Origin of the sequence: Alkalihalobacterium alkalinitrilicum (assembly GCF_002019605.1) — a bacterium.
Lineage (GTDB): Bacteria > Bacillota > Bacilli > Bacillales > Bacillaceae_F > Alkalihalobacterium > Alkalihalobacterium alkalinitrilicum.
Genome location: NZ_KV917368.1, coordinates 434464 through 895836 on the forward strand (window position 1 = coordinate 434464; position 461373 = coordinate 895836).

Below are 461373 nucleotides of genomic sequence, written 5' to 3' on the forward strand. Positions count from 1 at the left end.
TTTATAGGGCATGATTCACCTTTACATGCGGGAGCATCGGCTAAAGTCCTTCTAGCTCATATGGCCAAAAATGAAGTTGAGAGTTACTTCAGTAGTAATTCCTTTCAGAAGTTTAATGAAAAAACGATCGTAGATAAAGAGTTACTTTTCGAAGAGTTACGAAGCATCCAGGAGAAAGGATATGCCATTAGTTATGGGGAGCGGGTGAAGGGAGCATTCTCCATAAGCGTCCCCATTACTAATTCAATGAATCAAGTGATGGCTGGGCTCTCTATTGTAGTCCCATTACCAAGAGTTGAAGAGTTTGAAGTGGATGATTTAATTACTCTTCTTAAACAAGGGGCACAAGAGATTTCTACTCTTTTAGGAAATAGAGATAGTTTCTTTAATATGAAGGAAATGAATTAGTGTAATTGATAAAACACATAAGGATGAAGGAGTTTAAGGCTGGAGTAGTTCAGTTAACTCCTTTTATCCAAAAAGGAGGGATGACACAGTTGAACAAACAAGTAGAGTTTCAAAAGATAATAGAACTAGTGAGAGAGCATAATAGTCAGGTCATTCCTGAGTCGTTTTCTAAACAAATTTTTGAAAATGTAGGAATGCCAATTCCTAAGCAAGGCTTAGCTAAGAATGAAGAAGAAGCTGTTTATCTAGCTAAAACAATTGGGTTCCCAGTCGTCTTAAAAGTTCATTCTTTTGACATTGTTCATAAAAGTGATGCAAAAGGTGTACTCGTTGGTCTAAACTCTCCTGAGGATGTTAGGGAAGGGTTTCTAGAAATTATTAAAAATGCTCAGTCTTATCTTTTAGTAGATAAAGAGGTACAAGTAACTGTACAAGAAATGGCTCCCGTCGGCACTGAAGTGATTATTGGCATGAAACGTGATAAGGTCTTTGGACCAACGATCCTCTTTGGACTCGGAGGAGTTTGGGTTGAGGTATTAAAAGATGTTTCATTAAGAGTATCACCACTTACTGAGCAAGACGTCGATGACATGATCAATGAAATTAGAGGCCATGCTCTTTTAGGAGAATTTCGAGGTAACCGAGCGCGTGATCTTTCTTCTTTAAAAACGTTGATTTTCCAAATGGAGAAATTGGCATTAGAGTTTCCAGAGATTGATGAAATTGATCTAAACCCAGTGTTTCTCTATGAAAAGGATAAAGGCGCGATGGTTGTTGATGCAAGGATTGTTCTTACCAACGAAAGTCTAATTTCAGAGGGGACGGTTTAAAATGAACGATAAAAGAATGGAGGCAATTAATAAACTTTTATATCCTAAATCGGTTGCAGTCATTGGAGCCTCAAACAATGAGAAAAAAACAGGCGGACGATTGATGGCCTATTTAACAAAACATGACTTTCCGTATGAGATCTACCCTATAAACCCAAAAGAAACACAGATCCAAGGTCGTGCTTGCTATCAATCTATTCGAGATCTTCCGAATAATGTTGACGTAGCTTTAGTCGTTTTACCAGTAAAAATGATCTTTTCTGTCATGGAAGAATGTGCAGCAAAAGGAATAAAGTCGTTACTCATCTATTCTTCTGGTTTTGCCGAACTTGGTGAAGAAGGTGAAGAGTTACAAAAGAATTTAGTTAGAAAAGCAAGAGAGTTAGATGTTTATATTTGTGGCCCAAATGCCATTGGTGTAGCAAATACCCAACAGAATTTCTTTGGCAGTTTTAGTATGGCAATGGAAACCCCCAATATTCCTAAGCCAGGAAAGATCTCTTTTATCACTCAAAGTGGGGCCATTGGAGGCGGCTTGTTAAGTAGAGTTTGGTCTGAAGGAATAGGAACGAGTACATTTATTAGTTCCGGGAACGAAGCAGATTTGGACTCAGCAGATTATATTCGTTTTCTAGCTGATGATAACAATACAGAAGTTATTTGTGTTTATTTAGAAGGAATACGAGACGGACAAAAATTTATAGCTGCATTAAAAAAAGCTTACGAAAAAGGAAAACCTGTCATTGTTTATAAAAACGGTCGAACATCGCTCGGGAAAAAATCAGTTCAATCCCATACAGGTAGTCTAGCTGGGGATTTTCATGTTTATGAAGCGGTCTTTAAACAATATGGAGTCATCTCTGTTAACCATTTAGAAGAATTGTTTGAAGTGGCAAAAGCTCTATTAGTCATGAAAGAAATCAACGGTAAAAATGTAGGAGTACTATCAACTTCTGGAGGAGCATGTACCATCATCGCTGATTCTTGTATACAGACTGGGTTAAGCGTTCCAGCCTTTTCTCAAAAAACTCAAGCAAAATTAAGTGAACTTATTCCAGAATATGGGATAGTTCAAAATCCATTTGATACGACAGCAAATATCATTAATGACCCAAAAGCATTCCGGGTAGCAATGGATACTTTAATCAAAGACAATGAAATTGACTCTATTGTTCTAATGCTAACCACGGTAGGAGAACCAGTAGCTTCAGTTGTAGCTCAAGATATTATTAATCTTTCAAAAAATACAAATAAAAGCATTATTATAACTTGGCTTATTTCGGAAACATTGGCTGCAAATGCTTTTCAAATGTTAAGAAATAATGGCATTCCGATATTTTCAAGTCCTGAACGTGCAATCACTGTTTTAAATTATGTAACAAACTATCATTTAAATAAAACGAAACGATTAAAAGAAAGGGTGTAAGAAATGAGTGATTTACTTTTTAGCGTAAATAATGAAGGTGTAGCAACGATCAAACTAAATCGACCTGACCGGTTGAATGCATTTAGTTTAGAAATGATTAATCAATGGATTGAAGCTCTTGAAGAAGTTCGAGATTCTGAAGAAATCCGAGCATTAGTACTAACTGGTGAAGGTCGTGCATTTTGTGCAGGTGGAGATGTGAAATCCATGGTCGAAGGTGATGGCTTCCTTTACCAAAAAGAGGACGAACATATCGATTTTATGAGTACAGGAATGAAGCGGAAAAAAGTTCTCTGGAAGTATGTGCAGCGTATTCCGCTAATTATGAGTGAAATTGATAAACCTGTGATCGCAGCCATTAATGGTCCTGCCATTGGTGCGGGTTTAGATATGGCTCTTATGTGTGATATTCGCTTTGCGTCAAGAACAGCCAAAATGGGAGAAACCTATATCAAAGCAGGAATTGTTCCTGGTGATGGTGCGGCTTATTTTCTTCCTCGAATTGTTGGAATTGATAAAGCGTTGGAATTGTTATGGACGGGGAAAATCCTTACGGCTGAAGAAGCAAAGGAATATGGAATGGTTACGTATATAGCAGAGCCAGAAGAGCTACTAGATAAAGTGTATGATTTTGCCTCGACATTAGCAAAACAGCCATCTGCAACGGTACAGTTTATGAAGAGAACAGTCTACCAAGGGTTAAATAATGATTTGCGTACGTCACTTGATATGATTTCATCCGCGATGGGATTAGTTACCGAACTTCCAGAATATCGCGAACGTCTAGAAACGATACTGAAAAAAGACTAAGAAAAGGAAGTGGGATGGTGAGCGTTTTATATGAGCAAAAAGATAACATCGCCATTTTAAGCCTCTATCGTGAAAATGGTTATAATGCTCTCAACTACGAAACAGTTAGTCAATTATATAATCACCTAATTTCAATTTGGAATAATAAAGAGATAAATATCGTCATTATTACTGCAAAAGGAGAAAAAGTCTTTACAGCTGGTGCCGATTTAAAGGAACGTAGACAAATGAATAGTGAGCAAGTGAATTTATATTTGTCTAAAATTAGGGAAACCTATAAAGTTATTGAATCAATGCCTCAGGCTATCATCGCAGCTGTGAATGGAATATGTGTCGGTGGGGGGACTGAAATGATCCTGGCTTGTGACTTAAGAATTGCTGCAAGTCATGCCACATTTAGCCTTCCAGAAGTAAAGATCGGTATCATTCCAGGTGCTGGTGGAACACAACGATTAGTAAGAGTAGTCGGTTTAGGTAGAGCGAAAGAAATGATTTTAACTGGTAAACCTGTTACAGCACAAAAAGCAGAGAGAATCGGTCTTATAAATGAAATAATAGAAGACAAGAACGTAGTAGACCGTGCAATCGAAATTTCGAAGGTGATTAGCAAAAATGCTCCGTTATCGTTAAAGGAAGCTAAAGAAGCAATTCACTTTGCAGCTAATGTTCATAATGAAGAAGGCTTTTTATTTGAAAGCAAGTCCTATGAAAGGCTTGTTAGTACTCGTGACCGTCAAGAAGCCTTAGAAGCCTTCAATGAAAAAAGAGAACCAAAATACTTAGGAATTTAGCTAGTTAGATTTCGGAATTTTGTGAAATTGGGAAATGTAATAAATTTAAGTGTGGAGGGGTGTAATGTGTCAAAAGCATTAAAGCTACCAATCGTCGAATTGCCCGAGAATATCGATAAGTTAAGAGATGAAGTAAGAAGTTTTATTGCAGAAGAAAGATCGAAAGGAACATTCGAGCCACAATGCGATTCTTGGTTAGGTGGATTTTCAGCTGAATTTAGTCGTAAATTAGGTGAGCGAGGATGGATTGGAATGACATGGCCGAAGAAATACGGTGGTCATGAAAGAAGTTCACTCGAACGCTTTGTTGTTACAGAGGAATTATTAGCAGCTGGTGCACCAGTTGCAGCTCATTGGATTGCAGATCGCCAGTCAGGAACTTTACTTTTACGATACGGTACGGAGGAACAACGAAATTTTTATTTACCTAAAATCGCCAAAGGAGAAAGTTACTTTGTCATTGGTTTAAGTGAACCAAATTCTGGATCAGACCTAGCATCGTTATCATCGATGGCAACAAAAGCAGATGGTGGTTGGGTTTTAAACGGAAGTAAGCTATGGACGAGTGGTGCTCATCATTCTCACTATATGATTGCGCTCGTTCGAACGGCACCTCTAAACCCTGAAAACCGCCATCAAGGATTAAGTCAGTTTGTGGTAGACTTAGCGGCACCAGGAGTAACTGTAAGGCCCATTCGATTAATGACAGGGGAACATCATTTTAACGAAGTCATCTTTGAAGATGTATTTATTCCTGACGGGTCGCTTGTCGGTAAAGTTGGAGATGGATGGAAACAAGGGATGGCTGAATTAGCTTATGAACGAAGTGGTCCTGAACGATTTTTAAGTACGTTGCCTTTATTAACTGAGCTACTAAACACCATTCAATTAGATCCAGACCGCCACACTAAAATAGAAGTAGGCAAACTAGTTGCTCGTTTATGGACTTTACGGAAAATGTCTTTAGGTGTAGCTGGCTTGCTTGAAAAAGGTGTAACACCAAGCCTCATGGCGGCACTAGTTAAGGATTTGGGTACCCAATTTGAAAAGCAATTGGCTGAAACAGCACGTTTACTTGTGTCTTCAAACCCATCCGTTACATCTTCATCCGCGTTTGAAAGAAGATTAGCAGAAGCTATTTTGCATTCACCAGGGTTCACTCTTAGAGGTGGAACAACTGAGATCTTGCGAGGAATTATTGCAAAGGAGGTCGTTGCGAAATGAGTGAAATTCGTGAAATGCTCGTAGAGTCCGCTACAAAGATAATGAAAGACTTTTGTACGAAAGAGTTAATTAATGAGGCGGAAAGTGGTGTATGGGCAGAAGATTTATGGAATATCGTGGAGGAGTCAGGTTTAACGACAATCGCTGTACCTGAGGAAGCTGGTGGAACAGGTGGTAGCTATGGTGATGCCTTAAGTTTGTTGCGAATAGCAGGGAAGTATTCCGCACCGATCCCTCTGGCAGAAACGTTATTGGCCAACTGGTTACTAGCAGAAGTAGGTTTACCTATTTCGAGTAAGCCACTGACTCTTTCTCCAGTTGATAATAATGTTGTAACATTTAATGAAACAGAAGGTGGATGGGGAGTATCAGGAATAGTAAAACAAGTTCCGTGGGCAAGTTTGGTTGAAGGAATTGTAGTTGTTGGTAAGTTTAAAGATCAATATATGATTGCAAAAATAGATCCCAATAACTGTTTAATATCTCAAGGTTCCAATTTAGCGGGGGAGCCACGAAACAACATTGAAATTCAAAATCAATTTGTTCCTTCTAACGGTGTTGCCTTTGGAACTGACGGCCTGGTAAGTCGTTTTGCACATCTCGGGATACTTGTGAAGTCGGTTTTAATGGCGGGAGCTCTTGAAAGAGTCTTAGAATTAACAACAGCTTACACAAAAGAGCGTTCTCAATTTGGTCGCCCTATTCACCGTTTCCAGGCCATCCAACATCATTTAGCTAGCTTGTCAGGAGAAACTGCTGCTGCCAAAGTAGTTACTGACTATGGAATTGAAGCGATTGATATCAATCAATTTGAGACAGAAGCGATGATTGCAAAGATTCGTGTCGGCGAAGCTGCAAGTATTTCGGTTCCAATTGCTCATCAAGTACTTGGAGCGATTGGATTTACAGATGAGCATATACTCCAACATAGTACTCGTCGACTTTGGGCTTGGCGAGATGAAAATGGAACCGAAGTAGAATGGGCTGAAAAATTTGGGGAGCAAGTCATTAATGCTGGCCCAGAAGCTTTATGGCCATCTGTAACTGGAATAAATAAAAATCCGATTAGTTCTCACTAATTAACATGTAATCATGTAAGAGAATTACCTTGTTTAAACAAAGAAGGTCACGTGTATATTGTGATCTTTTTTATTTTCACTTCGTATCCTCTTAACAAAATTTCACATTAAAAGGAGTAAAATATGAGAGTAGCTTTAGTTCATGCGATGACAGGATCTGTACAACCGATTGAAGAAGCATTTAGGAAAGTTGCACCTAACATTACGCTTTTACATTTTATGGATACGGGTTTATTGGATATGTTAAAAAAACACGGTGAAATTACCCCAAATATTATTAGGAGGTTTTCGCAATTATTAAGTTTAGCAATTGAAGCGGAGGTTGATGTTATACAATTAACTTGTTCAGCATTCAATGATTTAACTTCAATCCTACAACCTCTATATAATAAGAAAATATTTCGATCTGATGAAGCAATGTTAGATGAGGCTCTTAATTATAACCTTATAGGGGTAATATCAACTGTTAATGCAACACCAATTGCCTTGCGAAACTATTTATTTGAGAAAAAGTCTAATATTCAAGTGAATGCATTGGTGAATGAGAATGCCTTAGAATTGTTACAGAAAGGGAACAAAACAGGGCATGACCTAATAATAAAAGAAATGATTCGTGACCTAGAGAAAAAAGTCGAAGTAATAGTATTATCCCAGTATAGTATGGCCCATGTTGCTAATCAAGTTAATGTATCAGTGCCTATCTTAACGGGCCCACTTTTAACTGCTAAAAGGTGCAATGAATATTTACAAAATACGTAGGAGTATTTTATCCCGTTTAACTGAGGCTAAGACTCCCACTTCAAGGCTTTGATACAACAATAAAGACTAAGTGGGAGATAAGCGCCAGTAACAACTGGATTGGTTCAACTATGATTCAGTGGGTGATGAAGAAAACCCCTACTGAATGAAGTTTCACTTTATTTCATAAAATTTTAGAATTAGAAAGAAGTGAAAATGTTTTATAGTATATGTATTGAAAAATCATTTTTTAAGTCAACCCTCTTAGTGAATAACTAGAGGGTGTTTTGTATTTAATTTTGAAAATAACCACAGAATGAAGCCTTCTTAGTTAGTTTTGCTTTTACTACGGAAACATCCATTAAATGACATACATGGATGGAAGGATTTAGTAAAAAATAAAATAGTGCTTTAATTTCATATAGCTAAGATATTCTACATGATACACATATATTCTCCAACGATTTCTTTTTAGAAGGAATATATGAAAATAAATATTAAGAATAGCTATCTTGTTAAAAAGGGGAAGACTCAATGGATGTAAATTTTAAATATAAAACCTTTGGTCTCACGCTTCTCAATTGGATATTTTGGGGAGGGGTTATTGGCTTTGTGGTTGGCACAACAACAGCTTTCCTTTTAACGACAAACGAATTTCTTGGTAATACAAGGAAGGACAACGCTTGGCTTATATATCTCCTACCACTTGGTGGTTTGTTGATAGGCTATATTTATATGAAGCTGGGTAGTCACTCGGGAAATGACGCTGCTAAAGGGAATAATCTAGTGATCGAAGGAGTACACGGAATTGCTAGGGTTCTGCGCCGAATGGGTCCAATTGTGTATTTAGGTACATTTATTACCGTGTTATTTGGAGGGTCGACAGGTAGAGAGGGTGCAGCCATCCAAATGGGCGGAAGTGTTGCGGAGTCAGTGAATCAGTTTTTTAAAGTAAACGTTATAGACATTAAGATTGTACTGATGAGCGGAATAAGTGCTGGGTTCGGTGCAGCTTTTGGTACCCCAATCACAGGAGCTATTTTCGGGATGGAAATGGTTGCTTTAGGGAAAATGAAATACGAAGCGTTTGTTGCTTGTCTTACAGCTAGTTTTGTCGGTCATTACATAACTGAGTACGCTTGGGGCGTTGAACACGAAACATTTATTATTCAAAGTGTACCTGAACATTCTGTGATGTCGTTTGCCAAAGTAATCTTTTTATCAATTATTTTCGGACTTGTTAGTGTGTTATATTGCCAAATGCGACATGGAATCCAGAGGGTTTCTGAAAAAATTTTTAATAAAAACCATATGAAAAGAGCCTTTGTTGGGGGAGTTATTATTATCATATTAACGTTGATTGTCGGTTCACAAGACTTTAATGGCCGTGGATTAGATATGCTGGAACAATCTTTTAAAGAAGAAGTACCACCGTATGCTTTTGTTGCGAAATTGGTTTTTACCGCGGTTACATTGGGGACGGGTTTTGTTGGCGGAGAAGCGATCCCGCTATTTTTTATGGGAGCAACTTTAGGCAATACGTTGTACCCCTTTATGAATATGCCGATGTCGTTTCTTGCAGCTTTAGGAATGATTGCTGCCTTTTGTGGCGGCGCGAATGTTCCAATTGCTGCGTTTCTGTTAAGTGTTGAGATGTTTGATGGAAAAGGGATGGAATACTTTTTTGTTGCCTGTCTTACGAGTTATCTTATTTCGGGACACCATGGACTTTGGCCTTCTCAATCCATTTATGACCCGAAGAGCAGATTGTTTACGATACCTAACGGTGAAACGATTGGAAATATTGAAAAAAATAATAAAGACTAAAGTTACTCTAATTAATGCGACTAGTTGAATTAAATGATTTTTTAGAAAGATAAAAGGCAAGAAGCCCAAATTTGTAATGAAAGTTGTCAGGCTTGAAAATTGGGCGGTAATTTAGTGACTTTTTATGAGCGATCATCGTCTTATAAATGAGGTGATCAAAATGAAAAACATCAAGAGTTTCATCGGTAAAGGGTTTGGGGTTTTGTTGGCAGTCAGTTTGTTGGTGTCTAGTCCTGTTTATGCTACAAGTGGAGAGAGTCATAGCGAGGTGACCTATGTGATAATAGAACGTGGTGACACACTATACAATATTTCTCAAAGATACAATACGAGTGTTGAGAAGTTAAAATCTTTAAACAATCTATCCTCAAATACAATTTATATCGGACAAAAGCTCATAGTACCTGAAAAAGAAGCAGATTTATATAAAGTTATAGCGGGTTCTTTTAAGCAAAAAGAAAATGCCCAAAAAAGAGCAGATTATATCAAGAGTAAAGGGGTAGATGTGTTTATAACAGAAAAGGTGATTGATAATGAGACGTATTACCGCGTTCAGGCAGGAGCTTTTCGTTATCATGTGAATGCCAAAATCATACTAGTAAAGGTTCAAAAAGCTGGGATATCAGACGCGTTCATTGATAAAAGCACACAGTAGATCGATTATTTTTAATAAGCTAAATAGATGAACCACAGTCCGATTAAATTGAAGAATCATCGTTTTTGTAACAAGATAAAAGAACTACGGTCCTATTAAAAATTGAAATCTTGTATAACAATAAAAAGAGAGGGGAAACCGATGTGGTATTTCCCTCAAAATGGTGTGTTTTTTAATACTGTTTTCCTCAGTCTGAACTACTCGCTTCTTTTATTAATTGGACAATACGGACATGCTGCCGTATTCGGTAATTCTTTATACAAACAACAGGTTACCCTTTGATAGTTGTTGGCAGCTTCTCCGAAGGTGAGACCACTGGTAAATCTTCGGAACATTGAAGTTGGTATTTCAGGTTGCCATACATGGTCTTGTAACAATGTGTGAAGGTCAATCTTAGCTTGTTCGGTGTCGGTTTGAGAGTACATCCATAGAACGTAACCCCAAATATTTTCCCACAAAACTAGTTTTGAAATTCTGGCTTTTTTCGCAAATGCTTCAACGACAGTATGTCCATATCTTTTTATTATTCGATCCAGGTCCTCTTCTTGAGCATCTCTTATTAAATTCGCCTCGATTTGAAAGGAAATCGTCTGGTCCGAATGAATTAAATAAATCTTATTTAACGGGCCTTCCCACATCTTGTTGTGAGCTTTTAAATTCAGCAATGCAGCGATGAAAAATCCATACCGACGCATGAAAACGGATGTCGCAACAGCTGGATTTGTGACCCCAGTCGAATTTTCTATGGATTTAACTAGTTCATGAAAATATTCATCCAAACATTCTTCAACAGTCATCCATCCAACTGCATGATCAACAAGGTGAACTTGAAAACGTTGAAGGGCTTCTATATTAAGATTAAGCATTTTTGGCTGTCTCACTGATATTGGGAAGTACACAACGACCGCGACCGAACGGGATGCAGTGAGGTGTCCCGAATATGGGGTCAGTGGCTACTTGGCATTCCATTCCAAATACAGTACGTATTAATTCACATGTAATAATTTGTTCAGGATTTCCTTGATTGTATACAGCGCCATCTTTGATCGCAATAATATTGTGAGCATAACGCGATGCTAAATTAATATCATGTAGTACCATTACGATCGTCCGATTATGTTTTTCATTTAATTCAAAAAGGAGATCTAATATTTCGATTTGATGGGTCATATCTAAATAAGTGGTCGGTTCATCTAATAAAATAACTTCCGTATCTTGGGCAAGAGTCATTGCAATCCAAGCACGTTGTCTTTGGCCACCTGAAAGCTCGTCTACAGGGCGGTCCTGCAAGTCAAAAACGCCTGTTGCCTTCAGCGCAGCTTCGACTTTCGCTGTATCGTCATCTGTCCAACGTTTTAACCACGATTTATGAGGGTAACGTCCTTGCTTTACAAGGTCATATACCGTCAATCCTTCTGGTGAAACAGGTGATTGAGGTAGTATCCCCATTTTTTTGGCCACATCACGTGAAGACATACGGTGTACATCTTTTCCATCTAATAAAACAGAACCATCAGTAGGTTTTAATAAACGTGCAATTGAACGAAGGAGTGTTGATTTACCACAACCGTTACTTCCGACAAAAACAGAAATTTCCCCGTGTGGGATCGTCATGTTTAAGTTTTCAAATAATGTTCGATCGTGATAGCCAATGGACAGTTTATTTGTCTGAATGGATGCCTTCATTCTAATTCCTCCAACCATATTATAAATAGTTTCTAAGTGAAATGATTTCTCATTAAACATATCATATCACAATTTTATATCTAAGTGAGAATGATTTTTATTATTGCTAATTAAAATAGTTCTTTACTTTTTCGGTCATTGAATTTATGATAAGTTTTGTACTGATAATGATTATCATGTTCGATAATAAACTACTAGAATTTATACACAAATTTGGAGGTTTTAAAATGAAACAGAAAATGATCATGGTATTAGCACTTTTTGTACTTGTATTTGCATTAGCTGCTTGCGGATCGAATAATGAAGAAGCTACTGCAACTGGAAATGAAGGCAATGAAGGAAATGAAACATCTGAAAATACAGCTGTTATCATTGAAGGTGTGAATGGAGAAGTAACTTTAGATGCTCCTGCTCAAAAAGTAGTGGCGCTTGAATGGACATATGCTGAGAACTTATTAGCTGTTGGTGTGCAACCAGCAGGTGTAGCTGATATCGAAATGTACGGTGACTATGTCAATATTGAACCTCAGTTTGATGATACTGTTGTTGATGTCGGAGGACGTCAAGAACCAAACTTAGAAGTTTTAGCATCTCTTGAACCAGACTTAATTATCGGTGTTAGCTTCCGTCATGATGCAATGCTCGCAGAATTAGAGTCTATTGCGCCAACGGTTATCTTCAATCCGTATCCAGAGGATGAGAGCATCAATCTTTATGAAGAAATGGAAACAACGTTTAATGAAATTGCAAAAGCGGTTGGCAAAGAAGCAGAAGCAGAGCAAGTATTGGCTAATTTAGATGTAAAATATGAAGAAGCACAAGCAAAAATCGATGCTGTTGATTTAGCAACTAAGGATGTAATTTTAACGCTAGCGTATTCAGGAGCTCAAGCACCAGAAATTCGTGTATTTACACCGAATTCAATGGCTTCGATTATCATCGAGAAAATGGGCTTAAATAATGTACACGTACCAGATCAATTTGAAATCTTTGGTTCAAGTACATTTAATGTTGAGGGACTAGTAAAATATGAAGACGCAAATTACCTATTTACAGTGCCAGATGCAGATAATATTTATGAAAATCAATTAAAAGGCAATAAAGTGTGGGAAAACTTAACATTTGTAAAAGAAGACCGTCTATATGACTTAGGAGAAGATACGTGGTTATACGGCGGGCCATTGTCAGCAGGAACATTACTTGATCAAATCACGAATACAATGGTGAATAAGTAATGATCAGGCAATCTATGAAGAAGTCCTTTGTCTTGCTGGCAGGGGGCTTCTTCTTGCTCATTATTTTATCGCTCATTCACATGACACAAGGACAAGCCGATTATACGGTGTCTGAGTTACTCGATCAAGTTTGGATCGAAGGTAGGGTACAAGATATCGTACTGTCACTTCGACTCCCTAGGCTTATTATTGGTATTTTAGCAGGTGGTGCACTGGCAGTATCAGGAGCTGCTTTACAAACATTAACGAAAAACCCACTAGCGGCACCAGGTACATTAGGGATTAACGCTGGAGCATTTTTCTTTGTGGTGGCGTCGACGATTTTCTTTCCAAGTTTCTTAGGGAACTTCCCTTTTATTACGGCATTACTTGGAGCCATTTTATCATCCGTTATGGTCGTAATGCTCGCTGGTCGGCAGATGGACCCTGTTCGCGTTGCGTTAACAGGGATGATCATCTCGTTATTATTTGCCTCGATCACTGGAGCGATGCAATTACTATTTGAAAATAAAACAAATGGCTTGTTCTTATGGGGCTCAGGTACACTTGTCCAGTTAAACTGGGATGGTGTGGCGTTTGCTGCCCCCGCTATCGCAATTGCTTTTATAGGTGCATTACTGTTAGCGAAGCCGCTCGATACTTTATCATTGGGTGAAGATGTAGCAACTTCCCTTGGACAAAAAGTGACGACTGTTAAATTAATTACATGGGCTGTTGCGATAGTGTTGGCTGCGGTGACGGTGAGTGTCGTTGGACCGATTGGTTTCATCGGTTTAATGGCCCCACATATTGTGCGAATGCTCGGTGTCAAAGGTCACTTTATGATTTTTGTCCACTCTTTTTTATGGGGTGGTATTATGATGATCGCAGCGGATGTACTCGGACGATTAATTCAACCTGGACAAGAAGTACCTGTTGGAGCGATGACAGCTTTAATTGGTGGACCTTGGTTATTATATTTAGCGTGGAGAGCAGCACGTTCACTTAAGCGAGGGGACCGTCCGATGGGTGGTACGATTTCTCCAGTTCGTTTACAAGTTATCGTCCCAATTATTACTTTATTAATTATTGCTAGTATGGTTGTTGCTTTTTCGTTTAATGGCCAAGCATGGACGTTTGAATGGACGAATACAGCTGTATGGAATTTTCGCATTCCTCGAGTCTTGACCGCCTTTATTGTTGGGATGATGCTTGCGGTTACGGGTGTTTTGTTACAGGGTGTTTTACGAAATCCACTAGCGGATGCTAGTGTTATCGGTGTTACTTCAATGGGTGGGGCAGGAGCGATGTTATTGCTTGTCATGTTTCCAGCAATTCCACCTTCATTTATGCCGCTAGGTGCCATTATCGGATCTGTCGTTGCCTTGCTTATTATCTTATTCTCGGGTTGGAAGAATAATTTCTCTCCAATGCTTATTGCGTTAATGGGAGTTGCAATTGCGGCATTTGGTTCAGCAGCAACACAAGTGTTTGTCGTTAAAGCGAAACTAGCAGTCGCGTCCGCACTCGTTTGGTTATCTGGTAGCACGTACGGAAAAAGTTGGGATGACGTGCAATTGGCACTTCTATTGTTTGCGATCTTCATTGGACCAGCGATTTATATGACTCGAAATTTAGATACTTTAACCTTTGGTGATGATGTAGCATCAGGACTTGGGTTATCTGTAAAATCAGCTAGAGTTTGGACGCTATTGATCGGAGTAGCATTAAGTACTGCAGCCGTATCACTCGTTGGTGTTATCGGTTTTATCGGTCTAGTTGCGCCACATATCGCACGAAGACTTGTAGGATTCCGTCATTTGCCACTTATTATCGTTTCTGGCTTACTAGGTGGATTATTATTAGTTGTCGCTGATTTTATCGGACGAATTGTCATCGCTCCGAAAGATATACCAAGCGGACTCATTGTCGCATTGGTCGGGACCCCTTATTTATTATATTTATTACGGAAGTTGAAATAAAAATACAAACATCATCTAGTCACTGAATTAAACTAATTTTTAATAATATTTTCGTTGAAAGCTAGAGTTGGATTATTTAGAATTACACTATAGTCGATGATAAGAGGGTTGCCTCAAAATAGTGTATAAAAGTATTGTAAGTAGTTATTTGATTAACAAGGTTGAGCTACTATTCAATTGTTGAAAGAGGGGTTTGAGGATGGAGAAAGTCAATTTTAGGAAAGACGCGATCACTTCAGAAGAAGAATTAAGGGAAATCGTAGGAACTCCTCATCAGTTCGTTAAAAACAAAATCGTAGAAATCATTGATGAACAATGTAAAACATTTATTTCTATGTCACCGTTGGTGTTTATGGCTACAGCGGATGCAGACGGTAATTGTGATGTTTCTCCGCGAGGCGATAAGCCTGGTTCCATTCAAATATTGAATGATAGACAGTTGGTCATAGCAGATCGTCCTGGTAACAAGCGTGTGGACTCTATTCTTAATCTTTTATCTAACCCTCACGTTGGATTGCTTTTTGTCATCCCTGGTATGGATGAGGTTTTACGTGTTAATGGTCGTGCAACCATTATTAAGAATAAAGACATTTTAGCGGAAATGAGTATAAACGACAAACCGCCTCTAATTGGTATCGGTGTAGATGTTGAACAATGCTTTATCCACTGTACGAGAGCATTACAAAAGTCAAAAGTATGGGGTGCAGAATCGTGGCCAAGTAAAGATGATATTCCATCAATGATGGACATCTACCGTTCACATTTAAAGATGAACGGCTTAGAATTAAAGGAGTAAGTGATTGTATTAAGATCACGAGTTAGGAAGAACTAACAACATTTAACCATTTCATATTAAGGCCGAAACGCAGATGTTTCGGCCTATTTGTATCCCGCTTCATTTGCACTAAACATCCACTGGAGTATTGTTTCACTTTATTGTGTTCTAATGTTGGCGCATGATTTCCCTATTGGTGAAGAATACTACAACTTGAAACTCAATTAAGGAGAAAAAGAGGTGATTAAGAAAAAAAACTCCACTAATTCATCTTATTATATCGTACTAGCTATCGTTCAAAGCTTGCTTTTGTTTTATTATGTTTTTTATAAAAAGAAGAACAGAAAAGCAATTTTTCTCACACTTATATCAATGGTTGGATTAGCGTTCCATTTTGAATATCCACTATATATTCTTAAAGCCTATCGCTACAAAACAAAGATACTGCAAAACAATGAACAAGATAATTCATTTGGGTCTGTTTTGTCCCAAGCTCTATATCTACCTTCTGCTGCCATTTTCATATCAACGTTTCAATTAGGCTGGAAGATAAAATGGTTGTTTACCGTGTATTTTGTGTTAATCGAAAGGTTATTTATAAAAATGAATATTTTCAAAAATATTTGGTGGTCTACACCTTATACTGCACTATCTATATTTATTTATTTTTTAGTAGGTGATACTTGGTATAGAGGGATTAGAAATGGGAACAAAATAATTTTGAAATTGACGCTCTACAATGCGATACATGTAACGTATATGAGTATATTATTTTTACTATCTGTTTTTAAAAGGTTTAGATTTGAACCCTTATTATTTACGGTCCAACCTTGGTATTATCACTATGCTTTTGTTAAGGTTTATTTAGTTGTCGAAACAGCGGTCATGACGTATTTATTAGAACAGAAGAATAAATGGTTAAAAATATTACCCATTCTTCTTATTTTAATGACTGACACGTTTTTAAAGAAATTCAACGTCTTAAAAGTGAGAGGGAGCTATTGGCTAAGTGTATTTCCAGCGAGACTTGTCCCTTATTTATTATCTTTCTCATTTCGGTGGTTGGTCAATCACTATAAAAATGAACGGGTTAGGTATGAATAACGTTCTGGTTTCTAATGAAGTATGGGTAAGGGTGACTATCTATAGGGTAGTCACCCTTTCGATGCATGGAGGTATATTATTTATATATGTCAACATTGAGAATGACAAAATGCGTTTTTCTTTTTATAATTATCCCTGCAAAAAAAGTATCTTTAAATAATGTTTTTTAAATTTTTAACAATACATTCGTATATTTATAAAGTTAATTTTCCTTGAAAATTAACTTTTTTAAGCTTACCATTGGGAAGGTGAATTGGAATTTATGTTCATAAAATTTTAGTAATATAATTTAGTGGTTTTTCAGTAATTCAATAACAGATCCAAATATTACTAATTCTATTATCAGACAAGTTTAAACATTATAAAAACATTGACATGTATAATCATTCAAAGGTATATTTTACATAGTGAAACTGTTTTTTCAGTATGTGAACAGGGGTGAGGCTTTGAACTATAGAAATAAAAGTCTAGAAAAAACGTTTGAAATCATAGAAGCTCTCAGTGTTTCACCAACAACACCTTCTAATTTAGCGAAGGATCTGGGGATAAATCGAAGTACATTACATCGATTTCTACAAAATTTAGAAGAATTACAGTATGTAGAAAAACTACCAGATCATCGAATTAGACTATCACATCGTTTTATAAGGATTGGACATCAAGCACAATCGCATTTTCATTTTATAACGGTTGCAAAACCAATCATGAAAACGTTTGCTGATCGAATTGGTGAATGTGTTTTCATTGCATCTTTTAATGGTAGGAAAGTTACCTATTTAGAGAAAGCAGAAAGCTCACAAACTGTACGGATTGTGATTGAGGCGGGAGGGCAATCTCCACCTTATGCTGTAGCCTCAGGCAAGTTATTTTTGTCAGAACTTTCCGAAAAGGACTTAAATCAATTTTTAAAGAGAACTGAGCTTAAACCCTATACTACCAATACCATTACTGAAAAAAACGACTTGAGAAGAGAGTTAAGAAGGATTAAGCAAAATGGATACTCACTCGATGACGAAGAGTATGAAATTGGATTGAAAGGTTTTGCTTGTCCAATACGTGATGTGAGCGGTAGTACTGTAGCTGCGTTTTGTGTCGCAGGTGTAGCATTGCGTTTTGATGAAAAAAAGGTTAACGAAACGATTGAATTACTTAAATATTACTCAAACGAAATATCGATGCAATTAGGTTATCCAGGGTATCACACTACTATTAGTGGTGATCAAAAATAAAAAAATATTAATAAGGGGGAAGGACCATGAAAAAGTTTTTCATGAAGTTCTTAATGGTTGGACTTGCTACCACACTTGTAGCTTGTGGAGGTAGCAACGAAACAGGAGGAGACGAAGCACAGGATCCAGGCTCAACAGGAGATGCTGAACAGCAAAGCTATGATTTGAAAATGTCTGTTACTGTTGGTAATTCTTCAACTTGGTTTATGGCAGCAGAAAAATTAGCAGAAGATATGGCAGAAGCGACAGATGGACGTATCCAAATTTCAGTATATCCAAATGAGCAATTATCAGGTGGAGATAGTGGTGCAGCAGTTGAACAACTTATGAATGGAACAATTGATTTAACGTACAATTCTACTATTATTTATTCTATTATGGATGAAAGATTAGGAGTTTTAAGTGCACCTTTCTTGTTTGCTAATCTAGAAGAAACGGATGTAGCATTAGCAGGTGAAGGCGGTGAAGCGATTAAGGAGATTATCCGTGAGAATGGGGTAGAAACTTTAGGCTTTGGACAAAATGGTTTCCGTCAATTAACAAACAGTAAACATGAAGTTACATCTCCAGAAGATCTTGTAAATATGAAAGTACGAATTCCTGGAATCAGCATGTACACAGATTTATGGAGAGAGTTTGGTGCAGATCCAACAACGATGACATTCTCTGAAGTATTTACAGCACTACAACAAGGAACAATTGATGGTCAAGAAAATCCAATCGATGTTATTCACTCTTCACAATTAGTTGAAGTTCAAGATTATATTACGATGTGGAACTACTCATACGACCCTCTAATCTTAGGGATCAACAAAGATTTATTTGACTCTATGAGTGCAGAAGATCAAGAACTCTTTAGAACACTAGGAGAAGAAGCCAATGCTTATCAAATTCAGTTAGCTCGTGAAAAAGAATCAGAGCAAATTGAAGAATTAAAAGCTGCGGGCATGCAGTTCTATGAGCCGACTGAAGCTGAATTAGAAGCATTCCGTCAAGCGGTTGAGGCAGTTTATGATAAGTATGAAAGCGTTTGGGGAGCAGAATTATTAAATTCTTTCCGTTAAAAAACGTTTGAAGTAAGGGTGACTCAATCGAGTGTCAAGCACCTTTAACACGATAAAGCAGGTGCTAATGGATTATTTTGCACTTGCTGTCGTCTGTTGCAGGGAATTGATACTGTTGAGTCACCTTTTTTTAAGTAACGTATGCAGACATAATTTGAAGGGAGTGTACACAAATGAGCCGTATCCTTACCTTTGTAGAATATACATTGGTTGTAATTGCTTTAGGGACGATGTCCGTCCTCACATTTGCTAATGTACTATCACGTTATTTTCTTAATTCTTCCATTTCATTCACAGAAGAGATCACAGTAAATTTATTTGTACTTTTAACCTTTGTTGGTGCTTCTATAGGGGTAAAGAGGGGTGCTCATTTAGGCTTTAGTTTAATTCATGACAGCATAACAGGAATTTTAAAGAACTTTATGACCATCCTTGTATCTATCATTATGATTTTATTCTTTAGCGCAGTTGTTTATTTCGGTTATGACATGGTGTTGTCACAAATCGCTAGAAACCGCATGACACCTGCATTAGGCTGGCCGCAATGGATTTTTACATCGATGATGCCACTCGGTGCATTTCTATGTATTATTCGAGTGATCGAAACAACAATCCTTTCATTTAAAAAAGACAATGTAAAAGCAGAGGGGGACACTACATCATGACAGCAATCCTCTTATTTGGTCTCTTTTTCATTCTCGTGTTCCTTAATGTTCCAGTTGCTATCTCATTAGGGTTAGCATCGATAACGATCTTATTTTTAGATAATGGTCTTAGTTCCTTAGGGTTATTACCGAGTATTATGTATGCTACCATTTCTTCTTTTACGCTATTAGCAATTCCATTCTTCATCTTAGCTGGTGTCATCATGGAGTATGCAGGGATTTCTAAACGGTTAATCGATTTTGCTAATGTTTGTGTTGGTCATAGAAAAAATGGAATCGTGTTAGTTACTGTTATCACTGCGTTGTTCTTTGCAGCTATTTCAGGGTCAGGACCTGCGACAGTAGCAGCGATTGGAGCGATTTTAATTCCAGCATTAGTAAAAAATGGTTATCCAAAAAATATGGCAGCTGGACTTATTGCTAGTTCTGGATCCATTGGTATCATTATTCCCCCAAGTATTGCCTTTATCGTATTTGCGGTCGTTGCGAATGATCTCGTACCGATTACGATTAGTCGTCTATTTATTGCTGGGATTATTCCAGGACTACTTCTAGCTGCAGCATTAGTAATTGCAGCTATGTTCGTGAAAAAAACAAATGTTTCTCAAGACAATGTGTCAATGGATTCAGAAGTAGCTGCTTCGCTCAATTTAGGAAAGAAAAGTACTGGAAAGGACATTGCTTCTGCGTTCTATAAAGCAATTTGGGGCTTGCTCATTCCGATCATTATTTTAGGTGGAATTTACGGTGGTATTTTTACGCCAACGGAAGCAGCGGCAGTAGCTGTATTCTACGCTCTCTTCGTTGGTCTATTCATCTATCGCGATTTAAAACCAAAACATTTATCAAATATACTTATTGACGCTTCAGTGCAAACCGCTGTTGTAATGCTTATTGTCGGTGCAGCTTCGATCTTTTCCTACATTATTACTACACAGCGAATCGCTCAAACAATATCTGAAGCGATGCTTGCGATCACTGAAAATAAGATTTTAATTCTATTAATGGTTACTGTCATTTTACTTATAATTGGTGCATTTATTGATGCGATTTCAGCATTCTACTTACTTGTTCCAATTTTATTACCGATCATGCTGCATATCGGTGTTGATCCTACGACGTTCGGTGTTTTCATGACAGTGAACCTAGCGATTGGGTTATTTACACCACCAGTCGGATTAAATTTATATGTTGCCAGTGGAATAGCCAGGATACCGCTTAAAGATATAACGAAAGGAATAATTCCGTTTCTTATTGCTTCAATCATCGTCCTACTACTCATTACGTATATACCTGCATTATCGAATTGGTTACCAGATCTACTAGGGATGTAATATCTATTTTAATAATATAAATTGAAGGGAGTTTTTATTATGAAAAGATTAGAAAGTCGAGTATCAATTGTCACAGGAGCTGCAAGGGGAATCGGTGCAGCTTCAGCGAAAGGTCTAGCAAGAGAAGGTTCTCATATTGTTTTAGTAGATGTACTAGAATGTGAGACAACGAAGCAAGAAATTCTTGAAATTAACCCAGAAGTCGAAGTGTTTATTCATAATATTGATATAAAAGAGAGAGCCCTCGTTGAAGGTGTAGTGAATCAAACCGTAGACCATTTCGGCAGACTTGATGTCGTCGTTAACAATGCAGGAACTTGCTCACGACTTGATTTGGAACATATGACAGATGAAATGTGGTTTAGAGACATCGATACGAATTTACGAGGTGCGTTTTTGTTTACTCAAGCTGCTATTTACCCACACATGAAAAAACAAGGCTCAGGAAAAATCATTAACATTAGCTCAATTTCTGGAATAATGGGTGGTCCGATTTCTGGTGAAAAAGCAGAAAACGGTGAAAGTGGTCGTTCGGGTCCTGCTTATGCAGCTTCAAAAGGTGGCGTAATTGCATTAACAAAATGGGTTGCAAAGGAAGTTGGAGAACTAGGTATTTGTTGTAATAGCATTGCACCTGGTCCGATTGAAACAGAAATTACAAAAGGAATGAATTATAAATTGGAACAACCGATTCAAAGAATGGGTGAACCAGAAGATATCGCCGAAGCGGTCGTTTACTTAGCTTCTCCAGGAGCTAACTATGTAACAGGACAGGTATTAAAAGTTTGTGGTGGTTCTGCGATCGGATAACACATTACTTTCATTAAGTACTAACACTCTCACTTAAAGACGGGTAAAACCGTCCTTAAAGTGAGAAGTTTGTGAAAGTTTCACATCAGTAAATCAACGAATAGGAGAGGATGAGTAATGGCACGGTCTAATCATTCGTTTATGACTAATGGAAAAACGATCTTCGGTTCATTAACAGCAGGTACTGACTTAATGGATGGCCTTCTTGCAGAATGTAAAAAACACCAAATTACTTCTGGAATGGTGACTTGTATCGGTTCATTAAAAGAAGTAGGGTACTTCTTGTTTGAAACAGAGAACAATCACCCAACTGGTTACGGTAAACAAATGACGATTAAGAAGCCAGTCGAATTAATTCAATGTACAGGGTTTATCTGTGAAGATGAGAATGGTGAATTAGATCTTCATTTACACGGTCTCGTCACTGAAGAGACGGGCAAACTAAGTGGTGGTCATTTTATAAGAGGGGTGAACCCAACACTGATTACGATTGAATTTACGATTTTTTGTGGAAATGAAATTAAAGCAGTGCGTGAGTATGATGAAGAATTGACGTTTAAAGTTATTAATTATAGCAAATAGTTGTTAGGAGGTTGAAAAATGGAAACTTTAGGGGCCTTAGCTCGAAAAACATTAGTACGCCATGGAGAAAAACCAGCAGTTAAAGATTCACGGGGAACGATAACATATGCTCAACTTAAAACAAATGTTTGTCAGCTTGCACATGCATTAATGAATGAAGGGTTAACGAAAGGTGATCGAGTTGCGATTCTCATGTCAAATCGACGTGAACATGTAGAATTAGACATCGCGATAGCTCTCACAGGATTAATTAAAGTTCCTATTAACTATCGTCTGCACCCAAAGGAATTTGATTATATTGTAGAAAGTTCAGGTTCGTCACTTTTGATTGGTGAAGCAAACTTATTAGAAAATGTAAGTGTGCCTGTAAAAAAACTAGATGTTGATAAAGAATATGATCTGTTTATTAGTGGTCATAGTGATGAATTTCCTAATATTGAAGTAGGAGAAGATGATTTATTTGCATTGATGTATACTTCTGGAACAACTGGTAAGCCAAAGGGTGGAATGCTAACGCACCGAAATATGATTTCAGGCGCTATTTCACTTAACATGGTTTGTGAAATTACGTATGACGATATTATTGGACACGTTGCGCCATTAACACATGGTAGTAATTTTCTATCTCAATGTGCGTTATTCTTTGGTTTGAAACAAGTGATTTTCAATAAGTTTGATCCAAAAGAATTTATTGACGATCTGGAAAGAGAAAAAATATCCGTCATCTTTTTAGTTCCGACTTTAGTAAATTTAATGATCCACGAAGAAAATTTTGATCCACATAAATTACGATATATTAAGTCTATCAACATGGCTGGTGCACCAATGGCTGTCGAAAAGTTAAATAAAGCTTTATCGTTATTAGGACCGAAGCTCGCTGAAACGTATGGCTTAGTGGAAGCGCCATTGACAATTACGATGATGCCTAAGGAAGAGTTAGCGAAAAAACCTGACTCTTGTGGAGCGATTGGACCGTTTGTTGAAGTTCGAGTGGTTGATGAGAATGGGAATGAAGTCCCTTACGGGGAAATTGGTGAAGTGACATGTAAAGGCTCTCTCGTCATGAAAGGGTACTGGGATAATGAGAAAGCAACCAACGAAACGCTAAAAGATGGCTGGTTATACACAGGAGATTTAGGATGGATTGATGAAAAAGGCTATTTACGCTTAGTCGACCGAGCAAAAGACATGATTATAACAGGTGGCTTAAATGTGTATCCTCGTGAGGTAGAAGAAGTGTTAAATCAACATCCTGATGTAAAAGAAACATGTGTATTTGGAGTTCCTGATGAAAAATGGGGTGAATCCATCTATGCCCATGTCGTATTAAGTGATGAAACGCAACAAGTGAATGAAGAAGAATTAATCGAGCTATGTAAAAATAATCTAGCAAGCTATAAAAAGCCCCGCAAGATTGAAATAGTCAAAGAATTACCGAAAAATAGCTACGGAAAAATTTTACGAAAAGCATTACGCGATCAATATCAATTACAGGGGTGAAGGCGATGTCAACAGTATCTGTAATCGGAAGAGGGATTACCAAGTTTGGAAAAAGTGACGAAACGATCAAGTCGATGGTCGTTAAGGCGTGTCGAGAAGCGATAGTAGAAGCAGGGAAGCCGAAAATTGATGCGGTGTTCGTCGGAAATTTTTCATCTGGTCCGCTGGCTAGTCAAGAAATTTTGGGATCAATCATCACAAATGAGCTAGGTCTAGGGAGTATTCCAGCCGTAAAAACAGAAGGAGCATGTGCATCAGGAGGGATTGCGTTTCGTCAAGCCTATCAGCTTGTTAAAGCAGGAGAATACGATACGGTTTTAGTGGCTGGTGTTGAGAAAATGACGGGATTGGATACGGAAACGGTGACCAGAGCCATTAACTTTGCGATGGATAGTGAATCGAATGAAGGTGCTTCAGGTTTGACGTTTCCAGGGTTCTTTGGTGTTTTAGCTCACCGATATATGTACGAATATGGAATGGAAAGAAAGCACCTTGCGATGGTTGCGTTAAAAAACCGCAACTATGCCATCAACAACCCGATTGCTCAATTTAAAAAAGAAACATCGCTCGAAGAAATAATGAATGCAAAACCGATCACAGATCCTCTTGGACTTTTTGATTGCTCACCGATTTCAGACGGAGCAGCAGCGGTTGTCATACAAAGAGGAGACGATGGGGTTCAAATTTTATCATCGGGTCAGGCATCAGGTACACCACTCATGCAGGAAGTTGATCAGCTTTTACATATCTCGGCGACGAATCAAGCGGCTAAACGAGCATATGAAGGAGCAGGACTTGGACCAGAGGATATTGATGTTGTTGAATTACATGATTGTTTTACGATGACCGAAATTATTGCGATTGAAGAGCTAGGCTTTTTTGACAAAGGAAAAGGCTGGGAAGCACTTGAACAAGGATTAACCCAGCATGGTGGAAAAGTTCCTGTAAATACAAGTGGGGGCTTATTGTCCAAAGGGCATCCGATTGGAGCAACAGGGATCGCACAAATTGTCCAAATCGTTGACCAGCTTAATGGTAGAGCGTGTAACCAAGTAGAAGGCGCAAAGATCGGTTTAGCGCAAAACTTAGGTGGGACAGGAGCATATTCTCTCGTTCACATTTTTAGCAAAAAAGGGGTGTAACTAATGAAGCTTCCAGTAAAGAAATGTAAACAGTGTGATTCAATTCTATACACGAGTAAATATCATTGTACGAACTGTTACTCAGATGAATTGGAGTTAACAGAAATCGATGGTAAAGGAAAGATTTACTCATACACGAAAATTCATGCGGCTCCAAAACAATTTGCCGATCAAGCTCCATATTATGTTATACTTGTTCATTTAGACCAAGGCCTTAAAGTAACGGGCCGTTTGAATGGAAACGACGTTCAAATTGATACGCCTGTCGAATTAGATGAAATTAAAGAACGCGCGTATTTTTTTAAAGCAAGATAAATGAGTACCAGGCACCTTTGTTACATTTCAATAATAAAGGTGTTTGGTATCTTTAGTAAGGGTGGGGAGATTATTAGATACATTAATTCGTTTATATCAGGAAATCTGCCATTATTAATTATTCTCATTGCCTTCATTACATATTTTTTACCGGTTCATTTACAAGTACCAAGTTGGGTTCCGAGTTTGTTGCTTGGGTTCGTGATTTTCTTTACTGGACTTTCAATGAATGTTGAAGCGATTAAGAAAATGAAGTCTAAATATGGCGTTTTAGGGTTAGCTACTGTTCTAAAATGGACGGTAACCGTTATTATTTCCGTCATTTTAGCTCATCTCTTTTTTGCATCACGTCCAGAAATAGCAGCAGGTGTTATATTGTCAGGTACTGTTCCCAATGCGACCGCTGCAACCTTATATACATTTATCGCAGGTGGGAATACATCACTCGTTATCGCGGCTTCTTTTTTGGATCTCATGATAAGTCCGTTCATCACACCATTAGCACTTCTAGGTATTGGTGGCGATACTGTAACGATTTCCTTTTTCAATTTACTTCAATCTTTTATATTAATCGTAATATTACCAATAACGATTGGATTGTTGTTACAAAGACAAGTGCCACAATTAGTTGCGAAGTCGGTTAATTATACGAAACTAGGTTCATCGATTACTTTATTATTAATCATTCATACTATTGTTGGGGATGCTAGTAGTACAATAGCTGCAGAATTAATTCTTATCCCAATGATTACAGTTGTAGCTTTTTTACAAGTCGTACTTCCGATGATCATTACTTATTTTATTTTACGATTGAAATGGATTCGAGTTGCAGAAGGAGATGTTAGAGCAATCATCTTTCATGTCGGGTTGTGTAATACCGCATTGGCTGCAATATTAGCAATTGAGTTTATTAGTGAGATAGCGGCCTTACCAGCAATTATTAATATGGTAATAAACTTGTCTTTAGGCTCATTATTAGCGAATTATTTATCTAAAAAAACGATTGAACCTGAATTGCTGGAACAGGCAAATTAGTGTCAGAATAACCGTAAAATGAAGTGTATTATATTTTTGTTATGTAAACTTAAAGAGGGTAGTCTCAGATGCGAGACTACCTTAAATAATTGGATTTAATATACTCACAAGATAGTAGGCACTAGGAAATGTATGAACTGGAATTACAAGAAACATGTATAAATAAATCTAACGGAAATACAATAGGAAGAAGGAGATCGACATTTGTTGTCGATATTTTGCGAACGAAAAGTGTAGTACACTTTTATGAAGTATGGAATTATAGAATAGTACGAAAAATCTGCATTTAACTTTAGTGGAGGGACATAAATTGCATAGTTTAATCAATAGTGAAGCTATTCTTAAAGTGTTCTTCGAAGGGTTTATACCTGTCATCATGATGATCTTAATTCCAATCCTTTTGTGGGTAGTGTTCCCTGGGTTAGTAGCACAACTCATTTTTAAAAAGAGAATTGCTTATAGTATTGGGGCGTTATTAGGTTTAATTGGATTTGGAATATTTAATTTTGTTCCATGATAACAAAGAATTACGGATAACGTAATACATAGGAATAGAAATTTGCGTTTCTACTAGTTTGTAGGAACGTTTTTTCTTGTCACAATGGAACCTCTTTAATAAAAAAATTCGAATAGTCTTATGCCCTATTACCATAATAAAATTGCAGAAATAGTCAATAAAATAGAAATCATCACAGTTAAAAGTAAATGTTTTTCCTTTTTTTGAATTGGAAATCATCTAAGTGTGAAAGGGTGTAAAAGAATATTTGTTTTTAAATTAAATTTGAGAAACTAAACAAGAGTAGTCGTAAGGAAATTGAGGTGATATTAGATGTTTGGGGAATTCAATGCAATGTATTAGATATTTTGTTTCAATCAAATATTTTTATATTGGAAACGCCTGCATCGTGCCCAGGAGAGGAAGAAACTAGGAGAAAGTGGTGACGAAAGCGCCTGCATCGTGCCCGAGAGAGGAAGAAACTAGGAGGAAATTGTGATGGAAGCGCCTGCATCGTGCCCGAGAGAGGAAGAAACTAGGAGAAAGTAGTGACGGAAGTGCATGCATCGTATTAATCGGGACAATTTTTATTATTTTTTTATTTCGTACGAGTTGGGATTATAAGAAACGGATAAAACGTATCGAGGAGAAAATGGTTACATTATAAAAATTTAGAAAAAAAACGATGAATAGCAATAGCTAATGGGAGGAAAAAAGATGTCATTACAACAATTTTTAAATGAGCAAAATGCAAAAGTGGACCAACTTTATAAAAACATCACAAAGGCGACCTGGATGGCACAAACGACAGGAGAAAAAGACTGGGCAGATAAAGTAGGGGAAGCACAGACGGAGTTTCGAACGTATTTTTCAAACCCCAACTTGTTTGAAAGTATTAAAACTTATTTGCAGGAAGATAAATTAACTGCTCTTGAAAAGAGGCAACTCAAAAGTTTACAAAATACAGCTAGAGAAAATCAACTTCCTAAGGAAAGTCTGAAGGAGTTATCTCAACTATCTGCAGAGTTAAATCACATGTTTAATACGTACGAGCCAGAAGTGAATGGGGAGAAGTTATCGGCAAATGACATCCGCAGTATTTTAATGAATAGTTTAGACGAACAAGAACGTATGAACGCATGGAAAGCGTCAAAAGAAGTTGGTCAAGTGGTCGAAGAGAAGCTGTTATCCCTTGTTCATAAAAGAAATCATGCAGCAAAAGCTGTTGGCTATAATAACTTTCACGAAATGTCGTTTGAAAATCAAGAATTGGATCGCGATGAAATTTTTACAATCTTCGAAAACCTAATTGAATTATCTGATACTACCTATCGTAAGTTAAAAAAAGAATTAGATCAGCAATTAGTTAAAAAGTTTGGGATCACGGAATTGGAATTAAGGCCATGGCATTATGTCGATCCTTTTTTCCAAGAGGCACCTGCAACAGAAGTAACTAATTTGGACAGATATTTTAAAAATGCAGATATCGAAAAATTAACAGCAGAAACATTTGCTGCAATGGATATTCCAATTGAAGATCTATATGCAAAAAGTGACTTAAATCCCCGTCCTGGAAAAAATCCAACAGCCTTTTGTATCGATATGGATCGTAGGGGAGACACCCGTGTTTTATGTAACAATCAACCAAATTCCTACTGGATGGGTACGATGTTGCATGAGTTCGGGCACGCGGCCTATTTTAAATACTTAGATTTGGAATTACCTGAACTTCTAAGAACACCTGCTCACATCTTAACAACAGAAGCGATCGCGATGCTGTTTGGTAAGATGACGGGCAACAAAGAATGGTTAGCAACCTTTGTAAAAATCGAGGAAGATGAGTTAGAAACATTGGCTCCAGCATTAGAAAAGTATGAACAATTAAAAATGCTCATTTCAGCAAGGTGGATTATTACGTTTGTATTTTTTGAAAGAGAGCTATATGAAAATCCACAACAAGACTTAAACGCCTTATGGTGGAAGCTAGTCAAAGAAATTCAATTGATCAATCCGCCTGAAGGACGTAATCAACCAGATTGGGCTGCGAAAATCCACTTTACATTAGCACCTGTTTATTATCAAAATTATCTACTAGGTGAGCTGACTTCTGCCCAACTTCATCAGTATATAAAATCTAAGTTATCAGTACCGTTTTTCACAACAAAAGTAGGTCAATTTTTAAAAGAACAGTTTTTTCAACCAGGATCAAAATATCATTGGAATAAGAAAATTGAAAAAGTAACTGGAGAACCGCTTAACCCTCAGTTTTTTGTGGATGCTTACTGTAAAACGGAACAAAAGTAATAAACAAATCCAGGGAGAAATAGTTGCTCACTGGATTTTTATAATTAGATCGCAAGAATGATGGATAATATGAGGATAAATGGATTAAATTAGATGGTATATTGGAAAAGGAATAGGGATAAACACTAAATATTAGATTAACGAGTTACTTTGGATTGGAACTAACTTGGTGGTATTTGTTCAAACAATGATCAAGTTCTTGGCTATATTTAAGGGTTTCGGAATGGTTAAGCCCATTCAGTTTACCATTAGTATTCATCTGGTTTCGCAACCATTCAATTTTATTTTCTAATTTTATAATTTCCTCTATATTTATACTCATAACTTAACTCCTATCAAAATGTAAATAAAGTTCTGTTCTATAAAATGAATACATATGTAATATAATGTATTTTATATAAAAATGTTAAGTAATTCGAAAGATTTTCTATCAAAATTTCTTTTAGCATATGAAATTTGAACTGCAGTTTCAGACAAAGTCTATGATGATTATGAAATATGATGTTCATCAGTCACACAAACATAAAGTGACAAGGAATTATTAAGTAACATTGTGCTATAATACAGCTTATACATAATAAGTGAGTCATATACTGTCAATTATTAAGATAAAAGTAAAGCGGGATACTATAGTGCAATCGAAAATCATCTGTTTATTTGAAATATAAAAGTCCGTTCTTCTATGCTAGAATAAAAGAAAGTATAGATATTCGTTCGACAGTTATTTACTAATACCTTTTCAGCAATGGATCAAACAAAAATTTAAGTTAAAATATCTGCCAATTTGGAGTGAACATATCCACTATGAATTTCAAAAAAGAACTTTCTATTTTATTTGCAACCATGTTTCTTGTTATGGTTGGCTTCGGTATCATTATTCCTGTTATGCCTTTTTACGCTGAAGAAATGGGAGCATCTCCTACTCAGTTAGGTTTACTCATGGCCACTTATTCCTTCATGCAGCTCATTTTTGCACCGATGTGGGGAAGAATTTCCGATCGTATCGGTCGAAAGCCTGTTATTATCATTGGGATATTAGGATTAGCTATGTCATTTTTATTTATGGCACTTTCCACCCAGCTATGGATGCTGTTTGCGGCCCGAATTATCGGTGGGTTTCTGTCAGCTGCTAATATGCCAACTATAATGGCGTATGTAGCCGATATAACTTCAGAAGAAAATCGTGGCAAAGGGATGGGGATTATTGGAGCAGCGGTTGGACTTGGATTCGTTTTTGGTCCTGCCATTGGAGGAGTGTTTTCACAATTCAGTTTGAGCATGCCGTTTTATGTAGCTACCATTGCCGCTTTCATTACAAGTTTACTCGTGTTTTTCCTATTAAAAGAGTCTCTTTCCCCTGAAAGTAGAGCTGAACGAGCTTCGAAGAAAACATCGTTACGTAACGAACTCAAAGGATCAAGATCAATTTTGTTTTACTTACAGTTGTTTGTTTCGTTATCATTAGCTGGACTTGAAGCAACATTTGCGTATTTTGCTGCGGAAAGAGCAGGGCTAGGACCTGTTCAATTAGGTTACATATTTATGATAATGGGGTTAGCAGGGGCAATTGTTCAAGGTGGACTCGTTGGAAGGTTAACAAAAAAATACGGTGAAGGTACTGTTATCCAAATTGGGATTACGGTTTCTGCAGTGGGCTTTGGGTTCATATTATTCATTGACAACTTTACTACAGCTGCCATATTTTTATCCATATTTGGAATTGGAAATGGTCTGATTCGTCCAAGTGTATCTTCCCTTATTACAAAACAATCAGCAACTGGTTACGGAAGTTCAACAGGATTGCTATCTTCTTTTGACTCCCTAGGTAGAATTTTAGGCCCGCCATTAGGTGGTTTCCTCTTTACGTTTGCAATAGGACTGCCTTATATTTCGGGAATTTTCTTATCTGTTGTCGCATTTATCTTATATCGATTTTATGTTGTACAATCGAAACGTGCTGTTGACGAACAATCATAAAATCTAAAGAACCTTAGATCATTCTGATGACGAACCCCAGTAATTCATGAAAGTATGTTTTCTTCTATAACTTAAAGATGAAAGAGTTGAAGTCAATAAATGACTTTCAGCTCTTTTTCTTGTGTGCCAGGCATGGCAACTATCTAGGTGGTGAAAGTCCACTGTGGGGGTACACATCGACCAACCACTAAGGAAGCGCAAGGTACTTATCGTGAGGTAAGGGCTAGAGGAAGCGTGGAATAAAATCTTGGCTCGACGAACAGAAATCTGATACCAAGGCTTTATAAAGGGATGAGGCTCCATGACAAGTCAAAGTCCAAAAGATGTGCGTAACTTTATAGAGTAAATCAGGCGAGTAAAAGAGGAAAGATAGTTGTCTTACCCTGGGAGATCTTGCGAATGTACATATGTACATTCGAAAAAGGTTAACCGCAAGAAGTCAGCAGAAGCCATAGTAATGAGTAATCTCATGAAGGGCTGAACAATTTATAGTGTTTCAACGCCACGAATGTGTAAGTGACGAACTCCGAATGTGTTAATGGTGAAAGAATGAGCGTATCTCAAAGGATAGCCAAAATGGAGCTATCACTTACTACGTGAGAGGAGAGGAGAAACGAGTGTGAAGCTTTTAGAGCAGATTTTAAGTAATCAAAACATGAACGAAGCTTACCTGCGTGTTTATAGAAATAAGGGTGCAAGTGGGGTCGACGGAGTAACAGTCGACGAACTAAAACAATATCTGAAAGAGAACAAGGATGAACTGCGCCAGCGCATCAGAACAAGAAAATACCAACCACAAGCTGCCTTAAGAGTGGAGATCCCAAAAGAAAATGGAAAGATGCGCAAATTGGGAATACCAACAGTAGTGGATAGGGTAGTTCAACAAGCAATTCACCAAGTACTTAGTCCGATATTCGAAAAGCAGTTCAGTGAATTCAGTTACGGCTTTAGACCAAAAAGAAGTTGTGAGATGGCAATTATAAAAAGCTTGGAATATCTGAATGATGGACACGATTGGATAGTGGACATTGACCTTGAAAGATTCTTCGATACAGTCCACCACGATAAACTCATGCGAATTATTGCCAACACAATAGATGATGGAGACGTTATCTCTCTAATAAGAAAATATCTTGTTAGTGGGGTCATGGTGAATGGGAAATATGAAGAAACACCAACCGGGACTCCGCAAGGAGGTAACCTCAGTCCATTATTGAGTAATATTATGTTGAATGAACTCGATAAGGAATTAGAAAGTAGAGGATTACGATTCATAAGATACGCTGATGACGCACTCATCTTTGTGAAAAGCGAAAAAGCCGCTGACAGAGTGATGAAATCAATCGTGAGATTTATAGAAGAGAAATTAGGATTGATAGTAAATGCCGAAAAGAGTAAAGTTTCTCGCCCAAAAGAGTTAAAATTCTTGGGATTTGGGTATTATTATGATCCTAATAACAAGAGATATCAAGTGCGGCCTCATCCAATTTCAGTACAGAAATTTCAAAGGAAGCTTCGACAATTGACAAAGCGAAATTGGAGTGTTCCGTTAGACTACCGAATACTGAAACTGAAACAAGTCATATTCGGATGGGTGAATTACTTTAGAATCGCAAATATGAAAACAGCAATGAGTCGAATAGATAAGAAATTACGCTCAAGATTAAGGGTAATCATCTGGAAACAATGGAAGGTAGCGAAAAAACAAATCAAGTCGCTAACTCAATTAGGGATACCTGAAGAAGAAGCGAAAGGATTAACGTTCTGCCGGAAAGGTTATCGGTATATCGGATTATCGAAAGTTGTTCAAAAAGCAATCTCAAACAAAAGACTAAAACAAAGGGGAGTACCCTCTGCTTTAGAACGTTACTTAAAAGTACACACTGTAATATAAATTGAAACGCCGTATACGAGACCCGTATGTACGGTGTTGTGAGAGGGGCGAAAATAGGTTAACTTATTTTCCCTCTACTCGATTTGCGGCTAAGCCATAGGGTGCCCTTTAGAACTCGATATGTTACCCTCATCAATGTAGGAATATTTTTTGTAAAAGCTTGTAAATTTCTATAAAACTAGACGTTTAACTAATAGAGGCATATAAGTTTGATAAAATAAGACCAACTAAGTTATAAGGAGAATTAATGTTGCTATTAAGGAAACCGATCATTGCTTTTGTTGTTTCTTCTGGAGTAATGTTAGGGGTAGGCTTATTCCTTTTCAACTTGATGTATAGTGCAGATTATAATTTTCCTTTTGGAACAAATGATGAACCTATTGAATTAAACGAAGAGGAGTTCGAGCAATTAAAGACTTACTTTGAGGCGTATAACAGGGCTTATATACTTGCTGAAAACATAAGAAATGATGTTGCTAAAACGCATAATTTAGACCTAAGTGGTTATGAGTTTATCCCAATGAAAGATAATAATTTAGGTAGTTCAATTGGCAGAAGGTACATTTCCTACCAAACTACTGGTGATCTATTGCCACATGTTTACTTTAACGAGGAGAAACAACAAGCGGTAACTTCATCGCCCCAAATCCGTCAATTTTGCAATCGATATCATGATCGCCCTCTACTAAACAGATACTTTTTACTTTTGTACCCATTTTAATGACAGATGAAGTTCCTTTTACTTTAAGATCTTTTATGACGGTAACACTATCACCATCGTTTAAGATATTTCCATTAGCGTCTTTTATCAACTTTTGCTCTTCGATATTTTCAGCGCCAGATTCTAAATCCACTCATGAGCGCACTCAGGGCAAACAAGGAGATTACCATCTTCGTACGTGTATTCAGAGTTACATTTTGGGCAATTTGGTAATGTCATTATATTTCCTCCAAGTAATATTAATAATTATATTATATCAGATTGATTTTTGCTCTTTCGATTTTAACGTCGTATTATGGAAAAATCTAATGTTTAGGTAGATGAAAAAAAGATCATTTTTCGGCGGGACATATAATAGTTAAATGTATCCTTTAAAGTTCGTTTATATCAGGCCATAGGTGATACGATCTTTATTGCTAGTTTTGTAATTTATTACTTTGCCCTTTCGTAGAGAAAGTTTAGGTTTTTAAAAATTTTACTGTTAAATGTAAATATATAGTCAGAGTATAGTATAATTAGTATAGTTAAAAAGTCATATATGGACTGATAAGAAGAATATCATATAGAGAGAAAAAGCAATCTCATTCAACAATTTATTTTGATCTTTTAGGGGATATATAGAAAAGTGGGGGGTTACGATGGATAACCAAGTGTTAGAAAGTTTAGGTAAAAATGAAGATTTATTTCAAATGATTCAATGATTGCCACATATTCAAGTGATATGATTACTGTACATGATGCAAAAGGGACCTACCTCTATGTCTCCCCAGCGGGTGAAGAAATATTACAGTATTCAAGTGATGAGGTAATTGGGAAAGATAGCTATACTTTTATCCACCCTGATGACCAAGAGATTTGTATGAAAAATCATCAAATTTTACTAGAGGAAAAATATGTCGTTTCTACTTATCGAATTCGTAGTAAAGATGGGGAATATATTTGGTTTGAATCATCTTTAAGATGTTTACCAGGTAGAGAACCTAATGAACCACAAATTATAGTTATCTCCCGAAATATTACGGAAAGAAAAAGGATGGAAAAAAAACTTCAAGAAATTGAAGAACTTTTTCAGATGATAACAGAGTACTCTAGTGATATGATTACGATACACAATGCTGCTGGAGAATACCTTTATATCTCTTTAGCAGTTAAAGAAATTTTACAATTTGATAATCATGAGCTAATAGGAAAAGATGGTTATTTCTTTATACACCCTGACGATCAAGCGTTAGTTGGACGAAACCATCAATATGTTATGAAGAAAGGTTTTGGCGTTGCCACATACCGAATTCAACGGAAAGATGGTCAGTATGTTTGGTTTGAATCAACGGTCAGATACTTACCTGGAAGAGACCCAGGAGAACCACAAATTCTTGTGATGTCACGTGATATAACAAAAAGAAAAATCGAGGAGCAAAAACTGCAAAAAGCCAATGAAAAACTACTTGATTTGACTAATAAAGATGGGTTAACAGGAATAGGGAACCGACGTTATTTTGATGAGACGTTAAAAAAGGAGTGGCAACGTGCCTTAGTTCATTCTCGTAACATTACACTAATCATGGCGGATATCGATTACTTTAAACCGTATAACGATACTTATGGTCATCATAGGGGAGATGAATGCTTAAAGCAAGTAGCTTCAGCTATTCAGAATACTTTAATGCGACAAGGAGATGTTGTCTGTCGTTATGGGGGAGAAGAATTTGCTGTAATTTTACCAGATACTAATGAAAAAGGTGCAAAACATGTATCCGAAAATATTAGAGAGTCTATAGTAGCATTGCAAATTCCACATGCGGGCTCAAAGATAAGCAACTATCTAACAATCAGTTTAGGTACAGCTACGTTAATACCTAAAGCTAAGGCTAATCCTAAAGTGCTTATTGAAGCTGCAGATAAGGTTCTTTACCAGGCTAAACAAGAGGGTAGGAATTGTGTTAGATCTTTGTAAAACAAAAGAGGCTAAAAAAGATGAATGACCAGTGATAAATGCTTAATAAGACGACTAATAGTGATGAGTTTTTTGTTCAAAAGGCAATTGGTTGGGTATTACGGGAATATGGGAAAACAAACCCAAAGAGTGTAGTATTATTTGTATCACAACATGCATTAAAACTGCTTAGCAAACGAGAGGCAATGAAACATCTTTCAAAAATGCAGTAAAAACAGTTGCTCAATAGCTATTTTCATTACAAAAGGACCCCAGTTCATTAAATTGGGGTCCTTTGTGATTATAGCATTATTCCATAGTAATATTGAACTCATATGCAAGAGTATATGGGACGCCTTCATCTGTCCAAAAGTCTTTAATTATGCGATATTGACCTGTAGGAAAATGATAATCTAAGTTCTTCGTCAGAATCTTCATTTCTTCAGAAACTCCTGGATGGATAAAGTAGCCGATGTCAATAAAGGCGACGTTATCTAAAAAAGGAATCTTATACCAACCGTCGTCTTGACGCTTTTCAATTTGATAATATTCACCGAAACCGACATTATCAGTACCAAGATTATTAATTTCTAGTAAGACTTCTTCGACATGAGTAGAAGAGGTGACCACTGTCGCGTTCATTTCTACCGAGAAATTTTCTATTTCTACATAACTAGGTATAACATCTTCGTATTCACTTTTTTCAGTTAAAGTAATTGATTGAGAATTACAACCGATCAAAATGAAGATGGTAAATAATAAAGTCAGGAACATCTTTCTGTTCATAATTTAGTCCTCCCAAAAACAGGTGCACATTTATTCACGTATCCTCTTAAAATAGTAGACGGTTTCTACTCTAACAAGTTGGATACTATAATACTAGAGTAAATAATATCCAACAACTTTTGAGAAAATTTTCTATCGAATTTTTGAAACATTGATTATACTAGAATGAGATTAATTATTTATGAGACTGGGGTACATAGTGGATATGCTTCTGGATATGAAAACAATTTTTATCATACTTGTCGTCGGACATATATTCTCTGTTATTTTGATCAGCGCTTATTGGCGTGATCATAGAAAAGAACAAACATTGAATTATTTCTTTATTGCAAAATGTTTTCAGGCAATGGCTTGGCTTTTTTTAGCACTACGAGGTGGTATTCCAGATATTTTTACAATATCTGTAGCGAATACTTTTTTATTCCTAGGTGTATCTATTGAAACGATAGCTTTATTAAAGTTACAACAAGTTTTTAATGACACGTTAAGAAAGTACTATATATATTTGACGTTCTTAAATATAGTTGGCTTTCATTTGATTATCCTTATACATAATGTAGAGAGCTTGAGAATCGCATTTGCTTCCTTTGCTACAGCAATAATCATCATTATTCCCGCTTATTGTTTTATTACAAAGAATAATGCTACCTTATTATCAAAATTTATGGGATCCCTATATCTCTTTGTTATCCTAACCTTAATCGCAAGAGGAGTAGCCGCCTTATTATCTAATCAAGAAATGGGGCTTTTCACTCCTGGTATCATGCAGTCTATTTCATTTCTCTCTCTTTTCCTTGTTATGTTCTTAGGGAATACTGGATTTATTTTCTTATTAAAGGAAAAAGCAGATGAAGAGCTAGTGCGAATGGCAAGCTTCGATGATTTGACATCCACTCTTAATCGTAGGACATTTATCTCACGTGCAACTCAAAGTTTAAATCGTTGTGCTAAAGTCAATAAGCCTGTTTCTTTAATCTTATTTGATATTGATTATTTTAAAAAGATAAATGATAAGAATGGGCACGATGTAGGTGATAAGGTACTGATCGATTTAAGTAATCGGATCACACGAATCCTTAGTTCAAATCATTTATTAGGTAGGTACGGCGGAGATGAATTTGCGATTCTACTCCCAGAGACTAGAGAGGATGAATCGACTAGACTTGCAGAGGCGATTCGTCTGGAAATAGAAGAGGCAAAAATCGAAGGGTTTACGCTATCATACACGCTCAGTTTAGGTGTCCTTACAATTGTTCCAGATGAACAAACACAACTTGATGTACTATATGTTACATGTGATAAAGCCCTATATTTAGCAAAACAAAAGGGGAGAAACTGTGTCTATCGAATTCCATGTGGAATGTCAAAAGAACTATTAGTAGAAAATGCATAAAATCTTATAGATAATGTGTAAGATGTAGAACTCTTTAACTAAAGTTTAATAAAAAATCTTGCTAACTTTATACGAAAAGGTACGATTTGCAATTAGTGTTAGCAATACTAATATTCTAAGATGAAATTTCTACAAAAAGGTTGAAGACTTTTTGAAAGCTATCTAAAACAAGCAAAGCAAGCTACCAAAAAAATAGCTTGCTTATTTTTTATACCGTTAATTCCGCTGTTTTTTGCGTTGAAGGTTTAATGTATTTAACTAAAAGCCAATGTGAAATGGGTCCAACAATAAGTAACTGCGATGGGAGCGCTACGATAATGTTTAGACATGTTGTACACTGACATAATAAGGACCATTCCAAAACACATAAAAAGTCCAAAAATAATTTCTTCTTTTTTATTACTAGGCAAATATAAACACCCTTTCTTTTTAAGAGCATAAACGAAGTATAGCTAACTAGAAATTTTTACATAAGTGACAGTTTTGTGAATTTATATTTAAGGATCATTAAAATCTCACAGTGGTTTGACGTAAAAAATAAAGTAGTACTTAATTCATGGGAATATATGTAAGGTGTTGTAAGAGTTATACTTCAACGAATGGATGAGTTCTACAATATAGTAGGATTCCTTTTAACTTCTTGGAAGTATAGTGAATGAAGAAAAGAACCAGATATTTATATACCGATCAAAAGTTTGTTGCACCGTTTTAGTTTTTTTGGTAATATCGTTTCATAGCTAACAATTATGAAAATTTAAAGGGGGTAGACGTTATTCATTCTTTTAATGAAGAGGGGGAATTACTCCCTGAAGAGAAAGATACCATCAACCTGTTAACTAAATTACCGATGGATTCACTTAACTTGGATGCAATTTCCGTTGTAACTAACATCTATCGAATTGCACAGGGGTTAAGAAATAAAATGGAGCGAGAAGTTTTATCTGAGTATGGACTCTCTTGGACATCATTTTCCCTACTTTATGATTTATGGATAGGTAATTCAATTGAAACAAAAAAATTAGCAGTATTATCTGGAGTAACAAAAGCAACAGTAAGTAATATTACTAAAACTTTAGAACGAAAAGAACTATGTTATCGAAAAGTTGATAACAGGGATAGAAGAATTACCTATGTTACGATAACAGATAAAGGAAGGAAAATTATGGAGGATTTATATCCAATGTTCCACAAGGGCGAAGTTGAAGTAGTTTCTAGTCTTTCTGTAGATGAACAAAAGAAAATTTCGTCATCTTTAAGAAAAGTAATAAAAGATAATCAGTTTTGACTTATTAATTAAATACAATAATAAGCATTGACGGGAAACAAAGTCAAGATGATCTTTTGGAGGAAGTGATTTCTTCCATAACGAATAACGGAATGCCGTCCATATCGGTATCGCCAACCTCTGGAAAGCTTCTCACCATGCTTATATCCATTTCAGGTGCAAAAAATATTCTAGAAATTGGGGCACTTGGAGGTTGTAGTGGAATTTGTCTTGCATGAGGCTTCGGGAAAGAAGGGAAATTAACTTCCCTGGAATTAGAGGACAAATATGCTAAGCTAGCACAAAACAATCTATCAAAAGCTGGCTTTGGCGAACAAGTATCCTATATGACAGGAGAGGCTTTGCAAAGCCTTGAAAAATTAGTTTTTGATCAAAAGAAATTTGATTTTTTCTTTATTGATGCTGACAAAGAAAATTATGAAAATTACTTGGAATATTGCATTAGGCTGGCTGAAGCAGATGCTTTAATAGTTTCCGATAATGTCCTTGCGGGTGGTAGTGTAGCGGATCCGACGATTAAACCAAGACGGTATACTGAATTAATGAAGAAATTCAATGAAACTGTAGCAAATCACCTTCAATTGGAATCCCTGCTAATACCAATCGGTGATGGAATCCCCATTTAAAAGTAAAAAAATAAGAATGACATTTGAGTGGTGTTTTTCCTTTTGGGTCAAAGCAGTTCTGTTAAAGGTTTGTTTTTTACATAATAATGAAACAACTAAATTAACTGGTTTTAGAATGAATACAATATTTTCAATCGAGGTATTAAATTGTTTTCTTTTGAATTCGTTTTTTTTTAATCAGTTGATATTTGAAATAGGTTAGGAATGATTGCAATGAACTGGGTTCCAAATCGAGCTGAAAGGAAGCCAATATATAAGCAAATCGCAGAATATATTGAAAATGAAATTTCTTTGGGGAACTATCCACCAAATAGTGTGTTACCTTCAGAAAGGGAATTAGCAAAGGGGTTTTCAGTTAATCGCAGTACAATTGTTGCAGCGTATGATGAGCTTGAGTCAGTTGGATTGGTGGTAAGGATCAAGGGTAGTGGAACAAAGGTTAGTGGTGATATTTGGGGATTATTAAATAAAAGGATACCAAATTGGAACAAGTATGTTGAAGAGGGTTCATTTCCGCCCAATTTCCCAATTGTCCAGCGTCTTCGCCAACAAACTCAAGAAAATGACCTTATTAATTTCGTTAGTGGTGAATTATCTTCTGATTTGTTTCCAACCGAAAAGCTACAACACATTATGACTTCGGTTCCCTTTAAGGAGCATTTGGGTTACGACCATCCACAAGGAAATGACGCATTAAGGAGTGCAATATCTTTACACGTAAAACAATATAAACAAATTAACGCAACTCCAACATCCATTCTTATCACTTCAGGTGCTCAGCAAGCATTACATCTTATTGTCCAAAGTTTACTTAAACCTGGAGATTCTATTGCAATTGAAGATCCATCATACTGCTATTCACTACCTTTATTTCATTCAGCAGGATTACATATTCATCATTTACCAGTAGACGAAAAGGGTATTAATCCAGAGGATTTAGTAGAGCTGCATCGTAAACACCGAATTCGAATGGTCTTCGTTAATCCAGATTACCAAAATCCAACAGGGACGGTTCTAAGTCAAAGTAGGAGGAAATACCTTCTTGAAGTATCAGCGAAATTTGGCATCCCTGTTGTAGAAGACGACCCTTATAGTTTAACTACTTTTAGTGGAAAGATAAATCCAACTCTTAAATCAATGGACTTAAACGGAAATGTACTGTATATTAGTTCTCTTACAAAGATTGTTGCTTCAGGTTTGCGAATTGGATGGATCATAGGACCTACTCCAGTCATACAAAGGCTTGCAGACGTTAAGCAACAAGTTGACTTTGGACATAGTGTATTTCCTCAATGGATAGCACGGAATTTCTTAGAATTTAGTGACTTCGATATTCATATACAAACCTTGCGTAGTAGGTTAGAGCAACGTAAAAACTTACTTGTAAATAGTTTCAATGAATTAGTAGGGGATAAAGTTGAGATGATCATTCCAAATGGTGGAATTCATATGTGGTGCAAAATTAATACATTGGTTGATGATAAATTATTGATTGAAGAAGCTTTAAAGAGAGGGGTAGCGTTTGCTCCTGGTAGTATATTTGGTACTAAACGAGAATACTTACGGTTCACTTTTGGCAGATGTGAATTAGATAAGATTGACGAAGGTATTTCAAGGTTCCAAGCAGCCTTAAAAGATGCAATGCAGTAGTTAGTTATTGTTAAAGGCCGAGTATTGTTTACTTGGTCTTTTATATATTAGGGAATGAAAGTGGTTGGTTAAATAACGTATCAAGTGGATGGCTTCTTTAACTAAAATATCAATTAAAATAAAGTAAGCATTTAATACACACCTTTATTAATAGGGTGAAAGGGGGGCTACCTATGATAGGTTCAATGATATTAGCCTTTATTATTAGTGTTGTTGCAATTGTACTAACATTAAGGGTCACTAAAACGGAAGACAAAGAATATAACAGTCAAAAAAGTGCAGGAAATCTATTTAAAATGTACTTGTTGTTATTTCCAGTTGTTATTGTAAGTTTGATCGTTTATTGGATCTTTTTTTAAGTTTAACTAAATTAAATAATGTTTTTCTAAACATTGGAGGAATTTTGTTTGAATCGAATAAGTTATTGCTTCTTAGTACTGATAACAACGGCATTAATGGGATCTGCTTTTGCAATAGGAAAAATCGGATTAAATTATTCATCACCTATTTTGTTAGTCGCATTACGTTTTACAATGGCTGGTATAATAATGGGGGCAATGGTTTGGGTTTTTAAAAGAGAACATCCCAAAAAAATAATGGATTGGTTGAAAATAGCTGTTATAGGCTTATTCCAAACTGCAGGTGTAATGGGGTGTATATTTGTCGGGTTAAGAACGATATCCGCTGGAGAATTATCCATACTAACATTTACCAATCCACTATTAGTCGTTGCTTTAGGGACCATCTTTTTGAAAATTAGGTATAATCCGCAACAATGGTTGGGTGTTTTTTTAGGTTTTATCGGAGTCTATATTACGCTTGGAGCAAACTTAGATTTTAAAATTGGAACTCTGTTAGGAATTTTATCTGCAGTTTCATGGGCGATCGGAACAATTTTAATTAAGATCTGGGGGCTTCGCTTTGACATATGGGTATTAACTGCCTATCAAATGTTTTTTGGAGGAATTATTTTATTTTTCTTAAGTTTACTGATTGAAAAACCTTATTTTATAGTAGAATTCAATTCTATTTTTATTTTGTTATGGCTTACCATCATGGCATCAATTATTCAATTTGCTGGCTGGTTTTATCTAATACAAAAAGGAGACTCAGGAAAAGTGAGTGCATTTTTATTTTTAGCGCCATTTTTCGGTGTCCTTTCTGGCTGGTTATTACTAAATGAACAATTAGATGTGAATGTATTAGCGGGAGGACTATTTATTTTTTCGGGGATATTTTTAGTTAATTGGCAAGTTACATTAAAAAAGACAAAGGATATAATGAAAATAGCATAAAAGGGATTTCCTTGAATGGGATCGAACAGGTATTGTTTTCCGTAATCTACCCGAAATAATCTTTAAAAGGTGGGAAAAAGCTAAGTATTACACTTCATAAGAGAGAACAATAAGTCTAAGGGCCAATATACTTGGTCCTTTTTTATTACTGTTGATAGCAACAACTTGACATGAAACGGGTTTCATCTTTTACACTCGTAACAATTAACAGAAGAGGAGGGTTCTTATGTTATTGTTTATAAAATTTTTATGGAAGCATTAGACTACTTGTATAAAAAAGGTCATCAAAAAATCGGTTATTGTATAGGTAGAAAATCAGGGAATAGTCAACTTCGTCAGCTTGATAGTGATTTATCAAACAAGGAATTAACTTTTTGTTTGATTGAAAGAGGAACAGTTTAATGTAAAATATACCATCTCAAATACAACGAGAAAGAAGGAATAATCGTGACAAAACAAAGCGTAATTTTCTTTGATATTGACGGAACATTACTTAATCATGATAAAAAATTACCAACTTCTACAAAAGAAGCCGTTTTCCAATTAAAAGAAAAAGGGCATATTGTAGCGATTGCAACAGGTCGTGCTCCTTTTATGTTTGAAGGGTTACGAAAAGAATTAGATATTCATACATTTGTGAGTTATAACGGGCAATACGTCGTGTTAAATGGCGAAGTATTGCATACAAATCCATTAAAAATTTCATCACTTGAAAAATTAACAGAAACAGCTCTTCAAAATGATCATCCAATTGTCTTTATGGACCATGAAGATATGAAAGCGAATGTCCCTGACCATCCTTATATTATGGAGAGCATTGGTACGTTAAAATTAGATCTTTTTCCTTCACATGATCCTAGTTATTATAAAGGGCGTGAATTGTATCAATCATTACTCTTTTGCCCAAAGGGAGAAGAAAAGCATTATGTACGGGAGTATCATGACTTTGATTTTGTCAGGTGGCATCCTGTTTCAGTTGATGTTCTTCCAAAGGGAGGTTCAAAAGCAATCGGAATTGAAAAGATTGTTCAAAAACTCGGATTACCAGAAGAGCGTCAGTATGCTTTTGGAGATGGGCTAAATGATATGGAAATGTTGTCGACTGTAAAAAATAGTGTGGCCATGGGAAATGCAGAAGAAAAAGTAAAGGAAGTCGCAAAATATATTACAAAGTCCGTCGAAGACGAAGGAATTTTACATGGTCTTAAAAAGGTAGGTTTGTTATAAGTTACATATTATTTATTAAGAGGTTTACTGGTTAAACTTCGAAAAAATGTATTTTACGGATTAGTCTTCCGATAGTAATAAATAACTAGTAAAATAGTGGTTACAATACTATTGATGGAGGTGAATTTACACATGGAAAATAAACCATTACATTACGATGGAAGTATTCAAAACAGTGAAAATAAAGAAAGTGATGCTAACAATGAAACATTTGTACTAACAGATGAAGTCCGAAAAAATTTAAGTGGAAATCCATTTATGAACAATTAAATGAAATCATTTCTAAAGGGTGGCTTTTAAAATAGCACATCCTTTTTTTTATAAGCAGTATCTTGAATTAAATATATCAATTCGAGATAAGGTATATATATTGATATTTGACACAGATTATAAAGAATAACCGGAAGAGAGGAAGTTAAAAATGGCAAAAGTATTGTACATCACAGCTCATCCACACGATGATACACAATCTTATAGTATGGCAGTAGGAAAGGCTTTTATTGATACTTACAAAGAAGCTAATCCAAATGATGAAATTGTGAATATTGACCTTTATAAGGAAAATATTCCGTATATTGATGTAGATGTTTTTAGTGGTTGGGGTAAGCTCCAGTCTGGGAAGGGATTTGAAGAACTTTCATCAGAGGAGCAAGTAAAAGTAGGTAGACTCTCAGAACTATGTGAGCAGTTTATATCAGCTGATAAATATGTATTTGTCACACCTTTATGGAATTTTTCTTTCCCACCCATATTAAAAGCCTATATTGATGCCGTGTCTGTGGCTGGTAAAACATTTAAATATACAGAACAAGGTCCAGTCGGTCTATTGACTGATAAAAAAGCATTACATATACAAGCGCGTGGTGGAATTTATTCAGAAGGACCTGCTGCTCAAATGGAAATGGGGCATCGTTATTTAAACATCATCATGCAATTCTATGGAGTACCTTCATTTGAAGGCTTATTTGTAGAAGGTCATGCTGCAATGCCAGATAAGGCACAAGAAATAAAAGATAACGCGATTGCAAGAGCTAAGGATTTAGCTCATACTTTTTAGACTAAGGAGCCAACACTTGTTGGCTTATTTGTATTATCTTCAACTAAAGGTAGTATTCCTGAAAAAGGTGAAATCCTACTCCCCCAGTTGGAGGCTGAAGTGTTAACTTGTTTAAAAACCCCCCTTGAGCATGTTGGTTATTATGTACATAGTTGTTTTAATTTTCAAAAATATTTATGATAATATAAGTATTTAATTTCAAGGGGGAAATTTATATGTTACTAAGTGTAGGAGATATAATAACGTTTGAACGGACTTTTACTGTAAGGGATGTTGAATTATTTACAGAAGTTTCGCGTGATGAAGGGGTTCACCATATAACCCCAGATGAACAGGGGAGACTTGTAGTTCAAGGGTTACTTACAGCAACTGTACTTCAGAGAAACTAAAGCCTTCGGTTTCAGAAGGCTTTAGTTTCTTTAACTTATTTTTTCTATTTTTTTATTTACTACTAGGAGCATCGGACCCCTTATCGTATATTAGTTATCGTCGTCTTTATTTTTCAATTGATGAACGTCTGGTTCTTCTGCAGCTTCCGTTTGTAAGTTAGCATGTGTCGGAGTAACCGCTGTATCTTCAAGTTCACCTATGAACACATACATTCCTAAATATTTATGGAAGAACCATTCACCTGCACCGATCCCAATAGCTGAAATAATGGAAATGCCTAATAGCGGTAAGGTAGAGAGCGTCCAACTGTAGATAAAAATAATAAAAAAAGCGACGGTCGTATCTATGAGACATGTGAGAATATTATTGATACGAGGCAACGCTAGTAGATCAATGAAAAAATAAGAAAGTAACGTATAAATAGTCGTGATGACAATTACGTGTCCAATCGGCATCGTAATTCCTAAGGTTAAAACGAAGAACAATAAAAGTGCGGTAACCAAAAATTTAATAAGTAACGGACGTAAATGCTTCATATGGGGAAAAATCCTTTCCAATGAATTTCTTACTTTCCTGTACTATGCCCCTGAATAATGTTGATTATTCAATTTACGATCAAAGCATAAACTGTTAGTTAGAAAACGATAAATTTATTATGTAAGCTAGAGGAATATTAACTATATTAATGTTATGTAAACTTATAATAAGGAAATAAAGTACAGCTTCCTACATACATTTTCATATGTTACAAATTTTCATAGACCAACTCGTTTCTCCACTGCAACAACTTCCGTATTATCCCCAAACCTATGGTAAACTGTAAATAAATTCTAAAGGTATTTATTAAAGTAAATAATTAAATGACGTAAAAGGGGTTATGAATATGGGCGTTCCTCTTTCTAATTACACTGTGTTAAAATATTTAGCTGACAGCGTGGAACCGAGTAAACGAAATCGAGAAAGTATTGCAATGGAATTAGCGATCGATTCTTTAAAGAACTACAGTGTATTTGCTTTTATTATTCATGATCTAGTTCTTCATAAAGACTTCCATGAACTTTTAGAAAAACAGTTTAGAAGCCTTCATAATTCTTCAGGGGAGCATTTAGTATTTTTTGGTTTAGTGGATTCACCTAAAAAACATTGTTTAGTAGGGAAAACCCCTTTTTATACGGATGTACGGGACATGGTTGAATTGTATGAGTCAGAAGAACAGGACGAAATAGATCCGAGTTATTCCGCGTTTGCGATTGCTAACAGTTTAAATATTCAACCTGACATGTTACCAGCGATCGTCGTCACTCATGATACACGTTTAAAGTCGTATCGTTGGTATAAGACTTGTCCTGATAAAATAGAAACACAAATGAGTAGGCTAACAAGTATCTCGTACGACATGTTCGCCTATAAGAACAAAGAACAGCTTTCTTTAGATGACAAACAAAACATTTTGTACAAATTGCTAGATGATGCGGACCTCGACCTCTGTAAAGGAATGGGTACAACTCAATTGACTGAAAGTATGGCAAGGGCGTTATCGGATTTATTAAGTTTTTTAATCGAACAAGATAAAGATAGTGCTTTTTTTAGAAGAGAAAGGCGAACACTGCAAATTTCAAATCAACAACAAAATTATTCATTAATCAAGTTGGTTGAAACATTGAAACATTTAAAATTAAAATTATCACAAGCTGAGTTAGATGATGTTGACAGTCATATGTTTTTCGCTCGTATTGAAGAGCTCAGTATTAAACTTGCTATTTATTTATCGTTATTGCATAAAAATAGCCATGTAGAGAAAATAAATGGAATTTCCTTTCAAAAGGATTGGTTAGAAACACATTCTTTTCATTTATACCAAACAGCTCTTGAAGTGAAAGAATTTCTTCATAGAAAAGATGAAACGGTTGACTATTCACCTAGTGCCATTTGTTTTGCGAAAATGTTTGAAAATGAGATTAATTATTCTTTGGTTCATTGGGTACGGCAACAATATTCGATCCAATTACCAGAATTTTTCAATAAAGTTCAACCAGGTGTACAAGCTGTTGTACCTGTAGGTGATCAAGGTTATTCTGTTGATTTAAACTGCAAGAGAAGAGGAGAATGGCTCCCACCTGAGATCGGAAAATCAAAAAATATCGCAAGGTTTTCTTTAAAAAAAGAGGATTGGGATACAATGGGCATACTAAACCCAAAATTATTTCTATCGGAATGGGATAAAATTCATAAACTCCGAAATAAAGCAGCACATCCCCATAAGGTGTCATATCCAGAATTAAGTGAAATGCAACAGTCTCTTTCCAATCTCGCTCGGAACCAAGTCTTTGAAAAGCTAGCGGACATAAAAAATAATTTTAAAAATATACCGCTTAATTCAAGGGACCGAACATTAAAATAATAGGGTATGCTATAGGCATAATAGTTGAATAATGAACGAGTATTCCTTAGAATTAATATACTCTTACAAATTGGAGGTTCGTCCTATGAATGAAAATTATCAATCATTGTTTGAAGGGTTTTCTTTTAAGCGTGGAGTCGACTTGAAAAATCGAATTGTGATGGCTCCGATGACTAACTTTGCATCTGAACCAAATGGAATGGTTAGTGAAGAAGAACTAGCTTATTATAGGGAACGCACGGGTGGAATAGGGGCTGTCATAACGGCAGTCGCTTATGTCACTCGTGATGGTAAAGGATTTACAAATGAAATTAGTGCAGATTCGGATGAGATGATCCCAGGTCTAAGACGGTTAGCAGATACACTTAAAGGTGAGGGAGCTAAAGCAATTTTACAAATTTTCCATGCAGGAAGAATGGCACCACCTGAACTTTTAGAGGATGGTCAATCCGTAAGTGCCAGTGCGGTAGCAGCATTACGACCTGGTTTAGTCACGCCTAGGGAATTAACGGAAGCTGAAATTGAAACGATCATTCAAGCATTTGGCGATGCCACACGGCGAGCCATTGAAGCCGGGTTTGATGGAATTGAAATTCATGGTGCGAATACGTATTTAATTCAACAGTTCTTTTCACCCCATTCGAACCGTCGTACCGATAAGTGGGGAGGAACACTTGAAAAACGAATGACCTTCCCACTTGCCGTTATTGATGAAGTTAAAAGTACGGTTAACAAACATGCCAAGGAACCGTTTATTATCGGTTATCGTATTTCTCCAGAAGAAATGGAGGAGCCAGGCATTACAATGGATGATACATTAGTATTTGTAGATAAATTGGCAGATCAAGATTTGGATTATCTCCATATTTCAGTTCAGGACTTCTGGCAAGGATCCATACGTAATGAGGCGGATAAAAAGTCACGCGTAACGATGATCCATGAACAAGTAGGCAATAGAGTTCCTGTTATAGGTGTAGGGTCACTTCATACTCCAGACGATGTGAAAAAGGCAATGGCTACAGACGTGCCACTCATTGCTTTAGGGCGAGAATTAATCGTGGAACCAAAGTGGGTTCAAAAAGTACAAGCTGGTGAGGAAGGAAACATTGCAACAACATTAACAAAGCATGATCAGGAAAAATTGGTAGTACCTGATATATTGTGGGATAAAATTATCAACATACCTGGTTGGTTTCCAGTAGTTGAAAAATAAAACCTTTCTAGAAAGAGATAACATCAGACTGAAAGTCCTATTAATGGTAATATCAATATTATTCTATCAGTGGAGACGAATTTGATTTCGTCTCCTTGTTCACGTCTTTATGAAATCATCCTAAATCTACACGTTAAAGAAATGGAGTATTGAATTAAAAGGAGAATATTTTCAATCTTTTTTTGTAGTAAAATAGAAAGGTTAGAGGAAAACCCTCACTGATGGAAGTTTCACTTTATCTCTTGCTAGTTTTAAGGAATAAATTTATCATTATTAAGAGTAAGACTTTCTTTTGTTTCATACTATGAAAAACTAAACAGGTGGAGGGATTGGATGGAATATCGCACGGTTGGTAAAACAGGAATTAAAGTATCAAGCCTATGTTTTGGAACAATGTCATTTGGTGGAAATGCAGATAAAGAAACGTCAAAGGCAATGTTTAAACGGACTCGTGAGGTAGGTATAAACTTTTTTGATACCGCTAATATGTATAGCGACGGTTTGTCAGAAGAGATATTAGGTGAATGTATCGCTGATTGTCGCGATGAAGTGGTTATTGCTTCAAAAGTATACTTTCCAACAGGAAAAGATGTTAATGCGCGTGGTCTATCCCGCCGTCATATCATGCTTGAGGTAGAAAATACATTAAGAAGATTAAAAACAGATCGCCTTGATTTTTATTTCGTACATAAATTTGATGATGAAACGCCAATGGAAGAAACGCTTCGGGCATTAGACGATTTACAAGCGCAAGGAAAAATCCTTTATCCTGCAGTAAGTAATTGGGCGGCATGGCAAATCGCCAAAGCTTTAGGCATTTCTGCTAAAGAGCAGTTAGCGAGATTTGAGTTAATTCAACCGATGTATAACTTGGTGAAACGCCAATCAGAAGTCGAAATTTTACCACTCGCCAAGTCCGAACAACTAGGAGTTATTACATACAGTCCATTAGGCGGAGGATTATTGACTGGCAAGTATGGTGTCAATAATAAGCCCGCACAAGGAAGATTAGTGGAGCAAGAAATGTACACAAAGCGCTATAATGACAAAATGAATTTTGAAGTGGCGGAACGGTTTACTGCGTATGCAAATGAACAAGGAATCCATCCTGCGACATTAGCCGTTTCATGGGTAATGGCTCACCCAGGTGTGACAGCACCAATTATTGGCGCAAGAAATGTAGAACAACTTGAATATTCATTGGCAGCTCTCGATATCAATATGACACAAGAATGGCGAGATGAAATTTCAAGCTTATCAATTACACCATCTCCTGCAACAGACCGTACAGAAGAAATAGGATAACACTATTGTTAGTGCAAGAATTTATCTTTGTGTTTGATGACATATCATATGAGTTTCGGTCACCCTGCTACTTGAATGTGGCAGGGTATTTTTAAAGTTAATACCATGACATGAAAAACCTCCACTTTTAATTGACAATGATTATCAATACAGATAGGATTGTACTATACGCAAAATCAAATTCACTTAAAAACGCAGTGATCAATTAATACATATTGTAATGGAACGGTAGGATCAGGGCGAAGGATTGTTGGTTTTTGGAGGTTAAAATGCGTGAAGTATTATTATCCATAGATGAGCAAAAAAAACTAGAAGAATATCGGATTTGTTTTAAAGAAGAGGCAACTAGTGAGCTAACCATCGAAGTGAACGATATGCTTGATAGGCAAAAACTTGTTACTTACTTAGAAGAAATAAAACAAGAACTCCAAGCTCCAGACTTAATGGTAGCTGCTTCAGCATTTTCGAAACGATATAGTTACATTATTATTGCACCTGCCATTTATTCTTTTTTAATGTTAAATAAACAATTAGAAATGGATGTTAGTAATTTAACGATTTTGCCGTCTGTTTCAAATGAAAAGTGGTTGCCACGCCTTTATTTAAAAAAGCAAAAAGCACGTATTCCCGATACGGAAGAAGAACGCGAAAGTTGCCGAAATCAATTGTTTAAAACGATTTTTCAGCACCATCTAAGTTCACTTTGGAACGAGGTATCTCACCTGTGTAAAATTCCAAAACAAATCTTATGGGAAAATACATCGATTTATACTTTTTGGATTTTTGAGTCGTTGTTACAACAAACAGACCTTTCACCTGAAATCAGGGATAAAATCCAGATTGATTTTGATTTCTTACTTTATGAAACACAAAACTTAATTTTTGAAAATAATACAACTAATCCAATAGCTGCCTATTACGGCGAAAAAACCAATCTTGATGGTAAGGCGGTTCGCATACGGAAAACGTGTTGTTTTTATTATGCTATTTCTAAAGAAGGTGCAGTATGTAAAGGCTGTCCTAGAAGGTCTTTGTCTGAATGTTTGCAAAGCTAGCTTTCACTATATAGAAAATTATCCGATTACTTTTAGATGGGCAGTCATAAATATAAAGAGAACATGCAGCATTACGCTTAGCTAACATCATGTCTTTACATGATGTTAGCATTGCTTTTAAAAAATGAATATTGGGGCAGGAGGGGAAAGATGTTACTAACAAAATTAAACTTAGAAAAAAAAGAATTAGAAATGTATGAATTTATAAATGAAACTTACCCTGAATTGAAACATACGTATTTGCAAGTCGTCTCAAGCGCTCGCTTTATGATCATGGAAAGAATGGTAAATGCCTTGTTACGAGAGGGGTTTATAAAAAGTGAGGAGATAGATCATCAACTTTCCCAATCAAAAAAAGTCGTACTTACATTTTCTAAAGGGAAAATGATAATTCCAATTGCGAGAAAGTATAGCTACAACCGATTTGAACTGGCAAAGAACATTTCGTTTATGGATAATGAATTCTGTACTTCTGAAATTTATCATCCTATTCATTTAATTGAACTTATCGTTGAGAACATGCAGGAACAAGGAATGACACACACGAACTTACATGGCTTTCAAACAGAACTAGCAAATAGTGTTGCGAATATGGGGTTAGGATTATTATTCCAGAAAACAAAACATCAGGATTTGAAAATAATGTGTGAACAGCAAAGCTGGGGAAGTTGTATGGAATTAGTAGATGGGTTAGCTGGTGTTGATGCTCTCTTTGATCGCTCCTTGTTTTTTGAACAATTATGTGTGACAGGTCATCAGCTTCATCCTTGTACAAAGTCTAAAATGGGCTTAAGTATCGAGGAAATTATCCAGTTCTCTAGTGAATTTGATCAAGTGGTATCACTCCACTTTGTTGCGATACATAAAGAAGTAGCTTACCATAATCCGAATATTGACTTGTCGCAAGTAAATACATTTTGGTATAAAGAATATCCAGAGCTTCATGATCGCTTTTATACTAGTTGTCTAGAAAAAGAAGTAGATCCAAATCAATATATTATCCTCCCTGTTCATCCATGGCAGAAGAAACAAATACTGCCAACACTGTACGGAAATGAGCTCGAAACAGGAGATATTATTATTATTGAAAACTTTACCCTTCAAACGAAGCCAACCTTATCCGTTCGAACAGTGGCACCAATAGCTGAAGAGAAAAAGTTTCATTTTAAATTACCACTCAACATTCAAATGACGAGTGCAGTTCGAACGATCTCACCAAACTCCGTTCATAATGGGCCTGAATTAACGAAAATCCTTAAAAAGATATTAAAAAAAGAAAACTACTTCAATGGAAAATTGACTATTATTGGTGAAGATATTGGAGTCCGTTTCCATTCGACAATTGAAAAGGATAACTATTCGTACCATCGAAACAAAAATTTGGCAGTGTTGATAAGAAGTAACCCAGAGTCATTAATAAAAGAAAACGAACAGGCCGTAGTTGCCTGTGCATTATATAACCTATCTCCTGTAACAAACCAATTACTAGTATACGAGATCATTGAAAATTTTCATGTGCGTTATCCGTCCAATTCACTAACTGAAAATGTTAAATCCTTTTTTAAAAAATATATTGACGTCGTCCTAACTGGGGTGATCCCGTTAATGACGCAGTACGGGATTGGGCTAGAAGGTCATTTGCAAAACACGCTTATCGTTTTTAAAGACTACGAACCTATTCAAGCAATCATACGTGACTTAGGTGGAGTTAGAGTTTATCAAGAGCGATTAGAAAAACAAGGAATCTACGGAAGTTACTTTCCTAACTCTGTAACAATTGGTGATAATGTTGCTGAAATGCAAAATAAAGTCATTCATACTGTTTTTCAAAGTCAGTTGGGTGAACTCACATATCAAGTAGCGAAACAATATAATATAGACGAACAGCAACTTTGGGAAATAGTGAGAAATAAGTGCATTGATATCTTTTCGAACTTGAAAAAACAAGAAAACTTAAAAACTGATGTAGATTTAGATATGGAGACATTATTAGGGCCAACCGTTGAAACAAAAGCGTTGACAGTCATGCGATTAAAGGATGATGTCACGGATTATGCTTATATTAAAGTGCCAAATCCATTATATAAAAGCTAGTGTCGAAGCTAGTAAAAAAGGAGTAGACTCATGAGAGGCTACTCCTTCTAACTCATTTTTACTCTAGGTTTTCTACCTTTGCTATCCAATAAGCAACGCCCTTTACCAAATGGGATACATAAAGGGGTGCCAAAAATCGGATCACTCGTTACTTGGCATTCCATTCGAAATACTTCTCTTACAAGGTCACATGTGATGACATCTTCTGGCTTTCCTTGTTCATAAATTTGTTTGTTTTGGACCGCTACAATATGATGTGCATATCGACAGGCTAAGTTTAAATCGTGGAGGACCATGACGATCGTACGATTTTCCTTTTCATTTAACTCAAATAATAAATCCAAAATTTCAATTTGATGTGTCATATCTAAATAAGTGGTTGGCTCATCTAAAAGGATCGTATCTGTATCTTGAGCAAGTGTCATCGCAATCCACGCTCGCTGCCGCTGCCCACCAGATAGAGAATCTACTTGTCGCTCAGCTAATTCAGTTAGGTGTGTGGCTCTTAATGCCTCATAAACTTTCTTTTCGTCCTCATCAGACCATTGTTTTAACCAATTTTGATACGGGTAACGGCCTTGTTTGACTAACTGTAATACCGAAAGTCCTTCAGGAGCTTCTGGTCCTTGGGGAAGAACAGCCAATTGTTTGGCGATTTCTTTCGTTTGCATCTGTTGTATGGAAGTACCGTCTAGGACGATCGAACCCGTTTTTGGTTTTAATAATCGTGCAAGCGAACGTAGTAATGTCGATTTACCACAACCATTTCCACCGATAAAAACCGTAATGTTCCCTTTAGGAATTTGTAGGTTTAAATCCTCGATGATTATTGTATCTCCATAGCCTAGTGTTAAAGATTCTGTTTCAAGTCCAAGCCTCATCACGACTACCGCCTTTCTTTTATAGGTTTCTATGTTTATATAATAAATAAATGAAATAAGGAGCTCCAATCAGAGCAGTAAAGACACCTGCGGGAATTTCTGTAGGACCGAATATGACCCTCCCGATCAGATCGGCAACAATGACCAAAAGGGCACCCACTAATGCGGCAACTGGGATTAGTGCACCAAATGAAGAACCGACTAACTTTCTTGCGATATGTGGAGCAATTAATCCGACAAAACTAATCCCACCTGCAAAAGCAACTGCTCCTGCAGCAAAACCTGTACTTAGTAATAGGAGGAGTATTCGGTATTTTCCTACAGAACTGCCAACACCAGTAGCGATGGAATCCCCTAATTCTTGTACATTTAAATGTCTTATAGCGAAAACGAGGACGAAGAGTAAACATAATGTCCATGGTAATAAGATGGAGACATTTTGCCAGCTAGCTCCATAAATAGAGCCTGTCAGCCAAATCGTTGCTTGGCTCGCTCGATAAATAGGGCCCAATATCATAAATAAAGTTGTTAATGCTTGAGTTAAAGCAGATAGCCCAATTCCAATTAATATAAGTCGGATAGGTGAAATTCCATTTTTCCATGAGAGTAAATAGATAAAAATCGCAATCATCATCGAACCTAGAAAAGCAGCCAAAGGTAACCAATGAATACTTACGGTTAACGCATTATTTTTATCACTAAAAATCACTAAAAAAGAAACGACCGCAACGGCTCCTCCCCCCGTAATTCCGAGAATGTCTGGAGAAGCTAACGGATTTCTAACCAATCCTTGTAAAATCGCACCAGAAATGGCAAGACCTATCCCGACGAGTAGGGCTGTAATAATTCTCGGCAGTCGAAAAGAGTTGACGACTAAAGTTTCCATATCTGAGGCAGTTCCAAACCATGCTTTTATTACATTGACTGGGCTGATTTTCATATCTCCCAGTCCAGCACTCAGTAAAGCGAACAAAAAAGTGAATCCTAAAAGGATAACAAAGGTTAATAAAGCTTTTTGGTCGATTAAAAAGGAAACTTTTTCTTTTCCTAGACGCAATGATTTATATTTTTGCAGTTTCACGATTTAGTCAACCCCTTACGTGCAATATAAATGAAAAATGGAGTTCCAATGATAGCTGTCATGACTCCTACAGGAACTTCTTGTGGCATGATGACGTACCTGGCGCTGATGTCAGCAAAAAGTAATAAAATCCCTCCAATAATCGCACAGTAAGGGATCACCCATCGATAGTCAATCCCAACGAGATAACGGGCAATATGAGGTACCATAATCCCAATAAATCCGATTGGGCCAGCAATAGCAACAGACCCACCAGCTAAAAATATAATAATGATTGCTAAAACGAGTTTAATAACGCCTGTACGCTGGCCGAGCCCTTTAGCAACATCTTCACCCATCGTTAACAGATTAATGTTACGTGCCATAACAAGAGCTCCAATCCAGGCGATCACCATGTAAGGAAGAACACTTTGTAAGTATTCTAGTTTTCTGCCTTGAACTGAACCAGCTAACCAAAAAAGTACTTCCTCTAGTGCTTTTTCATTTAAGACGAGCATTCCTTGTGTTAACGAGGAGAACAATGCCCATATTGCAGCACCAGCTAATGTGAATTTCATCGGTGTTAATCCATCTCTTCCTAACGAACCGATGAAGTAAACCGTGACTGCGGCAACCGCGGCTCCTGCAAAAGCAATCCAGACAAAAGTTCCCAATGAAGTGATTGAAAAATATGATACGGCAAATACGATAAAAAAACTGGCACCAGCGTTAATGCCAAATATTTTTGGGTCGGCAAGAGGGTTTTTCGTCATTGCTTGCATTAAAGCTCCCGCAATTCCGAGACTTGCTCCGACAGCCGCTGCAATTAAAGCCCTTGGTAGACGTACTGTTTGGATAATAAGGTGTTCATTCGAACCATCAAAATGGATAAATGAATTTATAACCATTTTCCAAGTCGTGTTCGTATAACCATAGACAATACTGACACAAGTAAACAATAAAAATATTATGATACCAAGAAATAATGCTAGAGTTTTAGAACGTGTAGTTTGTAATAACATTTGTAACCCCTTCTACATAAAAATCGTAATTTGCAACTTACTTATCAAGTCTTTATTAAATATGTAGATCCTCATTTGACTTTTTTAGTCTATTTCACATGAGAACTATTGTCAATGATTTTGAAATTCATTATCAATTAACTGTTGACAAGTTATTAAACAAATTTTAAGATATTAATTGCAAATGAAAGTTATTATCAATTACATATTTTGGAGGGGAATTTTATGAAAAACTTTAAAGCTATTCTTTTTGCACTTATATTCATGTTAATATTTGTGCTAGCCGCTTGCGGAAGTGAAGCGCAACAAGGGGAAGTGTCAGGTTCTGAAGGATCTGAGGATGAAGCTGAAATAGAAGTTGAGGAGACAACTACCTATACAGTTGAACATGCAATGGGGTCTACCCCTATTGAAGGAACACCTGAAAGAGTCGTTATATTAACGAATGAGGGAACAGAAGCACTATTATCATTAGGGGTAACACCTGTTGGGGCCGTTAAATCATGGACGGGTGACCCTTGGTACGAACATATTAGTGAGAAAATGGAAGGTGTTCAGGAAGTAGGTACCGAAAGTGAGCCGAATTTAGAGGCAATTGCTGCCCTACAACCCGATTTAATTATCGGAAACAAAATGCGTCAAGAAGCTGTATATGAACAACTAAATGCAATTGCACCAACTATATTTGCAGAAACACTTCGTGGAAATTGGAAAATTAACTTTGGGCTTTATGCTGAAGCGTTAAACAAACAGGAAGAAGGACAAAGAGTATTAGATAGCTACGCGGACCGTATTACTGCAATCCAAGAGGAAGCTGGAGAAAAATTAGACATGCAAGTTTCAATGGTTCGCTTTATGGGTGGAGATGTGCGAATCTATCAAAAGGACTCATTCTCAGGAGTAATTCTAGATGAAATCGGCTTTGCACGTCCTGAAGCTCAAAATGTCGATGAGTTTGCTATTATGGGAGCAACGAAAGAAATGACTCCACAAATGGACGGTGATATTCTTTTCTATTTCACATATGAAACAGGTGATGGGGAAGGTTCGAAAGTGGAAGAAGAATGGTTAAATGACCCGTTATTCCAACAGCTACCTGTTGTTGCAAATGGAAATGCCCATAAAGTAGATGATTCGATTTGGAATACAGCAGGCGGTGTAATTGCTGCAAATCTAATGATTGATGATTTAGAAAATAAAATATTAAAATAATTAGTTGTCTAAGATTAAAAGCTAAACTAGATTTTTAAAATCCATAAAATGTCCTTCACTGAATAGTAGTGAGGGATATTTTTCTTTTTATAGGAACGTGGTCTTACATAAGGTGAAACGTAAAAGTATAAACTTAAGAGGGTAAGTTTTAATAGGTGTGGTTTTGTTTTTGTAAAAAAAATTTTTCGCACCAGTGGCAAGGGGACAAGGTAATTAAGTACTTCTAGGCGAATAAAATATATTGTGAAGAGAGGAGGGGACCAATGGTTTTAAGTATATTTATGTTCATTGTATTTTTTGGTGTTTTTATTTTTTTATTAGCAGCATTTTTAGGTTCACGAAAACAGGGGGACGGGGGGCAAGAAGAAATGAAAGATTATTTGATAAAGAAAACGTACTATTATCTTATTTCATTTGTAACTTTGATGATGATTATAGGTGGAAGTGTTGCAACATTTATGGCGATCGCTGATTATGTCGTTCCTCCAAGCTATCATTATGATTATTATTATTATGAGGAACAAATGTATGAAAAAGAACATGGAAGTGAAAACCAACTTACTCCAGAAGAACGTGAAGAACGTCTAGAAAAAGCGAGGGAACAACAAAAACAGAATGCCAAAGAGATGGCGGTTAATAGTTTAATAAAAAGTTTAGGATGGATTGTCATCCCATTACCTATTTTTATTTATTTCCAAAGACAAATTAGAAGAAAAGAAACCGAATAAAAAATAACCAAAATACTAATGAATGCAAAACAATAATTCACAAAAGAAATCTCTAATTTTAGCAAACCCCAGTAATATTCACACGAAAAAAGGCATAGAGAGGTGTTCTCCATGCCTTTTTTCTTATTTGATTTTGGGTGGAATTAAGATTTTTGTTTTTTGATTATTATGGAAGATTTCTTTTTCCTTACAGACCTTCGCCTCTCGTCTCGATGAAGTGCTTATACCAGTGAAATGATAGCTTTTTCTTTCGGTTTAAATGATCATGATGATCCACGTAGATAAATCCGTATTGCTTTTTAAACCCATTCAACCAGCTTAATAGATCAATGGCTGACCATGCGTAATATCCTTTTAAATGAATTCCGTCTGAAATTGCTCGTTTAATAACTCTTAGATGTTCTTCAATATATTTAATGCGAGGAACATCTACTATTTCTCCTTCGATAATAGGATCTTCGTCACCAAGTCCGTTTTCGGTTACATACATTTTAATATCACCATAACGCTCTTTTAACATATGCAGGCCGTCTAAAAATCCTTGAGGTGAAATTTCCCACCCCCATTTTGTATAGGTTTTATCTTCCATTTTTACAGTCCGGAAGAAGTTATCAAAAGAAGGGTTGCCTGGTGCTAGAGTAGACGTTTCTCTTGAATGTTCCTTAGAAGAAACTAATTCGTGATTTTTTTCTACTCGAATAGGTTGGTAATAATTAAGACCAATAAAATCATTTTTACCCGCATTTCTTTTTAACATATTTAGTTCGTCTTCTGTCCAACTTGGGGTCCAGCCTTTCTCCTTTAATTGCTCAACCACATAAGTCGGATATTCCCCTTTTAGAATGGGGTCATAATACCAAAACGTTTCATATTCATTAGCGTGCCTAGCAGCTAATATATTCTCCTGTTTATCATCGACGCTGAAGGCAGGTAAAAATACATGGGTAATCCCAATTTCGCCATATTGCTTCAGTTGTTTATATATTTCTACGGCTTTGGCATGTGCATAAAACACGTAATGAGTTGCTTGAAAGTATTTTTTTTCATCATTTTGGATTCCAGGTGGATGCGCTCCTTTTAAATAACCTAAACCACAAAACATCACCGTTTCATTAAACGTAATCCAATGTTTAACGCGGTCTCCGAATGCGCGAAAACAAATGTCAGCATATTTGACGAAAGCTTCCGCTGTTCGTTTGTTCGTCCACCCTCCATCTTCTTCAAGCGTCAGAGGCAAATCCCAATGATAAAGAGTGACAAATGGAACAATACCATACTTCAAACATTCATTAATTACACTATTGTAAAATTGCAAACCTTTTTCATTGACTTCGCCATCGCCTGTTGGCAATATACGTGCCCATGAAATAGAAAAACGGTACGATTCAAGTCCCATTTCGGCCATTAATTGAATATCTTCTTCGTATCTATGGTAATGATCTATAGCTACATCTCCAGTTGTGCCCTCATAAGTTTTACCTGGAATTTTTGAAAACGCATCCCAATTCGTTTCGCCTTTTCCATCTTCATTCCAGGCTCCTTCTATTTGATAAGAAGCAGTTGCTGCTCCGAATAAAAAATCATGTGGAAATCGCAAGAAAAACCCTCCATTTTAGTAAATAGGATATAAAAAAATGTATTGAACTGAACTTATTTCAGTTTAGTGCATGTTAAATGTTTATACGGATTGTGTTCTTTTATTGTTTTCTGTTGAAGCTCTATTTATATGGAAAAACTCATTTTTTCTACACAAAAGTTTCAGCCCATTTGCACAATAATAGGAAAGCAGAAGACACAAAGGGTCTTCTGCTTTCCTATTATTAATGGTATTTTACGATTTTTTCCAAACTAAAGCGGTGATGAGGATAGCCTTCATCATCTGCTCGGCCAAAAGGAACCATTGCAGCAAATTTGACATGGTCGGCTAAGCCTAAAATTTCTTTTACTTTTTCATGTTCAAAACCTAACATTGGAACACTAGCGTAACCAGTTCCTTGAATGGTAACTAAAAGAAATCCGAGTGCAATATTCGTTTGAGTTAATGCCCATTGACCTCGTTCTTCTATGCTCATACCACCAAAGAAACCAGAAAGATTAGCGACTTCTTCTTGTTTACGTTCTTGAGATAAACCTGGATGGACGGTTTCTGCTAAATTTTTGATCGTGTCTTCCATATCGCTTGCAACGATAACTACAGCTGGAGCTGAAGTCACTTGCTGTTGACCATAGGCAGCATCCTGTAGTTTTTCTTTAAGTTGTGTATCGGTGATGAGGTGAAAGCGCCAAGGTTGTAAATTCCAGGCACTCGGTGCAAGACGAACAAGTTCAAATATTTGGTTCAGATCGTCTTGCGGAATGGCTTCTTGCTTAAATTTTCGGATACTATGACGAGATTCAATCGCTTCTTCAACTGAGCGTGTTTTTTCTGTTGTTTGTAACGTCAAAGTAATTCTCCCCTCTGTTGATACTGTGGTGTTTGTACAACATGAGTCCTTAATAGTGAACTCTTAAATAGGATGAGTTGAACGCTAAATTTTATTCTTTATTTATTATGACAAAAAGGGGAATGCTATTGAATAAAAAATGAATACTACTCCGTACGGTTAGACAATTTTTAAAAAAGTCCGATAGCCCGTCCATGTTCATCTACGTCCATTAACAACGCAGCTGGTGCCTTAGGAAGTCCAGGCATCGTCATCACATTACCAGAAAGTGCAACAAGGAATCCAGCCCCTATAGATGGTTTGAATTCACGAATGGTGATCGTAAAATCAGTAGGTCTTCCGAGTTTGGTTGGATCATCTGATAATGATACAGGAGTTTTAGCCATACAGATCGGTAATTGATCCCAGCCGAGTGCTTCGAATTGAGTGATTTGTTTTTGCGCCTTATCAGTAAAAACAACATCTTTGGCACCATAGACGATTTGTGCAATTTTACGGATTTTATTAGGAATGGAATCACTTACATCATATAAAGGCTTAAAGGATTGCTGATTATGATCTAATATATTTAATAATTTATGGGCTAATTCTAAACCACCGTCGCCGCCTTTTTCCCACACTTCTGTTAATGCTACAGGAAACCCGTTTTCTTCACAAAATTCTTGCAATGTCTCGATTTCTTGATTCGTATCTGTGACAAACCGGTTAATCGCTATAACAAATGGCAAGTTAAATGCTTGTATTGTTTCAACATGTTTATGCAAATTACTTAAACCAGCGCACAAGGCATCAACATTTTCCTGATGTAAATTCTGTTTCGCTACACCACCATGCATTTTTAACGCACGAATCGTTGCGACAATGACAACAACTTCAGGATTAAGATTAGCAAATCGCGATTTGATATTTAAGAACTTCTCCGCACCCAAATCAGCACCAAAGCCCGCTTCAGTAATGACGATATCACTCAATTTTTGAGCCATCTTTGTCGCGATGACACTATTACACCCGTGGGCAATGTTCACAAATGGACCTCCGTGAATCAAAGCAGGAGTGTGTTCAATGGTTTGAACAAGATTCGGTTTGAGGGCATCTTTTAATAAAAGGGTAAGCGCTCCTTCAACGCCCAAATTGGCTACAGTTACAGGTTGTTGATCGATGTTATACGCGACTACAATTCGAGCTAGACGTTTTTTCAAGTCCTGCAAATCTGTAGCTAAACAAAACACAGCCATAATTTCTGATGCAACCGTAATGTCAAAGCCATCTTCTCGTGGTACACCTTGAATAGGTCCGCCTAAGCCAACAACAACCTGGCGTAATGCACGATCATTTAAATCAACGACACGTTTCCATACAATTCGTCGTGTGTCGATTTGAAGTTCATTACCTTGGTGAATATGATTGTCTATAAATGCAGCTAATGCATTATTTGCTGTTGTAATCGCATGAATATCACCTGTAAAATGCAAATTGATTTCTTCCATCGGCAGAACTTGAGAATAACCGCCACCCGCAGCCCCTCCTTTAATACCCATAGTCGGCCCGAGTGAAGGCTCACGTAAAGCAATCATTGCTTTTTTCCCAAGCATATTTAATGCTTGTCCAAGGCCAACAGTTACTGTTGATTTTCCTTCACCTGCTGGAGTAGGGTTAATTGCGGTAACTAAAATTAATTTTCCATCAGGTTGGTCGGCTAGACGATTCATCATATCAAGTGATAATTTGGCTTTATAATGTCCGTGCGGCTCTAATTCCTCATGCCGAATATCATAATTTTTTTGAAACTCTTGAATAGGCTTTAATGTGGCGGCTTGCGCAATTTCAATATCGGATTTTATTTTGTGGTTCGTTTCCATAATTCATCCCTTCTCCAACTTGTACATGTAAAGTATCAAATCGTTGGAACCATCCCCGCAGCAACTGGCAGTAAAACCCTCACGGATGGAAGTTTCACTTTATATAAATGCTACTTAAATATAGCAAAATAAGGTAGCAAATTAAAGGTATTACGTGAATGGTCATATTATTGTTAGCATACTTTGAACCAACTTTTGAAAATAGTAAATTTTCTCTTAAGATATTGCTGGAATAACATATGAAAAAAATGATTTTTAAAGCGTTTTAATGTGGAGTGTTGGTTTGGAAAAGTAGATTAGATGTTTAAAAGATTTGTATAAGGGAAGGGGGGATAAAAGCCTTTGAAAACAATAGATATAAAGATCTATAGGACATTTGATTCATTTGAAAAAATTGAAGTGGCCCCTATAGGAGGAATAACATAAAGGAAGTCGTTATTCAAGGGCTTAAAGAGGCCAGATTAAACCCTTAATCCATCAATATGTAGGTTCATATACTTTTATGACTAAAGTAAATAGCCAGTTTGAAAAAATGGTTGAAATGTTTAAACGTTTACAATAATATTTTGGTAAAGGAGTGAGAATTTTGTCAGATAAACAGAAGTTGGATGGGATCGTTACTTATTTTGAAAGTGTTTTAAATAGAAGTGTCACAAAAAAAGAAATTGAGTTTTTAAAATGGCTCCAATCAAAAATAAACGACAAAAAGTAGTTTAATGTTTTTCTTCCATTTAGATTTGTCTTTTGTCTACTTCATGTTTCAAAATATTAATAAAGTCCTTTGATAAATTTAAATCCTTTGCCTTTTTATACGCCTCTAATAATTGTAGATCACTTAGCTTCCTTAACATTTTTATCGCTCCCTTGAATACGTTTCCAAGAAATAATGATAAATGCTGTTTAACAGTAAATCAATAGTTTTTTGAATGTTTGTTCAATTTTAATCCTTTTGTAATACTTCTATGATTATCATATATTATTTTTACTCGAATTTACTCTTTTATGTAGTGATTGACCTTGAATTCAATAAGGCCAATCTTTATTAACAGAAGTGTAATTCCTCTTTATTTCTTAGTCAGCACAATATTTATGCCGCGTTTTGGTCGAAGTGTTATGAGTGGTTGAGGCTTTACTTCATGATGATGAGGTGCGAGCGCTAAATTATATTTTTGACAAATACAAGCTAAAACAAGCACAGCTTCCATAATAGCAAAGTGATTACCGATGCAAACTCTTGGTCCACCACCAAACGGAAAGTAGGCATAAGGAGGAAGGGATTTGACCATTTCATTTTCAAATCGTTCTGGCATAAAAGACAGTGGCTGTTCAAAATAAGTTGGATCACGCTGTAAAACATATGAACTGATCAGGATCATTTCGCCTTTTTGAAAAAGATAGTCGCCAACCTCAACATCCTCATCGACTTGACGACCTATGACATAGGCAGGAGGGTACAACCGAAGCGTTTCCCAAATTATATTTTGTGTGTAATGCAATTTCATATAATCATCAGGGACGACGTTACGATCACCGATCACTAGATCTATTTCTTCATTTAACTTTTTCACCACATGAGGGTTTTGTGTGAGTAAGAAAAGACACCAGGTTAATGCATTCGCTGTTGTTTCATGGCCAGCTAAGAAAATGGTCATAAGTTCATCCTTTAGTTGTTTGTCGGACATACCTAAACCATCCACTTCGGAACGTGCCTCCATTAACATTCCAAGTAAATCATCAAGCTTTTCACCGCTTTTTTTTCTTTGTTCAATGATGTTACCTAACACTTGTTCCAATTTTAGAATGGATTTTTTATAGAGAAGATTGTTTTTTGTTGGTAACCATAGAGGGAGTGGTACAATGGATCGCATTCTTTTAATTGCAAGTTTCATAAACGATTCGATGGGAGTGCCAATCACATCAGAACCTTCTTGAAAGCTCATACTGAACATCGTTTTCGTAATAATACCAAGTGTAATGTTCATCATTTCCTGGGCCATTTGGTATTCGCGGTTTTCCTCCCAATGACTGATATAATCAGTTGTTACATCGATCATATCATGAGCGTAATTTGTAATATGTGATTTTTTAAAAGCAGGTTGTATAAGTCTTCTTTGCTTCATATGAAAATCTTTTTCGCTCGTCAACAGACCTTCCCCGACGACATCCTTAAGAACATTTAAATCTTTTGATTTCGTAAATTTATTTTGTTTAGTTACTAGGATTTCCTTAATTAAATTCGGATTCGAGACGTGATAGACCTTTTGAAAGGGTCCTAAACGAAACTTAGCAACTTCACCATACTCAATAGAAAGTTCGGTTAGAAAGTGTAAAGGATCTTGCTGGAAGTCATTAAGATTTCCTGTTAGCCATTTTCCTTTTGGTCCTTTGATTTGCTTCCAATTCTTTAATTTACTCAATTTGTTGCCTCCTCTCGTAAAGCTTGTTTGCTCAAATAGTGTATGAGGGGAGAACTAGATTAGTTTATCCAAACGTCTAGTACATTGAAATTAGGTGATTATTAAAGATACCTCAACATTCATTTTGGAGTTATGGATAACTATAGTGCCTAAAATAGTAAAAAATAGGCAAAGTAGAAAACCATATGAAAAGGCTATGAATAGGTTATATGTATAGTTCCTTTTATTAGTAATAGAAAAAGAGGACGTGATTACATTGGCTAAAAAAAAGGGTAAGAAAGAACAACATCAATTAGAAGTAATAAAATCAGTTACTCTTAAATCAGAAGAGTCGTTGAATAAACTAATTCATAAATTATTAGAAGACCCAGAAATCATGAACTTGATTAAATTAGGATCAAACAGACATGCTCATCTCATAAAAAAAGTTCGAGAATACTCTGAGATGCTGGCGTTGCAATTGAATATTCCTACAAAAAATGATGTGGCAAATGTGGCTCAATTAGTAAGGCAAATTGAAGAAAAATTAGACGCTATCGAAGAGAAATTGATTGATTTAACGCAAGAGGCAAAAAAACCAGAAAGTACAAAAAAAGAAACAGGAACAAGAAAGAAAAGAGATAAAAGTGAAGTGAAAGAAAAATTAATAAAAGATGTATTTTCTACCTCACCTAATAACTCTCTTGTAACAAGTCAGTTGCTTGAACGATTGTTAGAACGGAGGAAATCAAGTGAAAAAGAAACAAAATAAGGAGTGGTCAAAACATTTATCCACTATTATCACCGATCCCGATCTACAAATAGGGCAAACTCCTAGAAAACTAGTATGGAGGAAAAACAAAACAACCCTCTGGTACTATCCAACAAGGGAAAAGAAATTTCAAACTCCCTTGTTTCTTATTTATTCCTTAGTCAATAAATCTTATATTTTGGATTTATACCCTGGAATGAGTATGATTGAAGCATTCTTAAAAGAAGGGTATGACGTTTATTTACTTGATTTCGGTGAGCCAGGATATGAAGATAAAAATCTTACATTGGATGATTATATTTTAAAGTATATAGACAAAGGTGTTAAACGAGCGTTGCTTCATGCTAACGTGGAGGAAATGAGTGTAATCGGTTATTGTTTAGGTGGTACTTTAACAGCGATATATTTAGCGATTGCTAGTGCACCGATAAAGAATGTTGTTCTTTTTGCAGCACCAATTGATTTTGAAAATTTTCAGAACCATTGGAAAGAGTCGTTAAAGAATAATAATATGAACAGGAATATCCATGAGATTATTGATGCGTATGGTATTATTCCAGGAAAAGTGGTGGAAGGTGCACTTAGATTAGTGACATCACCGTTTTCGTATAGTTCCTATCTGTATCTCTTACAAAAATCAGCTGACGAAAAAGCCATATTAAAATGGCGGCTGTTAAATAAATGGTTAAAAGACCCAGTTCCTTTTCCAGGAGCAACACTGAAACAATTGATAGAGGATTTAGGGATAAGCAATAAATTGGTAAATAACAAGCTAGCAATCGACGGAAAGAAAGTCGATTTAACCAATATCGAAGCGAATACGTTAGTCATTGCGACAACCGATGATCAAATCGTTCCTGAACATTTGACAAAACCCATCATGGACCTCATATCCAGTAAGGATAAAACGTTTGCGCGAATTAAAGGGGGACATGTTTCCATTGCCATGACAGGAAAAATCCCCGAAGTCCTTCAGGAATGGCTATCCCAAAGATCAAACCAATTTAAAAAATAAAGTTAACACGCCCTGGATCCTATTAATATGATTGGAGCTGCATTGCGAAAATTAGCTTTGATATAGGAAATAACTGGAGCAACCTTTCAAGTTAGAGCCCGTATATTCCTGAAGTTAGGAATGATGGGCTCTAATTATGTTTTAGAAGTAGATTTTTCCTGAAGCTGGAAGAGTTGGGTAGTAATTTATGTTTTAGAGCTTAAATTTTCCTAGAACTGGGAATTTCGAGCTCTAATTTTCATTTTAGAGCTGTTTCCTTCCTGTAACTGGAAATATTGAGTTCTAATTATTGTTTTAGTGGTAATTTTTTCCCGAAGTTGGAAGAAGAAGGCTCTAAACTATTGTTTTAGATTAGAAATCTTCCTAAAGTTGGAAGAAATGTACGTTTTCTTTTGTATTAGGGCTTGAATATTCCATATTATAGTAGTAATGAAAATTAACAAGAGCTAATCTTCTTGAACAGGAAAACCTAAGCTCTACGAAACGAATCCTCCAGCTTATATTCTATTAGCAAACTAACAATATCGTCATAAAGTGAAACTTCCATCAGTGAGGGGGTTTTCCTCTTCCCCCACTGATGGTTAGTTGAGGCCCACACGATGTGGGTCACACAGACGTTGCCATAGGACGTGGCGCATTTAGTCTGTGTTCATTAAGCTTTTACTTGCAGTTAATCCCTCACTTATCCTTCTTTGTTTCCTCGAAGTCTTGAAGTGGGGGGATTACTGCCAGTTGTTGCGGGATAAAATTACAACCAAGGTCTTTCCGCCTAGTTCCTTCACGCTATAAAACTACTATGGTAAACTGTAAATAATTTCAGTTAATAGAGTTATTTCAATTGGAGGAAAATAAATGCAAAATATGATAAAAACGAGTACATTTCAATACCGTTTTATTGGAAAAGGGGCTACGGTAGAAGTAGAAGAGGACCAGTTTATTATTAGATATGGTCATAACGGTAAGGAACAACGTTTCTCGCTAGATTCAACTGTTATTTTAGATGTTGGTAATAAATTAACTTACGGTATTGTGGATCACCATCATTTGAAAAGCCCTATTAATGTGAATGGGAAAGAGGTTTGTAGTGCAACGGGTATTCTATCAGCTTATCCTTCCCTTTTAAGTAAAATTGACAGAAGTAAACCAATTACGATTTTTGTCCATGCGTTTCCAGACTTTGATTGTTATGCGAGTGTTTATTTAGCTTCGTTTTATATTCAACATGGTCATTTTCCACAAGATTATGAGTTATTAGTCGATTATGCAGAAAAAATAGATGCTGGGGAACAAGGGGTTGATTTTAATCAAATCTGTACCCCATATACGATCTCCCTCGTTATTGGAGATGTTATTGACAATCAATTCGATAATTCGATCTCATTTGCAAGAAAGAACGAACTCATGATGGAAAAAGGGCTATTACTTGTTGAATATATGATGAGCAAGTTAAATAGTTTTCAAGAAAGTGAAAAGTGTGTGGATCATCCGATTATTCTTGACGCTAACCATCCATTTCAAGATGAGCAAAACCTCCTAAACAAAGATTATGAAAAATATGAAGCAGACATTGAAGACGAAACCATCTGCGAAAAAAGATCGATGTACTTACTGAACGATAATAGAAGCCAAAAAGTGGTTGAAGTTGACGCGCTTTTTTGGAATCAAACTCCAAAATGTTCATTACATAAATTATGGGCTAGAGCAGATACTCGTTCTCCATCAAAGACTGGTTATGTTTTCACTTTTATCCCAGGTATAGTGGAAATGGATAACAATTTCAAATTGGAAACCAACAGAGTCACAATATCCGTTAACCCTCATTTTAATGTTACCCTCGGTGAATTAGGAAAAATATTAGAGTTTGCCGAACAAAAAAGAGAAAAAGAAGTATTTAAAAATGAAGATGATAGTCTAAAGCAATGGCGAGACCAAGGAAGGCAACGTTGGAAAGATGAGTGGTGTATCAATTATGACCCTTGGTATGATGGAAGAAGTCATGACTATACGATTATTGATTCGCCGAATATTGGTAGCTTACTTCAAATTGATGAAATTAAAGATATTACATTAAATTTCAGTAAGCCAAAAGTGAAAAATTATTACAATAAAGTTCTTTTCCCGATTACGTTTGAAGCCGATAAGTATAAAGAAATAGTAGCTAGTTTCGAAGACAATCATCATTTCTTAAGTGGTAAATTACTAGAAAATGAAACAGATATTAAATATTTTCGTCCGTACATTCAAGATTATTTATTTAATATTGATGGCGATACCGAAACGACAGAAAGCTATTGTAAAGTGTATACCATCAAATTAAAGATAAATGCGGGTATGAAAGATTCGACATTAGAAAACATCGTAAAAATAAATAAAGTCGACGTCATCTTATTTAAATACGGAATCGGATTTTTGGCTGTAGAAGTAGGTTTAAATCCATCATTTAGTCAAGTGAATACTTTATTATTTGAAGAAATATTAGACATTAATAAAAGGTTAAGCAGTGGAATAGAAAGAAAAGAGTTTCTTGCTTTTTTTAATGAACCGCTAAACAGTACGAAGTTGGACTTGAAAAACTGTGAAAAGGGTTTAATGTTTACACATCTAACATTAGATGGTCATACGGTTTTTGAAGGCCTGAAAAAAGAAATGGTCTACAAGTTTACGAATTTAATGGATTGGGGCCATCCAATTGAAATTGAAAAAGATTATATGCAAGAAAATATTAAAAAGATGTTTCTTGAAATCGATGATGATTATGTTTTTGGTTTTAGTAAAGAAGGAGCGGCTTTTCTAGAGTTTGACCAAGGAGTTTCGAATTTAATTGCTGAAAAACGTGACAAAAAAGTGGAGAAACGAGACTTAATTCAACACCAATTTTATAATACAGATTTTGTTATCTTTCTACTTGTCGTCCAGCAACGATATTCATTAATGGAATTTTCAAAGCAACTCTCTAGATATGGAACTCAAAAGCATAAAATAAGTCAATTAAGAGAAGTCATGTTGGAATTCATCACTCATGGATGGTTTAGCCAAATTACGAATGATGAAACAGGAATGCAAAAGTTTAAAAAGTGGAATCTCATTTTTGAAACAGAGCAGTTACATAATGAAGTAATCGACCAAGTTTCAACGATTGATGAGTTTCACCGAGGGAATAATTCGAAAAAAATTGAATTAATGTCTGCCGTGTTCTTTCCCGTTGTATTAGTTAATTTATTTGCAGGAATCGGCTATTTTGATTTTGTTGGGAGTTTACTTACCGTATCTGATGGAACTCGTATCGTTTTATGGATTATATTAACACTAATGATCGTTGGAGGCGGATTTTGGGTTAGCAAATTTATTAAATATGGAAAATCTTAACTAGCTTTGTAAAATGTCTTATATCAACTGGAATATTCAAAAAAATAGTATTCGAGAGAGCCAAACCTATAAAACTAGGTTTGGTTCTTTTCTACTAGTTTCTTCACCCTTTGACAACAATATGATAGACTGTAAATATCTACATAAAGTTCCAGTTTGTAATGGAGGAGACCAATGAATACGATCCAATCCGAAGATCTTATTGTACAAAAGCTTTTTAATGACTATTATACAGTTCCAAGTTATCAGCGTGAGTACGTGTGGCAACAAGATCAAGTAAATCGACTTTTAGAAGATATATTGGAAGCGAAAGGTGATTTTCCGAGAACAGATGAAGGAGATTATTTTATTGGTAGTATCGTTGTTTGTGAGTCTAAAATGCAAAATGAAGGCAGTGTCCTAGAGGTTATTGATGGACAACAACGATTAACAACGATGATCGTCATTTTATGTGCGATTCGCGATAGAATTACAGATATTAATCAACAAGCAGATATTTCAGCTATTAACAGCTTTATTTTAAACTCAAGCTTTGACTATATGGGAAATGCAGTTGAAAAGATGAAGCTGTCCCTACAGTATGAAGAAAGTGATGGTATCCTTGAAAAATTAGGTAAGAGAAAGGACGTTTCAAACGTCTCGACAAATTCAAAATCGGTTAACAACATTATTAATGCTTATCAATATACGAAAGAATTTTTAGCCCAAAATTATGGTGATGAGGAAAAGACAGTTAGAGAATTTTTTGGATATCTAATAAATAAAGTAAAAGTTATTCGTGTGCAAACGATTAGTGTTGCCCAAGCCCTGAAAATTTTCGAAACGATCAATGATCGAGGTGTCGGTTTAAACTCCATGGATTTGCTGAAGAACCTTATGTTCATGCATGTAAAACCACAAGAATTTGATAAGCTAAAGATGAAATGGAAAGAAATTGTTCAAGAACTTGAGAAACGAAAAGAAAAGCCATTACGGTTCCTGCGCTATTTTATTATGGGGAACTATGGTGTAGAAGAAATTACCGAAGAAAGGATATATGATTGGTTCCTCAATAATGAAGATAAGTGTGGTTATAAGTCTGATTCTTTCGGGTTTGTAGAATTGTTAACAAAAAATGTTAAAGCCTATGCTAATTATGTTTCGGGGAAAAATCCAGATGGAACGAACAACCGTTATTTAGATAATCTACGCTATTTTAGTGGATCTGCACGACAACATTTAATTTTACTATTAGCAGCCCGAAAGTTAGATAATCAATTGCTAGAAAAACTATCAAGACAAATTGAAAATCTATTTTTCTGTTATACGATCACCAGAGAACCAACAAAAACGTTTGAAAAGAAGTTTGCGAAGTGGTCATTAGATTTGATAAATGTTAAGGATGAAGAGGGATTAGATCAGTTCCTTCAAAAATATATTGAAGATGATAAAAGAAAGAAGAAAGAAAGTTTCGCCTATCATTTGTCAATATTAACGCAACAAAGTATACAACAATATCGAATTCGTTATATATTGGCCAAGCTATCCCAATCATTAGACGAGAAAGCATGGGGAAGTACACCCGTATACACTACTTTAAATACGTACATTAATAAAGATATTGAGCTTGAACACATCCTCCCGCGAAACCCAACAACTAGTGTGCGAGATGCGTTTGATAAACAAGATGAATACAAAGACTATGTTGTTAAATTAGGAAATCTAACGCTGTTAGAGAAGTCTATTAATTCATCAATCTCAAATGGTTCTTATGAAAATAAGCGTGTCGAATATGAGAAAAGTAACTTCGTTCTTACAAAAGCAATATCCAAAAAGCCACAAGTCGGTGTCAATACAAAAATCAATCGTGCCGTCAGTAAACTCCGAACCTATGATAAGTGGAATTCAGTGAGTATTGAAGATCGCCAACAACTATTAGTTGAACTTGCTTTTCATGCATGGGATATGGAAACTGCAGCGGTTACAACTTCATAGTGTAGGTTTCTTTTACATAACAAGGTGGAGGATGAATGGTGGAGACAAAGTTATCAACGAAACAAAGACTATTAAAAATTCAAGACCTACTAAAAAAATATACGGACGAACATCACCAGTTAACGATCAAGGAATTGGTAGATTTATTCTACACTAAAACTGAACAAACTGTAGGACATAAAGCGGTAAGAGATGATTTAAGAGAATTAGCAGAGTCGGGTCTTTTTGATGTAATTGAAAATCATGAAAAAAATGGGGTGGAGAAGTATTATAGTCATCAAACCCGTTTGTTTGAAATTCATGAATTACGTCTGTTAATCGATGCGGTTTCTTCTGCTAAATTTATAACAAAGGCGGAAACAGAAAACCTAGTCAAAAAATTGAAAAAGCTAACAAGTATTGAACTTGCGAAACAGCTAGAAAATCGTATTCTATTACCTGAAGGGACCAAATCGGGAAATAAAGAAGTTAGAAAAACGATTAATGTCTTACATGAAGCCATTTGGAAGAAGCAAGTTATTCAATTTCAATATGGTAAATATAATAATTCTAAAGATTTTCAATTAAGTAGAAACGGAGATGGTTATTCTGTAAAGCCGTATGCTCTCGTATGGAACAATGAATTTTACTATTTAATTGGTGAGTTTCAGCCTGAGGGGGATATCCGTCATTATCGTATTGATCGGATGAGAAACGTAGAAATTACGAATCGTACATTTCTAATTGACCCTCATTTTGATATTAGCCGTTATACACAAACGCTTTTTCATATGTATTCAGGGGAAGAGCGAAGTATTGAGATAGAATTTGTAAATCAATTACTTAATGTTGTTATCGATCGATTCGGATTAGACGTAAATATTCGTCCGCACACAGAGGAGACATTCAGAATAACGACCAATGCGGTCATTAGTGATGGTTTGGTGCGTTGGTTATTAACATGGGGAAGTGATGCAAAAGTTATTTCTCCACCTTCACTTGTAACTCGCATGAAAGCTGAGGCTGGAAAATTATTTAGACACTATGAGTAGTGATTGAAAAATGATATGATGAACAAAAAAATTCAAACGGAAAAACGGAGGGATTATGCCTTCGTTTTTTTTCATACGCAGGGGTGTTCTTCAAAGGTAGTGGGGTTTCGATTGAAAAAAATGAGAGGGTATTCGGTGTAGTCTAACTGTTATAAAATCTTTACATGGCTTTAAATATTAACGCTTATTTTATCCTCTTACTTACCTATCCCAAAAAAGGAAAAGGTAAGTTACGCTCATCGTGTAAACTAAGTTTAGTATTGAAAAAGTTTTAAGATTTAACCAAATAAATCAATTGATATTTTGTTTAACAAATTTAACCTTTAATAGAAAGGAAGACAGTACCATGAGATTACAAAGTACAAATAATGATTGTGAAAAACTTAGTATTACTCTTTATAACGGTGGTTTTGGATTAGTGAAAGAAGAGAGGAGTCTTCATAGTGAAGCACCTGTGGCAGAAATTCAATATATGGATGTAGCGGAAAAAATAGAGACGGATTCCATCATTGTGAGTGGAGTGAAAATTGAAGAATTTAATTTTGATTACGACCTCGTTAGTCAACAAAAACTGCTAGAAAAATATTTAGACCATGTTGTCACGATTTATGATAAAGAGCGTGGTGAAAAAACAGAATTGCGGTTGCTAAGTGTAGTAGATGGAATTATTGGTGAAAAAGTCGATACGAAAGAAATTGTCATGAACCCTGTTGGGGAATTAATATTACCGTCTTTACCTTCTGGGCTCATGGTAAAGCCAGCGTTAATTTGGAATATTAAACAGCAACTTCTAAACCAAAACATTAAAGTTTCATATTTAACTCAAGGGATAAAGTGGAATGGTAACTATGTTTTAGAGTTGCAACAAGATACGTTTCAACTCACAGGCTGGGTTCAAATCATGAACCAATCAGGAACAACCTATAATCAAGCCCAATTAAAGCTGATCGCAGGGGAAGTCAATCGTGTTGATGATATTCTTCAACCTGACTATGATGAACTTGTAGTTTATAGTCAAATAGATGTTAAGGAAGAGGAAGAGAGCTTTAGCGAAAAAAGTTTCGCAGACCAACATATGTATACGTTAAATCGCCCTGTACAATTAAAAAATCAACAAGAAAAGCAAATCAATTTTCTTAATATTGTAAACGGGAAGTATAAAAAATATTATCACGTTAATAGTTATTCAGAACAACCCACCATATTGATAGAAATAGAAAACTGCAAGGGTAACGGCATGGGGATCCCATTGCCGAAAGGGAAAATTAAAGTGTATCAAGAAGATGAAGTTGATCAAACATTAGAATTTACCGGTGAGGATGAGATTTCTCATATACCAAAAGATGAGTTGGTTAAGCTTACGATCGGGAAAGCTTTTGATATTGTAACGAAAAATCGAGAAAGACGAAGGTATAGGGCTTACGGAAAAGAATATGTTGATTATGTTTATGAAATCAAAAATAAAAAATCCGAAATGGCCATGATGAAAATTGATCATAGTATTTATGAAAAGAATTGGGAAATGAAAGAGAGTAGTCATACTTTTGAACAAGAAAGTTCACGGAATATCGTATTTTGGATTGACGTTCCAGCCAACGAAGAAACGGTTGTTTCATTTACGTATGAAATAAGCAACATTATTGAAATCGAAGTTCGTAAATAATATTCGGTGAATCTAGCAACTCCATTCACCAATGAACGAATAATGTCATCCCAACTATGACAACTTAGCTACAATGAAACTTGCATAAAATGGAAATATATGCTGGAATGAAATGGCTTTAAAAGTAGTACAAATGCTACGAGATGAAATCAAGCTGTATGAAAATCATTCAAATGATTATAGTTACGCATTTTATGGAATGAGAAAAAATAAACAAAGACATAGTCAAAAGAAGAGCTGGGGAATTTCCTAGTTCGGTTCAAAGGTAGAAAATCGAAAGTATCAAGTGATTAAAAAGGCGAATTCGTAAAGGAATTCGTCTGTTTAATTGGGCTGTTGTAGAAGAAATGAAACGATTGATATAAATATAAACGGTCCAAGATATTGATCCAGAATATAACGTAGAAGATTTATTATTGCTGACTTATATTGTTGTGACAGGTGATGTTCATTCTCGCAATATTTTTCGTTTATTAGATGTAGCATATGATTGGGAGAAATCAATTGTTGATGAAGTAAACATTAACACTAGACAATTCAAAGAGGACCCCCTTAATGATTTCTGAAAGAAAATGCTCGGTAAGATTTCCAACACTATCCCCAAGAACCATCGAAAACGATACGGAAACCAAATTTGAATAAAACAAAGAGATGTGTGAAATTAAGAAAAGACAACAATATGTAAGTGGATTGCAAGTTAATTGAACTTATACTACTTATAAATTTGTTAGGGAGTGAATACGGATGCGTATCAGTAATGAGGGAACATACCCTGATTGTCTAAATATTACTAGAACGGTAGAGCTTGGAGGACTTACGAAAGAGCAGCTTATCCAGAAATTGCAGGAATACTCTATCCTGATTAATGAGTATGGAAAGAGGCTATTAACTAATGAAAAATTTACTACTTCTGATATAAAGTACAGATTGCATACGGTTGAACTAACCGTTGGTAACCTTGGCTTTCTTGAAGGAGCTACAACTGCTCAGATCTTTAAAAAAGCGAGCGAACTTGGTTTGGAATTGTGTCCGCTTGAGTTGGGACCTTATCTAAGACTGAAGTATCTGGATCAGTCTGAAGGTGATTCGAGGACTTCTATACAGCAACATCAAGCTCCAACGGGATCTATCACAATAGCAACGGCGATACTAACTGAAGACGATGATTTTCCGAAAGGCTTTTATCTTAGACGAATTAACGGCGAGTTGTGGCTACGGGGCTACATTGCAGATGACTTGCACGTTTGGGATCCTTATGACCATTTTATCTTTTGTCTAAAAAAAGGCTTAAATAAGTGAGGATTTATCCGAGCATAAAAAACGTAGTTAACAGGAAAAACCATTATTGGTTCAGTTTATTGGTTGGTCAAATTTAGAGAAATCCCTGCTTAAAGATGCAAATAGTAAAAAAATTATTGTATTATATTAAGATGAAAATATAGTTTAATTTTGAGGGCCATATGAAAAAAATAATAAAAAGTATTAGTATTGCAATCGTATTATTGATTGCTGTAAGTTATTCATTAAATGAGTTATCTCAATCAAGAATGTTCCAATTTTTTGGTGGTTTAGTTAATAGTGTCGAAACAAACGAAAAAGTAGTAGCCTTAACATTTGATGATGGTCCTGGGGTAAATACACATGAAATATTAGATATTTTAAGAAAACATGATGTAAAAGGTACTTTCTACTTAACAGGATATGAAATCGAAAAATATTTTGAAGATGCGATTCAAATTGTGCAAGAAGGACACGAAATTGGAAATCACTCCTATTCACATCAAAGAATGGTTTTTAAATCTCCATCTTTTATTAAAGATGAAATAGATAAAACTGATGAGTTAATACGACAAATCGGTTATGAGGGAGAAATCACTTTCCGTCCACCTTACGGAAAAAGGTTAGTTTTGTTACCGTATTATCTATCTAAGGAAGATAGGAATACCATTTACATGAATATAGAACCTGATTCTTATCCAGAAATTGCTGCTGATGCAAATGAAATTGTAAATCATGTTGTAGAAAATATAAGACCGGGTTCAATAATTTTATTGCATGTCATGTATGAAAGTAGAAGAGAATCACTAAATTCAGTAGAAGGTATTATTACCTCATTAAAAGAACAAGGATTTACATTTGTAACAATTACGGAATTATTAGAATATGAAAATCAAGAATAATATTATTAAAAAGTTCTTCAACGGAGGGTATCTACAATAAATGGATACGCTTTTTCTTTTTCCTCTCCCAAATAAAAGGAAATCAATGTTAAGTTAAAAATGAAGTAAAAAGGGATATTTAACTGACTGAACCAACTCTATTTCATGCGATTTATTCTATCCTCTTTATCTATATAATGTTCTTTTGCAGTGCATTTGTGGGAAGGAAAATACAGTATTTTTTTATCGTTTATTACTAAATATTGGAGTATAGGATTATTTATATTAATACATAGGTATTTTTTTTCGGCACCAATTTTCTACCCAGCTAAATGTGAACTAGCACTAACAGATAAAGAGGAGATGATTGAAATGAAAGCGGTTGTATGCACAAAATATGGATCACCAGATGTTCTGGAACTAAAAGAGGTGAAAAAACCTACACCAAAGGAAGATGAAATATTGATAAGAATTTATGCCACACCTGTAAATTACGGGGACATTACAGCTCGGAATTTTAAAAACATCTCACCTCGAGAGTTCAACATGCCTTTTCTCTTCTGGCTCCTTGCTCGAATATCGTTTGGTATAAGAAAACCCAAAAAACAAATTCTAGGGTCTGAGTTTGCAGGGGAAATTGAATTAATAGGGAGAGATGTGACACGATTTAAAGTGGGTGACCAGGTATTCGGTTATCGTGGTCCTAGCTTTGGAGCTAATGCTGAGTATTTATGTATGCCTACAGATGGGTTAGTGGCAATAAAACCTGTCAATATGACCTATGAGGAAGCCGCAACCATTCCTTATGGGGCATTAACCGCGTTAAATATGTTTAGAAAAGTAGACATTCAGAGCGGACAAAAAGTCCTTATTAATGGCGCTTCTGGAGGGATAGGTTCAGCTGCGGTACAGCTAGCCAAGCATTTTGGAGCAGTGGTTACCGGGGTATGTAGTACTCAAAAATTAGAATTCGTGAAAGCTTTAGGAGCTGATAAGGTCATTGATTACACCAAAGAGGATTTTACCAAAAACGGTGAAAGCTATGATCTCATTTTTGACATATTAGGGAAGAGTTCATTTTCACGTTGTAAAAACTCGCTAAAACAAAACGGACGCTATCTTTTAGCCAGCTTTAAGATGAACCAGGTTATTCAAATGCTATGGACCTCAAAGATCGGCGGCAAAAAAGTAATCTGTGCGTTGTCACTCGAAAAGATTGATGATCTAATTTTAATTAAGGAGCTAATTGAGGCGGAGAAGATAAAATCTTTCATAGATAGTCGCTATCCCTTGGTGCAGACTTCCGAAGCGCATAGATATGTCGAAACAGGACATAAAAAGGGAAGTGTTGTCATAACGTTCTAATGGTTGGCGATACGTTCTTGATGGATGTCAAAAAGATAAAGTCTATCAACCAATATTTCAACAAAACGAAACGATAAGTGAGCTGAAAGAAAAAAATATCGAAAACGGAATATTAAAGCATGTTGTAACGAACCGTATGGCCACACTTTGGAACAAAAGAAGTAGTCAAATCAAAGGGTATATCTCACAAGTAAAAAACGTAAAACTAGTGCCTAACGCATAGTTTATTGGGTCCGTCAACCATCCATGTGAACTCGACTTGTCGGGGCTTGTAACGCACGCCAGGTTCTCAGTGGGGGTACGTTGACATTTCTGTTTTTAATGAAAGAACCACTATTTCGGGACGATTAAGTAGTCTTAAAGGAATGATACTATTTCCAAGGCCTCTGTTCACAATCATCGTCGTTTTATCTAACTCATGTTTACCAGAAGTATACTTTGGAAATAAACCTTGATTTGGAGCAACTACCCCCCCGATAAAAGGAATTCTAAATTGGCCACCGTGAGCGTGTCCTGTGAAAACAAGATCAAATTCATAATCAGCATAAAGAGAAAGCATTTCAGGTCGATGTGATAAGAGAATTTTAAAATTCACATCTTCTTCGAGTCCTTCTAGGGAATCTAGGATTGCTTTCTCTGAAATATGGCGTTCCTCATAATTCGCATTTCCTTTTGCTGGGTCGTCAATTCCTATGATATGAACTATATCGTTTCCACGAGTTAATACCCCTGCTGAATTTCTCAAGACTTGGACACCTATATCTATTAACTTTTCTTCTAACGAATCGAATTTTCCAGACCACCATTCGTGATTTCCAGTTACAAAATATACAGGAGCAATTTGAACCAACTCCGCCATCAATGTCAAACTAGCTTCTTCGTTATATTTTTCTGAATCTACTAAATCACCCGTAAAAACAATTAAATCTGGATTTACTTTGTTAACTTTTTGAACCAGGGTTCTTTGATGTTTTCCAAAAGTTTTGCTATGTAGGTCAGACAGTTGAACGATTTTATAATCTTCAAAACTTGGGGGTATATTTCTTGAAAAAAACGTCGTTTCAGTTGTTACAATGGTGTTATTTTGAAAATAAAAGAAGACGATTGATGAGAACAACAAAAACATGGCAATAAATAAAGATATTTTTGTTCTTTTTTTCAAAGTTTCACCTCATATTCGTTCTACCAAAACATTCTTATTGATTAAGATTAACATAATACATTACATAATCTTCAAGAATTAGTGTGATTTTGTTATCTTTTATTTTTCAAAATAAATGTGGGACGAGATAACCACTCCTAAAAAAGGAAAAGGTTTTGATATGCTATCGGGTAAAATAAGGAAGATGATGTGAGTAGATTTCATGTTCCGTTAAAGAACGTAGGAAAACGTATTGTTCTGGGAAAGAGGGTGTAGCGAATGATGAAAGAATTTCAGTGGAAAACCATTCTTAAGCTTAGTGGTGAAGGTGGGAGTATTACATTTTTAGGAAAGAAAAATGAAAGGGAACATTGGATATATAAGCGCAACATCAATGAAATCTTTTCACTTGAGGAAATGGATGATCATCCACCTAATGTTGAATACCAACCTTCCAAAACGATAAAAAAGCTTAAACCGACAGTTAGAAAATCAAATGAAGCTACTCATTGGGATTCTGCTCGAAAAATGATAGAAGAATATCCGTTAGAATATTTGAAGCCTGTTCATGTCCACCCTGAATTTGCTGAAAAAGTATGGGATATTATCTCAACTAAAAAGCTACCGAAACATCGATTAAAACTATGGGTGAAAGCATGCTTTCCAACGACTACGAACGAGATATTTGAACTTTTTTATGCATTAACAAAATCCAAACATACTGTCGTGTTAACGGGGGCAGGTATGAGCGTTGAAAGTGGCATCCCTGATTTTCGCTCACCGTCAGGGTGGTGGAAAAATATTGATCCACTAACAGTAGCAACAGTAGAAGCGTTAGAGGAGAATTATGATTTATTTTATGAGTTTTATTCTGTGAGGATAAATACGTTAAAAGGGTGTGAACCACATGAAGGATATCGTATTCTTGCTAAATGGGAACGAAGCGATCTCATTCATGAGGTGGCGACTCAAAATGTTGACGGTTTCCACTTTAAGGCTTTAAGCAATCATGTCGATGAACTGCATGGATCGATTTTGACGTACCGCTGCCATCAATGTGAAAACGAAGCGAGTAGGGACCAGTTTTTAAATAAAGAAAGTTGTAATTTTTGCAACGGCAAGCTTCGCCCGAATGTTGTTCTTTTTGGAGAGGCGCTGCTAGAAAAAGCTTGGAACAATGCCCTTAATCATATTCAACAAGCAGATCTAGTAATTGTGATCGGAACGAGCCTTCAAGTGTATCCTGTTAGTCAACTGCCAAAAATGACAAACGGTAAAACCGTGTATATAAATAAAGAGGTCAGTGAGTTTCAGTCGTTATTTGATGTAAAGATCGAAGGAAGCGCGAGGGATACTTTAATCGCAGTGGATCAACTCATTCGATCATAGGCTGGGGGGAACAGTGGCTGCGATTTATCCCGCATCAACTGGCAGTAATACCCCCACTTCAAGACTTAGAGGAAACAAAGAAGGATAAATCGGGATCAACTGCCCATAACAGCTAAATGAACACAGACGTTGCCACGTCTATGGCAACGTCTGTGTTCCTCACATCGTGTGGGCTCAACTAAACATCAGTGGGGAAGAGGAAAACCCTCACGGATGGAAGTTTCACTTTAAACTATAAAAAGGTAAGACCAAGGGAGGGAGTCAATTGGATATGATCGATATAGTTCATCTGCGAATGAAGAAAGCCACTCATAAGGTTGAACATTATATAAGAGAGTTCGAGGATGAGTATGAATATTGTTTGATTAAAGATTATGAAATGCTATTTAATGATTTTAAGAGTCAATCCATTCAAGTCTCAGATTGTTTTGTCACATTACTTGAATTAAGAAACAAAACAATACTAGTTTCAGTGCTTTTTCCAAAAGCCTTTGATGTAGATGAAATTGTTGAATGGATCGATACTCACACGATTTCATATAATGACCAAGATAACAGAGGCTACTTTGTTAAAAAAGCGGGATCTATAGTAGAAGCGGTAAAATTCAAAGGGCGACCCATTGTACTTGCAACACGAGGAAGTAAGAAAATTTACTATGATATACATCCACTAATAGAAATTACTAATTGTTATGTTCAGTATTCGCAAATTGTAAATACAGTTAATGCAAAATCGATAGAAATAGAATAAGATTAGGATTGTTTTCACGGATAAGCACTTCAGTATCAATAAGAAGAGGCAGGAACGAACAACTATATGGTATTAGTTGTTCGTCAAAGGCTAAACCAAGTCCTAGTTAACTTGATTGGAAATGCGATCAAGTTTACTGAAGAAGGGCATATTAGTTTTAAATATGTAATAATCAAAAAAAAGACATAAAATAGGTTAAAACTAAAACTCAAAAAAACTGTAATTAAACGAGAGACACGTATCAACAGGTATTGACATATGTCTCTCGTTTGCTGTTGTGTATTGTCATTTCCTGCGCTTCCCTGGGAAATTCGAAATATTCCCACAATTAATTCCTTTAGTCGAAGATTACTTGAACTCAATGGGAAGCCAGGTCTATAGCTATTTAAGCTAGTATGATTTCCATTATTTTTTTCATAAGTAATAAGACATCTTCAAATTGCATAAGGGTTAGTGATTCATAGAAAACGATAATGACAGTAATATTTTTAGCAAAACTTAATAATTGACGCGGCACCAGGCATGGCAACGTATAGTTTGTACAATCACTTTTTCTTTTCAGAATTCGGCCATTCTAATTAATACAAGGAACGATCTCCTACTTAAAGAAGGGTGGGGAATATACAGTGGAAAAGTTTATGAACGACAAATTCAACGAAAGGCACTATGAAGAAACAAGTATTCTATCGAGAGCGAAGAAAGAGTTAAAAGAAAAATTTGTTACTATTCAGTTAACGGAAGACATGCTGGGGTGGGTAGTGAACAAGAAAAAGATAAAAGGGATTACAAGTATTGCAGTACGTTTAATAGAAGATAAAATCGTAATAAGTGGAGCAATGAAAAAACTCCGATTAACCATTCCCTTTCGTATCGATTTGAAACCATTAGTAGCTAGAGATCGTGAGCTGTCATTTAAGGTAGTCAGTTTGAAGCCACTCAATCACCATTGGATCACAACTAAACTCCTCAATAAGTCACCTTTTTTACACTATCATAAAGGAATTATTCATATTGACTTAAATCAAATTGAAAAGGCGAAAGCGATACGAGTTGGCAATGTTAAACGTTTTGAGGTGAAAGACGAAAGACTATGGATTGGTATTGGATTATAAATTTCAAACTTAATCAAATTTTAGTGAGCGGAAAAGATCAGATCCGCTCTTTTTCTATTTTTATAAATTGAAACGTTAGCTAAAGATTAAAATGAAACTCTTAGAGGCAAGAATACTCCGTATTCCCCAAAATTAAGATTTGGAGAATAAAGTCTGACTTGATCCTCCGTCTTAAGACTTACTCGATCTCCAACTGGTTGTGTAAATTTTCCATAAAATCTATTTATTTTCAGTAAATTTATTCTAATTTCCAGAAAAATCATTATAATAAAAACGGTATTTAAAAAGCGAGGAGTTGAAGTAGATGTCTTTTTTACAGTTTTTATTAAAAAGGAAAATTGTCGTAGGACTGATGGTTGTATTAATCTTTTTTATGGGAATTTATTCAGTAACTAAGTTAAACAAGGAGTTATTTCCGCCAGTTTCCTTTGATATGGCTCTCGTACAAGTACAAGCAGGAGAGCTATCTGTACTCGATGTTGAACAACAAGTAACCAATCCAATCGAACAAGTGTTAAGTGGAATTGATGGAGTAGAGTCCTATGAGTCCTCTTCCTACATAGGTCAAAGTTCTATAACCATCTTTATAGAAGAAGGTAGAGGCGATGAAGTCTTTAAGGATGTAGAAGCTGCAGTGTTACCACTTCAGTCACAGTTATCAGCTGTTCATCAAATCAATGCTTTTCAGCTTTCAACAAACCAGCCTTTTGATTTTTTTATGGCTATTTCTAACGGCAACATGGATGATATGACTCAATTCGCCAACCATGTTGTGAAGCCGAGATTAGAAGCTTTACCCGCGGTTCGTGAGGTAAAGTTTGAAGGATTAGAAGAAAACGAAATTATTGTCCAATTTGAAAATGACAAAATAGAAGAATATAGTTTAGTAGTAAATGAAATTATTCCGTACATTCAACAATCGAACCTGATTACATCCTTAGGTGAATTTCAAGATGAAGTAAACGAACCAACGATTCGCTGGAATACTTCATTAGAGGAGATTGAACAAGTAAAAAGTTTGTTAATTCCGACAAACGATGGAGTGAAAAGATTAGATGATATAGCAAATGTCTTTTTAGAAAAAAGTGAGCTGAGTTCAGGGGTTTGGAAGGATGGCAATCAAGACATCATTTTTACCCAAATTGGTCGAGTCTCGAATGTAACCCAAATTGAAATGGCAGAAGCCGTTCGAAGTGAAGTGGCAAAAATAAGAGAAGAAGGTCTAGTCAATGGTTTTACCTTTGAAGACATTGTTTCGCAAGCGGATTATATCAGTGATTCGATTGAAGGTTTATCCAACAATATTTTAATCGGTGGAATACTTGCATTAGTTGTACTTATTCTTTTTCTTAGAAATATGAGAGCGACGATTATTATCGGAATTTCCATCCCTGCATCGATTTTACTTACTTTTTCAAGCATGTGGATATTTGGATTTAGCTTTAACGTTCTTAGCTTAACGGCATTAGGACTAGGAGTAGGGATGATGGTCGATGCGTCTATCGTTATTTTAGAATCAATTTATCGAAAGAAAGAACTTGGTTATCAGAAAACAGAGGCTGTTCTCTTAGGGACAAAAGAAGTAGCAAGTGCGGTCTTGGCGTCGATGCTAACAACGATTGTCGTGTTCTTACCGATTGGCTTACTTGGTGGCGAAACGGGCAAGTTCATGATTATCTTATCTGTTGTTGTTATTGTTACATTGGTGAGTTCGGTCGTTGTTTCTTTTACACTCATCCCTTCCTTAGCAGAAAACTTTTTGAAAATACGAGCCAAGCAAAAAGGGGAGCGCGAAGGTCGTTTGCTTCGTTCTTATGGAAACCTGCTTTTGTGGATGACCAAAAAGAAACGAAGACGCTATGGGATTATTAGCTTGTTTATCATCTGTTTTGTAGGTTCCCTTTTTTTAACAACAAAAGTCCCCATGACGGTCATGCCTGATGTGTTTAACCGATACGCTGAAATAATGGTGACGCTTGAAAATGGAGTTACACCTGAAGAAAAAGCGGATATTGTTCAAGAAATTGATAACAAATTACGGCAGATTCCTGATATTAAAGAAAATTTTGTTCTGGATAATATTGAAGCTTTGTTTATTTTAATCAATATGACAACTGGAGAAAACATCACTGTTGAACAAAAAGAAGTCAATGAGCAAATTTTTAGCTCTTTACGTGAATTAGAAGATTCATATCCAGTAACAGGTGTGTTTTCTTCGTTAGAAGGTGTGGGTGGCGGATATCCAATTCAGCTTGAGGTAACAGGAGATCATATAGAAGAACTAACAACTATCTCTAAAGGATTAATCGATGAATTAGGAGCAGTTGAAGGTATAGTTGGAGCAACAGTCACTTCGAATAAGCAGCAAGAAGAACAACTGATTGTATTAAAAGATGCTAGAATGAAAGAAGATGGCTTAACGCCTATGTATATTTTTAGTCGTATTCACGCTCAAGCAGCTTCAAAGCAACCCATTGGTGAACTACTGAATTCCGAAGCAACAGCGATTTATGTGAAAACCGATAATACAATCACTAGAAAGGACGACTTACTCAAACTTGAAATCAATACTCCACAGGGGGAGAAGGAATTATCGAACTATATTGAATTAAAATCCGTGATGGCCCCGACACAAATCGATCGAAAAGATGGTCAAAGAGTAGTAAAGGTGTTGGCTGACATTGCAGAGCGCGACTTAGGGTCAGTAAATCGTGATGTGCAAAATGTCGTGCAACAATTCAAGACACCAGACGGTTATATGGTTTCTGTTAGTGGTGATTTAGAGGCACAACAGGAAGCTATTCAAGATATGCTTATGATTTTAGCGATTGCGATTTTCTTAGTGTATGTTGTAATGGCGGTTCAATTTAATCATCTCATTCATCCAGTTATTGTTATGACGATTATCCCCATGACGATAACAGGGGTCATATTAGGTTTATTCATCACTCAAAAAGAGTTAAGCATTATGTCTGGAATGGGCGTGATTATGCTGATCGGTATTGTACTCAATAATGCTATTCTCCTAATTGATCGAACAAAGCAGTTACGACTTGAAGAAAAGACCGTTCATGAAGCGCTTGTAGAAGCAGGGATGAATCGAATGCGTCCGATCTTCTTAACAACATTTACGACAATTGCCGGAATGCTCCCGCTCGCAATATCAACAGGGGTTGCAAGCAACTATCAGTCCCCATTAGCAACTGTCGTTATTGCTGGGCTCTTGTTTTCAACCTTTATAACACTTTTAATGATCCCAGCGGTTTACATGTTATTTGATGATATTGGAACTGGGATCAAGCGATTATTTTATAAAAAATCAAAGCAGGCTAAAATAGAAACACCCTATAATTAAGAACCGATTAATTCAAGATGATAATTTTGAAAGGGGAGATCCCAATGAACATTGAACAATTCCCGCGCAACCGCTATACACCATTCTACACACCAATCGAGAAAGCGAGTCGTCTTTCTGAAGCGATAAAAGGACCTAATATCTACATTAAAAGAGATGATTTACTGGGGTTGACTGAAGGTGGAAATAAGACGAGAAAATTAGAGTTCCTCATCGCTGATGCTCAAGCAAAAGGAGCGGATACGATTATTACAGCTGGAGGAATTCAATCAAACCACTGTCGCTTAACATTAGCTGCCTGTGTAAAAGAAAATTTAAAATGTATTTTAGTTTTAGAAGAAAACAAAGAAGATGCATTTGATTTAAAGACCAATGGCAACTATCTACTATACCAACTGTTAGGGACGGAATCGATAAAAATTGTCCCAAACGGCACAGATGTCTATCTAGAGATGGAACAGCTAGCTGAAGAAGTAATGGAAAAAGGGGGGGCACCTTATGTAATTCCAGTAGGGGGTTCGAATGTAACTGGGATAACAGGCTATGTAGCTTGTGCAGAAGAAATCTACCAACAATCTACTGAACTTGGTATACAGTTTGATTATGTTATTTGTGTAAGTGGCAGTGGAGGTATGCATTCGGGGTTAGTCACAGGATTTTTCGGTTTGAAAAGCAAGACTGAAGTGATCGGAATTAATGTAAGCCGCGGAAAAATGGAACAAGAAAAGAAAGTTCACATACTTACAAATGAAACGGCTGCTTATATTGGCTTAGAAGGTAAAATCCCAAGTGAGAGGGTTACTTGTTTTGACGAATACGTTGGCCCAGCTTATGCGGTACCAACCGATGGAATGATCGATGCTGTAAAACTTATAGCGAGAACAGAAGCGCTTTTACTTGATCCAGTTTATACTGGTAAGGCAATGGATGGTTTAATAGATCTCGTTCATAAAGGGTATTTTAAGTCGAGCGATAATGTTTTATTTGTACATTCAGGTGGGACACCTGCTGTTTATGCGTATTCACCGATATTCCATGAAAAATAGCAAATATTTTTCGCATTGTACCGCTTATATATTCGTTTAACAAAAAAAAGGACTTCAACCTGGCAGAAATATGTCAACGTTGTTGTCCTTTTATGTGTATTTTTAAATGTTAGTAGATGTTATAAAAACACATAGAGTCTTAGATATCGAAGCTACATTAAGCCTTTAATTTAAGTGTGTAACCATTGTTAGAGTAGGGAAATATCAAATTGATAGCATATTGATATCGTACTGATATCATATAGATATAAAACAAATAAACGTCGCTTTGTTATGGATTTCAAGTATAATGAACGATAGTCAGATTTTGCATAGTGATATTTCTTTTTGAGAAATCTATAGATAAGTCGGATAATACAAATGAATGAGGTTAGTACATGAGCGAAAAAACGTTTGAAGGTTTTCAATTAAGCACTGAAATAAAAAGAGCAATTTCTGTTTTGAAATATGAAACTCCCACAGAGGTTCAACGTGAAGTTATCCCAGTCGCTATGGAAAACAAGGACCTAGTCGTAAAATCTCAAACTGGTAGCGGAAAGACAGCTGCGTTTGGTATACCTGTTTGCGAAATGGTGGAATGGGAGGGAAGAAAGCCCCAGGCATTAATTCTCACACCTACTCGTGAGCTTGCTGTCCAAGTTAGAGAAGACATTACTAATATTGGAAGGTTCAAGCGAATAAAAGCGATGGCGGTTTATGGAAAAGAACCTTTTGCGAAACAAAAAGAAGAATTAAGACAAAAAACTCATGTTGTCGTTGGGACACCAGGGCGTGTAATGGATCATATTGAAAGAGAAACTCTCAGTTTAGACGAAATAAAATATCTTATTATAGATGAAGCGGATGAAATGTTGAATATGGGCTTTATTGACGATGTGGAAGCGATCTTAAATGAACTTCCTGAACAAAGGGTAACGATGGTTTTTTCTGCGACGATGCCAAAAGATGTTGAAAACCTTTGTCACCAATATATGAAAGAGCCAATAAATATTGAGATTGCCGCTAAAGGGATCACGGCGAGTATGATTGAGCATCGTTTACTTCATGTAGAAGAAGATGAAAAAATTGCACAACTCAAGGATGTAACCGTCGTCGAGAATCCAGACAGTTGTATCATCTTTTGTAATACAAAGGAACATGTCGAAACGGTATTTGCACAATTGGAAGAAGCCGATTATTCTTGTGAAAAACTCCATGGAGGGTTAGAGCAAGAAGACCGGTTTGCGGTGATGGATGGTTTTAAGATGGGGAATTTCCGTTATCTGGTTGCAACTGATGTTGCCGCAAGAGGAATTGACGTAGACAATGTAACACTTATCATCAACTATGATGTACCAATGGAAAAAGAGGGCTATGTTCACCGAACAGGAAGAACAGGCCGTGCAGGTCAAAAAGGGAAAGCGATTACGTTAGCAACTTCGTATGAAGAAAAGTTCCTGAGAGCCATTCAGAGGTACATTGGCTTTGAGATTGAGACGATGGAAGCTCCAACAGCACAACAAGTGTATCAAGGAAAAGTCGCTTTTTTAGAAAAAATCAGTGGTCGCCGTGTTGTTAGAAATAACAAAACCGCACGAATAAACAAGGATATCATGAAACTTCATTTCACTGGTGGAAAAAAGAAGAAGCTACGGGCTGTAGATTTCGTAGGAACGATCGCCAATATACCTGGCGTTACTGCGGATGATATTGGCATTATAACGATCCAGGATAACTTAACCTATGTTGATATCCTTAATGGAAAAGGCTCGATTGTCTTACAAGCGATGGAAGAAACAAAGGTTAAAGGAAAGAAGCTAAAAGTGAGCAAGGCGATTAAGTAATGAATTCGTTTTTAGTTCGTATACTAAAAGCAAATATTTTAAAGGCTTGGACGACAAAATTATAGAAATTCTTAGCAAAGTTCAATGGGAAATGTTCAATTAGATACTTGAAATATCGATAAACATTTCCCTTTTAAATTGTTAAAATATAAAATGATTTGCTTTTTCGAATCATTTTTGTTATGATGAATAAGAATTATTTTTGTTCGGTCGATAAGAAAAGATAAGTTTTAAACTTTTCGCCTTTGATATCTAACTTGAGCAATAATAGTAATAAAAAGTGGAATAATAATATCCACACAGGAGGAAACAAACATGCAACAAGGTACAGTAAAATGGTTTAACGCAGAAAAAGGATTTGGATTTATTGAAATCGAAGGTGGAGAAGATGTATTCGTACATTTCTCAGCTATCCAAGGCGAAGGATTTAAATCACTAGACGAAGGCCAAAAAGTATCATTTGACACAGAGCAAGGTCAACGTGGACTTCAAGCTACTAACGTTAAAAAATCATACTAATCAAACATTAGTATATTGAGGAAAAAGGACTCTTTTTTAGAGTCCTTTTTTTGATGGTCATTTTCTCTATTAGCACAATAAATTCAACAAATTTGACGATGCACCGTTTTGATCTAATCTTATAGCGACACTTTTCTCCCTTCTTTTGCTGATGATCGAATAGCATCGAGAATAATTTGGACGTCATGTCCGCTTTTAAACGTCGGAACGTGTGGATGAAGGGTGTTTTCATGGATTGTTTGCGACACCGCATCTAACATCGGGTAAAAAGCTTGGTAATATGCTAACGCTCTATTGGAAAGATTCGTTGGTTCTTCTATTTTAGCAGCTAGTTCAACGGCCTTCAGTTCGTCGTCCCCAATTCCAACTTCAACACGCTGGTCATCTGTCATGACGAGTGTTCCGTTTGAACCGACTACTTCTAAACGCCATTGATTTGTCTTATGACGATTAGCGGACGTTAACTCAACAGAAAATGTTGTACCCGTTTCGAATGTACCGATCGCTTGAAATGAGTCTTCTGCGGTGCGCACTTCTAATTCGCAATCTTTGGTGACTGAAGGAATATGAATAGGAAGTTGACCATAAACGTCTTTTACTTGCTCTCCCGTCCACCATAACAGCGAGTCAAACATATGAGAACCGATTGCACCAAGCATCCCACCTCCAAAATGTTGTTGACCGAGCCAGCCGCGTTTATTATTGGTTAAAGACTGATAACTATTGAAACTCGCTTTATAATGAATGTGCATGATTTCACCGAGTTTTCCACTTGCTAAAATTTCTTTTACCTTTTGTCTCGCAGGTAAAAAGCGAAACTCAAAATTGATGAAGCCATATACTCCTGCATTATTTTGGGCATCCAGCATGGCCTTCGTTTCCTCGGCATCAAAAGCCATTGGTTTTTCACAGTAAATATGTAAGTTGCGTTTCAAGCCTGCCATAACCATATCGTAATGAAGGTATGGAGCAGAAGCGATAGAAAGAAGATCTAGAGATTCGTTATCGAGCATCTTCTTCCAATCATCATACACCGCAGCTACACCGGTTGCTTGTTTTACTTCAGCAAGGCTTCCACGATGAACACTCGAAATGGCAACCACTTCAAAATCGGGATGGTTTTGCATGATGGGAGCATGGACCTTTGCTCCAAAACCTGTTCCAATAATTCCAACTCTAATCTTAGGATGTTTCATATTAAATCCACCTCTTATTTTCTATAAGTCTTACCTTTAATATATTACTCCTTCTCCCTTAGTTATAAAAGGCAAACGATGATTGGAATTTGAGCATTGCGATTTAAAAACAATAAAAACTAACTTGACGTAACTCCATTGTAATAATATAATTACTTACATAAAGTAACTAACTTACAAAAGTTATCAGAATGTTATTTAAAATAAAGAATGAAGAGGTACACCCTTTTGCACTGAAATGATTGATATTGCCTTAAAAATTAGCTCAAAAGGAAATCTTAATATAGAGGTCCAATAGAAACAAACATAATGGCTACAATTAGGAGGAAACGAATATGAATTTTCATCGCGAACCAAATACATTTGTAGGACAAGTAATTTTAAAGGTACAAGATCTAGATCGTTCGTTAATGTTTTATCAAGAGGTCATCGGCTTTAAAATTTTAGACAGAACTAACAGAAAAGCGAATCTGACTGCGGATGGAAAAACGACTTTATTATCCATTGAACAACCTGACAATGTTATACCAAAGCAGGGACGGACAACGGGGCTATATCACTTTGCGCTTCTTTTGCCAGAACGGCAAGATTTAGCTAATATTGTAAACCATTTTATTGAAAAAAGAGTCCCAATTGGTTCATCAGACCATCTTGTAAGTGAAGCTCTTTATTTATCTGATCCTGATGGGAATGGAATTGAAATCTATATAGACCGCGATCCGTCCGAATGGAATTGGAATAACGGTGAAGTGGCAATGGCAGTTGACCCTTTGGATTTTGAAAATTTGCTTACGAGTATGGAAAAGAAAGCATGGAAAGGGTTACCAGCTGGAACAGTCATGGGTCATATCCATTTGCATGTATCCGAATTAACAAAGACAGAAGAATTTTATAATAAAGGACTTGGCTTCGAAGTCGTTAACCGATTTGGGACTCAAGCACTTTTCATTTCTACTGGGAAATACCATCATCATATTGGATTAAATACTTGGAATGGGGTAGGTGCACCGCCACCACCTGTTAATAGCGTAGGACTTGAATCCTATACTTTAATCTTGCCAAATGAAGAGACGAGAGAGGAAATTATTGAACAGTTGAAAAGGATCGGATCATCTGTTGCTGAAGAACAAGATTACTTTGTTACTACGGACCCTTCTGGAAATCGTATTCACTTACGAGTGTAATTCAATGGTACGGTAGAAGAGGAGGCATGAGTTTCATCTTCATAATCAGTAAAAAAGAGCTGTCTCATGTCGGTAATTAAATAACCGTTATGAGACAGCTCTTCGAGTTTTAGGGGGAGTGTTCATCTATAGTTTTAAGCTGTTTTTAACTTATCATCAGAAACGTAATTATTTTCTTGTTTATTAAAGATCAATTGTTTTACATACGGTAGTACGAAGCGATCTCCACCAAATCGACCTGCATTCGCTCCAGCTGCTAAAATAAACATGGAAATTAAGATCATCCAAGGATTTGTAGATACAGTCCCAGCAAACATAAACGAGAAGTTCATCATTACACCGAAGAATGCTGCTGCACTAGTAAAAACGCCAAGAATTAAACCTAAACCAACGAGTACTTCACCCCATGCAACCATAATGCTAAACATCTCAGCATTTGGAAGAGCGAACCTCTCTAAAAACGCGACATAAGTCTCCTTGTAGTACAGGATTTGCAATCGATCCATTTAAATAACCGCCTGCATTAAAGTCACCTGTCACTTTACCCCAACCCGCTGAAAGCCACATCCAGCCTAAATATACTCTTAAAAATGTTAATACACCTGCTACTATTTTATTATTGCGTAAAAATTCTCCGAACATTTGAAGTCCTCCTTGTATAATTATTGTTAGTATTTGTAGATGTTCATTAGTCGCGACAAGTAAGGAATTATTTTGTGAACTGTTTCACAAACTTATTATAAAACGTATTTTTATTTCTGTCTATATACTTCACAAACTAGTCACAGATAAAAGAAAAGCAACAGAAATCACAAAATTTTTAAAAAGAAGTTGAAGGTTGCTTAAGAGTTTGATAGAATAAGAATAAATCTAATGGCTATGTGTAACTGGCGAAACACGGAGAACCGTGAGGGAGCACATAGTGTCGTAGCCGTTCGCCTGGGCAGAGGTAAGGGGAATTCTTCTCTTGCCTCTTTCTGTTTTCTAGGAGGGGATATATTCAAGGAGAGAAATCACTTTATATTTGGTCAGTTTTTTTGAAATTGCATTCATTAGTGAAAAGAACCTTGAGTTTAGTGTCCTACCGAAAGAAAATTGTAAACTATCATATGTAAAAGAGGAGAAATGAAAATGAACACAATTGTAGCAGACAAACTAAAGACAATCAAAACGTTAAATAATATTGCGGAAAGCGGATTGAATGTTTTCAATAAAGAAAACTTTACAATCGATAACGAAAGTGAAAATCCAGATGCTATTGTGGCACGTAGCTATAATATGCATGCAATGGAATTCGGTGCCAAATTAAAGGCAATCGCTCGTGCTGGAGCAGGTGTAAATAATATCCCTGTCGACAAATGTACAGAGCAAGGGATCGTTGTATTCAATACTCCAGGTGCGAATGCGAACGCGGTAAAAGAGATGGTTCTCACATCTTTAATGGCTTCATCTCGTAACCTTTTTGCGGGTATAGCTTGGACTAAGTCTTTAGAAAATGAAGGCGATCAAATTCCCAAACTTGTAGAAGCAGGTAAAAAGCAATTTGTCGGAAAAGAAATCAAAGGAAAAACTCTTGGTGTTATTGGATTAGGTGCAATCGGTGCGCTTGTAGCAAACGATGCCCTTGATTTAGATATGGATGTTATCGGATTTGACCCGTTCATCTCTGTTGACACAGCTTGGAACTTATCTCGTAACGTTCAGCGTGCAATGAGCATTGAACAGTTGTTCGCAAACTCAGATTATATTACAGTACATGTTCCGTTAACGGATGATACAAGAGGAATGTTTAACGAAAAAACATTTGGTATTATGAAGCCTGGCGTGCATATTTTAAACTTCTCACGCGGTGAGCTTGTAAATGAAACAGAAATGGCAGCTGCTCTTGAGAGCGGAGTCGTTGGTAAGTATATTACAGATTTCCCGAATGAAAATGTTTTGAAAATGAAAAATACAGTTCCTATTCCTCACCTTGGTGCTTCTACGAAAGAGTCAGAAGAAAATTGTGCAATTATGGCATCTCGTCAAGTGAAGGAATTCTTAGAAACAGGAAACATTAAGCATTCTGTGAACTTTCCAAACGCTTCACTTCCTTATACAGGAAAGAAACGTCTAGCAGCTTTCCACCAAAATGTTCCGAATATGGTGGGACAATTGACAATGGCTGTTTCAAGCTATAACTTAAATATCGCTGACATGGTGAACCGTAGCCGAGGGGATTACGCGTATACAATGATTGATATTGATACTGAAGTAAACGGCGATGTTATTCCTGGTCTAGAAGCAAAAATTAAAGGGATCGAAGGAATCGTTACAGCACGTATTATTTAATAAGGACAAAATTGTTCAGATATAAGTTATGTAAAAAGGTTGCTGTTTTCAAACAGCAGCCTTTTCGTATAAATGTTGAGCGGTATCATGGTAAAGTAGTAAATTATAATATAACGGATTTGTTGTCCTACTAAAAATAAACTTCCAATGGAACCACACGAGTTTCGTAAGCAAGAAAACTGGCCCAGGGAATTGTTCTCTTTGCCAGTTTTTCTTATGAAGACACTTCGAATTTCAGTGGGGAAAGCTTCTTTGTCATTTTAGTTCCATGGAGCTCTTTTAGCAACGCAAGCATATAAGTTTGTTTCTCGGATTCTTCCTGATACTATGAAATTGAAGGATATTCCCTCAAGAAAGGACAAATTTACATGTCAAATATACAAATACCGTTATCGGTCTTGAATTTAGCACCTATTCGTGAAGGACAGGAAGCAAAAGAAGCAATAGATGCAATGGTCGATTTGGCGCAAGCAACTGAGAAGATGGGCTATACTCGATATTGGATTGCTGAACACCATAACACGCCAACACTAGTCAGTTCAGCTACTTCGATTTTAATTAAACATACGTTAGAACATACAGAACATATTCGTGTTGGTTCTGGCGGAATTATGTTACCGAATCATTCGCCATTAGTTGTAGCCGAACAATTCGGTACAATGACAACCATCTATCCTAATCGCCTGGATTTAGGACTTGGCCGGGCGCCAGGGACAGATATGATGACAGCAAGTGCATTAAGACGATCGAAAAATGATTCTGTCTATACATTTCCTAATGATATTAATGATTTACTTACGTATTTTGGACCAAAGGAAAATCAAGGGTATGTAAAAGCTCATCCTGGTGTTGGTACGAACATCCCAATTTACATTCTCGGGTCTTCAACGGAATCAGCTGTTTTAGCTGCGAAATTAGGGTTGCCATACGCATTTGCTTCACATTTTGCACCACGATATATGGACGAAGCGATCTCGATTTATCGAAGTCAATTTCAACCATCGGAATACTTGGATTCACCTTATATGATCGTTTGTCTTAACGTCATTGCAGCCGAAAGTGATGAAGAAGCAAAAGTGGAATTGACCACGATGCAACAATTTTTCTTAAATGTTGTACGCGGTACAAAAACATTGTTACAGCCTCCTGTTGAAAATATGGATCACATTTGGAGCTTACCTGAAAAACAAATGGCTACATCGATGTCGAGTGTGACTCTGTTAGGCGGAAAAGATTCGATACGAAAACAATTGATGAGTTTTCAAGAAAAGTACAACGTAGATGAACTTATGGGGGTTTCGTATATTTACGATCCTGACAAACAAAAACGCTCGTATGAAATTTTAAAGGAAGTCGTGGACGGAAACTAAAAATGTAATGAAACAAGAAGCAAACTTTGTCGATAGGATAAAGTTTGCTTTTTTTCTATACAGTACATGAATTATGGCTACATTAAACATATTAACAGAAAGAGATAGATGGCCGTTTTTTTATACATATTAGGTCTAAGGTGAAGCTTGTCATTAAGTAAAAGTGGTAATAAAAGAGGTGATATTTGTGTTAAGCGAGATTGATTTAAAGAAGAAGGCTGTCGGTGAAAAAGCGGTTGAATATATTGAAGACGGAATGACTATTGGATTAGGGTCTGGTTCAACAGTATTTTGGATGATGAAAAAGTTAGGTGAGTTGATTGAAAAAGGTCTTCAAGTTAGAGGAGTCCCTTCTTCTTTGAGAACAGAAGGATGGGCCAAAGATTTTGGAATTCCATTGGTTTATTTTTCAGAAGTAGCTCAATTGGATTTAGCCATTGATGGAGCCGATGAAGTAGATGGAAATTTCCAACTTTCAAAAGGTGGCGGTGGTTCTTTATTAAGAGAAAAGGTAGTCGATGGTGCAGCAGATCAGCTCATTATCGTAGTGGACGATAGTAAGCTCGTTCAAAACTTGGGAAGTTTTCCTTTGCCAGTAGAAGTCGTTCCTTTCGGATGGGAGCTTACCGCACAAAAAATAGCGTCATTAGGTTGTACTCCGAAGTTAAGAAGCATAAACGATGAAATTTACGTCACAAATAACGGAAACTACATATTAGATTGTAAATTCCAGACGATACCAGACCCTGAGCAACTCCACGAAAAATTAAAGCTTCTTCTAGGCGTTGTGGAAACAGGACTATTTATCAATATGACGGATATTGTAATCGTTGGTGAGGAAAGTGGCATTAGTATTTTAAATGTTCAAGATAACTTAGGAAAAGAAAAGCGTAAAGGTTGGTCATAATGAAAAAACTAGATGTTGTTACGTTTGGAGAAACAATGGTGCTTTTTCAACCAGAACAAATGCAACCGTTAGAATATGTATACGAATTCCCAAAACGAATTGGTGGCGCTGAATCGAATGTCGCAATAGGGTTATCGAGACTTGGTCATACTGTCGGTTGGTTCAGTAAACTAGGCGACGATCCTTTTGGAAGATACATTCTTAAATCGATCCGAGGAGAAGGAGTAGAAACATCGTCCTGTCTTTTTACTAAAGAAGCACCTACAGGGTTAATTTTTAAAGAGAGATTATCACCAGAAGATGTGAATGTTTACTATTATCGAAAAGGATCTGCGGCAAGTTTGCTAGAAACAACCGACTTAGATGAAGAATACATTGCGAATGCAAAAATTCTCCACCTAACAGGAATAACACCTGCGTTAAGTGATACGTGCTATCAAGCGGTGATGAAATCGATAGAAATTGCGAAAAAAAACAAGATGAAAATTGTGTTTGATCCGAATTTACGGTTAAAGCTTTGGTCTTTAGAAAAAGCGAAACAAGTGTTAAATGAAATCGCTAGTCACTCAGATGTGATCTTACCAGGTCTTGATGAAGGTCAATTTATGACAGGTAAGACCGAAATAGAAGAGGTTGCCGAGGCTTTAATGGGTGGAGAAGATAAAACTATTATTATGAAGCTGGGAAGTAAAGGAGCTTATTTGCATACAAAGGATGAACAAGAGACGATTGAAGGGTATCCCGTAACACAGATCGTTGATCCAGTTGGAGCAGGTGATGGCTTCGCGGCAGGCATATTAAGTGGACTTCTTCGAGAAGAACCATTACCGATAGTTGTGAAGAGAGCTAATGCGATCGGTGCAATGGTCGTCGGAATGACTGGAGATATTGAAGGCTTACCAACTTTAGCCGCTGTTGAACAATTTATGCAACCAAATACAGGTGCAAGAGATGTAAATCGGTAAAACTCGCAAAAAAAGTGAAGGACTAAAGGAGTGCAATTATGAGTGAATTTAAAGTCGTTGTAACGGATTATGAATACGATTCGTTTGTACCAGAAGAAACAGTTTTAAATAAAATTGGAATCGAGCTAACGTTTGCACAATGTAAAACAGAAGATGAAGTCATTGCTGCATGTAAAGACGCAGATGGTTTAATCAATCAATACGCTCCGATATCTCGCAAAGTCATTGAAAACCTTGAAAATTGTAAGGTTATCTCTCGGTACGGTGTTGGCTTTAATACAGTTGATATCGAAGCGGCGACCGAGAAAGGAATTATTGTTGGAAACGTGACGGATTATTGTTTAGATGAGGTATCAGATCATGCGATGGCTCTTCTTCTTACTTGTGCGCGAAAAGTAACAACATTAAATAATGAAGTGAAAAGTGGGACATGGGATTTCAAAGTAGCTATTCCGATTTTCCGTATTAGAGGACGTACGTTAGGGCTTGCTGGATTCGGAAACATTCCCCAGACACTAGCAAGGAAGGCACAAGCTTTTGGTCTTAATGTCATTGCTTATGACCCATTTATTCCCGAAGCAGTTGCTAAAGATATGAATGTTGGACTTGTTACACTAGACGAGCTATGTCAACAATCGGATTATATTTCCGTTCACCTTCCCTTAAATAAACAAACCGAAGGAATTTTTAGTGATAATGAGTTCAACCAAATGAAACAAGAAACGTTTATCATTAATACAGCCCGCGGTCCTGTTATTGATGAAAAGGCATTGATTAAAGCTTTAGAAGAAAAGAAAATAGCAGGTGCAGGGCTAGATGTGCTAGAAGTGGAGCCTGTGGACCCGCAAAATCCATTACTGAAAATGGATAACGTCCTGATCAATCCACACTCCGCGTTTTATTCCGTTGAAGCAGAACAAGAATTAAAACGAAAAACAGCTGAAAATGTAGCAGACGTTCTCTCAGGGTACTATCCAACGTATTTAGTGAACAAAGATGTTAAGCAAAAATTACATTTAAAAGATAAAGGGTAGTTAGTTGGTGGTTTAACCAATCAAAATCTAACCCGTAAAGAAAAATCATGTGGAGTATGAATTGTACACTAATTCGTACTCCTTTTTTATCTGATGATGAATGTAGACTAGGGGACAATGTATCTAATTAGTGCGAAGTATACCTCATATATAGGTATATTGTATTAGGTGATGGTAAACCTATAATAAAATATTGAAATTTGGAGTGGGTAATTCATGAGTTCTCCAGAAAGTGTAAAACTTACATCGTCAGAAATGGCTTCCTTGTGGACGGAATATATCACTCATACTCATAATAGTTGTGTATTAGAATACTTTTTAGCCAAAGTAGAAGATCTTGAAGTGTTAGATGTTTTGAAAAAGACAAAATTATTTATTGAAAATTCGCTGAGTAAAACGAAACAGTTGCTCGAGTCAGCTGGCGTACCTTTACCAACGGGATTTGATAGTAGCGATGTAGATACGAATGCCCCTCGACTTTTTTCGGACTCCTTTTTTCTACTGTATACAAAAAATTTATCAAGAGTGATGGTAGCATCATGTAGCTTAATGTTTACAATGTCTACTCGGAAAGATATTAGAGGGCATTTTAAAGAATGCTTATTAGGTGCAACAACTGTCTTTGATAATATAAGTGATGTATTACTGGATAAAGGTTTATACACAAGGCCTCCATTTATCGAATCACCTCAAAGGTCCGACTTTATTGAAGATAAGGAATATTTAAAAGGGAATAACTTGCTAGGAGAACAAAGACCTTTAAATGCAGTTGAAATTTCTCATGTATTTGGAAATGTTGAGGCTAATGTAATTGGCAGTGCGTTAACGAAAGGATTTCAACAAACCGCGGATTTAAAAGAAGTTCGTGAATTTATGGAAGATGCAAATCAGCTATCAAAAAAAATTGTCAATTTACTCACTGACTTTTTAACGGGAAGTCAGTTACCGACTCCTATGCCATCTGAAACACAAGTTTTTAGTTCGACTCACCCTCCATTTTCAGATCGATTAATGATGTATCAAATTTCTATTTTAACAGCAGCAGGGCTTTCTGATTATGCAACGTCATTAGCTACAAGTCAGAGGAATGATTTGAAAAAACAGTATTCGGATTTGTTAGCATCTACTGCAAAATTAGCGAAAGAAGTTGAGAACTTAATGATTGAAAATAGCTGGAAAGAACAACCACCTCAACAAGATAAAGTAAAATCATAAAGCACTTTTTTTTGTTCAGGTGCAAAATGGTATAGGACAAACGAACAACAGTGAAAAGTACAATAAAGGCATAGAGTATTTTCTCTATGCCTTGTTAGTAGTTATGCGCCACTTCAAAACATCAATCTTATCTATCGAAACTGTGATAATGGCAATAAGTACTTTTACCGTTCACTTTTGCTTTGTACATCGCAGTATCCGCTTTCTTCATGAGGGTACGAAGTTCGTTGCCGTCTTGTGGAAACTGGACAATCCCAATACTTGCTGAAACTTGAATGGGATATTCAAAGTTTTGCCATTCAGAGAGTTGTTTTACAAGGTTCTCGCCCAAGTTTTCAATCAAGTGAAGATTACTTTGATTAGGGAAGAGAAGAACAAATTCATCACCGCCTAAACGAACTGCCAAATCACGAGAACTGATCATTTGTTTGATTCGATTACTGATTTCTATTAAGACAAGGTCACCTACATCGTGTCCAAAGTTGTCGTTCACTTGTTTAAATCCGTCTAAATCGAGAAGCATCAGTGTGCCGTGGTCAGCAATAAATTCAAAATTATCATGTAGATAACTTCGATTGTATAAATTTGTTAATGAATCTATTTTCATTTGTTTCTCTAGTTCGATGACATATGTGAAAATATTAGAGAACTTCACTAGCGTTTCTACATCTTTCTGCGTATACGTGGAAGTATTACAGTCTAATGCACATAGAGTGCCGAACATCTCCCCGTCTTTATAAAAAATGGGAACCCCAATGTATGATTGAATATTTAAATCATTCGTAATGGATAACATACTCGTAAACGGATGGTTTCGTGCATCATTAATAATAAGCGGTTCACGATTACCCAAAAATATTTGTTGACAGTACGATTCGGTTAACTTTAACGTTTGACCTTCAAATAGGTTAATACCTGTGTTATTGTCTAATGTTTTAATAATTGAAAACGTATCATTTGTTGTTCGTCCTAAGAACAACATCTTCCCTTCAATGACTGAATTCACTAACTCAAGTAAGTCTTTAGCCGCCTTGTGCGTCATAACATCCCTCTTTATATAAAAATTCTCTGTATGAATATTGTAATTAAAGCTGTGTTTATTATAGATATCAGTATTTCATAAAAAATTATAACAAATGTCGAATGCACTGTCGTCCTATTTTCCTATAAAGCAGGTTATTATATTAATTTGTAGAATAATAATCTATGCGAGTAACGATCTTTTGGAAAAATCAAAAAATCTTGATGTTATAGAATATAATCTCCGTAAAATTGGAAAGCCAGCTATGCGATCAATCGCGTCTGCTGGATTTGTGCAACTTGAAAAGTTTGCGAAAGTAAGTGAGGCAGAACTTTTTATGCACATGTCGTCAACCCGAAAGCGATAAAACTAATACACCAGACCCTAGCTGACAATGGACTTGCGCTTGCTGATGAATCGCGACTTCCTGATCAAGAGAATCGTAGATTTGAGTTAAATAGAGCCGTGGTGTACCATAAAAAACAACCTGTCGATATTGCGGATAACTGGATTCAAAGTAAATAAAAATAGAGGCATCGAGTAGGACAGGATAGTTATTGTAAAATGGAAGGTCACCAAAGGTGATTCTTTTTAGCGCAAGCGCCATTTCTTTTTTGAAGATGTTAAACCGAGTGTGTGCAACCTCTTGGCTGAATTCACCACTATCTACATAAGCTTTTCCTACTAAATGTAAACGACCTTCCTGATTTTTTTCCATTCTGCGAGTATTTCATCGCGCATTTGACAATCGATTGCGGCATAGTTGTACACATAGCCAATATCTAAAAATAATTCACCTGTATCGTCAGAATGCGTAAGGGTATATTTTCGTGTTTCAACTGGTTGAACGGTGGAAGCAGGTGGGTTGAAATTTACGGATAATTTTTGTGGGTCAAAACTAGACATATATGTCCTCCTGTAAATAAAATGAAATATGATCATTCCTTGTTGTGAAGTCTATTAATATGAAACGGATGAATAGGACTGGGCAATTAAAGAAGTTGTATTACTATATGTAGGTGAATGACAGCAGGACTAGATATATACCTAGGAGGAAGGAATTAATTACCATTCATCATTTTATTGCAGCGAGCACACCGATATTTAAAACTGCATCTTCTTGGCTTTCAAGACAATCTTAAAGATTCAGCTTTTTTTGTTTATATTTATTTCGCTTCGTCTTTTTCACCCTTAACCTTTGATAGGTCTATCTGCAAGACCTTTTATCGAAACTATTTTTGCCTGAGCAAAAAACGCCCCCGTTGGAAGTTCACGGGACAGTTATAAGGAGGTAAGGGATCAATTTTTAGGGGAATTTAAGTTAAATGAAAAGCGACTTTTGGAGGAACTTAGTGAGCGTTTTTTCTTTAGGAAAGGCAAATGTTTTAGTAACCGAAGTAACCATATTTCTAACTAGAGTCAATTTAGGAGGCAATCAATGAACCGCATAAACATCATCACACTTGGGACAAAGAATATCGTAAGGTCACACGCCTTTTTCAAATCATTAGGATTCGATACGTCCATAAGGGGAACAGAAGCCAATCCTGATATTATATTCTTTAAAAATGAAGGAACAAGAATTGCGCTTTATCCAATAGAAGAATTAGCTAAAGATGTCAATCAAGATCATCCTCCCGAAATAGCAAATGGCTTTTCAGGAATCACGTTAGCTTATAATGCCAAATCAAAAGAAGAAGTAGATCAAATCATTAAAAGGGCAGAATTAGCAGGAGCAGTCATTCAAAAGCATCCTCAAGCAACTGATTGGGGCGGTTACGGAGGTTACTTTACAGACTTAGATGGCTACTATTGGGAAATTGCCTACGGTGAACTCTGGGAATTTGATCATAACAATATGTTGGTAATTGAAGATGAGGATTATTAATCTTTATTTTGTTTGTAGCCATTGTTGTCACAAGCAGTAGAATTAAATAATATTTTTGAAAAATACACCAAATTGGCAAATAAAGTATTATAATCAATTTAGGTAGACAAGGAAGAGGATTCATGAATATTATGCTATTGACAGTTGATATAATTACACTTTTAGCAGTGCTTAAAAAGATAATAACAATCGAAAACATAAATGCTAATTCAATGAGCAAAGAAATAAAGAAAAACACGCTGATTATGTTATGGGGACTTTTACTTGCCTCTTGCATTCTTGTTTTTCCTTATCTATTATGGAGATTAACAGGAAGTTCAAATGATTGGAATGGAGTTTATATTATAGGAGCATCAGTGATAGGGATAGTAATAATATGTTTCACATTCTATTCTAAATTTAAGAAAAAGAACAACACTAGCATAACGAATTAACGGTGCGATGCTTGAATAAATAGAGCATCGCTTTCTGTGTTCTTCAACTATTTATTGTTATGGATATAATATTTATTAAACTATCGGATATTTAAGAGTTGCTACGGCAGCTCTTTTTTTCTTGCTCGGCAAATCAATCAGGATAGAAAAACGTTACAACTATAATTATCTCTAGCACTAATGGGAAAGGTATACAATGTACACTTATGAAGAAGTTTCCAATATCGAAATTAAAACACGGGGTTAAAAAGACAGATAGATCAAAATTGCCCACGATAAGAAAGTGGGTGTAATCCAAAGTTTAAACATGTCAGCCCAACTTTATTGGGTGGTAATTTTATTTAACTGACCTAATTTTCGATAGGATAGGAAATAATATTTATAATGTGAGCGCTGAATAAAAGCTGCAACAACTAACTAGAGCACCAATAGTACCAGAGAAGATTAATCCTAATAACCTCTTACCTTTTTTGGTTAAAATAACAACAACAACTAGGATGAGTTATCATGCTTTTCCTGCAACAACTAAATGAACACAGACTAGATACAGGCGCCACGTCCTATGGCAACGTCTTTGAGACCTACATTGTGTGGGCCTCAACTAATTATCAGTACGGGAAGAGGAAAACTCTCACTGATGGAAGTTTCACTTTAGTTATCCGTATAACCTTCAAAGAGGTGTTAACATGAAGAAACCAAGAACCGAAAAGCTTTTGAAAGGGTTGCTTAGTTCAAGTGTGGCATTAATGGGACTGACGGCTTGTGCGCCTGCGCTACCAGATGAATTGTTTTCCACACCAGCAGAGCCAGAGCCGAATGTCGAGCCTGACCCGAATTTACTGCCTTCGCCAGAAGAGGCGGATTGTGATACGTGGACGTGGGATGAGGAAGCCGAGGGCTATCAATGTGTAGAAGAGGGCAATGAAAACTATGGCCATTATTACTATGGCGGTATGTGGTTCCCGACCATGGCTGCGTTCTTGGTGGGGAGAGCCTCGGCTGGTGGGGGTACGCGCACGAGACAGCCTGCGGTCACGCCACCGCGAACAGATGGAAATGTTAGTCAACCGAATCAACCAAGAAATCCACAAGTGACCAATCCTCGCTCAGGTATGGGTGAAGGAGGACGCTTTGGTGGATAAGCGAGACGCCTTTTATTCAACCATTCCGTCGTTTTGGGATCGTTTGTACGGGGAGGAGTACGCTTTGTACGATTGTTTCCCGATTGAGCCGAAAGAAGTCTGTTCAATTCGAAAAGCAACCAACGAGGTTTATCGAATTTATAAAAAATTTACTCAAATGCTAAGGCATGCTCCTGATGAGACGTTCATCGATCTCGGTTTTCCCGAAAAAGCACTGCCGTTTCTCAAGCTGTCGCTTCTTCCGTATGAAACCGTGATCGGGCGATTTGATTTTGTTCAAACAGAAGAAGGCTTAAAAATGATTGAGTTTAACTCAGATACGCCAACCTTTATCCGCGAGCTTTTTGAGGTGAATGGACTTGTTGCTGAGCAGTTTGGCATGGACGACCCGAATGATGAGGAAGCGAAGTATTTAGGCAAAGCACTACGGAACAGTATTTTTCATTGTGCGAAACAAATTGGGGTAACGGGCCACCCGTATGTAGTATTTACGGCCCATGAAGAGGATATCGAAGATCGCGAAACAATGAAGTTTTTGATGAAAACGGCGCAGATTAAAGGAGCAGCCTTTGTTCCGCTGCATCAACTCAAAGTAGATGCAGGAAGAGGTGTGTATGACGGAGCAGGAAATCAAATTGATATTCTCTACCGCCACACCTATCCATTAGAAGCGTTATTGGAGGATGTGGCTATTGACCATTTTCCGATTGGAATCGAGTGCATGAATTTGGTGAACGAGAGAAAAGTGGGAATGTTAAACCCTGCATCGGCGTTTTTAATGCAGAGTAAGGCGGTTATGGCAGGGATTTGGGGATTGCATGAGCAGGAGCACCTTTTTTTTACAGCAGACGAACATGAGACGATTGATCGTTATTTTCTGCCGACATATTTAGATGAAGAACCTTTTATTGAAAAGAACCAACGCTATGTCGAAAAGCCCGCTTTTGGCCGCGAAGGTGATACGATCGTCGTGAGAGAAAACGGCAAGACCCTTCATTCTTCCAAGCAAACGACCTACAATCACTATATAAAAATCTATCAAAAGTACGCCTGTCTTCCGAAGACCTTGATTGCAACAGAAGCTGGCAAAAAAGAAGCTCACCTCTTAATTGGAAGTTTTATTATTAATGAAAAAGCAAGTGCATTTGGCTACCGAGCGGGTGCGCAAATTACGGACAACCTATCCTATTTCTTACCTTGCGGGGTGAAAGGAGAACGCGAATGGATCTAACCTATTATCTACAAACCTTGGATCATTTTTTGATTTACTTAGCGGTATCTCTCGTGTTATTTGTCATAGGAACTTATATTTTTAAAATGATCACACCATACTCGGAACGGGATCAAATTCGGAGCGGTAATGCGGCAGTGGCCTTAAAGCTGTTAGGGAAAATGGCAGGGCTCGTCGTCGTGTTGCAATCAGCTGTTATTCACTCGATCAACTTGGTTGATTTAGTGATTTGGGCTTTTATTGCGATTATTGTTCAAATTGTATTACATATCGTCATCGAATGTGTGTTTACGCGAAATACAAGTTTAGCGAAAGAAGTGGAAAATGGCAATGTGGCTGTAGGTCTGTTTCTAGGCGGTGTTTCGGTGTTAGTCGGCCTGATTGTCGCTGCCAATATTAGCTTTTAAAAAGGAGGATCTAGATGCTTCCATACAAATCATTAACCGAACCATTTGAACCTAGTGCTTACTTAAAAAGGTGGGAAGAGCTCGAGCGGAAAGTAGCGGCGAAAGGCTTTACTTGGGCTAGTCTATATGAAAACTATGAGGATAACCAGTACATGAGTGATTCATTACTCATTGTTCCACCATCACTTGTTCGCGAGTTAGAGAACGCATCAAGAGCCGTCCATGATATTTTTCGAAAAACCTACGAACAGATGTCAAAGGACCGTTCGATTGTTCATAAAACAGGTATCTCTGTTTTTCTTTGGGATCTTTTATTTAAAGGGGGAAAATCGGCGTTTTCTTATTTTACAAGATATGATTTCATTGCTTCCGCAGGTGGCTTAAAGGTCATAGAGGGCAACACCGATACCCCCGTCGGGATCGTGGAAGCAGCGATTGCACAGGACATCATTTGTAAGGAGCACAAAAGTGTAAATCCGAATGAACGAATTGCAGCTAACATCAAAAATGCCTGGGATCAAATCATTCGCGATTATAACATCGCCAGCTCGGATACCCTTTATTTCACCTGCGCAGACTGGCACGATGAGGATAAAGCGACCGCTCACTATTTAATGAGTCTCTACCCACAACAAGCAGAGTACATACCACTTGAGAAAATAGTCGTTGAAAAAGAAGACGTCCGAACACCAAGGGGAGAACGAATTGACTTTTTGTACCGCCTATATCCTCTTGAATATTTTCTAGAAGAGGAAGGACCAACAGGAGAACAAATTGGCGAGCAGCTCCTTGTCCACATCATGAACGATAAAATCAAAGTGATTAATCCCCCATCCAGTTTACTGATGCAGTCAAAAGCGATCCTTGCTTTCATAACGGAAAAGAAAAAAGAGTGGTATACAAGTTCCGAACAAGCGGTGATTGAGAAATACTTTTTACCAACTTACGAGACAGCCCATTCGATGCAATCTTATGTGAAAAAACCAGTGCTTGGCCGTGAAGGCGGCGGCATCCAGATTGTCTCTGAAGGTCAAGTGCTAGACGAGGACGTCGAGTATTACCAAGATCAGCGCGTCGTCTTTCAACAATACTTCCCAATGCCCAACCAAACCATTGATACATGGGACGGACCTTACAGTGGAAAATTATTAATCGGCTCCCATGTGATTAACGGCGAACCGAGCGGCCTTTTTTTCCGAGTCGGCGGCTTGATTACGGGAAACCTCTCCATGTTTGTTGCGTATACAACTGGCTGAGGAGGGGAAGAGACAGCAACTATATGAACTATAATGGGAAACCGCTTATATCTAAGAAAGTAAAACTCTAAGATATAAGCGGTTTTTAAATAGGTTAAGCTGATTTATTATACCTTCTAACAATCTAGAGCTAGGATACATACTTAATATTTTCCCATGAGAGTGGCAGTCTTACGTATAATATGCTAATCCCCACCCTAACATTTCTAAAAGTTATATCAACTCTAGGTTTTCTGGATGGATATTAGGTTAAACGTTTAATCAGGATATCGGTCTTCGCTAGAAGAAGTAGATTTTGTCGCGCGGTGATTTTTCTCATCTTTTACCTTTTCATTTAATTCTTCTACTGGGATTGGATCAACCGTTTGCATTTTTTCATCAGCATCGAAAATACTTTCCTTTTCCGTAGCTATTAAATCAGGATTGTCGAGTCTACGGCCTTTTAAATCTTTTCGTTTTTTTTTCTCGGATTGTTTCTTTGTCATAATGATCACTCCCTTTAATTTATGTTAGTTACTATTTATCCTTTTTTATCGATGTTAAACATAATAGTTATTTTAAAGAGAAATTGACTTCATATTAACATGGTGGTACTCATCCATTGAAGGGGTTTCTAATCTTAATTCAAACCATCAAATATACTTATAAAAATTTTAGTTCCTCTCGTTAATAAAAACCATATATATAGGGTAAAAGTCTAACAGGAGTAGATATCATTGGACAGACAAAACACCCGATTTCGATGGATTGTATTTGCTTCTGTATTGTTTACTTATTTATTAATGTCGAGCCAACGAACTGCACCAGGTTTGATTACCGACCAAATTATGTTCGATTTTAATGTGACAGCAACAACCATTGGGTTACTGACAAGCATTCAATTTTTTGTGTACACTGGGCTGCAAATTCCGATGGGATTTTTGGCAGATCGTTATGGACCTAATTTTTTTTTAATTATGGGTGCCATGCTGACTGGTATAGGCACCATTATTTATAGTCTTGGTACGCATGAATATATCCTATTTATTGCCAGAATTTTAATAGGCGTTGGGGATGCAACCATCTGGGTCAATATGGTGTTAATATTGAGCCATTGGTTTAATGCGAAGGAATTCACAAGGTTAATTGGGGTTACAGCTATGACAGGAAGTCTAGGCTTTCTTTTAGCAACAGTTCCATTCGCATTTTGGATTGACTTACTTGGTTGGCGGCCTGCATTCTTTTCTGCGGGGCTTCTACTCTGCTTATGTGGCATTCTACTTTATTTTGTACTCATAAAAAAACCAAAACAAGCGGTATTTATAAAAAAAGAAAGACAACGGGAAAAAACGTGGGTGCTACTACGGAGAATATTTTCAAATCGTCAGGCATGGGCCTTGTTCTTATGTCACTTTGGAATTGTCGGAACGTATGTTGGATTTATCAGTTCGTGGGGAGTTCCTTTTGGAATGAATGTGTACGGAATGACACTACAGGATGCCAGTCAGCTTATGATGATTGGTCTAATCGGAGCGTTGATTGGTGCTCCATTAGCTGGATGGATTTCTAGTCGGTTAAACGCTATCAAAAGGCCATATATTGTTGTACACCTCATTCTAGTATTGAGCTGGTCGATTTTTCTTTTCTTTCACGGGAATCCGCCATCTGTCTTGTTAACAGCCCTGTTCTTTACGATTGGCCTTGCATATGGGGCAAATGCATTAACATTTGCTGCCGTTCGTCAATCTTTTCCAATAAAAGAATCAGGCATTGTCTCTGGGTTTGCGAATACAGGTGGGTTTTTAAGTGCTGTATTGCTGCCGAGTATTTTTGGAAAAGTATTGGATCATTTTCAGGCGATTTCGGGTAGTGTCATTGATGGATATTACTACGGTTTCATCACTCCAGTTGTTTTTTCTATGATAGGTTTGATCGGTGTAATTTTAATTAAGGAAAAAATCAGTTACAGAAGTAAAGTGAATGAGGAATAGTGTGCACAAATGTCTGAAGTGGTTCTTCAAAGTTGTTCTAGAAGAACATCAAGATAAAAAAAACTTTCACAATTTTAAGTATCGATGAACTAAAGGTGAATAGTGAAGTGAACGAAGCTATGGTGGATAAACAATATTACTACTATCTCATTGGTTATCAAGAGAGCAATTTCAAGGGATGTTGAGACTTTTACGACTATTAGGTAATTTTTTCAAAAATAGGGCGTTTACCACATGAGATTGGAGCAATTGTACCATAATAACTGTGTTCAAAAGGTATCAAAATGAAGAAGAGGGGTTATTACTCATGGTACAATCCATTAAAGGAAAAACAGCATTGATTACTGGGAGCGGTAAAGGAATTGGCAAAGCAGTTGCTATCGCCCTTGCTAAAGAAGGGGTGAATGTCGGTCTTTTTGCTCGAACAGAGGCTGACTTAAAAAGGGTTGCAGCAGAAATGGAGGGGCTAGGAGTAAAAGTGGCTTACGCGACTGGAGATGTTGCTTCATTAGAGGAAGTGGAAAGAGCAGTTGAAGCCCTCGCGAGTGAACTGGGTTCTTTTGATATATTGATTAACAATGCAGGAACAGGAAAGTTCGGAGGCTTTCTCGATCTTTCCCCAGATGAATGGAAAAATATGATAGATGTTAACTTAATGGGCGCTTACTACGTTACGAGGACGGTTCTTCCGCAGCTTATTGAAAAAAATGGCGGAGATATTATTAATATCGCTTCCACTGCTGGTCAAAAAGGGGCACCTGTAACAAGTGCATACAGCGCCTCAAAATTCGGGCTTCTTGGCTTAACGGAGTCACTAGCACTCGAAATTCGTAAACATAATATCCGCGTTTCTGCTTTAACACCTAGTACAGTTGCAACAGAGCTTGCTTTTAAAGAGAACTTAACGGACGGTAACCCTGAAAAAGTGATGCAACCCGAGGACTTAGCTGAATTTATCGTTGCTCAGTTGAAGCTCCATCCACGTGTATTCATTAAATCAGCTGGATTGTGGTCGACCAATCCATAACAATTAATAAATCAATCGATAAAAACAAAGGGGGTCTAGGGAAAATCCTAGGATCACCCTTTTATTTTGTTATTAAAAAGGGTTTAAGAACTTCAGAGTCCTAAGCTTGATGCCTCCTTGTTAGAGCTTTTAACTTATAAAGCAGGAAAAATTCGCATAAAAAAGGAAGTAGTATTTTAGGTACCTTTATAATAATAAACAAAATATTGTGCTTGAAAAATCATTCCTGTTAATCTTGCTACCAAGTTGGACACTTTCAAGTAATAATTAAAGGAAAACCAATAGAAAAAATAGGCTTTGATTATTAGATCATCACTCCATTTCACCATATTCGTACAAACTACTTGTGGGTGAAAGTAATATTTTTCTTCGAGGAGGGTATAAACAAATGAGTGAAAAGGTGTTTGTTTGTTCGGAAAAAGAGTTGAAAGATCAAGGCGTAAAGGTGGTAAAAGGGGGAAAGCATGGGATTGCCGTTATCTATCATGATAACAGTATATACGCAGTAGATAACCGTTGTCCGCACCTCGGATTTCCATTACATATGGGGAGCAGCTGTGATGGGATTCTCACGTGCCATTGGCATCACGCACGTTTTGACTTAAAAAGCGGGGGAACGTTAGACCCTTGGGCGGACGATGTTCCTACTTATCCCGTTGAAATAAAAGAGGGGGACGTATGGATCACTCCTGAACCTATAAACAAGCAAACGATAGTCAAACTGAAGAAGAGACTTAAAGATGGTTTAGAGCAAAATATTCGCCTTGTGATTGCAAAAGCTGTGGTCGGTTTAGTAGAAGCTGGAGTAGACCCTAAAGAAATAGCAAAAATCGGAGTTGAATTTGGTACAAAACACCGTTGGAATGGCTGGGGATCAGGTCTTACGATTTTAACGGCGATGATCAATATTCTACCGTACCTCGATAAGACAGGAAAAATCCTTGCCTTATATCAAGGGCTAGTGCATGTAGCGAGAGAAAGTACAGGGATGGGGACACGATTTTTATTAGGCCCGTTACCTTTAAACGAAGATAACGAACTTCCAAAAATGTCTCAGTTAGCCACATGGTATAGAAATAATATTGAGGTTCGTGATATCCAAGGGGCGGAAAGGGTCTTGTTAACAGCTATAAAGTTAGGGGCAACGACAGAACAGCTATCCGACATGATGATGACGGCTATTACTGATCATTTTTATATGAATGTTGGTCACACCTTAGATTTCCATAACAAAGCCTTCGAAATGCTGTCGCAGTTGCAAGACGAGAAACAAGAATATATTCTCACTTCCTTATTACCAGAATTAAGGAATGCTAGTCGAAGTGAGGAATTTCATAGCTGGCAGGCCCCGGTTAATTTGGTGAAACCGTTACAGAAAGCGTTCAAGGCGTTAGAAAATCTAGAAATAAATGCACATGATCAATCAGGCTTTGAGAATGAGGAACAAATCCTAGAACAGTTATTGAGCGATGATCCTGTAAGAACAGTAGAGATGTTAATGGATGTATTACAAAAAGGGATATCACCTGTTCGTCTTGCCCGATTAGTAACGCTAGCAGCGGCGGAAAGGGTGGCCCGCTTTCATGTTCAAAACGAATTCAGAGATTGGGACACGGTGCTTCATACGTTTACGCATGCGCATGCTGTTCACCAAGCATTAAGGAGGTCAACAACAACTGAACTCACCCGCGCTATTTTTCACGGGGCGATGAGTATCTATTTAGATCGTTTTCTTAATATTCCATCGGCACGAATACCTGCAGCGGATCCATCATCGGGGAAAAAGGAAGACCCTAATGTATTTCTAGACCTCTTAGATCAACAACAACAAACAGATGAGGCCGCGAAATGGGTCGTGAATTTCTTAAACAATGGTGGAGATGTGAAGGATTTCTTTAACATCCTCGGCCATGCCTTATTAAGGGAAAATGCGGAATTCCATACGTTCCAAATGTATGAAGGGGCAGTAGTAGAGCACCGTCTTTGGGAAGAGGAAGACTCTGTGATTTCAAAGCGGGCACAGCAAACATTGATCATTGCCGCAACTCGTTATTTAGCAGCTCACGCACCAACATCGCGGGATACGTCCCATACAGCGAAAATTGCGATCAGGCTTCACCGTGGAGAAAAATTGTTTGAAGAATAATTGATATAGAAATACAGTCTTAAGCTGATCCACATGTTTATTACTAAAGAAATGAAGAGAAATGGTTTTTTAAAAGTAGAAAAGGGCCATCTTTTTTAGAATGGCTCTTTTATCAGTTGGGATGAGGGAACTATCCAAAATTGATTATTAATCAAATTCTAGGAAAATACCATCTTTTGAAGGAGGACAGAGCTTTTTGTTTTTGTGACAAACATCGATACAGACGGTTTTAAACATGTTACATAATCTTTTAAAGTAAAATTCAATTTCATGATTTCTTCGAATGCTAAATGTTTGAAAATGAATAGGAAATCTTTTGTCGACATGACGGTACGAGATATTAAGGAGTGGGATAGTTGTAGGTGGAAAATGAGGAACTATATCGTTGGTGTTTACGACTCGAATACTATGATCAATGACTTGATTATAAGCCTTAACAAATTCAGGATTTCCCACTCTAGGTGATGCATAAGTGTAAACAAGAGGTTGTGTAAAAGGTGTATTAGAGGCAATATCTAATGCAGCAAGTGTAGCAATGGCACCGCCTAGGCTATGTCCTGTAATATATAATCTTTTATCTGAAGATAAGTTTCTCAGCGTTTTGATCACATCTTTTCGTATGCTTTGATAGTTTCTCGTGAACCCCCGTTCCGTCATCCCAGCCTTGTCAACGAACGGGTACGGAACTCGAATCCAATCTAAATCAGCGATCACATCAATCGGTTCTTCTGTTCCTCTAAAAGCAACAATAATCTCATGAGGCGATTCTATAATAAACCCTGCTAAAGGATACTCATCACTAGCTAATGAAGACACTTCATGAAAACCATGAGGAGTTGTATATTTACCGCGACGGTGAATTCTCATATTAGCTTGGTAGGAAACCGCAGCCAGTAAAATTAAATTCCTTTCTAGATTCATTTTTTTCCCTTCCTTTAGTCTAATTTTTTGCTTGTTTTCTACTAGTATTCTATGAAGACAAACTATAAATGGTTCTAGGAAACGTTTCAGCGGTAAAGTGATCCAAGTTATAATGGTAACTAAAAATTTAGAAATGGAAGAGGTATCGCACAGATGAGATCCACAAAAAATTAGATAGACAGTCTCCTCTAAGTAGGGAAAGTGAATGGTCCTTTAGAGGAGATTGCTAGGGATTTGGAGAAAAGAAAGGAGGGCGTATTCTGTACAGAAAAAAAATACGAGTAGGTGCTAACGGCCTCATTGACTTAGCGGTGAAAGAACATATTAAAAAAACTATAATTACTAAAATCAACTAAACTAATATAAAGTTAATGTTATTTTACTTAATCTCATATTATTCAATAGATTAAAGATGGTTTTTCATAAAATGGCGGGCGGGGATGAGATTTATATATGAAGAAAAATATTTTTATATTGTTTATTGTCGTCATACTAGCGATTAGTTTTGTATGGATTTTTGAGTATGTAAGTCATGAAGGAGAGTTTACAAAGTGGAGTCATACTACCTTAGGAAAAAATCATTTTATAGAAGGTAAAACATTTTACCTTGATTATCTTATTAGATGGGAAGGTATTGGTAATCCGACACTTGAAAAGATAGAATTTATTAAAGAAGATGGAACAATTGTTGCGAAAGAAGATGACCAATTACGAATTGAACCATTTATAAATTTAGGAGGCTATGGACAAGTTGATGAAGAATTTGCTATTAAAGAAGGGATCATTGAGGAACTAATTCCTGTTAAAGGGTTTAAAGTTATTGATGATTTTTATTTAGTTTTACGAGTGGAGTTAACAGATAGTAATTTTGATAAAGATATTAGCGAAGTAAGAATGACTTATAAAAAGTTTGGTAGAACACAATTTCAATACATTTCATTCGAAGATGGATTAATTACGGAGGAATAATTGTTTTATTGGTACAATAGTATAGCACGAATTTCAACTTTTTACTGAATCAAAAAAGATGTGTCTATGAAACACATCTTTTTGATTTATGCTATTAGGATGTTTTGCTCCTACGAACAAATAGGGCAAGGATAACTGTCGCTAACGCCATGTAAAAACCAGTCGCAAAACTTTGCTGGGAGCCAAAGGTGAGTGCAGCAATCGCCTCTTCTGCAGTTGGGTTAATAATCCCATTGTTATTAAAATAACTTTGTTGACCAGTTTCCATGACGGAAATAAACAACGCAGCTCCAATCGCACCAGACACTTGCATTAAAGTATTAAAAATAGCAGTGCCATGTGGATATAGTTTTGGAGGAAGCTGGTTCAATCCATTTGTATTCGCAGGCATCATAATCATTGCAACTGCAACCATAAGGATGGCTTGTTGGATAACAACTACCCATACTGGAATTCCAGGTACAGTATAGCGGTACGTAAAAACAATTGCGGCAAGGATGATGGTTCCAGGGATCAATAGCGGGCGGGGCCCAAATTTATCAAATAGCCGTCCCATTATTGGTGACATCGCACCGTTCAATAATCCACCTGGCAATAATACGAGCCCTGCTGTTACAGCACTGAATAATAGAGCTCCTTGCATATAAATTGGCATGACCAGCATCATGGCAAACATCGTCATCATGATGAGCATGACCATCAAGACACCAATTAAAAACATCGGATAACGGAACACTCGAATGTCCAATAAGGGTGTTTCCACCTTTAATTGGCGCCAACAAAATAAACCAAGTGAAACAAAACCAACTAGTAAAAATGAAAATACTAGCGGATCGGCAAAACTTGCGTCCCCTTTTCCAGCGGCGCTAAAGCCGTAAACGATACCGCCAAAACCGAGCGTTGATAAGAGAAAGGAAAGCACATCAAGTTTCGGTTTAGATGTCTCAGTAATATTCGTCAACACTTTCATTCCAAATAATAAGGAAGCAAGCGAAATAGGAAGAATAAAATAAAATAGCCAACGCCAAGTAAAGTTTTCTACAATTAGACCAGACACTGTCGGACCAATCGCTGGGGCAAACATGATCACAAGCCCAACCATCCCCATTGCTGCCCCGCGGCGTTCGATAGGTATAACGGCGAGAATAGTGTTAATCAATAGTGGAATCATAATTGCGGTACCGACTGCCTGTGTTAAACGACCAACTAAAAGTATCGCAAATATCGGGCTAACCCCCGAGATCAGCGTTCCTAATGTAAATAATGACATCGCTGTAATAAACAGTTGGCGCGTCGTAAAGCGTTGCATAAAATAAGCCGAAATCGGAATTAATGTACCAATTACAAGCATATATCCAGTGACCAGCCATTGTGCGGTACTTGATGCCACGCCAAAATCAGCCATAATGGCATTCAAGGCAACATTTAAAATTGTTTCGCTTAAAATGGCGACAAATGCGCCTGAAAGAAGCACAGCAACGATTGGAATCGGGTTTACCTCGGGTTTCTTCGTTTCTGTAGCTTCTACGTTATCTTGGGCTGTAATAGCCATACCGTTATCCTCCAATCTAGCCATATATACGAAACGCGATCGTTCCGCTAAATAATAGTACCATCATCAAATACGAAACGCAACAGTATCGTATTTGAATTCATACTGAAAACGATGCTAAAATAAACAATAAGGATGAAAGCGATTTAACGGGATGAAAGGTAGTGTGCCCCTATGTCGATACAGAATGAGGAACAAGAAGAGAGCAAGCGCGGGAGACCACTGGATTTGTCCCGCAGTAAAGTGATTTTAACAGCCACTCTGGAATTGTTGGCGGATAATGGTTATGATTCGTTAACTATTGACGCTGTAGCAGCAAAGGCAAAAGTGGGAAAGGCAACGATATATCGACGTTGGGCATCGAAAACCGAACTAGTCTTGGATGCGGCTAGATCAATAAGTCCATTTGAAAAGCTGGAAGAGAAGCTGAACAAAGACCAAGGATTGCGTGGTCAATTGGTGGATATGCTTTCTTTCATTTTTCAATGTGACAATAATAAATACCAAAAGGCTATGACAGCCATTCACTCCGCTGCTTCTTCTCATGAGAAGTTAGAAAAAACACTTAAAAAAGATTTCTACAGGCGCCACCGAAATGCTATCGAATCGGTTGTAAAGCCTTTTTTAAGGAAAAATTACACCCTCAAAGAATGTGAACTAGACCTTTTGGCTGACATCGGGCCAGCATTAATCACGTATCGAAATTTGTTGATTGGAAAACCATTTAACCGTGCTTATGTAGAGCAAATCGTTGATACGTTAATGATGCCAATGATGAAAACAGCGTTAATGGACGATGAAAGCCACCTTAAGGAAAACAAATAAAAGGTAAGGGGAGGGAAGATTTGTAAGAGGTATTGGGCTTGTTGTTGGGAACTTTAGGTTTGTTTTATCCTTTGCTTATCGCTTCGGTCATTCTTTTTGTATGTGCCCTTATCATGCGTTCTTGGATTTGGATGTTGGTCAGTGCCATTTTACTTTATCCCGAGGTATGGTTTTTGAGTAAGCATCCTCCATTCCCTTGGGCAATCTACGTACCATTAATCCTAGCAATATTTTCGATATTCTTGTATTTTATGAAAGAAGAAAGGTGAAAGTAACTTAATTTTATGGGATCAAGGTCCCCATATATATACCTCTAAACGATCGCCTATTTATTTAGGGACAAGATGTTTTGGGTATTTACCAGCATAGGATGATATTGACCTATATGATAAATACCTAATTAGAGGGAGGCTTTCATTTGAATCAATATAATTATCACCAAGATTGTTCATGTGGAATAAGCGGATATGAAAATGTTTCATATCCAACTTATGGTGAACAGTGGCAAGATCACAACATGACTGAGGATTTTGATCAACAAAGACAGTTTCAAATATGGGGACCCTTTGTAGGAGGAGTTACTGGACTTTTTGGCCCCCCTGGACGACCGCCAGGACCGCCTTTCACGCCGCCAGGACCCCCAGGACTAGGAGGACCACCAACTGCACCACCACCAGCATATACTCCAGCCGCACCAGAAATTGGTTTGTTTGCAGTCGATCCAGGTGCTATACGTGGGTGCTTGTTCCGCTTCACCTATGTATGGTTAACTAATAGACAACAGTTTTGGTTTTACCCAGTCTTTGTAGGACGAACGTCTGTTTCAGGTTGGCGTTGGACTGGATTTAATTGGGTATATTTCGGTATTGATCTTAGACGAATTTCTTCATTCCAATGTTTTTAAACACATTTGTTAAGTCATAGAAATAGATTAACCTATAAAAGGGTGCCTGTTATGTGATACCAGGAACCCTTTTATTTTTCCAATTATTAAATAACAAAGAAATGGGATGAAATGATGCGTAATCGTCAGTATTACAGATATTTTTCTTTACTAGAGGGGGGTAGGATTGTATTAATAACTGTACTTTAAGTGACTAGCAGGTTAATAAAAAAAGGTTGTAGTTTATCAGGAGATAACTACATGTATTTACTTAGGTGGTGTAAGGCAATGAAAATAAAAACAACGATTCTATTAATTTTATAAATAGAGTCAGTGTTTCTTTGTTTTTAATTATTTTTTCCGCAAAATCTTCTCCATCGCTTTTCCTTTTGCTAACTCATCGATAAGCTTATCTAAATAGCGAATTTCTTGCATAGTTGGTTCTTCGATGTCTTCTACTCGGACACCGCAGACCACACCTTTAATCAAAGCCCTCGAAGGATTCAGTTGGGGAGATTCCGCAAAGAAGGTCTCAAAGTCTGTCTGCTTTTCCAATTGCGCTTCTAACTCTTCCTGGCTATATCCTGTCAACCAACGGATGATTTCATCGACTTCTGGTTTTGTACGTCCTTTTTTCTCCGCCTTCGTAACATAATGTGGATAGACACTTGCGAAACTCATTGTATAGATACGATGTTTGGTCATGATACACCCTTCCTTATATGGTTTTCTTTATTATAGTACGAAAAATAGTCGGGTTCAAACGAAGTAACGGTCAGTGTCTCCGTCATGTTTCGTTTGCATAAATGAACTTATTGCTTATCAACAATTACAAGGTGTATCAGCTGGAACAATTGATCCTGTAGGAAAGCTTATATTTAGGGTGAGAAACGAACTGTGGGAAGGATGGCAATCTTGGGTGAACGATAAGTCCCTTTGGCCACAAAAAACAGGAATTTTTAAAGTTCCTATATCTGGTTTTTACTCTTCTCAAATCTATAAAACAGGGACCAACCCTATGGATCGGTTCCTGTTTTATTACTATAATGATAATCAACATATGTACCTATTTGAAGTGGAATGCCACAGAAGTAGATGTCGGATTAAATCGATTTAGAGGGCTTAAGGATAGCCAAGATCGTCTCTTTAAAACTTTCATAAACATACAACCAAAGAGTGGGATCTTCTACATATCTTTTTGTTAACGAAGCAAAAATTTCTTTTTGTTTTGTGGCAAAAGAAGGATCGTCTTTAGGTGGTAGTGACGCTCGAACTTCATCAACGATTTGTTGCGCTTGGGGAGCACGAGGGCCCCACTTTCCGATTAATTGTCCTTCATCATTTAAAATTAAAATGATCGGTATGGCACGACCGCCATTGGTTAAGTGACGATCAATCAGATCGGTGTCTGCATCTCGTAACGCAACTCGCATATCAATTGATGCCGCCTCCGCCACTTTCCGAAGGACAGGGTTAATCATCATTGCATCGCCACACCAGTCCTCGGTAATTATTAAGAAATGAAGTTGATGCTGCTGAAGTTCTTCAACGAATCCATCAGCAGGGAGATGGAATTGCTGATATACAGTCAAACTCTCATCTTTTAACTTACTCATTTCATCCATATATTGTTGAATCGATGTTCCTTCTACAAAGTATTGTTCTTCAGATTTCATCTCAACACCTCTTTCTTCTTTCTTATTATCTTAATACTCCTTGAGAACGAAAAGCAAAAAGTAAGCTTGTTAAATTTGAATTGTACTCAAAGTACTTTCAGTGGGAAGAGGAAAACATTACTGATGGAAGTTTTACTTTATTTTTAACAAAATATTTTCTGACATCTTATTGGTTTATATGACAATTTACTTCATAATAGTTATTGAAAGAAGTTTACTACTAGAAAGGATGAAGGATGGATGAAACTTACATATACTGGTAAGACGAAAGATGTTTATAGCTTAGAGGATGGCAATTATTTATTAAAATTTAAAGATGATGTAACAGGTGAAAACGGGGTATTTGACCCTGGTGCTAACACAGTTGGACTTTCAATCGAAGGTGCAGGGAAAGCGGGTCTTCGATTAACAGCTTTCTTTTTTGAAGCATTAAAAGAAAAAGGAATTCCAACACACTATATTGATGCAAACATTGAAGAAGGAACAATGACAGTAAAACCAGCTGAGGTGTTTGGTAAAGGGCTTGAAGTTATTTGTCGTTATCGAGCAGTGGGAAGCTTCTTGCGTCGCTTCAGTATGTATGCTGAGGAAGGACAAGAATTAGATGCATTTGTAGAAGTGACGTTAAAAGACGACGAGCGTCAAGACCCACCGATTTCGGAAGATGCTCTTCATATGTTAGGTATTCTTTCAAAAGATGAATACAAGGTGTTAAAAGACTTAACACAGCAAATTGGAAATGTCGTAAAGGAAGAATTAGCGAAAAAAGAAATAGAATTATATGATATAAAATTCGAATTTGGCCGTGTTGGGGACAGTAGAGAAATTGTTTTGATCGATGAAATCTCAGGTGGTAATATGAGAGCTTATAAAGCAGGAAAATATATTGAGCCGTTACAACTAGAAAAATTAATGTTAGAAAATTAATTGAGAAAAATTTAAATGGGTAAAGCCGTTCATATGAACGTTGGGGCATTATGTGATGAAGCTCTAAGCCAAGATGTAGTCAGGGAGATTGATTTTAGACATAGGTTTTTAAAGGTTTTGGAATGTAAAAGTCTTGTCTTGCGATTGGGATAAGAAATGATAAAATCCAGTAGCTTTTACGCTTCTGGATTTCAGCTTTTTGAAGAAAAGTGATTGTTTCTACTAGGTGTAGGAAAGTTGGTTAGTGATTCGTTGTTGTTCCACTGATTATCATTAGTATATAAATTTTGGAAGTCAGACCATTTCATTTTTCTCTTCAGATAGTCACGAAAGGAAAAGCAGCTTGTTGTTTGTGGTTGATTGTACAATGGAGTAATAAACATCTGTAAACGAGCTTGAATCATGAAATAATAGCGATGACTGCGTCCAACGACAGGAATATCAACAACTTTAACCTTCTGGCCCACGACATTTTGGAACTCTACTGTTTTATACAACAAACGATCAGCCTCTTTTTATACGTTTGCTCTATTATACCATAAAAAACCAGATTCTGTTTAGAATCTGGTTTTATCTTGCTTTGTATATACTTCCTTTTGACGAATTAATGAATCTCTTAAGCGAGTCTCATTTTAAAATCTTGGTAGCCAAATTCACGTACAACTCTACAATCGTCATTTTTACCTTTTACCGCAATTGCTGGTAATGGCATGCCGTTAAACGTCGTCGTTTTAACCATCGTATAAATGGCCATATCGCCAAATACTAAGCGATCGCCGCTTTTCAAAGGTTGATCGAACGAGTAATCGCCGATGACGTCACCTGCTAAACATGTTTGCCCACCAAGTCTGTATGTAAATGGCTTTTCACCAGCTTCTCCGGAACCGAATAGGGGAGGGCGGTATGGCATTTCCAATACATCTGGCATATGGCAAGTTGCGGACGTGTCAAGAATTGCAATGTCCATTCCGTTTTGATGGGTATCAAGTACGGATGTAATGAAGTAGCCTGCATTTAAGGCAACGGCTTCTCCTGGCTCTAAATATACTTTTAAGCCATAGTTTTCTTGCATTCTTTTAATACTAGCTTCGAGTAATGGAATGTCATAGTCTTCTCTCGTGATATGGTGGCCACCACCGAAGTTAATCCATTCCATTTGCGGAAGCCATTCAGCGAATTTTTCCTCTACAGCTCGAAGCGTTGTATCTAAATCGTCCGAGTTTTGCTGACAAAGAGTGTGGAAGTGTAACCCAGTCACACCTTCTAGTAAGTCAGGACGAAACTGCTCTGTTGAAGCACCGAACCTTGAACCAGGAGAACAAGGGTCATAAATCGCATGGCCAACTTGAGTAGAACATTGCGGGTTAATGCGTAAGCCGACTTTTTTTCCTGCTTCAAGTGCTTTATGCTTGAATTTTTCAAGCTGTGAGAAAGAATTGAAGATAATATGATCGCAAAGCGAAACAATTTCATCGATTTCATCGTCACGGTAGGCAGGGGCAAAGACATGATTTTCTTTGCCCATTTCTTCGTGCCCTAGACGCGCTTCGTATAGGCCGCTAGCTGTCGTACCACTTAAATACTCTCCAATGAGAGGGTAGAAGTGAGACATGGAAAATGCTTTTTGTGCTAAAACAATTTTACATCCTGTGCGTTGCATGACCCCATTTAAGATTTGTAAATTTCTTTCAAGAAGTGCTTCATCTACTACATAGCATGGTGTCGGTAGTTCTTCAAATTTCATCTAACGAACAAACTCCAGCTCTTTTTGTTTTGCAGGCTTCCCATCTACTAGCTCAGGATCAAAGCTTTCTTTCCATGGAAGTCCCCATTTGTTTAATGCTTCCATAAATGGATCTGGATCAAATTCTTCAATGTTGTATACGCCTGGTTTGTTCCATTTACCTGTCATTAGCATCATCGCACCAATCATGGCAGGTACGCCAGTTGTATAAGAAACCGCTTGTGAGCCGACTTCTTTAAAGCACGCTTCGTGGTCACAAACATTATATACATAATAAGTTTTGTCCTTACCATCCTTTTTCCCTTGGAATATACAACCGATGTTTGTTTTTCCTTTTGTACGTGGCCCAAGAGTAGCTGGATCTGGTAACAACGCTTTTAAGAACTGAAGCGGTACGATTTGTTTGCCTTCGTATTCAATTGGCTCGATGGACGTTAAACCGACATTTTCAAGGCATTTTAAGTGAGTTAAATAGCTTTCACCAAATGTCATGAAAAAGCGGATACGTTTTAAGCCAGGAATGTTTTCTACAAGAGATTCAAGTTCTTCATGATACAATAAGTACATATCTTTCTCGCCAACTTCAGGGAAGTTGTAGACACGCTTGATTTCCATCGGTTTCGTTTCTACCCATTCACCATTTTCCCAATAACGACCATTCGCAGAAACTTCACGAATGTTGATTTCTGGATTGAAGTTAGTAGCAAACGGATACCCATGGTCTCCAGCATTACAGTCAAGAATATCGATATATTCGATTTCGTCAAAATAATGTTTGAGAGCATAAGCAGAGAAGACTCCAGTTACACCAGGGTCAAATCCACTTCCTAATAGGGCAGTAATCCCAGCTTTTTCAAAACGCTCACGGTATTCCCATTGCCATTTATATTCAAATTTCGCCGTATCTTCTGGCTCGTAATTTGCTGTATCTAAGTAGTTTGTTTTCGTTGCAAGACAAGCATCCATAATCGTTAAGTCTTGATATGGTAGTGCTAAGTTCATTACGACATCGGGTTTAACTTCTTCAATTAAAGCAATAAGCTCATCAACATTATCTGCATCAACTTGTGCAGTAGTAATCTTTGTTTTTCCACCATCTAATTTCGCTTTAAGGTCGTCACATTTTGATTTTGTACGACTTGCGATACAAATTTCTTCAAATACTTCACTGTTTTGTACACATTTGTGGATCGCTACTGATGCTACGCCACCACAACCAATAATAAGTGCTTTTCCCATTCTACAAAACTCCTTACTAAACGAATTTTCAAATTAAAGAGGGGATGTCACAACACACAAGAGTGTATGACTACTTGAGACGTACCCCTAAAGTAACTTTTTGAAACAAAAAAACAAGTGTAACACGCAACACTTGCGCACAACACTTGCTTAAGACATTATCAATCATATTAAAAAGCATAAGTATACTATGATATAGACATATGTATACATCTATCATAAAAGTCCAAAAACAGTATAATAGAAAGCTCTTAATATTCAAAATATATCATAATAGGCTCAGAGTCTATATAGCAAATAATTACTTTTAGCACTCTTATTGACCGTTTCACAAGTTGTTGTGCAAATGCACTGGTTATAAAGTAACCAACTTATAAAATTTGAGCTTTTAACTCAATCAATAAGGCAACTAAGTTGCCAGTCGGCATTAGACCCGGCTGTCCGTATGGCCTTGACTTCCAAATGGAAGTGGTCAGTATTATCTGCATGGAAAGAAGTGATATATGGAATATTTTGCTTTCCAATAATGCTTTTATAGAGTAACAACTAATTTTATAAATTTCAATAGGTAAAATAAAAAAATTTAAAAAAATTTAATGATGGAAAAATTTTTCAGTTTTCACCTTTACTTGTTTTGATGGAGTGAAGAAATTTCTGAATATTTTCATTGTTTTTTGGGTCTGAGTGTTTATTTCTGTCGATGGTTAGCTACTCACTTCTACGTAAGAGTTTTTACAAAACCTGATTAAGTTGTCCCTTTAACACTCCATTTCCGCTATAGTATAGCCAGTTAATTCTTGAATGTCAATGAAAGAAAATCTTTTTAAAATCATCTGTTTTGCTACTTTTCAATCCCTATGTAAAGCCTTTTCCCTCCATGAAGTCATTAGTTTCACAATATGACTCACTCCATCTTTTAGAATGCGTTAAATATACTTATTTAACAGGAGTTTTTTTAGCTGTTTGTGAAAGTTTGAAATGATAATATTGGAGAGAAATACCAATTAATTGTTTGGGAATAACTAAAGAAGTAACCCAAAACGTTTTTACACTTGCAGAAGAATTGCATGTAATTTAACATTATTTTTGAATGATTTCTTATGAGGGGGCGATGGGAAGATGAACGATGAGATTGATAAGGAAAGAATGCCAATGGGTGAACAAAAAGTTATCGTTCAACCAGAGTTTGAATCACAAAAAAATACACCTGAATTAGAGTTGAAGTTAGAGCCACAGCTTGTCGATTACGATACCGTAAAATGTTTTCTCCCTGAAAAGTGGGAAATGCCAAGAAAGGGGAAACTTCTTTATCATGATGAGGAGGTACAAAGTGTATTGAAGTTGCTCACCTTTCAATTAGGTGTTGAAAAGTCACTTGACCAAATTCCTCGCTCTCTTATCGAAGAATATTTATCGCAAAGTAAATCTAATGCGAACAATCAACTGTCTCAAGTTGTTGCTTCACTATCAATTCCAGAAAATGAAGTGATTAATAGTAATTTGAATGAAGAAGATACACCTGATCTCCTTAATGAAGTGTTAACTATTGCGCAAGCGAAGATGTCGAAACCTAGCTTTGAAACATGGTTGGCTAACCTTAAGGGATACAAAGAAATGGATAAAGATACATTAATAATATTAGCAGACAACGAGTTCCAACGTGATTGGGTAGAAACTAGATACAGCAATTTTATTAAAGATATACTTGAAGGAATTACAGGACGAAGATTTACTCTTACGGTTGATGTGAAATCAGCAAATGGTGTGGGTGTATTTAAGTAGGAAAAACATCATAATAATACGTGGATGAGGGGGCTATTCCTACAGTTAGGGACAGGCCCCAATTAGCTCCGAATTTGTTTTTTTATTCGTTCAATATCCATGTCATGTCGACTCGATTGTTCGCGCAAATAATCAATATCATATGAAACATTTGTTATTTTTTTGTCAACTACTTTTAACATCCCAAACACTTCTTGTTGCTGTGCTTCTTCAATACGATCGAGTTGACCTTTCATAGCACTAATATCATTCTTCATGTCTTTAATGTCTTGATTTACATTATTAATATCCTGTTTTAGTTCCTGATGTACATTATTAATATCATGTTTCAGTTCTTGATGTACATTATTAATATCGTGCTTTAGTTCTTTAATCTGTTCCATGAATAAACGAAACATTTCTTCAGTTTTCATTTAAATCACCTCCTCACTTATTATAGCATATTCCTTTTCTGTAACCTCACAAGACTATTAATTTTTACAACATTAGCGCAAGAAAGCCCTTTAATTTATTGATGGTGATGAATTGCGCCCTCTATGAATATACTAAAAAAACATTAAACTGTAGTAATTCATTAGATAATAAACTAATGATATGGTATAATTAGGTATAGTTTAATAGAGGTGATTATGTTGAGTGGATATATTCATAAAGATGGTATCGTTTATAAAAATCAGTATCATATCGTATTTTGTCCTAAGTATAGACGTAAGGTTTTGACAGAAGAAATTGCCTTCGAGTTGAAGAAAGTGTTATACGAAGTAGCGAAAGAAAAAGATGTAACCATTAAATACATAGAAGTTATGCCAGACCATATTCATCTTTTTATCGAATTTGACCCTAGACTATTGCTTCATAAGATCATTAAAGATTTTAAAGGTAGAAGTAGCCGAGTTTTAAGAGAAAAGTTCCCCAAACTAAAGAGCCGACTTCCTTCTCTTTGGACAAGAAGTTATTTCTGTTGTACCGTTGGTCCTATTTCAGAGGACACGATAGAACGTTATATTGAAAATCAGAAAAATGTGTAAAGGTGGTGATTGTATGGCTAAACAATCGTATATTTTAAACCTTCCACTAAAAACGGAAGCATGGCAAGAACATAGGTTGTTTAAACGATTAGAGATGGCTCGAAATATCTATAATGGATGTTTAGGCGAAGTCTTGAAACGTTATAAACGATTAAAACAAGACAAAGGCTTTAAGTATTGGATAAAACAAACGAAGTCAAAAGAACGTACTCAGGCACTTAAACAGTTAAATAAGGGGTACGAATTAAGTGAGTACTCCCTTCATGCGTTTGTGAAGCCGATGCAACATCACTTTAAGAAAAATATAGATGCTCATACTTCTCAAAAAATTGCGACTAGAGCTTGGAAAACATTTGAGAAGTTCATGTATGACAAAAATGCTAAGAAGGTTCATTTTAAACGAAAAGGTGAGCTAGAGTCGGTTGAAGGAAAAACGAACAAAAGTGGTATCCGTTATATGGATGAACATATCCATTGGAATGGTTTAATCATTCCTGTTGTTATTAAAGATCATGATGAATACGCCCATATTGCACTACTTGATAAAATCAAATATTGCCGAATGGTCCGTAAAGTCATCCGTGGAAAAGATCGTTATTTTGTTCAGTTCGTCCTTGATGGTGTTCCGCCTAAGAAAATGGATAAAGCGACGGGTCCATTCAAACAACCACATAACGAAGGGAAAGTTGGGCTAGACATAGGCACTCAAACCATAGCTGTCGTTAGTAAAGATGAAGCCAAACTCCTTGAACTCGCTCCGAATATCAATAACATTGAACGTGAAAAGCGTATTCTTCTCCGAAAATTAGACCGACAACGACGAGCGAATAACCCTCATAAATACAATCCTGATGGAACCATCAAGAGAACGAAGGAAAAATGGATGATCAGTAACAACTACCTCAATACGAAACGTCAGTTAGCAGAACGACAACGTAAAATCGCTGATATTCGTAAGCAAGACCATAACCGTATGGCAAATTGGATATTGTCTTTAGGTGACGATATTAAGGTTGAGACCATGAACTACAAAGGACTTCAAGCAAGGGCAAAACAAACCACCGTAAATAAAAAAACAGGTCGTATCCATCGTAAAAAGCGTTTCGGAAAGTCATTAGCGAATAAGGCTCCTAGTATGTTGTTGACCATTCTTGATAACAAATTAAAGTACGAAGGAAAAGAGCTTCAAGAGATTGACACGTACAAAGTAAAAGCAAGTCAATATAACCATTTTGATCATTCGTATGTGAAAAAGCCTGTGAGCAAGCGTTGGAATGAATTTGAGTGTGGGAAAGTTCAAAGAGATTTGTATAGTGGGTACCTCATTATGAACGTGAAGGACAATTTGAAAGAGATTGATCGAGAGCGATGTGTGGAGTATTGGGCGATATTCAAGGAATTGCACAATAAAGAAATCGAACGCTTAAAGCAAACGAAAACCCTAGCAAGCATGGGCTTGTAGGGCATTCAGTTCAAATAAACGGTTTTGAAACGAGCCGACAGGACGTTAAGGTAGTTCATTAGAACAAGCCTTGTCCATGAAAGTCTAAGGGAACGGAATGAGTATCTATATCAAGCTTTCATAGGTATAGAAGAAGTACCTCAAGTACCTAGAACCCACCGAATTTATTCGTGTGGAGTTTCAGATAAACATTACATTCGTTGTATACCTTATCATGACAAATGAAAATGATAACACAAAAGGTGATACGCTTTTACCTTTTCCTGACAGGTGCTTTCTTCTCATTTATGCTAAAATAATGAAGTCTAATCATCATTTAAGAAATAAAGGAGTACGAAAATGAGTGTAAGTCGTAATGAACCATGTCCATGTGGTAGTGGAAAAAAGTATAAAAAGTGCTGTATGAACAATCAAAATGTCATTCAAATGCATGAAGTGGTGGAAGAACGCTTTAGGCAACAAAAACACAATCTAGTGAAAAAATTAGAAGCATTTGTTGATAAAAACATACCCTATCAAGAGCTGGTTCGTTTGGAATCAGAGTTTAATAAACGTAGTAACTATCAAATCGATCCGAAGGTTAAGCATTCAACTTTTCGATTCTGGTTGTATTTCTTCCATAGATGTGAAAATGGACTGCGGACAATTGAGTGGTTTTCCAATGAAAGTACAACAGCTGATTCCCAAATGGCCAAAACTTGGGTAGAGTTGCAACCGAAGTTACTTCAAGCGGTGGAGTGGAAAGAGAACGTTGTTATGTTTGAAGATATGTTAACGAAGGAACAATACCCAGTTTCTGCGCATTCTGAAAATATTTCAACACCAATACCGTGGTACGGTACATTCGGATTACTTGAATTATTTAATCATACATATTATTTCAACGGAGTGAAAATATTCGTTGGCCCACGACAGGTAAGTCAAGTGGCGACGAAAATACAAGAACTTTCCAAGCAAACAAATCTCTCGCCTCAAGAAGTGATGATGTCGTATTATCCTGAACTGCTAGGTGAATTGCTCTCAGCTCAAAACCAAACAGGCGAGATGCAGGAAAAAGAACTCACTGAATATAAGGTCCTTTATCAAATTGAAAGTACGGCAGACGAAGTCATTTCGTATTTATCGAAACACTTTGAGTTAGATCATCATAAACAAAATGAATATCAATTTAGTTGGATTGGGGAATGGCAACTTTACGAAGATAGTGAATTAGCTATGCCCCTTCGTCTTGGAAAGGTCTACGGAATGATCTCAGTGAAAAATAGAAAGTTACGCTTCGAAAGTATATTAGGAGACCGAGTTTCTGAATTTCAAACGTTACTTGAGAAGAAAGTAGCCGTCAAGCTTTTGAAAGTGGAGGAAAACAAGATAAAGATACCGTTCCATGCCGAAGTTTTAAACATGGTCGTATCGATGGACAAAAGTATTCCACGCTACTTCTCACTGTATGCACAAAATCGGGTGTTGTTAGATGTTAATGCACCAATTCCAATGTATGATCATCATTCTCTACGGTCTTTGATGAAAACAGGTCAGGAAGATGTAGCTGATGTTTGGTTAAAGCAATCAGAATATGATTTGTATAAAAATGTGTACCGCCAGATAGGTGAGGTAGAAGTAACAGCTGATTTTAATACGGTTAGAAAAGAACTCAATTTACCTTTATCACCATTTGTGACGGGGGGCGCTAGCAGAAGCTCAGCCCTTAAAAACGTTAATAACCTTGTTCGAGAAGAAGACATTCCATTTTTAGAAGAGCTTGGTTTCACGCCAACTAGCGTAAACAGCTTTTTTGCCAACGACTTTCTCGAGTTTTATAAAGAAAAAACGGTAGGTAAAAGTGAAGCGACGGTGCGAAAATATCGAGGTAGCTTATTTGATTTACAGTATTTATTAGAACAATCGTCTGTCACGAGCTGGAAAGAATGTAGTCCTACTTTTTGGGAGCATATGATATCCGTACAGTATGTGGACTTATATGAAACGATGAGTAAAACCCAAGTAAAAGATCTATTTAGCTCGTTAAAAGCATTCGCGAAATGGTTAAATGAGCGTTATGAATTCCATCCAGGACAAAATATCTTGAAAGCTATTCAAAGCAAAGAACCAGAGGATCTGTTAGCTGTCGGAGCTAGTCGCTCCTAATAATAGGGACGGTTCCCGATGAATAAAGAGTCGTGGCACCGAAGCTGTCTTTTTTTTCGACCAACGCCCGAATGAGTTAAGACAAGACAAAGACACGATAAGGAACGTAAATTAATAGCATTTTTTACAGCGATACTTAAAATGAAGCATAAAAAGAAAGAGGCTGGGACATAACCAAAAAGCTCAATTTAAAAGCGAATAATAGCAGGTTAAAGAAGCCTATAAATACAAAAATCCGAACTAATTCAAATTCTAACCGAAGAATTTCGAATCGTAGTTCGGATTTTTCTTTGACTAAAGCACTTTTATCCTAGCCTCATTCTCATCCTTTAGTAAGAATAATCGGGGAAAAAGAAAGGAAAGATGATCAAGCAACAATGTTAAATATCTCTTTTTCCTTAATCCAGATTTCTCCACCTTTATTCTAATACTTTAACGTCTTTCCGAAAGAAGTCTCCCTCTTCAAGCGTGTGAAGGGCGTAGCCCAACGGTAAGGGGGAGATGAATTTCGGTTGGGCTTTTTTCTTTTGTCTTTTTTCTCGTTATGTTATAATCAGTCTTATAAAGAATAAGGATTGATATAACAATGAAGTTAGATAGTAATAACCATTCAGTATTCTTGATGTATTATCACCTTGTATTAGTTGTGAAGTATCGAAGAAAGGTCATTGATGATACTATTTCAAACTATGCAAGAGATAAATTCGTGTCGTTGAGTGAGAAATACAATATTACATTAGTCGAGTGGAACCATGATATTGACCATGTACATATTCTTTTCAAAGCACAACCTAATAGTGAATTGTCCAAATTTATCAACGCCTACAAAAGTGCAAGTTCAAGACTCATCAAGAAGGATTTTCCTCATGTTCGTAAAAAGTTGTGGAAAGAAATGTTTTGGTCAAGAAGCTTTTGTTTATTGACTACTGGTGGTTCGCCTATTGAAATGGTGAAAAATTATATTGAAAATCAAGGAATGAAGTGAGGTGATTTGATATGGCTAAACAAAACAAGGCTTATAAGTTTCGACTGTATCCAACAGATGAACAGGCTTTGATGATACGCAAAACTTTTGGTTGCGTTCGTTTTGTCTACAATAAAATGTTAGCCGAACGAAAAGAAACGTACGAAAACCTGAAAGATGATAAAGAAGCATTGGAAAAGGTGAAGCATCCGACTCCTGCTAAATATAAAAAGGAGTTTGCATGGTTAAAAGAAGTAGACTCATTAGCCCTAGCAAATGCACAACTAAACTTGAATAAGGCATACAAAGCATTCTTCAAAGGTAATGCAAAGTTTCCAAAATTCAAAAGTAAGCGACATAACCAAAGCTACACAACGAATGTCGTAAATGGGAATATTCAGTTGTTGGATGGTCATATCAAATTACCGAAACTAAAAATGGTGAAAATCAAACAACATCGAAACATTCCTTCTGACCATACAATCAAATCTTGTACAGTTTCTATGACTTCATCAGGAAAATACTATATTTCCATTCTCACAGAGTACGAAAAAGAGATTAAGAGTAAGGACATTGAAAATGTTGTAGGTTTAGATTTTGAGATGAATGGGTTATTTGTTGATAGTGAAACAGGTAAGAAAGCCAATTACCCACGTTTCTATCGACAAATGATTGATAAATTAGCAATTGAACAACGTAAACTTTCTCGCAAAAAGAAGGGGTCTTCAAATTGGAACAAACAACGTATTCGAGTGGCTAAAATCCAAGAAAAAGTCGCCAATCAACGAAAAAACTACTTACATCATCAATCGAAAGCATTAGTTATATCTTATGATGCGGTTATTATCGAGGACTTGGATATGAAAGGGATGTCACAAGCTCTAAAATTCGGGAAAAGTGTCGCTGATAACGGTTGGGGAATGTTCACTTCTTTCTTACACTACAAGCTAAAAGAACAAGGGAAACAACTTGTCAAAATAGATAAATGGTTCCCATCTACTAAAACTTGTTCGAGTTGTGGTTCGATAAGAGAAATACGATTATCGGAACGTACCTATCAGTGCGATTGTGGGCTAAATCTTGATAGAGATTACAATTCGGCGCTAAATATCAAAAAAGAAGGCATACGCTTATTAGCAACTGCCTAATGCAAATATAAACTCTTGGAACAAGAGGGTTAGCTTGGTCAAATTCGTCAGCTACCAAAAGTGGCGATTACCCAAGAAGCCCCCACTTCAAACAACCCGTAAGGGTGGTAAGTGGTGGGTAGTTCACTATCACATAAGAGCACACAAAACATAAACTGTACAGAAGGGGGGGATTTATGTTGTTCGGAAGATACGGAAATAATGAAAAACTATATCAACAATCTCCAAATTCTGAACCTTCATACTCTAAAAATCCACCTATTACAGAATGTTCGATCCAGGATTTGTTCAAAGGGAAAAACTTAGATCTAATCGCAGCTGCTTTACTATTAACGGGTAAACTAAAGGTCGATTCGGTTGAGCTATTTCGCGGCTCGCCAGTTGTAGTTGTAACTTTACTTGGAAAATACTTAACGACTGGAAATGATAAATCTAATGCTTTAGCTGATTTTCTCGAAGAAAATGGAGATATGACACTTGATGATGTATTTGATGCTTTTCAGAAGAGAATGGAAAAAGGGAGATAAATAATGAGCAGAAAAAAATAAATGATTATGGTAATGAATATAAGGGAAAAGGTTTTGACGGAATAGGTTTAACAGGTGGAATCTTTCTCGCAATTTTTCTCTTTTTATTAGTTTTTGGCTCCACTGACATAGATGATTTAACAGATGCCCCTGGTTAAAGGAGCTTTTACCTGAGTATTATAAATGAGGCGTGTATACTTACGTCAACTTATGCATGTTCGTAGAGGGTGAAGGGTATTTTCTTCCTTTTACTAGACTAAACAATTAGTGCTTACCTTGACTTGGTAAGCACCGTATTCATGTACACTTATCTTTCAATTTCTAGCTTCGTACCATTGTCAAATTTTACTTGTAGCTCAATTTCTTGTTTGCATCGAGGCATTGTCAGTTGTTGTTCGTAGATTAGCGGTAGGAACAGTTGAACGTTCTTCTGTTTGAACAACAGTTTAATTAGATTATTTACCACAATAAATTTGCACAAAAAAATATTTATTTAGGGCATCTCTTTTCATTTGAGGTGTCTTTTATTTTATCGGGTAACAACTGCCAGTAACAACTAAATGAACACAGACTAAAGGCGCCACATTCTGTGGCAACGTATGTGTGACCCACATCTTGTAGGCCTCAACTAACCATCAGTGGGGGAAGAGGAAAACCCACTCACTGATGGATGTTTCACTTTATTCGATTAATTTTGACTTAAGGCAAAAAAATATAATGAATGAAAGTTATTTTACTCGTGTTATATAACTTGTCACCCCGCAAAAACGTTGCTGTAGACCCACTCGATATTGGTCTGATAGTATAAAAAAGCATAAAAAGAGGAATAGTTCATTAATTTTGTGGTGGTGTATATAGATGGATGATCGTTTTAAACAAGCAGAGGTTGCAACATGGATAGGAATAGTTGTAAATGGAGTTTTAGCAATAATGAAAGGGTTTATCGGTTGGTTGTCGGGAAGTCGAGCTTTAATAGCAGATGCCGCTCATTCAGCTTCTGATGTAGTAGGCTCAATTGCCGTTCTTGCAGGATTACGTACGGCTAAAAAGCCTCCAGATAAAGATCATCCGTATGGGCATGGAAAAGCCGAAAATATTGCGACGATCATTGTCGCTATTCTATTAATCGTTATTGGTGTAGAAATAGCGATATCTTCATTAAAAATAATTTTTGGTGAAATACCTCCTGCTCCCAAAGGGATAGCATTAGGCGCTATTATTATTTCGATACTCGTAAAGGAAGTGCTGTTTCAATATAAGTATCGTCTTGCAAAAAAAATTAACAGTTCAGCGTTACTAGCAGAGGCATGGCACCACCGTTCAGATGCATTATCATCAATTGCAGCTTTTGTAGGTGTACTGGGTGCCATCTTAGGTCAACAGTATAACTATCCTATATTCATTTATTTAGATCCATTAGCAGGATTGGTCGTATCCATCTTGGTTATTAAAGTAGGATTCTCACTGGCAAAGGAATCAAGCCTCATTATGATGGAGCAAGTTCTTGGTCCTGAAAAAACGAAACCTTACATTAAGACGGTAACTAATATCGAAGGTGTGAAAAGAGTTGACGAGTTGTTGGCTAGAACACATGGACACTACATTGTCATCGATATTAAAGTGAGTGTAGATCCTCATATAAGTGTAGAGGAGGGGCATTTTATTTCAAAGAAAGTCAAACAGGGTCTATTAGCTAACCATAGGGATATAAAAAAAGTATTTGTTCACATTAACCCGTATCGGATAGAAAGTAACTATAACAATGTACGTAATACAGTTAAAGTATAGGGAGTAAGATATCGAAAATAAACTAGGGGGTCATACATATGAAATTAGATGGAAAAGTAGCTATTGCAGGAGCAGCATTTGGTGCATCTAAGCATGCGGTGGTTGATTGCTGAAAATAAATAATACAAGATAGTTGAACAAATTTGACTTGTATTTAGTATGGTTTTAGTGATTTAATATATGATTCATAAATCTGGGTGGTACCGCGGTCCAATCGTCCCTTTTTAGAGGCGATTGGATTTTTTTATAGTAGTATAGCAGTCATTTTCTCAGTAAGTGCCCGATTGGTTCAAACTAACAATTAATAAGTACAAATAAGAGGAATTATTGACTTAATTATCGAAAGGGAAGATATACTTTAACACCATGTAAGAGAAGTCTGTTGAATAAGCCACTTTTCTGAACGCTTTAGGTGTAATTTAACTACAGTGTACAAACAAAAGTAATTCCAAATAATGGATATATTTTATTTGTACAGGGAGGAAACATGAAAATGAATAAACTTGTAAATTTCAATAAGGCAAAAAGCTTTCTTCAAACGGATCAATCTAATAAATTACTACTTCTATCAGTAATTCTTATATGGGGGTATGCATGGGTAACAATGAAAATGTCATTGGAATATACAGGCCCATTTACCTTCTCAGCTTTTCGGTTTCTTATAGGTGCTCTAACGTTACTGCTCATCCTATTTTGGAAAAGAGTACCTAGGCCGAAAAAAAAACTTTGGGGACCGCTTATTTTACTTGGAATATTTCAAACTACCTTAGTTTATATTTTTGTAATGACAGGAATGAGATTTGTAGATGCAGGAAAATCATCAGTTATTCTATATTCTATGCCACTTTGGAGTGCCATTCTTGCTAGCAAGTTTTTAAACGAAAAAGTTTCATGGATAAGAGGTGTCGGAGTAGGGTTAGGTGTAGTGGGGCTTTCTTTTGTTATTGGTATAGACGTTTGGAAAAATCAAAATATGATGGTTCTAATGGGTGAAGGATTCATTGTATTAGCAGCAGTCATTTGGGCTGCCGCTAACATCTACCATAAAAAGGTTTTTGCTGGTGAAAATCAGTTAACAGTTACAACGTATCAAATGTTGTTTGGTATGGTCGGGTTATTTTTGGCAGCTTTATTAATGGAAAGAAATGAACCAATTATTGTGAATGTAACAAGCATATCCTTACTTCTTTTTACTGGGATATTAGCTTCAGCATTTTGTTTTTCCGTTTGGTTTTATTTGTTAGAAAAGCTAGATACAAATACATTAACGAATGCTTCCTTGCTTGTTCCGATTGCCGGTATAGTTGCTAGCTATTTTTCTCTCCAAGAACCAGTTACATTAGAGATGTTCTTTGGAGCTATGTTGATACTTATTGGGATCATGGTAAATAAAAATGATCAACTAATTTATAAAAAATTAAAGTTAAAAACGGGACACAATGAGAATATATGATGACTACATAATAAACGACACTTTTTTTTATCATTAGCAAAAATTTTATCCCGCAACAACTGGCAGTAATACAACCACTTCAAGACTTTGAGGAATCAAAGGAGGATTAGTGGGGGATAAACTGCCAGTACAAGCTTAATGAACACAGACTAAGTGCGCCAGGTCCTGTGGCAACGTCTGTGTGAGCCACATCGTGTGGGCCTCAACTAACCAACAGTGGGGGAAGAGGCAAACCCTCACCGATGGAAGTTTCACTTGATTATAACAATTGCCAGGGAAGGTATTTCTAAAGGACCAAGGATAAGACGGTTAACACATCATGAGGTTTTCCGGATGAAGAGAAGCGTTAAAAAAATGGTATAAGAAACCCTTCAATTTCTAAAAATGAAAATGGAGGTGTCCACTATGACATACAACCATGATGTAGATTACGACCGAGACGGTGATCGTGAAGATCAAATTTCAAAAGATCAAAGAGAAGAGATCTTAAAGGAAAATCTTAAACAAGAGGAAGAAATGATGAAATCGTATCTCATTTTAGCTGAACGGACTCACGATGATGACGTATTAAAAAATCGCCTAATGAATTTTGCTGAAGGAAATGCCAAACGCTCAAGACAATTAGAGGATGAGATTAATCAAATTCCAGAAGACGCGCAGTAAGGTTGAATTCATTTTATCCCGCAACAACTAGCTGTAATACCCCCACTTCAAGACTTCGAGGAATCAAAGAAGGATAAGTGGGGATAAACTGCCAGTACAAGCTTAATGAACACAGACTAAATGCGCCACGTCCTGTGGCAACGTCTGTGTGACCGACAGACATCGTGTGGGCCTCAACTAACCATCAGTGGGGGAAGAGGAACCCCCTCACTGATTGAAGTTTCACTTTATTATGAAAAAAGTGTCATTGTATTAGGCGGTGTAAACAATAAAAAATCTGTATAAGAACAACTTTATTTTTCTAAAAAATGAAAATGGAAGTGTCCAATATGGCATCCTCTTTTGGCGTAACAGTGTTTAGTTGATAAAAATCAACTCATTAAGGGGTAATCTTCCATCTAAGTATGTTAACGAAAACTGTTTTTTCTGTGCTCACGAAGTCTTTTTTAACTTCAATTGTTTCTTCTTTTCAAATACAGGGATGAGTCGAGAGGAGATCCATGCGACAATAGGAATCGTTAAAATAATCGCAATACTCCCAGCAATTCCTTGAATAATCTCGATGCTTATAAGGTCCATGTTCATTAATTGATGGTAAGGTACATTTAAAGAATAAAGCACTAAGATTGAATTTAAAGATGTTCCTGTAAAGGCAAGGATCAACGTATTTGCACTCGTTCCCATCATATCTCGGCCCACATTCATTCCAGATTGAAACAGCATTTTATTAGTTATTTTGCGGTTGTTGGAATGAATTTCTTGAGCGGACGAGGCGATTGACATCGCAATATCCATGATCGCTCCTAAACTAGCAATAAGTATTCCCGCAAATAGCAGCCCGCTAATTTGCATATTCGTTTCTCGCGCAACTAAGATTAACGTTTCTGCTTCGTAGGTGTTAAATCCTGTTACACGGGCAAAGTGTCCAGATAAAATAGAAATCACCCCAGCGATAATTACGCCAATCGTCGTCCCAACGATAGCTGATATTGTCTTTGCGCTCCATCCATTCAGTAGAAATAGCGTCACACAGGTGGCAAGGACTACAATTAATACGGATGAAAAGATCGGTGAATAGCCTTTATACAACATCGGTATAAATAAAAATATGATGATCGCAACGGTAAAAATAATTCCCGCAATCGTTTTCAGTCCTTTTTGTCCGCCAACAATCCCCATAATGGTGATAAAAGCAAAAATTAAACCGTAAAGGATAGGTGCTCGGTAATGATTATAAACTGAGACAATGTACAGCTGTGAGCTGGCGGTATCTACAGAGACGATAATACGAGAGCCCGGCTCAACATAAACATTATACAGCGTACTGAGGTAATTTTTGATTGTATGGATTTCTCCTTTATATTCTCCTGTTAAAACTGCTACTTCAATTTCTTGCGATCCTAGATATAAGCCACTAATCGTATCATCTTTAGTTATATCCTCACTAATAATATCGATGACCTTCGCTTTTTCAAAATGGACGTAAGCTGATCCACTTTGTTCATTAAAAATGACTTTTTCTCCTGTATTAAACCAATACAATATGAGACCTAAAACGAGTAATGAACTTAATAATAAGAAATATTGTTTTACACATTTCAACATGCATCCTATCCTTTCCGAGTCTAGCACGATTATTAAGTTATTGTACAAGCAGACTGTTAAGGAGCACTAATTGTTGTGTAAATTTTTACTAAAGTTCCTGTAAATAAACGTTTTTGTCCTTTCAGGAGTATTGAACTAGCCTTTTCGTCTATAATGAATTCAAAAGGCTTAAAAGGTAAAGGGGTAAAAGTGAAAAAAGATATATTTTTTCTATAAGTCTACTAAAGTGATGCTAGTTATATTGTGATAGATTCGGGCTAGAAACCTTATCGTTAAGCTAGTTCTTCGTCGATTTGAAAATGTAAAATTTTTAATTTATTAATTTACACACTATTCATTAAATTTACATTCTTTCATACAAAATTTACTGAAACTCTATTATTTATCGAATGGAATTGCCGTAGTATTACAGATGTGCATGTATTATACCGCGGTAATAGATGCCACAATATAAGAGGAGGGAAGTAATATGATGCAAAATAAGAGTTCAGTCGCTTTCTTTTTATCTTTCATCATGATCTTTTCATTAATGTTTAGTAGTTTTGGTGTTGCTTTTGCTAATGAGATGGTAAGTGTGGATCAGGAACAAATGGAGAAACAAGATGTATTGATTCAAAGTACAGATGTTGTAAATGCATCTACTTATTCTATTTCAGGTATTGCGATCAACCCTGGTAGAAATGAATCAGAGCTTTATTTTGCTTGGTACTCACCCCGAGGACCTACAGGAACCGTTGTTCAATTTGCGGAAAAATCGGACATGGTAGGAAATGAATTCCCAATTGAGCAAGCAACGACATTTGAAGGTACAGCTACTAACGCTGTGACAGGTTTCTCTTCTAATAAAGTCGTTGTAACAGGCCTTGTGCCAAGGAACGAATATGTTTACCGACTAGGTGACGGAAATGATGCGCATTGGAGTCCTGTATATGAATTCAAGACGCAAGCAACTGATGAATATAGTTTTTTAATGTATGGTGATCCACAAATCGGAGTAGGGGGTAATGTTACTTCGAATGCACAAGGGTGGGTCAATACGGTTAATAATTCGTTAAACCAATTTCCAGATGTAAACTTTTTAGTTTCTGTTGGTGATCAAGTTGAAACCGCAACAAGTGAGGCGCATTATGATGGCTATTTCGCTCCAGAACAATTAAAAAACTTTGCTATGAGTACAGTTCAAGGAAATCATGATAATCAAATCAACTATCAATATCACTTCAATACCCCGAATCATTCGCCAGAATATATTTCAACCAATGCAGGTGGTAATCACTACTATACGTATGGCAACACACTTTTTATGGTGTTAAATACGAATGCTCGAAGTGGTGCAGGTCATAAGGCATTTATGCAAGAAGCAATTGCTAACCATCCTGATGTTGAATGGAAAGTTGTCATTAACCACCAATCTCTTTATAGTTCGGCTAATCATTCAACAAGTAGTACAACGGCAGATTTAAGAGCCAACCTTTTTCCTGTCTTCGATGAGCTTGAAATCGATGTTGTTTTAGCTGGGCATGACCATTCTTATACAAGATCTTATCATATGCTAGGAGATCAACCTCAACTTCAACAAACCGTGGATCCATATGGTAGAGTCGTAAATCCAACAGGAACATTGTATATTACGAACAACTCAGCTAGTGGAAGTAAATACTATAATTTAAGAGCTCCAGCTCCACATGAAGCTGTAGTTTCACAACCGAGAGTCCCAACGTTTTCACATGTAGAAGTCACAGATAATAGTTTTACGATTACTGCTTATATTACTGATACGATGGAGATTGTTGATACGTATACGATCGTAAAAGATCCTTCCATCGCACCACCAGAACTGTCTGAACTAATGCTTTCAACTGAAGAACAAACACTCGCTACAACGCCGTCTACTGTTGTGCCGAATGAAATTACATTAAGCTTGCGAGGCGTAAGCGAGAACGGCTTCAACGTACCTGTTTCTTCAGAAAGCTTACAATACAAGACGAGTCCAGAAGACGTCCTAAACATTAACTCTGATGGCTTAGTTACGATCGCAAATCGAGCTTATAATGGACAAGTAGAAGTTTGGGCTGAAGTGACACAAGATGGACAGGCTGTTACGAGTAACAAAGTCATTTTAAAAGTACAGCATATTAAGGATACTATTCTATTAAAACGTGGTAGTGAATGGAAATATCTTGATAACGGTTCAGATCAAGGCATCGCTTGGAGAACTGCAGATTTTGGAGATAGTGCTTGGTCTACTGGGGCGGCCCCTCTAGGATACCCAATTAGTGAATCTCGTCCGACGTTTGGAAGTGTAAACACACTTATTGATTTCGGACCCAATTCCAGTAGTAAATACGCGACCTATTATTTTAGAACTGAATTTACTATTGATGATTTATCGAAAATTGGCGATCGTGGAATGGTGGGGTTTGGCATTGATGATGGTGTCGTTCTTTACTTAAATGGTCAAGAAATTGGTCGATTTAATCATCCAGAAGGTGAAGTACCTTACAATAAGTACTTACAAGATTTCAGCGGTTTTGGAGTCGCTAATGAAAATCAGTTTGAAACTTTTGTGTTAGATGAGACGCATATGGCTTATTTAGTAGAAGGTGTGAACATATTAGCTGCTGAAGTTAGACAAGATCGACCAAACAGCTCCGATATTTATTGGGATATGGAGTTTACTGCGGCACAAACATTTACCCCAGACATGTCTGAATTAGCTAACTTAGAGGTCGAAGGTGGAGAGTTAACGAGCGCATTTCAACACAATAGCTATGAATATTTTGTGAAAAGAAGTAAAGAAGAGCCGTTAAAACTCATTCCAACGGTATTTACTGAAGACACAACGATTACAGTAAACGGGGAAGTTGTCGCCAATCGCAAACCATCCAATGAAATTCCTTTGAATAATGGCAAGGCGGTTATTAAAGTAGCAGATTCTAACGGAAATGAAACGACTTACACCTTAACAATTTTTACAGAAGAGGCATTTGTAGCAAAAGGAAGTGAATGGAAGTATTTGGATGACGGTTCAAATCAATATACGTCGCTTGATCAAATGACTGACTGGAGACATCCTGATTATGACGATCGTCAATGGAAGTCAGGTCCAGCCTTACTTGGTTACGGTGGATATAATGGGGAAAAGACAACTGTCGGATTCGGCCCTAGCTCTAGTAATAAATACCCTACAACATATTTTAGAAAGACAATTGAAATCGAAAATCCTGACGCGGTGTTTGATTTAAACTTAAGCATTTTGAGGGATGATGGGGCTGTTGTTTATTTAAATGGGGTCGAAGTATTTAGAAATAATATGCCTGAGGGTGAAATTGGTTACTTAACATTAGCAGCTAGCACAATAGGAAAAGATTATAACTACTATTCAACGGAAGTAGTTCCTACTCTTTTAAGAAAAGGTGAAAATGTACTGGCGGTTTCAATTCACCAAGATCGAAGAAGTAGTTCAGACATTGTATTTGATCTGGAAATGGTGGGGAAAACTTCAGCGAAACAGCAACCGATTGAGGCTGTAAATCTAGAAATAGTAACAGCACCAAACTTAGTGACGTATATTGAAGGTGAAGACTTAGAGGTAGATGGTGCTGTCGTGAGAGTAACGTTTAGTGACGGAAGCACGAAAGATGTGGAAGTAACAGCTGAAATGGTTAGTGGATATGACAAATCAACTTTAGGCACTCAAACGATAACAGTCTCAGTAGAAGGCGTTGCTACTGAATTTCAGGTGACAGTTATTGCCAAACAGGTTACTAGTATAGCCTTTATTTCAGATCCAAAAATCTTCGTTTATGAAAAAGGCGCAGAAGAACTATCAATTGAAGGAGTGACTATACTAGCAACGTACAATGATGGTACAGAAGAGACGGTAGCTATCACTCAAGAAATGATTAGTGGTTTTGACAGCAGTGCACTGGGCGAGCAAGAGATAACTATAACCTATGAAAACGATGTGTTAACATTCGTCATCCTCATTGTAGAAAACATTAAGGAAAGTCCTGCTGCACCAGCAGTTGCTACTAGTATTTTAAAAGAAAACAACTTACCTAATGTGATAGGCACTGGAAAATCACGCGTTAATATCGTATCAGAAGTGGCGCAACAAATGGGAAAAGGTGCAGATTTTAACGGTATCAGCAAAGAGGATAGATGGAACTATTATCTAGAAGTAAAGAAATACCTAAAGGACACTTATGATTTAAACTTAAAGTAACAGTAGAAATAACATGTAATTAACTAACAAAACGCTCAGAGATGAATGCTCTGAGCGTTTTATTAATGCGTCTATTCAATTGAAGTATCCGTAAGCTTACTAAAGATTTATTGCTTCTCTTTTTCTTGTAACCATTCTTTGTATTCAGGTAGAGTGTATTCGTCAGTTTTTACAACCGTCCATTGACTATCAATCTGTTTTAAGAATATTTTTAATAAATATTCACCGCCCGATTCTTCAAAATCATTTCTTAAATAACCAATGCTTCCGTGAACAAAAACAATTACTTCATCCTCATTGATTGATTTCACTTTGATTCGATCGTAACTTTCAATATTGTAATTAGCATCTAGCAAATCAAATCCTTCATTTAAGGGTTTCAGTTCATACTTCTCTATATTGACTCCTTGCTCAAGGTCTATATTATGTTTTAACTCTGGATACTTTTGCCATAGAATTTGAATATCATTATTTATTACAGCTTGAGTTCTATGATACATATATTCTCTAATAGGCTTAATATAATCTACCCAGTTTGATGGTTCTGGTTCGACAAAACCTCGTATTATCTCCTTTTGTGTATTAAAATCATCTGATGAAGTTGAGTTATGGTGACATCCTAATAAAGATAATAAAAAAACAACTATTATACTTCCTAAAAGAAAATTCTTCATAGTCAATACCCCTTATTATGTATGACAAATATTTTTTTGAAATTTTGTATTAAGACTAACTTTCATGACATTTCGTTACTATATCGGTTTGCAAACGTGTATTTAAATCTCTTAATCAATCACCTTCGTAACATGGATGTCTTATTTTTTTCTGAAAAACATTAAATCAGAAAAAGTTAACCCAATAGATAAACCGAAAGGAGTAGCAAAATTCCAAATAGTCAATTCTGATGGTTTGAAAAAATAATAATAAAGAAAGTATACAACGCTTAAAATTGTGAACAAAATAATAAACTTAAACACTCTTTTTCTAATTTGAATCCAAGTCAAATTTCTAATATTTATAAGGGCTTGAACAATTAAATGCAAACTATATAAAAGAAGAAAGATTGCGTATCCAATAATAAATTTAGTAGCAAGTGGTGAATGAATATCTTTATAGATTATAAATATCGTGATTATCGTTCCTGCTAAAAATACAATAAATAAAATTAGGTTTAAGTAAATTCCCTTCTTCATCTTCCCATCCTTACATCAACTCTTTTTGTGTAACAAGCCAAGTTTCGTTACCTTGTTAGTTGCTAGTATAAGAACATCACTTCACAAACTTCTTCTTCATTTTAACATATAATTACAATTCACCTTATCTTTTGAAAAATAGTATTTCAAAAGATTTAGGATGTTATTTACGCGCGTCAACAATAACGAGTCTCGTTCAATTCACTTGAAAAGTAGTTGCTTTAATAGAGATTTCAGTTTAAATTAAAATAAAAACGATACTGGAGTTTTTTTCCTATATTCGGTTTGGTTAAAATAAAAATTCATCGAGCATAAAAGGGGAGTAACATGGGGAAAAGAATATTGTTGATGATCTTCATCATGTTGCTTCTTCCATTTTATACGGTGACGGCAAGCAACATATCTAATTATTTACCTAGTAATATCTCTATCTATGATGGAGAAGGGACGATTGAACAAATCAGTAAAGAAGTGAATTGGAAGCCTTTACGTACAAATCACCCCAACACTGATAACTTCATATGGTTAAAAGTTGACGCTCCGACAGATAGCCATAAAGATCCGTACTTATATTTGAATACCGCACCGGCATTTTTTGAAGTTTATCAAAATCAAAATCTTATTTATTCGTATGGTGAAAAAGAATCTGATCCAAGAATTCAAAATTACCGACGGTGGGATCTAATCTCAATTGATGAGAATGAACCCGTGTTTATACAACTAAAGGGGAATTTTCCAGAAACCGTATCAATTGGTGCAAAGCATCAGTTTTTAGAACAAATGCTTTATGCGGATCTTATCCGGATTATTGGAAATATCGGGCTCATAGTAATGGCATTCTTTTCAATGATTTTTTATTTGTTTAATAGAAAACAAACGCTACCCCTTATTTTTGCAGGTTTTGCCTTATCCTTAGCGATTGGTGGATTGTTAAGGTTAGAAACTAAACAAATTCTGTTGGATGAGGCACTTCTATTTTTTTATCTAAATGCATTCATATCTATGATTGGCCCGATTTTTTTCTTTTTGTTTTTTTCAAAATTATTGGATATACGGTACAAAAAACTGGTAGCTTGGTCGTGGAAGCTTTATGGAGCCTTCTGTTTGTTCGCTCTTTTTGTTCTAACTTTATGGCCACAATTTCTTGTTGCGGTTATGGTCGGATTGAATGTTCTCCTAATGGTTAGTATGCTTTCAATCTCAATATTCATGGTTTTGTCTTATGTGAAGACAAAAAGGAAAGTGCTTTTATATTCCATTCTGGGTGTCACTGGCTTTATCATGATATATATCATCGGCCTTATTGGACAAATAGCCGAACTCAGAATTGAGGTTGGACTAATTGCAAACTATGTATTAGTAACAGCTTGTATTAGTATTTTTATCAGTCAATATGTAGAGCTTAACCGAAAGATCCAAAGATACTCAGAGGAACTAGAAATTAAAGTTGAGGAAAGAACGAATGAATTAAAGGAAACTCACCATCAGTTTGTAAAATCAATCCAAGAAAGTGCCACAGCGATGGCGGAAATTGCAGCGTTAGAGGAGCGGAACCGAATCACCCAAGAAATACATGATAATGTCGGTCATACACTTACAGCAACGATTTTACAAATTGAAGCAAGCAAACGCTTAATGGATAAAGATCTAATGTTAGCGAAAGACAAAATGGATCTCGCTCAAACCCTTGTTCGTAAAGGCATTGATGATATTCGCAGTTCAGTACGAATGCTAAAGGCTAATGATTGGAGCTTTGATTTAAAAACATCGTTACAAGAACTGATCCAAGAAACGTGTAAATATACAGACGTCCACATTGATACGGAGTTGTCAGCCATTCCCAACCTGACGCATCAACAAAAAAGTACGCTTGTTTTAGCATTAAAAGAAGGATTGACGAATGGCATAAAACATGGAAAGTGTAAGAGGTTTCATTTTAGGTTAAGTGTTGAAAAGGATAAGGTTAGATTTCTCCTTAAAAATGATGGACAACCGTTGGAGTTGCAGAAATATGGTTTTGGACTTTCGGCGATGAATGAGCGAATTCAACAATTAGGTGGAACTCTACACCTCTATCCTGAAAAAGAGTGGGGTTGTGTGTTACAAATATCCATCCCGATATAAATGATAAGTAATTTTATGAGCTTAATAGAGTATGGAGAAATAGTAAAAAAAGCTGTCATTTTCGATGGTCGCTTAATTTTTTCAATAATGTCGTTGAACCACGTCTTTTTAAGGAACTGAAGTAATTCAAGGCGAAAAAAAATTCTGCAATTCTAGTAAGTTGTCAGTGGATCAGGTATATACGGTATGGGCTCAATAAACAATAAATATGGTTCTTCAATAATCAGGCTCTAACCTTATAGAGTTAGCTCCTATATTCTCATTACCTTAAGGCCGATAAGTGGTGGGTAGTTCAAGTGAAAAAACGCTGGCTTCCAACACTCGAGAAACGCGAGCAATGATTGATGCAGCTATCCAGAATAATGTATTATTAATGGAGGCGATGAAATCAACGCTTCACCCTAATTTCAAGAGGAAGAAGAAAACCTTGACATAATTGGAAAAGTTCGCCGATATAATGCGAGCTATTGTACATATCCTCACGCTATTTAAAATGGGCCTTCTATCGTTAATTGTCTGTCATCATGACATTCGTGTCTGAGCGATTATGTGAGGAGTTTTAAATACGTATGGGTTGAAAAACTTATCTGTACGACCTAATTTTTAATTTTTAGGAGAGAACAACATGGAAGTTTTTACAGAATATTTAGCGAGTATTGATAACCCGCAACATCAGGCCCAAACGGAAGAAGTTTTGTTTTGGGTAACTAAGAAATTTCTTAGTTTAATGCCAAAAATTGCGTGGAACCAGCCCATGTTTACTGATCACGGCACATATATTATTGGCTTTAGCGTAGCCAAACATCATTTGGCTGTTGCCCCTGAAAGGGTAGGGATTAATCATTTTTCAAATGAAATTGTACAGGCGGGCTATGGTCACACCAAGGAGTTGGTACGGATCAAGTGGAATAGTCCAGTTGATTTCTCATTACTAGAGAAAATGATCGAGTTTAATATTTTGGATAAGGCAGAGTGTTCAACTTTTTGGCGGAAATAGAAAAAATAAGATATCCTTTAGAGGCTTTTACTTGCGTATTCAGACCTTTTGGGTTCGTTAAATGAAAAAGTGTTCTGTCGACGGTAAACCGAACTAGAAGCTCTTAGAAACCCTGTAACGGGTTTATTTCAGAGGTGAAAACACGCTATTACGAGGTTAATTGAAGAATAAAGGGAACCCACTATAATGAGGTTCCCTAAAATTATGCAATAAGATTAATATCTTTATTCTCTAAAGCTTTACATAAAATAGATTCTTAATTGGACAAGATCTATGATACTACCGTCTACTGCACTATGGGAATAAACCCATATTTCGCCACCGCGAGTGGTCGGTGGTTGGTCGAAGGGAACCGTTCCAGAAAAATAACCGTATGCAGGTGGGCCATCCAATGCGGTTGTAAAACGTTCATTTGAAATAATCACATTGTTATCATCGCGAATTTGCATCAGCACGTTGGCTTCAAATACTCTTGCAAACCCTTCAATACGTACCCCGCTTTGAATAATATCCCCTGGTAAAGGACGAATAGTTACAATATTTTGAGAGGACGGAAGAGGAAGAAGGAGACGAAAACCAACGTAAATTAAATCAAGTGAGAAGCCAGGCCTTCCGTCGTTTGCCGCTATTAAATTGGCAACAGGGATTTGAAATCGTCTTGAAATGCTAGTTAATGTATCGCCTACTTCAATTTCGTAGACAAATGCTGGAACCCACAACGGTTGCCCTATAAAAATCAGGTTCTGATTTTGAAGGCGGTTAACTCCTGTGAGTAGATCGATATGAGTAGAAAATTGCTGGGCAATCCGATAAAGCGCATCTTGGGGCTTAACTATATAAATGGTCCGAAATGGGCGTTCGGCAGGGACAGGTATTACGAGAGTCCAACCAGGATAAATTAAGTTTGAATCCGTTATCGGCGGAATTAGTTGATTGGCTCTTTGAATCCCTGAGACCGTACTGCCAAACCGTGCAGCGATTGAAAATAACGTATCACCAGGCTGAATGGTATAAATAACATGTGTCTCTCTTACGACAGGCATGGTAATATCACTCTCCTTCATGTTTTTTAATGAGTTGCCTAAATAGGGGATCTATAAAAGAAGAAACGTAAAAGATATTGAGGAAAAACACCAACACTAAAAAAACAAAATGGTTTTTCAATATTTGGCGCTAACCTCATGGAGTTAGCGCCTGTATTTTTCATTACGACCCGATTTGAAGAATATATTATGTATGACGGAGTGTTTTTAAAAAATGAAAAGAAAAGAGGAGCGTTCAATAAGTGGTAACCGTTAGATCACAGATTTCCATATAGGTCCAGCTGGTATTGCTTCAGCTTTTAATAATTATGATCCAAGCAGGTTGTACAAGAACATCTATGTGCTAAAAGCAGCAAACCATTTTATTGGGAGTGTAAGAGAAAAACAGAGTTCAATGAGCCAACTATAAGTAACATCGACCTTACAGGGGGACTTAATGAAGACTCGGGGACTTAGCGGATATAAGCTATAAACCTGCCTTTCTTTTAGAATTGAGAAGGCTATTAGTATAAAAAAATCTGACGGTGAAGCGGCGGAATACCTATTTATCAAAGGCAGATGATTTTGATCTTTTGAACTTCACGGATTTGAGGTAAAAAGAAGAAAAACGAATTAAACGTTTGAATGAACAAGACTAAGGATTCCAAGCCTGTGGAACTCCTGTGTAACATCATCGTGTGGCCCGTAACTAATATACAGTGAGGGATGAAAAATGTATCTATAAAGGAGTAAAAACAAAACGTGATGATATGGCTTTCTTACCTTATACGTCTGGTACAACAGGTAACCCAAAAGCTGTGGTACACACTCATGGATGGGCATTTGCACATTTACAAACTGTTTCAAAGAATTGGTTAGGAGTTAAGGAAGGTGATAAGGTTTGGGCAACAGCAGCTCCTTGTTGGCAAAAGTGGATTTGGAGTCCTTTCCTTTCTACAATCGGTTTAGGGGCAACAGCTTTTGTATACCATGGAAATTTTGATCCTAACAAATACTTAAAATTATTACAAGACCACCAGATTTCAGTTTTATGCTGTACACCAACTGAATACCGCCTAATGGCAAAGGTGGACAATATTGAAAAATATTCATTAACCGCACTTCGAAGCTTAGTCTCTGCAGGTGAACCACTGAACCGTCAAGTTATAGAAACATTTAAAAAATATTTTAATATAGATATCCGTGATGGATATGGACAAACAGAAAATACACTCTTAGTCGGAACAATGATGGGAATGGAGATTAAACCAGGATCAATGGGTAGACCGACTCCAGGTAACGAAGTAAATATTATCAACGAAGAGGGGAATCCTGTAAAACCTGGTGAGGTAGGGGATATTGCTGTCCATAGAAGTACACCTGCATTATTTGTAGAATATTACAAGGATCCAGAACGAACTGCAAAAGCATTTCGTGGAGATTGGTATATTACAGGAGATCAAGCAACTAAAGATCAGGATGGTTACTTTTGGTTTGAAGGCCGAAGTGATGATATTATTATTAGTTCTGGCTATACAATCGGGCCTTTTGAGGTAGAAGATGCATTAACTAAGCATTCTGCAGTTCAAGAGTGTGCTGTAGTTGCAAGTCGAGATGAGATACGTGGTAGCGTGGTAAAAGCATTTGTTGTGTTACGAAATTCTGAAGATGCAAATAAAGAAAATATTATTGCAGAATTTCAAGAACATGTAAAAAAGCTAACTGCACCATACAAATACCCTAGACGAATAGAATTTGTATCTGAATTACCCAAAACTACTTCAGGAAAAATCCGTCGGGCGGAATTACGACAGCAAGAAATTTATCGTAAATAGAAAAATAAAATTTATCTGAGGTAGTCTCTAGAACAATTGATCTTCAAAAAAGTTTGCCAAGGAGTTAATCGAATTGAACACTACTCCAGATGCTCCCGAGGACGTGGTGAAATTGTTTACTTCGTCCATTCCAATGGGTAGTTATGGAGCTCCAGAAGAAATTGCTAATGTGGCATCCTTCTGATTATCCGATGAATAGTCGTATGTAACGGCATAGATTTACATGATTGACAGCGGGGGATCATCAACAAAAACGGGACTTGGGGACATGTTCAGTATCCTGCCAAAGCTGGTGCATTGTCCGACTCAGCATTAAGTATTGGTATTGCGGTTATTTTCAAGCTCATTTAGTTTGTTGTTGATTCATCGATTATGTTCTTGACTCAATGGGTCGGTGGCGAATACATTAGGAATTTCAAAAATTCAAAATAAGGGTGAGTGAGGAAAAATGGAAACGAATGGTTTGTATCAAAAATCAAATATTCGCAGATTATCAGAATTATCAAAGCTTTCCCCAGAAACATTTAAAGCATTTTTTGAATTTGATAAGTTAGCTCTATCTGACGGGCTGATTCCGAGGAAAACGAAAGAGTTAATTGCTGTGGCGGTTGCACATGTTACAGGCTGTCCTTATTGTATTGATGCCCACGTAACTGCTGCAAAAAAGGTAGAAGCGTCAAAAGAAGAAATGGCTGAAGCGATTATGGTTGCGACCGCATTAAAAGCGGGTTCTGCCATCGCTCATGGGTTGAATGCATTACCAGCATTTGATGGCGACAATGAAGGCGATCTTTATCAAAAATCTAATATGTCCCGGTTCAAGGAATTTAATGAATTAAGTCCTGAAGCCTTTCGTGCGTTTAATAGATTTGATATGGAAGCAATGAAGCCAGGGCTCCTAAGCGAAAGAGAGAAGGAATTAATCGCGATTGCGATTGCCCATGTAACAGGTTGTCCGTATTGCATTGAAGTCCATACAAAAAGTGCAAAGAAATTAGGGGTTTCACGTGAAGAGCTGGCAGAGACTATTTTTGTAGCGACTGCCTTAAAAGCTGGCTCGGCTTTAGCACATAGTGTGAATGCATTAAATGCTTATGACTTTTAAGAGATATGTAAACGTAATCTTAAGGGATCAGGACAAATTTCTGTTGACCCGTAAACAATGAAGTATTAAAGAAGATGTTGTCGCTTTTTCACTAATATACCGTGATCCATGAAAGGATAAGCTGATGATTCCGCGTAAACAGGAGGAGTCGGTTTATCCTTTTTACTGATTAGGGATTCTTAGCTTTAATTTGAGAAAAATAGAGGAATAATAGACATGCTTATTATCAATCTATTTAAAGATTAATAATGAGCATGTCTAGTAAAGTACAAGCATGGAAATACTAACAGCAAGATTACTAAGAAGGAGAAGAGAAAAATGAAACAAGAGAACAAACCATTAATCCATATCGTCCAAGAGGACCGTTTTGAATTAAAATTTTATCTGGCTCATTTGTCTAGCCATTATAAAGCTTGTTTTAAAAATGAGAAAAGAAGAATAAATGGGTACGAAAAAATGAATATCGGGCAATCTTCTAGAAGACCTTACCATCTTTTGGAGATGGGTAGGGTCTTTTTTGTGTGGTGGGTACCTGACAATGAAAAACCGCCCAGCTCCGTAGGAGGTAAAAGGGTGACTTTCATAAATAAATAGATGCATGGACAACTACCACTCTTAAGGTAGCAGTTGCAGGGTGAAGTGTTACCAGTACTTCTCTTTTTAATAATAATCTACTTATACATACATGAAGTATACCTTTACCAATTCACAATAATCGCCAATGATAGAATTCCCGGGTAAGGTATTTTTGAATTGGCGATGAATTCAATATGAATCTCACTTGGTCTATAACAGAAAAGAGTATTTGTTACTGATGGGGTAATAATTTTTTCCATATGGCAAACGATTGGACATAAAGGTTATATTAACTAAGTTAATCCATGTTGCTCAACATACAGAAGCTTTTATTCGCAGAAGTTTACTACTATACTTGAGCGCTGAATGTGTTCAAGGCGGTGGTGCGGTATTCAGTTGGAGTTACCTTGAAACGGCGCTTGAAAGTGCGACTAAAGTGGGCAGCATCATTGAAGCCCCATTGAAAAGCAATATCTGTAACGGTACGTTGAATTTGTTTAGGGTCACCGAGGTCTCGGCGACATTTGTCCAAGCGTCGGTCACGGATAAAAGCGGCTACCGATTGTCCTTCAGGTTCGAATAACTTGTGAAGGTATCGGATAGAAATTCCTAGGCTGGAGGCTATCAAGGAAAGCGTGAGTTCTGGGTCGGCCAAGTGGGCAGAGATAAACGATCGGACACGCTCCCGATGAAAGTTGGTCATGGAGTAAACCTCGTTAAGCTTAACACTGGAGACAGTGCTAAATGCAGTCGCCAGTAAATCCATAGTACATTCTGCTACTCTTATCCTGGCGAGGGGGTCGAGATCAAGATAAGAGGTTGCCAAATTTCTTAAGAATGTCGATACCATGGAGTTAACTGGATGTTGTGTCCCAGGCATCTTTACTGATGTAACCAGCTTCGTTTGACCATAGCGGGCATGAAGCAACGAGCGAGGGAACTTGAGAATAAGTTGTTTATACGGTTGCTCACCATGAAATACATAAGGTCTGGTACAGTCAAACAGGATAAAATCACCTGGCTGAAGTCTGGCCATACGTTGATCCTGCTCGGTATAACTTATGCCTTCAGTTTGTAAAAGTATGAGAAAATTATCTTCCTCACACTGACGCTGCGAATGAACAGCATGGTATGGGGACGAAGTTAATTCAGAAATTTGTACATCTTCTATATATCCACTTTCAATTTGACCTGAAAACGTCTGAGAGGATAGTTGAAACATATCTTGCCTTACAATATTACCAACTATATCATGCCAATATTCGAAACGTTCCCGTTCCTCTACTTGTTTAGTAGTCAATATTGTTTTCAATCTAATCCCTCCAGTTAAGTTGTAAATTCTAAAGTTTAACTAGTGTATAATTTTAAGATGCATTATTATTTAGAAGAAGCAGTGTGTGATATTATCTCATGCAAAAAAATGTATTTGTAAGAAAAAGCCAGTGGAAACATAACAAAAGTGAGCCGCTTAAATTACCATATATACCAAATTATGAATCACTTGTGGTTGGGTTTCTTGTAACAGGGAGCGTAAGAATCCTAAGAAATTCCCACAATTATATTGGATTAATTGTTAGTGTAAGGATGTATGCTCCAGCAATATTAACAAAAGTCGAATTGTTAAATTCCCGAAAGCCTTGATTGTTTGGACCTGTTATCAGAAGACTCTATCTACACTTTGATGTTGTAATCCAACCGTTTATCTCCACCTCCTAACTTTCATGTTGTAAAACCCCGTCTTATTATTTTTGCTATTTAGTAATTACAATAATATATTTGAGTCCCAACGTCAAATAAATTTCAGAAAATTCAACCTTATCTGCTTTTGGGGGTTATTAGGAATATTATACTTTGTGAAAGGATGAGCAAGACAGAATATTATAGGATTCGCGAATTTATTTGAGCATGAGAGGTTGTATTGAGTTCCTAGTAAATTATCATCTTTTTTCTCTCTTCAGGTGATGGTTTGGTACCTTTCCATCGTAGGAGAGGATATAACAAAGTGAAATTATGCGGTGCATTTCATATGTGAGTACCCGCTTCGAAGGCTAATATCAAACATAAACAAAGTTCCATAGTTTGCAAAGGAAAGATACTCTCTCCGTTAAAGATTGTAAAAAAATGTAAGGTATCTTATCGTCTTACGAGTAAGTGTGCACTAATGGACAAGTTGAAGTTCGCTTATGGTCAAGATACTGATACCAAGGTTTAATAAAATAATACCTAAGATAATATAACTATTGAAAAGTCCATAAAGGTTATAAAAACTTCCTCGATTTTTATAGGGAATAGTAATCTTTATAAAAGGGTAACAAGAAGCTTTAAAAAATAAGAAGTAGATTTGAGGAGGTGATGGATGTTTAAAAACAGTTATTATCGGAGATCAACAACAATGATTGTCTATAGTAAAACTTAACAATCTACCTACTTGCTGAAGGAGGCTAATCAATGGCTATTAAAAGACCAACTATTGAACAGTTAAAGAAAATTGCAGAAGGATTTAATCTTAACCTCACAAATGATGACTTATCTTCATATCAAAAATTAATAGAGGGTACCCTTGAATCCTACAACCGTTTAAATCAAATCGTAGAACCTAATCTTCCAGTAAAATATCCACGAACTTCAGGACATCGACCTAGTAGTGAAGAAAATCCATACAATGCATGGTATTGGAAAACTAGTGTAAAAGGGAACAGTACTGGAAAATTAGTAGGCAAAAAAATTGTTTTAAAAGATAATGTAAGTCTTGCAGGTGTACCTATGATGAATGGCTCAGCTATTTTAGAAGGTTTTGTTCCTGATGAGGATGCTACTATTGTCAGTAGAATACTAGATGCAGGTGGAGAAATCGTTGGTAAAGCTGTTTGTGAAGATTTTTGCCTATCTGGCGCTAGTCACACTTCTGCCACGGGACCAGTCTTAAATCCATACGATATAACAAGATCAACGGCAGGTTCTTCTAGTGGAAGTGCAGCATTGGTTGCTACGGGTGAAGTTGACATGGCAATAGGTGGTGACCAGGGAGGATCTATTCGATTACCAAGCTCCTGGTGTGGTGTTTATGGTCTCAAACCTACATTTGGATTAGTTCCTTATACTGGAATTGCTCCTATTGAAATGACGATTGATCATGCTGGTCCTATCGCTAGAACGGTTGAGGATGTGGCTTTGTTGCTTGAAGTGATAGCAGGTGATGATGGGTTAGATCCAAGGCAATCAGGCCTAGAAATAAAAACATATACAGATTCACTTATTGGTAATACAGAAAATATTAAAATTGGAATCGTCAAGGAAGGGTTTGGTTGGGACGGGCTTTCTGAAGAAGATGTAGATCGTTTAGTAAGAGACGCTGCCTTTTCTTTAGAAAATACTGGGGCAATTGTACAAGATATATCTATCCCAATGCATAGGGACGGTGTTCATGTATGGAATGGAATTGGTATAGAAGGTCTTACTTCCTTAATGGTAAAAGAAAATAGTATGGGGAACAATTGGAAGGGCCATTATAGCACTAAATATCTAGATGCTGTTGGTAAAGCACGTAAAACGAGAGCAGATGAATTTTCAGAAACAACTAAGATGACAATCTTGCTCGGACAATATATGCATGAACAATATAACGGAAAGTATTATGCTAAAGCACAAAATATAGCTAGAAAATTAAAACAAGCTTATGATGATGCTCTCAAAAATTATGATGTGCTAATCATGCCTACTGTACCGATGAAGGCAACAAAAATTCCTTCTTCAGATGCACCAAGAGAAGAGATTATTACCAAGGCATTAGAAATGATCAATAATACTGCACCATTTAATATTACGGGGCATCCAGCAATGAATGTCCCTTGTGGAAAATCTGAGGGGTTACCTGTTGGGATGATGATTGTGGGAAGAGTTGGTGAAGATGACATAGTTTTACGTGTTGCCCATGCCTTTCAGACAATTAGCAAGCTCACTGCTACAAATGTGTAACCTTGAGGCAAATTGATAATCCTAAAATTTTAGTTTGTTTCAATTAAAAATAAACTTGGAATAATTTAGGGGGTATTTAAATGGATGGTATCCATGATTTGGGTGGCAAGGACGGATTCGGAAAAGTTGTTCGTTTGGAAAATGAGCGTCTTTTCTATGAGGATTGGGAGAGGACTGCTTTTGGGCTTTTGTTTGTAACTGTAGGACAAGGAATGTATAACCTTGATGAATTTAGGCATGGTATTGAACGAATGAGACCGGTAGACTATCTGGCTTCAGGATATTATGGTCACTGGATTGCGACAATCGCAGAAAACTTAGTAGAAAAAGGAGTGCTGGATGCCGAAGAACTTGAATCCCGGACACAAACTTTCCTCAATGATCCCGATACTAAAATACCAAGCAGAAATAATCCCGAATTAGTGAAGCTAGTGGAACAAGTGGCTTTACACGGAGGATCTTACGAACGTGAGGTAGCGCTTCCTGCTCGATTTAAAGTAGGAGACAGAGTAAAGACAAGAGACTTGCATACCTCTGGTCATACAAGATTGGCCGGTTATGTACGTAATAAGTATGGAGTAATCGATGAGGTATACGGAGCCCATGTTTTTCCGGATGATAGCGCTCATGGAAGAGGAGAAAATCCGCAATATCTCTATCGAGTACGTTTTGAGGCAGAAGAATTATGGGGTATAAAGGAAAAAAATGTGTGCAATATCGATCTTTGGGAAGGTTATTTAGAAGCTGCATCAAACTAATCATAGAAAATAGGAGGATTTTACTATGGGTCATAATCATAATGGACATCACCATCCACATCCAGAGACGTTTTGGTCGGCGCGGGCAAAAGCTGTTGAATCACTACTATTAGAGAAAGGACTACTTTCCACTGATGCGATTAGTAGTGTAGTAGAGTACTATGAACATGGGCTTGGCCCAATGAATGGAGCGAAGGTAGTAGCTAAGGCTTGGACAGATCCTGTTTTCAAACAAAGATTAATGGAAGAACCAGAAACTGTATTGGGTGAACTTGGATACTTAGGGTTGCAGGGAGAATATGTACGGGTAGTAGAGAACACAGATACTGTACACAATGTAGTAGTCTGCACACTATGTTCGTGCTATCCGTGGACCTTGCTTGGCTTACCTCCTGCATGGTACAAAGAACCGGCTTATCGTTCTCGGATTGTAAAGGAGCCAAGGGAGGTCCTTAAAGAATTTGGACTAGAATTAGCGGATGATGTTGAAATTCGAATATGGGACAGTAGTTCTGAAATGAGATTTTTAGTATTACCACAAAGACCTGAGGGAACGGAAGGCATGACGGAAGAAGAACTTGCAGAAATCGTTAATCGAGATTCTATGATTGGTGTTGCTTTAGTAGAGCCAACAAAATCCAAAGTGAGATAGGGTGATAATAATGGAAAAAAAATGCGAAAATAATGGACCTGAGTCAGTAATTTCATCTATGTCCGAGGAAGTCGCACCACCTAGAAAAAACGGGGAATTACAGTTCCAAGAGCCTTGGGAAAACCGCTCGTTTGGTATGGCTATTGCCTTATACCAGGAAAAGCGTTATTCAACATGGGAGGATTTCCGAAGTCGATTAATTGAGGAGATCCAAGCGTGGGAGAAAAGTGAAAAGAAGGAAGATACTGAGTGGAATTACTATGAACATTGGCTATCCGCTTTGGAGCGACTTGTGTTGGAAACTGGACTATTAAACAAGCATGATGTCGATACACGTACCAATGAATTTCTTACTGGAAAAAGAGATGAGGTATTTTATTAATCAATAAGGCTGTATAAATGGGACAACATTGAGTTGTCCCATTTATACAATAAAATATACTTTTTTCCTGAAAAGAAAAATCTAAATTAAAAACCTATTGTAATATAAAATATTTATAAGTTTAGTTTCGTTCTTTTACAACGACAACGATAACTTTGTTAGAATGAGAACTTAGTTAGTAAGGGGAAGTTTATCATAAAAAAGGAGAGATACTCATGGCAACTTGGAACTTTGAACATTTAAAACATCATATTCTTATTTGTAACGGTTCTACTTGTATGAGAAACGGAGCCGAGGAAATAACGCAAAGTATCCGAAAGGAAATTAGTCAAAGGGAACTTGATAATATGATCCATACAACGAGAACAAAGTGTAATGGTCGATGTCAAGATACCTGTGTCGTAGTGCAGTATCCAGAGGGGAGATGGTATAAACAATTTCAACCTGATGATGCTCCAGCTTTTGTAAAATCTTTGTATGAAGGAGTGTCATATGAACCAAAAGTTAGTCACTTTTATGGAACTGAAAAATTTGAAAGAACAAATAATACAGTGGAAGGAGTATTAAAAAAATAAACGATTTCTAATTATTCTTTGAGGAAAACTATCACTTTTTAGAAATATTTATGGCTCAATTCTATCATCGGTGTGTAAATAAAAATTTAGAGATTGGATTTTAAAATGAGGATATTATTTAATTTTAACTTTGGGAAACAAATCCTTATTCATGTTATATTAAGAAGTTAAGATTCTAGATTAAAATGGTTCTTTATTAATTAATTATTTAATTAATTATCCTGTCTTGCCTTTTGAATCTTTAGGGCTTTCTTAAATAACCCTTAACCCCTCAAATATGCTCCTTCTAAGATATAAAATTTTGAATTTTAAAAATGTACTTGCTAACGTATCTCATCCAGCTATCATTTTAGTTGATAATATCGTCAGTTACGAGAAAAAATTCAATGGTTTAGTGAAGTCGGAATCGAGACCTCAATTTCATAATAAGATCCACGATAAGTTGCCAAGTATAGGTGCTATAGGTCTGTTCCTATACTTGGACTTGAAGGAAGAGTTCGAGATTTATGGCGAGTATATTCCAACATGGTTTTGATAAAAAATCTTGTGATAATGTAAGATAAAAAATCTAAGTCGAATCGTAATGATTGCGTTTTTTGAGGGGAGGGGGAATGAAATGAAAGTAGAGGTAAAGTGTTACACTTCTTTAACGATACCACGTGAAAAGAACAAACTAGGGGTTTCACAGTTCATTTTTGTACTTATTTTATCTTTTGTCCTTATCGTTTCAATGACAGTTGCAGTTATGCTCGGACCTGTGTCGATTTCGCCAATAACCGTATGGAAAATTGCTTTAGCAAAAATACCATACATAAGTGATTTCATCGTCAATGACTGGTCACAAGCGCAAGAGCAGATCATTTGGGAAATTCGGTTTCCGAGAGTTTTATTAGGAGCCATTGTCGGTGCTGGTTTAGCAGTTGTCGGTGTAGCGATCCAAGCATTAGTACGTAATTCATTAGCAGACCCGTTTATTCTCGGGGTTTCATCTGGAGCATCCGTAGGTGCCACGCTCGTCATTATTTTTGGTGCTTTTAAACTGTTTGGTCAATATGCTTTGTCAACCGCTGCTTTTTTAGGAGCCTTAGTTTCCGTCTTACTTGTTTTTATGCTTGCGCAAGTGCGTGGGAGAATTTCAACTGTTCGTTTATTACTAGCTGGAATTGCTGTTTCGATGATATTATCGGCTGTTACAAGTTATATTGTCATTTCAGCACCACGAGAAGAAGGAATGCGTGATGCGATGTTTTGGATGATGGGCAGTCTAGCAGGGGCAAAGTGGGAGCAGTTACTCATACCTTTTCTTTGTTTATTAGTCGGTGTGGTCGTTTTAATTCTGTCATATCGTCCACTGAATTTACTTTTAATGGGAGACGCTACCGCAACAACATTGGGGATGAATATTGATGTATTTAAGAAATTTCTAATTTTACTCACTGCTTTATTAACAGGAGTGATGGTGGCTGTTAGTGGAGCGATTGGGTTTATTGGACTCATGGTTCCGCATATTGTCCGCTTAATGGTTGGGTCTGACCACCGAAGAGTATTAATCGTAAGTAGTTTAATAGGTGCTATCTTTTTAGTCTGGGCAGACGTTGCTGCTAGAACAGTTGTCGCTCCTCAGGAGTTGCCGATAGGAATTGTAACAGCTATATGTGGTGGACCATTTTTTATCTGGTTGTTGCGAAGAAGTAACTATTCTTTTGGAACAGGGGATGGTGATAAGTAATGGAGTTAACAGTTCAAAGCGTCATTACGAAAATTGAGCAAAAACAAATTATCGAAGACATTAATTTTTCAGTAAATGATGGTGAGTTTGTAGGCGTGATTGGACCGAATGGTAGTGGTAAATCTACTTTATTAAAAACCATTTATCGTATTTATACACCTTATACTGGTCAAATTCTAATTAACCAATCGAATACAAGTGAATGGAAAAATCGTAAGTTTGCTCAAAAAGTGGCAGTAGTTGGTCAGGAAAGTTCCGTTCCGCTTGATTTTACAGTAGAAGATATTGTGCAAATGGGTAGGCATCCACATAAAAAATTTTTAGAAAAAGACAATAGCCATGATGAAGAAGTGGTCACTCGTTCATTAAAAGAAGTAGGGATTGAACACTATAGATATAAAAACTTCTCTGATTTATCCGGTGGTGAAAAACAACGAGTTTTAATTGCTAGAGCTCTAGCTCAACAACCAAAATTGTTTATTTTAGATGAACCTACTAATCACCTTGATATCCACCACCAATTACATCTTCTTGATGTAGTGAAAGGATTAAGGTTAACGTCTTTAGCTGCTCTCCATGATCTAAACTTAGCAGCAGCTTATTGTGACAAATTACTGGTCATTAACGAAGGGAAAATTGTTGCACAAGGACCTCCAGAAGAAATACTAACTGAACAATTGCTAGCAGACGTTTTTCATGTAGATGGGACAATCATTAGGCATCCACTCACAGGAAAAATCCATGTTTTATTTCATTCAAAGACGTATAACTCATCCAAAGCAGTAAGCCTACAACCTTTAGCTTCAAGCCATTAGGAGGGATGGAATGGGAGAGTTTAAATGTAATTTTTGTAGCTTTCAATATGAAGAGTCAAATGGGGATACCAAAAACGGAATTCCTAAAGGAACTCCCTTTGAACAATTAGCAGGTACCCTTTGTAATCGATGCGCTATGCAAGGAGAAAGGCATGAAAGGCAAAATTCTCAACCATACATTAGTCATGAAGCAGAGTATTTCGATCTGTTTACTGGTAAAAGTGGAATGGATTTTTATAAAAACTGGCTCGCTGCTTTTACGAATGTTAGTGTATTAGAATTTGGTGTGGGTACGGGAAGAATTGCTTTTGAAATAGCAAGTTTAGGAATAGATATAACAGGTATTGATACTAGTGAAGAGATGTTATCTATTGCAGAGAAAAGAAGGAAAAGATTAAGTGAGAGTTCTAAGCTTCAGTTATTACAAGATAATGCTTTAAGTTTTTCGAGTTCTGAGCAGTTTACTCACGTTCTTTTAACAGAAGGTTTCTTACAACATTTTGTTCTACCAGAAGAACAGGTGAAAATAATTCAAAACGTGAAAAAACATTTAGTTAATGAAGGATTTATAGCAATCGATATTATCCTCCCACCTAATGAAAATAAGTGGGATTTTCATCAATGTAAACAATGGGGGAAGAAACGAATTTATCAAACGATTCATGGGAAAACATTTTTATCTAGACAAATTTTCGAAACGACGATGACGTATGAAACGTATGAGCGAAACATGAAACAATCAGAATTTAAAGTAGACCGAGAGTACAGTTTAATTCTTCCTCGAGAATTAAGTTATTTATTAAAGATAGAAGGGTTTGAAGTACTCGGAATGCATGAAAATTTTCAAACGACAAACCCAAATACTATGGTCACTAGCTTAATGCCCCACTTAGTTAAAAACACTGCTCAATTAAAAAGAGATGAAACACTTGAGGAAGAATTAAATTATCCAACACGAAATTTACGTGCTTATGAATCTAATGTATGGACAAATGGCGGGTATCCATTGCCTATACAAGGAGATATAACAAACCAACAGCAAAGTAGCCATTGGACAATTATTGCAAAATATACGATTAGGGAGAATGAAGATGAAAAAAATAAATAAAATGAAGACGATATTATTAGGCCTAGTAACAGCAACCTTATTAGTTGGATGTGGACAAGAGGCGAGTTCAAACCAAGAAGCAGAAGGAACAACAGGGTCTCTATCGGAAGAAACGTCAAATGAGGAAACTCAAGAAAGTGTATATGAAACAGTTGAAATTGAAAATAATGAGGAACTATTAGTCTTTACAGAGCCACCTCAGCGTGCGGTCACGTTAAATCAACACGTTACAGAAGTGATGTTAGCGTTAGGGTTAGAAGAATTTATGGTTGGTACGGCATACCTTGATGATGAAGTATTACCTGACTTTAAAGAAGCGTATGAGGCGATCCCAGTATTATCCGATCAATATCCATCACAAGAAGTCTTTTTAGCAGAAGAACCAGATTTTGCTTATGCAGGCTGGGCAAGTGCATTTCGTGAAGACAATATTGGGACAGTACAGCAATTAAAAGAGTTTGGTATTAACGCCTATTTACACGAGTCTTCAACAAAAATCGGTCCATCCATTGATGATATTTATACAGATATTCGCAATATTGCCCGTATTTTCAATGTGGAAGAAAGAGGAGAACAATTAATTGCTTCAATGGAAGAAGAGTTGGAAGAAATTCAGAAAAACATCCCAGAAGTAACAGAAAAAAAGAAAGTGTTTGTCTTTGATAGTGGAGATACAGCACCGTTTACTGTTGCACAAAATTTCTTGAATTCATTAATTACGTTAGCTGGTGCGGAAAATATTTTTAGTGAGATTGATAAAAACTGGGCTGAAGTTAGTTGGGAAGAAGTAGTTGATCGTGACCCTGAAGTAATCATCATTGTAGATTATGGTGAAACAACTGCTGAAGAGAAAAAAGAGACGTTGCTTCAACACCCAGCGCTTGAAAATGTCACTGCTATTGAGAATGAAGAGTTTATCGTCATTCCATTGTCAGCCGCTGCAGAAGGGGTTAGAGTACCGTATGCCCTAGATATATTAGTTAATGGTTTGTATAAATAAAATTCAATTGTTATTCTGGACCTATGTCAAGAAAGTGGACACCTAAATAACGAATTTTAGTTTTGTCATATTACAAAAACAGTAGGCCCTTCTTCATTTTTTAAAAGCATAGATGATGCCGTGGATGCATCAAGCCCAAACCGCTTGACCCAACCACTCTATCATCTGGTAGATGGTTAGGTGAAGAAGGAACCTCACTGCCTAACCTAGTGCGTAAGATCAAGCTGATTGTCCGGTAAATTGTTTTGCGTATTGAACTGGTGGCACATATCCAATAGACCCGTGAATCCTTTTTCTATTGTAGAAAAACTCGATATACTGATAAATTTCGTTATACGCTTGTTGCTTGGTTTTAAATCGACGACCTCGTACGAGCTCTTTCTTTAAAATACTGAAAAATGATTCTGCACAAGCGTTGTCATAACAGTTTCCAGTCCGACTCATGCTTGCCTCCATACCATAGCTTTCAAGTCTTTGGCGATAGTCATTAGACGTATATTGTGTTCCACGATCTAAATGGTGAATTAATCCTTTTTCTGGCTTTTTAGACTCATATGCATCACCCAGCGCTTCCAAAACGAGCTCATTTGCCATGTGACTTTTCAGACTCCAGCCTACAATTTCACGAGTACAAAGATCTAAAACAGTGGCCAAATATAACTTCCCTTCACGACAAGGAATGTAAGTGATATCTGATGCCCAGACTCTGTTAGGAGTAGCTATGTTAAATTCCTGGTTTAACTTATTTGGAGCGATTGGATTCGTATGGTTAGAATCAGTTGTTACTACCTTAAATTTCTTTGAAACGCAAGAACGCAATCCAAGCTCATTCATGTATTTGCCGACTGTACGCTCACTAATAGTGTAGTTTTCATTTAATAACTTTTGAGTGATTTTAGGACTACCGTAACACTCGTCATTATCGTAAAAATGGTATTTGATGCGCTCTTGAACCTTTATTTTACGTTGTTCTTGGTTACTGACCTCATGTTTTAGCCACTTGAAAAAGCCGCACCGAGATACTTCTAGCACTTTACACATCTTCATCACCGAGAATTCGAAGCGATGCTTCTCAATGAACTCAAACCTCATGGCCGTGGTCTGCTGAAGATGTGCACCGCCTTTTTTACAATAGCTAATTCTTCTTTTGTGGCGGCTATCTCTTGGTCTTTTTCTTTTAATTGGCGATCTTTATCACGTAGCTGTTGCTCTAACTGACGAAGCCGCTCTTCACTTGTTAGTGATTCATTATCAAACTCGCGATATTGAGTCATCCACTGATGTAGGCAACTAAGCGGAATATCTAATTCCTGTGCAATATCTCTCATCGTTTTCTTTTGCTTTTGTTCTTGTGCAAATTTAACTGTTTGTCGTTTAAATTCTTCATTATACCTTTGCCGATGTTCACCCATGGGGAACCCCTCCTTGTTATTATCATCATATCCAATAATGATGTTCGTTAAAGGGGTGTCCACTTTTTATTCTAGCAGCACAGAAGACCTTATTTGATGAAAATTATGAGAAAAGAACTCAAACAATACTCAATAGCGGTATCTCAGTCCGTTTACATCTTAGTTTCACTATTTTCTCACTTACGCATTTAACGGTAAATTTTACTTCCTTGTTTTTTGAATTCTTCTGACTTCCTATCCATTTCTTCTATTAATAATGTTTGTTTATCGATGCCTTTTTCTTTTGCGGTTTGACGGAGATCGTGTGAAATTTTCATACTACAAAATTTAGGGCCGCACATTGAACAGAAATGAGCAGTTTTAGCACCTTCTGCTGGTAATGTTTCATCGTGGAAGCTCATTGCCTTTTCAGGATCGAGTGATAAGTTGAATTGGTCGCGCCAGCGAAATTCAAAGCGCGCCTTCGATAACGCATCGTCACGCTTCTGTGCATTTGGATGACCTTTTGCTAAGTCAGCCGCATGGGCAGCAAGTTTATAAGTGACAACACCTTCATGGACATCATCTTTATTCGGTAAGCCTAAATGTTCTTTCGGTGTGACATAGCAAAGCATCGCAGTACCGTATGAGGGGATCATTGCAGCACCGATTGCTGAAGTTATGTGGTCATATCCAGGTGCGATATCCGTCGTTAATGGACCAAGTGTATAGAAGGGTGCCTCGTTACAAATTTCAAGTTGTTTATCCATATTTTCTTTAATTTTGTGCATTGGAACATGGCCTGGTCCTTCGATCATCACTTGAACGTCATGCTCCCAAGCAATTTTGGTTAATTCGCCTAATGTTTCTAGCTCAGCAAATTGAGATTCATCATTAGCATCAGCAATCGAACCTGGTCGTAAACCATCACCTAATGAAAAAGCGATATCATATGTTTTCATGATTTCACAAATTTCAGCGAAGTGAGTATTGAGAAAGTTTTCTTGATGGTGAGCAAGTCACCATGCGGCCATGATGGAACCTCCTCTAGAAACAATACCCGTTAAGCGATGAGCTGTTAGTGGAACATAGCGTAGTAAAACCCCCGCATGAATTGTGAAGTAATCAACGCCTGGCTCAGCTTGTTCAATTAATGTATCTCGATAAACTTCCCATGTTAAGTCTTCAGCTACTCCATTTACTTTTTCGAGTGCTTGGTAAATAGGCACTGTCCCCACTGGAACTGGACTGTTTCGACTAATCCACTCTCTTGTAGTATGTATATGCTTCCCAGTTGATAAGTCCATAATCGTATCAGCGCCCCAACGAATTGCCCAAGTCATCTTCTCAACTTCTTCTTCAATAGATGAGCTAACGGCAGAGTTACCAATATTAGCATTAATTTTCACATGGAAGTTACGACCGATAATCATCGGTTCACTTTCGGGATGGTTGATGTTTGACGGGATAATCGCTCTTCCAATAGCCACTTCAGATCTCACAAATTCAGGGTCTAACCCTTCACGGATGGCGATAAATTCCATTTCTGGAGTTATGATTCCTTTTTTAGCATAGTGGAGTTGTGTTACATTTTTTCCTTGTCTTGCTCGTAGTGGTTCTTTATTTGATGTATCAAAGATTTCTACAGCCTTTGTTTTATCTATATCAATAAAACCTTTCTTACTGTTTGGAAATGGGTTAAGCATTGACATAAAAAAATCCTCCTAAGATTGATTTAGTTCATGTTGCTTGAACCGATCATGGAGGAGGGGAAATTAAAATATGAAAGAATAGTTAGTAATCCATATTTATTTTTGCAGCTGGCCATGTTAACTCGACTGTCATCAGTCATAGTCACTATGAATGGAGCTGTGCAAATAAAAAGACCGCCAAAAAGCGGTCGAATGGACATATGTATTCTACAAAATCCCTCCGCTAGCATTACCTAGATCAGGTTCACGGTCGACAACAGTACTAGTTGTCCTCTCAGCCCCTTACTATGGAGCTCCCGTTTTCTTCAGTTGTATTATTAAACTATCACATATTCTATAGGTTTAGAATTGTTCTTTTGTAGGAAAAGGTATTTCGGCTGAAATGTAGTACAGTAGAATTATAATAATAGTTATGAGGTGAAACCAATGAAAGTTTTAATCGCACCTGATTCTTTAAAGGTAGTTTGTCAGCCCTCGATGTTTCACACTGTATGAAGAAGGGAGTTCAACAATCGTTACCAGGAGCAACTATCGATTGTTAACCTTTAGCAGATGGAGGGGAAGGAACGATCGACGAATTAATTTCAAATACGAATGGCCAGATTTATACAGAACATGTGCAAGGTCCTCTTGGAGAAGTTGTTACTGCAAAGTGGGGAATGTTGGGTGATGGAATGACGGCAATTATTGAAATGGCTGAAGCTCCAGGTATCACATTGTTGCCATCTCATAAACTTAATCCGTTGAAAACATCTACTTATGGGACTGGACAGTTAATAAAAAGTGCAATGGATAAGGGATGTAAAAAAATAACAATCGGAATTGGCGGTAGTGCGACGAATGATGGTGGTGCTGGAATGGCTTCGGCACTAGGGGTTAAATTTTTTGATAAAAATGAGGTTGAATTAGAACCTGGTGGAGGGAGCCTTGCGGTAATGTACCAAGGGGAAATTGTAGAGACCTTCACTCATTGGGAACGTGAGCAACTTAAGCATCCCTATTCACAATTACTCTTTGATACAATGAATAAAGGACAAAAGATTCATAGGGGATGGCCGATTGTATCGAAAAGTACCTTGTCAATGTGACAAATACTATATTTCTGTTCGATTAGGAGAATCGGGAGAGATGCATTGCTTTGTCATAATCGCCACTAAATAATACAATTGTTGTTTTTTCTTTATGTCATAGTTGTTCCTCCTCTTAATGACAAAGTATATGTTTCTCCTGTTCAAGCACTCATACCTGGAATTACATTAATCACATTAACATTTACTCTATTAAAAGGGCTATATTGATCGGCAAGAAAAATTTTTATCTAACACAATATGAACATCGCGTTGTAAATTTCTCTATTTTATCAAGTAACAAAGCATAAAGCTAAATGAACTGAAAATTGAAGGAAATTGAATTATGCCAACACATTCTCATACTCTTGCGCAAGCCGACTCGAAGCGCTAGAAAGCACTTGCTTTGTTATATAATTGAATGAGGAAACACTTTTAACGTGAAAACAAGCCATTCTCAAGAAAAACACATCTAGACATAAATGAAGAATTAACATAGGTGTTTTATGGGGGATAGATGAATAAGTCGGTTTAAAACAACCATTCAAAATTTTCACAGTATACTAAATGGGTCATTATTGGTATAATATTATCATTATTGATAATGATAATATTATACCAGTGGCCCATATAGGAGGTAATTTATGATGAATAGAAGAGAAGAACGAATTAAAATCGAAGAAAAAGCCTTGTTAGGTGCAACAATATCGTTTCCCGAATCGACTGAACAAAAGGTTCCAGCAGTTTTATTAATTGCTGGGTCGGGTGCAGGTGACCGGGATGGGAACATGCCTAAATTACAACTTAATCTTTATAAAATGATTGCAGATGGATTAGCTGAAGCAGGATTTATTTCCCTCCGCTATGATAAAAGAGGTGTTGGAGAAAGTGAAGGGGAATTAAACAAAGTTGGATTATGGGATTTAGTTGATGATGCTGAAAGTGCATTACAGTTTTTAAGAAATCTTACTAACGTTGATCAAGAGCAGGTATATGTGTTAGGTCATAGTGAAGGAACAATATTAGCGACGGCTCTTAATGAGAGAGCATCACTAGCGGGGTTAATTCTTATCGCAGGAGCTGCTGATACAATAGAAGAAGCGACTAAATATCAGCGAGAATTAGCTTATGAAGAATTAAATAATGAGTCAGGAATCAAAGGTTGGTTAATAAAAAAATTAAAAATTACAAATAAAGCAGAAAAGAAAACTCAAAAGATTTTCGCTAAAATGTCTAAGAGTGACAAAGATGAAATTCGAGTTCAACTTTTTGCCAAGCTACCAGCTAAATGGTTTAGAGAGCATTTCCAATTTGACCTTTATGGTTCAATGGAAAATATCACTTGTCCTGTCCTTGCGATCAATGGTACAAAAGATATACAAACGAAAGTTGAAAATGTCTATAAAGTACCTGAACTTGTTAATGGACCATCGGAAGTACATGTGATTGAAGGAATGAATCATATTTTAAGGTATCAAGAAGGTGATGTTTCCATTCAAAAAGTAAAAAGCGTATATCAAGCGCAAGCGAGTAAACGATTACATCCCGACCTAATGCATATCATTACGAATTGGCTAGAGAGAAATCATGCAGGGAGGTAAAAAAGTGTCAAAGGGAGATGTTATCTTACATCCAGTTAGAATGCGAATTATTCAATCATTATTAAAACGATCACTAACAGTTCAAGAACTAATGGAGTGGCTTCCTGATATTCCACAAGCTACATTATATAGGCAATTAAAGGTGTTAACAGATAGCCATGTGATATACATTTCAAATGAGAGGAAGGTTAGAGGTACATTTGAACGAACATATTCATTAAACAGAGACTCTGCTACTTTTTCTACTTCGGAAGCCCATGAATTGAGTAAGGAAGAACATATGAAATATTTTATGACTTATTTCACCAATCTCATGCAAGGTGTTGAAGAGTATTTAGAGGGTGATGAGTTAGATATGGAGAAAGATGGGTTTGGTTATCGTCACATTGATTTATTTTTAGATGATGATGAGTTTTCTAATTTAAAGAAGGACCTCGTTGCTGTGGTAAAAAGATATTCAGATAACGAACCAAACCATAAGAGGCGTAGAAGGACAATTGCTACAGTTTTTATTCCTGAAAGGAAAAAATAATGGGATAGTTGGATTCGACCCATCTAGACCTCACTAATAATGGTTTGATCTAGGAATACCAAAGTTTTTAGTATTTTAACATTCGAATAGGTTTCGGTGATTTTAATTATTTTCTAGTATTTTATAACTTTGTTGATTCAGGCCCTCTTCATGGCACTCTTATATAAAGGTGGTAACATTCATGAGTAACTATGGCAGTCTCCATGAAAAAGAAGAAAGAAACGTTTTGGTTTTTGAACGTAAATATCCATTTAGTCCTGTAAAAGTATTTCGTTCTATAACGGATCCTGATCATTTCACTCAGTGGTATCCATTTGCAACTGGAGATATAGATCTTTGTGTTGGTGGAAAGATAAAGTTCGATGATGGTGAAGGGTCAATCTATGAGGCAGTTATTACCGAATTAAATCCTCCATATTCTTTTTGTTTTCGGGAAGTTGATGATTTGTTAGACATGAGCATACATGTAGCGGATCAAGGGTGCACCATGACGTTTTGCCATACGTTTGATGATCAAGCAATGGCGATATATATAGCTGCAGGATGGCACAGATGCTTAGATGTCCTTGGTCAATTAATCCATGGTCGACCAATAGAATGGGAAGATAATGCACTAGAATTACGTGAATACTACAAAAGAAAGTTTGTATAAAAATTAAACAATTTTAGTTAACTTACATATATGTTGGATAAGTAATACGAACAACAATAGTTGGTCGTTTATTTGATGTTGGAATTCACGTATGAATGCTGTGCTTTTTGTATAGAAAAATGGCCCAGTATAATAAACTGGACCATTACTTGCATTTATATCCAAAGTAATGAGTCCATCTTTTATACCCTCTCATGTTATGAATTGCTTCCCTTACAATCTTCTACAAAACAGTAGGATCTGCCATTACAACAGTGCTGCCACTAACAACTTTAATTATAAAATTCAACAATCACCGAATTTGCAGATTAGCCAAATCATTTATAATTAATCCACATTAAATATCAACATTTCAATTGCAAATAAATTTTCTATTCTGGCTTGTAATTCAATAACTTTTCTACTTTCTTTTCCAATTCTTCAATTCTGGTTTCCTGTTGAATAAAGACTGTAAATATAACTGCTAATAGGAATGCAAGTAAAATAGTAATATACCAAATATTGCTTAGGATAAGACCAGCAAAGAATTTAACATTATTCCAAGTATGACTTCTTCACTAAACTGCTTAGTTCGTGTAAGAACATTTCCTCACAATCTCTATATGCATTTTAACATAAATATCCAATCATCGTCATTCGTAATGTGCAGTTAAAATAAACATTACCTATCTGTTTGATAAAAATTGCTTAAGCATGGTATAAGTGTAAAAGAAGCAGGGACATTTTGGTTTTAATTTCGGGATAAGGATTTGGCCTGGTATCCCTAAATGAGAGGATTTGAATTTGAATATGAAAGATAATTTTTGGCGTGATTTACCACGACCTTTTTTTATACTGGCACCAATGGAAGAAGTGACGGATGTTGTTTTTCGCCATGTAGTAAGCGCGGCAGCCAGACCTGATGTGTTCTTTACAGAGTTTGCAAACAGTGAGAGTTATTGTCATCCAGAGGGAAACCAAAGTGTACGCGGACGTTTGACTTTTACAGAGGATGAACAACCAATTGTAGCCCATATATGGGGAGATAAGCCTGAATACTTTCGGCAAATGAGTATTGGTATGGCGAAACTTGGGTTTAGGGGGGTGGATATCAATATGGGCTGTCCTGTACCTAATGTGGCACGGTATGGGAAGGGAAGTGGCCTTATCCGTCGTCCAGAAGTTGCAGCAGATTTAATACAAGCAGCAAAAGCAGGAGGATTGCCTGTAAGTGTAAAAACAAGGCTTGGTTTCACGGATGTAGACGAATGGCACGAATGGCTGACGCACATATTGAAACAAGATATTGTTAATCTTTCCATTCATCTGCGGACAAGAGAGGAAATGAGCAAAGTAGATGCTCATTGGGAGCTCATCCCTGAAATTAAGAAACTTCGTGACCAGGTAGCACCAGATACACTCTTGACGATCAATGGGGATATTCCTGATCGTCAAACTGGCTTGAAACTCGTAGATCAATATGGTGTTGATGGGGTTATGATTGGCCGTGGTATTTTCAATAATCCATTTGCCTTTGAAAAAGAGCCGAAAGATCATAGCAGTAAGGAATTACTTGATCTTTTACGAATACATCTGGATCTCCTTGATAAATATTCAGAATTAGAGCTACGTCCGTTTAAGGCTCTTCATCGCTTTTTTAAGATATATGTCAAAGGAATTCAAGGAGCAAGTAAATTAAGAAATCAACTAATGATCACGGAGTCAACAGATGAAGTGCGTGAATTGCTCGATAACTTTGAATCAAAGAATCTTGATGGAATGGGGGAACAGTAGAAGTGTCCCCATTCAAGGGAAAAGCGAAGTAGGACGTTAGACGGGTGTGCTCCCAAAAAGTTAGAGTTTTACTAAGCAGTTAATTGGCTGGTGTGAAGGCAGTATTAAACTGGACTCATCCCACCAATTTTTGCTTTATACGTTTGTTTTTTTTAAATCTATATAAGGTTATATGGTCTTGCTATAGAAGTTTCTAGTTAAACTAGAGGGAGCTTATGTTAAAGAAGAACCTCACTTGCTGCGCAGTGCAATGATACTGGTAATTGATTAAACATCTTAGAGGCGATCACTTATATGGGTGGTCGTCTTTCGTTTTTAAATCTTACAGTGAAACAAAGGTATTTAATTTTTAACCGACTTTGTTTAAAGCTTTACAGAAAGTAACGAGGATAAGTTTTACAGTGGACTAATAATTTATTTATAATTGACTAAAAAACTATATTTACTAAGGGAGAAATTTAATGACAAAGAAATCAACATTAGATAATTTTGAAGAATACGATAACCCCGTATTGTATGATCAAGAGAATGAAGTATATAAAGAAGATGTAAAATTCATAGATAAATGGGCATCTAAGACAGAGGGTTTAATAATTGATTTAGCTTGTGGAACAGGAAGAGCAACTATTCCTTTGGCAAGTAAGGGATATAACTTGATAGGAGTTGACCTTCATAAAGGAATGTTAAATGAAGCAAAAAGGAAAACATCTAATCTTGATTTACAAATAGAGTGGATAGAACAAGATTGTTCCAAATTAGATTTGAATGTAAAAAGTAATCTGATTTATTGCGTAGGGAATTCATTTCAACATTTCCTTACAAACGAAGCTCAAGATGGGTTGTTATTTTCTGTAAATAAGCATTTAGAAACGGGTGGAACTTTTATATTTGGAACAAGGTTTCCAAATACAGAGGAATTATTACAGCCAAGTTCAGAGGAATATTGGAAAACTTACATAGATAGTGAGACTCAAAATAAAGTTGATGTATATACGATTAGTCAATATGACTCCATAAATCAAGTGCAACACAACACAACAATAAGAAAATTTATAAATAATGATGAAGAAGTAGTCGATGAAGTAAGAACAAATATAAGTTTACGATACGTCTTTCCAAAAGAAATGGAACGTATTTTATTTGGAAATGGATTTGAAATAGTAAGTGTTTACAAAGATTGGAATGAAACCCCTATATCAGATGATAGTTATCAAATGGTTTATGTTTGTAAAAAGATTAGATAGTAAGCACTTGTCTTATTATTTTCTTATTCAGCTAAGCCCTCCTGTAATCAAAATAGTATTACATGTAAATTAATACTTCACTTAATATCCCATTCAGGTCTTACATACAATGGAGTGAAGGCTTGATTCACCCACTGAAATCCCATCAAGAGTAGAGTTGTCTCAATACTCAATAATGTTATCCGATAGGACAATGTTTTATTTCTTCTCTGAAACACCTTTTTTAAGCCGTGCATTTAAAAGTTGCATATTAAAAAACAGGGGAGAGATCATGCTTAACAAACAGGGAGGTTATCGAGATGAGGAACTGGTTGCGCTGGATAATGATTATAGGTTGTTTTGTCATTTTAGGCGCTTGCGTACAGGATGTGGAACAACAACCCCATCATGAAGATGAAGGGGAAATCAACATCCCATTAGAAGAAGAAGTTCCTGCACGAGAAGGTGTTTCAGAGGAGGAGGAAAATGGTCGAGATGAAGAAGAGCAATTGAGTGACGAACCATCTCTTGATGAGTCGACATTGGTGCCAACACCTGATGAAAAGAGTGAAACCCATCAAGTGATATTATACTTCTCAGACCATGATTTAATGGGCACTTATCGGATTGAAACAGAAATAGATGTTAGAACAGGAGAGAATGTTGCAAAGACTGCACTTGAAGCTTGGTTAAAAGGTCCTGATCACGAAGAATTAACAGGATTAATTGATTCGGAAGTGATCATTGAATATGTTGAAGACGTTGACGGGGTTGCTCATGTTAGTTTTTCAAAAGCGATTCAGGAAAGTAATCTCGGTTCAACGGGAGAACTCATGATTGCTGAACAGCTGTCGATGATCATGCAGCAATTTGGCTTTGATCGAACGCAGATCCTAGTAGAAGGTAGAGTCGGTGAAACGTTGCTCGGTCATCTTTTTACGGGTGATCCAATCGTTGCAGGCGATCCAAACAGCTACCTATGGATTGATGAAAAAAAGTCACCTGAAATTGTATTGGAAAACGTTGCTTTCAAAATTTATGAACCTGCTCCAAACACGGAAGTAAAAGACCGTTTTGTTGTACGAGGATTAGCGAGGGTATATGAAGCAACGGTTTTATACGAATTTGAAGACGGACATTTTATTCTCGATGAAGGATTTACGACAGCTACTGAAGGTGCGCCTGGTTGGGGAGAATTCGAGATTATCATTGAATTTGATGAAGTCGCAAATCAATCAGGTAGAGTGATCCTTTTTGAAGAAAGTGCAAAAGACGGATCGAGAATCAATGAATTGCAAATCCCTGTTAAAGTGACGAATTAGCAATGCTTCTGCCACTTTCATAAGTTTTTAGAAAAAATGCTTCAAACAACGGTTCATCGCACTAGAGTATAAGATACAAGCGTTTAAGAAAAATTCTTTACTCTTCATTAGAATGTCATGAAGTTCATGGCATTCTTTTTGCGTTTAGTAACTTCTAGCTTTAATAAGCTAGAAGTTAATGTTCTTAGGATTAAAACAGCTAGTTGAAACGGGTAAAATTAATAATCAGTAGGAAAGTTCAAGAAAAGGGCAAAGTTGCATATTTGAATTTTATTATTCAATTGAATTTGCAAAATATTTTAGTAATACTTATAATGATAGTAATACTAAAAATAAAGTAAGGGGTGAAGTTGAAATGGAATTAGTTAGCGGGAAGATGACGAGTAAAGGACAAATAACAATACCAAAAGAACTTAGAGAAAAGTTAGGTTTAAGTGAGGGTGACCAATTTAAATTTTTAATAGAAAACGATGAAGTAAGAATAGAACCGGTTAAGAAAAAATTATTAAGTCAAGCAATTGGCAGAATTACTTCTAAAGAGGAAATTGACCTTGAAAAAATGAGAGAAGTTGCTCACGAAGAAGCGTCTAAACATATTCTATCAGAGGGATTCGAACATGAATAAATTTCTAGTTGATACAAATGTTCTTATACGACTGCTAGTTAAAGATGATCCAATTAAATTTAATACTATAGTGAAGCTTGTAGAGAAGGTTGAAAAAAATGAATTAACTTTAGTAATCCCTACTGTCGTAATTGCTGAAAGTTGTTGGTTGCTAAAGTCTTTCTATAAATTGGATAAACCAAAAATAACTGAGTATTTATTAGATGTAATTGAATCTGAAAATGTTGAAGTAGAGGAAGATAATGTAATCATTGCACTGAAAATGTATTCGGATAAGAATGTTGATTTTGCTGATGCTTTAATATCGAGCAAATCTAACAGTAAACTTCCTGTATTAACATGGGATAAAAAAGATTTTAATAAGTTGGAATGCGAATACTATACTCCTAAAGAATTATTGTAGTTGCACAGTACGAGTCTATTGTGTTTTAATCCATGTAATGTACCCATCGGATTGTGCAACCTTTCATCGGCATTCATTTCAATTACAACCTTTAAAAATGCCAATCTAATACAGCAAAATTTGAATTCATGATGTTTGAAGTTTCTCTTTATCATTAGTTGTTTTGGATATGATCAGAGATTACTGTCATTTCAAATAATCTTCTAATCGCTAACTTGACTGAATGTATAGGTTTAATTTCATGTTGGATTTTTTTCAATAATATCTTCGAAAAGTTGCAAAGCTTTTTGAAACAACGTTTGTTTATCCTTTTAGGCAAGAAGACTCCATCTGATTTGTGTTAAGGGCGTTAGCCTAACAAATCAGGTGGAGATGAATTGCCGTCAACCGTTAGTGGGGGTACCTTGACCACCAAATGTATCATATATACTTCTAGTTCTCTTTAAGTTTGCTATGATCCATTTTTCAAATTTTTTATAACGGTTGGCATGTTCTTTTCTTCCTTCGTGTTCTTTTTCTCGGGGGTGGTTTGTTTAGGATTACCTGAGTTAAACCGAGCCTGGCCCATTCCGTCCATAATATTTGTCATCGATTTTCACTCCTTTTCGGTTAGTATCACCTTTTTTTATCAAAATAAAATTTATTATTTGGTGAAACAATAAGGTGTGTATGGATAGAAAGGAGAATAATGGATGGAAAACAAAGATTTTATTGGAGAAATGAAAAGCAATGAATCGCATTCAAAAAATTTTACTAAGGTAAAGCAAACTGGCAACGTGGTAAACTCTAATAGCAAAAATAATGCAGTTCCAACCGATTATATCAACATTTATTGGGATGAATGGAAGAGTTAATTAAAGGATTTTTCCAAGTAAAGATTAAATAAAACAAACACTCTCTTTACATTTGGTAGAGAGAATGTTTGTGTTTTTTTATATGCGTGGTTTAAGCTATGTGGGTTAATGTTGGTAAACTCTAGTGTGAAGCTATCTACGTTCCAGTATTTTGAGAGATAGGAGGATCGGTTAATTTTACTGAGCTTTTCCCGTGGATAACATAATAGACAAAGGCGCAAGCAACAACAATAATCGACAACGAAAAATACATATTCTGGTAACCGATAAGCGGAATTAAAAATCCCAGAAGAAAAGGTCCGATTCCTATACCGATATCATTAAAGACAAAGTAAGTGGAAGCTGCAAGTCCCGCTCGATGTCGAGGGGATCTTTTTACTGCGATCGCTTGAATAGAAGATTGTAAATTTCCATATCCGAGCCCTGCTAATATACTGGCTAGAATTAAAAGATACCCATTACTGACATGACCAAGAACTAGTAAGCTCGCCGCAAAAAGAAATAGCGCTGGGTACATCACAATATTATCGCCTTTTGTATCCAACATTTTGCCTGTGATTGGTCTAGAAATGAAGATGCAGACAGAATAGACAATGAAAAAGAAGCTAGCAACATACGTTAAATTCATTTCCATGGAATAAGAAGCGAGAAACGTGATAATACCTGAGAAAGTTAAAGCTAAAACCGTCATTAATAACGACATAGAAATGGCATTCTTTTCAAAAAATTGATTAAGATGAAAGCCTTTCATTTCTTCGCGTTGTTCCTTGGTGATCTCTACTTTAGGAAATGTCGTAAATAAGGTTAATAATATACCAATTCCAGCCAAAACCGTACAACCAATAAAAATCAACTGCATAGTTGCAAACTGAGTCAATAGCAGCCCAAGAAAAGGACCAATAGCTGTAGCTAGAATAAAACTTAAAGTATAATAACTGATTCCTTCTCCTTGTCGTTGAATAGGAATGATATCGATAACCGCAATTTGCATAACTGTCAGCACGACCCCAACTAAAGCACCGTGGAGAAAACGGATAAGAATAAATAAATATAAGCTTTCAATTGGGGAGTAGAGCATTGTACAAAATAAACTTAAAATCAGCGCAATATAAAGCAGCTTTTTCCGACCAATGATGTCCAAATATTTACCTGTCAGGATACGAAACGTAAGGACACCAATAACAAAAACACTTGCGGCAAGCCCAGCCATTCCTTCGGAGGCATTAAAAGAGTCCATCGCATAGCCAGCTGTTGTTGTTATCGTCAAAAAATAGGTAAGAGCAGTGAAAAAAGTGATCAATGACAAGATGATAAAATTTCTAGTCCATAATCTTGGTTTTGTTGTTTCCATGTGTTTGACCTCTTAACGGTTTATTTTAGAATGGTAAAAATACAAATTCATGTTACAAGCTCTAAAGATAATCTACAAATCTAGGAAACTGATTTGAAATCAGTTTATCCTGGTTAAGTTATTAGGGTAAAGACCCCCATCTCTTAGCGTAGCGTAAGTGGGAAGTTCTAATCACGTGGAGTCGAAACTCCATCTAATTCCCCGATGTTCCAGCTGTTGGAACGAGTTCGCTTTCTGAACTTTTTCTGAATATTTTAATTTTACCACATTGTAAACAAAATTTCATTTTTCGAACTTTAGGTTAAAATAGGAGTTAGGGGTGCTCTTATAAAATTAAATGGTTGAAATATGTAACTGGCCAAGTGATTATTGATTGAGTTAGCACCTGAATGATGTAGGAAATAATCTCCAACTTAATAGAGGGCGGGCTTTTCGTTATAATAAATCGTGGATAAAAGTTAAATTTGGTTTTAAAATTAGAAAACCAATATGTATTGGAGGCATATTCATGGCAAATGACTGTCCTTTTTGCAAGTCAGAGAACATCTTATTAGCTAATGAATTAGCTTTTGCGATTTTTGATAAATATCCAGTAAATCAAGGCCATATACTCGTTATCCCGAAACGACATGTGAGTGACTTCTTTTATACAACTAGTGCTGAGCGCGAAGCCATCAATGAACTGCTTGAAGATGGACGAGTATTATTAGAAGAAAAGTTTCAACCCGATGGCTACAATATTGGCATCAATTGTGGCGAAACGGCGGGACAAACGATTTTTCATGTCCATGTTCATCTCATTCCTCGCTACGATGGAGATATGGACAATCCTCGTGGTGGCGTACGCGGGGTGGTTCCAGAAAAGAGAATGTATGAATAAAAGGTAAAATTAAAGCCACATCGCACAGATCATATGTTGCGTTGTGTTTTTTTTGTGCCATCTCATCGGTTCCATTAACGATATAAGGAGGAAGTGACAAACTTCTATTTATTTGGCAACCAATTGGCCGTAATCCCCTCACTGATGGAAGTTTCACTTCATGTGCTTACGACTTCACTTTCGACAAATGTAAACAAAAGTTGATCTTAAGTTTATATTCATAGATTAAGATAAAAAACGAATGACATGAAGGGGGTTTATTTGTGAAAAAACTGTTATATCCAATTACCGATTGGGTTTCAACAAAACGTGGAATGTGGATTACGATCATCGCTTGGTTTGTGCTGATGCTTGCTTTAAGTGCTGGCCCCATGCTAGGCGATTATAAGGTCACAAATTTCCAAGCGCTTCCCGATGAAGCTCAATCGATGATCGCTGAGAAAAAGACGGAAGAACTATTTCCGAATGAGCAAGGAACACCAGGTATTCTTGTTTTCCATAAAGAAACGGGAGACATCAATACCAAAGGTGTTGAGCAAATTTTGAACGGGATCAAAGCGGAAGAGATCGAAGGAATCGAAACGATTTTAGATATTAGTAAACTTTCACCTCAGGCTTTAGCTTCCTTTATTTCTGAAGATGGTTCAACGATGATTGTCCCGATGGAATTAGAAATGGATCTAGGAAACAGTGAATATGCTGAGATCAATGACAGGGTGTTTGAGATTGGAACAGAGATTGCTGATTCGCTTGAAAGTACAGCCTTTTATATTACGGGGCCTGCAGGGGTTGCAGGTGATACGGTCAAGCTGTTTGAGCAAGCCGATTTTGTTCTTCTTTTTGCAACGATTGTTATTATTTTACTATTACTGATCGTTATTTATCGCTCACCGTTACTCGCATTCATACCACTGCTTGCGACGGTGATTGTATACCAAGTCGTCATTCAAAGTGTGGTGTTACTTGGCGCAGGTGGTTTAGAAATCAACAATTCAACCACTTCTATCATGAGCATTTTACTTTTTGCGGCTGTCATCGATTATTCACTATTTGTGTTTTCCCGTTATCGTGAAGAACTTAACAAATGTGAAAGCAAATATGATGCGATGAAACATGCGATGCGAGCTACTGGCGAACCGGTCTTTTTTGCTGGAGGAACCGTTTTAGCCGCGATGCTTATTTTATTCTTTGCGAATTTCCGTGAATATCAAAACTTTGCACCGATCTTTGGTGTGGCGTTATTCTTTATTATGTTAGCATCAATCACGTTAGTTCCTGCGTTATTTACGTTATTTGGTCGTAAAGCATTTTGGCCGAAAATTCCGAAATACGGCGAGGAACAAGAAGTGAAACACGGAATCTGGGGTCCAATTGCACGGTTTGTTGTTAACAAGCCTGGGTTCTCTGGAGGAATCGTTGCGATTTTTCTATTGATTACCGCTTTGAATGTGTTTAATCTCGATTTTGAATATGACACGGTTAAAAAATTCCCTGAGGATTTACCATCTCGTGTCGGATACGAAATTGTGGAGGCCAGATATGACAAAGGGGAACTGGCACCGACGACAATGCTCATTGTAAGTGATAAAGCGTTAACTGAAAACAACACGTCAGATATCATCAAGGAATGGACTGCTTTTGACGAAGTCGCATCGGTTCGAATGTCTGCGCAAACCGAGGATGCAAAGGCATTGAAGCTGAGTGTTGCGTTATCAATCAATCCATATTCGAATGAAGCGATTCAATTTATGGATCAATTACGTGAAAAGTCACCAGTGCTATTAGAGCAGCTTTCGATAGCTGGAGAAGCTCATTATAGTGGCGTGACAGCCAAGCTTGTTGATGAGCGTGATGTGAATAATCGAGATATCATTCTTATTGTGATCTTAGAAACGATCCTCATTTTAGCTCTGTTATTTGCGCTTACTCGTTCGCTTAAGATGTCTAGTTATATGATGGGGACGATTTTGGTTTCGTATGTATCGGCTCTAGGTCTAGGGATTTTCCTAGTAGATGTCTTGTTTGGATTTGAGGCATTGAGTACCCGTGTACCTTTGTATGCCTTCATTTTCTTAGTAGCATTAGGAGTCGATTACAATATCATCCTCGTGTCGCGATTTATAGAAGAGAGGAAAACAAAGCGAGTAAAAGAAGCTCTTGAAGTTGCGATCCGCAATACTGGTGGGGTGATTTCATCCGCTGGTGTGATCTTAGCGGCAACTTTTGCTGTGTTAACAACGATGCCGATCGCTGATTTGTTCGTATTCGGATTTATCGTGTCGATCGGGATTCTCATCGATACATTCCTAGTGCGCGGCATGCTTCTTCCATCTTTGATCTTATTATTTGAAAAAGAAAAGCAAACCTCTCATAATCAATAATAATTCGACTACAAAGGAATTTCCTTTGTAGTCTACCTGTTTAGGAGGTTAGACCATGAGAATTCTCGTTGTAGATGACGATGTGTATATACAACAACTTGTTTCAATCCATTTAAGTCGAGAAGGCTATCAAGTATTTACAGCTAATCACGGGGAAGAAGCGTTATCTCTTTTGGAAGATAAAACCGTCGACATAGCGATAGTGGATGTGATGATGCCCAAGATGGACGGTTTTGAATTGACGAAAATCTTATCAGTGGACTTTGAAATCCCCGTTATTCTGCTAACGGCAAAGGGCCAGCTCGAAGACAAAGAACGTGGCTTTTTATCGGGTTCCGAGGATTATATCGTCAAGCCCTTCGAGGTGAAGGAACTTCTATTTCGAGTCGCGGTCGTTCTACGCCGTTTTAAACGAGCGATGGATACCGTCATTAAAGTCGGAAACCTCATGATTAATCGAAAAAATTTCGAAGTGATTATCAATGATAAAAACATTCTGTTACCTTTAAAGGAGTTTGAAATTCTAAGTTTGTTAGCCAATCGCATAAATAAAATTACACAAAGAGCCGAACTCATCGAACAAGTGTGGGGCGTCGATTATGAAGGAAGCGAACAAACATTAAATACGCATATTAACCGTATTCGCGAACGGTTAAAAAAATACGCGGCTTCAGTCGAAATTCAAACGGTTCGGGGCATCGGTTATAAGTTAGAGGTCACAAAATGAAAACTCTATACCAAAAATTCATAGTGGCGACACTATTGATTTTAACAATTAGTATTACGATCGGATTTATTCTAGCGAATGCAATCTACATGACTTCGACGAAGCAAAAAATTGATCAACAAAATGTAGAGATTGCGACAGAAATTGCTTCTAACCTTGTCAGCTTGCATGCTCATAGTTCTTCTTTTGAACATTACTTAGAATCAATTGGAAATCTAGGCTATCAAATTTATGTGCTCAATAAAGCAGGAGAAGAATTTTATTTCGGCGAGCCTTTTAAGAAAACAGAAGTTCCCGATGAAGCGATGAAGGTACTAGAGGATCAGGAAATTTATCATGGAATGAATGAGTTCGCAGATGAGATGCTGATGATGGGGCATTTCTCCAATGATGTTAAAAATACAGTTGGGGTGCCCTTTACGATGAATGGACAACAATACGGATTATTTTTGCGTCCAGATAATAAGTTGCTATTTTCCGATATTCATATCATTTTCGCTTGTTTTATTGTCGCGATTACCATCGTGAGTGTGAGTGGTGTGATTTGGTTTACCAAACGTCTCATCCAACCGATTACGAAGTTAACCGAGGCGACCCAAGAAATTACCCGAGAGAATTTCAATTACTCATTAAAGGTGGAACGTCATGATGAAATCGGACAATTAGTTGAAAGCTTCAACACGATGCAGAAGCAATTACAGCATAATGACGAAGCACGTAAATCGTTCATTAGCAATGTATCTCATGATTTTCAATCGCCCCTGATGAATATACAAGGCTACGCAGAGCTTTTAAGGGCGGATGGAGTATCGGAGCAAGATCGCCGCGAATACTTAGAAATCATCGATTATGAATCGAAACGGCTATCGAATTTAACGAAGCAGCTCATGCTTTTAACATCGCTTGATCAAAAGGCGTATCCGATGAAATTTTCTGATGTCAGGCTCGATGAACAAATGAAACAAACAATCCGAAGATATCAATGGCGACTTGAAGAAAAGGAAATTGAAGTATCTTATCAGTTACCACCGATACAGATGAAGGCGGATGCTGAACTAATGAGCAACGTTTGGGACAATTTATTAACCAATGCAATCAAGTACAATGAGCATGGAGGAAGCATTTGGATTAGCTTAACAAAATCTGAAGCCGAACTAACGATCATTTTCAAAGATACGGGAATCGGTTTGACCGAAGAAGACACCACTCAAATTTTCGACCGATTTTTCCGTGTCGATTCGTCAAGAAAAAAAGACGGGACAGGACTCGGTTTAGCGATTGTCAAACAAATTATTGAATTGCACGGTGGAGAAATTAAAGTGGATAGTCAGGTAGGAGAAGGCACGACATTCACGATTATATTTCCAAATATAAATTGAAAAGTGGGGGAATGAAAAATGGAACAAATTTGGAGTATACGTTTAATACGATTTGCAGCGATCTTCGGTATTATCGGTACCTTTATCGGCTCGCAAATGTCAGGCAGTATGGATTATTCGATGCGACCGATTCATGCTCATAGTTTATTAGTAGGCTGGCTTTCTGTGTTTGCTTGGGGAATCTTCTATAAAGTATTTCAAGTGAAATACAAAAAACTCGTACCAATCCATAGTATCTTTGGGATGGCAGGGGCTGTCGGATTGACATTAGGAATGTGGATGTACTATTTCAACCCATTAGGTTTGAACCAGACGTTTGTTATGGTCTTTTATATCGTCGGTGGAACGTTCTTGTTACTAGCGTTTTTACTATTCGTGTTCATTACGTTTATGATTGAAAAGCAGGGAAGTAGGTAATCAGAGGGAATTGGGCATTGAAGTGTGCAGAATAATAGTTTGATGTTAATGAAGTTAAGATTTAACGGTGAGGCGATGTAAAATCGAATAAGTTAGGGACCTGTCCCTCACCTTGTTAAAGCATTAACTCGGTGGGGGACAGGTCCCTTTTCCAAAAGAAATACCAAGCGTTAAAATTAAAATTTCTAATATAAAAAAATAAATTTCATTTTACTCGACCTCTCTACCATCACTTTTTGTTGCAAATGCAACAAAGTTAGGCTAAATTTAATACACGTCATTTTTATTGTATATGCAACTAAAAATATGTACTAAGGAGTTAATATGAAGGAAATTCTTCGTGAAATTGGAATGATAGCAAGAGCATTAGATTCTATAAGTAATATAGAATTTAAAGAATATGACCTTACAAAAGGGCAGTATTTGTACCTTGTGCGAATATGTGAAAACCCAGGAATCATTCAAGAAAAGTTAGCTGAGGTGATAAAAGTAGACCGAACAACAACGGCCCGTGCTATAAAAAAACTTGAAATGAATGGCTTTATTGAAAAGAAAGAAGATCAACATAACAAAAAAATTAAAAAACTCTTTCCAACATACAAAGGGAAACATGTTTATCCTTTAATAAAAAGAGAAAATGATTATTCGAATCGTGTCGCATTAGCGGGATTTTCTGAAAGTGAAGCAGAAAGCCTTTTCCATCATCTTCAAAGAGTTAGAAAAAATATCGAAAAAGACTGGGAGTTAGTAAAAAAAGGGAACAAGAGAAACTATTAATCATATAAAGGAGCGAACAGATTAAAATGACTATAACTATAAAAAAGTGCACATTTGAAGATTTACGTAAACTACAAGAAATTAGTTGTGAAACATTTAATGATACATTTAAAGATCAGAATTCACCTGAGAATATGAAAGCCTATCTGGAAAGAGCATTTAACATAAAACAGCTGGAAAAGGAATTATCTAATAGTTCTTCGGAATTCTTTTTTGTTTATCTTAAAAATGAAGTCGCTGGATATTTTAAGGTCAATACCAATGATGCTCAGTCTGAACCAATGGGCGAGGAAACACTTGAAATTGAGAGGATTTATATAAAGAACAACTTTCAAAAACATGGGCTTGGTAAATATTTGCTAAATAAAGCAATGGAAATTGCAATGGAACAAAGTAAAAAGAAAGTCTGGCTTGGTGTGTGGGAAAATAATGAAAATGCTATTGTGTTTTATAAGAAAATGGGGTTTGTTCACACTGGGTCCCACTCTTTTTATATGGGTGATGAAGAACAAATGGACCTTATAATGACCAAAACACTCTTATAATTTTATTGAAAGGTGGATTAGTATGTATATTCCTTCACATTTTAAAATCACAGATGAATCAATTGCTTACAACATTATGAAAGAACATAGTTTTGCGACTCTTTTTTCTGGGCACAATGGAATGCCATTTGCAACTCATTTACCGCTAATTTTGAATAAGGAGAATACATATTTATATGGACACTTTGCTCGTCCTAATCCGCAGTGGAAAGATATCAAAAATCAAACCGTTCTAGCTGTTTTCCATGGTCCTCATTGTTATATCTCCCCATCTTGGTATGAGACCAATAAAGCGGTACCAACATGGAATTACGTGACAGTTCATGTTTATGGAGAAGTCGAGCTTTTAGAGGACGAAAATGAGTTAATGGATTCCTTACAAGAAATGGTATGGAAATATGAAGCTTCTGACAGTTCATACAGATTGCAGGATGTAGATGCTGAGTTTCTCGCTGGTATGAACAAAGGAGTTCAAGGTTTTAAAATAAAAATTAATAAGATAGAAGGAAAAGCTAAGTTAAGTCAAAACCATTCATTACAGCGACAAGAGCTAGTTATTAACAAACTAGAACAATTTTCAAATACAGATGAGCAACAGATTTCTTCATTAATGAAGGCAAATTTAGAAAAGTAATGGTTTTAGGTTACGAACAGAGAGCATTCGCCTAACTGAGGATATAGCTATTAAATGTCAAATGATTGATAAGATTTTTACAAAAAAATCAATTAAAAGGTAGTGGAGAATTTGAAAGAAAATAAAGTGAAAAAGGTAGCAGTTTGCTGGAGTGGTGGGAAAGACTGTTGTCTTGCTTTGTATCGCGTACTAAAAGAAAACCATGATATTATTTGTTTATTATCCATGGTTTCCGAAAAAGATGCTCGAAATCACGCACATGGTATACAATTAGAAATTTTAAAATTACAAGCTGACGCATTGGGATTACCTCTAATTTTAGTAGATTCAGCAGGTGAATATGAGTTGTCATTAAAAAGGTCACTTGCACTTTTAAAAGAGAAATCTGGAGTAGAAGCAATTGTATTTGGGAGTTTGTACTCGAAAGAAGATAGAAAGTGGAATGAGGAAGTAGCATATGAAATTGGAATTGAGCCTATGTTCCCTGTATGGATTTCGCAAAAACACTCTTCCAAACTTCTTTATGAATTTATATCATTAGGTTTTCATTCTGTAGTTTGTAGGGCGTCTAATAAGTATTTTGACCAAAAATGGGCTGGTAGATATCTTGATTTGAGCTTTTATGATGAGATCCATCAAACAGGTAGTTGCGTTATGGGAGAATTAGGAGAGTACCATACTTTTGTTTTAGACGGTCCGATTTTTCATAAAAAAATCGATATAACTAAATCAAGTGTTGTTTTAAATTCTGGATTATGGTCTTTGGATATTATAACATGCGAATTAGTGAACAAAACAATATAGGTTTAATCATTACCTTATATTGACTGTAATATTGAATAACTTCTTGAAATTAACGAAGGCTCGTTAGTTTAGAAGCTGTTGTAATCACGTCCTTCTGTTATTGAAGTAACGGAGGATAGTTGAACAAAGCGAAATGAGGAGAGTATTGATTTGAAATCTAAAAAAACATGGAGGAATAATTAGTGAAGTACAAAATGAAAAAGAAGGACTTAATAACTAAAGAGGTAAGCTAATTAAGGATTGGGGGAATTCGGATGGAATATATTTGGTTAGCTATGGGTATTGCCATAGCAGGATATTTAATTGGGGATGGATTAAAAAATTTTAAAAATCCAAATTCAAAAAATATATTAGATTCGTTAGATGAAAGTGATGACCACGAATTAATTAAAGAGAATGAGGTTCATCATTTTATAGGTATTTCTAAGGAAGATGCAAAAAATATGGTTAGTGAACACCCAAATATTCCACACATTATAATAAACAATAAGATATATTACCCAAAAGCTAAATTGCGTGAATGGTTAATGAAAATAGGAAATTAATTCTTTTCTCAAAGAGATTAGTAGTTTCCACTAACGTGTAGCATTAGATTAGCAATTGTCACAACGCCAGCTCCAACTGATGTTGATGTAACGAGGTTAATTTAACAACTAGGAATTACTTTATTATAAAATTATACATAGATTAATTGGTTAAAGGAGAAAATAATGGACATTAGAATTTTAAATTCAATAGAAGATGCAGAAAAATATCGTAGTATTAGACTTGAAGCTCTAAAAAATACACCTGAAGCATTCGCTTCCAGTTATGAAGAAGAAAAAGACTTTTCAATTGAAGAATTTAAGAACAAGTTTCAATCGAAAGCCTCTTTTACCTACGGAGCTTTTGATAACGGAGAACTTGTAGGAATTATAACTTTATATCAAGAAAATTTAAATAAACTACGACATAGAGCACATATTGGAGCAATGTACGTTTCTCCCTTCAAAAGGGATTTAGGAATTGGGAAGGCTTTAATGGAAGAAGCAATAGAGAAAGCAAAAAGTATAGAGGATTTGGAACAGGTATATTTAGCGGTGGTTTCAACAAATAAATCAGCAAAAAAACTGTATTCATTATTGGGATTTGAAGTTTTTGGTACAGAAAAGAAAGGTTTAAAGTTAGAAAAAAATATTTATTATGATGTAGACTTCATGATTTTATATTTATAAGTGTTATTAAACAAAAGTGTGATAGCTTAATAGAGGTTATCGTTTTTTCTTTATTGAAGTAAAGAGCAGAAGAGTTGAATACCAATAAATATTGTTATAAATGAAGGGTCTGTCCCCTTACCATTAAAGCATTAACTTAATGGGGGGACAGGCCTTATTTTTTGTTTTTCAATTTTAATGATTATTCGGGTGTTTTAGCTTGGATTTGCTACCACGTCTGGAATTGTACTCAGTGCCTTTATTATTATCTCCAGTAGCAACCTCTTGACCAAACTCGGTGTCTAACTTTCCATGGCGACTTGGTGAGCTCTGATTTTGACTGCCGCCTTTATTATTCCGCTTTGTCATCCTTTCCACCTCCTATAGTTTCTTCATTATTATCATTCCAATGATTGCTGGTTTCATTACAGGTTTGTAAAAAAGATGGTTAGTTGTGTGTAAAATGGAAATGACCTATGTTACGGACAAGAAACCGATCAGCGCATGTTCCTTCCGCATTTTTTAAGTTCCTCAACTAGCAGTTGCAAAGCCAGTGGAGTTGTTTTGCATCCGCAAAGCTCGGTACAATTGTTTCTTTTCCTAATCATTAAGTAAATTGAAATTGAAGAAGTGATGAGGGGTAGACAGGTGTCTCCATAAACTGTCTATTTCAAGATGAACAGGTGTCTATTTTGTAAACAGTATTTAATTTAAGCTAAGCAAAAATAGGTTAGAATGGTGTTTTTTATTTTTGGCACGGTATTTGCAAATGTAGAAGTGTAAGGAAAATTCCTTAATAATTATAGTGAAGTTTATTAACTATTATTTTAAAAATATTCTTTTATGGAAAGTTTGAGGAGGACAAAATGGAATTTACACAAGAAGTAGAAATGTTGAGAAAAACTGTTGCTAGTTTTGTAAAAAAAGAAATTGAACCAATTGCTGAACAAATTGACAGAACAGATGAGTTTCCACAAGAAATGTGGCGAAAGTTAGGAGATTTAGGAGTTCTAGGAATAACCATACCTGAAGAGTATGGCGGTGCTAGTATGGGACCAGTCGAACAAGCGGTAGTGACTGAGGAAATAGCCAAGTATAGTGCGGCAATTGCCGTTTCATATGTTGCTCATTCCAACTTATGTGCACATAACCTCTATCATAATGCGAATGAACAACAAAGACAAAAATATATAACAGGGCTTTGTTCTGGTGAGTTAATTGGAGCATTAGGATTAACAGAACCTGGTTCAGGGTCTGATGCAGTCAACATGAAGACCACCGCTAGAAAAGAAGGAGATCATTATATTCTAAATGGGAGTAAAACCTTTATCACAAATGGTCCAATTGCCGATGTATTATTAGTTTACGCAAAAACAGATCCACAAAAAGGAGCTCATGGTATTTCTGCTTTTATAGTTGAAAAAGATTCTCCTGGCTTCTCTGTTTCAAAAAAACTAGAAAAAATGGGAAATAGAGGATCTTCTACTGGCGAATTGATTTTTGATGAATGTAAAGTTCCAAAGGAGAACTTACTCGGTAATGAAAATGCAGGAGTAAAAATTATGATGTCGGGTCTGGATATCGAGAGAGTAATGGTTTCAGCATTATCCCTTGGAATAGGAGAGGGTTCCTTCCGAGAAGCATTGAAATATTCACAAGAAAGAAAACAATTTGGTAAAGAAATAGCCAACTTTCAATTAATACAAGCAAAGCTAGCAGATATGTATACATTGCTAGAAGCGTCAAGGTTAATGACCTATGATGCAGCGATTGAAGCCGCGACGAACAAAAGAATTACTAAAAAGGCAGCAGCTGCAATACTATTCACTGCTGAAACGGCAACAAAAGTTGCATTAGAGGCTGTTCAAATCCATGGAGGTTATGGATATATGTTAGATTACCCAGTCAATAGATATTTACGTGATGCGAAACTATATGAAATTGGTGCAGGAACATCAGAAGTTAGGAGATTAATTATTGCAAGAGAACTTTTAAATGTAAAAACTTTCTAATGTATACCATATGTAACGAAAAGGAAAAATTTGTATTTAACTATTAACAATAAATCAAACGAAGCGTTAAGGATGAAAAGGATAAAGAACGATATAAAATGACTGAAAAATCGCAATATTTTTAAAAGTAATTCAATTATCTAAATAAATGCCGGAGGTTTATTCATGAACTTTCAAAAAATCTTAATCGCTAACAGAGGAGAAATTGCAATTCGAATAATTCGTACATGTAAAAAAATGAGTATTAAAACAGTTGCGATATATTCTGAAGCGGATAAAGACATGCCGTATGTATATGAAGCCGATGAAGCTGTTTTGATTGGGCCGCCACAAGTTAGTTTAAGTTATTTGAACTCCAAAGAAATTCTTTCAGTTGCCAAAAGATTAAAGGTGGATGCGATTCATCCAGGATATGGATTTTTATCTGAAAATGCAGAGTTTAGAAATCTTTGTGAGGAAGAAGGAATTTCATTTATCGGACCGACGAGTGATGTTATTACTTCGATGGGAAGCAAAATTGAAGCAAGAAGAAGAATGAGTGAAGCGAGTGTTCCTGTTGTTCCAGGGTGGAATGAACCAATTCAATCTATGGAAGAAGCTTTAGAAATTGCACAACAAATTGGATATCCTTTAATGCTAAAGGCAAGTGCTGGCGGTGGCGGGATTGGGATGAGTTTAATTCATTCCAAAGAACAGTTGGAAAAAGCATTTGAAACGACCCGAAATCGTTCACAAAATTATTTTGGTAACTCAGAAGTATTTTTAGAAAAATACATTAATAATCCAAGACATATTGAGGTACAAATTGCTGCAGATCATTATAACAATATCGTTCATTTATATGAACGTGAGTGTTCTGTTCAAAGAAGAAATCAAAAAGTAATTGAAGAAAGCCCATCTCCTTTCTTAAATGATGCGCAACGGGAACAGCTTATGAGTGCTGCTATAAAAGGGGCAAAAGCAATTGGTTATCGTAATTTAGGAACGATGGAATTTATCTTTGATGAAGACGGTTCATTTTATTTCTTAGAAATGAACACTCGATTACAGGTAGAGCATCCTGTTACTGAAATGAACACGAAATTAGATTTAGTGGAATGGCAAATCCGAATCGCTCAGGGAGAGAAGCTGCCTTGTTTACAAAGTGAAATTAATAGTTCAGGGCATTCGATAGAATGTAGGGTTTATGCAGAAGATCCAGTTAATTTCTATCCTTCTCCAGGAACGATATCGAAGCTGAATTGGCCTAATAATTTAAGAATTGATACATCTATAATAGAAGGTTCAACAATAACACCATACTATGATCCGATGATAGCCAAAGTAATTGTGCACGCGGAGCAGCGGGAACAATCGATAAAAGACATGGAAAATGGGTTATTAACTACAAAAATAGAAGGAATAAAAACAAACATTCCATTATTAATAGATGTTTTGCGTAATGATGAATTTAAAAAAGGTGAATATACAACTAAGTTAATAGAAGAAATGAAAGTTAATAGTTAAAAATAAAATCTTAATTATAAGGAGAGTTCTAAAATGATCGTTAAAGCAAATATGGGTGGGAACTTATGGAAGTTACTAGTTTCAAAGGGAGACCAAGTAGAAGCTGGGCAAGAAGTAGCAATCTTAGAATCAATGAAAATGGAGATTCCTATTACATCAAGTTATTCAGGAACAGTAGTCGATGTGGTAAAAAATGAAGGTGAGTTTGTTCAAGAAGATGAAGGACTAATCGTATTAAAATAGGAGGAATGGATAATGACAAATCATGAAAAAGAAAAAAGTATGTTGGATGTTAGGGAAAGAATTGAAAATGGTGGTGGAGAAAAGTACCGAAACCGTGTGAAATCTCAAAATAAAATGTTAGTTCGTGAACGTTTAGACCTACTATTTGACGAGGGTTCCCTTAAAGAGGAATGGATCTTTGCTAAATGTCTGGACCCTAGTCTTGCTGCTGATGCAATCATTACAGGTTTAGGGAAAATTAATGGTCGTAAGGTTGCCTTTTTAGCTGCGGATCCTACCGTTAAAGCAGGTTCATGGGGAGAGAAGTCAGTTGAAAAAATGATAAGAACTCAAGAACTAGCCATGAAATTAAAAATTCCTATGTTATATATGATTGATTCAGCAGGTGGTCGAATTACAGATCAAATCAAAATTTTCCCAGGATACAGACACAGTGGAAAGATTTTTTATAACATGATTAAAATGTCTGGTATGGTTCCGCAAATTTGCATCAATTTCGGACCTTCTCCAGCTGGATCGGCCTATATCCCATCATTCGCAGATTTTGTAGTTATGGTTGATAAAAATGCTAGTGCATATTTAGGTTCCACGCGAATGGTTGAAATGGTAATCGGAGAAAAAGTAACCATGGAGGAAATGGGTGGAGCTAGGTTGCATTGTTCGACTAGTGGTTTAGGAGATGTATTAGCAAAGGATGAGCGAGATGCTATAGAAATCACGAAAAAGTACCTTTCTTATATGCCACAAAATTACAAGGAAAAGGTTGAAGGTGCCGAACCTGCATTACCTAAAATGGGTCCTTCAATAAAGGAAATCATTCCTAAAGATATGAACCGGCCATTTGATATGGTTCATTTAATTGAAAGAGTTGTAGATGAAAATAGTTGGTTTGAAATAAAAGAACTGTTTGCACAAGAGTTAGTTGTTGGCTTTGGAAGGATGGACGGGAAAACCGTAGGTATTGTTGCCAATCAACCGAAAGTTAAAGGTGGGACATTATTTGTAGATTCCGCGGATAAGGGTGCTAGATTTGTAACTTTATGTAATGCATTTAATATTCCATTACTATTCTTAGCGGATGTACCTGGTTACATGGTAGGTTCTGCTGTTGAAAAGAAAGGAATTATACGACATGGAGCTAAGATGTTAACTGCTGTTTCTGAAGCAACGGTTCCAAAAATGACAGTAATTGTACGGAAATGTTACGGTGCTGGTTTATATGCAATGTGTGGTCCAGCTTACGACCCAGAAACCGTTATTGCCCTTCCGTCAGCTTCCATTGCAATTATGGGACCTGAAGCCGCTATTAATGCAGTTTATTATAACAAAATTCAGGAACTACCAGAAGAAGAACGCCAAGAGTATATCCTTCAGAAAAGGGAGGAATATTCAGAGGATATTAATATTTATGCATTGGGCTCAGAAATGATCATTAATGAAATTATTCCATTTGATCAACTAAGAGACGAAGTAATTGAACGGTTTGATTATTATTCTACAAAAGATATAACATTCGGTGAGAAAAAATGTCCGGTTCATCCGGTATAAAGGAGAGAGTGTGCGGTGGAAGTATTTTCAAAGTCCTTATTAAGTGAAAAAGTTGCAATAGTTACTGGTGGTGGTACGGGAATAGGAAAGGAAATAGCTAAACATCTTGGAACGACTGGGGCAAAGGTAGTCATAACAGGTCGTAGAGAACATGTATTACAAGAAACAGCAGAAGAATTTCGTCATTTAGGAATTGAAGTATCTACTATTTCAACAGATATACGCGATCCTGAGCAAGTCAAAAATTTAGTAGAGCATACGGTTGAATGCTTTGGCAGAGTTGATATATTAATCAACAATGCAGGCGGGCAATTTCCAAAAAAAGCAGAAGAACTGTCACCAAATGGGTGGAATGCAGTGATTAATAATAATTTAAATGGGACGTTTTATGTCACTCAAGAAGTTTCTAAACAATTTATGAAACAAGGGACGGGTGGGAGTATCACCAATATATTAGTTAACTTTCTTCATCGTGGGGCTCCTGGAATTGCCCATTCTGTTGCCGCTCGAAGTGGGATTTATGGAATGATGAAAACGCTCGCATTAGAGTGGGCAAAGCATAATATACGAATTAACTCGATTGGACCTGGTTTATTTGTCACCGAGGGAATGAGCGAAGAAATGGCAAGCTTTGCGGGGTCTGATTTTATAAGTAATGTTACGGAGGATGTCCCTTTAAAGCGTACAGGGAAATTGGAAGAATTAGGCTGGTTAGTAACCTATATATCTAGTCCAGCCGCAGAATACATTACAGGCGAATATATCATTATCGACGGAGGTAACTCGCTAGGGAGAGGTATTACTTTTCTTCCATACTAATAATTAGGTAGTAAAGTGGTGGGAACATGTGGTCTGAGACATTAATAGAGCAACTTTCTAATCGTAATAAGAAACCAGTCCGAATTCTGTTTCCTGAAGGTGATGATATACGAGTTCAAAAAGCGTGCCAAGTCATTTTAAATAAAAAGCTAGCACAGCCGATCTTATTTACCAACTCTAATATCCAAGGAATAGAAACCGTTTGGGAAACAGGTTGGGAAACTGGGAATAAGAAACTAGAAATAGCAGCAGAGTGGTTGAAAGAAGGTAGAGTAGATGGTGTGATTTCTGGAGCATGCTATGAGAGTGGCGAAGTGATCCGTGTAGGTCTGAAGAAAATAGGTTTAAAGAATGGTAGAAAACGAATTACAGGGATATTTGTTGTAGATACAGGGTTACGAACTGTGGGCAACGATGGTGTCTTATTATTTACAGATCCCATCGTTATCCCACAGCCAACAACTGAGGATCTGATGGAAATAATTAAAGGGGCGACAGAGCTATGGGAATTAATATTTTCAGACGTTGATCCCAAAGTAGCCTTACTTGATTTTATGACTTGTAATGGTCACTTTGAAAAGGTTAATAAACAATCTGTAATGGATTTAAAGAAAACTTTTCCAGGAATCCATTTTGATGGACCATTGCAAGTGGATGCAGCCATTGTTCCTGAAGTGGCGTTAACCAAAGCCCCAAAAAGTGATATTGCGGGGAGAGCTAATATATTAATATTCCCTGATCTTAAATCAGGAAATATAGGATATAAACTTGTTGAGAGGTTAGGTGGGGCCAAAGCTTTTTCCTATTTAACAGGTTTTGAAAAGAGTTGGAATGATTTATCGAGAGGTTGTCGCTGGGAAGATGTTGTCGTATCGTCATGTCTTTCAATATTAGAAATTAATAGTAAGAAAACATCATTGTAAGATGTGAAAGGATTAAAGGAGGAAAATGTCTATGAGAGTGTTGTTAAAGGATATCGCACAGTCAAGATCTGGAGACAAGGGCAATACTGCAGATATATCATTATTTGCAAATAATGAAGAGTTATTTAATGTAATAAAAAAAGAAGTAACATCCGAAAGAGTAAAAGAACACTTTAATGGAATATGTCTTGGAAAGGTAGAACGCTTTGAAGTAGCAAATGTTCTAGCATTGAAATTTATCCTTCACGAAGCATTAGGTGGAGGTGGTCCACGTTCTTTAAGAATAGATAATTTAGGAAAATCTTTAAGTGCAGCTTTATTGAGAATGGAAATTGAAGTACCAAATGAAATAATGAAAAACGTGGAAATTAAGCAACCCCCGAAACAATTTAAATCATTCGTATAAATTTTAAATAATGCAATTTGATTAGTAAATCTGTGAAGAAATAAATTTATAGGAAGAGGTTGTTCAAATGGAAAATATTGTTCGCTATGAAGTAGAAGATCATGTAGCGATTATTACGATGAATTTACCCGATCGGAGAAATCCTCTATCAGTAGATATGTGCTGGGCTTTGATTGAGCAAATTAAACAAGCGGAAGTTGATGATGATGTTCATGTCGTACTGTTAACTGGAGAGGGACAGTCGTTTTGTGCAGGGGGGGACCTTAAAGAGTTTAAGAAATACCAAGATAAAGGTGCTAGTAAAGTACACAAAGAAGGCGAAAGTACAACAGAATTATTTAAAACGTTATCCAACCTAAAAAAACCAATCATTGGTGCAATAAATGGTCATGCATTAGGAGGAGGCTTCGGCCTTGTAGCTTCTTGCCATTATTCGATAGCATCTTCTGAAGCAAAGTTTGGAACAACAGAAATTAAGTTAGGGCTATTCCCGTTAGTTATTTTACCAGCCGTCATGGATGCAGTTGGTCCAAAGAAAGCATTGGAATTGGGATTTACTGGTGAAATCTTTTCAGCATCTAAAGCAGTTGACCTTGGTTTGGTAAATAAAGTAGTTCCACCAAATGAAGTAGTTGACGAGGCCAAACAATTTGCTAAGCAATTAGCAGAAGCCAGTCCATTAGCATTGAGAATTGGTTTAGATTGTTATGTAAAGACGAGAGATATGGAGTGGAATAAAAAACTAGATTATGCCAATACATTAAGAGTTATCTCATTTTTAAGTGATGATGTGAAAGAAGGGGCAGATGCCTTTTTAGAAAAACGAAAGCCACAATGGACTGGACAGTAGAATAAAAGATATAAAGGTGGAGTGATAGATATGGGTAAAACTGTAAGAATTGGTGCAGGTATGGGCTTTTATGGAGATACGATTTTACCAGCCCTTGAAATCGCAAAAAAGGGCAATGTGCAATATATTTGCTTTGATGATTTGGCAGAATTGACGATGGCAATTCTGGAAAAAGATAGGAAGAGAGACCCTAATTTAGGATATACCAAAGATATTACGAAAACAATGAGGACTCTTTTACCTGAATGTTACAAACGTGGAATCAAATTGATAACAAATGCGGGTGGGATCAATCCACATGGTGCAGCAAAAGAAGTAAAAAAAATCGCAGAAGAACTTGGTTTTCACGGGATAAAAATTGGTGTTGTCACTGGAGATAATATATATGACAAAATTGACGAATTAGAAAACCAAGGAGTAGCTTTTACTTCCATGGATGGCAGTGAAACGATCCATGATTTTCGTGAAAAGATTTTATTTTCGTCGGTGTATTTAGGTGCACAACCTATTGTTGAAGCATTAGATCAAGGAGCCGATATTGTAATAACGGGAAGGACTACAGATTCTGCACAGTTTGCTGCACCTTTGATCTATGAGTTTGGTTGGTCACCAACGGACTGGGATAAAATTGCTTCAGGTGTACTAATAGGTCATCTATTCGAATGCTCGGGTCAGGCAACAGGTGGGAATTTTAGTGGTCCTTGGTGGGATATTGATAACCTTGAGACTATAGGGTATCCGATCGGTGAAGTATCTGAAGATGGTTCCTTTATTGTTTCCAAAGTTGAAGGTTCTGGCGGTGAAGTATCCATTGATACCTTAAAAGAACAATTTCTCTATGAAGTCCACGACCCAACACACTATATAACACCAGATGTTATTGTTGACTTTACAACCGCTAAATTTGAGGAACTAGGACCAAATCAAGTACGGATTTCAAATGTGAAAGGAAAAGCCGCTCCTAATACACTTAAAGTATTATTTGGATATGAAAATGGATGGTCTGGTGAGGGTATGATGGGCTATTCTTGGCCACACGCACTTGAAAAGGCTAGAAAAGCAGAGGACATTATTAGAAAACAATTGGACATACAGCAGGTTGAATATGAAGAAATTCATGCAAGTTTTTTAGGGTATAATTCCTTACACGGGCCTCTAGTGAAAGAATTAGAATCTGATGATTATAGCGAAATTTATTTACGTGTTGCTATTCGTACACAAACAAAACAAGAAGCTGCGAAACTTGGTCGACTATTACCACCACTTGCCGTAAACGGTCCTGCTTTTGGTGGTGGAGGTCTAGGTGGGATGCAACGACCTCGGCAGTTACTAGGATTGTTTTCAAGTTTAATAGAACGAGATTTGATTGAAAGGAATGTCAATATTGAATTAATTGAAGTTTAAGGATATGTGGTGACATTAATTAATATGGTTGTGTTTGTTCCTTCGGTGAAATTTGAGAAAATAAGATAAACAAATAAAGTGAATTCAAGGATAGTTAATTATCGAAATATTATGTAAATTAATGCAAAAATAGGAAACTATAACCGTTAGAGTGTTTCTATTTATACAAAAACAAAAGGCTTCTTTATTAAGAGGTGCACTCCAAAAGGCGAAAAGTTGCTACTGAGATTTTTGGAAACTATATAATGAGGGGCGGATAATAATGAACATTGATGTAACTTCTCTTTACAATAGAAGAAAAGTTAATAGATGGGAAAGAGTTAGCGTTGGCGATATGTTAGAAAGGTTAACTTATAGTTTTCCAGATAAAGAAGCTATAGTAGGGTGGGAGGGAACTTATGCTCACCCAGACAATGCTAGACTTACCTATCAGCAGGCGAATGATAAAGCAAATCAATTTGCTAATGCACTTTTGAAAAAAGGATTAAATCGAGGCGATCGTATTCTGTTCTTTTGTGACAACTCAGTGGAAGCATTTCTAGCAAAAATTGCAGTCGCAAAGGCAGGAATGGTTGCGGTACCTATAAATACAATGATGGCACCTGATGTCATTTCTTACCTAATTAATCTAGTTGAACCAAAGTTTTTTATCGTTGATTCTGAACACTGGTCGAAAATCTCTCCTGTTTTTGAAAATCATAATATCAAACTCGATATCACGATCCCAATTAAAGGGGATGTTATCTTTGGGAGTCAATCGTTTGAAGAGTTTCTATCGAATCAAGCCATAGATGAACCAGATGTTGAAATCCATGGTGATGATATTTGGCAAATGCTGTTTACTTCGGGTACTACAAGTATGCCAAAATGCGTAATGATCTCCCACACAAATACGTATTTTGCAGCCTTTAACTTTTCTTTGTCACTCACAAGAGGGGTTAGATTAGAAGGTGATTTGAAGGTTTGTAGCTTTTTACCCATGATCTATCATGTTGGAGATCAAGTCTTTTCATTCTCTGCTTTTCTTGCAGGAGGGACCTTTGTCATTGGACGTACATTTGATTTTCCTTCTATAGCACAAGCCATTACGGATGAAAAGGTGACTGCCCTATGGTCAGGTTCACCAGCGTTTTTAACGGCTTTGACAGATACCTTCATGAAGAATGAGGAAAAATATAACCCTACGAGTTTAACAACCATTGTCTATGGATGGGCTTCATTAAATCCTGAGTATCATAAAAAACTAAAAGCGATTTGTGGGAATGATTTAGTATTATTTGAGATATTTGGACAGACGGAATCAATAGCCTGTTACCGCTTTTGGCACGATAAATGGCCAGAAACATATGAAAAGAACGCTCCTGCCGAAAACTATGTTGGTGTACCAAGTCCACTGTTATCATCAGTGATTATGGATAATCAAGGGAATATTATAACTGAACCGAGAGTGCCAGGTGAGGCAGTTTACCGTTCACCTACAATAATGTCTGGTTATTATAAAGATGAAGAAGCTACCCGAAAAGCATTTGAACATGGATGGTTTCATTCTGGCGATAGTTGTATGTATGATGAGGACGGTTTGGCCATCATGGTTGATAGATACAAGGATGTAATAAAATCAGGAGGAGAGAATGTCTCTAGTATAAGGGTAGAAACGATTCTCCGTTTACATTCAAGTGTAGAAAAGGTTGCAGTGATAGCTTTGCCGCATGAAAAATGGGGTGAAATGGTAACAGGTGTAGTAGTTATGAAAGAAGGAGAACGTACCAATGAAGAGGAGCTGATTAATTTCTGTCGAGAAAGATTAGCTGGTTTTGAAACACCGAAACAAATCATCTTTGTCGATAGTTTACCTGAAACAGTTGGAGGAAAAGTTTTAAAGTATAAATTGAGAGAACAACTTCAGTAAGCGCTTACAAATCCCTATAAACATTTAACTATATCATAAGGGAGGTGGGCTGATGGTCAAGCTGGAGTAAAAATAAAATGAGAGATCATTTTATAAGCTGCTTTTGAAAATGGGGAAGACACAATCGGTTTGAAAAAACTTAATATTAAAGTTATTAATGGGAGGATAAACATGAAAATAAATTTTCGTCTATTTGTAGGCGCTTCCTTGTTGATGAGTGTATTATTTTTCCTTGCAGCGTGCGGGGGGAGTAGCTCATCGAGTTCAACTACAAAAACCGACTCTGATAACAATTCTGAAAGCGAAGTGAGCGAAGTAAGCAATGAAACTGAAATAGAGGAAACACATTTTAGAGCTACTATGGGACTTCCTTCAACACATCTTTGGTATGCTAGTTTTGCTGAACCTGTGATGCAAGAAATAGAAGCAATAACAGATAATGTAGTTACATTTGATTCATTTGTTGCAGGAGAGTTAATTCCTCTTGGAACAGAGTATGATGCGCTCCGTCAAGGCTCAATAGAAATTGCTTTCTCCTTAGCACTACCATATGACCCTGCTAGGTTCCCTTATACTGAAGTATCATTGCTTCCATTACTTGAATCGGATCCAGAAATTATCGCAATTGCGGCAAAAAACATGATGGAAAGTGATAGAATAATTGCGGATGGAAAAACCTACTATGAACTGGAGTTTGAAGATAACGGGATAATTGGATTTGTAAATCCTCCAACACCACCATATGTCATTGCAACTAGGGAAAATTCCTTGAATTCAATTGAAGAATTTTCCGAAATGCTTAAGATGCGGAGCCCAAGTCGTGTCCATGATATTTTATCTCGAGAATTATCAGTCACAGCGTTGCAAATGACTAGTTCAGATGCTTATGACGCATTAAGTCGAGGTGCTTTAGATGGTGTGTATCTTAGTATAGCCGACTGGGACTCAATTGGACTAACAGAACTCTTTAATTATGGCATTGATGGAGTTAATTTTGGACATTTCGTAGGACATACTGCAATGACGATAGAAAAATGGGAAAGTCTCCCTAAAGAACTTCAGCATATCTTCACAACAACTCTTGAAGACACCCTATTTACAGGTGTTAAAGATTGGGATGACGGTACAAATAGAGCTTTAGAAAATTTTAAAGGGAATGGTGGAGAGCTAATTAACTTCGAAGAATTAGATCCAGCAGTCCAAGATCATATTACGAATGCGATGGTACAAACTTGGTATACATGGATTGATAATTTAGAAGATGCAGGTCATGCAGGTAAAGAAATAGCCATGCTTTGGCGGGATATGGTAGTTGAAGCGGGTGGAAAAGTACCTGAAGAAATTATGGACTTACAATAAAAATAAATTTCAATCTATCTTTATGAAATTCATAACGAAACATATTAGGAGCTATACTACTAGCTCCTAATATGTTTGTATACAGGGATAGTCTAAGACATTTTAAATCTCGTATCTAAGATACAAGTGAGAAAGGGGAAGCAAATGAGTAATGAATTAATGTATGAAAAAAAGACGGATAAAGCCATAATTACGATTAACCGTCCAGAGGTTTATAATTGTATTTCTCCAGCTGGATGGAAGGAATTGGGGGATATGTTCCAAATAGCAGAAAATGATAAGGATGTACGAGTTGTCATTATAACAGGTGCAGGTGATAAGGCTTTTTGTTCAGGAGCTGACTTAAAGAAAACCATTCCTTTATTATTAGGAAACCAACGTAATGACGAATTAGAAGGAAATATAAATCACGCAATGATGAAATTTAATCCTATCTCGAAGCCTATTATTGCAGCTATAAACGGAGTTTGTTTAGCAGGTGGAACGGAATTATTACTCGCTACTGATATTCGATTAGCAAGTGATCATGCTGTATTTGGTCTACCAGAACCTAATTGGTCAATTATGGCAGCTGGAGGGTCATTAGCTAGATTAATACGGCAAATACCCTATTGCCTAGCAATGGAGGTTTTAATTACGGGAAGAAAGTTAACCGCTTTAGAAGCCGAAAGTATGGGATTAATTAATAAGGTTGTCCCGAGAGAAGAATTAATGACGGAAGTAGAGAAATATGCAAATCTAATCATAAGTAACGGACCAATTGCTGTTCAGGCAACGAAGAGTGCAGTAATTGAGTTACAAAATGTTCCACTGAATGAAGCGTATGAGAAAGAATGGGAATTTTCAGCACTGGCATTTAGAAGTGATGATGCATTGGAGGGGATTAATGCATTTAAAGAAAAAAGGAAACCAAAATTTCAAGGGTTATAGCTAAAAACCTATTTTTGTTTATCCCGCATCAACTGGCAGTAATACCCCCATTTCAAGACTTCGAGGAATTAAAGAGGGATAAGTGGGGGATAAACTGTCAGTAAAGACTATAAATGAACATAGACTAAATGCGCGACGTCCTGTGGCAACGTCTGTGTGATCCACATCGTGTGGGCCTCAACTAACCATCAGCGGGGGAAGAGGAAAACCCCCTTACTGATGGAAGTTTCACTTTATTCGTTAGTAAGGATTTAAATCATAAATATATCCGTTTGTAACGGGCGTAATTCAAATTAATAGATACAAGATTTTGTGTTCGGTATAGTAAACAGTAATCTTGCCCGTTACTTGGATAAATGTAAGAACTACTATTTTTAATAGTTAGCGGTGTGTTATAATAAATATTGAATTTTAAAAATTTTCAGTAATTTTAACTATTTAAGTAAGAAAGGAGGAATTTACTTAACAATGCAAATTCGCGATTATTGTACTCAAGATATGATTAAATTGTATCCTGAAAGTAAAATCTCCCAAGTTCTTGAAGCGTTTTTAAAGCATCGAATTGATATAGCCTGCATTATAGATCAATCAGGTATGTTATACGGAATATTAAGTAAAAGTACTATTTTTCAAGCGTTACTCAATGGTGCTAATATCGAATCAACAGTTGAATCTTATATTATTAAAAACGTTGTTACCTTTAAAGACAGTGATGGTTTTGAATTTGTACGAACAGAAATGATAAAACAAAATGTTGCACATGGTGTTATTCTGGATGAAAAAGGCTATTTATTTGGAGTCATTAGTAAATCAGATATAATTAGAGGTTTTTTACACGAAACAACACTATTAGTCAAACAACAAAGTGACTTGATTGAGAACTTACAAAATGGTGTTATTGCAGTTGACGCTAATGGTATAATTTTAAATTTTAATAGAGTTAGTGAGAGGTTATTTGGTATAAAAAAGTCTAAGGTGATGGGGAAATGTATAGAAAAAACGTTCCCCGAAGTATCAGAACAATTAAAATCTACATTAAGGACTTCTACAATAAAAGAACTCGAAAATATTCAAATAAATCAGAATTCAATTATTGCAAACTTTATCCCGATTACGCATAGAAATAAAGTCAATGGAGCGATGGCTGTACTACAGGACATTACTCAATTAGAAAATATTGCGAAAGAATTAGAAACTACTAAAAATCTCCAACACACGATTCATCATGCATTAACTTTATCTTATGATGCTGTTGCTATCACAGATGAGAAGGGTTTAATAGTTGATGCTAATAATACATTTTTAGATCTATTTGATATTCCTGAGGAAGATTTGTTATTTCAACATTGGTCTAAAAGTGTTCCTGAATTACACTTAAACATAGATAGAGAGGAATTTAGAAATCCAGACGGTCAAGGTGAAATCATTGTAATTAATAATAAGACCTGTTTTATTATAAAGGAGTATATATGTCGTTCAGGGAAATTCCTTGGTGTAATTGTAAAGATTATATATCGTCAGCTCGAACAATGGAAAGAGATGTTTCAAAGAATTGAAGAATTAGAAAGTGAACTATATTATTATAAAGATAAATTGCATAAATCCACCCAAAGCTCTACTGCGTTTGATCAAATTATTAGTGCAAATAAACAAGTTGAAATCATAAAAAAACAAGCGCTACTTTCTTCAAAAAGTACATCAACGGTACTAATTACTGGGGAAAGTGGTACGGGTAAGGAACTCTTTGCTGAAGCGATTCATAAAGAATCTGGAAGACCAGGAAACTTTGTTAAAGTCAATTGTGCAGCCATTCCAAGTGAATTGTTAGAGTCTGAATTTTTCGGATATGCAGAAGGTGCTTTTACAGGTGCAAAAAAAGGTGGAAAGAAAGGAAGGTTTGAACTAGCCAATGAAGGTACTCTTTTTCTTGATGAGATAGGGGACATGCCGTTATCATTACAGGCTAAATTATTACGTGTTTTACAAGAACAAACATTCGAACCAGTTGGTGGGACAAAATCAAAAAATGTTAATGTCCGGATCATAACCGCAACGAATAAAGATTTAAAGCGAATGGTTAAGGATGGAGAGTTTCGTGAAGATTTATATTATCGTATTGATGTTGTACATTTAGAGTTACCTTCTCTTAAAGATAGAACAAATGACTTGCCATTATTATGTGATCATTTAATAAAAAAACTAAATAAAAAATTAAATAAAAATATTATAGGTATTACACCCAGCACTTTATCATTACTCCAAGCATATGACTGGCCAGGAAATATTAGACAATTAGAGAATGTGTTAGAACGTGCCATGAATATGGGAATTACGAGTTGGATTGAAACTCATCATTTGCCAGATGAAATACAACAACATAAGGCTGACTTTGAAGTAGAGAACAGAGTTGAAATTGTTAATGATAAAGAAGAGATAGAAATTCAATTTAATAGTAAGAGGATTGAAAATAATAGTCTATCTTTGGAAGAAGTAGAAAAAAGGATGATTATCGATACCCTTAGAGAAACTGAAAATAATCGGTCTGAAGCTGCAAAAGTTTTAGGAATTAGTCGGTCGGGTTTGTATAAAAAAATCCAGAAATATAAAATTAATCATGAAATACACCTTTACTACAGTGTAGAAAAGTAGATGACATGGTTAAATATCCCAACAAAATGAAGCCTAATGTTCCAAGGATCTAATAACTCAAAATAATTCACTTAGCTTTTGGGATTATAACAATAAATACATTTTTGTAAATGAATTTACTAGTCTTATTCTCCTTATTAGAATAACAATAATGCATAATGGAGTTTGTTTTTCCTTACTTAGAACAAATATGGTCATCATGTAACATACAAACATAATAAATATGAATTTGAATTCATCTATGAGTTTATGTTCATGTAAAGGCCGGATCATTGTATACAAAAAACACAACTGTCTTTTATTTTGGGTAAAAAGTGGACACTCATAATTAATGTGTAGATGATTATTATGAAATGAAGAAGTATTTACGCATATCAAAGGGTAAGAGAGATGTTTTTTAGGTTATTTACGCTTAAATTCAGCAATTTATCCTTAATTGTAGTCTCATCATTTTTACACAGTGATTCTCCAAATTGGTACGAAAATTGCAAAAGGTAGTGGGAGAGAGCAATTGAATTATAAGTAGATTGTAATGAGAGGAGAATGATGTAAATGAATGTTGAAAACAACCTTATTCATCGAGTGAATGTGGGGGATATTTTAAAAAGGAGTATGGAAAGGTATCCCAATAAAACAGCAATAGTAGAAGGGGATCAAAGGTATTCATATACCGAATTTAATGCAATGGTTAACAAAGCAGCTAATGTTTTACTATCACTTGGGTTAGGTAGAGGGGATAAAATTGCATTACTCTCGAGTAATTCAATTGAATTTTTGCAAATTTATTTTGCTTGCGCTAAAGCTGGCGTGACTATTGTACCGATAAATCTTGCCTTGGTGACTCAAGAAATAAATTATATTTTAAACGATTCTAAAGCGAAATTAATTATTGCAGAAGATACTTATTTAGATAAACTCCCTGAACATTCATTAATACCCTCATTAAAGTATACTATTGTTATTCAAAATAAAGAAACAGAGGCAATAAATAATAATTTATATATCTGGAATTCCCTTTGGGAAAACGAAAGCGATCAAGAGGTCCAAGTAGAAGTGGATGATCGGGATTTAATGCAATGTCTATATACAAGTGGAACGACCTCCAACCCAAAAGGAGTAATGAGTAGCCATGTGGCCGTTTACCTTCAAACATTAGGAACTGCTTTCGATTTAAAATTTACCGAAAATGATATCTCAGTAGCTATGATGCCACTCTATCATACCGCACAATTGAATGCGCTTACAACTCCAGTGATTATTGCTGGGGGCACTACAATAATAATGAAAGCTTTTGAACCTAAGGAACTACTTCGTTTAATAGATAAGGAACGTGTTACACAAATTTTTGGATTACCTATGATGTACCGTTCTCTTATGGACCACCCTGACTTATCAAAGACTGACTTATCATCTTTAAGATTAAGTGTCTATGCTATGACACCGATGCCGAATAATGAATTAAAACGAGCGATTGAAACTTTTGGTTGTGATTTTACACTTCTTTTTGGACAAACAGAAATGGCACCTGTTACAACGGTCTTTCGTCCAGAGCACCAATTAACTAAAACGGGAGCAGTTGGAACTGCTGGGGTAAATGTCGATGTTAGTATTATGGATGATGACGGCAATATCTTACCAAATGGCGAAATTGGAGAGATTGTCTATCGAAGTCCACAGACGATGGAGGGCTACCTAAATGATAAAGATAAAACAAAAGATGCTTTCAAATCCGGTTGGTTTCATAGTGGGGACTATGGTTATTTAGACGAAGATAAGATCTTATGGTTTGTTGATAGGAAGAAAGATATAGTGAAATCGGGTGGAGTCAATGTTTCTTCGATTGAGGTAGAAAAAGTGTTGCTGCAAAATGAAGGAGTTGAAAATGCAGTTGTTGTGGGATTACCCCATAGGTACTGGATTGAGGCATTAACTGCCTTCATTATTCCGAAACAAGGTGTAGAAATTGATGAAGCTATGATCATTAAATATTGTAAAACTAACCTAGGAAAGTTTAAAGTGCCGAAAAAAGTAGTAGTAGTAGACGAATTTCCATTAACATCAACTGGAAAGATACAAAAACATATCATAAGGGAAAAATATAAGTCTTTATTTGAAGGTGTTGAAAGTAAATAAATAGGATGCTTCTTGTAAGAATCGTTGCTATATGCCAACGATTTTTTTTTCGGTTAATTACCTAAACCGTAAGAGTAATATTCCTTACTGTCAAAATCTAGTCGTTTCCAAATGGAGAATTCAGATGGGTTAAAACTAAGAACCATAAATTCTTTAACTTGTCAAAAAAGGAAACAAGTGACCATTAATGAATAAACACTCGTATACTTTTTATTCGTTTTCACTAGAATAATAAGAAAATCAATTGTTAATAAAATGGCATGAAACTTGCAATGAAAAAGTGAAAGTTCATTTATTAATGGATGATGATTATGCAAAGATTACCTTTTCTGGTCTATAGCAATAAAATAAATCAGTAAGTCTATCCTTTAGTAGGGTAATCGATTAGTTGAGAATGACTTAAGTTTATTTTTTTTAGGGTTACAATATTTAGCGTTTCAAAAAATGAAGTAATCTAAGAAAGGGAGGTGTATAAAAGTAGAGTAATATAAATAAATTGAGAAACTGGCTGTATAGGTATTTATGAAAAATGTTTTGTGAAAAATTAAATAACATTGGGGGAAAAATATGAAAAAATTAAAACCACTAGCTAGTCTTTTCTTTTTGTTATTAATAATAACATTTGTATCAGCTTGTGCGGATAACGAAGAAACATCAACGTCACCTTCAAATGCAGATGAAAACAATAATGAAACTGCAATAGATAATGAAGCTGATACTATAACTCTGCGGGCATCATCTGGAATTACTTCCGAACACACGTGGCATATAGGTTTTTTCCAACCTTTTGCTGATACCATAGAAAGTGAGACAAATGGAATGATTGATTTTGAGATATTTACAGCTGGAGAACTAGTCCCACTTGGTACTGAATTTGATGCTCTACGTCAAGGCATAATTGATATTTCATTTACCTTAATGCCACCATATGACCCACAAAGATTTCCTTATACTGAAGTAACGACATTACCTTTATTAGTCTCAGATTCTAAGATTGCTACAAAAGCGATGCATAATATGATGCATAGTGATCGTATAATAGCAGATGGTAAGACCTATTATGAGCTTGAATTTGCTGACAAGGGGTTAGTTGCCTTTAGCAATCCACCATCAGAACCATATGTCCTAACTACAACTAATCAAAAATTTGAAGAAGTGGATGATTTTAATGAAAGCATTAGACTTCGAAGCCCTTCAAGAGTACATGAAATTCTAGCTGGAAATTTAGGAATTACTCCATTATCAATGCCTGTAACCGATGCCTATGATGCGTTAAGTCGTAATGCGCTAGATGGAATGTTTCTTAGTATTACAGATGGGGTAGCTTTTGGGGTGAATGAGCTCTTAAAACATACAATTGAAGGAGCGAATTTAGGACATTTTGTAGGGATGACAGCCATGACACAAGAAACCTGGGATCAATTACCACAAGAAGTTCAAGAAATGATGACAAAAGCGGCAGATGAAATCATTTATGAGGGTGCAAATGTTTGGATGGAAGGTACAGTAATAGGAAAAGAAGATAATATTGAAAAAGGTGGAGAATATACTCACCTGAATGATTTGAATGAGAAAGTTAAAGATCATATAAATCAAGCCATTGTGGATACATGGTTTGAGTGGATTGATAATTTAGAAAGTCAAGGTCATGCAGGAATAGAAATGGCTAAACTTTGGAGAGATTTATTAGTAGATGCTGGTGCCAGTGTTCCACAGGAAATCATGGAAATAGAATAGAGTGCATTGAAGTGGAGTTTACGATTTCTATGAGAAATGTACGGAAAACAGTCAATGGATGGTGTATTAATCATTTAGATATCGATAAAATCAATAGAAATCAAATTTATTAATCAATCATTAAATTATGAAAGAACTTTTTCTCAAGAAAAAGTTCTTTTTTTGTTGTATAGGAAATTATAAAATTCTTAATCTGTGGATAAGTGTGTTGTAAAATAGAATTAAAAAAATCGGGAAGGAAACGGTACAGTGAAGAAGCAAGGTATTGTTAAACAAATTTTGAAGGATCACTTTGATGGATTTTGGAAGCTACACAATAACTTATTTCCAGAAACACTACAAAAGGATATTCAAGAAACAGTGGAAAAAGCAATGCGTTGTGGATCTAGTGATACGGGATATGCAAAGTACGAGTGTTTAGGGTGTGAAGGGAATCCAGCCCCTGTTTTCGTATGTTTTACATGTAAGAGTCGTTTTTGTCACAGGTGTGGAAAGAAATATACAGATGAATGGACCGAAAAACAAGTGGAATGTATATTAGATGTCCCTCATCGTCATATGGTGTTCACTGTACCAAAAGAGCTTCGCCAGGTGTTCTTTAAAGATCGTAAAAAATTAAATGAGTTAGCTAAAGAAGTAGCACAAGTATTTGATTTTTGGTATAAGAAGAAAAATAAGAAAAGACAGTTAGAAGTTGGTGTCATAACTGGTATTCACACATTCGGAAGAGACCTGAAATTTAACCCACATATTCATGCATTGGTTACTGAGGGCGCAATTGATAAGGAGAAGGAATGGGTTCCAATTGATTTCATTCCTTATAATTATTTGAGAAAGTCTTGGCAAAAATTATTGATGGATTTAATGATGAAATGGTTTCCAAATCGAGCCGATGTTAAACAGTTAGTTGATCAGCTATACATACGGTACCCTCATGGCTTTTATGTGAATGCAGAAAAAAAGATGAAGAATGCGAAAGGAGCTGCCAAATATATCGGGAGATATTTAGCTAGACCAGCGATTGCCGAATATCGAATTGAAAAGTATGACTATAACTCTGTTCACTTTTGGTACGAAGATCATCAGACTGGCAAAAAGATCGATAAAAAAGTGTCTGTTTATCGGTTTATTTATGAGCTCATTCAACATATACCACCAAAACATTTTCGAATGGTAGGACGGTTTGGTCTGTACAGCCGTCGAAAAAATACGCAGTCAAAAAAGATTATAAATGTGTGGAACTTTATGCGTACGAAACAGATTGAATTTCTCTTTGAACAAAAGAGAAGAAAGAAAACATACCGTCAACGAATGATGGAAGCTTTTGAAACTGATCCTCTTCAATGTCCGCACTGTAAAGGGAAAATGGATCTAGTAGGAATATGGCATTCGGAGTATGGCTGGGTCTATCATTATATGGACGAAATTGAAATGATCAAACATTGGAGGAGAAGAAGTGATGAGCGAGAAAAAGCAGGATAAACAAAAGCTAGAAGAAGATGACTTATTTAAGGACATTGGAGACTGGCTTGACTTAAGTGAAAAAGAAGAGTTCATAATATTTAAGTGTATTGATTGTGGCTGTATCGATCAGGTTCCTGCGTTTATTATTGGTGAATTTTCCTATGATTTAGAAGAAGGGGAAGAAGTAGAATTAGAGTGTCCAGAATGTAACGGCACATTACGAGTAGCGAGTGAAAGTCCCGAAGTTAATGAGTAACTTCGGGACGTGATTAAGTCGCGTTAGCGATTTTGTTCGTGCGCCTAAAATGGGAAATCAAAAGTGAATGAAAAAAAGTTCATTAATATTAGGTGTGTGGGAGTAACGAATAACTTTAACTTATATCCATACATTAATTAGCGCTTATAAGAGGAAGTATTTGGCCATTTTTGTTTGTTCTTTCATTAGTTTATGCGATTTCTTCTTTAGTAAAAGATGATACCGCATCAATAAAACCTGCCATAGTGGCTTCTGTATCACTTTTAATAATTTTCGCTCGAATCACTTCTCCTACATTTAATTAATTACTTGTAAGGAGGAGCCCAATGTTTTTAACAGCCATGTACTTTGCTGGTTTAAAGAAGTGTTTTATTGTCAGTCGGTGGAAAATGCTATTGGGGCGGTTCTCTCGTTATGGGAAAGTCGATATTTATGGGGTGGAAAGAAATTATACTGATTTGAGTAGAAACTCGATTACTGGTATTTATCCCGCAACAACTGGCAGTAATACCCCCACTGAATGAGTTTCACTTTATCTTTTTTCTTTCCTTTTCTCCTAAGTCATATAAAATGAATATATTGAGATTTTTCTAATGGAGACAAGGAGTTTATGATGAAGGCGTTGATAATCATGAGCTTCTTCTTAATTTTGATCTATAAATTATGTTAGGAGGTGCGGTTTATGATAACTGAGGGTGAAGAAAGAAGTAGAGCAAAACAACAGCCAGCTTGGCTGCAAGAATATATTGATTCACCTGATAAACAAAAACAACTCTATAAAAAAACATTAATCATTGTGATCATTTCACAAATCTTTGGTGGAGCAGGACTCGCTGCAGGTGTTACGGTAGGTGCTCTTCTTGCACAAGATATGCTTGGGACGGAAAGTGCAGCAGGGCTTCCAGTTGCTCTTCTTACTTTAGGATCTGCTGGTGCTGCACTGCTTGTTGGCAGGCTTTCGCAGCGTTTTGGGCGCAGATCAGGACTTGCGGGTGGATTTTTTGCAGGTGGGTTGGGTGCGATTGGCGTTATCATCGCTGCCCTAATCAACAGTGTTGTCCTTTTATTTGCTTCCCTGCTTCTTTATGGAGCTGGAACCGCTACTAATTTGCTCGCACGCTACGCTGGTACAGACCTCGCAACGGCGAAACAACGAGCAACGGCTGTGAGCTTGGCCATGGTTTCGACAACGCTTGGTGCTGTAGCAGGCCCTAACTTAGTTGATGTGATGGGAAGATTTGCGAATTCGATTGGGGTCCCAACTTTGGCTGGTCCTTTTATCTTAGCAGCCGCTGCTTTTATTCTTGCTGGAGTGGTTCTCTTTATTTTTCTTCGTCCAGATCCTTTGATTGTGTCTACCGCGATAGCGAATGCAAAAGAGAAAAACGGTACAGGCCAGGCAGAACCAAATTTGGAGAGTTCTCCAATCAACAAAAATGGTATTGTCGTAGGTGCGACAATTATGGTCTTAACTCAATTTGTAATGGTGGCGATTATGACCATGACACCGATACACATGGAACACCATGGCCATAGTTTGAGAGAAGTGGGATTAGTCATAGGGTTTCATATCGGCGCGATGTTCTTACCTTCGCTTTTTACAGGTCTTTTGGTAGATAAATTCGGTCGTACCACGATGGCTATTGCTTCAGGTGTAACGCTGCTTGCCTCTGGTATGATGGCAGCTTTTGCGCCAGGGGACTCGATGTTCATGCTGATCAGCGCACTTGTTCTGCTAGGTCTCGGCTGGAATTTTGGCTTAATAAGTGGAACGGCTTTAATTGTAGATGCAACTCATCCATCTGTTCGTGCAAAAACACAAGGATCAGTTGATGTTTTTCTTGCATTATCAGGTGCTTCTGGAGGTGCGTTATCAGGAATGGTCGTCGCTCATTCTAGTTATGCAGCACTTTCACTTGCTGGAGCTACTCTGTCACTCTTGCTTATTCCTGTAGTCATTTGGTCTCGTAAAACTCCTAGTAAACAACTTTCTTAAAGATATTGTAATCATAAATTTATATCTAGTAATATACTTTATTAAGTTACGAATAAAGGCAGCTAACGGTAAAAACCTAAAAGCTGCCTTTTTCTTTTTAAAGCGGGTGAGTGAACTCTTTTCACATCACTCAAAACACTCTCATTATTTTAACCTTTAACATTAAAAGTCTCTGTTGATATGAGCATTAGTTCGACAACTTGCTTGGCCATATAATGAGAGGATGTCGGGAAATCTTCTTCAATCCATCTAATAATTAAGCCCGCAATTCCATGAGCTCGATAAATATACAACCACTTCAAGCTAATTTGTGACCCTTCTGCTAACTCATACTCATATTCAGTTTCAAATAATTCTTCAATGGCTTTGGCTATCTGAAAACGAAAATCCATACGAATATGATCACTTAATAATAATCGATAAAGTTTGGCATTGTCTTTTAGATACTCAAACAATGTTATGTCTCCAATTTGCATCTCTTTCAAATTCACTTTTTTTACCGACTGATAGGGTTTACGAATTTGCAAAATCATTTCCTTTAAAACATCTTGAATGATTTCATTTAATAAATCTTCCTTAGAGTTGAAATTAGCATAAAATGTTCCACGATTATAATTTGCTGTTCGCACGATCTCAGTAATTGAAATCGAGTCAAACTTTTTTTCGTAAAGTAATGTTAAACAGGATTCTTTTAAAGCTGCTTTTGAACGTTGAATTCGTTTATCTAAATAAAAGGTCATTCTCTCTCACCTCGATTCTAGTATGTTGGAAACAAGTCTATTCTGCAAATTTTACTGTACAAAATATACAAATTTGTTCAGTAATCAACACTTCCAGAATGACTGATGATTGTCGATATGTTTTCTTCTTTAATATAGTTAAAGTATGGGGAGAAGTTATTTAATGTAATTACTAAATTCAATAGGAGGAATTGATATGACATTTCCAGTTTTAGATGGTAAAGTAGCAATCATTACAGGTGCAGCAATGGGTATGGGGGAAGCAACAGCGAAGCTATTTGCAGAAGCAAAGGCAAAAGTTGTTATTGCTGATTTCAATGAAGAAAAGGGACGTGCAGTTACCGAAGTTATTAATGAAAATGGTGGTGAAGCTGCCTTCGTTAAAGTCGATGTTTCTAATTCGGAAGATGTACAAGCCATGGTTAAATTTACTGTCGAAACATTTGGTAAGTTAGACGTAGCAGTAAATAACGCTGCTTTAACTCCAGATGATAAACCAGTAACTGAGTTTGATGAAGATTACTGGGATCGTTTATTAGCCGTTGATTTAAAAGGTGTAGCTCTTTGTATGAAATACGAATTACAACAAATGCAAAAACAAGGAAATGGCGGATCAATTATTAACATTTCTTCTGTGAGCGGTTTCCGTCCACAACCACATAATATTGCTTATGTCGCAGCAAAACATGGTGTCGTTGGGATGACAAAAGTTGCAGCATTAGAGAACGGATCTCATAATATCCGTGTGAACTCCGTAGCACCAGGTGCAATTGATACACCGATGCTTCGTGGTGCTTTAGAGCAATTTGGCTTAACCGAAGAAGGATATGCTCCTCAATTAAGCTTACTTAATCGTTTTGGTCAACCAAATGAAATTGCTCAAGCAAGTCTTTGGTTAGCTTCAGACGCATCTTCTTATCTTACAGGTACTACTATTCATGCTGATGCTGGTTATACTTCACGCTAATATGTTATGAAGGAGCTGTCTCAAAAGCACCTAAAATAAGAGGCTGGGACATAACCAAAGGAAGTTAGTGCCCTGTCCCTCACTTTGTTAAAACATTAACTCATTGGGGGACAGACCCAGTAGCCTTGCATCGATGTAGTTATTTTGAATATATGTATTATTTTTACATCTTGTTTTATGGATAAAATGAAAAACAGAGAACAGGGTATTACATTGACCTTGTTCCCTTTTTTTTCCTTTTTAATAATTACCTAGTTTTCTCTCATTTTTTCTTTTACTTTTCTTGGGTTTATCTTTCACCAAAGCAACGTTTCCAAACGACGGTGTTTTCTTCTCAATTGGAATAGGGACTTTCTGTCTCCCTCTCGATTTTCGCTTCTTTTTTAATCGTAATGCCTTTTTAAACGAACTGACCGTTTTATAAAGGTAGGTTTGTAGTATCCGAAAGAATTCCCATGGCGTCTTTTTAGAATCAGCCTCTAGCTTCACAATGAGTGAAAGTCCATATGCTATAAGAGCTAAAAACATCTGATTCCAGATACCCTGCGGCTTCGTACTCCAGATCTTTGTTAATTTAAGATGCTGCTTAATCCATTTGAAAAATAATTCAATGACCCAACGATATCGATAAATGTCCATTACTTGTTGGGCGGTAAGATCAAATCTGGTGGTTAGGATTCGATAGGTTCTTTCTTTTTCATCCACAAACTCAATATACCTTACTGGTATTTTAGATATACCGTATAATACTTTGGCATCCTGAATGACCGATGGGTGAGATGGTTTATAATCTTCTAATGTATATAAACGAAGAGCCTTAGTGATCCGAACTACGAATGATATTCCTTTCTCTTGCCAATCCATTAAATTGTGCTTTGAAGGATAGCCCCGGTCCATTACGTGAGTGGTATCTAATTCCTCTATTAAGATATCTGAGCTTTCAAAATCACTTACGGTTCCTGTTGAGGGAACGATTTTATCTGGAAATGCGATGTCTGGTGAAACAACTTTTAATCTTGTATGCATTTTGACGGCATTATGACCTTTTGAAATAAATGCCCAGTCACATAATTGTTCTGGCAATCTAATTTCCGTAGAATCAACGATACTTAAAAGTCCAATTCCGTCTGGTAATCCTTGATTCGATTGGGTTAGCTGGTTGAGCTTCTGAACCACTTTAATAAAAAGTTTCTGAACTAATTCTGTTGGAAGGTCATTGATCCGTCGGCTAAGCTGAGAGCCACTGATTTCAGAAACACCAATCTCTTTTTGTAGCTTCGGATATGCAGCTAGTTTTTCTTCCGTGTGAGCATATGAACTCCATTGATCTAACTGTGCAGCTACAAAAATTTTTAATAGCGATTTTGTAGAAAGCTTATACTTCCCGTAATCTAGTAAAGGACATTCAAAATCCTCTAACGGAAGAAGGGATAAGCATTGACAAATGAGCATTTCTCGACCTATACTTTTATTACTCATTGTTAAAACTCCTTTGTAGAAGACTTGTTTGTTTAAGGGAACAAAACAAGGTCTATAACTTCTACAATAGGAGTTTTTTCTTTGCCTGTAAATACTATAATATTACTTTTCTGTAATTTTTTTAAAGTCATGCAAGGCTACTGGGACAGACCCTTCTACGTATGGGCACGAATGTATCTCTTTTGTTCCTGCTTTCTCCTAATTTTTACCTCGTATGAGAACGAATGCATCTCTTTTGTTCCTGCTTTCTCCTAATTTTTACCTCGTATGAGAACGAATGCATCTCTTTTGTTCCTGCTTTCTCCTAATTCTTACCTCGTATGAGAACGAAAGCATCTCATTCGTTCCTGCTTTCTCCTAATTTTTACCTCGTATGGGCACGAAAGCATCCCTTACGTTCCTGCCTTCTCCTAATTTTTAACTCATTTGGGCACGAAAGCATCTCATTTGTTCCTGCTTTTTCCTAATTTTTACCTCGTATGGGCACGAATGCATCCCTTACGTTCCTGTCTTCTCCTAATTTTTAACTCATTTGGGCACGAATGCATCTCATTCGTTCCTGGTTTCTCCTAATTTTTATCTTTTATGGGCATGAAAGCATCTAGTTATAATGACCAAACACCTGATTGAAAAAGGTAGCTGTGGAGATGTTTACAGATATGCTGGCAGAAGTGAGAAAATACGGTGAAGGCTTAATCATTACTGACCAAATCCCTAATAAACTAGCAATCGAAGTGTTGAAAAATACGAACACGAAAATCATTCATCGACTGTTTGCTAAAGACGATAAAGAAGTCATTGGTGATACGATGTTGATGGATGAAAAACAAAAACAATTTCTATCTAGTTTACATGTCGGTGAAGCGATTAAATTCAAAGAAGGTCTTCATAAGCCGATGCATATTCATGTTCAACGAAGAACAGACACGGTTAACAATGAGTTAGAAGATGAAACGCTTTGGCAGATTGGCCAAAAGCAAATGAACGACTATAAAACAAGCTTCCATCCACTTGGCTCAAGATTAGGATTAGCGATACCCCAATGTAAGCGATTAGACGAGCTCTACGACAAGCTTAGCGATACATTATCAAAAGTGCGAGTCAATAAGTTAGCAGACGAAGAATGGCTTGCTTTTAACGATGAAATCACTTCGTTTGCCCATTCGTTAAATCTTTCTTCTGAGGGGTTATGGAAAGAGCTCATTCGTCAATATAGTTTGGACAATGGATTTTTACGCGAGAACGATTTTAATGAACCATTAATTATTTATAGAGCCGATTAAAAAGAATAAACAAAAAATTTGCTATAATTCTTTTTGTTTATTCTTTATTTGCTGGAATAGCTGTTACAGGAATTTACTATGTGTTTGTTTTCAATATTGGCTAACTTAAGGAGGATGAATTTTGGTTAAGTACCAGAGACAAAGAAATATACTTTTAGATTTAGCAGTTACTTTAGATGGATTTATCGAAGGACCAAAAGGGGAAGTAGACTGGTGCATAATGGATTCCGATATGGACTTCAATAATTTCTTAAATCAAATAGATACTATTTTATATGGAAGAAAAAGTTATGATTTATGGGGGCAATATAAACCTGACACTAAAGTTTCTGATACAGAAAAAGAAATTTGGGGATTGGTCCAAAGTAAAGAGAAATACGTGTTTTCAAAAACACAAAAAAAGTCCGAAGATAACGTTACATTTATAAATGAAAATATTGAGGAAGAAATAATCAAATTAAAGAATAAGCCTGGTAAAGACATTTGGCTCTTTGGTGGGGCAAGTCTTATTATAACCTTAATAAATTTAGGGCTTGTAGATGAATTTAGATTATCTGTTCACCCTATTATTTTGGGAGAAGGAAAACCCCTGTTTATTGACATTAAGCATAGGGTGAATCTAAAACTGGTTGAAACAAAAAGGTTTTCCTCTGGTGTAGTTCAACTATGTTATCAGCTTAATGAGAAGTGAAAATAAATCTGATTGTGAAATGATGTCCTTCAACTAACAGAGAGCGTTTCTTTATAAGGCAGGAACGCTTTTTTACGAACGAGCAGGTTACTTTAATTAGACACAACAGAAGTATTTCGATTGTACATAAGGAAAATATATCAATAAAGAACCATTAAATTTATGTAAGTAGGTGAAAGAGTGGAAAGTGATATTTATATAAAAGATACACCAGCGTTAATCTTTTTTGGCTTGGTTTTTACTATCATTTTCGGACTATGGTTAAAACGAAGGGCAAAATCGTTTGATTTTAATAACAGAAGCAAATTCTACTTCCTTTTTGATAATTATGAATTAGTCGGTGGATTACTTATTGGTGTAGGATTATTATTTATTGCTATTTTTCTATAAGAATTTATTAAAGTAACGAACCTACTTCTTATAGTTAAAGAATGAATAAAAGAGGTGAGTGGAAATGAGTTTAGCTAGTTATATTGGTTGTAATATAGCATTACCTATTACCGCTGATGAATATTCCGATGATTCTTTATATATTGGAGGGTGTTTTGCGGGCGATGAAGAATTGCAAAATGTAAAGAAATATCAGTTTACTACTTCCTATGTTTATGAAGTATCAAGTCATTGGGGCATTAAGATTTCTGATTATACCACTCCAGAAATTTGTGATGAATCGAAAAAGAAGCTACTAGAACTATGTAAAAGAATGGATGGTTATCTTAAACAGGGTGATTATTTTGAGTTGTATAGTTGTTGGGTAGGAGAAGAAGATGAAAAGCGAGAGGGTGAACTAATATTACAAATGAAGAGCTTTGATATAGACCAGATTGAAATACCCGAAAAAACGTTAGTTAGATTTGAAAAATGAATTTCTTTCTTGAACAAACGGATGCGTTTCTGGAACAAGCAGGAACGTTTTTTTGATTAAAGGGGAGGATACTTCAATGGATTTTGATATATGCAGAAAAATATAACTGATAGGGAGGGTTTGAATTGAAGAAAATAGTTTTTATCTTAATTCTACTTTTAATTATTACAAGTATCTATACTTTTAAGAACTATGATGAATTAAGATATATTAATCTAACTGGGGGGACCTCTTTCATAAAAATGATAGCGGATGGTTAAATATCTTTCGAGAAGGTGTTGCGTCTATCCAACGATCTATAGAAAGTTTGGATCTGATGTCAAAGTTTCGAATTCATAAGGCATTTTCAGGACATGGAGCCCAAATAGAGCATCCAATGGTTGCCATTGATGCGGCTAGAACACGGTATGAAAAGTATCTTGAAACGCCAGAAAAAATTTCATGGCATGCTGTTAAGAGAATTTTTGTATTCACGTTAATCATTTAAAATGGATTAGCAAAAGAAGAAGTTGATAATTACCTTACTAAGTTGTGGTTGGTTCCAAGATTTTGCACGCTACTCTTTCCAACTTCAGCCAGAAGAATTTATTCAAGTTCTGCTCGCTGAAATGCTTCGTTCAGGAGCAGCAAGCTGGCACAGGTGTAATACTTTAAATCTTATACCCAATCATCGCCATATTGGGGGCTATTTTGCATGCATTAATCATACATGAGTAAATGTCAATTTCAGTTCCAGTCGTATTAGTCTTTTTTATCCAAAGGAGTGCTTCTGCAATCTTGCAGGAGCACTTTTTAAATAGATGGGGCCAGGGATCCAAATGCATTACTTACTTTTAACGTTGAATTTCTCTTTTTCAATAACATCCTTCTTTTCAATAAATTAATAAATAAACAGTTGAAAAGTTTTACGGTTCATAATCTTAATTAAACTCAATTGGTGATCACCACCATATTTGGTTCCTTTTTTAAATTGAGAAAATGCAAAAGATCGAAGAAAATAGGTAGCAGTGTGTCATTATTGATTTAGAAGGGCGTTGATTGCGTGGTACAAAAGATATAAAAGAAGTGTATTGGCTCCGGATCATTGCTTGTTTGAGTGTTGTGCTAACTCATGCTGCTAGTAGGGTCATATCAGATTTCTCTCTAACTGGAGATATACGTGTTGTCTATCGGACGCTTCAAATGATCTTGTTGTACGGAACGCCAATGTTTGTGTTGATTTCGACTATTGTTATGACCCATGCATATAAAGAAAACATTCCGAAGGGTTTTCTATACAAGAGAATCAAATATATTTTAGTCCCGTATTTCATCATGGCGGCATTTTATGCTGGTGATAAGTTCTATCGCTTTAACTGGACATTTAATGATTTTGCCAAGGAGCTTGGTTACAACTTGATTGGGCAATGGCATGGGTATTTTATTTTAATTATTTTTCAGTTTTATTTATTACATTTACTATTTGTCAAATATTTAAGTAGATTCAATGCTACGCATGTATTAATGATTAGTTTTGTCATTAGCGTAGGGTATTGGGCAAGTTTTTACTTTTATTTTATAGATTACGTGAATCATTCTAGTTATTTAACGCTTTTCTTTTCAAGGATTTTGTTTGTCGGCTGGCTGTTTTATTATGTTGTTGCTTATTATTGTGGCAGAAACTATGAACGTTTTGTTGAAGTGCTGAATAGAAATTGGTTATTTATTATGCTCGGTACTATTCTATCGCTTGGGCTCGTCCAAGCTATTTATCATTCTTCTTTGTAGTGTGGGTAATGGAGAGGTTTATCTAATGCAATATTTATACGCGAGTCAGTTTGCTACTTTTCATTATCCGTTTAATAATATACAAGATATTCACGCTTTTCCTCCTTGTCACATAGGGGCGCTTTATTAATTGCAAAAAAATAAAACTAGGTAATTATTAAAAAGGAAAAAAGGGAACAACGTCGTTGTAATACGCTGTTCACTTTTTTTATTTCACCTACAAAATAAAATGTAAAAGTAATACATATATTAAAAATAACTACATCAATGGAGGGCTACTGAGACAGGCCCTGTTTTCTCTAGTTAAATAATAAATTCCAATATTCCTTCAATAAACAGATTTTCATAACAATCATTTTAATAGACTTTTATAGAGAAGTTGGTATAATTTTGAAGAATACTATTTTGGGGAGGGTACTAAAATGAGTAAATTAATTAAACAACAATTTACGAGAACAAGACGTGTTTTATCCGAAACATTAGAAGGGCTTTCACCTGAAGTGACTAATATTGTACCAGAAGGATTTAATAACAATATCAAATGGCAGGTAGGTCATATCTTAGTCGTTGCGGACCTGTTCTTGTTTAAAGGCCAAAACCAACTTCCAGCGAATTATATCGACATTTTTAAAGCTGGATCAAAACCAGCTGATTGGACAGGAGATGTTCCTGAAGTAAAAACATTGCTTGAACAATTAAATGATCAATTGGTACGGATTAATGATATTCCTGAAGAGACGTTTAATCAAGCATTACCAAAACCGTTTCTAGGTAATGAAACATTTGGAGAATTAGCGGCAATGGGTGCTTTTCATGAAGCTTTGCATTTAGGGCAAATTCAAACACTTAAGCGACTGATTGAAACTATTCAAGCTAAATAAGGTCAAGTAACGATAAATAACCACCATTACCTACTAGGTATTAGGTGGTTATTTTTTGCGCGCTAAAACAATGTTAACTCAGTGGGGGACAGACCCTGTTTCCTGTTTCCTGTTCAAGGATTAACCAATAAATCGTGAAACAACGCTGTGAAACAAGAATTTTCGGGTAGTCACACAGTGAATTGCGCCCCTCTTAGTTGACAGGTATAAATTCGGGAACTTTTGACTATCACTAGGGTAAAAGGAGCGAATTTGAATGTCTACTAATAAAACTAATAACAGGTATTCACCCGAACTAAAACTTGAGGCTGTTACAAGAGTCCTAGCCGGTGAAAGTGTTAAGACTGTTGCGAAAGACTATGATGTTAAAGATCCTGACTATATCTATATATGGATTGAAAAATATGAAACTTATGGCGAAGCAGGCTTAAATAGAAAAATTAGAACCTATCGCAAAATCGATAAAGATCAACAAATTAAAGAGCTGAAAATGGAGAATGAATTGCTAAAAAAGTACCTACAACTTCAAAGAAGGGAGGCAAAAGGTTAAAGTTCGAAGCTATATATTTATTAAGGTCAAAATACCCCATCTCAAAAATGTGTGAAAATTTGGGGGTTACTAGAGCTGGCTACTATAAATATGTGAAAACTAAAAGAAAAAAGAAAAAGGAATCTCCCAAAGATAAACAGTTAAAGGAATATATTGGTATAAGTTATCATGACCATGATAAAAACTATGGGTATAGAAAAATACACGCAGAACTACGAGATAAGTATAATATCGATGTAAGTGAGAAAGTAGTAAGAAGATTAATGCGAGAGTTAGGCTATAAAAGCCAAGCACGCAAAGAAAAAAGGAAATCTATTAGTGGGAAAAACACATTAGGCGCTGGTCATATTTATGAAAATCTCTTAAAAAGAGACTTCTCAACTACCAAATTAAGCGAAAAATGGGTGACTGACGTGACTGAATTTCCAATAGGTAATAAGAAATTATATTTATCTGCCGTAATGGATCTTCACGACAATTATATAGTAGGATATCAATTATCTGATGTAAATGACGTTCAGCTTGTAGAAGATTCACTTTTATATGCACTGGAAATTAGAGTAATTGATGAAAAACTAATCATTCATTCTGACCGTGGAATGCAATACCGATCTAATAGATGGAAAGAATTAATGGGAACTTATACGATTAATCCGAGCATGTCTAGGAAGGCTAATTGCATTGATAATGCATGTATTGAGAGCTTTTTCTCCTTTATAAAAGCAGAACGTAAAGTACTAAAAACAATAAAAGATTTAGAAGAAGCTAAAAAAATCATTCATGATTATATCCACTATTATAATCATAATCGAATCCAAGGAGTTTTAGATTATAGAACACCCGCTCAATATGTCAAAGCGAGTTAACCACAGGGCATACATGCCACATTTTCTCCTTCTCATCTTGACAACTTCCGCCTATCTGAGACACTTCATGATGATGAGAAGAAAAAGGAACCAAGCCTTGTCAAACCTGGTCTCCTAAATAAAATCCGAATTTATATTGTCTACTTTTGGGATCGCAACGCACAGTGACACATGGATCTAACCTAATTTTCGTAGTATCGTATTTTGCACGAGTTTTCTAGAAGAAAAACGCTTTTCTTTAAAATATGTAAATAAGTAACAACCAGTAATCACAATGACACTCCCGGTGATTTGTATCAACGTCATTCGTTCTCCTAGTAAAAGAAAAGCTAAAATCACTGTAAAAATTGGGTTAAAATTAAGAAAAAGTCCAGCTGTTGTTGCTCCTAGTTTTTTCACGCCAATATTCCATAATACAATGCACACGACAGTTGAAATGGCACCCGTGTATAAGATCGAATAAACGAAGGTCGCATTAATATTAGTCACCGTAAAATCTGAAAGGTTAAACGGAAATAAAATCAGTAGACCGAAAATTCCAGAGTACAATGTAGCCATCATCGGTGATGTATAGTTCATGGCCCACTTACTAAGGACCACATAAATCCCCCATATACAAACAGCGCCAATCATGAAAACGTCCCCCAAATTAAATTGAAGAGCAAACAAAAGTTGACCATTGCCATTCGTTAATACAACCAATACACCAAATAGCGAAAGGAACATCGCTGCAATCTGAAAAAAGGTTAGTTTTTCTCTTAGAAATACAAAAGAAAAAAAGGCAATGGATAGGGCAATTAAGGTGGAGATTAACCCTACATTTGATGCAGACGTATGCTCTAGCGCCATAAACTGTAAAAGATTAAAGAGCACAACTCCTGTCAGTCCCATTAATAGCAATGGCAGGACTGCCTTTCGTGAAGGTAAAAGCTTCTTCTCAACACTCCATACAATCGGAAGTAAACACAGAACAGCAATAAGCCACCGTAACGTTGTTAACGTCATGGGAGAAGCATGCCCGACAAGCCATTTTCCTACGATAAAATTCCCCGCCCACAAAAAGCTCGTCAAAAGTAATAATCCAAAATAAAAATATCGCATCTCAAACTCCCCCACATGTAATCATCAGCCTCTTAATCTATTAATAACTGTAACATTTATGGTTAAAATTCAAAACGATGTTTTGTATAATAGAGATTAATCGAAATATTTTAAAGTTTGATTGGTTATTTTATTTATTTTCTTCTGTTTTCAACGAAGAAAACGGCTAGTTTTAGAATAAATTAAAGGGGGACTCTCAATGGAATCCATCATCAGTAAAGTGCTCGATAAAGTGGATATTCAAATTTTAGACATTCTGCAAAAACAGGCCCACGTAAGCAATGCCGAAATTGCTAGGCGAGTCAATTTGTCGTCGCCAGCTGTCCACACTAGAATTAAACGTTTAGAACAGGAAGGGTATATCAGTCGACAAGTGGCGATCTTAAATCCTGAGAAATTAGGTTTTGATTTACTTTGCTTTGTTTTTATAAGTTCAAATATGCATCATGCAGAGAAGTTAGATATTTTAGAAGAGGCGTTTCGCCAAATGCCAGAGGTTTTAGAATGTCATTGCTTAACAGGGGAGTACGACTATTTATTAAAGGTTGCGAATAAAGACCGAAAAGACTTACAAACTTTTATTCGAAAATTAAATAAGCTGGGGATCACAAAAATCCAAACGAGCTTAGGGCTAAGGGAAATTAAGTATTCGACTGTATTACCTATTTTGGAAGATCATAAAGAAGAAATTTAAGGTTATGTAGTAAAGTGCTAGAGTTGGTGTATGGGATTATTATAACGGTATTTTGATATTATGAATTATGATGATGGTGTTATTTATAAACTTATCGGTGAAGATTTAAAAATAGTGTCATAGTGATAGCAAGCGAACGGAATTCTATGTTTCATTAACGGTTAGCGATAGCTTAATAATGGCTATTGCTGTTTTGCTAACGAAGCAGTTTACTCGATAAAACGGAGATAGTTATCCTAAATCCAATTATATTAATAAAGTCTATTTTGGGGAAGTAGGTTATGAGCGCTATTTTAAATAAAATAGGAACAGTTTTTATTCCTGTTCGTGATATTGAAGAATCTAAAAATTGGTACTGTGAGATTTTGGGGTTAAATGCAGAGGTTGAGATTTTATATGAGCATTTATTTATTTACCAACAACGAATGGAACTGGAATTGTCTTAGATAGTAAAGTTTATTCAGAGAAAAATATTTTCAAAACTCCACCATTTCACTTTGATACCCACAATATCGAAGAAGCCTATGAATTTTTAAAAAGTAAGAATGTTGAATTAACAACAGATATTGAGCATTGCTATTTGTCTTATTGAAGTACGAGCAGGTTAGTGAAATAAAGCCGCCTCAGAAAACTAGCTAATTCCAAGGGGCTTTTCATTTTTAGAAATTTTGCTAGTCCTTGAAGAAGAATCTTTACTCAAAGCCAATAATAAAATCATTAAAAGAATACAAGTTGTACCAAACCATTGAAAAGTTCCAAAGGGTTCTTTTAACCAAAAGATGGTAGTGAACACGGCCGCTAATGGCTCAGTACTTCCAAGAAGGCTGGATTCTTTAGCTACTAGACTTTGCAAACTTTCTATATAAAACCAAAATGCAATCATTGTACCAAAAATAATCACGAATACTAAGTATAAATAAGCTTCAACTGTTAAGGATTTAAAGTCCATTTGCCAAGGTGGATGAACAAAACTTAGCGCAAAACTACCGATAATCATAGCCCAACCAACAATCACAAGGGAAGCGTATTGTTTTAATAAAGGGATGGCATATAAAGTATAAAATGCTAAAGCTACTCCAGATAAAACACCCCAAATGATGGCGGGAGCAGGTACAGATAATTGAGAGATGGAGCCGTTTGTTAATAAGAAAAAGCACCCAACTAAAGCAAGAGAAACAGTCAACAAATCTTTTCGTTTGAGAACCGCCTGTTTTCGGAAAATCAAGTAAACAATAATCATGACAGGTGCTAAATATTGTAATAGCGTGGCCACAGCTGCATTACCATGTTGAATAGAAGCCATATACGTGTATTGAACCGCGAGCATACCGAGCAACCCGAAAATGATCAATTGAATAGCTACTCCTTTAGTTTTCCAAACACCAAGTATTTGGGAACGGTCTTTTCTGAAAAATTGAATGGTTAAGAGCAGTAAACCAGCGATGAGCAATCTTGTCGTTACAAGTCAATCTACACTGATTTCAAACTCCTGAAAAAGCTTTTTTGAAACCGTACCACCAATTCCCCAAAATAATGCTCCAGTGATAACTAGAAATATTCCTTTTTGTCTACTCATGATTGTTTCTCCCTTAAAATATAAAGATAGTGTTACAATATCTCATATGATAAAGGGAAAATCCATGAAATAATACCAAAATGGAATGGGAAAATATAAGTATATTGAGGTGGTCATATGCAAATCAAAGATTTTATGATTGACCAAAGTCTAAAAGAATTAACTGAGCACCGTACAGTTGTGTTACCGATTGCATGTTACGAAACAACGATTAACGAGAACATTCATGGCTATATACCACTTCATTGGCATGACGAATTACAGTTTGTTCTCGTACGAAAAGGGGAAGCGTCTTTTCAAATAAATGAAGATAAAATTACTGTTCGAGAAGGTGAAGGGCTATTTATAAATAGTGGCTGTTTACACATGGCGAAAGATAAGAATAATAATTCAGGCTGTGTCTATATTTGTTTAAATGTTTCTCCAAGTTTCGTTTTATCTCAAGAACTTTATACAACCTTTGTAAACCCTTATATTCAAGCGACTAATATCTCGTATTTACACTTGGTTTCAAAAGAGTTTTGGGCAAATAATATTTTGGACTCTATTATGAAAGTCAATCAGTTAATAATAGAAAATCAACCATACTTTGAAATCGACATCAGCATACATCTAACATTAATTTGGAAGAACCTAATTATGAATGGTGTTCAATTAGAGCACGAACAGAAGGAAATGTTAAAAAATAAACGAATGAAGCAAATGTTAAATTGGTTACACACACATTATGCTGAGAAAATTTTGTTAGACGATATTGCACGAGCTGGGGGATTAAGCCGTTCGGAATGCTGTCGATATTTCAAACGAATTTTAAAGAAAACACCCTTGAATTACCTAACGGATTATCGAATTCAAAAAAGCCTACTTTTACTACAACAACCAGAATCCAATGTCACTGATGTTGCCTATCAAGTTGGATTTAATAGCACAAGTTATTTCATTGATAAATTCCGAAAGTCAATGAACATGACCCCATTAGTATACAAAAAATATAAAAATAGCCACTCGCCTTTTGTGAACAATTCCACTTAAAATAACGGGAAGCGATCCTTGAATAAGTAGGGATTGTTTTTTGTCTTATAGAAGTAACGAACCGATACTTCTATAAGTTAATTTAAGAACTTGTGGTAAAATTAGGATAAATTAAGGTGAGGGGAAGTAATGAATGGAAAATATTATACAATATCAAAAAATTAAATCTTTAATCAAGATACTATTACTAGTCTTAACATTCATAATGATGGGCTTTGTAGCATGGGCAGGGTTTAGTGGTAGAGAGTCTCTATTTCCAATTTTACTAAGTCTAACATTGTTTATATCAATCTGTAATTTACAACTTGTTAATGAAAATCCAGAGAGAAAGAAATGGTATAAGGTATTATTTATTGTGACATGTCTGTCCGTTATATTATCACTTGTAAAATTAATTGTTGGATAGTTAGTACATAACACATCTTCAATTAACGGAGGCAATTATCTTAATAAAACTTCTACATATGAAATAGATTTGAGAGGTGGGAAAAAATGTCTGAAATAACATTTTTAGCGTCATCCAGACCTTTTATAATACCAGAGGAAATTCAGGGAGTTAGAGGGAGTTAGGGTCCCTCACCTCATTAAAGCAATAACTCGGTGGGGGACAGGCCCTTTTCACCTCTTTTCACCTATAACGGCATTTTTTGAAAAGTTGTAGTTGGCGCAGATGCTGTGAATATAATACACGCAATGATTTTTTAAGTTTCCAGTCTAACTACTCCAACAATATGGAACTATTGTTGGAGTAATTTTCTCTGGACAATTAATAGAAGCTTATGTTTCGAAATCCAAAATCGTGTATAGCCAATCGACTCACTTGCCTGCGCTAGTTTCAAGGATCAAATAGTGCCTGTTGCGCCCAGGAGTATGGGGGATTGGTCCAAAATGCTAAGCTTCATGAAAATATCCTTTCTTTTCGTATTAAAATCAACGATACCGCTCTTCTTTAAATGGATTCGCCGTCATAGAATAGCCCAACTCCTCCCAAAATCCCGCTTCATCTTCCTTCATGAATTGAATGCCAGTCGCCCATTTCGATCCCTTCCATAGGTAAAAGGAGGCAGGGGGGATAAACCTTAATGGATAGCCATGCTTTGGTGTTATCTCCGACCATTGTTCCTGATTTACATCCTTATAGCGGTACACGAACAACGCATCATCCCCCAATAAATCCTTCAACGGTAAATTGGCTGAGTAACCAAATGGATCCCCGTTATAATAGCCGAATATTTTCACATAATGGACGTCTGGATGAAGCCTTACTTTGTTTACTAACTCTCGCAACGTAATCCCTTCAAACACCGTTCCAAATTTGGACCATGTCGTCACACAGTGCATGTCAATCGTAGAAATCGTTTTTGGTAAATCCATCACTTCAGAGTAAGTGAACGTTTTCTCTTCTTCCACTTGGCCAAACAGTTTAAATCTCCATGTTTCTTCGTTAAACTCATACACTTCCCCTTGATGTAAAACAGGCCATTTCTCTGTTTCGAATTGTCCTGGAGGTAATTTTGCCATGATTTTTTTCCTTTCTATGTAAAAAATAGTATTTGTATGCTTATCTTAGTAAAAATGATACCGATTTCGGGAATTTTTCGCAACTAACTGAAATGCTATTAGTGTGTTTGATAATAGGGAAGGATTCTGAATCAAAACAACGGTATCAATTCGGCAGTCTAAATCGAGATGTTTTCCAAAAAGTAGTGTGCGAACGTACGCCTTCAACTAAGTCATTTCATTTTAAATCATCTATTCTACCTGTTACGATAAAAACAAATTGTTATTTAATAACTTTTTGTATGGGGGCGCATAAATACGATACAAATCAAACATATCCAAGCTCCATCCAAATAGTAAATTAAAAAGAAAGAAGTGGATATTCCATGCCAATAACTAGACCAACAAAATCCATCAAAGAAATACCCTTTTCCGTCCTTGACCTTGCACCCATCGTGCAAGGGGGGACACCTAGCCAATCCTTCCAACATTCGATAGAGTTAGCCCAGTTAACGGAAAAACTAGGCTATAAACGGTACTGGTTAGCGGAGCACCATAATATGCCTGGCATCGCAAGCTCTGCAACATCCTTAGTAATTGGCCATGTAGCGGCACATACTTCTACTATTCGTGTAGGATCCGGTGGAGTCATGCTTCCAAACCATTCGCCGCTGGTTATCGCGGAGCAATTCGGAACACTCGAAGCGATGTTTCCAGGCCGAATTGATTTAGGGTTAGGGCGTGCACCAGGAACGGACCAACGAACAGCCCATGCCCTTCGTGGGGCAAACTACACCAATGGCGATGATTTCCCAGAACAATTAGAACAACTGCAAGCCTATTTCCAAGGTTCGGAAGCGGTACGAGCAATCCCTGGTGAAGGAGCAAATATCCCTATTTGGTTGTTAGGTTCTAGTGGGTTTAGTGCCCGATTATCTGCACAACTCGGGATGCCGTTTGCTTTCGCCAGTCATTTTTCACCTGAAAACACATTACCAGCTCTGGAATTGTATTACGAGAACTTCCAACCGTCGGAGGAGTATAAGGAGCCTTACGCCATGGTAGCGGTAAATATAATCGCGGCAGATACGGATGAGGAAGCGGAACTATTGGCTACTTCCATCAAACAAAGCTTCCTAAACTTAATGAGGAACACACCATCTCAGTTACAGCCACCGGTAAAGAATATGGATGAACTAATGAGCCCGTATGAAAAGGCAGTTTTAGAAAAACAATTAGGTTCCACGATCATCGGAAGTCCTACTACCGTAAAGAAAAAGCTACAATCTTTCTTAGATGAGACGAAGGCAGATGAGATAATGGTGAGCACTATGGTCTATGACCACAAGGCCCGACTCTACTCCCACCAACTTGTTGCAGAAATAATTGGATTATAGGAAAAGGCCACTGAAAAAGTGGTCCTCTTCCCATTTTTCAGTGCATTTACTCTAAAATATGCACCAGTCCGAAATGCAATGAGATGATCCGTTGCCTGCTCTTAAAAGCTTGATTTGGCGGATTTTTCATATCTTATAATTCAAATTCTGACTTAAATTATGAATATGGTAATTTTCTAAGATTACTTCGAACTAGTGTTTCAAATGAACATAAGAATGCATACATGAACATTAAAGAAAAAAAATAGGGTTGGTTTTTAATATATAGTTGTTTTATAGGAGGTGCTTTAATGAAAATCCTTGAAAAGGTTATAACAGCAATACTTTCTGGAATAGTGTTGTCATTAGGTTTAGCTTTCTTGAACGGTTCAATGGAATATTTTATAGTTTACTTGATGTTTTCTTCAGCTATTTTTTTAACTGGTGGTATTCTCTTTTCAATATTTGCCGATGTTATCTTAAAAAAGATTAAAGCAAACAGGTATCTACTTTCTCTTGTAATATATGGTATTGGTGGGGTTATCGTTAATATTTTCTTTTATATAGTGCTTTATAATGAAGGGTTTGTAGTTGAAACTCTTAGTATGTTGTTACTTGGTATAGTAGCCGCTTTATTATTTTTACACATATCGCTATTTACCAAGAAGGTTTTAAAGAATGTGGTTGGTTAAAAGTAATATCGTTGCTAATTGCGTTAACGGGCAGAAAAGTTTATTTTATCAGTTCGACTGGACAGGAATTATTTCACATCAGTAAACAGTTATAGTAGACTCTGGGTGTTAAGAAGCAGTAGGAGGGGATTAGTTTGAAATTTTTTAGTATTATTGCTGTGGGAACCATACTTCTTGTAGGTTGTAACGGGGATACATCTAGTGAAAAAGAGGTCGATCTACCTTTTAATAGTGAAGAAACTGAAGTTATCGAAGATGAAATAGAAAACGTCGATGAAGTCGTTATGACTGAAGAAGATAAAATAAATTTCCTAAACAAGTTCAAGCCTGGACCAGAAGATGAAAAACCGTACAACATTTATGCGTTATACGACTTTCATGTAACTGCTACAGATGAAGAGTTGTATTCAGAAGGCGAACGCCAACTTCAAGTAAATAGGAATTTAGATGATGCTATTTACGAAGTCGGTTGGAACAACTTCAATTTCAACAACATTCCTTTCACTGGAGCTGCAACAGGCTCTGAGGAAGCTGTAGTATTGGAATTGATGAATTTCCTGCTTTTGTGGTATTAGATGAAGATGGAATTGCTTATATTACATACGAAGTTGATGATGTCCTTGAATACGTTGGATACGTAGAACCGAACTAAAGAATAGACAAATTAGTGACTACTTACCTTAATCTCAAGAATGTGAAGAAATATCGTAAAACAAAAGGAGCGATTGCTGAACAAGGGTAGTCGCTTTTTCACGAACGGGGCAGAATAGTTTAATAATCATATTCTTTTTATATATTATTGTTAGTAAAATCTGTTTTGGAGGTTATGTTAGTGAAAAGATTACAATTTTCGAGTTTATTAATAGTCTGTTTTATAATAATGACTGCTTGTTCTTCCGAAAATATTGAGAAAATAACAATTTATGAAATGGAAAATTTTTCAGCCGTTAAAGAAGAAACTGCGACTGATTTTAATATGAAAGAAGAAATAGAGGTATTTCAAAAGGCTTTTAATAGTGCAGTTAAGCAATCAGGGATTGTTAATATGGCTGACCCTAATTACAAAGTTAATTTAGGGGAAAAATCATATTTTATATGGATTAGTGAAGGTTCAGGTACAATTATGAACACAAAGGATACTCATACTATTTATTCTCTTACTAATAAATCAGCAGAAGAAGTATATGAACTAATAGTAAATCGCTATGTTAATTAATTTCACTAACGGGGCAACTTTAACAACTTTAATTAGACACAACAGTAGTGTTGTGATTGTACATAATAGGAAAATATTTCAATAAAGAACCATTAAAATTTATGTAAGTAGGTGAAAGAGTGGAAAGTGATATTTATATAAAAGATACACCAGCTTTAATCTTTTTCGGGTTGGTTTTTACTCTCATTTTCGGACTATGGTTAAAACGAAGGACAAAATCGTTTGATTTTAATAATAGAAGCAAATTCTACTTTCTATTTGATAATTATGAATTAGTCGGTGGATTACTTATTGGTGTAGGATTATTATTTATTGCTATTTTTCTATAAAAAATTATTAAATAACCAACCTACTTCTTATTATAGTTAAAAAAATTAATAGAGGAGTTGTCGTTTCGACAGCTCCTATTGCTTATTGCGCTAACGAAGCGGTAATGTTGAATAAGAAACTACTTATTTTTAGTATAGAGATATGAGTTTAGGACAGGAGAAAATAAACGATAAGGAGGCAACTTATTATGAAGTACTTATCGCTTGTTATATGTTTGCTGGCAATTGTGGGTATGACCTTATTTGGTTGTGGTACTAATAATGAGACGAATAACACCGAAGATATTATAGAAGGTGAAGAAATACAGAATACTCTTGATGGGGAAAAGAAAAGTGTGAGTTCTGATGGGGTTTCCGTGCATAATACTGATGCTAAAAACGATGAGGAAAAGCATTATAGTAGTGAAATAGAGGAAGTAAGAGTTAAGGGAAGGAAAGAACTAGATATAGAAAGAATCTTTATACCAGAAATGAAAGAATTTAAAATGGCTAATGCTTTTGTTTCATATAGTGGAAACGAACCGATGACATTGGATGTACAATATCATGTGGAGCGAGGAGAAAAACAAAAACAATTTAATAATGAAATCGTTATTGAAGAACATAAAGAAAAGCTTGGGATGAAATATCTTATTCCTCCTTATACAAATAATGGGGATATGCATTTTTGGTTTATTTATAGCAAATTTGATGTTCCAGAAATGATTAACGATGAAAACGATGGCATTGAGGAAGAATGGATACAAATAGAGGGAAGTAAAGTGTTGTTTACAAATAATGGTACTGATTATAGATTTTACTTAGATGATGAAAAAGGTCATTATATGTTCGGATACACTATTGACCATTATTCTAAAGATGAAGCCAAAGATATAACGAGTAACTTTATCGAAAAAATCAAAACAGGGGAATATAAATAAGCATGATAGTATTCATTATTAAATCAACGGGTAGCGTTTCTGAAATAAACAGGGACGCATTTTCTTTTTGTGACTCACTGAAGGAAATTAATGTTAAAATCTAATAACCATTATTTAAGTAACTTAGCAGTGTTGTACTTAAAGTAACTGATATGATTACAATTGATAGTGAAATACAAGAACTTGCTGTTGATGTTTCTCCAGAAGATCTCAATGAAAGATTAAAGGATTGGAGTCCTCCAGAGCAAAGTTTAAGGGAAATCTTAGCTAAGTATGCTCGGTCAGTTTCATCAGCTTCAAAAGGAGCAATAACCGATTAATAATAAGCAAGCAGATATAAGCGGGTAGAAAAAGAACCTACCGCTATCGAAATGACCCCATATGAGGAATGAAGAAATAAAATTCTAGCGAGCTTTTATGCTCGCTTTTTCTACTATAGATCAAAATGTTTGAATTTAGATAATATTCATGCAATTCCTAAAAAAACAGGTAGTTAGAACATGCTATGACAGATTAAATGACCTATTTTCGCGTTCAAATTAACGATCTGTTTAATTGTGTGCTAGCTCATGTTATAATGATAAACTTAGGATAATTACGACTTTTGCTCATAATTGAACGGATGCTAAGATAAGCTTCCGCCTAGAGATAAATTACAGAGGTGTGAGAGAATGAATAAACGATGGACAATCGGTAAAATTAAAGAATTTGTTGAGAACAATTCGGAAAGCAAGTTGCTAACGACGGAATATCTCGGTTTTTCTCAAAAGTTACTATTTAAATGTGCATGTGGTAGCAATTTTGAAAAAACATTTACTAAATTTAAAAATAATAACCAACGTAAATGTGACGTGTGCCAACCAATAAAAGCGTCACGCTAAACGTATAAAGAAATTTATATATGTTATAGAAGAAGTAGGCTCAATAGAAACACTCGAATGATCCTGTGAATTTGATATTCATTTTTATATGATAAATTAGATTGGATTTTGGTGGGTGTATAGTTTTATCCGAATTAATAAAAATGAATCTAACAAAAGCCGAGCAGCTCTCGTTAGATTCATTTCAATTATGATATATCACTATCCCTATCTCATAAACTTCTCAAGAAATCTTGTTGGATACTCACTAGGAAGTTTACTTATTTCATCTAGTTTATTCCATTGTTTTTCACTTATGCTCCAGCCAACACTTCCCATATTTTCTTCAAATTGTTCTAGACTACTCGCACCAAAAAAGGGATGTAATTTCTTCTTTGGAATAACCCTCTAAAGAGACGATTGCTTTCAAAGTGGTCGTCTCGTCGCATTTGACTAAATACTGCGTAGCAAGAGTCTTAACTTTTAAATGGCTTTGTGAAAGAATGTCATTAAGCAAACGAAGCAGTATTTTTGAATAAGACTAGTACAAGAAGATCGTCAATGTAGACAAATAGATACCGAAATCCCAATGAAAGAGGGAAGGCATTGTCTGTTAAACTGCCTTCCTTTTTCCTTTGGGGACTAATTGTTTTTTTACTGAGAAAAATCCGTTTTACTTAAATAATTTGCTCAAATTAATTAGTTACTGGGCATAAACTTTTTCTCGGACTGCTTCACACTAAGTACGGTAATCGTAACTAGGATGAGCACCATTCCAAGAAGTTGAATGATAGTCAAATGATCTCCGATAAGCAGAACGCCAAATAATGAAGCTGTCACCGGCTCTACCATTGCGACCATCGAAGCAGTTGTTAGGGCAGTCCATCGAATGCCAATCAAATAAAAAATAAATGAAATTCCAGCACCCACGATCCCTAATAGAAGAAACCATCCTATGTCGCTTGACATCAACACACTAGCTGCTTCATCTTTGTCCGTAAAAAGAAAAAGGATGAGACAAAGTGAAAAAAAAGCGATAGTTAAGGTGGTCTGCGGCTTTTCGATAGAAGAGGCATTTTTAAACCCGAATATAAATAAAGCATAGGCAAGTCCAGAAGCAAGCCCCGCTATCGTCCCTAGAAAACTTACTGACATCGATTCAGTATTGTAGGCACCTGTAAGCAGGATAATCCCAATAAGTACACCAGAAATGCATCCCCATTTAAACCAAGTCGAACGTTCTATTCGTAATAAAAAGGAGATTAAAAGGACGAACAAAGGTGCGGTGTACATTAAAGTAGCGGCAACAGCAATGCTTGAGGCTTGGATACTTACAAAATAAAAAGTGAAATTTCCAGCAACACCAAAACCCGCCAAGAGGGACCATATGTATAACCGAGTAGAGAAGATCCAATTTTGTCTAAAGCCAAAGAGAAACCACGCGAAAAAACATATAAATCCAACAGCCCCTCGGTAAAGTGAGATCACAATAGGATCCCAGCCCTTGTTCATTAAAATAGTGGCAATTCCCCCACTAAAGCCCCAGCATATAGCGGCTAGCATAACCAAGCCTACACCTGAAAATCTCATCGTGTACCTCCTAAAGATAAGTAAGGGTACGAATTTTGATCTAAAAATTTTATTTTATATTGGATACATTATTTTAGTAATTAGGGGTTTATGCTTAATCATTAAAGTTATTAAAAATAAGTTCAATTAACTTTAGTTTTCTTATTGCATTAAAGGGGACTTATTTTAAAGAAGACAACAAACAAAAACAAATTGGTTTGCAGCGTAGTACAAATGTACTGCGCATTCAAACAACATCTATTTGTATTAATAGTCTTAACATTCATAATGAAGGCCTTTGAACTATGGGCACAAAAGAAGGTTAAAAGACCCAGAACCAATCTTAATCAATGTTGGTAGTTTAACTGATCAGAATAAAAAAGGGACCTATCAATTAAATCCTAAAAAGTGGGTGGAAGAATTAAGTCGCAAAAATTAATTAACCGAATATGGTGTCACAACAATTGTAAAATATTAGGTGGATAACAATCATAAGGTAATCTCTTTTGTGACTTTAACAGATATACATCTTCCACTAAAAGGTGCTCAGTGGGATTACTATTTTCCATATATGATCATGTTAGAGGAACAGTTTAATTAGCTATGGACATCGCAATTAAACGTTGATGACGATCATTACGCTTATTTCATTCACTGCGAGCCTAAATATGCGTTTTGGGACTCTTCATTTTCAGTTAGATTGACTGCTTTTATAATAGCATCATACAGTTTTTATATCGAGCAAATAGCTAGAACCATGCGTTCCCGCGAGAGAAGAAATAGAATAGAAACAAAGTGCATTCCTTGTTTCATTTGAAACCTTTTGTCAATTAAACACGTATTTGTATATGAATCTATAAAAATAGAAAGGGGTCGAGAATGTGGAAGCGATGATTTCAGTGAACAAGATCGGAAAATATTTTAAGGACAAGAAAGTTCTTCATGAAATTTCGTTTGATGTACATAAAGGAGAGATTATGGCGATCCTTGGGCCAAATGGTGCAGGAAAATCAACGACGATTCGAAATATTATGGGGATTATGTATCCAGATGAGGGGGATATTTCCTTTCGACAGCATCAGGGTATTCCACGGAATAAAATTGGTTATTTACCTGAAGAACGTGGATTATATAAAAATGTAAAGGTCATGGATATCCTTTTATATTTGGCCGACCTGAAAGATTATCCAGTAAAAAAAGCCAAGCAGCGCGCATTAGAATACTTAAAAAAATTTGATCTTGAAGGAAAAGAGAATGTGTTAGTAGAAGAGCTTTCAAAAGGGATGGGGCAAAAGGTACAATTTATTGCTTCGATCCTTCATGAGCCTGAACTATTAATTTTAGATGAACCATTTTCAGGGTTAGACCCAGTAAGTCAGGAGTTATTTAAAGACGAAATTCGTCAATTAGCGAAACAAGGAACAGCGATTTTATTATCATCCCATCAAATGAATTTAGTAGAAGAAATGGCCGATCGGTTGTTTATGATTTATAAAGGGCAAAAAGTCATCTATGGCACGATGGATGAGGTGAAAATGGAGTATGCCAACTTTAAATGTACGATTAGAGGTCATAATGAGCGCTCGGTGTTAGAAGGGCTACCAGATGTGGAACGGATTAAGCAAAGTGATAATACGTCGATTCTCTATTTATCTAAACGTGTTCATCCAGCAACGTGGCTAAAAAGCTTACCCGATGATGTGTCTATTCAAGAATTAGTCTTTGATCGAATCACACTTCATGAAATATTTATTGATGTGGCAAATGGAAAAAATTTAATGATGGAGGCAGGTGAGGTGGATGCATAACACGTGGAAGGTTGCTAGATGGGAGATTAAAAGAAATATGAAAAATAAAACCTATTTAATTGGGTTATTATCTACTCCGATTATTTTTATTGCCTTTATGTTTTTAGGTAGCTTGTTTGGTAGTTCAAGTACATATGATGAAAGAATGACTCACGTTTTGGTCAATGATCAAGTAGGAATTTTCACTGAACTAGAAGCAGCAGCAAATGAAAGTGATTTAAATTGGGACATGGCTCAGACGGACGTGACAGAAGCAGAGGTGTTAGCGGAATTAACCACTAAAGAAGACACGGCCTTTTTATTTATTAATGAACGAGGAATCAATGAAGGTTTGGTTTCTGTTTATACGAGTGAAGAAATCGATGTATTCTTTCATAATCAGCTTCAAGTTTTAGCAGCGCCAATTCAAGCAATGCAATTGCAAAAGCTTGATTTGTCTGTAGAAGAGTTAGCACCTTTTTTACGTGGTGTTACATTTATGGATGAAACGATTGCGGAAGAAGAAATCGGAGCAACGGAAGGCGAAGAACTAGAAGCCTCAGATAGTGGGAATTTCATTGAACGGCTCGTGCCTGGAGCATTTGCTGGATTTATCATGATTTCCATTGTATTTACGGGTATGGCGATTTTCCAAAGTGCCTCACAGGAGAAGAAGGATAAACTGGCAGAAATTATTTTATCCTCTATAACACCTTCTGAATTAATGCAAGGAAAAATTGTCGGCTATTTTGTCTTAGGTGTGATTCAGTCAATCGTTTCGATTATTATTGTCCTACCATTCTTAATAGGAAGATATGATTTACCAATAATAGAATATTTATTCGTACCAGAATTAGTGGTGTTACTTACGATTTCGGTCCTTGGCTTCTTGTTATTTGCGGCCATTTTTGTAGGAATTGGAGCGACGATGGAAGACATTGGGACAGCTGGGAATTTCCAAGGGATGGTTATGATGCTGCCATTTTCACCAGCGATCTTTATTGCTCCGATTCTAAATGACCCGAGTGGCTTATTTGCTCAAATTGGTAGCTACATTCCTTTTACTAGCCCTGGGGTGCTAATTCTGCGCCTGACTTTATTAGAAGAGTGGCCATGGATGGAAGTAATCATCGCCATCGCAATTTTAATTTTGAGTGTTTGGTTTTTTATGAAGCTAGCAGGAAAAATCTTCAAGGTCGGTATTTTATTGTACGGGAAAAACGCAACACCAGGCGAAATTATTAAATGGCTGCGCGTGTAGTGTTAAATAATAGCTTCAAAGCGATGAGGAAAAGGAACTGTCAAAACAACAGTTCCTCCTTTCCACGCACTAGAGGTCAGGCACCATTATTGCTGTTTCATTTGTTCTTCTCTTTTCATTGAATAAGACAAGAGGAGGTCAATCTATGGAAAGTCGACAAGTAGAAAAACTTGAAACCCTACTTAAAGAACTTAGGAACACTGTTGATGAGCAGGTTACCAAAAAACTTGAATTGGAAATGTGTCATAGAATCGTTGAAAAGGTGAGTTCCTTTTCATCTACGTGTGAAAAATGTGATCAACACTTGATGGATTTGGAAAAACATTTAATCCAACTAAAAGGTGAGCAAGCGCAGCTTGGAGAAAACGATTTTAAACTTCATAAACAAAAGATAGAAATCATTCGATCTCATCTTATGAAACAACACAAGTTAGTGACCAGTGGGCATTATTTGAGTATCTATATGTCTATAGGTACAAGTTTAGGTTTGGTATTTGGACTCGTTATATTTGATAATATTGGACTAGGATTACCACTCGGAATCGGAATTGGTGTAGCGATCGGCGCAGGTTTAGATGCAGATGCAAAGAAAAAAGATATGGTCTTGTAACTTATGAGGATGTTAACACCATATCATGCATGGAGTTCATTAACTCATTTTCGTCCTTTAAAAGTTCGATTTCCTCAAAAACATGAACGGTTATGTAATTCCATGTTGGTACTGCTTTATTCGTCTCATACCAAGATGGAGATATATAACAGAGGGCTATGAAAAACAGCTAAAACCGTTTGGTCTGTAATATCGTTCCATTGAGGATTTGCCTTGGCAAAATGTCCATATAAGTATGTGTTCTCTTTGTTTAAAGTTAATGTAAATGAGTTGTAAATGGCATTCCGTTGTGTTGAAAAAAAGGTAGCAAAACTATACTTTTTTATAATGTCGTAAAGTAAGTGCTGAATTGATAACATCAAAATGTGTCGGAATATACATGAGATGTTTCTACTCTCAAAATTTTTCTTCTTATTACTCTACTAAAGTACAAATTCTCTCTAAGATCCCTCAATAACCTTCTTAAAATATTCAGGGGAATGCACTTTTGCTTATTGAAGTAAAGGAGCAAGATAGTGGGAGAGTCCAGAATAACCTTTATTCATCTATCGGGACACTTATCATTTGATTACAATACAAGGAGGTTTTAACATGGACTTTGTCTGGGCGATTGCACCTCTCGTAATCGTGGGAGGAATTGTAATATTTGTAATTTGAAGGCTTCATCACAAATATAAACAAGGTACCTTAGGTAAGAAAAAATCAGAAGATGCTCAATTTATATTAGATAGTTTAATACCACTAGGAATGCTTTCCGGTTGTTCTATCGGAATCATGTTGAGCATGTTTTTTTCCATTCCTCCACTAACTTCCATTAGTTTAGGAGCTGGAATCGGTTATTTATTTGGCTATTTTACTTATGAAATTTATGGGAAGAAAGCAAACAATTATTAACTGGGAGCGATCGTTGAGTAAATGCACGTTTCTATTTCAACTAAAGCGTTAGTTCAATAAGAAATTAAATAAAGGACCAAACATAATATACATCTAAAAAATGTTGAGGGCAAAGTAAGAAATATTATGATAATGAAATACTCACCGTAGACGAGGCCATCCCTTTTTTGGAAAAACTGATTAGGGAAAATTATTAATTTGTCTATTAACAGAAAGAAGGTAATGAAATGGAACTACTATTTTTAATTTTGATTTTTGCTGGGATTTATGGAGTATATGATGCCATAAGAAAACTTAACAATAATGTCCTTGAACAGACAGAGGAGCTTAAAAAAATACGGGAAGAACTGAAAGAAACTAGAAACAAGTAGGTTTTATTGTTGAACAACCGTTTTAACTGCGAACCTTATTAGAGGAGAAAGAAAAAAATCTTAGCATTAGTACAGGAGTGATCATCCATGCAAGTTCAAGACTTAACCATTCAATTTAAAATAATGGAGAATAAGGAAAAAGCAAAAGGAATGTCTGCTTATATGAAAAATCATTTTGAATTTTTGGGAATTCAGACTCCAGAAAGAAGAAAGATTACTGCCCAATTATTCAAAGAGTGGCAAGTCGGTAAGAATCCTATTAACTGGAAGCTAATTTTTGATCTTTGGGAGCAGTCCGAGAGGGAGTATCAATATGTTGCGGTTGATTATTTAAAGAAATCCCAGAAACACTTATCTTCTAGTGACTTAACACAGGTCAAGGAATTAATAACTTCAAAGTCATGGTGGGATACAGTCGATTTAATTGCAAGTAATGTGGTTGGGTATATTGTTATGAAATTTCCTGAACAAGTTAAAGTAATGGACCAGTGGATTGAAGATGATAACATGTGGGTAAAAAGGACAGCCATCTTGCATCAACTTTCCTTTAAGGAAAATACGGATGAAGAACGATTGTTTTATTATTGTGAAAAGCATGCAAGTGAGACAGAATTTTTTATCGCAAAAGCTATTGGTTGGGCATTAAGACAGTATGGGAAAACCAATCCACAAGCGGTCATTACTTTTGTTGAAAAAACACCGCTGCAAAACCTTAGCAAACGTGAAGCACTTAAACATTTGAGTTAAGTAGTTGAGGGGGTAATGTTATTGATTATAAACAGTAGTAAGTGGTTTGTTTTAGTAGTAATGTCTGTTGTTGCTCTAGGGATTAGTTATTTCTTATTCTATGGAAATTCTCAAATGACAAAAAGTATTGGTATGGGAGGAATGATTATAGAAGAAAAACACCACTATATTGAGCCAGGACAATATTTTGAAATGTGGATTATTGGATATAACGCTTATGAAAAGGAAGAGACTCGTGAGCGTTATAAAATATTCATCGAGGAATCAATGGTTTATAACTTAATTGAAGAGGGCGAAGAATACATGGTTTCCGCTACATCATTTAGAGAAGATGACGAATTTGGTTATGTTTATAAATTGGAGCAAATAAGTAATCAAGAGGAGTATCAGTTGGCAGGTAAGGGACGTATAAAGGAAGTGCATTAGAATGCTGTTAAACAAACGATGCTTCAAGAAATAATACAAGTAACGTAAATGAATACAAATTAATCAGATTTAATGAAAATTTTGAAGAACTAATAAAGACACTGCAAGAAAAATGATGATGTGGGAGAATAACCTTTAATTGAGATTGTTGCTGAATGTCAAACGCCTTTTCTTATTAAAGTAAAAGAAGCGTTCCTGGAATAATGAACGCTTTTGCTATGTCAATAAAAAGGAAATTAATGTTAAACTAAAGATGAAGTTTAGCGAAAAGTCCTTATTTTACGAATTGCTTAACTTTGGAAATTGCTTTCTCCTACTTATGTAATGAGCAAATAAGTAAATGCCAATTTGTATGGGTACAGAATAGCTATATTTCCATTTTAATGTTTGATAAATTTGAATCCATTCAAAAAAGGGTTCAGCTAAATATGAAGTGATTAATGCAAACGAGATTGCTTTAATCACTGGGCTAAATCTTGGCTTGATTTGTAACAAGATTATTATTGCAACTGGCATTAGGCAAATATCCCAAGGGACATAGGTAGGAAGGATAGGAATTACACTAAATCTGTAATGCCAGAAGCCTAGTTGGTCTCCTAAAACGTCAAGCATAACAGAAATAACCATAACAGTAACCCCAGCATATAATAAGCGGTCACTACTTTTCTTATCCCTCACAATAAACCAAATAATCCAAGGAACAATGCTTAATCCAATTCCTAACCACCAAAGACCAGAGAAAAGTACATAGTCTAACCAAATTTGTATTTTTTGTTGAATCAGTTCATGAATTTGATTAACATTTTCATCAATGGCTTTAATAACTATTTCTTTCTCTTCTATTTCTACCACAACAACTACACCCTCATAATGTACTTTGGAAATTTTCAATTCCTAGTGTGCTTTACCCTCGTTTAATAATCTAGGGTTAGTATATATAAGAATCTTTGGTATTAGTCACATTTACCTAATAAACTTCAACTAAATGGTGTTCTGAAATAAAACAGGGATGCATTTTCTTTTTGTGACTCAAAGAAGGAAATTAATGTTAAAATCTAGATAACCATTATTTAAGTAACTGAGCAGGAAAGTTAATGTTAAGTATTTTTTCAAATATCTAGCAGGATAAAAAGGTGAAATAGATAATTAGGAGGCTAACACTGGAAGTTTTATATTATTGAATATGCAGAACAGATGGAGGTGGAAAAAGAAAAGTTGCTTAATGAACACGAGAAAATGAAAGAAGATATCCAAAGACTATCTTTTGAGGTAGATGAATTGAAATCAAAAAATGATTAGATCCTTCTAGTGCTAACGAGCAGTTTACTTCAATAACAACTATATTTCATTTGTTAAGCTATCGGTTTTGGTGTGGGTGAAGGTATACGCTCTTTGCTAAGGGGAAGAGAGTTTGGTTTAATACAAAAAGTGTTTTGTTATGGTAGCTAAATATGTCTGTGACCGCTTAAATAAATGGATTATTTTATTATTTCTGGACACTTTAAAAAATAATAAAACAACACTAATCGAGGGTAGAGTTCACTTATGGCATCAAGACGGCACGTATTATTCAATCTAACTATAATTGTTATTCTATGGTTATCAATATTATTTTTAGGTAAGCGTAATATCAAACGATATTCTTTAGCAAGTATTATTATAGGTATTTTTGAAATTATAAATCATATATATGGTCACCTACGGAAGTGGTGGAGTTTTTATGACAAGCCAAAATCATTTACCAGGGATAAACTTCCTTTTGACATTAGTCCTTACATGCCCCTTTCGAGTGGATACTAAAATTTTCGTATGGAAACTTTAAAAAATTTGTATTACTTAATGCTTTTGCTAATGGATTTTTTGCGTTTCTTTTCATGCCTTATCTGAAAAAGATTAAAATCGTTCGATTAAATCGATTAAATTATTTTCAATACTTTATATATATACACTATAAAGCGTATTTTTTATATGGAGTACAGTATTTGTTAGAAAAGGTACGGTATACTGATAATGGATTAAAAGCCTACACAACTAATGGAGAGCGATAGCGTAATGCAGTTATCGCTTGTTCTGCTAACGAAGGAGTCTTCAATAACGCGAATATTAATGAAATATCTACAAATGCTGTTATATAGGTGATGTTTTGTGTGGTTGAATATATGGAGTGGGCTTATTATACCAGTAGTTTTGGGAATGCGGTTGTTTAAAAGAAATAAGGAATTAGTTTTGAAAATATTTCCCTTCGTGTGGGCTTTATCAACCCTTGTTAATTTATGGGGTAATCATAATAGACTTTGGATGGTGAAACCCAAATTAAAAAAGAGGCAATACCTAACAAAAATACCTTTTATTCTAGGATTATATCCGACTTTAAGCGTTTTAATGGTCTATTTAATAAAAAAAAGAAAGAATAAACTTTGGATTATAACTTTTTCCCTAACAACGTTTGCTGAATTTTGTATGTTGGTCTTTCGATGGGTAAGGTACGAGAATGGTTGGAACATAACAAAGACATTTTTCTCATATCTAATACCTTATTATTTAGCTTATAGATATTATGCTTGGGTAGGTTCTGATGTGTAATTCTTGATAAACTTCTGGAGCGATTGTTATATCTTGTGAAAGGTAATCTTCGACTAATGGGTGCGTTTCTGAAATAGGGAACGCTTTTGTTATGTAAAAAAAGATTAATCTAAAGCTAAAGATCAGGTTGTTAAATGAGCTTATGTAAAATAATCAATTATCAACGTATACGGCTATCTTTTATTTAATGGCTACAGATAGAGATACCTATCTGCAATTTTAGGGATTATTATTGGTAGCGGAAGTATAAATAGGCTATATAAACTCAAAACAAATACATAGTTATTTGGTCAGTTTAACGGCGAGCAACATCAAAAATTTCTAACGATGAACTTGGTTACTTATTTAACTAAGTCCTTTTACTAGACTCAAAATAATATCTGTGTGTATTGGTTGATAATGTTAAAATTTACGTATCCAGTAACGAATTTGAAGAAGTATTAAAGTTATTTCATAAAAATGAGGGGGACTTTTAATTAAATGAATAAATTGAAATGGTTCTTGTATTTGAGTGGAGCCTCGTTAATTGTCATTCCAACATCTGTAGTTCTAATGTCTGAAGATGTTACATTCAGTGCAACTTTAAGTAATACAGTAATAAGCTCAGCAATTATATTAGTCATACTTGGGAAAATGATTACAATATTAGAAAAGAGAAAAGTAAACAAAAGTTTTGTACCAGATATCGGAGCAGTTATCGGATTATTTATCGTATTAGTCCTCAGGCTTATTTAACGAAAAAAAAGGTTGTTTCATAATATCTTTTTAACGGACGGGGGGCGTTTGTATAGGAGCTGTTTCAAAGGCAGTTTCTTGTCTTCTTATTTGTTAAATGTGCAAACACAAGAAGAACCTGGGTACCAGAAGTTGGAAGGGATGTTACTTTATCCAACTGTGCAGCAGAATGTAACTTTATCATATAACTTTCATGGGCACCCATTGAGTATTAAGACGATTAATTTAAATCAAGACTGGGAGCTGATTCATCGAGATTTGTTGTTAATGATTGAATGAATCTCGGGATATAGAAAAAGGTCCTACAAGTAGGGAATGATAAAAGCAGTAGAATTTGAGCGTAAGAAGGAGTGCACCATGCTAATTCCTGTAAATATTAATCAACACGGTATACATGATAGTGAGTCCGAATTAAAAAAATTAACCTTTAAAGAACTGGGGATTAAGGAAAACGATATCGAAAATTTTTTGAAGCACAACTTAGATTTATTAGTGGGTGATGAGGAAAGTCTTTTAATTGTAGGCCAGCAAGTTCGAAACAAGCAAAATGGTAGAAGTGACTTAGTGGCGGTAGATGAAAAAGGAAATCTGGTGTTAATTGAAATTAAAAGAGACGTTGAAGACATACGTAATCGAAAAGAACCGTTCGAAATTCAAGCCATTCGATATGCAGCGAATTACGCTAAAATTCAATCAAAGGATCAATTAGTCAATGATGTTTTTGTTCCTTATTTAGAAAAGCAAAAGGGAACGAGTGACTCGGTGTTAACGACGTCAGAAAGAGCGAGAAGAATTTTAACCAATTTTCTCGTGCAAAACGAAGCTGGTCAGGCTTTTAACCGTAAACAACGAATGATCCTCGTAGCATCTGAATTTGATGAACAAACTTTGTCGGCATGTGCGTGGTTAATAAGCAACGGGGTTGATATAAGTTGTTTTACGATTGAGCCTGTAAAGTTAAATGAGCAGTATTTATTAGATATCACAAAAGTACTACCAGTACCACACCTCGAAGATTTCTATGTGGAAGTTCAAGAAAACCATAAAGTCAGAAAATCAACGAACTCAATGTCAACAAACACCCCAAAACAATTCCTACCACGGATGAATAAGTTGTTTGATTGGGGTTTACTTCGTGCAGGTGATGAAATCATTATCAAAAATTTTGAAGATTCTTCTGCCATTGCGCTAAATGAAAAGGAAGTCGAATATCAAGGAAAAACAATGTCCTATAACCAATGGGGACAAACCGTTACGAGCTGGAGCTCAATCAACATCTATGAATGGACCATCCCAGTCGGTCAGACGAAAACGTTACATGATTTGAGATTAGAGAAGATGAGGACGGAAGAAGAAGAGATATAATAAACTAGGTATTATGTTTCGAAATTTTTTATATACTGGCGAAGCTATTAAGCGAACTCGTTCCAGCAAACTGGAACATCGGGGAAATTTGAAGAAGGTTGAACCTTGTTAAAAGAAAAGTATAATCCTGATGGCTACAATATCGGAATCAATTGTGGAGAAACTGCGGGATATAGGACTTTCCATGTACATGTTTACTAAATTCCTTGCTATGATGGAGATATGGAAAATCCACGTGATGGAGTTCGAGGGGTTATTCCAGAAAAGAGGGTTTATTAAAAGAAAGCTTTTACATAGTAAAAATTTGTAGGACTGTCCATTTATTCGAGTTTTAGTGTTTTTGAATCCCAAACATATTCTGCATATCCTCATCATTAGAAATAGTGCCTTCTAAGTCAACTTCCCCAAATCGACAAGTCACAGTGACTTGTCTGGTTTAGGTACTTTTTGAATTCTAACAGTGACAAATATGACCGTACATCATAAGAAGTAATCTTTAAGTCTATGAGCAATTCTCATTATTAAAATTTGTATGTATTCTATTGAATGGGTATCGTAGGTGAAACGCGCTTAACTTCTATGTATGGTGAGTCTAATTGAATTATATTAGCTAGTTCGTTCAAAATTGTTTTTGTAGTTTCATTATTTATGTCGATGTGGTTAAAACTCAAATCGGCAACTTTAAGGTACTTACATTCTGTTAGAACAGAAATGTCAGAAATTTGGTTATTACATACTTTAACCCACTCTAGTTTTGGGAAGTTTTTTAGTGGACGGATATCTGTTAACTTATTGCTGCAAATGAAAAGGTGTTTCAATTCGCCTAGATCTTGTAGTGGTTCAATGGAATCAATGCTGTAATTAAAGCCAATGGCTAATCTGTTTAATTTTTTTAGGTTTTTTAATGGCCTGATATCTTTGATGGGATTGTTTCCGAGTTCTAGTCTCTCAAGAGTAATCAACTCAGCTAATGGTGAGAGATCATCAATAAGGTTATCATGCAAATATAATTCTTTCACATTTTTTAGCTGTTGAATTCCTTCCAAGCTATTAATGGCTAAATGGCCTGCATGAACTACCTCTAGTTCGTGCAAGTTATTAATGGTTAATGGTACATTCTCTATTAAACCTATTTGCTGACGTATCGCCTGTTCAAGGTGATAATCTTTAAATAAGACATTACTCATATGAAACTCACTCATATTTCCACGACCTTTCATTAATTAAAAAAATTCCTATGATATGGTCTATTATACTATTATATGGTAATATTTAATAGGAAATAAATACTATCAAGGAGAGTTGAGCCCGTATGACAAAAAACAGCGCAAAATCGAATGTAGGTAAAAAACAGTTCGGAAATTCTGTAGACTCTTATTTTGAAAACTTAAAAAGAAAAGCAAACAACCAGAATAAGCAACTAAAATCAAAGTCTATGAACCAAGCAGATAGCTTTGGTCAATGGCGAGAAGCTGACGCATTTTAATATGGATCAAGTGAAGATGAAAGAAAGTTTTCTTTCATCTTTACTTTTTTGCAGAAAATATAATATTTCAAAGCTGTCTAGCTCCAGCGGCCAGCGTCTAGCGCTTTTCTTAACTCAACTAATTCCTGAAAACAACATAAATGAAATTATATAAGGAGAATTTTTATGCAAGCATTACTACCTAGAGCTGTTCATTTACAACAAATCTACTTTATTATTACACGAACATGTAATTTATTTTGTTCTCATTGTATTCGTTCTTCTGGACCCGATGTAAAAGATACAGTGACTCAAGAAAATGCATTTATTGCAATAGATAAATTAGCACCACACGGTCAAAAAGCGTTGATGTTTATTTCAGGAGGGGAGCCGACATTGCACCCCAACTTTCAAGAGATTGTGACAAAGGCCTGTCAATCCTTCCCCAATGTGATGGTGAATACGAACGGACTTAATCTCCACGCCTTAAAAGAAGCTTGTAGAAGAAACCCAAGCTTAAAATTACAAATCTCGATCGATGGCTCGATGGAAAGTCACAACATTATTCGAGGTAAAGGAACCTTCCAAAAAACAATGGGAAACATCCGAATCTTAAGTGAACTCGGTGTAAAAATTACAGTAGCTACGACTGCTGGGCGAACCAATGTTGACAGTTTTACTGTTCTTGACCAACAGTTAATCAATATACCTTTTCATACTTGGACGATCAAAAGAGAAGTCATTTACGGTCGGGCCTCTCAGCAGAACTCACTTTCAACCGATGACTGGAATGCTTTTGTTGACAGTGTACAGGAAACCTTCACAAATAAGAATAGAATCTTTATACAACCGATGTTTCATCTTTCTTCTTTTAGTGATAATGCACAACATCAACAGTTTTATCCCGATCAACGAAACTGTGGAACAGGTCGGTCGAAGCTCTATATTAATCCTGATTTAACCGTTTTCCCATGTGCTTGTCTTGAAGAGCTAAATATAGCAGATTTAAAAACGGATGATGCTCAAACGGTTCTTAATCAGATTGGTTTACTACCGATAGAACCTCAAGAAATGTCACCATGTCAATCGTGTCCTGTCAAACAACAATGTATGGGTGGCTGCCCAGGAACATCATTTCATACTTATGGAGAATTTGGTATTGGGGATACACGTTGTACAGCAATTTCTGATTTAGTAGGAGAATCATTATGTTAACAAAATGGTTAAACGGAATAAAAGCAGAAGATTTTTTTGAAGGATATTGGGGAAGCGAATCCTTTCTTTATCAGCTAAATGAAGAAATGCGGGTACCGTTTACGGTAGAAAAATTTGAAAGCATCCTTTTTTCAGGTCAGCTCCATTATCCCCAATTAAAAGTATTTGATGATGGCGGTGTCGTCGATCTCCGACTTTTTACAGAGTCTAATTCTAAAGAAATCAAGGCCAAAGTTAGTGAGGAAAAATTAGTTAAAAACGGGCTATTAACAGGAAAAACGTTAGTGTTAAATAATCTGCAAACGCTTGACGTGGAAATGATGGCCTTTGCAAACGAACTGCAGCAAATGTTTGGATGTAAAGTAAACATTAATGCTTACTTTACGAACGGTCCTGCAAGGGGCGCCAATGCCCATTATGACTTGCACCATATTTTTGCTGTCCAGCTTTTTGGAGAAAAGAAGTGGGGCATCGGTTCGCAAATTGTGGAATCACCAAACGCGGAGTACACACCCCAACCTCATGAAGATGTTTCTTTTGAACAAAGTCTGGTCTTAAAGGAAAACGAAATTTTATACATGCCACCAGGAATGTGGCATACGGTCGAAACCGAGAATGTTTCGTTACATTTAGCGATCGGACTCCAGCCACCAAACTGGTATGCTTATTTACAAGATCTGCTCCGTCATGCGATGAAGGAACATCCTATATTACGATCTGATCTTCCTTTTACGATCGAACAAGACCGCTGTAATTTTCAGCAAGACGTTGGTGAAGAACTTGATATACTTGTTGATATCATCCAAACCGAAATTCCTTCTTACTTAAGTAAGCAACAATCGAGTATCAACCCGATTCAGTTTTTACCAAAAGGGCAGATTAACGGGAATCCAAATTGTCAATTTGAAAATAAAACGATCACCCAAGCATTAAGTGATATATGGTCGATCGTTTCTGAGCCTATGTCCATGTATATCCGTGGAAGTGTAACGAAGCCAAATAGAACGCATGAACCATGGGATCTAGACATTATTGTTATTCATACTGGAACTTTGAAGTATACGAAAGACCAAATCCGAGAGTATATTCATGAAAAATATCAAAAAATCCCTACGATTGATTTAACGGTGATTCCTCTAAAGGAAATGAATGATGAAAAATGGCTCATGATTCGGATGTTAATTTTACAGCAATCTCTTCATTATTACGGGGAGCCCATAAAAGAACAACTAGAAAAGCCAGTTGTTACAGAAAAGACACTGGGTTTTGTCAAACAACATTTCCAAAAAACAATTTATTCGAAAATCGATAAGCTTGAAAAAATAGGTCCAACGATCTCAGAAGAGGAAAGGTGGACACGAACAAGAACGATCGCCAAATCAGCTTTAAGATGTATTGGTGTTCATACTTTGAAAGAGCAAAATGAATTACTTCGAGATCCTATAGAATGCCATACGTTGATTCACGAACACTTTCCCGAATTGATCAAGCCATCGAATACGATGTTAGAATGTATAAAAGGTCGGACAGTTCCATTAGATGAATTTCTACAGGATGCTAGAAGTTTAAGCAAGAGGTTGTTGCAATATGACAGTTGAAGGAAAGAAGCTTCCTATTTATTATTATCCAGGCAGATTAACGAGTCAGATTGCTGATTACATAGGGAAACATGTGAATGGGACGTCTCAGATAATTGAAATGAACGACTTATTAAATAAAGAAAATGAATCACAAGCGGACGCTAGCATACTTATTTTCCCCATCCTAGGTGATGTAAGGATACCTGATGTAATTGAAAGATGTATTGGTAGAAATAAGCTCCCAAAACGAGTGGAAGTTTGTGTGATAGGGGATTATGATAAGGAACCGATCTCTTGTGAAGTAGCCAATGAAACTATTAGAATCCTAGCTCAAGAAGGTTATCAAACCCTTATTCCACCTTTGTTACTCGATTCACCTTATATCAATTATGAAAAAATAGCTCCATGGTTAGACCAAGCCATCAATCATGAAAAACTAGCTACTTGGAAACCTCAACAACAAGACCAAGCCATGCCTGAGATAAGGCACCCTGCATTCGATAGGATCATTGACTTATTGCCTGTTATGCCCAGATATAAAGTAAATCAAGCAGGCAAGTGCATGATGTTATCACTGGAAACCTGTGCAGAATATCCGAGAAGCATATATGATCAGCTTACTCGAAATGAATTGCAAAAACTAGAAAGGTATATAAATGATCTTCATGAATTAAGAGAGCTTAGGATTCCCTACGCTAACATACAGGAATGGCCATTTAAGGCCAATTCCTTTCAACAAATCCAGGCTTTAGATTTAAGAGGAAGTCGTATGGGGAATTATCGATTTCTCGAAAATTTTAAACAATTAGTAAAAATTAATTTAGGAGCAAATGATTTAAAGGAAATCCCTCTACCCATTTTAGAATTACAGAAACTACAAATTTTATTTATCTATAAAAATGCAATTCAACACGTTACGAAAGAGATTCAAAAGCTTCCGCAATTACGCTGGTTATCAATGTATCGTAATCGAATTACTACGTTACCAAGAGAACTTGTAAATTGTTCAAAGCTAGAAACTTTAAATGTCGGGGCAAATCCCATAAGGTACTTACCAAGCTTTCCGCAGGTTAAGTCATTAACCCTTCGAAATTGTCAGTTACGTAGATTACCTATAAATTATAACGAATGGCATTCTCTTGAACAGGTTGATCTAGCTAAAAATGATATCCAAGAAAAATCAAATATTCTCCAAACCTTAAGACTCGAGCGTTAATAAATAGTACATTGCGTATCAATTTCTTTACTGCTCGTATTATGTTTTGAGCTTAAAAAAGACAAACGGTAGGCAAGTAAACCCTTGAATTAGGTGATTTCTGTTAAAAAACACTAGTCAAGTAACAAGCTGTTAGGAATTAAACCTTAGACAAATTTAGTATAAGATCTATTTCTAGATGCAAAAGTTGAGTATTGAATTACTAAATAACTATCCATTGTAAATGGGGTGTATCATTGATTGATGAAATTAGGAATTGGAAAAAACGTGAAGGTTCGATAAAGGAATCAGTATGGCTATCAGAAGGTGTTCAATTCTTTCGAAGATTAGTGGATGAAAATCCCAAAAACAAAGAATACAAGACGGAACTCGCAAGGCTTTTAATACGGAGTGGTACCGATGAAAAATTGAAGTATGTTAACTTAATGAATGCTAAGCATTTATTTGAAGAAGTTTTAGAGCTTTTCCCTAACAATGGAGAAGCATTTTATCGATTAGGACACATCTTTTATGAAAATGATGAATTTGAAAAATCGATCACATATTTTACAAATGCAGTCAGTCAATCTTTGTCTGAAATACGATTATTTCGAGCATATTGTGCCATTTCTAAAGCCTATTATCACCTTGGTGAAGATGAAAAATCCAATAACTATTTACAAAAGGCGATTGAGGTGGATAAAGAAAATAATTTCACCAGTGAAATTAATGAGGTTAGAAGTTTAATTACGCAATGTGGTCATCTCAGAAGACTTGTTCGATATTCAGATGGAATCAATCAATTTCTTCCAGTAGAAGAGGCAGAAAAGTTACGCATTGATGCCGATTCCGATGGAGAAGCCGTATTAGATTTAAGTCATTTTCACCCCTCATTTATTGGTCCGATAGATGTAGTTCCATTAGAAAGAAAAGAAGCAGAACTACTAAGTTACTTAATTGAGCGGGATTATAAATTTGTTAGCAAGGAAGAGCTTTTCAATGTGTGGGAAGAGGACGAGCAACCAGCAATAAAAACAATTGTGAGCTATATTTCGACAATTAAGCGAAAGGTAATGCCCTGTCTACCAGTAAATAGTAACGAAATGATTACATCCAAGAGAGGGATGGGCTATCGTTGGACGTGTTCTATTCCGACTAAGATAATAAAACAATTATAAATTAAGTCATTTGAAGGTTGGGGGAATCCCAACCTTTTCTATTTATAATCAAGTTAACAAAATTGAAGGAGTGATAAATGATGATCAACGTCTTTGTTTATGGAACGTTGCGTAAAGGAGAAGCAAATGCCAAACTTTTAAAAAGTGCGACATGCATCGCGGAGCAGTGCTGGACAAATGGATTATTATATGACACAGGATATGGCTATCCAGCTATGAAACAAGCACCATTTTCTCGAGTATTTGGTGAACTGTACGCATTATCAGAAGCCGATTTAACAAGACTTGACCAACTAGAAGGGTATACAGAAGGTGGTACTAATAACTTATATGAAAGAATTGAGCAAACCGTTTACACAGACAAAGGCACTACGATTGCTTACATGTATGTGGCTAGTAAAGCTGATTTATTACAAAGGAAAATATTAAATGGCGATTGGAAGGAGCACAATCTTTTGTTAAAGCAAAGTGGTACTGTACTTTATTTTGCCTATGGAAGCTGCATGGATCAAAAACGAATCGGTGACGCAGGGGTCGCTCATCATTTCCGAAACATGCTTGGAGTAGGTCTATTAACGAACTATACTCTCAGGTTTACTAGGAAATCAACAAAAGATAGAATGGGGCGCGCTGATATCGTTGAAGAAGGTGGATATGTTGAAGGAAAAGTTTATAACCTTCCTATTAGAGTTTTAGAAGAATACTTGTATGGCCGTGAAGGCGCACCAAAAGCATACCGCCCTACATTTGTAGAAATTGAGATAAACGTAAAGAAAGTTCAGGCGCTAACCTTTGTCGTAACAAAAAAAGAGGAGGAAACGGCCCCTCCTCAATGGTATAAAGAGGAAATTCTTCGAGGTGCAGAGGGTTATTTAACAGTAGACTATATTTCAAAAATACAAAACCATATAAATTCTTTAAAAAAATCTAAGCTAAAAATTGGAGGAATGTAAAAATGGCTACTTTTACTTGTCAAATTCTTATTGGGCAGAAGCATTCGTATGACAGTGGAATCATAAATATATCCCATACTCTTTATTTATCAGAAAATAGCAGGCCCGCATGGATACTATCACCAACAGAAAAAGGAGATACGAACGAGCAAATTCAACAAAAAACAACGTGGATTCCGACACTAGAAAACATGTTAGAAGATGCATTAGTCATGATTGGACTGTATGTATTAAAAGATAAGCAGCTTATTGCGTTGGCAAAACAGTATGTTCAGCACCCGAATAAGGACTTTATTGAATTGTATAATGATGTTAATTCTGTAGGTTTACAAGAACTGTATAAACAAGCTAGGAAAATAGAAAGTTCTCATAAAATTATGATATCTGTATTTCAAGGTTCATCCATATTACAGCAACTCTCAGTGTTGAAAAATTATCAAAATGATATCGAAGTATGTCAATCTATTTTCACGAAAGAGTTCTCACTTTGGACTAGAAAATTTGAGGAAACCGGAAGCTTAAATGAAATTTAGTGGTAGTGACCTGGCATCGGTTTACCATTCTGACAAGGTCCACAGAGAATAACTTTTGGCAGCTGACCATCTATCGGTTCAATAATGAAAGGGAGGTGAGGGGGTTCTACGCAAAGCATTAACTCTTTGCGAAACAGCCCCTAGTTTTTTTTGTCCAGTGGTAAAAAACAGTAAATTTTAATGAAAACTAAATACAAAATTAATATATTAAGATCTCTAACAGTGTTATTATCAAAATAGATTCTTGAATAAATAGAAATTAAAAGAAGGTGTTATGAATAATGGAGAAAACTTTTGCTGCTCACGACAATGAAGGTTTCTTTGTGATAGTCAAAGCAAGTTCGAAAGGAGAAGCTTTTGAACATATTATTAAGTTAAAAACTAAAGATGAAATTTTGATAGATCATATAACCGAATTTATAGTAAATGGCAGTTTATTAGAAAATTTTTATATGGATGAAAAAGGTTATTTTCTAGATGACGACACTGGTGAATTTGTAGAAAGATTAAATCATATGAGCGAGCAGGATCTAGAAGAATACATAGATAATTGCATTGAAACAAATGTAAGAACGTTTTGGGAGGACAAACAAGAATTCGCAGAAGAATACTTAGACGAACTAAAGAAATCTAAGGGATACGAAACTTATGTTGGTAACTTCTCGGATGATTTTATGTTTGATGCTGTCAGAAGAGTTCTGATTAATACAAATTGGATGAATGATATTGAGATTGTTGAAGTGGATTTTACTGAAAAAAAAATTCAAATTATCTCTCAATCGTAAACCTCATTAAACTATGAAGCTTCGATTAATGTAGATACGTAATGACAATATTTATGATAGGATATTTATAGAATATCCATTTATAAGGTTGTGGAAAATTTGAAAGAAGACCAATTAAAAAAAGTAGCTATTTGCTGGAGTGGTGGGAAAGATAGTTGTCTTGCATTATTTCGTGTACTAAAAGAAAACTATGAGGTTACGTGTTTAGTATCTATGGTTTCAGAAAAAGATGCTCGAAATCACGCACATGGCATCCAGTTAGAAATTTTAAAATTACAAGCTAATGCATTGGGATTGCCTCTACTTTTGGTTGACTCTGCAGGGAAATATGAGCTTTCGCTAAAAAGGACCCTTTCCCGCTTAAAAGAGAAATATGGAGTAGAAGCTATTGTATTTGGGAGTTTATATTCAAAAGAAGATAGGAAGTGGAATGAGCAAGTGGCAGTTAAATCAGGAATTGAGCCTCTTTTCCCTGTATGGATTTCACCAACACAATCTTCGAAACTTCTTTATGATTTTATATCCCTCGGTTTTCAATCTGTAGTTTGTCGTGCTTCTACTAAGTTTTTTGACCGATCATGGGCAGGAAGATACCTTGATTGGAATTTTTATGACGAGATCCATCAAACCGATAATTGTGTTATGGGTGAATTAGGGGAATATCATACTTTTGTTTTGGACGGACCAATTTTTCATAAGAAAATTGAAATAACTAAATCAGATGTTGTTTTGAATTCTGGATTGTGGTCATTAGATATCCAAACGTGTCAATTATTGGACAAAGCTTAGTTGTATTCTAAAATATTACTCTTAGGAGTGATCAAATATTAAGACTGTTACAAGCAATGATAGCATAACTTTGAAGCAAAGGGACGGTTCTTACAGGGGACAATCGGAAGTTGTGCCTTCTCCACAGACACTGTTTATCTCGACAAATTTCGAATTGTCACAGTGACATTTATGCTATAAAAATCTATTATAATCATTGTAGAGGTGATAATATGGACAAGCAAATTCTTGATTTACTCACAGAAATGAGTAAAGAAATGAAAAGTATGAAATCAGGCATTTTTGATTTTAAAACAGAAATGAAAAGTATAAAATCAGACATTTATAATTTTAAATCAGAAATGCATAATCGATTTGATACTATTGAAGCAAAACTAGAAGGTGTTGGTGGACAGTTTGAATTAACCAATGAATCAAGAATAATTGACGTTGATTTTATCGCCGACAAGGTTAGTAAACTGGAGAGAGAACTTTACATTCTAAAAAATAAAAATAATAACTAAGAGTGCTTTATGCACTCTTTTTTGTTACACACTGAGGGGGGGTAGGTTCCAGGCTCTTTTCACCGTGAAACATCGCTCTGGAACAAAAAAATTCGAGTAGTCACTGTGACAATATTATTAAAGGTTAATAGTGTGTATCATACCAGTTTCTTTTTAATGGTCATAGCTTTTATTTAGTTATATTGAATAGAATACTTTAAAGAGTAGATTATATAAATACATTAGTTTAGTTGAGCGTGGCTTAAATTTATTTTTCATAAAAATATCTTTGGCTGGGTGGGGTATGAGTGTATCAGCATTTACATCTAAATTCAAATGAGCAGTTGTATTCGTGATAAGGATATTGTTGCACGGCAGGCTGGAGATGAGTTTATTATATTATCAACCCAAAATAAATCTTTCTTCTGGATTTGTAATAGGTGTTGAGGTATTGTTACGATGGAATCATCCTATTTTTGGTTTGATTTCACCAGATGAATTCATCCCGATTGCAGAAGAAACTGGATTAATTATACCATTAGGAGAATGGGTGATCCAAACAGCTTATCAACAACACAAAAAATGGGAAAAATTAGGATTTGCTCCAAATAACTTATGTATCAATATATCGACTCGCCAATTTGCAGGACCAAATAATAAAGAATATTTCCGATATTTTGAAACAGTTAGATTTTAATCCTCAATATTTAGACTTAGAGATAACAGAAAGCGTTGCAATGTATAATATGGAAGAGGCTGTAACAAAGCTACATAAATTAAGAGGAATTGGGATTAAGTTGGCATTAGATGACTTTGGTACTGGATATTCTTCATTAAACTATTTAAGAAAATTTCCAATTGACCAATTAAAGATTGACCGTTCATTTATAAATGATCTACTAAAAAATAAACAAAATGAAATTATTGTAAAATCGATAATATCCATTGCTCAAAGTCTAGGAATGTTGGTTATTGCAGAAGGAGTTGAAACGAAAGAACAGGTAGAATTTTTACGCTCTCAAAATTGTGATATCGCACAAGGGTATTATTTTAGCCCTCCTGTTCCTATTAATGAAATTGAAAAAATCTTAAAAAATAGTTTGTGAAGCACTTTTTAAAATGGACATCGGCTAAAAAATAAAAGTTTTGTAATAAATACAGAAGTCCTAAAATTTATTTAAAGTCCAGGGAGTGTTAGCCTGGACTTTACGTGAAATATCAATTATTTATAAATTCTCAAAAAATGTAAGGAGATTTAGTTTAATGAATAACAATACATCCAAATTTCGAAGTTCTGTTTTTAATGATATAAACCGTGCCCCAAATCGTGCAATGATACGGGCAATGGGGATTAAAGATGAAGATTTTAATAAACCTTTTGTAGGAATTGCTAGTACATGGAGCGAGGTTACCCCATGTAATATGCATATTGATGAATTAGCTAGAAAAGCAAAAAAAGGTGCTTTAGATGCAGGCGGAACTCCTTTTATTTTTAATACGATTACAGTTTCAGATGGTATCTCTATGGGGACAGAGGGGATGCGGTTTTCCTTACCAAGCCGTGAAGTCATTGCAGATTCTATAGAAACAGTTGTCGGCGCTCAGAACTACGATGGGGTAGTTGCAATTGGGGGATGCGATAAAAATATGCCAGGGTGCATGATTGCAATAGGGCGTTTGAATTTACCTGCCGTTTTTGTTTATGGGGGAACTATTCGACCAGGGAATGTAGATGGGAAAGACATTGATATTGTTTCTGCTTTTGAAGCAGTAGGAAAATACAATAACGGAGATATTGACCGTGATGAACTTCATAAAATTGAATGTCATGCTTGCCCAGGAGCTGGTTCATGTGGGGGGATGTACACAGCGAATACAATGGCATCGGCGATCGAAGCTATGGGGATGAGTTTACCTGGAAGCTCATCAAACCCAGCAGAGACCGAAGAAAAATTAGAAGATTGTATAAAAGCAGGAAAAGCTGTTATGAATTTATTAAATAAGGGAATTACTCCTAAAGATATAATGACGAAGAAAGCGTTTGAAAATGCTATAACTGTTGTAATGGCTCTTGGAGGGTCAACCAATGCTGTCCTTCATTTATTAGCATTGGCTCATACAGTTGATGTAGACCTTAATTTAGATGATTTTGAACGTATCCGTAAAAAAGTTCCTCATATAGCAGACCTAAAACCAAGTGGTCGTTATGTAATGGAAAATCTATCTGAAATTGGTGGAGTACCTGCCGTAATGAAGTTACTTCTTGATAAAGGTCTACTTCATGGAGATTGTTTAACAGTAACCAGTAACACAATAGAGCAAAATCTATCTGAAATTCAACCTTTAAAAGAGGGGCAAGAAATCATCTCCTTTGAAAATCCAAAACGTGAGACAGGACCATTAGTTATTCTAAAGGGTAATTTAGCTCCTGATGGTGCATTAGCAAAAATGTCTGGTTTGAAAATTAAAAAAATAACAGGGCCTGCTCGTGTTTTTGATTCAGAGACAGATGCAACCAATGCTGTTCTAAATAATGAGGTCAATCCAGGAGATGTCATTGTCATTCGATACGTTGGACCTAAGGGTGGACCTGGAATGGCTGAGATGTTATCAATTACAGCGATTGTGGTCGGTAAGGGTTTTGGAGAAAAAGTAGGTTTAATTACAGATGGTCGATTCTCTGGAGGAACACATGGATTAGTAGTTGGTCATATCTCCCCTGAAGCACAGGTTGGTGGCCCAATAGCATTAATTAAAGAGGGAGATATGATTACAATTGATAGTGAATTACAAGAACTTGCTGTTGATGTTTCTCCAGAAGATCTCAATGAAAGATTGAAGGATTGGAGTCCTCCAGCGCAAAATTTAAGGGGGATCTTAGCTAAGTATGCTCGGTCAGTTTCATCAGCTTCAAAAGGAGCAATAACTGATTAAGGAAGCAAGCAGTTATAAGTATGTAGAAAAAGAACCTATCTCTGTCGTAATTACCCCATATGAGGAATGAAGAAATAAGATACTAGCGAGCTTTTATGCTCGCTTTTTCTACTATAGATCAAAATGTTTGATTTTAGATAATTTGTCTTTCAATATAGGTATAAAGTTGTTGCATAGCACAACGATTTCATGCAATTCCTAAAAAAAAACAGGTAGTTAGAACATGCTATGACAGATTAAATGACCTATTTACGCGTTCAAAATAATGATCTGTTTAATTGTGTGCTAGCTCATGTTATAATGAGAGACTTAGGATAATTACGACTTTTGCTCATAATTGAACGGATGCTAAGATAAGCTTCCGCCTAGAGATAAATTACAGAGGTGTAAGAGATTGAATAAACGATGGACAATCGGTAAAATTAAAGAATTTGTTGAGAACAATTCGGAAAGCAAGTTGCTAACGACGGAATATCTCGGTTTTTCTCAAAAGTTATTATTTAAATGTGCATGTGGTAGCAATTTTGAAAAAACATTTACTAAATTTAAAAATAATAACCAACGTAAATGTGACGTGTGCCAACCAATAAAAGCGTCACGCTAAACGTATAGCAAATAAACGAAGTGCTAGTTTCTATTAAATAGAAGTTGGAGCTACTTTTTTAAAGGAGTATCTAACGGGGAGCGGCTCAATTGAAACACTCGAATGATCCTGTGAATTTGATATTCATTTTTATATGATAAATTAGACTGGATTTTGGTGGGTGTATAGTTTTATCTGAATTAATAAAAATGAATCTAAACAAAAGCCGAGCAGCTCTCGTTAGATTCATTTTCAATTATGATATATCACTATCTCTATCTCTTAAACTTCTCAAGAAATCTTGTTGGATACTCACTAGGAAGTTTACTTATTTCATCTAGTTTATTCCATTGTTTTTCACTTAAGCTCCAGCCAACACTTCCCATATTTTCTTCAAATTGTTCTAGACTACTCGCACCAAAAATAGGGGATGTAATTTCTTCTTTGTTTAACAGCCAATTTAGAGCGACTTGGACAGGGGTTTTATCGATCTCATGAGCTACTTCTTGTACAGCTCGTAAAATCTCGAAATTTTTATTATTTGCTCGGTATTGCCAGCTGGATTCACCTACGCCATGAGACAATCTTCCAGCGGTAGGTGTTTCTCCTTGTTTATATTTCCCCGTTAAAAATCCACCACCAATAGGAGCCCAAGGGATGACCCCAACGTTTTCTTCTTTACAAAGTGGCAAAATTTCTCGATCCATTTCACGAGTGATAAGACTATACTGAGGTTGAATCGAAATAAACCGAACAAGATTATTATAATCGCTATATGATAAGGCTTTCATCATTTGCCAAGCTAAAAAGTTAGAACAACCTATGTATCGAACTTTTCCAGAACTGACTAAATCGTCTAACGTTCTGATCGTTTCTTCGATAGGAGTAATATTATCCCATACATGCAATTGATAAAGATCAATATAATCTGTATTCAATCGCTTTAAACTTTGATCTACTCCTTCCAGGATCCGTCGACGAGAATAACCAAAATCATTCGGATGTGGACCTACTCGCATCCGTACCTTGGTTGCTACTACAACCTCAGAACGCCGGTCTTTAATTGCTTTTCCAACAATATTCTCAGATTCCCCGCCAACATATACATCGGCAGTATCGATGAAATTACCTCCTAGATCAAGGAAGTGATGAATCATATTAATGGAATCTGCTTCATTCACCTCTTTACCAAAGGTCATTGCTCCTAAGCAAAGCTCAGATACTAACAAACCACTTTTTCCTAACGTCTTGTATTGCATCTTCTCTCTCCCATCATTTTTAATAATCCCAACCTCTTTATTTATTCGGTACTTTAGCAAGTTATTCCTTTAAATCAACAAAGGGAATTGGTGCCCAAACATGAGAGTGTTTTTTGTGGAGTATTGAAACAAACAGTTAAGGCTCATTCAATCATTCACATTCAAATATTGTTATTAACAATCATAACGGGTGACTGACAGGCACCAAGCCCTCAAAAATGTCCCATAGAATGATAGATTGATTATGACTAAAATCCTTCTAGTGATAAAAGATATAAAACCATAGTTTTGAGAATCAAAAATGTTATAAAATTTGATTGATTATCAATAATATCAGTCTTACGCAAATGGGGAGATTGTGGAGTAACTCTGTATTACGTTAGTAGACGGATACTGCGCAACAAATAATTTCGTTTATGAAAGAATGTACTTTATTAAAGAGGTTTTATTCGTATCAGGCTTCGGCGGTTTGCTTTTGAATAAATAAATGACAACAGCAATTAAAAACACCCCAAGGAACAAATTCAAAATCTCTTGTTCCCCGTAATGATCCAAGACGAAAAAAGCACCGATATGTCCAAACAGCGATGCCGACAAAATGACTAGTAATGAGCGCCAGTGAATGTGTTTAAACAATTGTAACGCGATGCAAAGTGACAGCATAAGTGCCAGCGAGAAGCGTACTTTCCTTTACCATAAACAATAATGGTAAAAAGCTCATAGCGATTAGTCCAAAACCAAAGCCGCTAATCCCTTGGACAAAACTTCCAAAAAATAGTACTAAAAATATGATGGCTAACTCGATTACTATAAAATAGAGAACCTTTCATTATTAAAGTAATACGTATCATAGGTCGGTCTATCCAGTAGTTATAGGTTCTATTCCCTGAATGATTAGTTAACATGACGAGATAGAACCTGTTTATATTTTTAGCTCGGAATTGTAGCAGTCTCTCTTTCTTCTTTTTTTGCGACTACTGTTTTACTCGTTTGCGAGCCTAAGATAACCCCAGTGCCGATGAAGAGAAACCCGATAATTTGCAGCAGTAGGATTGGTTCATTCAATACAAATACGGAAGTAATCGCTGCAACGAGTGGAATTCCGTTCATGAAAATCGCACATTGACCAGGCCCAAGGATACTAATCCCGCGATTCCAAAGCATGTTCCCGACTCCAGTTGGAAAAACGCCGACATAGAGCAGCATCAGCCAGAGTAATATACTTGTTGGCAGCTCACTCCAACCTGCCAGTGTTTGTTCCCATACGACTAATGGTAAGTAGCAGATAGAGGAAAGGGCATAGGCGTATAAGCTGATGATTGCCGGCGGGAACTTGATGTCCGTCGCCTTTTTTATAAAGATGAAACTGAGACTAAATGTCAACAACGCTCCGACAATATACAAATCACCGATGTTAAAGGATAGAAGAATTAAGTTTTGGATAGACCCTTTCAATACGACGAGGGCAACTCCAAAAAAGCCGAGACTAATTCCAAGCATTTGTTTCCAGTGTAAAGGTGCACTAAAGACCAAATACGAGATTAACGCAGTTGCTAAAGGGGTTAAACCCATAATCAGTGAAGCATTAGTCGCTAACGTATATTTAAGCCCTACTTGGAATAATGCGTTGTTAATGATAACACCAATCACAGATGCACCTAAAACATAAAGCCATGTTTGTTTATTTCTAGGCACAATATGAAGAAACTTTCGAACAATCCACACTAAAACAAGCGCAGCAAAAAGGTTTCGAAAGAATAATAGAGTCCAAAAAGGGAAGCTCTCAAGCAATATTTTTGTAATGACGAAATTACTGCCCCACATCATAATGACGAGTAACAGTATCCATTTTATCCGTGTATCATTCAAGTCATCATCTTCTTTCAAATTAGTAGTTTAGAAATTGTAGCTTAGTAGCGAATAAAAGTATTTTAACACAATGTTAAAGTATTTCGTACTACGAAATACATGGAAAGAAAAATATGGTTGAAATGTATACGGTATAGGTCTTGTATTCGCTTAAGAAATTTCCCCTTCGGGGTGGTCGGGGCTGGTTTTCAAAGGTGTAACCTCATTCGAAAAAGATGTTTAATTCTAACCGTTTTCAACAGAGTTGTTTAACAGCGCTTTAATTTTAATGTTTTAGCCTTCTTTAAGTAATGGGAAATACTAATAATATTCAATAATGTCAATTATTAGATAAATAAATAAAGGAAGTCTGGTGGTGAAAAAATGGACAAAAATTTCAAACCCAGCGGTTACAATTCTTTATCGCCTTATTTTGTAGTCAACGGTGCTCAAAAAATGGTGGACTTATTAACCAAATTATTTAATGGCAAGGAGCTGCGACGCCACGATATGCCTGACGGATCGATTATGCATGTAGAAATTCAAATTGATGATTCCGTCATCATGATTGGGGACGCTTCGGAGCAATTCCCCCCTAATACCCATCTCATTCATATTTATGTGCCTGACGTAGACGCAGTATTTGAAAAAGCCATGACATTAGGGTGTTTTTGTATGGAGTTACCAAATGTAAGAAAAGGTGATCCTGACAGAAGGGGAACGTTTAAAGATTTTGCGGGTAATATATGGTCAGTTGCAACTCAGCTTTAAAAGATAACCTACTTTAATATAGAAAAGAAACAACAGTGCCATTTGCTACGCAGTACAACGATACTTGTAAAAGAATATCCTTTTAAGAGACGATTGCATTTTAAAGTGATCGTCTTTTCTTCGCATTTGCCCATGACTGTGCAACAATTAACTTCAAGTTTAGGACACTTTTGCTGTTGAATTTAACGTATTATTTTAAGTAAAATAATGGTATAATAATTTCAGTGAAAGGAGTTGATATTATGCCAAATATTAAACCTGTTTCAGATTTAAGAAATTACAATGAAGTTTTAAAGGACATTGCAGTAGGTGATCCAGTTTTTTTAACGAAAAATGGACGAGGTAGATATGCCATTGTTGATATTGAAGAATATGAGAAAAACCAAGCTACGATTAAACTGCTTTCAAAGCTTATGGAAGCTGAAAAGGCAATAAAAACTGGAGATGAGTGGCTAACTGAAGAACAAGTTGAGAATGATCTTGGAGTCTAATAATTATGTATAAGTTGAGAATAAACCCTGTTGCTAAACAAGACTTGTATGATATTAAGGAATATATTACTAAAGAACTTGATAATCCGACGGCTGCTGTAAGTGTAGTTTCAAATATCATTGAGAGTTACAAAAAGCTAAAAGATTACCCAATGTTAGGCCTAGAGTTATCATCAAAGATTAGTATTGAAACAGATTACCGGTATCTAGTCAGTGGGAACTACATTGTTTTTTATAAATTTGATGATGTTTACGTATCGATCTATCGAATTTTATATTCTAGAAGAGATTATGTAAAGTTATTATTTAACGAAGAAATGTATACAAATAATGAACAGTGATGCCCCCTAAAATACAAGAATTTGACGCGACACTCTAAATCTGGGTGTCTTTTTTGTGCAAAAATACCTTGAACTGGCACACCTACTCAAAGTGTTTTCAGAGTTAACGTACATAAGAAGTTATTTATATACTTGTTTTCAACAACAAATTCGAACTATTGCTGAAAAAATTCTCTGTTTATTAAGCAAACGGCGTAGGGATGGTGGGGGCCTGTACCCCAATAGAGTAAAGCATTACCATAGCGGGGGACAGGCCCCGCTTTTGACCCTGAATATCGAGAGACGGTTGAAGAACAGCTGAAAGATATAAACATAGAAGATTTAGGGATGGAAATATTAAAGACCTTAGTAGAAAAAAGTCATTATTATAAATATGGTGATATTTATTCCAAACATCGTTTGAGAATAACTAATGTTCTAACCTATTTATTTAGTCATTATATTAAAAAGCCATTAAAAATTGATGAAGAAGGTGTATTGTACCTCCATCAATTGGCAAAGCAACATTTGAATTTTGAGCTTTCTAAAACCGTGCGTTCCATTGAAGCGCGTATAAGAGATGTGGAAAGTCTAATTCTAGTGGACCGAGCGACATTTCAATATTTTGATAGAGAGAACTTTGACCCTGCCATCATGTCAAAGATCGAATCTTATATAGATGACCAGTTTAAGCAAAAAAAGGAAATTATAAATGTAGAAGAAGTTTATGAAAAGTTCCAAGACCGACTCGTACACCTTAATATCCATAACAAAATTCATTTATATTCTCTAATCCGTTTTTATTTGGACGAAAAGTATACGATTGGCCAAGGGAACACGCTCAACATTTATAAAAATAAAAAATCAAGACAAAGTGTTGAGGAACGGCTTGTAGCCTATATGAAAAAGCATGGTGGAATTTGTTCTAAGGAACAACTCCTTGAGGTGGTAAGCCCACTGTTTAAAGTAGATCTGGCGATAAATTCTTCCGATAAAATTATTAGCTGGGGAAGTAAGAATGCCATCCTCGTAAATAAGTTAAACATTAAGGCTAATGAAAAGGCTGTTCTATTAGAGTTTATTGACCAATCGTTCAAAAATGGATATGCGACCGCTAATTCCATGTATAAAGAGATGATGTTTAATCGGAAGTTGTCTTCGATTGTAAGAGATAAGAACATTGATGATGCGAGTAAGCTACCAGCTATTATTAAGCTGCTAAAGCCTACAGTGAAAGGTCATACCAACTATTTATATGTAGATGGGTTTGAACTTGATAGTTTCGAGAAATTAATAGAAGCTCATTTCACTGGTGAAACATCGCGGCAAGAAATCAAAGAGTTTATTTATGAGCATGGATATAAAGAAATGATGGTTACGAACTTTCTTAAGCGGGTCCTAGATAATGAAGTATTCATTGAAATCGATATAGATCAGTTATATCCTGCGAAATTATTAAAAGTAAATGAAGCTGAGCTTTCTGAAATTGAAACTTACGTGAGAGAGAAGATCGGCGATGGGGAATATCTCTCACTTAGTCATTTAAAAGGCTATCGTCGCAAACTACCTGACATCGGTTTTCGCTGGAATCCTCACCTGTTGCAAAGTGTCCTTCAACGCTGTGGGTTTCGCCAAATTAAAAAGACATTCAATGACTATCGATATGACAAGGTCATTGTCGTTAGAGAAGAAAGTTCAATTCAGTCATTTGAGGATTTGATCCTTAATGTGCTCGAAAATGAATACGAGGGGAACCTTCATGAAATTGCGATCTATGAATTTCTGATGGAAAAAGGAATCGTGCGTGAACAGGAATATATGCACAAAAAAGTCTTACCGTATGAAATCAAGACGAGCGAACGACTACACTTTGATGAACTAGGGATTGTTACAGTAAAGAAGGGATAACGAATGTCGTTTAAAAATTTAGAACTGAAATTTAAGTACCGTTCGGATGTTGATCAAATTCATGCTGACTTTTACAGTAAGGTGTTAGAAAAGTCCATCAGATATGACCGAGCAGTGGGTTACTTTACAAGCGGGAGTCTTGCTGTTATTGCGAGGGGACTTGAGAAGTTTTTAGGCTCAGAAGGGAAAATCCGTTTGATTGCCAATCCCCACTTAACAAAAGAAGACATCGAAGCGGTTCAGCTTGGATATGAAGCGAAATACGATGTTGTGGCTAGAAGCCTTCTACGAGAAATTGAAATTTGTGAAGAGACGATCCGTGAAGACACACTTAATATTTTAGCTTGGTTGATCTATGAAGATAAATTGGAGCTAAAGATTGCTTTTACGAATAACAATAGCCTTTATCATGAGAAGTTTGGCATCTTCTATGACGGTTTCGGAAATCAACTATCATTTTCTGGATCTGCAAATGAAACCGTCGGTGGAATCAGAGACAATTTTGAAAAGATTGATGTGTTTTGGAAAGAACATGACCACGCGCGAATCACGGACATGGTGAAAGACTTTGAAAGCCTGTGGAACAACACGACAAACGGCCTAACGATAATAGAGATGCCAGACATTTTAAAGGAAAAATTAAAAGGGTACAAAAAGGAGCGAAAACCTATCAAACCTACTGAAATTAAACCACGTCCATACCAAAAGGAGGCCATGGAGGCAGTTATAGGAAATAACTGGACTGGTATTTTAGAAATGGCTACAGGAACTGGTAAGACGATCACAAGTCTCATGATTGCCAATGAGTTTTATAAGCAACATGGACGGATCTTTCTCGTTATCATCGTTCCGTTTACACATCTGGTAGAACAGTGGGAAGATAACTGTCAACTCCTTGGTTTTAGTAGTTTTACGTCATGTTACGGGAATAAGAAAGTATGGGCAGGTAAACTTCACACGGATGTGAGAGACTTTAATATTAGCATGATCAAAAAGCATGTTGTAATCACGACCTACCGAAGTGCAGCTTCGGAAGAATTTAATGAATTAATCGATAAGTTAAAAGGGAAAAGCTTCTTAATTGCCGACGAATGCCACTATTTCGGTGTAAATAGTTTAAGAAATCATAAGTTCACAGGAATGGAAGCTAAGCTAGGACTATCTGCAACCCCAGATCGCTGGTGGGATGAGGATGGAACGCGCTTTATCACCGACTTTTTTGGAGACACCGTCTATGAATACGATATGAAAACAGCGATTCAGAATGGAGCCCTAACGGAATACACGTATCATCCTTATATAACGAATTTAACGGACGATGAAATGGATAAGTACGAGCGTTTAACAAAGAGACTCATTCACTTATATGGATCTGATCAACCCGATCATGAGGAAATTAGTGAGATCAATCGAAAACGGGCCCTTATATTAAGTAAAGCAGAGAATAAAAAAGCAAAATTATTTTCTATATTTAGAGAAAAAGAGCGGGCAAGTGTCTCGCACACACTCGTTTATTGTGCGCCAGGTGAAGTAGAAATGATTACGAACCAATTGTCCCAGCTCGGTTATCGTGTGCACCGATTTGACTCAAAGGTAAGTCTAGAAGATCGTATGCAAATATTGAAGTCATTTGCTGAAGGAAAGATCCAGATCCTTGTAGCTATTAAATGTCTTGACGAAGGTGTAGATGTGCCAAGTACGAAGACAGCTTATTTCTTAGCGAGTACCTCGAATCCGCGTGAATTTGTTCAACGTCGTGGCCGTATTTTACGTACGTTTCCTGGTAAGAATATTGCTGAAATTTATGACTTTATCGTTTTACCAACAGGTACTAGCGATCAAATGTACAAGTCTATTGCTTCAAAAGAAATTCCGAGGTTTGCTGAGTTTTCTAGATTTGCAATCAACAATTACAACGCCAGAGAAATTGTAGGACGAGAATTACAAACTTACTCTCTTGAGTATTTAATGGATAAATTACCTTGGGAAGTGTATAGAGAATTTCAAGAGAACATGGGGGCTATATAAATGAGTATAAATAAAGATCTAGAGAAAAAAATAAATCAATTTCCAGGAGAACTAAGTGATATTGCTAAGCTATTATTACGAGATCTTGAGGCTGGAAGGAAGTCACATACAAGTATTGAAGAAATGATTCGTGAGGAAATTAGGGAGTTGGTTTTAGAGGAGGAAGGTAAATGCAGCTGAACAAGATCATTCTAAAGAATTTCCGACAATTTTACGGTGAACAAACGATCGAGTTTGCTAGTGGGAATGAGAATATCACGATCATCTTTGGAGAGAACGGAAAAGGAAAAACGGGGATCTTTCGTGCATTAATGTTTGGTTTATACGGGAGCACACATATCCAACAGGATAACCCGAAGGAAAAAATACATCTCGTCAATTTTCTAGCTCTAGAGGAAAATCCAAACATGCCGATTGATACAGCCGTTTACCTTGAATTCGAGCACCGCGGCAAAGATTACGAGATTAGAAGATATGCAAGCGGGTATAAGACGGGCCAGACGATTACGGAAAGAATCCTCGATACAGAGTTGTATATTAAAGAAGCTGGCAATTTCCCAGCGGAGCCAATAACAGATGAAAAAGAAATAAAAGAGATTATCAATGGCATTCTGGATGAAAACATTAAAGATTTCTTTTTATTTGATGCTGAAAAAATTGAAACTCTGGCGAAAACTGATGTAAAAGTGAAAGAAGAAGTAAAGAACGGTATCGTTAAACTTCTACAAATAGACAAGCTAGAAGCGGCGATTTCGATTTTAAAAAAGCTTCATTCATCAGAGAAACGAAGAGTGCTCGCTTCTTCACATAACTTAGATTTAACGAGAAAACAAAATGAAATTGATGCAATTGCAAACGAAATTACTGATATGCAAGAAAGGGTCCGTTTGAAGTTAGAAAATAAGACATCATGCTCACTTGAAATTGAGCGTATTGAAAGTCAACTTGCTGAAAATGAAGAGGTAAAACTCATACAAGAAAAAATGGAAGCGGAAAAAGAAAAGAAGAACATTCACCTTCGTTTTGCTAAAGATAAAAAGAATGAGATTAAAGGAGAACTCGTCACGAATGGTTATCATTTAATTATGAAGGATACGTACCAATCGGTGAAAAATTACTTAGATCAAATCCTTGTGGATCAAAAGGATTTAATTCCGATCGAAGTCATTGAAAAGTCGCTTCAAGATTTAGTATGTGCATGCTGCGGTAACGACTTAAAGGAAAATAAAGATCATTTAACGCAAATCGAGTTGCTCAAAAACAATTTTAAGCGATCCGAACTTACACCATTAATCTCTCAAATCACATCTAGTATCCACGATTATTCGATGAGTGAAGAAGAGATCGTTCATTCTATTGAACGAAAACTTCGCGAGTTTCGAGAACTGAAAGATGAAATTGAGCAAATTGACAAAGAAATTGATAAATACAGTGGCAACATCCAACTCAAAGCTCAAGAACAGGAGAACTTGAAGAATCTAGAGGCATCATTAAAGGATAAGAAAGAATTTCTAGTCAGCGTAGAGGGAGAAATTCGAGATCTTAATTTTCAAATCAATGAAAAAGAAAAGCAGAAGGATGCGTTAGACAAGGAATTTTCAAGGTTATTAAGAGAAAATGAAAGTCTACGAATTGACTCGAAAATCTTACAATATATCGAAACATTAAAAGATCATTTTGACGCTGTTTTTAAAGAGTATAGTGATGAAATGCGAGCGAAACTTACTACTGAGACGACACAAATCTTTAAAACACTAATCGATCGCAAAGATAAAGATTTAGTAAGACGTATCGATATTAACGAGAAATATGAAATCGATATTATGAACTGGGAAAATATTAACATCACCCAAGATGTCTCTCAAGGACAACGACAAGTAGTTGCCTTATCGTTTATCACCGCTCTTGCAAAAATTGCAGCTGGCGGATCCGATGATATTAACTTCCCATTGTTCATGGATACTCCGTTCGGTCGGATAAGCGGAAATAACCGAGATCATTTAATCGATAATATCCCGAACCTAACGTCACAGTGGGTGCTTCTTTTAACCGATACGGAGCTTTCAAGAACCGAAGAAATTCGATTTAAGAGTACGGGTAAGCTTGGAAAATGGTATAAACTTGAACAAATCAAACCAGGACACTCTAACATAGAGCCAATTGAAGTCACTGAATCAATGGCAACAAGGGGGTAAACAATGGACTTTCTAGCAGATCAAGCATTGCTATATACCAGTAAAAAATATGAAGAAATCTACTTTTATTTCAATACAAAGTTTGAAGTAAAGTATCAAGACCTATTCTTACTGTGTGCCAGTTTAGGTTTTAAAAAAGACCAAAAGGATAGTATCGGTGACCGAGGACGTGAATTTAGAACCAACTACTTAAATACGCGTCAGAAAGCCACAGCGTATTCAATTATATTAAGCGACTCCGAACTAGGAAGAAATATTGAAGCCTTTAGCGATAAAGAATTTCCGAAAAAAGCTAGGAAACGTCTAGAAGAGTATGCAGAAGGTGGAATGCAAATCCTTGTAGAAGAAGTATTCGGCAAACGCTGGGATGGCAATACCCTTGACCCAGCATACAAAGAGTATGAGGTAGACCTACTTAGTTATATTTACGGTGACTCAAAAGAAATACCTTTTTAATTTCTATTCAATTACACCACCTAAAGAATCAATCGATTACAATTGATCCTTTAGGTGGTTTTTTAATTCTCACAAATAATATAGAAGCGTAGGGGAAAACGAATGATTAAAAGACAAGCAGCTATCAATACAGCATGAAGGGCAAAACCTTTCTTACCCCTACATATCTAACAAAGTAATGGTTCTTTTTCACTACTCCCTTCACGCTCCTAAACCACTATGGTAAAATGGAAAATAATACATAAAAAGGAATGTTGTCTTATGCCAATTTACAATAAACTCGTTCGTGATAAAATACCTGAAATTATTCAAGCAGCAGGGAAGGGTTACCGCACTAGACAATTGGATGATATGGAATACATAAAAGAATTAAAAATTAAATTAACTGAAGAGATGGCTGAATACCAAGAAGCGCAAACCGATGGACAAGCGATAGAGGAGCTTGCTGATGTGTTGGAAATCATACATAGTCTTGCTGTAGTTCATGGCTCTAGCATGGAGGAAGTGGAGTCAATACGTAAAAAGAAAGCAGACGATAGAGGAGGCTTTCAGGAGAAGATTTTCCTGATTGATGTGGATGATGAGTAGGATCATCTTCTTTTTATAATTGGCGGTCTGGTCAGGAGGGGTGTAATGAGTCATAAATTAAAGGTTGGTGAGTTAAAAGAGCTTTATTTAACAGACGAAGAAATTTGGAGAATATTTACGGTTGTTTTATCGAGTAAGTCGGCAAAGTCAGCTACTTACAAGTATGCTTTTTTAAAATCAATCATTGAAAACTTATATCAAGTGAATGAAGAGTTTGAGCTAATGTATGACCAGTTAGCATTTTCATTTGCAAAAATATATTGGAATTTAATTGTTCGTCATAATTTGTTAAACCATAATACTGGTAGTACAGCTAGAGTTGTAAAAATTATAAAAGATGAGCAAGAAAAGAATGATGTACCATCTGAAATGATTTTTGATAATATAAATGACTCAATACAAATTAAACTAGTAAGTAAAGTAAAAACGACTATGAAAATCAATGTTTTTGGTGCACTTTATGGTGATACAAGGGGAAGTTTTTATGCGTTCGATCATAAACGAGAAGTATTTAAAATAAACCCAGCTGTTCATCGTTTTATGATGAAATATCAAAGAATAATAGTAAACCTTACTAATTACCACATGGCTGCAATGATTGAATTACTAAATGAGGTACCTAATATTAATTATCTCCTTGAAAAGGTAGAAAGCATTGCACGGCGGTCATCATTACGTCCTTTTGAAAAAGTATTACTACATTATTTTAATGCCAACTGTTTTTATTGTAATAAGTCTCTTACTGGAGCGAAGAGAGAAACACATGTGGATCACTTTATTCCATGGTCATTTGTTCAGTCGGACCATATCTGGAACCTTGTTTTATCCTGTAACAAATGTAACAGTTCCAAAAGTGATAAGTTACCAAAGAGGAATTACCTTGAGTACATCATCGAACGAAATGACGATTTAAATGATAAAAAAGAGGACGCTAATATCACGAATTTAATGAAAAACTACAAGCATAAAAAGATTATTATGCTCTATGATTATTCGATTAAAAATGGGTTTGATACGATTTGGACACCGTGATGCTGTATAAGGAAATTAGAACTTTTCAATTTCTATAATTAATAACATAAAAGGGGAAAGTGAACTTGCAATTATCTAATAAACAATTTGAAGTTTTTGATCGTGATGATTTTACATATCGAGTAAGTAGATCAGATGCAGTTCAAGTAAGTAAAGATTATAGAACGACATGGAATCAGTGGAAGGAACTCGTTACTGAGTTATATAGTAAATATAAAACTAATGGGTTAGAGGTAGAAGGTACAGAAAATTGGCAGAATAGCGGAAGTCTTTCAAAACGTTTTTGGTCGAGGCTCAAGTTTAATACACGTTTAGATTCATCTTCATGCATTGCTGCAATGATCAACTTTAAAAACTTTAAATTGTACCTTGAATGGCATAATTATAGGACAAAAGAATCCTCGAATTCAATTCATGATCATAACCAGTGGATGAATTATATAGAAGAATGGATTACGAATTTTAATATTGATCCTGAGAATTACAAGGTGTGGACCTCATATGATGGAGATCATGATTTATACTATAGTTTAAAGGATTATTTGAGTACACCACAAATAAGAGAAGACATATTAAATCTCTTAAAAGAAGATCCGAAAGAGTGGGTACGTATTGGAACAGTAATTCCTAAAGAAAAAGCACTTAAAATAGATGACATTGTTGAATTCACAGAAAGTTACCTAGAAGAGTTGCTTTGGTTATATAGAAAAACGGAACAAAAAACATCGGTAATTAATGATTATAAAGATGAGTATGACAGTAAAGAACAAAACTACTGGTGGCTCAATTCCAATCCTGAAATTTGGGATCTTCAAAATGTGGACTTAGGTGTGAAGGAAACTTACACTTCTTATAATGCTAACGGAAATAAACGGAGAGTATACAAACATTTCGAGTCCGTTCAACCAGGTGATCTCGTCATTGGCTACGTATCTTCTCCCGTAAAGGAAGTCACTGCGATTTGTGAAATTACGCAAGGTCTTCATGAACGGGAAGAAGAGGAAGTGATTGAGTTTAAAAAGATCGAACAGTTAAAAAATCCAATTCCATTAAGTCAATTAAAAAGTGTTCAAGAGCTTGAAAATAGTGAGCCGATGGTCAACAATCAAGGCAGTTTATTTAAATTAACGAAAGAAGATTTTGAAACGATTCGAGCAATCATTGATGAGGCGAATGATGCTCCATCGAGTGATCCTGTTTTACCACCGTATACGATCAATGATGCGATGGAAGACCTTTTCATGGATGAAGACACTTTTTATGAAATGACAAAGATATTAGATTATAAGAAAAATATAATTTTACAAGGACCCCCAGGCGTTGGAAAAACCTTTGTCGCTAAACGCATTGCTTACTTCAATATGGGAGTCAAAGATGAAGAACGTATTCAAATGGTTCAGTTTCATCAAGCCTATTCGTACGAGGATTTCATCCAAGGTTACCGTCCAAAAACAAATGGTGGGTTTTACCTGAAAGATGGTGTATTTTATCAATTTTGTAAGAAGGCTCAGCGCGATCCAGAACATGATTATTTTTTTATCATTGACGAAATCAATCGTGGGAACTTAAGTAAAATCTTTGGAGAACTAATGGTCCTGATTGAAGGTACGAAAAGAGGAGAGGAACACGCAATAAACTTAACGTACTCTGAAGATTTATCAGATAAATTTTACATTCCTGACAATCTCTATATTATCGGAACAATGAATACTGCCGATCGTTCACTTGCCATTGTGGATTATGCTTTACGTAGAAGGTTTGGGTTTATTACACTTGAAACACAATTGGAGAGTGAGAAATTCAGGGAATTCTTACATGAAAGGCTATCAGACGAAGATCTCACAGAAAAAATTATTCGAAAGTTTAAAGACCTTAATCGAGTAATTCGAGAAGAGGAGAAGGATTTGGCTAAGGGCTTTGAAATTGGTCATAGTTACTTTGTCCCAACAGATAATGCAACAAAATTAAATGAAGAATGGTATAAAAGAGTGATTCATACTGAAATCGTACCACTTCTTGAAGAATATTGGTTTGATGATCAAGAAAAAATTCACCAATTCAAGCAAAGGCTATTAGATTAAAAGGTGTATCAAATGGAAATTCCAATTCAGAATATCTATTATATGCTCTGCTACTCCTGGGACAAGCTTAAGGAAAAGGATGTTGTCGATGTTAGCGGTTTAAATAGTACGAAACTAGTCAACCTTTTTGCTAAAGTATTATTAGAAGGGGTCAAACATCAGTTGAAACGAGGTTTGGATCGCGGTTATGTCACACAACATGATGAAATAAGAGGGATCAAAGGCAAAATTGATTTTACGAGTTCTATCCAAAGCCTTTCGTTTCAACAAGCAAAGGCGTTTTGTACATATGATGAGCTAGAATATAATGTCCTTCATAATCAAATCATAAAAACAACATTACATTTGTTAACAAGGACTAAGGGGCTAGATGCTATACTTAAAGATGAGATGATAGGCCTTTATCGCCTTCTACGTGAAATAGAAACGATTTCAATAACAAAACATCACTTCAACCAAGTAGTGATCCATCGAAATAATCGTTTTTACGAGTTTTTAATCCTTGTATGCGAAATTATATATGATCATCTTCTACCTGATGAAGAACCAGGAAAGATGAAGTTTAAAGATTTTTTGCAGGACGAAAAAATGATGCCTTATGTATTTGAGAATTTCATTCGAAACTTTTACAAACATGAACAAACGGATTATAAGGTGTTACGGGAAAATATAAAATGGAATGCTGAAGCAGAACAACAAGAAGATCTGGATTATCTTCCCCAAATGCAAACCGACATTACTCTTAGGTCACCTACTCGTAACCTGATTATTGATACTAAGTTTTATAAAAACACATTTCTTTATAATTTTGGTAAACCAAAAATTCATTCTAAGGATCTCTATCAACTTTCTTCTTATTTGTCAAATGTGCAAACACAAGAAGAACCTGGGTACCCGAAGTGGGAAGGAATGTTACTTTATCCAACTGTGCAGCAGAGTGTTACTTTATCATATAACTTTCATAGGCACCCATTGTGTATTAAGACAATTAATTTAAATCAAGACTGGGAGTTGATTCATCGAGATTTGTTGTTAATGATTGCATAATCTCGGGATATTAAAGAAAGTCCTACAAGTAGGGAATGATAAAAGCGGTAGAATTAGAATTATAGAAGGAGTGCACCATGCTAATTCCTGTAAATATTAATCATCACGGAATTCAAGATAGTGAGGCTGAATTAATAAGATTGACTTTTAAAGAACTGGGGATCAAGGAAAACGATATCGAAAACTATTTGAAGCACAACTTAGATCTTTTAGTGGGTGATGAGGAAAGTCTTCTTATTGTAGGCCAGCAAGTTCGAAACAAGCAAAATGGTAGAAGTGATTTAGTAGCGGTAGATGAAAAAGGAAATCTGGTGTTAATTGAAATTAAAAGAGACGTTGAAGACATACGAAATCGAAAAGAACCGTTCGAAATTCAAGCCATTCGTTATGCAGCGAATTACGCTAAAATTCAATCAAAGGATCAATTAGTCAATGATGTTTTTGTTCCTTATTTAGAAAAGCAAAAAGGAACGAGTGACTCGGTGTTAACGACGTCAGAAAGAGCGAGAAGAATTTTAACCAATTTTCTCGTGCAAAATGAAGCTGGTCAAGCTTTTAACCGTAAACAACGAATGATCCTCGTAGCATCTGAGTTTGATGAACAAACTTTGTCCGCTTGTGCTTGGTTAATAAGCAATGGGGTAGATATAAGTTGTTTTACGATTGAGCCTGTAAAGTTAAATGAGCAGTATTTATTAGATATCACAAAAGTACTACCAGTACCACACCTCGAAGATTTCTATGTGGAAGTTCAAGAAAACCATAAAGTCCGTAAATCATCTAATACAGTTCCAACAAACACTTCAAAACAATTTCTACCACGTATGAATAAGCTGTTTGATTGGGGACTGCTACGCTCAGGTGACGAAATCATCATTAAGAACTTTGAAGACTCTACTGCCATTGCGTTAAATGAAAAAGAAGTCGAATATCAAGGTAAAACAATGTCCTATAACCAGTGGGGACAAACCGTCACTAGCTGGAGCTCAATTAACATCTATGAATGGACCATTGCAGTGGGCCAGACGAAAACGTTACATGATTTGAGGTTAGAGAAGATGAGGATGGAAGAAGAAGAAGTGTAGTAATATTGTGGTGAAGGAATAACTCAAATAGCTGACCTTTGTCTACTTGAAAGGGTAACCTTTTTCGAAACTTTACATAATATAAGTTACTGTTGCCTAAAGATTTACTTATCGAACTAAAGTTAATAATATTGCTTTAAAGTGATACATAATTAGTAACTTTAATTAAATTCGGTACCTATTTAACTTATCAATAAATAGGTACCTTTTTCTATTTTAATCTACATTTTTTAACAAATTTGGTATAATAGGCATATAGTCACAGAAGAGATAAGTGATAATGTGGTACTACTGTCCCTAAATCCATCCGAACGAATTCTAACGCAGTGAACGAATTTTATTTCAAACACTGAAAAACTAATTGCCAAATGATTATATTATCTACTACAACCAGAAAACAAAGGGTTTCAACCAGATTTGCTCATGTGTTTCTGTACTAATGCTATTATTCTATTAAACTCGGAAGGTTGATCCAAGTGGAGTTTTTAATTCCTATAATAATTCTAACCATCATATTTGCAATGTTCAAACCACAAATTAAAGGATTTATCGGTGAGAAAACCATCGCAACTTTTCTATCACAACTAGATAAAGAAAAATATATAGTCATTAATGATGTTGTTCTTAATGTTGCTGGTAAAACCTCACAAATTGATCATGTGATCGTTTCAAACTATGGTGTTTTCGTCATTGAAACAAAAAATTATAAAGGTTGGATCTATGGAGGGGAAAAGAATCAATATTGGACTCAAGTTATTTATAAAAGAAAAGAACGATTTTATAACCCTCTTTGGCAAAACTATGGTCATGTAAAAGCATTACAAAATGCGCTGATTAATTTTGGTGATATTCCCTATATCCCGATCGTTGTTTTCTCGATTAATGCGACGTTGAAGAAAGTAGAGGTAACGTCAGATGTCGTTTACAGTGTGAATTTACTGAAAACGATTAAAAAATATGATCAAGAAACTCTCTCCCAATCAAAAAAGGAGCAAATCATAAACCAGTTAAAAGTGTTGAACCATCAAAAAGATGGACAGCTTAAGAAACAACATGTTCAGACTATAAAACAAAATCAAAAAACGGCAAAAGAGAAAGTTCAACAAAACATTTGTCCCAAGTGTGGTAATGCTCTAGTTATTAGAAATGGAAAAGGTGGAACATTTAAAGGCTGTAGTTCCTTTCCGAAGTGTAGATTTACGGCAAATACATAGTTTAGGAGTGAAAGTATGAGTAGTAAAAAAGATTTAGAAAAATGGATACTAGAAGCTATACATAATAAAAATGGTAGCGCTACACTGATTGAAATTTGTAAATATGTTTGGGAGTACCATGAAGATGATTTACGCAATTCAGGTGATTTATTTTACACTTGGCAATATGATATTAGATGGGCAGCAACTCACTAAAATCCAAGGTGCTTTTTTATAAAGGACGGAATGAAGTTGATATCATTTATTCCTACGGGAACAATTACATAAGTCCGTCTAGCCAATCGACCAATATGGATATATCTTTTTTCTGGATTTACTTCAAGTGAATATTCTAATACTGAATTGCCATACTGAAAAGCTTGGCATAGTAACACATCAACTAATTTTTAATACAAATATCGTGAATAACTAGTAGCTAGTAAACTTCGAATTAAACTAATTCGTAAAAATGTTTTAACTTGTGATCTAGAAACTTAGACATACTCCTTATTCCGCTTCAATATAATGGTTGAGTAGTATAAACAATAGAATAGGAGAGATGTTTAGTGAGAAAGTCATTTCAGATGGTAATATTATTAATTATCTTCACGTTGTTATTCTCTAGTGGTGCAATCGCAAAAAGTGATAACGCGAAGAAATCACTTGTGGCATTAGGTGACTCGATCCCATATGGTTATAATCTTGGGAGTAATGAAGAACCTTCAAGACTAGCGTTTCCTTATTTGATAGGTGAAGAAGCAAATTTAAGGGTTCGAAATTTAGCTGTCCCTGGGTGGAAAACGGAAGATATGTTAAACGCACTACAAAACGATCAGAAATATCGACAGGCAGTTAGGCATGCAGATTATATTACTTTGAACATTGGAAGTAATGATTTATTATTAGCTTTACAAATTGCTAGTAGTCAATGTGTTGATCAGATCCAGTTTCAACAGTGTTTATTTGAAATAATTGGAGATAGTGCTTTTTTTACTAATCTTAATAAAATTTTACATGAAATTAATTTACTGTCAGATGCACAAATTGTAGTTTATAATATTTATTATCCTTTTAGAAGTGATGATCCAATACGAGGTCATCTAAATCACGTTGGTTTACAGGTACTACCTAGTATAAATGATCAAATTGCTAGTATTTCATTTAATAAGGCGAGTATAGCAGATGCTTTTAACGCTTTTGTTATTGGTTCGGATAATCCAGGGGCTAATGTAATATTGGGCGATATCCACCCTTCGATTGAAGGGCATCAAGTACTTGCAGATATAGGATTAGAAGGTTTAGGTTTTAAATAATTTTGTTAGAGGCGCTCACAATGAGCGCCATTTTATTTATAAGCATAAATATAAATTTCTGTAAATTATATAGGCACCTTGAAAAGAAATTCCCCAGTTATTCCACGTATTAAACTAGTTTAGAATTGAAACGATTGTTAAATGCCGTTTAGAGAGCATAAATACCTTTTATACAATTAATGTAAAAGGGATAACAGCTTATCCTTGCCCATATATCAGAATGAGACACATACTCCATTTAACATTCACATAAGAACAATAGATAAAAAGAATGTCAGAGAGAAATTCAACTATAGCTTTAAAGAGAATTTATTGGACCTAATTAATTTAGTATAGGAATAAAAGAAAAGTAAAACATTTAAATAGGCATATAGAAACTATTCTTTTTTTTAGAAATCAGGTGTCCCCAAACATCAAAGGCAAATCTGAAGCAATTATTTGTCAGACAAGAGGAGATTAGTTCTTCTGAAAAATAAATCCTTTAAAGATGGGCTTGTGGCGGAAATGTTAGGCGCACACGACTCAAAATCGTGTTCCTTCTGGAGTGTCGGTTCGCCCCCGACCACCGGTACCATTTCTACATATGAACACTTGATTTTGTAAGGCTTCCTGCCAATTTGGAAGTCTTTTTATTGTTTCTACTGCACAAGACTTTTTTAGGCAAAGTCATATTCCTATGGTCATATGTACCCTTTCATAAATATTACCAATTTATAATTGAAAGGGAGTTATACAAATGAGAAGAAATAATCAATTATCAATTAATGAGATTGACTTTATTATGGACAATGTGACAAAGGAAGAAATAGACTTTGAAGAAGCATTAAAATTATTCCTTGAGGATTGTGAAATTAGGAATTTAAGGGCACATACAACCAAGTATTACAAGAATGAATTGAGTGCCTTTTATAAAATTTTAAGGGAACAGGAGATTGACCCTGCCCCACACAAGATTAGAAATGAACATATTAAAAGAAATGTTATTCTTTATTTAAAGGATATAAAAGGTCTAAAGATTGTTTCAATTAATACTAAGCTAAGAGCAATAAGAAGTTTCTTTAATTTTCTTCATAGGGAAAAGCATATTACTAACAATCCTGTTGAAAACATTAAATTATTGAAAGATAGGAAAAGTGCTATGCCTACTTTCTCAAAAGAACAACTATCTGACTTGTTTAAGCAACCTGATTTAAGAACATTCACAGGTATTAGGGATTACACAATTATGTCACTGTTACTTGAAACAGGTGTAAGGGCAAATGAGTGTGTAGGCATTTCATTAGGTGATGTAAACTATAATGAATGTACAGTATTAATTAGAAATGCTAAAGGATATAAAGAAAGACTTGTGCCTATTCAATCCACCATGAAAAATCTTTTAAAGAAATACATTGCAATTAGGGGCACTGTTAAAACAGATGCCTTGTTTGTAACAATAGATGGAACACCATTAACCAAAAGACAATTACAAAACAGAGTAACTTACTATGGTAATAAAGCCAAGATAAAAGATGTAAGATGTTCTTGTCACACTTTTAGACATACCTTTGCAAAGCTATCAGTTAAGGGTGGGGCAGATATATTTACTTTACAAAGTATTCTAGGTCATACAAGCATGGAAATGGTAAGAACTTATGTGAATTTGTTTAGTGATGATGTGATGGAGAAGCATAAAGAATTTTCACCATTAAAAAATTTAAAGAGCAGACTTTAATTGTACACAGTGTTTAATAATTCATATTTCTTGAAGATATATTTGTTAATATCAATGGTTTAACAAAATAAATTAGTAATTCAACAGAGTTTATAAATGAATTGGAAGGGGAAACTCTTCCTTTTTTATATTTGAGCAAACAAAGATAGTATTATTTGGTAAAATATGCTTATGTAATAGTTTTAAGGGGGGATGTAGTTGAATTTAAGCAATATACAATCCATTCTAAAAGAGATAGAGCAAGAAAGGTACTATATTCATAACTTTGTTGTTAAAGCACTGAGAATAGCCAAAAGTAGAAATGATGTTAAAGAGGTTATGTTATTCACAATTAACAAAACTAGCCTTAATGATACTAGCATAAAGAAAGTATATGGGGAAATGAAAGAATATGCTCTAAATATAGGTTTTTCTGAAGAAGAGCTAAAAATTAAGTTTGCTGAAGTCTGGAATGATGTTTTAGAAATAAGAAAATGTAATTGGTATGACATAAATTCAAAAAAGCTACAAAATGGCTATACATTAAATATGTCTGTAAGTGAAATGACAGATTATTTAAATCATATCACCAATTTATTAGAAGGTAATAAGTTACCAGGTGGTTTAGCTCCTTTAGACTTATATTTTGAAAATGAAAAAAAGCAACATATTGATAGTGTATATCTTAATCATAAATCAGCTTTGCAGTCAATTCTAAACAAAATTAGAGACTATATAATTGACTATTTAGTTAGAGTGGAAAGTTATTTAATACAAGTTAAGGAGAGAGAAAATATGAATGTACATGATGAGCTTTTAACATTAATTGAAAAAGGCTTTGAAATAAAAGAAAAATGCACTGTTAAAAACCAATATGGACTTGATTACATTAAAGGTTCAGATTATGTAGCATGGATTGAACAATGCAAAATGTTCATAAAAAAGAATGTTAATGATAATGAAATATATAAAACCTTTTCAGAAATAGGAAAAAGAGCAAATGGACAAGCAGAGAATTTTTTTGAAGAAATGATGGGGAAATTACAAGCCCTATTAAATTATGATTTTACAGAGGAAAATATGGGGGTAGTAGAAGAACCGAAAGTTAGTAAAATTTTTATTAGTCATGCTTCCAAAGATGTTAAGTATGTTGATCTAGTTGTCCAACTTTTAAATGATATTGGAATTAAAAAAAGTGACCAACATATATTTTGTAGTTCATTAGCTGGGTATGGTATTCCATATGGAGAAAATATTTATGAATATCTTAAAAGTGAATTAAAAAATAGTAATATAATGGTTCTCTTTATTTTATCTCACAATTACTATCAAAGTGCACCTTGTTTAAATGAAATGGGTGCAGCATGGATTTCTTCTAAGAATTATAATTCAATACTTACTCCTAATTTTGACTTCAAGCAAATTAGTGGTGCTATTGACCCTTCAAAAATAAGTTTTTACATGAATGACAATGATGGTTTAAATAAATTTAAAGATAAAATCACAGAAATCTTTGAATTGAAAGAGGTTGACTACAAAATATGGGAGGAAGATAGAAATAAATTCATTGAGAAAGTTAATGAGATAGCAGAAGAAGAAGCATCCAATTTAAATACTCAGGTACAAATAGAAAGAATAAAAAAACTTAATGAAAATGAATTAGAATTACAATTGAGATTTGTTAATGTAACTGAACAAGATATAGAATTTAAGTTTATTGATTTTGAACTAATTGATAGTAGAGGAAATAAATTAAAAATTTCTGCTGAGGATGATTATTTAGAGGAGTTTAGGCTATTTAATAAGGAAAATAAAGTTGTAAAATGGGTTTTTAAACTTGATGAGGCTCCAGAATACAACCCTAGAAGAGATGAAGGTAGTCTTTCAAAAGTTTCATTTGAAATTTACCATTAAAAAACAAAAAAGATAATTAGCAAATAAAAGGCTTTCTTTTTTATACCTCTTTTAAAGGGGTATTTTTTATGGATTGGTAATATTTACTATTGTAACTTTCTGTTATAAAATATGTTTTATAAGGAAATGTAAGGGGAGATGAGAAATGGCTAAAATAGAGTTAGAATTTATTAAGCAGATGTATAATAAATTTAAGAATACAAATGAAGAGAATATAAAGTTTCATGTTGTTACAAAATTTTTAGAGATGGTAGGATATGACCCATTAGAATTTTATTATGAACATTCTAAGTACCATAAAGATGGAAGAGCAGATATTGCAGTTAAAATAGATGAAGTAACATATTTATATGTTGAGGTTAAGCCAACAAACAATAAGTTAAATGAAAAAGAACAAAGTCAGTTGGCTCAATATTTATTTGATAGAGGGCTATCCTGGGGTATTTTAACAAATGGAAAAAACTTTATTTTGTTTAACTCTAGTATAAGTGTACTCCCCAATCCAAATAGACCTTTAATGATTGATAAAGTTGTATTTAATATAGATATCTTTAATAAAAAACATAAAGAGTTAATAGGTTACTTTAGTAAAGAAAGTATATATGAGAACCAAATATCAAACTATTTTAGGGATATAGCAAAATACAAAGCAATTAAATACCCTGATGGTGGTGGGAGTTGGAATGTTTACAAAGGTACTCTATATAATTTCTTTAAGTATTATGCACACCAACAGAAAAAATATAGAGAATTAGAACAGATAAGAATAGATGAATTTGAGGATTTTTTAAATTATGATATGGAAGTTAAGAGCAATAAAGGGAGTGGTAGAGAAATTTCTTCTATTGATACTTTTGAAAATAAGTATTCTCATATCAGGTCATTCTTTCAAATATTAAAGGAATACAATATAATAAGGTCTCATCACTTTGAAGAACAAAGAGAAAAACTGATTAAAAAGATAGATATAAATGGAAAAGATAATGAGGTAAAAGATATACTGAATGAAGATAATATTAATTTAATTCTTGAATTTTATGATAATAGAAAAGATGCCTTAAGAAACAAGACTATATTCTTGTTAAGTTTATGTTTTGGTTTGGAGAGGTCAACACTTCTAAATATAACTGAGAATTCAGTTGATAAAGGTAAATTACATATTGGTAATAGAGAACTTTTGCTCCCACCTAGATTAAAAAAACTAATAGAGCAATTAATTAAGGAAAAGAAACAAAAGAAAATAAAAATAAAGGGAGACTACTTGTTTCCTGCAAAATACAGAGACCAATACAGAGCCCTTTCAACTCATGGTATAAATTATATATTTGAAATTTTAGAAGGAATTGATAAAAGTAACCCTAATTGGAGCATATTATCACCTTCATATATAAGGGGATATCTTATTAAAAAACTATTTGAAAACAATTATTCAATTGAAGAAATAGTTTATTTAACAGGGGCAGATTTATCAAGTATTTCCAAGCTAATTCCTACAAATCATATAATGGAAAAAGTTAAATCAAGAAGTAAAAAAGACATTAAAGTTCATCCTTTCTATCAATTTTTACAATAGGGGGAAAAGCATTGTTATTAAGTGGAAAATATCCAAAAGGGGCAGGAATATATATGGTGAAAAACCTATTGAATGGAAAGTTTTATATAGGGGCTTCTAATTGTGTTTATCAAGCAGTTTTAAATCATAAGTCTGAATTAAATAGGGGCAGGTCAAGAAGTCAATCAATGCAAAGTGAATGGAACAAATATGGAGAACAGGCTTTTGCATTTATTACTTTGGAAACTTGCCACATTAGTATGTTAAAGGTAAGAGAAGAAGAATGGTTGAAAAAAGCAAAAGTAGAAAAATCAGAGGTTGCCTATAACAAATCATATAGAGGATACAATTACAATACTAGAATGATGAAGCAATTAGGTTATAAGTGATTTATCCTCGTATTTTTGTTTCATTAGTCATCCCCACCTTTAATAATATTTGTAATCGTTTAAACATTGGACCACCTTTTTCGTTGTTATTTAGAGTTAACAAACTCTATAAAGAGAGATTAATTGAAAGTAAGGGTGGTGTCGAATTGATCAGGGGGCTGGAGCAAATAAAAAAAGTTCCCCAATTACCAGGGGAACTTAACTAATCATTATTGGGGGTCTAGAGATAAATTAATGTCACGTAGTCTCGTCCATGACCTAATTGTTCTGCTACTAGTTTTCGTGCTGATTGCCTCGAAAAGCCCTGTTTTATATATTCCTTATATTTAGCTCGAGCAAAAGCAAGCCTGATCCCGTGATACGTTAGTTTGGTTCGTATTACTAAGGTTGGTGTTATCCTGGTGGTCCAATTGCTCTTCCATAACGCTAAGAGCTCCTGAAAATCTACCTCTATTATTAGCAATCCAATTTTGAATACTCTTTTTTGCCTGTTGGTGATTACGACCATGAGTAACAAAAATTCTTTCTGATGAAGTTTCTTGCAAGATTTTGGAGAGCGCCATTTTTGCACTTGAATCAAGGGAAATATCTCGTTTTATACCATTCTTGGTATTGTACAAGCTTAAATACGAGTTAGCTAGTGCTTCGATAATTTGAGTCTTTGTCAAAGCAGTCCCTTCTTCCATTCTAACACCACAATTTCTAGCTAATAACAAGGCCCAGATTATATCATCACGCTTCATAACTTATGCAACCGTTATAGCATTTTCAAGTTCAGTGTCAGTCCAAGCACGATCTACAATTTGCTTCTTTCTATCTTCCACTCCTAATACTTCGTTATTAACTGTAAGTTTATAACGAGTTTTCCTTGTCAAAGTGTGCAATTTTCTAATCGCAGCAAGATCTGTTTTTAAAGTCGTTACAGAAACTCTGGACGACTTCGATTCTTCAATAAAACTTATAAGGTGCTTATCCTGTATATTTCTAAAGTTGGAGGAATGATAGTATATAGCAAGGTGGATACAAAATGCCCTAAGAGCTTCTCGGTAACGTTCTATGCCTCTTTTTCCCTGTTGGTGGGAACGAAAATCAAAAATAGCAATAACTTGATTCCAAAGGTTTTTAAAAATTTTTTCTTCTTTTTTGGTTAACGTCCACTCACGCTTTCTGGTCATGATCTGTCTCCTTTCTCATTTACAAAGGATGCAAATTTTTCTAAGTTCACTTGAAGTTCCTTCATCTCATTTAAGATAGTCTCTGTTTCGCACCTGCTAATTAATTCTTGAAGTTCACCAAGGTATTTTTCGCCAACCTTGCCGACTTCTTTCTTTAAATTATTCCAGTACTGCTTATCCGCATCATCCTTTTTCATATCCAATGCATCTATATCTGTCACTGTAATTTTGTTAAGAGATTTTAGAGACTCGTAGTTTTTTTGTTGTTCCTCAATCCCTCGCTTTCCCAAGATTTCAGCTGCTATCCTTGTGATTTTTCCTTCTCTTAATTTATCTTGAAGTGGACTAATTAATTTAGAGAAAGCAAGGAGTCTATGGAACATGGATTTACTAATTGCCATTTGATCTGCACCATTTCTAATAGAAAGTGTCCCAATTTGGGACAGTTTCACAGCTTGTTCAATTTGGCAAAATAAATCGTTACCGTACGGCGAATAAGGTTTTCAGAAATCATTATACATACATGGTCATCCGTAGAACCTTCAACATAAATACAAGGAATTGCATCGAGTTTTAATTCCATTGATACTTTCCAGCGGTTATGACCGCAGATGATAACATTATCTTTTGTAATTTGAAGCGGAGTGTGTATACCATTCGCTTCGATATTTTATCTCTAAGACTACTGTATACGCTAGGTTTTAATTCCGAAAACAACTTGTAATTATCAGGATGTGCCTTTAAACTATTTGGATTTAATTGTACAATCTTCATTTATATATTCCTCACTTTACTATTAGTTTTTTAAATTTGGACATACTTATCCCACTTGCAAATAGAGCTGTTTCATGTCTAACTCATAATCTAAAAGTTAACTGAAACCTTGGTAGATAAGGCATGGTTAAAACCTATCTCAGTCTTTAATTTTAAGTGAGTAAGTACGAACGTCGCCCCTCGTATTGAACGAGTGAATGATATGTTAACCATTCATTGACATAGCAAATCTAAATATGAACCTGTAATTACAGGTGACTGTCGTCTTTGCTAAGTGCAAGGCTGTATCGGTGAGTGCACCACCCAGTACACCGACCCTGATATTTTTAAACCGCTCCAGGAAGCGATTGGCTCTAAATTTTAAATGGCTGCCTGCGACTCCATTGACCTTTTGATCCCGACCATCCAGTTAAGGTCATCATAGATTATTGGGAACGTAATACAACAAAGAGAATGACTATTTGCCATTCTCGTAACTCCCGATAAGGTTATTTATTAAAACTCACTTTTTTAGAAAATCAAAAAAGGCCTGCAAAAGACATAAGTAAACACACTCATATATTGAATGAGTACGTTACACTAGTCTTTTGCAGGCCATTATGGCTATTAGTAGACTTTTGTGAAGTACAGAACTTCGTAATTCACACTTGTACAGTTAAAAACTTTTTAAACCATTGTTGGGCATACTTTGCCCTTGGTTTACAGACATGAACAAAAGGTTCATAGTTTTTACTGCATACCTGAATATGCAGTAACGATTTATCCTATCGTGTGATAGATCGGAGCCATTGATGTCTATAAACGACTAGCATCATTCTGTTTGAATGTAGCCTTAATGGAATTATCTATAAGTTTTAAATACTAGAAAATAACTGTATATAGTAGATGTGCTAAAATTGAAAAGTAGGAAAAAGTTCTCAACACCATAACAAAAAAAGTGAGACACCCTCATTTAAGAAACTTGTATCCAATTTCCTTTCATTGAAAAAGGGTAATAAGGAGTTTGACCATAATGTATTTAAAGTTAGAAAAGTTTGTTGGACAAGATAAAATAAAGGAATTATCTATAAAGTTATTAAACGCAAAAACTGATACTATAGCTTATAATATAATAAAAGATATAACATCAATTGGTGAACTAAGAAAAATAAAAATATTCGTTAAATGTCAAAAAAGAGATATCGGAAATAACTTTTCTGCGTTGGCAATATATATATCCACTATTGCTATATTGTTACCGGCTATTGAGAGGTTATTTGATACGCCCTATGTTTACATAATTTTTAGCATAGCGTTAGCTTCAGGGTTGTGTATGGCTATATTCAGAGATGGTGTTCCTTTTATTAATAAAAATAATGAACACAATGCTAAAGTTGAATATATAGCATGGCTAATAGATGAGGAAATAACAAGAAGAAATCCAAGTTAGAAAAGGAGGGTTTTCATGTTGAATAGTTGTATATTTTGTAATGATGATAAACTAGAGGTTGCTTTAGAGAACGATTATTCTTTTGTTATATTTGACAAATATCCTGTAACTAAAGGACATTTACTTATTATTCCGAAACGCCATGTTAGTGACTTTTTCGAGTGTACAATGGAAGAAAGGGAATCTTTCAACCAGCTTTTGGAGCAAGGGAAGGAATTATTGGATTTAAAATTTAATCCAAGTGGATATAATATCGGTATTAATTGTGGGGAGGCGGCTGGCCAAACGGTTTTTCACGTCCACATACACTTGATTCCAAGATACCGTGGAGATATGGATAATCCACGTGGGGGAGTCCGAGGGGTAATTCCTCACAAACAAAAATATTAAAACCTTATGAGAGAGTTTCATAAGGTTTTTTTAGCTAATTTATTTATGATGGTATAAAAGAAAGATACAACACATAAAAGGATGGTTAATTTGCCTATATACAATAAACTTGTTCGAGATAAAATTCCAGAAATAATTGGAGATTCAGGAAGAGCGTATAATATTAGAACACTAATTGAAGCGGAATACGTAAAAGAACTAAAATTAAAATTAGGAGAAGAAGTAGAAGAGTATTTACGAGCTACTCAAGATAGACAATCTCTTGAAGAATTAGCAGATATTATTGAAATTATTCATTCTCTAGTAAAGGTACATGGTGAAACTATTTTTCAGGTAGAGGAAATTCGGAAAGAGAAAGTCATGGAAAGAGGAGGGTTTAGTGACTGGATATTCCTAGTTGATGTGGAAGACTAAAATCATAAGATAAAGGGGATTAGAACTATGTCTTTGTTTATGGAAGAACATCCTTCTTTAGAGTCATATTGGCGCTCTGTTATTTTATTTGGGAGAAATGTTGCCACTTATAAATTTGCACTTGCTAAATCATTAATTGAGTTGGCTCCAAAAGAAGATAGTTTTGTTACACTGGAAGAATTGTCAGAACCCTTTTCTAAAAAAATTATTGAACATTTAAAACAAAATGATAAACAAATTACATCAAAATCTAGTACTTTTCTTAATGCATGTAGAGACGCAATAAATAATGAAATTTCCAGAGACGAATTGATATCGACTACCAAAAAGTATGGCTTTAATAATGTCTTAGATGCATTTCATATTGTGAACCAAAATGAAATATCTGTGAAGTTCTTCGAAAAAGAAACAAGAGGAAGAACTAAAGGAATTGTTATCACAGATAGCCTATATTTGTTAAGAGATAGCAAACAGTTTCAGAACTTTGAGCAGGAAGTTGAAGCAAGGTGGAGGCTGGTGGAAACTGCATGGTCTATGAATGTGTCTCCTTCTTTATTGGAAGTTAACTATGATGATGAAACCAATATCTTTTATATTGAAGAGAATAATATTCGAAGAACCGATGTGACTTCCGCGAGAGATGCTTTAAATGGTTACCAAAAAGGTAAATGTTTTTATTGTTTTGATGATATTAGTATTAACTCTCTTTCAGCAGATTTAGGAGATGTTGATCATTTCTTTCCATACGTGCTTCAATCACAGGTACAATTAAACCTTAATGGTGTATGGAATTTAGTATTAGCATGTAAGAACTGTAACCGAGGACTGAGTGGGAAATTCGCAAAGGTACCTTCAATAAAGTTATTAGAGAGACTACATAAGAGAAATACATTTTTTATCGAGAGCCATCATCCTCTGAGGGAGACATTAATTAACCAGACAGGAAAAAGAGAAACAGATAGAATATCATTCCTAAAGAGCATGGATTCAATAGCCATAAATTATTTAATTCATCGTTGGGAACCGAATAACGAATTTGCTCCTGTATTCTAATAATTTTAAGTTGTTTATGAAGGGAAAAAAAGTTTGGACCGCTATACGGTGGAAGTAGGCTTGCAGGCTTGCAACTACTTTAGAGATGTGTTGATTTGAATTCAAAAAACTGGGCTCAGATGAACAACAACGAAACCATTACGATTGCAGAAGTGCTGAAGAACTAAATGATAGTGATGTGATAGGGGATGCATATTAGTTCCTAATTGGCCAATTTCCTCAGAAAACAAATAAGAAAGCTGGAATATTTTATAAACCTCATTAATATCTGACATGATGCTCGTATTGCTGCAATTGGGCTAGAAGATAAAAAATTGTTTAGCATATTTGATATAATTGTTGAAGTAATCATTGAGAAATTTGATACAATCTAATTATCCCCAATGTTGCTGTGCATAGGGGTACACACGAATTTTCTTAAACCGCAAAGACATGAAACTATAGGAGGATTATCATGAATAAACAACAGCTTGCCAAAAGAATCTGGGGATCAGCAAATAAAATGCGCTCCAAAATTGAGGCGAATGAATATAAAGATTACATTTTAGGCTTCATATTTTATAAGTATCTTTCTGACTGGGAATTAAAGTTTCTGAAAGAAAACAGCTTTACCCAGGAAGACATCGAGGCTCTTGATGAAGACGATGCCGAAACAGTAAAGTATGTTCGTGAAAGTATCGGATATTTTATTGCCTACAAGGACTTGTTCTCAACTTGGCTCAAACTAGGCAAAGATTTTGATGTGTCTAATGTCACGGATGCCTTGTCAGCATTCAACCGTCTGATTGATCCCTCTCATAAGAAGGTATTCGAGGGTATATTTAATACCCTGCAGACTGGTTTAAGTAAGCTCGGTGATAGTTCAGCATCACGAACAAAAGCTATCAGCGATTTGATTCATCTGATTAAAGATATTCCTATGGATGGGAAGCAGGATTACGATGTTCTTGGCTTCATATATGAATATCTAATTGGTATGTTCGCTGCAAATGCCGGAAAAAAAGCAGGCGAGTTTTATACCCCGTACGAAGTGTCTTTTCTTATGTCCGAAATTGTTGCAGACCATTTGAAGGACAGAACGGAAATTAGTATTTATGACCCGACGAGTGGTTCGGGCTCACTCTTAATAAACATCGGTCGTTCTGTTGCAAAGCATATTGATGATGAAGACAACATCAAATACTATGCACAGGAACTGAAGCAGAATACATACAATCTTACTCGTATGAATTTAGTTATGCGTGGAATAATCCCGGCTAATATACAAACCCGTAATGGTGACACTTTGGAAGAAGATTGGCCGTACTTTGATGAAGCAAATCCAGTTGATACGTATAATCCACTTTACGTGGATGCAGTTGTTTCCAATCCTCCGTATTCTCAGCATTGGGACCCGAGTAATAAGGAAACAGACCCTCGCTATTCGCGTTTCGGCCTTGCTCCGAAATCAAAAGCTGATTATGCATTCCTGCTTCATGACTTATTTCATCTTAAGCCGGACGGTATTATGACGATAGTTCTTCCACACGGTGTTTTATTCCGTGGCGGTGAAGAGGGTGAGATTCGCAAAAATCTGATTGAAAGCAATCACATTGATACTATCATTGGACTTCCCGCCAATATTTTCTTTGGTACAGAAATTCCGACAGTCATCATGGTTTTGAAGCAAAAGCGTGAGAATACCGATGTTTTGATTGTTGATGCATCCAAGGGTTTTATTAAAGTTGGCAAGCACAATAAGCTCAGAGCTTCTGATATTAAAAAGATCGTTGATGTCGTAACAGATAGAGCCGATATTCACAAATTTTCAAGGAAAGTTAGCCGTGAAGAAATTCGCCAAAAAGAATATAAGTTGAATATTCAGAGATATGTTGATTCCTCTGATGATGCAGAAAAATGGGACATATACGCTTCTATGTTCGGCGGTATTCCCATGAGTGAAATTACTGAACTTAGCGAGTACTGGAGTGCTTTCCCTAAATTAAAAGAGGTTTTGTTTACAAAAGGTGAAGGTCCTTATGCTGAGTTGGCTGTTGACAATATTGAGCAGGCGGTCAATGAACATCCCGCTGTAAAAGCTTTTGTTTCCAATTTTATGGAATCTTTCGTAGACTTTCACGGTTTCTTGAAAAGCGAGCTAATAACGAACATGGAGAGTCTCAATATATCAAAAGAAAAGGTTGTTTTGGGTGCTGACATTTTTGCCCGCCTTTCTGCCATTCCGCTTATTAACAGATATGAAGCATATCAATTGCTTGATGATGAGTGGGCAAAAACATCTGTTGACCTTGAAGTAATTCAGACAGAGGGTTTCACCGCTGTTAAAAAAGTTGAACCCAACATGGTTATTAAGAAGAAGGACGGCAAAGAGGAGGAGGTACAGGAAGGTTGGGTCGGTCATGTTATTCCGTTTGATCTTGTGCAGCGGACATTGCTTTTGGATGAATATGAAGCACTCAAGCAAAAAGAGGGGCGTATTTCCGAAATCTCCTCTAAATATGATGAAATACTCGACTCACTTTCTGAAGAAGAAAAGAACTCAAGCGTTACAAACGATTCCAACGATGCGTTTGTTTCAAAAGAAGTTGGTGAAAAACTCAAAGAAATCTATGCTGATGTGGACACTCAGGAAATTAGGGCTTTGAAAGCTTATACTGCACTTTCCAGCAAAGCAGACAAACTTGACTTTATCAGTACTCACAACGATGTAGTGTGGTCAAATATGGAAACAAACAAAGATGGTACTTATGGTAAAAAAGCAGTAAATGCTTATTTAACAGAGCTTCAATCCGCTTTTGAATTCCCTGAAGAATCTTTTGAAGCAAAAATTGTAAAAGTAAGCAATCTGATGACCGAAGAAAAAGAAATAAAAGCGCAGGTAAAAGCGGATGCTGCAGCATTGCATATGAAAACAAAGGAAACCATTGAATCGCTTACCGATGAACAGGCGCTAGAATTACTTGAGCAAAAATGGATTCTTCCGCTTACGGAGAGTATCAATCAGCTTCCCCATGCGATTATTCATTCTCTGGTAGGTAAAGTCATAGCCCTTTCGGAAAAATACGCTGTCACATACTCTGCGGTTGAAACGGAGATAAAGGGAAGGGAATCTGCTCTCACAGCACTCGTTGATGAACTCGTCGGTAACGAGTATGATATGAAAGGTCTCAGCGAGTTCAAGGCGCTGTTAAAGGGTGAACGAAATGGCTGAAAAAGATAAAAACCCAGAGATTCGATTCACTGGATTTACCGATGTTTGGGAACAGCGTATGCTATCTGATATATCAGACAAAGTTTTAGAAAAGAACGCAAATCGACAATATACAGAGACTTTTACAAACTCTGCAGAGTTCGGGATTATAAGCCAACGAGATTTTTTTGACCATGACATATCAAATATTGAAAACTTGGACGGCTATTATGTAGTTAAAAATGAGGATTTTGTTTACAATCCTCGAATTTCAAATTTTGCTCCTGTCGGACCAATTAACCGTAACAAACTGGGCAGAAATGGTGTAATGTCGCCACTTTATACTGTTTTTAGAACTCACGACATAGATAATACTTTTCTTGAACAGTATTTTAAAAGCAGATATTGGCATTCTTTTATGAAGCTGAATGGTGATACAGGTGCTCGTTCAGACCGATTTTCAATTAGGGACTCTGTGTTTATAGAAATGCCAATACCCTATCCGGATTTGAAAGAGCAATTAAAAATTGGAGAATTCTTGACGAATATCGACAACCTTATCACACTTTATAAGCGTAAGTATGACAATCTGGTAATTGTTAAAAAATCCATGCTCCAAAAAATGTTTCCGAAGGATGGGGACAATAGTCCAGAGATTCGATTCACTGGATTTACTGATGCTTGGGAACATCGAAAGTTGGGAGATGTAACATTTCCTTCAGGTGTGAAAAACAGCGATAATATATCTTATGAAAGCTATTCTATTTCCAATGAGAAGGGGTTTGTCCCTCAAAATGAACAATTTGAACACGGTGGAACAATGAAAGATGCTGACAAAAGTATGTATTACATTGTTTCTCCTCAATCTTTCGCATATAATCCAGCAAGAATAAATGTTGGTTCTATTGGCTATCAAAATCTAAGCAAAAGCGTGATAGTAAGCTCACTCTATGAAGTTTTTAAGACAACAAATGAGTGCGATGATGTCTTTCTTTGGTATTGGATTAAAACAGATTATTTCCAAAAAATAATTGAACGATACCAAGAAGGTGGCGTTCGCCTGTACTTTTATTACGATAATTTTTGCAAAGGAACTATACCATTACCTAGTGTAGAGGAACAACATAAAATCGGATTGTATTTCACTCATCTCGATAACCTTATCACTCTTCATCAGCGTAAGTTAGAAAAGTTAAAAAACATCAAAAAATCAATGCTCGAAAAAATGTTTGTGTAGGAGGTGTAACCCACGATGGTATTTGACAAAGAATCTGATTTTGAAGAAGCCTTGATTCAGGCACTTACTCATAAAGGATGGGAATCTAATATCCTGAAACATTCCTCTGAAGAAGATCTGCTTAAAAACTGGGCGGATATTCTCTTTGAAAACAACAGAGGAATCGACCGTTTGAATAATTACCCTCTGACAAGTGGCGAGATGCAACAGATTATGGAGCAGATCACAACGTTGCGCACACCTTTGAAATTAAATGGCTTTATAAACGGGAGAACTGTAGCCATCACCCGTGATAATCCCGATGATCCTCTGCACTTCGGGAAAGAGGTCAGTCTAAAGATATATGACCGCCGTGAGATAGCTGCCGGACAAAGCCGTTATCAAATCGTAAAGCAGCCAAAATTTAAGAGCAAGTCCAAAATATTAAATGATCGTCGCGGCGATTTGTTGCTTTTGATCAACGGGATGCCGGTAATTCATATTGAGCTGAAGCGTAGCGGCGTTTCAGTTAGCCAGGCATATAACCAGATTGAAAAATACTCCGCTGAAGGGATTTTTACCGGTATATTTTCGCTGATTCAGATTTTTGTTGCTATGGAACCAGCAGATACAGTTTATTTCGCCAATCCTGGAATGGACGGAAAATTCAATAAGGATTTCTATTTTCACTGGGCAGATTTTAATAATGAGCATATCAATGACTGGAAAGATATAGCTTCTTCGCTGCTTTCCATTCCGATGGCTCACCAGCTTATTGGCTTTTACACCGTCCCAGATGATACAGATGGTGTACTAAAGGTCATGCGTAGCTATCAATACTATGCAGCAAACGCCATTTCTGACCGCGTTTCCAAAACCAACTGGAATGGTCGCGACAGGCTTGGCGGATACATTTGGCATACCACAGGCTCCGGCAAGACGATGACAAGCTTTAAATCGGCGCAGCTTATTGCAAACTCTAAAGATGCCGATAAGGTTATCTTCTTGATGGACAGAATTGAACTTGGAACGCAGTCCTTGAAAGAGTATCAAGGTTTTGCAGATGAAAATGACTCTGTTCAGGCAACGGAAAACACAATTACTTTAATTCTAAAGCTTAAAAGCGAAGACCCGGCAAATACGCTTATTGTCACCTCTATTCAGAAAATGAGCAATATTAGAGACGAAGAGGGCGGCTTAAATGCTCATGATATTGAGATGATGCGTTCCAAGAGAATCGTCTTTATTGTCGATGAAGCGCATCGCTCTACATTCGGAAATATGCTCAGGGATATAAAGGACTCTTTTCCATCTGCAATGTTCTTTGGATTTACAGGAACGCCAATTCAGGATGAAAACCAAAAGAAAATGAACACCACATCGACCATCTTCGGTGACGAGCTGCACAGATATAGCATAGCCGATGGTATTCGTGATAAGAATGTCCTTGGGTTTGACCCCTACAAAGTGTTGACCTTCAGAGATAGGGATGTTCGGCAGGCTGTTGCTTTGTTGCAGGCAAAAGCGGATTCAGTTGAAGAAGCCATTGACGATCCTAAAAAGAAGGAAGTCTTTTACAAATACATGGATTCTTCTCAAGTAAAAATGGCGGGCTATATAGGTGATGACGGAAAGTATGTCAAAGGTATAGAGGACTATTTGCCGAAATCCCAATATCAAACTGAAGAACATAAGAACATGGTTGTTAAGGACATTGCTGACAACTGGGTGAGATTAAGTCATAATAGCAAGTTCCATGCAATATTTGCTACAAGTAGCATCCCCGAAGCAATCGGTTATTATCGGAAGATAAAAAAAGCAATGCCCAGCTTAAAGGTTACCTGCTTGTTTGACCCAAACATCGACAATAACGGGGGGGTTGCCTTTAAGGAGGATGGTCTAGTTGAAATAATCGAGGATTACAACGCTAGATATGGGCAGAAATTTAGTCTGAAGAGTTTCGATAAGCTGAAAAAAGACATTGCTTCACGGCTTGCTCACAAAGATCTATATAAATTTCTAGAAAGAACGCCGGAAAAGCAGCTCGATTTGCTGATTGTAGTCGACCAGATGCTTACAGGCTTTGATTCCAAGTGGGTTAATACGCTTTATATGGATAAGAAGCTTTGGTATGAAAATATCATCCAAGCATTCTCTCGTACAAATCGTCTCTTTGGCCCAGAAAAGCGTTTTGGAACTATACGATACTACAGGTATCCGCATACGATGGAGCAAAACATCGAAAAAGCTGTGAAGCTCTATTCTGGTGATAAACCTATTGGATTATTTGTAGAAAAGCTTGAGTACAATCTAAACAAACTGAATGCAATTTTTGATGACATTGGCGAGCTATTCAACAGTTCTGGCATTCCGAACTTCGAAAAGCTGCCGGATGACCGTTCGGAGCGTGGGAAATTTGCATCACTCTTCAAATCATTTAACGACTATCTGGAAGCTGTAAAAATTCAAGGCTTTACATGGAGTCAGTCAACGTATGAGTTCAGCCATGGCCGTGGAAAGCCAAAGACTAAAGTCGAAATGAAACTAGATGAAAACACCTATTTGGTTTTGGCGATGCGTTATAAAGAGCTGTTTGGTGGCAACGACGGTGGTGGAGGCGACGATGTCCCTTTTGAGATTGTTGGTTACCTAACTGAGATTGATACTGGCAAAATCGACTCGGACTATATGAACTCGCGCTTTGAAAAATTTCTGAAAATCCTAACATATGATGATGTAGATGTAGATGAAAAACGAAAGACACTTGATGATTTGCATAAATCATTCGCTATATTGACGCAGGAAGAACAAAAGTATGCAAACATCTTCCTTCACGACGTAGAAAGCGGAAATGCCAGAATGGAAAGTGGTAAAACTTTCAGGGATTATATCATTGAATATCAATTTAGGGCAAAGAATGAACAGATCCAAAGTATATCACGAATTTTGGGAGTGGATGAAAAAAAACTCCGCAATCTTTTGGTTGCAAATGTAAATGAGGCAAACATCAATGAGTATGGTCGCTTTGATGATTTGAAGGCTTCCGTAGACAAAGTCAAGGCAAGAGAATACTTTGAAAAATTGGAAAAGGTAAAAATACCACCATTTAAGATCAACATAAGAGTACACAATTTACTTCAGAAGTTCATTCTTAAAGGTGGGTTCGATATGGAAGAGCCGAAAGAATAATGGGGCGGGATCGCAAGTAATACTCCAATAACTATTTAATAGAATAAACTATAAACACTATCAACTCCTCAGATGAGGCGTTCGGAACAAAAGAAGCAGGTGAAACCTTTCACCTGAATTACACCCAAAATCCTTTTACACAAATTTTACACATCACCCTAACAGAAACGTATAATATCAATGCTTAACGATCAATCTCGACCCCGACCACCAGTATCGAATAGTATTTTAGAGTGTCTGGTTACTGACAGACACTCTATACTTTAAAATTCAGCCAAGTACGAAATTACATCTAAAAACGATGGCATAGGTGATAAAAATTCTATTCATTTTGAAAATGACTGAAAAACAGTGACCTATCCTCAACTCCTCATCTCATTAACACATCAACCACTGCCACCACTTCGTCATCTCAGCAATCAGCTTTTTTCTCAACCCTAAGCAAGTTCGCCACCGTCCATAAAAATCGGCATGAAACTGATTTGGATCTTCTTTTGTTTATACCGATAAACGCTTTGTTTGAATGTATGGACGATCGTTGGAAGGAATGAATCGATCGATCGAAGTTTGTGCTGGGAATTTAGCCGATCGATAAGCGATTTGCGCGCGAATCCGTAGTCCGCAATTTCTGTTGCTGGATTGAAAAATTGTTTGAACGTTTTTCACGAATTGTAAAGGCACGAAATCACTAAAAACGAAAGGGCCAGCTCGTTTATATTGACTTGATCAATCTTTAGTTACTTGTTCTTGACGAGATCTTTATCTTTTATTGTTTTAGTTTCAACTAAGATTAGTTCCCTGTCTATTTTTGTGTGTATTTGTCGTTGGTAGTTCAGTTTTGGCTACCGTCAATTTTTCGCTGTGTATGTAGCCCCAGTTTCGTTACTTTAGTTGTAGGTCAGATAAGGTGTAAAGCGTGTGATACAGTAGGATGTGCGTTGCAGTTGTCTTTCCATTGTGTGGTAGGACACGTGCAGTAATAGCTCTTTCTCGTCTTTGAAGGTGATGATCGTATGGGTTGGCGTGTCGGGATGGCGTTGAATCGTCTTGATGTGGTGATAGAAGAGCCAGTGGCATTCATGAAGTTTCGGCGAGTGAGTTGGGAAAGCGTAGATTTGCTCTTGTGGAATCAAAGGAATGGGAACTTTGATTGAAACGCCTGTTTTGTAAGTGACAGCAGCCTTCCTACCGTTATAATCGGCACCGCCTTCTAAGCAGGCTTCTTTTATGAGCTCATGTGGTGTCTTTTTTACGTGAAAGCGTCGTTCTTTTTCCCAGACAGTTGTTTGATAATCGGTGTGATAAGCTGGGAGAAGGGCAGCGGTGTTTTTGTTGATTTCGTAATGATCAAGGATCATGTTAGTCATTTTAGTTGGCTCCTTTATAGGGAATTTGCTCGAATGAAAAAGAATTTTCAATAGGGCTGTTTGGGAAGTGGAGGACTTTTGATCACAAAACATTTCATCCGTCTCCTATTTTTAAAAATAAACACTTCAATAGAAATAGAAAATGAGAGAGAGTAGAGGGTATCTCTACTCCTCGTTATTTATCCATCCATAGCTCTCGTTTTTACTTCTTCCCAAATGACAGAAGGAAGCGTACCGAGTGCACTTGCTAGACTATAGGTTACATCTATAGTAGGGTTTCTTTTTCCGTTTTCAATATCAATAATGTATCTCTCCGAAAGATCAGCATTCTGTGCTAATTCAATTTGTGTCATTCCTCTACTTTCTCTTATTAATTTAATAACTTTTCCGAATGTATTATACAGAATAGGTTTTTTCTTCACGTGAAAACTCCTTTTTAAATAAATTATTGTATTTGTTTATGAGAACCTAACGTACGATCGTTTACATAGAGGGAGAAAATGTAAAAATCCTACAAATGGTTCCAAAGTATTAAATCTATTTACCTTTATTATTATGTAACAATTTATTCCTGAATGGAATGAACTATTGTTCATGTTTTTTTAAAGAAATTGTAAATTTTATCACAATCTACTTTGAATGTTATCCTTTTCTTGTGGAAGAAAGTAAAAGAAAAGACATTGAATTTCGCTATGACTTACGATTAATCGTGGTTAGAAGGAACAGATGGTGTATTTTCACAAGAAATATATGAGTACTTATTAAAACTTGAAATTTACAAACTTTCATTGTTAATTAAGCACTAAGTAAAAGTTGAAATTGCTCTCTTACTATTTCTACATGCAGTGTATTTGTGGTATATACATGTCCTTTTATCCAGATTGCCAACTAGCACCATTTCAAATTAATCCCTATTATTGTCACTTTTTTGGGAGTATACTATTAGTATTATAGTTATCTATTAGAAAAAAGGGTGATAGATGGTGTTCAGCTTATTTGAAGAATTTTTTGGAAGTATTAAAGATATAGGATTATCTGGATTTACGAATATGTATTTATTTTTTCAGCTTTTATTATTTGTCTTAATGGTTGGAATTACGGCATATTTTATGGTTAGAGAAATGAACGTAATGAAAAAGATCAAGAAGCAAATTGAGCCACTTCATCGACTTTCTAATGAAGAAGCTGCTGCTTTAGATAAGCAGATGAATGATATATTTGCGAATATACGTAAGTCAAGATATAAAGAGCAGTGGAACCGTTATTATGAGCGTGTGAGTGAGAAAAGTGAAGATGAACGGATAAAGGTAGAGCCTTTCTTCGGATTTGATATTCTTTTACATCGTATGGGTTATCGCTCATTTATGGATGTGGGCGCTGGAGTTTGTGTCAGTATTGGGGTACTTGGAACATTTATAGGTCTTTCTACTGGATTAACCGATTTGAATACTGGAAATACCGATGAATTAAGAACGGGAATTGATGGATTATTAGCAGGGATGAAAGTGGCTTTCTATACGTCAGTCTTCGGGGTTGTTCTTTCTATTTTATGGATTACTTTTGACCGTATTTTTAGCAGTCGAATGGAAGCACATATTGATTGGCATACAGAACGAATGGACTATCTCTTAAGTACTGATGATGAAGAATTATTTTTAAATCGTTTAGAAAAAATTTCAAAGAGTCAAGCCGATCATTTAAAAACGTTACTTACGGACGCATTAGAAAAAGCAATGCAACCTGTAGTTAGTACGATACAGCAATCGAATGGTCATGTAAAAGATGCCTTTGGTGAATTGAATCATCAATTTGGTCACTTACAAGATGGGATTTCTACACAAACGAAACTTTTAGAATCACAACTGGAACTAACGAAACAAAGTGGAAGTGATATTGCGAATCAATTAGTAGAGCAAGTTACTGGAGGTACTGAAAAATCAATCAATGAGTTTAGTAGTCTGATTCAAGATACTAAATCGATGCAAGAGCAAATGATGACAACCATTGAGCATATGGTAACGAATTTTTCAGCTACTGAAGAGCGACAACAGGAAACAGCGAAACAAACGGAAAAAATGTTTGCTCATTTTGAAAAAGTCAGTTCAGAATTAGATGAAATGAGAGAAAGTTATCAAGCAACATCTAATCATATGAATCAATTAGGGTCAACGATCCAAACGATTCAACAGTTATCACAAGATCAGCTTCCTATTCATCAAGAAGTTATGAATAGCAACAAAATGCTAGCAGAGAAGTATGAGAAAATTTCAGAAGGATTTAATCAATTTAATGAAAAGGTTGAAAAACGTCATGAAGATATGCTAAATCAGTTGGTTCAATTTTCAACTGAGATGGCATCTACCTACCGTGAAATGACAGCGAAATTCTCAGAGTCTCTCGATAAGCAAGTCCATTCACTTCATGAGTCGGATCGTTTACTTGAAAGTGTAAAAGAGGTTGTTCGAACGCTAACTCCAATTGCTCCAGGTTTAACAGAAGTGGTTGGAAATATTGATCATCTGAAAGAGCAGCTGTATCACATGACCTCTACACAAAAAGAGTTACTTCCTGAATTAGTCGAGTTAAAATCAGGGACAACGAAAACGATTACAGATGCATTAGAAACAACAAGAATGTATATGGGCAATATGAATGAACAAATCGGACAAATGGAACGTCATTGGTCTACAACGAAAGAGCAATTTGCTGCTACTCGTGAATCATTAGATGTTTCTTTAAAAGGATTCTCAGAAAATATTGATACAGGGTTAACAAAAACGTATGAACACTTTGATAAAACATTAACGGATGCGGTATCTGAGGTCAGTAACTTGATCAATCATTATCGTGAAATTCAAGAAGATCTAGTGGACGGTCTAGAAGAGTTAGGTGATATTTTAGCTAATAAAAGTGAAGTGAGTAGATCATGAGAAATAAAAAGCGTGGAGAAACGAACTATTGGATGTCATATGCCGATTTAATGAGTGCCATGCTGATGGTTTTTGCTCTTTTACTTACGTTGGTTATTTTAGATTACAGAGAATTACTAGAGGCTAAAGAAAAGCAAATTGAAGAAATTATTAGCATTAAGACAGAAATTATTAAATCTTTAACAGATGCCTTTCAAGAGTCGGATTTGCAAATATCGATTGATCAAGAAACAGGAGCTATTCGCTTCCCTGGTAATATCCTATTTGAAACGAACTCGGCAACCATTTCATCAGAAGGGGAAAAGTTTCTCAAAGAGTTTATTCCTCAGTATTTAGGAATATTATTGAAGGACAGGTTTCAAGAGGAAATTGCGACGATTATTATTGAAGGACATACGGATAAGAAAGGGACCTATATGTATAATATGGACCTTTCGCAATCACGGGCTTACTCTGTTCTTCAATATATTTATGATGACGAATTCCCTGAGTTTGCTGAAAAAGAAACGGCTCAACGGTTTCTTACAGTGAATGGACGTAGCTTCAGTCAACCGCTGTATGATAATGCAGGTAAGTATGATCCAGATGCATCAAGGCGTGTAGAATTTTTATTCCGCTTAAAGGATGATGAAGCGATTAGAGAAATTGAGAGGCTGGTGACGGAAGATTGAGATATGAATATCAGCCGTTTCAACTACAGTCCTGGATTAAACAAGAAAAGCTAAAAAATATTCAATTAAGAGATCGACGATGGGATCAGAAAAAATTTGAAGGGCGCCTTGAGAAAATCAAGAGAAACTTTCAAGCACTACAACAAGCTGAAGGCAATTTTCAAGAATGGGTCGGTACATTAACAAAAAAAGAAAAAATGCTATTACCATATTCTTACGAAAATGAACTGGAGGAGAAGTGGAGATCGCATTTATTAAGACATGTATATGGCATTGCGAAAGATGAACGTCGAATATTTCGTGTAATGGTAGATGTATTATACAGAACGTGTGACCTCGATAGCATTCAACCGACAATCAAATTTTCGTATGATCATCACCGGGAACGTCTTGAACGAAAGATGACGCCAGAACAAAAAAGACTTTGGAGAGATTTTCTTTTAAGTAAACAACCGAAACAGCAAATGGCTAATGAAGCTAATCGACAAGATCAAAGTATTGTGAAATTTTTAGAAAACTATTATTTAACAGAAAATCAACCATTTTTTAAAGAGGTATTACTTGAAATTTTAAAAGATGCCAATGAAGACTTTTTTATTAAGGAAAAAGAAATTTATAAGAAGTTTTTCAATGAGGGAACGAGTAAAGACAGGCAGTGGATGGTAGACCGTTTAATTCATCAGTGCAGATTGAACTATGTTAAAGATCTCGGTTTATTGATCTATGAAAAAATGAAAACATACCGAAGAAAGCCGATGTTATGGAAAGAAGTCGGTGATGAGGAAAAGCGTCGCTTTAGGCAGTGGATATTACAAAGAGAAATTAAGGATTTCTTTGGAAACGTGAATCAAAACCATGAACGCTTCAAGTATTGGAGCAAGTTTCTTTTTCTATTAGAGGATGTCGTGATTACAGATAATCGAAAAACATTGATTATGTATTTCCCTGATGTAGTCGTTATGGAAGTTTTGGGAGCGGGTGCTGTATATGTTTATTCTCCTTCTACTTTTGAAAGGCATTTTCAGCCCATGATTGATAAAATGTTGGCCGAAAAAGAAAAATATGAAAATTCCTGGATTGAACCGAAAGAAGTGAAGCGTTCATTATTAATGGATAAGAATCTAATTATTCGAGGTGGATGGCTTAGCCATAACGCTGGTTGGCAATTTAAATTTGATGCTTGGTTAAAAACAAATCTAGGATGGGAGGTTAATCGACGTGTTCTTTCTCAAAAAGAAGCAGAAAGAGATGAGGGTCAACTTGACTCCTAAGGAAGAAGGAGTCAAGATATCTTTTCAATTAGTAGAGGGGAAGAAGGAAACAGAGTTGTCCATTCCACTTTCAAGGGAAGAAATTGAGCAACTCTATAAAGTACCTGGCTTCCTAAGTTATGTAAAATGGGAAGAATTATTTGAAGCAGATTTCATTGACAACGAACTGATTCCATACGATCTCTACTATGAACTATTACAAGATGATGATGGAAGTGACTTACTTTCCTCACTTGGCTTACCAATAGAAGAAATGAAAATGAATGGTGAACTGAAACTGAATTCTTTACCAGATGAAGGGGACCTCTCTCTTCATTTAAAGACTGAAACCGGACAAAATTTCAATCGAGTCGCAAATGGTGCAGGGGCTTTATTTGAAATGGATGGAGAGCTGAATCTTCTTCCGCAACGTGTATACAAAGTTAAAAAAGCACTGAACGAAGACTTTGAAAATGGCTATCAAAAAATAGCGATCTGTCAAAAGTTAGCTGAAGAAGCAAATTTGAATATGGAAGACTTTTTACAAAAAGAATCGTTTCATGTGTTAGATACGTATGGGCTAGATGTAAAGGTACATCATCCAGCACATATTGAATTAGTTGCGTCAGGAGAAAGTGAAAAAGAAACCATCGCATTAAACGCTCCATCTTCAATCACGAGCTTTAAAGAGGGAATGGAGCGCGAACGTTTTGCCAGGACAACAAAAGTAAGTAACGATTTAAGTAAAATATCAGAAAAGCGTCATATTACTGGAGAAGAAGTTCCATTATTTTTTGAAAATCCATTGGCCGTTCTTCCTGAGCATGATTATCAATTTGATGTTGAACAATTTTCGGAACGAGTTCGTGGATTGATTCCAATTGAAAAAGTTCGGCCAACTTATAAAGAAGGGTCTGGTTATTCTTGGTTTGATGAAGAAACAGGCAAATCTTATCCTTATGATGAAGAGTTTTTAAAAGATTTAATGCTACAACATCCAGATCAACAGTATGTCCAACATGAGGGAAAGTGGATTTATTTAGATCCTACTCTACGCAAAGCATTGCTTGAAGTGGAAGAAGATGAAGAAAACAAAATTAAACAACAGTATGCCTTAGATATTAAAGACAATGAACAAGAATTAGATTATGAATTAAAGTCTGAAAATAGATTACAATTAATTGAAGCTGAGTTACCCGAAACATTGCAAGCGGATCTCTTTCCACACCAAGAAGAGGGGTACCGTTGGATTTGTACGTTAGAAGCACAAAAACGTGGTGGCTTGTTAGCCGATGATATGGGACTTGGAAAGACGATTCAAGTGATAACATATTTACTTAAGAAGCATAAATTACAGCAACTCACTCCAACCTTAATTGTTCTACCCATCGCATTAATTGAGAACTGGGTAGAAGAAATTCGGAAATTTGCCCCGAGTTTAACGAAGGAAATTTATATCCATAAAGGCAGTGGGCGCTTAAAATCAGCGGAACATATTTCTTCTTACGGCCTTGTATTTACGAGCTATGATACATTGAAAATCGATCAATTAGTGTTAGGTAAAGTTAAATTTAAGGCCATTATTTGTGATGAGGCTCAAAATGTGAAATCACACTCAAGTCAACGATCACGAGCATTACGAGCGATGCAAGCCGATTTTCGACTAGCGATGACGGGAACTCCTGTTGAAAATAGCTTGGATGAGCTTTGGTCGATTATGGACTTTGTTCAGCCAGGATACTTAGAATCTTTGAAAGATTTCAGAATGCAGTTTGTGGAGTCAGGAAATTATGATGGATTGCTAGAAAAGCTGCAAGCCTTTTATTTACGACGAACGAAAGAGGAAGTATTAAAAGGAAAGTTACCTGATAAGTACATTAAAGAACCTGAGTTAGTAGAAGCATCTTCTATTCAAAAAGATATTGCTCGTTCGATGATCATGACAAAGGAAATGGGCCAAGTTGCTATACTCAATATGCTCATGCGCTTAAGGCAATTATATGGTCATCCAGGCGCGGCAGTTCCCCAATACGAGGAGGCACCTACAGACCAAGTTCCTAAACTTCAGAAAGTACTTGAAATTCTGGATGATGTAAAAAGTAAAAATGAAAAGGTCATTATCTTTACGGAGTTCCGAAAAATACACTCTATCTTAAAAAGGACATTTATGCAGCGATATGGGATATCTGTTCCAATTATTGATGGGGACACAAAAAATCGGCAAAATGTCGTGAAACTATTTAATGAATCCTCGGGTTTTGGTGTGATGCTCCTTTCTCCAAAAGCAGCAGGTGTTGGGTTAACTATTACAAGCGCTAACCATGTGATCCATTATACTCGCTGGTGGAACCCAGCAGTAGAAAATCAAGCAACCGACAGGGCTTATAGAATTGGACAACAAAAGGACGTCTATGTCTATCATATTATTACCCAAGATTCGGAGAACTTCCCACAAGGCACAGTCGAACAACTTATGCATCAGTTATTAGAAGACAAGCGAGAACTAGCGGAAAATGTCATTGTGCCATTTAATGAAAATGAGTTGAAAAAGTTAGTGGTTGAGCAGATGAAAGGGAATATGACTAAATGAAACAATAGAAGATGATGGAGATATTGCTGCTCACTCTTATTATGACCGCTTGTACAAATCAAGTTTATAATGCACATGTATACGTTTGAGTGGATGTTCTATTTGAACAAAGGTCTGACGATGCCATTGCATCATTTAATAGAACGTAAGAAAAAGCGAAACATCTTTTAAAGTAACTGAGGAAGGTGCCTGACCCCGACACAATAAAGCTCTACTGTGGTGGGGGAAGGCTACTTTAAGAGGTGAGTGTAATAATCACAAAAAGAAACAGTTTCAACAAGCTTCATTAGTCTTATATGAACAAAAGTAAATGAAAATTAAAGGAAAAAGGAATAAATTTATATTGTAAAAGGAGAGAAGGACACCTCTTATTTGATGGGTAAGTACGATCTTTGTAATGAGGTGAATTATTGGGAGCTGACTAGGCAGGTGCTCGATTTCAAATTATGGTAAAGGCGCCCACGAGGCACCAATCACATAAGCCGTAATATCCAACCAGATATCCATGTTCACCAAGATAATAGAGACAATGAATAATTCTGCTAAGTCTTCTAATAAATCTTTCCAAACAGTAAAATCATCTGGCTCTTCTAGGTCAAATTTGTCCTTCTTTCCACTTAACACATCAGGAAATACAGTATAAAAATCCCCCTTGTACTGAGTAAAAAAATGAATAATCTCCTTTTCTATTTCTTGGGCGCAATCTCCTATGACCACCCGAATAATGTCGAAAAAAGCAAATAAAGGATAAGTCCCTATATAACCTTTTGCTGTTAACTTATATATACAATTACTCGAAATTTCAACAAATCGATAGGCAAACTTCGCTAGGGAAGTGGTCTGTCCCTGTCCCTCACGTTATTAAAGCATTAACGTGTTGGGGAACAGACCCAGTAGCCTTGCATGACTTTAAAAAAGTTACAGAAAAGTAATATTATAGTATTTACAGACAAAGAAAAAAACTCCTATTGTAGAAGTTGGTAACCTTGTTTTGTTCCCTTAAACAAACAAGTCTTCTACAAAGGAGTTTTCACATTGAGTAATAAAAGTATAGGTCGCGAAATACTCATTTGTCAATGTTTATCTTTACTTCCGATGGAGGATTTCGAATGTCCTCTGATAGATTACGGGAAGTATAAGCTTTCTACAAAATCTTTATTAAAGATTTTTGTAGCTGCACAGTTAGATCAATGGAGTTCGTATTCTCACATGGAAGAAAAACTAGCTGCTTATCCGAAGCTAAGGGGAAAGAGATTGGTGTTTCTGAAATCAGTGGCTCTCAGCTTAGCAGACGTATCAATGATCTTCCAACAGAATTTGTTCAGAAACTTTTTATTAAAGTGGTTCAGAAGATCAAGCAACTAACCCAATCGAATAAAGGATTACCAGACGGAATTGGACGATTAAGTATCGTTGATTCTACGGAAATTCGATTGCCAGAACAATTATGTGACTGGGCATTTATTTCAAAAGGTCATAATGCCGTGAAAATGCATACAAGATTAAAAGTTGTCTCACCAGACATCGCATTTCCAGATAAAATCGTTCGACCAACAAGTAATGGACATTTTCGATATCGTTGGGTCATTGAATTATTTTTAAAATGGATTAAGCAACATCTTACATTAACAAAGATCTGGAGTACGAAGCCGCAGGGTATCTGGAATAAGATGTTTCTAGCCCTTATAGCATATTGGCTTTCACTCATTGTTAAGCTAGAGGCTAATTTTGAAAAGACGCCATGGGAATTCTTTCGAATACTACAAACCTACCTTTATAAAACTGTCAGTTCATTTAAAAAGGCATTACGATTAAAAAAGAAGAGAAAATCGAAAGGGAGACAGAAAGTCCCTATCCCAATCGAGAAAAAAACACCATCGTTTGGAAATGTTGCTTTGATAAAAGAAAAAACCAATAAAAGTAAGAGAAAAAATGAGAGAAAACTAGGGAATTATTAAAATAAGGAAAAAAAAGGGAACAAGGTCTTATTGATACCCTGTTCACCGTTTTTCATTTTACTCGTCAAACTAATTATAAAAATAATACATATATTCAAAATAACTACATCGATGCAAGGCTACTGGAACAGACCACTTTTCATACTTACCTTATTAATTGGTAAGAATTTGTTTGAAAAACCGACTGAAAAAACAGCAATAATGGAAATAAAGGACAGTATCAATGCAAGTTTTGTTCGATGTCTTTTCAGTTATAAAAATTGCTACCTAAAAGAAGCCACCCTTATATATCCTTATTGTTCCAAAACACTCGAGAAGATCAAAGTCATTATCGTTATTCAAGCTACAAGTAAATGTCATCATACAAATAATTTTACGGTGAAAACTTTTACTTATGGTAAGACTATGTTTAGTAAGTTCAACTACTTCCAGCTTTCATTAGCATACCATCAAGCTCATGTCCAATTTCGACTTCTAACCATTGAGCAATCTCTATCAATTTATCTAAATTGGTTCCAGTTTCTATACCCATTTGGTGAAACATGTTTACCATATCTTCAGTACATACATTACCAACTGCTTTGGGAGCAAACGGACATCCTCCTAATCCACCTACCGATGAATCGAAATGCCTAACACCAGCCTGATATCCAGCCAAAGTATTCGCAAGACCTAATCCTCTAGTATTATGGAAATGAAGTGCTAGTGTTATTTCTTTTCCAAAAGTAGTATAAAATTCATCGACCAGCTCACTAACTTGATTAGGATTCGCCATACCTGTAGTGTCAGCAAAAGTTATTTCTTTACAACCTACTTCTAAGAATTTCTCAGCAATTTTTAATACTTTATTTTGAGAAACTCTTCCTTCGTATGGACACCCGAATGAAGTACCTACAACCCCGATCATTTTAATTCCTGAAGTTACACCATCATGTATAACTTTTGATAACTCTTTGAGGGAATCCTCAACTGTCCTTTTTGAATTCTTTAAATTAAAAGTATCACTTGAGGCCATAGCAACATTTAAAAAGTCGACTTCTGTCTTTAATGCTCGTTCTACCCCTGATTGACTGAGGACTAGCCCGCCATAAGATACACTCGGATCTCTTTCAATTTGTTTTAAAACATCTTCGGCATCGGCCATTTGTTTAACAATTTTAGGATTTACAAAAGAAACACATTCAACTTTTTTAATACCCGCATTAACTAGTTGGTTAATTAGTTTTACTTTTGTCTCGATAGGTAAAATTTTTTTTTCATTTTGTAAACCATCACGTGGTCCAACCTCACTAATATGGATCATTTAATTTATCACCCTCCTAAAAAATGTTAACACTAAGAGTATACGGAAAATTCTATATATTTAAACCTACTTAAAATTGTATACAATATTCAATTTGTTGTAAAGGGGTTTATTTTATTTTTTAAAATTTATGCTGTTAAATAGCGTAAATACTAATTTGTAGATTTTTAGATTATTAAAAATGTATACAATTTTAGGTGTGATAAAAGATTAAAAAAATAGACCTAACTAAGTAATAGGTCTATTTTAAGTAAACTTTCTGGTTGTGGTGTAAAACATAATCGCGCCCGTGATATAAATGTGTTGCCATAAGTACTTGGGCTTGGTAAGGATCGCCATTTTTAATTGCCTTTAAAATTTGATTGTGATGAAGGTTAGATGTTAATAACTCCTCTTTTTCAAACCGATGAAAGCCCCGAAAAATAACTGGGATTGCAACTAAGGAATGCAGTATTTTTTTAATATAGCTGTTTTGAGACATAGTGATGATTGTATCGTGGAATTCTTGATTTGCTTTTACTATTAATTCTGTTTCTTTTTCGCCGCTGTTAAATCTAGATTCTATAGCATTTTGGTAATTTTCATTGGCTCTTTCAAGAGCGCTCAGTAGTTCATGTCTCTTTGGATTGCTCGCCGCTAAAGAAGCTGCATGTCCTTCGATTAAGGCGCGAAGATTGTAAGTGTCTCGAACATCCTCAATTGTATAACTCCTTACTGTAACACCTCGATTAGGACTGTATAAAAGTAGTCCTTCAACTGTTAATTTTCTGATAGCTTCACGAATAGGTGTACGACTAATATTTAATTTTTTTGCTAGCATTTCTTCTCGGAGTCTTTCGCCAGGTTTGAGGTCGCCATTTAGTATTTCCATTCTAATAATAGAATAAGCATCCATACTGCTCATCTCCTATACTGTGTTGTTTTAGTTCTCTTAAAATTTTAATTTTTATGAATTAAGTAGTTACTAAACAAAGTTACATCAATATAAAACAAAAAACAACACAAAAATAATGTATCAGAAAATAAAGTAGATTGTATACAATCATTACAAATAGAATGTAATTTATTGTTTTTAAAGTATCGAAAAAAAGTATTGACCTCTTACTTATCGTGTGTAATACTACAAATAACAAATTAATTAACAATTCAAAATATTTACTAAAAAATCAACATTGTATACAATATATTAAGGAGGTAGCTTTTATGGGTGCATTAAGTGATATTCGTGTTTTAGAGCTTGGTTCATTACTTGCAGGACCTTTTACAGGTAGGTTACTCGGAGATTTTGGAGCAGAAGTTATAAAAATTGAAACACCAGATAGAGAAGATCCTATGAGAAAATGGGGACAGCAAGTGAATGGGGAAGGGTTGTTATGGCCAATTCAATCTAGAAATAAAAAGTCTATTACCCTAAATTTAAGAGAAAAAGAAGGGCAACAAGTCTTTTTAGATCTAGTAGCAAATGCTGATATTGTATTAGAGAATTTTAGAGCTGGTACAATGGAAAAGTGGGGGTTAGGTTACGATACATTAAAAAAGGTTAATCCTAAAATTATTTTTCTAAGAACAACTGGTTTTGGTCAAACTGGTCCTTATAGTGATAGAGCAGGGTTTGGAAGTGTTTGTGAAGCAATGGGAGGATTAAGGTACGTAACTGGTTTTCCAGATCGACCTCCAACTAGGATTGGTATTAGCATTGGAGATTCATTAGCTGCGGTTTATGCAACAATAGGATGTTTGGCAGCGTTACATGAAAGAGAGAGGTCTGGTATTGGGCAAGTAGTTGATACGGCAATATATGAAGCAGTTTTTGCAATGATGGAAGGGTTGATCCCAGAGTATGAATTAACTGGATATGTTAGAGAAAGAACAGGTAATATATTACCTGGTGTAGCCCCAGCAAATATATATGATACAAAAGATGGTGGATATGTTGTAATCGGAGCTAATGCCGATACAGTTTTTAGAAGGTTGGCAATGGCGATGGGCAAACCAGAACTTGCAGATGATGAAAAGTTTTCTACCCATACTGGTAGAGGTAATAACATGGAGGAGTTAGATGGTATTATTAATGATTGGACAAAATCATTGAATGCAAAGGATCTGTTAGAGTTACTTGCCGATAGTGGTGTACCAGCTGGGAAAATTTACAGTGCAAAAGACATTGTGAATGACCCACAGTATGCAGCTCGAAAAATGATAGAAACTGTAAACCATCCTACTTTAGGTGAATTTAAAATGCCTGGAATTGTTCCAAAGCTTAGTAGAACACCAGGTGAAATAAAAGAAGCGGGTCCAACGAAAATGGGTCAACATAATGAAGAGGTTTATGAAAACTTGCTAAACTATTCTAAAGGGCAAATTACAAAGTTAAAGGAAATCGGAATAATTTAAAGAAAAAATATTAAACTATATTTCTATTTTCTAGTAGATAAGGGCATTTGTTCGCAAAGTAGACGCTAGTATGTTCGAGACAACTTACTAACTTAAACTAATTAGTGGATAAATGCCCGCCAGAAATAAAGTATCATGTTAAACTTATGTGTTATTAGTTTTATAATCTAATTGTAAGCGCTATCAAGTCAATCGAAAAATTTTATTCATCAAATAGATGAATATTGAAAAATAATTATGATAATAAGGAGGTAGAAATATGAAAAAAAATATAGGATTATTAACGTTAGTTCTCCTGCTAGTTTTAACAGCTGCTTGTTCATCCTCAGGTTCGTCAACAAATTCATCATCAAACTCCTCAACAGATTCCTCAACGAGTTCTTCTGAAAGCTCAGAGGAGGCAAATGAAGAGGGAGAAGCTGCATGGCCAACAGATACGGTAAGATTAATTTTGCCTTTTAGTGCAGGTGGATCTACTGACCGAATGGCTAGATCATTAGCTTCTCACTGGGAAAAACAATTAGATGGTCACTCTATGATTGTGGAAAATTACGGTGGGAGTGGTGGAATTTTAGGTGCGACACAATTTTTAAATGCAAAGGATGATGGAAATACCATATTTATGGGAGTTCAACCGACTATAAGTATGAATATACTAGCTCAAGGTGCTGACTTCTCGCTAGATGACTTTATTGTTATTAATATAGAACAAAGTGATTATGCAGACATATTAGTAAAAGCTGATTCACCATATGAAACATTAGAAGAATTAATTGAAGATGCTAGAAATAACCCAGGTAAACTTTCTATTGGTACAGCTCCTGGGTCTGGGACACAACTCTTTGGATTAGCGTTTATTGATGCATTTGATGTTGATATTAATGTTGTAACATATGATGGTGGTGGAGATGTAAGAACAGCTCTGTTAGGTGGTCATATTGACCTAGCAACGGGTTCGGCGTTCGGTGATATGTCTCTTGGTGATGAAGTACGAGTTCTTGCTGTGGCATCAAGTGAGCCCTTCCAAGGTTGGCCAGATGCTATTCCTGTTAATGACGCTCTAGATAATGGAGCTATTCCAAATATTGGTGACAATCGTTTTATAGCAGTTCATCGAACCTTTGCGGAAAACAATCCAAAAGCTTTCGAAAAGTTAGTAGAAACATATCGTCTTACTTTTGAAAGTGAAGAATACCAAGAACATATGAAATCTACTGGTTCAGATATTATTTCTCAATATTTAGGGCAAGAGGGCTCTAAAAAAGTAATGGATGAACTTCATGAGGTTGTTGATCAATATAAAGATTTACTAAAAGGTAATTAATAGAAAAAGAGAGTTGTAGGATGACACATTAGAATTACATTCCCTTAAGCAGCAATAACCTATAGCAGTTATTAGTATTAGGAAAGCTGAATATTAGATGTGGGTTTGTCTATCACTTTTGTGTTATCCCCTTTTACTCTAGTGGCTGTAAGATTTTCTATTAAGGAGGAATCTGAAAATGCCCAAACTCAAAAAGGTTGATTGGATAGTACCGGCAATATTATTAGCGTATGGATGTTTTTATTATTTTTACCAACTTGGTCCGATTAGCCATGTGGAATCTAATATCCTATTAATCAAACCGGTTTTCTACCTATTGGTCTTAGCGACGGTAACGTATATAGGATTACAAATTTTTAATATTGCTATTAAGAAAAAAACCGTTTCAGATGATGCGCCAGTAGGAGATGAACCTATACATTTTTCAAGAACGATAGGTTTTGCTATTTCTACCATTATATATGTATTCCTCTTAGAGTATATTGGGTTTATCATCATGACTTTCCTGTACATGGTATATTTGATGCTCTTTTTAGGGGTAAGATCCTATAAAGTTTTAATATTTGTACCAATAATAATAATTTTCTTATTGTATGTGAGTAGTGAGTTGTGGTTAAATATTAGACTTCCAAAAGGAGTATTTAATATCTTCTAGAAGAGGAGGGGAAGCATGTTTGATGTAAATGGAATTATGAGCGGTGTATCTCTTCTGCTACAATGGCAGATTCTATTAGTAATTGTACTAGGACTTCTATATGGCATAATTACAGGTGCAATACCAGGATTCAGTACTGCATTATCCATTAGTGTGATGCTCCCAGTCACATATACAATGTCTCCTCTGGTCGCTATTGTATTTTTAACAGCTGTTTATGCAGGCGGGAATTTTGGAAGTTCAATTTCGGCTATATTATTAAATATTCCTGGATCCCCACAAGCAATTGTAACTACGCTGGACGGATACCCTATGACAAAGCAAGGAAAAGGTAATGAAGCATTAGGTGTAGCTGTAGCTGCTTCTTCAATCGGAAATATGATTGGATCATTTTTCCTTATTTTAGTTATGCCTTTTATTGTGGTATTAGCATTAAAATTTGGTCCGCCAGAATTATTTATGGTAGCTGTTTTAGGGTTAACAGTCATTGCTTCACTTCATCGTAGTTTTTTACGTTCGGTTATTGCGGGGTTATTTGGCGTATTAATTGGTACAATTGGAATGACGCCAACAGGAGCAGTTAGAGGAACCTACGGGTTTTATGAATTAATGGATGGAATTCCTATAATTCCAGCATTAATCGGTTTAGTCGGTTTTTCAGAATTAATATACATGATTCAAAAAGATTATGTTACTAAAAATAATATTAGTGTTAAATCAGGAAGTTGGAATAGTCTAATTAAGGGTTTTAAAGATGGTGTTAAGTATCGATTGTCTCTTTTTCGTTCTAGTACTATAGGTGTAATCATAGGAGCACTGCCTGGAGCGGGTGCAACTATAGCAAGTGTCGTTAGCTATAATGAAGGCAAGCGCTTCTCAAAAAAACCAGAGGAATTTGGTAAAGGGTCACGAGATGGTATTGTTTGCTCCGAATCGGCTAATAATGCTTCCGAAGGTGGTGCTTTAGCAACAATGTTATCACTTGGGATACCAGGTGGAACTGCAACTGCTGTTTTAATTGGAGCATTAATGATACAAGGGTTAGTTCCTGGTCCTATGCTATTTGTTCAAAATGAAGCTTTGGTATATGGGATTATGTTATCACAATTTATAACCTCTGCTCTCATGCTTATCGTTGGATTAGTCGTTTGTTACTATGCAGCTCGTGTTATCAATATCCCTACGAAAATTCTAATTCCAATTATTGCTGTTTTTTCTATTTTTGGTACGTATGCAATAAATAAATCAATGTTTGATGTAAAGTTAATGCTTGTTTTTGGTGTACTAGGAGTAATATTACGTAAGTATGACTATCCAATTATATCTGTGATATTAGGCATAATACTTGGACCGTTATTAGATAATGAATTATTAAGAATATATCAAAGATTTGGAGATGATTTTTCAATATTCTTATCAAGGCCGATTAGTCTTGTTTTAGTCATTATATTCTTTATTAGTTTAATCCCACCTATTGTCAAGGTGTATAAGAAAAGAAAGGCAACGTAATTATTATATAATATCGGGAAAAGAGGAGGTTTTTTTTTGAAAGCAAAGACATTATATGAGAAAATCTGGGACTTTCATGAAGTAATACGAGAAAATGATAAACCGTCTATTCTTTACATAGACCTTCACTTATTGCATGAGGTTTCTTCTCCTATGGCATTTTCAGGATTAAGAAAAGCGAATAGAACTGTTCGTCGGCCAGAATTAACGGTTGGAACAATGGATCACATTGTTCCAACTTCAGGTAGACAAAATCCTTATCTCGATCCAAATACAACAAAGCAGATTCAGGCATTGGAGGAAAATTGTAAAGAATTTGGTATTAAATTATATAATTTAGAAAGTGCCAACCAGGGGATCGTTCATGTTATTGCACCTGAACTTGGTCTATCGCTTCCAGGACAAACGATTGTATGTGGTGATAGTCACACATCAACTCATGGTGCATTTGGTGCATTAGCATTTGGGATTGGTACAAGTGAGGTTGAACATGTCTTAGCGACACAATGTTTGCAACAATATAAGTCAAAAACATTAGAAATCCGATTTAATGGACGATTGGCTCAAGGAGTGACAGCAAAAGACCTTATTCTTTCCACTATAGGTACACTTGGTACAGATTTTGCTACTGGTTATGTTATTGAATATACAGGAGAAGTAATTAAACAACTCTCAATGGAAGAACGAATGACAGTCTGTAATATGTCAATAGAACTAGGTGCGAGAGCAGGACTTATTGCACCAGATGAGACTACTTTTGCTTATATAAAAGATAAAAGATATGCTCCAAAAGGGGAAGTATTTGATAAAGCGTTAGAATATTGGAAAAAGTTTTATACTGATGAAGACGCATCGTATGACAAGACCGTTGAAATTGATGCATCAATAATAGAGCCTCAAGTTACATGGGGGACTAACCCTGGTATGGTAGTAAATGTTTCTTCTAATGTGCCTGACCCCATGGATATGATTAATAAAGAAGAAAGATATTACGCTGAAAAAGCCTTGGAGTATATGGGATTAAACGCAAATACTCCAATTAAAAATATTAAAATTAACAAAGTATTTATAGGTTCATGTACAAATAGTCGCTTAGAAGATTTAAGATTAGCTGCAAAAATGGTAAAAGGTTATAAAGTATCACCGGATGTAAAAGCTCTAGTTGTTCCTGGATCACAACTAGTCAAGAAAGAAGCTGAAGTCGAAGGCTTGGACAAAATATTTATTGAAGCAGGATTTGAGTGGCGTGACTCTGGTTGCAGTATGTGTGTTGGGATGAATCCAGATATTGTAGAGCCAGGTGAAAGGTGCGCCTCTACATCTAACCGAAACTTTGAAGGACGACAAGGTCGTAATGCTAGGACCCATTTAGTCAGTCCACCGATGGCAGCAGTTGCAGCTCTTGCAGGACAGTTTATTGATATACGCGAGTGGGTCATTCACGAATAAGGAGATGAAATCTATGAAACCATTGAAAAAAGTGACCAGTGTTGTCGTACCTTTGGATCGGGCAAATGTCGATACGGATGCTATAGTACCAAAAGAATTTTTAACTATAATAGAACGAGATGGCTTAGGTGATATATTATTTTATAACTGGAGATACGACGATTCAGGAAAGCTAAATCAAAATTTTATTTTGAACCGAGCTCATTATCAAGATGCATCAATACTATTAACTCGGAAAAATTTTGGTAGTGGATCATCCAGGGAGCATGCCCCGTGGGCGTTAAGTGATTTTGGATTTAAAGTATTACTCGCCCCGTCCTTTGCTGATATTTTTTATAATAACTGTTTTAAAAATGGGATACTACCTATAACCTTACCAGAGAAGATAATAGATTACTTTTTTGAAAGAATAGATAAGGTTGGTCAGTACCGATTAACAGTTGATTTAAAATTAAATAAAATTTATGATGAGTCAGGATTAGAAATATCATATGAGATTATCCCACATCGTAAAGAAATGCTTTTAAATGGACTTGATGATATAGGTTACACCATGCAGTATACTGAATGTATTGACAACTTTGAACAAACGCACAGTATCTTTTATGAAAAACAAAAGTATTGATGAGTAAAAGGAGCAAAAAAACTTATTTGCTCCTTTTATTCGTTTATTGAGTTTAAATGGTAGATGTGTTAAATCCTAACACTTTTTAAATTTAATAAGAAAAATGGTCAAAAGCGTTGAGGGGCATTTACATGCAGGCATTCTGTATATTGATTTTTAAGTTATTACTAAGTTTCTTGGTTTTGTTTTCAATTATAGAGATTTGGTTTCAAACGATGTGGTTAAATGTATTTTTATCGTTAATAAGTATTATAACTCTTATTTTTTCCATTGTATTATTAACTTTACGTCAAGCCGCATTACCTTTGTCTTTGTGTTTAATGGGATTAACTATTTATTTTTCTACCGTAAAAAATATCGATATAGAAGTTTTATTAAATGGTATTAGTGAAATGCGTGTTATGGTATTTGTATTGGTAGTTGTTCCGATTGTTCGTTGGGTTTTAAATTCAAAGAAATACATTCAAAGTGTGATGGTTTGTAGTAATAAGTATTTAAGGTCAAGTATCAGTTTTTACGCTGGTATGATGGCGGTTACTCAGGTGGTTTCTTTTTTTTTATTAGTTGCAGCTGTACCAGTTACTTATCAGTTTGTAAGTCGTTATCAAATAGAAAAAAATAAAGCCCTTTGGGAATACCTTAAAAACACAGCAATCATCAGGGGTTTTGCATTAACAAGTATTTGGTCTATCAGTATCCCTAGTTTTGTCTATGCTATAGAGGCTTTAGGGGCATCTGTTAAAATAACAATTTTTCATGGATTTATATTATCTATTGTAGGAATTATGATTGGAACAATTCTTTTTGCTATAACCAATTGGAAAAATACAAGTGCTTTAACAGTAGAAATAAGAAAAACAGTAAATTATTCTTTTAATAGTAACGAAGAAAAAGTATTAAAAAGATTACTTTTGGAGTTTTTCCTCCTTCTAGTTAGTCTAATTTTTAGTATTCTTATATTTAATTTTTATTTTTCATGGGGTTTATTAAAGGTCATACCAATTGTAGTGATTATTTGGACAGTAACATATTTTATAATTCAAAAAAAGCTAAAATTTCTACTTACAGAAGTAACAAAATATTTTAAAACGGATATTCCTTTAAAAGCTAAAGAGGTTTCAATTTTTTTATCAGCTGGACTATTAATTTCTTCAATTAATGAATCTAGAGCTGGACAAATTCTTATAGAGGAAATCTATCATTTAATAATTAATTATAACTTTATTAATTTTCTAGTCATACTACCTTTTCTAATAGTCTTATTTGCGTTTTTTGGACTACCAGCATCAGCCTCGATGGTTCTTGTTGGGGGAATATTACAAGGAGTTCTACTACCTTACTCTCCAGAAGCTATTGTACTTTCGTTAACTTTAGGAAATGTTATAGGGGTACTCATTTCTCCTTTTATGATACCAGGGGTATTACTCAGTAGTGTAAATATGAGTGTTCCTTATCGTTATACTTTTGCATCAAATAAACTTTATGCATTATGTTTTATTATTGTTGCCATAATTTACATTCTTGTGTTCATGGCGCCTTAGTAATTTGAAATTAGGGTTTTATATTGAATTCACAATAAAGTGGTAAAATTTGACCTGACGTTTAGTCTATTACAGCGAAAATGATTGTTTAAAAACATAGAGACAGTTCTCATGTTACATTCTAAGTACGCACTGGGGTCAGGAACCTATTTCTTTAGAGTGTCAAACATATGTAATAATTGCTAACGACTTTGATGAAGAGAAACTACTTTCCACGTTTATGATGATAAGATCTTCCAATCATTTTAAACAAGCTGAGAACTGGAGCTCAATAAAAAGAATTGTTGTTGCATCTCTTTTTATAATTCCATTAATGAAGCAGTTTGATATAGGTATCATGATGAAGTTATGGTACTATCAGATTTACAAATTCATATTTCATACTAGGGGAAAGACCCTAAATTAAAGTATAGGAGTATTTGTTATGTCATTTGTTAATGGAGATATTGGATTATTAGTTACTATTTTAGTTATTCTATTTTTTTTAATGTTTGTGATTGCTTTGGTTGTCAACGTAATTAAGTTTGTAGGAAAACAATCCAGCCAAGAAAAAGACTTGAAAATCGAAGAATTACACAAAGAAATTGTAGAGTTGAAAAAAGAAATTGAAGGACTGAAAGAAGATAGAAATGTATGAGTTTAAAAGAGATCAATTATAGGGCATCATATTGGGGAAAGTCGGGACCAATTAGAATATTATAAAATTGCTAAAATTGATGCTGACTATTGAATACCAATAACACTTTTTAATGAACGGGAGCGTTTCTGCGATGTGGCAGGGACGCTTTTTCAATACGAGCCAAGGTGAATTCAATTTGTGAAACTTTTTTATTTTAAAGCGTATTAAGATCATACAAAATGAATTGAGTTTACTAATAACGGAACAGAATTTTAATGAGGTGATCTTTTTATGAGAAAAATGTTAACGATCTTTTTCGCCACATCCATCATTTTTGGATTGACGATGTTTATCACCCAACGTGATTTTTCAACCAGTATCACTTCCAGTTTATCTTTTGGTATTTTTATGACGATCATTTTAGGGGCTATGAACTACCTTTAAGTCAAACGAGTAGGAGGTAAAGCTGAAAGTAGTATAAGACAAGAAAAAGAATCGAACTTTATCTGCCTTATAAAAACTCCTTTGAGCTGTGCAAAAACTCTAACTCTTGTCTTAACGGTACGAAAATCGCTCATGAAGATTTAGAAAAAGGGATCATTCATGCAAAGACAGGAGTGAACATGAAAACATGGGGAGATAAATTAGAATTTCATATACAAAAAGTCGATGAAGAAGTTTCTAAAGTATGGGTTCAAAGCTGGCCTATCGTTCCAACCACTTTAGTTGATTACGGGTAAAATTTATACAACATTAAACGGATTTCTAACTATTTAGAGGAAAACTGCTAAAGGACTACTTAATAGAAATATTGGGGTCAGACCACCATTATGTTAACGCGTTAACGCATCGGGGTCTGACCCCATTTTTTATGGCACCTCCTCAAATTTCTAATAGATTTCTATGTGTAAAAATCTTACAACATTCCAGACACCTATGGTCTATCGTGATTAATATAATAGGGAACATAGAAAAAAGAGGAGGTTCCATATGCGAGATTGGTTTAAGAAGTCTATTAATATCGTTAGTAGTTTAGTATTGACACTCATTCTATTAGGGGTTCCTTTAGAGGCAACTGCCAATGCAGCGGCAAATAAAGGTTTAGCTAATGCTAGTCCTGTAGCCCAAAGTATTCTTTCAGTTGAAATTAAAGAAGCCTCGATATCCGAATTGCAGCGTGAAATGCAAAGGGGAAGGTTAACTTCTGAACAATTGGTAGAGTTTTACTTGGAACGTATTGCTACATATGATGATCAACTTAACTCTTTTATTTGGATTAACGAAAATGCTATTGCTGAAGCACGTGAGCTTGATAAACAACGAAGAGGTGGGAAAGCTAATGGTGCGCTGCATGGTATCCCTGTTATTTTGAAAGATAACTATGATACGTATGACATGCCAACAACAGCAGGTGCATTAGCATTAAAAGATTCCATTCCTTTAAAAGATGCTTATCAAACAAAGAGATTAAGAGAAGAAGGTGCTATCATCCTTGGTAAGGCAAATCTTCATGAATTTGCATTTGGTTTCCAAACGATTAGTTCTCTAGGTGGACAAAGTTATAATCCATATGATTTAACTAGGTTTCCTGGTGGTTCGAGCGGTGGGACAGCAGCAGCTGTTGCTGCTAATTTAGTTACTGTTGGATTAGGGACAGATACGGGTGGTTCAATCCGAATTCCTTCTTCGTTTAATAGTCTAGTGGGTATTCGCCCGACGATGGGACTAGCAAGCCGTGATGGAATTATTCCACTAGCACTAACACAGGATGTTGGGGGACCGATGGCACGTACGGTGGAAGACGCAGCAGTTGTACTTGATGTGATTGCAGGGTACGACCCTAATGATCCAGTGACTGAAGCAAGTATCGGTAATATACCAAGGACCTATACACATTATTTAAAAAAGAATGGCTTAAAAAATGCTAAAATTGGTGTTGTACCCGCTTTATTTGGTAACAATGCTCAAATAAATAAAGTCATGGAACAAGCGATTGCTGACATGGAAGCACAAGGAGCTGAAGTGTTTGAGGTAGCCATTCCAAACTTAAATCAAATTTTAGCTTACCCGAGCTTAAGTGGTTATGAATTTAAGTTTCAGTTGAATGATTATTTAGAGTCACTCGGTCCAGATGCTCCTATGAAATCGTTAAGCGATATTATTGACAGTGGTCTATACGATCCAAGCTTAAGAAGTGCATTGATCACTAGAAATAATCGAGAGTCATTAGAAGACGATCCAACTTATCAAGAAATTATCACAACTCGTCCGAAACTGACAAGAGAAAGCTTAATATCCGTCTTTGATGAGTATGAGCTTGATGCAATTGTTTATCCGACTTCTAATGCTTTACCAGCAGTAGTTGGAGGAGGTCAAGGTGCTGGAAATGCCAATCGCTTAAGTCCGTATTCAGGATTTCCTGCAATATCGGTTCCAGCAGGTTTCAGCGACAATGGTTTACCAATCGGAATGGAGATGCTAGGGCAAGAATTTGATGAGCCTACTTTAATTAAACTGGCCTATTCCTACCAAGAAGCAACAAAACACCGTAAAGCACCTGGATTATATTAAGAAATAGAATATTTTAGGTCTTGACCTCCATTGTGATAACGCGTTAACGCAACGGGGGTCAGCGTCAGTAGCCTTGCATCGATGTAGTTATTTTGAATATATGTATTATTTTTACATTTTGTTTTATGGATAAAATGAAAAACAGAGAACAGGGTATTACATTGACCTTGTTCCCTTTTTTTTTCCTTTTTAATAATTACCTAGTTTTCTCTCATTTTTTCTTTTACTTTTCTTGGGTTTATCTTTCACTAAAGCAACGTTTCCAAACGACGGTGTTTTCTTCTCAATTGGAATAGGGACTTTCTGTCTCCCTCTCGATTTTCGCTTCTTTTTTAATCGTAATGCCTTTTTAAACGAACTGACCGTTTTATAAAGGTAGGTTTGTAGTATCCGAAAGAATTCCCATGGCGTCTTTTTAGAATCAGCCTCTAGCTTCACAATGAGTGAAAGTCCATATGCTATAAGAGCTAAAAACATCTGATTCCAGATACCCTGCGGCTTCGTACTCCAAATCTTTGTTAATTTAAGATGCTGCTTAATCCATTTGAAAAATAATTCAATGACCCAACGATATCGATAAATGTCCATTACTTGTTGGGCGGTAAGATCAAATCTGGTGGTTAGGATTCGATAGGTTCTTTCTTTTTCATCCACAAACTCAATATACCTTACTGGTATTTTAGATATACCGTATAATACTTTGGCATCCTGAATGACCGATGGGTGAGATGGTTTATAATCTTCTAATGTATATAAACGAAGAGCCTTAGTGATCCGAACTACGAATGATATTCCTTTCTCTTGCCAATCCATTAAATTGTGCTTTGAAGGATAGCCCCGGTCCATTACGTGAGTGGTATCTAATTCCTCTATTAAGATATCTGAGCTTTCAAAATCACTTACGGTTCCTGTTGAGGGAACGATTTTATCTGGAAATGCGATGTCTGGTGAAACAACTTTTAATCTTGTATGCATTTTGACGGAATTATGACCTTTTGAAATAAATGCCCAGTCACATAATTGTTCTGGCAATCTAATTTCCGTAGAATCAACGATACTTAAAAGTCCAATTCCGTCTGGTAATCCTTGATTCGATTGGGTTAGCTGGTTGAGCTTCTGAACCACTTTAATAAAAAGTTTCTGAACTAATTCTGTTGGAAGGTCATTGATCCGTCGGCTAAGCTGAGAGCCACTGATTTCAGAAACACCAATCTCTTTTTGTAGCTTCGGATATGCAGCTAGTTTTTCTTCCATGTGAGCATATGAACTCCATTGATCTAACTGTGCAGCTACAAAAATTTTTAATAGCGATTTTGTAGAAAGCTTATACTTCCCGTAATCTAGTAAAGGACATTCAAAATCCTCTAACGGAAGAAGGGATAAGCATTGACAAATGAGCATTTCTCGGCCTATACTTTTATTACTCATTGTTAAAACTCCTTTGTAGAAGACTTGTTTGTTTAAGGGAACAAAACAAGGTCTATAACTTCTACAATAGGAGTTTTTTCTTTGCCTGTAAATACTATAATATTACTTTTCTGTAATTTTTTTAAAGTCATGCAAGGCTACTGGGTCAGCGTATAATGGTAAATAAGTCAAGTGGTTATTTTCTCTAAAAAGGACCGACCTTAAGTAAAACTCTATTTTCCTATTATATGGTAATAGAATTCATCTACCTACAGAACTTTATAATAAAACTCCTCTAGAACGTGAAAGGATCTTGCTTTTTCATCCTACAGAGGATACCACCTAGCAAATATAAACTTAGATTTTTTCACGTATTATTCGTACTTGTAGGACAAGATCCATACTGCTGACCCACGAGGTCTTTTGCCTCAGACACCAATAACAATGTGATCTAACGTCCTAGGGGAGTTTTATTTTGACAAAGATAATGTCTTACAAAAATCGCTATAAAGGACCTCAGTTATACCTACGAGAATTTAACATATCCAACGTTAATACATTCAAGTTGAGTATTAATACTTTTTTTAAGCAGATTGAGTAAGTCCTGGTGAGACAAAGTTTTCAAAGAATTTTTCTACATTGGGACTTCGCAGTTTATTTCTTATGACTTCTACTAACACATAGTTTTCTTGATCAGTACGGTATAATGACTGATGTCGAATCATTGAAAAGGCTAGACGTATCATACGGTTTCCTAAAGCAACGTAAGCTTGGCGAGTGTGTTTCCCACGCTCTTTCAGGGCCAAATATCTCTGTCTCATCTCAGGGTTATTGACAGCTAAAGATTTTCCTACCTGGTACACAATGTTTCTGAACGGGCGCCTTCCTTGTTTAGAAATGCCGTAATAACTAGGTTTATGGCCTCCAGATTGTTTGACTATCGGATTTGTACCAGCTAGCTTTATTAGTTGTCCTGCATGGTCAAAATCGGTGATATCCCCCATTTCTGCATAGAATTCAGCACCCGTAACAACTCCTATTCCAGGTACAGCTAAAATAATAGCGCCAGGGGTCTCGATAAACAGGTCTTCAATTTTCTTCTCTAACCGTTTAATTTGATTATCTAATAATTCTAACCGGTCTAATTTTTGAGCAAGAAGATAGATATCAACCTCTACATTCTCCTTAGGCTGAGAAATAGAGCTTTGTGCAAAATCTAGTAAACATTCAATCGTACTATCACGCAGTTTCAAATTTTCACGAATAGATAACTCACGTAACCCTTCTTTACCCAGTTCTAGAATATCGTTAGGGTGTGGGTAATGTCTCATCATATAGCGCGGGGCTTTACCAAACAATTTAGAGAAGGGTTGGACATGTTTTCGCTTTCCATTATCCCAAATACTTTTTCCTTGGAATTCACGAAATACATGGTCTATATGCATCCGAATTAAGTTCTGTGTAGAAGTCCGGTCATCAACTAATTCACGGCGTGCGCGAGTTAATTTTTGTAAAGAACCTATACTGCCTGAACGTAGCTCACTAGATGTTCCTCTCCCGTGGATCAATGACTGTATAATAGCCATGAGATCAATATTATCTGTTTTAGACCAATTTAAGAGAGCTTGCCTTTCTTGGTCCGTTGTCGCTGCATTTATGATTCGGACACGGTATCCTTCTTTATGACATCGACGAACAAGATCTTCGTAATAATGCCCAGTGGTTTCAATTCCTACCACAACCTCTTTCATACCATACTTTTCTCTTTCCTCCCGAATATGCTTTTTAACTATGTCTAACCCTGTTAGAGACGCATCAAACTCAAACGGTTTAACTAATATATCCCCATAGAACGTACAAATCATTGCTTTATGTGTATACTTAGCCGCATCAATTGCCACCATTAATAGGTTTTCAGTCCCAGTTTCTCTTATAAACTTTGCCCACTGACTTCCGTTTTTCCCTTGAATATGGTTCAATAATGTATAAGTCATCGTTTTCATCTCCTTTAGTAAAGGTGTTGTAACTGGAAGTACTGTGGTAGGTCCTTCTATTTTACAATGAAAACGGTGGCCTTTTTTATTTCCTTGAACTATTTTCTATACTAGACCCCGTTTTTATGGATATGGTTTTAAGTAGTTGGAGAAACGGTAATGAGAAAAAAAAACAAAAAGATGCTGCACTTATTATTAATGATACACCAACAGAAAGTCTTCCTGATGTCTTCAGGGGATAGTAAATAAAAACATCATCAAAACATCATCAAAACATCATCAAAACATCTTGAATCTTTAGCTAGAACGTTTCGATTTATATAGCGTGTTCTAAAAGCAAAAGGCATGGAGAACCGTTCTCCTTGCTTTTTTCAATGTAAATAAATCTTTGATTTGGCTACGATTTACTGTTTTACTTTTCATTCACATATGAAGAACTTTTCCCTTGCATTTTTGGTCTGGTTTGTCCTTCTTTATGAAGGACTTTCCTTAATTTTGCTGCTTTGGTTTGTCCTTCATCAGTTTTACGGAAGGCATTTGCTTTGACTATCCTGCCCAGATAGTGAAGAAGCGACTGGTCTTGGTAAACATGCGCTCCCATTAATTAAAAAGACAATAAAATAACTTTTATAGTAAAATATTAGTATTTGAAAAAGGAGGCTCATTCTTATGAATATTTTAATTTTAGGTGCAACAGGACGAGTTGGAAGTCAAATAGTTACTTATGCCCTTCATGACAGACATCATGTTACTGTATTAGTTCGTACTCCAGAGAAGATTGAAATAAATAATGAAAATTTAACCATTATTCAAGGGAATGTTTTAAATAAAGATGATATCGTACGAGCAATGCATGGGATTGATATAGTTATTAGTGCGCTAAATACTGATGGCACCACCACTCTATCAGAAAGTATGCCACTTATTATCGAAGCAATGGAAAATGAAGGTATAAAACGAATAATAACTATAGGAACTGCAGGTATCCTGCAAAGTAGAACCACGCCAAATTATCTACGTTATCAATCAAGTGAATCAAAGCGTAAGTCAACCCGTGCAGCGAAAGAACATCATAAAGTTTACGATATGCTCAAACAATCAACCCTCGAATGGACGATTGTCTGTCCTACCTACTTGCCAGATGGAGAAAGGATAGGCAAATATCGTATAGAACGAAATTTTTTGCCTGAGGATGGAGTAGAAATATCCGTACCAGACACAGCAGAATTTGCATTTAGTCAGATAAAAACAAGTGATTATATAAAATCACGTGTAGGTATCGCCTACTAAATAATATTCTTATACTACCTTCATATTGGATTAACTCGTTTGTTGAAATAGAAAATGAGTACGGCAACAATCCCCGTTCTTCACTAAAGCTTCCCATTCTGAAATATCCAAAATTTGAATTAGAGCCTAAAACTCAAAAGGAATTATAAGTAAAGGAGATGTTGTAAAATTAACATCTCTTTTTTTACTAAACTGTTTTCTTTACTTCAAAAGTATTCAGCTTTTTTTTACACGTTAAATAAAGTGAAAATTCAATGAGTGAGGGGGATTCTTTCATCCCCCACTGAATGTAGTGGGGGACCACACAAGGTGGGTCATCAGACGTTGTCACAGGACGTTACGTTCTTAGACTGTGTTCATTTAAGCATTTACTTCACATTTCTTGTTGCCTCAAGGGAGTCTTAGCGACAGTTAAATAATTCAATTTTTAGCACTGTAGCAGAAAACAACTAGCGTATGTATATTGTCGCTGTAGGGAAAGAATTTTTCTGAATTAGGAGAGTGATAGGATGAAACGAAGTAAAGTATGCAGTCATCAATATTAAATCAATGTTTTTTGGTGGTTGTCGAAGTTAACACAACTTCTCTTGTAAAATTATGCTCTCTAATTTTTACAACAAGTATTAAAAATTCCTTGTTTTATAAGGCCTCTTAAGTAGTTTCCTAAATATTACTGGGCCTTCATTTTTCCTTGAATGGACCCAATAATTATATTTTATTTCTAATAAGCAAATGAGCTAGATTGTGTAGTAACTTTTAATACGTAGTAGACCTATACTACGCAACAAGTAAAGCGAGATTTGGAATAATCTTTTGCGCTCATCTCTTATCACCTCCTTCACACTATAAATACCGTTTTGTTGGGAAATGGGTGGGGAATAGAGAATATTTTAAAAAATTACATTTAAAACTATCGCCATTGTTAGGATATAAATAGGAAGGGGGAAGTTGGTAGAAAAAGCTATTAAATGCGTTAATCGTAAAATTGTAGATTGCTTATCAAACCTTAGTTGAACGAGTGAAGCTATGGATATAGAATTCTTTTTTAGGATATACAGTCATATTGCAACTCTCTTACATACGATACAGCAGAAGTATAACTTTAGTACTATAGGAGGGTGTAACATGAAACCTAAATATCCGCGGGATCATTCTCAGGAAAATAATAAAAGTCCAAATTTTCTTATTATCCTTGTCGATGAGGAACGGTTTCCAACCGCCTATGAAAACGAAGCTCTAAAGGAATGGCGTAAAAATCATTTGAAAACACAGGAGCTTCTACGAGAAAACGGTATGACATTCTTAAATCATTATATTGGAAGTACAGCTTGTTCACCTAGTAGAACAACACTTTACACTGGCCAGTATCCTTCCCTACATGGGGTCACTCAAACAACAGGTGCAGCGAAAGGAGCTTTTGATCTAGATGTATACTGGCTTGATCACAATACAGTCCCTACTCTAGGTGACTATTTTCGTTCTGCAGGTTATCGAACGTTTTGGTAAGGGAAATGGCATGCTTCTGATGAGGACGTAATCGTTCCAGCAAGTCATAATGCAATGTTAAGTTATAACCCAACAACTGGGGTCCCGGATCCCAAAAAGCAACAGCTTTATTTACATGCAAATCGGCTAGATTCCTATGGCTTTGATGGGTGGATTGGACCTGAACCACACGGATCAAACCCTCGAAATTCAGCTTCATCCGCTGCGATTGGGTTAAGTGGCCGTGATGTCGTTTATTCGGAAGAGGTTGTTCGATTAATTAAATCCCTAGAAGATGAAGTTGCGGAGAATCACAAGCCTTGGTTAATTGTTTCATCATTTGTAAACCCGCATGATATTACCCTATTTGGGTTATTCACGCAATTACTACCAACATATAATTTTTCAATAGATCCTTCAGTTCCTTTTATCCCACCAGCCCCGACAGCAAACGAGGACCTTCTTACTAAGCCCACTGCCCAACGTAATTACCGAGACGTTTATCAACAGGCATTACAACCTACATTAGATACACCTTTCTATAGACAGCTATACTATTCACTTCATAAGCAGGTTGATGATGAAATGTATAAAGTATTTACCGCTCTAAAGCAGTCTATTTTCTATGAAAATACAATTGTGGTATTTACTGCAGACCATGGCAGTTTAGTTGGGGCCCATGGAGGATTGTTTCAAAAATGGCATAATGCCTATGAGGAAGCACTTCATGTTCCACTCGTTATTCACAGTCCTAAATACTTTGCTGACTGTAAAGAAACGGATATGCTAACAAGTCATGTGGACATTGTTCCTACTTTATTGGGACTAGCGGACATTGATGTTCAAGAAATCCAAGAAAAAATGAAAAAAGATCATACAGAGGTCCATCCCTTAGTAGGTCGTGACCTAACTTCGTTAATTAATGGAAATTCAGATTTTACTCGAGGTGATGAGGCTCTTTACTTTATGACAGATGATGAATTTTCCAAAGGTTTAAATCAATACACTCTAACTGGCCAACGATATGAAGCAGTTAGACAGCCTAATCATTTGGAAACTGTCATCGTCAAACTACCAACAGGAGAAAATAACTTAAAGGAAATTTGGAAGTTCACTCGGTATTTCGATCATCCACAATTTTGGAGTGATCCAAGCGTTGAAGATGTTGAAACTACCCAGAAGAAAGCTACAGATATTTCTGAAGATCTTCAGGTTGCTATTTGTGTCACGACCACTAAATCTCAGCCAGTCCCTGATCAATTCGAGTTATACAATATAACGCGGGATCCGGTTGAGGAAATAAACCTTGCACACCCTATACATGAAACAACTGAATCAAAAGTGATTCAAAAACTTCTAACAGGTATTCTTCAAGAACAACGTAAACAAAAAAGACTCACTCCTTCAAGTGGTTAATTACATGGGAAATGTGCTTGACCCTGTGCACGGTAGTGAATTACTTCATCGGGGGGCAGGAACCTTTTTCCACAGCCGTTCGATATTTACAAAGTAGAGAAGGTATTGTTATAAATCAAGTAGGACTTTTAGGTCATAGTCAAGGGGGGGAATAGATTTAGTTGCTGCTCAAAATCCACAGGATATAGCCTTCATTCTTAACATTGCTGGACCATCAGTTTCTGTAAAACAACAAATAATTGATGATTATACGAACGAAGCAGTATAATTTAAGTGTAATTATTCACAATCTGTATTTTTGAAATGTCCTTTTCCTCCACACAAAAAGACTCCCAACACATGAAAAAAAGGAGAAAAATTCATTATGAAGTCATCCCCTAAAATAGTTGACAATGCTTATTCTGATATTAGTCATCATTGACTTGCTAAACGTTTTTCAAAATCCGCCTTAAACACCAGAATAGCATCAATATTTACAGCAAAATCGTGGTCACTAATATTAAAATTAGTTATAAACTCGTCAGATCTCTCACGAACCATAATTGTCGGACGGATATTGTCTCCAATAGCGTCCTGAGTTACAGTACTTCCATAGAAATACCAGTTAGTTTCAGTAGGCGCATTTGCTGCATTCTTAGATAAGTCATTTTTTATTATTGCGCATAAATTATCCATAAAATCTTCATTAAGCTTAATGTTTTTTCCATACTCACCATCAACAGATATATCAGCATATCCATACCAAATATTCCTACTTGTTCGCTTTCCGTCATTTGAAGTGAATGTTTCATCAAACAAAATCTTCATTTTCATTACCCTCCGTTAATTTAAAATTTCATCACACTATTATACTCCAATTAGAAATTTATTATAGCTTACTGTTAGTTGTATTTGTTTTTTTTAAAACGTAACGCTTTTATTATTGCTAAAGGGTGCGAATATTGAATAGGAGTTGCAGATGATACTGCAGCTCCTGTTGCTTATTTTACTAACGAAGCAGAAGAGTTGAAGAAGAAATTCCATAATGGAGATGTAAAATATATAAAATGTTAATGAAAATGCGGTGAAATTATGAATATTAAAGATAAATTAGAGTTTTTGATAAGAGAGACTGTCTTGGATTTTGTAAAAGGTGATTTCATTAAAATTAAAACAAAACTAATAGAAGAAATAACAATCGATGATATTAAGGAAGAACTAAATCATTGGGGGACACTAACGTATCCGCCTGATGAAGCTTATGAAAAAATCAACTATATCGAATATAACGATGGGTCAGGATATGCGATGGAATTTGAACTCTGGTTCGATAATCAACTAAGTGATTTAACATTATCTTGCGAAGCAATAATAGACCAAGAAGAACGTGTTTTATCTTTTACAATCGAAAATTTACACGTTTTATAAACGTTCTTATTGCGCTAACGGTAGCAACAGAATGGAATAAGGAGTTTTAAAAATGGACCAACACTATATTGAAAATGAGGGATTTATGTGAATGAAGAGTTCGTTAAATCATTATACAAATCAATAGTAAAAGAGAATATGGAACTATCCAAAAAATTATTTGAAACAACGACTGTTAATAAGATAACGGATGATTATTGGAGAGAAACTTTTGAATTTTATAATTCCTTAGATAAAGAACATAAAGAGATTTTATTCAAAATTATTGAACAAACAATGATTGATACAATATCAAATATGCTTGGGGTAATTGACGGAAGCTCTACACTAATAGCTGCACAATAGAGCCGAAATTACTTCTCGATTCCAATGAATTCATAGAAACGAATAACTTAAATAAATAGTTTTTGCAAATTGAACCATTATTAAGCTAACGAATGAGCAATCCTTTAATAAGCAGGGAATGCCCTTTTGCTTATTGAAGTAAAGAAGCGAAAAATACAACAGAGCAATGCTTAAACTGCGTTGCTCTGTTTCCTTGTCAAAAGTATTTTCTGTAAAGTTCTTGGCGCAACCTACCGCTTAATTGTTCATATATTCTTGTCGTTTCACTTTTTTCATGCCCAAGTAAACTCTGAATGACATCGAGTGGTGCTCCGTTATTTAGCAAGTGAGTTGCGTAACTGTGTCTAAGCTGGTGAGGGTGTATCGTTTTATCAATTCCAGCGCGGTTTGATATCCGTTTAATGATGTATCTCATTTGAGCAATGCTTATGCGATGTGGGGAGCGTTCCGTAACAAAGATGGCTGAATCTTTATCTGTAAGAAGATGTATGTATCTTTTTAACCAAATGTCGCAACGAATATTAAAGTAAACCTCTCGTTCTTTCTCTCCTTTTTCTCTGACGATAGTGGAACGGTTTGACCAATTTATACAGTTTTTATTAAGAGAAACGATTTCGCCAATCCGACAACCTGTTGAAAACATAAACTCAAACAGCGCTTTTTCCATTGGGGTCTTACATGCTTCCTTTAGATGTTCAATCTCTCTTTCAGTCAGAAATTTTGGGATGCGTTTACCTACCTTTGGTTCTTTTATTTTTGCTGCTGGATTTTTGGCTATATGCCCTTCTTCATGACACCAACGAAATAAAGAACGCATAAATCTAACCCTATGGGCTAGGCTTGAAGGTTTTAAATGTTCACTGGATTTTGCCAAATAATCCTTTAATTGATTAGTTGTCAAAGTATCTAGTGCAACATCGTCAAAATGACGGATAAGGAGTTTTGATTGAAGCCTGTAAGCCTTCAAAGTTTGACTTGAGAATCCTTCAATTCTTTTATTCAGATTCATAGGTTTTCCATGCTTGTGAAAGTAACATATAAATCCCTCCAAAACTAAGTCTAATAAAAGGAATTATTGACCGAATTATAGAAAGGGATAACTTGTGACGATTTTTTACTAACGAGGCAGTTATAGAAGGAAATTATTGTATTAATCCGAAACTATATGGGCGGAAATTCGTCTAATTATTAGAATTAAATATTTAGGAGGTAATGATGAAAAAAATAACTCACTTTGTTTTTATTTCTCTTTTAATATTGGCATTTGCTTTAACAGGTTGTTCAACAGAAAAGACAGATACCAACGCAAAAGAAGAAACTTGGCAAGTAAGTCCTGCCTTTACGATTTCTAAGCCAGGTCCAGATGGAAAAGATGTACCTTATGGTCTTAAAGGGATTGACGGTAAACTAGCTATTGTTGATGGTCCAGTTATTGCAGGGACAAATAATAAGCAGCTATTTCATTTTTGGGGAGGAACACCAGAAAAAACGGAACAACTATTTAAAAAACAAGTGAAAGTGATAGGAACGAGTAAAGAAAACGGAAAAACAGTTACAGCTTTTGAAAGTTCGATTGGTGTCCCGAATGAAGAAATAATAAAGCCACCACATCATTACGCTGAATCAGTAGGATATTTGAATTTACCATCAAAAGGAATTTGGAAACTGGATGCTTACATTGAAGATGAATTGTTTGGTAGCATTATAGTTGATGTCCAATAAAAATAGCCGTAATTACTTAACTAACGGGCAGATTAGGTGAAGAAATAGATATAGTATTGGAGATGAAATTAATGAACAAAGAATTAGACAAAGCAATTGATTTACGGAAAAGGGGAAATCACAAAGAATCAAACGAATTACTAATGAAATTAGCAGAGGAGTTTCCTGAGGATGCTTCAATTAACTACCAATGTGCCTGGAGTTTTGACATATTAGGAGAAGAAGCTAAAGCAGTACCTTTTTATGAAAATGCTATTAAGTTTGGGTTGCCTCCAACGGATTTGGAAGGAGCCTTATTGGGATTAGGTAGTACATATAGAACATTAGGAGAATATGATAAGTCAAAAAGTACGTTTCTAAAAGGGATTGAACTATTTCCTGATAATAGAGCAATGCAAACGTTCTATTCAATGACCTTATATAATCTAAATGAACATAGTAAAGCTATGGAGCTATTATTAAAATGCTTAATAGATACAACGAAAGACCCTGAAATTTCCATTTATAAAAAGGCAATTGAATTCTATTCGGATAAATTAGATGAAATATGGAAGTAGCTTGTGAAAAAATATACTTACACTAACGGGGGCATTTGTTCAATAAGAACAGTCGCTTTTCTTAACGACGTGGGTTGGCACAAGAAGACATAGGTTTTTATTGGAGGATAACAACATGATAGAAGAAAATTATGGACACTGGCATTTAGATTTTTATTGTGATGAATCGGATTTCTATACAAGTGCGACTGGTTTTTGGAATGAAGAAGGTAGTTGGGATGTGTTTTTCAATGAATATAGTAACGATGAATTATACAAGTTATTTGGTGGTTTTAATTACGAAATTGATGAAGATTTTGGTGTCTTAATTTTCAAGGCAAAGGATTATGATGAGGCACATGATAAGTTTGTAAAGTGGGTCAATGATGTGTTATTACCATTGTTAAAGAAGAAATAAAAATTATGTTTTTGGAACTAACGGAGTGCGATAGCTGATTAAGGGTTATCGCCTTTCCTTGTTGAAGTAACGTGTGCAGGATAGTGGAAGTAGAAAGCATCAGATAATAGGAGGAAAAGATGATTATAAGGGAAATGATTGCAGAAGATATATCTCAACTTGAGAAATTATATAAACAGTTTTGGGATGAACCATCTAGTATTGAAACTATGAGGAAGCAGTTTAATAAACTCCACAAAAACAATTCCCACATATTTATTAGTGCCATTGAAAATAACAAACTCCTCGGTTCTGTTATGGGAGTAATATGTGAAGAATTGTATGGAGATTGCAAGCCTTTTTTAGTCCTTGAAAACATGATAGTTGATAAAAATTATAGGAACAAAGGAGTAGGAAAAGCATTAGTATCAGAGCTTGAGAAAATTGCCACCCAAAGAGGTTGCTCCCAAGTAATTTTTGTAACAGAACGGGATAGGGGTGATGCTGTAAAGTTCTATGAGTCGGCAGGGTATAGTTCTCAAACTCATATAGGGTTTAAAAAGAAACTCAATTAAGCTAACCAGTAGCATTAGTTGAATGAAAGACATTAAATCCACAACTTGGTACGAGTCTAATTCTGTACGTAATTATTTCCCCAATCTTGATGGAGAGTTTAGTACTAGCAAAACACAGAGTGTCCTTTCTTCTGATGATACCTTTAAATGTGGTATCACAATTTTTGAAAGGGAACTCCCAATACAGTAACCTTCTTACTTCCGTAGAAGAAACGATTAAGCAAAATACTTAAATACTCAACTTTTTCGGGTATTCACAGTGACACATATTAATATTATTTATAATTAGGGGATATAGCGTATTCCACCTATTATTTTTTGTGAATAAGATACAATACTTCATTATGTTGAACATCTCAGGAATTTGAATAGAGTGAAATTAATATTAATATACAGGTTTTAGCTTACTCAAAGGTGGTTACAAGGACATGGAGAAATTACCCCAAGCAATAAAAGGTATTCCTTTAGGTGAAATGGAAAAAAACGATTATGATGTGCTCATTGTAGGAACTGGTGCTGGAGGAGGAGCTGTTCTTTGGAGACTATGTGAACAATGTAAAATAAATGGGGTGCGAATAGGTGTCATTGAAGCAGGCGACCTATTGTTTCCAACAAATTTCTGGAACTTAACTAAATTTTCTATGGAAAAATATAAAGAGATGGCGCATCAAACTGGGAGAGATCTGCCGAATTTTTCAGGTGCAACTCAAGTTTTTGCCCTAGGGGGCAAAACATTATTCTGGGGAGGGGTGACTCCTCGTTTCCATGTATCGGAATTAAAGAAGTGGCCTATTGCTTTAAAGGATCTGAATTCATACTATAGTATTGCCGAACAGATCATGCATGTAACTCACCCGCACACTAAGAATTTACCGATAAAGCCAACGATTCTTAGTCGCCTTAGGGAAAATGACTTTCCTGAAGCTACCAATATTCCACGTGCATTAGAAAATGTTACCTCAAAGAATAAGGAAACCCCTAAATTGTTTAGTTCGATTCATTTCCTCACAGTTGCACTAAGCTATCGACCATTCGATTTGGCTTTAAAGGCTCGTGCGGTTCAAATATTTGTCGAAAAGAAAAAAATGTTTGGAGTAAAGGTGATATCAGCACAAAAAAGAGAATATTTTATTAAAGCAAAAACCGTTGTTTTATCTACGGGCACTCTTGAAACTCCACGTCTTTTATTACACTCAGGAATCCAAGGTGATGCAATCGGTCACTATTTGACCCATCATTCTTCTGTAAGGGCACAAGGAAAATTTAGTAGTGGAATTACAGGTCGAGAAAGTATTTTGATCCCACAAATAAAAGGCAATCCCTATCAGCTTCAGCTTTACACAGGAAAAAATAAGGTAAATTTCGTTGGATATGGAAAAGTCGGATCACGTTATGAAAATAAAATAACACTCGATTCAAAACGGATAGATGAAAACGGAGTACCGCACATACAAGTGGATTTCTCATACACTGAAAGTGATAAAAAAGTCATTAAACGTATGTGTAGTGCTATAGAACTTGCTTCTTCTACTATGGGTGCAGTATTGACTCCAATAGAGGGGGAATCCCTTTTTCTTTTAAGACCACCAGGAGATGAGAACCATGAAGCTGGAACTTGCAGGATGGGTGACCAACCGTCTACTTCAGCGACGGATCTCTATGGTCAGATTCACTCTATACCTGATCTCTATATTGCTGACAATAGCGTCTTACCCTCAATTGGTGCTGCCAACCCCGTACTTACTACAGTTGCTTTAGCCATTCGAACAGCAGATCATATTATCGAACAATTAAAATAAAATGCAGCTCTCCTAAGCTATAAGGATAAGCCATAATATGCAATATCACATTCAAATGACTGCATATTATGGCTTATTTCTTATGCAAAAATTTATACTGCCATTAATAGCATTTCTTTATTATATTGTATTAGATTAAAAGTATAAGGAAAAATAGAAAGCTATTCTATTGTCTTAGTGATATTTTCCAAAAGGTGGACGGTTTATGTATATTCCTTCGTATTTTGAAATACAGATGAAACAATAAGGCATGGAGAACAGTTCTCCATGCCTTATTCAATGAAAATAACGCTGTGATTTGGCTACGATTTACTGTTTTACTTTTCATTCACAGGTAAATTCGTTAGCTATCCATGAATAGATTTTCCAAAGTCGGTTTTAAAGGTCTTGCTTTACGTGATTCTTTCATAGCACAACGTATAGTGACGAAGTCAAATGCCGAACTTTTTTGTCATAAATAGTACAGCTTTATTCTGACTCTTATTTTCCGATAAACATTTGTGTCCAGTAGTTTCCTTCAGCTACGTGGCCAACCCCGATGTGTGTGAAGCTGCTGCTTAAAATGTTTTTGCGGTGGCCATCACTGTTCATCCATGCATTAACCACTTCTTCTGGTGACCGTTGTCCCATGGCTATGTTTTCTCCAGCACTTCGGTAATTTACTCCGAATTGTTGCATCATATCAAACGGAGAACCATAGGTTGGACTTTGGTGAGAAAAATAGTTGTTTTGCTTCATATCGAGTGACTTTTGACGGGCTACTTGACTTAATTGCTCATCCATCGATAGTGGAGCTAGTCCATGCTTAGCGCGTTCAGCATTGGTTAGTTCAACTACTTTTATTTCATATTGACTAAGTGATGATTGCGCTTGCTGTGACTCTGGTTGCTTTGGTTGTTCAGTTTGTTGAGCAGGTTGCTGCTGAACAGGCTGTTGCTGACTAGGTTGTTGTATTTGTTGCTTAGGCTGCTGATTTCTTTCAGGTTGTTGTGTCTGGAACTTCGTCTGATACTTTTGTTCAAACATTTTTATATATTGCTGTGCGTGTTTCTCGAAATCTTCCTGAGAAAAATTTGATCCAGGAACAACATATTGTTGGTGATAGACTTTAAAATGTGTATCTGTTTTTTCTGAATTTGCAAGACTATCATTTGGGTTTGTCATAAGTAGAGCAGTAGCTGCAGCAATTGTTAATATTACTTTTTTCTTCATAGTAGATTTCCCTCCAAGATAGATTATTAATCTTGTTGCTTACAAAACGATCATACCACACCATTTTTGTAACATTTGTGGATGGAATTACCAACTTTACTCTATGTATTAATTTTAAAATATTATTTAACCCTACTATCTATTAAAAAACCCTTATAGAATTACAAAGTTTATCAACTAGTTTGATAGTTAAAATACATATTACATTTTTACCGTTTTTTGGTTCCGAATTTAATAATTACCACTTTTTTGAGGTTGACAACCTTTAAAAAGGAGTTGTTTTGTTACGAATATTTCTTTTTTATTAAAAACTATGAAAAAATATGGGGTGGTGGGAGTCCGTCTTCCTTTAAGCAAGAAATGTCCCTATGCCTCTTCCGAAATGAAGTGCCTGAGCCCTAGTGTAGTTTAACGCTTTACTGGGCTAGGGGTCAGGAACCATTATTAAAACACTACTGTTTTGAAAAGCAACGGATTATCAAATTGTCTACTTCATAATAATAAACAATGATTATCTTGGGAAATTAGCCAGGGGGTAGGGGAAAAGGTATTGGTTCTTGAGGTAGAGGTAGGGCTTAATGTACATAGTAGAAGAAGGGCTTTCATTTAAAGAATAGATAATCTATAATATGTGCGTACTATACTTAACTAAACGGGTTAGAGTTTCTATAATAGGGAACTGCATAATTTTTATTTTGGGAGGGAATAAAATGGAAGTTTTTTCTGAATTTTTAGCGGGGATTGATGACCAATTCCACCGAGAAAGAACGGAAGAAGTATTTACTTGGATAAAAAAGAAATATCCAAATTTAAAAACAGAAATTAAATGGAAACAACCGATGTTCACGGATCATGGTACATTTATTATTGGCTTTAGTGTATCTAAAAAACATTTAGCTGTTGCCCCTGAAAGTGTGACGATCACTCATGTAGAGGATGATATTGTGAAGGCTGGATATGACTACACAAAGGAGATTATACGTATCCCTTGGAATGGTCCAGTTAATTACCCACTTCTTGAGAAAATGATTGAGTTTAATATAAGGGACAAGACAAACTGTTCTACTTTTTGGAGGAAATAGAAAAATTAGCTAGCCATTAGTAGGCATGTGAGGGCTACACCTTACATAAGAACGTGGTAAATACTTTATTGTAGGACCGAAGTCAATGATATCCATTTCAATTTATTTACAAAATAATAGTATTTCAAAACGGAATATTAAAAAGGGCTCCTTTTTTGGATATTAACAACTTCGGGGCAGGTCCAATAATATGTACGATCACTGCCTAATTCACTTCCATCTAGTCTTGAAAAAATTTAACGTTTTGTTTCAAATCCGATATGTTTTGCGATATTTCGTTCGTTTATCGATTCAACAAAAAAACACCGACTTTATAAGCGGAATCGGTGTTTCTTCATTTTTCATTATTTCCGCAAAATCTTCTCTAGTGCTTTTCCAGTTGTGCTTGGAACTCTTCTTGACTATATCCTGTCAACCAACGGATGATTTCATCGACTTCTGACTTCGTACGTCCTTTTCTCTCCGCGTTCGTAACATAATGGGGATAGACACTTGCGAAACTCATTGTATAGATCTAATGTTTAGCTATGATACATCATCCCTTATATGGTTTTCTTTCTAATAGTACGAAATATATTCGACTTCCAACGAAGTAATCGTCATTTAACTTTCACTTGCAAGCATGTGTGCAGCTGCCTCATGCATGTCTTTCAATCCTGAAACTTGAGCGTATTCGGCAACAGTGATGCCGCTCGTTGTAAGAAGTTCAACAATATGCTCAGCCATTCTTGACCAAGTTTTACCTCCGGCATTATCATAAGCGTCGATTAACTTATTCAGTCCATCTTTACCGAAAAGTAGATGATGCGACATGAAATCTACTGACACATCAGCTATCCCTACTTCTGTCCAATCAATTAAACCAGTTACATGATTGTTCTTATCAATAAGGATATGACCCGGATGTAGGTCTCCATGTTTTACCCCGATATGAGACGGCCAAAGAGAGTCTTCAGCTAACCATGCTTGCCAGCGGTCCCATAAATTTTGATTGACATCATATTTTTCTTTCACACGTTCCATTCGCAGTTTCATGGAGGCTCTTAACTCATTCGCACTAAGAATTTCAACACCAATATTCTTGAATTTTTGCTGAGGTAATGAGTGCAATTCTGCTAGAGCTTTTCCTAAGGATTGATAATATTCAGTTGGTACATTGCTTTCATCCAGAATCCATACATAGCCTTGCTGTTCAACGTCAATAGTAGCGGCAGGAACTCCACTTAGTTGCTTATAGGCAATTAGTTCGTCTGAGAAGATAGACCAATTGGGAACCTGGAAGCTTGCATAAATATTAATGATATCTAACGCTTTTTTCTCTTGTAGGGCATGTCTCATCGATTCTGGTCTACGTGGAAATCTTAGTATCCATTTATCTCCATTTTGATCTTTAGCATGTGCGACTCGAAAATCAACACCAGACTCATTGATTTTTATCGTGTCTTCTAAGAGATCTAGTCCTTTATTTTTTGCTAATTGTTTAACTTTAAGTGTATTCATGTTCATTTCCTCCAAATGTTATTTTATTGTTGTCATCGAAAGGCAAAAAAGCCGCCATTATAATCAGTTTTAATCTTTTTTCTTGTATCTCAATATGATCTGTCAAACTTTGAATATCTCAAGGTCATGGTAACTTATAATACGATACCTCATCATTCAAAAGAAATGATTCCAAAGTATTTCATTTTGTGGGTTTAAAGGGATGTAATCATAAAAAAACCTCAGACTGGCTACTGTCTGTGGTGAGAGTAAACTATGGCTTACAAATAAACGTCTACCTTTGTATGAAAAAAAGACATACAAAAAAGACAGATGTATATCTGCCTATCTTCACGTAAAAAAGTGTATATTTTCCCGTTGAAGGTTATTAAAAATGTGCAGACTACTCCCGTTTACTCTGTTTTATGAAAACAGAGCCTTTGAACATATTAAGTTACTTGTTGTCCAAAGTTTGCTGGCGTAATCTTCCTGCATGCATCATTTTTAATAACCCTCCTTTCAATAATGTACAATACTATACTTTATTTTTAAGTGAATATCAATAAAGAATCACATAAAAGTAATATCCAAAAAAAATACATATTAATGAAGGTTAGCATGGTTATTGAGGGTTAAATTTTGCTGAAAAAAGTTAACCAGTCCACTTAAGTAATTCAGTTTTGGAGTACAATTTTCAAATTCGTACCTCTTGATTGAACTACTTTTCTCGTTTGAATTCGCATTTAAAGTCACATTTTAATTCATAAGTGATATCACACATTTTTTTCAAATAAAACTATAATTACATTTAGCAATATAATGAACAATAGTTTCATATTATTCAGTTAATTTGCAAAATATTTTAGTAATACTTATAATGATAGTAATACTAGAAATAAAGTAAGAGGTGAAGTTGAAATGGAATTAGTTAGTGGGAAGATGACGAGTAAAGGACAAATAACAATACCAAAAGAACTTAGAGAAAAATTAGGTTTAAGTGAGGGTGACCAATTTAAATTTTTAATAGAAAACGATGAAGTAAGGATAGAACCGGTTAAGAAAAAATTATTAAGTCAAGCAATTGGCAGAATTACTTATAAAGAGGAAATTGATATTGAAAAAATGAGAAAAGTTGCTCACGAAGAAGCGTCTAAACATATTCTATCAGAGGGATTTGAACATGAATAAATTTCTAGTTGATACAAATGTTCTTATACGAATGCTAGTTAATGATGATCCAATTAAATTTGATACGATCGTGAAGCTTGTAGAGAAGGTTGAAAAAAGTGAATTAATTTTAGTAATCCCTACTGTCGTAATCGCTGAATCTTGTTGGTTGCTAAAGTCTTTCTATAAATTGGATAAACCAAAGATAACTGAATATTTATTAGATATAATTGAATCTGAAAATGTTGAAGTAGAAGAAGATAATGTAATTATTGCACTTAAAATGTATTCGGAAAAGAATGTTGATTTTGCTGATGCCTTACTATCGAGAAAAACTAATAGTAAACTTGCTGTTTTAACTTGGGAAAAAAAAGATTTTAAAAAGTTGGAATGCGAATATTATATTCCAGAAGAATTATTGTAGTTGCAAAGTACAACGATACTGGTAAAAGAATATCAGTGCATAAATAGGCATGAAAATATTAACTGCTGCCAACGCCGTAGCATTTACATAACGTGCTACAAAAATGCCATCCACCATCGTGTATGTGGATATAAAAATCATGACGCTAATGGTTGGCGCAGCGTAGGCCAGCAAAGATTTCATTGTATGTTCTTTTTCGATTTCTTTTGAAAAATCCATATGAGACCCTCTACTATAAATGTAACTTCAATACCCGTATCTTAAAGTATGGAGTTACTCTAGAGTCAAGGGTGAATAACAAAAATATGATGTTGAACTATTTACTCAAAAAAGCAATGCTCATATTAAAGCATCGCCTAGGTTATTTGGAGCGTAAATTGAAAATCGGTATTATCTAGTTAAGAATAAAAGGTAGCAAGATAACCTCCAAATGAAAAATGCTGATGACTATGCGTTTTTTGGAGAAGACTACAATATTAATTGGGAACAAGAATAACTCGGCGCAATACTAAAGTATATTAAAAAACACACAATGAGTGCTGTTACAAGATGTAATTGTATTTCTTTTTAAAGTATAGATGTTAATGTGTATTAAGAAAAATCTTGCTACGCAGTACCACAATACTGGCAATACATAACCACTAAGAGACGATTGTGCTAAAAGTAATCGTCTTTTTCTGACTCAAAGGCTAAAGGCTATAGAAAATAACGAAAATCCCCAAATTCATTTGTATTTTGGGTATCTGAATGGGTAATCCATAGGTAACCAATAAAAACTAAGAAGTGTTATTGATCAAACTCGCCGGAAAGGATTCGATTACATGAATTTTCAACCTGTTATTGACAATGTTCCAGATTACAAAGAGTTTCTCACTGTGGAAGAAATGGATAAAAGTTGCTGGAAACTTGCAGAGGAGTATCCAGATATTGTTAGCGTTTTTGAAGCAGGTAAATCACGAGAGGGCCATGCCATTCTGTGTATGAAAATTGGTGATGGGCCGAAAGATGCACTGTGCTTTGCCTGTCCACACCCTAATGAACCAATTGGTGCGATGACACTGGAATATTTTTCTCGAATTTTAGCAGAGAATGATGAACTTCGAGAAGGATTAGGCTTTACTTGGTACATGATTAAATGTATTGATCCAGATGGTGTTCGTTTAAATGAAGATTGGTTCAAAGGACCATTTAATTTGTATAATTACTCGAGAAATTATTTTCGGCCAATCGGCTATGAACAGGTGGAATGGACATTTCCCATTGATTATAAAGAACTTCATTTTCATAAACCCCTCCCTGAAACGGAAACGTTAATGAAGTTAATCCAAGATACAAAACCAGACTTTATGTATTCTCTTCATAATGCAGGATTTGGGGGAACGTATTGGTACTTAACCCATGACCTTCCAGAGCTGTATGAGGAGTTACGGAAGGTGGCTATTAAACAAGACATCCCATTAAACTTAGGGGAGCCAGAGGAGCCGTTTATCACGAAATTTTCACCAGCTATCTTTAAAAATATGACGATAGGTGACGCGTATGACTTCACAGAGAAATACACAGGGGAGATACCAAACTTTAAAAATGGTACCTCCAGTTCCGACTATGCATCGAGGGTAACAGACTGCGTTACCTTGCTTACTGAGCTTCCTTATTTTTTTGATCCGCGAATTGAAGATTTGGGTGAAGGTGAAATGACGCGGAAAGAAGCAATTATGCAAAATATTAAACAGTCACGAGAGCACTTTGCACGTTTAGATAAAATTCTTGCGGAAGTTCGGTCTTATATTAGTGAACAGAATCCATTTGTCAAACTTGTAGACGAAGTGATCCAGTATCATAAAGATGGTAGTGAAGCCAAAATCAAGTGGGCGGATAGTAATCCTGAATTTGAAAAACGCGCTACTTACGCAGAGATTTTTGATAATTTACAAGTATCTAAGTTTTACAATGGCTTGTACTTAGGTTTGACTGTTCGAACGCTTGAATATGAAATGGAAAGGTTTCAGAGACAAACAAATAGAGAGGAACCTGTAGCAGTAAAAATCCTTAAGGATACCTACGAAAAAGAGGAACAGTTTTTAAAGGATTACTGCGAAAACCTTGAAAGTGAGCTTAACTACACGTGGATTCCAATACAAAAGCTCGTCCGTATTCAAGTAGAGAGTGGTTTGCTGGTGGCAAATTACATTCGTGAGAATCGATAAAAAAGCTTGGGATTTATTTTTTCCTTAGTTAAGTAATTCCTACTTCATAGACTTATCTTTAGTAACTTCCTGTTTTTTACTTATGCTCCCATAAGCTTCTAATATATAAAAGTTTGATTTAGCTATGAAAGGAGGATATGAAAAATAAAAGAAATGTTAGGGAGTGAGAGTAATGTCCTTCGACATTTTCATTATTGTGGTTTTTTTCATTACAATTCATTTGTTAGCAAATAAAATCATTCCTTCTGAACAATTTAAACGTTTACGATGGTTGTCTTTCAATTAGAGCATTTTATCATCTAGATAAATATTTAAAAGAACGAAAACGTGAACAGAATAAAAAATAGCTAATCAAGTAAACACGTTTCAACGAAGCGAAGGAATATGATTGGTCTGCAACATTTATTAGAGAGCATGAGGCTTTAGGGTTTTCCACCAATACATCGTATAATTCAAATTCTGACTTAAATTATGAATTTGGTAATTTTCTCAAATTACTTCAAACTAGTATTTCAAATGAACATAAGAATGCATACATGAACATTAAAGATAAAAAAATAGAAGAAATAGAAATATTAGGAGTAGTTGTTTATGGAACTAGGGATCAAATATTGGAGATAATGAACGCACCAATAATTAAATCTGCTTCCTTAGGGGGAATTATTGATAACTATTAGACTCTAGTTATGCATTAACGGGGGGCGTTAGTGCATAAGCCAAATCAAAAAAATCGGTTCCTAACCGTTGTAAGGAACCGATTTTTTCTATGTTGTAATTTGTGTAACGTTGTAAATCCGCATTTTCCTGACTTTACCCCTTTTAGTCATGACTTTATAGATGTTGAAGATTAATCGTATATTATAGCTTTTCCTTGTTCACGTAATTTTTTTAAAGATGTAAGCATATGATTTATTTCTTCATCGGAATGTCTTTCCCATGAACTTAGTTCAGCTATTATTTTCAAAGGTGATTTAGACCTATAAGAACGTGTTGGGTTTCCAGGAAATTTTTTGTCAGTTAAGTTCGGATCATTTTCAAAATCACCTAATGGTTCTACAATGTATATTCTTTCTTTGGATTTAGATGTTGCTAATTCAGCACCCCATTTAGCCGCATCTAATGTTGCAGTGAAATATATATAGTTCGATTTTTTGTCTTGGTAATTTGATAAGTGTTGCGGTTCTAAAAGATCTCCAATTTTTAGTTCTGCTTTAGTACCATGAAAGAAAGGGCCATTATCTAAGACATCTTGTTTGTCATTCATACTTATACACCTCTTACACTTTTAGATTTGTATATAACAGTATAGGATAGGAGCTTTAGAAAGTATAGTCTATAAACAATTACAATTAGTAGTATAATGGAAGTAGAAGTAGAGAGCATGATATCGAACGAAAATTACCAATTCAAACTTTTTGAATGCTGTGGTTTTATTGACTGATTCTGTTTTGTTTTAAAAAATGTTATTAAACAAACGTGGGTTTAGTTCAACAAACAAATTTGATAATTATAAGCCCGAGGAAACCTTCTTCGGGCTTTTAATTCATTCTTATTTGCTATAGATAGAACGGATCTGAGACCTGATTTCACGTCCATTTGTAGTTTGAAGAGCGAGAAACTTCGGTGGGGCGGGAATGGAGAAACTGACGTGAGAATGTGACATCTCCATCAGAAGTGTACCGATTTCTTCGTGCTGTCTATTTTTTATTGTAAGCCAAAATACTCTCTTTTCGTTCGATGGTGTGCCCCACTGTTCATTTTCAAGGGAATGGCGGAACAGTAGAAAACCAGCAATCACGAAGTCATCCTCTTTTACTTCGGCTGCTGAATGGAAACCGGCATCCTCAACTTGCTGCCAGAAGGGTACGAGCAGCTTTTCTGCGTAAATACCGTACGTTGCATCTTCGTATTCTGGAAACAAGGTTTCAAACTCCTCACGGTTGTCTTCAAGAATTTCCTTCCAGTTTGATACAACATATGCATTCAGTGTTTTCTCAAGTTCAGATATGGTCATGTTCTGGTTAAATAAAGTCATTGGCTTGTCCCCTTTCTTTTTTTATTCACCCTTATCGTACAACCTTAAAGCAAATTTGAAAGTTTGATATAATAAATTCAGAAATTAAGAGTGATTCACAGGGCGAACTTTGCAATGTAAGTGAAGGAGGAAAAGAAAATGGATAAGCTGAGACCTGCCGACATTGCGGCGAAACTGAATGTGAGTACAAATACACTTCGTAACTATGAAGCAAAAGGACTTGTACCTTCGCCAATACGGACAGCAAGTGGATACCGTGTTTACTCGGACATTCATCTTGTCTATTTTTCATGCATTAAATCGTTATCCAATGGTTTTGGAATGGATGTAGCAGTGAAAGTTATGGAAAACATTAGGCATAAGAAAATTGATGAAGCGCTTTGGATTCTTAACGACGAGCTGATTCGTAGAGGAGAGGAAAAGAAATTCGTGATGGAAGCCTTCGAACTAATTGCATACTCGGATAAAAAATCTTGTATCTGGTCGCTAGGGAAAGCCGCAGAAAGAATGAACGTTTCCCGAACAGCCATCAGGTACTGGGATAAAGAAGGGTACATACGGGCTTTCCGGGATCCGGAAAGTGGCTATCGTAATTTAGACAATCTACAATTGGCCAAAATCAGTCTCCTTAAAGCGATGAACCATCGGTTGTATACGGATGAAAATGCCCGGATGAAGGACAGGTTCGAGGGGACAGCGGGAACAGCCGCATGCCATAAACTTGCTGAGGAGGTTCTAACCCTGCTAGGTACCCGAAATAGAAGACAGCTAAAAGCGATGGCCGCTGTAGAAAAACTTTTGGAGGTAATTGAATATGAATAAGTAGATTGCATTGCTCCTAATGAGACGTTTCGTTCTAAGTGATCGTCTTTTCATATTTGACCATTACTGCGCAACCTTGATTTTCGCAAAGGTTCCAGAGCTTGCAGGCTTGCAAACAACGAAGTTAAACACGAAGCAATTCTTGACCGAAGCAAGGGAGGGATGGAGTTATCTCATGGGACAGTCAGCCTTCAAATGGCTATTATTCTTTTCTGCATTTATAAATTTCCTACTTGGGTTCATTAATGTATTACTCCAACCGTTGATCATCGGATTATCATCTGAACAGACACTGGGAGTAGTTTTATCGGTGACTGGGATTGGGATGTTATTTGGAGGCATATTATTTGTCATAGTAACAGCGGCCATCTATCTACAGCCTAAAGTAAGAATATGGAAAAAGACATTCCTGATGCAATAGTAGAGAAAGAAGAACAGACAGTGGAAAAAGAATTGTTAACGGAAACGGTTTAATAACGGGGGATACTTGGGACAGGTTATGAATCATTCGTATTTCGAATGATTCATAACCTGTCCCACTGCTTCCATAAAGGTAATAAAACAATCCGAACATAAGGACAATTTCTAAGAACATAAAATGAAATATGAATCTATGAAGGATGTTATTTTTTTCGATTGCCGGCGGCACCTCCATTGTAATTGATTTCGTAACGTTGGAATCATTGCAGACAAAAACAAACATTAACGAAAGAGAATCAAAGAAAAAATATATTAAGGTTAATTAATTGTTGAGTAGACGTTAAAGTAAATAATGATAACAGAAATATGCATATAAAACTAGTTATTATGGATGAACATGTTTCAGCTTTAGGATTCTATGATTTTTCTTGTTTTGCAGAAAAACATAGCGATGAATTATTAGTCTTTATTCATGATAAAAGCTGGAGTTTAAGTGGACAGAAGAATTTAATTCTATGTGGAATGATACAATTAGGTTTCGCGCCTATAATATTCCAGGGGCATTAATATAATTAAAAAAGGTACCCGTTAAAGAGTACCAAATAAACCGTTTTATCTTTCAATTTCAAGCTTTTGTCCAGTATCAAATTTAACCTCAAGTTCATAATCTGAAACATTGCTTGGGTATACTTTTAACAAAGACAGAGTTTGTGCTTTCAGTGCATTTTTATCAACATCTGGTGTAATACTTAGTTGACTTAATATCTTGTCCACTTCAACTTTAGCGTCTTGTCCATATAACACAGGTTTACCAGGAACTTGGTATTTTGCTTCAAACGTGTTCCCTTTAACTTCATACTCAATATCAAACTTAGTATTGTCCTTTAACTCCACTTCTAACTCAAAGTCCACAATGGTTGGTGCTGCTTGTACCATTCCTATTCCTATGTAAGTAGAAAAAAGAAAAGCAACGATAAATGGTAGTAAGATGGATTTTTTCATGAATATCCCTCCAGTTTTTCATTTTCCAAGTTAATTTCCCCACGTATTTTTAATCTATTCGACTTTTAGAAAGAATGGTGAGGAAAAATGATAGAGACGTTATGGAAAATAATTAGAAGTAGTGAAAATGTTCACACAGCCAATGAAAATATCAGTTCCGTTCGAACAGGATATTCCAAAGAACGAGAACATCTACATATGCAAATTGTAAAAAACTTACATTTCCATGCGCAACTTCAAACCAGCCCATTGCAATACTAATTGGAGGTGGTACAGCTACGGGAAAAACAAAAATGAGGAAAACTTTCATAATGAAAGAAATCAAAAAATTTCCAGATGAGTTTTGTATCGTGGATGCAGATGAAATAAAAGCAGAAATACCAGAGTACCACATGTATCTTAAATCAGACAAAGCGAATGCTGCTTCCCTTGTTCATAAGGAAACTGATTTGAAGTTATCTTTGCCAGGTGATGCATAGGAATGGCTGTGCAATGAGACTCGTATAGGTTAATAATTATGGTTTGTCCCTCTGCATCATTTTGGTCAAAAACTTCGTTGTATAACATAGATTAGCAGTAAAATAAGTCGTGTAAATGGGGGAAGATTGTTTGAGTAGATTATTACTTGATTTTCTTAGAAAAGGTGGATTGATAATCTATGCTAGGCATGGGGAAGCAACCGTTGGAAGAGATTTACCTAATTTAACCTTTCAAAACTGTTTAACCCAAAGAAATCTTTCTGAGAAGGGACGTAGGCAGGCTATTTACTATGGAGAAATTCTTCGATACATACAAATACCAATTAATTTCCCTGTTGCCGCAAGTCCACTTTGTAGAACCATTGAAACAGCACAGCTAGCATTCGGGAGTGGGAATGTTCAAGTAGATCTCTTTTGGGTTGAGGTATATAAGTTAAGTGAAAGTTTACCAAGTGGAGAAAGACAAAGGATACTTAACCGTCTTCAGTCGGCAATTGAATGACCATTTGCCAACACAATTGTATAAAGTATAATATGAGGATAGAAAAATACAGCAAAAGGAAGAACTCTTGTTTATTTTTAAAACAAGGCTGTGTTAAAGATTAGTGTTGATTTTTAGGTACTTCTAGCTGGTGATTGGAACCCAAGTCGTAGACTCCTGCGGGAGAAGCGGGAAACGGAAGACCCCACAGGCGAAACCGAGGAGGCATCCGGCCCGCCCGGCGGCGAAGAACAGGACGTTCAAGTGTCGAGCATGCGACAGGACTTCGCGTTTTGCTCGACCAAGCGGAGACTTGCGCGGAAATCAACAGCGGAGTTTAACAGAGCCAAAAACAAAAGTTACCAGTCCTTTTATAGTTGAAAAGATTAAGTTAAGTAGTAAGTCGAACTTCTTAACAGGAGGACAAAGATGAAAATTTATGTGGATGCAGATGCTTGTCCTGTGAAAGATATTATTATTTCTGAAGCAAGGAAGTTTGAAATTCCGGTAATCCTTGTTACAAGCTTTTCTCATTTTTCTAATGCAGAACAGCCATCAGGAGTCGAAACCATTTATGTTGATTCTGGAGCAGATGCTGCAGATTATCGGATTGTGAAGTTAGTGGAAAAAGGAGATATTATCGTGACGCAAGATTATGGTCTTGCGTCTCTAGGTTTAGCAAAAGGAATTATCGTCCTTCACCATAAAGGATTTAGCTATACAAATGAAAATATTGACCAATTATTACAAACACGTTATTTAAGTGCAATGGCTAGAAAAAGCGGACAGCGAACAAAGGGACCAAAGCCTTTCACAGCAGAAGACCAGGAGCAATTTAGGGATCTTTTTAAACAGGTTATTTCTCGTGAAAAACTAGGCTAAACTTAAGATGCAAAAAGGAGATAAATATTTTGAAGTATATCAAATCGCAAATGCAACAACTAATTAAGGAAAATAAAGAACTGCATACACGCTTTAAAGAACTGAAGGCGGAGCATGGTCTAGAAAAAAACAATGCCCTCAAGGCCTTGTACCATTCAGAAGTTGCGGACGGAGGAAAGTATCAGGCAGCTTATCAAGCACTTAATCAGCCTAAAAAGTAGACGCTTATCTCTTATATATACTTACTAAAATTCGGTGATGGATTAAATTAGTACCCAAAAGATGAAGTAGGTTGCTACACAGTACAACAATACTGTAATGGAATATCACTTTTAAAGGCGGTCACTTCAAAAGTGATCGTCTTTTCATATTTGACCATTACTGCGCAACAAAGTTCTTCATTTTTAAAGGGCTTTGTGAAAGAATATACTTAAGTTAACGACCAGAAGAGTTGAAGAAGGTATCTAAAGACCTCGGAGAATAAATAACATAATCTCATTGGTATTATTTGTATTTTATTGGAGTGGTAAAATTGATCGAATTCCAACCAATTACTCATGAACAATTTGAATCAATGAGGAAAATTGTTAATTCAAATCATGAGTTTAACACATTATCAGAGGGTCATCCCGAACTAACTGATGAAGAGATTCTGAAAATGTACGAATCTGCGAAAAAACAAGGTACGCTTATGAACTTTATTATGGATGGTGGACGTCCCGTTGGAATTATTGATTACCTCATGGAGAATCCATCAGACAAGATGCCATGGCTTGGTTTGCTCATGATACATAGAGACTATCAAGGACAAGGGTATGCCGTTGAAGCACTTAAACAATATGAATGCTTAATGCAGGACCAGGGTAAAAAGAGAGTACGGCTTGGTGTTATCAAGGGGAATAATCGTGCGTTAAATTTTTGGACTAAGCGAGGATTTATTTTTTATGAGGAAAAGCAAGGAAAGAACTGGACAGTGCTGTGTTTTGAAAAAACATTGTAAGCAATCTCTCACATAAGCTTAGCCATACTTCCAGAAGGAGTACGGCTATTCCTTCTTCAACTCCCTCAGTTAGATATTAATTGCTCTCAAATGCTAACGGAGAGCAGTACTTCAATAGACAAACAACATTTCATCGCAAAAGTTATTCTCAATAAAAAGAAAATGGCACTATAATTTTTCTGTATTAAGTTCAATCATTGAAACAATTTCTTCGAATGTATAATTAGGATTTACAATATCAACAGTAAAGTCTTGTTCTTTTTCAATTCCATTGTCCATTTATAATGATTGATTTATTTTCAAGAAAATAATGAAGATCTTGCTTCATTGATCGCTTATTGGTATCCAACGTGGGACCATCAGCACTGCACACTTTTGTTTAATATCATCTTCCAGTTATCGAGAAAGAGTTAGAAGAAAGAGGAATTTCGATTAGACATAGTAATCGTTTATCCCTTGAAGAAGTGATAGAGCATATGATTAGTAGTGGTTAAAGTAAATGAAACTTTATGATGATTGAAACGTAAATGATTATATATCGAAAAACCCGAGGGTGAAGATTATGTATTTTCCATCTAAAAAAGACTTATGGTTAACGTTAATTATTTGGGGAGCGATTCTAGCGATGGTAGTTCCAGCGATTATCGACCAAGAAGTCGTTGGGCTATTCATTGCATTGCCGATTGCATTCTTTATGGGATGGTTATGGTTTGCTACAGGCTACACAATAGAAGATGGTTTTATCAAAATTAAATTTGGCCCATTTCGAAAAACGGTTCACATACAAGATATAAGTAAAATCAACAAAACAAAGAACCCCATTTCTTCACCAGCCTTATCACTTGATCGAATTGAGATTATCTACGGAAAATTTTCGGATATAGTGTTTATTTCTCCAAGAAATGAATGTGAATTTGTTCAATTATTATTACAGGAAAATCCAAATAGCGTTTTGGATGAAAAACTAAAAGATAGGCTAGGGAAGTGAAGCGATGTATAGTCACGTGGCCTGAGGACTTTATTAAAATTACTTTGAAAAAAGCTGCTTTTTTTATGGGGGAAAGATGAATAAATCGGTTTAAAAAATACACAAAATTTTACAGAATACTAAATGACTCATTTTGTATAATGTTATTATTATTGATAATGATAATGTTATATAATGTTGCCCATTAAGGAGGTAATTTATGATGAATAGAAGAGAAGAACGAATTAAGATCGAAGGAAAAGCCTTGTTAGGTGCAACAATATCCTTTCCAGAATCGACTGAACAAAAGGTTCCAGCCGCTTTAATAATTGCAGGGTCTGGCGCAGGTGACCGAGATGGGAACATGCCTAAACTACCACTTAATCTTTATAAAATGATATCAGATGGATTAGCTGAAGCAGGATTTATTTCCCTCCGCTATGATAAAAGAGGTGTCGGAGAAAGTGAAGGGGAATTAAACGTAGCTGGATTATGGGATTTAGTTGATGATGCTGAAAGTGCATTACAGTTTTTAAGAAATAATACTAACGTTGATCAAGAGCAGGTATATGTGTTAGGTCATAGTGAAGGAACAATAATAGCTACGGCTCTTAATGAGAGAGCATCATTAGCAGGGTTAATTCTTATCGCAGGAGCTGCTGATACAGTAGGTGAAGCTACTAGATATCAGCGAGAATTAGCTTATGAAGAATTAAATAATGAGTCAGGAATCAAAGGGTGGCTAATTAAAAAATTAAAAATTACAGATAAAGCGGAAAAGAAAACTCAAAAGATTTTCGATAAGATGTCTACGAGTGACAAAGATGAAATTCGAGTTCAACTTTTTGCCAAGCTACCAGCTAAATGGTTTAGAGAGCATTTCCAATTTGACCTTTATGGTTCAATGGAAAAAATCACTTGTCCTGTCCTTGCAATCAATGGCACTAAAGATATACAAACGAAAGTTGAAAATGTCTATAAAGTACCTGAACTTGTTAATGGGCCATCGGAAATACATGAGGTTGAAGGGATGAATCATATTTTAAGGTATCAAGAAGGTGATGTTTCCATTCAAAAAGTAAAAAGTGCATATCAAGCGCAAGCGAGTGATCCATTACATCCATACTTAATGCAGATCATTACGAATTGGCTCGAGAGTAATCAGGTAGGGAGGTAACAAAGTGGGGAAAGGAGATGTTATCTTACATCCAGTTAGAATGCGAATTATTCAATCATTATTAAAACGGTCATTGACAGTTCAAGAGCTAATGGAGTGGCTTCCTGATATTCCACAAGCTACATTATATAGGCAATTAAAGGTGTTAACAGATAACAATGTGATAAACATTTCAAAGGAGAGGAAGGTTAGAGGTACATTTGAACGAACATATTCATTAAACAGAGATTCTGCTACTTTTTCTACGTCAGAAGCCCATGAATTGAGTAAGGAAGAACATATGAAATATTTCATTACCTATTTTACCAGTCTGATGCAAGGTGTTGAAGAGTATTTAGAGAGTGATGAGTTAGATTTGGAGAAAGATGGGTTTGGTTATTGTCACATTGATTTATTTTTAGATGATGATGAGTTTACAAATTTAAAAAAGGACTTAGTTGCTGTGGTAAAAAGATATTCAGATAACGAACCAAATCGTACAAGGCGTAGAAGGACAGTTGCTACAGTTTTTATTCCTGAAAGGGAAAAATAATGAGATAGTTGGATTGATGCCCGTGCATCTAGACCTCACTAATAATGGTTAGATCTAGGAATACCAATGCTTTTGTATTTTTACATTCGAATAGGTTTCGGTGAAGATTGTACTTAAGCCAATAATAAAGCAGTTAGTAAGGAATGAATATTACGCTCGAAAAATATAAAGAGACGATGGCATGCTCGTTAAAAGGTCTATTAAAATGACAATAGTTAAAACACCGTGCACTGTCCTCATTCCCTCATCTCATAAACAATCACTCTAAACCATCAACCACTGCCCCCACTGCGTCCCCTCATTAACCATCTTCCTTTTCTCAACCGTAAGTAAATTCGCCACTGTCCCATAAAAATATGGCATAAAACTCGTTTGGATCTTCTTCTGTTTATACTGGTAAACGGTTTGTTTGAAAGCATGGACGATCGTTGGGAGAACGGAATCGATCGAAGTTTGTGGTGGGAATTTGGCCGAGCGATAGGCCATTTCGACGCGATCCCATAGTCCGCAAATTTCTGTTGCTCGATTGAAAAAGGGTTTGACGGTCTTTACGAATTGTGATGGCACGTAATCAGGGATAAACGAATGGTCCAGTTCGTTTATGTTAACATGGTCAATTTTTGTTACCTGTTCTTGACGAAGATCTTTATCTTTTAATGTTTTAGTTTCAACTAAAGAAGTTTCCTGTGGCTTTTTTGGCGCATTAGCCTTTGATGGATGCGGGTTTTGGCTGTTTGTAGGCTCCGTCAATTTTTCGTCGTTGGGCGTGTCAAAACGGTTAAAAATATAAACATTATGTGCATATCCACCCGTTTCTCTTACCGTATGGATAATCGTGATGATCCCTAATGATTTTGCTTTCCTGAGCATTCGTTCAAACGTAGAGCGAGAAATACCGCCTTTGATCTCTTGGCAGGCTTGTACTAATTTACAAATTCGAGCATTACAAACACCAAGTACTTTTACACTAAAACGAGTGAGTACATCAAATGCAATTCGTTCACCTTTTGTAAAGTGGTGTCCGTGGATTTCAAGTGCATTTTTATTAGAATGATTAAATTCTTCTAAACTAGCAAACTGGCTATATTGTTTAAATTGTTCAATTTTTCCTGACTTCATTTTATAACCCCCTTAAATGTATCGTTCCTTCAAAATGTATATATAGGGGTGAAGGCGAAAACGTGAGGGCAAATGGAATCTTTTTTATACTATCGAAAAAATTATAAAAATTATCGGAAGAACGTATAAGAAAAAACTGAGGCTTCCACTATAGGACCTGGCGACAAGCCAAGTTTTTTTAATATAAATTCGGCTTGTGATCTCGAGAGTTTTTCTTTTCAAAAAGAGGTGTTCGTATGCGAACTGATTATTGTTATTAAAAGGAAATACACAATGATCGTTTCACCTACTTTAGTCCTTTTCAATTAGTAAAAATAAAAGACTACTGGGAGAGCTTCCATCTACTATTCTGATTTATTTAATCAATTGGTTTTGGAGACGGTTACTAGCGTTGAATAAAACGAATTTTTTATAGTCGATTTCTTTTTGAAATCGTTTTTTTTTGTAGTGAAAATCTAGTGAAAAGGACAAGACTTTTTATTTTTAAGATGCAATTTCTTAGGTTTGGGCGGATAGGCAAGTTACCAAAACGGGCTTTAGGCAATAAGTTAGTGTATAAGCTGAAGGGAGTGAGAAAATGGGTAGGCGAATAAAACATACTGAAAGTGACGTGGAGCATTTAGCAAGACTCATGCTGGCAGAGGCGATTGGTGAGGGAGCCGAAGGGATGGACTTGGTCGGGACGGTTGTGGCCAATCGGGTTGAGGCAGACTGTGAACCAGACTTCAGAAATTTACGCACTATCAGACATGCTATCTATCAAACGATACCAGGAACTGGAATTCCTCACTTCGAGCCTGTTTTAAATGGGGCATTGTATACACAGCGTCCCACAGAGGCAGACCTCCAGAGGGCTAGGAATTTGTTGCAGGGTCATAGGAATCCTCGAGCCCGTATGAATTTGTGGTTTTTTAATCCGAGTCCAGGGCAAGCATACCGTGAGCCTTGTACCGCCACGATGCCTAGATCGCCCATGACACAGTTCGATTTTGCACACAAGAATCATTGCTTCTATGTCGGTGTACCGGGCTACTGCCCAGAGTTTTATAGATGAATTAATTAATATAAGGAGATGAACTTATCATGACTTTTGGAAATTCTAGTTATTATCCAATGAACAATTTTCCTAGTTTTAATCAACCTACCATGATGCCAAGCGGTGCCGCACAACAACCAACCAGCTTCCCAGCGGGTATGCCTTCTGGACCCGCGTATTCTGTGCCAGTGGTTCCGATGGGAACTGGGCAGCTGCTACCGATAGGAAGGGTAGAAGAATCATTTATCGAAAATATCCTGCGTTTCAACAAAGGCAAGGTTGGTACATTCTACTTTACTTACCAAGGGAACACTGAATGGAATGCAATGGTATACCGCGGGCGCGTTGAAACGGCTGGCCGTGACCATATTATCATCAGCGATCCTGCCAGCGGTAAACGCTACCTGCTGTTGATGGCAAATCTCGACTGGGTAGAATTCGATGAACGAATTAACTATCCTCGCATGGAAATAAGTCCAGATGTAACCTTGGACGTATCCGAGTAATGTTTTAGAACGCAAAACCCGCTACCTTCAAAAAGAGGCCACTGAAAAAGTACCTGAAATAATAAAAGATATAGCACCTCAATTATTTGAGAGTGCTATATCTTTTTTGCTGTATAATTAAAATATCAAATTTGAGTGGGTGGATACGATGATTCAACATCAACAAGTAAACTTAAGTCCTTATATGGCGATTTATGACATAGTAGTACCGAAGGATAATGTTTTAAGAAAAATCAATGACTTAGTCGATTTTTCTTTTGTATATGAAGAATTAGTAGATAAATATTGCCTAGATAATGGACGTAATGCGATCCATCCTATTCGCATGTTCAAATACTTATTATTAAAATGTATCCACAACGTATCAGATATTGATATTGTCGAACGCTCAAAATATGATATGTCATTCAAATATTTTTTAGATATGGCGCCAGAAGATCCAGTGATTGATCCAAGTTCCTTAACGAAGTTTCGAAAACTGCGATTAAAGGATGTAAATTTATTAGACATGCTAATCAATAAAACTGTTGAGATCGCAATCGAAAAAGAAATTATAAAAAGTAAATCTATCATTGTAGATGCTACCCATACTAAGTCTCGTTACAACCAAAAATCAGCTAAAGAAGTGCTGATTGATCGCTCTAAAAATCTAAGAAAGACCATTTATCAAATAGATGAAACAATGAAAAGTAAATTCCCAACCAAAACAACATCAGATGTATTAGAAGATCAAATTGAGTATTGTGAAAAGCTAATTAAAGTCATTGAAAAAGAAGAGACTATCTGTGAATTCCCCAAGGTGAAAGAAACATTAAACCTACTTAAAGAAACGATAGCTGATGATATTGAACATCTACAATTATCCAAAGATGAAGATGCTAAAACAGGACATAAAACATCGGACTCAGCATTTTTTGGTTATAAAACACACATTTCCTTAAGTGAAGAAAGAATTATTACTGCAGCAGTTATCACAACAGGAGAAAAGAATGACGGAAAGCAACTAGAAACCTTAATTGAAAAAAGTATGGAAGCAGGTATGGAAGTTGATACTGTGATTGGTGATGCAGCTTATTCGGAAAAAGGAAATATTGAATATACAAAAACAAACGAAATGAAGTTAGTAGCTAAACTCAACCCTGTTGTCACTCAAGGTAATCGAAAAAAAGAAGATGAATTTGAGTTTAATAAAGATGCTGGTATGTATGTTTGTAAGGCTGGACACATGGCTATCAGGAAAGCACGAACTGGAAAAAAAGGTGTAGCGAAAAACCAAAAACACACATATTACTTTGATATAGAAAAATGTAAGGTGTGTCCATTAAAAGATGGCTGTTATAAGGAAGGAGCAAAAGCCAAAACATATTCTGTTACAATTAAATCGGATGTACACACAGAACAAATAGCTTTTCAAGAAAGTGATTACTTTAAAGAAAAATCCTCAGAGCGTTATAAAATAGAAGCAAAAAATAGTGAATTAAAACACCGGCACGGGTATGATGTAGCGTCATCTTCGGGTCTCGTTGGCATGGAGATTCAGGGAGCCATGGCTATGTTTACGGTGAATTTGAAAAGAATTCTGAAGTTAATTGGATAACTATAGTATGGGATTGACTTAAATTATAAGCAAAAAGAGACACCCTTATCCATTTAATGGATATAGGAACGTCTCTTTTTTGTGTGTTTATTCTTTCATCTTGAAAAACGGAAGTTTTTCAGTGGCCTCCTTCAAAAATGAGCGGGTTTTTAGTTTTGAGCATATATAGATTCCAAAATCAGCAATTCATTGAAACGAATGTTTTTTCCTTTCAGGTTGCAAAAGATAATGACTTGGTAGTGGCTAAAGAGTGTGAAGGAATAGCCTTAAAATATCTAATGCTTATGTTCAAAAAGAAAGGAAAAAAAAAAGCAGCGCCATTTGTTGTGCAGTACAACGATACTCGTAAAGTATTAACCATCTAAGTGACGATTGTATTCAAACTAATCGTCTTTTCGTATTTGACGGATCTGTGCAACAAATAACTTCTTATAGTAAAGAAGTAACTTTATATTTATAGTCGTTTGTTTTTAACAAACAGGCCAGATTGTCGAATAGGCTATGGGATATTATGATAAAATTATAGGATCAATTCTTAGAAATGTACTCATCCTAATGTGATAAAACAATTAATAAATTTGATAAATGAGGTATAATCATGTCAGTAATAAGCCTGTTAGCTTCTCAGTTAGGTCAGAGTGATGAAGTGCCGAATATTGAGCTAGCGCATAAGTTGGCTAAAGAAAAAAATCATGCAGGCATTGAAGAAATAATTGAAAACCTCTCTTGCAAGGATAAAAAGATTCAACACGATTGTATTAAGGTAGCGTATGAAATTGGACAAGTTAAACCAGAACTTATAGGTATGTATGCACTCAATTTTATAGAGTTACTAAAAGTCCACAATAACCGCTTGGTTTGGGGTGGAATGATGGCATTATCTACGATAGCTGAGGTTGGTATGTCAACACTAAATCAAACAATTTTTTTAGGGGCTAAGTTTCGATAACTTGCTGGACTTTGATACCCCAGGGCACTGTGCGAACGGATGTTATTGTACCAATTGATATAATCAAACAGTTCAAGTTCTAGGTGGTTAAGGGAATGGAACTGCTCCCCATTAATTAGTTCTGTTTTTAGAATCTTAAATGTCGCTTCTGCCACTGCATTATCATAAGGGTTTCCTTTATCGCTCAATGAACGTTCAATCTCATTTTCACTTAATAATTCATCAATAGCTACGTTTTTAAACTCAGATCCGCGATCTGTATGAAAGAGTTTTACATTCTCTAATGGCCGATTAACCGTTGCGAAGGCGCGTTGAACTAAAGCTGCGTCTTTGCGTTTTCCAACGCTATAACCAACTATTTCTCTATTATATAAATCAATTAAAAAACAGACGTAGCTCCAATAATGTCCTACTTTGACGTACGTTAAATCACTAACCAGTACGGACATTTCTTCATTCACTTGGAATTCCTGATCTAATATGTTTCGAACGGATTCTTCATTTGGCTGAGAGCTCATTGGTTTGTAGGAAGGTTGTGCATACTTCGATTGGATTCCGAGCTCTTTCATCAACCTTCCTATGCGACGTCTGGAAACCTTGTGACCCGCTTTTAAAAGCTCTCGTTTTATTTTACGAGTTCCATATACTTTACGGTTTTCATTAAAGATTTTTAGTATTTTTTCTTTTAATTCTTGTTCTTCTGTAGCCTTTTCCTTTTCTTTTTGAGCAGCTACTTCTGTTTCATAATAAAAGGTGCTTCGAGCTATTTGTAGGACTTTGCACATTGCTGATACCGAATAGAAGTGCCGATTTTTCTCAATGACTTCTATTTTCGCCCCATGATCAGCGCGGCTTGCTTTAAAATATCGACTTCCATTTCTAGCTGTTTATTTCTTTTTCTTAACTCAATCAATTCTTGTTCCTCTGGACTTCGATTGTCTTTCTCTTTGAAGGAACCAGACTGTTGAAACTGAGTAATCCACCTGTCTAAAGCAGACGGAGTTAATTCATATTCACGGACAATATCTTGACGACTTTTTCCACCTTCATATAAAGCAACCACTTGCTTCTTGAATTCTGTGGTAAACGTTCTTCTTTTTTTGGACATAGTAGATTCGCTCCTCACTCGTTATATGTTATTCTACTAGCCCTTATTTTTATTGTCCAACTAAGTGTAGCCTATCCAGGTAGCATCAGAAACCATTATGGAGCATCTTGACACATTAAAAAGTGCCATGAAAATAGGGTCGGTTATTACCATTGATAAAGGTGTCCTAACTCTTGCGAAGTTAGCAGCCGTTAGTAAGGAAAACAATGATGCGATTTTTCCATTCTTGCTCAATCATCTTGAGAATTGCAGAACAAAGGAAATTCCTCAGCACTCTGAAACCACGCTTTTAGCTGTAACTGATGAAAATAAAGAGGAATTTTTGAATGTGTTACGAAAAAGAGAAACATACCTAACAGCCCCTCAACTAAAAAGAGTGAAAAAAATCTATAATACATTAAAAGCTTAATTGAATTATTTTTGAGGTGATAATATAAAAGAATATATAAATTGGAGAGGTGAAAATAGTCATTACAAGGAGAATGGCTGAGCAAATGCTAGCAGAACTTGGGACGAACATAAAAGAACAATTTCCTGCAGCACCAAAAATGTGCTCATGGAGCTGAAAAAAATAAATCACCTCTTTTTAAAAGGGGTGATTTCCAATTGTTTGACATGCTCTTACATATAAAATTAAATGCCTATACATTGGTTTCATCAAACAGATATTAAGGGACTTTTCTTAACAACAGTTCAAGACTGGCCCAAATCAACCAAACAACAAAATAGATAGATGAAAAGTACCAGAGAACATGTGAAAATGGTATTGAAATAAACGGTTCCCACATTGTTAGGAAAAAATTTAATGCAACCGCTGCAGCTACTACAAGAGTCACCCAAGAAAAGGCTTTAGAAAATCCGTTGGATCGTAAAGAGCCTAATCCTGTTGTAATTAGCCAACCTGCAAAAAATGATAAACTTGCCATATTGAGAACAAAAATCATATCAAATGTTAAACGAGAAAACTGATGAGAAACCTCTTGATCCCAAACGACAGCATTTTGATAAATATGAAACCATTCTGCAACGACCCCAAAAATAATTAATAATATTGTCATCCACCCAAAACGTACACTTAACGAAGCTAACTGTGGTGTACTTTCTTTCAAGCGATCTTTAATTCCTTGCAATAGTACACCATAAAACAAAACAGCTAAAATCATTAATGGAGAAAAGAATAAGAGAAATTGATGATCAATCGCCCATTGAACGAGAGAAGCTGGGGATAAATCAGTAAGTCCTTTTACCCAAATTAATTGCACAATAAGGATTAATATTAAAGTCGCACTTGCTATTAAACCAAAAATAGCACCTGTTTTTTGTACATTACTTTTATGAGGTATTTTGCTCTCCAATTTACAAAGCCTCCTTTCATCTACATTTTTTTATTTTTGTAAGATCTCCTTTCCTTTTTTATACAATGATAATTTATTATGAAATTTCTATCTTTAGAACTACATTCATAGCTCTTAAATTCTTTTCTGGAGGGGCCAATAGCAATAGACTAATCCAAGAAGGGAAAATACTCTTTTATTAAAGATAAGAAAAAATAAAATTTTTTTCCATGCTAGCTGTCAAGCTCAAGTGCCTACTCGCTCGAGGTCAAGGAGCTTGCGCTTTTCTTATAGGATTATGGGGAGAAGCAAGGGGACGGGAAGGATCTCTTGCTTCTTTAGGTGCGCTAAACAAGAATGAAGTACAAGAACCGACCCTGTGCACTTCACAGACACCGTCCATCTCGACAAAATTCGGGTTGTCACAGTGATGACTTTTAAAAAACACTCATAAACGTTGATTTATCAACATTTATGAGTGTTTTTTGTTTTTTGAGAAAAAGTTTGAAAATGTAGGTCTTCAAATCATTTTACACATTTTTTACACAGCGATTCTGTTATGGAAATGGTTATTTCTGGGGGTTATATGATAAATAAGTAGTTCAAATTAGCTAGTTTTTTGTGTAATCGGGCTAGGTTTGAGAAGACACTTATAAAGAATTTATTAAAGTATAATATAAAATGTGAAGAAATGTACTTAAAGTAACGATCAAAATGTGGATAAGAATATTGTCACTCCTTAATACGTAGTAGACGATTACTGTGCAGCAAGCAATTTCGTTTATGAAAGAATGTACTTTATTAAAGAGGTTTTATTTATCGGAGGTAGGTATTCAACAATTGCACCCATATTGTGGAGCAACAAACCTTTAAAGAAAATGGATACCTATGTTTCAGTTTATCAGAGTATGTAGATCCATTTACAGGACAATAAATGAAAAGAAAGAGAAAGAAAAAATAAAGAAGAGGCATTTGAGGTCTGGCTAGTAAAAATGGCGAACCATTCAGAAGCCTTCAGGGTTTGGTCAGTAACAAAGGCTTCCAACCACAAAACAAACCATCCGTTATCGCGGGTGGTTTTGATTTTAAAAGAGATTTAGACATGAGTGATAAAGCGGTGAAGCAATTTTTATAAAAAGAATCGTGAAACTTTAATCATACAAATTCGACTAAAATATATTGAAAAGAATGAGATCCTATGGTAAATTATATAAGTATGTATTGTTTATTTTAATTTTAAGCGTAGTATTCCTATCAAAACTATACACCACTATCTGTTTGTTAGTCAACCTTTTTATCAAATTTTTTTATGAGGAGTGCTTGCCATGAATTCGAAGCTTCAGCACGAGCAAAAAAGAGTAGACTATGTAATGGAAACAATTACAGAGGAAATCCACAGATTGGAAGAAGAAACTTTCAGGCGAAAGAAAGAAGTGGTTCAGATCCGCAAACACTTTTGGAATGAAGTCAAGGTGAATACGGATACCTTTGATGATTACCTTGAGACCATTATTGGCTTGCGACAAGAAGCTCAAGCTCTCTCAGTAAGCCAGAGCACCCATAGATATGCATCTAACCGTTTATCTAGGCTGCGCAGAATGCAAGAGGTTCCTTACTTTGGACGGATAGATTTTGTCGAGGAAGGTGATTCAAATGAGGAGAAATTCTATATTGGTATCTCCTCACTTAAGGATGCTAGTGGAGAAAATTTCTTGATCTACGACTGGAGGGCTCCTGTCTCGAGTGTCTACTACGATTATCAGCCTGGGGCCGGCAAAGTATGAAACACCGAGAGGTACAATTGAAGGTTTATTGGATAAAAAGTGGCAATATCTGATCCGCAGCGGAATTCTTCAATCCATGTTCGATACGAGTCTCACCATTGGAGACGAGATTTTACAACAGGTTCTGGGCAAAGGCACCGACAAACAGATCCACAATATAGTAGCGACCATTTAACAGGAGCAAAACCGGATTATTCGTCATGACCGTGGGAGACTGCTGATTGTTCACGGTGCAGCAGGCAGTGGCAAGACATCAGCCACCCTGCAACGAATTGCTTATTTGCTCTACAAATATCGAGATCGGCTTAATGCTGATCAAATCATTCTTTTTTCGCCTAATTCGATGTTTAGCAGTTACGTGTCCAATGTGCTAGCAGAACTTGGTGAAGAGAATATGCAACAGGTAACATTTCAGGAATACTTGAATCATCGTCTGAGTAAAGAGTTTCAAGTTGAAAATCCATACGAGCAATTGGAGTATGTTTTAACTCAGGCGAATACTCCTTCGTACAGATCGAGACTTGAAAGTACCCGTTTTAAAGCTTCTACCCGATTTTTTGAGGCGATCCAATCATATAGAAAGTCACTGGAATTATCAGGAATGCAATTTCAGGACATTACCTTCAGAAGGAAGCCAATTGTAACTGCTCAACAAATAGCAGAAAAGTTTTACAGTCATGATACTTCACTCCGCTTTCATAATAGAGTTGAAAAATTGATAGAATGGCTATTTAAAGTAATAAAAGAGGTTCAAAGGGTAGAATGGAAAAAGTCGTGGGTACAGGAGGAAATCGAGCTGCTTAGCAACGATGAGTACCATAAGGCGCATCGTTACTTAGCAGAAAAACGAGGCTATAAAAGAGAAGCGATTGCTGACTATGAGATGGAGCCAAAAGCGCTTGCCCAATTGATTGTTCATCAAAAATTGAAGCCGTTACGAAAACGAATCCGAGCGTTTCGTTTCATTGATTTTAAGGCGATAATACCTTGGGTAAATCTGATCCGCTCATAAAAGACGCGTTGATGACCATTATAGAGCGTGAAGGCTTTATAAAAGAGTTACCAAATAATAAAAAGGAGACAAGCTCCAATAAGAGCAATAACGGTACGTCACGTTCAGGTTTTCAAGCACAAATCGAAGAAGATCCGACAGTCGTTTCTGATTTGATTAAGAGTAGTCAAGCATCAATAGAAGAGTTAAAACATAACATCCAAACGAAATCAGGATCAGATTTATTTGATTTTATTTTAGAAGATATCCAGCAATTAAAGAAGAGGTTATTTGACCCACAAAGTTTGAGTGTGATTACGGCTGCTATGGATGCTTCAACATGGATCAATGAAAAAATGAACAAGTGGTTAGGTGAAAAAAACGTAGCAGACACGCTTTCTCAATCTATACCCAACAATATTACTTCAGAAATGGGTCTGGAGCTATTGGATGTTGCAGATGTGATTCGACCTTATCCAGAAGTAATTAAATATTTACAGCATGTAAAAGATGATAACTTTTTGGATGAATTAGTTAAGTTTGAGGGTGGACGGGAAACACAAGACGCAATAATAGCTTATCTCAACAAATATGGCATGAGATGTGCTGGAGAAATCGATATAACTAAAACTCGTTGGTGTGAAAAACCAACTACTCTTGTTCCTACGATTCTCAATCACATAAAAGAATCTGAGCCCGGTTCAGGCAATCGGAAATTTGAACAAGGTCGACAGGAAGCTCTGAAAAAAGAACAAGAGATATTAGATCGATTGAAGCAATTACCAGATGGTGAACAAAAAGCCAAAGAAACAAAACGAATGATCGACCTAATTCGGAATTTCATTGGTTATCGTGAATACCCAAAATACGGCATGGTTAATCGCTACTTCGTCTATAAGCAGGCTTTACTGAAAGAAGCCGAACAACTTGTACAGACATGCGTTATTCATGAAAAAGAAGATATATATTATCTCGCTTTTGAAGAACTTCGCGAAGTTGTACGCACAAAAAAACTTGACTACCAGATCATCAGCAAACGTAAAGACGAGTACAAATTATATGAAAAACTAACTCCCCCACGTGTTATCACCTCTGATGGTGAAATCATTATGGGTAAGTACAAACGAGAAAATCTCCCAGCCGAAGCGATTGTAGGCCTGCCTGTTTCATCTGGAGTAATAGAGGGACGAGCACGAGTCATCTTAAATATGGAAGAGGCTGATCTAGAAAATGGAGATATATTAGTTACCTACTTTACAGACCCTGGCTGGACACCATTATTTGTATCCATAAAAGGACTAGTTACCGAAGTTGGTGGATTGATGACCCATGGAGCAGTGATCGCACGTGAATATGGCCTACCAGCAGTTGTCGGAGTGGATCATGCTACCAAACTGATAAAAGATGGACAACGAATACGCGTGCATGGAACAGAAGGGTATACCGAAATATTATAATTGAAAATGAGGAGACTCATTAACATCAAGGTATTCATTTGTTGCGCAGTAGACTCATATTGTGCAACAAAAAAGAGTAGGAAATTTTAAAAATTTACGTCTACTCCTTTGATTATTTAAAAATATTGTAGGAAATTCTTTTGTTATTAGATCTATCTTTATAAAACCATCTGTGGTAAATGCGTGATACATAATAAGTTAACCACATTGTAATAAAGCTCCAATACCATTTCCAATTGTTATACTTAATTAGATTAGTGTATTTAACAGCAAATATTTCGAAACATATAATTATTGATGTATGGATAAAGTAATAAATTAGTTTTGCAACGTTATTACTCTTTTCTGGATAATATAAATTGAATAATGAGCATAACGCAGGATAAACAAAGTATTCAAATGTAAAGCTAGCTTTGTTTGCTTTTTTAAAGAATAGACGATTAGGATAAGAAATTAGATTTTTTTCAACTACAAGTAAACCGAAAAGCCATGTAATGACTTGTTTAAATAAAAAAGATATATGGGCTTCCCGTATTCTGTTTTTAGGAACATACTTAAATAATAGTAGCGACGTAATTATCCAAGCTGATAATTCAATTGTTTTATCTAATTTATTATTCATAAGTATTTCACCTCCTTGGATATAGGTTGGCAAAACTCTAAATTTTTATGTGAAATTAATAAATTTTTATTGCACATTACAACGATACTAGCTTATACACAACCATTAAGAGACGATAACCCCAAAAGTAATCGTCTTTTTCTTATTTAAAGGACAAAAAAGCGTTCCATACTCACAGTCAGTTGGTATTTTTGCTCTTTGTATAGGTAATCCTTAGTTACTAATAAGAACTAGGGAGAGTTGATTATTATGAATCTAGGTGAGAAAGTATTATCAAATTTAGTTGCTGCTTTAAAAGATTTGTATCCTAATATTGAAGTGAAAAGTACAAAGAATAAATTATCTACTGTTCTATCAGAGTATTATATCCAAAGAATTGAGTTAGGTGAGGTACATCCTGACCTTGAGGAAAAAATACAATTTGTTCATCTCGGCAAAAAAACTAGAAGGTTTAAGTTCTATTACTCTAGACAACTACCTCATGGAATTAAGTTTGTTTGCTGATATCGTAAAAAAGAAGGCTGAGGATATAGCTACAGCAGATGTTAGAATGTATTTAAGTCAAGATGGGACCTTGAAAATGAGTAAATTAGAAAAAAACTATCTGTTTTAAAGAGTTTTTTTAATTGGTTAGTTTCAGAAGAGTATATTAAATGTGATCCAACTACCAAATTAAAAGCTCCAAAAGATGAATACCGCCTTCCAAAATCATTATCAATTGAAGAACTAGAAATGTTAAGAGAATCCTGCGATACAGTAGCGAAGTTCAAATAAAAAAGGGGAGTATAGACGAGGTATTCACCATCGTCTCTTACTCCCTTAACTATTGAATTTATTTTTATAATAAAGAAAATCAACCCTTTGTTTAGTATTCATTAACGTAGCTAATATTGCTGTATAAACACTCGTTAAGAGTATTGTGAATATTCCTAATAAATTGTTTTTTGTGATCATGACTGAACCTCTCTTTTACATAATACTTTTATGGTTTTAAGACAACTTTAATACAATTATCCATTTTCGTGTCAAAAATCTCATACCCATGCTTCGCCTGGTCTAGAGGCAAAATATGTGTAACAACATCCCCGGGGTCTACTTTCCCGGATGCAATTAAGTCATGTAAGTATGGCATATAGTGAATTACAGGTGCTTGACCTGTTCTAATATTTACATTGCGTTGGAAAATATCTCCTAATGGAAAACCGTTATACCTAGATGAGTAAACACCTGTGATTTGAATGTTTCCACCTTTTCGTACAGCTTGACTCGCCATGACCAGTCCACTCATTGCACCACCGTGCAGCTTTAACCCAGAGGCTAAAAATTCAATGTCGGTCATCTTTCCACTCATTCCAACACAATCGATGACTACATCTGCTCCACCATTAGTTAAATCGTGTAAATAGGAACCGACGTTTTCGTAATCCTCAAAATTGACCACTTCAACATTATTCGTACGCTTAGCGTGTTCTAAACGATAGCCTACGTAATCAACAGCAATAACTCGCTTTGCCCCTTTTAGCCAAGCGAACTTTTGGGCCAAAAGTCCAACTGGTCCGCAGCCGAGAATGATTACGGTGTCTCCTTCTTTCATCCTGGAATTATCAACACTCCAATATGCTGTTGAACAAGCATCGGCAAGTAACACTAATTTCTCATCTTCTACTTCACTATCCTCAGGAATCTTAAATGGGGTAAAATTCCCATATGGTACACGCATATATTCAGCTTGTCCCCCAGGATAACCACCCGCTGTTCCTGAATAGCCGAAATAAGCTCCCATCTCACCGTTATCATTTGCAGTGTCACATTGGCTTTCTAGATCATGCTCACAGAACCAGCATTTACCGCAGCTTACATTAAACGGGATAATAACACGGTCACCTTTCTTTAACTTTGTAACTTCAGGACCGACTTCTTCCACAACCCCCATTGGTTCATGTCCAATAATATAATCTTCTTGTAAATTCGGTATCATTCCATGTATTAAGTGCAAATCAGATCCACAAATGGCTGTATGTGTTAATTTGACAATGATATCATCAGGTTTTTGGATACTTGGTGCCTTTACATCTTTTACGATAATATTTTTAACACCTTGAAAGGTAACTGCTTTCATGAGTAATCCTCCATTATTTCATAATCACTGTGGCGGGGTAGGGAATAATCCTTTACGATTTGTATTACCTGGGAAGAGATTAAGACCGGCAATATCCACTGCTGTTTGCGCGGCTTGAAGGTCCAATTTCTTTTGTTCAGATATGTTATAAGGATGGAACCACTTTTTCTTCATCATCAGTTTCGATACTTCTTCGTGGTAATCAATCGCTAATTCCATTTGATTACGTAATGTCATTCTAAGCTCTGCGCTCGCAGCTTCCGTCAAGGCAATAGCATAATTTCTAACTGCTTCTTTTGCTGTTAATAATAAATCAAGCGCGATTCCTGAATCCGCTTGCTCGGGCATCCCAACCGAGTTAATTGGATCTAAATAATCATTCACTTTCTATCACCTCACTTAATGAGTTTTTGCCTGTTGATAAAGGGCTTGGAGTTCTTGTATATCTTTTATTGATTGTTGAACGTTTTTTTCCATCATCGCTTTGAGATCTTGATCAAATACGATCCCTTGCATCATTTTTGATTTAAGTAAGCCGACGGTTTTAAAATTTAATAACTCGTGTGTCTCCATTGTTTCATGATAAGCAAGATTTCCTGGTTGCATGATTTCACCTCCTGTTTTGACAAAGTATATTTTATCTCTAAAGGTTCGGAATATCCGGATATATAAAAAAATTTTCTGTCACCATAAGTCGATCTTAATTTTTGAATAATAAAAATAAAAATACGTAACATAATTGAGCAAAAGCCTTTTAACATTAGGAGTGAGAAGATGACTACAAAGTATGCGCTTCATGAAACTTTAGAATTACATGAATTACTAACCTTTAAGAACCTTTGTTTGACGAAGTCGTCAACAATGAGTAGCTTGGTTGAGTGTGAAGAATTAAAAGCAATTTTAACAATGGATGTCACAACAGGAAAGCAACATGTACAACAATTACAAGGATTACTGCAAAATGGGGGTCCTAATCTGTGACGAATTTGCTGCAAAATATGGCTGGAATGGCTGCAATGACGGATCAAGTGATTGCTACCGATTTCTTAATTTCTGCAAAAGCAGGGGTCAGAAATACAACGTTTGCTTTAACGGAAGCAACCACCCCTGAAATAAGAACTGCATTGCGTAAACAATTAAACGACGCGATTGAGGCGCATGAAAAAATATATCAATACTTGATATCTAGAGGATATTATCATCCTAGCGATTTAAAAGAGCAGTTAAAGGTAGACCTAAATGCTTCTGAGATTGCAATGAATTTATCAAATTAATGTTGTATGGAGAACTTAAATGGTTCTCCTTTTTGGTATTATAAGAAGGCTATTTAAAACAGCCTTATCTTAGTTACATAACAGGAAGCAATTGATTTAAGAATAAATTAGTCTCGTTTCTTTTACATTTTTAAGTTACAGAGTTTTGTTTCTCATTATTATTACTGGAAGGATTTCTTATTACCAGTTGATACTATTTGTTTAAAATTAGGGGAATTAGTTGGAAATATGCACTTATGAAGAAAGAGTAAACCTTTGGGATTTTTATACCATTTGGGATATGGACTTTTTTGTGATTGCGGTAAAGTATATAAGAATGAAATAAAATGGATACGTTCATATTTCTTGGTGATCCTTACGTTTCTTGCAATGGATTAACAAAACTGTATTGTATCCGAACAATACCTGCCCACAAGTAATTCTATCAAGCTATTGGTAGTATGAAAGCTGCAAATGATGCATGCCATTATTTAGGATTGAGAAAGCTTACATTTAAAATATCTGCCATTTAGTTGAACAAGGCTGAAATTTATACATGACCTTTTGCTGCGCAGTTCAACCATACTGTTAAAAAATTACGGAGACGATTACGTTTATTAAGTAATCGTCTCTATTTCGTATATCAACCAAACTATTCCATAGATTTTCAATAATCGGACGCTTTAATTGAATAGTGAGCAAATGTAAGCCCAGAAACTGTGCTAGAGAAAAAGGGAGAAGGTTCTTTATGGAAACGGAGTACCATCTACTATTCTAATTCAATCAATTGGCTTGGCGACGTACGATCGATATCAAAAACAACATCTCGCATTATGACAAGGTTTTCAATAGATAAAAAGAACAGTCATACAAACTGAAGGTTTTCCCTTCGTTTGTATGACTGTCTTCATTTCGAATAATACTTGGATCATTGTTTTAACTTTTCGTAAATTTCACTATCTAATTGTTTAGCAAGCTCCATATCGTATGTTTTTTCATAGGACGGAACACTCGTAATTTTACCACCATAAAACATAATATCATTAACTGCTTCAGCATCAACTGTTACTACTCTAAACTTCATCTTTCCTTTATAAATTTCTGAAACCTCACCTGTCCCACTTATTTCATAACTACTGTCTGGACCGATTACATTTAAAAGCACATTAGGATTTTCCATAATATTTTCAGCGCTAGATGCATTATGACCAACTGCAAATTTAATGGTTCGTTGATCCTCTTTGGCAATCAACCACGAAATTGTACTACATGTCGGTTTATTCGTTTCCTTATCAATCGTTACTAATGTAACAATTCGCTCACCTTGTAAAAAGTTAATTAATTCTGAACTAAGTATAGCGTTTTCATTTGACATAATACTCCTCCTAATCGTTATTTTTAGAATGGGCAAGATGCTGCTCACATTCGTATGCCAGCCTACATACCTTTACATCGTAAATCATAATCAATGTTGGTAGTCATTAATAGATTGGTTCCTTCATTAAAGACAACAATAGCAAAACCTAGGGTATTTATTACCTAAGACAAGGCCATATTGTATCCAATTATATGAATTATACGAACTGATGTCAAATTAAAATAGAAAAATTTAGAATTATAAAACAATTAAACTAGCAGATTAGTGCCTATTCGTTAAATTTATAAAAGTGTTGTTAATTCTCGGAAACATAATGGGATTAATCCACTCGAAACGAATAGACAGGATATGAGTTAAACTGGTGGGGCTATTTTAGTAGTGTTTCTAATTTCAAGTGTTTCAATTATGAAATACATCTTTTTAAATTTAAGACATTGATTACTGAAAAAAAGTGAAGATAAACTCTTAATAACATCTATAAGAGAAGATACTATAAGGATTTATAAGATTTATAATTTTTTGGCACGAAAAATGCATAGTTAACAATATAGGAACAATCAATCGGCTTTCGTCGTTAGATACTAAAAAGTGAAAGGAGTAGGACGGGGTACTATTCTTAAAGGTTTGAGAAAACGTTGTGATGTAGTGGAGTTTATTAACAAGGGGAATGGATTACACCATTAAAACAGTGGTAGATAAATTATGAAGGGTGATCATGATGTCAGAAAAACATGTTTTAATTGAAAAAAAAGGAAAAATAGCTTACTTAATTTTAAATAGACCTGATAAATTGAATGCTTTAAGTATGGAATTGTTTCATGATTTTGACATGGCTTTGGATGAAATTGAAGCTGATAATGAAATTAGTGTTGTAATCATTAAAGGAAGTGGAAAAGCTTTTTGTGTAGGTTATGATGTAGGTTCGTATGAATTACCTAGTGTTACTGAAGATAGAGATTATCTTGAGGTATGTACGAGACGTTGGATTAGATTATGGGAATTTCCAAAGCCAGTGATTGCACAGGTTCATGGACACGCGCTTGCAGGTGGAACACAGCTCCTTGCATGCTGTGATATAGTAATCACGGACAAAAATGCTAAATTTGGTTTTCCTTCTTTACCATTAGGTGGGGGTTTTGTTGGAATCTATTGGGGTTGGCATGTTGGACCACAAAGAGCAAAACTACTAGATCTTACTGCAGGTAGTAGAATTAGTGGAGAAGAGGCAACGGAATACGGAATTGCGGCCAAGTGTTTCGATGGAGAAATCTTAGAAGAGGAGACCTTAAAAATTGCTCGTGGGATAGCAAAAACTCCTAGAGATGTTCTTAAGCTCAAAAAAATGGCCCATAATCGCATTATGGATTTACAAGGATTCCGTACAGGGATAATGTACGGTCCAGAACAAGATGCTATTATCCATACAGCAGATGGTATTAAGCTGATGTATCAAAAAATCAATGAACTTGGACTAAAAGGTGCCATTCAGTGGTTTAATGATCAGGAAGTCTAAAGGAGTTTTCACAAAAGTGAGCTAGAACGGCTAAAGAATAAATATTTAGATTGAGGTGCTAGGTTTTTGATGAAGATAAATAAGCAAATCTTGTTAGCAAAGCGACCAGAAAGTGTACCTGATGCATCTACTTTTAAAATGGTAGAATCACAAATGCCTGTTCCAAAGGAAAACGAAGTTCTCGTTCGAACCCATTATTTATCTGTAGATCCATATATGCGAGGAAGAATGAAAAATATAAAGTCTTATGCTGAGCCATTCCAAATTGGTAAACCACTTACAGGTGATAGTATTGGGGAAGTCATTTTGTCAAAACATCCCGACTTTAGCATAGGTGAGATGGTAATAGGGACGTTCGACTGGGCAGAATATTCTTTAAGAGATGGATCGGAATTAAGTAAAATTAACCTAAATGAGGCTCCAATTACGACCCATTTGCATGTAACAGGAATGACTGGTTTAACAGCATACTTTGGTTTACTTGACATTGGAAAACCAAAACCTGGTGAGACGGTTGTGGTTTCAGGCGCAGCGGGTGCTGTTGGTATGGTTGTAGGTCAAATAGCAAAGATAAAGGGTTGTAGAGTGGTAGGGATTGCTGGTTCCGATGAAAAATTGAAATATTTAAAGGACGAACTTGGTTTTGACGATATAATGAATTATAAAAAGGTTCAAGATATCTATCAAGAACTTGATCGATTATGTCCAAATGGAATCGATGTTTATTATGATAACGTCGGTGGAGAGATAACAGATGCTGCGATTTCTTTACTAAACTTTCATGGAAGAGTTCCGTTATGTGGACAAATTTCGATGTTAAATTCAGAAAATAGCGAAAAAGGGCCCCGCTTGTTTACGCACGTCATTAGGAGGAGCATTCTTCTCAAAGGTTTTATTTACAGTGACTATCAAGATCGGTTTGAAGAAGGAAGGCAAGCCTTGGCGGAGTGGCTGATGGAAGGGAAAATTAAATACAAAGAAACGATTGTGGAAGGTCTAGAAAATGCTCCAGATGCTTTATTAGGACTTTTCCGTGGTGATAATCTTGGAAAACAACTGGTGAGGTTAGGAGAATAATAATTCCATTGAAAGTTATGTAAAGGCTTACAAAACTATGAACTTACAATAACTGCGCAAAGAGGAGGAGAAAAATTATGGTTAGTAAGGATTCACTAACAGAAAACGAGAATCAGGAGGCGGCTGCTTCTTTTAAAAAGGAGATGGGCTACTGGAATTCAACATTAAATTATTTACTAGTAGAAGATAAAGAATTCTTTGAGATTTATAAAAAATTAGTTTCTACTCCGTACAAAAATAATATAATTGACGCAAAATCGAGGGAATTAATCAATGTTGCATTAAGCTCCTCTCCAACAAATTTAAGTAAGGATACATTAAAAATGCACATTGAAAACGCTTTTAACCAAGGTGCCACAGAAAGAGAAATACTAGAAGTTTTTAAGCTGGTAAGTGTGTTAGGTATGCATACCTGTGCTGTTGGAGTTCCTATTCTCGTAGAAGAAACGGGCGAATTTAAAGACACTAAACTGAATGCTAACCAGGAAAAGTTAAAGGAAAAGTTCGTTGAAAAGATGGGATATTGGCATGATTTTCGAAACACGCTACTACTAAATGATGAGCATTTCTTTGAAAGTTATTTTCAGTTTCTAACAAATCCATGGGATAGTGATATTTTAAGTCCAAAATTAAAAGAGTTCATTTACATTGCGATTGATAGTGCCACAACTCATCTTTTTGATGTTGGGATTAGGGTCCATATTCAAAATGCACTAAGATATGGCGCGACATTTGAAGAAATTATGGAAGTATTAAAACTAACAAGTGCTCAAGGGGTGGATACCTTTTATGCAGGAATTGAGATTTTAAATTCAGTAATTGCTGAAAAGGAATAGTTAATCTGATCTGTTAGACAGCAAGATCTGATTTTATAGTAAAAATTTTACTTAACAAAATTTACCACTACTGGTATAGGTAATACATTTTTGGTTGCTAAAATTTTATGATAATGGGGTGTTAAGATGACGACGATTTTAGGTAAAGATATGACATTTGGATTATTTTTCTTGAACTCTGTAGCTCCTTGGAAGACGGATGCAGAAGAATTACGTGATGGTTTAGAACAAATTAAGGTGGCAGACCGATTAGGATTTCATTCGGCTTGGATTGCTGAGCATAATGCCCGTGCCTATGGTGTTGTTAGCTCAACATCAGTCTATTTAGCGGCGGCGGCGGCCCAGACTTCTAAAATTATGTTAGGTTCTGCAGTATCCAGATTACCTTTACACCATCCGCTACAAGTAGCGGAAGATATGGCGTTAGTGGATATTATCAGTGATGGAAGATTATATTTGGGAGTCGGGAAAGGCTATGATGCGTTAGAATTTGAGGCATATAATATTGATTTTGAAGAGCGTCATGAAAAATATTTAGAGTCGTTAGATATTTTGACCACAGCATTAAAGAATAATAGAGTCTCTTATTCTGGAAAGTTTTATGATATTAAAGATATTCCAGTCTATCCTAGGCCCGTTCATCCAGAAGGACCGCCGATATTTGTGATGGTATCTGGTAATGATGCGTCGATGGTAAATGCAGCTAAACAGGGACATTCATTCGTACTAGGCGGAATAACAAATGAAGATACAAACCATAAGATTTCTTTATACAAAAAGACAGCACTGGATTCAGGTTTATCGCAAGAATATGTTGATAATGCTATCGCAAGATCAGGGAAACTATTATTCTGTCATGTTGGAGAAACAACAGAACAAGCTCAAAAGGAATATAAAAGAGGTTTGGAATGGTACATGAGTGAACGAGATAACCGGCCAACATTTGGAGTTGTGGATCGGGAGCGCCATTTAGATTATGATCGTTTCCTGAATTCAGAAAATGCGTTAATCGGATCACCAGAAAAGGTCATCGAAGATATAGAACGATATAAGAGAGAAACAGGACTAAATAATATTATTCTCTGGATGAATATTGGTGGGCAGCCGCAGCAACAGGTATTGAAATCAATGGAATTGTTTTCTGCAAAAGTTCTACCGTATTTTACAATCAAAAATACCATAGTCAAATAAATAATTTCAAAATTCAAAATTTAAGAACACCTCGGCCATGATTATGGATATTCAGAAAGGGGGATCGTCTCTTTTTCTATTAATGAAGCTAGCTAATGATAAAAGGAATTTGTGCATTTTAAAAAATCACTATTGGGGGAATCCGAATGAAAAAAGTGTTTTTAAATTTTACTGTTTTAATGATGACAATTCTGTTCTTAGCAGCGTGTGGACAAGTAGAAGATACTTCATCAAACGAGTCTACAAGTGATTCTACAAACGACTCAAATAATAGTGGGGAAACGTTTGAGTTAAACTATAACGTCCTTGCGCCACCTACTCATCCATATACTACAAATGTTTCAGAACCATGGGCAGAGTTTGTCCACAATGAAACTGATGGAAGAGTAACCGTTCATCTTTTCCCGAGTGCGGCTCTTGGAACTCCTGATACTGGTTATGATGATGTAAGTGGTGGAGTGTTTGATGTAGGGCTTTTATACGCAAGTTCTGACAGGAATGATATTTTGTTCCCATTATCAATCGGGGACTTGCCCTTTGCCATTCCTAATCCTGATGTAGCGGTTAATGTAATGAATAAATTTTATGATCAGTTTATGAAAGATACATTCGAAGACGCGGTATGGCTTGGTGCTTCATCAACCGATACAGCACAGCTATACAGTACTGATCCAATAGAGACAGTTGAAGATATCAGAAACAGAAAAATAAGTAATAGCTTATATTCTAGAAACCAATTAATCCAACTGTGGGACGCAGTTCCAGTTTCAATTGCTAATTCAGAATTATATGAATCAGTTGAAAGAGGGTTAGTTGATGACATTATGTATAACACACTTGGAGCCATAGGCTTTAATTTAAATGAGGTTGCACATTATATGACCAAACTTGATTTAGGTGTTTCTTCTAATGGTCTATTTATTAACTCGAATGCCTTTAATCAACTCCCAGAAGATTTACAAGAACTTTTTATAGAAAAATTAGGTCCAAAACATCAAGAATTAATGGCAGAACTTTATATGACTGAAATGGAAAACGCGATTACAGAATTCGAAAATCGAGTGAAAGATAAAGGTGGAAGAGTTATTATTCCAGATGGAACAGAATTAGATCAGTTTAGAGAACCTGCTAAAAAAATGTGGGAAGATTGGGTAGATGAAGCGAACAAAAGAGGTTATCCAGGCGATGAAATGATGGAGTTCTTCAAACAAGCTCTTGAGGAAGAAGGATTGGAACTTTCATTCTAAAAATCGTTTATTCTATCTAAAAAGAGCTTTGATCTGACTAGGAATTACTCCTTTCCTAGTCAGGTTGCTTCATTAATTTTACGGAAAGAAGGGATGGTTATGAATCTTTTCTTAAAAACTATTGATTACATTACCACTATAAATAAATGGGCAGCTTATTTTATTTCTTTTCTGATGGTAGCCCTTGTTTGCATTTTTTCCGCTGCAAGAACTTTAGGGCAGCCGATTGTTGGAGATATCGAACTTATTCAATTTACAATGGTGTTAATGATTGTGTTTTCACTAGCTTATACTGAAAAAACAGATTCACATGTGTCTATTACATTACTCTATGACCGGTTACCTAATAGGTTTCAGTTAGTTTTAAAACTAGCAGCGAAAATATTAACGGTTGTTTTTTGTTTCCTTGTATGTTGGGTATTTCTATCGAAAATGGAATTTTCATCAACATCTAGTTTATTAAAGATCGTCTTTTATCCTTTTAAAATCATGTTAATTATAGGATTTTTTGCTTGGGGACTTGAGGCATTCCAAAGATTTATTGTTGAACTAAAAGAAGAGATTGGTAACCAAAAATGACGGTTGAAGAGAGTGAGAATGTAAAATATTTTAAGAATGGGAGTGAGTCTAGTTGTCAGTTTCTTTCGTTGGTATACTTGTAATCCTATTCGTTTTTGCCCTAATGTTCTTACGTATCCCCATTGCGATTTCGATGGCAATTCCCGCAAGTATTGGAATTCTCTATTTAAGAGGATGGGATACTTTGTTATCAGCGTTGGATACGATTGTTTGGACGAAAAGTTATTCCTATACACTAACGACAATTCCGTTATTTGTGTTGATGGGTCAGCTCATTTATCAATCTGGAATTAGCAGTGAATTATATACTGCTTTTCGAAATTGGTTAAGTGGTTTTAGAGGCGGATTGGGAATGGCCACGATTGGGTCTTCCGCTATGTTTTCTGCCGCATCAGGTTCTAGTTTAGCAACAACAGGAACCATAGGTGTAATGGCATCAAAGGAAATGTTAGCAGCAGGCTACAGTAAAAGCTTAACAGGAGGGTCTATTGCTGCAGGTGGAACACTAGGTATTTTAATCCCCCCTAGTACGATGTTCATCATATATGGCATGATGACAGAACAATCCATTGGTCAGCTATTATTGGCGGGAATTATACCAGGGATCTTACTTACTATATTTTTTATCATTACTATTTATGTGGCTAGTCTGATTAAACCAAGTTTAATCACAAATGAAAACCAAGTAAAAGTTAGCTGGAAGGAACGCTTTGATTCATTAAAGTCTACGATTTGGATTATTCTTCTTTTTCTCATCGTTTTAGGTGGGATGTACTTCGGTTTTTTTACAGCTACTGAATCAGCTGGAGTAGGTGCTCTTGGGGCTTTTATGATCGGCTTGGGGCGAAGAAAATTATCGATAAAAAAAGTGAATGAAGCGATTTTTGAAACCATTAAAACTACTGGATTTATTTTTGCGATTGTCATCGGGGCATTTATCTTAAACTATGTGTTAACGATTACACGGGTACCGCATTTAATATCCGACTTTATGTTTTCAGCTAATCTTTCACCAACCATGCTTTTTATCATCATTGTGATCATGTATATTATTTTAGGAGCGTTTATGGACACGCTTTCAATGATCGTAGTAACCATTCCAATTATTTTGCCATTAGTTGTAGCGACCGGTTTTGATTTAATTTGGTTTGGCGTCATTATCGTCCTAGTTGTCGAAATGGGATTAATTTCTCCACCAGTTGGAATGAATTGTTTTGTATTGAATGGGGTTGTGAAGGAATTACCACTTACGCAAATTTTTAAAGGGGCATTCTTATTCATCATTCCAATTCTGACCCTTATTATATTGCTGTACATTTTCCCTGAAATTGCATTATTTATACCAAATTCCGTGCGATAGAAATAGAAAGAGAAAGGAGATATGTATGACTAACGATTTAAGAGAATTCGAAGAACGGTTAATGAATAACAATAATTTTCGAAATTTATTAGGAATCGAAGTAGCAGATATACGTGAAGGATTTGCCGTTCTTTCTTTACCAATCCGTGATGACCTATTACAGGCGGGAAATATCGTTCATGGGGGAGTTCATTCCGTTCTTATCGATTCAGTTATTGGTACAGCAGTCAGGACAGTCTTGGACACAAACGAGTATTCGGTTACTGCTGAGATGAATATTAACTATTTCAGACCAGCAATCGAAGGGAACATCATTGCAGAAGGGAAGGTACTTAACAGAGGAAAACTCTTAATTGTTGGAGTAGCGGATATTAAAGATGAAAAAGGTAGACTATTAGCAACAGGTAGAGCAACATATGCAGTTAAAAGAAAGAATGGATAAAAAAAGTGAACTATTCCAAATAAAATAAATGGACAATGGAGGGAACCATGAAGTTCGTTAATTCAGTTACAGGTAAGATTGGACTTGAGCAATTAGGAAAAACATTAATTCATGAACACCTCAGAACACGGTCTGAGTGTGTACCAGTACAATTTCCTCGTTTATACGATGCTGAAGAAGAGTATCGATTAGCCATGGAACAAGTAGTTGCAGTTAGGGACAGAGGTGTGAAAACCATTTTTGACCCTTCTGTCATGGGATTGGACAGAGATGTTAAGTTTATGAAGAGAGTTTCGGAAGACTCAGGTGTTCAAATTATTGCAGCTACAGGGATATTTACTTTTCATTATTTACCGACTCGTTTTGTCGCAAATGACATTGATTTTATGGCTGAACAGTTTGTTAAGGACATTGAGGAGGGTGCTCAAAATACGGAGATAAAAGCAGGATTTTTAAAATGTGCTACTGAGGTTCAAGGACTTACCCCAGATGTTGAAAAGGTAATAAGAGCTGTGGCGCGTGCACATCTTCGCACAGGTGTTCCAATTATGACTCATTCTGCTCCTTCGGAAGAAACGGGGTTATTACAAATTCAGGTTTTTGAAGAAGAGGGAGTAGACCTAAGCAAAGTATTGATTGGTCATTGCGGTGATACCGATAATTTGGATTATATCGAGAGAGTCCTTGATAAAGGTGTATACATTGGACTCGATCGCTACGGGATTACAACTACGATCTCAACCGAACAAAGAAATAAGACGTTAAGAGCTTTACTAGAAAAAGGTTATGTAAACCGAATGTTTTTGTCTCAAGATTATTGTTGTACAACTGATCGTCTGAAACCAAACAGTCTGAAAAAATCTCTCCTCCCAGATTGGTCGATGACATTTTTACTAGATAAAGTCATTCCAACACTTTTATCACAAGGAGTGTCTGAAGAAGAAATTCAGATCATGATGAATGAAAATGTAAAAAATTGGTTGAGTTAATGTAGACTCTAACCTCATTTGCAACAGGGGAGACGGAGCGAAGAAGGGTTCTTAAGGAAGGAAGCAACTCAAATTGTGAATATATCCATTGATAGAATTCACGATTTGGTTGATTTATAGATGACACCTTAGTTCTACCTACAATCAGAAACAATGGCATTTAAGGAAGAGATGAGGAATTGTACGAGTAACAAACAGGGAGGAGACCAATAAGTAAATTTTAGTTACCTAGTGTCGATTTAAAAATTTAAAGTTTTTTAAAAAAAGAGGAGGAAAAAAATATGGAACAAACTATGAATTTAAAAAATAAGGTGGTTAACTTTTTACAAGGAAATAAAAAATTATTTATTAATGGTAGATGGGTAGAATCTGTAAGCGGCAAAACATTTGAAACAAAAAATCCAGCAACTGGAGAAGTTTTGTCATTAGTAAATGAAGCACAGGAAGAAGATGTAAATCGAGCAGTTGATGCAGCCAGAGAGGCCTTTGATAATGGTCCATGGTCGAGAATGGATGCTTCTGAAAGAAGTCGTCTTATTTATAAATTAGCTGACTTGATGGAGAATAATCTTGAAGAACTAGCTCAACTTGAAACTTTAGATAATGGGAAGCCGATTAATGAGTCAATGGGCTTTGATGTACCAGCAGCGATTGAGCATTTCCGTTATTATGCTGGATGGTCTACTAAAATTGTAGGGCAAACCATTCCTGTTAATGGTAACTTCTTTAATTATACAAGACATGAACCTGTCGGTGTAGTGGGACAAATCATTCCTTGGAATTTTCCACTGCTTATGGCAGCATGGAAGATGGGAGCTGCACTAGCGACTGGATGTACAATAGTATTGAAACCTGCTGAGCAAACACCATTAACGGCTTTATACTTAGCGAAATTGATAGAAGAAGCTGGTTTCCCTGAGGGGGTTGTAAATGTTATTCCTGGATTTGGCCAGACGGCAGGTGAACCACTTGTTAGGCATGAAAAGGTAGACAAAATTGCCTTTACTGGTTCAACTATCGTAGGGAAACAAATTATGCGCCAAGGTTCTGATACCATTAAAAGAGTAACTTTGGAACTTGGTGGAAAGTCACCAAACATTGTTCTTCCAGATGCTGATTTGACGAAGGCTGTACCAGGTGCATTTATGGGGATCATGTTTAATCAGGGGCAAGTTTGTACGGCGGGTTCTCGTCTTTTTGTACAAAAGAAAGCATACGATAATGTCGTAGCTGATCTTATCTCTCATTCAAAGAGTATAAAACAAGGACCTGGAATAGATACAAACACTCAAATGGGGCCACTCGTTTCTAATGTACAGCAAAATCGAGTATTGAATTACATCGAGAAGGGACAAGAAGAGGGCGCAGAATTGTTGACAGGTGGTAGAAAGCCATTTGATCGTGGTTATTTCGTTGAACCAACGATATTTTCAGCTGTGAATGATGAAATGACAATAGCAAGGGAAGAAATCTTTGGTCCAGTTCTAGTTGCGATGCCGTATGATGATATAGATGAAGTCATTCAACGTGCGAATAATACCCCTTATGGACTTGCTGCGGCGGTATGGACAGAAAATGTACGTAATGCACATTATGTGGCAAGCAAGTTAAAAGCAGGAACTGTCTGGATCAACAGCTATAATGTTGTTGATGCGGCTTCACCGTTTGGTGGCTTTAAGCAATCTGGAAACGGCCGTGAAATGGGGTCTTACGCACTAGACAACTATACAGAAGTAAAAAGTGTTTTCGTAAATATGGACAATTAATGGTAAGTCGGATTTCATTTCATGAGGTTGTTCCAAATCGTTTTTTATCTGACGATTAGGAACAGCCTCATTTTTTGGGTTATTAGTCGTATTTGTAGTTTTTTATACGGGTATAATGGCCGAATTTAAAAGTCTTAAACATGGGCTAGCAATATGTTACAGATGCAATCAAAAAAGCATTAGGAACGGAGCATTCCAAATGCTTAAAATTGATTTTAGATTAATGTTGTTGATGCAACATGGTCATTACTGGGCAGTATATCCGCCATCTATGATTAACTCTGAACCCGTTACATATCGCGATTCATCAGAAGCTAAATAAAGAGCTCCATAAGCAATATCTAGCGGTTTCCCTAATCCTGGCCAAGGGATTTTATCTTTTAATGGATGTTCTCCATTTCTGCCTCCTGACATATCGGTTTCAATGACCCCAGGGTGTATGGAATTGACTCGAATAAAATCTTTTGCAAGCTCAATGGCAGCAGATTTGGTCATTAATCTTACGGCTCCTTTTGAAGCATGATAGGCAGTGCTCCCAGGACTACCAACCAATCCAGAACCTGAAGAAGTATTAATAATAGATCCCTTACCTGAAGTTTTCTTTATTAATGCTGCTCCGTATTTCATTCCTAAGAAAGTGCCTAATGTGTTTATGGATTGGATTTTCAAGAATTCTTCCACTGACGTTTCTGTTAATCCATTTCTGCTCAATATTGCTGCATTGTTTAAAAGGATATCTAATTGGCCAAATTCTGCTTCTGTTTTAGAAATGACTGCTTGCCAATCTTCTTCAAGAGAAACATCATGTTTAATACCGAGCGCTGTTCCTCCCTCTTTATTAATAAATTCAACTGTTTCGTGAAGCGCTTTCTCATCAATATCGGTAACTACTACCTTTGCTCCGTTTTTAGCAAATAATATGGCTTCCTCTTTACCAATGCCATTTGCTGCTCCAGTAATAATGGCAACCTTATTTTCTAATCTATTTTCAGACATAGTTTTAAGCTCCCCTTCTAAAAAGTTGGTTTTTTGATCTTTCATCTATGAGACCATACGAGGGTTAGTTGATTTCTTTGATACTACTTAAGTAGCTAGAAAATTATTTTTAAACAATATCGTTATTATCAATAAGATTAAAGAATTGAAGTTGTAGATAACTTGATGGAATGGGGAAAATTTATCCTTACTTTGTTACTGTGCGATATATCCACCGTCTATGACTAATTCTGTACCCGTTACATAACGGGATTCATCAGAAGCTAAGTATAGAGCACCGTAGGCAATATCAATGGGTTCTCCATATTCTGGCCAAGGAATTTTATCTTTTAATGGGTGTTCGCCGTTTTTTGCTCCCGACATAGGTGTCTCAATAACCCCAGGGTGAATAGAGTTGACTCGAATAAGGTCTTTAGACAACTCTAGTGCTGCAGATTTGGTGATTAATCTTACTGCTCCTTTTGATGCATGATAAGCAGTGTTTCCTGAACTGCCAACGATTCCATACATGGATGAAATATTAATAATGGATCCTCCACCTTTTTTTTTCATTACGTTAGAACCGTGTTTCGTTCCTAAAAATACACCATCAGTGTTTATGGATTGAACCTCTCGAAACTGTTCTAGTGAGGTTTCAGCTAATCCCATTCTTATTCCTATCCCTGCATTGTTCATAAGAATATCTAATCTACCAAGTTCTTTCTCTGTTATTGAGATTACTTTTTGCCAATCTACTTCTTGAGAAACATCATGTTTAATAGCGATAACTTGTCCGCCGTTCTCCTTGATTAACTCGGCAGTTTGATGAAGATTATCCTCATTAATATCTGTTACAACTACCTTTGCCCCATGTTTAGAGAATACAATTGCTGTTTCTCTTCCAATTCCACTACCAGCTCCAGTAATGATAGCAACCTTATTTTGCAAGCGGTTTAACGCCATTGCTTTCATCATCCTTTCTATAATAGTATTTATATTTTATCTATAAACTATATTTTGCAAGAAGTATGCCAATGTTAACACTTAAATAAAGGCAAGCCTTTAATCTACTAAGAATGGCCTTTAAAGCATAAAAAAGCTCTGGAAATCGTGATTATATAAGCGGCATTCCTACTTTTTAATAATTAAATTTTAACTTACTAATGAAATGTAATTGGATAAATGTTTAATACAACATGTCTTACGTTGCATAAATAAATCAAGCTGTTCCAATTTTAGTACGATTATAGGGGTGTAATCTATAGCGTACTTTGAAAAACCTAAGCTATTACAAGACCCATAATCTATTACAAAAATGATGTATATATGAAGAACGTAATGGAGGTCACATTGTTACATTCTATTTATAAGATGTTTAATTCCTTAAAGTGTTTTATTTGTTTCAATTTTGAAACTTAGCTAGTTTAAAGAAACAAAAAAATCCAAAGATTGTTTTTATAGAAAATGATTAATTCGTAAATTTTTATTTAAATTAAAACTTCAAAACCGCATTACTGCTATGCTTTGAAGTTTTTGAAATGAAATACTGTAAGATTTGGCACATAACTTGCAAGTATGTGATTAAGCAAGTAAGAAAGGAGATATGTATGAAGAATAATTTGAAACCACTATTTGAACCAGAACGAATTGCAATTATAGGTTGCTCCCCAGATGCAAAAAAAATTGGTGGTAGACCTTTTGATTACTTAATCAAATATGGATATCAAGGACAAATATATCCTGTCAATCCGAATTATAAAACCATTCGTGATTTCCCTTGTTATGAAACGATATTGAGTGTTCCAGATGAGGTTGATCTCGCGATTATCGCACTACCACAAAAATTAGTGCTAAGCACGTTTCAATCTTGTATCGAAAAGAAAGTTAAATCTGTTGTTATATTTAGTGCTGGCTTTTCTGAAGTGGGAGAACAGGGCAAGGAAGAACAAGAACAAATTACAAAACTTGCAAAAGAACACAATATCCGTGTGTTAGGTCCAAATTGTTTAGGTCTATTTAATGTGAACAAGGGCATGTATGCTACTTTTTCAACCATATTAGAGGAAGAAGAGCCACTTTACGGCGGCAGAATTGGGTTTGTAAGTCAAAGTGGAGCATTTGGCTCACATGTTTTTACTTTAGCGAGACAGCATCAAATGGGTTTCAGTCATTTTGTTGCGACAGGGAATGAGAGCGATGTTGATGTAGCAGACTGTATTAAATATTTAGTTGAAGATGAGAACACAGATGTAATTGCATGTTATGTAGAAGGTGCAAAAGATGGGGAAAAGTTAATCGAAGCGTTTCAGTTGGCTGCGAAAAAGAAAAAACCTATTGTTGTATTAAAAGTTGGGAAGACGGATGTGGGAATGCAGGCTGCAATGTCACATACTGGGTCACTCGTTGGTTCTGATTCGGTCTATGAAACGATTTTTAATCAATATGGGGTGTACAGAGCAGAGACGATCGATGAATTTATTGACATCGCCAAGGCCTTTGCAGAACTGCCAGAAATACAAGGCAACAGGGTCGCAATTTTTACCGTATCTGGCGGTGTTGGTATCATGCTTTCAGACCAAGTAACAGAACATGGTCTCACCTTACCTCAAACACCTGAAAATGTACAAGCGAAATTAAAATCAATTCTTCCTATCGCAGGAGTAAATAACCCGCTTGATACAACAGCACAAATTTCATATATGCCTACTTTATTAGAAGATTTTATGGAAGCGGTTTTAGGGAGTGGGCAATATGACGCTGCGATTGTATTTTTAGGGTTCTCTGGTTTAAAACCAGATACACTGGATTCGAATATTACGTCAATTCTTAACATCAAAGAGCTATTTCCTAAAATACCTATCGTAACTGTCACACTATGTAATCCAGAATCTAAGAAATTAATTAATGATTCAGGTTTAGTATTAAACGAAGATCCTACAAGAGCAGTGAAAATGCTGTCAGCATTAGATAAGTTAAGGAAATCGATGGAGCGTAGCCAAAAAGAAGAAAGTCAAATAGATAGTCCGATAGACCAGGAGGCTATTGATATTAGGAGTGTAGTTTCCATTGAAACAAAAGAATTGACAGAATATACAAGTAAACAGCTTGTTTCCAAATTCAATGTGCCAATTACAGAAGAAAAATTGGCTCAAAACGCCAACGAGGCTATCCAATTTGCTAACTTAATAGGTTATCCTATTGTGCTAAAAGGAATGTCACCGCAAATCTTACACAAAACAGAAAAGAAGTTAGTTTTATTGAATATTGAAAATGACCAGGAAGTTGAAGAAGCATTCCATAGATTGAAAAACATCATTGATGAAACAGAGAATGCCAAATTTGAAGGTGTACTTATTCAAGAAATGCTTAAAGAAGAAGCGATGGAAATGTATGTGGGGTCAAAAAGAGACCCTGTTTTCGGACAAATGGTTCTCGTAGGGCTAGGTGGTATTTTTATTGAAGTGTTTAAAGATGTGTCGATGAGAAAAGCACCTGTTTCTATAGAAATGGCACAAGAAATGATCGAAGAATTACAATCGAGCGCCATGTTGAAAGAGTTTAGAGGCAAGGCCCCGCATGATATAACAGCTTTTAGCAAGTTGATTTCACAATTTAGTTATCTGATTAATTCTCTTGAAGATCAAGTGGAGGAAGCTGACTTAAATCCAACGATGGTATTTAAAGATGGAAAAGGCGTAAAAGTTGCAGACGCATTGTTTAAATTAATTTAAAAATTATATCAATGAACCAATAGGAGGCAAAAACAATGGATTTTAACATACCTGAAGAAACAGTAGAAATTATTAGTGGATTGAAACAATTTATTGATAAGAGGGTTATTCCTTTAGAGGAGAAAAATGCCGATTTACTCTACAATGAAAGAAATTATTATTTAGAAGATGGTAGACACCATCCAAAGGTAGAGGAACTAAGAAAAGAAGTAAGAATGGTATCAGCAGAAGCAGGATTTTATACGATGTTTGGAGATAAGGAACTTGGTGGTGAGGAACTTGGTCCAGTTACAGCGCTTTTAGTTCAAGAAGCGATTGGTAAAAACTATGCAAATCGAAAGTTGATTGATCCCATTGTTATTCCATCTCCATTTACAAATGGGCTCACTCCAGTTTTGCGAGGGTTGAAGCAGGAACTGAAAGACGAGTACCTCGAAGGGATCCGTACAGGTGAGAAAACATTGTGCTTTGGATTAACAGAACCAGATGCTGGGTCTGATGTTTGGGGAATGAAAACGAAAGCTGTGAAGGATGGAAGTGACTGGGTCATTAATGGAACGAAACAATGGATCACTAATGCACCATATGCCGATTATTGTATGTTATTTGCCGTAACGAATCCTGATCTGCAAGCGAATAGAAAAGGCGGTATTACTTGTTTCTTTGTAGATACAAAGAGTGAGGGTTTTAACGTTGATTCTGTCATACCAGTCATGGGTGAATTAGGTGGTGAAGCAGGAATTATTAGCCTCGATAATTTACGGGTACCTGAAGAAAACATTATTGGTGAAGTGGATAATGGGTTTTCAAAGGCGATGCATGGCATTAATAATGGAAGATTAGGAATGAGTGGGAAATGTATTGGATTAGCTCAATGGGCTCTTAAGCAAGCCGTCGAGTATGCAAATATACGAAAGACGTTCGGCAAAACGATCGGTGAACATCAAATGATTCAACATATGTTGGCAGAATGTGCAATGGATATCTATGCTGCCCGAAATATGGCCCTTCATTGTGCCTGGAAAATTGAAAATTCGAACAAACAGCCAGTGAAAGAGATTTCAATAGTCAAAGCTTACTGTACGGAAATGCTGGGACGTGTCTATGACAAGGCGATGCAGGTCCATGGGGGAATGGGTATTTCCAATGAACTAAAATTAGAAGCGGGATACCGGTTTGCTAGAATACTACGAATCCCTGATGGAACATCTGAAATTCATCGACGTACCATCGCCCGTAGTCTATTAAAAGGAGATCTAAACTTTAACTAGTTGCTAATGAGATTGTAAAATCTAAAAAATGACACCGTTTTCAAAGGCTAAAATTAACGAATGGGTAAGAGGGCTATTTTTAGAACCATCATTATATTTAATAAAAGAGTTAAGCAAATGGCAATTAAAAATAGACAATTTTTATTAGCTGAAAGACCTGTAGGACTCCCAAATCATTCAACATTTAAATTGATAGAAGCTGACCTTCCTACATTAAAGGAAAATGAAGTTCTCGTTCGAAGTGAGTACTTATCTGTAGACCCATATATGCGTCGAAGAATGAGTGAGAGAGGACAATCCTATGCAGATCCATTTAAACTGAATGAACCGTTAAAAGGTGGAGCGGTCGGGACAGTAATTAAATCAAAGCATCAAAGTTTTCATCAAGGTGATGCGGTGACTGGTCTTCTTGACTGGGCAGATTATACGGCTGTTCCTGGAGAACAGTTACGTAAAATTGATCGAGACCAAGCTTCAATTACGACAACTCTGCATGTGAATGGGATGCCAGGATTAACCGCCTACTTTGGATTGTTAGATATCGGCCAACCAAAAGAAGGAGAAACGGTAGTTGTTTCAGGAGCAGCTGGTGCTGTTGGAATGGTTGTTGTTCAAATCGCTAAAATAAAAGGATGCCGCGTTGTCGGTATTGCAGGTTCCGAAGGAAAAAATGCTTATCTATTAAACGAGTTAGGCTTAGATGCAGCTATCAATTATAAAACAACAAATAACATTGTCCAAGAATTAAAGGAAGTTTGCCCAAATGGAATTGATATTTACTTTGATAATGTTGGTGGAGAAATATCAGATGCGGTATTTTCACTTTTAAATATCCATGCTCGTGTCGCTCTTTGTGGCCAAATTTCTCATTACAATGATACGAAAGTCGAAATGGGACCAAGATTTTTACCAGCCTTTTTAAAACGAAGTGTCCTTTTAAAAGGGTTCGTTATTTCAAATTATGCCGATCGATACGAAGAAGGTGCTCAACAATTAGCTAAGTGGTTAAGTGAAGGGGAAATTAAGTACAAAGAAAATATCGTCGAAGGATTAGAAAACGCACCTGAAGCATTTCTCGGATTATTCCGAGGCGACAATCTTGGGAAGCAACTAGTAAAAATCTGATAACTCAGATGAGGAGGGAATTAAATGAAAATAGCTGTCATCTCAGGTACATTAGTAGGGAGTAAGCCTGCTGTATTGGCAAATCAGGCAATCGTCCAGTTGAAACAAAAAAATATTGAGTTTATATATATAAATTTTAAAGACTATGAACTAGAGTTATGTGATGGTCGGCCAATTGATCAATATAACCAGGATACCCAGGAATTAATTCGTTTACTTCATGATGTTGAAGGCTTTATTATTACGACATCTATACTTCATGGACAAATTCCTGGCGCTCTTAAGAATTTTTTTGATGTGCTGCCTATGTCTATTTTTGAAAACAAAGTCATGAGTTTTATGGCAAGCGCTGGAAATGAGAAGCATTATTTAGCAATAGAACATTCTCTCAGACCACTTTCTTCCTATTTAAAAGCAATCTCAATACCAGAATATGTGTTTTCTGTGAGCGGTGACTTTAATAAGTCGAGTGAAATTATTAATCAGAATATTATTAATGAAATAGAATTCCTAGTTGATAAAGTTATTCATACAGCAAGTCTTTATAAACCGTTAGATACTACTAGGAGGTAGGATACTATAGATAAAAACCAAATTATTAATCTAACGGATCTAGCTTTTCGACAATATTGTGAAGAAAAATACGGTTTAAATAAAGGCATTTATAACACGATTGATGACTGGTTTTATAAAAAGGGTTTTATTAATATTCAACTACGAAGATATCAAGTTTTAGAATTCATCCATCATCATTTATCTGCTCATAAAACTAAAAAGATTACATTTGGATCTGGTGGATTGGTAAAAAAGTTAAATGAGTATGTTTCAAAAACGGGGTAGGGGTAAACAAAAAAATATGAAGAATGACGGATTATTATAGATTTATTTTTTAGAAAAGTTAAAAGATTTAAAATTAATTTTAATTATTCATCTAATAAAATGATAGAATTATAGTATATGAATGGGAGTGTTATTTAATGGCTATTTTAGGTAAAGATATGACATTTGGATTATTTTTCTTGAACTCTGTAGCTCCTTGGAAGACGGATGCAGAAGAATTACGTGATGGGTTAGCTCAAATTAAGGAGGCAGACCGCTTAGGATTTCACTCTGCTTGGATTGCTGAGCATAATGCTCGTGCCTATGGTGTTGTTAGCTCAACATCAGTCTATTTAGCGGCAGCGGCGGCCCAGACTTCCAAAATTATGTTAGGTTCTGCAGTATCAAGACTACCTTTACACCATCCTCTACAAGTAGCGGAAGATATGGCGTTAGTGGATATTATCAGTGATGGTAGATTATATTTGGGAGTCGGGAAAGGCTATGATGCGTTAGAATTTGAGGCATATAATATTGATTTTGAAGAGCGTCATGAAAAATATTTAGAGTCGTTAGATATTTTGACCACAGCATTAAAGAATAATAGAGTCTCTTATTCTGGAAAGTTCTATGATATTAAAGATATTCCAGTCTATCCTAGGCCCGTTCATCCAGAAGGACCGCCGATATTTGTGATGGTATCTGGTAATGATGCGTCGATGGTAAATGCAGCTAAACAGGGACATTCATTCGTACTTGGCGGAATAACAAATGAAGATACGAATCATAAGATTTCTTTATACAAAAAGACAGCACTGGATTCAGGTTTATCGCAAGAATATGTTGATAATGCTATCGCAAGATCAGGGAAACTATTATTCTGTCATGTTGCAGAAACGACGGAGCAAGCTCAAGATGAATATAAAAGAGGTTTGGAATGGTACATGAGTGAACGAGATAACCGTCCAACATTTGGAGTCGTGGATAGAGAGCGCCATTTAGATTACGATCGTTTCCTGAATTCAGAAAATGCGTTAATTGGTTCACCAGAAAAGGTCATCGAAGATATTGAACGATATAAGAGAGAAACAGGACTGAATAATATTATTCTCTGGATGAATATTGGTGGTCAGCCACAACAACAAGTAATACAATCAATGAACTTATTTTCTGAAAAAGTTATGCCGCACTTTTTGAAAAGTGAGAATTTAGTTAGATAAAGATGTAAGGGGACAAATTAATATTAAGTTATATATCAACTATCCCAACGAAGAAATTGGTTTAATGACTGAGGTAACTCATGAATAACAAGAACCTTTATGAATTGTATATCTAAAGGGTCTTGTTATTCAAATAAAAAAGGGTAATTACTAAAAGGAGGCTGACCTATGAAACTATTTGTGACTGGTTTTTCTCCATTAGATAAGTTTGTTGAGGAGGAAATCTCCAAAAAGAGAAAAGATTTCCAGGAACTTGTTGTACAAAAATTAGAGGTTGAAGATATCTTGAGAAATCCTACTTACATACAAAATGATGATGTATTAATTTGTGGTGCGACCGTCTATGAGGACTTTAAGAATGCAAATGTAAGAGGGCATTTAATTCCATTACGAGTTCAGACAAATGACTTTTTAAAAGCCTTAAATCAAGCCGCCAGAATAGGAAAAGAAATAAATATTATCAATTATAAGGAAAACTTCTTTAAGAATGACTTATCTGAGCTAGAAGGAACTTTCAACCTAAAGATTAATCAGTATCATTATCCAGATATAGAAACAATCGATACCATCTTAAATGAACTACTTGAAAAGGGACAAAATACTGTAATTGGTTCGGGGTTAATTGTTTCAAAAGCAATAAGTAGAGGAATGAATGGATATCTTTGGTATGGTAAAGAGAGTGTTAAGCTTGCGGTTGATATTGCGTTTAATGTCCTAAAAGGACGTTTTGAAGAACAAAGTAATTTGAAAAGGCAAGAATATATCCTCGACAACTTTGCAGCAGGTGTAATTAGTTTAAATGTAATAGGGAGAATTATACAAATAAATCATAAAGCGATCGAGCTTCTAGAACTTGAAAACTATGGAAACTTAATGGGAATGGCTGTTAATCATATAGAGGAATTAGATTGGCTTTCAGATTATGTGAAAGACAATGATCCAATAAAAGGTAAATTGTTTGAGTTAAAAGATAAAACGCTATTTTTAGATTCCTTTCCTATTTATGTAAAGGGTAATTACGATGGTTCTGTAATTATTATTTCGGATACAAATGAATTACAGCAACAAGAAAAAAAAATCCGTCGAAAAATGTACGACCAGTCCAATCAAGCCATTTATGAATTCAAAGATATTGTTGGAAATAGTGAAAAAGTACAACAGGCTATACGAAAGGCAAAGAAATTTGCCCAAACGGATGCCAATGTGTTGATTATTGGAGAGTCTGGAACAGGAAAAGAGCTATTTGCTCAAAGTATTCATAATCAAAGTTCACGAGCTAATGAACCATTCCTTGCCATAAATTGTGCAGCCGTTCCAGAAAATTTAATCGAATCTGAGCTTTTTGGGTATAGTGATGGAGCCTTCACAGGAGCCAAAAAAGGTGGAAACCCTGGGTTATTTGAACTAGCACATAATGGAACAATTTTTTTAGATGAATTAGGTGAAATTCCATTAAGTATGCAGTCTAAGTTATTAAGAGTTCTTCAAGAGAATGTGGTAAGAAGAGTAGGAAGTGCAACATCGATACCGATTGATGTGAGAATTATATCGGCAACCAATGCCAACGTACTTGAACAAGTTAAACAAGGTAAATTTCGTTTAGATTTATATTATCGTATTAGTGTTCTAAATTTATTCCTGCCCTCTTTAAATGAACGTAAAGAGGACTTAGAGGAACTCGTTTTATTCTACACTGAACGTAATTATCCTAATTATCTAGAAATTGTACAAAGCTCGATTAAAGAAATGAAATCTCTCTTAGAAAGACATGTGTGGAATGGTAATATACGAGAATTTGAAAATACTTTGGAGAGACTCTTTGCATACCTTGTGTCTCCAGTAAATAAAACGAAACAAGATGTTTTATGCAACTTGGCAGAGGCTCTAAAAGATAACGACATTTTAAACTTTAATTTGAATAAAGAAAATGAAACTTATCAAGATGTTATTAAGGAAGTTGAAATTCAAAAAATAAAAGAAACTTTGCAAAAAACGAACGGTAACAAAAAAGAAGCAGCTAAAATATTGGGAATGAGTAGAAGTACTTTATGGAGAAAAATTAATGAATATGAACGAATCATAAGTGACTAGTAATCCGAAGAAAATTTTTGATCATTTATAAAAGTTTGTGAGAAAAAGATTAAAAGTCATATAGTTCAGTTCTGAGAAATCACAATAAATATTCGGAGGTGCATATGCTCAGCCCAGTTTTTAAGCCGTACTCTTTAGGAAAATTGTTTGAGCCTTACACGATTAGAAATTTGGAACTAAAAAATCGTATTGTTATGTCACCCATGTGTATGTACTCTTGTGACAAAAAAGATGGAAAAGTTACCGATTGGCACTTAATGCACTATGCCACACGTGCTGTTGGTCAAGTGGGTCTGATCATTACTGAAGCAACGGCTGTTAGTACAGAAGGACGAATTTCGACCGAGGACCTAGGAATTTGGAGTGATGAACATGTCTCAGGGCTTTCACAACTAACTGCTTGGGTTCATGCAAATGGTGCAAAAATAGGTATTCAACTTGCACATGCGGGTAGGAAATCAAAGGTAGAAGAGCCTATCATTGCACCTACGGCAATCCCTTTTTCTGAAAATAGTAGAGTTCCAGAAGAGATGTCGGTAGAAAAAATTGAAGACACCGTTAATTCCTTTCGTCAAGGTGCGAGAAGGGCAAGGTTGGCTGGGTTTGATGTGATCGAAATTCATGCTGCTCACGGCTATTTAATACATGAATTTTTATCACCATTGTCAAATAAAAGAACAGATCAATTTGGAGGAACGAAAGAAAATAGATATCGCTTTTTGGGAAAAATTATTGACGGAATAAGAGAAGAATGGAATGGACCATTATTTGTTAGAGTATCTGCAAATGACTATGATGAAAACGGTAATAATTGTAATGATTTTGTTGAATATGCAAAATGGATGAAAGACCAAGACGTTGATTTAATAGATTGTAGCTCTGGTGAAGTTGTACCTTCAACATATCAGGTATACCCAGGATATCAAATTCAGTATGCTGAACAGATTCGAAAAGAAGCGAAGATACCTACTGGTGCTGTAGGGGTGATAACAGAAGGAGTTCAAGCTGCTGAAATCATTCATGGTGAACGAGCAGACTTAGTTTTTATAGGGAGAGAGCTTTTAAGAGATCCTTACTGGCCACTTAGGGCAGCAAAACAACTTAATGTTGATATTGAAGGCCCTAGGCAATATAGACGTGGTTGGAATCAATAAGAATGGAATGATGATATCACCGTTTATAAAACGAATATTAATCGCTAATGAGGTGTAAATATGAAAATTTTATCCGTTATTGGATCAGGCGTAATGGGACGAGGGATTGCTTATGTCGCAGCATTAAGTAATTTTCAAGTGAATGTCCATGATATTAACCAAGAAGCTCTTGATCATGCTAAAACGTACATTGAAAACGAGTTGAAAAAAAGTGCCGATCGAGGCTTCATCCAAGCTGCAGAAGTCGATCGCGCAATAAATAATCTTACGTATCATGTTGATTTAAAAGAAAGTGTCCAAGAGGCAGATATTGTTATTGAAGCGGTATTAGAAAAGATAGAATTAAAGATTGATATTTTTAAAAAGCTTGACGACTATTGCCCAGCGCATACCGTATTAGCTACCAATACGTCAACAATGAGTCCAACAGAAATTGGCGCGCAAACATTAAGACCAGAAAAAGTAATTGCTATGCATTTCTTCAATCCTGTCCATAAGATGAAGTTGATTGAAATCATTAAAGGACTTGATACATCAAAAGAAACGGTAGAGATTACAAAAGCAGTCGGGGCTAAATTAGGAAAAGAAACCGTCGAAGTTAATGAGTTTCCAGGGTTCGTAACAAGTCGTATGAACTGTTTGATTGGAAATGAAGCGATGAACATGTTAATGGAAGGTGTTGCATCAGCTGAAGATATTGATAAAGCACTAAAGCTTGGTTTAAACCATCCAATGGGACCGCTCGAGCTTGCTGATTTAGTTGGTTTAGATAGCCGCCTTCGTAACATGGAATATTTATATGAAACATTAGGTGAAAAATATCGCCCATGTCCGTTACTTATCAAGTATGTAAAAGCAGGCAAACTTGGTCGTAAATCAGGGTCTGGTTTTTATAACTATGAAAAGAACTAGGGGTGAAGTTGAATGTATGAAAATTTAAAACTTGAAATCAATAAAGGGTTAGGTTGGATAACAATTGACCGGCCTGAAGTAAGAAATGCATTAAATGCACAGACGCTATCAGAAATTGAAAAAGCAGTGGATGATTTTGAAAGTCATGACGAAGTGAAAGTGATCGTTATTACTGGCGCAGGTGAAAAGTCATTTGCTGCCGGAGCTGATATTCAACAGTTAAGAGACCGACCAATGCTTGAGGCACTCGTTCCTGGAATGCAAGCAACGTATAAAAAAATTGAAAATTGCAGTAAAGCAACGATTGCTGCGATTAATGGTTTTGCTTTAGGCGGAGGTTGTGAGTTGGCCCTTGCATGTGATATTCGCATAGCAGTAAACCATGCCAAACTGGGACTTCCTGAACTAAACCTAGGAATTATTCCTGGCGCTGGTGGAACACAACGTCTATCAAGAATTGTTGGAAAAGGTAAAGCGATGGAAATGATCTTAACCGGAAAAATGATCGACGGTCAAGAAGCTGAACGGATAGGGCTCGTATCCCAATCTGTCGATGGAAGTGAGTTAGAAGCAGTCGTTGAGCAAGTCGCTAACTCGATTATGTCGAAGGGACCAGTGGCGATTAAGCTTGCAAAAATGGTTATAAATCGTGGGTATGATGTCGATCTTGATACCGCATTAATGATGGAAAAAATGGCGCAGGCCCTTGTTTTTGGTACCGAAGATAAACAAGAAGGAACACAAGCTTTTTTAGATAAAAGACAAGCGAATTTTCAGAATAAATAAAATATTTTTAAAAAGATGGAAATCTAGTTGTTTAAAAACTTTCAAATAAAAGGCGATAGAGAACGCCAACAATTGAGAACTTAGGATCCGAAATATAACAAAATCAACACGAGTAATATATCCATATAAATTGGCTGAAGTTATTGTTGATATAAATATATATTCCAATTGAATATACTATAACTTTTTCGAGTATTACAAACGTTCTACGAAGTTTAATCTCTAATAAACTTCGTACGTTAGAAATCATTGTCCAAATAAGAGGGGAGACAAAGTAAAATGGGAAATCCAGTTATTATTAATTCTGTTCGAACAGCAATTGGACGAATGGGTGGAGCACTTCAAAATGAGTTAGTAGACTTTTTAGGAGCAAAAGTTATTCGTGAGATTGTTGAACGTACAGGGGTAGCTACAGCAACGGTAGATGAAGTCATTTTAGGGCAAGCGAAACAAAGTGCAGATTCATCAAATTTAGCTCGATTAGCATCATTGCGTGCGGAACTACCGATTGAAGTACCAGGATATACCGTTCATCGTCAATGTGGATCAGGTCTGCAAGCGATAAATAATGCTGATATGCAAATTCGACAGGGGTTATCTGAAGTCATCATTGCAGGTGGGGCAGAAAGTATGAGTACAGCTCCTTATTATATTCGTAATGCTCGATATGGTTTTGGAGCAGGAAACGGACTCATTCTCGATCCCAATACTGAGAGTCAACCGAGATCACAACCTCATGAGGTTTACGGCGATTTAACAATGGGCTATACTGCAGAAAATTTAGTGGAAAAGTACAAGATTAGTAGAGAAGAACAAGATGAATTTGCTTTTAGAAGCCAAGAGCTTGCCCATCAAGCAATTGAAGCCGGACGCTTTGAAAAGGAAATCGTTCCGTATGAAGTGAAAAAGCGAAAAGAAACGGTTCTTTTCAGTCAAGATGAACATCCGCGCCAAACGACATTAGAGAAGCTATCAACGTTAAAGCCTGTCTTTAAAAAAGGTGGGACGGTCACAGCAGGAAGTTCAAGCGGCCGAAATGATGCGGCATCTGTTGTGTTAATGATGGATGAAGCAGCAGCAAAAGCCCAGGGACTGACTCCAAAAGCAAAAATTAGTGGTCAAGCGTGTGCAGGTGTATCACCAGAGATTATGGGGATTGGGCCTGTCTATTCAACGCAAAAAGCATTAAAAATGGCTGGATTAACGATGGACGATATAGGGTTAGTTGAATTAAACGAGGCATTTGCAGCACAAGCGTTAGCTGTCGTCAAAGAATTAAATATTAACCTGGACACATTAAATGTGAACGGTGGGGCAATTGCACTCGGACACCCAATTGGAGCAACAGGGGCAATCTTGATGACAAAGCTATTGCATGAGATGGAGCGGCGCGGTGAGAAGTATGGACTTGTAACCCTTTGTATCGGCGGTGGTCAAGGAATTTCTACGATCATTGAAAACTTACAAGTCTAATTCGTAGGATGTATCTAGGTAGACAACTTTGTCCAGAACTATATCTTTTAAGGAGAACGTGATATTAAAAGTTAATTCTTTTGTGAATATATGTATCAAAAATCTATTTTTTTTAAATCAACAATCTAGGTAACTTTTAGTGGAGGTAAAAAATGAATATTTTCGTTATTATGAAACGCACCTTTGACACGGAAGAGAAGATTATGATCAACGGTGGTCAAATTGATGAAAGTGGAGCTGAATTCATCATTAACCCATATGATGAATATGCAATTGAAGAAGCGATTGTGCTACGCGATGAGCATGGTGGAGAAGTTACTGTTGTAACAGTAGGAACAGAGGATGCTGAAAAAGAACTTCGTACAGCATTAGCAATGGGTGCTGATAAAGCGGTATTAATTGATAGTGAAGAGATAGAAGCTACAGACCAATTTACAACAGCTACACTTCTTGCAACCTACTTAAAAGATCAAGAGATTGATATTATCCTTGGAGGAAACGTAGCGGTAGATGGTGGTTCTGGACAAGTTGGACCTCGCGTGGCTGAAATGCTAGGTATGCCTCAAGTAACTACAATTACTAAGCTAACTGTAAATGGAAATACAGCTACAATCGTACGTGATGTTGAAGGAGATGAGGAAACGGTTGAAGTATCATTACCCGTACTTGTAACAGCTACACAAGGCTTAAATGAGCCTCGCTACCCATCTTTACCAGGTATCATGAAAGCGAAGAAAAAGCCATTAGAAACACTTGATTTAGATGACCTAGATTTAGAAGAAGATGTAGAAGCAAAAACAAAAACGGTAGAAATCTTCCTACCACCACAAAAACAAGCAGGTAAAATTCTTGAGGGCGAAATGGATGCTCAAGTAAAAGAACTCGTTTCATTATTAAAGTCTGAAGCGAAAGTCATATAATTGGGGGATCAACATGGCAAAAAAAGTATTAGTTATTGGAGAAGTTCGTGACGGTGAATTGCGTAATGTTTCGTTTGAATCAATTGCAGCTGCAAAACAAATCGCAGACGGTGGAGAAGTCGTTGCTACATTATTAGGTGAAAATGTAGACGGCGAGTTAGCCAATACAATAATTCAATACGGTGCAGATCGTGTTGTTAAAGTAGAGCATGCAGATTTAAAAGCATATACAACAGATGCATACCAACAAGCCATTCTACAAGTGATGGACGTCGAACAACCAGAAGGCGTTGTTATGGGACATACTGCAATAGGTAAAGATGTATCACCTCGTATTGCAGCGAAATTAAACACTGGTCTTCTATCTGACGTTGTTGCTATTGAAGTAGATGGCGATGAAGTTGTATTTACTCGTCCAATCTATTCTGGTAAAGCATTTGAGAAGAAGCAAGTTGAAGAAGGTACAGTATTAGTGACAATCCGTCCGAACAACATTACACCTTTAGAAATTGACGAGTCCCGTACAGGTGCTGTTGGAAGTGTGACAGTTGATATTAAAGATCTTCGTACAATCATTAAAGAAGTTGTCCGTAAAGCTACAGGTGGTGTGGACCTTTCGGAAGCAAAAATTATCGTTTCTGGTGGTCGTGGAGTAAAGAGTGCAGACGGTTTCAAACCGCTTCAAGAGCTTGCTGACGTATTAGGTGCTGCAGTCGGTGCATCTCGAGGTGCGTGTGACGCAGAATATTGCGATTACTCCTTACAAATTGGTCAAACAGGTAAAGTCGTAACACCTGACCTGTACTTTGCATTCGGAATTTCTGGAGCTATCCAACATTTAGCAGGGATGTCTAACGCAAAAGTAATCGTTGCAGTTAACAAAGATCCAGAAGCACCTATCTTTGAAGTAGCAGATTATGGTATCGTTGGGGATCTGTTTGAAGTAATCCCACTACTTTTAGAAGAAATTAAAAGTACTGTTGCAAATTAAGTGAGATAACTTTGGCTGTGCAGATGATTAAAATCGTTTTGCTAGCCGTTAAAATGTTAACTAAACCAAATCTAATTAAGATTTGGTTAGTCATAAGAATATGATACTAATGATTTTTCCTATTTGATTAAGTTGATTAGTTACTTAAAGGGGAATAAAAAAACGGGAGGGGACTAAATGGATAACTTTATAGAAGTTTCAGAACAATTAAAAAAAGGTTCATTAGTGATCTTAATTGATGATGTTGAAACCCATTTAAGTTATTTAATGGGATTAGCTGAGACAGTGACTGGTGAACAGATTAACCTTATGACAAAAATTGGTAAGGGACTAGTATATGTTTGTATAAATAATAGAAAAGCAAAACAGCTTAATTTACCTCTTATGACTGGGAAAATAAATGGAAGTAAAAATTTTACAGTTTCAATCGATCATAATACTTCTACAACAGGAATATCAGCATTTGAACGCGCTGATACGATTAAAGCAATTACGGAAAAAGGTTCTAAACCTGATGACTTTAAGAGACCTGGACATATTTTTCCTCTTGTTTACTCAGATAATAGATTGTTGGATCATATGGGAGTAGTGGAAGCATCGGCTGACTTAGCAAAAAAATTGTCAAATTCTTCAGAAACTACTTATCTATGTGAAATTCTTAACAAAGATGGTGGCCTACCTACTAATAAAGAGGTGCTAGACCTTTCACATGAGTACGGTATCCCCTCTATTAAAGTAACAGAAATATTTAAATTATTATATAATGAATCGATATGCACCTTTGATGGACACGTCGTCCATGGACAAAAGCTCGGTAGAAAACTTGGTTTCCCAACAGCAAACTTAGATTTGCATACTTCAAACGTCCATTTAAAAAATGGTGTATACGGAGTAAAAGTGAAATGTCGGGGAGAATCCTACTTTGGCGTTATGAATACAGGTGTAAAGCCTACTTTGAAAAACAATATGAATAAGTCCTATGAAATTCACATATTAGATTTTAATCACTATATATACGGAGAAGTACTTAACGTCGAAGTTAAATTTTTTATAAGGGAAGAGAAAAAGTTTGATTCTTTAAATCAGCTTATTCAACAGATAGATAAAGATATAAAGAAAGTGCAAACTAAATTCGAATTACAAAAGGAAGTAAAAATCGGGTGATGATGAAGCAAGAGGGCGGTTCTCTTGCTTCTTTTTTTCGTGAAACGAAAGAAGCGATAGAACCGTCTCTATACTTTCTTTTACCTAACTTGCCCTATTTCCTCTTAATTTAGTAAATAATTTTATAATAGTTTGAATAGTTATAACTATTCAAATATTTAAAGGGGGATGTTCATGACATCTACTAGTATTCAAATGTCAAAGCAATTATTATTGGGGGAATTAATAAGAAGAACAGCTCATAAAACACCTGATCGGGTAGCGTTTATCTATGATAACAATAGAATCACTTATCATGAGCTTGAGGAGAGAACTATTCATTTAGCTGGGTGGATCCAGAGAAATGGAATTGATATCGGAGATAAGGTAGGGGTAATAAGTAAAAACAGCCTTTCATTAATAGAAGTTATTTTTGGTATTGCCCATTCTGGTGGTGTAAGTGTTCCTATTAACTTCCGTCTTGTACCCGAAGAATTAGTTTATATTATCAACAATTCGGACTCGAAAATATTATTTATCGAAGAAGAATATGAAGATACGATTTTATCCATTAAAAACAGACTTCCAAATGTAAAAGAAGTTATTGTGATGGTAATAAGAAATCAACCGATTTTATCCAATATGATGAGATTTTTCAAACGAATGTGACCTACCAGTCTATAGATCATCTAGTTGATGATATTGACGATTGTATGATTTGCTATACATCTGGGACTACTGGAAATCCAAAGGGTGCCGTTTTATCACATAAAAACTTAATATTAGGTGCAATTAATAATGTAGTAGAGGCAAAAATTCCAAATGGGACAAAGCAGCTACTTACAACTCCGATCTTTCATATCGCTGGTATAGCTTTTATTTTAATTAATTGCACAGTTGCGGGAACTACGGTTATTCACCGCGATTTCAATCCAGCTCAAGTGCTAGAAACCATTCAGGACGAAAAAATTAATAGTATTTTCTTAGTGCCTGCGATGTGGAACTTTGTTACACAGCATCCAGATATTGATAAATATGACCTTTCATCACTCGTCCTGAGTACTACAGGAGCCGCAATATGTCCATTAGAGGTAAAGAAAAGGATACTATACTATTTTCCTAATACTAGATTGTTAGATAATTTTGGACAAACTGAAATGAGCCCAACAACAACAATGCTACAGCCAGAAGATTCATTCCGTAAATCAGCTTCTGTTGGAAAGCCTGTTCTCAATGTTGAAATTCGAGTTGTTGATGAAAATATGAATGACGTACCAATCGGTGAAATAGGAGAAATCGTCTACCGCGGACCAACTCTTATGAAAGGCTACTATAAAAAGCCTGAAGCTACAGAAGAAGCATTTAAGGGTGGTTGGTTTCATAGCGGTGATTTAGTTCGTTTAGATGATGAAGGATTTGTTTATGTGGTCGATCGAAAAAAAGATATGATTATTAGCGGTGGCGAAAACATTTACCCTGCAGAAGTAGAGGCCGCTCTTTATAAACATGATGCTGTTCTTGAAGTTGCGGTGATCGGTGTTCCAGATGAAAAGTGGGGTGAAAGTGTTAAGGCTTATATTGTATTAAAACAAGGGAAAACCATGTCTGAAGACGAGGTTCTTGAACATTGTAAGCAACATGTAGCTTCCTATAAAAAACCTAAATATGTCGAGTTTATAAGCGAATTGCCAAGAAATACATCAGGAAAAATATTAAAAAGGGTTTTAAGAGATCAATCGAAAGTCAAATAAGGGAAGAAAGGGGACGGTTCGCACGCTTCTTTTGTTTTGCGAAACGAAGGAAGCGCAAGAACTGTCCGAGTCTGGTGAAAAAGTACGTTATTATTTCGCCGAAATTAATAAAATGTAGAAATTTATGGTTCATAATAGAAAACCCCAGCCATTATTAGGAAATCTATTGGAAAAGTGGAGAATATCTTTGCAATATTCTCCTTTTTCCTAGGATACCATCGCTGCTATCCTCTAATATTTACTGCTATTTCAGCTAATTTTGATTGTTTCAAAACACTTTATAGACCATCCCCCTTGCTCGAGACAGGCCGTGACATCTCTTGAGCTCCGCACTTTTCCCTTCGAATGAAGCTCTTTTTTATACGTTTTAGGAATTCCACTGTTTTTTGATACTGGGATATTTCATAAATCTCTGTAGTGTTTTTTTCCGACTGTAAGGAACATATGATTTTTTCGAATTTTATAATATTATACAGAGTGAAAACTTAATTGCTTTGGTTCAAATCGAAGCATGAAAAAATCCCCTATTGGTATGGTGTTTGGTCGCACTTTTTCTATACCAGTTATGTGTTTTTTTGTTAAAAATCTTATTTTAACAAGGTTTGAGAGGTTTTTTTTCAATTCTTTTATCAAATTCATAGGTTTTCCATGCTTGGAAAAGTAACAATTAAACCCTTGCAAAAATTAAATATTAAACGAGTTATTTACCGAAATATCGAAAAGGATAACTTTTGACGACGATTTTTTACTAATGATTCAGATTTAAGAAGGAAAAATGGTAGAATAATACATAAATACGTTGGCTCCTATTGGGTAGATAAAAACACAAACTGGCTTGCAACAGGTAGTTATGTATGACCGTTTCCTAATAATGTAATGTTTGAAGCACGTTTTACTTTCATGTCGTTTCCAATCCATAATCATGATGGATATATTTTGCTAGGTATTAACAAAAGTTGCTGTACTAACGCAGCAATTAGTCTTTAAACCATGATAAACAATAAGGGGGAAACTAATATGACAAAGAAAAATAAGGATTTATCACTAGCACAACGTGAAGAATTACTCAGAGCATTGAAAGTCCGTTTTGACAAAAACATGAACCGCCATAAAGGTATTGAATGGGCAAAAGTCCAAGCAAAGCTGGAAGCAAATTCCGAGAAACTGTGGTCACTCAATGAAATGGAAAGAACTGGCGGTGAACCGGATGTTGTTGGTTATGAGAAAGAGACGGACGAATACATTTTTTATGATTGTTCAGCGGAAAGTCCTAAAGGGCGCAGAAGTTTTTGTTACGACCGTGAAGCACTGGAGTCAAGGAAGAAACATAAACCAGAAAATAACGTTATCGGTATGGTCGCTGACATGGGAATAGAGCTTTTAACGGAAGAACAATATCGTGAGTTGCAAAAACTAGGAAATTTTGATACGAAAACATCGAGCTGGGTGATAACACCTGCTAATATTAGAAAACAAGGCGGTGCCATCTTTTGTGATCGTCGTTACGACACTGTCTTTGTGTACCATAATGGAGCAGAATCCTACTATGCTGCTAGGGGTTTCCGTGGCTCGCTAAGGGTCTAAATTGGGGGCTTAGCTTAAAGATGGAGAAGCAGGAAGGTACGAGGAGGGACCATCAATTTGCTTTGATGGTCTATTCACGTTTAATGAAGGAGCTGTCTCAACTTTTCGACGTGTTTTCGGTTCGTGTTAATCACTTCTTCAACCATTTGTTTACTTGTGTCATCTAAATCTCCTCTAACCAGTTTCTCTGAATATTGGACGCCGTATTTATCCATTCCTTCTATAGCATCCTCAATGATTTTCTGTGTATCGTGAGGCAGCATGACTTTGTGCATGAAACTGTGTAAGGAACCAGACACCCCCTCACTATCAGCTGGCACTCCTCCTAGATTCTGAATTCGTTCAGCTATTTTAGAGGAATTTTCCTTTAGTTCCTGTTGCATTGCTTGGAAGTTTTCCTTCAAATCTGCTTGATCTAGCTCTTGAATATAATGTTCAAAGGAGTGGATTCCCATGTAAGTTCCTCTCAGTAGAGTATTTAATTCCTCAACAATAATATCATTCCTCATTTTTTCACATCCTTTACCTTACTTTGTTGTTCATTGCTACGATCTTCCTTTTAGCGTACCCTATTTTTTAACATTCTTTCGTTATGTTTATAAGTGTATTCTCCTTTATAAGAAAAATTATGTTTAGAGTATTTGTTTAAATTAATGGTGTGCAATTTGTATTAACGAGGTAAAGTACAACAAGAATGCAAATCTATGTTAGTGTTTAATAGAGAATATTGAAAGTGAACATAAAACATATGTAGAAAATCAACAATTAACAGATGCATATAGTTTTGATAAAAAAAATCTTTATACAACTATCATTGACGGTATTTATAATGAAATAGTTCTTCTTTGTTCATTATTATACTAACAGAGAGCGTTTCTGCAGCGGCAGGAACGTATTTTCACAAACGTGGGCAGGACAATGCAATAAGATTATCTTTTCCTGATGTATTGTTTACAACGGATGGACAATAAAGAAATCCTTAAGCAGGGGTGAAAAAATGAAGAAAATATGGCTTATTTTTATTGGCTTATTATTTCTGGGGGCTTGTTCAACTGATGGGACAAGTGGTAAAATTTATGAGTTTGTTCAAGATGGACACGGCGGACCGGAATGGTTGCTACCAAATTCTTATCAAATAACTATAGATGATTCGTTTGAATTGGTTTCAAAATATGTAATAGAATCATCTGATTCGCATATGTATTTTTGGCATGCGCATTTAGCTAGTGAATATCCATTTGAACTTGATACTACAAGAGACGATCTTGAAGAAAATGTACCAACTATCGAGATTAGCCCGGTCAATAAACATCAATATATTTATATGGAAAATTATATGTCCTTTGATTTAACTGAAACGGAAGCCCAAGAGATTATGGATGAGGTTAAACAGGAAGTTGAAAATAAATCTGAAGTATACCTCGAAGAAATGAAAGAAAAATCAATGGGGAATTTAGAGGCCGATCCGACAGTTTATACCAATGAAGAGTATGATATCGATCCTTTCACTTATATGATTGAAAGTGAATTAAAGCAAGGAGTGATTCATTACGAATTGTTTGGGGAAGCAGAAAAGGACTATATTAGAGCTACACTATCGCTTACGAGCAAAGTAGATAAAGAACTATTTGAGAAAATGCTTGATTCTCTTCGTACGATCACATATAAGTAAGAAGAATTTGTGGACAATCCAGTGTAGGATAAACCGACAAGATTTTCCTTTGAGATACCAAAAGCTGCAACGTTTAGATACTCTTTTCCTGTGTTCCATACGTATCGCTATACATTTGGCACACTTTACGAGGAAAGTATCGAAAAAGATCACTTTACTTTACGGAGTTCAGATCTAGAAATTCGAGTAGAAAAAGAAGAAAATGCTAGAAACAGAGAAGAGGAAATGCGAAATAAAGATGTTGATGATTTTGTTCCATTTCAGCACGATTACGCTCGATCGATCACATAACTTACACGAAGATGATAATTTTAATACAGGTGTGTTCACAACAGCTGTGCGTGTCGACTTTGATGGTTATGAAGAATACTGGTTTTTAAGAGAAGTTGACGGACATGTGTACGAGGTCACTTTTGATATTGCCTATGGAGCTCCAGAGTATTATGAATTGCTTAATAGTTATTTAAATGTAATACGAACGTTTGACGTGACTGATGTAGAGGGATAGCAAACGAACAGGTTCAAAGACATGAATACAAAAAGGGATTTTGAGGAAGCACAAAAGGCTAAGAATGCTTGAATGACCTTAGACTAATAACGCCATGGCCTGTGACAACGTCTGTATGAACCACACGTGTGGTCCTCATTAACAATCATATAAAACATTTAAAAATGGCATAACATATTATCATTGATATGAAATAAATTTGGTAGTACTGCAGTCCAATCATCCCTGTTTGAGGGGCGATTGGACTTTTTTGCAATGAACGATAAAAATGAAACAACATGTCTATTTAATCGTATATAAATAATGACGATAATTAGGAGATGGTAGTTTGAAAGTAAAATTCTGAAAAAGGACTAGACACGAATCAACGAGTTTACAGTTGATACATCTATTGAAGTGATAGATATAAATTTTCATTTGAACTATTCATTTTCAGTGCGATGGTGATTTACAATAAAAAATAAAGGTTTGGTATTGGATTTAGACTATGTTTGCACTTGCTGCAGGAGCAACTTAATAACGCGAAGATGTTAAATACATTTTAAGTGAAGGGACTTTTTTATTAATAATTGTACCTATTGCTTTGCTTATCAAAAGAGACAGGCCATTATTAGGAGGAAAAATGAAGCAAACTGTTTCTTGTTAAAGTCATAAAACATTAGATGAAGATGGGAGAAATATTATGTTAAGACGTACTGTAACCAACAAAGTGTTGAAAGATAATCCACATGAAAAGTGGAACCAATTTATTGATTTATTGGCAATGGAAGATTATTGTGATTTAACTGAGATACAAAAAGTTGCACATCTTTGTTTTGTATATGATGCAGAAGTACAAAATGGGGGACATTTGCAATATTTTTTAAATAGAGGTACAGCATTAGTTACCGAAACTGCAAAAGCTCTTGAGGATCTTGGAGCAAATGGGCAAGCAATTATTTTTTCTAAAGCTATAAACGTTCTTAACTCAATAGAGATATCTAATATTGAAAGCATTGAGGAGTATATCAACGAAGCAGATGAGGGCAAATTCTTTGAACTTGATTTAGAGTATTATGGTTGCGAACCAAGCATTAATGATTATTTAGAACAATATTTACAAAAATACGAAACAGAATTTATTTTGATAGAATAGACTGTAAAAGAAGTAGAATTTCCTCTTCCACTAACAATGAGGCATTAAATAGGGAACTGTTCTAATGGCAGTTCCTATTGTTGTTGTTAAAAAGTAGACTGGATAAAAATTAGAAACGCTTTATCATCATAGATGTATTCAAATAAAAGGCAGTATTAATAGAAGAACTGAATGTAAGGTCTAGTGAAGAAAAATGGAGAGGTGTTTCATGATGTTTTCTAATGAACAATTACAGGCCTTAATTGAAGGAAGAATTGTTGGGAATAAGTTTCCCTATGATACAAATAATGAGCATGAAATTGAAGCACATATTAGACGATTATATTATAGAATAAACCGTATTCCTAATTTAGTATGTGAAGCAGAGTGGAATCATTTTGGCAGTGGATACGCTTCCTTTGTTGAATTTTTTTGTTACCGAAAAGAAGATGTTACAGTCATAGAAGAGAAATACGGATTGCAAGAGATTAAGATAAATGGAATTATTATTGATATTTGTCGCTTAGCACCTGTAGCAATCATGGGCGAAGATGACAGATATAAAACGATTCGTATTGAAACAAACGAAGTAGTTGGTGGGGGATATGGTACTATACTTGATGGTTTCAATCGATTAGTTATAGATGAGAAATTTCAAATAATCGAAGAACAATTGGAACAATCGTTAAAAGTGTTTGATTATGAACGATTAGATGCTGAAAAATTGAATCAATCTTTGCCATTTCAAACGAAAATACCAACCATCTATCGGAAACCTAAACAGTATTTAGTGATGGATGCAATTTTTTATTGGGAGGATTAGGAGTTTGATTACTCTAACGCGTTCTGAAATAGGGAGCAGATTGTGTAAATAAACCTCTCTTTTCTTCAGCTAACAGTGAGCAATCCTTTAAGAACAGGAATTGCCTTTTTCTTAATAAACAAACGAGCGTTCAAGAGTTGATGATAAATAGCAAAATTTTAAAAGAATAGAATGTATTTTATAGGGGGAGTTAGTGTGGAGAGTTTTTGGCAAAAAGATAATGACTATGGAAAATTAGAACCGTTAACAGATGAAATGGTCGAAATAGCAGAAGAGGAATTGAACATTAAGTTACCCAATTCCTACATAAATATCTTGAAACAACAAAACGGTGGTTATATCAAATATAATGCACACCCTTCAGATGTACCAACATCTTGGGCTGATGACCATGTTAATGTTGATCATCTATTTGGAATAGGAATGGGTAAAGATAAAGGAATACTAGAAAGTGAATATTTAATTCAAGAATGGGATTTACCTAAGGGTGTTGTACTCATATCAGGAGATGGACATTCATGGATTGCGCTCGATTATAGGAATAGCAAAACCGAACCTCCTGTTATTTTTATAGATGTTGAACAAAATCAAGAAATAAGATTAGCAAAGAATTTTGAAAAATTTATCAATGGGCTTGTTGATTATAATGAAGAAGAGGAAATCGATTTATCCGATACAATCCTTTCAGAACAAGAAATAAAAGATTACTACGCTAGTATAGATGATGTGATACGAAAGGGAACACCGAAAGAGATCGACCGTTTATTTACAAAAATACTTTCAACTAAAAACGAATTAATTCGATATATGGTCGAAAAAATGAGACATCACGAAAAACCAAAAGTTCATTTTAATTTACTTCTTTTCTTATCATGTTGTGCTGAAGGTGGCAATAAAGGAATTTTAGGTGATGATTATTTATTTGATGTTTTACATGAATTATCCAAAAGTAAAAATAAGGAAGTTAGAGAGTATGCCTTATTTTCCTTAAAACAATTACAAAGCAGACTTAATCTATAATAAATTAGTTCGTTCAACAAAGAAGCACAAGAAGCGTCACTATACTTTGCCACATTCAGATTTAACTTAGGTTAAATTAAGCTTCACTAAGGAATTTCTTCATGATGTTAGTATAGAAGGTCAAGGTTCTTTATACTGCTAGAAGGTTCAATGGTGAGACTAGTAGGAAAATGTAGAAAAGAGATTTGTATACGGAAACATACAAAAAGCAACCTTATGTTTTTTAGAAATATTACTATAGTGCTTGATTCATGAAGGGGGACATAAAAATGAGAAAAGTGAGTACGTTTCTTTTGTTTTCAATAATAGTAATCTTTTTATTCAGTGGATGTAATGAAACTAATGTTAATGCAGATATTTTCCAATATAAAGATTCGTTTGTAGGTGATAACAGTGCAGTAGGAAACATTGCTAATCAATTACCAGGTGGAGAGCATTTAAACGGTTTTGAACTAAAAACAAGTGAAGAACCTTATGGCATCATCCTAAATTATGATTGGCTAAATTCAGAGCAAGAGTACAAAGAAACCGTGATATATAATGCAACATTTTTATTTACTTTAGTACAAAACGTGGATTGGATCACATTTAAGTCCGATAGATATGAAATTACAATTACGAAAGAAGATCTACAAGAATGGTATGGGAAAGAATTTAGTGAAGTTCAAAACGAAGACGAACTTAAAGAACTAATACAGGAAAATTTAAAAGACGAAAACTTAGTTAATCAATTATTAAAATCACTAAGTGCTTAAGTCAAATAAGTCGTTATGAAAATAGCCACACAAGGACATTTTGTTTCAATCAACACTATATTTGGGTTTTTTTTGATTACAAGATCGACTGTCGTTTTATACATTAGTAAATTATCTAAAGAGGTACTCGTGCGATCGTAGCAGGATTATTTTTTTATGAGTGGCTACCTAGTGTCGAGTAAACTGGTTTTTATTAAAAGAATAAGGATAATCATCGTTAGCCTTAAATGATGCACCGGGAGATCTCACACTTTGGACTATGTCTCATTCGAATGAAATACTAACTTTTCAACTGCCATAATAGTACAAATTACAACTGTCATAAATAATCAATGACATCTATGTCTTCTTCCGCAATGGCTGGATGGTATATGATATAAAGCATAGTGTCAGTGGTTATATATCGGAAAATCTGGAGTTCTGTGTTACATAGTTTTATTACAATTTAGAAATGGGGTAGTTATGTTGAGAGCATTCACTTTACAAATTGGCGATATGAAACCAAAGGTACCAATCTTGCAGGGGGGAATGGGTGTAGGAATTTCATTGAGTAAGCTTGCAGCAGCTGTTGCAAATGCGGGTGGAATTGGGACGATCTCTGGGACTGGAATCTCTGTTGAAGAATTAAGATACCATATTCGAAAAGCAAGGGAATTAACAAATCGCACTGGCTATATTGGGGTCAATGTGTTATTTGCGATGAATGATTTTGCTGAGAAGATGAAGGCAGCGATGGAGGAGAACGTGGATTTTATTGTTTCAGGTGCTGGTATCTCTCGTGATATGTATGCCTGGGGAAGAGAGTATGGGGTCCCTGTCATCTCGATCGTTTCATCAGCAAAATCGGCGAGATTGTCCGAAAGATTAGGTGCGGCAGCTGTTGTTGTTGAAGGGAATGAAGCGGGGGGACACCTTGGAACAGACCGTCCATTATTTGAGATCCTTCCTGAAGTTACTGCGGCCGTAAATATTCCTGTCATCGCAGGAGGCCACTGAAAAAGTACCTGAAATAATAAAAGATATAGCACCTCAATTATTTGAGAGTGCTATATCTTTTTTGCTGTATAATTAAAATATCAAATTTGAGTGGGTGGATACGATGATTCAACATCAACAAGTAAACTTAAGTCCTTATATGGCGATTTATGACATAGTAGTATGCGACCAAGGTATTAAAAATGAAATCAGTTATGTGCTTAGAGCAAGGGAATCAACAAGCAGGAAGGTCGAATAACTTTTTTGATTGGAGTGACATTCACTTTGAAAGGGAATATGAAATGATGTTTCTTTTGTATATATCAAAACATAAGGCAATAATTTTGCCAAAAAGGTTTTTCGAATTAAATGATGATATTGATTTATTTAAGATAATTGTTTCTAAACATGTAGAGACAAATAAAATTAAGTTTATCTGATGTTCTTTAACAAACGATAGCGTTTCTGCAATAGCAGCAGGAACGCTTTTTGACTAACTAGGCAGTAGAGTTGAAGAGGAATATTTTATTAAAAATAAAACACACTTTAAATATAGAAGGAGTGTGTTTTTATGCAAAATCCAACATGGGATGATGTACTTAAATTGCGTTTAAAATTAAAGGAAGCAAACTTTGAATATTGGCTCAATGAAAATTTATTTACTTTTTCATGGTGGTTTCTTTTAATAACAATGTTTTTATTTTTTATTTCATGGTGGCTCTTATTAGAAAAGTCCCGAATGATGGAAATGCTATTATATGGTTTTTTAGTAGCAACAATAGTGATATTACTTGATGTAATAGGAGTTTCATTTATTTTATGGGGCTACCCACTTATGCTAGCACCTTTAGTTCCTCCTATTTTTGAAATTGATATAGGACATTTGCCATTTGTTTATATGACCATTTATCAGTATTTTTCAACATGGAAATCATATGTTATTGCAATGACAATAACGGCTTTAATTTTTGCATTTGTTTTAGAACCAATTACGATATGGTTAGATATTTATGAAGCAAACAATTGGAGGCATATATACTCATTACCGATATATGTTCTTATAGGTATTTTTTGTAAATGGTTTATAACAAAAATAAAACAGGTAGAAAATAAATATCAAAAACTGTTGAAGTAAGGGACGGTTCTCATGCTTCTTTTGTTTCGCGAAACGAAGGAAGCACAAGAACCGTCCGAGACCAGTGAAAAAGTCCAGTCAAAAAGCAGCTATTAGTAATGATAGTGTTAAAATGTGCGTAAAAAAATCCTCTCAAATCCTGTTATTATAGGATTTTAACAAAAAAAAAGCCCTCATAACTGGTATAATATAAGTGCGACCAAATATCAACCAATAAGGGGGCTTTTTCATGCTTCGATTTGAATCGAAGCAATTAAGTTTTCACTCTGTATTATATAAAATTCCAGAAAATCATATGCTTAAAAAGATTTCTAGAGTAGTAGATTTCAGCTTTATTAATGGTTTACTTGAGGATACATATTGTAAAGAGTTTGGTAGACCTGCAAAGGAACCTGAGCTAATGTGTAAACTTCTTTTTCTTCAGTATATCCATGATTTATCCGACGAAAAGCTGATAGAAGAAGCAAATTTTAATTTAGCTTTTATGTATTTTATTGGGATAAACCCAGAAGATAGACTTCCTGATAAAAGTCTTCTTTCTAAATTCAGGACACAACGTCTAGAGGAAACTACACTGGATGAAATCATTATAGAGATAGTAAGGCAATGTGTAGAAAAAGGAATTCTTAAAGGGACGAGTGTTAGTATTGATGCGACCCATATTGAAGCAAATACGATTAAGAAAACCCCTGAACGTTTAATGAAGCATCTTGCAAAAAGGATTATTGAATCTTTTGAAGAAGAAACTGGATCAGAATTAAAAGATGTGCCTATGGCACCAGATTATAAGGAAATCAATGACCATCGTGAAGCAAAAAAGGTTATGAAAGATTACCTGGAAACGGTTATAGATGAAGTAGAAAAACAAACTTGTTCAGAGAACCTAGAAACGGAAGGAGCTTTAACAAAGGCAAAAGAGATATTAGCGGATCCTAAATTTATCAATCAAAAAGGAATACGTTCTATTATAGATGAGGATGCAAGAGTTGGACGCAAAAGTAAAACACAAGACTTTTTTGGTTTCAAATCAGAGTTCGTCATGACAACAGACGAACGAATTATTACTTCTGTCAGAACAGCTAATGGTTCTTATATGGATGGGAATTATGCTAAAGAAATCCTCGCAGAAACAAAGAAAGCCGGCATTATGATTGATGAAGTTTACGGAGATAAAGCTTATTTCAGAAAGTCTATACTTGATGATATACAAGAGACTAAGGCGAAACCGTATATACCAGTTAGTTCGTTAGTTTACAGAATTGATGAAAGTCAGTATACATATAACAAGGATTCTGATGAATGGCAGTGCAATCAAGGGAACACAACTGTTGAAAAGAAGCATTATATATCTAACAGAAAAGATGGAAAAAGAGAAGGATATAAATACTATTTTGATTTAAAACAATGTAAGGAATGTCCTTTAAAAGAAGAATGTACTCAAAAAAGAGCTGGAAGAATCCTAACGGTAGGAAAAAACACTACCGAGTTTTATGAAATATCCCAGTATCAAAAAACTGAGGAATTCCTAGAAAAATATAAAAAGAGAGCTTCTATTGAAGGGAAAAATGCGGAGCTCAAAAGATTTCACGGCCTATCTCGAGCAAGGGGGTATGGTCTATTAAGCGTGTCGAAACAATCAAAATTAGCTGCCATAGCAGTAAATATTAAGAGGACAGCAGCGATGGTATCCTAAGAAAGTGGAGAATATCACAGAGATATTCTCCACTTTCCCATTAGATTTCAATTTTTGACCTGAGATTTCTATATTTCATTAATTCGGGAGAATTAAAAGCTACTTTTTCACTGGTCTCGAACCGTCCCTATGATTGTGACCTAGCTTTTCGATAATATAAAATGTATACTATGACAGCAAGGAGGACTACAAAGGAAAAAGTAAAATAAATATTTCTATATATGATTTCTGGAGATAAACTTTCTTGTACGGTTAATAATAATCCCGAAATCGTAACTCCGAGCCCGCCACCGAAAAGTTGTGTTAATTGAACAATCCCTATCCCAGTTCCAATTTGGGTTGTTGGCAAGAGCCTTGTTACCTCATTAGAAATACAGGTTGACAATGAGGTGAATCCTATACTAGCAAACATGTAAGTTAACAGGATAAAATAAGGCTGAGAGGTGGATAACCATGCAAATAAAATGGTCGCACTGAATAAAAATAAGAGACCTGAGATAAACAATAGGCCATTGCCGTAACGATCAATTAACCTCCCAATCACTTGTCCAGCCAACATGGCAATAACCGCTCCAGGAAAAATAAACATTCCTACTTCGACTGGTCCTTTTCCGAATACAGTTGTAAGCATAATGGGTATTAAAAACAAATTCGAAAAGTTGATAAAAAAAGCTACACTGCCAATAAACAGAATTTTAGTATATTGCGAATTTCTAAGAAGGGTTGGCGGTATAAAAGGCGCTTCTACCTTATGTAGATATTTCCACCATATCGTAAAGAGAAGAACAGTTACTATCAAAATACTATACGAAAAGGTAGATATAAAAAGTAAGAGTCCGATAACGCTGAGCCCAGTGAGAATAGCACCGAAAAGATCAAAATGGCCTTTCCTAATCACCTCTTTAGGTAATAATTTTAGGAAGAAAGGAATGGATAAAACAGATAATCCAGTGACAACAAAAAGGTAGTTCCATCCCAAGTATTGAGTAATAACTCCCCCGATTACAGGACCTAACCCAAATCCCAATGAAGCGGATGAAGCTATATATGCCATCGCTTTTCCACGCCTTACAAGAGGAATATATCGGCCAGCCACTACTATGCTTAATGCCATAACAGGTCCCCCGCCAGCAGCTTGCAGAATTCGGGCAAATAATAAAACTCCAAAGTTGGTTGCGAAGAAACCAATGACCGATGCTATTGCTAATATGCTGATCCCAATGAGAAGGAGTTTAGATATTGGAATAAAGTCAGATAATCTACCAAAAGTCAGCGTTGAAATAGCAAACGTGATGGAATAACCAGAAACTAACCATGAAGCCGTTGATGAACTTAAGGAAAAGTCTGTAAATATAAAAGGTAATGCAATATTGAACATTGTCGTATTCATTACTACGAGCAAAGTCGTTAATGTCCATATTAGAATGAGTTTATTTTCTTCCAGGAGTACGTCGTTTTCAGTTTTGGAAGGAGCAGATAATGTAGTAGGCATTTGACCCCACCTTTTTATTAAGGCTGTTTTCGACATTTTGTTGCGATTAGCTCGTTTTGTGAACATCCATCAGCACAAATGGGCAAATTCATTTGTTCTTCTGTTTTAAGATGTTCAAACACTTCACACATAAGCGTGAAGAAACAAACCAAGCTTTCACATTTTTGAAGATGCAATGAGATAAAAACAACCATCTTTTGGAAAATAGCCTTTATTATTATATACATCATTTCAAATGAAGCTATTAGATTACGCTGTCCACAAGGTAAAAATAAAATGTAAGCCCAAACAGATTTAAGAATCTGTCCACGCATAAGTTTTAGCTGGATGGACTATCTTTTTCTAAAGGCTTGTCAATTATTCATTTTTCAATCTTTTTCCAGCCGAATTTCCCTGTAAAATCATACATGTACTTGTTGAATGTGCAACGAGGCTTTGTTTTTCATCATAAACATGACATTCGAGCAATCCGACAGAAGAACCTTTTTTAATTAACGTTCCTTCAGCTCGGAGTTTTGACTTAAAAATAGGTTTGAGGAAATTTAATTTTATGTCGACTGTTGAAAAAAGCTCATCATCAGCTAATGTAGTAGCAAACGCGTAGCCCATGGCAGCATCTGCTATGTCACATAATATTCCTCCATGTAAAGTACCCATCGGATTGTGTAACCGTTCATCGGCAGTCATTTCAATTACAACCTTACCTTCTTCAACATCTACTACGTTAAAACCAAGTACTTGTGCAGCAGGTGACCCTGGAATTTCGCCTTTTGCCATTTTCTTTAACCCTTCTAAATGTTTCAAGGTTCTCACCGTCCTTATAGAACTAAATTTGATTTTAGAACGTTCATTCTAAAAATATTAATCTAAAACAGCTAAAGTTGAATTAATGATGTTGCGAAGTTTATTTTTATCATCTGTTGTTTTGGATAATACTCTTATACCAATGAAGGAATTATGAATGAATTGAGCTACATTTTCTAGATCAAGTTGATCGGATATTTCACCGTGTATTTGTCCTTGTAATAATAATTCGTATATTAATGTTTCTGTCTTATGAAAGCTTTTATTGATTTTCTCGGCAATTTCTTGGTCATGTTGGGTGAGTTCAACTGCCGTATTTACAATAAAACATCCTGGTGGACTTCTATCATCAGGAATTACAGCCATTTCAAATAATCTCTGAACCGCTAATTTAACGGAATGGGTAGGCTTAACCTCATGCTGAATTTTTTTCTCGATAATTTCTTCGAAAAGTTGTAAAGCTCTTAGAAATAACGTCTGCTTATCCCCAAACGTGTCATAAATACTTCTACGATGGATGTTCATACTGTCAACTAAATCTTGCATCGACGTTTTTTCATAACCATTTCGCCAAAATACCACCATTGCTTTAAGCAAAACCTCGGTCTCATCAAATTCTTTGTGCCTTCCCATTTTTAACCTCCCTTCCATAAAATAGTATCATTACTAGAACGTATAGTAAAGAATATTCTGACTTTTCGTTCAAAAATGGAGTCTATATTCAATGGAACTGCCGTTTGGGTTTAGTTTAGTAACTCACAAGTTTCGTATTTATAGCAATGATTGGAACTAGTTATTGACATAATGGTAAATTAGACTGGGGTTTTTCTAATCTAGCAACTTACTTTTCTTCCTATAATGGGAAACCGAGAAGTAAGGTTTGTCGATAATGGACTAGATCAAGATAAGATGAGATATTTGTCCATTGCTGCAAATGACAAAAATATTTATCTAGTCTGTAATGTTTTATGGCCAGAAGTCCTTTTTGTTACAATGGGATTAAATGATTTTAATGGTAAAAGGAGTGAGAATCAATGGCCAAAAAGAAGAATGAGGAAGCCTGGGCAGAGGCGAAAAGCGCTGTCGATTAAATCAAGCTGACATACAAATGGCTAAGGAGCCAGGCATGACACCTAAGAGTTTAATTAAAAATATCCCTTCATCTAAACAGCAATGGAAAGCACCTGTAAAAGTATGGATTCGGGATTTATATGAGGAAAAGTTTGGAAAGACCTTAAATGTGAAGCCTGCTTTCAAGGCAAAAACAAATGCCAAGCAAAAGAGGGAAGAAAAGCCTGTCGTTTCGAACTATTTTGATGATGAGGAGATGCCCTTTTGATGAAGAACAGTAACCGATTATCGCAAGAGGAAATAAAAGTCATATTGAGAGCTGCTGACGAAATTGTTACACGAGGAGGACGAACGCTTCTCGCCAAAATTTTAAAGGGGTCAAAGGAGAAGAAAGTTTTGGAGCTAGAGCTTAATCGTTGTCCTGTCTATGGTTATTTTAAATCTGAGAAACTAGACGATATTATGCAAAAAATTGATTGGATGATTGATTATGATTTCCTCGATATTGAGTATTTTGGGAAACTACCTATGATCGTTTTTACAGATCGAGGCTGGAAAATCGAGTCCGATCAATATACGGACGAACTGTTAAATGAATGGCGAGAATGGCTCAAACAGGGGATAATTTCCCCGGATATGACCTATTTAAAGGATCGGAATAGGCCAATGATTTTATTATTTCTTTCAAAGATTAAGGAATCTGGTGAGAAAGCATTTATCCCTTATTTAAAATTATGGGAAACAGTGGATTATAAGAAGGTAAGAGAAGAAATTCGAAAAACGATCGATGAACTGGAAGATAAACAGCCGATGGATGTACAAGTTGTACAGGAGAGAACAGAGTCGATTAATGAGGCTTTAAAAGGTTCAGCTCCGCAAGATTTACTTTTGAAATGCTGGGAATGTGGGAAACGATTTACTTTTACAATCGGTGAGCAGCAATTTTATAAGGAAAAAGGATTTACCTATCCGAAAAGATGTGAAGAGTGTCGAAATCAAAGGAATGATATGTTCTTTTAGTATTACGATCAGAAATTACAAAATTTATCAGATGATAGTATAAGAAAGATTAGGGCTTCCGCTATAGGGAACGGCTATAAGCCGAGTCTCTCAAAAGGAAACAGTAAGTATTGGAGGGAGTAAACAATGGCAAGGGCGAATGTTAAAGAAAAAGTAGAGGAAAAGAAAGCAGAATTACTAAAATTATCACTAGAATTTAGTAAGGAATATTTAAACCAAGAATACGATGATGTGATTCAAAAGTTAATTAATAAAATGGCAAGGAAAAGAGAGGTCCCTTTTGTGTCTGGCCGTATTGAAATTTGGGCTGCAGCCGTCATCCATGCTTTAGGAACGATCAATTTTTTATTTGATAAATCAAGTCAACCATATGTCTCAGCAACAGATATTTTTGACTATTTTGGCACTAAGCAAAGCACGACCTCACAAAAATCTAAGAAAATTCGAGATATGTTTAAGATGACTTATTTTGATAGTAACTTTTCCATACAATCAGTTGATCAGGATAATCCTTTCAATCAATTATCTCTCGTCAACGGACTCATTGTTCCTCAAGATATGCTTGAAGAGGAGGAGGTTGAAATTGAAGAGTGGGAGGTTTTAGCTGCAGAAATTTTAGGAGTTACGAAGTTTGAGAGAGGTAAAAAGTATAAAGAAAGTCTATTGTTCAAGTCGCTTAACGTCAATGAAAAAAGTTTAATCCGCTTTTATGATTATTTAATGAAACTCGTAAAATTTCCATTTTCAGGATTGTATGAAGAAGAGATTGGGCCTCTAGAAGTCGCAGAATTTGAAGTGAGTTGTATTGGTTTAGATCAAGAGATGAAAGTTGATGAATTTTATGGAATATTGGTTGAATGCAGGCATGGGAGGAAGAAAGTCATACTTCCACTAGCTTCCATCTCTATAGAAGAAGGTCACATGAATTTTAATTGGATCGAGTTATATCATAATTGGTTTTGGTCATACCGTTAGGTGCCTGTCACCACTCGTAAGCGCTCGAAAAATTGGAACAGTTATTAAAGAAGCATTTAATCTATTAAATGTAAATTGGCTAAGAATCATGGGTGTGGTGATATTAGCTTATCTAACTTTGTATATTTTATCCTTTCAGGCAAGAAGACTCCATCTGATTTGTGTTAAGGGCGTTAGCCCAACAATTCAGGTGGAGATGAATTGCCGTCAACCGATAGGTTTAACCCTTTTGCTTGTTTGAAATCATTTTCCACTTTCTAAAGAACTGACGTTCGCTTCTTTTGTCCAATGATATAATAAGTATTAGACTAACAAATAGTGTATGAAGGCAGATGTTAACTATTGGAGTGTTCAATCAAACATCGTTCAAGCGATTCGCCGAACGTTGTATTCGGACGTTAAGAGCTTTTTTGAGACGCTAAAAAAATGGAAGACGAACTCAGATGCTTTCACGGGTCGTCCACAATTCCCGAAGTATTCTTTCACTACTGAGAAACGCATTATCGAAATCTATCAAGTTCCCAAAGTAGACAAAGACGGGTACTGGTCAATTCCGATGAACGTTGAATTTAGAAAACGTTTAGGTTCGATTTAAATTCGTATGCCTAAAAATTTGTTGAACAAGAAAGTATCGTATATTGAAATTGTACCAAAGCAAAAAGGTCGGTTCTTTGAGGTGCATTACACATATGAAATGCAAGTTGCTCAAATGAAGAACCAACCAACGACAACGATGAACGCTTTGAGTTGCGATTTAGGTGTGGACTACATGATGAGTTGTGCAACAAATCACGGTGATACGTTCTTGATGGATGGGAAAAAGATAAAGTCTATCAACCAATATTTCAACAAAAAGATAAGTGAGCTGCAAGAAAAAAATATCGAAAACGGAATATCAAAACGTGTTGTAATGAGGATACCTGAGTAGCAAACCCAAGCCCCCACTGAAATAGGAACCTTACGGTTCCTATTTCAGTGGGGGTACGTTGACGGTTAAAAGTATGGTAAAGGAGTGGTTTTCATTAAAAAATTTTAGTTGAGTTTGCTGTTGTGATTACGCTTTTGCTAATAGTTGGTTGTTCTGAAAGTTCTTCAAATATTAAAGATGAAATCACACATTTTTCAACTCAAGAAAAACGTTAGAACATTTTACTGAAAATGAAAATATAAGAGGGAGCAATGACTTAGTTACTTGTTTCGGTGTTTATTAAAATTGTTGTATAATTAAGTTAGAGGTATTTGAAATGGAGGTGGATAGGTTTATGAGGAAGCTTAATGGATATGAAGCAGAGTTGATTAAAAGTATTATTCATGATGGAGAGTCGGTTGTAGAGATAAATGGAAAAAAATACTATTTAACTTTGATAGAAGAACCAGAAACCACAGTCCAGGAAGATGTTGATGCTGAATCAGAGTTAAAACAAAAGTTGCTTCAAGCAAAAAAGGATATATTAGATGGAAAAGTTTATTCAACTGATGAAGTATTAGAGATGATTAATCAAGGTGAATTATAAATGGTAATAAAATGGACCAATCAAGCATTAGAAGGATTTAGCAACATTCAAAGTCAGCACTTCACTTTAGAGGAGACAAAAGAACATAAGAAAGTAGTTAAAAAGATTGAAGAAAAGATTGCTCTTCTAGGTACTAGTATTCCAGCAGATAAACCAGAATGGGAAGGCAGTTATAAGATAATTATTGATAAATATATTATTTACTATTCGTTTTCTAATGAGGGTACAACATGTTATATAGAATATTTTAAGCACTCTAGACAAAAGCGTTAGCTAGGGATGACATCTAAGTAATTTAAAAATGTCATTCCTAGCTTATTTTTGTATTGCCTTCTTACACTAACGGAGGCTTATCTACAGTATGTTTTTCTACCGTATTTAACGTATGTAATGATACAAAAACAACTAGATTTCTACCTATGCGGAAACATTATATACAGTTATTTTTTATAGTATTCAACGTATTCAAAGAAATGGGGAAATGACTTGGGGAACTGGGGAAAGAAACAACCTTGAAGTTTAGTGTGGAAGTGCACTTCTTCCAGATTAAACTTTAAGGACAGTAAGCGTAAGCGCGGTAGTTGTGATAGATAGGCTCGTCGCCTGACGAAAAAATGCTACAAGCCTTCAGTAGCAATTTCATCCACAGGGGGCTTGTATCATACCTTTAAAACGTGTATCTATAACTACATGTAATCAACGATAAAGAGTGCATTCTTTCACCTTTTTTGAGCTGGTACTGTAGATAAGAACAGAATTGTTCAATAAGAGGTGTCGCTGTCGCTTCATGTGCTACCATAGCAGAAGAGTTGAAAAAACTAATTCCTCTTCATAAAGCCGATGAAAGACAAAACATGGCTTAACTGCAAGAGAAATGTCCTTCATAAAGCCAATGAAAGCCAAAACAAAGCTGAAATAGAAGAGAAATTACTTCAAGAGCCAATGTCTATTAAATTAAATGTTGCGTTGATTTAACAAGGTCAGCGCACTTTCTGTTGTCCTAACGGGCAGGTTAGCGAATAAGGAATTTTGTTTTTTGTCGTAGAATCATCCATAAATAAACGGTTAAGGTGGTTTTTATAATACATTTAGCGATAAGGAGAATTTACCTTGGAATTTAAACTATTAGCAAAAAATGATTTAATTAAATGTACGGAAACATTTATTGAAGTATTCAATGATGAGCCTTGGAATGATGAATGGACATTTACAAAGGCTAAAAAATATTTACTGAGTTTTTACCAGACACCTGGATTTTTAGGCGTTTTAGCGGTAGAAAACGACGGAATTCTCGGCTTTATTTTTGGTGTAAATAGAGTATGGTGGAGCGGAGATGAGTTTTTTATTAATGAAATGTGTGTAAAAACACAATGTCAAAATAAGGGTATTGGAAGAGCGATGTTAAATCATTTAATAAAAGAGCTTCATAGCAGTAATATAAGTAACATTATACTTCTCACAGATAGGGGTATACCTGCCGAAGAATTTTATAAGAAAAATGGTTTTGAAGAAATAGAAAGAATCATTTTCTTGCATAAGAACATCAAACTATAGTTATAGAGGTAGATGCATTTTTAATTGGATAAGAAAAGACAGGTGTTAGAATTAAATAAACCAATTATTGATATAAAACTAACTCTAATTGTGAAAGAATGTACTTAAACTCCCTCAGTTAGATTAATATATCTCTTGGCCTTTCCATTTGCCAGAGCTAGCCTCGACTAGGTGTAGACCCGCATGTCGTAATAGTGAATTACCATGTGCGAACTGACTTAGGTCACCAGTTTCAGCTAAAATTCCACCTATCGTTATTTCTGTTAATCCTTTAATATCAAGTAATTTATCAGTAAAAGCAATGCTTTTAAGTGCTTCAGATACTTCTTTTTCTACTATTTCAAGTTGGGTTGTAGCGAGATCAAATTCTTCAAGTAATTGTTTTAGGTGTAGTTTATATGCATCGTGTGCTTTATCATTACCAACAGAATTCTTGGCTAATTGAATGAGGGCTTGAGCTTTTCTAATACCAGGTTGACGCTTCATCTCTGTTCTCCACTCTTTAACAATATCCGTAGCTTCCATCGAACGTAATTCTTTCGGTGTAGGGAATAAACGGAGAGTAGCGAGTGCCCTTTGCATGTAACGTCTTTAAAAACTTCTCTAAGCTCAGGGAAAATAATATCAACCCAACGATGAATTTGGTTCGCAGCGCTGACATGTCGTTTAACTATGGAATCTCGGTTAGACATCAATACTCTTAGCTTTTCGAAAGCCGCTGTAGTTGGACGAATAAAGGAATAGTAACCATTTTTCACCATATCAGCAATAACTAAAGCATCTTTCTTATCACTTTTGGATTGAGTATTATCTCTGTTTTCTTTATTCTTTTTAACAAGATGAGGATTCACGGTTACAACATCAATATTTTGATCGTAAAGCCATTCAGAAAGGTTTAACCAATAATGTCCTGTAGGCTCCATACCAACGATTTCAGTATTAAGGCCTTTAGTGTTTTTTAACTGGTTTATCCATTCAACTAACCTTGCGAAACCATCTTCATTATTGTCAAAAGATAAAGGATCACCGACCACAATACCACGATAATTTACAGCTCGAGCCACATGTGTTTGTTGGGCAATATCCACACCAACAACAAGATGTTTATCAGAAATTCTTTCAATTAGTTGATTTTGTTTGTCTTGCATTTTAAACTTCATATAAGAGCTTCCTCCTTAAGGTTGAGTTTTAGAGTGGTGTCTATACTCATATCTTACTGAGGAGCTCTATTTTTTTCAAAGTCGAAATTAACGCACTACAGGAATGCTAACGGGGAGCGTTAGTAAAATTATGGGCTGTATCATTTACTCCAGTTTTTTGTGCAACACATTGAAAAAAAGGTTCCAAACTAAAAATGCTAAATAGTTGATCATATTATAAAGATAAAGTGGTGAGGAATTTGAATGAGCTCTATAAATATCATCTAAGATCAGGTAGAAACGGCTTTTCTAGAAACAGATGGGACGATAACAGCTTTAGCGAAGCCCCCTTATTTAAATGCCATGCAAAAAGATGTATATAACATTCAAGCGAGCAGAGGAAACCCGCAGGCATTTATTATTGATGGACAAGTTCTTTCAAGTAGTCTGAAATTACTAGAAAAGGACATGAATTGGGTCAGGCAGGTTTTGCAATCTCAAGGTATTTATAAACGTCATGATTTGCCGAATAAGGACGAAAAATAGCGGGAATTTTTAGCGAAGAAGTAATGGCGGAGAAGTGGGGATTTGAACCCCAACTAGAACGGTCAAACCTTCTCCGTGGCTCCACAGGTAGGACTCGAACCTACGACCGATCGGTTAACAGCCGATTGCTCTACCACTGAGCTACTGTGGAATAATATTTATTTATTTCAGTAACTAGTATTGAACAATTAAGTGGAAAATATTCCCAGTAAAGAGAAATTTTTTTCTTATGAAAAGTTTTTTGAAAATTAACCTCGAGTTTATTTATTGTTATTGGAAGTAAAAAAGTTATTATAAAGCAGGCTGACTCTGTTTGTTGTTAAACACGACTTGTGGAGCCAGCCTGTTTGATTTCACAAAAGAGAAAGCATGGTTTGGTTTAGCACATTAACCGTGATATTTAATTATGTCATTAAGTACCAAATATTGATGAATCTACTACTAAAAATTTATAGTGTTGTGCTAGCTATAAATGATTAATAGGAAATTCTAAACGTGAGTATCGCTGAACTGAAGCACCTTTTTAATTTTTTTCTAACAAATATAAAGTACTACAATCTTGTGACAATAAGCAACTAAGGATGGGGATAAAAATGGAAAAAGAACAAATGACGTATGGCAGTGATTATAAAAAGATACCGACTACATCGGTGACAAGTGGGGTTGGAATAGAGGTTCTACCTGATTTGTATTGTTATAATGTGCAGATTGTGAGGAAGTAAATTAGAAAGACTTCCTGCTGATGGAAGGGTCCCGCATTTATCGGACTTTAAATGGATTCATACACCAGGCCATATTTCATTGTTTAGAGAAGAGGATCGTGCTTTAATTGCTGGCGATGCCTTTGTGACGGTCAAGCAAGAGTCCTTATACTCTGTAATAACACAAGAACAGGAATAAGTGCACCTCCTCGATATCTTACAACCGACTGGAAGGCTGCGTAGGAATCGGTAAAAACCTTAAACCAGTTAAAACCAGCCGTTGCAATAACTGGTCACGGGCTTCCGATGACGGGTGAATTGTTAACTAGTAGTTTAGAAAAGCTTACTAATGAATTTGACAGTATTGCTATTCCTGATTACGGAAAATATGTAAATTAAATTCCCCGAAGAATTGCGATTATTTAAGGCTAATTACCAAAAACCTTACTATGATTCCGGTCAAATATTTGTGTGAGGTGTAAAACAGCCACCTCCATTATGGAAGTGGCTGTACTCGTTATAAAATTAAAACCACCTGTAAGCATAATAAGAGATATGTTAATTTAATGATGCTTCGATGTTTTTTTCTAACTTCTCTGCTTGGTTCATAAAGTAATTCATATTCGCACTAACTTGTATATTCAATCCCAATCCTGCATCACGAAGCATCTGTTGTAGCTCTTCAAAATTCTCCTGATCTTCTTGGCTTAATTCGGCGAAACTATATAATTTATCGTTAGGATATTGTTTTAGTTTATAATACAAATTATGAAGAATTTCCTTATCACTTCTGGAAAGTGTGCTTAATTGCTCACCAGTGGTCATACCAAGCCAAATTCCGTTCAATATATCTCCTAATTGAGTTGTAACCAAGTTAGGTTCTGACCAATTATCATCACTTTGGTTTGCGATTAAACCCTCCAATTCTACTAGATTATGCTGTACTTCAGTTAAGAAAATTTGTTCAGATGCAAAATTTATTTTTATATACCCCCAAGCGACCACAATGACTAACAAAATATTTACTGCAATTGAAATTCTAAATAATATCTTTTGCTTTTTACTCACTATATCCCCTCCATATAATACTACTTGCCAAAAACTTATCACTTTTTAGGCTCTGTTTTAAGTTGTTTTTAATATTTCTTTGTTTAACACTTTTTGCTTCTTTAGTTCTCATTTCAAAACTATAAAAGGTTATAGCTCCAATCAACACTCCTCATTCGTCATTCGTACTACCTTTTATTAAACTTTACTGCTTCATTTAGTACGCGGTAGGAGTTGCCGCCGCGACAACTCCTTCTTTCGTTTAAGTATTCTGTTATTTACTATTTATTTGTTAGATATGACATTCAAATTGTCACCTATAAGCTTAGTTGCTTCATATATCACTCCGTCGTCATAGCTTACAATTTGAAAATACCCATTATAATAATCCCAAACGTCTGATGTATTGGAATACTGAATAATACTGTCTAACATTTGATTAAATAACAAATCGGCTTTTTCTTGCGTTAGTTGTTCTTCAACCATTACTCTAAGGTTGATAGTAATCTCCCCATCAAATGAAGCTGCAACTGTCTCTACGCCTTCAAAATGTTCTCTCCATTCATTTAATGCTTTACTCATATCAATATTAGGTTGCTGAACACAACCAGCAAATAAGATTAGTAGTACAAAACTGATAGTCGTAAAAAGTAAATTATTTCGTTTCATGCTTTTCCCCCTCGTACAACATTAAATTGGTTAATAAATACCTTCTAATGATGCTATAAGATTAGTAATCCTTTAATAAGCCTGAAGCAACAAAGCTTACTCAAAACAGCTTACTAAAAATAGAATAAAAAATAAGACCTAAATACGAAAAACGAAAATTCACCTTCTACTTAAATTTCTAACGAAAATTAGAAGAAGGAGGTCTCTTGGCAGAAATGATAGAACTATTCCATTTTACTAGAATAGCTGTATCGATTTCATTCCAAAAAATCTTTGTAAATTTTCAAATTTGCATGAGGGAAGGGCCAATGAAAGGAAAGCGACACCTTTATAAAAAATGAACGATTTCATTTAGAAAAGTACATAGAATTATTTGAAGAAGAAGAGGTGACGTTAGAAGATCTTATTTCGTTTAGTGAAGAGGATTTAGCTGATCTTTGGATTAAGCTTGGACCTAGGAAAGGATCTTAAAGGCATTAGAGAATCGTCACTTCCAACTTAAAAAGAGAAAGGGGCCTGACCCCACCAAAGTAAAGCTTTACTACTTATTGAAGTATTGTTAGCAATTTCAGGTTCTTCTTTAAATATGTATGACTTATTGTTTTCCATATAGAGTAGGTGTAGTGACTTTTCGATGTCATTTCCTTCCGTATCTATTTGAATTACTATTGATCGAAATGGTGTAATTCCAACTCTACCTGCAATTAGAATTGAGGGCTATCATCTTTTAAATAAAATGCCCCCACTCGTTCAAGCATACTAACTCTATTTGAATATTGATAACATACCTAGAAAAAAACGCACTTTACTAATTCAATTAAGCCTCTCAGATGTTCAATCAAGAGGTGCTTACCCTGGCTATGCAAAACGCTTTTTCAGGGAACATAACATCACCATTGACATGGAAAAGGGAGACGAGGAGCTTCTCAAAAACCATACTGTTGATTATATTGGCTTCAGCTATTATGCAAGCCGTGCTACAAGTACCGATCCAGAGATTTTGAAAAATCAAACGAGTGGAAATGTTTTTGAGTCTATTGAAAATCCTTATTTAGAAAAATCAGAATGGGGCTGGACGATTGATCCAAAAGGCTTCCGCATTACAGCGAATCAATTATATGATCGCTACCAAAAACCTTTGTTTGTGGTAGAAAACGGCTTAGGTGCTGTCGATGAAGTGACAGCCGATGGGGAGATCCATGATAATTATCGAATTGACTATTTACGAAAACATATTGCTGAAATGGGACAAGCGATAGAAGATGGGGTCGACATCATCGGTTATACGAGCTGGGGACCGATTGATATCGTTAGTGCTTCGACTGGAGAAATGAAAAAGCGGTACGGTTATATTTATGTTGATAAAGATAATGAAGGAAACGGAACTTTAAAAAGAATGAAAAAGAAGAGTTTCCATTGGTATAAACAAGTGATTGAATCTAACGGTCAACAATTAAAATAAAATTATAATGAGGTGAACGTTTTGAGTAAACTAGCTAAATTTCCTGATGGTTTTTTATGGGGGGGTGCCGTTGCGTCCAACCAATTAGAAGGGGCGTACCAAGAAGATGGCAAGGGGTTATCAACGGCCGATGTTTGTCCAAATGGGATTATGAGCCCGCCAGACTTTTCGATGGAACAGTTTAACTTATACCATGAAGGCATCGACTTTTACCATACGTATAAAGAAGATATCGCGTTGTTTGCAGAGATGGGCTTTAAGACTTTCCGTTTATCAATTGCTTGGACGCGGATTTTTCCTAATGGTGACGAAGAAGCGCCAAATGAAAAAGGCTTGCAATTTTATGATCATGTCATTGATGAATTATAAAAATATAATATTGTGCCTGTAGTGACGATTTCTCATTATGAAATGCCACTAGCTCTGGTGAAAAATTACGGTGGCTGGAAAAATCGCAAGTTGGTTGCATTTTATGAGCGTTTTGCAACAACGTTGTTCGAACGTTATCACAAAAAAGTGAAATATTGGATGACATTTAATGAAATCAACGTCAATCTTCACGCACCTTTTACGGGTGGAGGTTTGTTGTTTGAGGATGGAAAGAAAAATGAACAAGATATTTATCAAGCGGTACATCATCAGTTTGTAGGAAGCGCTCTTGCTGTAAAGGCTGGCCATGAAATTAATCCTGATTTACAGATTGGCTGCATGATTGCATCTATGATAACATATCCTTACACCTCGAAGCCCGAAGATATGTTTGCGGCTGTGAATCAAGATCGAAAAACGTTATTTTTCTCTGATGTTCAATCTAGAGGATATTATCCTTCTTATATTAAAAATTATTTTATTGAAAATAATATTAACATCCAGATGGAAGCAGGGGATGAACAAATTCTTCGCGAAGGAACTGTAGATTACATCGGCTTTAGCTACTACATGTCTTGTGTTGCTAGTACGGACCCAGAGCATATTAAGCTGCAAACTTCCGGAAACCTTTTAGCAGGTGTGAAAAACCCTTATTTAGAAGCTTCCGAATGGGGATGGCAAATTGACCCAGTGGGCTTACGGACTGTCTGCAATCAACTATATGATCGCTATGAAAAACCATTATTTATTGTCGAAAATGGACTTGGTGCCGTTGAAAAACTTGAAGAAGATGGGACCATTAATGATGATTACCGAATCGACTATTTACGAGCCCACATCCAAGAAATGAAAAAAGCAATAGGAGATGGATGTGACATTATCGGCTATACGTCATGGGGTCCGATTGACTTAGTCAGTGCCTCGACGGCTGAATTGAAGAAACGCTACGGCTACATTTATGTAGATCGTGACAGCGAAGGCAAAGGTTCAAACAAACGTTATAAAAAGAAGAGCTTTTACTGGTACAAAGAAGTGATTGCTTCGAATGGGGAACAATTAGATTAATTGAATTTTAACGATGTATGAGAATAGGTTATGAACTTATTCTCTTGTTTTCTAAGAGAGGTGGAGCTTATGAAATTAATTGCATCCGATTTAGACGGAACACTTTTAAATGAAGTTGGTGAAGTAAGTTCTGAAAATGCGGCAGCGATAAGAAAAGCACAGAGTCAAGGGATACTATTTGTTGTTGTATCAGGAAGATCGTACGAGTATGCCCGAAAGCCGCTTCAGAATGTGGGCATAACTTGTCCAGTCATTTGCACAAATGGTGCAGCGATCTTTTCAGAAGAGGGAAAGCTAGTGAAAAAATCACTTTTACATAAACGGCCTGCAAAACAGGTTCTTTCTACTTGTTTAGAAGAAGATGTTTATATGGAAATATTTACGAATAAAGGAGGGTTTTCGACTAATTATGAACGATATTTACAAGTCGTTCTTAATATTTTTGAAACAGCCAACCCTTCTATCAATAAAGAAACGGTTCTCCATTTTGCAGAGGCGCGTTTTAAGGATGAAAATATTATTGTCAACAATAACTTTGAAGAGATTATTGATGACGAAGAAGTGGAAATATATAAAATGCTTGCTTTTTCTAAACAAAATAGTCAGTTGGAGTCGATACGAGCTTCGTTAACATCTGTTGAAAAACTAGTAATAACCACTTCAGCAAGTGGAAACCTGGAGTTCAATGATATCGAAGCTCAAAAAGGAATCGCATTACGCCACTTTGCACAACATTTAGGAATTGACATGCGTGATGTCATGGCAATAGGTGATAATTTTAATGATGAGACGATGTTAAAAATGGCAGGCCTTGGTGTTGCAATGGGAAATGCATCTGAAGAAATTAAAGCATTAGCTGACGTGACGACGAAATCAAACATCGATCATGGCGTAGCCTTTGCTATAGAAGAAAGACTTCATAATCGTCTATAATAAAAAAACCTAAAAGTTATTTGAGCATTCAGAAGTAGAGGATTTAGAAGTGGATTCAGAAGCAGTGAATTTTAAAAGTAAAGAATTCAGAAGTAGAGGACTTAGAGGAATTTAATAATGTATTTAGAAGGTAGAGAATGAAGAAATAGAGCGTTTAGAATCATCTAGGTACTTCTTGAAGAATGAATTGGAAACCTGCTTGATCATGGAGGTATTAGAATGGAAAAAATAAAAGGTTATATAGGAACTTACACAAAAGGAGATAGCAAAGGAATTTATAGCTTCACTCTAGATTTGCAAGTACCGCAAATCCAAGATGTAAAGGTTGCTGCCTATATTGAAAATCCAACGTATTTAACAATCGATCGTACGAATAAATATCTCTATTCCGTTGCGAAGAAAGGTGAGACAGGTGGTATTGCTGTTTATACAATAGACGATATATCTGGTGACCTTCAACTTCTTGACAGTCAACTCGAAGAAGGCCCTAACCCATGTCATGTTAGTGTTGATAGTCAAAATAATTATGTGGTCAATGCTAATTACCATAAGGGTACTGTACAGTTAATGGGATTCAACAATAATAATGAGAAGATTTTATCTACTCTATCCACCGTTAAACACGAAGGATCTGGGCCAAATAAAGATAGACAAGAAAAACCTCATGTTCATTACTCAGGATTTACACCTGACGAAAAGTTTATTGTCGTAATCGATCTAGGTATTGATAAACTTATCACGTACGAAGTGAATGATGAAAAGTTAAATGAAGTAAATAGTCTATCGCTTCAGCCTGGAAGTGGACCTAGACATCTGGAGTTTCATCCCAATGGTCAATTTGCTTACCTTATGACTGAGTTAAGCTCACAAGTCATTACTTTAGCCTACGATAGGGAGAATGGAAGTTTTACAGAAGTACAACACACCTTAACTATTCCAGAAAACTTTACTGAAAACAACCAGGGGAGTGCCATTCATGTCTCATCTGATGGGAAATTTGTTTATGTCAGTAATAGAGGACATAATAGTATCGCTTCCTTTAGCGTTGATGAATCTGGTCACTTAACATTAATTGACTTTACTCCAACAGAAGGTGCATGGCCAAGAGATTTTGTATTAGATCCAACCGAAAAATTCCTAGTCGTTTCAAACCAAGAGTCCTGCAATCTTACTTTATTTGCAAGGAACACAACTACAGGAACCTTAGCACGAATACAATCGGATATAGCTGTCCCATATCCAGTATGTGTAAAATTTTTAAATACTTAATGGAAGACAGTAAAATTTCAACAAATAGATAAGCAAAGTTCGCTAGCAGAAGGTTTCTAGGTTGACTCTTAAAAAAACTAGATACCGCATTGTATCAACCCGCACATTGGATTATAATGGTATTAATTGAATAGTTATCAAGAGTGGTCGAGAGAACTGGCTCACAGACACCACAGCAACCTGCCAATGTATGAAGCAAGGTGCTACTACCAGCAAAGCCTATTGCTTTGGATGATAAAACGGAATTTAAACCCCTTTTGGCATCCGTGCTCTAAGGGGTTTTTATTGATGGAGGGGTCAGACGTTGTTATTAAGAAATCATTCGATTGAAGAGCTACTCGATTTAGAAGAGGCGCTTTTATTGGCTAAGGAATCAGAGGAACAGGATGGAACGTTTTCTAAGCTCATCTCAGTTTACGAGGCTTTGTATAGAAAAATATCGGACGATCGAAAAAGTGAATATTCCTATAGTTTAGAGGGGATTAAAAAGCGACTGATTTCGCACTTGGTAAAATATGGAACGTATTTAAAGACAGTCTATCAGAAGGATGATAGAGCTGCTGAAAGTTGTTTGAAAAAAGCGGTTCGATATGAACGGAATCTGCCCATTGTCTATTATCGATTAGGGTTTCTTGATTATAAAATGAAACGCTATGCTTCAGCGCTTCGGCATTTTCAAGCGGCTATTGAATATCAACAACAGAAAGAAAACTCAAAGTACGAGATGACGGATCAGCAGCTTTATAATTGTCATTTGTATTTGGCAAACTGTGGGCTTTTTATTGCAACAAAGGCCCAGGAAGATTTAAATACACTAGAGCTCAATATGAACATGGTAGAAGTACCGAATTATGAGCTATCGCCTTTCTTTGATTTTATCAAGGGGAATGACGAGTATCTAGAGCGCCATGCCTTTCAAATGGTCACAAGTAGTGGACGTCAATTTGCCAGCAAGGAGCAATGCGAGAGTAAGCTTGCTTCGAGAAACACGATCATTCTCGATTTTATTGGTCGTGAGCATTTGCTTATTTTTAATGAAAGAGAGTGCCGTTTAACGAAAAATCAAGCCGAGTTGCTTCGCTATTTTCTCATAAACAGTAGTAACGAGCAGCCTGTCACGAAGCATCATGTGTATGATTTGTTTTCAAGATCGGATGATAACGGGGAAATTCCTACGAATACTTTTACGCAAAATGTCATTCGGTTAAGAGCGAAGTTAACACAAGCAAACATCGATTTTCCAGTCATTGAAAACAAAGCAGGCGTCAATGAAACGGCTTATTTTTACAATCACTTCTTCCCGTTTTTGATCATGCATCGTAGTGATGAAACCTTTGTTTTAGATCAATGACAGGTCTGTCATTACCTTCCTGAGATAATAAAGCTATCAACGAAAGGGAGATGATAACATGAAAACATGGAATCAATTATTCGTACGATGTGGATGGGTACTGGTTGAAAAGGAAAAAGATGTGTTTGCGTGTAAAAATGAAACAGAGGTCAATCTTCAATTTCTATTTCAAAGTCTTGATAAGGCCAACATTCGTTATCATTTTAATAAAGGAGTACTCACGATTTTAAGTTCCATCATTTCAGAAGATCAATGGCTTGAAACAGTAGATTATGATTATCGAGGCAGAGGGGAAGGGCTATGGTTTGACTCTAGTAAAGAACAGCCGAAAATTCATGAGCTTGATCTTTTTATAAGTGGGATCGTACGGCAGGTGAACCGACTGGGGTATGAGACTTTAGGGTCTTGTGATGGTCACGGACGAAGAGCCGCACATGTGATGATATCGAAGGAAAAAAAGATAGAAGAGCTAGTAGAATTGTTGCTTGCTTTTGGATGTAAAAGCGTGAATTGGCGAGAACATCGAAACAGCTATCATCTTTCCCTTCACCTGAAGCAGCATGAACTCTTAGACCTTGCTGAAAATATGAGTCTAGTGGAAGAAAGTTGGTTAGAACAAGGCTATGAATTTATCAAACAGCAACGCTTTTATCACTTGCTGGAGCAGTTACTGAACATTCCAGGAGTAAGTGGTAATGAAGAACGGGTTAGGAAGTTTGTCATCGAAAAACTCACTCCTTACGTCGATCACATATCGGTCGACCGAGCAGGAAATGTATTAGCTGAAAAAATATACAGAGGTGGACATGGTCCCGTCATTTTATTCAATGCCCATCTAGATACCGTGTATGAAATCGAGCCAGGCCGAAAGATTGTCAAAAACGGAAACACTTGGTCTAGCAGTAAGGGAATACTAGGTGCCGATGACCGTGCCGGAATTGCGGTGCTGCTTCATACAGCAGAGTACCTCAGTCAGCATTCTTCTTTTAGCGGAAAAGTAAAGTTCATCTTTACGGTGGAGGAAGAATGTGGATTAGTCGGTGCAAGAGAGGTTGATGAGTATTTCCTTTGGGGCACAGATGCGGCCATCGTCGTTGATCGCCGTGGGACTGGGGATATTGTGACTTCATGCGGGGGCTATTTTCCGTTTTGTCATCCACAATACGGGGCCTTTTTTGAAGAAATTGCTGTGATAGAAGGACTGAACGGCTGGGCCACAACGAAAGGTGGCAGCAGTGATACGAGAATTTGGGCAGAGCACAGCATCGAGAGTGTCAACTTGTCTGCTGGTTACAGAAACGAACATACAGAAGAGGAAATTCTCGATGTAGAGGCTTGTTACGGCACAGCTCAATTGCTAGAAGAGGTCCTGCGAAATGATAAGAAATTAAGAGCGGTTTTAAGAGGAATTAAGCGGGAGCAATTCGCTGATACCATTCTTAAAACAGCTCTTTAATCAACAAAATTGAAGAATAGGGAGTGGTGCCTTATGAATATCAACGGAATGGCTAGAGCATATATGGTGCGAAATCATAGCAGTGAAGAATTTCTCCTCCATGTAGCCAATGTTATAGAACGCCAACTGAAAGAATGGAACGACGCGTATGAAGTGATGGTCATGAAGCTATTAAATTATGAGCTGGTAGTAAAAGAGAAGGAGCGATATTACCATGTTCACCTTAACCAAAAGGAAATCGAAGCCCTTCAAAAGCAAGGTCCCTATGAGTTAGACCGAAAAGTGTGGAGGGAGATAGTAAACCAAGGACTTCCGATCATTCGAGGAACAGGAAACTATATGGATCTCGTTTTAAGATAGGTGGGATGGGTCTGTCCCCTTTAGAATGAAGGGGATAGATTTATTTATTCAATGGAAGGATTGAATTGCGGGAGTGGACCTTTTTTCACTAACATTTACTAAACGATAGAGTACTATATAAAACTGGGTATGGTAGATCTTTTTCTCGTATGAATTAATAATATTTTTTATAATGTACTAATTGGATACAGGAAAAATATAGTACAATAGAATTATAAAAATGAATGAGGTGAGCCAAATGTCCTCCACGATTTATGATGAAATTAGTAGGATTAAAGATCAGTTAGAAAAAGATGAGAAAGAAACGTTAAAGATTGCTTTGTTTGGACAACCAGGAGCTGGGAAGTCCTCCATCATTAATAAATTAGTAGGTGAAAAGGTAGCTGAAACGGGAGCTTCAACCGATGTTACCAAAAAAGCACAGCCCATTTATCATAATGGGTTATTGTTTGTGGATTTACCTGGTTATGGCACCACCCAATTTCCACCTAACGAATGGATCAATGAATTTAACCCAGATGACTTTGATTTGTTTTTATGCGTTTTTTCAGGTAAGTTCCATGAAGCAGATACAAAATTTTTTAAAGAATTAAAACAAGCGGGAAGAGTTTGTTTATTCGTACGAAATTTTCATGATGCCTTATGGGAAGACGGGAAAACAACGGAAGAATTAGAAAAAGTAATTTTGGCTGATGTAGAAAAGCAAGTTCAGTCCAAAGTAGATGTTATTTTTACTAGTTGTTTTAAAAATGGCTATGGGTTTGAGCAGTTACAGGATGCGATTCAGCAAAACTTAGAGCCAGCCAAAAGAGATAAATATATCTTATCAGCTAAAGCATACTCTAAAAGGCATTTAGATGAGAAGAGAATGGAATGCGAGAAACTAGTGACCAAGTATTCCGCAATTGCAGCAGCAAATGCTATCAATCCTATCCCTGGTGTGGATATAAGCGTCGATGTATCTGTTATTTTAAAATTGTTTAAGTCTATCCAACAAGCCTATGGATTAAATGATGAAAAAATTAAAAAGTACGAAGCCCTTCTCCCAGTAGCAAAAAAAGTGATTGAATACGCATCAAAAGGGGGAGTTATCGTTCTTTTAAAGAGCTTATCCACAAAACTAGCTATAAAGAACACAGCAAAATATATTCCAATCGTCGGACAAGTCGTTGCTGCATCTGCTGGATTTGGCTTAACCCATTTAGCTGGAAGTCGTTATTTAAATGATTGTCTTGAATTAGCTACCCACATTATGGAAAAGGAATTACAAAACTAGGTATACAAAACTATGTTAAATCCCTTACGCTTTATCAAAAAGAAAAAAGATTCATTGGGCTATAATGCGTACAGAGAATTTTTGGCCGCAAAGAGAACAACTTTAGATCAGAATTTTATAATGTTAAGATCTTTATTAGAACAGTCTCGTCAAAAAAAAGTAGCCCTTGTTGGACAACCAGGGGCTGGAAAATCTAGCTTACTTTTAAAACTAACGGATGGTAAATGTGAACCACCGCCCAAAATTGGGGTAGAAACTAATGCAACAGATTGGAGTAGGAATGAATCAATCGATTTCATTCATTCTTATGCAAGTATTGATTGGATCGATGTACCTGGTTACGGAACACAGACACATCCAATCAAAAGCTATCAGACCTACTTCCCAATTGATTTGTGTCAGGTTATTCTCTTTGTAATTCAAGGGAAAATTCAACAAAGTGACGAACAGATGTTTCAAACCCTTTTTAACCTATCCAAACACTCTTGTAAAGTTGCCATCATAAGAACCCTTTCTGAGCATTTATCAAAGCAAGATCAAATGGAGATTCAAAAAGATTTAGAAGCTAAACTATTATATAACCGTAATAATATCCCTTTATACTTTATTAGCAATCGAACGATGATGGGTATTGAAGAAGTAAAGCGTTTTGTTTTTTAATTTCCAAATGCGTGGTCTAACTCCACCGTCTTTAGACGGTATACGCTTTTAGCCTTATACTTCGATGTCCATACTTAAGGTGTGAGGTGAAAGTATGGACGGATATAAGAAGAATAGTCATGCAGTCTTTGACATCAAGTTTCATGTAATCTGGGTAACAAAATATAGATATAAGGTGTTACGCGGTCCGATTGCTGTAAGAACACGAGAATTAATCAGGCAAGGATGCGAAGCAAGTGGAATCACCATCATGCAGGGGAGCGTTGGAAAAGATCATATTCACTTATTGTTATCATGTCCACCGAGCCTTGCTCCAAGTAAAATCATGCAGTACCTAAAAGGACGATCATCAAGGCTTCTCCAGGATCAATTTCCCGAATTGAAAAAGAAATATTGGGGCCAACATTTATGGGCAAGAGGCTATTTTTGTGCCACAGTAGGAACAGTAGATGAAGAAACAATAAGAAATTATATTGCGAACCAATTCAATGAAGAAAAGAACGACATATTCACGATTGAAGAATGAGTTTAGTCAAATTTTAGTGTGCTTAAGCATATAGGCTTTAAGATGACTTCAGTCTTATAAAACGACTTTAGTCGTAGACATTTTATGTCCAAATCCACCTGCTTTAGCAGGTGGTCGTTTAAGATCACGGTTCGAACAAGAAAAATTGCACCTGGTTGCTCATTCCTGGGGAAGTGTGATTGGCTTATACCTTGCTCATCAATATCCAGAAAAATATCATTCCTATACAGGATTTTCTCAAATTACGAACTGGGTTGAAAATGATAAGTTAAGCTATAAATGGTTACTGGAAAAAGCTAAGGAGACCAATAATCAAAAGGCGGTACGGGAACTTGAAGGTGTAGGGGAACCACCTTATACAAAGAACTTTAAACAGTGGTCCGTTATTCGCAAATGGCAGTTAAAATACAAGACGATGTTCTATGATGCAGGTGATAAAAAGTCAGCATCCTTTTTTTCAGGCCTCAACATCATGCTTCGCTCACCAGATTATGCTCTAATTGACATTTACAATTCGCTTGTTCGTGGCTTCAAGCTTTCTTATACTGAAGATTTAATACAGGATATCAATACATTTGACTTTTTTTCAGAGGTGACAACATTAAAGATTCCTGTCATGTTTATACATGGAATCAAAGAGCAGCATGTTATGTCCGAACTCATTACTCGTTATTACGAGATACTTGATGCCCAAAAAGGAAAAACATTTTATTGGTCGGAAAAATCTTCACATGTGTTTCATTATGATGATGCCAAAGAAAATGAGCAAAGACTTATTAAACATTTATTGAATACTCCCAGCGCTAAGACGCCTACTTCTAGGCTTTAAGACAACTGAAAGTGGGAGACTGATGATAGGATTGTTTATTTTAGTTTGTGGAGCTTTTATATATGGTTTGCTATTTCTAAAAAATTTTATTTTTAACAAATGGTGAAAATTATTTCCTTATTGAAAGGAGAGCATTAAATAACGAAAGATAAATATCAAAAGTGGGAAAAACGCTCGGTTGTCCGACCAATTGATTTACATTGTCGAACCCAATAGGATGAAAATGTTCAGCAGTGTTTGTTTTGTTTTTAGGTCTACAATGAAATATTTACAGGGTATACAAGTTTGATATACAAAGTTAACAGGTTTACAATCAATAGTTGTAACGTATAAAAGAGAAATAATTATAAGCAAGGTAAAAGTAGATGCCAAGGGATCTCTTTTATCTTGCTTTTTTGTTTTGAAGATAAAAATCGAAGGAGTGTACTGTAGAGGTTCATTCATTTAATCACCAGAAAGTTCTTTCAACTTTTTTTTATTAAACTATTGGTCATTACCACCTATTTGGCACAGTAATTGCAATTATATGTTCAAGTAAGGAAATCATTCATTAAATGATTAAATAATGAAAGGGTGATAATGGAAAGGAGATCTAATGGGGGAGGCCAGCAGATAAAAGTTCTACAAAACACGCATGCAAATTTATGAAAATCAAGAAAATCCATTAAATAGGAACAGAAGGAGAGATTGATATGACGAAAATTCAAGAATTTGACGCGATTGTTGTAGGTGCTGGTTATAGTGGAATGTATATGCTTCATTTATTGCAAAAGGAGGGCTACTCTGTTCGTTTATTTGAGGCAGGTGGTAACGTTGGTGGTACATGGTATTGGAATCGTTATCCAGGTGCACGCTGCGATACTCCAAGTGAATTCTATTGTTACACTTTTTCAGAAGAACTTTATAAGGATTGGTCCTGGTTTTCCTTATATCCAGAGCAATCAGAAATACTAGATTATTTGAATTATGTTGTAGATAAGCTAGATCTTCGGAAAGATATCCAGTTTAACACGAGAGCCACATCAGCTGAGTATGATGAGACGATTAACAGGTGGCGAATTCGTACTGATGATGGAAACGTTACACTAGCAAAATATTTCATTCCAGCCATTGGTAGTTTAGCTGCATCGCATACACCTGATATTAAAGGGTTAGAAAGCTTCGAAGGGGAAAAATATCATACGAGTAAATGGCCACATGAAGGCGTTGATTTGAAGGGAAAACGAGTAGGCGTTATCGGTACGGGCTCGACTGGCGTTCAAGCGATTGCAGCCATTGCAAAGGAAGCAGAACATCTTACCGTTTTTCAGCGTACAGCTCAATACGCTTTCCCAGTGAAAAACCCATTACTTGATCCAGATGAAATTAAGAATATGAAAGATAATTTCCAAGAGTTAAGAGGCAAAATACGTGAACACCCTATTGGTATGCCTTCTTTCCCGCTGGTCAATGATTATTCGGCACTTGATGACTCACCAGAAGAACGTAATAAGCTATTTGAGCAGCTCTGGCAAAATGGGAGAGGTTTTCAATTTTTATTCGCATACAATGACCTTGTAACTAGTGATGATGCTAATGAAACTTTAGCCGATTTTGTCCGTTCCAAGATCAAGGAGATTGTAAAAGATCCTGAAACAGCTGAGAATTTAATGCCGACGTTCTTTGTAGGTGGAAAACGTCCTATTTGCGCAACGAGTTACTATGAAACGTATAATCGAGAAAATGTTTCCCTTGTTAATCTGAAGAAAACACCTTTCGTTGAATGTACGAAAAAGGGATTACGAACAACCGAAGAAGAGCATGAGTTGGACATGATTGTATTTGCGAGTGGTTTTGACGCAATGACAGGTGCGTTAATGAATGCTGATATCCGTGGAAGAAATGGGATTTTGTTAAGGGAAAAATGGGAAGATGGAAATAATTTAAAGACGTACCTCGGGATGACAAACGTAGAATTCCCAAATATGTTTACCATAGGAGGCGTTCATTTCCCATTAATGATTAATGTTCCCCCAGTAGGTGAGGTACTCGCAGAGTGGATTATTGATTGTATAAAATATATGGATGAGAACGGTATTGGAGAAATTGAGGCTACTCTAGAAGCTGAAGAAGCATGGACGAAAGAATTGAATGAAATAGGAAACGAGTCCTTCTATCCAAAGGTTGACAGTTGGTACACAGGGGCAAATATTGAAGGAAAGCCACGCGGATTTTTAGGTCACCCAGGCGATTTTATCATCTATCAAGAACAACTAGCTGCATCTAGAGATTATAAAGGATTTAAATTTATACCTTTACAAGACACCGCAAAAAAGTCATCTTGATATCATAATTAGACTCCCACTTCCAAGGCTTTATGGAACAAGAAAGTCTAAGTGGAAGAAATAATCGTTTACTAGATAGTAAGAAAAATTGTGAGATAGTAGAATCTCTTAATTTATCCGAATATTTTTAAAATAATACCAATACATTGATACTATGATTCTTTTTTCGTTAATTTAAAGGAGGAAAATAATATGAATAATCAACAGCTTGATAATATCTTAAAACAATCAATAGGAGATACGAACATTCCTGGTGTAGTAGCTTGCGTTGCAAACGATCAAGGAATGATTTACGAAGGGGCTTTTGGTCAGCGTAGTTTAGACAGTGATGTAGAAATGACTACAGACTCTGTATTTTGGATCGCCTCAATGACGAAAGCGGTTACATCTGTTGCTGCCATGCAGTTGGTAGAACAAGGGAAACTTGAATTGGACAAACCATTAAAAAGTGTTCTCCCACAGTTAAATGAAATCGGAGTAATGGAAGGCGTTGATAACGATGGTCAGCCTATCGTTCGAGAACCCAAAAATCCAATTACGTTACGTCATTTACTAACACATACCGCTGGATTTACTTATCACTTCTTTAACGAAGATACCATCAAATATATACAAGCAAAAAATTTACCAGACATAACAGAATGTAAAAATGACGCCTTAATGACGGCGCTAGCCTTTGATCCTGGCGAACTTTGGGAGTACGGGATTAACACAGATTGGGTGGGTAAAGCCATCGAAGCTGTCACTGGTCAAAGTTTACGTGATTATTTTCAAGAAAATATTTTTAGTCCATTAGGGATGAAGGATACAGATTTTGTAATTCAATCAGAGGCACGTGAACGACTAGTCGCTATGCATGCAAGAGCTGAGGAGCAAAAGCTTGTGACAATGCCATTTGAAATTCCTCAAGAACCTGAATTTTTTATGGCCGGGGGAGGATTGTATTCAACGGCAGGTGACTACATGAAATTACTTCAAATGATATTACACGGTGGTACATTAAACGGAAAACAAATTCTTAAAAACGAAACCATAGAGGAAATGGGTAAAAATCAAATTGGTGACCTAAATGTAGGAGCATTGGTCAGTACGAACCCAGCTCTAACGAATGATTATGAAGCTTTCCCTGAAATGGATAAAAAATGGGGACTAGGATTTCTCATTACAACGGAAGATGCAGCAACTGGAAGAAGAGCAGGAAGCTTATCATGGGCTGGACTAGCTAACACATACTTCTGGATTGACCCTGTTAGCAAGATCACTGGAGTCGTTTTAACGCAAATCTTACCGTTTGCAGATCAAAAAGTGTTAAATCTCGTTGATCAATTTGAAGCAAAAATTTACGAGGAAGCTTCTGAAAAACTTGTATCAGAAGGTAATTAAGAGGACCAAATAATAGATGAACAAATTGTTGTAAAAAGACATGAACTAGCTTTCAGTGGGGGGAATGAACCCCTCACTGAAAGCAGTTATTAAAAGAGAAAGCAGTATAGAAGGATCGTAAAAGATACAAGACGGTTCAACAGAAAGGTGGGATGTATATGACTGTAAGCAAAGTGATCGTATAACATAATATTCCAGCAGTGATGCGGGATGGGACAACTCTCAGGGCCAATATTTATCGCCCTGCTGAAAAAGGAAGCTATCCAGTTCTTTTGGCGCGCCTTCCGTATTCGAAAGATCTGCCAATTTTCCATGCCTATTTTGATCCCATTCAAGCCGCCAAACATGGATATATTGTCGTCATCCAAGATTCGCGTGGACGTTTTCAATCTGATGGGGAATGGGACCCTTTTGTCGACGAATTTAATGATGGTTATGATACGGTCGAATGGGCTGCCAAGTTGCCAGATGCTGATGGACAAGTAGGGATGTGGGGAATTTCCTATTTCGGAATGACCCAGTGGCAAGCCGCCGTAATGCAACGGCCATCCCTTAAAGCGATTGTTCCAGGTCAGACATGGGGAAATTACTTAACAGGTGTTTTTTGGCGTGGGGGTGCTAGAGAACTAGGAGCATTACGACATTGGGTTCACTCCTTTTTATCTTGGGATACGGTATTAAAAAAATATCGTGAATCAGAGAAACTTCCGCAAATTCTAGCAGAAAATGTTGCTTTGGTAGATAACTTAACAGAATCGTTTAAAACAGCACCCTTAAAAGATTCTCCAGACCCTGGAGAGGTTTTACCTTATATGTACGATTGGTTGAAACATTCGTTTAGAGATTCATATTGGAATGACCTCAATATCGACCAACGTTACGACAAAGTCGATGTTCCAAATTTACACGTGGGTGGTTGGTATGACAAGTTTTTAAATGGAACCCTAGAGCAATATCAAGCAATGAAGGAACAGGCTTTACAATTAAATATTCCTCTTCCTCGCCTAATCGTCGGTCCGTGGCAGCACGGTACATTTGATAGTTTCGTAGGAGAAGAAGAATTTGGATTTCTCTCATCTGGAGCATTGCTTAATTTCGGTGGGAATATAACTGAGCAGCATCTGAAGTTTTATGACGCGATTTTAAAAGGAGAAAACGCCGCATTACAAAATGTCCCGCCTGTACAAATTTTTGTGATGGGAGACAATCAATGGCGAGGTTATGAAGAATGGCCAGTACCTGATGCTAAAGAGGAAAGGTTGTATTTTCATAGTGAAGGCCATGCCAATACCAGGTTTGGTAATGGGCACCTAAATTGGGAGAAACCAAATACGGAAGAACAACATGATACGTATTTGTATGATCCTGAACAACCAGTGCCAACCAAAGGTGGTCCTCTTCTCTTGCCTGCAAAAGTCAAAGGCGGTGCGGTTGATCAATCCCAATTAGAAGAGCGTTCGGACATTCTTTGTTATACGTCAGAAGTTCTAGAGCAGGATTATACGGTAATTGGGAATGTATCTGCTACGTTGTACGCTGCTTCGTCTGCACGAGATACTGACTTTGTTGTCCGTTTAGTGGATGTCCATCCCGACGGAAAGGCAGTGAATATTACGGACGGTATTATCCGAGCAAGCGCTAGAGAAAGTTATCCAGAGCCAGGCTTATTTCAACCGACAAACCCAAGTTTGATTGAGCCTGAAAGAATATATAAATATTCGGTAGACATGTGGGCAACAGCCATGACGTTTAAAGCTGGGCATCGGATTCGAGTGGAAGTATCTAGCAGCAATTTTCCACGCTGGGACCGAAATTTAAATACGGGACAAGATAGCCTTACATCCTCAGATTCACAAACAGCGATACAAAGCATTTTTCATAATCCAACCTATCCGAGCTCCATTACATTGCCTGTTGTTCAAAAGCAATAAAAGTTCGGAGGACATAGGTTTTAACTTTTGTTATTTTGATAGATTTGACATTAACTTTAAGAATTATAAGGACATCAAATAATTATCTGGCATCTATTTTCAATGTATAGAAGCAGCAAAAATAATCGATTGGGAGGAAAACAAAATGGCAAAATTAATGGTAATTTATGATCAACCTAGTAACAAGGAAGGATTTGATGGGCATTACTTCGGTACCCATGTTCCATTAGCTGAGAAGTTACCTAACGTTAGGAGTGTTCAAGCAAATCGTGTAGTTGGAGTACAAAACAGCGAAACAAATCCATATTTAGTCGTTCAACTGGAATTTGAAAATGCAGAAGAATTAAATCAGGGCTTGGGATCGCCGCAAGGTCAAGACTTAACGGCAGATGTGAAAAATTTAATGGAATTTTTAACAAAGCCGCCAGCTATTTTAATTGTTGATTAGTTTTGATCTTTTGTAGGCTGGTTATAATAGGAAGCTCATGTGACATAAATAGATAAATAAGTTGAGGTGTCTGCTCTTCGTACTGCATTTGTACGTAGAACAGGCACTTTTTGAATATATCCCCTTGAATTTTCCTAATCAACAAGTCGAATAGAAATTGGTATTCCTAGTAAAGTAAGCTTGGTTTCTAGACATTATCATCCTTTTTGATTTATGATTACCATACAGGATTCATAATTGGTTGGATTCTTTATTTGAATTAGAAGGGGTGGAGATCTTGAAAGTTCTCGTCGTTGGTGCAAATGGCCAAATTGGAAAACATCTTATTTCATTGATTCAAAATAGTGATAGCCTTAAAGCAAAGGCAATGATCCGTAATCAGGAGCAAGCGGGATTTTTTGAAAATTTAGGTGCGGAAACTGTAGTAGTTGATCTTGAACAGGACATCGACACCATTGCAAAAGCTGCGGTGGGAGTAGATGCGGTTGTATTTACAGCAGGCTCAGGGGCACATACAGGGAAAGACAAGACGATTATGGTTGATTTGGACGGTGCTGTGAAAACCATTGAGGCAGCTAAAGTTGCAGGGGTGAAACGTTTTATTATGATTAGTTCGTTTGACACGAGACGTGAAGCGATATTGGCTGCACCTCCGTCGTTTGCGCCATATGTGGCGGCAAAACATTATGCCGATGAATGGTTAAAGCGGACGGATTTGGATTATACGATTATTCATCCTGGCTTGCTAACTAATAATCAAGGTACAGGAAAAATAAAGGCAGCAGACGAAGTGGCCAGAGATGAAATTCCAAGAGAGGACGTAGCAAGCGTCATCTTGGCAACTTTAGAAAATGACTCAACAATCGGGAAGGAATTCCAGCTAGTAACTGGAAATACGCCGATAAAGGAAGCAGTTCTTTCTATTTAAGTTATTGAGCAAAGTTATAACTCAAAAACTAAAGTAAAATGATTCTTTAGGAATCGATTTTATATCGATTCCTTTATTTTTGTATAGGATAACCTAATAATGAGCTTTTTGCTAGACTAGTTTTTCAATAACTATAACAAAAACAAATTCGAATCCATCATAACCTAGTACATACATTGACAATTCTGAATATTGATAATATTATGTTATTATGTTCTATTTTTTAGGAAGCTCTAAACAGATTACCGAAAAGAGAACCTGTTATACTATACCCTTCAATCGGCGTTAATACATATTATCGCAAACAAAACCACAAACCCGAACCTAATTTAATAACTTTCCTTTCACATCATTTAATAGATCTATTCTAAAAGTACAAATCCATTTTACTCTACTGTGATTGAATTCTCTCTATTAATCAAAAATATTATTGTATAGGTTTGGAGGATTGCTATGCAGTATAACTATTTAAAGACGGTTAAAAAGTTTGATGAATTTGTTAAGCTGGATCAAACGATTAAACAAAATTGGGAGCGCTTTCATAACAAAGAATATTCATTAGTTACATTGGACGATTTAATCATTAATTCGTGGCATAGATGTAAACAGTATGGTTTAAATCCATATCAAAAAACACCAGTCCCTCCTGTTCAGGGAAATTCATTAAAGGAAAAAAAAGAACAGAATAGCGCTTATTTAGATGCTACTTTGACAATTATAAAAGGTTATTTTCAGGATAATTGTGATTTAGTTTGGGATATTACGGACTCAGACGGAATTGTACTTGAAACCGTAGCAAACAGAGAATATTATAAACTAGCTGAGCATTTAAATTGTATCCCTGGACAAAATTTTAGTGAAGAAACAATTGGTACCAATGCTACTGGATTAGCACTGCTACATAATCAAACCGTTCAAGTATTTGCAGCAGAACACTTTGTTCAACAATTTGAGCCGTATGTTACATCGGCATCACCGATCAATGATCCGTTTACAGGACAGCTAGTAGGTGTATTACATATGGCATCAGATAAGAATGTCGTTTTAGCACATGATGTTTCACTGCTAGAACTAAAGAAAAATCAAATTGAACAAATGCTAGGAGAACGTATTTTGAAAGAAAATATCGAGATTTTCAAGAGTGTTTTTGACTCTTTTCAGGATCCATATATTCTTTTTAACAATAAAGGAATGATCCTCCGATGTAATGATGTAGCCAAACATGTTCTCCATGCAAAGGTGGGGGCTTCTTTGAAACAAGTACTTGAGTCTAAATTAAAGATAGGTACATTGGATAGGAATTTTTTGATGGGGATGCAAGAGCCGCTCCGTTTGAAGGATGGAAGCGAATGGAAACTTGTATACCACCCTTATATGAGGGAAGGAAACATTTATGGAGGAGTCGCAATCTTCCAAAAGTGTCGCAATTTACGACAACCACCCAAAAAAGTAGACCAACCTACTAGATACCAATTTTCCGATATTTTAACGAAAGACCCTTCAATGGTAAAGGTGATCAAGTTAGCGAAAAAAGCCGCATATAGCGAAAAAACGATATTAATCAATGGAGAAACGGGTACGGGGAAAGAGTTGATTGCTCATTCTATCCATTCGTATGGCCCCAATTCCAACATGCCCTTTATCGAGGTAAACTGTGGAGCTATTCCTAAGGAACTCGTTGCAAGTGAGTTGTTTGGTTATGAGGGCGGCGCTTTTACTGGAGCTAGAGCCAAAGGAATGAAAGGGAAATTTCAATTGGCTGATAAAGGGACTATATTTTTAGATGAAATTGGTGACTTGCCTATAGAGGTGCAAGTATATTTACTTCGAGTCTTGGAAGAGAGAATGATCACGCCAATTGGGGGATCTAAACCTATTCCCATTCAAGTACGTGTTATCGCGGCTACGCATAAAAATTTAGAGAAAGAAGTGGAAGAAGGACGATTTAGAGAGGATCTTTTCCATAGATTAAATGTTATTCCAATAAGAATACCTCCTTTAAGAGAACGAAAGAACGATATTGAACAATTAACTCGATACTTTCTTGAGCAATTTAAAGAAGGTATAACGCCACCGACTATAGACGACGAAGTAATAGAGGTTTTAACGAATTACAAGTGGTCAGGTAATATCCGACAATTAAAAAATGTCGTTCAAAGAATGATTTTTACATCGGATGACTCAAGAATCTGTTTGAGTGATCTTCCTCAAGAACTTTTATGTTCTCCTCCATCATCAAATAGTGAAAGCAATGACCATCATTTTGTGCTTAAGAGAAATAATAAGTATTCGAAAAAGCAAATTGATAAGAATACATTAATTCAGACTTTGGAAGAGACAAAAGGTAACATTTCTGAAACCGCTCGAATGCTTAATACAACACGTGTTACGATCTATAAAAAAATAAATAGGTTCAACTTGTCGTACCAATAGAATGGTAATGTTAATCAGTATTTGTTTAGTTTTTAGGTTTACACTAAATGCGCCACGTCCTGTGGAGAGGTCTGTGTGCCCACATTGTGGTCCTGAACCACATTCAGCGGGGGAGAAGGAACCCTATTAAAATTTATAAAGCAAGGTAAAAGTAGATGCCAACAGATCTCTTTTACCTTGCTTTTCTTTGAGAAAAAATCGAAGGGAGTTGTACTGTAGATTGATTCAAATTAATAAGGTTGGTCTGATCACGTAATTATAATCATAATTGGCATAGTATTTGCAATATATTCAAGTAAGGCAATCACTATTGAAATGATTTAATCGTGAAAGGGTGAAAAGGCTGATATAAAATGGGAAAAGCAAGCTATTATAAGCTCTAACCATAAAGGCACAGTTTATTAAATTTAAGAAAAATATCTTAATATTTACGAAAGGAGAGAATGTATGACTAAAAACCAAGAATTTGACGCTATTATCGTAGGGGCTGGTTTTTCGGGAATGTATATGCTTCATTTATTACGTGAACAGGGATTTTCTGTTCGCCTATATGAAGCAGGTAGTAATGTTGGGGGTACTTGGTATTGGAATCGCTATCCAGGTGCACGGTGCGATATTCCAACAGAATTCTATTGTTACACGTTCTCAGAAGAAATTCATAGAGAATGGACATGGTCTTCCGTTTATCCTGAACAATCTGAAATCCTAGACTACTGTAATTTTGTGGCCAATAAGCTAGACCTTCGCAGAGATATTGAGTTCAACACTAGGCTTACATCCGCGGAGTATGATGAGGGGAATAAAAGGTGGAAAGTCATTACGGGTAATGGAGATGTTGTCCAAGCAAAATATTTCATTCCAGCGTTAGGAAATGTGTCAGTACCTCATGCTCCTAAAATAAAGGTTTAGAACATTTCCAAGGCGAAACCTACCACACGAGTCGTTGGCCACATGAAGAAGTAGACTTTAATGGCAAACGAGTAGCCGTTATCGGTACAGGTTCAAGTGGCGTCCAAGCTATTACATCTATTGCGAAAAAAGCTGAACATCTTACAGTTTTTCAGCGGACAGCACAATTTGTTACCCCTGTGAAAAATCCTTTACTAACTTCAGATCAAGTAAAAGAAATGAAGGATAATTTTCCTGAATTAAGACGTAAAATACGAGAACATCTTATGGGGGCGCCTGCCTTTAATTTAAGAAGGCCTTATTCAGCACTCGAAGATACACCAGTAGAACGTCAAAAGTTTTATGAAGGTCTCTGGCAAGAACAAAATGGTTTTCAATTACTATTTTCCTACGCTGATATTACGCTAGACGATGAAGCTAACGATACGTTAGCAGAATTTGTCCGTTCCAAGATCAAAGAAATTGTAAAAGATCCTGAAAAGGCAGAGAATCTACTTCCAACGTACCTTATCGGTGGGAAACGGCCTGTTGTCGCTACAAACTATTATGAAACGTATAATCAAGAAAACGTGTCACTAATTAATTTGAAAAAAACACCGATTGTTGAATGTACAACCAAGGGATTGCGAACAACAGAAGGTGAATATGAGTTCGACGTTATTGTATTTGCGAGCGGTTTCGATGCGATGACTGGACCATTAATGAAAGCCAATATCCGTGGAAGAAATGGAATGTTGTTAAAAGATAAATGGGAAGACGGAGAAAATATTAAGACATTCCTCGGTGTTTGTAATGTTGGATTTCCGAATATGTTTTCCATTACAGGTCCTCATTTCCCTTTAACGACAAATGCGATTACGGTAAATGAGGTAATCGTAGAATGGATTTTTGATTGTATTAAATATGTTGAAGAACAGGGGATTGAAGAAACTGAGGCAACTGCTGAAGCAGAAGAAACGTGGACAAACCATGTGAATGAAGTAGGGGAACAGTCAATTTACGCAAAAGTTGACAGCTGGTATACAGGGGCAAATATCGAAGGGAAACCGCGTGCATTTTTAGGTTATACTGGGGATTACTTAACCTTTCAAGAACTATTTAATAATGCTAGAGATTACAAAGGGTTAATACTAACACCAAAGCAAAACACGGCTGCAGAAAAATAACTAGATGCGTAATTATTCAAGAGCACTTTTTGGGAAAAACGTACATTACAGCCTGTTTCATAAATCATTCATATGAATGCTAGATTCTAGATTAGTTAAAACTTAACTTAAGATGTTATTTAATGAGCTAAAAACAAGTAAACAAAGAATGTAAATTTCTCGGTTCACTCTACAAATTCAACTGAGTTACTTTCTACTCTTTCAACCTATCGAATGATGAATATATTATGCAGAAATACGGTTGTAAAATTTAGAAAATTCTGTATATAATAAACTCAATGGAATTATTTTACTGTTCCAAAAGTCATAAGTATATTTAAAAATGAAAAAATCTATTATTTTGGAGGAAAATGAAATGGCAAAAGTATTAGTAGTGTATGATCAACCAACGAACAAAGAAGGATTTGATGGACATTATTTTGGTACCCACGTTCCTTTGGCTGAGAAATTACCTAATGTTAAGAGTGTTCAAGCCAATCGTGTATTGGGAGTCCAAAACAGCGATTTAAATCCATACTTAGTAGTTCAACTCGAATTTGAAAATGCAGAAGAGCTTAATCAAAACTTGGGTTCGCCGCAAGGACAAGAATTAACCGCAGACGTAAAAAATCTAATGGAGTTTTTAGCGAAGCCACCAGCTATTATCATCGTTGATTAAGATTTCTTCCGAATTGCTTTTTCCATAAAAGTTTAGGGAGACAGGTGTACTTCTGAAAATATAGGAAAAATCTAGGAGGGTTATAGAATGACAGTTAATGAGATTACGAAACAATTTCTTGATATGCTAAATGCGGGACCACCAATCACTTCATTTTCTCCAGTGGAAGCGCGAGCGGCAATTGATGCCATGCTTGAACTTCGATCAGAACCGGAAGCGGTTTCAAAAATTGAAGATCAAACGATTTCTGTGGATAATGGAGAAATTAACGTGAGAATTTATACTCCTGATGGGACTGGCCCATTCCGACTCTTTGTATACTATCATGGAGGAGGCTATGTCATAGGGAATTTGGAATTCGTTGACCATGGGTGCCGTTCAATTGCCAATGCTGGTAATTGTGTTGTCGTCTCCGCAGAATATCGTAAATCACCAGAATATAAGTTCCCCATTCCAGTAGAAGATTGCTATAAAGCTTTAGAATGGGTACATGCGAATGCTGCGCAACTGAATGGGGATCCTTCAAAAATCATCGTGGGTGGAGATAGCGCTGGAGGAAATTTATCGGCTGTAATGACACAATTGACAAAAGAGCGTAAAGGGCCAGCGATTGCAGCACAAGTCTTACTATACCCTGGGTCAGATTTAAATTTGGGTTATCAATCTGTACAGGAGTATGGGGAAGGGTATGGACTGGACGTGGAATTGATTAACTGGTTTGTGGACCATTATCTTAATCATCCATCGGAACGTGATCATCGATATGCTTCATCGATAATGGCTGAAGATTTAAGTAATTTACCGCCAGCGCTTGTCATTACAGCAGAGCTTGATCCCATTCGTGATCAAGGGAAAGCATATGCAAATCGACTTGAAGAAGCTGGTGTTCCTGTCCAATCTATTTGCATGGAAGGTCATATTCACGGTTACTTCAGCTACCCACCTTTTGCTGAAAGCATGAAGATTACAGCGAAGGATATCGGGCAGTTTGTGAACAATACCTTAGCTACATCGGTTTAAACCAAACGTACCTGGAATGAACGTTGTTGAGATCAATTGTATTTTCTTTAATAATGTTCTCGTTTATAAAATGAGGGGTCCGAGGCTGTAAAGCAAGGACCCTTTTTTTATTGTATAGGAAATTATAAAATTCTTAATCTGTGGATAAGTGTGTTGTAAAATAGAATTAAAAAAATCGGGAAGGAAACGGTACAGTGAAGAAGCAAGGTATTGTTAAACAAATTTTGAAGGATCACTTTGATGGATTTTGGAAGCTACACAATAACTTATTTCCAGAAAAACTACAAAAGGATATTCAAGAAACAGTGGAAAAAGCAATGCGTTGTGGATCTAGTGATACGGGATATGCAAAGTACGAGTGTTTAGGGTGTGAAGGGAATCCAGCCCCTGTTTTCGTATGTTTTACATGTAAGAGTCGTTTTTGTCACAGGTGTGGAAAGAAATATACAGATGAATGGACCGAAAAACAAGTGGAATGTATATTAGATGTCCCTCATCGTCATATGGTGTTCACTGTACCAAAAGAGCTTCGCCAGGTGTTCTTTAAAGATCGTAAAAAATTAAATGAGTTAGCTAAAGAAGTAGCACAAGTATTTGATTTTTGGTATAAGAAGAAAAATAAGAAAAGACAGTTAGAAGTTGGTGTCATAACTGGTATTCACACATTCGGAAGAGACCTGAAATTTAACCCACATATTCATGCATTGGTTACTGAGGGCGCAATTGATAAGGAGAAGGAATGGGTTCCAATTGATTTCATTCCTTATAATTATTTGAGAAAGTCTTGGCAAAAATTATTGATGGATTTAATGATGAAATGGTTTCCAAATCGAGCCGATGTTAAACAGTTAGTTGATCAGCTATACATACGGTACCCTCATGGCTTTTATGTGAATGCAGAAAAAAAGATGAAGAATGCGAAAGGAGCTGCCAAATATATCGGGAGATATTTAGCTAGACCAGCGATTGCCGAATATCGAATTGAAAAGTATGACTATAACTCTGTTCACTTTTGGTACGAAGATCATCAGACTGGCAAAAAGATCGATAAAAAAGTGTCTGTTTATCGGTTTATTTATGAGCTCATTCAACATATACCACCAAAACATTTTCGAATGGTAGGACGGTTTGGTCTGTACAGCCGTCGAAAAAATACGCAGTCAAAAAAGATTATAAATGTGTGGAACTTTATGCGTACGAAACAGATTGAATTTCTCTTTGAACAAAAGAGAAGAAAGAAAACATACCGTCAACGAATGATGGAAGCTTTTGAAACTGATCCTCTTCAATGTCCGCACTGTAAAGGGAAAATGGATCTAGTAGGAATATGGCATTCGGAGTATGGCTGGGTCTATCATTATATGGACGAAATTGAAATGATCAAACATTGGAGGAGAAGAAGTGATGAGCGAGAAAAAGCAGGATAAACAAAAGCTAGAAGAAGATGACTTATTTAAGGACATTGGAGACTGGCTTGACTTAAGTGAAAAAGAAGAGTTCATAATATTTAAGTGTATTGATTGTGGCTGTATCGATCAGGTTCCTGCGTTTATTATTGGTGAATTTTCCTATGATTTAGAAGAAGGGGAAGAAGTAGAATTAGAGTGTCCAGAATGTAACGGCACATTACGAGTAGCGAGTGAAAGTCCCGAAGTTAATGAGTAACTTCGGGACGTGATTAAGTCGCGTTAGCGATTTTGTTCTTATAGCTGACTTACATAACAATTTTGCAAAAGACCAGACCTTGCTTAGGAAAATGTAGAAACAAATTAAAATAGTAAAGGTGATCACGTGAATGTTAAACAATTACAATTACTGATTGATCAAACGATAAAGGACGTGTGGGTAAAAAATATATTTGAAGATTACCAATCATCCTACTTATTAAAAGAAGATACGTTAAAAAATGCTTTGTACTATCATCTGAGAAATCAACTTCAGAGTATCTTAGCTAAATACAATTTAAGAATTTTTACCGAGTTTCATTATAAAGGAGTGATTGCGGATTTGGCGATTGTCGTTTTAAATGGATTAGATGATCATACAGGTCACTTAAAAGATGAGGTAATAGATGTTTTAGCTATTATAGAAGTGAAGTACAAGCATGGTGGAAGTCTAGCACCTTTTGAGAACGACCTTGAAAAAGTAAATAATTACATAACAATTAAACCGATAGATCACTAGTAAAATAATAATTTTTTTAGGTAATCAGCGAAATAGCAATATGATAGCTATTGATATCATATTGCTATTTCTTGTTCTAAAGAAGGTTTAGCTATATAAAGGATAATTAACATTCTTAGAGTTTATTACCGTGAAAACAGGCTGGCTAAGACACTTTCAGGATTTGGAGTCATTACAGAAGTGTGTATAGCGAGTAGGATTGGAGCAATTGATTGAATATTTTAGTATTTATTTTGCAAGATGACGTCCTATCATTCCGTCTTGCAAAAATAAGTGTTGAGTTTGTCCACAATAAGTTAATTCGTTAACAAGATGAGGATATGTTTTTATAATATAATTGCGAATTCCCTTTATCTAGTAAAGGATAGCCCCTCATCATCTAACAGACAATGAAGGGCTAGTACAGGAATTAAATCTCTAACCGAAACGCCTTTACAATGATCCCATCATTGGCAGGTTCGAAATCGTCTTCTGGGATTCGGGTGAAGCCAAATTGTTCATATAATTTAATTGCATTTTTCATAAATTCCCCTGTATGTAAGCCGATGGAACGATGGCCTTTATTTTTCGTACGGTTAATGCATTCCTTGACTAGAGCAGATGCGACTCCTGTTCCACGGGCTGAAGGGGCTACAGCTAGCATTCGTATTTCATAGTGATTGAGTACATCACCAAATCCTTCGTATGCTTTTACTTTTGGGGGAAAAAGCACGACACTGCCCGCGATTTCTCCTTCGACTTCCGCGACGATGATTTCCGCTTCAGCTTGTAAATCGGCTTCTGAGAGGATCGATTGTTTTAACGCTTGCCAGTGGCCTTCAGGGAGTACACTGGCGTATTCTTCATAAGCTTGCACACGTTGCAGGCGGATGGTGGGTAATTCCTTTGATAGAGCATCACGTAGGATCATTATCTTCACTCCTTAGTGTCGATCAAAAATTTTTCTTTTTGATTACTTAAGCGTTCCCGGCCATGTGGAGTCGTCCAACCCGATAGGTCTGGACCCTTTGGCAGAATTTTGACATTCTCTTTATCTACAAAAATTGTAATGGACATATGATAATGCTTTTTAATCGAGTCAAAGTCGGTTGTGTCTCCGAAGCCTGTTGTTTGGTACAAGTCGCGAACGTAACCCCATAAATTCGGGAATTCTTTAATCAGGTTACGATTCGTATTAAATGCAGAATAATACGCTACGTCAAACCGAACTAATGTAGCATAAAAACGAATATCCGAGTCCGTTATATAATCTCCAAATAAGAAACGTTGGTTCGATAGACGTTGCTCCAATTCATCTAATCTCGCAAATAATTGATCATATGCTTGTTCGTATGCTTCTTGAGAGAGAGCAAATCCACACTTATATACACCATTATTAATGTCGTGAAAGATGACTTCGTTTAAAGCATCGATGTCTGCTCGTAATGATTCAGGATATAAATTCGGCGCATGTTCTTTATGAAACGGTTTCCAGACAGTTTCTAGATAATTTGTTAGTTTAAAATAATCGTTATTGACGACTCGATGATTGGTTACATCGACGATGACTGGAACAGTTGGTCTTCCGCTGTATTCAGGATCTGTTTTTTTATAAATTTCGCTCATATATTGAATGCCTAAAACAGGATCGACTCCATTTTCATCTAATGAAAACTCCCAATCTACTTGAGCAATCTTCGGACGAAGAGGGCTTGCGGTTCCTAGACTAATCACTTGATCAAGTCCCAGTAAACTTCGAACAATTACCGTACGGTGGGCCCAAGGGCAAGCGGGTGTCCATAATAAGCGATAACGATTCGCTTCAACAGGAAGTTCACCAGGGTTATTTCCAAAAGGGGTAGTAAATCTATTCGTTTGTCGATTAAAAGAACCGTCTGTTGAGATTTCATTCGCTTTTGCGCTAATCGTGCTCTTAAGACTGTCGTTTTGAATTGGATTCAATCGAATATCATCCTTTCATAAATAGGGTAGGTAGTCATACATAATCTTTACTGTATACCTAGTTTTCAACGTTAAATAAACTTTGATGCTGTACAATGCGATGGCCTGTTTGATATACATTGGCTTCGAGATTGGCCTGTTCGTAGGTAAAGAGCATGGCCAATTTTTTTAACAAGACATCCATATCGTTAGTCGGTTCGCTAGATTGTAGCATCTCGATGGCTTTTGTTAATACATCTAAGTGTTTCTGATAAAGTGGTCCAAAAGTGGCTTCATCCATCGAATCGTTCATCATCCGCTCATAGATGGCGTAAGCATAAATGAATTGAAGGATCCCTTTTTCCAAATCGGAATAATGCTTTAAGTTGGTTGATTCTACTAAATACGAAAGATATTCATGCCACCTGTTACCGATGGGTTGGGCACCATTGCGGACTAACAGATATTTTATACGTAAACCTTGGTAGAGCAATTGACTTTTCAGTTGTTCATCTTCGAGTGTTAAGATATTTTCTAGTAAATCGTTGAGATCTGTATTTTCATCCAATGTTGGAATGTGTTCAACAACTTTTTCATATAACTCTTTCGTATAGTTAACTTCTGTGTCTTTAACGGGCGTATATGTTTTTTCCATAATATCTAGTAGAGTTGTTTGATCAGGAGTTTTCTCGATCTCGCTGTGATGAATCCAGCGTAAATAAGAGTTACAAATTTCAAAAAGATGATAAAGTACTTCTCCACTCATATTCCTCTCTATGGATTGAGTTAGAACAAAACTTAATGTCAGGGCATGATCAGTTGTAACTTTTTGGTGATTAAGAGCAAATAATTTAGCTTGAAGTTCAGTTAAGTTAGTAACTGCTTCGACTATCTTTGTATAGAGCGCTATAGATTCTTGCTCATAAATGTTGGAGTACTCATTGTCACCAATATCGAAGAATGGTAAATTAAACCGCATTTCTGATATCCCATGCTTTAGATCATAACGCTTGAATAGCATTTTTAGATGAGTTAAGTGCACTTCATAGCTAGCCGCTAAAATGGGAATTGGGTAGTGATGGTTGACTATCTTTAAAAAATGTTCATAAATCTTTTCGCCTTCGTCCCAATCCATATCTTTGAAACACTTATTGATTCTACTATCAATCGCTTGCACCATTAAATAGCGGTGCTCAGGATATTTCGCCCATTCTTTAGTGAAGTTCTTCCAATCAATCATACGACTTCCAGCCATGTTCAAACCGATAATATGTTGCTTGTTTTTTTGATCAATGAAAGGTTTTACTAGTATTGCACGGTCCAAATTACGCTCTTTATCGTAGACGTATTCATTCGGAAATAGGGTGCCCATTATCATATCAAGAATTAACGTACGACCAATGGCTTCATAATTAGACGAAGTAATTACTGGTAGATAGGCTCCCTTTTTGATATCCTGATAAACGGATTGTTGCTCACCTTTGACTATATGCATCTCCATTAAATAATAGTCGAGTAGCTCAACACGTTCTTTTTTCTCATAGGGAAGGGCACCACGCATTAAAAGAATGAGTATGTCCATTTCTCGTTTCGACTCGACATAGGGATAGGTACGTTTAATAATGGAATGAATGTTTTGTATATACTCAGCCTTTTGTTTTGTAGTTTCCTTACATAGTAAGAACAACAGCATTTCCTTTTCTGTTAATTGCTGTTCAACAGGCTTGATAGCTATCGCATCCCACATATTTTGAAGCATGTCTAGGGCACTTTGAATTTGATCGTTTTGTAAAAATTGTTGTTTTATGCTTTGATGACGGATTTCGTATACATATGCATCATTTTCCCAGTATGACGTTAACCAACATTTCACATCTCGCATTAAGCCTAGTACTTTAAAGGTGGGACTTTCTAAAGTGAGTAAATAACTGATTTGTTCAAGAGTTAAAGCTTTAGGAGCTACTGCTAATAAAGCGAAGACTTGATACAAGATGTAACAATGCTTGTCTGTATATAGCTCATGCAGCATCTTTAAAAATTCATCCACGACCTCGTTGTAGGTGGTTAACTGATCTTGATTAAATTTTTGAACGAGCACGATGGGACGAGTATATAGAAAGCGATATTCTGTGACAGGTAATAGTTGAGTGCGAATGATTTGTTCGTCTTTATTGGTTTGTTTCTTTAAATACTTCTCTAATAATTCAATGTTATCAAGATGTTCTCTTGTAACTACGTATCGGTCATATGGTTTTTCTAGTGTAACTGTTGGACGTGACGTTACTAAAATGGAAAGATGATCTGATACTGCTTGTTTTATGGGTAAAAGCTTTTGCACCCACTGTAATTGATCAGGGGACAACTCATCTAATCCATCAAGGATGATTAGCAATTGTTCTTTGTCTGTATACTCAGCATAAATCTTTCGATAAAAGTCTAATAATGCTAATAGATTTTTTTCTGTTGGCTGATTGCGGAAGTGATCTGCAATTGGATAGAGCGGAATTTTGTGCTCTGCGCCTTGAACTTTCATCGATGTTAGCACATCAAATAAGGTATTTTTGAAGTAACTTTCAATATCTTGAATAAATGAGTTGAAATAAATCGTCCGAATCGTTGTCTGCGAAAAGCCTTCAGACTTAGGCACTTTATTCATTTTTCGTTCATCAATGGCATGAATGAACGTCGTTTTGCCCATTCCTTCTTCCATGATGAGGTGTTTTGTGAAGGATACATCGTTGTGTAGTAAGTGTTCTAGCCAATTGAAAAGATATTCTGGCTTCACAAAATCTTCTTTTAGCTCGGTTAGAAGCTGTTGTTCATATGCTTCACTAATAAAATCAAGTGGGATGTGTTGTGAACTATCAAGAACGCTTGATTGATGATTCGATTGAACAAACTTTCGATAATCTTTTTCTATATGTTTATGAGAACGGTAATATTTTTGCCCATTAGAGTAATCTAAATAGCCAATCAGTTTTTTATTAGAGTAAAAACTATCAAATAATAATAAGTGATCTGCCTCTTTCTCTAAATAAGCTTTTTCAAGTACTTGTTTTTTTGCTAACTGAATACCTACACCATTTTGCTGTAAGACATATTTTAGTTGTTGAAAAGCTTGTTGGATGTTTTTCTGGAGAAAGAAATTTTCTAAAATAGATAGGTATTTATGTAGTTTTTCTTTGAAATCTTCTTTTTCGGCATTCCCCAAAGCCCCATGGCCAATGTAATCATTACGCCATTTTACAATTTTATGCTCCTTATAAATCTTGCCAACCGTTTGTGCAATCGTTTCGATCGCTTCATGTTCAGACGATTTCGCATCTTGGTTTTTAAAGATGTTTGTAATTTTTTTCAAGGCTGTTTCCCAGTGCCCTAAAGATAGCACCTGAGAAAGTATATCGTGCATAAGTTGCTGTTGCTCATCATTTAGCTTCGACTTTTGTTGTTTTAATAGACTGACATAATATAAGACAGGATATTTGGCAATCACCTCAAAAACATCCTTTATTTGCAAAAAGACACCGTAAAGTTGATTTTCTTCAATCAGCTCATTTAAACGATGAAATTCGTGGAAAATGAGAGCTGGGTATACTTTTTGCAAATTTATGAAATCTGCAGAAAATGTAAAATGTATTGATTCTACTTGTAACTTTTGTACCTCATCAATTAGTTCCTTTAATGTTAATCCTTTTGCCGCAGCAAGTTGCTCAAGATGTTTCCGTAATTCCTGATCCAAATTTTTCAACTCCATTCATTGGTACAAATAAAAAATATAAGTTATTGGAATGTTTTTCCGACTTCTATTTTACTTTTTTTTGCAGTGAAATTAAACTATCAAAAGGTCAGATTTAATATCGAAATCTTCATTCTTGTTTCTATTTCTTCATAAATGACAGTAGGAGAGGTACAGGTTGCTTTTGCTAGACTATAGAGTACATAGAAAGGAGGGTTTCTTTTACCGTTTTCAATATCAATTATGTATCTTTCAGAAAGACCAGCATCATTAGTGAATTCTAGTCCACCAGTGGGAAGGCTTTCAGCAGTACTTGAAGCAGAACCATGTGGTTGGATAAAGGATAATTGTTTATCGTGGTAAGTTGTGCCAATAGCTTAATCAGAAATGATGCGAGATCCTGATAAAGAAAAATCAGCAAGAGTGATGCAAGAGATGCTGCAACTGAAGAAGATTGATATAGAAAAACTAAGGGAAGTATATAATCAATAAATAAAATATTAAATGTATTATTTCGTTTACTTGGAGAAAGAGTGAACCAAGGGGTCAAATAAATCTAGGGGTAAACCTTTGCTTTCGACAGAACTGATAGTGAAGTTTAATAAGCGAACAATAAGACATCCTATTGTCCGCTTAATGTAATGATTTCGACCATTTTCTTTTGATTTATACAACGCGTAGTCTGCCTTTTCATATAATTAATTTATAGATTCTCCAGTATCTTTAATTTCTTAATCTCATTTTCAGATCGTTAGGTGATTTCAATAATTCCTTGAATGGGAGAAGCCTTTTTGGATCATTCGTCGGGCTTTATCGATTTTCCCTTTGATTATTCCTTCCCATCTTTCCATTTTCCAACCCTTTTTCTAATCCTTTTCGTTCCCATGAAGTCATCAGTTCTATAATGTAATTTACCTCATTTTTTGGAATGTGTTTTAGTTGTACATGCAATGGACTTTCTTCGTTCCTTGATAATTTAGATTAGTTTTCAAAAATGCCTATCGGTAAGGTCGATCGGCGTAGTTTTCGTAGTGGCGACTAGAGTAGAAGAACATACAAAAGATTAAAAGTTTAATATCATTGTGACTATCCGAATATATTGGGCTTTACATAAAAGGAAGAATATGTATAATTAATGATATATAACATATGTTATATATCGAATGTTATTTAAGGGGTGCTATTTTTTTATGCCGCCAAAGAAGAAATTTTCACAAATTCAAATTATAGATGCAGCTTTTGAAATCGCAAAAGTAGAGGGCATTAGCCACATTACCATACGAAAGGTGGCTGACCGAATCGGAAGTTCCATAGCTCCAATTTACGTTAATTTCACAGATGTTGAGGACCTTAAAAAGGCAGTAATGAAAAAAATAGTGGAATTAAGCGAACAAAAGCTTAAAGAACAAAATTCGGGGAACCCCTTTAAAGATATTGGGATTGCTAGTCTTAAATTTGCCGAAGAATATCCTGATCTTGTGAGAGATTTAATAATGAATCCCAACGAGTATTTACAAGAATACGATCAAGAAATGGATTTTATCGCCCACATGAAACAGGATCCAGGCCTTCAGGGATTTACAGATGATGAATTGATGATGATCTTCGTAAAAATGAGAGCCTTTCAAATCGGTTTGACGATGATGGTTGCAAATCGACTAGTTCCAACGGAGTTTACGATGGATGAGATGATAGAACTTTCTGGAAGTGCTGCTGAAGACATTATAAGTGCGACCAGATTACGTAAAGCAAAGGAATAATGGATAATCATGCGAAGTTTGGTGTATTTTCATTTTTTGAGGAGGAGCAAGATGACTAAAAAAGTAGATGATGCATTCCTTCAACAGATCGTAAATCAAATGATTAAAAAGAAAAACAACTTTGGAGCGGTTTTGTGCGTTGAACAAGGAAATGACTTTTCTTGGGTAGGCAGTGCTGGGAACCTTAAAGATGATGATCCGTACTTTATTGCAAGTGTGACGAAATTATATGTGACAGCAGTCATTTTAAAATTAAAAACAGAGAAACAGCTGGATTTAGACGATTCAATATCGAACTATTTATCCGAAGATATCATCGGTGGACTTCATGTACTCGACGGAGTCGATTATTCAAAAGATATTACCATTAAACATTTAATCTCTAATACATCGGGACTACCCGATTATTTTGCCTATAAACAACCCAATGGAAAAACCGTAGCAGCTGAACTTTTCAAAGGGATCGATCGGAGCTGGAAGTTAGACGAAACATTGACGCTAGTGAAGCAATTAAAGCCAAAATTTAAGCCAGGACAAAGAAGCAAAGTCAATTATTCGGATACAAACTACCAACTTCTTGGAAGAATCATAGAAAACATAACAACGATGAGCATGAGAGATGTATTTCAAACGTTTATTTTTGACGAACTTGGCTTATCCAAAACGTATGTTTATTTCGATGTAAATGATACAAATCCCTCACCGATCTATTATAAATCCAAGAAACTCGATTTGCCTCATTATATGACTTCCATTACTCCTGAAGGGGGAATTGTTTCGACGGCGGACGAAGTGATGATATTTTTAAAGGCGTTTTTCAGTGGGTGTTTTTTTCAAAAAGAGGAGATTGAAATGTTAAAGCGGTGGAATAGGATTTATTTCCCTGGTCAATTTTACTTTGGTATTGGCCTCGAAAAGCTATGGACCCCTCGTTTCATCTCACCTTTTCGTCCTATACAAGAAGTATTAGGTTTCTGGGGGCAATCAGGTGCATTTGCCTTTTATAACCCCGAGCGAGATGTATACTTTACAGGAACAGTCAATCAATTGAGTGGTTTAGGTCATAGCGCGGCTTATCAAGCGATGATCCGTGTACTTAAAACTATTTCATAACTATACATTTTGATTCGATATACGGAATACATCAGTAACATTGATCATTTAAAGGTGAGTTGAAGCGCACAATGGTTTGCTGGAGCCATAGTTTCGCTATTGGAAAGAAATAAATCATCTTTGAAATTGTATGGAAGTAACTGAATGGTGAAAGTCTTGTGGAAACGCATATAAGGAAAACTAGAAATGGGGGATTTTTATGCAAACGAAATCGAAGGAAAAAATAATTAAGTCCATTGAACATTCATTTAGAAAAAAAGTGCAAAAAGATAAAAACCTAAAGAGTGCATGTTTACTCGTTCATTCGGAAACGAACGGCATTCACATAAATATCGCAGATGGTTTGATGGATACCAATCAGCCCGTTTATATGGCAAGCGTCGGGAAGCTGTTTACATCCGTTATCATTAGTATGTTATATGAAAATGGAAAATTAATGTATGATGATAAGATCACAAACTATTTGGAACCGTCACTGCTAGAAAAAATCCATGTATATAACGGAAAGAATTATACAGAACAAATTCAAATCAAACATCTACTAAAACATACATCTGGCTTACCTGATTTTTTTCATCAATTATTAAACCAACTTCTAAAAGATCACAACTTTAATTTGAGCCCTGAGGAGGCCATCACTTGGGCAAAAATTCATCAAAAACCTCATTTCCCTCCAGGTGATGGATTTAAATATTCCGATACTAACTATCATTTGTTAGGATTGATCATTGAAAAATTGACTCAATTACCTCTTCATGAAGCGATCCACCAATATATTTACGAGCCTCTCGAAATGACGCATTCATCATTCCTATTCGAATCTAATCCAATAGATAAAAAAACGTTACCAGTCGCAGATTTTTATGTAAATCATCACAATATCACTAATTTCAAAGGATATTCAGGGATCGACTATGCTGGGAGTGGAGTCGTATCTACAGGCGAAGATTTGTTAAAGTTTATGAAAGCATTAACTTCTCACCAATTAGTAAAAAAAGAAACGCTAGAGAAAATGAAGCGAGATAATGCAAAGTATGGTGTCGGAATTGACTATGGTTATGGAATGATGCAGTTTAAACCAGTGCCACTTCTCATGCCTAAAAAATTTACACTCTGGGGTCACGCTGGTATAACAGGGGCGTTTATGTTTTATCATCCGAAGCTGGATACCTATGTAATTGGTACGTTTAACGATTTTTCGTATGAAAGAAAAGGCGTCAAATTTATGTTAATGAACGTGATTAATCGGTTATAACGATAAAAACTATATTGGAATGGAGGGATGGAAGTGGGCATTGATTTTCATAGCAACAAAAACCGAGGTAGTTATACGAGTCGAAAGGCTGATAAGTTATGGGGCGATGCGATAACCCATCTTGTGCCGATCGAAGATATATCTGTTGCATTAGAAGTTGGGTGTGGTGGGGGAATATACTGTAAGGCACTTTCGGAGATGGGAGTCAATTTTGTTACGGGGGTAGATTTTTCAGATGCTATGCTTGAAGGTGCAAGAGAGAATTGTAAAGACTATCCAAATATTTCTTTTAAGAATGGAAGTGCTTTTCAAACAGGTGTAGAAAGTAACCATTATGATCTATTGCTTGAACGGGCATTGATTCACCATATCAACGACTTACGTTCGTGTTTCGCAGAAGGAAATCGAGTCT

General features: G+C 36.0%; 422 protein-coding genes, 1 tRNA gene, 30 pseudogenes and 3 riboswitches (2 of these 456 cut by a window edge). Of the genes and pseudogenes, 356 read left to right on the top strand and 97 right to left on the bottom strand.

Going from position 1 to position 461373, the window contains the following annotated elements; genetic code table 11:
* The 10 genes from BK574_RS02135 to BK574_RS02180 all read left to right on the top strand — a co-directional run.
* Positions 1-408, top strand: the 3' portion of a protein-coding gene (locus BK574_RS02135) for an IclR family transcriptional regulator (protein WP_238457919.1). It extends 396 nt beyond the left edge of the window; the window shows 408 of its 804 coding nt (coding positions 397-804); the start codon falls outside the window, past its left edge; the stop codon is at positions 406-408.
* A gap of 23 nt (positions 409-431) precedes the next feature.
* The gene (locus tag BK574_RS02140) at positions 432-1238 is read left to right on the top strand and encodes an acetate--CoA ligase family protein (protein ID WP_078427297.1); all 807 of its coding nucleotides are present in this window, start codon (positions 432-434) and stop codon (positions 1236-1238) included.
* A gap of 1 nt (position 1239) precedes the next feature.
* On the top strand, positions 1240-2664 hold the full coding sequence (locus BK574_RS02145) for an acetate--CoA ligase family protein (protein ID WP_078427298.1): 1425 nt from the start codon (positions 1240-1242) through the stop codon (positions 2662-2664).
* A 3-nt stretch (positions 2665-2667) separates the two neighbouring features.
* Positions 2668-3474, top strand: a complete 807-nt coding sequence (locus BK574_RS02150) for an enoyl-CoA hydratase/isomerase family protein (RefSeq protein WP_078427299.1) — start codon at positions 2668-2670, stop codon at positions 3472-3474.
* A gap of 17 nt (positions 3475-3491) precedes the next feature.
* On the top strand, positions 3492-4265 hold the full coding sequence (locus tag BK574_RS02155) for an enoyl-CoA hydratase-related protein (RefSeq protein ID WP_218970528.1): 774 nt from the start codon (positions 3492-3494) through the stop codon (positions 4263-4265).
* A gap of 66 nt (positions 4266-4331) precedes the next feature.
* Positions 4332-5489 carry an acyl-CoA dehydrogenase family protein gene (locus BK574_RS02160; RefSeq protein WP_078427301.1) on the top strand — a complete coding sequence of 386 codons (1158 nt, stop codon included), beginning with the start codon at positions 4332-4334 and terminating at the stop codon, positions 5487-5489.
* Complete coding sequence (locus tag BK574_RS02165) at positions 5486-6568, top strand: acyl-CoA dehydrogenase family protein (protein ID WP_078427302.1); 1083 nt, start codon at positions 5486-5488, stop codon at positions 6566-6568. The genes BK574_RS02160 and BK574_RS02165 overlap by 4 nt, the downstream gene beginning before the upstream one ends.
* A 123-nt stretch (positions 6569-6691) precedes the next feature.
* On the top strand, positions 6692-7327 hold the full coding sequence (locus BK574_RS02170) for a hypothetical protein (RefSeq protein ID WP_078427303.1): 636 nt from the start codon (positions 6692-6694) through the stop codon (positions 7325-7327).
* A 513-nt stretch (positions 7328-7840) separates the two neighbouring features.
* Positions 7841-9133, top strand: a complete 1293-nt coding sequence (locus tag BK574_RS02175) for a chloride channel protein (protein ID WP_078427304.1) — start codon at positions 7841-7843, stop codon at positions 9131-9133.
* Positions 9134-9293: 160 nt separating this feature from the next.
* Positions 9294-9788: a LysM peptidoglycan-binding domain-containing protein gene (locus BK574_RS02180; RefSeq protein WP_158211498.1), complete on the top strand. Its 495-nt coding sequence runs from the start codon at positions 9294-9296 to the stop codon at positions 9786-9788.
* Positions 9789-9985: 197 nt separating this feature from the next.
* On the opposite strand, the gene BK574_RS02185 is transcribed toward BK574_RS02180, so the two are convergent.
* Both BK574_RS02185 and BK574_RS02190 read right to left on the bottom strand, forming a co-directional pair.
* Positions 9986-10654, bottom strand: coding sequence for a hypothetical protein (locus BK574_RS02185; RefSeq protein WP_078427306.1), 669 nt, complete (start codon positions 10652-10654; stop codon positions 9986-9988).
* Positions 10647-11474 (bottom strand): ABC transporter ATP-binding protein, encoded by an 828-nt coding sequence (locus tag BK574_RS02190; protein ID WP_078427307.1) that lies wholly within the window; start codon positions 11472-11474, stop codon positions 10647-10649. Before BK574_RS02190 ends, BK574_RS02185 begins: the two co-directional genes overlap by 8 nt.
* Positions 11475-11701: 227 nt before the next feature.
* On the opposite strand from BK574_RS02190, the gene BK574_RS02195 reads away from it, so the two are divergent.
* The 16 genes from BK574_RS02195 (at position 11702) to BK574_RS02270 (ending at position 29025) form a co-directional block, all read left to right on the top strand.
* Positions 11702-12709 carry an ABC transporter substrate-binding protein gene (locus BK574_RS02195; RefSeq protein ID WP_078427308.1) on the top strand — a complete coding sequence of 336 codons (1008 nt, stop codon included), beginning with the start codon at positions 11702-11704 and terminating at the stop codon, positions 12707-12709.
* Between the two features lie 53 nt (positions 12710-12762).
* Positions 12763-14670 carry an iron ABC transporter permease gene (locus BK574_RS02200; protein WP_238457920.1) on the top strand — a complete coding sequence of 636 codons (1908 nt, stop codon included), beginning with the start codon at positions 12763-12765 and terminating at the stop codon, positions 14668-14670.
* 199 nt (positions 14671-14869) lie between these two features.
* Positions 14870-15466, top strand: coding sequence for an MSMEG_1061 family FMN-dependent PPOX-type flavoprotein (locus BK574_RS02205; RefSeq protein ID WP_078427310.1), 597 nt, complete (start codon positions 14870-14872; stop codon positions 15464-15466).
* A gap of 219 nt (positions 15467-15685) precedes the next feature.
* Positions 15686-16549: a hypothetical protein gene (locus BK574_RS02210; RefSeq protein ID WP_078427311.1), complete on the top strand. Its 864-nt coding sequence runs from the start codon at positions 15686-15688 to the stop codon at positions 16547-16549.
* A gap of 446 nt (positions 16550-16995) precedes the next feature.
* Positions 16996-17778, top strand: coding sequence for an IclR family transcriptional regulator (locus BK574_RS02215; protein WP_142247866.1), 783 nt, complete (start codon positions 16996-16998; stop codon positions 17776-17778).
* 26 nt (positions 17779-17804) lie between these two features.
* Positions 17805-18842, top strand: coding sequence for a DctP family TRAP transporter solute-binding subunit (locus BK574_RS02220; protein WP_078427313.1), 1038 nt, complete (start codon positions 17805-17807; stop codon positions 18840-18842).
* Between the two features lie 173 nt (positions 18843-19015).
* Positions 19016-19507 (top strand): TRAP transporter small permease, encoded by a 492-nt coding sequence (locus BK574_RS02225; RefSeq protein ID WP_078427314.1) that lies wholly within the window; start codon positions 19016-19018, stop codon positions 19505-19507.
* Positions 19504-20841, top strand: coding sequence for a TRAP transporter large permease (locus tag BK574_RS02230; RefSeq protein ID WP_078427315.1), 1338 nt, complete (start codon positions 19504-19506; stop codon positions 20839-20841). The genes BK574_RS02225 and BK574_RS02230 overlap by 4 nt, the downstream gene beginning before the upstream one ends.
* A 39-nt stretch (positions 20842-20880) precedes the next feature.
* A complete protein-coding gene (locus BK574_RS02235; RefSeq protein WP_078427316.1) occupies positions 20881-21651 on the top strand; it encodes an SDR family NAD(P)-dependent oxidoreductase in 771 nt (256 codons plus the stop codon).
* 117 nt (positions 21652-21768) lie between these two features.
* Entirely contained in the window at positions 21769-22233 is a 465-nt protein-coding gene (locus tag BK574_RS02240; RefSeq protein ID WP_075386477.1) for a PPC domain-containing DNA-binding protein, read from the top strand.
* A gap of 18 nt (positions 22234-22251) precedes the next feature.
* The gene (locus BK574_RS02245) at positions 22252-23733 is read left to right on the top strand and encodes a class I adenylate-forming enzyme family protein (RefSeq protein ID WP_078427317.1); all 1482 of its coding nucleotides are present in this window, start codon (positions 22252-22254) and stop codon (positions 23731-23733) included.
* 5 nt (positions 23734-23738) lie between these two features.
* Positions 23739-24875 (top strand): thiolase domain-containing protein, encoded by a 1137-nt coding sequence (locus tag BK574_RS02250; RefSeq protein ID WP_078427318.1) that lies wholly within the window; start codon positions 23739-23741, stop codon positions 24873-24875.
* 3 nt (positions 24876-24878) lie between these two features.
* Complete coding sequence (locus BK574_RS02255; protein ID WP_078427319.1) at positions 24879-25190, top strand: Zn-ribbon domain-containing OB-fold protein; 312 nt, start codon at positions 24879-24881, stop codon at positions 25188-25190.
* Positions 25191-26225, top strand: a complete 1035-nt coding sequence (locus BK574_RS02260) for a bile acid:sodium symporter family protein (RefSeq protein WP_142247867.1) — start codon at positions 25191-25193, stop codon at positions 26223-26225.
* A gap of 310 nt (positions 26226-26535) precedes the next feature.
* On the top strand, positions 26536-26742 hold the full coding sequence (locus tag BK574_RS02265; RefSeq protein ID WP_078427320.1) for a hypothetical protein: 207 nt from the start codon (positions 26536-26538) through the stop codon (positions 26740-26742).
* Positions 26743-27438: 696 nt separating this feature from the next.
* Entirely contained in the window at positions 27439-29025 is a 1587-nt protein-coding gene (locus BK574_RS02270) for a M2 family metallopeptidase (protein WP_078427321.1), read from the top strand.
* 145 nt (positions 29026-29170) lie between these two features.
* On the opposite strand, the gene BK574_RS28665 is transcribed toward BK574_RS02270, so the two are convergent.
* The gene (locus BK574_RS28665; RefSeq protein ID WP_078427322.1) at positions 29171-29347 is read right to left on the bottom strand and encodes an aspartyl-phosphate phosphatase Spo0E family protein; all 177 of its coding nucleotides are present in this window, start codon (positions 29345-29347) and stop codon (positions 29171-29173) included.
* 482 nt (positions 29348-29829) lie between these two features.
* Between BK574_RS28665 and BK574_RS02280 the strand changes: the two genes are divergently transcribed.
* The 3 genes from BK574_RS02280 (at position 29830) to BK574_RS28035 (ending at position 33617) form a co-directional block, all read left to right on the top strand.
* Entirely contained in the window at positions 29830-31002 is a 1173-nt protein-coding gene (locus tag BK574_RS02280) for an MFS transporter (protein ID WP_078427323.1), read from the top strand.
* Between the two features lie 619 nt (positions 31003-31621).
* A complete protein-coding gene (gene ltrA, locus BK574_RS02285) occupies positions 31622-32896 on the top strand; it encodes a group II intron reverse transcriptase/maturase (protein WP_078427324.1) in 1275 nt (424 codons plus the stop codon).
* Between the two features lie 250 nt (positions 32897-33146).
* Positions 33147-33617, top strand: coding sequence for a hypothetical protein (locus BK574_RS28035; protein WP_218970643.1), 471 nt, complete (start codon positions 33147-33149; stop codon positions 33615-33617).
* On the opposite strand, the pseudogene BK574_RS02290 reads toward BK574_RS28035, so the two are convergent.
* Positions 33502-33839: pseudogene (locus BK574_RS02290) on the bottom strand (zinc ribbon domain-containing protein YjdM). The gene BK574_RS28035 and the pseudogene BK574_RS02290 sit on opposite strands and share 116 nt — an antisense overlap.
* A gap of 475 nt (positions 33840-34314) precedes the next feature.
* On the opposite strand from BK574_RS02290, the gene BK574_RS02295 reads away from it, so the two are divergent.
* The gene (locus BK574_RS02295) at positions 34315-35571 is read left to right on the top strand and encodes a sensor domain-containing diguanylate cyclase (protein WP_078427325.1); all 1257 of its coding nucleotides are present in this window, start codon (positions 34315-34317) and stop codon (positions 35569-35571) included.
* A 38-nt stretch (positions 35572-35609) separates the two neighbouring features.
* Positions 35610-35783, top strand: a complete 174-nt coding sequence (locus BK574_RS02300; protein WP_238457921.1) for a DNA alkylation repair protein — start codon at positions 35610-35612, stop codon at positions 35781-35783.
* A gap of 76 nt (positions 35784-35859) precedes the next feature.
* Here BK574_RS02300 and BK574_RS02305 read toward each other — a convergent pair whose 3' ends face one another.
* Entirely contained in the window at positions 35860-36336 is a 477-nt protein-coding gene (locus tag BK574_RS02305) for an immunoglobulin-like domain-containing protein (RefSeq protein WP_078427326.1), read from the bottom strand.
* Positions 36337-36553: 217 nt separating this feature from the next.
* On the opposite strand from BK574_RS02305, the gene BK574_RS02310 reads away from it, so the two are divergent.
* Complete coding sequence (locus tag BK574_RS02310) at positions 36554-37729, top strand: GGDEF domain-containing protein (RefSeq protein ID WP_158211500.1); 1176 nt, start codon at positions 36554-36556, stop codon at positions 37727-37729.
* 254 nt (positions 37730-37983) lie between these two features.
* Here the strand turns inward: BK574_RS02310 and BK574_RS29355 are convergent, their stop codons facing one another.
* On the bottom strand, positions 37984-38097 hold the full coding sequence (locus BK574_RS29355) for a hypothetical protein (protein WP_476559212.1): 114 nt from the start codon (positions 38095-38097) through the stop codon (positions 37984-37986).
* A gap of 479 nt (positions 38098-38576) precedes the next feature.
* On the opposite strand from BK574_RS29355, the gene BK574_RS02315 reads away from it, so the two are divergent.
* The 10 genes and pseudogenes from BK574_RS02315 to BK574_RS26825 all read left to right on the top strand — a co-directional run.
* A complete protein-coding gene (locus BK574_RS02315) occupies positions 38577-39014 on the top strand; it encodes a MarR family winged helix-turn-helix transcriptional regulator (RefSeq protein ID WP_078427328.1) in 438 nt (145 codons plus the stop codon).
* Positions 39015-39106: 92 nt separating this feature from the next.
* Positions 39107-39654, top strand: a pseudogene (locus tag BK574_RS02320) (O-methyltransferase).
* 199 nt (positions 39655-39853) lie between these two features.
* Complete coding sequence (gene pdxR / locus BK574_RS02325) at positions 39854-41290, top strand: MocR-like pyridoxine biosynthesis transcription factor PdxR (protein WP_078427329.1); 1437 nt, start codon at positions 39854-39856, stop codon at positions 41288-41290.
* Positions 41291-41463: 173 nt separating this feature from the next.
* Complete coding sequence (locus BK574_RS02330) at positions 41464-41649, top strand: hypothetical protein (protein ID WP_078427330.1); 186 nt, start codon at positions 41464-41466, stop codon at positions 41647-41649.
* A gap of 48 nt (positions 41650-41697) precedes the next feature.
* Positions 41698-42585 carry a DMT family transporter gene (locus BK574_RS02335; protein WP_078427331.1) on the top strand — a complete coding sequence of 296 codons (888 nt, stop codon included), beginning with the start codon at positions 41698-41700 and terminating at the stop codon, positions 42583-42585.
* Positions 42586-42834: 249 nt separating this feature from the next.
* Complete coding sequence (locus BK574_RS29105; RefSeq protein ID WP_158211501.1) at positions 42835-42987, top strand: hypothetical protein; 153 nt, start codon at positions 42835-42837, stop codon at positions 42985-42987.
* A 45-nt stretch (positions 42988-43032) separates the two neighbouring features.
* Positions 43033-43812 carry a Cof-type HAD-IIB family hydrolase gene (locus BK574_RS02340; RefSeq protein WP_078427332.1) on the top strand — a complete coding sequence of 260 codons (780 nt, stop codon included), beginning with the start codon at positions 43033-43035 and terminating at the stop codon, positions 43810-43812.
* A gap of 132 nt (positions 43813-43944) precedes the next feature.
* Positions 43945-44082 (top strand): hypothetical protein, encoded by a 138-nt coding sequence (locus BK574_RS27820; protein WP_169917333.1) that lies wholly within the window; start codon positions 43945-43947, stop codon positions 44080-44082.
* Positions 44083-44233: 151 nt separating this feature from the next.
* The gene (locus BK574_RS02345) at positions 44234-44869 is read left to right on the top strand and encodes an FMN-dependent NADH-azoreductase (RefSeq protein WP_078427333.1); all 636 of its coding nucleotides are present in this window, start codon (positions 44234-44236) and stop codon (positions 44867-44869) included.
* Positions 44870-45084: 215 nt separating this feature from the next.
* Positions 45085-45243 (top strand): annotated as a pseudogene (locus BK574_RS26825) (hotdog family protein); the annotation flags it as partial.
* A gap of 105 nt (positions 45244-45348) precedes the next feature.
* Here BK574_RS26825 and BK574_RS02350 read toward each other — a convergent pair.
* Positions 45349-45795, bottom strand: a complete 447-nt coding sequence (locus BK574_RS02350; protein ID WP_078427334.1) for a DUF2512 family protein — start codon at positions 45793-45795, stop codon at positions 45349-45351.
* Between the two features lie 347 nt (positions 45796-46142).
* On the opposite strand from BK574_RS02350, the gene BK574_RS02355 reads away from it, so the two are divergent.
* From BK574_RS02355 to BK574_RS02375, 5 genes are all read left to right on the top strand, one after another.
* Positions 46143-47660: a hypothetical protein gene (locus tag BK574_RS02355; protein WP_078427335.1), complete on the top strand. Its 1518-nt coding sequence runs from the start codon at positions 46143-46145 to the stop codon at positions 47658-47660.
* A gap of 85 nt (positions 47661-47745) precedes the next feature.
* Positions 47746-48873, top strand: a complete 1128-nt coding sequence (locus tag BK574_RS02360; RefSeq protein WP_078427336.1) for an NADH-dependent flavin oxidoreductase — start codon at positions 47746-47748, stop codon at positions 48871-48873.
* A 333-nt stretch (positions 48874-49206) separates the two neighbouring features.
* Positions 49207-50178: an aldo/keto reductase gene (locus tag BK574_RS02365; protein WP_075386504.1), complete on the top strand. Its 972-nt coding sequence runs from the start codon at positions 49207-49209 to the stop codon at positions 50176-50178.
* A gap of 269 nt (positions 50179-50447) precedes the next feature.
* A complete protein-coding gene (locus tag BK574_RS02370) occupies positions 50448-51233 on the top strand; it encodes an IucA/IucC family C-terminal-domain containing protein (RefSeq protein WP_075386505.1) in 786 nt (261 codons plus the stop codon).
* 150 nt (positions 51234-51383) lie between these two features.
* Positions 51384-53327, top strand: a complete 1944-nt coding sequence (locus tag BK574_RS02375) for an IucA/IucC family protein (protein ID WP_158211502.1) — start codon at positions 51384-51386, stop codon at positions 53325-53327.
* A 47-nt stretch (positions 53328-53374) separates the two neighbouring features.
* Here the strand turns inward: BK574_RS02375 and BK574_RS02380 are convergent, their stop codons facing one another.
* The 3 genes from BK574_RS02380 to BK574_RS02390 are packed head-to-tail and all read right to left on the bottom strand — an operon-like array spanning position 53375 to position 56290.
* Positions 53375-54208 carry an ABC transporter ATP-binding protein gene (locus tag BK574_RS02380; RefSeq protein WP_078430756.1) on the bottom strand — a complete coding sequence of 278 codons (834 nt, stop codon included), beginning with the start codon at positions 54206-54208 and terminating at the stop codon, positions 53375-53377.
* 19 nt (positions 54209-54227) lie between these two features.
* Positions 54228-55283 (bottom strand): FecCD family ABC transporter permease, encoded by a 1056-nt coding sequence (locus BK574_RS02385; RefSeq protein WP_078430757.1) that lies wholly within the window; start codon positions 55281-55283, stop codon positions 54228-54230.
* Between the two features lie 2 nt (positions 55284-55285).
* Positions 55286-56290, bottom strand: a complete 1005-nt coding sequence (locus BK574_RS02390) for a FecCD family ABC transporter permease (RefSeq protein ID WP_078427338.1) — start codon at positions 56288-56290, stop codon at positions 55286-55288.
* A 225-nt stretch (positions 56291-56515) separates the two neighbouring features.
* Here BK574_RS02390 and BK574_RS02395 point away from each other — a divergent pair, with 225 nt between their 5' ends.
* Positions 56516-57502, top strand: a complete 987-nt coding sequence (locus BK574_RS02395) for an ABC transporter substrate-binding protein (RefSeq protein ID WP_078427339.1) — start codon at positions 56516-56518, stop codon at positions 57500-57502.
* A 263-nt stretch (positions 57503-57765) separates the two neighbouring features.
* A complete protein-coding gene (locus BK574_RS02400; RefSeq protein ID WP_238457922.1) occupies positions 57766-58230 on the top strand; it encodes a hypothetical protein in 465 nt (154 codons plus the stop codon).
* Between the two features lie 187 nt (positions 58231-58417).
* On the opposite strand, the gene BK574_RS02405 is transcribed toward BK574_RS02400, so the two are convergent.
* The 3 genes from BK574_RS02405 to BK574_RS02415 form a co-directional block, all read right to left on the bottom strand.
* Positions 58418-59827 carry a GH1 family beta-glucosidase gene (locus tag BK574_RS02405; RefSeq protein ID WP_078427340.1) on the bottom strand — a complete coding sequence of 470 codons (1410 nt, stop codon included), beginning with the start codon at positions 59825-59827 and terminating at the stop codon, positions 58418-58420.
* A 223-nt stretch (positions 59828-60050) separates the two neighbouring features.
* A complete protein-coding gene (locus tag BK574_RS02410) occupies positions 60051-60674 on the bottom strand; it encodes a nitroreductase family protein (protein ID WP_142247869.1) in 624 nt (207 codons plus the stop codon).
* Positions 60675-60844: 170 nt separating this feature from the next.
* The gene (locus BK574_RS02415; RefSeq protein ID WP_078427342.1) at positions 60845-62533 is read right to left on the bottom strand and encodes a formate--tetrahydrofolate ligase; all 1689 of its coding nucleotides are present in this window, start codon (positions 62531-62533) and stop codon (positions 60845-60847) included.
* Positions 62534-63119: 586 nt separating this feature from the next.
* On the opposite strand from BK574_RS02415, the gene BK574_RS28670 reads away from it, so the two are divergent.
* Positions 63120-63245: a hypothetical protein gene (locus BK574_RS28670; protein WP_274379389.1), complete on the top strand. Its 126-nt coding sequence runs from the start codon at positions 63120-63122 to the stop codon at positions 63243-63245.
* Positions 63246-63264: 19 nt separating this feature from the next.
* Here BK574_RS28670 and sda read toward each other — a convergent pair whose 3' ends face one another.
* Both sda and BK574_RS02425 read right to left on the bottom strand, forming a co-directional pair.
* Complete coding sequence (gene sda / locus BK574_RS02420) at positions 63265-63384, bottom strand: sporulation histidine kinase inhibitor Sda (protein WP_078427343.1); 120 nt, start codon at positions 63382-63384, stop codon at positions 63265-63267.
* Positions 63385-63597: 213 nt separating this feature from the next.
* The gene (locus BK574_RS02425; protein ID WP_078427344.1) at positions 63598-64950 is read right to left on the bottom strand and encodes a cytochrome P450; all 1353 of its coding nucleotides are present in this window, start codon (positions 64948-64950) and stop codon (positions 63598-63600) included.
* Between the two features lie 256 nt (positions 64951-65206).
* On the opposite strand from BK574_RS02425, the gene BK574_RS02430 reads away from it, so the two are divergent.
* The 10 genes and pseudogenes from BK574_RS02430 to BK574_RS28160 all read left to right on the top strand — a co-directional run.
* A complete protein-coding gene (locus tag BK574_RS02430; RefSeq protein ID WP_078427345.1) occupies positions 65207-65701 on the top strand; it encodes a hypothetical protein in 495 nt (164 codons plus the stop codon).
* A complete protein-coding gene (locus BK574_RS02435) occupies positions 65682-66716 on the top strand; it encodes an alpha/beta fold hydrolase (protein WP_238457923.1) in 1035 nt (344 codons plus the stop codon). Before BK574_RS02430 ends, BK574_RS02435 begins: the two co-directional genes overlap by 20 nt.
* A gap of 852 nt (positions 66717-67568) precedes the next feature.
* Positions 67569-70082 (top strand): hypothetical protein, encoded by a 2514-nt coding sequence (locus BK574_RS02440; protein ID WP_078427346.1) that lies wholly within the window; start codon positions 67569-67571, stop codon positions 70080-70082.
* A 174-nt stretch (positions 70083-70256) separates the two neighbouring features.
* Positions 70257-72056, top strand: a complete 1800-nt coding sequence (locus BK574_RS02445) for a DUF262 domain-containing protein (protein WP_078427347.1) — start codon at positions 70257-70259, stop codon at positions 72054-72056.
* Between the two features lie 38 nt (positions 72057-72094).
* On the top strand, positions 72095-73087 hold the full coding sequence (locus BK574_RS02450) for a helix-turn-helix transcriptional regulator (RefSeq protein WP_420796926.1): 993 nt from the start codon (positions 72095-72097) through the stop codon (positions 73085-73087).
* Between the two features lie 346 nt (positions 73088-73433).
* Positions 73434-74750, top strand: a complete 1317-nt coding sequence (locus BK574_RS02455) for a DUF4139 domain-containing protein (protein WP_078427349.1) — start codon at positions 73434-73436, stop codon at positions 74748-74750.
* A gap of 744 nt (positions 74751-75494) precedes the next feature.
* Positions 75495-76049, top strand: a complete 555-nt coding sequence (locus BK574_RS02460; RefSeq protein ID WP_078427350.1) for a helicase — start codon at positions 75495-75497, stop codon at positions 76047-76049.
* Positions 76050-76210: 161 nt separating this feature from the next.
* Positions 76211-76930: a polysaccharide deacetylase family protein gene (locus BK574_RS02465; RefSeq protein WP_078427351.1), complete on the top strand. Its 720-nt coding sequence runs from the start codon at positions 76211-76213 to the stop codon at positions 76928-76930.
* Between the two features lie 351 nt (positions 76931-77281).
* Entirely contained in the window at positions 77282-78274 is a 993-nt protein-coding gene (locus BK574_RS02470) for an NAD(P)-dependent alcohol dehydrogenase (protein WP_078427352.1), read from the top strand.
* Positions 78268-78464 (top strand): annotated as a pseudogene (locus tag BK574_RS28160) (RNA-guided endonuclease TnpB family protein); the annotation flags it as partial. The gene BK574_RS02470 and the pseudogene BK574_RS28160, both read left to right, overlap by 7 nt.
* A gap of 99 nt (positions 78465-78563) precedes the next feature.
* Here the strand turns inward: BK574_RS28160 and BK574_RS02475 are convergent.
* On the bottom strand, positions 78564-79400 hold the full coding sequence (locus tag BK574_RS02475; RefSeq protein ID WP_078430760.1) for a metallophosphoesterase: 837 nt from the start codon (positions 79398-79400) through the stop codon (positions 78564-78566).
* Between the two features lie 294 nt (positions 79401-79694).
* Between BK574_RS02475 and BK574_RS29020 the strand changes: the two genes are divergently transcribed.
* The 7 genes from BK574_RS29020 (at position 79695) to BK574_RS02510 (ending at position 89410) form a co-directional block, all read left to right on the top strand.
* A complete protein-coding gene (locus tag BK574_RS29020; RefSeq protein WP_338020579.1) occupies positions 79695-80804 on the top strand; it encodes an SIR2 family NAD-dependent protein deacylase in 1110 nt (369 codons plus the stop codon).
* Between the two features lie 271 nt (positions 80805-81075).
* A complete protein-coding gene (locus tag BK574_RS02485) occupies positions 81076-81555 on the top strand; it encodes a hypothetical protein (RefSeq protein WP_142247870.1) in 480 nt (159 codons plus the stop codon).
* Between the two features lie 638 nt (positions 81556-82193).
* Positions 82194-82667: a hypothetical protein gene (locus BK574_RS02490; protein WP_158211503.1), complete on the top strand. Its 474-nt coding sequence runs from the start codon at positions 82194-82196 to the stop codon at positions 82665-82667.
* A gap of 304 nt (positions 82668-82971) precedes the next feature.
* Entirely contained in the window at positions 82972-86022 is a 3051-nt protein-coding gene (locus BK574_RS02495; RefSeq protein WP_078427355.1) for an efflux RND transporter permease subunit, read from the top strand.
* Between the two features lie 44 nt (positions 86023-86066).
* Entirely contained in the window at positions 86067-87068 is a 1002-nt protein-coding gene (gene cuyA / locus BK574_RS02500; RefSeq protein ID WP_075386530.1) for a D-cysteate sulfo-lyase, read from the top strand.
* Positions 87069-87445: 377 nt separating this feature from the next.
* Positions 87446-88891, top strand: a complete 1446-nt coding sequence (locus BK574_RS02505) for a DEAD/DEAH box helicase (RefSeq protein ID WP_078427356.1) — start codon at positions 87446-87448, stop codon at positions 88889-88891.
* Between the two features lie 315 nt (positions 88892-89206).
* Positions 89207-89410, top strand: a complete 204-nt coding sequence (locus tag BK574_RS02510) for a cold-shock protein (RefSeq protein ID WP_075386532.1) — start codon at positions 89207-89209, stop codon at positions 89408-89410.
* A gap of 119 nt (positions 89411-89529) precedes the next feature.
* Here BK574_RS02510 and BK574_RS02515 read toward each other — a convergent pair whose 3' ends face one another.
* A complete protein-coding gene (locus BK574_RS02515) occupies positions 89530-90606 on the bottom strand; it encodes a Gfo/Idh/MocA family protein (RefSeq protein WP_078427357.1) in 1077 nt (358 codons plus the stop codon).
* 335 nt (positions 90607-90941) lie between these two features.
* On the opposite strand from BK574_RS02515, the gene BK574_RS02520 reads away from it, so the two are divergent.
* Complete coding sequence (locus BK574_RS02520; protein WP_078427358.1) at positions 90942-91790, top strand: VOC family protein; 849 nt, start codon at positions 90942-90944, stop codon at positions 91788-91790.
* Between the two features lie 134 nt (positions 91791-91924).
* On the opposite strand, the pseudogene BK574_RS02525 reads toward BK574_RS02520, so the two are convergent.
* A pseudogene (locus tag BK574_RS02525) lies at positions 91925-92432 on the bottom strand (DoxX family protein).
* Between the two features lie 231 nt (positions 92433-92663).
* A riboswitch (ZMP/ZTP riboswitch) is annotated at positions 92664-92742 on the top strand.
* Positions 92743-92921: 179 nt separating this feature from the next.
* On the opposite strand from BK574_RS02525, the gene BK574_RS02530 reads away from it, so the two are divergent.
* The 6 genes from BK574_RS02530 to BK574_RS02555 all read left to right on the top strand — a co-directional run bounded on the left by BK574_RS02530 (position 92922) and on the right by BK574_RS02555 (position 99612).
* Complete coding sequence (locus BK574_RS02530) at positions 92922-94121, top strand: phosphoglycerate dehydrogenase (RefSeq protein WP_078427359.1); 1200 nt, start codon at positions 92922-92924, stop codon at positions 94119-94121.
* 368 nt (positions 94122-94489) lie between these two features.
* A complete protein-coding gene (locus BK574_RS02535) occupies positions 94490-95491 on the top strand; it encodes an LLM class flavin-dependent oxidoreductase (RefSeq protein WP_078427360.1) in 1002 nt (333 codons plus the stop codon).
* Positions 95492-95678: 187 nt separating this feature from the next.
* Entirely contained in the window at positions 95679-96398 is a 720-nt protein-coding gene (rpiA, locus tag BK574_RS02540; RefSeq protein ID WP_078427361.1) for a ribose-5-phosphate isomerase RpiA, read from the top strand.
* Positions 96398-97363 (top strand): sugar kinase, encoded by a 966-nt coding sequence (locus BK574_RS02545; protein ID WP_075386538.1) that lies wholly within the window; start codon positions 96398-96400, stop codon positions 97361-97363. The genes rpiA and BK574_RS02545 overlap by 1 nt, the downstream gene beginning before the upstream one ends.
* A gap of 38 nt (positions 97364-97401) precedes the next feature.
* Positions 97402-98397, top strand: a complete 996-nt coding sequence (locus BK574_RS02550; protein ID WP_078427362.1) for a C-terminal binding protein — start codon at positions 97402-97404, stop codon at positions 98395-98397.
* A 216-nt stretch (positions 98398-98613) separates the two neighbouring features.
* On the top strand, positions 98614-99612 hold the full coding sequence (locus BK574_RS02555) for a DUF3231 family protein (protein WP_078427363.1): 999 nt from the start codon (positions 98614-98616) through the stop codon (positions 99610-99612).
* A 127-nt stretch (positions 99613-99739) separates the two neighbouring features.
* On the opposite strand, the gene BK574_RS02560 is transcribed toward BK574_RS02555, so the two are convergent.
* The 3 genes from BK574_RS02560 to BK574_RS28165 form a co-directional block, all read right to left on the bottom strand.
* Positions 99740-100654 carry a sensor domain-containing diguanylate cyclase gene (locus BK574_RS02560; RefSeq protein WP_078427364.1) on the bottom strand — a complete coding sequence of 305 codons (915 nt, stop codon included), beginning with the start codon at positions 100652-100654 and terminating at the stop codon, positions 99740-99742.
* 328 nt (positions 100655-100982) lie between these two features.
* Positions 100983-101351, bottom strand: coding sequence for a staygreen family protein (locus BK574_RS02565; RefSeq protein ID WP_238457924.1), 369 nt, complete (start codon positions 101349-101351; stop codon positions 100983-100985).
* Complete coding sequence (locus BK574_RS28165) at positions 101318-101539, bottom strand: staygreen family protein (RefSeq protein WP_238457925.1); 222 nt, start codon at positions 101537-101539, stop codon at positions 101318-101320. Before BK574_RS28165 ends, BK574_RS02565 begins: the two co-directional genes overlap by 34 nt.
* 532 nt (positions 101540-102071) lie before the next feature.
* Here BK574_RS28165 and BK574_RS02570 point away from each other — a divergent pair.
* From BK574_RS02570 to BK574_RS02600, 6 genes are all read left to right on the top strand, one after another.
* Positions 102072-102521 (top strand): VOC family protein, encoded by a 450-nt coding sequence (locus tag BK574_RS02570; protein ID WP_078427365.1) that lies wholly within the window; start codon positions 102072-102074, stop codon positions 102519-102521.
* Positions 102522-102643: 122 nt separating this feature from the next.
* Positions 102644-102955, top strand: a complete 312-nt coding sequence (locus tag BK574_RS02575) for a hypothetical protein (RefSeq protein ID WP_078427366.1) — start codon at positions 102644-102646, stop codon at positions 102953-102955.
* 722 nt (positions 102956-103677) lie between these two features.
* Positions 103678-104097, top strand: a complete 420-nt coding sequence (locus BK574_RS02585) for a hypothetical protein (protein ID WP_142247871.1) — start codon at positions 103678-103680, stop codon at positions 104095-104097.
* The gene (locus BK574_RS02590; protein ID WP_158211504.1) at positions 104090-105328 is read left to right on the top strand and encodes a glutathionylspermidine synthase family protein; all 1239 of its coding nucleotides are present in this window, start codon (positions 104090-104092) and stop codon (positions 105326-105328) included. The genes BK574_RS02585 and BK574_RS02590 overlap by 8 nt, the downstream gene beginning before the upstream one ends.
* Positions 105319-105735, top strand: coding sequence for a DUF350 domain-containing protein (locus tag BK574_RS02595; RefSeq protein WP_078427370.1), 417 nt, complete (start codon positions 105319-105321; stop codon positions 105733-105735). The genes BK574_RS02590 and BK574_RS02595 overlap by 10 nt, the downstream gene beginning before the upstream one ends.
* A gap of 14 nt (positions 105736-105749) precedes the next feature.
* Entirely contained in the window at positions 105750-106991 is a 1242-nt protein-coding gene (locus BK574_RS02600; protein WP_078427371.1) for a glutathionylspermidine synthase family protein, read from the top strand.
* A 257-nt stretch (positions 106992-107248) separates the two neighbouring features.
* Here BK574_RS02600 and BK574_RS02605 read toward each other — a convergent pair whose 3' ends face one another.
* Positions 107249-107476 (bottom strand): hypothetical protein, encoded by a 228-nt coding sequence (locus BK574_RS02605; protein WP_075386549.1) that lies wholly within the window; start codon positions 107474-107476, stop codon positions 107249-107251.
* A gap of 231 nt (positions 107477-107707) precedes the next feature.
* Here BK574_RS02605 and BK574_RS02610 point away from each other — a divergent pair, with 231 nt between their 5' ends.
* The 3 genes from BK574_RS02610 to BK574_RS02620 all read left to right on the top strand — a co-directional run bounded on the left by BK574_RS02610 (position 107708) and on the right by BK574_RS02620 (position 112134).
* Complete coding sequence (locus BK574_RS02610) at positions 107708-108961, top strand: MFS transporter (protein ID WP_078427372.1); 1254 nt, start codon at positions 107708-107710, stop codon at positions 108959-108961.
* Between the two features lie 307 nt (positions 108962-109268).
* A complete protein-coding gene (locus tag BK574_RS02615; protein ID WP_078427373.1) occupies positions 109269-109988 on the top strand; it encodes a 3-ketoacyl-ACP reductase in 720 nt (239 codons plus the stop codon).
* Positions 109989-110376: 388 nt separating this feature from the next.
* Positions 110377-112134, top strand: coding sequence for a Rieske (2Fe-2S) protein (locus tag BK574_RS02620; RefSeq protein ID WP_078427374.1), 1758 nt, complete (start codon positions 110377-110379; stop codon positions 112132-112134).
* A gap of 147 nt (positions 112135-112281) precedes the next feature.
* Here the strand turns inward: BK574_RS02620 and BK574_RS02625 are convergent, their stop codons facing one another.
* Positions 112282-113055, bottom strand: a complete 774-nt coding sequence (locus BK574_RS02625) for a lipase family protein (protein ID WP_078427375.1) — start codon at positions 113053-113055, stop codon at positions 112282-112284.
* 453 nt (positions 113056-113508) lie between these two features.
* On the opposite strand from BK574_RS02625, the gene BK574_RS02630 reads away from it, so the two are divergent.
* Positions 113509-114024 (top strand): hypothetical protein, encoded by a 516-nt coding sequence (locus tag BK574_RS02630; RefSeq protein ID WP_078427376.1) that lies wholly within the window; start codon positions 113509-113511, stop codon positions 114022-114024.
* Between the two features lie 94 nt (positions 114025-114118).
* On the opposite strand, the gene BK574_RS02635 is transcribed toward BK574_RS02630, so the two are convergent.
* Positions 114119-115576: an MDR family MFS transporter gene (locus tag BK574_RS02635; protein WP_078427377.1), complete on the bottom strand. Its 1458-nt coding sequence runs from the start codon at positions 115574-115576 to the stop codon at positions 114119-114121.
* A gap of 174 nt (positions 115577-115750) precedes the next feature.
* Between BK574_RS02635 and BK574_RS02640 the strand changes: the two genes are divergently transcribed.
* Both BK574_RS02640 and BK574_RS02650 read left to right on the top strand, forming a co-directional pair.
* On the top strand, positions 115751-116401 hold the full coding sequence (locus BK574_RS02640) for a TetR/AcrR family transcriptional regulator (protein WP_078427378.1): 651 nt from the start codon (positions 115751-115753) through the stop codon (positions 116399-116401).
* Between the two features lie 517 nt (positions 116402-116918).
* Positions 116919-117305 (top strand): hypothetical protein, encoded by a 387-nt coding sequence (locus BK574_RS02650; RefSeq protein ID WP_078430762.1) that lies wholly within the window; start codon positions 116919-116921, stop codon positions 117303-117305.
* A 330-nt stretch (positions 117306-117635) separates the two neighbouring features.
* On the opposite strand, the gene BK574_RS02655 is transcribed toward BK574_RS02650, so the two are convergent.
* Both BK574_RS02655 and BK574_RS02665 read right to left on the bottom strand, forming a co-directional pair.
* On the bottom strand, positions 117636-117989 hold the full coding sequence (locus BK574_RS02655; protein WP_078427380.1) for a DUF2200 domain-containing protein: 354 nt from the start codon (positions 117987-117989) through the stop codon (positions 117636-117638).
* Between the two features lie 398 nt (positions 117990-118387).
* On the bottom strand, positions 118388-118960 hold the full coding sequence (locus tag BK574_RS02665) for a thioredoxin family protein (protein ID WP_078427382.1): 573 nt from the start codon (positions 118958-118960) through the stop codon (positions 118388-118390).
* 240 nt (positions 118961-119200) lie between these two features.
* Here BK574_RS02665 and BK574_RS02670 point away from each other — a divergent pair, with 240 nt between their 5' ends.
* Positions 119201-119887 (top strand): phosphoribosylaminoimidazolesuccinocarboxamide synthase, encoded by a 687-nt coding sequence (locus BK574_RS02670; RefSeq protein WP_078427383.1) that lies wholly within the window; start codon positions 119201-119203, stop codon positions 119885-119887.
* A gap of 191 nt (positions 119888-120078) precedes the next feature.
* Here BK574_RS02670 and BK574_RS02675 read toward each other — a convergent pair whose 3' ends face one another.
* From BK574_RS02675 to BK574_RS02685, 3 genes are all read right to left on the bottom strand, one after another.
* Complete coding sequence (locus BK574_RS02675) at positions 120079-120387, bottom strand: DUF2535 family protein (protein ID WP_075386559.1); 309 nt, start codon at positions 120385-120387, stop codon at positions 120079-120081.
* A gap of 116 nt (positions 120388-120503) precedes the next feature.
* Positions 120504-121631 (bottom strand): carboxynorspermidine decarboxylase, encoded by a 1128-nt coding sequence (nspC, locus tag BK574_RS02680; RefSeq protein WP_078427384.1) that lies wholly within the window; start codon positions 121629-121631, stop codon positions 120504-120506.
* Positions 121632-122870 carry a saccharopine dehydrogenase family protein gene (locus BK574_RS02685; protein WP_075386561.1) on the bottom strand — a complete coding sequence of 413 codons (1239 nt, stop codon included), beginning with the start codon at positions 122868-122870 and terminating at the stop codon, positions 121632-121634.
* Positions 122871-123989: 1119 nt separating this feature from the next.
* Between BK574_RS02685 and BK574_RS02690 the strand changes: the two genes are divergently transcribed.
* Entirely contained in the window at positions 123990-124652 is a 663-nt protein-coding gene (locus BK574_RS02690) for a DnaA N-terminal domain-containing protein (RefSeq protein WP_078427385.1), read from the top strand.
* A gap of 62 nt (positions 124653-124714) precedes the next feature.
* Here BK574_RS02690 and BK574_RS02695 read toward each other — a convergent pair whose 3' ends face one another.
* Entirely contained in the window at positions 124715-125065 is a 351-nt protein-coding gene (locus BK574_RS02695; protein WP_078427386.1) for a DUF2746 domain-containing protein, read from the bottom strand.
* A gap of 216 nt (positions 125066-125281) precedes the next feature.
* Between BK574_RS02695 and tnpA (BK574_RS02700) the strand changes: the two genes are divergently transcribed.
* The 6 genes from tnpA (BK574_RS02700) (at position 125282) to BK574_RS02725 (ending at position 131926) form a co-directional block, all read left to right on the top strand.
* Positions 125282-125680 (top strand): IS200/IS605 family transposase, encoded by a 399-nt coding sequence (gene tnpA, locus BK574_RS02700; RefSeq protein ID WP_078427387.1) that lies wholly within the window; start codon positions 125282-125284, stop codon positions 125678-125680.
* A gap of 13 nt (positions 125681-125693) precedes the next feature.
* Positions 125694-127142 (top strand): RNA-guided endonuclease TnpB family protein, encoded by a 1449-nt coding sequence (locus BK574_RS02705; protein WP_078427388.1) that lies wholly within the window; start codon positions 125694-125696, stop codon positions 127140-127142.
* A 339-nt stretch (positions 127143-127481) separates the two neighbouring features.
* Positions 127482-129287, top strand: coding sequence for an SEC-C metal-binding domain-containing protein (locus tag BK574_RS02710; RefSeq protein ID WP_078427389.1), 1806 nt, complete (start codon positions 127482-127484; stop codon positions 129285-129287).
* Between the two features lie 586 nt (positions 129288-129873).
* Positions 129874-130272 (top strand): IS200/IS605 family transposase, encoded by a 399-nt coding sequence (gene tnpA, locus BK574_RS02715; protein ID WP_078427390.1) that lies wholly within the window; start codon positions 129874-129876, stop codon positions 130270-130272.
* A gap of 11 nt (positions 130273-130283) precedes the next feature.
* Positions 130284-131399 carry an RNA-guided endonuclease TnpB family protein gene (locus tag BK574_RS02720; protein ID WP_078427391.1) on the top strand — a complete coding sequence of 372 codons (1116 nt, stop codon included), beginning with the start codon at positions 130284-130286 and terminating at the stop codon, positions 131397-131399.
* 176 nt (positions 131400-131575) lie between these two features.
* Entirely contained in the window at positions 131576-131926 is a 351-nt protein-coding gene (locus BK574_RS02725; protein WP_238457927.1) for a hypothetical protein, read from the top strand.
* Positions 131927-132233: 307 nt separating this feature from the next.
* Here BK574_RS02725 and BK574_RS27290 read toward each other — a convergent pair whose 3' ends face one another.
* A complete protein-coding gene (locus tag BK574_RS27290) occupies positions 132234-132407 on the bottom strand; it encodes a hypothetical protein (RefSeq protein WP_218970529.1) in 174 nt (57 codons plus the stop codon).
* A 377-nt stretch (positions 132408-132784) separates the two neighbouring features.
* Here BK574_RS27290 and BK574_RS02730 point away from each other — a divergent pair, with 377 nt between their 5' ends.
* The 3 genes from BK574_RS02730 (at position 132785) to BK574_RS02740 (ending at position 135830) form a co-directional block, all read left to right on the top strand.
* Positions 132785-133714: a cation diffusion facilitator family transporter gene (locus tag BK574_RS02730; RefSeq protein WP_078427392.1), complete on the top strand. Its 930-nt coding sequence runs from the start codon at positions 132785-132787 to the stop codon at positions 133712-133714.
* Between the two features lie 493 nt (positions 133715-134207).
* Entirely contained in the window at positions 134208-135167 is a 960-nt protein-coding gene (locus tag BK574_RS02735) for a DMT family transporter (RefSeq protein ID WP_142247872.1), read from the top strand.
* A gap of 405 nt (positions 135168-135572) precedes the next feature.
* Positions 135573-135830, top strand: coding sequence for a hypothetical protein (locus BK574_RS02740; protein ID WP_078427394.1), 258 nt, complete (start codon positions 135573-135575; stop codon positions 135828-135830).
* Positions 135831-136262: 432 nt separating this feature from the next.
* Here the strand turns inward: BK574_RS02740 and BK574_RS02745 are convergent, their stop codons facing one another.
* Positions 136263-137435, bottom strand: coding sequence for a YibE/F family protein (locus tag BK574_RS02745; RefSeq protein ID WP_078427395.1), 1173 nt, complete (start codon positions 137433-137435; stop codon positions 136263-136265).
* 469 nt (positions 137436-137904) lie between these two features.
* Here BK574_RS02745 and BK574_RS02750 point away from each other — a divergent pair, with 469 nt between their 5' ends.
* Positions 137905-141663, top strand: a complete 3759-nt coding sequence (locus tag BK574_RS02750; RefSeq protein WP_078427396.1) for a bacterial Ig-like domain-containing protein — start codon at positions 137905-137907, stop codon at positions 141661-141663.
* A 107-nt stretch (positions 141664-141770) separates the two neighbouring features.
* Here BK574_RS02750 and BK574_RS02755 read toward each other — a convergent pair whose 3' ends face one another.
* Positions 141771-142337 (bottom strand): hypothetical protein, encoded by a 567-nt coding sequence (locus BK574_RS02755; RefSeq protein ID WP_078427397.1) that lies wholly within the window; start codon positions 142335-142337, stop codon positions 141771-141773.
* 846 nt (positions 142338-143183) lie between these two features.
* Here BK574_RS02755 and BK574_RS02765 point away from each other — a divergent pair.
* From BK574_RS02765 to BK574_RS02770, 3 genes and pseudogenes are all read left to right on the top strand, one after another.
* A complete protein-coding gene (locus BK574_RS02765) occupies positions 143184-144980 on the top strand; it encodes a sensor histidine kinase (RefSeq protein ID WP_078427399.1) in 1797 nt (598 codons plus the stop codon).
* A gap of 298 nt (positions 144981-145278) precedes the next feature.
* Positions 145279-145457 (top strand): annotated as a pseudogene (locus BK574_RS28170) (oxidoreductase); the annotation flags it as partial.
* Between the two features lie 148 nt (positions 145458-145605).
* On the top strand, positions 145606-145977 hold the full coding sequence (locus tag BK574_RS02770; RefSeq protein ID WP_078427400.1) for an iron chaperone: 372 nt from the start codon (positions 145606-145608) through the stop codon (positions 145975-145977).
* Between the two features lie 239 nt (positions 145978-146216).
* Here BK574_RS02770 and BK574_RS02775 read toward each other — a convergent pair whose 3' ends face one another.
* Positions 146217-147020, bottom strand: coding sequence for a LysM peptidoglycan-binding domain-containing protein (locus tag BK574_RS02775; RefSeq protein WP_078427401.1), 804 nt, complete (start codon positions 147018-147020; stop codon positions 146217-146219).
* A gap of 731 nt (positions 147021-147751) precedes the next feature.
* Here BK574_RS02775 and BK574_RS02780 point away from each other — a divergent pair.
* From BK574_RS02780 to BK574_RS02790, 3 genes and pseudogenes are all read left to right on the top strand, one after another.
* Positions 147752-148834: pseudogene (locus tag BK574_RS02780) on the top strand (AMP-binding protein); the annotation flags it as partial.
* 448 nt (positions 148835-149282) lie between these two features.
* Entirely contained in the window at positions 149283-149939 is a 657-nt protein-coding gene (locus BK574_RS02785) for a carboxymuconolactone decarboxylase family protein (protein ID WP_078427403.1), read from the top strand.
* Positions 149940-150257: 318 nt separating this feature from the next.
* Entirely contained in the window at positions 150258-150533 is a 276-nt protein-coding gene (locus BK574_RS02790; RefSeq protein WP_078427404.1) for a hypothetical protein, read from the top strand.
* Between the two features lie 331 nt (positions 150534-150864).
* On the opposite strand, the gene BK574_RS02795 is transcribed toward BK574_RS02790, so the two are convergent.
* A complete protein-coding gene (locus BK574_RS02795) occupies positions 150865-151827 on the bottom strand; it encodes a helix-turn-helix domain-containing protein (protein ID WP_078427405.1) in 963 nt (320 codons plus the stop codon).
* 1136 nt (positions 151828-152963) lie between these two features.
* Between BK574_RS02795 and BK574_RS02805 the strand changes: the two genes are divergently transcribed.
* From BK574_RS02805 to BK574_RS02850, 9 genes are all read left to right on the top strand, one after another.
* Positions 152964-154490, top strand: a complete 1527-nt coding sequence (locus BK574_RS02805; protein WP_078427407.1) for an amidase — start codon at positions 152964-152966, stop codon at positions 154488-154490.
* Positions 154491-154570: 80 nt separating this feature from the next.
* Positions 154571-155248, top strand: coding sequence for a nitrile hydratase subunit beta (gene nthB / locus BK574_RS02810; RefSeq protein WP_078427408.1), 678 nt, complete (start codon positions 154571-154573; stop codon positions 155246-155248).
* A 25-nt stretch (positions 155249-155273) separates the two neighbouring features.
* A complete protein-coding gene (gene nthA, locus BK574_RS02815; RefSeq protein ID WP_078427409.1) occupies positions 155274-155900 on the top strand; it encodes a nitrile hydratase subunit alpha in 627 nt (208 codons plus the stop codon).
* A gap of 10 nt (positions 155901-155910) precedes the next feature.
* Positions 155911-156282 (top strand): nitrile hydratase accessory protein, encoded by a 372-nt coding sequence (locus tag BK574_RS02820; RefSeq protein ID WP_078427410.1) that lies wholly within the window; start codon positions 155911-155913, stop codon positions 156280-156282.
* A gap of 215 nt (positions 156283-156497) precedes the next feature.
* Complete coding sequence (locus tag BK574_RS02825; RefSeq protein ID WP_078427411.1) at positions 156498-156857, top strand: (2Fe-2S) ferredoxin domain-containing protein; 360 nt, start codon at positions 156498-156500, stop codon at positions 156855-156857.
* A gap of 730 nt (positions 156858-157587) precedes the next feature.
* On the top strand, positions 157588-158586 hold the full coding sequence (locus tag BK574_RS02835) for a FecCD family ABC transporter permease (protein WP_238458103.1): 999 nt from the start codon (positions 157588-157590) through the stop codon (positions 158584-158586).
* A complete protein-coding gene (locus BK574_RS02840) occupies positions 158586-159401 on the top strand; it encodes an ABC transporter ATP-binding protein (RefSeq protein WP_078427414.1) in 816 nt (271 codons plus the stop codon). The genes BK574_RS02835 and BK574_RS02840 overlap by 1 nt, the downstream gene beginning before the upstream one ends.
* A 10-nt stretch (positions 159402-159411) precedes the next feature.
* Complete coding sequence (locus BK574_RS02845; protein ID WP_078427415.1) at positions 159412-160509, top strand: methyltransferase domain-containing protein; 1098 nt, start codon at positions 159412-159414, stop codon at positions 160507-160509.
* Positions 160493-161509: an ABC transporter substrate-binding protein gene (locus tag BK574_RS02850; protein WP_078427416.1), complete on the top strand. Its 1017-nt coding sequence runs from the start codon at positions 160493-160495 to the stop codon at positions 161507-161509. The genes BK574_RS02845 and BK574_RS02850 overlap by 17 nt, the downstream gene beginning before the upstream one ends.
* A 219-nt stretch (positions 161510-161728) precedes the next feature.
* On the opposite strand, the gene BK574_RS02855 is transcribed toward BK574_RS02850, so the two are convergent.
* The 3 genes and pseudogenes from BK574_RS02855 to thiC form a co-directional block, all read right to left on the bottom strand.
* Complete coding sequence (locus tag BK574_RS02855; protein WP_078427417.1) at positions 161729-162601, bottom strand: IS3 family transposase; 873 nt, start codon at positions 162599-162601, stop codon at positions 161729-161731.
* Complete coding sequence (locus BK574_RS02860) at positions 162598-162921, bottom strand: transposase (protein WP_078427418.1); 324 nt, start codon at positions 162919-162921, stop codon at positions 162598-162600. Before BK574_RS02860 ends, BK574_RS02855 begins: the two co-directional genes overlap by 4 nt.
* 188 nt (positions 162922-163109) lie before the next feature.
* Positions 163110-164522, bottom strand: a pseudogene (gene thiC / locus BK574_RS02865) (phosphomethylpyrimidine synthase ThiC); the annotation flags it as partial.
* A 288-nt stretch (positions 164523-164810) separates the two neighbouring features.
* Positions 164811-164922, bottom strand: a riboswitch (TPP riboswitch).
* Positions 164923-165166: 244 nt separating this feature from the next.
* On the opposite strand from thiC, the pseudogene BK574_RS02870 reads away from it, so the two are divergent.
* The 9 genes and pseudogenes from BK574_RS02870 to BK574_RS02910 all read left to right on the top strand — a co-directional run.
* Positions 165167-165700, top strand: a pseudogene (locus tag BK574_RS02870) (glycerate kinase); the annotation flags it as partial.
* 623 nt (positions 165701-166323) lie between these two features.
* Positions 166324-167280: an alpha/beta hydrolase family protein gene (locus BK574_RS02875; protein WP_142247874.1), complete on the top strand. Its 957-nt coding sequence runs from the start codon at positions 166324-166326 to the stop codon at positions 167278-167280.
* 4 nt (positions 167281-167284) lie between these two features.
* Complete coding sequence (locus BK574_RS02880; RefSeq protein ID WP_158211506.1) at positions 167285-167812, top strand: helix-turn-helix domain-containing protein; 528 nt, start codon at positions 167285-167287, stop codon at positions 167810-167812.
* Positions 167813-167993: 181 nt separating this feature from the next.
* Positions 167994-168464, top strand: a complete 471-nt coding sequence (locus BK574_RS02885; RefSeq protein ID WP_078427421.1) for an SRPBCC domain-containing protein — start codon at positions 167994-167996, stop codon at positions 168462-168464.
* A gap of 789 nt (positions 168465-169253) precedes the next feature.
* The gene (locus BK574_RS02890) at positions 169254-170237 is read left to right on the top strand and encodes a tRNA dihydrouridine synthase (protein WP_078430764.1); all 984 of its coding nucleotides are present in this window, start codon (positions 169254-169256) and stop codon (positions 170235-170237) included.
* A gap of 461 nt (positions 170238-170698) precedes the next feature.
* Positions 170699-171481: a class I SAM-dependent methyltransferase gene (locus BK574_RS02895; protein ID WP_078427422.1), complete on the top strand. Its 783-nt coding sequence runs from the start codon at positions 170699-170701 to the stop codon at positions 171479-171481.
* Positions 171482-171780: 299 nt separating this feature from the next.
* The gene (locus tag BK574_RS02900) at positions 171781-172782 is read left to right on the top strand and encodes a Gmad2 immunoglobulin-like domain-containing protein (RefSeq protein WP_078427423.1); all 1002 of its coding nucleotides are present in this window, start codon (positions 171781-171783) and stop codon (positions 172780-172782) included.
* A 355-nt stretch (positions 172783-173137) separates the two neighbouring features.
* On the top strand, positions 173138-173407 hold the full coding sequence (locus BK574_RS02905; protein ID WP_075386577.1) for an AbrB/MazE/SpoVT family DNA-binding domain-containing protein: 270 nt from the start codon (positions 173138-173140) through the stop codon (positions 173405-173407).
* Positions 173400-173810, top strand: a complete 411-nt coding sequence (locus BK574_RS02910; RefSeq protein WP_078427424.1) for a PIN domain-containing protein — start codon at positions 173400-173402, stop codon at positions 173808-173810. Before BK574_RS02905 ends, BK574_RS02910 begins: the two co-directional genes overlap by 8 nt.
* Positions 173811-174261: 451 nt before the next feature.
* On the opposite strand, the gene BK574_RS27295 is transcribed toward BK574_RS02910, so the two are convergent.
* On the bottom strand, positions 174262-174399 hold the full coding sequence (locus BK574_RS27295) for a hypothetical protein (RefSeq protein ID WP_158211507.1): 138 nt from the start codon (positions 174397-174399) through the stop codon (positions 174262-174264).
* A 103-nt stretch (positions 174400-174502) separates the two neighbouring features.
* Here BK574_RS27295 and BK574_RS27300 point away from each other — a divergent pair, with 103 nt between their 5' ends.
* Positions 174503-174664: a hypothetical protein gene (locus BK574_RS27300; protein ID WP_158211508.1), complete on the top strand. Its 162-nt coding sequence runs from the start codon at positions 174503-174505 to the stop codon at positions 174662-174664.
* A gap of 136 nt (positions 174665-174800) precedes the next feature.
* Here the strand turns inward: BK574_RS27300 and BK574_RS02915 are convergent, their stop codons facing one another.
* Positions 174801-176015, bottom strand: coding sequence for an MFS transporter (locus BK574_RS02915; RefSeq protein WP_078427425.1), 1215 nt, complete (start codon positions 176013-176015; stop codon positions 174801-174803).
* A 508-nt stretch (positions 176016-176523) separates the two neighbouring features.
* On the opposite strand from BK574_RS02915, the gene BK574_RS02920 reads away from it, so the two are divergent.
* From BK574_RS02920 to BK574_RS02970, 11 genes are all read left to right on the top strand, one after another.
* Positions 176524-176895, top strand: a complete 372-nt coding sequence (locus tag BK574_RS02920) for an HIT family protein (RefSeq protein ID WP_078427426.1) — start codon at positions 176524-176526, stop codon at positions 176893-176895.
* Positions 176896-177158: 263 nt separating this feature from the next.
* Positions 177159-179276 carry an MMPL family transporter gene (locus tag BK574_RS02925; protein ID WP_078427427.1) on the top strand — a complete coding sequence of 706 codons (2118 nt, stop codon included), beginning with the start codon at positions 177159-177161 and terminating at the stop codon, positions 179274-179276.
* Positions 179277-179331: 55 nt separating this feature from the next.
* The gene (locus tag BK574_RS02930) at positions 179332-180003 is read left to right on the top strand and encodes a response regulator transcription factor (RefSeq protein ID WP_078427428.1); all 672 of its coding nucleotides are present in this window, start codon (positions 179332-179334) and stop codon (positions 180001-180003) included.
* Positions 180000-181382: a HAMP domain-containing sensor histidine kinase gene (locus BK574_RS02935; RefSeq protein WP_078427429.1), complete on the top strand. Its 1383-nt coding sequence runs from the start codon at positions 180000-180002 to the stop codon at positions 181380-181382. The genes BK574_RS02930 and BK574_RS02935 overlap by 4 nt, the downstream gene beginning before the upstream one ends.
* Positions 181383-181400: 18 nt before the next feature.
* The gene (locus BK574_RS02940; RefSeq protein ID WP_078427430.1) at positions 181401-181799 is read left to right on the top strand and encodes a hypothetical protein; all 399 of its coding nucleotides are present in this window, start codon (positions 181401-181403) and stop codon (positions 181797-181799) included.
* Positions 181800-182123: 324 nt separating this feature from the next.
* Positions 182124-182576: a MarR family winged helix-turn-helix transcriptional regulator gene (locus BK574_RS02945; protein WP_078427431.1), complete on the top strand. Its 453-nt coding sequence runs from the start codon at positions 182124-182126 to the stop codon at positions 182574-182576.
* A 26-nt stretch (positions 182577-182602) separates the two neighbouring features.
* The gene (gene paiA / locus BK574_RS02950) at positions 182603-183121 is read left to right on the top strand and encodes a spermidine/spermine N(1)-acetyltransferase (protein WP_078427432.1); all 519 of its coding nucleotides are present in this window, start codon (positions 182603-182605) and stop codon (positions 183119-183121) included.
* Between the two features lie 22 nt (positions 183122-183143).
* A complete protein-coding gene (locus BK574_RS02955; protein WP_078427433.1) occupies positions 183144-183755 on the top strand; it encodes an FMN-binding negative transcriptional regulator in 612 nt (203 codons plus the stop codon).
* Positions 183756-183866: 111 nt separating this feature from the next.
* Positions 183867-184559 (top strand): Dph6-related ATP pyrophosphatase, encoded by a 693-nt coding sequence (locus BK574_RS02960; protein WP_158211509.1) that lies wholly within the window; start codon positions 183867-183869, stop codon positions 184557-184559.
* Between the two features lie 254 nt (positions 184560-184813).
* Complete coding sequence (locus BK574_RS02965; RefSeq protein WP_078427435.1) at positions 184814-185104, top strand: DNA-binding protein; 291 nt, start codon at positions 184814-184816, stop codon at positions 185102-185104.
* Positions 185105-185269: 165 nt separating this feature from the next.
* The gene (locus tag BK574_RS02970) at positions 185270-185773 is read left to right on the top strand and encodes a GNAT family N-acetyltransferase (protein WP_075389184.1); all 504 of its coding nucleotides are present in this window, start codon (positions 185270-185272) and stop codon (positions 185771-185773) included.
* 174 nt (positions 185774-185947) lie between these two features.
* On the opposite strand, the gene BK574_RS26850 is transcribed toward BK574_RS02970, so the two are convergent.
* Positions 185948-186121 carry an imidazoleglycerol-phosphate dehydratase gene (locus BK574_RS26850; protein WP_142247875.1) on the bottom strand — a complete coding sequence of 58 codons (174 nt, stop codon included), beginning with the start codon at positions 186119-186121 and terminating at the stop codon, positions 185948-185950.
* Between the two features lie 497 nt (positions 186122-186618).
* Between BK574_RS26850 and BK574_RS02975 the strand changes: the two genes are divergently transcribed.
* The 19 genes from BK574_RS02975 to BK574_RS03065 all read left to right on the top strand — a co-directional run bounded on the left by BK574_RS02975 (position 186619) and on the right by BK574_RS03065 (position 209896).
* Positions 186619-187764, top strand: coding sequence for an acyl-CoA dehydrogenase family protein (locus tag BK574_RS02975; RefSeq protein ID WP_078427436.1), 1146 nt, complete (start codon positions 186619-186621; stop codon positions 187762-187764).
* Between the two features lie 165 nt (positions 187765-187929).
* Positions 187930-189270, top strand: a complete 1341-nt coding sequence (locus BK574_RS02980) for an acetyl-CoA carboxylase biotin carboxylase subunit (protein ID WP_078427437.1) — start codon at positions 187930-187932, stop codon at positions 189268-189270.
* A 33-nt stretch (positions 189271-189303) separates the two neighbouring features.
* Positions 189304-189513: an acetyl-CoA carboxylase biotin carboxyl carrier protein subunit gene (locus BK574_RS02985; RefSeq protein ID WP_078427438.1), complete on the top strand. Its 210-nt coding sequence runs from the start codon at positions 189304-189306 to the stop codon at positions 189511-189513.
* 12 nt (positions 189514-189525) lie between these two features.
* On the top strand, positions 189526-191061 hold the full coding sequence (locus tag BK574_RS02990) for an acyl-CoA carboxylase subunit beta (RefSeq protein WP_169917334.1): 1536 nt from the start codon (positions 189526-189528) through the stop codon (positions 191059-191061).
* Between the two features lie 15 nt (positions 191062-191076).
* Positions 191077-191880, top strand: coding sequence for an SDR family oxidoreductase (locus tag BK574_RS02995; RefSeq protein WP_078427440.1), 804 nt, complete (start codon positions 191077-191079; stop codon positions 191878-191880).
* A gap of 26 nt (positions 191881-191906) precedes the next feature.
* Positions 191907-192803: a phosphate acyltransferase gene (locus tag BK574_RS03000; RefSeq protein ID WP_078427441.1), complete on the top strand. Its 897-nt coding sequence runs from the start codon at positions 191907-191909 to the stop codon at positions 192801-192803.
* Positions 192804-192834: 31 nt separating this feature from the next.
* Positions 192835-193209 carry an AtuA-related protein gene (locus BK574_RS03005; protein ID WP_238457928.1) on the top strand — a complete coding sequence of 125 codons (375 nt, stop codon included), beginning with the start codon at positions 192835-192837 and terminating at the stop codon, positions 193207-193209.
* Positions 193210-193276: 67 nt separating this feature from the next.
* Entirely contained in the window at positions 193277-194059 is a 783-nt protein-coding gene (locus BK574_RS03010; protein ID WP_078427443.1) for an enoyl-CoA hydratase/isomerase family protein, read from the top strand.
* Positions 194060-194089: 30 nt separating this feature from the next.
* The gene (locus BK574_RS03015) at positions 194090-195463 is read left to right on the top strand and encodes an acyclic terpene utilization AtuA family protein (protein WP_078427444.1); all 1374 of its coding nucleotides are present in this window, start codon (positions 194090-194092) and stop codon (positions 195461-195463) included.
* A gap of 262 nt (positions 195464-195725) precedes the next feature.
* Positions 195726-197372, top strand: a complete 1647-nt coding sequence (locus BK574_RS03020; protein ID WP_078427445.1) for a class I adenylate-forming enzyme family protein — start codon at positions 195726-195728, stop codon at positions 197370-197372.
* A gap of 171 nt (positions 197373-197543) precedes the next feature.
* Positions 197544-198731, top strand: a complete 1188-nt coding sequence (locus BK574_RS03025) for a type 2 periplasmic-binding domain-containing protein (RefSeq protein ID WP_078427446.1) — start codon at positions 197544-197546, stop codon at positions 198729-198731.
* 144 nt (positions 198732-198875) lie between these two features.
* Complete coding sequence (locus BK574_RS03030) at positions 198876-199661, top strand: enoyl-CoA hydratase/isomerase family protein (protein WP_078427447.1); 786 nt, start codon at positions 198876-198878, stop codon at positions 199659-199661.
* 468 nt (positions 199662-200129) lie between these two features.
* A complete protein-coding gene (locus BK574_RS03035) occupies positions 200130-202310 on the top strand; it encodes a sigma 54-interacting transcriptional regulator (protein WP_078427448.1) in 2181 nt (726 codons plus the stop codon).
* 552 nt (positions 202311-202862) lie between these two features.
* The gene (locus tag BK574_RS03040; protein ID WP_078427449.1) at positions 202863-204443 is read left to right on the top strand and encodes a long-chain-fatty-acid--CoA ligase; all 1581 of its coding nucleotides are present in this window, start codon (positions 202863-202865) and stop codon (positions 204441-204443) included.
* A 567-nt stretch (positions 204444-205010) separates the two neighbouring features.
* The gene (gene dctP, locus BK574_RS03045; protein WP_078427450.1) at positions 205011-206180 is read left to right on the top strand and encodes a TRAP transporter substrate-binding protein DctP; all 1170 of its coding nucleotides are present in this window, start codon (positions 205011-205013) and stop codon (positions 206178-206180) included.
* Positions 206181-206429: 249 nt separating this feature from the next.
* A complete protein-coding gene (locus BK574_RS03050) occupies positions 206430-207662 on the top strand; it encodes an IS91 family transposase (RefSeq protein ID WP_078427451.1) in 1233 nt (410 codons plus the stop codon).
* Positions 207640-207900: a hypothetical protein gene (locus BK574_RS03055; RefSeq protein ID WP_142247897.1), complete on the top strand. Its 261-nt coding sequence runs from the start codon at positions 207640-207642 to the stop codon at positions 207898-207900. Before BK574_RS03050 ends, BK574_RS03055 begins: the two co-directional genes overlap by 23 nt.
* A 326-nt stretch (positions 207901-208226) precedes the next feature.
* Entirely contained in the window at positions 208227-208424 is a 198-nt protein-coding gene (locus BK574_RS03060) for a hypothetical protein (RefSeq protein ID WP_078427452.1), read from the top strand.
* A 158-nt stretch (positions 208425-208582) separates the two neighbouring features.
* Positions 208583-209896, top strand: coding sequence for an MFS transporter (locus tag BK574_RS03065; protein WP_078427453.1), 1314 nt, complete (start codon positions 208583-208585; stop codon positions 209894-209896).
* A gap of 149 nt (positions 209897-210045) precedes the next feature.
* Here the strand turns inward: BK574_RS03065 and BK574_RS03070 are convergent, their stop codons facing one another.
* Positions 210046-210636 carry a TetR/AcrR family transcriptional regulator gene (locus BK574_RS03070; protein ID WP_078427454.1) on the bottom strand — a complete coding sequence of 197 codons (591 nt, stop codon included), beginning with the start codon at positions 210634-210636 and terminating at the stop codon, positions 210046-210048.
* A 196-nt stretch (positions 210637-210832) separates the two neighbouring features.
* On the opposite strand from BK574_RS03070, the gene BK574_RS03075 reads away from it, so the two are divergent.
* Positions 210833-211603 (top strand): SDR family NAD(P)-dependent oxidoreductase, encoded by a 771-nt coding sequence (locus BK574_RS03075; RefSeq protein WP_078427455.1) that lies wholly within the window; start codon positions 210833-210835, stop codon positions 211601-211603.
* Positions 211604-211843: 240 nt separating this feature from the next.
* On the opposite strand, the gene BK574_RS03080 is transcribed toward BK574_RS03075, so the two are convergent.
* Positions 211844-213082: an IS4 family transposase gene (locus tag BK574_RS03080; RefSeq protein WP_078427456.1), complete on the bottom strand. Its 1239-nt coding sequence runs from the start codon at positions 213080-213082 to the stop codon at positions 211844-211846.
* Between the two features lie 626 nt (positions 213083-213708).
* Here BK574_RS03080 and BK574_RS28040 point away from each other — a divergent pair.
* From BK574_RS28040 to BK574_RS03125, 9 genes are all read left to right on the top strand, one after another.
* On the top strand, positions 213709-214365 hold the full coding sequence (locus BK574_RS28040) for an ATP-binding protein (protein ID WP_218970530.1): 657 nt from the start codon (positions 213709-213711) through the stop codon (positions 214363-214365).
* A gap of 118 nt (positions 214366-214483) precedes the next feature.
* Positions 214484-215056 (top strand): dihydrofolate reductase family protein, encoded by a 573-nt coding sequence (locus BK574_RS03090; protein WP_420796985.1) that lies wholly within the window; start codon positions 214484-214486, stop codon positions 215054-215056.
* 180 nt (positions 215057-215236) lie between these two features.
* On the top strand, positions 215237-215446 hold the full coding sequence (locus tag BK574_RS03095; RefSeq protein ID WP_078427459.1) for a hypothetical protein: 210 nt from the start codon (positions 215237-215239) through the stop codon (positions 215444-215446).
* A 64-nt stretch (positions 215447-215510) separates the two neighbouring features.
* On the top strand, positions 215511-215921 hold the full coding sequence (locus BK574_RS03100) for a hypothetical protein (RefSeq protein ID WP_078427460.1): 411 nt from the start codon (positions 215511-215513) through the stop codon (positions 215919-215921).
* Between the two features lie 316 nt (positions 215922-216237).
* Positions 216238-216408: a hypothetical protein gene (locus tag BK574_RS28175; protein ID WP_238457929.1), complete on the top strand. Its 171-nt coding sequence runs from the start codon at positions 216238-216240 to the stop codon at positions 216406-216408.
* A gap of 551 nt (positions 216409-216959) precedes the next feature.
* On the top strand, positions 216960-217688 hold the full coding sequence (locus BK574_RS03110) for an acyltransferase family protein (protein WP_078427461.1): 729 nt from the start codon (positions 216960-216962) through the stop codon (positions 217686-217688).
* A 422-nt stretch (positions 217689-218110) separates the two neighbouring features.
* Entirely contained in the window at positions 218111-218569 is a 459-nt protein-coding gene (locus BK574_RS03115; protein WP_078427462.1) for a DinB family protein, read from the top strand.
* Positions 218570-218825: 256 nt separating this feature from the next.
* The gene (locus BK574_RS03120) at positions 218826-219119 is read left to right on the top strand and encodes a transposase (RefSeq protein ID WP_078427463.1); all 294 of its coding nucleotides are present in this window, start codon (positions 218826-218828) and stop codon (positions 219117-219119) included.
* Positions 219120-219157: 38 nt separating this feature from the next.
* Positions 219158-219985 (top strand): IS3 family transposase, encoded by an 828-nt coding sequence (locus BK574_RS03125; RefSeq protein ID WP_238458105.1) that lies wholly within the window; start codon positions 219158-219160, stop codon positions 219983-219985.
* 177 nt (positions 219986-220162) lie between these two features.
* Here BK574_RS03125 and BK574_RS03130 read toward each other — a convergent pair whose 3' ends face one another.
* The gene (locus tag BK574_RS03130; RefSeq protein ID WP_078427465.1) at positions 220163-221086 is read right to left on the bottom strand and encodes a DMT family transporter; all 924 of its coding nucleotides are present in this window, start codon (positions 221084-221086) and stop codon (positions 220163-220165) included.
* 199 nt (positions 221087-221285) lie between these two features.
* On the opposite strand from BK574_RS03130, the gene BK574_RS03135 reads away from it, so the two are divergent.
* Positions 221286-221780: an Lrp/AsnC family transcriptional regulator gene (locus tag BK574_RS03135; protein ID WP_078427466.1), complete on the top strand. Its 495-nt coding sequence runs from the start codon at positions 221286-221288 to the stop codon at positions 221778-221780.
* Between the two features lie 281 nt (positions 221781-222061).
* Positions 222062-222226 (top strand): VOC family protein, encoded by a 165-nt coding sequence (locus tag BK574_RS29025; RefSeq protein ID WP_338020581.1) that lies wholly within the window; start codon positions 222062-222064, stop codon positions 222224-222226.
* Positions 222227-222411: 185 nt separating this feature from the next.
* Here the strand turns inward: BK574_RS29025 and BK574_RS03145 are convergent.
* Positions 222412-223356, bottom strand: a pseudogene (locus BK574_RS03145) (DMT family transporter).
* A gap of 117 nt (positions 223357-223473) precedes the next feature.
* Between BK574_RS03145 and BK574_RS03150 the strand changes: the two are divergent.
* Positions 223474-224388 carry an AraC family transcriptional regulator gene (locus BK574_RS03150; protein ID WP_078427467.1) on the top strand — a complete coding sequence of 305 codons (915 nt, stop codon included), beginning with the start codon at positions 223474-223476 and terminating at the stop codon, positions 224386-224388.
* Between the two features lie 930 nt (positions 224389-225318).
* Here the strand turns inward: BK574_RS03150 and BK574_RS03160 are convergent.
* Entirely contained in the window at positions 225319-225909 is a 591-nt protein-coding gene (locus BK574_RS03160) for a molybdopterin-dependent oxidoreductase (RefSeq protein ID WP_078427469.1), read from the bottom strand.
* Positions 225910-226274: 365 nt separating this feature from the next.
* Here BK574_RS03160 and BK574_RS03165 point away from each other — a divergent pair, with 365 nt between their 5' ends.
* The 8 genes and pseudogenes from BK574_RS03165 to BK574_RS28045 all read left to right on the top strand — a co-directional run bounded on the left by BK574_RS03165 (position 226275) and on the right by BK574_RS28045 (position 231302).
* Positions 226275-227285, top strand: coding sequence for an LLM class flavin-dependent oxidoreductase (locus tag BK574_RS03165; RefSeq protein WP_078427470.1), 1011 nt, complete (start codon positions 226275-226277; stop codon positions 227283-227285).
* A gap of 290 nt (positions 227286-227575) precedes the next feature.
* Complete coding sequence (locus tag BK574_RS03170) at positions 227576-227956, top strand: hypothetical protein (RefSeq protein ID WP_078427471.1); 381 nt, start codon at positions 227576-227578, stop codon at positions 227954-227956.
* 134 nt (positions 227957-228090) lie between these two features.
* Positions 228091-228531, top strand: a complete 441-nt coding sequence (locus BK574_RS03175) for a hypothetical protein (protein ID WP_078427472.1) — start codon at positions 228091-228093, stop codon at positions 228529-228531.
* Positions 228532-228788: 257 nt separating this feature from the next.
* The gene (locus BK574_RS03180) at positions 228789-229172 is read left to right on the top strand and encodes a YhfM domain-containing protein (protein ID WP_078427473.1); all 384 of its coding nucleotides are present in this window, start codon (positions 228789-228791) and stop codon (positions 229170-229172) included.
* Positions 229173-229291: 119 nt separating this feature from the next.
* Positions 229292-229501 carry a hypothetical protein gene (locus tag BK574_RS03185; protein ID WP_078427474.1) on the top strand — a complete coding sequence of 70 codons (210 nt, stop codon included), beginning with the start codon at positions 229292-229294 and terminating at the stop codon, positions 229499-229501.
* Between the two features lie 188 nt (positions 229502-229689).
* Positions 229690-230421 (top strand): hypothetical protein, encoded by a 732-nt coding sequence (locus BK574_RS03190; protein ID WP_078427475.1) that lies wholly within the window; start codon positions 229690-229692, stop codon positions 230419-230421.
* 149 nt (positions 230422-230570) lie between these two features.
* Positions 230571-230741: pseudogene (locus tag BK574_RS26860) on the top strand (dihydroxy-acid dehydratase); the annotation flags it as partial.
* A gap of 351 nt (positions 230742-231092) precedes the next feature.
* Positions 231093-231302: a hypothetical protein gene (locus BK574_RS28045; RefSeq protein WP_075388798.1), complete on the top strand. Its 210-nt coding sequence runs from the start codon at positions 231093-231095 to the stop codon at positions 231300-231302.
* A 678-nt stretch (positions 231303-231980) separates the two neighbouring features.
* Here BK574_RS28045 and BK574_RS03200 read toward each other — a convergent pair.
* Positions 231981-232871: a DMT family transporter gene (locus BK574_RS03200; protein ID WP_078427476.1), complete on the bottom strand. Its 891-nt coding sequence runs from the start codon at positions 232869-232871 to the stop codon at positions 231981-231983.
* 860 nt (positions 232872-233731) lie between these two features.
* Between BK574_RS03200 and BK574_RS03205 the strand changes: the two genes are divergently transcribed.
* From BK574_RS03205 to BK574_RS28180, 3 genes are all read left to right on the top strand, one after another.
* The gene (locus BK574_RS03205; protein ID WP_078427477.1) at positions 233732-234658 is read left to right on the top strand and encodes an ABC transporter ATP-binding protein; all 927 of its coding nucleotides are present in this window, start codon (positions 233732-233734) and stop codon (positions 234656-234658) included.
* A gap of 37 nt (positions 234659-234695) precedes the next feature.
* The gene (locus tag BK574_RS03210; RefSeq protein ID WP_338020582.1) at positions 234696-235898 is read left to right on the top strand and encodes an ABC transporter permease; all 1203 of its coding nucleotides are present in this window, start codon (positions 234696-234698) and stop codon (positions 235896-235898) included.
* 145 nt (positions 235899-236043) lie between these two features.
* Entirely contained in the window at positions 236044-236508 is a 465-nt protein-coding gene (locus tag BK574_RS28180; RefSeq protein WP_238457930.1) for a glycine zipper domain-containing protein, read from the top strand.
* Position 236509: 1 nt separating this feature from the next.
* Here the strand turns inward: BK574_RS28180 and BK574_RS28190 are convergent.
* A pseudogene (locus BK574_RS28190) lies at positions 236510-236867 on the bottom strand (FMN-binding negative transcriptional regulator).
* A gap of 232 nt (positions 236868-237099) precedes the next feature.
* On the opposite strand from BK574_RS28190, the pseudogene BK574_RS28195 reads away from it, so the two are divergent.
* The 4 genes and pseudogenes from BK574_RS28195 to BK574_RS03235 all read left to right on the top strand — a co-directional run bounded on the left by BK574_RS28195 (position 237100) and on the right by BK574_RS03235 (position 238946).
* Positions 237100-237402 (top strand): annotated as a pseudogene (locus BK574_RS28195) (hypothetical protein).
* 227 nt (positions 237403-237629) lie between these two features.
* Positions 237630-237773, top strand: coding sequence for a hypothetical protein (locus BK574_RS27825; RefSeq protein WP_169917335.1), 144 nt, complete (start codon positions 237630-237632; stop codon positions 237771-237773).
* 87 nt (positions 237774-237860) lie between these two features.
* The gene (locus BK574_RS03230; RefSeq protein ID WP_078427479.1) at positions 237861-238520 is read left to right on the top strand and encodes a DNA alkylation repair protein; all 660 of its coding nucleotides are present in this window, start codon (positions 237861-237863) and stop codon (positions 238518-238520) included.
* 21 nt (positions 238521-238541) lie between these two features.
* On the top strand, positions 238542-238946 hold the full coding sequence (locus BK574_RS03235; protein WP_078427480.1) for a hypothetical protein: 405 nt from the start codon (positions 238542-238544) through the stop codon (positions 238944-238946).
* Positions 238947-239225: 279 nt separating this feature from the next.
* Here the strand turns inward: BK574_RS03235 and BK574_RS03240 are convergent, their stop codons facing one another.
* On the bottom strand, positions 239226-239837 hold the full coding sequence (locus tag BK574_RS03240; RefSeq protein WP_238457932.1) for a CBO0543 family protein: 612 nt from the start codon (positions 239835-239837) through the stop codon (positions 239226-239228).
* 547 nt (positions 239838-240384) lie between these two features.
* Here BK574_RS03240 and BK574_RS28050 point away from each other — a divergent pair.
* From BK574_RS28050 to BK574_RS03265, 4 genes are all read left to right on the top strand, one after another.
* Positions 240385-240525: a hypothetical protein gene (locus BK574_RS28050; protein WP_218970531.1), complete on the top strand. Its 141-nt coding sequence runs from the start codon at positions 240385-240387 to the stop codon at positions 240523-240525.
* Positions 240526-242009: 1484 nt separating this feature from the next.
* On the top strand, positions 242010-242264 hold the full coding sequence (locus tag BK574_RS03255; protein ID WP_078427482.1) for a histidine kinase: 255 nt from the start codon (positions 242010-242012) through the stop codon (positions 242262-242264).
* 78 nt (positions 242265-242342) lie between these two features.
* Positions 242343-242543 (top strand): hypothetical protein, encoded by a 201-nt coding sequence (locus tag BK574_RS03260; RefSeq protein WP_078427483.1) that lies wholly within the window; start codon positions 242343-242345, stop codon positions 242541-242543.
* A gap of 78 nt (positions 242544-242621) precedes the next feature.
* Positions 242622-243629, top strand: a complete 1008-nt coding sequence (locus BK574_RS03265) for a hypothetical protein (protein WP_078427484.1) — start codon at positions 242622-242624, stop codon at positions 243627-243629.
* Between the two features lie 539 nt (positions 243630-244168).
* Here the strand turns inward: BK574_RS03265 and BK574_RS03270 are convergent.
* On the bottom strand, positions 244169-244849 hold the full coding sequence (locus BK574_RS03270; protein ID WP_078427485.1) for a leucine-rich repeat domain-containing protein: 681 nt from the start codon (positions 244847-244849) through the stop codon (positions 244169-244171).
* Between the two features lie 92 nt (positions 244850-244941).
* Here BK574_RS03270 and BK574_RS27305 point away from each other — a divergent pair, with 92 nt between their 5' ends.
* From BK574_RS27305 to BK574_RS28055, 14 genes and pseudogenes are all read left to right on the top strand, one after another.
* Positions 244942-245115, top strand: a complete 174-nt coding sequence (locus BK574_RS27305) for a hypothetical protein (RefSeq protein WP_158211511.1) — start codon at positions 244942-244944, stop codon at positions 245113-245115.
* 165 nt (positions 245116-245280) lie between these two features.
* A complete protein-coding gene (locus BK574_RS03275; protein WP_078427486.1) occupies positions 245281-246309 on the top strand; it encodes a radical SAM/SPASM domain-containing protein in 1029 nt (342 codons plus the stop codon).
* A complete protein-coding gene (locus tag BK574_RS03280) occupies positions 246303-247907 on the top strand; it encodes a JmjC domain-containing protein (protein WP_078427487.1) in 1605 nt (534 codons plus the stop codon). The genes BK574_RS03275 and BK574_RS03280 overlap by 7 nt, the downstream gene beginning before the upstream one ends.
* Positions 247897-249105, top strand: a complete 1209-nt coding sequence (locus tag BK574_RS03285; protein WP_078427488.1) for a leucine-rich repeat domain-containing protein — start codon at positions 247897-247899, stop codon at positions 249103-249105. Before BK574_RS03280 ends, BK574_RS03285 begins: the two co-directional genes overlap by 11 nt.
* A gap of 236 nt (positions 249106-249341) precedes the next feature.
* On the top strand, positions 249342-250262 hold the full coding sequence (locus BK574_RS03290) for a winged helix-turn-helix domain-containing protein (protein ID WP_078427489.1): 921 nt from the start codon (positions 249342-249344) through the stop codon (positions 250260-250262).
* 80 nt (positions 250263-250342) lie between these two features.
* Positions 250343-251215, top strand: coding sequence for a gamma-glutamylcyclotransferase family protein (locus BK574_RS03295; RefSeq protein ID WP_218970532.1), 873 nt, complete (start codon positions 250343-250345; stop codon positions 251213-251215).
* 2 nt (positions 251216-251217) lie between these two features.
* Positions 251218-251748: a hypothetical protein gene (locus BK574_RS03300; protein WP_078427491.1), complete on the top strand. Its 531-nt coding sequence runs from the start codon at positions 251218-251220 to the stop codon at positions 251746-251748.
* Positions 251749-252029: 281 nt separating this feature from the next.
* On the top strand, positions 252030-252533 hold the full coding sequence (locus tag BK574_RS03305; protein WP_078427492.1) for a hypothetical protein: 504 nt from the start codon (positions 252030-252032) through the stop codon (positions 252531-252533).
* Between the two features lie 99 nt (positions 252534-252632).
* Positions 252633-253322, top strand: a complete 690-nt coding sequence (locus tag BK574_RS03310; protein WP_158211512.1) for a Dph6-related ATP pyrophosphatase — start codon at positions 252633-252635, stop codon at positions 253320-253322.
* A gap of 212 nt (positions 253323-253534) precedes the next feature.
* Positions 253535-253825, top strand: coding sequence for a hypothetical protein (locus BK574_RS03315; protein WP_078427494.1), 291 nt, complete (start codon positions 253535-253537; stop codon positions 253823-253825).
* Between the two features lie 315 nt (positions 253826-254140).
* Positions 254141-254251: a diguanylate cyclase gene (locus BK574_RS29110; protein WP_142247879.1), complete on the top strand. Its 111-nt coding sequence runs from the start codon at positions 254141-254143 to the stop codon at positions 254249-254251.
* Between the two features lie 4 nt (positions 254252-254255).
* Positions 254256-254910 (top strand): annotated as a pseudogene (locus BK574_RS28205) (putative bifunctional diguanylate cyclase/phosphodiesterase).
* 157 nt (positions 254911-255067) lie between these two features.
* Complete coding sequence (gene ilvD, locus BK574_RS03330) at positions 255068-256738, top strand: dihydroxy-acid dehydratase (protein ID WP_078427497.1); 1671 nt, start codon at positions 255068-255070, stop codon at positions 256736-256738.
* A 394-nt stretch (positions 256739-257132) separates the two neighbouring features.
* Positions 257133-257342: a hypothetical protein gene (locus BK574_RS28055; protein WP_075388798.1), complete on the top strand. Its 210-nt coding sequence runs from the start codon at positions 257133-257135 to the stop codon at positions 257340-257342.
* Between the two features lie 254 nt (positions 257343-257596).
* On the opposite strand, the gene BK574_RS03340 is transcribed toward BK574_RS28055, so the two are convergent.
* The 3 genes from BK574_RS03340 to BK574_RS03345 all read right to left on the bottom strand — a co-directional run bounded on the left by BK574_RS03340 (position 257597) and on the right by BK574_RS03345 (position 260449).
* Positions 257597-258580 (bottom strand): aldo/keto reductase, encoded by a 984-nt coding sequence (locus BK574_RS03340; RefSeq protein WP_078427498.1) that lies wholly within the window; start codon positions 258578-258580, stop codon positions 257597-257599.
* 414 nt (positions 258581-258994) lie between these two features.
* Positions 258995-259243, bottom strand: coding sequence for a TSUP family transporter (locus BK574_RS29115; RefSeq protein WP_142247880.1), 249 nt, complete (start codon positions 259241-259243; stop codon positions 258995-258997).
* 267 nt (positions 259244-259510) lie between these two features.
* Positions 259511-260449 carry a DMT family transporter gene (locus BK574_RS03345; protein WP_078427499.1) on the bottom strand — a complete coding sequence of 313 codons (939 nt, stop codon included), beginning with the start codon at positions 260447-260449 and terminating at the stop codon, positions 259511-259513.
* A 363-nt stretch (positions 260450-260812) separates the two neighbouring features.
* Here BK574_RS03345 and BK574_RS03350 point away from each other — a divergent pair, with 363 nt between their 5' ends.
* The 20 genes from BK574_RS03350 (at position 260813) to BK574_RS03445 (ending at position 282484) form a co-directional block, all read left to right on the top strand.
* Positions 260813-261199: a VOC family protein gene (locus BK574_RS03350; RefSeq protein WP_078427500.1), complete on the top strand. Its 387-nt coding sequence runs from the start codon at positions 260813-260815 to the stop codon at positions 261197-261199.
* A gap of 242 nt (positions 261200-261441) precedes the next feature.
* Positions 261442-261690: a type II toxin-antitoxin system prevent-host-death family antitoxin gene (locus BK574_RS03355; RefSeq protein WP_078427501.1), complete on the top strand. Its 249-nt coding sequence runs from the start codon at positions 261442-261444 to the stop codon at positions 261688-261690.
* 5 nt (positions 261691-261695) lie between these two features.
* On the top strand, positions 261696-262031 hold the full coding sequence (locus BK574_RS03360; RefSeq protein ID WP_078427502.1) for a type II toxin-antitoxin system RelE/ParE family toxin: 336 nt from the start codon (positions 261696-261698) through the stop codon (positions 262029-262031).
* A gap of 327 nt (positions 262032-262358) precedes the next feature.
* Positions 262359-263918 (top strand): hypothetical protein, encoded by a 1560-nt coding sequence (locus BK574_RS03365; RefSeq protein ID WP_078427503.1) that lies wholly within the window; start codon positions 262359-262361, stop codon positions 263916-263918.
* Between the two features lie 3 nt (positions 263919-263921).
* A complete protein-coding gene (locus BK574_RS03370; RefSeq protein WP_078427504.1) occupies positions 263922-265946 on the top strand; it encodes a DEAD/DEAH box helicase family protein in 2025 nt (674 codons plus the stop codon).
* On the top strand, positions 265947-266126 hold the full coding sequence (locus BK574_RS03375) for a hypothetical protein (RefSeq protein WP_078427505.1): 180 nt from the start codon (positions 265947-265949) through the stop codon (positions 266124-266126).
* Entirely contained in the window at positions 266117-268141 is a 2025-nt protein-coding gene (locus tag BK574_RS03380; RefSeq protein ID WP_078427506.1) for an AAA family ATPase, read from the top strand. The genes BK574_RS03375 and BK574_RS03380 overlap by 10 nt, the downstream gene beginning before the upstream one ends.
* A 3-nt stretch (positions 268142-268144) precedes the next feature.
* Entirely contained in the window at positions 268145-268597 is a 453-nt protein-coding gene (locus tag BK574_RS03385) for a hypothetical protein (protein WP_078427507.1), read from the top strand.
* 261 nt (positions 268598-268858) lie between these two features.
* Positions 268859-269185, top strand: a complete 327-nt coding sequence (locus tag BK574_RS03390; RefSeq protein ID WP_078427508.1) for a nucleoside triphosphate pyrophosphohydrolase — start codon at positions 268859-268861, stop codon at positions 269183-269185.
* A 45-nt stretch (positions 269186-269230) separates the two neighbouring features.
* Complete coding sequence (locus tag BK574_RS03395) at positions 269231-270217, top strand: HNH endonuclease (RefSeq protein ID WP_078427509.1); 987 nt, start codon at positions 269231-269233, stop codon at positions 270215-270217.
* Between the two features lie 65 nt (positions 270218-270282).
* Positions 270283-272298, top strand: coding sequence for an HI_0552 family protein (locus BK574_RS03400; protein WP_158211514.1), 2016 nt, complete (start codon positions 270283-270285; stop codon positions 272296-272298).
* Positions 272299-272310: 12 nt separating this feature from the next.
* On the top strand, positions 272311-273345 hold the full coding sequence (mcrC, locus tag BK574_RS03405) for a 5-methylcytosine-specific restriction endonuclease system specificity protein McrC (RefSeq protein ID WP_078427511.1): 1035 nt from the start codon (positions 272311-272313) through the stop codon (positions 273343-273345).
* 77 nt (positions 273346-273422) lie between these two features.
* The gene (locus BK574_RS03410; RefSeq protein WP_078427512.1) at positions 273423-274430 is read left to right on the top strand and encodes a hypothetical protein; all 1008 of its coding nucleotides are present in this window, start codon (positions 273423-273425) and stop codon (positions 274428-274430) included.
* Between the two features lie 476 nt (positions 274431-274906).
* Positions 274907-275644 (top strand): NERD domain-containing protein, encoded by a 738-nt coding sequence (locus tag BK574_RS03415; RefSeq protein ID WP_238457933.1) that lies wholly within the window; start codon positions 274907-274909, stop codon positions 275642-275644.
* A 15-nt stretch (positions 275645-275659) separates the two neighbouring features.
* Positions 275660-275839 (top strand): hypothetical protein, encoded by a 180-nt coding sequence (locus BK574_RS03420; RefSeq protein ID WP_078427513.1) that lies wholly within the window; start codon positions 275660-275662, stop codon positions 275837-275839.
* A gap of 350 nt (positions 275840-276189) precedes the next feature.
* On the top strand, positions 276190-276936 hold the full coding sequence (locus tag BK574_RS03425) for an SGNH/GDSL hydrolase family protein (RefSeq protein WP_078427514.1): 747 nt from the start codon (positions 276190-276192) through the stop codon (positions 276934-276936).
* A 736-nt stretch (positions 276937-277672) separates the two neighbouring features.
* Positions 277673-278650, top strand: a complete 978-nt coding sequence (locus BK574_RS03430; protein ID WP_078427515.1) for a tyrosine-type recombinase/integrase — start codon at positions 277673-277675, stop codon at positions 278648-278650.
* Between the two features lie 198 nt (positions 278651-278848).
* Positions 278849-280543 carry a toll/interleukin-1 receptor domain-containing protein gene (locus BK574_RS03435; protein WP_238457934.1) on the top strand — a complete coding sequence of 565 codons (1695 nt, stop codon included), beginning with the start codon at positions 278849-278851 and terminating at the stop codon, positions 280541-280543.
* 145 nt (positions 280544-280688) lie between these two features.
* On the top strand, positions 280689-282116 hold the full coding sequence (locus BK574_RS03440; protein WP_078427516.1) for a type I restriction enzyme HsdR N-terminal domain-containing protein: 1428 nt from the start codon (positions 280689-280691) through the stop codon (positions 282114-282116).
* Positions 282117-282127: 11 nt separating this feature from the next.
* Positions 282128-282484 (top strand): GIY-YIG nuclease family protein, encoded by a 357-nt coding sequence (locus BK574_RS03445; protein WP_078427517.1) that lies wholly within the window; start codon positions 282128-282130, stop codon positions 282482-282484.
* Between the two features lie 326 nt (positions 282485-282810).
* Here the strand turns inward: BK574_RS03445 and BK574_RS03450 are convergent, their stop codons facing one another.
* From BK574_RS03450 to BK574_RS29035, 4 genes are read right to left on the bottom strand one after another with little or no spacing between them, the layout of a single operon-like run.
* Positions 282811-283227 carry a hypothetical protein gene (locus BK574_RS03450; RefSeq protein ID WP_078427518.1) on the bottom strand — a complete coding sequence of 139 codons (417 nt, stop codon included), beginning with the start codon at positions 283225-283227 and terminating at the stop codon, positions 282811-282813.
* Between the two features lie 3 nt (positions 283228-283230).
* Complete coding sequence (locus BK574_RS03455; protein WP_078427519.1) at positions 283231-283659, bottom strand: site-specific integrase; 429 nt, start codon at positions 283657-283659, stop codon at positions 283231-283233.
* Positions 283656-284060, bottom strand: a complete 405-nt coding sequence (locus BK574_RS03460) for a hypothetical protein (protein WP_078427520.1) — start codon at positions 284058-284060, stop codon at positions 283656-283658. Before BK574_RS03460 ends, BK574_RS03455 begins: the two co-directional genes overlap by 4 nt.
* A gap of 47 nt (positions 284061-284107) precedes the next feature.
* Positions 284108-284326, bottom strand: a complete 219-nt coding sequence (locus tag BK574_RS29035) for a ParB N-terminal domain-containing protein (protein ID WP_078427521.1) — start codon at positions 284324-284326, stop codon at positions 284108-284110.
* A 1119-nt stretch (positions 284327-285445) separates the two neighbouring features.
* Here BK574_RS29035 and BK574_RS03475 point away from each other — a divergent pair.
* The 7 genes from BK574_RS03475 to BK574_RS03505 all read left to right on the top strand — a co-directional run bounded on the left by BK574_RS03475 (position 285446) and on the right by BK574_RS03505 (position 295314).
* Complete coding sequence (locus BK574_RS03475) at positions 285446-285862, top strand: hypothetical protein (RefSeq protein ID WP_078427523.1); 417 nt, start codon at positions 285446-285448, stop codon at positions 285860-285862.
* 15 nt (positions 285863-285877) lie between these two features.
* Positions 285878-286252, top strand: a complete 375-nt coding sequence (locus BK574_RS03480) for an HIT family protein (RefSeq protein WP_078427524.1) — start codon at positions 285878-285880, stop codon at positions 286250-286252.
* Between the two features lie 90 nt (positions 286253-286342).
* Positions 286343-286666 (top strand): nucleoside triphosphate pyrophosphohydrolase, encoded by a 324-nt coding sequence (locus BK574_RS03485; protein WP_078427525.1) that lies wholly within the window; start codon positions 286343-286345, stop codon positions 286664-286666.
* A gap of 39 nt (positions 286667-286705) precedes the next feature.
* A complete protein-coding gene (locus tag BK574_RS03490; protein ID WP_238457936.1) occupies positions 286706-287719 on the top strand; it encodes an HNH endonuclease domain-containing protein in 1014 nt (337 codons plus the stop codon).
* 454 nt (positions 287720-288173) lie between these two features.
* On the top strand, positions 288174-290930 hold the full coding sequence (locus BK574_RS03495; protein ID WP_078427527.1) for a type I restriction-modification system subunit M: 2757 nt from the start codon (positions 288174-288176) through the stop codon (positions 290928-290930).
* Positions 290923-292146 (top strand): restriction endonuclease subunit S, encoded by a 1224-nt coding sequence (locus BK574_RS03500; protein WP_078427528.1) that lies wholly within the window; start codon positions 290923-290925, stop codon positions 292144-292146. Before BK574_RS03495 ends, BK574_RS03500 begins: the two co-directional genes overlap by 8 nt.
* 15 nt (positions 292147-292161) lie before the next feature.
* The gene (locus tag BK574_RS03505; protein WP_078427529.1) at positions 292162-295314 is read left to right on the top strand and encodes a type I restriction endonuclease subunit R, EcoR124 family; all 3153 of its coding nucleotides are present in this window, start codon (positions 292162-292164) and stop codon (positions 295312-295314) included.
* Between the two features lie 498 nt (positions 295315-295812).
* On the opposite strand, the gene BK574_RS28060 is transcribed toward BK574_RS03505, so the two are convergent.
* The 3 genes from BK574_RS28060 to BK574_RS03515 all read right to left on the bottom strand — a co-directional run bounded on the left by BK574_RS28060 (position 295813) and on the right by BK574_RS03515 (position 297103).
* Positions 295813-295995, bottom strand: a complete 183-nt coding sequence (locus BK574_RS28060; protein ID WP_218970533.1) for a hypothetical protein — start codon at positions 295993-295995, stop codon at positions 295813-295815.
* A gap of 206 nt (positions 295996-296201) precedes the next feature.
* Positions 296202-296681 carry a competence protein ComK gene (locus tag BK574_RS03510; protein ID WP_078430770.1) on the bottom strand — a complete coding sequence of 160 codons (480 nt, stop codon included), beginning with the start codon at positions 296679-296681 and terminating at the stop codon, positions 296202-296204.
* Between the two features lie 179 nt (positions 296682-296860).
* The gene (locus tag BK574_RS03515) at positions 296861-297103 is read right to left on the bottom strand and encodes a helix-turn-helix domain-containing protein (protein WP_078427530.1); all 243 of its coding nucleotides are present in this window, start codon (positions 297101-297103) and stop codon (positions 296861-296863) included.
* Positions 297104-297664: 561 nt separating this feature from the next.
* Between BK574_RS03515 and BK574_RS03520 the strand changes: the two genes are divergently transcribed.
* Genes BK574_RS03520 through BK574_RS03535 form a run of 4 tightly spaced genes read left to right on the top strand, consistent with a single transcriptional unit; the run spans position 297665 to position 304122 of the window.
* A complete protein-coding gene (locus tag BK574_RS03520) occupies positions 297665-299611 on the top strand; it encodes a MotA/TolQ/ExbB proton channel family protein (protein WP_238457937.1) in 1947 nt (648 codons plus the stop codon).
* The gene (locus BK574_RS03525) at positions 299608-300282 is read left to right on the top strand and encodes an OmpA/MotB family protein (RefSeq protein WP_078427531.1); all 675 of its coding nucleotides are present in this window, start codon (positions 299608-299610) and stop codon (positions 300280-300282) included. Before BK574_RS03520 ends, BK574_RS03525 begins: the two co-directional genes overlap by 4 nt.
* Positions 300279-301553, top strand: coding sequence for a hypothetical protein (locus BK574_RS03530; protein ID WP_078427532.1), 1275 nt, complete (start codon positions 300279-300281; stop codon positions 301551-301553). The genes BK574_RS03525 and BK574_RS03530 overlap by 4 nt, the downstream gene beginning before the upstream one ends.
* Positions 301543-304122: a DEAD/DEAH box helicase gene (locus BK574_RS03535; protein WP_238457938.1), complete on the top strand. Its 2580-nt coding sequence runs from the start codon at positions 301543-301545 to the stop codon at positions 304120-304122. The genes BK574_RS03530 and BK574_RS03535 overlap by 11 nt, the downstream gene beginning before the upstream one ends.
* Positions 304123-304566: 444 nt before the next feature.
* Here BK574_RS03535 and BK574_RS03540 read toward each other — a convergent pair whose 3' ends face one another.
* Entirely contained in the window at positions 304567-304839 is a 273-nt protein-coding gene (locus BK574_RS03540) for a hypothetical protein (RefSeq protein WP_142247881.1), read from the bottom strand.
* Positions 304840-305312: 473 nt separating this feature from the next.
* Between BK574_RS03540 and BK574_RS03545 the strand changes: the two genes are divergently transcribed.
* Positions 305313-306080 (top strand): transposase, encoded by a 768-nt coding sequence (locus BK574_RS03545; RefSeq protein ID WP_142247882.1) that lies wholly within the window; start codon positions 305313-305315, stop codon positions 306078-306080.
* Positions 306081-306498: 418 nt separating this feature from the next.
* Here the strand turns inward: BK574_RS03545 and BK574_RS03550 are convergent, their stop codons facing one another.
* Both BK574_RS03550 and BK574_RS03555 read right to left on the bottom strand, forming a co-directional pair.
* Positions 306499-307383, bottom strand: a complete 885-nt coding sequence (locus tag BK574_RS03550; protein WP_078427535.1) for a hydroxymethylglutaryl-CoA lyase — start codon at positions 307381-307383, stop codon at positions 306499-306501.
* A gap of 241 nt (positions 307384-307624) precedes the next feature.
* On the bottom strand, positions 307625-308278 hold the full coding sequence (locus tag BK574_RS03555; RefSeq protein WP_158211516.1) for a GntR family transcriptional regulator: 654 nt from the start codon (positions 308276-308278) through the stop codon (positions 307625-307627).
* 308 nt (positions 308279-308586) lie between these two features.
* On the opposite strand from BK574_RS03555, the gene BK574_RS03560 reads away from it, so the two are divergent.
* From BK574_RS03560 to BK574_RS03600, 10 genes are all read left to right on the top strand, one after another.
* Entirely contained in the window at positions 308587-309777 is a 1191-nt protein-coding gene (locus BK574_RS03560) for a CaiB/BaiF CoA transferase family protein (RefSeq protein WP_078427537.1), read from the top strand.
* 259 nt (positions 309778-310036) lie between these two features.
* The gene (locus BK574_RS03565; protein WP_078427538.1) at positions 310037-311101 is read left to right on the top strand and encodes a tripartite tricarboxylate transporter substrate binding protein; all 1065 of its coding nucleotides are present in this window, start codon (positions 310037-310039) and stop codon (positions 311099-311101) included.
* A 178-nt stretch (positions 311102-311279) separates the two neighbouring features.
* Complete coding sequence (locus BK574_RS03570; RefSeq protein ID WP_078427539.1) at positions 311280-311756, top strand: tripartite tricarboxylate transporter TctB family protein; 477 nt, start codon at positions 311280-311282, stop codon at positions 311754-311756.
* 15 nt (positions 311757-311771) lie between these two features.
* Entirely contained in the window at positions 311772-313265 is a 1494-nt protein-coding gene (locus tag BK574_RS03575; protein WP_078427540.1) for a tripartite tricarboxylate transporter permease, read from the top strand.
* A gap of 36 nt (positions 313266-313301) precedes the next feature.
* Positions 313302-314714 (top strand): 3-isopropylmalate dehydratase large subunit, encoded by a 1413-nt coding sequence (gene leuC, locus BK574_RS03580; protein WP_078427541.1) that lies wholly within the window; start codon positions 313302-313304, stop codon positions 314712-314714.
* A gap of 13 nt (positions 314715-314727) precedes the next feature.
* Positions 314728-315339 (top strand): 3-isopropylmalate dehydratase small subunit, encoded by a 612-nt coding sequence (leuD, locus tag BK574_RS03585; RefSeq protein WP_078427542.1) that lies wholly within the window; start codon positions 314728-314730, stop codon positions 315337-315339.
* A 215-nt stretch (positions 315340-315554) separates the two neighbouring features.
* Entirely contained in the window at positions 315555-316880 is a 1326-nt protein-coding gene (locus BK574_RS03590) for a hypothetical protein (RefSeq protein ID WP_218970534.1), read from the top strand.
* Between the two features lie 424 nt (positions 316881-317304).
* A complete protein-coding gene (locus tag BK574_RS03595) occupies positions 317305-317517 on the top strand; it encodes a hypothetical protein (RefSeq protein ID WP_078427544.1) in 213 nt (70 codons plus the stop codon).
* A gap of 273 nt (positions 317518-317790) precedes the next feature.
* Positions 317791-317943 carry a hypothetical protein gene (locus tag BK574_RS27310; protein ID WP_158211518.1) on the top strand — a complete coding sequence of 51 codons (153 nt, stop codon included), beginning with the start codon at positions 317791-317793 and terminating at the stop codon, positions 317941-317943.
* A gap of 546 nt (positions 317944-318489) precedes the next feature.
* Positions 318490-320070 (top strand): amidase family protein, encoded by a 1581-nt coding sequence (locus BK574_RS03600; protein WP_078427545.1) that lies wholly within the window; start codon positions 318490-318492, stop codon positions 320068-320070.
* A 189-nt stretch (positions 320071-320259) separates the two neighbouring features.
* Here BK574_RS03600 and BK574_RS03605 read toward each other — a convergent pair whose 3' ends face one another.
* Together BK574_RS03605 and BK574_RS03610 are read right to left on the bottom strand one after the other, a co-directional pair.
* Complete coding sequence (locus tag BK574_RS03605) at positions 320260-321498, bottom strand: IS4 family transposase (RefSeq protein ID WP_078427546.1); 1239 nt, start codon at positions 321496-321498, stop codon at positions 320260-320262.
* A 563-nt stretch (positions 321499-322061) separates the two neighbouring features.
* Entirely contained in the window at positions 322062-323471 is a 1410-nt protein-coding gene (locus BK574_RS03610) for an IS110 family RNA-guided transposase (RefSeq protein ID WP_078427547.1), read from the bottom strand.
* A gap of 669 nt (positions 323472-324140) precedes the next feature.
* On the opposite strand from BK574_RS03610, the gene BK574_RS03615 reads away from it, so the two are divergent.
* Both BK574_RS03615 and BK574_RS03620 read left to right on the top strand, forming a co-directional pair.
* Positions 324141-324761, top strand: coding sequence for an NAD(P)-dependent oxidoreductase (locus BK574_RS03615; RefSeq protein ID WP_078427548.1), 621 nt, complete (start codon positions 324141-324143; stop codon positions 324759-324761).
* A 1125-nt stretch (positions 324762-325886) separates the two neighbouring features.
* A pseudogene (locus BK574_RS03620) lies at positions 325887-327662 on the top strand (sulfatase family protein).
* A 414-nt stretch (positions 327663-328076) separates the two neighbouring features.
* Here BK574_RS03620 and BK574_RS03625 read toward each other — a convergent pair.
* A complete protein-coding gene (locus BK574_RS03625; RefSeq protein ID WP_078427549.1) occupies positions 328077-328469 on the bottom strand; it encodes a hypothetical protein in 393 nt (130 codons plus the stop codon).
* 309 nt (positions 328470-328778) lie between these two features.
* On the opposite strand from BK574_RS03625, the gene BK574_RS03630 reads away from it, so the two are divergent.
* Together BK574_RS03630 and BK574_RS03635 are read left to right on the top strand one after the other, a co-directional pair.
* On the top strand, positions 328779-329069 hold the full coding sequence (locus BK574_RS03630) for a DUF7668 domain-containing protein (RefSeq protein WP_078427550.1): 291 nt from the start codon (positions 328779-328781) through the stop codon (positions 329067-329069).
* Between the two features lie 87 nt (positions 329070-329156).
* Positions 329157-329414, top strand: coding sequence for a hypothetical protein (locus tag BK574_RS03635; protein WP_238457939.1), 258 nt, complete (start codon positions 329157-329159; stop codon positions 329412-329414).
* 196 nt (positions 329415-329610) lie between these two features.
* Here the strand turns inward: BK574_RS03635 and BK574_RS03640 are convergent.
* Positions 329611-330451 (bottom strand): annotated as a pseudogene (locus tag BK574_RS03640) (tyrosine-type recombinase/integrase).
* A 178-nt stretch (positions 330452-330629) separates the two neighbouring features.
* Here BK574_RS03640 and BK574_RS03645 point away from each other — a divergent pair.
* The 5 genes from BK574_RS03645 (at position 330630) to BK574_RS03665 (ending at position 334443) form a co-directional block, all read left to right on the top strand.
* A complete protein-coding gene (locus BK574_RS03645) occupies positions 330630-331136 on the top strand; it encodes a hypothetical protein (RefSeq protein ID WP_078427551.1) in 507 nt (168 codons plus the stop codon).
* Between the two features lie 71 nt (positions 331137-331207).
* Positions 331208-331693, top strand: a complete 486-nt coding sequence (locus tag BK574_RS03650; protein WP_078427552.1) for a tetratricopeptide repeat protein — start codon at positions 331208-331210, stop codon at positions 331691-331693.
* A 115-nt stretch (positions 331694-331808) separates the two neighbouring features.
* Complete coding sequence (locus BK574_RS03655) at positions 331809-332090, top strand: hypothetical protein (RefSeq protein ID WP_078427553.1); 282 nt, start codon at positions 331809-331811, stop codon at positions 332088-332090.
* Positions 332091-332209: 119 nt separating this feature from the next.
* Complete coding sequence (locus BK574_RS03660; protein WP_078427554.1) at positions 332210-332644, top strand: GNAT family N-acetyltransferase; 435 nt, start codon at positions 332210-332212, stop codon at positions 332642-332644.
* A gap of 428 nt (positions 332645-333072) precedes the next feature.
* The gene (locus BK574_RS03665) at positions 333073-334443 is read left to right on the top strand and encodes a GMC oxidoreductase (RefSeq protein ID WP_078427555.1); all 1371 of its coding nucleotides are present in this window, start codon (positions 333073-333075) and stop codon (positions 334441-334443) included.
* Positions 334444-334923: 480 nt separating this feature from the next.
* Here the strand turns inward: BK574_RS03665 and BK574_RS03670 are convergent, their stop codons facing one another.
* Positions 334924-335655, bottom strand: a complete 732-nt coding sequence (locus BK574_RS03670; protein WP_078427556.1) for a CAP domain-containing protein — start codon at positions 335653-335655, stop codon at positions 334924-334926.
* A gap of 710 nt (positions 335656-336365) precedes the next feature.
* Between BK574_RS03670 and BK574_RS03675 the strand changes: the two genes are divergently transcribed.
* On the top strand, positions 336366-336737 hold the full coding sequence (locus BK574_RS03675; protein ID WP_078427557.1) for an iron chaperone: 372 nt from the start codon (positions 336366-336368) through the stop codon (positions 336735-336737).
* Between the two features lie 370 nt (positions 336738-337107).
* On the opposite strand, the pseudogene BK574_RS03680 reads toward BK574_RS03675, so the two are convergent.
* Both BK574_RS03680 and BK574_RS03685 read right to left on the bottom strand, forming a co-directional pair.
* Positions 337108-337242, bottom strand: a pseudogene (locus tag BK574_RS03680) (DUF2200 family protein); the annotation flags it as partial.
* A gap of 98 nt (positions 337243-337340) precedes the next feature.
* The gene (locus tag BK574_RS03685; protein WP_078427558.1) at positions 337341-338237 is read right to left on the bottom strand and encodes a macrolide 2'-phosphotransferase; all 897 of its coding nucleotides are present in this window, start codon (positions 338235-338237) and stop codon (positions 337341-337343) included.
* Between the two features lie 897 nt (positions 338238-339134).
* On the opposite strand from BK574_RS03685, the gene BK574_RS03690 reads away from it, so the two are divergent.
* A complete protein-coding gene (locus tag BK574_RS03690; RefSeq protein ID WP_078427559.1) occupies positions 339135-339404 on the top strand; it encodes an AbrB/MazE/SpoVT family DNA-binding domain-containing protein in 270 nt (89 codons plus the stop codon).
* On the top strand, positions 339397-339807 hold the full coding sequence (locus tag BK574_RS03695) for a PIN domain-containing protein (RefSeq protein WP_078427560.1): 411 nt from the start codon (positions 339397-339399) through the stop codon (positions 339805-339807). Before BK574_RS03690 ends, BK574_RS03695 begins: the two co-directional genes overlap by 8 nt.
* Here BK574_RS03695 and BK574_RS03700 read toward each other — a convergent pair.
* On the bottom strand, positions 339799-340026 hold the full coding sequence (locus BK574_RS03700) for an MATE family efflux transporter (protein WP_238457940.1): 228 nt from the start codon (positions 340024-340026) through the stop codon (positions 339799-339801). The genes BK574_RS03695 and BK574_RS03700 overlap by 9 nt on opposite strands.
* 602 nt (positions 340027-340628) lie before the next feature.
* On the opposite strand from BK574_RS03700, the gene BK574_RS03705 reads away from it, so the two are divergent.
* Entirely contained in the window at positions 340629-342014 is a 1386-nt protein-coding gene (locus BK574_RS03705) for a M14 family zinc carboxypeptidase (RefSeq protein WP_078427561.1), read from the top strand.
* A 404-nt stretch (positions 342015-342418) separates the two neighbouring features.
* A complete protein-coding gene (locus tag BK574_RS03710) occupies positions 342419-342691 on the top strand; it encodes an anti sigma factor C-terminal domain-containing protein (protein ID WP_078427562.1) in 273 nt (90 codons plus the stop codon).
* A 170-nt stretch (positions 342692-342861) separates the two neighbouring features.
* Here the strand turns inward: BK574_RS03710 and arr are convergent, their stop codons facing one another.
* Together arr and BK574_RS03720 are read right to left on the bottom strand one after the other, a co-directional pair.
* Positions 342862-343278: an NAD(+)--rifampin ADP-ribosyltransferase gene (gene arr, locus BK574_RS03715; protein ID WP_078427563.1), complete on the bottom strand. Its 417-nt coding sequence runs from the start codon at positions 343276-343278 to the stop codon at positions 342862-342864.
* 285 nt (positions 343279-343563) lie between these two features.
* Complete coding sequence (locus tag BK574_RS03720) at positions 343564-344049, bottom strand: DUF6022 family protein (protein WP_142247885.1); 486 nt, start codon at positions 344047-344049, stop codon at positions 343564-343566.
* A 138-nt stretch (positions 344050-344187) separates the two neighbouring features.
* Here BK574_RS03720 and BK574_RS03725 point away from each other — a divergent pair, with 138 nt between their 5' ends.
* Both BK574_RS03725 and BK574_RS27315 read left to right on the top strand, forming a co-directional pair.
* Positions 344188-344871 (top strand): MerR family DNA-binding transcriptional regulator, encoded by a 684-nt coding sequence (locus tag BK574_RS03725; RefSeq protein ID WP_078427564.1) that lies wholly within the window; start codon positions 344188-344190, stop codon positions 344869-344871.
* 19 nt (positions 344872-344890) lie between these two features.
* On the top strand, positions 344891-345292 hold the full coding sequence (locus tag BK574_RS27315; RefSeq protein WP_218970535.1) for a hypothetical protein: 402 nt from the start codon (positions 344891-344893) through the stop codon (positions 345290-345292).
* A 611-nt stretch (positions 345293-345903) separates the two neighbouring features.
* On the opposite strand, the gene BK574_RS03740 is transcribed toward BK574_RS27315, so the two are convergent.
* A complete protein-coding gene (locus BK574_RS03740; protein WP_078427567.1) occupies positions 345904-346293 on the bottom strand; it encodes a YusW family protein in 390 nt (129 codons plus the stop codon).
* 87 nt (positions 346294-346380) lie between these two features.
* On the opposite strand from BK574_RS03740, the gene BK574_RS28210 reads away from it, so the two are divergent.
* From BK574_RS28210 to BK574_RS03780, 9 genes are all read left to right on the top strand, one after another.
* Positions 346381-346554, top strand: coding sequence for a hypothetical protein (locus BK574_RS28210; protein ID WP_238457941.1), 174 nt, complete (start codon positions 346381-346383; stop codon positions 346552-346554).
* Complete coding sequence (locus tag BK574_RS03745) at positions 346554-346772, top strand: zeta toxin family protein (RefSeq protein WP_238458109.1); 219 nt, start codon at positions 346554-346556, stop codon at positions 346770-346772. The genes BK574_RS28210 and BK574_RS03745 overlap by 1 nt, the downstream gene beginning before the upstream one ends.
* Before the next feature lie 130 nt (positions 346773-346902).
* Positions 346903-347274 (top strand): histidine phosphatase family protein, encoded by a 372-nt coding sequence (locus BK574_RS03750; RefSeq protein WP_078427569.1) that lies wholly within the window; start codon positions 346903-346905, stop codon positions 347272-347274.
* 408 nt (positions 347275-347682) lie between these two features.
* On the top strand, positions 347683-348135 hold the full coding sequence (locus BK574_RS03755; protein WP_075387344.1) for a YaiI/YqxD family protein: 453 nt from the start codon (positions 347683-347685) through the stop codon (positions 348133-348135).
* Between the two features lie 29 nt (positions 348136-348164).
* Positions 348165-348356, top strand: a complete 192-nt coding sequence (locus tag BK574_RS03760; protein WP_078427570.1) for a hypothetical protein — start codon at positions 348165-348167, stop codon at positions 348354-348356.
* Between the two features lie 302 nt (positions 348357-348658).
* Positions 348659-349135, top strand: a complete 477-nt coding sequence (locus tag BK574_RS03765) for a GNAT family N-acetyltransferase (RefSeq protein WP_238458110.1) — start codon at positions 348659-348661, stop codon at positions 349133-349135.
* 562 nt (positions 349136-349697) lie between these two features.
* Entirely contained in the window at positions 349698-350123 is a 426-nt protein-coding gene (locus tag BK574_RS03770; RefSeq protein ID WP_078427572.1) for a PH domain-containing protein, read from the top strand.
* Between the two features lie 199 nt (positions 350124-350322).
* On the top strand, positions 350323-351279 hold the full coding sequence (locus BK574_RS03775; protein WP_142247887.1) for an alpha/beta hydrolase: 957 nt from the start codon (positions 350323-350325) through the stop codon (positions 351277-351279).
* 4 nt (positions 351280-351283) lie between these two features.
* Entirely contained in the window at positions 351284-351811 is a 528-nt protein-coding gene (locus tag BK574_RS03780) for a helix-turn-helix domain-containing protein (protein WP_078427573.1), read from the top strand.
* 264 nt (positions 351812-352075) lie between these two features.
* On the opposite strand, the gene BK574_RS03785 is transcribed toward BK574_RS03780, so the two are convergent.
* Positions 352076-352930 (bottom strand): hypothetical protein, encoded by an 855-nt coding sequence (locus BK574_RS03785; RefSeq protein WP_078427574.1) that lies wholly within the window; start codon positions 352928-352930, stop codon positions 352076-352078.
* Positions 352931-353561: 631 nt separating this feature from the next.
* On the opposite strand from BK574_RS03785, the gene BK574_RS03790 reads away from it, so the two are divergent.
* The 5 genes from BK574_RS03790 (at position 353562) to BK574_RS03810 (ending at position 357018) form a co-directional block, all read left to right on the top strand.
* Entirely contained in the window at positions 353562-353984 is a 423-nt protein-coding gene (locus BK574_RS03790; protein WP_274379454.1) for a cell wall hydrolase, read from the top strand.
* 29 nt (positions 353985-354013) lie between these two features.
* Positions 354014-354472: a spore coat protein GerQ gene (gene gerQ, locus BK574_RS03795; RefSeq protein WP_078427576.1), complete on the top strand. Its 459-nt coding sequence runs from the start codon at positions 354014-354016 to the stop codon at positions 354470-354472.
* Positions 354473-354620: 148 nt separating this feature from the next.
* Complete coding sequence (locus BK574_RS03800) at positions 354621-356069, top strand: IS1182 family transposase (RefSeq protein ID WP_078427101.1); 1449 nt, start codon at positions 354621-354623, stop codon at positions 356067-356069.
* Between the two features lie 137 nt (positions 356070-356206).
* Positions 356207-356434: a hypothetical protein gene (locus BK574_RS03805; RefSeq protein WP_078427577.1), complete on the top strand. Its 228-nt coding sequence runs from the start codon at positions 356207-356209 to the stop codon at positions 356432-356434.
* A gap of 233 nt (positions 356435-356667) precedes the next feature.
* Positions 356668-357018 (top strand): hypothetical protein, encoded by a 351-nt coding sequence (locus tag BK574_RS03810; protein WP_180320576.1) that lies wholly within the window; start codon positions 356668-356670, stop codon positions 357016-357018.
* Here BK574_RS03810 and BK574_RS03815 read toward each other — a convergent pair.
* Positions 356985-358126 (bottom strand): IS3 family transposase gene (locus BK574_RS03815; RefSeq protein ID WP_142247888.1). Its coding sequence is split into 2 segments (ribosomal slippage): positions 356985-357880 and positions 357880-358126, totalling 1143 coding nucleotides; the frame shifts between segments, so codons are not numbered across the junction. The genes BK574_RS03810 and BK574_RS03815 overlap by 34 nt on opposite strands.
* A 97-nt stretch (positions 358127-358223) precedes the next feature.
* Here BK574_RS03815 and BK574_RS03820 point away from each other — a divergent pair.
* Entirely contained in the window at positions 358224-358535 is a 312-nt protein-coding gene (locus tag BK574_RS03820; RefSeq protein ID WP_078427578.1) for a hypothetical protein, read from the top strand.
* Positions 358536-358794: 259 nt separating this feature from the next.
* Here the strand turns inward: BK574_RS03820 and BK574_RS03825 are convergent, their stop codons facing one another.
* The gene (locus BK574_RS03825; RefSeq protein ID WP_078427579.1) at positions 358795-359481 is read right to left on the bottom strand and encodes a hypothetical protein; all 687 of its coding nucleotides are present in this window, start codon (positions 359479-359481) and stop codon (positions 358795-358797) included.
* Positions 359482-360785: 1304 nt separating this feature from the next.
* Between BK574_RS03825 and helD the strand changes: the two are divergent.
* Both helD and BK574_RS03835 read left to right on the top strand, forming a co-directional pair.
* Positions 360786-362226 (top strand): annotated as a pseudogene (gene helD, locus BK574_RS03830) (RNA polymerase recycling motor HelD); the annotation flags it as partial.
* Positions 362226-363692: pseudogene (locus BK574_RS03835) on the top strand (phosphoenolpyruvate synthase); the annotation flags it as partial. The pseudogenes helD and BK574_RS03835, both read left to right, overlap by 1 nt.
* Positions 363693-363804: 112 nt before the next feature.
* Here BK574_RS03835 and BK574_RS03840 read toward each other — a convergent pair.
* A complete protein-coding gene (locus BK574_RS03840) occupies positions 363805-364314 on the bottom strand; it encodes a CBO0543 family protein (protein ID WP_078427580.1) in 510 nt (169 codons plus the stop codon).
* A 249-nt stretch (positions 364315-364563) separates the two neighbouring features.
* On the opposite strand from BK574_RS03840, the gene BK574_RS03845 reads away from it, so the two are divergent.
* On the top strand, positions 364564-364818 hold the full coding sequence (locus BK574_RS03845) for a hypothetical protein (RefSeq protein WP_078427581.1): 255 nt from the start codon (positions 364564-364566) through the stop codon (positions 364816-364818).
* Between the two features lie 478 nt (positions 364819-365296).
* Here BK574_RS03845 and BK574_RS03850 read toward each other — a convergent pair whose 3' ends face one another.
* From BK574_RS03850 to BK574_RS03860, 3 genes are read right to left on the bottom strand one after another with little or no spacing between them, the layout of a single operon-like run.
* Positions 365297-366433 carry a zinc-dependent alcohol dehydrogenase gene (locus tag BK574_RS03850; RefSeq protein WP_078427582.1) on the bottom strand — a complete coding sequence of 379 codons (1137 nt, stop codon included), beginning with the start codon at positions 366431-366433 and terminating at the stop codon, positions 365297-365299.
* Positions 366434-366457: 24 nt separating this feature from the next.
* Positions 366458-366817, bottom strand: coding sequence for a spore coat protein (locus BK574_RS03855; RefSeq protein ID WP_078427583.1), 360 nt, complete (start codon positions 366815-366817; stop codon positions 366458-366460).
* A 15-nt stretch (positions 366818-366832) separates the two neighbouring features.
* Entirely contained in the window at positions 366833-367039 is a 207-nt protein-coding gene (locus BK574_RS03860; protein WP_035665970.1) for a hypothetical protein, read from the bottom strand.
* Positions 367040-367207: 168 nt separating this feature from the next.
* Between BK574_RS03860 and BK574_RS03865 the strand changes: the two genes are divergently transcribed.
* Positions 367208-367414, top strand: coding sequence for a hypothetical protein (locus BK574_RS03865; RefSeq protein WP_078427584.1), 207 nt, complete (start codon positions 367208-367210; stop codon positions 367412-367414).
* Complete coding sequence (locus BK574_RS03870; protein WP_078427585.1) at positions 367411-367707, top strand: spore coat protein; 297 nt, start codon at positions 367411-367413, stop codon at positions 367705-367707. The genes BK574_RS03865 and BK574_RS03870 overlap by 4 nt, the downstream gene beginning before the upstream one ends.
* Positions 367708-368614: 907 nt before the next feature.
* Here the strand turns inward: BK574_RS03870 and BK574_RS03875 are convergent.
* Positions 368615-369061, bottom strand: coding sequence for a pyridoxamine 5'-phosphate oxidase family protein (locus BK574_RS03875; protein WP_078427586.1), 447 nt, complete (start codon positions 369059-369061; stop codon positions 368615-368617).
* 721 nt (positions 369062-369782) lie between these two features.
* On the opposite strand from BK574_RS03875, the gene BK574_RS03880 reads away from it, so the two are divergent.
* The 10 genes from BK574_RS03880 (at position 369783) to BK574_RS03925 (ending at position 380064) form a co-directional block, all read left to right on the top strand.
* Positions 369783-370577, top strand: a complete 795-nt coding sequence (locus tag BK574_RS03880) for an enoyl-CoA hydratase-related protein (protein ID WP_218970536.1) — start codon at positions 369783-369785, stop codon at positions 370575-370577.
* Between the two features lie 69 nt (positions 370578-370646).
* On the top strand, positions 370647-371654 hold the full coding sequence (locus tag BK574_RS03885) for an NADP-dependent oxidoreductase (protein ID WP_180320606.1): 1008 nt from the start codon (positions 370647-370649) through the stop codon (positions 371652-371654).
* A gap of 77 nt (positions 371655-371731) precedes the next feature.
* Entirely contained in the window at positions 371732-372490 is a 759-nt protein-coding gene (locus BK574_RS03890; RefSeq protein ID WP_078427588.1) for a carboxymuconolactone decarboxylase family protein, read from the top strand.
* 126 nt (positions 372491-372616) lie between these two features.
* A complete protein-coding gene (locus BK574_RS03895; RefSeq protein WP_078427589.1) occupies positions 372617-373681 on the top strand; it encodes an LLM class flavin-dependent oxidoreductase in 1065 nt (354 codons plus the stop codon).
* Between the two features lie 146 nt (positions 373682-373827).
* Complete coding sequence (locus BK574_RS03900) at positions 373828-374928, top strand: TRAP transporter substrate-binding protein (RefSeq protein ID WP_078427590.1); 1101 nt, start codon at positions 373828-373830, stop codon at positions 374926-374928.
* 99 nt (positions 374929-375027) lie between these two features.
* On the top strand, positions 375028-375507 hold the full coding sequence (locus tag BK574_RS03905) for a TRAP transporter small permease (RefSeq protein ID WP_158211520.1): 480 nt from the start codon (positions 375028-375030) through the stop codon (positions 375505-375507).
* Between the two features lie 52 nt (positions 375508-375559).
* Positions 375560-376867 (top strand): TRAP transporter large permease, encoded by a 1308-nt coding sequence (locus BK574_RS03910; protein ID WP_078427592.1) that lies wholly within the window; start codon positions 375560-375562, stop codon positions 376865-376867.
* Positions 376868-376892: 25 nt separating this feature from the next.
* The gene (locus tag BK574_RS03915; RefSeq protein ID WP_078427593.1) at positions 376893-377309 is read left to right on the top strand and encodes a PaaI family thioesterase; all 417 of its coding nucleotides are present in this window, start codon (positions 376893-376895) and stop codon (positions 377307-377309) included.
* A 47-nt stretch (positions 377310-377356) separates the two neighbouring features.
* Entirely contained in the window at positions 377357-378298 is a 942-nt protein-coding gene (locus BK574_RS03920) for a phosphotriesterase family protein (RefSeq protein ID WP_078427594.1), read from the top strand.
* 281 nt (positions 378299-378579) lie between these two features.
* Positions 378580-380064: an aldehyde dehydrogenase family protein gene (locus tag BK574_RS03925; protein WP_078427595.1), complete on the top strand. Its 1485-nt coding sequence runs from the start codon at positions 378580-378582 to the stop codon at positions 380062-380064.
* A gap of 246 nt (positions 380065-380310) precedes the next feature.
* Here BK574_RS03925 and BK574_RS03930 read toward each other — a convergent pair whose 3' ends face one another.
* Together BK574_RS03930 and BK574_RS03935 are read right to left on the bottom strand one after the other, a co-directional pair.
* The gene (locus BK574_RS03930; protein ID WP_078427596.1) at positions 380311-381060 is read right to left on the bottom strand and encodes an SDR family NAD(P)-dependent oxidoreductase; all 750 of its coding nucleotides are present in this window, start codon (positions 381058-381060) and stop codon (positions 380311-380313) included.
* A 195-nt stretch (positions 381061-381255) separates the two neighbouring features.
* Positions 381256-382002: an SDR family NAD(P)-dependent oxidoreductase gene (locus BK574_RS03935; protein WP_078427597.1), complete on the bottom strand. Its 747-nt coding sequence runs from the start codon at positions 382000-382002 to the stop codon at positions 381256-381258.
* A 644-nt stretch (positions 382003-382646) separates the two neighbouring features.
* On the opposite strand from BK574_RS03935, the gene BK574_RS03940 reads away from it, so the two are divergent.
* The 15 genes from BK574_RS03940 (at position 382647) to BK574_RS28685 (ending at position 400426) form a co-directional block, all read left to right on the top strand.
* Positions 382647-384770 carry an acetate--CoA ligase family protein gene (locus tag BK574_RS03940; protein WP_158211521.1) on the top strand — a complete coding sequence of 708 codons (2124 nt, stop codon included), beginning with the start codon at positions 382647-382649 and terminating at the stop codon, positions 384768-384770.
* 35 nt (positions 384771-384805) lie between these two features.
* Entirely contained in the window at positions 384806-386041 is a 1236-nt protein-coding gene (locus BK574_RS03945) for an acyl-CoA dehydrogenase family protein (protein ID WP_078427599.1), read from the top strand.
* 117 nt (positions 386042-386158) lie between these two features.
* On the top strand, positions 386159-387166 hold the full coding sequence (locus BK574_RS03950) for an NADP-dependent oxidoreductase (RefSeq protein WP_078427600.1): 1008 nt from the start codon (positions 386159-386161) through the stop codon (positions 387164-387166).
* A gap of 24 nt (positions 387167-387190) precedes the next feature.
* Complete coding sequence (locus BK574_RS03955) at positions 387191-387739, top strand: NADPH-dependent FMN reductase (protein WP_078427601.1); 549 nt, start codon at positions 387191-387193, stop codon at positions 387737-387739.
* A gap of 404 nt (positions 387740-388143) precedes the next feature.
* Entirely contained in the window at positions 388144-389205 is a 1062-nt protein-coding gene (locus tag BK574_RS03965; protein WP_078427602.1) for an LLM class flavin-dependent oxidoreductase, read from the top strand.
* A gap of 168 nt (positions 389206-389373) precedes the next feature.
* Complete coding sequence (locus BK574_RS03970) at positions 389374-391296, top strand: sigma 54-interacting transcriptional regulator (RefSeq protein ID WP_078427603.1); 1923 nt, start codon at positions 389374-389376, stop codon at positions 391294-391296.
* Positions 391297-391400: 104 nt separating this feature from the next.
* On the top strand, positions 391401-392450 hold the full coding sequence (namA, locus tag BK574_RS03975; protein ID WP_078427604.1) for an NADPH dehydrogenase NamA: 1050 nt from the start codon (positions 391401-391403) through the stop codon (positions 392448-392450).
* A gap of 60 nt (positions 392451-392510) precedes the next feature.
* Complete coding sequence (locus BK574_RS03980) at positions 392511-393362, top strand: 3-hydroxyacyl-CoA dehydrogenase (RefSeq protein WP_078427605.1); 852 nt, start codon at positions 392511-392513, stop codon at positions 393360-393362.
* 12 nt (positions 393363-393374) lie between these two features.
* On the top strand, positions 393375-394148 hold the full coding sequence (locus BK574_RS03985; protein ID WP_078427606.1) for an enoyl-CoA hydratase/isomerase family protein: 774 nt from the start codon (positions 393375-393377) through the stop codon (positions 394146-394148).
* Positions 394149-394427: 279 nt separating this feature from the next.
* The gene (locus BK574_RS03990) at positions 394428-395621 is read left to right on the top strand and encodes a thiolase family protein (protein ID WP_078427607.1); all 1194 of its coding nucleotides are present in this window, start codon (positions 394428-394430) and stop codon (positions 395619-395621) included.
* 152 nt (positions 395622-395773) lie between these two features.
* On the top strand, positions 395774-396541 hold the full coding sequence (locus BK574_RS03995; protein WP_078427608.1) for an electron transfer flavoprotein subunit beta/FixA family protein: 768 nt from the start codon (positions 395774-395776) through the stop codon (positions 396539-396541).
* Positions 396542-396554: 13 nt separating this feature from the next.
* A complete protein-coding gene (locus tag BK574_RS04000) occupies positions 396555-397532 on the top strand; it encodes an electron transfer flavoprotein subunit alpha/FixB family protein (protein ID WP_078427609.1) in 978 nt (325 codons plus the stop codon).
* Between the two features lie 177 nt (positions 397533-397709).
* On the top strand, positions 397710-398696 hold the full coding sequence (locus tag BK574_RS04005) for a 3,4-dihydroxy-2-butanone-4-phosphate synthase (RefSeq protein WP_078427610.1): 987 nt from the start codon (positions 397710-397712) through the stop codon (positions 398694-398696).
* Positions 398697-398870: 174 nt separating this feature from the next.
* Positions 398871-399344: an AMP-binding protein gene (locus tag BK574_RS28680; protein WP_274379393.1), complete on the top strand. Its 474-nt coding sequence runs from the start codon at positions 398871-398873 to the stop codon at positions 399342-399344.
* Positions 399345-399388: 44 nt separating this feature from the next.
* Entirely contained in the window at positions 399389-400426 is a 1038-nt protein-coding gene (locus tag BK574_RS28685; RefSeq protein WP_274379394.1) for an AMP-binding protein, read from the top strand.
* Between the two features lie 230 nt (positions 400427-400656).
* Here the strand turns inward: BK574_RS28685 and BK574_RS29120 are convergent.
* A pseudogene (locus tag BK574_RS29120) lies at positions 400657-400848 on the bottom strand (IS5/IS1182 family transposase); the annotation flags it as partial.
* Positions 400849-401443: 595 nt separating this feature from the next.
* Between BK574_RS29120 and BK574_RS04015 the strand changes: the two are divergent.
* Complete coding sequence (locus BK574_RS04015) at positions 401444-402010, top strand: DUF4256 domain-containing protein (RefSeq protein WP_078427611.1); 567 nt, start codon at positions 401444-401446, stop codon at positions 402008-402010.
* A gap of 80 nt (positions 402011-402090) precedes the next feature.
* Here the strand turns inward: BK574_RS04015 and BK574_RS04020 are convergent, their stop codons facing one another.
* Positions 402091-402519 carry a DUF2383 domain-containing protein gene (locus BK574_RS04020; RefSeq protein WP_075387404.1) on the bottom strand — a complete coding sequence of 143 codons (429 nt, stop codon included), beginning with the start codon at positions 402517-402519 and terminating at the stop codon, positions 402091-402093.
* 488 nt (positions 402520-403007) lie between these two features.
* Here BK574_RS04020 and BK574_RS04025 point away from each other — a divergent pair, with 488 nt between their 5' ends.
* From BK574_RS04025 to BK574_RS04070, 11 genes and pseudogenes are all read left to right on the top strand, one after another.
* Positions 403008-403682 carry a hypothetical protein gene (locus BK574_RS04025; protein WP_078427612.1) on the top strand — a complete coding sequence of 225 codons (675 nt, stop codon included), beginning with the start codon at positions 403008-403010 and terminating at the stop codon, positions 403680-403682.
* Between the two features lie 90 nt (positions 403683-403772).
* On the top strand, positions 403773-403973 hold the full coding sequence (locus tag BK574_RS26885) for a hypothetical protein (protein ID WP_142247889.1): 201 nt from the start codon (positions 403773-403775) through the stop codon (positions 403971-403973).
* Complete coding sequence (locus BK574_RS04030; protein ID WP_158211522.1) at positions 403927-404190, top strand: hypothetical protein; 264 nt, start codon at positions 403927-403929, stop codon at positions 404188-404190. The genes BK574_RS26885 and BK574_RS04030 overlap by 47 nt, the downstream gene beginning before the upstream one ends.
* A gap of 682 nt (positions 404191-404872) precedes the next feature.
* Entirely contained in the window at positions 404873-405325 is a 453-nt protein-coding gene (locus BK574_RS04035) for a DMP19 family protein (RefSeq protein WP_078427614.1), read from the top strand.
* Positions 405326-405533: 208 nt separating this feature from the next.
* Complete coding sequence (locus BK574_RS04040; protein ID WP_078427615.1) at positions 405534-406127, top strand: hypothetical protein; 594 nt, start codon at positions 405534-405536, stop codon at positions 406125-406127.
* Positions 406128-406298: 171 nt separating this feature from the next.
* Positions 406299-406787 (top strand): annotated as a pseudogene (locus BK574_RS28220) (SMI1/KNR4 family protein); the annotation flags it as partial.
* A 629-nt stretch (positions 406788-407416) separates the two neighbouring features.
* Positions 407417-407902, top strand: coding sequence for a DUF4825 domain-containing protein (locus tag BK574_RS04050; RefSeq protein WP_078427617.1), 486 nt, complete (start codon positions 407417-407419; stop codon positions 407900-407902).
* Between the two features lie 449 nt (positions 407903-408351).
* A pseudogene (locus BK574_RS04055) lies at positions 408352-408892 on the top strand (nitronate monooxygenase); the annotation flags it as partial.
* Positions 408893-409092: 200 nt separating this feature from the next.
* Positions 409093-409317 (top strand): YcxB family protein, encoded by a 225-nt coding sequence (locus BK574_RS29125; RefSeq protein ID WP_420796986.1) that lies wholly within the window; start codon positions 409093-409095, stop codon positions 409315-409317.
* Between the two features lie 131 nt (positions 409318-409448).
* On the top strand, positions 409449-410012 hold the full coding sequence (locus tag BK574_RS04065) for a CBO0543 family protein (RefSeq protein ID WP_078427619.1): 564 nt from the start codon (positions 409449-409451) through the stop codon (positions 410010-410012).
* A 229-nt stretch (positions 410013-410241) separates the two neighbouring features.
* Positions 410242-411702 (top strand): annotated as a pseudogene (locus tag BK574_RS04070) (IS1182 family transposase); the annotation flags it as partial.
* 130 nt (positions 411703-411832) lie between these two features.
* Here BK574_RS04070 and BK574_RS04075 read toward each other — a convergent pair.
* Genes BK574_RS04075 through BK574_RS04085 form a run of 4 tightly spaced genes read right to left on the bottom strand, consistent with a single transcriptional unit; the run spans position 411833 to position 414634 of the window.
* Entirely contained in the window at positions 411833-413197 is a 1365-nt protein-coding gene (locus BK574_RS04075) for an MFS transporter (RefSeq protein WP_078427620.1), read from the bottom strand.
* 17 nt (positions 413198-413214) lie between these two features.
* Positions 413215-413511: a hypothetical protein gene (locus tag BK574_RS27325; RefSeq protein WP_158211523.1), complete on the bottom strand. Its 297-nt coding sequence runs from the start codon at positions 413509-413511 to the stop codon at positions 413215-413217.
* A 43-nt stretch (positions 413512-413554) separates the two neighbouring features.
* Entirely contained in the window at positions 413555-414001 is a 447-nt protein-coding gene (locus tag BK574_RS04080) for a PaaI family thioesterase (RefSeq protein ID WP_078427621.1), read from the bottom strand.
* 57 nt (positions 414002-414058) lie between these two features.
* Complete coding sequence (locus BK574_RS04085; protein ID WP_075387410.1) at positions 414059-414634, bottom strand: TetR/AcrR family transcriptional regulator; 576 nt, start codon at positions 414632-414634, stop codon at positions 414059-414061.
* 225 nt (positions 414635-414859) lie between these two features.
* Between BK574_RS04085 and BK574_RS28225 the strand changes: the two genes are divergently transcribed.
* The 9 genes and pseudogenes from BK574_RS28225 to BK574_RS04120 all read left to right on the top strand — a co-directional run bounded on the left by BK574_RS28225 (position 414860) and on the right by BK574_RS04120 (position 420135).
* Positions 414860-415102, top strand: coding sequence for a DUF6904 family protein (locus BK574_RS28225; RefSeq protein WP_238457942.1), 243 nt, complete (start codon positions 414860-414862; stop codon positions 415100-415102).
* Between the two features lie 7 nt (positions 415103-415109).
* Complete coding sequence (locus BK574_RS04090; protein ID WP_238457943.1) at positions 415110-415340, top strand: hypothetical protein; 231 nt, start codon at positions 415110-415112, stop codon at positions 415338-415340.
* Positions 415340-416092: an RQC-minor-1 family DNA-binding protein gene (locus BK574_RS04095; RefSeq protein WP_078427622.1), complete on the top strand. Its 753-nt coding sequence runs from the start codon at positions 415340-415342 to the stop codon at positions 416090-416092. Before BK574_RS04090 ends, BK574_RS04095 begins: the two co-directional genes overlap by 1 nt.
* Positions 416093-416218: 126 nt before the next feature.
* A complete protein-coding gene (locus BK574_RS27975) occupies positions 416219-417067 on the top strand; it encodes a DUF6398 domain-containing protein (RefSeq protein ID WP_180320578.1) in 849 nt (282 codons plus the stop codon).
* A 322-nt stretch (positions 417068-417389) separates the two neighbouring features.
* Positions 417390-417977 (top strand): annotated as a pseudogene (locus BK574_RS04105) (transposase); the annotation flags it as partial.
* 352 nt (positions 417978-418329) lie between these two features.
* Positions 418330-418581 carry a hypothetical protein gene (locus tag BK574_RS04110; protein ID WP_078427623.1) on the top strand — a complete coding sequence of 84 codons (252 nt, stop codon included), beginning with the start codon at positions 418330-418332 and terminating at the stop codon, positions 418579-418581.
* Complete coding sequence (locus BK574_RS04115) at positions 418582-418854, top strand: type II toxin-antitoxin system RelE/ParE family toxin (protein WP_078427624.1); 273 nt, start codon at positions 418582-418584, stop codon at positions 418852-418854.
* Positions 418855-419421: 567 nt separating this feature from the next.
* On the top strand, positions 419422-419556 hold the full coding sequence (locus BK574_RS28690) for a hypothetical protein (RefSeq protein ID WP_274379395.1): 135 nt from the start codon (positions 419422-419424) through the stop codon (positions 419554-419556).
* Between the two features lie 135 nt (positions 419557-419691).
* A complete protein-coding gene (locus BK574_RS04120; RefSeq protein WP_078427625.1) occupies positions 419692-420135 on the top strand; it encodes a GNAT family N-acetyltransferase in 444 nt (147 codons plus the stop codon).
* Positions 420136-420270: 135 nt separating this feature from the next.
* Here BK574_RS04120 and BK574_RS04125 read toward each other — a convergent pair.
* A pseudogene (locus BK574_RS04125) lies at positions 420271-421295 on the bottom strand (IS110 family RNA-guided transposase); the annotation flags it as partial.
* Between the two features lie 282 nt (positions 421296-421577).
* Here BK574_RS04125 and BK574_RS04130 point away from each other — a divergent pair.
* Positions 421578-421820, top strand: a pseudogene (locus tag BK574_RS04130) (YetF domain-containing protein); the annotation flags it as partial.
* 76 nt (positions 421821-421896) lie between these two features.
* On the opposite strand, the gene BK574_RS04135 reads toward BK574_RS04130, so the two are convergent.
* A tRNA-Asn gene (locus BK574_RS04135) sits at positions 421897-421971 on the bottom strand.
* 442 nt (positions 421972-422413) lie between these two features.
* Here BK574_RS04135 and BK574_RS29130 point away from each other — a divergent pair.
* Together BK574_RS29130 and BK574_RS04140 are read left to right on the top strand one after the other, a co-directional pair.
* Positions 422414-422542, top strand: coding sequence for a hypothetical protein (locus BK574_RS29130; protein ID WP_420796927.1), 129 nt, complete (start codon positions 422414-422416; stop codon positions 422540-422542).
* Between the two features lie 10 nt (positions 422543-422552).
* Positions 422553-422920: pseudogene (locus BK574_RS04140) on the top strand (MBL fold metallo-hydrolase); the annotation flags it as partial.
* Between the two features lie 159 nt (positions 422921-423079).
* On the opposite strand, the gene BK574_RS04145 reads toward BK574_RS04140, so the two are convergent.
* On the bottom strand, positions 423080-423589 hold the full coding sequence (locus BK574_RS04145; RefSeq protein ID WP_078427627.1) for a hypothetical protein: 510 nt from the start codon (positions 423587-423589) through the stop codon (positions 423080-423082).
* Positions 423590-423853: 264 nt separating this feature from the next.
* Positions 423854-424237 carry an IolE/MocC family protein gene (locus BK574_RS04150; RefSeq protein WP_078427628.1) on the bottom strand — a complete coding sequence of 128 codons (384 nt, stop codon included), beginning with the start codon at positions 424235-424237 and terminating at the stop codon, positions 423854-423856.
* Positions 424238-424567: 330 nt separating this feature from the next.
* Between BK574_RS04150 and BK574_RS29135 the strand changes: the two genes are divergently transcribed.
* From BK574_RS29135 to BK574_RS04270, 26 genes and pseudogenes are all read left to right on the top strand, one after another.
* Complete coding sequence (locus BK574_RS29135) at positions 424568-424708, top strand: SAM domain-containing protein (RefSeq protein ID WP_078427629.1); 141 nt, start codon at positions 424568-424570, stop codon at positions 424706-424708.
* 346 nt (positions 424709-425054) lie between these two features.
* Positions 425055-425699: pseudogene (locus tag BK574_RS04160) on the top strand (family 1 glycosylhydrolase); the annotation flags it as partial.
* A gap of 21 nt (positions 425700-425720) precedes the next feature.
* Positions 425721-427133: pseudogene (locus BK574_RS04165) on the top strand (glycoside hydrolase family 1 protein).
* A 69-nt stretch (positions 427134-427202) separates the two neighbouring features.
* Positions 427203-428066 carry a Cof-type HAD-IIB family hydrolase gene (locus tag BK574_RS04170; RefSeq protein ID WP_158211524.1) on the top strand — a complete coding sequence of 288 codons (864 nt, stop codon included), beginning with the start codon at positions 427203-427205 and terminating at the stop codon, positions 428064-428066.
* Between the two features lie 219 nt (positions 428067-428285).
* Entirely contained in the window at positions 428286-429335 is a 1050-nt protein-coding gene (locus tag BK574_RS04175; protein WP_078427631.1) for a lactonase family protein, read from the top strand.
* 131 nt (positions 429336-429466) lie between these two features.
* A riboswitch (SAM riboswitch) is annotated at positions 429467-429576 on the top strand.
* A 63-nt stretch (positions 429577-429639) separates the two neighbouring features.
* The gene (locus BK574_RS04180) at positions 429640-430686 is read left to right on the top strand and encodes a hypothetical protein (RefSeq protein ID WP_078427632.1); all 1047 of its coding nucleotides are present in this window, start codon (positions 429640-429642) and stop codon (positions 430684-430686) included.
* A 58-nt stretch (positions 430687-430744) separates the two neighbouring features.
* Positions 430745-432142 carry a M20/M25/M40 family metallo-hydrolase gene (locus BK574_RS04185; protein WP_078427633.1) on the top strand — a complete coding sequence of 466 codons (1398 nt, stop codon included), beginning with the start codon at positions 430745-430747 and terminating at the stop codon, positions 432140-432142.
* Positions 432143-432175: 33 nt separating this feature from the next.
* Positions 432176-432502 (top strand): hypothetical protein, encoded by a 327-nt coding sequence (locus BK574_RS04190; protein WP_078427634.1) that lies wholly within the window; start codon positions 432176-432178, stop codon positions 432500-432502.
* Between the two features lie 238 nt (positions 432503-432740).
* Positions 432741-433778, top strand: coding sequence for a GTPase (locus BK574_RS04195; RefSeq protein ID WP_158211525.1), 1038 nt, complete (start codon positions 432741-432743; stop codon positions 433776-433778).
* Positions 433779-433898: 120 nt separating this feature from the next.
* Positions 433899-434438 carry a GTPase domain-containing protein gene (locus BK574_RS04200; RefSeq protein WP_158211526.1) on the top strand — a complete coding sequence of 180 codons (540 nt, stop codon included), beginning with the start codon at positions 433899-433901 and terminating at the stop codon, positions 434436-434438.
* A 94-nt stretch (positions 434439-434532) separates the two neighbouring features.
* Complete coding sequence (gene tnpA, locus BK574_RS04205; protein ID WP_078427637.1) at positions 434533-434964, top strand: IS200/IS605 family transposase; 432 nt, start codon at positions 434533-434535, stop codon at positions 434962-434964.
* Positions 434965-435043: 79 nt separating this feature from the next.
* The gene (locus tag BK574_RS04210) at positions 435044-435793 is read left to right on the top strand and encodes an alpha/beta fold hydrolase (RefSeq protein ID WP_142247892.1); all 750 of its coding nucleotides are present in this window, start codon (positions 435044-435046) and stop codon (positions 435791-435793) included.
* 692 nt (positions 435794-436485) lie between these two features.
* On the top strand, positions 436486-438117 hold the full coding sequence (locus tag BK574_RS04215) for a flavin-containing monooxygenase (protein ID WP_078427638.1): 1632 nt from the start codon (positions 436486-436488) through the stop codon (positions 438115-438117).
* A 192-nt stretch (positions 438118-438309) separates the two neighbouring features.
* Positions 438310-439500: a serine hydrolase domain-containing protein gene (locus BK574_RS04220; protein ID WP_078427639.1), complete on the top strand. Its 1191-nt coding sequence runs from the start codon at positions 438310-438312 to the stop codon at positions 439498-439500.
* 203 nt (positions 439501-439703) lie between these two features.
* Complete coding sequence (locus BK574_RS04225) at positions 439704-441431, top strand: CocE/NonD family hydrolase (protein WP_078427640.1); 1728 nt, start codon at positions 439704-439706, stop codon at positions 441429-441431.
* Between the two features lie 145 nt (positions 441432-441576).
* Positions 441577-441879 carry an EthD family reductase gene (locus BK574_RS04230; protein WP_078427641.1) on the top strand — a complete coding sequence of 101 codons (303 nt, stop codon included), beginning with the start codon at positions 441577-441579 and terminating at the stop codon, positions 441877-441879.
* Between the two features lie 274 nt (positions 441880-442153).
* Positions 442154-442807 carry an SDR family oxidoreductase gene (locus BK574_RS04235; RefSeq protein ID WP_238458113.1) on the top strand — a complete coding sequence of 218 codons (654 nt, stop codon included), beginning with the start codon at positions 442154-442156 and terminating at the stop codon, positions 442805-442807.
* Positions 442808-443260: 453 nt separating this feature from the next.
* Positions 443261-445240, top strand: coding sequence for a sigma-54-dependent Fis family transcriptional regulator (locus BK574_RS04240; RefSeq protein ID WP_078427642.1), 1980 nt, complete (start codon positions 443261-443263; stop codon positions 445238-445240).
* Positions 445241-445687: 447 nt separating this feature from the next.
* On the top strand, positions 445688-446149 hold the full coding sequence (locus BK574_RS28230) for a flavin-containing monooxygenase (protein WP_238457945.1): 462 nt from the start codon (positions 445688-445690) through the stop codon (positions 446147-446149).
* Positions 446150-446202: 53 nt separating this feature from the next.
* A pseudogene (locus BK574_RS28235) lies at positions 446203-446262 on the top strand (hypothetical protein); the annotation flags it as partial.
* A 66-nt stretch (positions 446263-446328) separates the two neighbouring features.
* Entirely contained in the window at positions 446329-447315 is a 987-nt protein-coding gene (locus BK574_RS28240) for an NAD(P)/FAD-dependent oxidoreductase (protein ID WP_238457946.1), read from the top strand.
* Between the two features lie 355 nt (positions 447316-447670).
* Positions 447671-447973, top strand: coding sequence for an EthD family reductase (locus BK574_RS04250; protein WP_158211527.1), 303 nt, complete (start codon positions 447671-447673; stop codon positions 447971-447973).
* 87 nt (positions 447974-448060) lie between these two features.
* Entirely contained in the window at positions 448061-448993 is a 933-nt protein-coding gene (locus BK574_RS04255; RefSeq protein ID WP_142247893.1) for an alpha/beta hydrolase, read from the top strand.
* Positions 448994-449187: 194 nt separating this feature from the next.
* A complete protein-coding gene (locus BK574_RS04260) occupies positions 449188-450420 on the top strand; it encodes an IS91 family transposase (RefSeq protein WP_078427644.1) in 1233 nt (410 codons plus the stop codon).
* On the top strand, positions 450398-450658 hold the full coding sequence (locus tag BK574_RS04265; protein WP_142247897.1) for a hypothetical protein: 261 nt from the start codon (positions 450398-450400) through the stop codon (positions 450656-450658). Before BK574_RS04260 ends, BK574_RS04265 begins: the two co-directional genes overlap by 23 nt.
* A 126-nt stretch (positions 450659-450784) precedes the next feature.
* Positions 450785-451177 carry a hypothetical protein gene (locus BK574_RS04270; RefSeq protein WP_078427645.1) on the top strand — a complete coding sequence of 131 codons (393 nt, stop codon included), beginning with the start codon at positions 450785-450787 and terminating at the stop codon, positions 451175-451177.
* 409 nt (positions 451178-451586) lie between these two features.
* Here BK574_RS04270 and BK574_RS04275 read toward each other — a convergent pair whose 3' ends face one another.
* The 3 genes from BK574_RS04275 to BK574_RS04285 are packed head-to-tail and all read right to left on the bottom strand — an operon-like array spanning position 451587 to position 456836.
* Entirely contained in the window at positions 451587-452087 is a 501-nt protein-coding gene (locus BK574_RS04275; RefSeq protein WP_078427646.1) for a GNAT family N-acetyltransferase, read from the bottom strand.
* 5 nt (positions 452088-452092) lie between these two features.
* The gene (locus BK574_RS04280) at positions 452093-453118 is read right to left on the bottom strand and encodes a glutathione S-transferase family protein (RefSeq protein WP_169917336.1); all 1026 of its coding nucleotides are present in this window, start codon (positions 453116-453118) and stop codon (positions 452093-452095) included.
* Between the two features lie 58 nt (positions 453119-453176).
* Positions 453177-456836: a P-loop domain-containing protein gene (locus tag BK574_RS04285; RefSeq protein ID WP_078427648.1), complete on the bottom strand. Its 3660-nt coding sequence runs from the start codon at positions 456834-456836 to the stop codon at positions 453177-453179.
* Between the two features lie 1187 nt (positions 456837-458023).
* Here BK574_RS04285 and BK574_RS04290 point away from each other — a divergent pair.
* The 4 genes from BK574_RS04290 to BK574_RS04305 form a co-directional block, all read left to right on the top strand.
* Positions 458024-458593 carry a TetR/AcrR family transcriptional regulator gene (locus BK574_RS04290; RefSeq protein ID WP_078427649.1) on the top strand — a complete coding sequence of 190 codons (570 nt, stop codon included), beginning with the start codon at positions 458024-458026 and terminating at the stop codon, positions 458591-458593.
* 51 nt (positions 458594-458644) lie between these two features.
* On the top strand, positions 458645-459706 hold the full coding sequence (locus BK574_RS04295) for a serine hydrolase domain-containing protein (RefSeq protein WP_078427650.1): 1062 nt from the start codon (positions 458645-458647) through the stop codon (positions 459704-459706).
* A 199-nt stretch (positions 459707-459905) separates the two neighbouring features.
* Complete coding sequence (locus BK574_RS04300; RefSeq protein WP_078427651.1) at positions 459906-460961, top strand: serine hydrolase domain-containing protein; 1056 nt, start codon at positions 459906-459908, stop codon at positions 460959-460961.
* 33 nt (positions 460962-460994) lie between these two features.
* Positions 460995-461373: the 5' end (the start) of a class I SAM-dependent methyltransferase gene (locus BK574_RS04305; RefSeq protein ID WP_078427652.1), read on the top strand. Its footprint extends 398 nt past the window's final position; the window shows 379 of its 777 coding nt (coding positions 1-379); its start codon is at positions 460995-460997; the stop codon falls past the right edge of the window.

What these genes read in the sequence shown, in the direction of transcription:
- BK574_RS04250 (WP_158211527.1), top strand. Translation starts at nt 447,671, where the DNA reads ATGGCAAAAGTATTAGTAGTGTATGATCAACCAACGAACAAAGAAGGA.
- BK574_RS02745 (WP_078427395.1), bottom strand. Translation starts at nt 137,435, where the DNA reads ATGTTGAAATGTGTAAAACAATATTTCTTATTATTAAGTTCATTACTC.
- BK574_RS02650 (WP_078430762.1), top strand. Translation starts at nt 116,919, where the DNA reads ATGACTGAGGATTTTGATCAACAAAGACAGTTTCAAATATGGGGACCC.
- BK574_RS02775 (WP_078427401.1), bottom strand. Translation starts at nt 147,020, where the DNA reads ATGCCTGTCGTAAGAGAGACACATGTTATTTATACCATTCAGCCTGGT.
- BK574_RS02245 (WP_078427317.1), top strand. Translation starts at nt 22,252, where the DNA reads ATGGAAACTTTAGGGGCCTTAGCTCGAAAAACATTAGTACGCCATGGA.
- arr (WP_078427563.1), bottom strand. Translation starts at nt 343,278, where the DNA reads ATGAATGACAAACAAGATGTCTTAGATAATGGCCCTTTCTTTCATGGT.
- BK574_RS03900 (WP_078427590.1), top strand. Translation starts at nt 373,828, where the DNA reads ATGAAAAAAGTGTTTTTAAATTTTACTGTTTTAATGATGACAATTCTG.
- BK574_RS03650 (WP_078427552.1), top strand. Translation starts at nt 331,208, where the DNA reads ATGAACAAAGAATTAGACAAAGCAATTGATTTACGGAAAAGGGGAAAT.
- BK574_RS04065 (WP_078427619.1), top strand. Translation starts at nt 409,449, where the DNA reads ATGCAAAATCCAACATGGGATGATGTACTTAAATTGCGTTTAAAATTA.
- BK574_RS03565 (WP_078427538.1), top strand. Translation starts at nt 310,037, where the DNA reads ATGAAAAAAAATATAGGATTATTAACGTTAGTTCTCCTGCTAGTTTTA.
- BK574_RS03490 (WP_238457936.1), top strand. Translation starts at nt 286,706, where the DNA reads ATGGAAGAACATCCTTCTTTAGAGTCATATTGGCGCTCTGTTATTTTA.
- cuyA (WP_075386530.1), top strand. Translation starts at nt 86,067, where the DNA reads ATGAACATTGAACAATTCCCGCGCAACCGCTATACACCATTCTACACA.
- BK574_RS02920 (WP_078427426.1), top strand. Translation starts at nt 176,524, where the DNA reads ATGGCAAATGACTGTCCTTTTTGCAAGTCAGAGAACATCTTATTAGCT.
- BK574_RS04220 (WP_078427639.1), top strand. Translation starts at nt 438,310, where the DNA reads ATGAATAATCAACAGCTTGATAATATCTTAAAACAATCAATAGGAGAT.
- BK574_RS03275 (WP_078427486.1), top strand. Translation starts at nt 245,281, where the DNA reads ATGCAAGCATTACTACCTAGAGCTGTTCATTTACAACAAATCTACTTT.
- BK574_RS02220 (WP_078427313.1), top strand. Translation starts at nt 17,805, where the DNA reads ATGAAAAAGTTTTTCATGAAGTTCTTAATGGTTGGACTTGCTACCACA.
- BK574_RS03770 (WP_078427572.1), top strand. Translation starts at nt 349,698, where the DNA reads ATGTATTTTCCATCTAAAAAAGACTTATGGTTAACGTTAATTATTTGG.
- BK574_RS28665 (WP_078427322.1), bottom strand. Translation starts at nt 29,347, where the DNA reads ATGAGTATAAATATAGAGGAAATTATAAAATTAGAAAATAAAATTGAA.
- BK574_RS02640 (WP_078427378.1), top strand. Translation starts at nt 115,751, where the DNA reads ATGTCGATACAGAATGAGGAACAAGAAGAGAGCAAGCGCGGGAGACCA.
- BK574_RS04290 (WP_078427649.1), top strand. Translation starts at nt 458,024, where the DNA reads ATGCCGCCAAAGAAGAAATTTTCACAAATTCAAATTATAGATGCAGCT.
- BK574_RS02630 (WP_078427376.1), top strand. Translation starts at nt 113,509, where the DNA reads ATGAAGAAAAATATTTTTATATTGTTTATTGTCGTCATACTAGCGATT.
- BK574_RS03505 (WP_078427529.1), top strand. Translation starts at nt 292,162, where the DNA reads ATGGTATTTGACAAAGAATCTGATTTTGAAGAAGCCTTGATTCAGGCA.
- BK574_RS02515 (WP_078427357.1), bottom strand. Translation starts at nt 90,606, where the DNA reads ATGAAACATCCTAAGATTAGAGTTGGAATTATTGGAACAGGTTTTGGA.
- BK574_RS03100 (WP_078427460.1), top strand. Translation starts at nt 215,511, where the DNA reads ATGAGTTTAGCTAGTTATATTGGTTGTAATATAGCATTACCTATTACC.
- BK574_RS02955 (WP_078427433.1), top strand. Translation starts at nt 183,144, where the DNA reads ATGTATATTCCTTCACATTTTAAAATCACAGATGAATCAATTGCTTAC.
- BK574_RS03525 (WP_078427531.1), top strand. Translation starts at nt 299,608, where the DNA reads ATGAGAAATAAAAAGCGTGGAGAAACGAACTATTGGATGTCATATGCC.
- BK574_RS03915 (WP_078427593.1), top strand. Translation starts at nt 376,893, where the DNA reads ATGACTAACGATTTAAGAGAATTCGAAGAACGGTTAATGAATAACAAT.
- BK574_RS29020 (WP_338020579.1), top strand. Translation starts at nt 79,695, where the DNA reads ATGATGAAAGAATTTCAGTGGAAAACCATTCTTAAGCTTAGTGGTGAA.
- BK574_RS03075 (WP_078427455.1), top strand. Translation starts at nt 210,833, where the DNA reads ATGACATTTCCAGTTTTAGATGGTAAAGTAGCAATCATTACAGGTGCA.
- BK574_RS02440 (WP_078427346.1), top strand. Translation starts at nt 67,569, where the DNA reads ATGCAAAATATGATAAAAACGAGTACATTTCAATACCGTTTTATTGGA.
- BK574_RS03300 (WP_078427491.1), top strand. Translation starts at nt 251,218, where the DNA reads ATGGCTACTTTTACTTGTCAAATTCTTATTGGGCAGAAGCATTCGTAT.
- BK574_RS02495 (WP_078427355.1), top strand. Translation starts at nt 82,972, where the DNA reads ATGTCTTTTTTACAGTTTTTATTAAAAAGGAAAATTGTCGTAGGACTG.
- BK574_RS02695 (WP_078427386.1), bottom strand. Translation starts at nt 125,065, where the DNA reads ATGAAAACTGAAGAAATGTTTCGTTTATTCATGGAACAGATTAAAGAA.
- BK574_RS03605 (WP_078427546.1), bottom strand. Translation starts at nt 321,498, where the DNA reads ATGAGTAATAAAAGTATAGGCCGAGAAATGCTCATTTGTCAATGCTTA.
- tnpA (WP_078427637.1), top strand. Translation starts at nt 434,533, where the DNA reads ATGGACGGATATAAGAAGAATAGTCATGCAGTCTTTGACATCAAGTTT.
- BK574_RS28225 (WP_238457942.1), top strand. Translation starts at nt 414,860, where the DNA reads ATGGGAAACCGAGAAGTAAGGTTTGTCGATAATGGACTAGATCAAGAT.
- BK574_RS02970 (WP_075389184.1), top strand. Translation starts at nt 185,270, where the DNA reads ATGGACATTAGAATTTTAAATTCAATAGAAGATGCAGAAAAATATCGT.
- BK574_RS02900 (WP_078427423.1), top strand. Translation starts at nt 171,781, where the DNA reads ATGAGGAACTGGTTGCGCTGGATAATGATTATAGGTTGTTTTGTCATT.
- BK574_RS02555 (WP_078427363.1), top strand. Translation starts at nt 98,614, where the DNA reads ATGAGTTCTCCAGAAAGTGTAAAACTTACATCGTCAGAAATGGCTTCC.
- BK574_RS04025 (WP_078427612.1), top strand. Translation starts at nt 403,008, where the DNA reads ATGAAGAAAATATGGCTTATTTTTATTGGCTTATTATTTCTGGGGGCT.
- BK574_RS03510 (WP_078430770.1), bottom strand. Translation starts at nt 296,681, where the DNA reads ATGACTAACATGATCCTTGATCATTACGAAATCAACAAAAACACCGCT.
- BK574_RS28050 (WP_218970531.1), top strand. Translation starts at nt 240,385, where the DNA reads ATGGTAGCTAAATATGTCTGTGACCGCTTAAATAAATGGATTATTTTA.
- BK574_RS03455 (WP_078427519.1), bottom strand. Translation starts at nt 283,659, where the DNA reads ATGACCAGAAAGCGTGAGTGGACGTTAACCAAAAAAGAAGAAAAAATT.
- BK574_RS02605 (WP_075386549.1), bottom strand. Translation starts at nt 107,476, where the DNA reads ATGACAAAGAAACAATCCGAGAAAAAAAAACGAAAAGATTTAAAAGGC.
- BK574_RS03135 (WP_078427466.1), top strand. Translation starts at nt 221,286, where the DNA reads ATGGAATCCATCATCAGTAAAGTGCTCGATAAAGTGGATATTCAAATT.
- BK574_RS02570 (WP_078427365.1), top strand. Translation starts at nt 102,072, where the DNA reads ATGAACCGCATAAACATCATCACACTTGGGACAAAGAATATCGTAAGG.
- BK574_RS03020 (WP_078427445.1), top strand. Translation starts at nt 195,726, where the DNA reads ATGAACATTGATGTAACTTCTCTTTACAATAGAAGAAAAGTTAATAGA.
- BK574_RS03315 (WP_078427494.1), top strand. Translation starts at nt 253,535, where the DNA reads ATGGACAAGCAAATTCTTGATTTACTCACAGAAATGAGTAAAGAAATG.
- BK574_RS03365 (WP_078427503.1), top strand. Translation starts at nt 262,359, where the DNA reads ATGGAAATATTAAAGACCTTAGTAGAAAAAAGTCATTATTATAAATAT.
- BK574_RS03080 (WP_078427456.1), bottom strand. Translation starts at nt 213,082, where the DNA reads ATGAGTAATAAAAGTATAGGTCGAGAAATGCTCATTTGTCAATGCTTA.
- leuD (WP_078427542.1), top strand. Translation starts at nt 314,728, where the DNA reads ATGAAACCATTGAAAAAAGTGACCAGTGTTGTCGTACCTTTGGATCGG.
- BK574_RS29130 (WP_420796927.1), top strand. Translation starts at nt 422,414, where the DNA reads ATGGAAAAAGAACAAATGACGTATGGCAGTGATTATAAAAAGATACCG.
- BK574_RS02240 (WP_075386477.1), top strand. Translation starts at nt 21,769, where the DNA reads ATGGCACGGTCTAATCATTCGTTTATGACTAATGGAAAAACGATCTTC.
- BK574_RS03390 (WP_078427508.1), top strand. Translation starts at nt 268,859, where the DNA reads ATGCCAATTTACAATAAACTCGTTCGTGATAAAATACCTGAAATTATT.
- BK574_RS03655 (WP_078427553.1), top strand. Translation starts at nt 331,809, where the DNA reads ATGATAGAAGAAAATTATGGACACTGGCATTTAGATTTTTATTGTGAT.
- BK574_RS02355 (WP_078427335.1), top strand. Translation starts at nt 46,143, where the DNA reads ATGGGCGTTCCTCTTTCTAATTACACTGTGTTAAAATATTTAGCTGAC.
- BK574_RS03665 (WP_078427555.1), top strand. Translation starts at nt 333,073, where the DNA reads ATGGAGAAATTACCCCAAGCAATAAAAGGTATTCCTTTAGGTGAAATG.
- BK574_RS03755 (WP_075387344.1), top strand. Translation starts at nt 347,683, where the DNA reads ATGAAAATTTATGTGGATGCAGATGCTTGTCCTGTGAAAGATATTATT.
- BK574_RS27975 (WP_180320578.1), top strand. Translation starts at nt 416,219, where the DNA reads ATGGCAAGGGCGAATGTTAAAGAAAAAGTAGAGGAAAAGAAAGCAGAA.
- BK574_RS02250 (WP_078427318.1), top strand. Translation starts at nt 23,739, where the DNA reads ATGTCAACAGTATCTGTAATCGGAAGAGGGATTACCAAGTTTGGAAAA.
- BK574_RS03805 (WP_078427577.1), top strand. Translation starts at nt 356,207, where the DNA reads ATGAGCGGGTTTTTAGTTTTGAGCATATATAGATTCCAAAATCAGCAA.
- BK574_RS27315 (WP_218970535.1), top strand. Translation starts at nt 344,891, where the DNA reads ATGAGACGTTTCGTTCTAAGTGATCGTCTTTTCATATTTGACCATTAC.
- BK574_RS02710 (WP_078427389.1), top strand. Translation starts at nt 127,482, where the DNA reads ATGAGTGTAAGTCGTAATGAACCATGTCCATGTGGTAGTGGAAAAAAG.
- BK574_RS02665 (WP_078427382.1), bottom strand. Translation starts at nt 118,960, where the DNA reads ATGAAATCTGAAGAACAATACTTTGTAGAAGGAACATCGATTCAACAA.
- BK574_RS02520 (WP_078427358.1), top strand. Translation starts at nt 90,942, where the DNA reads ATGAATTTTCATCGCGAACCAAATACATTTGTAGGACAAGTAATTTTA.
- BK574_RS03685 (WP_078427558.1), bottom strand. Translation starts at nt 338,237, where the DNA reads ATGAATACACTTAAAGTTAAACAATTAGCAAAAAATAAAGGACTAGAT.
- BK574_RS02945 (WP_078427431.1), top strand. Translation starts at nt 182,124, where the DNA reads ATGAAGGAAATTCTTCGTGAAATTGGAATGATAGCAAGAGCATTAGAT.
- BK574_RS03495 (WP_078427527.1), top strand. Translation starts at nt 288,174, where the DNA reads ATGAATAAACAACAGCTTGCCAAAAGAATCTGGGGATCAGCAAATAAA.
- ilvD (WP_078427497.1), top strand. Translation starts at nt 255,068, where the DNA reads ATGAATAACAATACATCCAAATTTCGAAGTTCTGTTTTTAATGATATA.
- namA (WP_078427604.1), top strand. Translation starts at nt 391,401, where the DNA reads ATGCTCAGCCCAGTTTTTAAGCCGTACTCTTTAGGAAAATTGTTTGAG.
- BK574_RS28180 (WP_238457930.1), top strand. Translation starts at nt 236,044, where the DNA reads ATGGAAAGTCGACAAGTAGAAAAACTTGAAACCCTACTTAAAGAACTT.
- BK574_RS02270 (WP_078427321.1), top strand. Translation starts at nt 27,439, where the DNA reads ATGTCATTACAACAATTTTTAAATGAGCAAAATGCAAAAGTGGACCAA.
- BK574_RS03860 (WP_035665970.1), bottom strand. Translation starts at nt 367,039, where the DNA reads ATGCAACCAGGAAATCTTGCTTATCATGAAACAATGGAGACACACGAG.
- BK574_RS03670 (WP_078427556.1), bottom strand. Translation starts at nt 335,655, where the DNA reads ATGAAGAAAAAAGTAATATTAACAATTGCTGCAGCTACTGCTCTACTT.
- BK574_RS03460 (WP_078427520.1), bottom strand. Translation starts at nt 284,060, where the DNA reads ATGGCAATTAGTAAATCCATGTTCCATAGACTCCTTGCTTTCTCTAAA.
- BK574_RS03645 (WP_078427551.1), top strand. Translation starts at nt 330,630, where the DNA reads ATGAAAAAAATAACTCACTTTGTTTTTATTTCTCTTTTAATATTGGCA.
- tnpA (WP_078427390.1), top strand. Translation starts at nt 129,874, where the DNA reads ATGAAGTTAGATAGTAATAACCATTCAGTATTCTTGATGTATTATCAC.
- BK574_RS29355 (WP_476559212.1), bottom strand. Translation starts at nt 38,097, where the DNA reads ATGTGTTTTGGAATGGTCCTTATTATGTCAGTGTACAACATGTCTAAA.
- BK574_RS03895 (WP_078427589.1), top strand. Translation starts at nt 372,617, where the DNA reads ATGACGACGATTTTAGGTAAAGATATGACATTTGGATTATTTTTCTTG.
- BK574_RS02820 (WP_078427410.1), top strand. Translation starts at nt 155,911, where the DNA reads ATGGAAAAAAAATGCGAAAATAATGGACCTGAGTCAGTAATTTCATCT.
- BK574_RS03475 (WP_078427523.1), top strand. Translation starts at nt 285,446, where the DNA reads ATGTATTTAAAGTTAGAAAAGTTTGTTGGACAAGATAAAATAAAGGAA.
- BK574_RS04255 (WP_142247893.1), top strand. Translation starts at nt 448,061, where the DNA reads ATGACAGTTAATGAGATTACGAAACAATTTCTTGATATGCTAAATGCG.
- BK574_RS03000 (WP_078427441.1), top strand. Translation starts at nt 191,907, where the DNA reads ATGTGGTCTGAGACATTAATAGAGCAACTTTCTAATCGTAATAAGAAA.
- BK574_RS02390 (WP_078427338.1), bottom strand. Translation starts at nt 56,290, where the DNA reads ATGTTATTACAAACTACACGTTCTAAAACTCTAGCATTATTTCTTGGT.
- BK574_RS02620 (WP_078427374.1), top strand. Translation starts at nt 110,377, where the DNA reads ATGAGTGAAAAGGTGTTTGTTTGTTCGGAAAAAGAGTTGAAAGATCAA.
- BK574_RS03740 (WP_078427567.1), bottom strand. Translation starts at nt 346,293, where the DNA reads ATGAAAAAATCCATCTTACTACCATTTATCGTTGCTTTTCTTTTTTCT.
- BK574_RS03925 (WP_078427595.1), top strand. Translation starts at nt 378,580, where the DNA reads ATGGAACAAACTATGAATTTAAAAAATAAGGTGGTTAACTTTTTACAA.
- BK574_RS03595 (WP_078427544.1), top strand. Translation starts at nt 317,305, where the DNA reads ATGTCATTTGTTAATGGAGATATTGGATTATTAGTTACTATTTTAGTT.
- BK574_RS28230 (WP_238457945.1), top strand. Translation starts at nt 445,688, where the DNA reads ATGACTAAAAACCAAGAATTTGACGCTATTATCGTAGGGGCTGGTTTT.
- BK574_RS03695 (WP_078427560.1), top strand. Translation starts at nt 339,397, where the DNA reads ATGAATAAATTTCTAGTTGATACAAATGTTCTTATACGAATGCTAGTT.
- BK574_RS03040 (WP_078427449.1), top strand. Translation starts at nt 202,863, where the DNA reads ATGAATGTTGAAAACAACCTTATTCATCGAGTGAATGTGGGGGATATT.
- BK574_RS04240 (WP_078427642.1), top strand. Translation starts at nt 443,261, where the DNA reads ATGCAGTATAACTATTTAAAGACGGTTAAAAAGTTTGATGAATTTGTT.
- BK574_RS03070 (WP_078427454.1), bottom strand. Translation starts at nt 210,636, where the DNA reads ATGACCTTTTATTTAGATAAACGAATTCAACGTTCAAAAGCAGCTTTA.
- BK574_RS27300 (WP_158211508.1), top strand. Translation starts at nt 174,503, where the DNA reads ATGGAAAACAAAGATTTTATTGGAGAAATGAAAAGCAATGAATCGCAT.
- BK574_RS02350 (WP_078427334.1), bottom strand. Translation starts at nt 45,795, where the DNA reads ATGAAGCATTTACGTCCGTTACTTATTAAATTTTTGGTTACCGCACTT.
- BK574_RS02850 (WP_078427416.1), top strand. Translation starts at nt 160,493, where the DNA reads ATGAAAAAAATAAATAAAATGAAGACGATATTATTAGGCCTAGTAACA.
- BK574_RS02315 (WP_078427328.1), top strand. Translation starts at nt 38,577, where the DNA reads ATGGATTCACTTAACTTGGATGCAATTTCCGTTGTAACTAACATCTAT.
- BK574_RS03450 (WP_078427518.1), bottom strand. Translation starts at nt 283,227, where the DNA reads ATGAAGCGTGATGATATAATCTGGGCCTTGTTATTAGCTAGAAATTGT.
- BK574_RS03840 (WP_078427580.1), bottom strand. Translation starts at nt 364,314, where the DNA reads ATGAATAATAAATTAGATAAAACAATTGAATTATCAGCTTGGATAATT.
- BK574_RS02740 (WP_078427394.1), top strand. Translation starts at nt 135,573, where the DNA reads ATGACATACAACCATGATGTAGATTACGACCGAGACGGTGATCGTGAA.
- BK574_RS02505 (WP_078427356.1), top strand. Translation starts at nt 87,446, where the DNA reads ATGAGCGAAAAAACGTTTGAAGGTTTTCAATTAAGCACTGAAATAAAA.
- BK574_RS02875 (WP_142247874.1), top strand. Translation starts at nt 166,324, where the DNA reads ATGATGAATAGAAGAGAAGAACGAATTAAAATCGAAGAAAAAGCCTTG.
- nthB (WP_078427408.1), top strand. Translation starts at nt 154,571, where the DNA reads ATGGATGGTATCCATGATTTGGGTGGCAAGGACGGATTCGGAAAAGTT.
- BK574_RS03230 (WP_078427479.1), top strand. Translation starts at nt 237,861, where the DNA reads ATGCAAGTTCAAGACTTAACCATTCAATTTAAAATAATGGAGAATAAG.
- BK574_RS02980 (WP_078427437.1), top strand. Translation starts at nt 187,930, where the DNA reads ATGAACTTTCAAAAAATCTTAATCGCTAACAGAGGAGAAATTGCAATT.
- BK574_RS02790 (WP_078427404.1), top strand. Translation starts at nt 150,258, where the DNA reads ATGAAACAAGAGAACAAACCATTAATCCATATCGTCCAAGAGGACCGT.
- BK574_RS03150 (WP_078427467.1), top strand. Translation starts at nt 223,474, where the DNA reads ATGCAAATCAAAGATTTTATGATTGACCAAAGTCTAAAAGAATTAACT.
- BK574_RS03035 (WP_078427448.1), top strand. Translation starts at nt 200,130, where the DNA reads ATGCAAATTCGCGATTATTGTACTCAAGATATGATTAAATTGTATCCT.
- BK574_RS04200 (WP_158211526.1), top strand. Translation starts at nt 433,899, where the DNA reads ATGTTAAGATCTTTATTAGAACAGTCTCGTCAAAAAAAAGTAGCCCTT.
- BK574_RS27310 (WP_158211518.1), top strand. Translation starts at nt 317,791, where the DNA reads ATGAGAAAAATGTTAACGATCTTTTTCGCCACATCCATCATTTTTGGA.
- BK574_RS02165 (WP_078427302.1), top strand. Translation starts at nt 5,486, where the DNA reads ATGAGTGAAATTCGTGAAATGCTCGTAGAGTCCGCTACAAAGATAATG.
- BK574_RS02395 (WP_078427339.1), top strand. Translation starts at nt 56,516, where the DNA reads ATGAAAAACTTTAAAGCTATTCTTTTTGCACTTATATTCATGTTAATA.
- BK574_RS03550 (WP_078427535.1), bottom strand. Translation starts at nt 307,383, where the DNA reads ATGATCCATATTAGTGAGGTTGGACCACGTGATGGTTTACAAAATGAA.
- BK574_RS04075 (WP_078427620.1), bottom strand. Translation starts at nt 413,197, where the DNA reads ATGCCTACTACATTATCTGCTCCTTCCAAAACTGAAAACGACGTACTC.
- BK574_RS04115 (WP_078427624.1), top strand. Translation starts at nt 418,582, where the DNA reads ATGGTAATAAAATGGACCAATCAAGCATTAGAAGGATTTAGCAACATT.
- BK574_RS02895 (WP_078427422.1), top strand. Translation starts at nt 170,699, where the DNA reads ATGACAAAGAAATCAACATTAGATAATTTTGAAGAATACGATAACCCC.
- BK574_RS02310 (WP_158211500.1), top strand. Translation starts at nt 36,554, where the DNA reads ATGAAAACAATTTTTATCATACTTGTCGTCGGACATATATTCTCTGTT.
- BK574_RS04195 (WP_158211525.1), top strand. Translation starts at nt 432,741, where the DNA reads ATGTCCTCCACGATTTATGATGAAATTAGTAGGATTAAAGATCAGTTA.
- BK574_RS03865 (WP_078427584.1), top strand. Translation starts at nt 367,208, where the DNA reads ATGACTACAAAGTATGCGCTTCATGAAACTTTAGAATTACATGAATTA.
- BK574_RS03190 (WP_078427475.1), top strand. Translation starts at nt 229,690, where the DNA reads ATGAAGTACTTATCGCTTGTTATATGTTTGCTGGCAATTGTGGGTATG.
- BK574_RS04190 (WP_078427634.1), top strand. Translation starts at nt 432,176, where the DNA reads ATGAATATCAACGGAATGGCTAGAGCATATATGGTGCGAAATCATAGC.
- BK574_RS03930 (WP_078427596.1), bottom strand. Translation starts at nt 381,060, where the DNA reads ATGTCTGAAAATAGATTAGAAAATAAGGTTGCCATTATTACTGGAGCA.
- BK574_RS03355 (WP_078427501.1), top strand. Translation starts at nt 261,442, where the DNA reads ATGCCAAATATTAAACCTGTTTCAGATTTAAGAAATTACAATGAAGTT.
- BK574_RS02400 (WP_238457922.1), top strand. Translation starts at nt 57,766, where the DNA reads ATGGTTTTAAGTATATTTATGTTCATTGTATTTTTTGGTGTTTTTATT.
- BK574_RS03600 (WP_078427545.1), top strand. Translation starts at nt 318,490, where the DNA reads ATGCGAGATTGGTTTAAGAAGTCTATTAATATCGTTAGTAGTTTAGTA.
- BK574_RS02175 (WP_078427304.1), top strand. Translation starts at nt 7,841, where the DNA reads ATGGATGTAAATTTTAAATATAAAACCTTTGGTCTCACGCTTCTCAAT.
- BK574_RS02510 (WP_075386532.1), top strand. Translation starts at nt 89,207, where the DNA reads ATGCAACAAGGTACAGTAAAATGGTTTAACGCAGAAAAAGGATTTGGA.
- BK574_RS03700 (WP_238457940.1), bottom strand. Translation starts at nt 340,026, where the DNA reads ATGGATTTTTCAAAAGAAATCGAAAAAGAACATACAATGAAATCTTTG.
- BK574_RS03420 (WP_078427513.1), top strand. Translation starts at nt 275,660, where the DNA reads ATGAGTAGTAAAAAAGATTTAGAAAAATGGATACTAGAAGCTATACAT.
- BK574_RS03005 (WP_238457928.1), top strand. Translation starts at nt 192,835, where the DNA reads ATGAGAGTGTTGTTAAAGGATATCGCACAGTCAAGATCTGGAGACAAG.
- BK574_RS03165 (WP_078427470.1), top strand. Translation starts at nt 226,275, where the DNA reads ATGCCAATAACTAGACCAACAAAATCCATCAAAGAAATACCCTTTTCC.
- BK574_RS04090 (WP_238457943.1), top strand. Translation starts at nt 415,110, where the DNA reads ATGGCTAAGGAGCCAGGCATGACACCTAAGAGTTTAATTAAAAATATC.
- BK574_RS03200 (WP_078427476.1), bottom strand. Translation starts at nt 232,871, where the DNA reads ATGAGATTTTCAGGTGTAGGCTTGGTTATGCTAGCCGCTATATGCTGG.
- BK574_RS03950 (WP_078427600.1), top strand. Translation starts at nt 386,159, where the DNA reads ATGGCAATTAAAAATAGACAATTTTTATTAGCTGAAAGACCTGTAGGA.
- BK574_RS02770 (WP_078427400.1), top strand. Translation starts at nt 145,606, where the DNA reads ATGGAAGTTTTTACAGAATATTTAGCGAGTATTGATAACCCGCAACAT.
- BK574_RS02415 (WP_078427342.1), bottom strand. Translation starts at nt 62,533, where the DNA reads ATGGAAACGAACCACAAAATAAAATCCGATATTGAAATTGCGCAAGCC.
- nspC (WP_078427384.1), bottom strand. Translation starts at nt 121,631, where the DNA reads ATGAAATTTGAAGAACTACCGACACCATGCTATGTAGTAGATGAAGCA.
- BK574_RS02930 (WP_078427428.1), top strand. Translation starts at nt 179,332, where the DNA reads ATGAGAATTCTCGTTGTAGATGACGATGTGTATATACAACAACTTGTT.
- BK574_RS03785 (WP_078427574.1), bottom strand. Translation starts at nt 352,930, where the DNA reads ATGAAGTCAGGAAAAATTGAACAATTTAAACAATATAGCCAGTTTGCT.
- BK574_RS03725 (WP_078427564.1), top strand. Translation starts at nt 344,188, where the DNA reads ATGGATAAGCTGAGACCTGCCGACATTGCGGCGAAACTGAATGTGAGT.
- BK574_RS03255 (WP_078427482.1), top strand. Translation starts at nt 242,010, where the DNA reads ATGAATAAATTGAAATGGTTCTTGTATTTGAGTGGAGCCTCGTTAATT.
- BK574_RS02685 (WP_075386561.1), bottom strand. Translation starts at nt 122,870, where the DNA reads ATGGGAAAAGCACTTATTATTGGTTGTGGTGGCGTAGCATCAGTAGCG.
- BK574_RS03555 (WP_158211516.1), bottom strand. Translation starts at nt 308,278, where the DNA reads ATGGATGCTTATTCTATTATTAGAATGGAAATACTAAATGGCGACCTC.
- BK574_RS02190 (WP_078427307.1), bottom strand. Translation starts at nt 11,474, where the DNA reads ATGAAGGCATCCATTCAGACAAATAAACTGTCCATTGGCTATCACGAT.
- BK574_RS04275 (WP_078427646.1), bottom strand. Translation starts at nt 452,087, where the DNA reads ATGATCCTACGTGATGCTCTATCAAAGGAATTACCCACCATCCGCCTG.
- BK574_RS03360 (WP_078427502.1), top strand. Translation starts at nt 261,696, where the DNA reads ATGTATAAGTTGAGAATAAACCCTGTTGCTAAACAAGACTTGTATGAT.
- BK574_RS03720 (WP_142247885.1), bottom strand. Translation starts at nt 344,049, where the DNA reads ATGACTTTATTTAACCAGAACATGACCATATCTGAACTTGAGAAAACA.
- mcrC (WP_078427511.1), top strand. Translation starts at nt 272,311, where the DNA reads ATGGAAATTCCAATTCAGAATATCTATTATATGCTCTGCTACTCCTGG.
- BK574_RS03480 (WP_078427524.1), top strand. Translation starts at nt 285,878, where the DNA reads ATGTTGAATAGTTGTATATTTTGTAATGATGATAAACTAGAGGTTGCT.
- BK574_RS03375 (WP_078427505.1), top strand. Translation starts at nt 265,947, where the DNA reads ATGAGTATAAATAAAGATCTAGAGAAAAAAATAAATCAATTTCCAGGA.
- BK574_RS02855 (WP_078427417.1), bottom strand. Translation starts at nt 162,601, where the DNA reads ATGAGGTTTGAGTTCATTGAGAAGCATCGCTTCGAATTCTCGGTGATG.
- BK574_RS02170 (WP_078427303.1), top strand. Translation starts at nt 6,692, where the DNA reads ATGAGAGTAGCTTTAGTTCATGCGATGACAGGATCTGTACAACCGATT.
- BK574_RS02360 (WP_078427336.1), top strand. Translation starts at nt 47,746, where the DNA reads ATGAATGAAAATTATCAATCATTGTTTGAAGGGTTTTCTTTTAAGCGT.
- BK574_RS03955 (WP_078427601.1), top strand. Translation starts at nt 387,191, where the DNA reads ATGAAAATAGCTGTCATCTCAGGTACATTAGTAGGGAGTAAGCCTGCT.
- BK574_RS03800 (WP_078427101.1), top strand. Translation starts at nt 354,621, where the DNA reads ATGATTCAACATCAACAAGTAAACTTAAGTCCTTATATGGCGATTTAT.
- BK574_RS02690 (WP_078427385.1), top strand. Translation starts at nt 123,990, where the DNA reads ATGAACGATGAGATTGATAAGGAAAGAATGCCAATGGGTGAACAAAAA.
- BK574_RS04005 (WP_078427610.1), top strand. Translation starts at nt 397,710, where the DNA reads ATGGATAACTTTATAGAAGTTTCAGAACAATTAAAAAAAGGTTCATTA.
- BK574_RS02750 (WP_078427396.1), top strand. Translation starts at nt 137,905, where the DNA reads ATGATGCAAAATAAGAGTTCAGTCGCTTTCTTTTTATCTTTCATCATG.
- BK574_RS03500 (WP_078427528.1), top strand. Translation starts at nt 290,923, where the DNA reads ATGGCTGAAAAAGATAAAAACCCAGAGATTCGATTCACTGGATTTACC.
- BK574_RS03690 (WP_078427559.1), top strand. Translation starts at nt 339,135, where the DNA reads ATGGAATTAGTTAGTGGGAAGATGACGAGTAAAGGACAAATAACAATA.
- BK574_RS03545 (WP_142247882.1), top strand. Translation starts at nt 305,313, where the DNA reads ATGGAGTTCGTATTCTCACATGGAAGAAAAACTAGCTGCTTATCCGAA.
- BK574_RS03440 (WP_078427516.1), top strand. Translation starts at nt 280,689, where the DNA reads ATGGCTAAAATAGAGTTAGAATTTATTAAGCAGATGTATAATAAATTT.
- BK574_RS04050 (WP_078427617.1), top strand. Translation starts at nt 407,417, where the DNA reads ATGAGAAAAGTGAGTACGTTTCTTTTGTTTTCAATAATAGTAATCTTT.
- BK574_RS03305 (WP_078427492.1), top strand. Translation starts at nt 252,030, where the DNA reads ATGGAGAAAACTTTTGCTGCTCACGACAATGAAGGTTTCTTTGTGATA.
- BK574_RS03705 (WP_078427561.1), top strand. Translation starts at nt 340,629, where the DNA reads ATGAATTTTCAACCTGTTATTGACAATGTTCCAGATTACAAAGAGTTT.
- BK574_RS03980 (WP_078427605.1), top strand. Translation starts at nt 392,511, where the DNA reads ATGAAAATTTTATCCGTTATTGGATCAGGCGTAATGGGACGAGGGATT.
- BK574_RS28210 (WP_238457941.1), top strand. Translation starts at nt 346,381, where the DNA reads ATGATAGAGACGTTATGGAAAATAATTAGAAGTAGTGAAAATGTTCAC.
- BK574_RS02305 (WP_078427326.1), bottom strand. Translation starts at nt 36,336, where the DNA reads ATGAACAGAAAGATGTTCCTGACTTTATTATTTACCATCTTCATTTTG.
- nthA (WP_078427409.1), top strand. Translation starts at nt 155,274, where the DNA reads ATGGGTCATAATCATAATGGACATCACCATCCACATCCAGAGACGTTT.
- BK574_RS02565 (WP_238457924.1), bottom strand. Translation starts at nt 101,351, where the DNA reads ATGGAAAAAAATCAGGAAGGTCGTTTACATTTAGTAGGAAAAGCTTAT.
- BK574_RS02300 (WP_238457921.1), top strand. Translation starts at nt 35,610, where the DNA reads ATGCTTAATAAGACGACTAATAGTGATGAGTTTTTTGTTCAAAAGGCA.
- pdxR (WP_078427329.1), top strand. Translation starts at nt 39,854, where the DNA reads ATGAACTGGGTTCCAAATCGAGCTGAAAGGAAGCCAATATATAAGCAA.
- BK574_RS03210 (WP_338020582.1), top strand. Translation starts at nt 234,696, where the DNA reads ATGAAAAATAAAACCTATTTAATTGGGTTATTATCTACTCCGATTATT.
- BK574_RS02595 (WP_078427370.1), top strand. Translation starts at nt 105,319, where the DNA reads ATGGATCTAACCTATTATCTACAAACCTTGGATCATTTTTTGATTTAC.
- BK574_RS04170 (WP_158211524.1), top strand. Translation starts at nt 427,203, where the DNA reads ATGAAATTAATTGCATCCGATTTAGACGGAACACTTTTAAATGAAGTT.
- BK574_RS03340 (WP_078427498.1), bottom strand. Translation starts at nt 258,580, where the DNA reads ATGCAATACAAGACGTTAGGAAAAAGTGGTTTGTTAGTATCTGAGCTT.
- BK574_RS03945 (WP_078427599.1), top strand. Translation starts at nt 384,806, where the DNA reads ATGGATTTTAACATACCTGAAGAAACAGTAGAAATTATTAGTGGATTG.
- BK574_RS26850 (WP_142247875.1), bottom strand. Translation starts at nt 186,121, where the DNA reads ATGACAAAGCGGAATAATAAAGGCGGCAGTCAAAATCAGAGCTCACCA.
- BK574_RS02345 (WP_078427333.1), top strand. Translation starts at nt 44,234, where the DNA reads ATGGCAAAAGTATTGTACATCACAGCTCATCCACACGATGATACACAA.
- BK574_RS04020 (WP_075387404.1), bottom strand. Translation starts at nt 402,519, where the DNA reads ATGAGGAATGATATTATTGTTGAGGAATTAAATACTCTACTGAGAGGA.
- BK574_RS02720 (WP_078427391.1), top strand. Translation starts at nt 130,284, where the DNA reads ATGGCTAAACAAAACAAGGCTTATAAGTTTCGACTGTATCCAACAGAT.
- BK574_RS03660 (WP_078427554.1), top strand. Translation starts at nt 332,210, where the DNA reads ATGATTATAAGGGAAATGATTGCAGAAGATATATCTCAACTTGAGAAA.
- BK574_RS03820 (WP_078427578.1), top strand. Translation starts at nt 358,224, where the DNA reads ATGGAGCATCTTGACACATTAAAAAGTGCCATGAAAATAGGGTCGGTT.
- BK574_RS03115 (WP_078427462.1), top strand. Translation starts at nt 218,111, where the DNA reads ATGAGTAAATTAATTAAACAACAATTTACGAGAACAAGACGTGTTTTA.
- BK574_RS02600 (WP_078427371.1), top strand. Translation starts at nt 105,750, where the DNA reads ATGCTTCCATACAAATCATTAACCGAACCATTTGAACCTAGTGCTTAC.
- BK574_RS27295 (WP_158211507.1), bottom strand. Translation starts at nt 174,399, where the DNA reads ATGACAAATATTATGGACGGAATGGGCCAGGCTCGGTTTAACTCAGGT.
- BK574_RS02670 (WP_078427383.1), top strand. Translation starts at nt 119,201, where the DNA reads ATGAAACTTACATATACTGGTAAGACGAAAGATGTTTATAGCTTAGAG.
- BK574_RS03010 (WP_078427443.1), top strand. Translation starts at nt 193,277, where the DNA reads ATGGAAAATATTGTTCGCTATGAAGTAGAAGATCATGTAGCGATTATT.
- BK574_RS02145 (WP_078427298.1), top strand. Translation starts at nt 1,240, where the DNA reads ATGAACGATAAAAGAATGGAGGCAATTAATAAACTTTTATATCCTAAA.
- BK574_RS03395 (WP_078427509.1), top strand. Translation starts at nt 269,231, where the DNA reads ATGAGTCATAAATTAAAGGTTGGTGAGTTAAAAGAGCTTTATTTAACA.
- BK574_RS02280 (WP_078427323.1), top strand. Translation starts at nt 29,830, where the DNA reads ATGAATTTCAAAAAAGAACTTTCTATTTTATTTGCAACCATGTTTCTT.
- BK574_RS03065 (WP_078427453.1), top strand. Translation starts at nt 208,583, where the DNA reads ATGATAACTGAGGGTGAAGAAAGAAGTAGAGCAAAACAACAGCCAGCT.
- BK574_RS03270 (WP_078427485.1), bottom strand. Translation starts at nt 244,849, where the DNA reads ATGAAAGGTCGTGGAAATATGAGTGAGTTTCATATGAGTAATGTCTTA.
- BK574_RS03675 (WP_078427557.1), top strand. Translation starts at nt 336,366, where the DNA reads ATGGAAGTTTTTTCTGAATTTTTAGCGGGGATTGATGACCAATTCCAC.
- BK574_RS03015 (WP_078427444.1), top strand. Translation starts at nt 194,090, where the DNA reads ATGGGTAAAACTGTAAGAATTGGTGCAGGTATGGGCTTTTATGGAGAT.
- BK574_RS04230 (WP_078427641.1), top strand. Translation starts at nt 441,577, where the DNA reads ATGGCAAAATTAATGGTAATTTATGATCAACCTAGTAACAAGGAAGGA.
- BK574_RS02330 (WP_078427330.1), top strand. Translation starts at nt 41,464, where the DNA reads ATGATAGGTTCAATGATATTAGCCTTTATTATTAGTGTTGTTGCAATT.
- BK574_RS02550 (WP_078427362.1), top strand. Translation starts at nt 97,402, where the DNA reads ATGAGTGAATTTAAAGTCGTTGTAACGGATTATGAATACGATTCGTTT.
- BK574_RS02375 (WP_158211502.1), top strand. Translation starts at nt 51,384, where the DNA reads ATGTTACTAACAAAATTAAACTTAGAAAAAAAAGAATTAGAAATGTAT.
- BK574_RS03590 (WP_218970534.1), top strand. Translation starts at nt 315,555, where the DNA reads ATGTGGTTAAATGTATTTTTATCGTTAATAAGTATTATAACTCTTATT.
- BK574_RS02705 (WP_078427388.1), top strand. Translation starts at nt 125,694, where the DNA reads ATGGCTAAACAATCGTATATTTTAAACCTTCCACTAAAAACGGAAGCA.
- BK574_RS04215 (WP_078427638.1), top strand. Translation starts at nt 436,486, where the DNA reads ATGACGAAAATTCAAGAATTTGACGCGATTGTTGTAGGTGCTGGTTAT.
- BK574_RS02490 (WP_158211503.1), top strand. Translation starts at nt 82,194, where the DNA reads ATGAACGACAAATTCAACGAAAGGCACTATGAAGAAACAAGTATTCTA.
- BK574_RS02990 (WP_169917334.1), top strand. Translation starts at nt 189,526, where the DNA reads ATGACAAATCATGAAAAAGAAAAAAGTATGTTGGATGTTAGGGAAAGA.
- BK574_RS03130 (WP_078427465.1), bottom strand. Translation starts at nt 221,086, where the DNA reads ATGCGATATTTTTATTTTGGATTATTACTTTTGACGAGCTTTTTGTGG.
- BK574_RS02140 (WP_078427297.1), top strand. Translation starts at nt 432, where the DNA reads ATGAAGGAGTTTAAGGCTGGAGTAGTTCAGTTAACTCCTTTTATCCAA.
- BK574_RS03885 (WP_180320606.1), top strand. Translation starts at nt 370,647, where the DNA reads ATGAAGATAAATAAGCAAATCTTGTTAGCAAAGCGACCAGAAAGTGTA.
- BK574_RS03160 (WP_078427469.1), bottom strand. Translation starts at nt 225,909, where the DNA reads ATGGCAAAATTACCTCCAGGACAATTCGAAACAGAGAAATGGCCTGTT.
- BK574_RS02575 (WP_078427366.1), top strand. Translation starts at nt 102,644, where the DNA reads ATGAATATTATGCTATTGACAGTTGATATAATTACACTTTTAGCAGTG.
- BK574_RS04030 (WP_158211522.1), top strand. Translation starts at nt 403,927, where the DNA reads ATGATTTTGTTCCATTTCAGCACGATTACGCTCGATCGATCACATAAC.
- BK574_RS03265 (WP_078427484.1), top strand. Translation starts at nt 242,622, where the DNA reads ATGCTAATTCCTGTAAATATTAATCAACACGGTATACATGATAGTGAG.
- BK574_RS03120 (WP_078427463.1), top strand. Translation starts at nt 218,826, where the DNA reads ATGTCTACTAATAAAACTAATAACAGGTATTCACCCGAACTAAAACTT.
- BK574_RS02460 (WP_078427350.1), top strand. Translation starts at nt 75,495, where the DNA reads ATGCGTATCAGTAATGAGGGAACATACCCTGATTGTCTAAATATTACT.
- BK574_RS04150 (WP_078427628.1), bottom strand. Translation starts at nt 424,237, where the DNA reads ATGAAACGAAATAATTTACTTTTTACGACTATCAGTTTTGTACTACTA.
- BK574_RS03850 (WP_078427582.1), bottom strand. Translation starts at nt 366,433, where the DNA reads ATGAAAGCAGTTACCTTTCAAGGTGTTAAAAATATTATCGTAAAAGAT.
- BK574_RS02635 (WP_078427377.1), bottom strand. Translation starts at nt 115,576, where the DNA reads ATGGCTATTACAGCCCAAGATAACGTAGAAGCTACAGAAACGAAGAAA.
- BK574_RS02225 (WP_078427314.1), top strand. Translation starts at nt 19,016, where the DNA reads ATGAGCCGTATCCTTACCTTTGTAGAATATACATTGGTTGTAATTGCT.
- BK574_RS02890 (WP_078430764.1), top strand. Translation starts at nt 169,254, where the DNA reads ATGAAAGATAATTTTTGGCGTGATTTACCACGACCTTTTTTTATACTG.
- BK574_RS02625 (WP_078427375.1), bottom strand. Translation starts at nt 113,055, where the DNA reads ATGAATCTAGAAAGGAATTTAATTTTACTGGCTGCGGTTTCCTACCAA.
- BK574_RS03615 (WP_078427548.1), top strand. Translation starts at nt 324,141, where the DNA reads ATGAATATTTTAATTTTAGGTGCAACAGGACGAGTTGGAAGTCAAATA.
- BK574_RS02825 (WP_078427411.1), top strand. Translation starts at nt 156,498, where the DNA reads ATGGCAACTTGGAACTTTGAACATTTAAAACATCATATTCTTATTTGT.
- BK574_RS02655 (WP_078427380.1), bottom strand. Translation starts at nt 117,989, where the DNA reads ATGACCAAACATCGTATCTATACAATGAGTTTCGCAAGTGTCTATCCA.
- BK574_RS02935 (WP_078427429.1), top strand. Translation starts at nt 180,000, where the DNA reads ATGAAAACTCTATACCAAAAATTCATAGTGGCGACACTATTGATTTTA.
- BK574_RS29105 (WP_158211501.1), top strand. Translation starts at nt 42,835, where the DNA reads ATGGAAGCATTAGACTACTTGTATAAAAAAGGTCATCAAAAAATCGGT.
- BK574_RS03370 (WP_078427504.1), top strand. Translation starts at nt 263,922, where the DNA reads ATGTCGTTTAAAAATTTAGAACTGAAATTTAAGTACCGTTCGGATGTT.
- BK574_RS02560 (WP_078427364.1), bottom strand. Translation starts at nt 100,654, where the DNA reads ATGACGCACAAGGCGGCTAAAGACTTACTTGAGTTAGTGAATTCAGTC.
- BK574_RS03280 (WP_078427487.1), top strand. Translation starts at nt 246,303, where the DNA reads ATGTTAACAAAATGGTTAAACGGAATAAAAGCAGAAGATTTTTTTGAA.
- BK574_RS02530 (WP_078427359.1), top strand. Translation starts at nt 92,922, where the DNA reads ATGAACACAATTGTAGCAGACAAACTAAAGACAATCAAAACGTTAAAT.
- BK574_RS02370 (WP_075386505.1), top strand. Translation starts at nt 50,448, where the DNA reads ATGCGTGAAGTATTATTATCCATAGATGAGCAAAAAAAACTAGAAGAA.
- BK574_RS02785 (WP_078427403.1), top strand. Translation starts at nt 149,283, where the DNA reads ATGGAAACGAATGGTTTGTATCAAAAATCAAATATTCGCAGATTATCA.
- BK574_RS04085 (WP_075387410.1), bottom strand. Translation starts at nt 414,634, where the DNA reads ATGGGAAGGCACAAAGAATTTGATGAGACCGAGGTTTTGCTTAAAGCA.
- BK574_RS02195 (WP_078427308.1), top strand. Translation starts at nt 11,702, where the DNA reads ATGAAACAGAAAATGATCATGGTATTAGCACTTTTTGTACTTGTATTT.
- BK574_RS03845 (WP_078427581.1), top strand. Translation starts at nt 364,564, where the DNA reads ATGAATCTAGGTGAGAAAGTATTATCAAATTTAGTTGCTGCTTTAAAA.
- BK574_RS02615 (WP_078427373.1), top strand. Translation starts at nt 109,269, where the DNA reads ATGGTACAATCCATTAAAGGAAAAACAGCATTGATTACTGGGAGCGGT.
- BK574_RS02150 (WP_078427299.1), top strand. Translation starts at nt 2,668, where the DNA reads ATGAGTGATTTACTTTTTAGCGTAAATAATGAAGGTGTAGCAACGATC.
- BK574_RS28690 (WP_274379395.1), top strand. Translation starts at nt 419,422, where the DNA reads ATGAAAGACAAAACATGGCTTAACTGCAAGAGAAATGTCCTTCATAAA.
- BK574_RS28175 (WP_238457929.1), top strand. Translation starts at nt 216,238, where the DNA reads ATGTCAAAGTTTCGAATTCATAAGGCATTTTCAGGACATGGAGCCCAA.
- BK574_RS02805 (WP_078427407.1), top strand. Translation starts at nt 152,964, where the DNA reads ATGGCTATTAAAAGACCAACTATTGAACAGTTAAAGAAAATTGCAGAA.
- BK574_RS02535 (WP_078427360.1), top strand. Translation starts at nt 94,490, where the DNA reads ATGTCAAATATACAAATACCGTTATCGGTCTTGAATTTAGCACCTATT.
- BK574_RS03560 (WP_078427537.1), top strand. Translation starts at nt 308,587, where the DNA reads ATGGGTGCATTAAGTGATATTCGTGTTTTAGAGCTTGGTTCATTACTT.
- BK574_RS02255 (WP_078427319.1), top strand. Translation starts at nt 24,879, where the DNA reads ATGAAGCTTCCAGTAAAGAAATGTAAACAGTGTGATTCAATTCTATAC.
- BK574_RS03790 (WP_274379454.1), top strand. Translation starts at nt 353,562, where the DNA reads ATGCTGGCAGAGGCGATTGGTGAGGGAGCCGAAGGGATGGACTTGGTC.
- BK574_RS03905 (WP_158211520.1), top strand. Translation starts at nt 375,028, where the DNA reads ATGAATCTTTTCTTAAAAACTATTGATTACATTACCACTATAAATAAA.
- BK574_RS03985 (WP_078427606.1), top strand. Translation starts at nt 393,375, where the DNA reads ATGTATGAAAATTTAAAACTTGAAATCAATAAAGGGTTAGGTTGGATA.
- BK574_RS03875 (WP_078427586.1), bottom strand. Translation starts at nt 369,061, where the DNA reads ATGTCAAATGAAAACGCTATACTTAGTTCAGAATTAATTAACTTTTTA.
- BK574_RS04040 (WP_078427615.1), top strand. Translation starts at nt 405,534, where the DNA reads ATGATGTTTTCTAATGAACAATTACAGGCCTTAATTGAAGGAAGAATT.
- BK574_RS03965 (WP_078427602.1), top strand. Translation starts at nt 388,144, where the DNA reads ATGGCTATTTTAGGTAAAGATATGACATTTGGATTATTTTTCTTGAAC.
- gerQ (WP_078427576.1), top strand. Translation starts at nt 354,014, where the DNA reads ATGACTTTTGGAAATTCTAGTTATTATCCAATGAACAATTTTCCTAGT.
- BK574_RS02735 (WP_142247872.1), top strand. Translation starts at nt 134,208, where the DNA reads ATGAATAAACTTGTAAATTTCAATAAGGCAAAAAGCTTTCTTCAAACG.
- BK574_RS03055 (WP_142247897.1), top strand. Translation starts at nt 207,640, where the DNA reads ATGAGCGAGAAAAAGCAGGATAAACAAAAGCTAGAAGAAGATGACTTA.
- BK574_RS02465 (WP_078427351.1), top strand. Translation starts at nt 76,211, where the DNA reads ATGAAAAAAATAATAAAAAGTATTAGTATTGCAATCGTATTATTGATT.
- BK574_RS02755 (WP_078427397.1), bottom strand. Translation starts at nt 142,337, where the DNA reads ATGAAGAATTTTCTTTTAGGAAGTATAATAGTTGTTTTTTTATTATCT.
- BK574_RS02765 (WP_078427399.1), top strand. Translation starts at nt 143,184, where the DNA reads ATGGGGAAAAGAATATTGTTGATGATCTTCATCATGTTGCTTCTTCCA.
- BK574_RS02445 (WP_078427347.1), top strand. Translation starts at nt 70,257, where the DNA reads ATGAATACGATCCAATCCGAAGATCTTATTGTACAAAAGCTTTTTAAT.
- BK574_RS02205 (WP_078427310.1), top strand. Translation starts at nt 14,870, where the DNA reads ATGGAGAAAGTCAATTTTAGGAAAGACGCGATCACTTCAGAAGAAGAA.
- paiA (WP_078427432.1), top strand. Translation starts at nt 182,603, where the DNA reads ATGACTATAACTATAAAAAAGTGCACATTTGAAGATTTACGTAAACTA.
- BK574_RS03285 (WP_078427488.1), top strand. Translation starts at nt 247,897, where the DNA reads ATGACAGTTGAAGGAAAGAAGCTTCCTATTTATTATTATCCAGGCAGA.
- BK574_RS02845 (WP_078427415.1), top strand. Translation starts at nt 159,412, where the DNA reads ATGGGAGAGTTTAAATGTAATTTTTGTAGCTTTCAATATGAAGAGTCA.
- BK574_RS03610 (WP_078427547.1), bottom strand. Translation starts at nt 323,471, where the DNA reads ATGACTTATACATTATTGAACCATATTCAAGGGAAAAACGGAAGTCAG.
- BK574_RS02860 (WP_078427418.1), bottom strand. Translation starts at nt 162,921, where the DNA reads ATGGGTGAACATCGGCAAAGGTATAATGAAGAATTTAAACGACAAACA.
- BK574_RS03030 (WP_078427447.1), top strand. Translation starts at nt 198,876, where the DNA reads ATGAGTAATGAATTAATGTATGAAAAAAAGACGGATAAAGCCATAATT.
- sda (WP_078427343.1), bottom strand. Translation starts at nt 63,384, where the DNA reads ATGTTAAGGAAGCTAAGTGATCTACAATTATTAGAGGCGTATAAAAAG.
- BK574_RS28685 (WP_274379394.1), top strand. Translation starts at nt 399,389, where the DNA reads ATGATTTGCTATACATCTGGGACTACTGGAAATCCAAAGGGTGCCGTT.
- BK574_RS04295 (WP_078427650.1), top strand. Translation starts at nt 458,645, where the DNA reads ATGACTAAAAAAGTAGATGATGCATTCCTTCAACAGATCGTAAATCAA.
- tnpA (WP_078427387.1), top strand. Translation starts at nt 125,282, where the DNA reads ATGTTGAGTGGATATATTCATAAAGATGGTATCGTTTATAAAAATCAG.
- BK574_RS27820 (WP_169917333.1), top strand. Translation starts at nt 43,945, where the DNA reads ATGGAAAATAAACCATTACATTACGATGGAAGTATTCAAAACAGTGAA.
- BK574_RS02985 (WP_078427438.1), top strand. Translation starts at nt 189,304, where the DNA reads ATGATCGTTAAAGCAAATATGGGTGGGAACTTATGGAAGTTACTAGTT.
- BK574_RS04110 (WP_078427623.1), top strand. Translation starts at nt 418,330, where the DNA reads ATGAGGAAGCTTAATGGATATGAAGCAGAGTTGATTAAAAGTATTATT.
- BK574_RS02885 (WP_078427421.1), top strand. Translation starts at nt 167,994, where the DNA reads ATGAGTAACTATGGCAGTCTCCATGAAAAAGAAGAAAGAAACGTTTTG.
- BK574_RS28045 (WP_075388798.1), top strand. Translation starts at nt 231,093, where the DNA reads ATGAATAAACGATGGACAATCGGTAAAATTAAAGAATTTGTTGAGAAC.
- BK574_RS04015 (WP_078427611.1), top strand. Translation starts at nt 401,444, where the DNA reads ATGACAAAGAAAAATAAGGATTTATCACTAGCACAACGTGAAGAATTA.
- BK574_RS02940 (WP_078427430.1), top strand. Translation starts at nt 181,401, where the DNA reads ATGGAACAAATTTGGAGTATACGTTTAATACGATTTGCAGCGATCTTC.
- BK574_RS04095 (WP_078427622.1), top strand. Translation starts at nt 415,340, where the DNA reads ATGAAGAACAGTAACCGATTATCGCAAGAGGAAATAAAAGTCATATTG.
- BK574_RS04175 (WP_078427631.1), top strand. Translation starts at nt 428,286, where the DNA reads ATGGAAAAAATAAAAGGTTATATAGGAACTTACACAAAAGGAGATAGC.
- BK574_RS02975 (WP_078427436.1), top strand. Translation starts at nt 186,619, where the DNA reads ATGGAATTTACACAAGAAGTAGAAATGTTGAGAAAAACTGTTGCTAGT.
- BK574_RS03775 (WP_142247887.1), top strand. Translation starts at nt 350,323, where the DNA reads ATGATGAATAGAAGAGAAGAACGAATTAAGATCGAAGGAAAAGCCTTG.
- BK574_RS03890 (WP_078427588.1), top strand. Translation starts at nt 371,732, where the DNA reads ATGGTTAGTAAGGATTCACTAACAGAAAACGAGAATCAGGAGGCGGCT.
- BK574_RS02260 (WP_142247867.1), top strand. Translation starts at nt 25,191, where the DNA reads ATGAGTACCAGGCACCTTTGTTACATTTCAATAATAAAGGTGTTTGGT.
- BK574_RS03920 (WP_078427594.1), top strand. Translation starts at nt 377,357, where the DNA reads ATGAAGTTCGTTAATTCAGTTACAGGTAAGATTGGACTTGAGCAATTA.
- BK574_RS27325 (WP_158211523.1), bottom strand. Translation starts at nt 413,511, where the DNA reads ATGCGTGGACAGATTCTTAAATCTGTTTGGGCTTACATTTTATTTTTA.
- BK574_RS02380 (WP_078430756.1), bottom strand. Translation starts at nt 54,208, where the DNA reads ATGAGGCTTGGACTTGAAACAGAATCTTTAACACTAGGCTATGGAGAT.
- BK574_RS02725 (WP_238457927.1), top strand. Translation starts at nt 131,576, where the DNA reads ATGTTGTTCGGAAGATACGGAAATAATGAAAAACTATATCAACAATCT.
- BK574_RS03060 (WP_078427452.1), top strand. Translation starts at nt 208,227, where the DNA reads ATGTTTTTAACAGCCATGTACTTTGCTGGTTTAAAGAAGTGTTTTATT.
- BK574_RS28165 (WP_238457925.1), bottom strand. Translation starts at nt 101,539, where the DNA reads ATGTCTAGTTTTGACCCACAAAAATTATCCGTAAATTTCAACCCACCT.
- BK574_RS03940 (WP_158211521.1), top strand. Translation starts at nt 382,647, where the DNA reads ATGAAGAATAATTTGAAACCACTATTTGAACCAGAACGAATTGCAATT.
- BK574_RS29125 (WP_420796986.1), top strand. Translation starts at nt 409,093, where the DNA reads ATGTGCTTAGAGCAAGGGAATCAACAAGCAGGAAGGTCGAATAACTTT.
- BK574_RS03295 (WP_218970532.1), top strand. Translation starts at nt 250,343, where the DNA reads ATGATCAACGTCTTTGTTTATGGAACGTTGCGTAAAGGAGAAGCAAAT.
- BK574_RS03625 (WP_078427549.1), bottom strand. Translation starts at nt 328,469, where the DNA reads ATGAAGATTTTGTTTGATGAAACATTCACTTCAAATGACGGAAAGCGA.
- BK574_RS29115 (WP_142247880.1), bottom strand. Translation starts at nt 259,243, where the DNA reads ATGCTGTCACTTTGCATCGCGTTACAATTGTTTAAACACATTCACTGG.
- BK574_RS29025 (WP_338020581.1), top strand. Translation starts at nt 222,062, where the DNA reads ATGAGCGCTATTTTAAATAAAATAGGAACAGTTTTTATTCCTGTTCGT.
- BK574_RS03385 (WP_078427507.1), top strand. Translation starts at nt 268,145, where the DNA reads ATGGACTTTCTAGCAGATCAAGCATTGCTATATACCAGTAAAAAATAT.
- BK574_RS02910 (WP_078427424.1), top strand. Translation starts at nt 173,400, where the DNA reads ATGAATAAATTTCTAGTTGATACAAATGTTCTTATACGACTGCTAGTT.
- BK574_RS02185 (WP_078427306.1), bottom strand. Translation starts at nt 10,654, where the DNA reads ATGCTTAATCTTAATATAGAAGCCCTTCAACGTTTTCAAGTTCACCTT.
- BK574_RS27305 (WP_158211511.1), top strand. Translation starts at nt 244,942, where the DNA reads ATGACAAAAAACAGCGCAAAATCGAATGTAGGTAAAAAACAGTTCGGA.
- BK574_RS04035 (WP_078427614.1), top strand. Translation starts at nt 404,873, where the DNA reads ATGTTAAGACGTACTGTAACCAACAAAGTGTTGAAAGATAATCCACAT.
- BK574_RS03410 (WP_078427512.1), top strand. Translation starts at nt 273,423, where the DNA reads ATGCTAATTCCTGTAAATATTAATCATCACGGAATTCAAGATAGTGAG.
- BK574_RS03810 (WP_180320576.1), top strand. Translation starts at nt 356,668, where the DNA reads ATGTCAGTAATAAGCCTGTTAGCTTCTCAGTTAGGTCAGAGTGATGAA.
- BK574_RS03970 (WP_078427603.1), top strand. Translation starts at nt 389,374, where the DNA reads ATGAAACTATTTGTGACTGGTTTTTCTCCATTAGATAAGTTTGTTGAG.
- BK574_RS02365 (WP_075386504.1), top strand. Translation starts at nt 49,207, where the DNA reads ATGGAATATCGCACGGTTGGTAAAACAGGAATTAAAGTATCAAGCCTA.
- BK574_RS03170 (WP_078427471.1), top strand. Translation starts at nt 227,576, where the DNA reads ATGAAAATCCTTGAAAAGGTTATAACAGCAATACTTTCTGGAATAGTG.
- BK574_RS03935 (WP_078427597.1), bottom strand. Translation starts at nt 382,002, where the DNA reads ATGGCGTTAAACCGCTTGCAAAATAAGGTTGCTATCATTACTGGAGCT.
- BK574_RS02230 (WP_078427315.1), top strand. Translation starts at nt 19,504, where the DNA reads ATGACAGCAATCCTCTTATTTGGTCTCTTTTTCATTCTCGTGTTCCTT.
- BK574_RS04185 (WP_078427633.1), top strand. Translation starts at nt 430,745, where the DNA reads ATGAAAACATGGAATCAATTATTCGTACGATGTGGATGGGTACTGGTT.
- BK574_RS03430 (WP_078427515.1), top strand. Translation starts at nt 277,673, where the DNA reads ATGAGAAGAAATAATCAATTATCAATTAATGAGATTGACTTTATTATG.
- BK574_RS03880 (WP_218970536.1), top strand. Translation starts at nt 369,783, where the DNA reads ATGTCAGAAAAACATGTTTTAATTGAAAAAAAAGGAAAAATAGCTTAC.
- BK574_RS02235 (WP_078427316.1), top strand. Translation starts at nt 20,881, where the DNA reads ATGAAAAGATTAGAAAGTCGAGTATCAATTGTCACAGGAGCTGCAAGG.
- BK574_RS03995 (WP_078427608.1), top strand. Translation starts at nt 395,774, where the DNA reads ATGAATATTTTCGTTATTATGAAACGCACCTTTGACACGGAAGAGAAG.
- BK574_RS03990 (WP_078427607.1), top strand. Translation starts at nt 394,428, where the DNA reads ATGGGAAATCCAGTTATTATTAATTCTGTTCGAACAGCAATTGGACGA.
- BK574_RS02915 (WP_078427425.1), bottom strand. Translation starts at nt 176,015, where the DNA reads ATGGAAACAACAAAACCAAGATTATGGACTAGAAATTTTATCATCTTG.
- BK574_RS03380 (WP_078427506.1), top strand. Translation starts at nt 266,117, where the DNA reads ATGCAGCTGAACAAGATCATTCTAAAGAATTTCCGACAATTTTACGGT.
- BK574_RS02295 (WP_078427325.1), top strand. Translation starts at nt 34,315, where the DNA reads ATGATTGCCACATATTCAAGTGATATGATTACTGTACATGATGCAAAA.
- BK574_RS02455 (WP_078427349.1), top strand. Translation starts at nt 73,434, where the DNA reads ATGAGATTACAAAGTACAAATAATGATTGTGAAAAACTTAGTATTACT.
- BK574_RS03570 (WP_078427539.1), top strand. Translation starts at nt 311,280, where the DNA reads ATGCCCAAACTCAAAAAGGTTGATTGGATAGTACCGGCAATATTATTA.
- BK574_RS02730 (WP_078427392.1), top strand. Translation starts at nt 132,785, where the DNA reads ATGGATGATCGTTTTAAACAAGCAGAGGTTGCAACATGGATAGGAATA.
- BK574_RS03350 (WP_078427500.1), top strand. Translation starts at nt 260,813, where the DNA reads ATGGACAAAAATTTCAAACCCAGCGGTTACAATTCTTTATCGCCTTAT.
- BK574_RS27825 (WP_169917335.1), top strand. Translation starts at nt 237,630, where the DNA reads ATGGAACTACTATTTTTAATTTTGATTTTTGCTGGGATTTATGGAGTA.
- BK574_RS02475 (WP_078430760.1), bottom strand. Translation starts at nt 79,400, where the DNA reads ATGTTTTTGTTGTTCTCATCAATCGTCTTCTTTTATTTTCAAAATAAC.
- BK574_RS29110 (WP_142247879.1), top strand. Translation starts at nt 254,141, where the DNA reads ATGAGCAGTTGTATTCGTGATAAGGATATTGTTGCACGGCAGGCTGGA.
- BK574_RS03575 (WP_078427540.1), top strand. Translation starts at nt 311,772, where the DNA reads ATGTTTGATGTAAATGGAATTATGAGCGGTGTATCTCTTCTGCTACAA.
- BK574_RS04225 (WP_078427640.1), top strand. Translation starts at nt 439,704, where the DNA reads ATGCGGGATGGGACAACTCTCAGGGCCAATATTTATCGCCCTGCTGAA.
- BK574_RS02965 (WP_078427435.1), top strand. Translation starts at nt 184,814, where the DNA reads ATGGAATATATTTGGTTAGCTATGGGTATTGCCATAGCAGGATATTTA.
- BK574_RS04000 (WP_078427609.1), top strand. Translation starts at nt 396,555, where the DNA reads ATGGCAAAAAAAGTATTAGTTATTGGAGAAGTTCGTGACGGTGAATTG.
- BK574_RS02485 (WP_142247870.1), top strand. Translation starts at nt 81,076, where the DNA reads ATGATCGATATAGTTCATCTGCGAATGAAGAAAGCCACTCATAAGGTT.
- BK574_RS02470 (WP_078427352.1), top strand. Translation starts at nt 77,282, where the DNA reads ATGAAAGCGGTTGTATGCACAAAATATGGATCACCAGATGTTCTGGAA.
- BK574_RS04300 (WP_078427651.1), top strand. Translation starts at nt 459,906, where the DNA reads ATGCAAACGAAATCGAAGGAAAAAATAATTAAGTCCATTGAACATTCA.
- BK574_RS02835 (WP_238458103.1), top strand. Translation starts at nt 157,588, where the DNA reads ATGACAGTTGCAGTTATGCTCGGACCTGTGTCGATTTCGCCAATAACC.
- BK574_RS02905 (WP_075386577.1), top strand. Translation starts at nt 173,138, where the DNA reads ATGGAATTAGTTAGCGGGAAGATGACGAGTAAAGGACAAATAACAATA.
- BK574_RS04265 (WP_142247897.1), top strand. Translation starts at nt 450,398, where the DNA reads ATGAGCGAGAAAAAGCAGGATAAACAAAAGCTAGAAGAAGATGACTTA.
- BK574_RS02180 (WP_158211498.1), top strand. Translation starts at nt 9,294, where the DNA reads ATGAAAAACATCAAGAGTTTCATCGGTAAAGGGTTTGGGGTTTTGTTG.
- dctP (WP_078427450.1), top strand. Translation starts at nt 205,011, where the DNA reads ATGAAAAAATTAAAACCACTAGCTAGTCTTTTCTTTTTGTTATTAATA.
- BK574_RS03025 (WP_078427446.1), top strand. Translation starts at nt 197,544, where the DNA reads ATGAAAATAAATTTTCGTCTATTTGTAGGCGCTTCCTTGTTGATGAGT.
- BK574_RS02840 (WP_078427414.1), top strand. Translation starts at nt 158,586, where the DNA reads ATGGAGTTAACAGTTCAAAGCGTCATTACGAAAATTGAGCAAAAACAA.
- BK574_RS02545 (WP_075386538.1), top strand. Translation starts at nt 96,398, where the DNA reads ATGAAAAAACTAGATGTTGTTACGTTTGGAGAAACAATGGTGCTTTTT.
- BK574_RS28680 (WP_274379393.1), top strand. Translation starts at nt 398,871, where the DNA reads ATGACATCTACTAGTATTCAAATGTCAAAGCAATTATTATTGGGGGAA.